The organism is Embleya australiensis (assembly GCF_051903075.1).
Classification (GTDB): Bacteria; Actinomycetota; Actinomycetes; order Streptomycetales; family Streptomycetaceae; genus Embleya.
Genome location: NZ_CP182422.1, coordinates 2,295,724 through 2,752,763, shown reverse-complemented (window position 1 = coordinate 2,752,763; position 457,040 = coordinate 2,295,724). Strand labels below are relative to the sequence as shown.

Below are 457,040 nucleotides of genomic sequence, written 5' to 3'. Positions count from 1 at the left end.
ACCCGCACCCAGTCGGCGACCTCGCCGTCGATCGAGTAGCGCCCCGCCGACTGCCGCAGGTAGTACGACGCCAGGGACGGCGCGACCGTGCCCGGGCCGAAGAAAAGGTCCTGGTAGTGGTCGCGTTCGTAAGCCGGCCGCCACATCGTGGTGGTGTCCTGGGCCCGGTCCGGCGCGGGGATCGTGTTGTGCCGGGGGCCGGGGCGCGAGCCGTAGCGCTGTCCGTTCGGGCCGTCGAGACGATCGCCGAACTCGACCAGGATCACGAACACCCGCGACTCGGCGGGCGGTCGGGTCTCGGCGCTGCCCGCCTCCCCCGCCGGCACGGTGCGCGAGGTCAGCCCCGGGTCCTCGGTCATCGCCCGCACCGCCGCGTCGCGACGCTGTCGGCGGCGCTCGCTGAAAGGGTGCGACAGGTCGTGGTCGCGTTCGGCGAAGGCCCCGGAGTCGGCTCCCGCGACCGGGTCGTCGGGTCTCGGCGCCGCGGAGGTGGGCACCGCGGCGAGGATCGGCAGCGCGCACAGCACGGTGACGAGGGCGGGAGTGACGCGCCTGGGAATCACGAGGACGCTCCGGGGCTCGGGTGGTCCGAGATCGAGGATCACCACCCCGACCGGTCGCGGAAGGGTGCCCGGCGTCGGGACCGATAAATCCCGATCGCAATCGAATGCTTACATTGCGCGTCGCGCGCAGTAGCGTGAAACAGGGGGGCGTGCACAAAGGGGTGCAGGGGAGGTGGTGCGTCGTGGCAAGAGGAGATTTCTTCCGACTCGGCTACGGCGTATTCGTCACGATCGTCTTGACGGTCTCACTACTCGCGGCATGGGAACCGCGCACCGTGGCGGGGGCTGCCGTCGCCATGGGCATCGGGGTCGCGCTCGGCACGACGACGGCAGTACTCGGGATCCGCGCACGGCATCACTCGGCTCGGATCACGCCCCGCGGATGACCGTGGTGTGCGCGGCCTTGTCGTGCAGGCACTGGTGCCAGGGCTGATCCCAGAACTGCCACAGGACGTTGACCAGCCAGAACAGCGTGCCCAGACACGGCACGATGACCGGAAGGGTGTACACGCCGGCGCGGGTCCACGCGATCGACCCCGCGATGGGCCCGCCGTCGGCCACCCGAACCACCCGGATGCCCATCACCCGCTTGCCGAGGGTGCGGCCGAACCTGTCGAGTTGGAAGCCGTCGTAGAGGAAGTAGAGCAGCGAGAAGATCAGCCCCGACGCGAACTGCGCGCCGAACGACACGTCGTCGTAGTCGTAGTCGCTGCCGACGATCGGCCAGGAGATCAGGCCGGCGACCACGCCGACGATCAGGCTGTCGATGATCCGCGCGACCAGTCGGCGCAGCGGTCCGCCGAGCGTCGGCCCGCCGCCGTATCCGCCGCCGCCCGTGCCTGCGCCCGCGCCGTAGGTCGGCTCCTGGCCGTACGGGCCGCCCTGACCGTAGGGGTACTGACCCGTGGGGTCCTGGCCGTACGGCGGCTGCTCGGACGGATCCCGCCCGTAGGGCGGCTGTTGCCCGGTCGGGTCCTGCCCGTACGAAGGCTGGTTTCCGGCCGGCGGTTGTTGTCCGTACGGATTCCCGCGCGTCGGGTCGTTGCCGGACGGGTCGGAAGATGGCGGGGGCGGTGGGCTTCCTGTCATAAAACTGAGTAAAGCGGACAAAAGCCGACGCGAGTGTGACGCCTTGGGCCAACCCTGGCGTGTCGCGTCTGTACGGGTGACGGGGGCGGGCGAGTCGGGTGAGTGGGCACATCGGGCCGACCCGCCCGGCCCCCCGCCCGACCCCCGCCCGCCAGGTCAGTCCCGGGCGACGAACGTGCGGGCCGCCTTGTCGTGCAGCCCCTGGCGCCACGGGCGGTCGAACAGCCCCCACAGCGCGCCGAGCACGCCGACCACGAATACGCCCGGGACGTACAGGACCAGCCAGCGCCGTACCGACTGCCACAGCGTGGGGGTGTCGTGGCTGTCCAGGTCGGCCACCCGCAGGCCGAACAGGGTCTTGCCCAGCGAGCGGCCCCACTTCCAGGTGGGCAGCGCCTCGTACAGCAGCGCCGCCGCGAGCACCGTGCCGAGCACGATCGCGAGCGTGGTGCCGGTGGTGCCGTCGAGCAGCCACACCGTGGTGTCGCGACCCTCGTACCGGGCTCGGTCGATCTTGTCCCGGATGTGGTCGACCGCGTCCGGCACGATCGGGATGGCCACCGCGATGCCGGCCGCGAGCGGCACCAGCGCGTCGGCGATCCGGGCGAGCAGGCGCCGGCCCAGGTGCGCCGGCCGCCGCTCGTTGCTGCCGAACAGATCGGCCTGTACCGGCCGCCACGGCCCCGCCTCCCCACCGGCGCGCGGCGGCGGCACGGCCTCCCCCGGCGGCGTCGCCCCCCTCGCCCCACCGGTCGGTGCGGTCGGCCCCGTCGGCCCCGAACGCGGCACACCCGCCCCGCCCGGTCCCGGCTCGGCGCTCGGCGGCGCGTACATCCCGGTCGACGACATGTCGTACGGCGCGCCCGTGCTGGTGGACAACACCTCGCCGCGGATCACCCGGCCGCCCTGCCCGATCGCCTCCGGCGCGTTGGCCCGGATCGCGGAGCCACCGGCCGCGCCACCGCCCGCGCCGCCCGCCCCGCCCGCGTCGGCGGTCGAGCCGTCGGCGGGCCGGCCGGGTTCCTCGGCCGGCCGGCTGCTGTCCGGCACCCAGGCACCGCCGTCCCAGTAACGGATGTGGCCGGTGATCTCCGGGTCCGGGTACCAACCCGGTGCGGGCGCAGAGGACATGCGCGGGATTTTGCCGTACCCGAGGGGGGACGGGTACGCCCCGGGTCACATCCGGGCACGCCGGCCCCGTCGAGCCGGTTCGCCCGGGCCCTGGGCTGATGGCAGCATGGGACCCATGAGTGTCGCACCCATCGAGGTCGAGAAGCATCAGCCCGACGAGGATGTCCGGGCCGAGACCCCGTGGGTGTGCATCGTCTGGAACGACCCGATCAACCTGATGTCGTACGTCACCTACGTCTTCCAGTCCTACTTCGGCTATCCGAAGCGCAAGGCCGAGAAGCTGATGCACGACGTGCACAACAAGGGTCGGGCCGTGGTGTCGTCGGGGACGCGCGAGGAGATGGAGCGCGACACCACGGCGATGCACGGGTTCGGGCTGTGGGCGACCATCCAGCACGACAAGTGACGCCCGCGCGGTTCGCACGACCCGGCCGGGCCCTCGGGCGCCCGCCGCACCCTCTCCTCGCCCATATTCTCCGGGAGTTGCACAGCCTGTGAACGGCCTCTTCATGCGCGGACGCTCGGGACGGCCCGAGATCGTCCTGGAAGACATGCACGTGCGAGTGCTGGCCGATCTGTGCGGTCAACTGGTCGAGATGGTCTCGCCCGACGACGAGGCGGTCGATCCGCTGGCCGCCGAACTGGGCCTGACCGGACTCGGCTCGACCGAGGTGCCGGCCACTCCGGACGATCCGGCGCTGGCCCGTCTGTTGCCGGACGCCTACGCCGACGACGTGGAGGCGGCGGCCGAGTTCCGCCGGTACACCGAGACCGACCTGCGGCTGCGCAAGCGGGACAACGCGCGGATCGTGCTCGCCGACCTGGCCGAACTGGTCGACCTGACCGAACCGGCCGAGGACGACGAGGTGATGAGCGGCCGCGAGCACCGGGTGGTGCTGGACGCGGCGGGTGTGCAGGCCTGGCTCGGCACCCTCAACGACCTGCGCCTGGTGATCGGTACACGACTGGAAGTCACCGAGGACATGGAGGAGTTCGAGGCCAAGCTGGCCGACGACGACCCGCGCCGGTGGTTGTTCGCGGTGTTCCACTGGCTGGGCGGCCTCCAGGACTCGCTGCTCGGAGCGTTGTAGGCCCGCACCGGGCGCACGCACGGTGAACCGGCCATTCAGCCAAAAGGACACACCGGAACAATCGGAATACCGGTTTCCGCTCCCCATCGTTGGTAATACGGCCTCCGTACCGACGAACGGGAGCGATCATGACGGAGACCGAATCCGGATCGACCGCCTCGGCGGCCGGGCCCGGTGCGGACGCCGAGGGCTACGAGCGGGGGCTGAACGGCCGGCAGATCCAGATGATTGCCATCGGCGGGGCGATCGGCACCGGGCTGTTCCTCGGTGCGGGCGGGGCGATCGAGAAGGCCGGGCCGTCCTTGATCGCCGCCTACGCGGTGGCCGGCGTAATGATCTTCTTCGTCATGCGCGCGCTGGGCGAGCTGTTGATGTACCGCCCGGTGGCGGGCAGTTTCGCGGAATACGCGCGGGAGTTCTTCGGTCCGTTCGCCGGGTTCGTCACCGGGTGGACGTACTGGATCATGTGGGTGGTCACCGGGATGGCGGAGATCACCGCCGCGGGTGTCTACGTGCAGTACTGGTGGCCGGCGGTGCCGCAGTGGGTGACCGCGCTCGTGGTGCTGCTCGTGTTGTTCGCGGCCAACCTGATCTCGGTCAAACTGTTCGGCGAGTTCGAGTTCTGGTTCTCGATGATCAAGGTGACCGCGATCATCGGGATGATCCTGGTCGGCATCGGGGTGCTGATCTTCGGCTTCGGCGAGGCCGGCGACCAGGCGTCCGTCTCGCACATGTGGTCCGACGGCGGGTTCGCGCCCAACGGTGTCGGACAGACCCTGCTGGTGCTCCAGATCGTGATGTTCGCGTTCCTGGGCGTCGAACTGGTCGGGGTGACCGCGGGCGAGGCGCAGAACCCGGAGAAGGTGCTGCCGCGCGCGATCAACACCATCCCGTTCCGGATCGGGCTGTTCTACATCGGCGCCCTGGTGATCATCCTCTCGCTGGCGCCGTGGACCGACTTCCACGCCAAGGAGAGCCCGTTCGTACTGGTCTTCGACCGGGTGGGCATCCCCGCCGCGGCGGCGATCATCAACTTCGTGGTGCTCACCGCGGCGCTGTCCTCGTGCAACTCGGGGCTGTACTCGACCGGTCGCATGTTGCGCACGCTCGCGGTGGAGGGGCAGGCGCCGCCGCGGGTGAGCGGGCTCAGCTCGCACCGGGTGCCGGCCATGGCGATCACCGTCTCGGCGACCGTGATGGGCCTGGGGGTGCTGGTCAACGCGCTGGTCCCGGACCGGGCGTTCATGTACATCACCTCGGTGGCCACCGTCGGCGCGCTGTGGACGTGGGGCATGGTCGTCGGCTGCCAGATGCGCTACCGGCGCGCGGTGGACCGGGGACGGCTGGCCGGGCACGGCTTCCGGATGCCGGGCGCGCCGTACACGGGCTGGGCGGTGCTGGCGTTCCTGGCGATGGTGGTGGTCCTGCTCGGCTTCTCGGCGGACACCCGGATCGCGCTGTACGTGGTGCCGATCTGGGTGGTGTTCCTGGTGGTGGCGTACATCCCGGTGCGGCGCGGACACGGGGCACGGGCCTGAGCGCGGGGGCGGAGCCGGCGCCGGTCGCGCGGGCACACGGGTCGCACGAGTGCTCAGTACGCTCGGGGCATGCTCACCATCACCGCAGCCCTGCGCGATCGCATCGTCGCCCACGCCCGTGCCGACCACCCCGACGAGGCGTGTGGCGTCGTCGCCGGGCCCGAGGGCAGCGACCGCCCCGAGCGGTTCATCCCGATGCTCAACGCCGCGCGCTCGCCCACGTTCTACGAGTTCGACTCGGCCGACCTGTTCAAGCTCTACCGGGAGATGGACGACCGGGACGAGGAGCCGGTGATCGTCTACCACTCGCACACCGCGACCGAGGCGTACCCGTCGCGCACGGACGTGTCGTACGCGTCCGAGCCGAACGCGCACTACGTGCTCGTGTCCACGCGCGAGGAGGACACCTACGAGTTCCGGTCGTACCGGATCGTCGACGGCGTGATCACCGAGGAGGAGGTCAACGTGGTGGACGCCTACTGACCGGGGAACGGCGGGGGCGTCCCCACTCTCGTCCCGCCGCCGTCTCACCCGTCGATATGGGATGTTCCGGCATGCGAGATCACATCGGAGCGCCCCGGGGGAATGGCTAGCATGACCATATGCGTTATGCGGGCGTGAATACGACGGAAGCGGTGCCGGGCGGAGCCCCGGGTGCCTTCCTTGTCGCACGCCTGCACGTCGACCTGTGCCGACTCTCCAGCGCCCTCTGTCGCGCTGCGCGCGTGGGCTGATCCCGAGGTCGGATCGGCCCACCAGGCACCCAGGCAGCAGGCACGTCCCGCAGCACCGGCGCATATGAACGACCCCCCGCCCCACCGCCTCCGATGGAGCGTCGGGGGTGCGGCCCGCGTCCGGACTGCGTTCTCTCCGTTCGCGTCACAACCAGAGGAGCGCATCCATGGCCATCGAGGTCCGCATCCCGACCATCCTCCGTACCTACACCGACGGCGCGAAGGCCGTGCCCGGCAGCGGCGCCACGCTCGCCGACCTGCTGGTCGACCTGGAGGTCCGGCACCCGGGCGTGCGCGCCCGACTCGTCGAGGAGAACGGCGAACTGCGCCGCTTCGTCAACGTCTACCTCAACGACGAGGACGTGCGCTTCACCGGCGGCCTGACCACCAAGCTGGACGACGGCGACACCGTGACGATTCTTCCGGCGGTCGCCGGCGGCTCGATCTGATGCGTTACGAATCGTTGCTCGACTCGGTCGGCCGGACCCCGCTGGTCGGCCTGCCGACGTTGTCGCCGTCGCCGACCGTGCGGGTGTGGGCCAAGCTGGAGGACCGCAACCCGACCGGTTCGATCAAGGACCGCCCGGCCCTGCACATGATCGAGGCGGCCGAGCGGGACGGGCTGCTCACGCCGGGGTGCACGATCCTGGAGCCGACCTCGGGCAACACCGGCATCGCGCTGGCGATGGCGGCCAAGCTCAAGGGCTACGAGATCGTCTGCGTGATGCCGGAGAACACCTCCGAGGAGCGCCGCGAGCTGCTGCGCATGTGGGGCGCGCGGATCATCGCCTCACCTGCGGCGGGCGGGTCGAACACCGCGGTGCGGGTGGCCAAGGAGCTGGCGGCCGAGCATCCCGACTGGGTGATGTTGTACCAGTACGGGAACCCGGCCAACCCGGACGCGCACTACGCGACGACCGGCCCCGAACTGCTGGAGGACCTGCCGACGATCACCCACTTCGTGGCGGGTCTGGGTACCACCGGCACGCTGATGGGCGTCGGGCGCTACCTGCGCGAGAAGGTCCCGGGCGTGACGATCGTGGCGGCCGAGCCGCGCTACGACGACGTGGTGTACGGGCTGCGCAACCTCGACGAGGGATTCGTGCCGGAGCTGTACGACGGCGACGTGCTGACCACGCGCTACTCGGTGGGCTCCGCCGAGGCGGTCGGGCGCACTCGCGAACTGCTGGAGAAGGAAGGCATCTTCGCGGGCATCTCGACCGGCGCGGTGCTGCACGCCGCGCTGGGCATCGCGCGCAAGGCGGTCAAGGCGGGGGAGTCCGCCGACATCGCGTTCGTGATCGCGGACGGCGGGTGGAAGTACCTGTCGACCGGGATCTACACGGCCGAGTCGACCGAGGCCGCGGTGGAAGGGCTGCACGGGCAACTCTGGGCCTGAGGTTCCTGTTCGCTCTTTGTTCTTGTTCTCTGTTCTCGTATCGAGGCCGCTTCCCGCCTCCCGGTTCGCGCCGGGGGTGTGGAGGCGGCCTCGACGCGTTGGGGGGCGTGGGTGTTCAGGCGGCGGTGAGCAGCGCTTCGGCCAGGGTGCGTACGGCGGCGGCGACCCGTTCGCCCTCGCCCTGTTCGAGCAGGCGCAACACCGATCGGCTCTGCAAACCGGCGAGCAGGAGGTGGGCCTGCGTCTCGGCGTCGAGGTCGGGGCGGCGGGCGGCGAGCAGGTCGGCGATGTGTCCGTGCCAGAACCCATAGACCGGGTGTGCGGTGCGCGGGTCCTCGGCGGGGTCGGCGGCCGGTTTCGGGGTGGTGCTCGCGGCGTGGCCGAGCGCGGCCATCAGGCCCTTGTTGCGGGCGACCACGTCGACGATGGCGTCGAGGAAGGCGAGCAGGCGCTCCCCGGGCGGGGCGCCGGGGCCGAGCGGCGGCGGACCGGTGGTGACCGCCTCGGTCAGGGCGAGTGCGCGCTCCGCCATCAGGGCCTCCATCAGGCCCATCCGGGTGCCGAAGCGGTGGAACACCGTGCCCTTCCCGACGCCCGCCGCCGCGGCGACCTGCTCCATCGAGATCTGCTCCGGGCGGTGCCGGGCCAGCAGCTCCTCGGTGGCGCGCAGGATCGCGCGCCGGTTGCGGGCCGCGTCGGCACGTTCCGGGCGGTCGGTGGGGGTTTCGGGCATCGCGTTCCTCATCACTGGTCGAGGCTGGTGATCCATGGACAACTTGACCGGCGGTCCAGTACATTCAGAGTCAACTTGACCGGCGGTCCATTTTGGTGCCGGGTCGAGTATCCACCATGTTCTCCTGCCGCCCGGAGGGTCCAATGCGACGAGTCCGCTATCACGAGTACGGCGATCCGGAAGTCCTCACCGTGGAGGAGGCCGACGTGCCGACGCCCGGACCGGGACAGGTGCTGATCCGGAGCGAGGCGATCGGTGCCAACTTCGTCGACACCCGGTTCCGCCGCGGGCCCGCCGCCGGTCCGCTGTTCGGGCGGCCGTTGCCCGGGGTGCTCACCGGTGACGTGGTGGGCCGGGTCGAAGCGCTCGGCCCGGGGGTGGGCGGGCCGCCGGTCGGCGCGCGGGTGGCCGCGTTGGCGGAGGACGCGTTCGCCGACTTCGTGCTCGCCGACGCCGAGTGGGCGGTGGCGGTGCCCGACGGGCTCGACGCCGGCGCGGCGAGCGCGCTGCCGCTGGCCGCGCCGGTGGCGTTGCGGGCGGTGCGGACCGGGCGACTGGCCCCGGGCGAGACGGTGTTGGTGCACGCCGCCGCCGGGGGGATCGGCCACCTCGTCGTGCAACTGGCCAAATTGCTCGGCGCCGGTACGGTCGTCGCCGCCGTCGGGTCGGCCGCCAAGTTCGACTTCGTCCGGGCGTACGGCGCCGACTTCGCCGTCGACTACGGCGCCGCCGACTGGCCGGAGCGGGTGCGGGAGGTCGTGCCCGGTGGCGTGGACGTCGTGCTGGACTCGGTGGGCGGGGACATCCTGCGCCGCGGCTTCGACGTGGTGGCGCCGTTCGGTCGGGTCGTGGCCTACGGCGCGGCGAGCGGCGACGTGTCCGGCATCGCGCTCACCGACCTGTTCGCCCTCCGGTCCGTGGCCGGCTTCTCCCTCCTGGCCTGGCGCGCCGCCGCCCCCGAACGGGCCCGCGAGGAAGTGGCCGAACTCGCCGAACACCTGGCGTCGGGCCGGCTGCGCGTGGCGGTCCACACGACCCTCCCGCTGACCGAGGCGGTACAGGCCCACCGACTGCTGGAAGAACGCGCCCAACTCGGGCGGATCCTGCTCGTCCCCTGACGCTGCCGAAGCGGACGGTCGTCGGCTTTCCCGCCGTCCGCCGGTGCTCGGGTGGGGCGGGCGGTATGACGTCGGTTACTCCGGGGGCGTTGTGTGGGGGCGCGTGGGGGGTCTCTGCGTACTCTCGGGGGGTGGTGTTCGTATCCAGCGGCGCGCCGAGCGGGATCGTCGATCCCGGGGTCGGTGGCCCTCCCGTGGCCCGGACCGGGTTCGAGCGGTCGCCGCATGTGGCCGGTCGGCCGCTGCGGGACGTGCTCGGGGTCGCCGGCGTCGACGTGTTCGGAGCGCTCGCGTGAAACTTACCGTCGTCGGGTGTTCCGGCAGCTTTCCCGGACCGGACAGCCCCTGCTCGTGCTACCTCCTGGAGGCCGACGGGGTGCGGATCCTGGTCGATCTCGGCAACGGCGCGCTCGGCGCCCTCCAGCGCCATGCCACGCTCGGCTCGATCGACGCCGTACTGCTCAGCCACCTGCACGCCGACCACTGCCTCGACCTCGCCTGCTACTTCGTGGCCCGCAAGTACTGCCCGGCGGGGGAGTTGCCCCGGCTGGCGGTCTACGGGCCGGCCGATACGCACGAGCGGATCGCGCGCGCCTACGACGTCGAGGGCGCGATCGACAACGGGCGCATGGCCGAGGTGTTCGACTTCCGCACGGTGGTCACCGGCACCTTCGACGTGGGCCCCTTCCGGATCACCGCCGACCGCATGCCGCACCCCGTCGAGTCCTACGCGTTCCGGATCGAGGCGGGCGGGCGATCGCTGGTCTACTCCGGCGACACCGGGGTCAGCGACGACCTGGTGCGCATCTCGCGCGGCGCCGACCTGCTGCTGTGCGAGGCGTCGTTCGAGCACGGCCGAGAAGACCTGCCGCACGTGCACCTGAACGGCCGGCAGGCCGGCGAGCATGCCGAACGGGCGGGTGTGGGGCGGCTGTTGCTCACCCACATCCCGCCGTGGACCAGTCGCGAGCGCAATCTCGACGACGCCCGCAAGACCTTCAGCGGCGCCGTCGACCTGGCCCTGCCGGATGCCTCGCACACGGTCTGAACCCGGCGCCGGGCGGTCCGGACCGGCACCTGCCACGGCTTAGGCTGGAGGCATGTCACGAGTAGACGGCCGTACCCCCGAGCAGCTCCGCCCCATCGGCTTCCAGCGCAAGTGGCTCGACCACGCCGAGGGCTCGGTCCTCGTCGAGTTCGGCCGTACCCGCGTCCTGGTCGCCGCCAGCGTCACCGAGGGTGTGCCGCGCTGGCGCAAGGGCAGCGGCGAGGGCTGGGTGACCGCCGAATACTCGATGTTGCCGCGCGCCACCCACACCCGCGGCGACCGCGAGTCGGTCAAGGGCCGGATCGGCGGGCGTACCCACGAGATCTCGCGGCTGATCGGCCGCTCGCTGCGTGCGGTGATCGACACCAAGGCGCTCGGCGAGACCACCATCCACCTGGACTGCGACGTGCTCCAGGCGGACGGCGGCACCCGGACCGCGGCGATCACCGGGGCCTATGTCGCGCTCGCCGACGCGGTGGCCTGGGCGCGCGAGCACAAGCTCACCCGCAAGGGCGCCAACCCGCTGATCGGGTCGGTGGCGGCGGTCAGCGTCGGGATCATCGACGGGGTGCCGATGCTCGACCTCCCGTACGAGGAGGACGTGCGGGCCGAGACCGACATGAACATCGTCTGCACGGGGGACGGGCGCTTCGTCGAGGTGCAGGGCACCGCGGAGAAGGAGCCTTTCGATCGGGCGCTGCTCAACAATCTGCTGGACCTGGGCGCCCGAGGCTGCGCGGAACTGACGGGGCTTCAGCAGCGCGCCCTGGAGGGCTGAGCGACCGAGCGGCGGAGCCCCCGGGGCCGCGGGGCCCAGACCTCGGGTCCCGGGGCCTGCGGGGAGGCAATGGCGGTGCCCTGAGAGGGTGTTCCCGGCATACCGTGGCAAACGGTGGTCACGCGCCGGTTGCGAGTGTCACGTACACGCAACCGACACGCACCGGGTGTGCGACCGTCGGCCCGGCGCGGCCCCGGACACCAGTACGGTCATGGCACCTGGTCATCCCGATCAGCGGCAGCCACGACCGGGCCCGACGGCCCGTCTCTGACGAGGAGCACCATGTTCCGCGCCACGTACCGTCCGCGCCGGGTCCTGCGCGTTACGATCGCCGCCACCGCCATGGCGGGCGCGTTGTTCGCCACCGCCGCGTGCAGCGAGGCGCAGAAGGCGATCTCGTGTGCCGAACTGGCCATGAACCTCACCAACGATGTCTCCGATCTCGGCAAGGTGCTGAACGACCCGCCCGCCGCCCGCAAGGCGCTCGACAACCTCCAGAAGACCTTGAACGACAAGACCAAGGACCTGGACTCCGACGACGCGAAGAACGCCGCGAACGGCCTGGGCGACGTGATCACCCAGCTCAGCACGAAGGCAGCCAACGGCGGCAACCTCAGCGCGAGCGACGTGCAGCCGCTGATCAACGGCGCGAAGAACCTGACCACGATCTGCGTCAAGTAGCTCGCGCCGCGGCGCGCTCGCGATCGTCCGCGCCGAGGCGCAGGATGGAAGTGGTGACCTCCGAAGGAGATGATCCACCATGCTCGCTGTGCGATCGATCAACGAAGCCGACGAGAGCCGCGACATACCGCACGGTCACCTGGACGTGGTCAGTCTGGAAGGTGTCGATTTCGGCGTTGCCCGATTCGAGCCGGGCTGGCGATGGTCGCAGGACGTCGGGCCCATCGCCGGGACCGACACTTGCCAGTTCCACCACAACGGTTACGTCGCCCAGGGACACATGCACATCCGCATGGACGACGGTGAGGAGAAGGACCTGACGGCGGGCGACGTCTTCGTCTGCGACCCCGGCCACGACGCGTGGGTCGTCGGCGACGAGGCCGCGCTGGTCTTCGACTTCGCCGGCAATATCCACGACTACGCCAAGTAGTCGCGCTCACCGACGAAGCGGCGATCCGGGCGCCCGCGCCCGGACGGGGTGACGCGCACGCCCGGTTCGGCCGGTGGCGAGCGGCGACCCTAGGCTTTGCGCCATGAGCCGTCTCGTACTCGCCACGCGCAATGCCAACAAGGTCGTCGAACTCCGGCAGGTCCTCGCGGACGTCGGACTCGACGTCGAACTCGTCGGGATGGACGCCTACCCCGACGTGCCCGACGTGCCCGAGACGGGGCTCACCTTCGCGGCCAACGCGCTGCTCAAGGCGCACGCCATCGCGCGGGCCACCGGGCTCCCGGCGATCGCCGACGACTCGGGCCTGTGCGTGGCCGCGCTCAACGGGATGCCCGGGATCTTCTCCGCCCGCTGGGCCGGTACGCACGGCGACGACTCGGCCAACCTGCGGCTGCTGCTCGCCCAACTGTCCGACATCGCCGACGAACACCGCGAGGCGTGGTTCGCGTGCGCGGCGGCGCTCGCGCTGCCCGACGGCACCGAGCGGGTGGTCGAGGGCCGGTTCGAGGGCACGCTGACCCGCGAGCCGCGCGGCACCGGCGGCTTCGGCTACGACCCGATCCTTCGGGTGGCCGGCGACACCCGCACCGCCGCCGAGTTGACCGCCGCCGAGAAGAACGCGATCAGCCACCGGGGCAAGGCGTTTCGCGCACTGGCCCCGATCGTGGCCGAGCTGATCGGCTGACCACCGCACCCGGCTGCCCGTGCCCGCATCCGCCCGTCCCTGCCGGGATTCGGCAAGGTTGGTAGCGTCTTCGTGCCGGATTTCCGGCAGCGAAGCGGGGCTACGGGGTACGGGGGAAAAAGGCGTGAAGAGCGACGACGGGATATCCGCCGAGTTCCTGCACGACTGGGCCGAACTGCTCGGCGAGATCTCGACCACGGGGCGGTTGTTGCGGCGCGCCGAGTTGGACGTGCTGGCCGACCTCGGCGAGCGGGCGGCGGAGGCCGGACACCACTGGCGCGCGCTGGTCGACCTGTACCTGCGCGAGACCCGCCGGGTGTGGACCACGCTGCCGGGCATCGCCCGCGCGGGCAGCGTGGGCGAGGCGGCCCGGGCGGGCGAGGCGGTGCTGACCGCGTCGGAGGCGGCGATCACCGCGCTGGGCGCCGGCCACGAGCGGGCCCAGCGGTTGGCGGTCCGCCAGGAGGAAGCCGCCCGCCGCGAGTTCATCGACGACCTGCTGTACGGCCGCAGCGATCCGGGCCGACTCGCCGAGCGCGCCGAGCGGTTCGGGCTGCGGCTGGCCCGCGCGCACGCGGTCGCGGTGGCGGTGGGCGAGGTGTCGTACGACGAGGCGCACCCGCTGGTCCGCCGGGTCGAGCGCGAGCTGATCGGTCGATTCGGCGAACGCGACGTGCTGCTGACCACCAAGGGCGGCCGACTGGTGTGCATCGCGCCGGACGACGAACGGCCGGTGCTCGCCGCCTTCGCCAAGCACGCGACCTGGTCGGGCGGTGGCCGGGAGAGCGCTGATCGGGTCGCCCTGGGCCGATCGCACTCGGGTGCGGGCGGGGTCGTGCTGTCCTACGAGGAGGCGCTGGGCGCGCTCGACCTGGCCGAGCGGCTGGACCTGCCGGGCCCGGTGCTCGACGCCGCCGATCTGCTGGTCTTCCCGGTACTGCTGCGCGACCGGGCGGCGATGGCCGATCTGGTGCGCACCGCGCTCGGCCCGCTGGTGCACGCGCGCGGCGGCGCGGCCCCGCTCCTGGAGACGATCACGGCCTGCGCGGCGGCGGGCTACGTCAACGCCGAGGCCGCCCGCCGGCTGCGGATCAGCGTACGCACGCTCTCCTATCGGCTGGAGCGGATCCGGACGCTGACCGGATACGACCCGGGCGACGCGTTGCAGCGCTACACCCTGGAGACCGCCGCGCTCGGCGCCCGCGTCCTGGGCTGGCCGGGTACCCCCCTTTGACCGGGCTTTCCCCGGGTCGCGGATCGGACGTCAAGGAGCCATCAACACTGCCGGCTTCCGGCAATGCGCGCGGGTCCGCGACGGTGCCACCATGACGGCGCACGACAGGCCGAGGGGGTGGGACGGTGGGGGATTTCGTGCGGGCGGCACTGGCGTTTCCCGCCGTCCTGTTCAGCTTCGCGCTCGTCGTGGTGGCGGCCTACTGGCTGCTGGTGTTGATCGGCGGTGTCGCCGTGGGCCATGGCGGCCCCGGGGGTGGTCATCATGGCGGGCACTGGGCCCACGGGGGTCATGACGGTCACGGGGGCCATGGGGACCACGGCCCGGGCGACACCGCCGGTGTCCCGGTCACGGTGACGATCTCGTTCGCGATCGCCGTGACCTGGTTCTGCTGCCTGGTCGGTACCGCGCTGACCGAGCGGTGGTGGCTGCGCGCCGCGGCGCTCCCCGCGGCGCTCGGTGCCGGATGGTTGGCCGCGCGCCTCGCGCGGGCCCTGGGCCACCGCTTCCTGAAGCCCGAACGGCCCTCCCTGCGGGCCGACTTCGTCGGTCGTACCTGTCTGATCCGGACCGGTCGGGTGGGCCACGACTTCGGTCAGGCCGAGGTCCGGGCCGAGGACGGCTCGACCGCGCTCCTCCAGGTCCGTACCGACGAGAGTGGGCTGGTCTCCGGCAACACCGCGTTGATCTTCGACTACGACGTCGCCGGCGAGTTCTTCCGGGTCACCCGCTTCGACAGCGCGCTGGACCCGGACCGCGTCACCGGCTGATCCCCTCCGTGTTCCCGGCCGGCCCGAGCCGGTCCACGGGCACGCGCCCGCCCGCCTTCCACTCCGCCCGCCCTCCGCCGCGCGCCTTTGCCCGCGCGGTCACCAACGTCCCGTTCGACCAGGGGATTTCACTGATGGATGCCATCACCGTGGGCATCGGCGTGCTCGTCGCCGTCGTCCTGCTCGTCGTGCTCGTCGTCTTCCTCGCCGTGACCCGGCTCTACCGCAAGGTCTCGCAGGGCCAGGCCCTGATCATCTCCAAGGCCAACACGGTCGACGTCACCTTCACCGGCGCCGTGGTGCTGCCGGTGCTGCATCGGGCCGAGACCATGGACATCTCGGTGAAGACGATCGAGATCCGCCGGACCGGGCGCGAGGGGCTGATCTGTCGGGACAACATCCGGGCGGACATCCACATCTACTTCTTCGTCCGGGTCAACAAGACCGTCGAGGACGTGATCAAGGTGGCCCAGGCGATCGGTGCGGACCGGGCCAGCGACCGGGCGGCGATCCAGGACTTCTTCGCGGCCAAGTTCGCCGAGGCACTCAAGACGGTCGGCAAACAACTCGACTTCGTCGACCTGTACACCAAGCGTGAGGAGTTCCGGGACCGGATCCTCGCGGTGATCGGCACCGACCTCAACGGCTACCACCTCGACGACGCCGCGATCGACTTCCTCGAACAGACCCCGATGAGCCAACTCGACGCCGCGAACATCCTGGACGCCCAGGGCATTCGCAAGATCACCGAGCTGACCACCATCGAGCACGTGCGCACCAACGAGTACCAGCGCACCGAGGAGAAGGAGATGACCCGGCAAAACGTCGAGGCCCGCGAGACGGTGCTCGAACTGGAGCGCCGCCAGGCCGACGCGGAGATCAAGCAGCGCCGCGAGATCGAGATCAGCCGCGCCCGCGAGGAGGCGGAGACCTCCCGGGTGCAGGCCGAGGAGCGGCTGCGCGCGCAGTCGGCGCACATGAAGACCGAGGAAGCGCTCGGGATCCAGAACGAGAACCGGGAGCGCGAGGTCGCCGTCGCGCAGAAGAACCGCGAGCGGGTGATCGCGGTGGAGAACGAGCGGATCGAGAAGGACCGCCTCCTGGAGGTGATCGCCCGCGAGCGGGAGACCCAGCTGCGCCGGATCGCCGGCGACAAGGAGGTCGAGGCGGAGAAGCGGGACATCGCCGAGGTGATCCGCGAGCGGATCGCGGTCGAGCGCACGGTGGCCGCGCAGGAGGAGGAGATCAAGAAGCTGCGGATGGTCGAGGAGGCCGAACGCGAGCGGCAGGCGCAGATCATCCACGCCGAGGCCGAGGCCCAGGGACGGCTGGTCAAGGACATCAAGGCGGCCGAGGCCGCCGAGCAGTCGGCCGGGCACCGCGCGGCCGAGCAGCTCACCATGGCCGAGGCCCGGCGCAAGTCGGCCGAACTGGACACCCAGGCCGCGATCCGCGCCGCCGAGGGCAAGCGGGCCGAGGCCGCCGCGGTGGGCCTGGCCGAGGCCGAGGTGACCGAGCGGATGGCCGAGGCGGTGTCCAAGCGGGGCCATGCCGAGGCCGCGGTGACCCGCGAGAAGGCGCTGGCGAGTGCCGACGGGCTGCGCGAGCGGCTGAAGGGCGAGGCCGAGGGCCTGACCGAGAAGGCCGCCGCGATGGCCGCGCTCGACGAGTCCAGCCGGGTGCACGAGGAGTACCGACTGCGTCTGGAGGCGGAGAAGGAGATCCGGCTCGCCGGCCTGGAGGTGAACCGGCAGATCGCCGAGGCGCAGGCCACCGTGCTGGCCACCGGCCTGGAGAACGCCAAGATCGACATCGTCGGCGGGGACAGCATGTTCTTCGACCGGATCATGGGCGCGATGGCCGCCGGGAAGAGCGTGGACGCCTTCGTCGACCGCTCCGACACCGTGCGCACGATGGCCGCCTCCTGGCTGGACCCGAACGGCTCGACGTTCGTCGACGACCTCGGCGCGCTGGCCGCGGGCCTGGGCTCGGGCGGCGTGCGCGACCTGACCCTCGCGGGCGCGCTCGGCGCGCTGATCGCCGGCGGCGGACCGCAGTCGGCCACCCTCCAGGGCCTGCTGGACGCGGTCCGCGCCGGCGGACTGGGCGAGACCCGGCTCGCCGACCTGACCGCCCCGCCCCGGCTCAACGGCCTGGCCAAGTAGCGGGGACCGCGCGATCACCGTGCCGGACAAGGGAGTTGACCCGAACGTGAGCGTCCAGGCGGGCGGCCCGGAGGCCGAGCCCGGGACCCATGAGGTGCCGGGCGCCTCGCAGGCCGAGCCCGGGACCTACGAGGTGCTGCGCGACCGACTGCTCGCCGCCGCCCGCGAACTGGGCGCGCGGGCGCGGGAGTTGAACGAGCGCCGGGTGCGCACCTACGGCGGGGGCGCGCCGGCGCTGACCGGCACCCACCGACTGCACACCGAACGGGCCGTGGTGGCCCGGGACATCGTCCAGGTCGGCGGCCTGCTCCTGGCCGGCTGGAACACCGACGGCGGGTCGGGCGAGGAGGTGGGGCCCGCCGACGTGTTCGCGCTGTACCGGCGCACCCCGGAGGGCTTCGTGGCCGCCCCGACCGACGCCGTCCCGGGCCTGCTCGACGACGCCCGTTTCCGGCAGGACTTCACCGAGCTGTACCGCTACTTCCGGGACACCCGGCTGCTGCAACTGCGCGACACCGGGACGCACCTGCTCGCGGTCTTCCGGGTCGGCGAACGCCTCACCGACATCCGGGTGTTGCGCTGGCGACTGGCCCCCGACGGCACTCCCGCCTACCTCGACGCGCAGGGCGAGCGCGAGCACGTCTTCCCGGACGCGTACGACTTCGCCTGGACCGAGAGCACCCGCGCCGACCACGTCCCGGGCCGGCACCCGCACATCGCGATCGCCGACACGCTGTACCTGGCCACGTCGGGCGGGCGGCTCGTGGTCAAGGTCGAGAACGACACCGAGACCGCCGAGGGCGTCTACGCGGAACCCGTCGACGACCCGCTCCAGTCGTTGGCCGACGCCGAGGTCGCGCACGCCCGGGTCGGACCGCTGCTGCTGGTCCGGGTGCGCCCGTACAACGAGAGCGACCCGCGCCACCTGGTGTACAACACGCGCACCGCCGAGGTGCGCCGCCTCGACGGCATCGCGGCGGCCTGCCGGCGCCTGCCCGACGACCAGGGCATCGTCTTCTCCGGCGGCTATCACCCGAGCACGGGCGGCGCGCGCACCTTCGACATCGACACCACCGACGCCGAGTTCGAGGCGACGGTGCGCTCGCCCAACGGCGAGGACGTGCTGTACGTGTTCCACGCCCGGGCCGAGGGCCGGGTCACGCTGCTGTCCTACAACGTGATCCGCGAGGAGGCCGCCGCGCCGATCGTCGGGCACGGCCGGGCGTTCTTCGCGGACGGCACGATGGCGATCCTGCGGGTCCTCGACCCCGAACCCACCCGCACGCACACCGTCCAGGTGTGGGACACGCCGTACACCTCGGACGCGTACGCGGCGGCGCGCCCGCCGGGCACCGGCCCACTGGCCCGGATCGGCAACCCGGAACTGGTCCGCGGCATCGCCGCCTGCCTCGGGATCGCCGCGATGGCCGAGGAGACGGCGCCCACGACCGCCGTCTTCACCGCGATCACCGCCGCCGCGGCCCGGGTCGAGGACACCCACCACTGGCTCGGCGACCCCGAACTCGGGTCCCTTGCCGCACCCTTGGCCACCGTGCGCGGCGCCGCGGCGGAGGTCGTCGAGGAGTTCCGCCGGGTCCTGGATCTGCGCCGGATCGCCGCCGACACGCTCGCCGAGGCGGTCGCGAGCACCACCGCGCTGACCCGGCGGGTGCGCGGCGAGGTGTCGGACAGCGCCGGCGCCTGCGTCCGGCAGCTCGGCGAACTGCGGCACGCGCAGGGCCGGTTGGCAAGCCTGCGGGACATCCGCTACCTGGACGCGGACGCGCTCGCCGAGGCGGATGCCGCGCTGGTCGCGGCACTGGCCGAGGCGGGCCGGCGGGCGGTGGCGTTCCTGGCCGACGACGACGCCTTCGTGGCCACCCACCGGATCGTCGACGAGCTGACCGCCGAGGCCGCCGCGTCGGCCACCGTGGCCGAGGCGGGCGCGCTGACCGCCCGGATCGAGGAACAGGCCGACGGGCTGCGCGTGGTCACCGAGGTGATCGGCACCCTCGACGGCACCGACGCCGGCGTGCGCACCACGATCCTGACCCGGATCGGCGAGGTCCTGGGCGGGGTCAACCGGGCCCGCGCGACCCTGGACGCGCGCCGCCGCGACCTGCTCGACGCCGAGCAGCGCGCCGAGTTCGCCGCCGAGATGGCGCTGTTGGAGCAGACCGTGGTCGGCGCGCTGGCCGCCGCCGAGACGCCCGAGGAGTGCGACGAACACCTGGCCCGGCTGCTGGCCCGGATCGAGGACCTGGAGGCCGGGTTCGGCGCGCTCGACGAGCACCTGGCCCGGATCGGCGCCGAACGCGAGCGCATCCACGACGCGTTCTCCGCCCGCAAGCAGGCCCGACTCGACGAGCGGGCCCGGCACGGCAGCCGCCTCGCCGACTCCGCACAGCGCGTCCTGACCACCATCGCCCGCCGGATCACCACCCTCGCGAGCATCGACGAGATCAACACCTGGTTCGCCTCCGACGCCCTGGTCGGCAAGGTCCGCTCGACCGCCGGCGAACTGCGCCGCCTCGGCGACCCGGTCCGCGCCGGCGAGTTGGAGGGCCGGCTCACCGCGGCCCGCCAGGAGGCCGTCCGGTCCCTGCGCGACCGGGCCGAGCTGTACGACGCGGCGGGCACCGTACGGCTCGGCCGGCACCGGTTCGCGGTGCACGACGGCCCGATCGAGTTGACCCTGGTCCCGCACGGGGACACCCTCGCGTTCGCGATCACCGGCACCGACTACCGCGAGGTGGTGCGCGAGCCGCTGCCCGCCGCCCATCGGGTCTTCCACGACCAGCCGCTGGGGTCCGAGTCGCCGCAGGTCTACCGGGCCGAATACCTCGCGGCGGTGGTGCTCGCGGAGACCGAGGGCCGCCCGATCGACGCGCTGCCGGCCGACGAACTGCTCGCCGAGGTGCGCCGGATCGCGCTGTCCCGCCCCGGCGAGGGCTACGACCGGGGGGTGCACGATCGGGACGCCGCCGCGCTGCTCGCGGCCGTACTGCGCCTGAGCGCCGGGGCCGGGCTGCTGCGGTTCGCGCCGGAGGTACGGGCCGCGGCCCAGCTGTACTGGGCGCACGGCGTCGCCGCCGACGCCCGGCAACCCTGGACGACCCGGGCCCAGTCGCTCGGCCGGGCCAGGGACACCTTCGGCCCGATCCCCGCCGTCGCCGACCTGGCCGCCGAACTCGGCGAGCGGGCAACCGGGTTCCTGGCCGAGGCGCTGGCCCCGCCCACCGCGCCGGGCACCACGATCGGCGCCTACCTGTTCGAGGAACTCGCCGCCGGCGGCCCGCGCTTCGCCACCGGCGCGGTCGCCCGCACGCTCCTGGCCGGCTTCCGCGCCTCGCTCGGCGGCGACGACGCCCCGGCGGCCAAGGACTTCGCCGAGGACCTGCGTGCCCTCGATGGCGACCTGGCCGCCCGACACCAGCTCGTCGGCGCCTGGCTCGGCGCCTACGCCGCCCGCCTCGACACCGACCCGCCCCCGGAGTTGGCCGAGGCGATCGCCGTCGAGGTGTGCGGGGCGGCGCTGGAGCGACACCACGTCGACGCCCCGACCTCCGCCACCGTCACCGGTCTGCTCGGCGCCCACCCGCGGGTGGCGAGCGGCGGCACGCTGGACCTGCGGCTGGACGAATTCCTGGCACGCACCGACGAGTTCCGCCGCACCCGGGTGCCCGCGTACCGGGCGTACCAGCGTCGGCGCGCCGAACTGCTGGCAGCCGCCCGCGAGCGGCTGCGGCTCGACGCGCACACCCCCCGGGTGATGTCGGCGTTCGTCCGCAACCGGCTGATCGACGAGGTCTACCTGCCGCTGATCGGCGACAACCTGGCCAAACAGCTGGGCGCCGCGGGGCCGGACCGGCGCACGGACAGTCAGGGGCTGCTGCTCCTGCTGTCCCCGCCGGGTTACGGCAAGACCACGCTGATGGAGTACGTCGCCGCCCGACTGGGCCTGCTCTTCGTCCGGATCGACGGCCCCGCGCTCGGCGCGCGCACCACGTCCCTGGACCCGGCCGCCGCGCCGGACGCCGCCGCGCGGCGCGAGGTGGAGAAGATCGGGTTCGCCCTGGAGCTGGGCGCCAACGTGCTGCTGCACGTGGACGACATCCAGCACGTCTCGCCCGAACTGCTGCAGAAATTCGTCTCGTTGTGCGACGCGCAGCGGCGGATCGAGGGCGTGCGCGACGGCGAGTCGCGCAGCTACGACCTGCGCGGGAAACGTTTCGCGGTGTGCATGGCCGGCAACCCGTACACCGAGTCCGGCGCGCGTTTTCGGGTCCCGGACATGCTGGCCAACCGGGCCGACGTGTGGAACCTGGGCGAAGTACTCGGCGGGCGAGAGGAGTTGTTCGCGCTCAGCCACATCGAGAACGCGCTGACCGCCAACCCGGTCCTGGCCCCGATCGCCGGGCGTGACCGGGCCGATCTGGACCTGCTGATCCGGCTGGCCCGGGGTGATGGCACCGCGCGCCCGGATCGACTCGCGCACCCGTACGACGCGACCGAACTGGACCGCATCCTGGCCGTGTTGCGCCGACTGCTGCACGTGGTGGAGACGGTGCTCGCGGCGAACCGGGCCTACATCGCCTCGGCCGCGCAGTCCGAGGCGGCGCGCACCGAACCGCCGTTCCGGTTGCAGGGCTCGTATCGGGACACCAACAAGCTGGCCGAGCGCATCCTGCCGGTCCTGGACGAGGCGGAGGTGGAACGGCTGTTGGACGACCACTACGCGGCGGAGGCGCAGACGCTGACCACCGACGCGGAGGCCAACCTGCTCAAGCTCGCCGAACTGCGCGGCCGGTCGACCCCCGAGCAGCGGGCGCGGTGGGCGGAGGTGAAGCGGGCCTACCTGGCGGCGCGCGGCTGAGCGGAGGCGGACTCCGGCGCGGCCTCGGCGGCCTGCGTCGGCTGCTCCGGGATCCACGCGGCGGTGAGCACGCCGTGTTGGGTCCACCCCAACGTGCGGTACAGCTCCCGCCCGGCGGCGGTGGCGACCAGGACCCCTGTCCGGGCGCCGCGCGCGGCGGCGGCGTCGGCGAGCACGGTCATCACCACGCTGCCCAGGCCGCGCCGGCGGTGCGCGGGGTCGGTGTGGATCTGGTCGGCCACCGCGGTGTCCCCGGTGACCCCGATCCGGCCGTGGGCCGCGACCGCGCCGTCGGCGGCGAGCAGCCGGCCGAAGGTGGTTTCGTCCCGGGTCTCGACCTCGATCGTGTAGCCGGCCGGCGCCGCCACCGGTTGCCGGCGCAGCGGTCCGGTCATCGGGTACTCCGGCTCGCCCACGGTCCACGCGGGGGTGAGCGCGGGCCGTACCCGCTCGACGGGCGCGAGGGTCTTGATCCAGGTGCCGGGCTCGGTCCGGGTCCGGACCACCTCGGCGGGACGCTCCGGGTCGAAGAACACGTAGCGCACCCGATGCCCCGGCAGTCCGACGTCGAGCCGGTACCCGCCGTCCACCGCGACCGGCGCCGGCACCGCCCGAGCCACCGCCCACCCACCGACCCAGGCCCGGATCAGCTCTGCGTCGGACATGACCCGTTCCCGATCGGCGGTGCTCACGACAACTCCCCATACGGCGGCGACACGAACCGATCAAGCTTATTGCAAGGTGTGTGCAACAAGCCTTCGGGTTTCTCGCCGCCGGGACGCTGACGCTTCGTCACACAACGGTAAGCAGGCGATTCGTCCGCCGGCCGGGTCGGAGCGTCAGGATGAGGGGAGGCGGATTTCGAGCGTGAGGTGGGCGTGGTGCGGCGTGCCGGCGAGATCAGGGCCGCGGTGGTCGGCGTGGTGTCGGCCGCGGTCGCGGTGGGGGTGGCCGAGGCGGTCGCGGCGTTCGTCCGGCCGGAGGCCACGCCGTTCGTGACGATCAGCGGGGCGATCACCGACCGGGCACCGACCGGGCCGCGCGAGTGGGCGATCCGTACCTTCGGGACCGGCGACAAGGCGTTCCTGCTGACCGTGATCGCCGTGCTGCTCGCGCTGTTCGCGGCCGGCCTCGGGGTGCTCGCCGCCCGTCGGCTCCGCTACGGCGTCGCCGGGGTCCTGGCGCTCGGTGGCTTCGCCGTGTGGACCGCCGCCGACCGGCCCTCGTACCGCGCCGCCGACCTGGCGCCGACACTGGTCGGCACGCTGTTCGGGGTGCTCGCGCTGGTCCTGCTCACCCGCCCCGACCTGGTCGACCGCCGGCCGCTCGCCCGCCCGCTGCCGGTCGCGCCCGAGGACGACGCGGCCGAACCGGCTCCGGACACCGCGCGCCGCACCGTACTCGTGGTCGGCGCCGCCGCCGCGGCCGCGCTGGCCGGGTTCGGCGGCCGGATGCTCCAGCACGCCCGCTTCAACGCGGAGAAGTCCCGGGCCGGCGTCGCGGGCACGCTGCCCCGGCCGATCAGCGCGGCGGCCCCGGCGGGCCCCGGCTTCGTCGCCCCGTACCTGACCCCGAACGCGGACTTCTACCGGATCGACACCGCGTTCACCGTGCCGCAACTGCGCGCCGAGGACTGGGAACTGCGCATCCACGGCATGGTCGACCGGGAGATCCGGCTGAGCTACGAACAACTGCGGGACCGCTTCCCGATCGAGCGGGACATCACCCTCGCCTGCGTCTCCAACGACGTCGGCGGCGACCTGATCGGCAACGCCCGGTGGCTGGGCACCCCGCTGGCCGACCTGCTGCGCGAGGCGGGCGTGCGGCCCGGCGCCGACCAGATCGTCTCGCGTTCGCCGGACGGGATGACCATCGGCACCCCGTTGCGCGAGGTGATGGACGGGCGCGACGCGATGCTGGCGTACGCGATGAACGGCGAGCCGCTGCCGATCAAGCACGGCTTCCCGGTCCGGATGGTGGTGCCGGGCCTGTACGGGTACGTGTCCGCGTGCAAGTGGATCGTGGACATCGAGGTGACCCGGTTCGCCGCGTTCAGCGCCTACTGGGTCCGGCTCGGCTGGGCCCGCGAGGCCCCGATCAAGACCCAGTCGCGGCTGGACACCCCCCGCGACGCGGCGGTCCTGCGCGCCGGCCCCGTCCCGGTCGCCGGCGTCGCCTGGGCCCAGCACCGGGGCATCACCGCAGTGGAGATCCGGGTCGACGACGGCCCCTGGCAAGCCGCCGAACTCGCCCCGCAGACCACCACCGACACGTGGCGCCAGTACCGGTGGACGTGGGACGCCACTCCGGGCCGGCACACCCTGCGGGTACGCGCCACGGACGGCACCGGCGCGGTCCAGACCGACAAGTCGGCCGACGTGATCCCCGACGGTGCCACCGGCCACCACCACATCGAGGTCACGGTCCGCTGAGCGGTGGACCGAGCCGAGGGCGGGCCGAGCCTCGGGCCCACCAACCCGAGGGCCCGCCGAGCCGAGGCGCACGCCCGGCCCGGCGGCCTCCACCGCCGGGCGGCGCGCCCCTCACTCCTCGATCAGCCCCCAAGCCTTCGCGATCAACTCGTACGACCGGATCCGCGCGTCGTGCCCGTACACGTTGCTGACCACCATCAACTCGTCCACCTGCGTGCGCTCGCGCAACTCCCGCATGCCCGCGCGCACGTCGGCCAGGTCCCCGCTGATGTGCTGCCGCTGGTAGCTCTCCACGAACTCGCGCTCGGCCGGCGTCCACGGATACGCCTCGGCCTCCTCCGGCGACGGGATGCGCCCGGGGTTGCCGCTGCGCAGCTTCAGCATCGACAACGCCTGGGACAACGCGAGCCGCTTGGCCTGCTCCCGGGTGTCGGCCGCGATCACCCCGGCCGCGATCATCGCGTACGGCTCCTTGAGCGACGCCGACGGCTGGAACGACTCGCGGTACAGCTCCAGCGCGGGCAGCGTGTGCTGTCCGCTGAAGTGGTGCGCGAAGGCGAACGGCAGACCCAGGATCCCGGCCAGCTGCGCGCTGTAACCGCTCGACCCGAGCAGCCACACCGGTGCCTCCGCGGTGGCGAACTCGCCGCCCGCCTCGATTCCGGACGCGGGACCCGGCACGGCGTGCATCCGCGCGTACGGGTGCTCCTCGGCGAAGCGCCCGGTGACGAAGCCGATCAGCTCGCCGAGCGCCTGCGGAAACTCGTCCACCGACTCGGCGCCGCCGCCGCGCCGCAGGGCGCGCATGGTGACCTGGTCGGTGCCCGGGGCCCGGCCGATGCCGATGTCGATCCGGCCCGGGTGCAGCGCCTGTAGGGTGCCGAACTGCTCGGCCACCACGAGCGGCGCGTAGTTGGGCAACATCACCCCGCCCGAACCCAGGCGCAGCGTGGTGGTGTGCGCGGCCAGGTGCGCGAGCAGCACTGGCGGGGACGAACTGGCGATGCCGGGCATGTTGTGGTGCTCCGCCACCCAGAACCGATGGAAGCCCCACTGTTCGGTCCGCTTCGCCAACTCGGTACTCGTCCGTAGCGCCTCGGTCGCCGAATATCCCGTCCCGACCGGTGCCAGGTCCAATACCGACAGCTTTACCGCGTCCACTCCGCGTCCCTCTCTCCGGCCCGCTCTCGGCCGTCACTCGGCCCGTTCCCGGCCGCATTCCGGCCCGTGTCCCGCTCCGCCCGCCGCTCCGCACGCAGGCGTATTCGTGCTTTGAGGTGCAACCGCCGTACACCCCGTGCTGTTCCGCCGGCCAGGCGTGCCGGAGAGCACATCGGGCATAAGGAGCAATCGGACCCGACCCACGCACGACCCGAGACCACGAAAGGGATATCGGCGATGACCGAACGCCCCACGACCACGACCGACGCGGGCATCCCCGCCCCGAGCGACGAGTTCTCGCTCTCCGTCGGACCCAACGGTCCGCTGCTGCTCCAGGACCACTACGTCATCCAGAAGATGGCCCAGTTCAATCGAGAGCGGGTGCCGGAGCGGGTGGTGCACGCCAAGGGTGGCGGTGCCCACGGCGTGTTTCGGGTCACCCAGGACGTGAGCCGGTTCACCAAGGCGGATCTGTTCCAGCCGGGTCGCGAGACCCCGATGTTCATCCGCTTCTCCACGGTCGCCGGCGAACTCGGCTTCCCGGACACCGTGCGCGACCCGCGCGGATTCGCGATCAAGTTCTACACCCGGCACGGGAACTACGACCTGGTCGGCAACAACACGCCGATCTTCTTCATCCGGGATCCGAGCAAGTTCTCCGACTTCATCCACTCGCAGAAGCGCCGTTCGGACACCCACCTGCACGATCACGACATGCAGTGGGACTTCTGGACGCTCTCGCCGGAGTCGGCGCACCAGGTGATGTTCCTGATGTCCGACCGGGGCACCCCGAAGACGTGGCGCAACATGCACGGCTTCGGCAGCCACACCTTCATGTGGGTGAACGCGGGCGGGGAGAAGTTCTGGATCAAGTACCACTTCCTGACCGACCAGGGCATCGAGAACTTCACCGACGCCGAGGCCGCCGCCATGGCCGGCGAGGACCGCGACTTCCACCTGCGCGACCTGCGCGAGGCGATCGCCCGCGGCGACCACCCGTCGTGGACGCTGCACGTCCAGGTGATGCCGTTCGAGGCGGCGGCCGACTACCGCTTCAACCCGTTCGACCTGACCAAGGTGTGGCCGCACGGCGACTACCCGCTGATCGAGGTCGGCCGGATGACGTTGAACCGCAACCCGGCGGACTACTTCGCCGAGGTCGAGCAGGCCTCGTTCGAACCGGCCAACCTGGTCCCGGGCATCGGCGCCAGCCCGGACAAGATGCTCCAGGGCCGGCTGTTCAGCTACCCGGACACGCACCGCTACCGGATCGGGCCGAACTACCTCCAGCTGCCGATCAACCGGCCGATCGTGCCCGTGCACTCCTACAACAAGGACGGCGCGATGCGGTACGAGAACTACGGCGACCCGGTGTACGCGCCGAACAGCCGCGGCGGACCGGTCGCCGACCCGGCTCCGTACGAGGACGAGAACTACGAGGTCGCCGGCGAGATCGTGCGCTCGGCCTACCGGCCGCACGCCGAGGACGACGACTTCGGCCAGCCGGGCACGCTGTACCGCAAGGTGATGTCCGAGACCGACCGGGAGCACCTGGTCGGCAACATCGTCGGTCACATGAAGAGCGACGGTCCGGTGACCGCCGAGGTGTTGCCCCGGGTGATCGAATACTGGACGAAGGTCGACCCGGACCTGGGCGCGCGCGTCGCGAAGAAGTACAACGGCGGCTGACGCACCCCGCCGACGGCCCGGCGGCGCCGCTCAGGCGCCGCTGGGCCGCCACACCGATCCGGAGCCGACCGGGACCAGGCCCAGGCCCTGCTGGCCGCCGACCTGGTCGCCAAGCCCGAGGGCGGCCCCGTTGCGGGCCACGAAGACCACGCCGGAACCGCTGGGCTGCGGCTTCCACATCTGGTTCTCGGCCCGCCCGCAGTCGTCCTGGTAGGCGCGCGGCTCCCGGCCGCCGGACACCTCCAGGCACTTGCGCGAGAGCGCCGACTCGAGTCGGACGAAGCCGCCGCCCGCGTCGCGGACCACCCACTGCTGGTTGGCCTTGCCCGGTCCCACCGGGTACGCGATCACCGCGGCCCGATCCCGGTCGCTGGCGCCCATCACGTCCATCGCCCGACCGTCCGGCAGCAGCAGCACGTAGCGCCCGCCCGCGGCCAACGGCGGTTTGGCGGACGCGGTCTTGGACGGCGTCGGCGACGCCGAGGTGGGCGGGGCGGTGGTCGGCGGCGCGGAGCTGATCTGCCCGGCGGTCACCGCCGTCGGCGAGGGCGACGTGGTCGGCCCCGGCGAGGTCGCCGCGGCATGCGAGGAACCCCCGTCGCCACCGTCGAACACGCCGACCAGGCCGCCGGCCAGGAAGCCCGCCAAGGCGACCGCGCACAGCGCCGCTATCCAGATCCGACGTCGCGGCATCTGTCCCTCTCCTCGTGGCCGGTCTTCCCGCGGATCGGGACATCCTGGCAGAAGAGTTCACCCCAAGGGGTGAATCGGCCGGTGTGGGCCGCCGGATGGTGAACGGACTCACCATCCGGCGTGCGGAGGACGCCGCGGTCGATCCGCCGGATCGGTCGGCGTCGGGGCGGGGTGGAGCGGGCTAGAGGTACAGGCCGGTGGCCTCGCCGGAGACCTCGATGCGTTCGGCGGCGACCGCGTGCAGGTCGCGTTCGCGCAGCAGTACGTACGGGACCCCGCGCACCTCGACCTCGGCGCGCTCCTCGGGGTCGTACAGGACACGATCGCCCGGCTCGACGGTGCGGACGTTCTGGCCGACCGCGACCACCTCGGCCCACGCCAGCCGCTTGCCGACCTGCGCGGTCGCGGGGATCAGGATGCCGCCGCCGGAGCGGCGCTCACCCTCCGCCGCGTCCTGGCGGACCAGGACACGGTCGTGCAGCATGCGGATGGGCAGCTTCTCGCCGAGGTCGTGGGCGGTGTTGTTGCTCGAAGACTGGGACCTGTCGGAACTCACGCTTCGACAAGCTACCCGTCCGAGGCCGAACGTGCGTCACCGGGAGGTGTGATGTCCCGATCCGCTTCGGCCCGGAATCGGTCCCGGATCGGTTTCGACCCGGAAACGGCCCCGAATCGGCCTCGGCCGAGCCGCACGCGGTCGGGCCGGGCGTCGGCCCGACCGGCGTGCCGCGGCGGTCAGCGCTTCTTGGCGGCCTTGGCCTTCTTCGCCGCGGCCTTGTCGCGGCCCCGGCTCTTGACCAGGACGACCAGCAGGACCAGCCCGGCCACGCCGCCCGCGAGCGGCACGATGTGCTCCATGCGCGGTGCGCCGGTGTCGCTGTCGATGAACTGCGCCCGTACCTTGTCCTTCGCGCGGGCCGCGACGTTGGCCGGCTTCACCCGGTCGACGATCTCGTCCAGGGTCACCGCCAGGTTGGCCCGGGCCTCCTCGATCTCCCGTTCGATCTGCTGGGGCGTACGCCGGTCGGGGGCACCGTTCACATCGTGGCCGGCGGACTTGCCGTCCCCGTGCCCGGCGTTCGAAACGTCAGCCTTGTGTGCACCGTTCACCGACTCCACCCGACTCCGCTCAGCGTGTGCCGTCACCGGACGGCCCAATGCCGCCCGGCCTTGCCGCTCCAACTCCGCCGGAGACAGTTCCCGCCCGTGGTCGCTCACAACCCGTCCTCCCCGGCTCCTGCGCTCGTATGTCGCCCAAGTCTGTCAGTTACCTCCCCGGCCCCGGGTCAACCGGGTCCCGTGGCGTGCGTCGGCGCGCTGCGGGCGGCTACGCCGGGACCGAGGACGGGTCGAAACCGTAGGGCAGTTCGAGTCGGTGGGCGGCCATCAGGTCGCGGTCCAGGAGCAGGTCGCGGGTGTCCCCGTCGGCGACCACCACGCCGCCCGCGAGCACCGCCGAACGTGGACACAGCTCCAACGCGTAGGGCAGGTCGTGGGTCACCATCAGCACCGTGACGTCGAGCGAACGGAGCACGTCGGCCAATTCGCGTCGGCTCGCCGGGTCCAGATTCGACGACGGCTCGTCCAGGACCAGGATCTCCGGCTCCATCGCCAGCACCGTGGCCACCGCGACCCGGCGGCGCTGGCCGTAGCTGAGGTGGTGTGGCGGCCGGTCGACGAAGTCGGCCATGCCCACCCGGTCGAGCGCGTGCCGCACCCGCTCCTCCAGCGCGGCGCCGCGCAGGCCGAGGTTGGCCGGGCCGAACGCGACGTCCTCCCGGACGGTGGGCATGAACAGCTGGTCGTCCGGGTCCTGGAAGACGATGCCGACCCGGCGGCGGATCTCGCGCAGGTGCTCCGTGGCCACGGGCAGTCCGGCCACCTCGACGGTGCCGGCGCCGGCGGTCAGGATTCCGTTCAGGTGCAGGACGAGGGTGGTCTTGCCGGCGCCGTTGGGGCCGAGCAGGGCGACCCGTTCGCCGCGGGCGATGGTCAGGTCGACGCCGAACAGGGCCTGGTGGCCGTCCGGGTAGGCGTAGGCGAGGCCGCGGACGGCGAGGGAGGGGGGCGGGGACTCACTCACGTGGGGTACTCCGTTCTCGGGTCGCGCGGTGTCGCGGATCCCGCGATTGTCCGATCACGCGCGAGGTCACCGGAGCAGCGCCCCCGCCCACACCGCGAACGCCGCCGCGGGCAGCGTCGCGGCGGCGGCCCACTGGGCGGCGCCGGCCCGGGTGTCCACGAGGATCGGCATGGTCCCGGTGTACCCGCGGCTGAGCATCGCCAGGTGCACCCGCTCGCCGCGCTCGTAGGAGCGGATGAACAGCGCGCCGGCCGACTTGGCCACCGTCGGGGTCTGGCGCAGGTCGCGCGCGACGAAGCCGCGAGATTCGCGGGCGATCCGCATCCGACCCATCTCGGCGGTGATCACCGAGCCGTAGCGCAGCATGAACGACATGATCTGCACGAGCAGCGCCGGCATGCGCAACTTCTGCAGGCCGAGCAGCAGGGCGCGCAGTTCGGTGGTGGCCGCCAGCAGCACGCCGGCGACGACCCCGAGGGTGCCCTTGGCGAGCACGTTCCAGGCGCCGAGCAGGCCGTCGTGGCTGACCGTCAGGCCCAGCACCTCGACCGTCGGGCCGTCGGCCACGAAGGGCAGGAGCAGCGCGAAGAGCACGAACGGGGTCTCCACCAGCATGCGGCGCAGCACGAAGCCGGCCGGGACGCGGGCGAGGGCGGCGACGACCGCGAGCAGCGCCGCGTACGCGCCGAAGGCCCAGTAGGCCTCGCGCGGGGTGGACACCGTCGCCAGGACGAAGCCGATCAGCGCGAGCAGCTTGCAGTGCGGCGGCAGTCGATGCACGGGTGAGTCGCCCGGGCGGAAGAGCCGGTGTTCGGGTCCGCCGGCCATGTCAGCTGCCGCTGCCCGAGTCGACGGCGTCGCGGGCGGGCCGCGCCGGGGCGGCGTCGACCGGACGGCGTCGGACCAGCCAGAACACGCCGGTGCCGACGGCGAGGGTGGCCGCGACGCCGATCACGCCGGCCAGGCCGCCGGACAGGCGTTCGTTGTGCACACCCTTGACGTTGTAGTCGGCCAGCGGGCCGTCCTTGAGTTGGTGGTCCTGCTCCTTGGCGTCGATGCCCTTGTCGGCGGACACCTTCTCCAGGCCGTCCGGGCTCTGGCTGGCGTAGTAGCTGACGAATCCGGCCAGGACCAGGGCGAGCACGGCCCCGGCGATCAGCAGGGTGCGGGTACGGACGCGGGTCATCGGGTCTCCCCAGCCGAGCGCAGTTCGAGGGGACGCGCCAGGCCGCGCGCGCCGTGGACGAGGTCGGGCCGCACCGCCAGCACGCTGGAGACGGTGGCGGCGGTGATGATCGCCTCGCCGATGCCGATCAGCACGTGCACGCCGATCATCGCGCCGGCCACCTTGCCGATGGACACGTCGGTGGTGCCGCCGATCGCGTAGAAGAGGGTGAACACGCAGGCGGCGGCGGGCACCGAGACCAGCGCGCCGACGAACGCGGCGATCGGCACGGACGAGTGCCGGGCGGGCAGCAGGCCGAGGGCGAGGCGGTACAGGCCGTAGCCGACCACGACCGTCACGACGCCCATGATGGTGATGTTCAGGCCGAGCGCGGTCAGTCCGCCGTCGGCGAAGAACAGGCCCTGCATCAGCAGTACGACCGCCACGCACAACACGCCGGTGTACGGGCCGACCAGGATCGCGGCGAGCGTGCCGCCGAGCAGATGGCCGCTGGTGCCGCCCGCGACGGGGAAGTTGAGCATCTGGACGGCGAAGACGAAGGCCGCGACCAGGCCGGCGAGCGGCGCGGTGCGCTCGTCCAGCTCGCGGCGTGCGCCGCGCAGGCCGACGGCGACGCCGGCGACCGCGATCACGCCGGCGCCCGCGGATACGGGGCCGTCGATGAAGCCGTTGGGTATGTGCATGTGGCCCCTCCCGAAATGCCGGATTCGGCGGAGGGATCCTATGACGTCCGGGCGCACCTGCAAAAGGCTTGCAATTGGGTGATGGTGGCAACAAGGGCGCTCGGGCGTCGGTTTTTGCCCTGCTTTGACGAAGAACGCGCCCCGGGGACGTGCGGCCGGCCGGGGGTGCGCGGCCGGGATCGGTCCGACCGCGGCGCTAGCGTTGCGGCGTACGTTTTGCGTTGCCGAGCGATTCGATTCGAGGAGTTCTTCGTGAGCGACCGCCTCCAGGCGGGCGACACCGCCCCCGCCTTCACCCTGTCCGACGCCGACGGTGCGTCCGTCTCGCTGTCCGACTACGCGGGCCGCAAGGTCATCGTGTACTTCTACCCGGCCGCGCTGACCCCGGGCTGCACCAAGCAGGCGTGCGACTTCACCGACAACCTCGACCTGCTGGCCGGGGCCGGCTACGACGTGCTGGGCATCTCGCCGGACAAGCCGGAGAAGCTGGTCAAGTTCCGGGAGAAGGAGAACCTGCGGGTGACGCTGCTGGCCGACCCGGACAAGGCCACGCTGGAGGCGTACGGGGCCTTCGGCGAGAAGACGATGTACGGGAAGACGGTCAAGGGCGTGATCCGCTCCACATTCGTCGTCGACGAGACCGGCAAGGTGGAACGCGCCCTGTACAACGTCCGCGCGACGGGCCACGTGGCCAAGCTCCTCAAGGACCTCAAGCTCGAAGCCGCCTGAGGTCCGGCCTGTCGCCCGGGGTCGGGTTGGCCGGCCTCAGGCGCCGGCCGGGCTGCCGGGTTGGTCGGCCCGGAGCCCGGCCAGGCGGCCTCAAGCGCCGGCCGGGCTTTGCATGGGTCGGCCCGGAGCCCGGGCGGGCGGCCTCAAGCGCCGGCCGGGCTGAGGTTGGGTTGGCCCGTGTCCGGGTGGCCGGCCTCAAACGCCGGCCGGGCTGGATTCGACCCGGGCCGACTGTGTTGGGTCGGCCCGGAGTCCGGGCGGGCGGCCTCAAGCGCCGGCCGGGCTGATGTCGGCATGGCCTGAATTCGGGTGGTGGTCTCGGTGCTCGGCTGGGCTGAGCAAAATCCAGCCCGGCCGGCGTTTGAGGCCACCTCGGCCGGAGGCCGGGTAAGTTAGCCCGGCCGGCGTTTGAGGCCGAGGTGGGCCGCAGGCCGGCCTGCCCCCGCAAGGCTCGCCGCTAGGCCGTGTGGACGACCTCGCCGCCGACCGCGACGACCTCGCAGATCGTGCCCGGAATCTCCGCGGGCGCGACCCGCAGGATGTCGCGGGAGAGTACGACGAAGTCGGCGAGTTTGCCGACGGTGAGCGAACCGCGCTCGTGTTCCAGGAAGTTCGCGTAGGCCGAGCCCATCGTGTAGCCGTGGATCGTGGCCTCCACGTCGAGCGTCTCCTCCGGGATCCACGCCGCCCCGCCGGCCAGCGGCGCGCGCGTGAGCGCCGTGTACACGCCGACCATCGGGTCCATCTCGGCCACGTTCCAGTCGCTGGACAGCGCCAGGACCGCCCCGGCGGCCCGCAGGCTCCGCATCGGCCACGCCTTGTGCCAGCGCTCCTCGCCGACGTTCTCCGCCCAGTCCTGCCCCGGCCCCGCGATCTCCGGCGCGCAGTGCCTGGGCTGCATGCACGCCACCACGCCCAGTTCCGCGAAGCGGGGCACGTCCGCCGGATCCAGGCACTCCACGTGCACCACCTGGTGCCGCGCGTCCCGCTCGCCGTTGACCGCCCGGGCGTGCTCGACCGCGTCCAGGACCGTGCGGATGCCCCGGTCGCCGGTCGCGTGCACGAAACACTGGAAGCCCCGACCGTCCAGCCGCGCCAGCAGATCGGCGAACTCCGACGCGGGGTAGAACGTCTCGCCCCGATGACGGGCGCACCCGCGATACGGCTCCAGGAGCGCGGCGGTGCGCGGCTCGACCACGTCGTCGATGTACAGCTTCAGCGGCCCTACCCGCAGCCGGTCGTCGGCGAACTCCCGTGCCGCCGCCGCGAACTCGTCCAGGTCTGCGTCGGTCGTGCCGCGCGGGTGGAACAGCGCCGCGACGATTCGCGAGCGCAGCCGACCCTCGTGCCGCGCCCGGGTGTACAGGGCCAGGTCGTCGAGCGAGTTCTGCGGCTCGACCACGGTGGTGATGCCGAACCGGATCGCGTCGTCCAGGCTCTTGGCCAGCCGCCCGTACTGCCGGTCGGCCGAGGCCCACGGCACGCCCAGCTCCCGCAGCGCCCGATGCCCGTCACGGGAGAGCCCGCGCACCGCGAAGTCCTTGACGAAGCCCGTCGGTTCGCCCGTCTCCGGGTCCTTGTCCACCCGGCCGAAGGGCAGCACGTCGCTGTCCCGGGCGATGCCGAGCCGCTTGATCGCGGCGCTGTTGAGCCACGCCGTGTGTACGTCGTAGCTGAGTACGAAGGCCGGCACGTCGCCGGTGACCGGGTCGAGGTCGCTCGCGCGCGGCATGCGCCCGTCGGGGATCGCCGAGTAGTCGAACGCCTCCGCCTCGATCCACTCGGCGTCCGGGTTGGCCGCCAGCCAGGCGCCGATCCGTGCGTGGATGTCTGCCAACGTGCGCGCTCCCGCGAGCTGTACGCAGGCGTCGTCCGAGCCGAGCCGGACGTGGTTGTGCGCGTCGATGAAGCCGGGCAGCACCCGCCGTCCGGCGCCGTCGAGCACGGTGGTCTCCGGACCGATCCAGGCCGCCGCGTCGGCGTCCGCGCCCACCCAGGCGATCCGCCCGTCCCGGACGGCCAGCGCCTCGGCCTCGGGCAGCTCGGGATCGACGGTGTGGATGAGCGCGTTGCGCAGGACCAGGTCGGCGGTGCGGGACACGGTGACAACTCCAGAGGGTGATGGGGGTCTGGTGCGGGTGGATCAGTGCTTGGCGAACTGCGGTTCGCGGCGGGCGAGGGCCCAGTAGAGAAGTCCGGAGACGACCGCGCCGAGCAGCGTGAAGTCGCCGTCGAAGGTCTCCACGAGCGCGCCGGTCCACAGCGCGGACTCGGCGGTCAGCGCGGCGAAGACGATGCCGGCGCCGAGCGCGATCATCCCGGCGGGATGGAAGCCGCGGGTGTACCAGTAGGCGCCGCCGCGCATGTCGTGCAGGCCGGCGGCGTCGTAGCGGCAGCGGCGCATCAGCGTGTCGGCGATGAACACGCCGCCCCACGGCGCGAAGACCACCACGAGCACGGACAGGAAGCTGGTCAGGTTGTCGGTGAAGTTGCCGTTGAACAGCGCCCACAACGAGCCGACCAGGATGAACGCGGTGCTGACCAGGATGCCCCTGGAGCGCGACCACGGGATGCCGAGGACCTGGAGGTTCAGGCTGGAGGAGTACAGGGTCAGGATCGAGTTGGTGATCGAGCCGCCCACCACGAGCAGCAGGAACGGCGCCTCGAACCAGCCGGGCACCAGGTCGGCCACGCCCGCCACCGGGTCGCTCATGTCCGCCTGGGTGGCGGCGGCCACGCCGAGTACGCCGAGCAGCACCGACGAGAGCATCCCGCCGGCCGCGCCCCACAGGGTGATCGAGCGCAGCGAGGTGTCCCGGGGCAGGTAGCGGGTGTAGTCCGAGGGCATCGGCAGGTAGGAGATCGGGCCGGCGACCATGACCAGCACGGCGAGCGAGATCGCGTGGAACGTGTTCGAGGTCTCGGGCGCGTCGCCGGTCTGCAGGCCGGGGACCACGAACAGGATCAGCAGACCGAAGCCGATGCCCAGGACGTAGGCCATCCAGCGCTCCGCGGCCTGCACGGTGGCGTGCCCCCACATCGCCACCGCGAAGGTGAGCGAGAGGGTGATCGCCAGCGCGACCACCCGGGCGAGGTCGCCGCCCGCCCAGCCGAGCTTGGCGAACAGCCCTTCGAGGGCGAAGGTGCCGACCACGGTGTTGAGGATGGTGTAGCCGATCCCGACGACCCAGTTGAGCAGGCCGGCGGGGAAGTTGCCGTGTACGCCGAACGCGGCGCGCGAGATCACCAGGGTCGCGGTGCCGGTGCGGACGCCGGCGAGGCCGAGGGCGCCGACCGCGAAGAAGGACAGGCCGGTGATCACGACTACGGCGATCGCCGCCCAGAACGACAACCCGAACATCACCGCGAGGGTGCCGTTGATCACGAAGGTGAAGGAGAGGTTCGAGCCGAACCATAGCCAGAAGACGTCCCTGGCGCTGCCGTGGCGCTCGTGGTCCGGGATCGGGTCGATCCCGTGTGTCTCCACCTGGAACAGCTCGTCGGAGGCGACGCCGGTGCCGGACGGGGTGGTGTGCGGAGCGTCGCGGGGGAGGGCGCTTCGGGCGGCGCTTCCGGCGGCGTTCGCGGAGTCCGTGTGGGGCAGGGACACCGGACCTCCTCTTCGTGGTGTGCGGCTCGGTCGTTCGTGGTGCGCGGCCCGGCCGAAAGCTTGAATGGCATTCAAGAACTTTGAACGTCACTCAAGGTGCGCCGAGGTGGGGGAGGGTGTCAAGAGTTCGTGCCGAAGAGGGGGAGAATTTGACCGTCGTTCAAGGTTCGCGGCGTCGGGGGAGTAGGGTCGAGCCCTTGCGCGGGCGGGGTGGTCGCGCGGTCGAGAGGCGGTATCGGTGGTGGCCACGAGGCGGCGCGACGGTCGGATCGCGCAGGACCGGATGCTGGAGGAGGCCGTCGCGGCGATCGCCGAGAACGGCCTGGCCGCGCTGACCATGTCCGGTCTGGCCGAGCGCCTGGGCACCAGCGGCGGGCACATCCTGTACTACTTCGGCAGCAAGGATCAGCTGCTCCTGGCGGCGCTGCGCTGGAGCGAGGACCGGCTGACCGAGGAGCGCACCCGGTTGCTCGCCCGCCGGGTCGCCGCCGATCGTAAGTTGGATCTGTTCCTGGACCTGTACCTGCCGGTCGGCCCGCGCGATCCGCGCTGGATGCTCTGGGTGGAGCTGTGGGCCCGGACGGCGGGCAACGCGGAACTCCTGGCCGCGCAGGACGAGATCGACCTCGGGTGGCAACGCGACCTGGCCGCGGTGCTGGCCCGGGGGGCGGCCAAGGGGGTGCTCGTCGTCGACGATCCGGCGGTGGCGGCGTCCGAGTTGCTGGCGCTGCTCGAGGGGCTGAGTACGCGAACGGTCCTGGGGCTGGGCGGGACCACGCGCGAAGGGGCGCTGGTGTTGGCGCGGCGGGCGACGGGGCGGCTGCTCGGCTGAGCTCGGCGGGGGCTTGAAGACACGCGCCAGGGTGCCGGATGGTTGGTTTCGGGGTGGTGTGGTGTGTTCCGAGTGCCGGCCGGACGGTTGGTCGTGGCCGATATGTGCCGGCCGGCCGCAGCTCGGGGCACTAACATGAGCCCTGGCCGGCCTCGGGGCATCGTCGCGAAGGCCGGTCGTACGCGGCCGTGGCGCAATTGGTTGACGCAGCAGGTTTAGGTCCTGCCGTCCGAGAGGATATGAGGGTTCGAGTCCCTTCGGCCGCACAACGGTGTTTTTCCTTGGTGTTTCGTCCCCGGTGACTGCCCCCGGCGTTGTTTCCGGCGTTGTTCCCGGCGTCTCTGCCCGGTGTGTGCTCCCGGTGCGTACCCGGTGTTCGTTCCGGTGGGTTTCCGCCGGGTTTCGGCCGGTCTTGTGCTGGTGGCGTCGACCCCGCCCACGCTAGCTTTCGGCATGTCGTCTTTGGGGAGGCGCCATGCACTGCGAGTACTGTCCGAAGGTTGCCGGCGGCCGAGCGCAGATGCCGCCCGCGGACATGATCGTGCCGAAGATCGCCGGCGAGTGGGTCGGGTGGGTGCGGACCGCCGCCGAGCGGGTCGAGTCGTCCGGGCGGGGACTGCCGGCGCGGGGCGAGGCCGACTGCGTGATGAGCTTCGGTCGGCGGATCTTCGAGGGCTCGGCCAAGCGTGGACTACACGCCGAGATGGACTGCCTGCATCAGGCCCGGATGCTCGGACTGCCGCTGGAGACGGGCGAGTTCAAGGACGCCGCCCACGCGTGTTGTCTGATCTGCGCATCGGCGCTCGCGGCGGTGGGCATCCGGCACGTGCCGGCCGTGGACCCCGATCCGGACGCGTGCATGAGCTGGCACGCTTTGGGGTTCCTGTTCGAGGATCCGCTGCTGTGCGTGGGGTTGATGGGCGATCGGGCGGCGCACCTGTGGCTGCGCCATCTGACGCCGGCGGTGCGGCGGCAGTTGCGCGGGTCGTTGACGGGCGCGATGACGCGGTTGTTGGCGGGGCGTTGGGAGTGAGGGCTTCCGGCGGGGACGGGGTGGGCGCCCCCGCCGGGTTCGCCGACCTCGGTCAGACCGCGTGTTCCGTGCGGTCGCGGGACCACTCGGTGTGGAAGGAGCCGTCGCGGTCCACCCGGCGGTAGGTGTGCGCGCCGAAGAAGTCGCGCTGGGCCTGGATCAGCGCGGCGGGCAGGCGCGGCGAGCGCAGGCCGTCGTAGTAGGCGAGGGCGGCGGCGAACCCCGGTGCGGGGATGCCCAGTTCGGCCGACGTGGCGACCACGCGGCGCCACGCGTCCTGGGCACCGGCGAGCGCGTCGCGGAAGTAGTCGGCGCTCAGCAGTGAGTCGGGCCGCTGCGGGGAGTCGTACGCCTCGCGGATCCGGTCCAGGAAGCGGGCCCGGATGATGCAGCCGCCGCGCCAGATCTCGGCGACCTTGCCCGGGTCGATCGCCCAGTCGTACTCGGTGCTGCCCGCCTCGATCTGGTGGATGCCCTGCGCGTACGCCACGATCTTGGACGCGTACAGCGCCTGCTCGACGTCGTCGGCGAAGCGCGCCGCGGCCTCCGCGTCGAGCGTGGTGGGCGTCGGTCCGGGCAGGCCCCGGCCCGCCGCGCGGATGTCGGTGTGGCCGGACAGCGAGCGGGCGAACACCGCCTCGGCGATGCCGCTGACCGGAACCCCCAGGTCCAGCGCGGTCTGTACGGTCCAGCGCCCGGTGCCCTTCTGCTCGGCGCGGTCCTGGACCACGTCGACGAACGGCCGGCCGGTGTCGGCGTCGGTGTGGGCGAGTACGTCGGCGGTGATCTCGATCAGGTACGACTCCAGGCGGCCGGAGTTCCAGCCTTTGAACACCTCGGCGATCTCGGCCGGCCGCAACCCGGCGGCGCGGCCGAGCAGGTCGTACGCCTCGGCGATCAGCTGCATGTCGGCGTACTCGATGCCGTTGTGCACCATCTTGACGAAGTGACCGGCGCCGTCCGGGCCGATGTGCGTGCAACAGGGGACCCCGTCGACCTTCGCGGCGATGTCCTCCAGGATCGGGCCGAGCGCCGCGTACGACTCGGGGGAGCCGCCCGGCATGATGCTCGGGCCGAGCAGCGCGCCCTCCTCGCCGCCGGAGATGCCGGTGCCGACGAAGTGGATCCCGCGCTCGCGCAGCGCGGCCTCGCGGCGGCGGGTGTCCGCGAAGTGCGCATTGCCGCCGTCGACGATCATGTCGCCGGGTTCGAGGAGCGCGGCGAACTCGTCGATCACCGCGTCGGTGGGGGCGCCGGCCTTGACCATGATCACCAGGCGGCGGGGCGGTTCGAGGAGGGCGACGAACTCCTCGGCGGTGTCGGCGGGTAGGAAGTCGCCCTCGTGGCCGAACTCGTCGACCAGTGCTCGGGTCTTGGCCGAGGTTCGGTTGTGCACGGCGACGGTGTGCCCGTGTCGGGCGAAGTTGCGGGCCAGGTTGCGGCCCATCACGGCCAGTCCGGTGACACCGATGTGTGCGCGCTCCGCCATGTCGTCAGCTCCTGTCGGCGATGGTGATGATCATCCGTGATCACTCGGACAACATCGTGTGCGGGAGCGGTTAATCCCTTCCGGCCGCAACACGCCGGCGGGCGGGTGGGCGGTGTCGGTGGCCGCAGGTGCGCGGGTGGTGCGCGAGTCGGTGGGGGCCGGCAACATCCGTGGATGCGCCGGAATCGCGAAGTCGTGCTGTCGGTGGTGGCCGCGACCTATGGGTTGTCGGCGATGGGGGATCAGATGGCGATGGTCGTGCTGGTCCTGCGATTACACGATCAAGGCCGATCGGGCGCGGCGATCTCGGCCTTGGTGGTGGCGAGTGTGTTGCCGATCGTGGTGGTGGGGCCGTTGGCCGCGCCGCTGGTGGACCGGGCGGAGAGCGGTCGGTTGGTGGTCGTTGTGACCGGGCTTCAGGCGGTGGTGGCGCTGGGGTTGGTGGTCACCACGAATCTGGTGGGCGTCATCGTGCTGCTGGCGCTGCTCGGGGCCGGGTTGGCGGTGGTGTCGCCGACGTTGCAGTTGCTGGTGCCGGAGATCGTGGGGGACGAGGGCGCGGCGCGGGGCTATGCGCGGATGGAGGCGTTTCGCTCGGTCGGCAATGTGGCGGGCCCGGCGGCGGCCGGGTTGGCGGTCGCCGGGGTGGGTGATCGGGTGGTCCTGCTCGGGAACGTCGTGTCTTACGCGGTGATGTCGGTCGCGTTCGTGGCGCTGCGGATTCGGCGCGAGCCGGTGACGGGCGGGCGGGACCGGCCGGGGTGGTTCGGTCAGGTGCGCGCCGGGGTCGGCGTGCTCGGCGGTGATCGGGTGTTGCGGGTGGCGATCCCGACGTTCGCCGTGGCGGTCGTGTTCACCGGGATCCTGAATGTGGCGCGGGTCTTCTTCGCCCGGGACGATCTGCGTGTGGACGACGCCGGCTACGGCTGGTTGATCAGCGCGCACATGGCCGGGATGCTCCTGGCCGCCGTGTTGCTGGGTGGGCGGATCCCGCCGGACCGGCAACCGGCCGTGCTGGTCGGCGCCGGCATGTTGTCGGGCTGCTGTCTGCTGGTCGGTGCCACCGCGGCGGTATTCCCGGTCGCCGTCGCCGCGTTCGTGCTGATGGGTGCGGCCAACGTGCTGGCCAACCTGGCCATCCGCAACCTGATCCACGCCCGGGTTCCACCCGAGACCCGAGGCCGCGCCTTCGCCGGCTCCGGCGCGGGGCTGAATGCGGCCAACCTCACGGGCACGGCCGTCGGGGGTCCCGTCACCACCGCCCTGGGCGGTACGGGGGCCATCCAACTGGCGGGCGCCGGGACGCTGTTGGTGTCGCTGGTGGCCATCCCGCTGCTTCCGCGCTCCCCGGCCGCCGAGTCGCCGCCGGAGTGATCCGGCGGCGAAATCCGGTTGTCCGAGGGTCGGGGGCGGCGGTACCCATGGGGCCATGAAGCCATCGATCCGACGTACCCGACACGCCCTGCCGCGCGGTGAGGCCGAGGTCTGGGCACCGGCCTCCGCGCGCTACGGGATATCGCCCTACGCCTGCAAGTACCTCCACACGGCGGGCGTGCTGCGCGAATTCGTGTCGGCGGCGGGGTCGTTGGTGGCGCAGGCCCAGTACCTCGCCGCCGCACACCTGGCCCTCAACGGCGCCGAACTCGTCGGCCGCTGCGTCTCGGAGCGCACGGAGCAGGGGGTCACCCAGCGGCTGCGCAACGGCCTGGCCTACCTGGAGGCCCTCGAACCCCCGGAGGAGGGCCGCTTCGTCCCGGAGCCCGACGCCCTGGTCAAACTCCGCGGCTTCACCGCCCATCCCACGCTCGAACCGCCGGCGGGCTCGGAACTCCAGTTCTCCCACGCGACGTTCGAGTACGTCCTGACCCGCTTGGCCCTGGCCACGGACTGCCTGTGGACCGACGCCGACGCAAGCACGATCCGCAAATTCGCCGCCGCGAAGATCGCCCCGATGCGCACGGACGGCCAAAGCCACTACATCGAATCCGTCCTGACCCACATCGAAGCCGGCCACACCCCAGGCACGGAAATCCCCCACGAGCAAGCCTGGCAAGCAGCCACCGCGATCCCGGCAGCCCACTGAACTCCGCGAGATGCCAGCCTCAATCGAGAGCGTAGTCAGCCGACAACTCACGACCTGCGCCGAGAATATCCATCGCGTACTCGGTCGGATTGTCGTGCTGGTCCCAGTACAGGTTCGTCATGGTCAGCGCCGGGGTCCCCGGTTCGACACCCATGATCCCGGCCGCGTCTTCCGGTACCGGCCGCAGCGCGACCACATCGCGACGTCGGATGGCCCGGCGTCCGGAGCGATCCTCGACGAGACCGAACGTCATTGTCGGCAACGGCTCGGCGACCAACAACTCTGGCGCCACCTCGGCGAGTTGCCCGGAAAGCCAGGACGTCGAGAGAGCGATCACGCCCTCGTCGTCGCGATACAACCGTCGTCTGCGCACGACTTCCGTGCCATTCGCCAGGCCCAGCGCATCGGTTACATGACCGGTGCCCACGACAAGTTCCGCACTCAGGATCTCGACCCTCTCGCCGGAGCGGAAGCCGGTCCCTGTCGCCCTGAGGAGCGCCAAGCGGTCCGGCCCCGTGGTCAGGCGTCGCGGCGTGGTGACGATGGTCCCGACCCCAGGAATCGATTCGGCGTAGCCGTCCGCGCGGAGCACGGCGGCGACCCGGGTGGCGGTGGCAATCGAAACGTTCTCGGCCTCGACGATCTCCCGCACGGACGGCACCCGATCGCCGGGTCGCAGTTCACCCCGATCGATCCGGGCCCGAATCTCAGCCGCGATCCGCCGATACGGCGGCAATCCCTGTGCGCCGGCCACGGTCACACCTTTCTATTCTAGTGCACTCTAGAGCGGTTATGGATTTGTTGAGGTGTTCTAGAACACTATAGATCGAGGCGCCTCCCAGCGATAGGGGACGGTTGCACGGCGGTCGGCTGCGCTCGGTCGGGCCGGCCGATCGATGAAGCCCGACCCATGGGAGCGCGCGTGAGCGATCAAGAACCCCACGCAGTGCGTGTTCGTTTGTCCGTGGATCCCGAGCGGCCCATTGAACTCGCACTGCGTTTCGGGCGGGGGTTCGACGAGGAGTGGGCGTGCTTCCGACTGACGCACAGGCAGGGGCGGCACGTCGTTCTTGCCCTTCAGGCCGTGCTCGTTCACATCCTGCCCGGCCAGGTCATCCATCGCGACGGATCGTCCGGCGGTCCGCACACCATGCCCCAAGGAGGCACCCCATGACTTGCGATCCCAACGTGCCGGAAGGCGCGTTCACCACCGTCAAGTCCGGCTGTCGGCCGGTTCGGGACAAGGGGAGCGGGTTGATCGTGGTGCCGCTGGTGCTGCGTGAGGGGGCTGGGGGCGAGGCCGTCGGGGAGACCGCTTTGCGACTCGACGGCGTGGGGGCGGAGCTGTTGCACGCTTATCTGACTCGGGCCCTGGACGGGGTCGACGGCTCGGCGGAGCGGCGGCGATGAGCGAGATTGCCATTGCCAAGCCCGTGCCCGTCGCGCGGGAATCGGCCCGCGAGGTGCGCGGGACCGTCGGGCGGGTGAGCGACCAGCTTCGGCTGCTCGACGAATCGCGGCAGAGCCTGGTTCTCATGGCCTCCGAGCTGGTCGCGGACGCCGCACTGCGCTCGGAGGCGGAGTGGCTGATCGTCGGGATCAAGGCCAAACTGGTGCAAATCGACGGCGGGGAATGGGAGTTCGCCCCCGTCGTATACGTCGGCATCCGCGAGGTGGTACCGCGCCCGACCTGGACCCCGTACGGCTACGGCCCCCACTCGCCCCACCGCGCCGCTTCGACCACGGCCGGGGCCTCGGCCTGGTCGCCGAACTGGTCCACCACGACTGGGTATCCGGCTGCTGCGGCTGGTCTCCGGGCACCGCCGGCCCCACCTCGTGGTTCCTGGCCACCGACCTGGACCCCCAACACGTCACCGGCTCGATCGGCAGCACGATGGTGGTGGCCCGAGGCATCCGCGACGAATGCGTCCTGACCCCGGAGATGTTGCTTCCACCTGCGGAATCGACGGCCGACACCACGGCCCGGCCGGTCCCCGTGGGCGAGTCGACGTGACGCGTGGCGCACGGGGCCTCGTCCGAGCCGGCCGGCTCGGACGAGGCCCCGGTGTGTATGCGGATCGGAAGGTCACCAGGTCCCGGGCGGCGCCTCCCACGCGGCGTCGCCGCCGTCGAAGCCGCCGTCGGGGCGGGCTTTGAAGACGAATGCGGTGGTGGCGCCGTTGGGGGTGTCGCGGGATTTCAGGGGGTCCTGGAATCCGCCGGTGTTGTCGGGTTTGGCGAGGAAGGTGAACATGGCGGAGTGGCCGGCGCCGTAGTCGTAGAAGGCGACGACGTCGGCTTTTCCGTCGCCGTTGTAGTCGCCGGCGGTGAGTTTGACGTCGGACCAGTACCAGGCGGCGGGGGGCACGCGCGCCAGGACTGCACGGGTGCGGTGAGTTTGCCGGTGGGGTCGGCGAGGAGGGTGTGGAGGGTGACGCTGGAGTCGGACCAGCCGTACATGGCGCCGATGTCGGTGCGTCCGTCGCCCTTGAAGTCGCCGGTGACGTATTGGCGGACTTGGCGTCCCAGGTGTTGGGCGCGGCGCGCCAGCCGGCGACGGGGTCGTTGAAGGTGCCGTCGGGTTTGGCGATCCAGGTGTAGGTGCCGATGGAGTTGTCGCCGTGGTCGTAGATCATGGCGGTGTCGGTGCGTCCGTCGCCGTTGAAGTCTCCGGTGGTCCATTTCGCGCGGTCGTAGTCGAACCAGCCGAGGTGGGCGGTCCAGGCGTTGCGGGGCGGGTCGTAGCCGCCGGTGGGTCGGGCGATGAGGGTGTGGAAGGCGCTGGCGCCGGAGCCGACGTTGTAGACGGTGAGCATGTCGGCGCGTCCGTCGCCGTTGAAGTCGCCGGACAGGTCGGTGCGCAGGTGGGCGGTGCGGTCGTCGGGGTGGTGATCCGCCGCGGAGGTGGTCGTGGGGTTGAAGCGGACGTAGCCGCCCTGGAAGCTTTCACGGGTGTCGCCGTTGGCGACGGTGAACTCGTCGGAGGTGGGGTAGCCGAGCCAGCCCTGTTCCCAGTTCAGTTGACGGAAGCCTTGGACGCCGGTCTCGATCCCACTGGGGCAACCGCCGCCGCTACGCTCGGTCGAAGGCGTACGAACACGAACTTCAAACGGCTCATTGGCCCGTGCGACAGCTGCAAGGTTCTCGTCAAGCATTACGATATCGATTTCAGGATGGCACCGTAGATGGTCAGATTCTCGCCTGAAGTGGAGAGTGTCCTTCGACAAGCCGGCTGGGTTCCGGGTCGTCGAGTCGATCTCGATCCATGGAAGGCATCGATTCCGAATTTCGCTTGGCATGTGGCGGCAGAAGATTTCCTGCGAGAGTTCGGTGGAATTCGAGTGGAGCATGGCGGCCCTGGGGTTACGCGTGCGCGGGAACCATTCGAGTTCGACCCGGAACTTGCCGTCGGGGAAGAGGACAGGTTTGCCGAGCTCTCCGAATCGTACGGTCGCAAATTCTTTCCGCTGGGAGAAATTGGGCTAGGGGAGTTTTTTCTGGCGATCGACGAGGAAGGTATCGTATACCTCGTCGCGGCGGTGGCACTCAGGTATGGCCCCGGGGATTTGGCTCTGGAATTCCTGGTTACCGGGGTCGGGCCGGAAAGAATTTATCCACCAGTCCGGAGTGATTGACGATCGCAGGGGATGTTTGTGCCTGGGCCTGCTCCTGAGGGAAGGATTCTATTCCCGCTACGCGGCGGACTCTCGTGGGCTCGATCAGGGTGATTGACCGTTGTTGCCTGAGACTTGATTCGGCGACGATTTGCGCCCAGGGCTTGTCGAGTCGATGAGCCAGTCGATGTCGGGTCCGTGGCCTCGGTATGCTCCGCCGTCTCGGTGGGAATCGGTTACAGGCCTATGGGGTGGTTGAGCCCGGGGTTCCTTTGGGGAAGGGTTCTACTCCGACCACGCGGCGGACTTTGGTGGGTTCGATCAGGATGATTACTCGTTGTTCGCCGGGGACTCGCCATTCGTAGCGTTCGGTGCCCACGTAGGCGTGAGCAAGCTTGTCCATGTTCTGGTCCGCCTCGGGGCCCTGGATGAAGTCCGTGGCGTGGCCGCGGATTTGTACTCGGTCGTAGGGGTTCGCCGGGTCTGCCAGGGACAGGCAGATGCGTGGATCGCGGCGCAGGTTCTGTTCCTTGATGCGGCCGATCGCGGTGTTGATCAGGGGCAGGTCGCCGTCGAGGCCCAGCCACATCGGGCTGACGTGGGGGGATCCGTCCTTGTTGATCGTTGCCACGTACCAGATGTGTGGCGTTTCGATCATCCGGCGGGTGTCCGCGGGTAGTTCCACCATGAGGCACTTCCTGCCCGGGGTGGGTCTTCGATACTCAGCGGGGCGGGGTTCGGGTTGTTGATTCGGCCAGGTGGAGGATGCCCTCTCGGATGCGGGTCGGGCCCAGGTCCGGGAGTAGGGCCGTTACGTGTTCCGCGGACAGTGGGGCCAGTAGCGCGTGGGCCGAGTAGGTCGGATCCGGGGTTTTCGGGGGAAGCAGGATTGCCACGTGGCGGTGCCAGAAGCGGTATGCGCCGATCCGGTAGCGGGCGCCCGGGGTCGAGGTCTCCGACATGCGGATCAGGTCGAGGTGTTCCAGGAGGTAGTCCAGGTAGGCGTTGAGGAATGCCGGTAGGCGTTCCTCCGCCGGGGCGCCCGGGCCCAGTGGGGGTGGGCCGCTGAGGATGGCCTCTTGCAGAGCGCGTTCCCTTGCGTCCAGCAGGGCCGTGGCCAGGCCGGACTTGTCGCCGAAGCGGCGGAACAGGGTGCCCTTGCCGACGCCGGCCGCCGTGGCGATCTGGTCCATGGAGACGGCTGCGACGCCGTGTTCGGCGAAGAGGGTCGCGGCGGCTTCCAGGATGGCGGCGCGGTTGCGGGCCGCGTCGGCGCGTTCCTTGGGGGGTGGGGTGCGGAGCAGGTCCAGGCTCACCGGGATTGCAGAAGCGGACTGCGGTCCGTTAATGTCTCGAGGCACAAGCGGACTATAGTCCGATTCTCTGTGAGATGGAGGCATCGCCATGACCGCACTCATCACCCGGGACGAACTGCGCGCCGAGATCGCCGGCGGCGGCGTGACCGTCGTCGACGCGCTCGGTGGGGAGTACTGGGCCAAGCAGCACCTGCCGGGGGCCGTTGCCCTGGTTCGGGACGACGTGGACACGTTGGCGCCGACGCTGCTGCCGGACCGGGACGCCGCGATCGTCACCTACTGCTCGAACCCGGCCTGCCCGAACAGCGGCCAGGTGGCCGATCGGCTGACGCACCTCGGGTACACGAACGTGCGCAAGTACGCCGAGGGCATCGAGGACTGGGTCGGCGCCGGGCTGCCCACCGAGTCCGCCTGATCCTCCCCGGGATCGGGCGGGAAAAGGGGGAGGGCCGAGGCCCCGCCTCGGCCCTCCCCTCGTGTTCGAACCGGCTACCGCGGTGGATCCGTCAGGTCCGAGATACGGCTGCCGTCGAGCGGGACCTGGTACCAGACGTCGATGGTCGAGCCGTCGCCGAAGTGCTCGGTGACGATGACCGTCGCGTGGCCGGCGCCGCTGCCCTCGTAGCGGACGTCGCGGCTCTCGGGGGTGTTCTGGGCGCGGAAGACCGGGTCGGCCATGTTCTGCTCGGCCCAGGCGTCCAGGCGGGCGTTGAGTTCGGGAGTGAGGAATTCGTTGCGGACCTCGGTCGGGTCCATGTTGGGGTTGGTGCCGTTGATCGCGTCCAGGTACTGGTCGTAGAAGGCGGTCACCTTCTCCACGACGCCGATCTGGCGGGCCGCCTGATGGCTGCCGGGCGGCGATGCCTCCGCGGCGAGCGCCGGGGCTGCGAGGCCGCCGGTGAGCAGGAGTCCTGCGGTCACCGCGACGACGGCGGTACGGCCGATGCTGGTGGTCATGTCGACCTCCACGTGCTTGGGGATGTGCCCTTGCATCGGCTGAGACGTCCAACCGGTGGGACGGGTTGCAGGATTTTGCCCTGCTTTACCCTCCGGCAATTGATTCGTTTCCGTCGGCCCGCCCGGGCTCAGCCGCCGTCGGTGCTGCTCGCCAGGGTCTCCTCCGCGTCGTCCAGGACGGACTGCGGCAGGCGGGTGTACGAGAGCAATCGGCCGCCCGAATCGCGGATCCGGGTCGCCACCTCGCGGGCCCAGATGTTCTCCACGAACAGCACCACGACCAGCGAATCCGGCGGCATCACCTGCCCGATCTGCTCGGCGTCCTCGGCGCCGGCCAGGCCCAGCAGCTCGCGCGCGGCCAGCTCCGCCGCCATGTCGCGCAGCCCCTCGAACTCGCTGACCTCGTGGCTGGTCACCACCCCCGCGACGTCCTTGACCACGATCAGCGCGTCGATCAACCGGACATCGCCGCGCTCCTCGACCGACTCGAACGCGTCGAGTACGGCCGAGGTCAGCCGCTGACCCGGAAAACCCAACACGATCGCGTCGACGGGTCCCAACTCGGCCATGCTTCCTCGTCTCGGGGAGTAGGGGTGTGTGTCGCGAAACCCCGGGCACCCGATACGGAGCAGCCGACGCCCACGACCTGCGGCCACCGCAAGCCGGGGACCGGAGGCGAGAGTCGGCGGCCGACCGGCCGACCGGATACCGCAACCGGCCTTCCCGTTCCCGCTGGGCGCCCATTCATGTGTCCGCGCACACGCGCACGCGCCTGCCGGCGATGGAGGATTCGCGCGGGCCGCCTTCGGCGGCCCATGCTGCGCCGACCCGGTTCCTGTCGTGCTGTGACTCGTGCCTGCGGGACCCGTCCCTGTGCCGTCCCGACTCGGCTCCTGTCGTGCCGCGAGACGGGCCTTCGGGACCGGTCCTCTGTTGTCCCGACCTGGGTTTTGCCGTGCCGGGAACCCAGGCTGGGTCGGTGTTACTGCTCGTATGCGGTTACCGAGGCGTTTGGGTTGCCCTCGTCCGGGCGGAGCCATTGGGCGATGTATACGTTGCCCTTTGCTGCGACCGGGCGGGATGAGGTCGGGGAGGGGAGGGGGGCCTTCCAGGCGATCGTGCCTGTCTTCGTGTGCAGGGCCAGCAGCTGGGCCGCGTCGTCGCTTGACGCGTCCGGCTTGGTGGCGTCCATTGCTACGTAGACCTTGTCGCCCGCGACGACAGGGGCCTCCAGTGCGCCGTACGAGGGCATCGTGGCCGACCACCGCACCACGCCCGTACGCGCCTCCAACGCGTAGACCTTGCCCTTGTCCACCGACGTGGCCGGCGGTTTGGTGGGCGTCGGGCCGGCGGTCGTGGTCGCGCTCGGCGTCACGCCCGCCTGCGGCTTGGACGGGTGACACGCGACGTAGACCACGTCGCCCACCCGGGTGACCTCGCTCGCGTTCCGGGCCTCCATCTCGAACTTCCACGCCTGCGAGCCCGTCAGCGGGTCCACCGCCACCACACCCGACTTGGCCTCGTCGGTGGCCCCGTCGTAGACCAGGAAGACCTGGTCGCCGGCCACGATGAGCGAACGGGCCTGGCCACCGCCGACCGAGATGGGCCCCCACAACACCGCCCCACTGGCCGCGTCGAGTGCGTACCGCTGCCAGGTGTAAACGCCCCCGCTGGAACTGTCGGTCACCACCGTGATCACCCGGTCGCCGACGATCACCGGATCGCGCCCCCACGGCCGGCTCTTGAACGGGACCTCCCACTTCGGCTTGCCGGACCGATCGAAGGCGCGGACCGCCGAGGGGTTGTAGGACGCTTTGGGCTGGGCGGCGACGACCACCATGTCGTTCCCGAACGTCGGCGTCCCCGGCATGCCGGTATCCGCCGTCAGCCCCGCCCTCCACACCTCACGGTGCGTGACCGCGTCGATCGCGACGATCATCCCGGGTCCGCTGCTGTAGGAGTTCTCCTCGGCGACGCCCAGGTACAGCAGGCCCTAGTCCAGGGCGGCCGGCAGGTTCACCCAGCGGGCCTTGTACTCCAGGTTCCACCGCAGTTCGCCCTTGACCGGGTCGAAGGCGTGCACCGTGCACAGGGCCGGCTGGGACTGCTCCGGCACCGAGGCCGAGCGGTCCACCGTCCAGGTGACGACGAACAGGTGGTCCTTGGTCGCCAGCGGCGCGGACACCGAGTTGCCCGCGGTGGCCCTGCGCCAGACCTTCTGCCCGGATTCCGCGTCGATCGCGGTGACCTGGCCCTTGCCGCCGCCGGCGCCGTCGGCGACGTGGTACACCAGATCGCCCTGCACGCTCAGCGTCGAACCGCCGCCGGCGCCCGCCGGATACGACCACACCCGCCGGCCCGGATCCGCGTCGTCGCCCATCAACAACCAGCCCGCGCCGCCACCCACCGCGGTCACGGCCACCGCGCCGCCGCCGATCAGGAACGCACGGCGGGCCAACCCCCGCTTGCCGGGCGCCGGTTCGGGCACGCCGACGGTCGGCGGCAGGTCCGGTGGCGGCGGCGCGACGGCCCGATCGCCCGGCAGCTCGGACACCGCCACGGCGACCGTCGTCGGCGTACCCGCGTCCACGCCCATTCCCACCGCGCGCGTGGGAGGCTCGCCCGTCGGGGCGCCCGGCACCGGGCCCGGCACCCCCGGATCGCCCAGGTGCCGCCGCTCCAACTCGGCCGCCAGCGCCGCCGGCAACCACGAAGTGCCCATCGGTGGTTCGGAGTCGCCCATGCAGCGCGCCAGGATCTCGGCCGGCGTCGGTCGCGCCTCGGGTTCCTTGTCCAGGCAGTGCCGGATCAAGTCCCGCAGCCCGTCCGGTACTTCCGCCAGCGCGGGCGCGTCGCGCAACACCCGCATCATCATCTGCAGTTGCGCCACCGGAGGTTCCACGTGGAACGGACCCCGCCCGGTGGCCGCGAAGACCAGCACCGAACCCAGCGAGAACACGTCGCTCTCCGGCCCGAGCCGCCGCCCGCCCGCCTGTTCCGGCGACATGAACGACGGCGACCCGACCACCCGACCGGTCCCGGTCAGCCCCTGGCCGCCCTCGTCCGCCGCCCGGGATATGCCGAAGTCGATCACCCGCAGCCGATCCCGGCCGAGGATCACGTTGGACGGCTTGAGGTCACGATGGATCAGGCCCGCGCGGTGGATCGCCATCAGCGCCTCGGCCAACTGCGCGCCCAGGATGCGCAACGCGCCCTCGGGCAGCGGGCCGTACGTCTTGATCGCCTCGGACAACGAGAGCCCGGTCAGGTATTCGGTGGCCAACCACGGCGGTTGCGCGTCCGGATCGGCCTCGGCGATCGGCGCGGTCCAGGCGCTGTCCACCCGCCGCGCCAGGTCTATCTCGCGCCGGAACCGGTCCCGGAAGCCGTGGTCCATCGCGAACTCCGGACGTACGGTCTTGACCGCCACCCGGACGCCGCTCGGGGACGTGCCGAGGAAGACCTCGCCCATCCCGCCCTCACCCAACCGGCCGCGCAGCCGATACGGCCCCAGCCGCGTCGGATCCCCGTCGCGCAGTGCTTCCATGACTACCGTGTCCCCGTTCCGGTCGTGTCGGCCGGCCACTTTAGCCGACGGCCCCCAGCCGGATTCAGCCGATTCCCCCTCGGAAATATCGCTGCCAGGTCTGGGTCTGCCGGGTTTCCGGGTGATCCGGACCCAACACCCGGGCGAAGTCGGCGACCAGTGGGTCGTACAGGGCCAGTGCCTCTCCGCGGTGGCCGGCCAGGCCGCGGTTGACGGCGTGGCCCGCCCGGGCGACCAGCGACTCCAGGCAGTCGGCGCCCAGGATCCGGATCGAGTCGATCGCGAGCGCGCCGTACATCTCCGCCGCGCGCAGCGGAGCGCCGCACTCCCCGGTGAAGCGGGCCAGGTAGCTGCGCGCGGTCAGCGTGCTCTCCGCCTCGGCGCCCAGCGCGCGGGTCATGTCCGCGACCAACTGGGTGAACAACGTCGTCGCGCGAGGTGACTCGCCGCCCTCGCCGATGAACCGGGCGTGGCACAGCCGCATGTCGAGGGTGACCCAGTCGCCGGGGCCGAGCGCCTGTCCCGCCACCGGGATCAGCCCGGCCAACAACTGGGCGGCGCGCCGCGGATCGCCGTCGATCCCGACGAAGTGCGCGTATGCGCGGCGGACGTTGAGCGTGTCCCGATCGGTGCCGCCGAGCACCCTGGCGGCGACGTCGCCGAGTTGGTGGTAGAGCCGGACGGCCGCGGCGGGATCCTCACGCATCCCCCATTCCCAGACGGCGCCGACCTGTTCGTTGATCCGGGCACGGGAGGGATACGGCTCTTCGAGCGGACGAGGGGGCCGCACGATGCGGAAAGGCGAATCCATGCTCACCTCCGAAGATGTCGCATCCGAGTCTGCGACCTGCCCCCGGTCCACCGGTAGAGGTATGTGCCTGTGGGCCGTTCGGGTTCATTCGGCGGGCATATTCCGCTATTCGTACACCAGTTCGAGATATCGTGTTCGAACGAATCGGGTGCACGTTCGATGCGGTTCGCTTCGGAATACGCGGATAAAGATCTCAAATGGCGTCAGAAGCCGCACTGAGTACGCCCGTTCGAGGTCGGTTGGATGATCTGTCCGTTTATAGGCGCGTCGTTCGACGCGCCGGACCCGGCACTCGCATACAGTTCGGTCGAGTGGAGGATGACGAGATAACCCGGACGGGGCCGGGACGACCGGACGCGGAGGTGCCCATGGGCGCATTGCGCAAGGCCGGCTCGTGGCTCGGGATCGGTTCGGGGGACGTGGACGACGACCTTTACCGCACCGGCGCGGGTGCCTACGAGACCGGGACATACGACGCGGACGACGACGACACGGGGTCGCGCTGGGTCTACGACGACGAGCCCGAGGAGTCGCGTTCGCGCGCCTTGGAGGGCAGCGTGGTGCCGGCGTCCGAGGTGTTCGCCGCGCGCGCGGCCGCTTCGGAGGCGCCGGCGCAGCCGAGCACCCGGATCGCCGTCGTGCACCCGAAGAGCTACCACGAGGCAAGGGCGATAGGCGAGTACTTCCGGCAGGACATCCCGGTCGTGATCGACCTGACCGCGATGGACGAGTCCGACGCCAAGCGTGTCGTCGACTTCGCGTCGGGGTTGACCTTCGGCCGCCGCGGTGCGATCGAGCGGTTGGCGAAGCGGGTCTTCCTGCTGATGCCGGCCGACGCGCGGCTGCTCACGGGCGACCCGACGCAGCAGAACCAGGACGGGTTCTTCAACCAGGCGTAACCGGCGTGGTCGGAAGCGATCCCGGGGGCCGGTGGTACGGGAATCCCGCCGGCGGCATGGACCCGAGGCCCGCGCGTGCGGTCGGACGCGCGTCGCGGGCGCGCGAGTACAAGGGCACGCGAGCACGCGAGGACCCGAGCCCCGGCGGCTCGGGTCCTTCGTCGATCGGGGTCAGGGGTCCAGTCGGGCCAGGTCGGCGGGCGTGTCGATGTCGAACGGGTCGGCGATGTCGGCGCACTCGATCAGCCGAACCCGATCCCGCTGCTCGGCGAGCAGCGCCCGGGCACCGGCGTCTCCTTCGGCCCCGGCCGCCAACTCGGCCCACCAGGCGCGCCCGAACAGGACGGGATGGCCGCGCCGACCCGCGTAGGCCGCCGCGATCAGGTCCTCCGGCGCGGCGTGCGCGGCGATCAACCGGGCCACCGCCGCCGCGCCCACGCCGGGCATGTCCACGAGGGTGACCACGACGGCGTCGGCGTCGGCGGGCAGCGCGGCGACGCCGGCGGCGAGCGAGGAGCCCATCCCGCTCGCCCAGTCGTCGTTGCGCACCACGACACAGCCGGTCAACTCGGCCTCGGCGAGCACCGCGTCGGCCTCCGCGCCGAGTACCACCACGATCCGGTCGCACCCGCCGCGGCGCGACTCGGCGACCGCGAACTCCACCAGCGGGCGCCCCCGATGCACCAGGCGGGCCTTGGCCCGCCCCCCGAGCCGCCGCCCACCCCCGGCGGCCAACACCAATCCGACCACATCACCCACGAGGCACCCCTTTCTTCATCGACCGGGCCGGTCCGGCCGGGCCGGCGCAGGCCGAACCGGAACCCACCACTCACCCCGCCGCCGACACCCCCGAAGGCAGCGCGAGTTCGGCCATCGCGCCGCCCGCCTCCGGATTGCTCAGTGTCAGGGACGCACCCAACACCGCCGCCTGGCCCATCGCGATGGTCAGGCCCAGACCGTGCCCGCCGGCCGCCCGGTCGTCGGTGCCCTTCCGGAAGCGGCTGGGTCCCTCCCGCAGCAGCGTCGCCGGAAAACCCGGCCCCGCGTCCACGACCCGGATCCGCGGCCCGTCCACCTCCACCACCACCGGCGCGAGCCCGTGCTTGGTCGCGTTGGTCAGCAGGTTGGCCAGGATCCGCTCCAGCCGCCTCGGGTCGGTGACCACCACCTCGTCCCCGATCACCCGCAACTCGGCGGCGGGCGCGAGCGCGGCCACCCGCCGGGCGGCGAACGCGCCCAGGGGTACCTCGGTCAGGTCGGCCCGCTGGGTCGCGGTGTCCAGCCGGGCCACCTCCAGCACGTCCTCCACCAGCGAACGCAGCGCCCGGACCCGGTCGCGGACCAGCTCGCCCGGCCGATCCGCCGGCAACAGATCGGCGGCGGCGCTCAGTCCGGTCAGCGGTGTGCGCAACTCGTGCGCGATGTCGGCGGTGACCCGGCGCTCCGCGTCGAGCCGCGCCTGCAACGCGTCGGCCATCGCGTCCACCGCCGTGGCCAACTCCGCCGCCTCGTCCCGACCGCTGCCGCCGATCGCCGCCCGTACCCGGATCGACCGCTCGCCCGCGGTGACCCGCCGAGCCGCGTCGGCGGCCCGCCGCAGCCGGCGCGACAGCCGCGCCCCGATCAGCACGCCCACCCCGGCCCCGCACACCACCACGCCGGCCGCGCCGATGATCAGCACCCGGTCGAGCGAGGCCAGGTCGCTGGTCCGGTCCCGATAGCTGGAGCGCAGCGACAGGATGTGCCCGTCCACCCCGACCGCCGCCCAGATCCGACCCTCGGACAACTCGGTGGCCCGGTCGCCGTCGCGCACCGCCTGGCGCAGCGCCGCCGGTACCCGCGGGTCGTCCAACCGGCTGCCGAAGGTCGGCTGTCCGGTCCGGACGAACTCGCGCAGGGCCAGGTCGATCCGGTCGATCTGGAGTTTGCGCGCCTCGTCCGCCTGCTTGTAGGCGAAGGCGAAGTGCACGGTCAGACTCAGCGCGACGGCGACCGCCACGCTGACCACCGTGACCACCGCCGAGATCCGCCAGCGCAGACTCACCCGACGGGTCCGGGACGCAGCTTGTAGCCGAAGCCGCGAACCGTCTCGATCCGACCCGGGCCCACCTTGTTGCGCAGCCGCTGGACGTGCACGTCCACGACTCGGGTGTCACCGCCCCAGGCGTACTCCCAGACCCCTTCGAGCAGGGTGTCCCGACTGAGTACCGTGCCGGGCGATTCGGCGAAGCGCAGCAGCAGCTTCATCTCGGTCGGGGTCAGCGCGAGCAACTCGCCGGACCGGCGCACCTGCACACCGTCCGGGTCGATCTCCAGGTCGCCGAAGCGCAGCGGCCCGGGCTCCTCGCCCGGACCGGCGGTGCGCTGCGCGCGGCGCAGCAGCGCCCGGATCCGGGCGAGCAGCACCACGGTGTCGAACGGCTTGGTCACGTAGTCGTCGGCGCCCGCCTCCAGACCGACCACGATGTCGATCGGGTCGTCGCGCGCGGACACCATGATCACCGGGATCAGGCTCTCCGCCCGAATCCGCCGGCACAGGCTGATCCCGTTCATCAGCGGCAACATCACGTCGAGCAGCGCCACGTCCGGCCGCTCGGCGCGAAACGCGGCGAGCCCGGCCTCGCCGTCGGCGGCGGTGCTCACCCGGAACCCGTCCCGTTCCAGGTTGAGTTGTGTCGCCTCGCGGATGACCTCGTCGTCCTCCACGACGAGCACGTGCGGTTTGCTCACGACACACCCTTTCCGACCTCGTTCTCGACGAACTGCGCACCATCCCACCGCAATCCGACCCCGTGCTCGCCGAAGGGGCAGATCGCCGGCTCGTTGGCCCGGTACGCCGGCAGTTGGAGGACCAACATCTGCTTTGCGACCTCGATCCGACTCCCCGGCTCCTCCGAGGCGAACACCCGCTCGGTGTGCCCGTCCTCGAAGAGCCGGTACACGTACGCGGCGACGTCCCGGCGCATCGTGCAGGTCTCGGGGCCGCAGTGGAACACCGAAACCACCGCGATGGGCAGGGGCGTCCCGGGCACTCCCGGCGCGTTCAGATACTGCGCGTTCACCGGGTAGGACGTGCCGCAGGACGGAGTGAGCACCGCCTTGATCTTGACGCCGATCCCCGCGTCCTCCCGCAGCACCCGGACCGGATCGATGCTCAGGCCCGCCCCGGAGGGCGGCGGTGCGAGCGGGATCCCGACCGGTTCCGGCTTGCCCGCGACGCGCACACCGGAGTCCACCGCGCACCCCGTGATCAGGGCAAACAGCAACAGAATCAGCGGAAAGCCACGTTTCACCGACATCCGACCGATCCTACCCGTCGAGGGTTGTTACATGATCTACGGACGACCGACGGCCGGCCGCAACGACGACGCGATCAACCGGATGGGCGCCGCCGCATACCGTCCCTGACATGACCTTCGCCAACGATCCCGGCACTCCGGGTGCTCCGGGCACTCCGGACAACCACGACGCCTTCGGCCCGCTCGGACTCCTCGACACCCCCGAGAGCCGGCGCAACCGCACCCTGCGGCGGAGTGCGTTCCTGGCCGTGCCGCTGCTCGTCGCGATGGTCGTGACCACCTTCGTGGCCACCGAGGCGGACCCGCTGACCCAGAAGTCGCCGCAGGCCGCCGAGGTCGCGCCGCCGACCGCGCAGATCGCCGCCAAGCCGATTCCCGCGCACGAGTCGGTCCCCGCGCACGAGTCGGTGCCGACCAAGCCGCTGTACCGGGTCCCGACACAGGACAGGGTCGCCTTCCTGACCATCGACGACGGCGCGTACAAGGACCCGGAGATGATCCGGCTGCTGCGCGAGGCGGGCATCAAACCGACGTTGTTCCTGACCGACGAGTATGTGAAGCAGGACCCGGGTTTCTTCCGGAGACTGCGCGACGAGACGGGCGGCGTGATCGAGAACCACACCCTCGACCACCCCGACCTGAAGGGCAAGCCGTACGACGTGCAGAAGAACCAGATCTGCGCGACGTCCGACGACTACGCCCGCGAATTCGGCCGCCGGCCCACGCTGTTGCGTCCGCCGTACGGAAACCACGACGAGAACACCATGCGGGCGGCGGGGGATTGCGGCATCGGGCGGGTCGTGCACTGGAGTGCGGAAATCCGCAACGGCGACATGCGATTCGCCGTCGGCGACGAACTCCGTCCGGGCGACATCGTGTTGATGCACTTCCGCAAGGAATTCCGGGCCGACATCCGGTCGTTCGTCGACGAGACGCGCGCGGCGGGGCTGACTCCGGCGCTACTGGAGGACTATCCGGTGCGGTAGTCGGTCGAGTGCCGGCGCGGCCGGCCGGCTCGGGGCGTCGAGCCGAGTTGCCGGGCGTTGATCCGAGCCGGGGTGCCGGGATCGGCACATGCGAGAAGGACCCGCCGGAAACCGGTGGGTCCTTCTCGATGTTGCCGCTGTGCGCCGCCAGGGACTCGAACCCCGGACCCGCTGATTAAGAGTCAGCTGCTCTAACCAACTGAGCTAGCGGCGCTTGCTGCGAGAGAAATACTACCCGATGCTCGGGGTCGCTCTCACCCGGGTTTGGCTCGCCCGCGGTCTCACCATCGGTGACGATCACGTTACGAGGACGGGTTCGCCCCGTGTCCTCCCTGGGCCGGTGCGGCCGGGTACCGTGCTGCTTGTACGTCGGCTGCTTGTACGTCGTCACGACCGGCGCAGTCGGGTGGTCGTGTTCGCGGGGGAGACGCCATGTCGGATGCCGGGGCGGTGCGGGCGTTCCGGACGGCCACGCATCGGGAGGGCGAGGTGGAGCCTCGACTCGTCGCGATGCGGGACTTCCTGGCCAACGCCTCCGACGCCGAGGTGGTCCGCAATCGGGGACTGATCGAGAGCCAGATCCAGGCCGTGGCCACCCAGCAGCCGGAGACCGCCGCGCGCATGCTCGCCGACGTGCTCGGGCGCGACCCCCGGGGCCACTACGCCCGCGCGGTCGACGCGGTGCTGCGCTGGTGGGTGGTCCAGCCCGGCAGCGACTTCGCGGAGACCTGGACCACGCTGGAGAAGGCGCTGGAGGCCGGACCGCGCCCGCTGGAGCGCGCGCTGCTCGACGTGCTCGGCGGCCTGGACCCGCGCGCGCCCGTCCGGCGCTGGCGGGTCGCCGCCACCACCCGGGTCCTGGACTGCCTGGAGGAGCGCTTCGAGCAGCCGGCCCGGCACCCCGACCACGACCTGTGGCGGCTGCTGCCGGTGGTCGCGCCGCCCGGTGCGCCGGGGACGCGGGCCGAATGGGTGTGCGTGATCGGTGACCGGGCCGCGGCGCGCGGGGCCGAGGCCGCGGCGCGCACCTGCTACCGGCTCGCCTTCGAGCAGGGCTGCTCCGCCGCCGCGCCCCGCCTGGCCCATCGGCTCGCCGTCGAGGGGCATCGGGAGCTGACCGGCGGCGACCCGGAACGGGCGGTCCGGTATCTCTACGAGGCCGCGATGCTCGATCCGGACCACGCCGAGTATCGCGAGCTGCACCGGGCCGCGGTCGCGGCGCGGGACGGCGGGGCGGCGGCCGGGGTGCGGCCCGGGACGGCGGCGGCCCTGGTGGTCGCGGCGGCGGAGCTGTTGGAGCGCGGCGACGACGCGGGCGCGGTGCGGCTGCTGCGGCGGGGGCTGCCGGGCGCGGGCGGGGCGTCGGGGCCCGGTGGGACTTCGGGCGGCGACGCGACGGGCGGTGCCGGCCCCGACGACGCCGGGCGCGAGCCGCACGTCGTCGACGAGCCCTACGCCGACACCTGGCCCGCGCGGCTGCTGCTCGGCACGCTGGAGGGCGACGACTCGATGGTGTGCGGCGCCGCGCGCGACCTGCTCCGGCGCTACGGCGCGGGCTGGGTCCGCCGTACGCCGCTGGGCCCGGGCCTGGTGCTGCACCGGGTCACCCGCGCCGACCCGGAACTGGCCGCGGCGCTGCTCGAGGCGTCCCCGGCGGAACTGCGCGAGGGACGACTCGGCCGGGCGATCGCGACGACCGCCGCGTACCGAATACTGGCCTTGGGCGTACGGGACCTGGGCGCGGGACGGCCCGAGGCGGCCCGGGCCCGGGCGGACCTGGCCGAGCGGCTGCTCGCCGGCGACGAGGCGTGATCCGACCGGGTGCGATCGAAACGGCGAGGCGGGGGAGAAGGCGACGTGGACACGGACATCCTCGGGGTGCCGGAGCAGGTGTTCGACAGCGGGCTGCTGGTGGCCACCCGCCGGTTCGAGACCGCCTCGGCGGTGGCCCGCGAACTCGGCGCGCACACGATCGAGGTCGCCCACACGCTGATCGCCCTGGCCCGGATCGACGGCGGGCGCGCCTGCGGCCTGTTCGCCCGCCAGGGCATCCCGCCGGACGTGCTCGCGGCCGGCCTGCTCGGCGGCGGCGGACCGGCCGCCGGGGCGGGCGGCAACGGCCGGGGCGGCGCCGGCGCGCTCGGCGGCCTGCCGGTCACCGCCGACCTGCGGGCCGGCTTCGCCGCCGCGGCGGACACCGGCTACGTCGACGAACGCGCGCTGCTCGCGGAGTTGTTGCCCCGCCTGGAGCCGGGCGCGGTGGACCTGCTCGTCGGCTACGGCCGGGTGGACCTCGACGCCTGGCGGGCCGAGGTGGCCGCGGTGCGCCCGGCGGCGGAGGTGTGCCGGGCCGACGGGTCGATCGACGAGGCCGCGTTCGCTCCGGGCGCTCGGCGGGTGCTGGCGATGATGGTCGCCGAGGCGAGCGGACTCGGCCGGCGGCAGTGCGGCATCGCGATGCTGCTGCACGCGCTGGCCACCACCCCGGGCGGACTCCTGGAGCAGGCCTTCCTGTTCCTGCGCCGGGACGTACGGGCGCTGCGCGAACAGACCATCGCGCTGACCGGCGCCCGGGTCCGCGGCCCGGCGGGCACCGGCCCGATCACCCCCGACGAGCCGCTGCGGCAGACCCTGCGCCGCGCGGCGACGTTCGCCGCGAGCGCCCCCGACCCGGACCCGGACACCGGCGCCCGGATCACCGAACGCGACCTGCTCGCCGCGCTCCTGGACACCCCCAGCGGCCTGGCGGCCGGATTCTTCCGCGACATCGGCCTGGACCTGGACCGGCTGCGCCGCTTCGCCGACACCTACTACCGCGAGCCCGCCGAGCCCGAACCGGACCGGGCCGCCACCCCGATGTCCCCCGAGGACGCGGTACGCCGGCTGCGCGCGGGCCTGATCGGCCAGGAGAGCGTGGTCGAGCGGCTCGCCTTCCACGTCGAACTCATCAAACGTTCGCTCACCCGCGGCTTCCGCCCGGACGACCGGCCGCGCGCGGCACTGCTCCTGTGCGGCCCCAGCGGCTCCGGCAAGACGATGACCGCCCGGCTGCTCGCCGAGGTCGTCTACGGGTCCGAGGACGACGTCCTGGTCTTCGAGATGGGCCAGTTCAGCGCGCGCGAGTCGATCAACAACTTCATCGGTGCCCCGCCGGGCTACGTCGGCTTCGGCGAGGGCAAGCTCACCAACGGCCTGCGCGACAATCCGCGCCGGGTGTTCCTGTTCGACGAGGTGGAAAAGGCCGACGCGCGGGTGCTCGACGCGCTCCTTCGCCTGCTCGACGAGGGCCGGATCGGCGATCCGGCGGGCCCGGTGCGCGAGGCGCACGACGCGGTGGTGATCCTGACCACCAACCTCGGCGCGACCCACTCCGCGGCCGAGGCGGTCGAGGACGACGTGGACAGCGTGGACAACCTGATCGGCTCGATCCTGGCCGAGGGCCCCACCGGGCACACCGCCGCGAGCGCCCGGCTGCGCCGCACGATGGAGGGGTTCTTCCGGCCCGAATTCCTCAACCGGGTCGACGAGGTGATCCTCTACTCGCCGTTCGGCCCCACCGAACTGCGCGGGATCGCGGAGAACGGCCTGACCCGACTCGCCGCGCGGCTGCGCGACCAACTCGGCGTCGCGCTGACCTGGACCGACGAGGCCGCCGACCACATCGCCACCGTCGCCTGGCGCGGCCGGCCGGAGGAGGCGGCACGCGGCGTCAACCGCTGCGTGACCGCCGTGGTGCCGGGCGTGCTGCGCCTGCTCGACGAGGCCGACGCGGCCGGCCGGCCGATCGGCGCGGTCCGGGTGCGGGTGGTGGCCGGTGCGCTCGTGGTGGGGGGCGCCGATGACTGACCGCGCGGAACTGCGCGCGTTCGCCGCCCGGCTGCGCGAACACGGCGCCGGCGACGGGCCGTTGGACGGCGAGGCGTACGCGAGCTTGGGCACCGGCGCCGACGCGCAGCCGTGGAGCGCGCGGGCCGAGGAGTTGTGGACCACCGGCGGCGGGCCGTGGCGCACCCACCACCTCGCGGTCGCGCTGCACGCGCGCGCCTACGACCTGGAGCTGGCGGGCGAGAGTGAGGCGGCCCATCCGTACTGGAAACGGGCGTTGGCGCACTGGGCCGAGCTGTACCACGACAGCGCCTTCTGGGACCGGATGCACGAGCACTTGGAGGCGGTCGCCGGGAGTCCGGTGCCGGCGGCGACCGTCCAGGAGGTCCGTGAGCGGCTGCCGCGCGACCTGCTCGCCCCGCACCTGACCCTGGCCGCCGATCGGCGCCTGCGCGACCCGCTGTCCGCGCGCGAACACCTCGACCTGGTCCGCGAGTCCGGCTTCCCGCCGTCGGTGATCGCCAACGCCCGGGCCGACCTGGTCCGCGAGGCGCTGGCCCAGGCGTCGCGCGACGTCGAGGAGGGCCGCTACGACGACGTGGTCGAACTGCTCGCCTCCTGGCTCACGGTGGACCCCGGCAACTCGGAGGCGGCCCGGGCCCTGCTGTACGCGACCCGGCGCCACATCGAGATCGTGGTGGCCGCGCCCGGGTGGGCGCACAAGATCGAGCCGTTGGTCGAGCGGGTGGCCCGGCTCGTGCTGCCCGCCTGGGACGAAGTGGGCACACCCGAGGGCTCGTTCGCGGTCGAGTTGGCCCGGCACGAATACTGGCGCGGCATCGTGGTGCGCGAGTTGGAGTCCGGCCCGGCCACCGAACCCGCCGTACTGGAACAGGCCACGCTGCGCTCGGGCCGACACCTGCTGCGCGCCCTCGAACTCGACCGCGACCTGGCGCTCAAGAGCATGTACCGCGACGTCGAGCAACTGGCCGCCGAGGAATGGGCGTTGGCCGCCACCGCCCGACAACGCCAGGGGCTGCCCGACGGACACGTGCGGGACGCGCTGCGCCGGGCGCTGGCGATGTCCGCGCCCGGGCCGTGGGGGCGGTTGTTCATGGCCCGCGTACTGATCAACCTGCACGCGCCGCAGCCGGAGGACCTGGCCACCGCCCGCCGGCTCGCCGACGAGGTGGCCGCCGACCCGGACGCGGACAAACCCGAGATCGTCAACGCGCTGCGCGGCGTCGTGTTGTCCCTGGCCACGGGGCACGGCCCCGCATGGAGTTGAGTGCCGATGGAACCCACCGCGAGCGAGGGCGCCAGGGAGAACCCCTGGGCCTGGCAGGCCGGCCGCAATCCCTACCGGGGCACCGCCTTCCAGATCCTGGACCTGGATCCGGACCTGACCGGCCGGGCGGCGATCAAGGCACAGGTGCGCAAGCGCCGACAGCGGATCACCCGCAGCGCGGACCGGTTCCCGGTGCACGGGCGGGTGCTCGCCCCGGCCGAGGTGAACGCGGCCGAGGAGAGCCTGACCGACCCGGCCGGGCGGCTGGCGGCCGAACTGCTCACCCACCGACCCGAGCGGCCCGGCCCCGATCCGGCCGAGCTGGCCGAGGAGTTCGCCGAGACCGAACCCCCGGAGTCGGCCGGGCCGCCGAGGATCGGGATCGACCGACGTGTGCTCGCGGGCCTGGTGCCGCCGCCCGCGCCACGCGAGTTCGTACCGTTGTGGACGGAAGAAGGGGCGCACTGATGGCAGCGACACCCGAGCGGGGCCCCCTCGGGGCGGACCCACCGGCGGATGCGACGGGTTCGCCCGATCGGGGCGGCTCGCACGCGCCGAAGGCGTCGACCACATCGACCGGTCCCGTCGATCCGGCCGAGTCGGCCGCTTCCGCCGTGGACCAGGCCGACCCGATGGCGATCACCGAGAGCGAGCGCGCGGTGCCGGAGCACGCGCTCGACCCGCCGTTCGCGCTCGTCTACGACGTGGTGCGGCGAACCGCGCGCGAACGCGAGGCCGGGCGCGAGGAGATGCGCAAACGCCTGGAGTCCACCCACGAGCGGTACACCGGTCTGGCCGCCGACGCCGCGGTCGCGCTGCACGAGTTGCGCGGCTGCCTGGACGGCGAGCCCGCGCCGGCCGTACTGGCCTCGATCGCCCGGCGGTTCGCCACGGCGCTCGACCGCGCGGGCGTACGCTTCGACGATCCCGTGGGCGAGGCGTACGCCGCGGTCGGCCGCCGGGTGGACGTCGCGCACGCCCCCGACAGCGGTGACGAGGCGGCGATGATCGTGGCCAGGACGCTGCGGCCCGGCGTACTCCTCGACGACGGCGAGGTGATCCGCCGCGCACAGGTCGTGCTCGGCTTCGTACCCACCCCGGCCGAACGCGAGGCCGCGCCCGGGCGGACCGACGGCCGGGAAACCCCCGCGGCATCACGCCCCGAACCCTCGAACGAGCCGAACTCCGAAGGCGGTAGCACCAGATGAGCATCGTGGTCGGTATCGACCTCGGCACGACCAACTCGTGCATCGCGATCCCCGCCGACGCCGAGGTGCCCGACAAGGAGGCGCTGATCGCCGCCCGTCGGCTGCGCCCGGTCGGCGACTCGCTGATCGTGGCCAACCCCGACCGCTCGCCGACCACCCCGTCGGCGGTGTGGATCGATCCGATCGGCACCCCGATCGTCGGACAACTGGCCAAGAACAAGGCCCGGCTGCCCGGCGCGCCGCCCGCGATGTTCTTCAAGCGCAACATGGGCACCGACCAGCTGGTCACCGCCGGACACGCGCGGCTGACCCCGCTGGAGGCGTCCACGCACATCCTGCGCCACCTCAAGCAGGTGGCCGAGGAGGTGCTGGGCGTGCCGGTGGAGCGGGCCGTGGTGACCGTCCCGGCGTTCTTCGAGACCCGGGCCAAGAACGAGACCACGCGCGCGGGCCAGGCGGCCGGCCTGGAGGTGGTCGAGACGCTGATCGAGCCGGTGGCCGCGGCGCTGGCGTACACGCACGAGCGGGCGCGCGAGCTGACCGAGCCGCAGACGTTCCTGGTCTACGACCTCGGCGGCGGCACCTTCGACACCTCCGTGGTCACCTGGGACCCCGAAGTCGGCTTCGAGAACCGCTCGTTCAGCGGCGACCGCTACCTGGGCGGATTCGACTTCGACCGGCGGATCGTGTCCTGGATCGCGGCCCAACTGCCCGAGTACGACCTGGCGATCGACTCGGAGAACCCCGCCGACGGCAAGGTGGAGGCGCAGTTGCTCTCGGTCGCCGAGGGCGCCAAGCACGACCTGTCGCGCTATCCCGAGACCGAGATCGTCAGCCAGTACTGCGAGGACCGGCGCGGCACCCCGATGAACATCGGACTGCCCATGCGCCGCGACGAGTTCGAGGAGATGATCGCGGATCGTATCCGCGGCACCCTGGACGACTGCGACCGCGCGCTGGCCCGCGCCGGGATGACCGCCGCCGACTTGGACGAGATCGTCATGGTCGGCGGCTCGTCCCGGATCCCGCTGGTGGCCTCCATGCTCACCGAACACTTCGGGCGCGGCCCCCGGCTGCTCAACCCGGACCTGTGCGTCGCGCTGGGCGCCGCGCTCAAGGCGGCGAACGTGCCCAGTCGCAGCGGTCATCTGGAACTGGACCGCCCCGAGGCGCTGCCGCCGGAGACGGACATCGGCGGCCGGGTCCTGGCCGGCCCCGACCTCGGCTCGCCGGCCGCCGCGCAGTTGGTGCTGACCTCGGACGACGGCCTGGTGTACCTGACCGAGACGGCCGACGGGGAGGGCCGCTTCCTGTTCGCCGACGTGCCGTTGCGCGAGGGCGAGAACGGCTTCACCGTGCAGGTGTCGGTGCACGGCCGGGAGATCGAGAGCCGGCGTCTGGAGGTGACCACCGACGACAAGCCGCGCTCGGACGCGACCGGCGACGTGCTCGCGCACGACTTCTCGGTCGAGTTGGTGGACGGCCTGCACGCGGTGGTGCGGGCCGGGACGATGGTGCCGTACCGCACCGATTTCCGCCTGGAGACCGCGTCCCACGGGTCCAGCCTGCGGGTCGGCCTGGTCGAGGGCCTGGTGCCGATCGGCGAGGTCTCGATCCGGGACCTGCCGACCGATGTGCCGGTGGGCTCGACCGTCGAGGTGACACTGGAGTTCGAGACCGGCTGGACGATCCGGGCCGAGGCGCGGCTGCCGCAGGTGGGCGCGGAGGGCAGCGCGGTGATCGACATCCCGCAGAGGACCGTGCCGGGGTGGCCGGAGCTGACCGAGCGGCACCGGCAGGTGGTGACCGGATGGGCGGAGAAGCGCGACGCGATCCCGCCCGCCGACGCCATCCGGGTCGGCCCGGCGCTGGATCGCCTCCTCGCCGAACTCGCTGAGCTGGTCCGGGAGCGGATCGACCCGAGCAAGACCCACCACAAGCTCCTGGAGGCGGAGACGCTGGTCCAGGGTCTGCGGGTGGCCACCACCGCGGGCAGCGCGCTGAACCCGGTGATCGGCGAGTTCGAGGACAACCTGGCCTTCCTGGCCCGGCTCGCCGACCGGCTGGTGGACCACGACGCGGTCGAGGCGGAGCGCTTCCGAAGCGCGATCCCCGGTCTGCGCGCCACCGGCCGGGCGGCCTACGCGGCGGGCAACAAGATGGACTGGCACCTGGCCAACGAGGCGGTAAGGGACCGGATCAACGCGGCCGAGCGCATGCTGCACGGCGGACGCGCCCCGCAGCAGTTCACCGCCGCCGAGTTCCAGGTCGCGGTGCTCCAGGAGGTGGAGTACCTGCGCCGCTCGATCCAGGAGATGGACCAGGCGTCCGGCGGCCTGCACCGGCTCGACGCGGACGCGTTCCTGCGCGAATTGGACACGATCGCCGAGGACGCGGCGGAGGTGGACGTCCGGGACGAGGCGGCGGGCAACCGGCGGCTCGTGGAGATCTATCGGGGTCGGATCATGCCGCTGCGGGCCCGGGCGGACCGCTGGATGGAACAGATCCGGGAGGGCTCCCCGCACATCGGGTTGCGGCTCCCGAAGAACTCCCTGGAGAAGTGACATGGCGTTCGCGATCACCTGCCCCCTGTGCCGGCGCCGGATCGCCGACCTGACCGGCCGCTGCCCGGCCTGCGGCGGCGACCTCGGCGCGCTCGCCGGCCTCGTCGAACTGGCCGACCGCCACTTCAACGACGCGGTACGGGCGGCCCGACGTGCCCGCTGGAACACCGCCGCCGAACACCTGGCGGTGACCCTCGCCCTCAACCCGGCCGACGCGGAGGCCCGCCAACTCCTCACCAAGGTCCGCTACCACCAGGACCCCAAAACCCTCCCCGACCGCCTGTGGCGCAAGGCCCGAACCCACCTCCCCTACGGCGACCGCCTCCCACGAACCCTCCCGAACCAAGCCACGGTTCACCACCTCCTGGAGCAAGTCACCCGCCGCTGGTCGACAGCCCGCAAGTCACCCTGACCACCAAGACCCACGGAGCGAGCGGGTCCAATCCCCAACACAGGAGCCCGAACCCACCTCCGCAACGTCGGACGAAACACCTGCGGCCCAAATCCACCCCGCCGGCGTCCGAACCCATCTCCGCAACGTGGGACGAAACGCGGGCGGCCCAAATCCACCCCGCCGGCGTCCGAGCCCATCTCCGTAACGTGGGACGAAACGCCGGCGGCCCAAACCACCCGGCCGGCCCGAAACCACCTCCGTAACGTCGGACGAAACGCCGGCCGGGCAAAACTCCAGCCCGGCCGGCGTTTGAGGCCACCTCGGCCGAAGGCCGGGCCATCAAGCCCGTCCGGCGTTTGAGGACGGCAAGCCGACCCGGGCCGACCCATGCCGACCGGGTCCCGCCGACCTCTCAGCCCGTCCGGCGTTTGAGGACGGCAAGCCGACCGGGGCCAACCGTCGACCACCGACCACCGATCAAGCCACCGATTCGCCGACAGGCCGGCTGCGCCGACCGTCCACCCCCACCGGAACGTCCCCGTCGATCGTCACCCGGTGCAACAACCGCCGCGCCCCGTCGAAGTCGGTGATCACCCGATGCTGGGTCGCCCGGTTGTCCCAGATCGCCACGTCACCCGCCCGCCACCGCCACCGCACGGTGTTCTCGGGCCGAGTGACGTGCTTCCCGAACAGCGCGAGCAACGCCGCCGAGTCCTCGGCGTCCAAGCCCACCAGCCGCTGCGCGAACGCCCCCAGAACCAGCGTGCGTTCGCCCGAGACCGGGTGTATCCGCACAACCGGATGCTCCGTCTCGTACACGGTCGACTCGAACAACTCCCGATAGTCCTTCCGCGCCTGGCTGAGCCCAGCCGTGTCCGAAGCCACGTAGTCGTACCGGTTGCTGTGCACCGCCCGCAGCGAATCGGCCAACGCCGCGAGCGGCGCCGGCAGTTCCGCATAGGCGCTCGCGGTATCGGCCCACAACGTGTCCCCGCCCACGTCCGGCAGCCGTACCGCGCGCAGGATGGAGGCGAGCGGATAGGCGGGAACGAACGTGACATCGGTGTGCCAACGGTCGGCGACCACCCCGTGATCGTTGTCGATCGGCACGATCAACTCGCCCTCGGCGGACGCGGTCGGGTGCCCGATCGGATCGCCGAGCAGCCGGGCGAAGGCGAGTTGGCCCGCGTCGTCCAGGTGGTGCTGGTCGCGGAAGAAGATCACCCTGTGCCGATGCAGTGCGTCCCGGACGGTGTCCACCGTGATCGAGTCCAGTTCGCCGCCCAGGCGAACTCCCTCGACCACGGCCCCGATTCGGGCGGCGACGGGTGATACGGAAACGGTGACAGCGGTCATGAGCGTGGTGTCCCTTTCGGCCTTCGCATGGAGAAAAAACGTCATCCGAAGCGGGCGCACGCGGGCGCGGGACGCCGAATCCCGCGCATCCACGAGACAGACATGACGACCCATCAACAAACCGAAGCCGGCGCACGCCCTACCGACAGCGCATACCGGGCGGAACAGGAAGATGCGCGATCCGATGCCGCCGCATCACAGACGCGACAACACGCCCGCCGATACCGGCGGCCCGCGCAGTCCCCATGGTCCCCACTCCGGGATTCTCGCCGTGCCCCTCACGAGAGGTCAACCACATACGGTCATCCGGTCCAGCCGAGGTGAACAGACCCGATCCCACCCATTCGAGTGACACAGGGTCGTCAGCGATCGCATTCTGTCCTAAACTATGTACATGAGCATGCCCATAATTCTGCCTATCGCAGAAGTTCGCAGTCGTTTCTCCGAACTGGTCTCGCTGGTCGAAAGCAGTGGTCGACGTGTGGCCGTGACCCGCAATGGCAGGGGTGCCGTTGCATTGGTGTCGCTCGGCGAACTGGAGGCATTGGAGGATCGCATCGAGTCGCTCGAAGAGACCCTCGCCGTGTTGCGTGAGCCGGGCATCCTGGCGGAGTTGGCCGAGGAGGAAGCCGAGTTCGAGGCGGGCGGAGGCGTCACGGGCGAGGAACTGGACGCCATGTTGGCCGAACGCGCGCGTCGCGAACAGCTGGGTTCACAGGATGTGGCGTGACCTCGACGCCCACCCCTGAGCCCTACCGTCTCAAAGTAAGCCCGGGAGCCGCCCGAGCCCTGGCCGAGAGGATTCCCATGGCCGAGAGCTTGGCGATTCGTGGCATGTTGCACGGGGATCTGCTTCTGCACCCATTTCGGGTGGGCAAGCCTTTGGAGGAGCCGCTACGGGGCTACTACTCGGCGCGTGTTCACCCGTACCGCATCCTCTATCGCGTCGATCGTGAGCGACGAGTGGTGCACGTCCATCGCATCGTTCATCGCTCGGACGCGTATCGCACGCACTGACGCCGCAACATGTGGTCGGCAGCAGTGGCCGTCGGTGGACCAGCGGGCCGGGCGTGACTAGGAGCCGCCCTCCTCCAGCAGTCGGCGCAGCAGTGCCTCGTCGTCGGTCGACAGGTCGGAGACGAATCGGGCGAGCACCGCCTGCCGGTCGCCCTCCTTGTCCAGCACCTGGCGCATCCGCCGCGCGGCGAGCCCGGCCTCGTCGTACACCGGCGCGTACACGTAGGACCGGCCCGACCTGGTGCGCTGGAGCACACCCTTGTCGTGCAGGCGGGACAGGATCGTCACCACCGTCGTGTACGCCAGCTCGCCGGAGACCCGGGCCTGCACCGCGGCCGCGCCCATCGCCGTGGGCGACGTCCACAGCAGGGACAGGATCTCGGACTCCAACTCGCCGGGGCCACGTCGCGCGGGCGCTCCGCCTGCTCTGCTCTCGGTCACTTCGGCCTCCGGTCAATGGGCACAACGCCCCGGAAGCCTAGTCGCGCGCCGAATACGGTCAACAGGGTCGCCGATTTCGGCCAGACCCGCCGTCAGGCGGCGGTGACCAGCGGGTCGCGCACCGGCAGGGGAGGCGCGGGGGCCTCGGCCCGGGCCACGAGCACGGCGCAACCCTCCGCGCGCAGCGCCTCGACCAAGGTGTCGTGTCGCCGGCCGCGCACCCGGGCCGGATCGGCGGCGGCCGGCACCAGCACGGCCACCCGGCGCTCCGGCAGACCCCGGACGAACGTCGCCAGCACCTCGACGAGCCGGTCCCGCTCGTCGAAGACCACGCTCAGCGGCGCGTCCACCCCGGCCGCGTCCCACGCGTCCACCAGCGCGTCGCGAACGGCCCGTTCGCCGGGGCGCGTCACATGCACCGCGATCGCCCGTCCACCCAGGTCCCGCGCGGCGCCGAGCGCGGCGAGCGCGGCGGCGTCGACGCGTACGATCGGCACCACCACGGCCCGCGGAGCGCCCGCGGCGCCCCGGCCACCGGTCCGGCGGAGCGCGACGGTACGACGAATCCCGGTGACCCGACGCAGCACGGTGAACATGACGGCCTCCTCTCGACCGCCTTCAGCCTCACCCCGAATCGGCCCGCAGGCGCCCGCGTTGACGCGCTCTTGGCGTTGCCCATGCCGATCCGAGCGCGTTCCTTACCCTCGGCGTCACCGGTCCGGGTGCGGACCTCACCCCAGGGGCAGGAGGTTGGCGCGGACGAAGCCGGCCAGCCGGGACTGGTCCAGACCGCCCTTGTCGGCGCGCACGACGAGGGTCGGGTGATTGCGCGAACGCGGGTTGCCCAGGGTCACGATCGCGACCGGCTCACGCCAGCGCCGCACCGAGTTGGTCGCCTCGTAGTACTCCTGCGTGAACAGCACCGCCTCGCCCAGCGGAGTCTGCACCGTCTGGGTCACCGCGCCGGGCGGGACGTCGGCCGCCGTGCGGTACAGGCCGTGCCACCCGTTGCCGGGCGCGCCGCCCGGTGCCTTGCAGGTCACCTCGTTGGACTCGATCGTGACGTCGTCGAGCGCGAGCAGGACCCGATCGCACGGGGTGGTCACGGTCCGCGCGCCCGCATCGGTACCCCCGGCGGCGCGGACCTCGAAGGCGACCGTGCCGGTGTCCACCCTGGTCGCGTGCACCCGCACCGGCGGCGCCGTCGACGAGGGCGCCGACACCACGAACGGATCGTCCCCGGATCCACCACACCCCGACACCCCGAGCATCACCCCGGCCGCGACCACCGCCCCCACACTCCACCGCCGCACCGCCATCGCCCTGCCCCCTCGTCGTCGGTCGCACGCACCCGCGCAGTCGTACGCACCCGCAGAGTGGACGCGACAGCCCACCGAGGGGTTCCACCCACGAAGCCGGCGGTACGTTCTCGGGATGAGCACTTCTTCCGCGATCGCATCGGCCGAGGAGTGGCCTCGGACCGCCGCCGAGGCGCTGGCCGTGCAGGATCGGCTGCGGCCGACGGTGGATACGGTCGGGCCCGGGCCGCAGCCGGGAGAGGCGCGGCGGGTGGCCGGCCTCGACGTGGCCTACGCCGAGGACTCGGACGAACTGGCCGCCGCCGTCGTGGTGTTGGACCCGCACACGCACGCGGTCCTGGAGCACTCCGTGGTGCACGGCGTGGCGACCTTCCCGTACGTCCCGGGCCTGTTCGCCTTCCGGGAGATCCCGGCGCTGCTGGCCGCGCTCGAACGCCTCGACGCCGCACCGGACCTGCTGCTCTGCGACGGCCAGGGGCTTGCCCATCCGCGCCGCTTCGGCCTGGCCTGCCACCTCGGCGTGCTCACCGGCATCCCGGCCATCGGGGTCGGCAAGACGCAGTTCGTCGGGACGTACGAGCCGCTCGGGCAGGCCCGTGGTGAGGCCGCCGACCTGGTGGACGAGGGCGATGTGGTCGGGCGCGCGCTGCGCACCCGCGACGCGGTCAAGCCGGTCTTCGTGTCGATCGGCCACGGCGTCGACCTGGACACGGCCTGCGCGCACGTCCTGGCCCTGACCCCGCGCTACCGCCTCCCGGAGACCACCCGCCAGGCCGACCGACTCTGCCGCCGGGCACTGAAGTCCCACCCCGACGCCCGCTCCTGACCCCCCCACCGCCGACGCGAAAGAGCCCCCCGCACCGCCTGCGCAAGGCGGTGCGGGGGGCTCTTCGGTCACCGGCTCCCCAAGGGGGGAGGATGGGGAGCCGGCTGCCTGTCGGGAGGGTCGCCCCTCCGGGTCAGTCCGTCGCGATGGCGCGCAGGACGTTCATCCGCGCCGCCCGGAAGGCCGGCATCACCGCGGCCAGCAGGCCGACGATCGCCGCGGCGACCACGATGCCGACGACCGTGCCCCACGGGATCTTGAGCACGTCCAGGCCCTGGTTGGCCAGCAGGCGCTGGGCGCCGATGCCCCACGCCATGCCGAGCGCGAGCCCGACCAGGGCGCCGAACACCGCGATCACCATGGACTCCAGCCGGATCATCCGGCGGATCTGCCGACGCGAGGCGCCGATCGCCCGCATCAGACCGATCTCCCTGGTGCGCTCGACCACCGACAGCGCCAGCGTGTTGATCACACCCAGGATCGAGATGATGATCGCCAGGCCGAGCAGACCGTAGATCAGGTACAGGAACGTGTCGATCTGCTTGCCGATCAGTTCCTTGTAGTCGCTCTGGTCTCGCGCCTTGACCTGCGGGAAGGGTTCGAGCGCCGTCTTGAGCGCGGCGCCGACCTTCGTCGCGTCCTGACCACCGGCCGCGTTGATGCTGACGCTCTGGTACTGCACGTCCGGGACGAACTTCTTCATGATCGCGTTCGGGATCACGATCGTCTCGCCCAGGCCGATGACGTCGTCGGACTTCTTGCGGATCGCGCCGACCTCGACGGTGGTCTTCTGCCCGTTCGCGAAGGCGAGTTCGATCTTGCCGCCCAGGCCCAGGTGGTGGTCCTTGGCGAAGTCCTCGCCGATCGCCGCCTTGCCCGCCGACATGGCCGCGTCGCCGGTGCCCTGGAGATAGGTGGTCTTGACCGTGCCGTCGATGCCCGGGTCCGAGCCGAGGACGAAGTCCTTCTTGGACTTGCCGTCCGCGGTGATGGTTGCGTTGGCCAGGGACGAGGCGACCACGTCGCCGACGCCGGGGGTCTTGCGGGCCGCGTCGACGATGGTCTCGGGGAACGTCCCGGTCAGCGACTGGATGGTGTAGTCGGAGCCCAGCGACTTGTCGATCTGCTTGTCGAAGGAGGCCGACATCGACGAGGCCGCGACCGCCATGCCGCTGACGAGGGCGACACCGATCATGATCGCCGACGCGGTGGCGCCGGTACGCCGCGGGTTGCGCAGCGCGTTCTCCCGGCTGAGCCGGCCCATCGAGCCGAACAGCTTCGGGTACCAGGCGGCCAGCGCCGGGACCACGGTGCGGGCCAGGAACGGCGCCAGCACGATGAAGCCGAGCAGCGTGAACAGCACGCCCAGGCCCACGAATCCGCCACCCTGGCCACCGCTGGACGAGGTGGCTCCGGCGACCAGCGCGAGTGCGCCCAGGCCGAACAGGACCGCGCCGATCACCGAGCGGGTCTTGATCGACTTCTGCGGCGGCGCGCCGGCCTCGCGCAGGGCGGCCATCGGGGCGACCTTGCCCGCACGGCGGGCCGGGACGTACGCGGCGATCACGGTGACGATCACGCCGACCAGGTAGGCCACGATCGGGGTGGCGGTCTTGATCACCAGGGACGTGCCCTTGAGGTTGATCCCGACCGCGCTGATCAGCGCCTTGAGGCCGACGGCCAGACCGAGGCCCGCCGCCAGACCGAGCGTCGAGCCGACCACGCCCAGCAGGACCGCCTCCAGGAGCACCGAGCGGTTCACGTCCGCCCGACTGGCCCCGATCGCCCGCATCAGACCCAGCTCACGGGTGCGCTGGGCGACCAGCATGGAGAAGGTGTTGAAGATCAGGAAGATGCCGACGAGGACGGCGACACCGGCGAAGCCGAGCATCGCGTACTTCATCACGTTCAGGAAGCCGCCGAGCTGGTCGTTGGATTCCTTGGCCGTCTCCGCGGCCGTCTTGACCTCGAAGTTCTTCGGGTCGTTGAGCAGTTGCTCGACCCGCTGCTTGAGGACCTTGTCGTCGACCCCGTTGGCGGCGGACACCGACACCGAGGTGACGAGGTTCGGGTCGCGGAGCAGTCGCTCCGACGCGGTCGCGTCGTCGAAGGAGAGCAGCGCGGCACCGGGGTTGGTGGCGGTGAAGGTCAAGATGCCGCTGATCTTGAACGCGAAATCGCCGTTCTTCCCGCTCGCGTGCAGCTCGTCACCGATCTTGACGTGCTTCTTCTTCGCGGTGTCGGCGTCGATGACGGCCTCGGCCGGGCCCTTGGGCAGCGCGCCGCTGGTGAGCTTGACCGACATGTGATCGGTCTCGAACCAGTTCGTGACGATCGTCGGCGCACCGGAGGACGGTCCCACCGACTTGTTGTGCTTGTCGACGATCGTGAACGACTCGACGTGGATGCTGCCGTGTGCCTCCTTGACGCCCTCGACCTTCTTGACCTTGTCGATCAGCGACCGCGAGAGGGTGGGCGTCTCACCGGTGAGCGCGAGGTCGTCCTCGCTGAACTCGGACTTGGGCTTGACCGAGACGTCCGCCGCGGTGGACTTGAACAGCTCGTCGAAGGTCTTGGTGATCGTGTCGGTGAAGACCAGGGTGCCGGAGACGAACGCGACCGACAGCAGCACTGCCAGGGCGGACAGCACCATTCGGCCCTTGTGGGCCAGGAAGCTGCGGAACGTGGCTTTCAACATGGTGGGGGACTCTCCGCCTGTTTCAGCTGGTCCGGGCACCGTCGAAGCGCTTCATGCGCTCCAACACGGCGTCGGACGTGGGACGCAGCATCTCGTCGACGATTCGACCGTCTGCCAGGAACAGGACCCGGTCCGCGTAGGACGCCGCGTTGGGGTCGTGGGTGACCATCACGATGGTCTGACCGAGTTCGTTGACGCTGCGCCGCAGGAAGGCCAGCACCTCGGCGCCGGAGCGCGAGTCCAGGTTGCCGGTCGGCTCGTCACCGAAGATGATCTCGGGCCGGCTGGCCAGCGCCCGGGCGCAGGCGACACGCTGCTGCTGACCGCCGGAGAGCTCGGTCGGCCGGTGCTTGAGCCGGTCGCGCAGGCCGACGGTCTCGATCACGTTGTCCAGCCAGGCCCGGTCGGGCTTGCGGCCGGCGATGTCCATCGGCAGCGTGATGTTCTCCAGCGCGGTCAGCGTCGGAAGCAGGTTGAACGCCTGGAAGATGAAGCCGATGTTGTCGCGGCGGAGCTTGGTGAGCGCCTTGTCCTTCAGGCTCGTGATCTCCGTGTCGCCGATCCAGCTCTTGCCGCTGGTCGCGGTGTCGAGGCCGGCGAGGCAGTGCATCAGGGTCGACTTGCCGGAGCCCGAGGGGCCCATGATCGCGGTGAACTGGCCGCGACCGATCTGGACGTCCACGCTGTCGAGAGCGACGACTCGGGTCTCGCCTTCGCCGTACGCCTTGGTGAGCTGCTGCGCGCGGGCGGCGATGGTGCCCCTGGAGTCCGCGTCGGTCATGGCAGCCGTGGCCGTGGTCACGAGTCTGTCCCCCATGTTGAGGTGAAGGGTGGCGCGCTCCGCTCTTGCAGTGCACTCGATCACCGTAGGGGGGAGGGCGGCGCGGCGAATCCTCTCCAAGGACAGACCTGCCGGTCCTACGCAGGGAGGACCCGGGGTCCGCCAAGCGACCCTTGCCCCTAGGGGAGCCCCGTACCGGTGGGGTAGTCACCGTACGTGTGTACGCGCGTGATCACGTTGCGTTGATTCTCGCAGTGTCGGCGATTCGCTTACGGTATGGAGTTCCCCAAATGTCCCATTCGTCGCAACGCGCGCCCGCAGACGGGGCGCGTCAACCTTTCGGGGGACCCGTGGGCAGGCCGTGTCGTGTGGCGATGCTCGCGCCCACGGCGGCCACCGCGCGGCGCAGACTCGGCGGCGACACCGCCTCCATCTCGGCTCCCAGCATGATCAGTTGACCGGTCGCGACCTCCTCGGACTCGGCCCACAGGCGCAGCTCGCGCCACCCTTGCGGGTCGGGCGGCCCGGCCGTGGCGAACGCGTCCTCGGCGACGGCCGGGCCGAACACCCGGGGCAGCTGCGCGGAGCCGAACGGCGACACCCGGATCACGCAGGCGAACCGCATCAGCGAGCGGGCGAAGTCGTCGTTGTGGTGCGTCCACCACGTGTTCAGATCGAAGTCGTCGGGCCGCTCGAAGCGTTCCGGCCGGGTGCTCGCGGCCACCACGCGCGAGACCCGATAGCTGCGGATGTCGACGCGATGCCGGGCGACCAGATACCAGACGCCGGCCTTGAGCACGAGGCCGAGCGGGTCGAGCCGGCGGGCCACCGAGCGGTCGCGGCGGGCGTAGCGCAGGTCGATTCGTCGGCCGGTCCACACCGCGCCCGCGATCTCGGTCAGGTGCGGGACGTCCTCGTCCCGGGCGAACCACCCCGGCGCGTCCAGGTGGAACCGCTGCCGCACCCGGCCCGCCCGGGTGCGCAGGTCGGCGGGCAGGGTGGCCATCACCTTGGTCTGGGCCGCCACCAGGACCGTGTCCAGGCCCAGCGCGTCGGCGGCGTGCGGCGCGCCGGACAGGAACAGCGCGGCGGCCTCGTCGCCGGTGAGCCCGTCCAGCCGGGTCCGCCAGCCCTCGACCAGCCGGATCCCGCCGTGCGGACCGGTCTCGGTCCACAGCGGCACGCCGGACGACTGCAGCGCGGCGACGTCGCGGTAGACGGTGCGTACCGACACCTCCAGCTCGGCCGCCAGCTCGGCGGCGGTCGCCCCGCCGGGTCGGTTCTGCAGGTGCAGCAGCAGCGCCACCAGTCGACCGGATCGCATGACCCGAAACTACCCCGGAATCCCTGCCAACGGTTGTCAGGGATGGGGCGGCACGATGGGTGTCATGACGAGTTGGGCGGAGTTCGAGAAGGCCGAACCGGAGTTCGCGGCGACGGTGCGCGAGCGGTTCGGGATGTACAAACACCACGTGCTGGGCACGCTGCGTCGGGACGGCTCGCCGCGGCTGACCGGTCTGGAGGCCGACTTCCGGTTCGAGCAGATGTGGCTCGGCATGATGCCCGGCTCGCTCAAGGCGCGCGACCTGCTGCGCGACCCGAGGTTCGCGCTGTTCGCCAACCCGGGGGAGGGGGCCGAGATGACGCACGGCGACGTCCGGGTGAGCGGGCGCGCGATCGAGGAGACCGATGACGAGTTGAAGGGGCGATACGTCGGGGAGACCAACGCGCCCACCCCGTTCCACCTGTTCCGGGTCGAACTCGACGAGGTGAGCGCGGTCGGGCTCGACGGGCAGGAGATCGTGGTCCGGACCTGGCGGCCGGGCGCGCCGGTGCGCGTGCTCCGGCGGGGCAACGACGAGGACTCGGCGCGCGCGGAGGGGTGAGCGGTGGGCCCCGGCCGCGCGCGCCGGCCGGGGCTACTCCACCGGCTCGACCTCCGGAGCCTCGGCGTCGGCCTCCGGGGCGGGGACGGCGAAGCCCTCGCCTCGGCGCAGGGTCAGCTCCCGGGTGATCCCGATCCCGTCCAGGAACGGGCGGTCGTGGCTGACCACGACCAGTGCGCCGCGATAGGCGCCCAGGGCCTGTTCGAGTTGGCGCACCGACGCCAGGTCCAGGTTGTTCGTCGGCTCGTCGAGGATCAGCAGGTGCGGCGGCGGGTCGGCGGACAGCAGGGCGGCCAGGACGGCGCGGAACCGTTCGCCGCCGGACAGCGTGCCCACCCGCTGCTCGGGGCGGTTGCCCCGGAAGAGGAAGCGGGCCAGCCGGCCGCGCAGTTCCGCGTCGGTCGCCTCGGGCGCGAAGCGGCGCACGTTGGCCAGGACGGTGGCGTCGTCGTCGAGGATGTCCAGCCGCTGGGGCAGGTGGCGCACCCCCTCGACGTTGATCCGGACCGTGCCCTGGGCCGGTTGCTCCGCGCCGGTGAGCAGGCGGAGCAGGGTGGTCTTGCCCGAACCGTTGTCGCCGACCAGGGCGATGCGTTCCGGGCCGCGCACGATCAGGTCCACGCCGTGCGGGCCGTAGAGCGCGTCAGTGGTGTTCAGGCCCTCGGCGGTGAGCACCGTGCGGCCGGCCGGGACCTCGGTCTCGGGCAGTTCGATCCGGATCTCCTTGTCCTCGCGGACCGCGTCCCTGGCCTCGGACAACCGGCTCCTGGCGTCGTCGAGGCGGCCCTCGTGGGTGCCCCTGAGCTTGCCGGCGGAGACCTCCGCGCCGCGTTTGAGGTTGCCGGCCACGATCTTGGGGATGCCGCCCTCCAGTTGGGCCTTGCGGCCGGTGCGCTGGCGGCGGGCCAGTCGGATCTGGGCCTCGGCCAACTCGCGCTTTTGCTTGCGCACGTCGGTCTGGGCGACCCGGACCAGCCGCTCGGCGGTCTCCCGCTCCTGCTCCAGGATGTCGAGGTAGGAGCTGAGGTTGCCGCTGTGGGTACGGGCCCGGTCCGGCAACACCTCGACGATCCGGTCGACCAGATCGAGCAGCACCCGGTCGTGGCTGACCACGACGAGCACCCCCGGGTACCGGCTCACCGCGTCGTACAGCCGCTCGCGCGCGGACGCGTCGAGGTTGTTGGTGGGCTCGTCCAGGAGCAGGATCTCCGGTCGGCGCAGCAGCAGCGCGGCCAGCCCGAGCAGCACCGACTCGCCGCCGGACAGGGTGCCGACGGTGCGGTCGAGGTCGACGTGCGGCAGGCCGAGCCGGTCGAGTTGGGCCCGTGCGCGTTCCTCGACGTCCCAGTCGTCGCCGATGGTGTCGAAGTGCCGGACGTCGGCGTCGCCGGCCTCGATCGCGTGCAGCGCGGCCCGCGTGTCGGCGATGCCGAGCACGTCGTCGACGCGCCGGTCGGCGTCCAGCGGGAGGTGTTGCGGCAGGTAGCCGAGGTCGCCGGCGAGGGCGATCGATCCGGCGGTGGGGCGCAGTTCGCCCGCGATCAGCTTGAGCAGGGTGGACTTGCCCGCGCCGTTGACGCCGACCAGGCCGGTGCGCCCGCCGCCGATGGACAGATCCAGGTCGGTGCAGACGGGGGTACCGTCGGGCCAGGCGAAGGACAGGGCGGAGCAGACGATCGCGGGTGCGGTCGGAATGGACATGCGGATTCTCCCGGGACGCGGTGATGTACGGATCGCGTGGGACACCGCGCGGCGGGATCGGGAAGCACCGGGAACGAGACGGTCGACAACGAGAGAGTCGACGAAGAAGTCGTCCGGGACGGCCACACCGAGGTCGAGAACGCGACCGCGAGCACGACGGGCTCGAGCGGCGCGATGTCCTGACCTCAGATGCGCAACGGACCATCCAGACGGACGACAATGTGACCCGGCAAGGCTACCTCGGGCACGTCGCGGACCTCAAACGATTTCGTCGGCTTTTCGGTCGCGCCGCAGGTCGAACCGGTAGGCGACGGCGGCGGTGCCGATCAGCAGGGCGAGCGGCGCGGCGAACGCGATCAGTACGTGCACGCGCAGGACGAGTATCGCGCCGGTGAACGCGCCCAGTGCCATCGCGATCGCGGAGAGCAGCCGGCGACCGGCCCGGGATCCGGTGCCGCCGAGCCGGCGGATGTCGGCGGCCAGGCCGGTCAGCGTCTGGGACAACACGGTGGTGGTCAGATCCGGGACGGCCAACCGGCGGGCCACCGCGTTTTGCAGGCCCATGGCCAGGCCGAGCAGCAGGATCAGGGTGTAGCGCTCGCCGGTGCCCAGGCCGTGCACCGCGGCGGCGACGATCAGGGCCGCGGCGAGCAGGGCGGCCTGTACCGAGGCGCCCACCCACAGCAGGCGCACGCGGCGCGCGCCGAAGACCACGCCGAGTCGGCCGCCGCCGGCCGCGCCGACCAGGAACGCGCCGAGCGCGGCGAGCGAGGCGGCCACCGACAGGCCGGGGGCGCCGGCCAGGGCGAAGCCGGTGAAGACCACATTGCCGGTCATGTTCGCGACGAACACCCGGCCCAGTTCGAGATAGCTGAGCGCGTCCACCAGGCCGGTGACCACGGTGAGCACGATCAGCAGCGGCGGCAGCGGGGCGTGCGGGTCGTCGTGCGGCGGCAGCAGTGTGTGTTTGGCGTCCCGAAGCGTCTCGCGCATCGATGTCCCCTCCGGGATGGGCCGGTTCTCGGTTCGGGCCCGGCGACCGGACCCCGGGCGGCCCCGCGGGCGCGCCCCGTGCCGAGGCGAACCACCGGCTCGGGGCTATCCATTGCCACTCCGGGACCCGTGACACCTTCGGCGGCCGTGCGGCCGCTCACACTGCGGCCGAGTGGCGGTACCCGTTCATCCCATGTGGTGGTGCCGGCCGGCCGCCCGGCGGGGCGGGTCGACGCACCGGTCGGCGGCCGATCTAGCCTGCTGTCGATTTCCCTATATTTCCAATCATTTGGGGCATTCGTGCGATCATCCCGCAACATGGCCGTCCTCGTCCTGGTCGTCGCGGTGGTCGCCGCCATCGGCTTCGTCGTCTTCGCCCGCGACCACGGGAACGATCCCGAACAGAAGGCCGCCGCACCCGCGAGACCTCCCCAGGGGTCGGCCGCCCAGGCTCCGGCGACCCTGATCGGCGACGGCTCGACCTCGAACACCGGCGAGCAGCCCCATCGGCCCAGGCCGGAGAAGCTGGCCCCCGGCGCGACCCCGCCGCAGTTCGTGGTCTTCTCCTGGGACGGCGCCGGCGAGGACGACAAGAAGTTGTTCTCCCGTTTCCGCCAGGTGGCCAAGGAGAGCAACGCCAGGATGACGCTGTTCCTGTCCGGGGTGTACGTGCTGCCCGAGGCCAGGAAGGCCAGGTATCAACCGCCGCACAAGCCGATCGGCGCCTCCGACATCGGCTACCTCGACGACGCCCACCTGCGGATGACGCTGGAGCAACTCGGCGCCGCGTGGCAGGAGGGCCACGAGATCGGCACCCACTTCAACGGACACTTCTGCGGTCCCACCGGCGGCGGTTCGTGGTCGGCCGAGGACTGGCGCGCCGAGACGGAGCAGTCGCGCGCGTTCGTGAAGAACTGGAAGACCAACACCGGCTGGACCGACCTGCCGGCGCTGCCGTTCGACTACGACAAGGAACTCATCGGCGGCCGGGCGCCGTGCCTGGAGGGACAGAAGGCGTTGCTCGCGGCGGCGCCCTCGCTCGGCTTCCGCTACGACGCCAGTTCGCCCGGCGGGCGGCAGGTGTGGCCCGCCAAGGTGAACGGGGTGTGGGACCTGCCGCTCCAGCAGATCCCGCTGCCGGGGCGCAAGTTCGAGGTCCTGTCGATGGACTACAACGTGATGTTCAACCAGTCGCGCACGGTCAAGGGCGACCCGGCGAAGTTCGGCGAGTGGGAGGACCAGGCGTACGCGAGCTACATGGCGGGCTTCGACCGCGCGTACACCGGCAACCGGGCGCCGCTGCTGATCGGCAACCACTTCGAGGGGTGGAACGGCGGCATCTACATGAAGGCCGTCGAACGCGCGATGCGCACGGCGTGTACCCGCCCCGAGACCAGGTGTGTGAGCTTCCACGACCTGGTGGACTGGCTCGACGCGCAGGATCCGGCGGTGCTGGCGAAGTTGCGCACCTTCGACGTCGGCGCCAAGCCGGACTGGGCGGCGCTCGGGGCGCCCTCGGTGCCCGCGGCCCCTGCGGCGCCGGGTGCGCCCGGCGCGCGACAGGCCGCGGTGGTGCGCGACCGCTACTGACGACCGACCGCCGGCCGGGCCTGGGCGCCGTCCCGCCCGGTCGGCGTCAGCCGTGGGGGTGGCGCCGGTCCTCGCGCAGCAGCTCCGGCAGCGTCACCGCGCCGGAGCCGTAGCGGGCGGCCTGGTCGTCGGGGTTGGAGATCCGGCAGCGCTTCATCGACAGGCACCCGCAGCCGATGCACTGCTCCAGGCCGTCGCGCAGCCGTACCAGGGCCTCGATCTCCTCCTCCAGACGACCGCGCCAGGCCCGGCTGATCTTGGCCCAGTCGGCGGGGGTGGGGGTGCGGCCCTCCGGGAGGTTGCTCAGCGCCGACCGGATCTCCTCCAGCGACAGGCCGATGTTCTGCGCCGCCCGAATGAACGCCAGCCGGCGCAGGATGTGCCGCTCGTACCGGCGTTGCCCGCCCGTCGTGCGGCTCGCGGTGATCAGGCCCTCGGCCTCGTAGTAGCGCAGCGCGGATGCCGCGAAGCCGCTGCGCGCGGTCATCTGCCCGACCGTCAACAGGTCCGTTCCGGTGAGCACACCGTCTCCCAGGTCTCGTCCGAAGTTTCCGTGCGATGCGCCTCCCGGTCGCTTGACCTGAAGTGCACTTGAACTTGCAGTGTAGAGGGGCAACCCATCACCGGGTGGGGTGTGGAATTCCCCTGGAGAACACCATGCCTGTCGCACTCGTCACCGGCGCTTCGCGCGGCCTCGGCCTGGCCCTGGCCCGCGCGCTCGCCATCCGCTCCTGGACGCTGATCCTGGACGCCCGCGGGCCCGCCGACCTGGACCGGGCCGCCCGCGAACTGCGCGCCCTGGGCGACGCCGACGTGATCGCCGTCGCCGGCGACGTGACCGATCCCGCGCACCGTCGCGAACTGCGCGACCTGGTCCGCGAGTCCGGTCGACTCGACCTGCTCGTCAACAACGCGAGCGCGCTCGGGCCCAGCCCGCTGCCGCCGCTCGCCGCCCACCCCCCGGCCGACCTGGTCCGGGTGTACGAGGTGAACGTGTTCGCGCCGCTGGCGCTGACCCGGCTCGCCCTGCCCTTCCTGCTCGACGGCGACCGCGGCGCGGTGGTGAACATCAGCTCGGACGCCGCCGTCAACGCCTACCCCGGCTGGGGCGGCTACGGCTCGGCCAAGGCGGCGCTCGACCATGTCGGCGCGACGCTGGCCGCCGAGAACCCGGACCTGGACGTGTACGCGTTCGACCCCGGGGACATGAACACCGACCTGCATCAGCAGGCGTTCCCCGGCGAGGACGTCTCGGATCGCCCGAACCCCCAGACCGTGGTGCCGGCCCTGCTGCGCTTGTTCGACGAGCGTCCCGCGAGCGGGCGGTACACGGTCGCCGAGTTCGCCCCGGCGGTGACCTCGTGACCACCGCGACGATGCATGAGGCCACCGAACCCGCCGAGGCGCGGGGGCTCGCGCGGGACGGGGTCCGGCTGCTCGTGCACACGGGGGAGCACGTCGAGCACACCGTCTTCCGCGACCTCGGACGGCACCTGGGACCCGGCGACCTGCTCGTGGTGAACACCTCCGCGACGCTGCCCGCCGCGGTGGACGGTTACCGCGCCGACGGCTCGCCGGTCACCGTGCACTTCGCCACCCGGCTCGACGAGGAGACCTGGATCGTCGAACTGCGGCACACCGACGGCACGCCCGGGCCGGTGGCGGGGGTGCGCCGCTTCGAGGCGGTGCGCTTCCCCGGCACCCGGTGCGGCATGGCGCTGCTCCTGGACCCGTATCCGCACGAGCACACCCCCCAGCGGTTGTGGAAGGCCCGGATCTCCGTGCCGCACGCCCGGGTGGAGACCTTCCTGGCCGACCGCGGCCGGCCGATCAGCTACGCCCACGTGCGTGAGCGCTGGCCGCTGACGGCGTATCAGACGATCTTCGCCCGGGACGAGGGCAGCGCCGAGATGCCCAGCGCCGGGCGGCCGTTCACCCACGAGCTGGTGGTCGACCTGATCACCCGCGGGGTCACCGTCGCGCCGATCGTGCTGCACACCGGGGTGTCCTCCCAGGAGGTCGGCGAGCCGCCGCTGCGCGAGTGGTTCGCCGTGCCGGAGAGCACCGCGAACCTGGTACGTCGGGCCCGCCGGGTGATCGCGGTGGGCACCACGGTGACCCGGGCCCTGGAGTCGGCGGTGGGCCCCGACGGCGAGATCGCCGCCGCGAGCGGCTGGACCGACCTGATGCTCGGCCCGGACCGGCCGGCCCGGGTGGTCGACGGCGTGATCAGCGGCCTGCACGCGCCCGAGGCCACCCACCTGCTGCTCCTGGAGGCGGTGGTGGGCCGGGCGGTGGTGCGCAGGGCCTACGACGCGGCGATGGCCGAGGACTACCTGTGGCACGAGTTCGGGGACAGCTCGCTGCTGCTGCCCTGAGCCGCGGCGGCCCGGAGTCGCCTCCGGGCCGCCGGCTCACCGCACCAGCTCGGACACGGGCCCGGGCGAGGAGCCCGCGCTCCCCGGTGGGGCGGGGCGCCGGGAGCGTACCCACCACAACACGATCACGCTCGCCGCCGCCGCGACCGCGCACCACGTCGACGCGAACGCGTGGAACCACAGACGCATCGTGACCGCCGCGCCGACGGCGCAGACCAGGCCCAGGAACCGCAACAGCCGGTCCCGGGCCAACAACAACGAGCCCAGGGTGGCGACCAGATAGCCGGCGATCACCCACGGCGCGGCGGGAATGCCCACCGAATAGCGCACGGTGTTCCCGCAGATCTCGGCGTTCACCGGGCGCGAGACGAGCGCGTGCCCGAGGGCGCCCGCGACCACCAGGCCGAGCACGATGAAGAACGTGGCCCGGACCCGCTCCCGACCCCGGGCGAGCGGCCACTGGGCGGCCAGCACCGCGAGCGGGACGAAGGCGGGCAACAGCGGGAAGGCGATCACCGCCCAGGCCTCGCGCGCGATCTCGGCGGTACCCGCCGACACGTCACCCGTCTCGCCCTGCCACACCACCGCCTCGACGAGCTGATGGGCGCCCAGGATGACCGGCAACAGCGCCATCGGCAGATCGTTGATCCGTCGCACGGAGGCGACGCTCGCTATGCCGACCGCCGTGATGGCACTGCCCATCACGAGGTCCGCACCGGCGCTCCAACACACGGCTGCCTCGATTCACGGGGAGGGGTGGGGTGGTCCCGTGGCAGGCGTACCCACATGGTTGGTGTGTTCAACAGTTCATACGCTCATTCGGCCCCGGGAATCGACGTGGGATGGGTCACGCCCGGGTGTAGGGCACACGTACCGCCGACCGTCCGGCATGGTTGGCGCGAACACGGTCGACGCCGGCGACGCGGGTGCGACGGGGCCTGGCGTGGCCGGACCCGGTGTCGGGTCCGGCCACAACCGCGCGTCAGTTGCCGGCCGTCCACTGCTCCCAGGTCAGGTTCCACGCGCCGTAGCCGTTGTCGGCCGCCACCGGCTTCTCCTCGTTGCCCTTGACCTGCACGATGTCCCCGCGGATCGAACGCTCGTACATCCACTTGGCGTTCTCCAGCGTCATCGAGACGCAGCCGTGGCTGGTGTTGGCGTTGCCGAACGGGTTGACCGTGGTCCACGTGTTGGCGTGCAGGAACGTGCCCGACTCGGTGATCCGCATCGCGTACGGCACGGCCTTTTGGTCGTACTCGTTGCCCAGGCCGACGGTCTGCGAGTTCATGTCGAGGGTGGGGTAGCGCTCCTCCATCACCATGATCCCGTTCCACGTCGTGTACTTGGGGTCCTCGCCCGCGGTGATCGGGATCGTCTTGACCACCTGGTCGTTCTCGGAGACGGTCATCGTGTGCGCGTTGGCGTCCACCACGGCGACGCGCTTGGTGTCCGCGATCTTGAAGCCGAAGCTCTTGAACTGCTTGGACATCACCCCGCCGCCGAGGTCCACGCCGCGCAGGTTCAGGTCCACCTTCACCTGGGTGCCGGTCGGCCAGTACTCCTTCGGCCGCCAGTCCACCCGCGAGTTGCCGAACCAGTGCCAGGCGCCCTCGACGGCGGGCGTGGCGGTGACCTTGATCGCCTCCTGTACCGCCTTGCGGTTCTTCACCGGCTGGTCGAAGGTGATCGACACCGGCTGGCCCACGCCGACCGTGGCGTCCGCGTCCGGCATGAAGGTGGCGGTGGCCGCCTGCGTCGGATTGAGCACGGTGAACGCCGCATTGGCGGTGGTCGGCTTGTTCTCCGCGTTGACGGCGGTGGCGGTGACCGTGTACTTGCCGCCGTACATGAACGGCACCTTCGGCTTCCAGGAGTCGCCGTTCAGCGCGCCGTCGACCGCCTCGCCGCTCGCGTTGGTCACCTTGACCTCGGACACCTTGCCGCCGCCGACCGCGATCTTCACCGGGGCGCCCGGGTCGACGCCGGTGGCCTTGTCCACGGGGGTCAGGGTGACCACGGCGGGCTCGGCCGGGCCGGCGCGGTTCTCACCGGCCGCCTTCGCCGGGTCCGCCGACTTCTTCGCGTCGTCCTTGCTACAGGCTCCGGTCAACAACAGGGTCGCCGCGACGAACGCCGCGACCCCGACACGCTGGGTGATACCGGTCATGAAAAGGGCCCCCCGGGCTAAGCCGTCCGATCAGGTGGATTCACCTGAGGGACGCTGCCGGCCGCGTGGCCGTTGCACGAGGGGCCCTGTGATCGAGGTCTCACTGGTCTCCGGACGCGTCGCGCCCGGGGATTACTCCTTGGTCGCGCTGCCGGCCAACCACTGGGGCCAGGTCAGGTTCCACGCGCCGTAGCCGTTGTCGGCCGCGACCGCGCGCTCCTTGGAGTTGACCACCTTGACCACGTCGCCGCGATCGGCGTGGTCGTAGAACCACTTGGCGTCCTCGGGCGTCATGCTCACGCAGCCGTGGCTGGTGTTGGCCCGGCCGAAGGGCGGATTGGCCTTGTCGTACCAGTAGTTGCCGTGCACGAACGTGCCCGACGTGGTGATCCGGACCGCCCACGGGACGTCCGCGATGTCGTACTCCTTGCCCAGGCCCACGGTCGCCGAGTTCATCCGGGTCTTCTCGTACTTCTCCATCACCACCATCACGCCGCCCCAGGTGTCGTACTTGGGGGACTCGCCGGTGGTGACCTTGGTGGTCTTGACCACCTTGCCGTTCTCGGTGGTGGTCATCGTCTTGCTCGCGACATCGACCGTGGAGATCCGCGCGACGTTGCCGATCGCGAAGTTGAAGCTCTTGTACTGCTTGGAGCCCGCGCCGCCGCCGAGGTCGGCGCCGCGCAGGTTGAGGTCGACCTTGACCTTGGTGCCGGCCTTCCAATAGTCCTTGGGCCGCCACTCCACCCGGGTGTTGCCGAACCAGTGCCACGCGCCGGACACCGCGGGCGTCGCGGTGACCTTCATCGCCTTCTCCGCCTCGGCCTTGTTGGTGATCGGCCGGTCGAAGCGCACCGAGACGGGCTGACCGACGCCGACGGTCCCACCGTCGGGGAAGATCGAGGCGGTCACCTCCTTGCCCAGCGTCTGGGTGGTGAACCTGGTGGAGATCGTGGTCGGCTGGTTGTCCGTGTTGGTGGCGGTGGTGCTCACCGTGTACTGGCCGCCGGGGGTGAACGGGACCTTCGGCTTCCAGGACTTGCCGTCGGGCGACAGGGTGCCGTCGACCTGTTCGCCCCTCGCGTTGGTCACCTTGACCGCGGAGACCTTGCCGCCCTCGATCGCGAAGGTCAGCGGATCGGCGAGGTCGACGCCGGTGGCGCCGTCCTCGGGCGTCATGGTCACCTGCGGCGCGGCCCCCTTGGCCGGCTCGGGGGGTTTGCCGGACTCGGTGCCCGGGGTGCCGCCGGCCGAGCCGGGGACGACCTTGGATTCGCTGCCCGCGTTGCTCGTCTTGTCGCCCTTGTCGTCGCCGCCCAGCAGCCCGCAGGCCCCCGTGAACAGGATCGCGCCGGCGATCAGAACGGCCGGAACGGTGCGCCGTCGCATCGCTTTACCTGCCACGTTTCGGGATTCCCTTCACAACGGGTCGAAAAGACGGAGGCCGCGCGATGCGAGTCTCCGCATCATTGACTTCCGGAGGGGGTCTCAGGTTGCTCTCCGAGGGATGTGATGTACGTCTCGTTTTGGTGGGCGGGTCGTCGATGGGTCCTCGGTTCGACGGTCCGCGCGGCCCGGTGGTGGTCGGCGCCGGTGACGGGGGTGCGTCGGTTGTGCGGTGGATTGCGGGCCGACGCGTCGGCGGATCGCGCGGCGTCGGGATGCTCGTGGCGACCGTGCGTGCGGCGCGGCCGACACGGAGGCCGCGCTTCGTGTACTTGCGTGGGCGCGGTCGGGGAGGGTATGGGCGTCGCGCCGCGATCGGCTTCGCCATGTCTCCCCTATATACGGGTGGCGCTCGCGGTCGGCCACGCGTGCTCGCGGGTCGTGCGGGGGCCGGTTGCGCGGCCCCTTTTCGGATGCTTCGTACGTGAGACTGATCACCGCCGCAGGGGCTTCGCGCGGTGTCGCGGGGCGTCGGGCGCGGGTGGGTGGGGGTCGGTGGGCGCGGGCGCCAAATCCGGTCGGACGTGGCCGGATTCCCTCTCGGCGGGGGTTTGCGCCGGCTCGATCGGCCGTCGGAGAGATGGGTAACTCACGGACATATCAGCCCAGTTGACGACACGTCAGGCTACGCATGCGTCCGGAAGGTCGGTGTTGGGCACGTCCGGATCCGGCCCGGTAGGCTCACGCCCGACCAGCCCCCGGCAACGAGGATCCGCTTGATGTCAGCAGTAGACATGCCCCCTCGCGTCCGGTCCGAACGGCCCCCGATGGGGCGGCCACTGCTCGCCTTCGCGGTCGTGTCGATCTGTACCGCAGGCGCGGTCGTGTGGGCGGTGTCGGCCGTCGGCTCGAAGCATCGCACCACCGTCGCGGTGGGCGGCGTGGCGGTCGCGTTGGCGTTGGCCATCGCGGTCGCGGCCACCATCTACGCGATCGGCACCGCGGACCTGTTGCGCGCCAGAGTCGCCACGTTGGAGGGTGACGCGGCCCGCTGGAACGATGCCAACCGGGACCGGATGTCCGCGTTCCAGGCCGAGGCGGCCCGGGTCGCCGACCAGACGTTGCCCGCGCTGGTGGCGCTGCTGCGCGAGGGCGCGTCGGTGGAGACCGCCCTGGCCGGTGTACCCACGCCGCAACACGAGGCGCTGGAGCGGATGTTGACCACCGTGGCCCGTGAGGTGGGCCAGGGTGAACGGATGCGTGCCGCCGCGATGTCGGCGTGTGCGAACGCCGCCGGCCGGGTGCAGGCGTTGTCCACCAGCATGCTCGCCGACCTGCGCGAGATGGAGGGCCGGCACGGCGAGGAGGTCTTCGGCGACCTGCTCCGGCTCGACCACAGCACCGCCCAGGCGGGCCGGCTCGCGGACAGCATCGCGGTGCTCACCGGCGCGCGTTCGGGGCGGCGCTGGACCAAGCCGATCGTGATGGAGAGCATCCTGCGCGGCGCGGTCGGCCGGATCAGCGCCTACCAGCGGGTGCGGGTGCACTCCACCAGCGAGGCGGCGGTGGCCGGCTACGCGGCCGAGGGCGTGATGCACGCGCTGGCCGAACTGATGGACAACGCGACCAAGTTCTCGCCGCCGTCCGAGCAGGTGCACGTCTACGTCGAGGACGTGCCGGCGGGCGTCGTGGTCACGGTGGAGGACGGCGGCCTGGTGATGGGCGAGTTCGCCCTGCGGCGCGCCGAACAGGCGGTCTCGGCCGACGCGTTGGACCTGACCACGCTGTCCGGGACGCGGCTGGGGCTGGCCGTGGTGGGTTGTCTGGCCCGCAAGCACGGGCTGACCGTGTCCTTCCGGCCGTCCTCGCGTGGCGGTACGGGCGTCGTGGTGATGATTCCGCGGCAGTTGGTCGGCGAGATCCGGCCCGAGCCGCGCAAGCGGGCCGCGCCCGAGGTGCGTTCGGGGCGGGCGCATCCCGTGGAGGCGGCGCCCGTGACCCGGGCGATCGCGGAGGCGCCCGCAGCGCCTGCTGCGCCCGTGACTCCTGCGGCTCCCGCGGCGCCCTCGGTGGCCGAGCCGGCGCCCGCACCCACGCTCTCCGGGCTGGCCAAGCGCCGCCCCGGACAGACCCTGGCCGCCGCGGCCAAGGCGGCCGAGCGGGCCGAGTCGCGCTCGGACGCCGGTTCCCGCGAGAGCAAACCGCGCCCCGCGCCCGGGGCCCGCTTCGGCGCGTTCCGCCAGGCGGTACAGGGCGAACGACCGGGTCGGGACGTGACGGCGTCCCCCGACGACAAGTCCTGATCGCCCCTTCGCCGGGTGGTACGCAACGAGAGAACGGAGGCGGGGGCGGGCATCCGAACGATGTCCACCCCGGAAGCCCTATGAGCGCAACAGCACACGGCACCGAAGCGCAGCGGACCGATTCGCAACGGCGGTCCGAGCGTGACCTCGACTGGCTCCTGGAGAACCTGATCGAGCGCACCCCGGGCACGCGGCACTCGCTGGTGTTGTCCAAGGACGGCCTGAAGTTGTGCCGTACCGGCGGGCTGACGATCGACCAGGCCGACCAGCTCGCCGCCATCGCGTCCGGCATCCAGAGCCTGTCGCACGGCGCGTCGATCGAGTTCGGCGACGGCAGCGGCGGCGTGCGCCAGTCGATGACCGAGTTCCACGGCGGCATCCTGTTCATCGTCGAGGCCGGCGAGGGCGCCCACCTCGCGGTGATCGCGGACGACGACGCGGACGCCGGGGTGGTCGGACACAACATGAACGAATTGGTCGAGCAGATCGGCGAGTATCTGAGCACACCGGCTCGGAACTTCGACGAAGGCGGCCGATCGGCATGATCCGGCGGCCAGTCGACAGCGGCGATCCGGACCGGCTGTACACGGTCACCAACGGTCGAACGCGCGCCGACGAGGACGCGTTCGACCTGGTCACCCTGATCGTCAGCGAGTGCGAACCCACGCCGGGCATGCAGTCCGAGCACGTGCGGATCCTGCGGATGTGCGATCGACCGACCGCCGTGGTGGAGATCGCCGCCGAACTGGGCCTGCCCGTGGGCGTGGTGAAGATCCTGCTCTGCGACCTGCTCGACACGGGGCGAATCACCGCGCGGCACCCGCGCCTGTCCCCGCGCCGGGCGCAACTACCCGATACCGAGATCCTGAAGCAGGTGCTCGTTGGACTCCACAACCTCTGAGCTCGCCACGTCCGAGGCGGCCGTGCGTACCCCCCTGGCGAGCACCGCGAGCGACGGGCTCAAGATCGCCATCGTGGGCGGCTTCGGCGTCGGCAAGACGACGATGGTGCGCTCGGTGAGCGAGATACGTCCGCTCAACACCGAGGAGACGATGACCCGGGCGGGTGTGGGCATCGACGACGCGCGCGCCGCGGACGGCAAGACCACCACCACGGTCGCCTTCGACTTCGGTCGGATCTCGCTCAACGACGAGATGGTGCTGTACCTGTTCGGCGCTCCCGGGCAGGAGCGCTTCTGGTTCCTGTGGGACCGGCTTTTCTCGGGCACGCTCGGCGCGGTCGTGCTGGTCGACCCCAGGCGGCTCGAGGACTCGTGGTACGCGATCGACCGGCTGGAGCACCACGGCATGCCGTTCGTCCTGGCCCGCAACAACTTCGGGCCGCCCGAGCACACGCTGGAGGAGGTGCGCGACGCGCTGTCCCTGCCCGCGGAGATCCCGATGGTCGACTGCGACGCGCGCAGCCGGGAGTCCAGCAAGGCCGTGCTGATCGCGCTGGTGAACCACCTCTACACGTTGTCCTTCGCCCGGGAGCACGCCCTGTGACCACGCCTTCGGACCTCAACGACCCGAACGCCCCCGCACCGCCGCAGGGTTGCCCCGCGCACGTGGGCGGCGGGCCGGCCCTCGACCCCTCGCACGAGGGCGCCGCGCGGTTGTCCGGCCCGGGGTTGTGGCAGGACCCGCACGGGATGTATCGCAAACTGCGCCAGGAGCACGGCTCGGTGGCGCCGATCCTGCTCGACGGAGACATCCCCGCGTGGTTCGTGCTCGGCTACCGCGAGGTGCACCATGTCACGGCGAACGACCAGATGTTCGCCCGCGACTCGCGGCGCTGGCACGCGTGGGATCGGATCGCGCCGGACTGGCCGCTGATGCCGTTCGTCGGCTACCAGCCGTCGGTGATGTTCACCGAGGGGCCCGAGCACCGGCGCCGGGCCGGGGCGATCAGCGACGCGCTCTCGGCGGTGGACCAGTTCGAACTGCGCGCCCAGGCCGAGCGGATCGCGGACCGGCTGGTCGACGAGTTCGCCGGGGTGGGCGAGGCCGAGTTGATGGCGGACTACGCGCACCGGCTGCCCTCGCTGGTGGTGGCCCGGCTGTTCGGGCTGCCCGAGGACGAGACCCCGGATCTGGTCCGGGACCTGGCCGGTTCGTTGGACGGCGGCGAGGGCGCGGTGGACGCGCACCTGCGGGTACGGGCCACGATGGCCCGGTTGTTGGAGCGCAAGCGCGAACGGCCCGGTGCCGACGTGCCGTCGCGGCTGCTGGTGCACCCGGCCGAGCTGGGCGAGGAGGAACTGATCCAGGACATGCTCGTGGTGATGGCCGCCGCCCAGCAGCCCACCGCGAACTGGATCGGCAACACGCTGCGGCTGATGCTGACCGACGACCGTTTCGCGCTGACCCTGTCCGGCGGCCGGCGCAGCGTCGGGCAGGCGCTGAACGAGGTGTTGTGGGAGGACACCCCGACGCAGAACTTCATCGGCCGCTGGGCGGTGCGCTCGACGGTGCTCGGCGGGCAGAAGATCAAGGCGGGCGATCTGCTGGTGCTCGGGCTGTCCGCGGCCAACACCGACCCGCAGGTGCGGCCCGACTCGCACGCCGGCGCGGCGGGGAACAGCGCGCACATGTCGTTCAGCCACGGCGAGCACCGCTGCCCGTACCCGGCGCCGGAGTTGGCCGAGGTGATCGCGCGGGCGGCGATCGAGGTGCTGCTCGACCGGCTGCCCGACGTCAACCTGTCGGTGCCCACCCGGGAGCTGGTCTGGCGCGACTCGGTGTGGATGCGCGGCCTGGAGAACCTTCCGGTCGAGTTCACCCCGGCGTACGTGGGGTGATCCCGGGTCGGCGCGGGGACGGGCGCATGGCCCGTCCCCGGATGGGGCGTCCGATTTTCGGCGCGCGGGACGGCGCGGTCAGGCCGTGGGGGTGAACGTGACCGGCAGAGCGACCGGGCCGCGGGTGAACACGCCCTTCTCGACGGGTGCGAAGCCCGGGGCGAAGGCCAAGTCGGGCATCGCGTCCAGGAGTTGGTTGGTGCCGACCTCGACCTCGGCCACCGCGAGCAGCGCGCCGACGCAGAAGTGCCGGCCGAGCGCGAAGGACAGGTGGTCGGCCGCCGCGGAGAACGCGGTCTTGGCGGTCAGGTCCTCGCGGAAGATGTCGAACCGGTCGGGGTGCGCGTAGCGCCGATCGTCCCGGTTCGCCGCGCCGATCAGGCAGGTGAGCGTGCTGCCCGCGGGCACCACACCGCCGGCGAGTTCGACGTCCTCGGCGGGTTGGCGCATGATCATGTGCACCGGCGGCGAGTAGCGCAGCGTCTCGGCGAACGCCCGTGGGATCAGTGAGCGGTCGGCGCGCACCGCGGCGAGTTGGTCGGGGTGTTCGAGCAGGTTCTTGAACAGGCTCGCGATCGCCTTGTCCGTCGTCTCGCCGCCGGCGGCGAGCAGCAGGCTGCAGAAGGCCTTGATGTCCTCGTCGCTCATCCGGGTGCCGTCGATCTCGGCCAGGCACAGCGTGGACAGCAGGTCCTCGCCCGGGTTCGCCCGCCGCTCGGCGATCAGCGGCAACATGTACGCGGCGAACTCGTCCCGGGTGCGCAGCCCGGCGGCGGCCACACCGGGGTCCTGGCTCAGGTTGCCCAGGAACGCGATGACCGAGGTGTACCAGCCCTGGAACCGCTCGTGGTCGGCCTGGTCCAGGCCGAGCATGTCGGCGATCACGTTGACCGGGAAGCGCTGGGCGAACTCCGGTACCAGATCCACCGATCCGCGCGCCCGGAAGGTGTCCACCAGCTGCCGGGCGTTGCGCTCGATCACCGGCATGAACGTTTCCTGAAGGGTGTTTCCGCGAAACGCCGGTGCCACCAGCGCGCGCCGGACCGCGTGTTCGCGCCCGCTCATCTGCAGGATGGTCCGCCCGTGCACGGGCTCCAGCTGCCAGTCGTAGTTGTCGGTGGTGAACACCGGCTCTTTGAAGGCCCGTTCGAGGTCCGCGTAGCGCGAGATGACCCAACTCTGCATGCCCTCGTGCCACAGCAGCGGGTGTTCGTCCCGCATGCTCCGGTAGAGGGGATACGGATCGGCCGCGAACTCGGGCGAAAGTATGTCGGGCACGTCCAGAGCGGTCATCGAATCGAATCCCCTTGTCCCGCAACGCGATCGAAGATCATCAACCAACCGCCCCAGGCTATGGACCCAACCGCCCCGGGGTCCACCCCGCCCGCGGGACCGGCCTCAGCCTCGCGCGGTCAGTCGTTCCGCGAGTTCGCGGGCGTCGGCCGGCATTCCAGGGATGGGCGCGGTGTGCCGCGCCAGGGGCTGGTCCACCGCGAGGAGGTGGTTCGGGGCGCGTTGCGCGGGTGCACGCTCCAGGACCGTGGTGCCGGTCTCGGCCTCCAGAGCCGGTGCGTAGCCCGCACCGCGCAGCGCGGTCAGCGTCTCCTCGGGCGGCGCGGTCGAGATCAACACGGTCGGGGCGATGCGGCGCAGGCCCAGTTTGGCCAGGGCGCGGGCGCCGGCGACCTCGGCGATCAGCGCCGGGTCGTCACAGCGGATGCAGCAGGCCGAGCGAACCACCCGCAGCCGCCCGTGGGTTCGCGCGGTGTCCTTGATCGTGTACGCCAGTGGCTGGGGTAGGGGGAGCCCGTTCGCGGAGGCGGCGGAAAGGCGTTCGGCGACTTCGTCCGCGCTGTGGCCCGCGTCATAGGCGCGGCGGAGGGAAGCCGCGCTGATCCGCCAGACCACGGCGTGCCCCTCGGACTCGATGTCGCCGACGCCGGACAGCAGTTCGGCGAGTTCGGGCGCCGGGGCGCCGGTCACGGTGGCGGTCAGGTCGGATTGGAACCGGGCGGTGGTGCTCGGCGCGGGCAGCGTCGTGCGCAACGCGTCGCGCAACGCGGCGACGGCGCGCGCGAGTACGGGGCGTCGGGTGACGTCGATGCCGAGACCGTCGAGTCCGGATGCCTCCGGATCGGCGTCGGCGCCGGGGACGGCGGGGAAGTGGTCGGCGGCGCGCGCGTCGAGGAACGCGCCGACCGCGCGGCCGATCCCGGTGAGCGCGCCGCCGGCCACCAGTCCGAGCAGTTCCGCCTCGGCCAGTGTCGCGGCAAGTCGTCCGTCGAACTGCGCGTGCTCCTCGGATGTGTCGGAGACATCGCCCAGGAGGGAGGTGCCGAGGGCGGGTTGGAACCACGCGGCACGCTCGAACAGTTCGGCCCTCGCCTCGGGCCCCTGCGCGAGACCACGCCCTTCGGGAAGGGTCGCGAGGGCGCGCAACACGCCATGGCGCAGCGGCACCGCGACACCGTCCTGCGGACTGACCAGGGCCACGGGCGTCTCGCCCGCGTCCTCGGGCCAACATGTGAACACCTCCGGCACCACCGCCCATGTAGCGATCAGCGGCAACAACTTGCCCGCGGGCGAGGCGGCCACCCAGTCGTCGTAGCGCTCCGTGGGCAGCAGTCGCGCCGCCGGGGGTGGCGTCGAGGCCGCCCGTTTGCCCGGCCGTTTGCCCTGCTTGGGCTCCGGCGCGTCCACGTGCGGTGCGGCCAGGCCGGCGTTCACCGCCAAGTCCAGCCACAGGCGGGTGTGTTCCTCGCTTGCGCCGGCGGCCTTGGCCAGTCGACGGGTGTCGCGCACCGCGATGCCGCCGGCCTTGCGCACGGCGAGCGGGCGGGCGGCCAACTCCCGCAGGACCAGCTCCGCGCGCCAGGCGGCGGCAGCGGCCGCCCCGGCGCCGTGTTCGTCGGTGCCGCGTGGGAGCGGCGTGGTCCGGGTCAACGGCTCGGGAGTCAAGGCGATCGGCAGGGCCGCGTCGTCGGTGCGCAGGGCACGCGCCACCTCGTACGGCATCTCGACCAGGTCCTGATCGACGGGGACGAGCATGCCCCGCGCGGCCAGCCAGTCGGTACCCGGATCGCCGGAACCACCTTCGCGAAACGTGTACTTGGCGCCGGGGCCGTAATACCGGCCGCCGATCGGCACGAAACAGTGCGTGCGCAACAGCGGTGGCCCCGGCACCAGGTGCTCCAACAGGTCCAAGGCGTCCCGCGGCGCGTCGGCGACCATGGCGCGTACCCGTTCGGGATCGGAGAGCACCGCCACGATTCCACGCTGCGCGTCGGCGCGGGTCCGCACGTCGCCGAGGCCGAGCCCCGAGGCGACGCGCCTGACCTCGGACGCGTTGAACGCGGTGGTCAACAGCCGTTCGGCGGCCGCCCCGAATCCGGCCAGGTCCGCCGCGAGCGTGTGCAACAGCGACGGCACCGCCAGCCGGCCGCTCGGTGCGGGCAACAACAGCGCCCGCTCGCGCAACCCGGCCATGGTCTCGGCCACGCGCTCTCGCGATACGCCGGCAGCCGCCAGTCGGTCCAGCAACTCGGGTTCGGACACGAGGCGGTCGTACGGCTCGACCGATGGGGGCACCGCCGCCGCCGACCACGCGGGCACGGGCGGGCGCTCGTCCGGTACCGGGCCGTACTCCTCCAACGCCCGCAACGCCACCGCCGCCAACAGCGCGATGTCACCCGCGGTGACGCGCGACAGCCCCACCATCACGGACTCGTCCGCCACAAGGAACCGCGCCAACTCGCCGAAGCCGGCCACCCGCGTGTATCCGGCCGAGCGCGGCAACGCCCGCTCCTCCAACAGGGCCGTCAACCGCTCGACCGACAACCCCGCGAGCCAGCGCTCCACCGAAGCAACACAATCCACGCAACGAGCGTAGGGCACACGAGGCCGGCCGCCGCCGGAGCTCAACGTCGGTCCGGCCGGCGCCGCGCCCAAGCAGCCCCGGCCCAGGGCGCGGCGGGCCTATCCCGGCTGTACCCCGCCGCCTGTGCGTAGGCGGTCGTCGATGTCGCGGACGAAGGGTTCGCGGGACCATGGGGCCAGTGAGGCCCGTACCGTGCGGACGCGGTCCACCGCCGTCGCGTATCCCTGTACGCCGACAAGGTCGAGCGCCTCCTCCAGCAGCCGGCACGCGTCCTGTGGCTCGCGGGCGCCGACCGCCGTCGCGGCCAGTTCGGCCAGTGTCATCGCGCGCTGCTTGTGGCTGTGCGCCGGCAGCCCCGCCAGGGTGCGTTCCAGCGTTGCCCGCGCCTCCGCCGAGCGCCCGGCGGCCACCTCCGCGGCGCCCCGGAAACCCTCCAGACGGGCCGCCGAGAACCAGTCCAGCCAGGCCGGCGGGCCGTCCGCCGTCCACGACCCGGGTGTGTCCGGCGGCGCGAACGTCTCGGCGGCCCGGTCCAGCAGCGGAAAGGCCGCGTCGGGTGTACCCAGCCGCACCTCCGCCTCCGCCGCGATCGCGTCCAACCACGCCCGCAGCGTCGGACCCGCGTCGCCGCTCGTGGTCCGCTCCCGCGCCGCGGCCAGCGTGTCCCGGGCCTCGGTGCCGCGCCCCGTCCAGGCCGGCGCGAAGGCCATGTGCCCGAGCACGGCCGCGGCCAGCGAGCCGTCCCGGCCCCGGTCCGCCGCCTCCAACGCGAGGTCCTGCCAGCGCCGCACGTGCGGCCCGCGCAGGCTCAGGTCGAAGAAGGCGATCCGGGACGCGAGCAGCGCGGTCTCCGCGATCGCGGAGTAGTGCGCGCCCTCGGGTCCCTCGGCCAACAGCCGGGCACCGTGGCGGGCGTGTTCGGCCACCACCGGGAGCAGCCGCCCCGGTTCCTCGATCCAGTAGCGGGACCGCAGGCGGGCGGTGGTGGCGACATAGGCGGCGGGGTCGGGGAGGGCGGGTGCCGGCGCCGAGGAGGCGTACGCGGCGGATGTCTTCGCCGTGAGGCCGGCGACGGCGGCGCCGGCCAGAAAGGTACGTCGTTGCACCGCGTCCTCCATACGCGTCGGTTGACGGACATGACTGGAGGACCCGCTCACGCGATACATCGGGTCCGAAAGATCCGTGCTGGATCTCGATCGTGACCCCGTCCCACCTGCGGCGTCATGCCTCTAGCCCGTTAGGGCGGCAAGAGTCCTCAGCGCGTCCTTCAGGAGTCCCACCGCGGGCCTCGTCACACCGTGTGCCGGCCTGGTTGCATCTAAGGGCAGGACGGACGACGCACAACTCGGACGTCTCTGGCATGTGCAGGACACAGAGGACGCTTCGAGGACCTCCCCGGCCCCCGAGGACGATTCCGTTTCCACGACGAAACGAGAGGACCGCCTCACCGATGGACGCCGACGTGAACCGAACGACGCTGGCAGCGCTGCCGCAGGACGCGCTTCGGAACCCGTACGCACCTCGCCTGGTCGCCGCCGGCGAGACGTTCGACGTGATCGAGGTGGAGGACCGGCTCGGTCGGGCGGCCCTGGAGACACTGCACGCACACCGCGTGCCGGTCGGACCGGTCATCTTCGACCGCCGCTACCGCCGGATCGGATTCCTCGTACCGCCGACCGCCGTGATGCCGATGCGCCCGCGCGAGCGCCGGCTCGGCCCGCGCCACCACGGGCGCGGCGCGTGGATCACCTTCCCGCCGCCGCCGGAGCAGAACGACGGCCCGCTGGTGTGGCTGGTGCCGCCCACGCCCGACAACCGCCTGACCACGCTGCGGCACGTGCGCGCGGCGATCGCGGAGGCGGCCCGCGCGCTCGCCGAGCGCCACCAGCAGGCGATCTGAGGTCGCCCAGGACGTACCGGTCGGAGACCTGACATCACGAGCGGCTCCCCCAATACCTGCTCGACCCGACCGGTATCGGCAAGACGCGACGCGCCCCTCGGCCTCTCGGCCGGGGGGCGCGTCCGTGCGTGGGGCCTCTCGGCCGGGGCGGGTCCGTGCGTCGGTCCGGATCGGGGCCGGCCCGGGGCGGTCTGCGGCCGGTCTGAAGCCGCGCCACAGCCGGTCCACAGCCGGTCCGAAGCTGCGCCCAAGCCGCGCCACAGCCGGTCCGAAGCCGGTCCGCAGGCGCGCCCAAGCCGCGCCGCAGCCGCGCCACAGCCGGTCCGCAGGCGCGCCGAAGCCGGACCGCAGCCCGATACAGCCCGGACCCAACCCCGGTCGAACCCGGGCCAACCCCCGAAATCGGCCCCCCGACCCGCCCGATTCGGGGTTTATCCGAGCGCCGCCCGGACAGGCGTCCCTCTTTCGGGCAAGGGTCTTTCGCATGGCGCCCGGTTGGCGACAATGGCAAGGGCACGGGATCTTGCCGATCTTCTCGGATCGGCCGATTCCCGCTGCTTCCCCCCGTCCGTTTTCGTCGTCAGCACGTCTGCCCTGTCGGAAGGAATCCGCGCATGCCGTCCGAGTCGCGCAAGCCCCGCATGCGGCCTGTGCCGCTGTTGTTCGAGCCCTCGGTCCCCGAGCCGCCCGACGAACGCTTCTTCGACCTGGACGATCTGACCGATCCCCAGAAGGTGCTGACCCGCTCGACCGACCTGGCCGAGGCGTTCCGGGCGGCGGCCGACCGGGCGGTGGACTACCAGGCGATGGCGGCGGCGCGGATGGCGGACCCGAATCGGTTCGACCATCTGACGACGGCTCAGGTCGCGGCGCGCGCGGGATGGGGCGAGGAGTACACGGCGAAGATGATCGAGCACGGCCGACAGCTGCTGCTGGAGCGCGGCGAGTAGCGGACGGTCGGGAACGCCGGCCGGAGGGGGCGGCCGGCGCTCGCGCGGGAGGACACCGAGCCGCACGCCGCGGGAGCCGTACCCGTGCTCAGGGTGTCAGCGGCACCCGATGCCTGCCGAGTTCGGCCAGCACCGCCTGGTTCGCCTCCCAGCCGTCCGGGAACGACACCGGCACGCCGAGGTGCACCGGGTTCGCGGTCGGATGCGCGTCGAGCAGTTCGGGGATACCCGCCCGGGCCACCACCAGGCACGCGTGCCGATGCCGGGAGGCCAGTACGCACAGCCGTCCCGTCTCCAGGTGGAACTCGGTCGCGTCGCGCCGCCCGGACAGCGGATGCAGCACCACGGTCACGTCGAACTCGCGGCCCTGGAGCCGGTTCGCGGTGTCCACCACGATCTCCGTCGCGCCGAGGTCGCGCAGCGCCGACTCGACCCGGGCCCGCTGCTCGCGATGGCTGACCCCGATCGCGATCCGGGACGCGTCCAGCGGCACCCCGTCGGGAGTACGCTCGCCGACCGCCGTCCCGCCGCGCGCGAGCAGCCGCGCGGCCAGCGTGGCCACCGCCCGTACTGCCTCCTCGTCGGCCGCCCCGGTGAACCGCGCGGGCAACTCCAGCAGCCCCCACCCGGACCCGGCCGCGACATCGACCACCGTGTCGTACGCGTCGTGCTCCCGCGCCGCCTCGAAGCGCAGCGAACGCTCGCCGGGGCCGGTCCCGGAGCGGAACGGGGTGAACGGATAGAACGCGTCCGACACCAGCGGCGCCGCACTCGCCGGCAGCCGCCAGGACACCGGCAGTCGGTGCACCGGCAGGTCCGGGTTGTGCCGGCGGAGCACCACCACCGCGCTCTGCGACGGGTCGTAGCTCAGGCTGTGCCAGCGCGAGGTGTCCACGGTGGCGAACGGGTCGAGCTGGCCGGGATCACCCACGAACAACGCCCGGTCGAACAGCCGCGCGACCAGAAGCAGTGCGTCGGAGCGCATCTGGTACGCCTCGTCCACGATCGCCCACGGCCAGCGCCGGTCCTGGACCAGCGCCCACTTGGCGGCCGTGGCCACCACCACCGCGCAGGCGTCCAGTGCCTCGGCCTTCTCCGCGTTCGACACCGAGGTGCCCAGCAGGGCGGGCGGCAGCCGGTAGCCGGTGGCGGACAACCTGCCCACGGCCAGCCGCGGGTGCTCCTCGGCGAGCCGGACCAGCAGGTCGTCGACCTGGTTGTTGGTCTGCGCGACGATCATCAACCGCTCGCCGGACGCGGCCAGTTCGCCGGCGGCGCGCACCACCAGGGTGGACTTGCCCGCGCCGGGCGGCGAGTCGACCACGACGCCGCGATGCGCCCCCGAGCCGAGGTCGGCGAGCACCGCGGCGGTCGCGGCGGCGGCGAGCGCGGCCGGGTCGCCCTGCGGGGCGCGGGTGTGCGCGGTCGTCACGACCACTCCTCCAACGCGTCGTCGTCCGGCTCGGATCCGGTCGCGGTCTCCGAGCCCGGCTCCTGCTCCGATCGCGGCTCGGGTGGCGGGCCGCCGTGCGTCCAGGGGGTGTCCTCGACGGCGGGCCAGTCGGGGCTGCGCCGGAACTCGGCGATCAGCGAGGTCCAGCACAACACCTCGCCCCGCTCGGGCACGCTCCCCGGCTTGGGCGCCTTGCCGCCGCCCATCCCGCCGAACAACTCCAGCTCCATCCGGCCGGGTTCGTTGACCAGCACCCGGGCCTTCGCGTCGGGGCGCTCCACGCAGGCGAGTTCGGTACCGGGTCCGAACAGCGGCTCGTCCTCGGTACGAAAGACGAGCAGCGGCCGGGGACGGGCGGTCTTCTTGCCCGGTTCGGTGACCATGCGCTCCGCGTCCACCGCGATCAGCTCGCCCCGGAATGCCTCGCCGGCCAGCCGCACGGCGGCCATCAACAGCGGGTCGTCGCGCACCTGTTCGGCGTCGAGCCGGGCCTGGGCCCGTTCCCGGCCCGCGAGTTGCGCGGCGGCCGAGATCGCGCCGGGCACCCTGGGCTGCGGACGCGACTCGGGGTCGGCCAGGTCGGCGGCGAAGAAGCTGTACGAGGCCCGGTCGGCCTCCCAGCGCCCGGCCACCGACGCGCCCGCCGGCAGGGCGGCGAGCAGGTCCACGCCGCGCCACATACGATCCCAGGTGGGCATCAACTCGGCGGCCAGCGCGTCCCGGATCGCCTGCTCGGCCCGCCGCTCGCGATCGGCGGCGTCCTCGTCCTCGTCCGACTCCCGCCCGGTGGCCACCGCCTCGTCGAACGCGGTGATCAGCGGTACGAGTCGTTCGTCGAACGCCGGATCGGTCGCCGGGCCCGCCGTCGGACCACCCTCCGCCTCCCGCGCCGCCTCGTCCCCGCGTCGACCGGCGGGCGGGTCGATCCAGGCCAGCAGCGAGGCCAGGTCGCCGTCCTCCATCGCGCTCTGCCCGGTCGCCCACGCCTGGGTGAGCAGGTCGGTCATCGCGAGCAGCACGCTCGATCCGGGTACACCGGCCCGATCCGCGAGCCAGGTACTCCACCGGCCGAGCAGCGGCACCCCGGCCGGCACCGCGAACTCGCCGTCGGTGCGCCGGAATCGGGTGGAGCGGCCGAGCAGGCGCAGGTACTCGATCCCGCCCGCGGTGGGCACCAGCACCTGCGGCGCGTCCAGGCTGCGCTCGTAGGGATCGTCGCCGCGGCGCTCGATCGTCTCGGTCTCGGCGGCGAACGCGCCCAGGTAGGGCAGCAGTTGCCCGGCAAGCTCCGCCGCGTGCGCGAACCGGCGGTCGCGGTCGCGCGGTTGTGGTACGGCGAGCAGGTGCGGCCGGTCGCGATCGGTGCCGACCAGCGCGGCGAGCGGCGCGAACGCCTCGCCCGCGAGCACATACGGCACCAGCACCACCGGACGCGCGGACAGGTGCCGGTGGCGCACCGTCGCCGCCGGCTGCGCGTATCCGGTCGCGGCGGCGCGCAACCGGCCGAGCGCGGCGATCGTGCTCACCCGACACCGCCCAGCGCCTCGTGCCGCAGCGCCTGGGCGCGTCGGAGCAGCCGGGCCACGTCCTCCTGGCCGGGCTCGGGGGCGCGGGTGCCGTCGGCGAGCGCCAGCGCGGTGCCGATGTCGTCGATGCCGCCGAGCGCGCCGCGCACCGAGGTGCCCAGCGCGCCCACGCCGCCGCCGGTGCCGCAACCACGGGCCTCGTCCCGGCAGAACAGCGCGAGTTCGCAGGCGGACAGGCAGTCGGGCAGGTAGGCGGCGGGCACCCGGGCGACGGCCGCGCCGACCCGCTCCTCGGCGACGTCGAAGGTCAGCCCCTCGGGGAGTTCGGCGAACAGCTCCTCGACCCCGGACAGCCGGGCCAACCGCCGCCGGGTGGTGGCCAGTTCACGGCGTACGTCGAGTACCACGGCGATCGGGCGGTTGGCGAAGTCCTGGGCACACACCAGCACGATGTCGGTGGACACCGACTCGGGGTCCAGGCCCAGCTCCTCGGCAAGCCCGCGCAGGGCGTGTACGTACACCGCCGCCTGTCGGGTGGCGGAGGCCAGCTTGCCCGGGTCGGCGGAGCCGTCGATGATCGCGAAGGACTTGATCTCCACCACGTGCAGTCGGCCGGCCACCCGGCAGGCCATCGCGTCGGGTTCCAGGTAGGCGCGCCGGCCGGCCACGTCGAGCGGGAGCAGCGGGTGGTCCAGGATCGCGCAGGCGTCCGGGTCGCCGCTCGCCGCGCGCAGGAGCGCCTCGCGGGTGCGGGCGACCCGCTCCTCGCGGCCGGGTCGGTCGCGTCGGCCGGTGGGACCCGTGGGGGCGTCCTCGTCGCGATCCACGTCCACCAGCGCGCCGGCGTCGGGGTCGGCGCCCAGGACCTCGGCGAGGAGGCGGCGCAGCTCCCGCCCGTCGTCGGCCTTGACCCGCGCCTCGAACACGTTGCCGCGCCCGATCGCGAACGGGGAGCGGCCGTAGCGGGCGGGGAAGCCGAGGCGTTCGGCCAGTACGGTCTTCTCGATGCCGGCCGCGTCCAGCACGCCGCGGCGGGCGCAGCCCGGGTTGGCCGCGAGGGCGGCCACCGTGCGGGCGTTGTGATTGCGGGTGGGCAGTTCGCCGCGCAACTGCTCCAGCCTGCCGGCGATCGCGCCGGTCGTACCCGTCGTGCGCATGTCTCGTGTACGGCTTTCGTCGTCGAACCGTCCGGTCCCGGGTCAGTGTGGACCATGTGACCGACAGGCGGAACTCAGCGCCGATCGCCGCGCCGCTCGACGCGCTGTTCCTCGGCCGAGGGCAGGGCCACGAAGCCGGTCTCGTCGGTGGGCGCGAGTTCGGAGAACGACGCCAGTGCCTCGTCGAGTTGCCGCACCGCGACCGAACTCTTGTACGGCTCCAGCTGTTTGCGGGTTTCCCGGACCCGGTCCATGCCCATCGAGTACCAGTGCATCCGCAACATGTCGATGGACTGGAACAGCCGGCCGCACGCCTCGTCCACGTCGCCCGCCTGGAAGGCCGCCTCGGCGAGGTCGGCGTACATCACCGCGCGCTGCTTGTCGCCGTTGGGCGGCAGGTTCTGCAGCGCGTCGTTGAGCGAGCCCTGGGCCTGGTCCATCCGGCGCGCGGTGAGCTCGGCCTTGCCGCGAAAGCCCCACAGCCGGGAGGCGTCGAAGAAGTCGAGCCAGGGCGGGGTGGGGGTGTTGTCGGGGTGGCACAGCAGGTCCTCGGCCCGGTCGAGCAGGTGCAGCCCGCGTTCGGGGGTGCCGCGCAGCGACTCGAACTCGGACTGCACCGCGTCGAACCAGGCGCGCATCACCGTCGGCGCATCGCGCGTAGCCGTCTTGCGGGCGAAGTCGAGGATGTCCGCCGCGGCCGTGGGGGCGGCGTCGAAGGCGGGGATGAAGGCGGTGTGCGCGAGTACGGCGGCGGCGAGCAGGGTGTCGTCCGCCTCGTTGGCGGCCCGGTAGGCGACCAGGTAGTGGTCCTGCGCGTCGTGCGGGCGGTTCAGGTCGAAGAAGGCCATGCGGCCGGCCAGCATCGCGGTCTCGGCGAGCGATGCGCCCAGGATCCGCCGGGCCCGGGCCGGGCCGGGGGCGGCGAGCAATTGGGTGCCCAGGCGCACGTGGGCGATCACCGAGGGGTAGGCGATGGCGGCGGGGGCGACCCAGTACATCTGCCGGTAGGTCCGGGTGAGCATCGCGTACTGGTCGGCGCCGACCACGGTCAGCTGGCCGGCCCGCGAGTGCAGCGGCACGGCCAGCGGGCCCGGGTCGGGGGTGTCGCGCAGGAGCTGGCGCAGCACGGCGGGGGTGGCGATCTCCAGGGACCGGGTCGGCGGCTCGACGGAGCGGGGGCCGATCACGCGCAGCGGTGGGCGGACCGGCAGGTCACGGGGCCGGTCGCCCTCCAGCCGGCGGCCGTCGACCACGGTGGGGCCGTCCTCGAACGGCGGCGCCTGGGCCGGGACGGGCGCGAGGCCGGGCGGCGGCGCGATACCGGGCGGGGGCACCGGGCCGGGTGGGGGCGCGAGGCCGGGGGGCGGTACGGGCCCCGGCGGCGGCACCGGACCGGATCGCGGCGGCGGCACGTGGCGACCGGGCGGGGGCGGCGGGGTGCGGCCGGGGATGGCCGGCGGCGCGGTGCGGCAGGGCGGCGCCGGGGGCGCGGTGCGGGCGGGCAGCGCCATCGCCCCCCCGAGCGGGCTGCCGCCGGGGGGTGGCGGTTGTCGGCGCACCCGGGCCTCGCCGTAGCCGGTCGGCTCCGAAAGCTCCGACGCCCACCCGGCCTCGCGGGCGGGCGCGGGCAGGCTCGGCGGCGCCGGTTGCTCGAGCACGGGCTGCGACTCGGGGTAGCGGTCGGCATGCCCCTCGGCATAGCCCTCGCCGTACTCCGCCGTCAGCTCCGCCTGCCACGGCGGGGTGAACCCGAGATCGGTCAGCGGCCGCTCGAACAAAGCCTGCAGGACCTGCTGATAATCGGGGGTCGGCCAGGGCGGATCGGCGCTTTCCCACCGGCGCACCTGCCGCACACTGACCCCGAGGCGGAGGCCGCATTCGAGCGCCTTCTTCTCGAACGCGTCGGCCAATTGTTGCTGGGAAACCCAGCCATGCGAGTGCCGCAGGGCCTTGAGCCGGACATTCCCGGACGAAGGACCGGCCCCCTGCCGCATGGCCATCGGCCCTCCCGGTTCACGCGTGCGGTGTGCTGTGCAGGCTGTGATGCCGACGGTACCCGCCGTGAGACCGGCCGGGGGACCTCTTTGCGGATGTCCGGAAAGCGGCGTCCTCCCCGTGTCCTCAAAGAAGTCCTTCGAGGGACCTTGCGCGCCCTCGATACGCTCCCCGCGCGCCCCCGGACCCGGTCGAGCCCGGTCCCCGGGTGTCGATTTTCGATCACCGCCGACCCCTGCTAATGTTTCCCACGCAACGCAAGCGCCGCTAGCTCAGTTGGTTAGAGCAGCTGACTCTTAATCAGCGGGTCCGGGGTTCGAGTCCCTGGCGGCGCACCGGAAGGTAGTTGTAGGGCAAGGGCGTTCTTCCCACGGGAAGGGCGCCCTTCGCCGTTCCCGCCACCCGACGCCTCGGCCGACTGCCGACCCCACCGCCTCCGCAGCCCTCTCGGGTCGCGGTCGCCACTCCGGCCAGGCGACGGCCGCCGGTATCTCCGTGCCCTGTCGATGCAAGCGACACGGACCCGATTGCAGTCGTCATCATCCCGGAATTCACCCGCCGTCCTCAGAGCTTGCTCAGCCCGGCGAGGAGTTCGCGCAGGAGAGCGACGTCGGCTTCGGGGAAGTCGATGGTCGTATGCCTTTTGCCGGCACGCTGCGGAAGTCGCGTGGCCACGTTGGTCAAAGAAAGATCGGCGTAGACCACTTTGCCGCCCGTTTTCGGAAAGAAATGGCCGACGTGTTGGGAGAATTCGTCAACGAGGATGAGGCCACGGCCACCTACCGCATCCCCGGCCGGGTCCGTGCTCGACATGACGGGCGGGTTGAGCGAGGCGTCCCACACGTGGATGGACACGTGGTCGACGAAGCCGAGCACGCGCACGTCGACGATGTTCAGCCCCTCCATCTCCTCCCATGACGGTGCCGGTGTCATAACGCCGGTCTCCTTGACGGCGTTGGTCACCAACTCGGTGATGACCAAGGCGGCCGTGTCATACAGACCGGGCACGCCCCACTGCGCCAGGGTGTGCTTGACGAAGACGCGGGAGCAGGTAACGGCGGTCGGAACGGCCGCAAGCCAGATGTTGGCGACATATCGAGGCCGCGTCCCGATCATGATGCGTCGGGCCGCCGTCCGGCCGCCGTCAGGCGCGCGGCGGTCGCCTCTTTCACCGACCACACCCGGCCGCCGATGATCTCTTGGACGAGTTCGCGCAGGATCGGCACGGGTTGGGGCTCGTGGAAGAGGTCGGCGGCATCCAGGACCACGACGTCGTGCACACCGTCTTCGAGGCAGTGCGACGCCAGGCAGGTCCAAGTGTCCGAACTCGAGATCGTTCGTTCCAGGAAGACCCGTTTCAAGGCGAAGCCTTCATCGCGCGCCACGGTGGCCAGTTGCTCGGTGGCGTCGGTCACGGCTCGGTCGTCCATGTCGGGTCGGACACGCAGGTAACCATACATAACGGGCTTCACGGTGCTCCCTTCTCAGGACCCGAACGACGATCGCATCCACGTCGTGCGGTGCTCCCGGTCACGCGGCGGCATCCATGCGGATACGGCGCGTAATCGAGTGAAGCACTGTGTTATCCGTAATGCAAGACTACATTTCGGATCCAACGAGAATTAATCTTCGAACAATAATTCGTCATTGCGAATCGAATATTCAGGTGATTACATAGCGGATGTAAGACCCCCACGAAATGTAGGAGGGTGGCAGGCGTGTCAGAGGGAACAACAGGTTCGACGGTCCCGCGCAGGCAACTCGGTCGACACCTTCGCGAACTGCGCGGCCGGGCACGGCTGACGGTGCGGGCGGCGGCAGCGAAGTTGGAGTGGTCGGAACCGAAGATCTGGCGTATCGAGACTGGTCAGACGTCGCTTCGCAGCCTTGACGTCGAAGCCATGTGCAAGGTGTACGGCGCATCCGAGGAACTGACCAAGGGCTTGATGGGACTTGCCAAGGAGACGAAGGGACGTGGGTGGTGGCATGCGTACGGCGACGTGATCCCCGAGTCCTTCGACCTGTACATCGGGCTGGAAGAAGCGGTGTCGTCGCTCGACTGGTACGAGTCGGACCTTGTCCCCGGACTCTTCCAAACCGCCGACTACGCCAAGACGTTGATCAAGGAGAGCAATCCCGAACGCGACGAAGCCGAGGTCGAACGGCGCGCTCATGTGCGCATCGAACGTCAGACGTTGCTCACCCGGGTAACGGCAGCACCCACGGTGGATGTTGTGCTGAGTGAGTCCGTCCTGCGGCGACCGGTCGGCGGCAAGGCGATCATGCGGGCGCAACTGGAACGACTCGTCGAACTGGCGGATTTGGACAACGTCGGTATCCGTATCGTGCCGTTTGGGGCGGGCCTGCATCACGGTGTCATGAGCGGCCCGTTCGTCATCATGCGCTTCCCTGTTCAGGGTGACGGCAAGTACACCGAGCCTCCCACCGTCTACGTGGACGGGTTCACAGGTGCGCTTTATCTCGACAAGCCGAACGAGATCGAACGCTACGACGCAGCGTTCACGGCGATCAAGCGGGCGGCGCTTGATCAAGCAGGAAGTACGCGCCTCATCAAGGCGGCAATAAAGGAGTTGGGCAAGTGAACGATGACCTGACGGGCGCGGTCTGGCGTAAGAGCACCCGGAGCAACGGGGACGCCAACTGCGTCGAAACCTGCGTTACGGGCGACGGCGGGCGCGCGGTACGTGACAGCAAGGACAAATCCGGCCCCATCCTTCGTTTCGCCGGTGATGAGTGGCGCGCGTTCATCGTGGGTGCCAAGTGCGGCGGGTTCGACGCGTCCTGATGCATGCATCCGGCGAGCCGGGAAGCAGTCCCGACCCCGCGCCGGGCCGGGGCTGCCCGCCGTCCGCGAGCGCTCGGTGGTCGCCTCCGGCCGGCGGCCTCGAGCGCCGGGCCCCGCTATCGCTCCGTGGTGCCGTTGATGCGGGCTATGGCTGTCGGGAGTTCGTTGAGGGATTGCAGGCGCAAGTCGGTTACCGCGATCAGTTCCGGGTCGTCGGCTACCAGGTAGCCCCAGGGGCCTCGGCGGATGTGGGCGGTGCGTAGGCCCGCCTGGTGGGCCGGGCGGACGTCGTTGTCGAGGCGGTCGCCGACGTACAGGATCTCCTCGGCCGGGCACGGGCACTCGGCGACCAGGCGTTCGAAGAAGGCCGGCTCGGGTTTGCTGATGCCCCAGTCGTCGGAGGTGGCGAGCAGGTCGACGCCCAGTTCCAGGTCGCGCAGGATGATGCCGGCGTTCACCGTCTGGTTGCCGACCACGCCCAGCCACAGGCGCTGGTCGCGCAGCGCCTTGAGGCAGGGGCGGGTGTCGTTGTAGAGGTCTTCCTCGCCGAACCACTCGGGAAAGCCCGCCTCGGCGCGCGCGGCTCGCTCGACGGTCAGGTCGAAGCCGGGCCGAAAGCGCTGGAACACCTCGCGATAGTCGAGGCCCTGCGCGATCACCGCCCCGAAGGTGGCCGCGAAGGTGTGTCGGGGCACCCCGAGCCAGTCGGCCCACGTGCCGTATTCGCGCGATTCGTCGACCAGGGTCTCGCCCACGTCGAACACCACGGCGCTGATCCGCATTACCGCTCCCGCTGTCGTCGCCTGCCGGCCCCGTGTCCTGTGCCCGTGCGTCGAACCCCTTCGTCCGCCAGGCGAGAAATGGGCCTGTCAGGCCGAGCCCGATCGGATTCGTCCGCCGTTGTGGCGACTTGTCCGATCGGCGTGCGCCCGATGGCGGAATCCTTGCCGTGCGCTCGGGCGTGGGGCCATCCAGAAGGTACCGTCTGCCCGCAGGCCCGGCGTCGTTCCGAGGTTGGATCCGGTGGATCTCGACCGAAATCGTTTTGTCCGTTACCTGGCGGTGGCGTCAGGCAGCTTCTTTGTGGCCGGAATCGATCACCGCGACAGCGGAATCCGATCCGGGCCGGCGCATCGCCACCCCACCCCGCAACCCGTCGAGCCCGCGCACCACCCACGGCGAGGCCAGTGCGCCCAGACCCATCACGGCCAGGCCCGCGACCACGTCGGCGAGGTAGTGGTTCCCGGTACCGAGCACCACCACGATCACGAACAAGGGGTAGAGCACCGCCAGCCCGCGCACCACCCGGCCGCGCCCGTGCCGCCACACCTGCCACCCGCACCACGCCGCCCAGCCCACGTGCAGCGACGGCATCGCCGCGTACTCGTTGGTCATGTGCTCCATCCCGCGCGGCGCACTGGCCCCGCCGCCCCACCAGCCCCAGGACGCGAAGTGCGCCATGGTGTCGGTAAAGCCCTCGATCATCCGGGGCGGCGCGGTCGGGAAGAGCATGAAACCGGCCAGCGAGACCACCGTCGCCACGGCCAGCGTCGTGCGCGCGCCCCGGTATCGCTCTGGGCGACTGCGCCACAGCCAGACCAGGACCAGCGGCGTCACCACGTAGTGCAGCGTCGCGTACGCGTAGTCGCAGACCACGCCGATGAACACGTGGTTCGAGACGACCTGGTTGAGCATGCGCTCGGGGTCCAGGTGGCTCAGCGACTCCACGTGCAGTATTCGCTCGGCGTTGCGCACCGCGGCGTCGGCGTCGCCGCGGACCACGAGCCGGCTCAGCGAGTACACCTCGTACAGCACCGCGATCAGCAGCAACTCGGTCCACCAGCGCGGACGCATGCGGACCTTGGCGGGGATTGACGACATCCACCCAGTTTGCAACACGCTCCGGAGCGATACGGGACCGCCCTGGCGCGGGCCGGATCGGCACGCGCGGCCATTGATGACACGTGTCACACATGATAGAACGTGTTTCACTTTTCTGTCGGGCGGACGCCGCCGACAGGGCGGGGACCGGGCGTCGGCAGGGACGTCCGGCACCGCCGGTCGCAGTTCGCGACGTGGATACCGGAGGTTGTCGTGGCCGACTCCGACGAGGTCACCCGTCCGCAGACCAGCACGCGGGACCTGGCGACGGTGCACGATCAACTGCTGGTCTGGCTGGCCGGCCGATTGCCGGAGGGGGCCGAGCCGGAGATCTCCGAGCTGCGCGCCCCGTCGGGCAACGGGATGTCGAGCGAGACGCTGCTGTTCGACGCGACGTGGACCGAGGACGGCGAGCGCCGCACCGAACGCTGCGTGGTGCGGATGCGGCCGGCGATGGACGCCAAGCCGGTTTTCCCCAGCTACGACATGGACAAGCAGTTCGCGGTCATGACGCTGGTCGCCGAACGCTGCTCGATCCCGGTGCCCGCGCTGCTGTGGAACGAGCCGGACGAGGGGCCGCTCGGCGCCCCGTTCTTCGTGATGCGCCGGGCCGAGGGCGTCGCGCCGCCCGACGTGATGCCGTACACGATCGACGGCTGGATGCTCGCGGCCACGCCCGAGCAGCGCCGCCGGCTCCAGGAGGAGTCGGTGGCCGTGGTGGCCGCGATCCACGGGATCGAGACCACGCCCGAGGAGATCGCCTTCCTTCAATACGACGGCGCCGGCGAGATCGCGCTGCGCCGGCACCTGGACGACCTGCGCGCGTTCTACGAGTGGGGCATCGAGGGGCAGCGGGTGCCGCTCCTGGATCGCGCCTTCCAATGGCTGGAGGACAACTTCCCGGCCGAGGTCGGCCCGGACGTGATCAGCTGGGGCGACGCCCGGATCGGCAACATCCTGTACGTGGACTTCGTGCCGACCGCGGTCCTGGACTGGGAGATGGCCGCGGTGGGCCCGCGCGAGCTGGACCTGGCCTGGATGATCTTCATCCACGCGTTCTTCCAGGACATCGCCACCCGCTACGGGCTGCCCGGCCTGCCCGACTTCATGCGCACCGAGGACGTGTGCGCGCAGTACGAGAAGCTGACCGGCCACACGCCGCGTGACATGCGCTACTTCGAGATGTACGCGGCGGTGCGGCACGGCGCGGTGATGGCCCGCATCGCGCACCGCCAGTGGCACTTCGGCGAGCGCGAGCAGCCCGCCGACCTCGACGAGACGGTGCTGCACCGGGGGTTGATCGAGGCGATGCTGGCCGGCACGTACTGGGAGCGCGCGGCAGATAACTGACGCCCCATCACCACCACCCGCGCGCCCGTATCGCGGCAGGCGCGCTCCCCGGGCCCGGCGGGTGTGCGCTCCGACAAGATCCCGAGGGGTTAGGCTGGACTCTTCACATCATCCGCGACGGGCACATCTGACCCGTGCGGGTGATCGTGTGTGACGGGCGACATCACGCGGACACCGTCCGTGTTGTTGTCGGTAGCATGAATCACCGGGGGCGACTCCGGGGGTAGCTGCCGGAGGTGCCGCATGACGATCGGGGGACTCGACCCGCCGGCCGGGGCCGGTGTGCCCAAGGGTGCGCCGCGAGCCGAGGGTGACGTTCCGAGCCGGAGCATGTCCGACCGCGTCGGACGACTGTCCCGCCGGCCTGTCCAACAACCCATCCAACGACTGGGTCTGGCCGCGGTCACGTTCCTCACCGGAAGCCGTCGACGCACTCCGGACGCGGTCGAACCGCTGCTCCAGGTGCATCGCGTGCACCACCCGAAGGCCGATGTGACGGCCATTCAGGAGGCGTACGCGGTCGCCGAGTTGTCCCACCGCGGGCAGATGCGCAAGAGCGGCGAGCCGTACATCACGCACCCCCTCGCGGTGGCCACGATCCTGGCCGAGCTGGGTGCCGACACCACCACGCTGGTGGCCGCGCTGCTGCACGACACGGTCGAGGACACCGACCTGACCCTCGAAGAGGTGCGCGCGGCGTTCGGCGACGACGTCACCCACCTGGTCGACGGGGTGACCAAGCTGGAGCGGGTCGACCTGGGCGACCGGGCCGAGGCCGAGACGATGCGCAAGATCATCGTGGCCACCGGTCGGGACCTGCGGGTGACCGTGATCAAGCTGGCCGACCGGCTGCACAACATGCGCACGATCCGATATCGCCGCCGGGCCAGCCAGATCCGCACCGCCGAGGCCACGCAGGAGGTGTTCATCCCGCTCGCCGAGCGGTTGGGCATCCACGTGCTCAAGTCGGAGCTGGAGGACATCGTCTTCGCCACGCTCCGACCCGAGGAGCACGCCGCCACGGCCCGCACGGTCAGCGCCAGCCAGGCGGTCACCGACGAGGCCGTGTCGAAACTGTGTACGACGGTCAAACGCGCGCTGCGCGACGCCGGGATCGAGGCGGAGGTATCGCCGCGCGCGCGGCACCACGTATCCGTGCGCCGCGTACAAAAGCGGCGCGGACGCGAGGACCTGAGCCCGTTCGACCTCTCCCGGCTGATGATCGTGGTCGACGCCGACACCGACTGTTACGGCGCGCTCGGCGTACTGCACACCTGCTGGTCGCCGATCGCGGGCGAGTTCAAGGACTACATCGCGACCCCCAAGTTCAACCTGTACCAATCGCTGCACACCGCGATCACGCTGCCCGAGGGCGACAAGGTCGAGGTACTGATCCGCACCCGTCGTATGCATCGCCTGGCCGAGTTCGGCGTCGTGGCACACACCGGCAAAGCCGAGGCGGGGCCGGACGCCCCCGAGCAGCTCGCGTGGCTGCACCGGCTGCTCGCCTGGCAGGGCGGCATCCCCGACGCACACGTCTTCTGGAGCTCGCTGACCGCCGACCTGTCGGCGGACCGCGAGCTCCTGGTCTTCACCCCCGGGGGACGCCCGCTCACCCTGCCGGCGGGCTCCACGTGTGTGGACGCGGCCTACGCGATCGACGAGCAGACCGGCCACCGATGTATCGGCGCGCAGATCAACGGCCGCCTGGTGGCGCTGAGTTCGGTCCTGGCGGACGGCGAGACGGTGTCCATCATCACCGCTCCGCCCGGTGCGGCGGCACCGTCGAAGGAATGGCTCTCGTTCGTCCGCAGCCCGCTGGCCCGGGTGGCGATCGAGGCCTGGCTGGCCAAGTATCCGAACGGCATCGAGGGCCGGATGGATCCGCTGCTCGCCCCGCCGCTCGGCAACCTGGCCGCCGCGGGCGAGGCCGCGCCGACCCTCCCGGCGAGCCGCCCGGAGTCGGCCGGCGTGCCCGACGAGGCCGCCGCCCAGGCCCCCGCCCGAACCCGACGGGCCCCCTCCGACCCCGGCGAGGCCGTGGTCAGCGTGCCGGGCTCGCCCGGAGCGCCGGTCCGCCTGGCCCGCTGCTGCACCCCGGTCCCACCGGACGAGCTGGCGGGCTTCGTGATCCGCGGCGGCACGGTCGCGGTACACCGGGCCGACTGCACCAACGTCCAGCAGATGCGCCGCGCCGGCCGCGACGTGGTCGCCGCGTCCTGGCTGCCGCACCAGGCCGACCAGGGCTACCGGGTCACCCTGCAACTGGAGGCACTGGACCGCCCCCGCCTCCTCGCCGACGTCACCGCCGCGATCGACGCGGAGGGCGCCGACATCACCTCGGCCTCGATCGCGCCGCCGCAGCAGATGCGCGTCCGACAGACCTACACGATCCGCCTGGCCGACCTGGCCACCCTCCCGAAGCTGCTCCGGGCGCTGCGCCGGGTGCAGGGCGTCTACGACGTCTACCGGGCGAGGCCGCGCGTACACCCGAGGGTGGCGGACCGACCCTAGGGTCGGTCCGATCCGCCGGGCAGGTCCTGGGACCGGTCCGATCCGCCGGACAGGCCCTGGCTCGGCCGGTTGCGTTCGGGCTCGGCGCCGGCCTCCGCCACGTCGCCGCGCAGGACGTCGTTGAAGCGGGCCAAGTGGTCCGCGAGCGCGCCCAGTTCCTCCTTGGGCCAGGAGGCGAACCGTTCCGCCATCACCGCGAGGCTGCGCCGGCGCGCGTCGGCGAGCCGCAACCGGCCGGCCTCGGTGACGGTGATCAGGTGCGATCGGCGATTGGTCGGGTCGGTGGCCCTGGCGATCAGCAGGGCCTCCTCCAGGGAGGTCAACTGCCGACTGATCGTGGTCTTGTCCAGGCTCAGCAGGCAGGCCAGTTCCTTGCCGGTCGAGGTGCCGCGCTCCTCCAGGAGTGCGAGCAGGTGGAACTCCGCCTGGGTGATCCCCGCGGCCTGGAGCGGAGGAGCCATCAACAGTCGAATCAACCGGGTGGCGGCACCGACCTCACGGACCACTCGCCGCTCAACGCTGTCCGACATCGCCTTGCTCCTCATCACCGCGCACCCTGAATGTGCGCCAAGCGTGCCGGAAACGGTTGCAAAACACAACAAGCTGCGCCGGGTGGGGGATGGGGGCCTCGGACGGGGACGGGGCGCGGAGGGGGTGGGGGAAATCCGGGGGCGGGGGTGGGGCGTGGGGTGGGCGAGACGGGGTCGTGGGATGAACGGGCGTGTTGCTGGGGGCGCGGGGTGGGCGGGGACGGTGCTGGGGGGCGTGGGGTGGGCGAGGCGTGGTGTCGGGATCGTGGGGTGAGCGAGACGGGGAGCCGGGGTCGTGGGGTGAGCGGGGTGGTGCTGGGGTGTGGTGAGGCGCGGTGCCGGGGTCGTGGGGTGAGCGAGACGGGTAGCCGGGTCGCGGGGTGAGCGGGGCGGGGCGGCGAGGTCGCGTCGGCGGCGTTGCTTTTTGTTGGGCGCTTCGTGCCGGCTCGCGAGGGACCACTTTTTCTTTCCCCCGCTTCGCTCCTCCAAGAAAAAGCGGCCCCTCGCTCGGGGCTGTGCGCCCCTCCGCTTCGCTCCGGGTCACCCAGCCCAAACTTTGCGGCTCCGCCGCTCTCCGCGCTGCGCGCGTCGATCCCGGGGGTGGCCCGGGTCGTGGGCGCTGACGCGCCACGGGGGTGGCGGTCGGGGACGCCCGGCCCCCGACACGACGCGGACCACCCCCGAGACGGCCACCGCCGCGACCCGGGCTCTCCCCGGCGACCCGAGCCGTCGGCGCAACCCCGTCGGCGCGTCAGCGCCCCCGACACAGGCCGCCCGCGTGATCGACGCGCGCAGCGCGGAGAGCGGCGGAGCCGCAGAACTTGGGCCGGATGGCCCGGAGCGAAGCGGAGGGACAGCCGGCCCCGAGCGAGGGGCCGCTTTTCTGCGGAGGAGCGAAGCGGGGGAGCGGAAAAGTGGTCCCTCGCGAGCCGGCGCGAAGCGCCCAACAAAGGTGATCATGTCGATTGCCAGGGTTCCCGCGATGCGATCTCCGCATTAGCGTTGATGCGCTCCCAACCCCCGGTACCAGTCGCTCGCAGTGTGCAGGAGGTGGACCCACCGGATGCTGGATCGGACACAGGCCCTGGCCGAACTGACCGGACCCGAATCGGCCTACGCGATCGAGGAGGTCGTCCACGACGGCATTCCCTGGCGGGTGCTGAGCAAGGCCCCGCCGACGCTGCGCGCGGTCTTCGAAGGCCTGATCGGCCACGGCGACCGGGACGCGCTGGTCTACCAGGGCGAGCGGATCTCCTACGCCGAACAACACCGCCTCGTCGCCCACCTGGCCCGACATCTGGCCGACGAGTACGGCGTGCGGCGCGGCGACCGGGTGGCCGTCGCGATGCGCAACCGGATCGAATGGCCGCTCGCGTTCTGGGCGATCCAGGTGCTCGGCGCGATCGCGGTACCGCTGAACGCGTGGTGGACCGTCGACGAACTCCGCTTCGCCCTGGAGGACTCCGGCACCACGGTGCTGATCTGCGACGACGAGCGGGCCGAGCTGATCCGGGGGCGGCCGAACGGCGCGCTGCCCACCCTGGTGGCCGGCCTCGACGGGCCGCCGGCGGCCGGCGAGGCGGACCTGACGGCGCTACTGCGCGGGTTCACCGGCGAGTGCGCGCTGCCGGACGGCGGCCCGGAGCCGTTCGACGACGCGACCGTCATCTACACCTCCGGCACCACCGGACGCCCCAAGGGCGCTGTCGCCACCCACCACAACCACACCACCAACCTGCACACGATGGAGCTGACCAGGGCCGTCGCACTGGCCCGCGCCGGCTTGCCCACGGCCGAGCTGGCCAAGGGCCCGGCCGCGCCCGACGGGTCCCCGACCGGCCCGCCCGCGCCGGGCAGCCTGCAGGTCTACCCGTTCTTCCACATCGCCGGCCTGTCCGGCCTGTACATCGGCGCCGCCCAGGGCGCCAAGTTGTGCCTGATGCACCACTGGGACACCGCCACCGCGCTCGAACTGATCGAGACCGAGCGGCTGTCCACCGCCAACATGGTGCCCACGCTGCTGCGCCGACTGGTCGAGTCGCCGCTGCGCGCCGGGCGCGACCTGTCCAGTCTGACCAGCCTGGGCATGGGCGGCTCGCCGGTGCCGCCGGACCTGGTCGGCCTGGTGGGCGGCATGTCCGGCAACACGATCGTCCCGCTGAACGCCTACGGGATGACCGAGACGACCTGCGTGGTAGTGGTCAACTCGGGCGACGACTACTACGAACACCCGGACAGCGTCGGGCATCCGGTGCCGGTCGCGGATCTGCGGGTGGCCGACCCGCTGACCGGGGAGGAACTGCCGATCGGCCGCACGGGCGAGATTCGGGTGCGCGGCCCGCACGTGGTCCGGGGTTATTGGAATCGGCCCCGGGAGAGCGAGGAGGCGTTCCCCGACGGGTGGTTCCGCACCGGCGACCTCGGCTACGTCGACACCGACGGGCGGCTGTACGTGGTCGACCGGCTCAAGGACGTGATCATCCGAGGCGGCGAGAACGTCTACTCGGCCGAGGTCGAGGCGATCCTGTTCGAGCACCCGGCGATCTCCGAGGTGGCCGTGGTCGGGGTGCCGCACCACGACCTGGGCGAAGAGGTCGCGGCGGTGGTGAGGCTGCACGTGCCCGGCGCGGCGAGCGCGGCCGAACTGCGCGGGCACGTGGCGCGCCGGCTCGCCGCGTTCAAGGTGCCCACGCTGGTCCGCTTCACCGAACGGGCACTGCCGCGCAACGCGGTCGGGAAGGTGCTGAAGCGCGAACTGCGGGACATGCTGGCGCTGTGACGGACGACGGCCGCGGGCGACTCGGGAAGGCCCGCGCCCGCCCCGGCCTCCGCCGTCCGGTCAGGACCCGTCGCGGGCCAGGGCCGCGCCCTGGTCGCCGTGGCCGTCGAGCCGGTGCTCCCAGAAGGTGAGTTCGTCCCACAACTCGATCACCAGCTGGTGCTCGGCGCCCAGCACCCGGATCACGTCGGAGATCAGCGTGCGCAGCTGATGCACCGCGGTCATGAAGTTGCCCGCCTCGCCCTCCCGGCGGGCCCGTTCGTGCCGGATCTGCAGGGTCTCGATGTGGTCGGTGCCCATCACCCGCACCTGGTCCGGCAGCAGGTTCCGGAGCAGCTTGGCCGCCTCCGCGGGCCGACCCGCCGCCGCCGTCCAGTGCGCCCGCCGCCGCCGCGCCCGCAGTGTGCGCGGGTCGAGCGCGCCGCGCAGCGGGCCGCTGTCCGAGATCACCTCGCGCAGCAGCCGCATCGCCGCCGTCGGATCGCCGTCCCGGCCGAGCCGGTCCGCCAACTGCTCGCGCATCCGCAGGGTCTCCGGGTGGTCGTGGCCGAACGCCCGGACCTGCCGCCCGATCTCGTCCCGCAGCGCCTGGATCGAATCGTTCGCCCGCACCGGCCGCGGCCCGGTCGGCGGCGGCACCAGTCGCACCGGCTGGTCCACGGTCGGCTGCGGGTCGATCGTCGTGACCGACTCCGGCGCCGGCACCCCCCACGGTTGCGGCGCGAGGTTGCGCGGCGGCTTGACGGACAGGTCGTCCAGCCGATCCCGCACCTCCGCCGCGTTCGCCGGCCGATTCTCCGGCCGCTTGCTGAGCAGCGCCAGGACCAGGGCGGCCAGGTCCTCGGGCACCTCCAGCCGGGAGTTGCGCACCGACTCGGGCGGCTTCTCCAGGTGGGCGTGCATCGTCGAGTGCGGGTGGTCCAGACCGAACGGCGGCGCGCCGGTGAGCATTTCGTGCAGCACACAGCCCACGCCGTACAGGTCGGTGCGGCCGTCGACCGTTTCGCCGCGGATCTGCTCGGGCGCCATGTACGCCGGGGTGCCGATCATGCTGCCGGGCAGGGTGATGCCCGCGCGCGAGGATTCCTTCTGCATGTAGCGCGCTATGCCGAAGTCGAGCACCTTGACCACCCCGCGCGAGGTGACCATGACGTTCGCGGGCTTGATGTCGCGGTGCAGTACGTCGCCCGAGTGGGCGACGTCGAGCGCGTCGCACAGCTGGATCGCCCAGCCGATCACGTGGCCGATCGGCAACCACGCGCCGTCCGCGACGAGTTGGGCCAGGGTGCGGCCGGTGATCAGCTCCATCGCCAGGTACATGACCTTGCCGTCGGTTTCCCGCATGTCGGCGGATGCGGCGCCGAGCGCGGAGGTCACCTGCGCGTCGTGCAGCGTCTCGGCGTCGTGGTCGAACACCCGCGTCGCGACGTCGCCCGGCCGCTGCGCGATCGTCGGCGCGGCGTTCTCCGGGCCGGCGGGGGGCGGCTTCCTGGGGTGGGTGCGGTTCGGTTCGCCGGGGTGCCGGATCACCTGCTTGAGGCCGCGGTCGTGCACCACGATGATGTTGGGCGAGGAGAGCCGGCCGAGGATCAGCGCCTCCTGGCCGAAGCGGTCCATGCTGTTGGATCCGCCGAAGGACTCCTTGAGCACCTTGACCGCGACGAAGCGCTGCATCTTGCGATCCCAGGCCCGCCATACGGTTGCGTTGCCGCCCGAGCCGAGCTTTTCGTCCAGCCGATACCGGCTGCCGAGCCACAACCGAGCCACCGCAAACGCCTCCCCGTACGCGCCCTGTGGATGTGATTGTTTCGTAGCGGCGTCCGTGGGGGGAACCGTATGCGACATCGCCTCGGGGACGGGGCCCGGGTCCCGCCGGGTTCCGCGCGGTCGTCGCCGGTCGGCGTGGGGCGCGGACGGGCCCGCCTTCGATCGTACGGGCCCACTACCGTCGGCGGCATGACCGAGATCGTTGTCGTGAACTCGCCCGACGAGGCCCCGCGGGAGTGGGACGCGAGCGTCTTTCTGGCCGGACCCACGCCGCGCGCCTCGCACGTCGCCTCCTGGCGCCCGGCCGCGTTGAAGCTGATCCGCGAGCGGTGGCGCGGGCCGGGCCGGCTCGTGGTGTTCGTGCCCGAACCCGCCGACGGGCACTCGTGGCCCTCGCACCGGGTGCAGCGGGACTGGGAGTTGCGCAACCTCGACCGCAGCGACCGGGTGCTGTTCTGGATCCCGCGCGATCTGCGCGACCTGCCGGGGCTGACCACCAACGACGAGTGGGGCTGGCTCAAGGACTCGGGCCGCGCGGTCCTGGGTACCCCGCCCGACGCGCCGCAGGTGCGCTACCAGCGGGCCTACGCGCTCGGCCACGACGTGCCGCTACGGGACACCCTGGCGGCGACGATCGACACCGTGCTCGACGCGCTCGGCGCCGGTGCGGCGCGGGCGGACGGCGAACTGGACATCCCGTTGGACGTGTGGCGGACCCGGGCCTTCGCCGACTGGTACGCGGCCCAGCGGGCGGCCGGCAACACACTGCTCGGCGGCCGGATCGTGTGGGTGTGGCGGCACGGCGGCGAGACGTGGTTGTGGGCGGCGCACGTGCGGGTCGCGATCGCCGCCGAGGCGGGCCGGGTCAAGGACAACGAGGTCGTGCTCGGTCGCCCGGACGTGGCGGCGGTGGTGCTGTACCGGCGGGCCGAGCCGGTCACGGCGAGCACCGTGGTGCTGGTGCGCGAATTCCGCTCGGCGGCGCGCACCGAGGACGGTTTTGTCCACGAGGTGCCCGGCGGCAGCGGGTACACGGCCGAGGACGGCTGCGCCGAGGTCGGCCAGGAAACCGGTCTGGTACTGGCGCCCGAGCGGTTGCGCCCGCACGGCTCGCGGCAACTCGCCGCGACGTTGGCCGCGCATCACGCGCACGTGTGGTCGGCCGAGCTGACCGAGGCCGAACTGGCCCGGCTACGCGACGTCCCCGGTCCACATGGTGTGGCCGGGGACGGGGAGCGCACCGAGGTCGAGATCACGACGTACGGCGAACTGCTGCGTGATGGGCGCGTCGATTGGTCGACGCTGGGGATGCTGGCGGCCGTGCTGGCCGCCGCCGAGGATCAGCGGTAGTTGCCGAGACCCGTGCAGGGGGCGTGGCGCTCGACGAGGCAAACAGTGTCGTCGATCGTCATCAACCGGCCGCCGACGACCTCCGGGGTGCGGAACACCGGGGTCTGCAGGGTGACGAGCGAGCGCGGGCTGAGCGCCGCGACATACGGCTCGCCACAACGGGTGCACATGGCGGGGGCGGTGAGGGTCTTCAGCATGGTGCTTCCTCCGTGACTGGTGACGTTAACCTTCCGTTCACCTTCGGTTCGGTCTCCAGTTTCCTTCTTGGATCCGTAAATGTCAACTGTGTTGGCCTACGGGGGTGGCCGTATATATGGCATCCTGACGATGTGGATCACAAGGATGTCGACGGCACGGACCCCGAAGCCGCCGAAGAGGGCCTGGTCAGGGCCGCGAAGGCCTACCGAAGGACCGAGAAGGCGCACGAAGAGGCGCGTCAAGAACTCAAGCGGGCGGCGATCCGGGCGATAGTCGCGGGGGTCAAGCAGTCCGAGGTGGCCAAGGTCACCGGCTGGACACGTGAATACCTGCGACGGCTGAAGAAGGACCGCTAGGACCTGTGCTCAGGCGGTGCGACCGCCGGGACCTGCGCTCAGGCGTTGTCGAGGTCGGCCGGGTTCTCGAAGCCGGGCAGGCCGGCCGGGTCGGTCGCGCCGCCGAACGCGCACAACACGTGGCGCTCGACGATGTACGTGGTGCCCGACGCGTTGAACACCTGCCCCGACACGGGGGCGTCGATCCGGGAGAGGTAGCGCCGCTGGGTGGGGATCAGCTGGGCGATGTACGGCTCGTTGCAGCGGGTGCAGGTGGCCGGCGTCGCGGTCGGCGAGGCCGAGGCGTAGCGGTCCAGGGCGATGACGAGCCGGTCGGCCAGGTGCGCGGCGGTGCGCTGGGTGGTGGCGACCCGCTCCGGATCGCCCGCCTCGCGGGACTCGGCGCAGGCCCGGAGCGCGTCGCCGATCCGGCGCAGCGCCACCTTGTGGAACGGCGGTGCCTGCGCGGACAGCGCGTCCGCGCGGTCGGCGATCGAACCGGCGGAACCGGCGAACGCGGGGTGCCGCTGGGCACCCTCGGCGCCGAGGGCCGAGACATCGGCGGCGAGGCCGCGCAGCGCGGCCACGTGCTCGGGCGTCAGGCTCATGGTGTGCCGTTCCTTTCTGCCGTCCGACTGGGAGGCAACTCCGTTCGATGGGAGGCAACCCGTCCATAGTGGACAGACTCGACCGATAAACGCCATGGAATGTGACGATCGGCACGTTGTTGCCCGGTTTGTCAGAGTTTGCCGAGCGGTAAACCAGGCCGGCGCCGGTGTGCGCTGTGGCGATCCGAAGACGAAACCGTTATGCAATGGCTGGAAAGAACCCCTTGTTGGCGGTCGAGCGAGGGGAGGAGAGTCACGATCACATCGTTCTAGGGGGATATATGCGCACTGTGAAAGTCGGACTGCTCGTGGTGATGCTGACGTGTGCCGTCGGCGCCTGCGGGAGCGGGGACGACGGTTTCGGCGGCCTGGGGGTGAACAAGACGCAGAGCGCGAGCGGCCCGAGCCCGTCGGGGGAGGAGAGCTCCACCGCGCGCGCCACGGACGACACCTCGCCGACGCCCACCGCCGGCCGACCCACCGCGACGCGTCCGCGCACCACCGCGCCGGGCACCCCGACGTCGGGCACCTCCGCGGGCAGCGGCGGTGACTGGTCGTCGTCGTATTCGACCAGTTTCCTCAACGGTTGCCTCAGCACCTCGAACAACAACACCCGCTACTGCCAGTGCACGCTGACCGAGCTGCAGGGCAAGTACAGCCAGGCGCAGATGAGCGCGTTCGACCAGGAGTACGCGCGCACCAACAAGCTGCCCGACGAGTTGCAGAGCACCGTGCAGAAGTGCCTGAACACCGGGTGACGGAGTCGGCCGGACGCGTCACCGCCGCCCCATCGGGTGGCGGTGACGGTCTCGTCAGTGCGGGATCTCGTCGATGAGGGTGCGGGCACCCATGGCGAGCAGTTCGCCGGCGACCGCGGCGCCGAGCTTGTCCGGCTCCGAGCCGTGGTCGGTGGCCTCCAGGAGATCCGCGCCGTCGGTGGAATACACCGCGGCGTGCAGGGTCAGGCCGGTGTCGGAGTCGGTGCAGTGGGCCGCGATCGGGCTGTGGCAGTGGCCGCGCAGCTCGCGCAGCAGGGCGCGCTCGGCGGTGACGCAGGCGCGGGTGCACGCGTCGTCCAGGGTCCGCGCGGCGGCCACGGTCGCCGCGTCGTCGACCCGGCACTGCAGCGCCAGCACCCCCGCGCCGATCGCCGGCAACATCTGAGTGGTGGTCAGGATCTGGGCCACGCGCCGCTGTTCGCCGATCCGCTCCAGACCCGCGACGGCCAGGATCAGCGCGTCGAACTCGCCCGCGTCCAGCTTGGCCAGCCGGCCGTTGGCCGAGCCGCGGATCGGCACCGGGGTCAGCCCCGGGTGGCGGCGCCGCAGTTGCGCCGCGCGGCGCACCGAGCTGGTGCCCACCCGGGCGCCGGACGGCAGGTCGGCCAGGCGCGCGCCGACCACGCAGTCGTGTACGTCGTCGCGGGGCAGGTAGGCGGCGATGGTCAGCCCGTCGGGCAGCGGCACGTCGCCCGGGATGTCCTTGAGGCAGTGCACGACCAGGTCCACCTCCCCGTCGAGCTGCGCGCGGTCGAGTTCCTTGACGAACGCGCCCTTGCCGCCGAGCCGGGCCAGGCTGCCGCCCCAGCGGTCGCCGCTGGTGGACAGCGGGACGATCGTGGGTTCGTGCGGTTGTCCGGACAGCAGGGCGGCGACGAGCCGAGCCTGCGCGAGGGCCATGGGGGAGGACCGGGTTCCGATGCGGAGCTGCATACGCGACACGCTATGGCCGTGGCGGCCGCGCGGCCGAATTTCGGCGAAGTCCGGTACCTCGCAGGGGGGATGTGCGACTGCGGGGGGTCGGCCCGCCAGTCGTTCGGACCAGTCGCCGTGTCCTTCGGGCGTGGTGCGGCGTTGGGCAGGCACGGCTCGTCGGCGTTCGACGGACACCGGACCTGGAGACAAGGAAACCGCCCCATGCAGCGCATCGTTCGCGGCCTTCTGGTCAGTACGGCCGTCATCGCGGCCCCCGTCGTCGGCGCGACCGTGGCGGTGGCCGTGCCGGCCGGTGCCCAGACGCACACGGTTCGGGCCGACACGATCGAGACGGTGAGCGGGCTCTGTGGCAACGAGGCCGGCGCGCTCGCGTTCATCAACCCGACCTTCGGCCAGCGCTGCTGAGGCGGGACCCGACCGCGCGGCGCCGGCGGTGTCCCGATCCGACCCGGTGGGCGGATCGGGACACCGCCGTGCGCTGTGTCAGAGGGCGATGTCGGTGCTCAGGCGCAGGTCGCCGAGGGAGCGGCCGACGCGCAGGGTGTAGGTGCCGGGGGCGGTGGCCCAGGCCGCCTCCGCCTCGTTCCAGCGGGCCAGGGTGCGGGCGTCGATGTCGATCGTGGTGGTCGTCCGCGCGCCGGGCTCGACGTCCAGGGCGGCGAAGCCGACCAGGCGGATCGGCTCCGGGCGCCCCCACAGCGTGCCGTCGGCGGTCTCCAGGTACACCTGCACCACCTCGCGGCCGGCGAGCTCGCCGGTGTTGGCGACGGTGACCTCGACGCTGACGCCGGCCGCGTCGCCCTTGGCCGCGACCGCCTCGTAGGCCCAGCTCGTGTAGCCCAGGCCGTGGCCGAACGGGTAGGCGGGGGCGGCCTCGCCCAGGGCCCAGGCGCGATAGCCGATGTTGCTGGACCGCTCCGCGTAGTGGTGCTCGCCGTCGATCCGGGCGGTGGAGTACACCGGGACGTCGGTGTCGGCGGCCGGGTAGGTCGTGGGCAGCCGCCCGCCCGGCTCGGCCGCGCCGGTCAGCACGTCGCCGAGGGCCGCGCCGCCCTCCTGGCCGGGCAGCCAGGCCCACACCACGGCGGCGACCTCGTCGCGCCAGGGCATCAGCACCGGCGAGCCCGCGTTGACCACCACGACGGTCCTCGGGTTGGCCGCGGCGACCCGGCGCACCAGTTCGTCGGAGCGCCCCGGGAGGGCCAGGTCCGCACGGTCGAAGCCCTCCGACTCGATGTCGTCGGTGGTGCCGACCACGACCACGGCCACGTCCGCCGCCCGGGCGGCCTCGACCGCGGCGGTCAGTTCGTCCTCCTCGGAGCGGCGCGGGTTCGCCCAGCCCAGGCCGAGCGCGGCCATGAAGAACCGCTCGCCCTGGCTGAAGTCGACCCGGATCGCCACCTCCGTGCCGGCCGTCGCCTCGATCTCGATGCGGGTGGCCTCCGGGCGCATGATCGTCTCGATCACGTCGGTGCCCTCGGGGGCGGTCATGTCGATCGTTTGGGTCGTGCCGTCGATGTCCACCTCGAACCGGCCCGCGCCGCGGACGTCCAGGATGTTCGTGCCGGACACGGTCGGGGTCACGTTCACCCGCAGCCGGATCACGACCGCTCCGGCCGGGATGTTGTCCGGCCAGAACATCAGGCTGGAGCCCAGGCGGTGTTCGGAGGAGAGCAGGGTGCCGTCGGCGTCCAGGAACTCCGCGCGCAGTCCCGGCTCGCCGGTCTCCGGGTCCACGGCCGTGTCCAGGGACAGGTCGGCCAGCGCGCGGTGGGTGAACGCGCCCTCGGTGAGCGTCAGTTCGACGCCGTCGCCGAGCGCGGCGCGCAGGCCCTCGGGGATCGAGACCACGTGCGCGGGGTTCACATGCGCGCTGCCGCCGCCCTGGGCGGACAGGCGCAGGGCGTTCGGGCCGATCAGCGCGACGCGCGAGAGCGCGCCGGGGTCGAGCGGGAGGGTTCCGTCGTTGGCGAGCAGCACCATGGCCCGGGCGGCGATCTCGCGCAGCGTGGCGATCGCGTCGTCGGGGGTGGTGGTCGTGGCCGGGGTGCGGTCGCCGAGCACCCCGACGCGGGCGGCCAGGCGCAGGACCCGGACCACCCGCTCGTCGATCAGCGACTCGGCGACCCGGCCCTCGCGCACGGCGGCGAGCAGCGGTTCGCCCCACACCTCGGACGGGCCGGGCATCGCGACGTCGGTGCCGCCCGCGGCCGCGGCCTCGGTGGAGCGCACCGCCATCCAGTCCGAGACCACCACGCCGTCGAAGCCCCACTCGTCCTTGAGGACGTCGTTCACAAGGCGCGAGTTCTCGGTCATCGTCTCGCCGTTGACCCGGTTGTACGCACTCATCACCAGCCACACCCGGCCGGTGCGCACGGCCTCCTCGAACGGCAGCAGGTAGACCTCGCGCAGCGAGCGCTCGTCGATCCGCGAGTCGTAGGACATGCGCTCGTCCTCGGTCTCGTTGCCGACGAAGTGCTTGATCGTGGCTCCGACCCCGGCGGACTGCACACCCTCGATGAAGGCGGTCGCGATCCGCGCGGTGAGCAGCGGGTCCTCGGAGTAGCACTCGAAGTGCCGGCCGCCGAGCGGGCTGCGGTGCAGGTTCACGGTCGGCGCGAGCAGGACGTGGATGTCCTTGTCGCGGGTCTGCGCGCCCATCACGAAACCGGCCCGGCGGGTGACCTCCGGATCCCACGCGGCGGCGAGCGCGGTGGGGCTGGGGAACAGCAGCGAGGTGTCCCGCTCGTCCCAGGTGACGCCGCGGACGCCGACCGGGCCGTCGGAGACGCGCAGCTTGCGCAGGCCGATGCGCGGGATCTCGGGGAGCGACCAGAAGTCCTCGCCGACGATCAGGGACAACTTCTCCTCGAGGGTGAGCCGGGCCACCAGCGCGCGCAGCTCGTCGTCCGTGGCTTCGGTGGGGGTGGGGTCGGACATCGTCGTCTGCCTTCCGCTCGCGTTCCCGATCGATCCGGATCGCGCCGGACGGGTCGGTGGGGGACCTCCCCGTACCGTAATCGGAAAACTTTGTGGTCGGTAGTTTTGTGATCTCAGCGTGATCTACACCTCGACGGGCCTCCGTCGGGACACGGCAGGATGGGGACATGGACGTACGACCCGACGATCTCTCCGACGCCCCACCGCCCCGGGCCGGGCGGGCCAGACCGCGTGGGCGGGGGTACGCGTCGGGGGACGCGCGGCGTACGCGCATCCTCAACATCGCGCTTCAGGAATTCGCCGAGAACGGCTACCGGGGCACCTCGCTCGCGCGCATCGCCGAGCGCGCCGAACTCACCCAGGCCGGGCTGCTGCACCACTTCCGCAGCAAGCAGGAACTGCTCGTCGCGGTGCTCGACCTGCGCGACCGCATGGACATGGCACACCTGGACCTGGCCGAACTCCCGCTCGGCGGCGCGGCGGTGCTGGCCAAGTTCACCGAACTCGCCGAGCACAACCAGGCCATCCCCGGCCTGGTCCAGCTCTTCACCGTGCTCACCGGCGAGGCGGTCACCACCGACCACCCCGCGCACGGGTGGGCCCGGGACCGCTACGCGCTCCTGCGGGCGAGCGTCACCGCGTCCCTGGAGGCCGGTGTGGCCTCGGGCGAACTGCGCGCGGACGTGGACCCGGCCACGGTGGCCGCGCAGGTCTTCGCGATGATGGACGGGCTCCAGCTGCAATGGCTGCTCGACCCCGAACACGTGGACATGGCGGCGCTGTTCGCCGACTACGTGGAGCACCTGCTGCGCCGCATCCGGGCCTGACCCCGGGCCCTATGCCTTGTCCGGCGCGCCCTCGCCCGCGGTCAGCTCGCGCAGCACCGCGCCCAGGTCCCAGTTGGACAATCCCGCCAGCGCCTCGCGGAAGACGGTGAGCCCGAACAGGTCGCCCCGGGCGGTCATCCGGCCGGCGGCCAGCGCCTCGCGCGGCGCGTGCCGGTCGTTGAGCAGGATCACCCGGCGGGCGGTGTCGTAGTCCATGTGCACGATCAGGTCCGGCCCCGGCAGCAGGCCCGGACGGACCAGGACGCGGCCCTGGAAGACGTCCAGATGCAGTTCGGCCGGGTCCTCGCGGCCCGGGACGTCGCTGACCACGATGTCCACGATCGCCGGATGCGGCGTGCGCTTCTCCGGATCCGGGGTGATCAACCGGCTCAGCCGGGACACCGCCGCGATCCACGCGTCGGACATGAACGCGTGCCGATCCAGGGCGGGCTCAGCGGCGTCGGCCGGCACCGGCTCGGTCCGGGTGCGCTCGGGCTCCTCGCGCAGCACCTTCCCCAGCTCCTCGCCGAGCCGGCGGGCGGCCGTACGGCGCATCGCCCGGGCGAGTTCGGCCTCCACCGCGCGCAGCGCCAGCGGACGCATGCGACGGATCATCTCCGCCGTCTCGTCCGCGTCGCCGTCGGCGGGCAGCAGGTGCGTCTCCATCAACCGCCCGAAGCCCTCGGCCACGTGCTCCATCGCCGCGCGCAACATCCGCAGCTGCTCGGTGACCGCGCCCACCGGGACGCCGGCCGCGTGCAGCTCGGCGCCGACCGCCAGCTCGCGCGGACTGGGCACCCGGAACACGGTCAGCGAGTCGTCCTCGGGCTCCAGGAGGCCCAGGCGCACCGCCCCCGCGAGCGCGACCGGATCGGACAGTCCGCCGAACATCGCGATCAGCTCGGCGCGGGTCATCCGCTCCGGGGTCTCCTCGCTCCACGGACCGCTCGCCTCGGCGACCAGGCCGAGCACGCCGCCGAGGCTGCGTCCGCCGTCCCAGGCGTCGAGCAGCTCCTTGATGCTGACCAGGCTGTAGCCGCGCTCCAGGAGTTGGCCGATCAGGCGCAGCCGGCCCAGATGGGCGTCCTCGTACAGCGACACCCGGCCCTGGCGCCTGGGCCGCGGCAACAGTCCGCGATCCTGGTATGCCCGTACGTTGCGTACGGTGGTGCCCCCCTCGCGGGCGAGGTCTTCGATCCGATAATCCGCCAACCTCGTGCCTCGCGATCCTCGTGCCCCGTGTCCGCGGCCAACGTAATGCAGATACGTTCGAGGTTCGATCACGCGGTGATCGCAATGGGCGCGGGAACGCTCCCGGAGCACGGTCCGGGAACACGGGTCCGGCGGATCCCGGAACCGGGAAGAGCGCGGGCGCGGGGCTCAGGGAATGACCACGACCGGGCGTTTGGCGTGTTTGACCAGACGGCACGCGACCGATCCGAAGATGCGACTGGCCAGCCCGGTGGATCCGCCGACCACGATCGCGTCGGCGGTGAATTCGCGCGCGACGTCCTCGATCTCGTGGCAGATGTCACCCCCGCGCTCGACCAGGATCCACGGCACGTCGCTGAGGTGGTCCGCGCAGGCCAGTTCCAGGCCCAGGGCCTCGGAACGACTGTCCGGCACGTCGATGAAGACCGGCGGCTCGCAGCCGGCCCACACGGTGGCCGGAATCCGGTTGGCCACGTGCACGATCACCAGCCCGCCGCCGAGTCTGCGCGCCATGCCCGACGCGTACGCGAGGGCTCGCTCGCTGGACTCGGACCCGTCGAAACCGACCACGACGGGATGCTGGAACGCGGGATCGCGCTGATGGGGGGAATCGGGACGGAGCAACGGAGTGCCGTCCGGGAAGTCACTGAACTCGAAAGCAGCCATGGGAATCGGGCGTCTTTGCTGTGGAGGGGCGCCTCGGGGCTTTCTGTACCAGATTACTGCGCCGACCCGCACATTCGACAGTGTCGGTCGGGGTTCTCCCGGACAAAAAAGACACTGGGCCGTGTACCGGTCTGGGCATGGTGCGGTCCGCCGGACCACGCGCGGGGATGGATCCCCCGGGCAAAGCCTCGGCGAGACACGCACATTAGCCGGACAAGGCCGTGAATGGGGAGACCCGGGCGGCCGTGTGGGTGATTGCGTTCCGGGCGCGGCCGTCTCGGGCCCGGTCGCCGGGGCGCCGCACGGGCCGGTTCGAGCCGGCCCCGGGGGACCGTTCGGGGGTGCGGACCGACGCCGCAGGGGGAACGGGCGTTACCCCGGACCCCGCCCGAGCGTTGGTCAGGGCGACACCGTGCGTCCGGGCGACCGCGTAGTCACGGGCGGCGATCCGCTGGTCGGACGCCGACCCACCCGCACGCCCACCCGCGTCGCGGCGCCGACGTCGAACCTGTCCGACGGCCCGACACGCGCCGGGCCGTCGGCGGGTTCGACGCTTCTTTGGACCCGGCCGGCGTCGGTCCCGCGTGGCCTCACATCGTGAGCAGCACCCCGCCGTAGGCCGCGCCGGCGATCAACACCCAGGAGGCGAAGCCGAGCAGCAGCGCGCGCCACCCGGTGCGGATCAGCCGACCGAGCCGGACCATGCTCCCCAGTCCGAACAGCGCGGCGGCGAGCAGCAGATCCTGCATGGTGCTGGCCGCCTCCAGCACGCCGGCGGACAGCAGACCGGTGCTGCGGACGGCGACCATGGCCAGGAAGCCGAGCACGAACAGCGGGATCAGCGGCGGCCGCCGGGACCCGGCCCGCCCGGTGTCGCCGGCCCGCGCGGCCCGACGGCGCAGCGTGTACGCGGTGCCCGCCACGATCGGCGCGAGCAGCAGCACCCGCATCAGCTTGACCACGACCGCGGTGTGCAGCGCGACCGGCCCGGCCACCCCGCCCGCCGCGACCACCTGGCCGACGTCGTGCACGCTCGCGCCGACCCAGCCGCCGTAGTGCGTCGGGTCCAGGCCCAGCGGCACCCGCAGCAGCGGCAGCACACCGATCGCCAGGCTCCCGCACAGGGTGACCAGCGCGACCGAGGTGACCACGTCCTCCTCGTCGCTGTCGCTGACCCCGTTCATCGCGGCGACGGCGGAGGCGCCGCAGATGGAGAAGCCGGTCGCGATCAGCAGCGGCTGATCGCCGGGCAGCCCCATGCGCCGGCCGAGCCACTGGGTGGCGAAGAAGGTGAGCATCACCACCACGATCACCATCGCCACGGTCGGCAGCCCGAGTCCGACGATGTCGCCGAGCGCGAGCTTGAGCCCGAGCAGCACCACGCCGGCGCGCATCAGCCGCCGTCCCGCGAAGCCGAGCCCCGGCGCGGTGGCGGCGGGCAGCACCCGCACGTTGGCGGCGAGCACGCCCAGCGCCACCGTGGCCGTGAGCATCGGTACGTGCGGCCAGACCCGGTGCGCGCCCCAACTCGCGGCCACCGCGAGCGTCGCCGCGAGCAGCCCCGGCCACAGTCGGGCCCTCGCCGTCCCGGCGGAAGCCGTGGACTGCCGGTGGTGGGCGCGCTGCGCGGTCGTCAGGGTCATGATCACCACCCTCGGCCCGCCGTCCCCGCGCGGGTAGCGGTCGATTGCCTGGTAGGTCATAGGGTTTGGCTATGACCTCGAACGCGCGCCCGGCGGACCGGTTGCCGGATCTGTACACGCTGGAGCTGCTCGTGGCGGTGACCGAGAACGGCAGCCTGGGTGCCGCCGCCCGCCGGTTCGGGATCAGCCAGCCCTCGGCCAGCGCGCGGATGCGCACCCTGGAGCGGCGGCTCGGCGTACGGCTCCTGGAGCGCAGCACCACCGGTTCGGTGCCCACCGCGGCGGGCCTGGTGATCACCGACTGGGCGCGCGGGGTGCTCGACCAGGCGCACGCGCTGGTGGAGGGCGCCGCCGCGCTCAAGGCCCGGCAGGAGGACCGGCTGCGGGTGGCGGCGAGTCTGACCGTGGCCGAGCACCTGGTGCCCGGCTGGCTGACCGCGCTGCGCGAGGCGGTGCCCGGGCTGCACGTCGGCCTCCAGGTGACCAACAGCCTGCACGTGATCGAGGCGCTGCGGGCGGGCGAGGCCGACATCGGCTTCGTCGAGGGGCCCTGGGTCCCGCGCGACCTGCAGTCGGCGGCGGTGGGCCGGGACCGGCTCGTGGTGGTCGTCGCGCCGACCCACCCGTGGGCCCGGCGGCGGCGCCCGATCGCGGCGGCCGAGTTGGCGAACACGCCGCTGCTGCTGCGCGAGGCGGGCTCGGGCACCCGGGAGACGCTGGAGCGGGCGCTGGCGGCCTATGACGGAGTGGCCGTGCCCGCCCTGGAGTTGGGCGCGACGGCGCCGCTGCGCTCGGCCGCGATCGCCGGATCCGCGCCCGCCGTGTTGTCCGATCTGGCGGTGCGCGAGGACCTGGCCGAAGGGCGCCTGGTGGCCGTCCCGGTGGCCGATCTGCCCGCCCTGGATCGCGTCCTGCGCGCGGTGTGGCCGCGCGGCCGGGAGCTGCCGGAGGGCGCCCTGCACCTGCTGCACGCCGCCCGGCGGCGCCCCGGGGCCTGACAGCCCGCTCAATTGTCGATAAGTTCCGCGATGTGACCACCGTCACAAACACGCATATCTACATAACGTCACGTAGAGAACACCATGCATAGACAAGGTAAGAGAGAGTAAGTTCCGATCTTGGGTTACGCGAGTGACGCCTGTGAACTACTGGGGCGGGACAGCCTGCGCGATCCGGACCGCCGGCACGACCGGGGCCGTGCAGGTCACAGAGGGGTGAAGGGGGCGATCGGGGCCATGAGCAGGATCGACAGCCGCAAGGACCGGCGACGGGGCCGAGCACGCGTGGTCGATGCCGATCACCCGGCCGAGTCCGGCGCGATCGACGCGACGGGCGCGACGGGCGCGATCGACGTCGGTTCGGGCGGCGACGAGGACGCGGCGGTGATCGTCGCGGCGTCCACCGTGCTCTCCGAGGCTCCGCCCGAACACGACTCGGTCGACGACGACGGCGAGTACGCCGACGACATCGACCTCGACGGCGAGTACGACCCCGACGGCGAGGGTGTCCTTGCCCCGGGGCGGGAGCGCCCGCTGCTCGGCCGGCGGCGGCCGGACACCATCGCGGTGCTGCTGTTCGCCAACTCGCCGATCCTGGAGAGTTCGATCCCGATATCGGTGTTCGGGGTCGATCGACGCGACGCCGGCGTGCCGAACTACCGATTACTGGTATGTGCGGCCGAACCCGGACCGCTCCGCACCACCGGCGGCGTCGAACTGATAGCGCCGTACGGCCTCGACGCGCTGGCCCGTGCCGGCACGGTGATCGTGCCCGCGTGGCACTCGCCGTCGCGGATGCCGCCGCCGCCCGTCCTGGAGGCGCTGCGTCGGGCGCACCGCGAGGGGGCCCGGATCGTCGGCCTGTGCGGTGGCGCCTTCGTGCTGGCCGCGGCCGGTCTGCTCGACGACCGTCCGGCGACCACGCACTGGATGTACGCACCCGCCCTGGCCAAGCGCTATCCGAAGGTCCGGGTGGACCCGCGCGAGTTGTACGTGGACGACGGCGACATCCTCACCAGTGCCGGCACCGCGGCCGGGATCGACCTGTGCCTGCACCTGGTCCGGCTCGACCACGGTCCGGACGCGGCCAACGCGCTCGCCCGGCGCCTGGTCGTGCCCGCGCATCGCATCGGCGGCCAGGCCCAGTACATGGACCTGACCCTGCCCGAGGAGATCAGCGGCGACCCGCTGGCCACGGTGATCTCGTGGGCGCTGGAGAACCTCGCCGAGCGCTTCGACATCGAGCAGTTGGCGACCCGCGCGTACATGAGTCGGCGCACCTTCGACCGGCGTTTTCGCACGCTCACCGGCAGCGCTCCGCTGCAGTGGCTGCTGACCCAGCGGGTGCTTCAGGCGCAGCGGCTCCTGGAGACCACCGATCTCCAGGTCGAGGAGATCGCCCGGCGCTGCGGATTCCGCTCGCCGGTGGCGCTGCGCGGGCACTTCCGCAAACAACTGGGCGTGCCGCCGGCCTCGTACCGCGAGACGTTCCGCACCCGCGGCCCGGAGGAGACCGGGGACGAGGAGGTCTGTGCACGGGCCGTAGGGTGACCCCATGAACGACCGCTTGGTCTGGATCGACTGTGAGATGACGGGACTCGACCTGTCCCGGGACGCGTTGGTGGAGGTGGCGGCGCTCGTCACCGACTCCGAGCTCAACATTCTGGGCGACGGGGTCGATGTCGTGATCCGCCCGCCCGCCGAGGCGCTCGCCGGCATGCCCGATGTGGTGCGCAAGATGCACACCGCTTCAGGTCTGCTGGACGAGCTGGAGGCGGGCGTGAGCCTGGCCGAGGCCGAGGCCGAGGTGCTGCGCTACATCAAGGCGCACGTGCCCGACGGCCGCAAGGCGCCGCTGTGCGGGAACTCGATCGGCACCGACCGAGGCTTCCTGGCGCGGGACATGCTCGACCTCGACGCCTACCTGCACTACCGGGTGATCGACGTCTCCTCGATCAAGGAGTTGGCCCGCCGCTGGTATCCGAGGGTCTACTTCCAGAGCCCCCCGAAGGCCGGCAACCACCGCGCACTGACCGACATCCACGAGAGCATCGAGGAACTGCGCTACTACCGCGAGGCGATCTTCGTCCCGGAGCCGGGACCGGACAGCGACGCCGCCAAGGCGATCGCCGCCCGGTACGGCCACAAGCCGGCCGAACGCGCCTGAGATCGGGCTCGCGCCCGCTTCGCGTCAGGCTCGCGCGTCCCGTGAAACGACCGCGCGCACCCCTTGAAACCACCACCCGGAAACCCTGCGGCGAGCAGCCTCCGGGAGCCTGTACACTTTTCCTCGCCGGGACGGAAACGCCACGGCGATGGTGGGTGTAGCTCAGCTGGTAGAGCACCTGGTTGTGGTCCAGGAAGTCGCGGGTTCAAGTCCCGTCACTCACCCCGAGAAGGCCCCGAGACACGCGAGTGTCTCGGGGCCTCGTGCGTTTTCGGGTGATTGCCGCCGGATCGCGCCCGATGTCGGCGTTCGCGTTGTGTGCGGCGGCGCGCGCGGCGTAGCGTGCCGTCACCTGAGGGTTACGTACGTGTCATCGGGAGGGTTTCGATCATGAGCATCGGCGAGTCGGGGCAGCCTTCGCGGCAACAGCTCGACGACGAGAAGGCCGCGCTGTACGCCATGGACATCAGTGGTGTCACGTGGATCGGCTACGGCGAGGACACCACCGGCGAGGGGATCGTGGAGACCGCCGAACTGCCCGGCGGGGGCATGGCGATGCGCAACTCGATCCACCCGGAGGGACCGATCCTGCGGTTCACCGAGGGCGAGTGGACCGCGTTCGTACTCGGCGTGCGCGACGGTGAGTTCGACCTGGACCGGCTGGCCGAGCCGCTGCCGGAGCAGCACGGCTGACACCGCGTCGGATGGACCGGTCGGCTCGACCCGACGGGTCAATCATCCATTTCGCCCGTTTGGCGAATCGTGTACCGGTTACTCCTCGGTGGACGTGCCACCGACGGAGGGAAATCCGTGTCCACAGCCACCTCCGGGGTGGAGATCAGCGCGGTCGGCCTGGCGGCGGAGGGCCCGGACGGCGTCATCTTTCGCGACGTGCGCGTGACCGCGCCCGCGGCCGGCCTGACCGTGCTCGTCGGACCCGCCGGCGCCGGCCGGACCTCGTTGCTCCTCGCGCTCGGCGGCCGATTCCGGACCGTCGCCGGCACCGTGACCGTGGCCGGCAGCGGTCGCGCCGCCGACGCCCGCGCCCACACCGCGCTGGCCCGGGCCCGCCCCGGCCTGGACCTGGAACCGCACCTGTTCGTCGCCGAGACGGTCGCCGAGCGACAGGCCGTCGGCGGCGGCCGGCCCAGCGGGACAGCGCTCGCGCGGATGTACGACCTGCTGCGGATCGACCCGCCGGGTCACGTCCTGGTCGAGCACCTGTCCGCGGTCGAACACCTGCTCTTCGCGGTCGCGCTGGCCGCCGCCGACCGACCCGGCGCGGTCCTGGTCGACGACGTGGACAGCGGCATCGCGGGCGCCGACCTCTCGCGCGCCTGGCGGGCGTTGCGCGACCTGGCCGACACCGGCACTACCGTGGTGGCCACCGCGACCGCCGCGCCGCGCGGCGCCGACGTGGTGGTCGATCTGCCCGGACACCACCTGTACCCGAGAGGCGGTACCGCCTGATGGGTGTGCTGCGCCTGGCCTGGCTCGAACTGCGGCGCTTCCGGGGCCCGTTGCCTCGGCTGGTCCCGGTCATGCTGATGCTGGTGCCGACCCTGTACGGGGCCCTGTACCTGTGGTCCAACTGGGATCCGTACGGCCGACTGCACCAGGTGCCGGTCGCGTTCGTGAACGAGGACCGGCCGGTGGACGCGCGCGGGCAGCACATCGACGCGGGTGGCCGGCTGACCGAGGTGATCCGCCACGACCGGAACTTCAAGTGGACGGTCACCGACGCCAAGGCCGCCCGCGACGGTCTGGACGACGGCGACTACCACTTCGTGGTCACCGTGCCGCCCGACTTCAGCGCCACGCTGGCCACCACCGCGTCCGCCGAGCCGCGTCAGGCCAAGCTGCTGATGACGCTCGACGACGCCAACGGCTTCATCATCGGCAAGATGGCCGAGATCGCCAAGACGCAGCTCCAGCAGCAGATCTCGGCGACCACGCAGAGCACGCTGGTGCAGCAGTTGTACGGGGAGACGGGCACGCTCAAGGCGCAATTGGCCCAGTCGGCCGACGGCGCGCGGCAACTCGCGGCGAACGCGGGCGGCGTGCCCCCGGAGCAGACCCGCCAGGGGGCCGCGCAACTGGCCGACGGACTGGCGAAACTGGACGCGGCGGTACCGGCGCCGCCGCCGGCGCAGGCCGCCGGGGCGGACGCGCGGGTGCTCGGCGCGCCGGTGGTGATCGAGGTGCACAACCTGCATCCGGCGGTGCTGTACGGGCGCGGACTCGCGCCGTTCTTCTTCGGGATCGCGCTGTGGGTGTTCGGCCTGGTCGGCTACCTGCTGCTGCGGCCGTACAACCCGCGCGCGCTCGCCGGGCGGGCCGGCGCGGTCAAGGTGGCCATCGCGGGGTGGTTGCCCGCAGCCGCGCTCGGCGTGCTGGGCGCGTTCGTCCTGTACGCGGTGGTGCAACTGGGCCTGAGCCTGGACGCCGACGATCCGGGCCTGAGTCTGCTGCTGATCGCGCTGGCGGCGGTGACCTTCGTGGCCATCGCGCAGTTCCTGCGGGCCGCGCTCGGCGCGGTGGGCGACGTGCTGATCCTGGTCCTGCTGATGCTCCAGCTCACCTCGTGCGGCGGGCTGTATCCGGTCACCACCACCCCCGCGCCGTTCCAGGCGCTGCATCCGGTGTTGCCGATGACCTACCTGGTGAACGGGTTGCGCATCACCCTCACGGGTGGTCAGGGCGAGCGTTTGGGGGTCGCCTTCGCGGTGCTCGGCGCGTACCTCGTGGTGGCCCTGATCGCGACCGTTTTCGTGGTCCGGCACAAGCGGATGTGGACCATGGCCGGGCTGAAACCGTCCGTGGAGTTGTGATCACCCGGATTTCCATGGTGCCGACCCGCTCCCCCGTACGGTTGTACCCGGGGGAGCGCAACCACGCCCGCTCCGGATACGTCGCCCACAATCAGGGGGTACCGCGGGTTTGCCACCTGTGGTGGAGGAGGGAGAATCAGCGGCGATGAACGAGCAGGAGATACAGAAACTGAGGGCCGAGGCCGAGACCCGGATGCGGGAACTCGGGCCCGATCACCCCGGTTCGCTCGACGCGCGCGCCGCGTGGGCCCGGGTCGTCGGCGACGAGGGCCGACCCGCGGAGGCCGCCCGGATGTTCGGGGAGCTGGCGGGCGACTACGCGCGCGTGCTCGGCCCGCAACATCCCGACACGCTCCTGGCCCGGCACAACCACGCCTACTGCCTGGGTCTGTCCGGCAACGCGGTCACCGCCGAGTCGCTGGCGCGCGACGTCGCGGCCGACTGTGTCCTGGTGCTCGGTCAGGACGACCCAGAGACGTTGAACGTGCGTGCCGGGTGGGCTCGTTGGATCGGCGAGGCGGGTGACGCCGCGGGCGCGGCCCGGATGTTGCGACCGATCGTCGAGGAGGCGACCGACGCGCTGGGGCCGGTACACCCCGACACGCTGACCATCCGACACCAGCACGCGCACTGGGTGGGCCGCTCGGGCGAGACGATCCAGGCGGCCCGGTTGATGGCGGCCATCGCGGACGAGCGCGCCGAGGTGCACGAGCCGGACGACCCGGCGGCGCTGACCGCCCGGCACGACCGGGCGATGTGGGCGGGCGAGGCGGGCGACGTCTCGGTGGCCCGCGACGCGATGATGCGGCTGGTGGAGGACGCCACGCGCGTGCTCGGCCCGGACCACCACGACACGCTGGTGATCCGGCACAACCACGCGCACTGGACCGGCGAGTCCGGTGATCCGCTGGGCGCGCGCACGCTGCTCACCCAGCTGGTCGCGGACTGCTCGCGGGTGCTCGGCGAGCAGCACCCGGATACCGAGAACGCCCGACGCGGGCTGATGTGGTGGACGTACGGGCCCAAGGCCACCGGCCCGGCGCCGGTGTTCGCCACCCCGGTGGGGAACAGCTCGGTCGAGGCGGGGAAGCCGGCGAAGGATCCGAAGCCGGCCAAGCCCGCGCGGGTGAAGCAGCCGAAGCAGCCGAAGCCGCCCCGGGAGTCGCGGAAGGCGGCGGCCCGGCCGGCGGCGGCGTCGGTCGCAGCGGAGGCGGGTGCTCCGGCGGGTGCCTCGCCGGCTGCCTCGGCCGGCGCTGCGGCGGGTGCGTCGGCGGCGCCCACGGAGGTGGTGTCGGTCGGCGCCTCCGACCCGTTGTCGCGGTCGGTCGGGCCGGACGAGGAGGCCACCGCGTTCGCCCCGGTCGCCGGGCTCACGCCCGACACCGAGCAGAACGCGGCGGTGTCGGCCGCGCCGACGGCGCGGGTCGGCCTGGGCAAGGAGCCGGAGCCGGCCGTCGAGCCCGAGGTCGCCGCCGTATCCGACCGGGACGAGGCACCGGAGGATCTGGTGACCCGAGTGACGAGCGTGGCGCCCGACGACGAGCCGACCCACGTGAGCGTGCCGCCGCGCCCGGCCGTACCGCCGGCGAAGGGCGAGCCGAAGGGGAAGGCGAAGGACGTGGAGCCGGCCGACGACTTTGACCCGGTCGATGTATCGGACGCGCCGGACGCGTCCGATACATCGGACACGAAGAAGTAGGCACACCACGAGCGGGGCGTCGTCGGGCATCCGATGGCGCCCCGCTCGCGCGTTCGGGGGCCGGCGGCGCCCGATCATGTGGTGTCGTCATATGTACGCAACATGCTCGAAACGGGAAAGGTTCAGGATTCAAGACAGGTCGATGGAGGAGGTGTCGCGTGTTGTACCGACTGAGGGTGTCGCTGCCCGATCGACCGGGGTCGCTCGCGCGGGTCACGCAGCTGCTCGGCGCGGCGGGGGCCGATGTGATGCAGATGACCGTGCTCGAACAGCTCGGCGGCCGGGCGGTGGACGAGTTCACCGTCTCCTGGGCGGGCGAGCGGGACGTCGCCGGCCTGGTCGCCGCCCTGGAGCGGTCGGCCGGCGTCCGGATCGAGGGGTGCTGGGCGGCCGGTGAGGTGCCCGGTTCGGCGCCCGAGCTGGACGTGCTGGGCCAGGTGGCGCGCGACCCCGGCCGGGCGGTGGCCACGTTGATCGACGCGGCGCCGACGCTCTTCCACGCCGACTGGGCGGTGGCCACGCGCGGCGGGCGTGGTCGACAGCGGGTGTACGCGAGCTGGCGCGCCCCGCAGACGCCGGTGTTGCCCGCGCTCACCCCGATGCGGCCCCTGGGTTTCGCCTACGAGGGCGAGGCCACCGGCCACGGCGCGGCGGCGCCGATCGGGGCGTCCTGGCTGACGATGTACGTGGTCAGGCACGAGGGCCCCGCCTTCCACCGCACCGAACTGGACCGCCTGGGCCGCATCGTCGACGTGGCGCTCGGCGTCCTGGGCGAGCGCGGCGCGGCCAAGGCGACAGGCGCCGGCGCGGGCCCGGGGCCGGCCTGATCGGGGCTTCGCGCCGGCCGGATGTATCGATTCGCCTGATCCGCGAATCGCCCTGTTCCCGATTCGGCCGCGACGGAGACGGGAACCATTTACCGCTATTCGGCGTGTAACGATCGGAACAACGTATGATTGTGTAATTGTGCGCGCACTTCGGGCCGTGAGCCGGGCGCACATCGAGCGCGGGGGCCCGACGAAGGCGACGACGACGTGCAGGACAGGGATGAGACGTCCCCGGGGGCCGCGGCCGTTCCGGGGGCGTCGGCCGAGGAGCCGGGGTCGGAGAGCCCCAGCCGCATAGAACGGCGTGCCCACGACCGCCGGCGCCGTCGGCGGCGCATCCTCACGTGGGTCGGTGGCGGCCTCGTCGCCGTCCTGCTCGCCGCGGGCGGTTTCGGCTGGTGGCTGTACGACCGCCTGAACGGCAACATCCGCACCCAGGACTTCGCCGACCAGCTGACCGATCGCCCGGCCCCCACGGGCGCGCTGAACGTGCTGTTGGTGGGGTCCGACTCGCGGGCCGGCGACAACTCCGAGTACGGCCGCGACGACGGCGGCAGCCAGCGCTCGGACACCACGATCCTGCTGCACGTGCCCCAGGGTCGAAAGAGCGCGACCGCGGTCAGCTTCCCGCGTGACCTGATGGTCGATGTGCCGTCGTGCCGGACCACCTCCGGCGGCATCCAGCGGGCCTACTTCGGCCAGTTCAACAGCGCGATGGAGGTCGGCGGCGTGCCGTGTGTGGCGGCCACCGTGGAGCGGCTGACCGGTGCCCGGATCGACCACCAGATCACCATCGACTTCGTCGGCTTCAAGAAGGTCGTGGACGCGCTCGGCGGAGTGCCGATGCACATCGCCCAGCCGATCGACGACAAGGCCGCGCACCTGCAACTGCCCGCCGGCGACATCACCCTGAACGGCGAGCAGGCGCTCGGCTTCGTCCGGGTGCGCAAGAGCCTGGGCGACGGCAGCGACATACAGCGCATCGAACGGCAGCAGGAATTCCTCAGGGCGCTGATCAAGAAGGTGCAGGGGGAGAACCTGCTGACCAACCCGGCGAAGGCGTACAACGTGATGGACGCCGCGACCAAGGCGATCACCACCGACTCCGGGATCAACACCCTGGTCAGCCTGTACGACTTCGCGAGCGGCCTGCGCGGGATCCCGCTGGAGAAGATCGACTTCGTCACCACGCCGCTGACCGACTACGCCCCCGACCCGAACCGGGTGGCGCTCAAGCAGCCCGACGCGGCGCAACTGTTCACCGCGCTGCGCGACGGGGCGCCGGCGCCCACACCGACCGGGACGGCCCGCCCGACCGACGGCACCGGGGGCGCCGACGCCTCGGGCGGGAACGGCACGCGATCCGGGACGAGCGGCACGGGATCGACCGGAACCGGTCGCTCCGGCGCGGGTTCGACCGGATCCGGCCGAAGCGGGTCGACCGGCGGTACGGGCGCGGGCACGAATCAGGGCACTGCGGGACGTTAACCGTCGCCGGTCCGTGACCCGTGGTCGTTGAACTGTACGGTGCAGGGGTTCGCCGACGACGCGGCCGATCGCCCCCGGGGGCAGACCCGGTCATGGGGCCGCCCGCGACGCTTTACGGTGGACTCGCGAGGGTGCTGGGTGCGGACCGAGGGGCTGGTGGCAGGGGCGCCATGACGGGTCGGGTTCTTCAGGTGGTGCAGGGCACTCGTTGGCGACGCCGCGCGGGCGAATACGCCTCGATCGGGGCCGCGGTGGGCGCGGCGGCGGCGGGCGACTCGATCCTGGTCGCGGCGGGGACGTACCGCGAGGATGTGGCGATCTCCGTGCCGGTGACGGTGGTCGGCTCGGACGGGCCGGGGACGGTGATCCTGAGCGCGGCCGACGGGGTCGCGCTCACCATCACCGCCGACGCGGCGGTACACGGCCTGGTCGTCGACGGCGGCGCGGGCGTGTTGTCGCCGGCCATCGTGATCGAGGGCTGCGCGCCGATACTGGAGGAGTGTGTGGTCCGGGCCGCCTCGGTGGTCGCGGTCGAACTGCGCGCGGGCGCCGACCCGATGGTGCGCCGCTGCCGGGTGGGCAACCCGAAGGGCGTGGGCATCGGGGTGACCGGACGCTCGCGCGGCACGTTCGAGGACTGCGAGATCGGCGACACCGGGCGCGAGGGCTTCGACGTGCGCGAGGGCAGCGCGCCGATCCTGCGCCGGAGCCGGGTGCGCGACGCCTCCGGACACGGACTGCGCTTCACCGGACCCGGTACCACCGGCAGTGTCCAGGAGTGCGAGATCCAGGACGGCTCGGACGCGGAACCCGCGGTGTTCGTCGGCGACCAGGCCTCGCCGCATCTGACCGGTCTGCACATCCACGACGTGGGCGGCGGCGGGATCTGCGTCGCGGGCGGCGCCGCGCCGATCATCGCCGACTCGCGGATCGAACGGGTCGGCTGGGCGGGCATCTCGGTCGGCGGTCAGGGCAGCGCCGGGTCGTTGTCGCGGACCGAGATCAGCGCGGTCAAGGGCACCGGCGTCCAGGCCGACGACCTGGCCACGTTCTCCCTCGACGACTGCACGATCCGCGACGCCGAGGGCAACGGCGTCTCGGTCGACCGGGGCGCCAACCTGACCCTGGTCGGCTGCCGACTGCGCGACGTGGGCCGCAACGGCGTCGACGTGCACGGCCACTCCGAGGTCACCCTCAGCGGTTGTACGATCCGCAGCTTCGGTCGCAACGGGCTCGCGCTGGCCGACCACGGGGCCCGCGCGTCCGCGATCGACTGCGAATTCCACGACTCCACCGGCGGCAAGCCGGCCGTGTGGGTGGCCGACGGCGCGGACGCCGCGCTCGGCGAATGCCGCATCCACGACGTGCTCGACGGGGTCAAGGTGGCCGGCTCCGGCACCGGCCTGTCGATGCACGACTGCGAGATCCACGACGTGGACGAGACCGGCATCGGCGTGGGTGCGGGCGCGGTGGTCTCGGTCAAGTCCTGCAAGGTGCGCAAGGCCACCACCGGCGTGTGGTTCATGGAGTCGGACTGCGGCGGCATCATCGCCGACTGCACGATCGAGGACACCACCGACGGTGTCTCGGTCACCGGCGCGGCCGGGCCCACGGTGCGCCGGGTCCGGGTGGACCGGGCCACCGGCGAGGGCATCCGGATCGCCGGCGGCGGGCGGGGCGACTTCGAGGACTGCGAGGTGCTCGGCGGGCGCGGCTACGGGGTGCACGTGCGCGAGGGCTGCCATCCGGTGTTCACTCGCTGCACCACGCGCGACAACGCCAAGGGCGGCTTCGAGTTCGCGGGTCCGGGGCCGGTCGCGGTCGAGTGCACCTCGCAGGGCGACGGGACGAGCGGCACGGAGCCGGCGGCGGGCGGGATCCTGGGTACGCCGGGCCCGATCGCGGCGGCCGGCGCACAACCCCAGGGGGTGGCCCGGCTGACCGCCACGCTGCCGATCCCCGGCGCGCGCGACGGTGCGGCCGTGGACGAGGCGGCGGCCACGTCCGGGCGCGGAGTGGACGAACTGCTGGCCGAGTTGGACGGTCTGGTCGGCCTCGCCGGGGTCAAGGCCGAGGTGCGCAACCTGATCGACCTGATCTCGGTGGGCCGCCGGCGCGAGGAGGCCGGGCTCAAGGCGCCGACGCTGCGCCGGCACCTGGTCTTCACGGGCTCCCCGGGCACCGGCAAGACCACCGTGGCCCGGCTGTACGGCGAGATCGCCCAGGCGCTCGGCGTGTTGCGGGTGGGGCACCTGGTCGAGGTCTCCCGGGTCGACCTGGTCGGCGAGCACATCGGCTCCACCGCGCCGCGCACCAAGGAGGTCTTCGACCGGGCCCGGGGCGGGGTGTTGTTCATCGACGAGGCGTACAGCCTGGCCCCGCCGGACCCCTCGCGCGACTTCGGCCGCGAGGCGATCGACACGCTGGTGAAGATGATGGAGGACCACCGCGACGACGTGGTGGTGATCGTGGCCGGCTACACCGACGAGATGGAGCGCTTCCTCGGCGCGAACCCCGGCTTCGGGTCCCGGTTCTCCCGCACCATCACCTTCCAGGACTACTCGGCCGACGACCTGGTCGAGATCACCCTCATGCAGGTGCGCGAACACGAGTACGTGCTCACCGACGAGGCGTGCGAGGCGCTGCTCGGCTACTTCCGCCGACTGCCGCGCGGTGCCGCGTTCGGCAACGCGCGCGAGGCGCGGCGCACGTTCGAGGCGATGATCGAGCGGCACGCGACCCGGTTGGCCCAGCTGCCGGGGGCGGGCATGGAGGAGTTGCGAACGCTGCATCCGGAGGATCTGCCCGACCTGCGGTGAATCGCTCCGCGCCGGCGGGGTAACGGCCGGGGGACGCGGGCCGCCCGCCGGGCGCCGGCCGGGTGGTGCGCGGGTGGGGTCGAGGGCGAATTCGAGGGCTAAGGAGCCGTACGTGCCGGTCATGGGCATCGACATCGGCGGGACCGGGATCAAGGGCGCGCCGGTGGACACCGACGCCGGGCGGCTGACCCGGGAGCGGGTCCGGCTGCTCACTCCCGAACCGTCCGAACCGCAGGCGGTGATCGGCGTGGTCCGCGACGTGCTCGCGGAGTTCGCGGACACCGAGGGGCCGGTGGGGATCACCTTCCCCGGCGTGGTCCGCGACGGCATCGTGCGCACCGCCGCGAATGTGGACAAGTCCTGGATCGACCTGGACGCCGACGCGCTGTTCACCGCGACGCTCGGCCGGCCGGTGACGATGGTCAACGACGCGGACGCGGCGGGTGTGGCCGAGATGCGCTTCGGCGCGGGCGCCGGGCAGCGCGGCACGGTGCTGATGTTGACGTTCGGTACGGGCATCGGCAGCGCGCTGTTCGTGGACGGCCGGCTGGTGCCGAACACCGAACTGGGTCACCTGGAACTGGACGGGCACGAGGCCGAGCGGCGGGCCTCGGCGGTGGCGCGCGAGACGCACGACCTGTCCTGGGAGAAGTGGGCCGTGCGGGTGCAGGACTACCTGCGGCACGTGGAGATGTTGTTCTCGCCGTCGCTGATCATCATCGGGGGCGGGATCAGCAAGAAGCCGGAGAAGTTCCTGCCGTTCATCAAGATCCGGGCCGATCTGGTGCCGGCGAAGCTGCACAACGACGCGGGGATCGTGGGCGCGGCGATGCTGGTGACGGGCGACTGAGGGGTCTGCGGGGCGCGGGGCGCGGGGTGTGGCGCGGCGCTTGGCGTGCTCAGGCGGGTGGGTCGTCGGCGGCGCGCGGGGTGGGCGGCCGGCTCGGGCCGTTGCGACGGGATGCGCGCAGGACGCCGCCGAGGAGGGCGGCGATGTTCCACGCGTCGTCGACGCCCCGGTGGTGGGTGCCGTCGAGGGGGAGGCCGGCGTGGGCCAGGGCGCCGGCCATGCCGAGTTCGCGGTCCAGGCCGTGGGCGAGCGAGTACAGCGTCTTGGCGTTGAGGTGGCGGGTGCCGAACGGGTAGGGCACACCCTCGGCCGCGCACTGCCGCTCGAACGCCTGCCGGTCGTATTCGCCCCAGCTCGCCCACACCCGCTGGTGCGCCTTGAGCTCCGTGCGCAGCAGCGCGCAGGCATCGGCGAAGGTGTGGCCGGTGTCGACGTCGGCCTGGGTGAGCGTGGTCAGTTCGGTACAGAACGCGCTTACCGTGGAGTGGGCGGGGCGGACCAGGAAGCCGTGTCGGTCGATGCGCTCGCCGGTGGCGACGTCGAGTGTGGCGATGCCGATCTCGATGATCTCCGAGCGTTGGCCGTCGGGGATCGGGCCGTTCCAGCAGGTCGCCTCGACGTCGATGACCAGGAGCAGGTCCATGAGTCGTTTCGCCATGCCGGTGAGTAGAGCATCGTGGCCGGCGTGCTACCACTGGTTTTGTTCTGACGGTACGTCAGATGCTTGGTCCACCCGTCCACGGAGGAGTACGAAATGGGTACGCACAAGACATCACCCGGCACCGGCGTCGTGATCACCGGCGGCGCCTCCGGGATCGGGCGGGCGACCGCACGGGCGCTGGCCGCGACGGGTCGGCCGGTCGCGCTGTGGGACATCGCGGCGGGCCCGGTGGAGGAGGCCGCGAAGGAGATCGCCGCCGAACACGGGGTGCCGGCGCTCGGGCTGGCCCTGGACGTGACCGAGACCGAGGCGTATCCGGCCACGATCCATGCCTCGGTCGAGGCGCTGGGCACGATCGGCGGCTTCGTGCACGCGGCGGGCGTCGTCGACTCGACCCCGATCACCGAGGTCACGGCGGAGAACTGGGACCGGGTCCTGGACGTCAACCTGCGCTCGTTCGCACTCCTGGTCCAGGCGCTGACCCCGCACCTGCGCGAACACGCCGGATCCGCGATCGTGGGCATCGCCTCGCTGAACGCGATCGTCGGCAACGCGCTCAACCCGTCCTACTGCGCGTCGAAGTCGGGCATGCTCGGGCTCAACCGCTCGATCGCCGCGAAGCTCGCCGAACACGGCATCCGCAGCAACGTGGTCTGCCCCGGCTACATCGAAACCCCGATGCTGGCCGCCTCCTTCGCCCGCCCGGGTACCCGGGAACGCATGGAGAACAGCTCCCCGCTGCGCAGGCTCGGCCGCCCGGAGGAAATCGCCTCCGCGGTCCGCTTCCTCCTCAGCGACGACGCCTCCTTCGTCACGGGCACACACTTGACGGTGGACGGCGGCATGACGGAGACGGTCTGACCTCCCGAGCGGTTGCGGCCCGGCCCGCCCCGGAGCCGGCCCGCAACCGCACAACGCCTGCGGTGACGCCCGCAACGCCGGCACAATCGCGGCAAGTCCGGACGTGGCCGACATCCTTTGGAGCACCCGCATGCAGGTCGGCTTCGATCGCGAATGGACCGCCGGTGATGTGCTCGCCGCCCAGGAGACCTCGCTGTTCAGGGTCGAACTCCTGGACGGCATCCCGCTGATGTCACCGCTGCCGACCTTGCGCCACCAACACGTGTCCGGCGTGTTGGCCGACATCCTGCGCCGGGCGGTGGACGACTCCGGCGTCGGCGCCGTGACGTTCAAGAGCGTAAACGTGCGTCGTGGACACCGAGACGTCCTGCGCCCGGACATCGCGGTGGTCACGTCGACGGCGGCGATCGGCGCACTGGAATCGGACGCCGTCGCCTTCGCCCCCGAAGACGTGCTCCTGGCGGCGGAGATCCTGTCACCCGGCCACGAGGGCGCCGACCGCATCGACAAACCCGCCCGCTACGCCGAGTGGGCGATCGCGTCCTACTGGATCGTGGACCCGAAGACCCTCACCATCGAGACCCACACCCTCGACGGCGACGCGCATGTGGCCTCCGGTTCCGCCGCGCCGGGTGCCGTCGCCACGTTGCCCGCGTTCACTCCGATCACCCTCGACCCCGGCGCGCTGCTGCGGATGCGGTGACGGAGTGGGGCGTTACTTCGGGTGGAGTTCGACGATGGTGACCTCCGGGGGTGCGCCTACTCGGACCGGGGGGCCCCAGAAGCCGGCGCCTCTGGTGATGTAGAGCATGGTGTCGTCGACCCTGTGGAGGCCGGCTACCGCCGGCTGGTCGAGTTTTACCAGGAGTTGGACCGGGAACATCTGGCCGCCGTGGGTGTGGCCGGAGAGTTGTACGTCGACGTCGTAGCGGGAGGCGTCCTTCACCTGGACCGGTTGGTGGGCCAGGAGCACGACCGGGCGGGACGGGTCGCGGTTGCCGAGGGCCTTGGCGAAGTCGGGGCCGTCGTGGTGCGACTTGCCGGTGACGTCGTTGACGCCCGCCAGGTCGAAGGCGGCGCCGCCCCGGGTGATTTCGAGGCGGTCGTTGGCCAGGGTGCGGACGTTGAACTCGGCCAATTCGGCGATCCAGTCGGTCGCGCCGGACATGTAGTCGTGGTTGCCGGTGACGAAGAACGCGCCGTGGCGGGCGGACAGCCTGCGCAGCGGGGCCGCGTCGCCGCCGAGTTGGGCCGCCGTGCCGTCGGCGAGGTCGCCGACGATGGCGACCAGGTCCGGGTTGGTGCGGTTGATCGTCTCCACGACCCGCGTGGTGTGCGCGTGGCCGAGCAGCGGGCCGAGGTGGATGTCGCCCACCACCGCGATCCGAAAACCCGCCAGACGTGGGTCGAGCCGGGCCACCGGTATCCGCACCCGCACCGTGCGCGGCGCGCCCAGGGCCTGGCTCATCCCGTAGCCGACGGTGCCCAGCGAGGTGCCGGCCGCAAGCAGCGCGACCGAGCGGGTCAGCACAAGCCGCCGATCCGGGCCGAGCGGCGTGCCGGAGGGGCCGGCCGCCGGCTCCGGATCGGGCTCGATCGTCTCCGTCGCCTCTGCCGCCTCCGCCCCCACGGCCACCGGCACCGGCGCGGCCGTGGGCGACACCTCGCCCCCGCGCCGGCGCAGCGCCCGCAACGCGAACAGGCGCGGCAACTCCAACGCCCCGAGCGCGAGCACCACATACAGCAGCAGGGCCATCCACACGAAGCCCGGCCACGCGATCCACTCCGTGCCGCGCGGGCCGAACACCTTCGGCACCACCAGCGCGCCCACCATCGACACCCCGAGGGCGACCACCACCCCCGCGCCGACCCGCCGCACCACCCCCGGCCGCGTGGTGTCGCGCACCAGCCGCCGCCACACGTAAAGGTGCACGCCGACCAGCAGCGCGAGCACGACGACGGCCACGACGATCCCCAGGACAACGGTCAAGGCGGGGCTCCCGGACGGAGGAATGTTTCACGGGAAGCGTGTCACGCCCGCCTCGGCCCCGGCATCCGGCACGCGGAGTATCCGAGCCTGCTCCCGGGGGCGATACCGGCCGATCGCCGGCGCATCCCCCGGCAGTACACACCGCGACGGCGCCCCCGCCGGGCCCTGTGCGGTACCTCCCACCGCGACGATGCCCCGGCCGGGCCGCCGACCGGCCCCATATGCTCGATGCCATGGTGCGTGTACGGACGTCGCTGGGTGAGCTGATCGGTGCGGAGTCGGACGGGGTTCGGGTCTTCCGAGGCGTACCCTTCGCCGCGCCGCCCGTGGGCCCCGCGCGGTTCCGCCCGGCCCGCCCCGCGCCCGCCTGGCACGGGGCGCGCGACGCCCGCGAGTTCGCCCGGGCCGCGCCGCAGCCGATCGGGCAGTACGGCGCCGCGCCGGTGCAGATCGACGAGGACTGCCTGTACCTGAACGTCTTCGCCCCCGCCGAGCCCGGCCCGCACCCGGTGCTGGTCTGGGTGCACGGCGGCGGCTACACGAGCGGCGCGTCGTTCGAGGCGGTCTACGACGGCTCCGAACTGGCCCGGCACGGCGTGGTCGTGGTCACCGTCGCCTACCGGCTCGGCGTCCTCGGGCTGCTGCACCTGCGGCACCTGCTCGGCGACTCCTACGCCGACTCCTCGGCCAACTCCCTCCTGGACGTGGTGCGGGCGCTGCACTGGGTGCGCGAGCACATCGCCGTGTTCGACGGCGACCCCGGCCGGGTCACCCTCGGCGGGGTCTCGGCGGGCGGCAAGGTCACCGCGAACCTGCTCGCGCTGCCCGCCGCCCGCGGCCTCTTCCACCGCGCGATCGTGCAGAGCGGCGGGGCGCAGACCGTGCGCACGATGCCCGAGGCCGAAGAGGCGACCGGACACGTGCTGGCCGCGCTCGGTCTGGCACCGGACCGGGCCGCGGAACTGGTCGACGTGCCCGTGCCCGACCTGCTCGCCGCCCAGGCCGAGGCGATCGGCCGCGGTACCGCGAGGTTCGTGTTCCGGCCGGTGGTCGATCCCGACGGGCCGCTGCCGGCGGTGCCGCTGCACACGATTCGGGGCGACGTACCGCTCCTGCTCGGGTCGAATCAGGACGAGGAGGAGATGTTCGTCGTGACCGAGCGGTCGGGCGGGCGCGAACCCGTGGCCGCCGACCTGGCCAACCTGCGCCGACCGGACCGACTGGCCGAGCTGGTGCGCGGATACGCGGAGCTGTACCCCGAACTGAACGGACGCTCGCGGCGGATCCGGCTGCTCACCGCCGAGTCGTACGGGATACCGACGGTGCGGCTCGCCGAGGCGCAGCACGCGGCCGGCGGGCAGGCGTACATGTACCGCTTCCGCTGGGCGCCCAAGGCGCATCCGCAGCGCCTGGGTTCGCCGCACGCGATCGACATCCCGTTCGTGTTCGGCACCCTGGACACCCCGCTCGGCCGCTGGCTGACCGGCGGCGTGCCGGCCGAGGCGCGGGCGTTGTCCGCCCGGATCCGGCAGGCGTGGGCGGCGTTCGTCGCGGGCGGCCCGCCCGTCGCCGACGGGCTGCCCGACTGGCCCTTGTACGACCCGACCGAGCGGCGCACGATGCTGCTCGACGTGCCGGCGACGGTGGTCGGCGACCCGGACCGGGAGGAGCGGCGGGTGTGGGACCACGCGATGTGAGCCGGGGCGGGCCGGTCGCGCTGACCGACCTGATGCCGTGGGGCACGGCCGGGATCGCCACCGGGCGGAGCTGGGTGTACGCACCCGAGCGGGAGACGCTGCGTCGGCGGTGGGCCCGGCTGGCCGCGGCGGAGGATCGCGACGCCCTGCTGCGGCCCTCCCGTTCCCGGACGGCGATGTCGTTTCCCGCGCCGCTGCCCGGATGTGACGCCCCGTCCGGTCCGCTCGCGCGCGAGGTGGGGCCGACGCCCCGGCTGGTGCGGATCGCACGGCACCCGTTCGATCGGCAGTGGCTGCTCGCGGACCACCGGGTGCTGGACGCCGCCCGGCCCGAGTTGTGGCGGGTGCGCGGAGACCGGCAGGTATACCTGTCGATCCGTCAGGCGGGGGATCCCCGGCCCCTGTTGTGCAGCGCGCTGATCCCGGACGGGACGCACCACGGTGGGCGCGGCGGGCGGGTCGCGCCGCTGTACCGGGACCCGGCGGGCCTGGATCCGAACCTGGCGCCCGGCCTGGTCGACCTGCTCGCGGACCGGCTCGGCGTCCCGGTCGACGCGGAGGACCTGTTCGCCTGGATCGTCGCGGTGACGGTGGACCCCGAACGGGTGCCGCTCACCGCCGACCCGGACGTCTGGGCGACGGGCGTCGACCTCGGCCGCCGGCTGGTCGGGCTGCACACGTTCGGCGCGCGGTTCGGCCGCCCCGGCGACGGCAAGCCCCGACTGCCGGGCGGGCGCCGCCCGTTCGTCCGTGAGCCGGTGCCGGCGCGGCCGGCGGACGCGCACTACGACGACGAGTCCCGATCGCTCCTGCTCGGCTCCGGCCGGATCGGTCCGGTGGCGCGCGAGGCGTGGGAGTCGGGCGTCCTCGAACCGTGGATCGCGGCCCGCGTCGAACCCCCGGGCGAGGGCCTGGAACGGATCCGCGAACGCACCTGGTCCACCGACCTGACCAGCGAACTGATCGACCTGCTCCACGTCCTGGGCCTGCTCGCCGATCTGGCCGAACCCCGCGCCAAGCTGCACGCGCGCACCGCCGAGGCCCCCGCACTCGACCCGACGCCGGTCCTGCCCCCGCCCCCGTCCAGTCGCCGCCCGCCGACGGTCCTCGACATCACCGAGGAGGGCCCGGGCGGCCAGGCCGTGCTGCTCTGAGCGCGGGCCGGAAGAAGAGGGACTCGATCGCGGGTGATCGGGCCGGTCGATGACGTTGGGCCGAACGAGCGAATGGTATGCGCGGTGGCGACAGAGTAACCATTCGGTGACTTAGCGTGGCCTGGTGGACAGAGGCGGAAGCGGTCGGGTGAGGCGGGCGGCGGTTGTCGTCGGCGCGGTCGTGCTCGGCTCGGTCGTCGTTCCGAGCGCCGTCGCGACGCCGCGAGTCGGGCCGGGATCCGGGTCCGGCGGCGCTTGGGCCGGGGCCGTACGTCTGCCGCTCGCCGGCGTGCGCCACCCGCTTTCGCCGCTGCCGAGCCCTCCCGGCGGCGCCGCCCCGCGCCCCGGCGTCCGCCCCCCGGACGCCGGGGCGCCCGCCGTGGATCCGTGTGCGAACCAGACGCCGCGAGCGGTCGGCGCCACCACCTCGGATCCGACGCGGGATGCCGCGGTCTGCTGCCGGGATCACCTCCGGGCGCGTGCGCCCGGTGTCGACCCGGCCCGCTTCGACTGCCGGGGGCTCGTCGGCCCGGGCCGGCGGCACGAACCCGCCCCCGGCGCGCGTACCGGATCGGCTGCGGCCCCGTCGGCCCCCGCTCCGGTTTCGGCGGGGCCCGAGGTCGACCCGATCGGCGACCTCCCGCCCGGGCGCCCCGCGTCGCGTCGGGGCGCCGTGCCCCAGGTCGCGCCCCCGCGTCGGGCCAAGACCCCGGGCGCCCGAGACGGTGACGACAAGGACCGCGGCGACGCCGCCAAGCGGGCCGTGCACGACGGCCCGGCCGTACTGGCCCGCCGGGCCATCACCGACCACGTGGCGGGCACCGGATCAGGGGCGGTGCTCCCGCTGGGCCTGGCCGCCGGGGCGCTGCTCCTGGTCGGCGGCGCACTCGTCGCCGGTTCCCGCCGCCGTGGCAACCGTCCGCCCCGCCCGCCCCGTTCGACCGGAGCCCGCCGCCCGGCCGGCTGACCCCCGCCGCGCCCTACCGCCCCAGGCACTCCCGGACCGCCTCGATCAGGCCGTGGGCCCGGACGTCCGTGTTCAGCGGGGACTGACCGTTCGTCACATACGCGAAGGCGAGACCCGTGGCCGGGTCGGCGAAGGCCAGGGGGCCGCCGCTGCCCGGGTGGCCGAACGCGGCGGGGTCGGCGGAGACCCCGAAGAACGTGGTCTCCGGCTTCATGAAGCCGAGGCTGAACGCGGTGTGGTCGCCGAGGATGCGGTCCGGCCCCGCGACCACCGTCGAGGTCACGCCGGCGACCGTTTCGGGGGAGAGCAGGCGCACCCCGTCGAGCTTGCCGCCCGCGCCGAGCATCGCGTACACCCGGGCCAGCGCACGCGCGTTGGTGACGCCCAGGCCCGAGGGCACCTCCCAGGTGAGCACGCTCGGGTCGTGATCCGCGCCGGGCGCGGCCAGTTCGGGCAGCGCCAGCATCGTGCGGCCCAACTCGGAGCCGAGGTCGAGCAGGGCGGGATCGCTCGGGGCGATCGTGGTCAGATGCGCGAGCCGGGGCAACTCCCCGGCGGGCAACCCGATATGCGCGTCCAGGCCCAGCGGCCCGGCCACCTCCTCGGCCAGGAACGCGCCGACCGTGCGCCCGTCCACCCGCCGGATCAGCTCGCTCGCGTAGAAGCCCCAGGTCACCGCGTGATAGCCGTGCGCCGTCCCCGGCTCCCAGACGGGACGCTGTGCGGCGAGCGCGTCGGCCAGCGCGTCGGGCACGGCCACCTGGTCGAGCGTGATCGGCTCGTCGAGGAAGGGCAACCCGGCCTGATGGGACAGCAGTTGGGCCACCGTCACGGTCTGCTTGCCGGCCGCCGCGAACTCGGGCCAGTAGCGACACACCGGCAGCGCGGGGTCGAGCCGGTCCCGGTCGATCAGGATCGCCAGACAGGTCGCGACCAGGCCCTTGGTGACCGACCAGACCACCTGTACGGTGTCGTGCTCCCAGCTTCGGCCCGAGATCGGTTCGGCCAGTCCGCCCCACAGGTCCACCACGGGCGCGCCGCGCAGTCGTACCGCGAGCGCCGCGCCGACCTCGCCGTGAATCGCGAAGTTCTCCTCGAACGCGGCCTGTACGGGCGCGAATCCGGGCGCGATGAAACCGTCGACGTGCATGGTGTGGTCCTTTCGCGAACGCTCGGGACACCTCACCGGCGCCGGCGCGGTCGGTGACCGGGACGCTTCGTCAGTTCCTCGGGGTGACGCCTTCGAGTACCAGCGCCGTGAATTGGGTTTCCAGTTCGGACAGGGTCCGGTCGATCGTCGACTTCCACCCGGCCGTGAGCCACAGCGGGTAGGCGAGGTAGCGGTAGGCCAGCTCCGGGTCCAGATCCGCGCGGAACTCCCCGGAATCGATGCCTTCCTGAAGGGTGTTCAGCCACAGATCGCGAACCCGCATGCCGTCCGCCGCCAGGTGCGCGAAGCGCGGCAGCGTGGCCAGGTAGGCGTAGTCGCGGACGTACATCACGGCCGCGTCGGGGTGGTGCTCGATGGTCCGGAACGCGGCGTGCACGAGTCCGCGCAGCCGGTCGGACGAGGTGCGCGCGTCGGCGAACGCCTCGTCGTACCACGTCGCGAGGTCGCGCATCGCGGCGGTGAGGATCTCGTCGATCAAGTCCTCTTTCGAACCGAACCAGTGGTAGATGCTGCCCGCGAGAATGCCCGACGCGTCGGCTATCTCACGAACCGTTGACGCGACGACGCCCTTGCGGGCGAACAGTGCGGCGGCCTCGGACAGGATCACCTCCCGGCGCGGAAGTGCTTCGGGTTCCGTCTTCCTGCGTGCCATGAGCGCCCGTTCTCGGTCCGGCGGGTTGACTGCTGCCGCGTACTGCCAGGTGCCGTGCAGCCTAACCGCAGGTGGAGCGGTTGCCGTTGATTCAGTGGGGGATGCCTTCAGGGAGATCCGAACTACCTATCTAACATTTGTTAGATTGTGCTGAACCTTCTACGCCAGATCCCGATTCCCTGTCAAGGGCCTTGCGGGGCACGGGGGTTGCGGTCTAGCTTGTGCCGCATCCGGGAGTCCGTGGGGGATGGCCGGGCGGGGAGACGACGCGAAAGGCGTTGGCTCCCATGGCTCGTACGACGGCACCGCACAGAGCACACATCGCAACCCATGCCGCACCACCGGCCCGCGTCACAGACTCGACGCGAGCGGTGGCACCACGTCCGGGTCCGGCCGGGGGATCGTCCTCGGCGGACGGCGGCGTACCCGCGCACACCGAGCTGGTGGCCACCGGGTGGGCCGGTTGGATCGGCGACTCCCGTCCCGTTCGCGCACCCCGCACGGGTGCGTCCTGACCATGGGCACCTCAGTCGCGCCGTCCCGCGCCGGCGAGTCCGGTCGAACGGCCGTGTCCGTCGCCGAGTTCGGCGATTCCGCGGGTGCGGCACCCGGCCGCGTCGCCGCGTGGGTGAATCGACTCCCGTTCGATGAGCACCGGTTACCGAGGCAAGTGGGCGTGATCCCTTACCCCACACGGCTGTCGGCGATCGTGCCGCGCCCGGGCGGGGTGCAGAGAGCCGGTAGGTATGAAACCGGCACCGAATACGTGTCGTGGCCGGGAGGTGACGCCGGGTCAGGAGGGGAGTCGGCGTCCCCCGGCCGGGGCGCGGGAGTCGTCCCGGGCGTCCCCGGGTCGGGGCCGGACGGGGCGGGGGAGCCCTGTTCGACCGTCGACCCGAGCCCGGGTGCGGCTCCCGATACGGGTGGCGCGCGGGTGGGGGGTGACGCCGTGTCAGGTATGGCGTTCGATCCCGCGCGCCGCCCGTGGCGAGGGTCCGATGCCGAGGCGCGTAGACCGACGCGCCTCGGCTCGGACCCGGGATGTGCTCGGCGGGCGCGTTCGGCCCGGGGCCGGGTCCGGGCACTGCGCTCGCCGGCCGACGGCGAGATCCCGGATCCCGTACCGCTGTTCGCCTCGGGACCGGAACCGATTCCGGCGATCGGCATCGACCCGGTCCGGCGGCCCGTGTTGCGGGCCCGGGACCTGCGGGTGGAGTTCGCCGGGGTGCCCGCCGTGGACGGGGTGTCCATGTGGGTCGAGCGCGGCGAGGTGGTCGGCGTGGTCGGCCCCGCGGGCAGCGGCAAGACCACGCTGCTGAACGCGCTCACCGGGGTGGTGCCGGCCACCGGCGCGCTGTTCGTGGAGGGCCTGCCGGTACGGCTGGGCAGCCCCGAACGCTCGCGCCGCGCCGGTCTGGTCCGGATGTTCCAGACCCCCCAACCGGTGCGCGCGCTGTCCGGCGCGGACAACTTCGTGCTCACCCGCTCCGACACCCGACACCGGGGTCTGCTCGCCGCGTGGTTGCTGCACCCGCTGCTGGCGCGGGTGGACCTGGAACGGGGCATCGGGACGGACCGGGCCGGGCCGGGGGGACGGCCGCACCGGGGCGCGGACGTGCTGACGTACGGGGAACGCCGGCTGCTCGACATCGCCCGGGGCATCGCGGCGGTGCCCCGGGTGCTGATGCTGGACGAGCCGAGCGCGGGGCTGAACGCCCGCGAGACGGACGCGCTGCTGGTACTGCTGCGTGGGGTCGCGGCGGACGGCGTGGGCCTGATCGTGGTGGATCGAAGGATCGACTTCGTCGAGGCGCTGTGCGATCGCGTCACCGTCATGGACACCGGCCGCGTGGTTGCGGAGGGCACGCCGGCCGAGATCCGACGCAATCGTCGCGCGATGGACGCCTGCCTGGGGGCGGGGGCCGGGTACGACGCCTGAGCCTCGGCGTCGACGGTCCACCGGTCCCGGGGCGGGGTCGGCGGGCGCGTTCGGGGGCGCCCGACCCGGGGTCACCGGCCCGTCCGGCGACCCCGGTGACCCGCCCACCACAATCCCCCGCCGGCCCGAAACGCTCCCCGGGCCGGCGGTTTCACCGCCTCGCGCGCGCAGGTCGCCCGGGGCTCGATCCACCCGGACCCGCCCGGCGGGTACTAAAGGCCCGGCGCGCCCGGCGGGTACTTGATCGCGTTCTTCACCATCTTGTCGCGCAGGGCCTGGGCCGGGTCGATGCCGAGTCGGTGCGCCAGGCTCAGCAGATAGGACAGGACGTCGGCGATCTCCTCGCGGACGTGTTCGCCCCGGTCCGGATCCGACATCACGTCGTCGGCCTGTTCGGGGGTCAGCCACTGGAAGATCTCCACCAGCTCCGAGGCCTCCACGCTGAGCGCCATCACCAGGTTCTTCGGGGTGTGGAAGGGCTGCCAGTGCCGCTCGGCGGAGAACGCGGCGATCGCGGCGGTCAGTTCGGCGATGTCGGAGCCGGCCGGGGGAGTGGTGTCCATACCCCCATGCCTACCGCACCCGCCGCGCCGTGAGCCGCCGGGCCCTGTCACCCCGGCGAGGGACAATGACGGAGGGCAGGCCCGGACTCGTCCGGGCGGCCCCGGTCGCCGTCGTCCGCCCTGGAAGGTTCACATGAGGGTCGCCACCTGGAACATCAACTCGATCGGGGCCCGGCTGCCCAAGCTGCTCGAGTGGCTGGAGCGGGCCGCACCCGACGCGGTGTGCCTGCAGGAGCTGAAGTCCACGCCCGAGGCGTATCCGCTGAAGGAGCTGGAGGAGGCCGGCTACACCTCGGCCGTCAACGCGGGCGGGCGCTGGAACGGCGTCGCGATCCTGTCCAAGGTCGGCCTCGACGACGTCACCGTCGGCCTGACGCCCGGCCCCGGTTTCCCCGAGGTCGACGGCCCGCACGAGGCTCGGGCGATCTCCGCGACGTGCGGCGGCGTGCGGCTCTGGTCGGTGTACGTACCCAACGGCCGCGAGGTGGACAACCCGCACTACGCCTACAAGCTGGAATGGCTGGGCGCGCTGCGTGCGGCGGTCGCCGCCGACGCGGCCGGCCCGCTGCCGTTCGCCGTGCTCGGCGACTTCAACGTCGCGCCCACGGACAAGGACGTCTGGGACATCTCGCTGTTCGGTGAGAACTCGACGCACGTCACGCAGGCCGAGCGGGACGCGGTCACCGCGCTGGAGGGTGTGGGGCTGCGCGAGGTGATGCCCCGGGCGCTCAAGTACGACGTCCCGTTCACCTACTGGGACTACCGCGAACTGGGCTTCCCGAAGAACAAGGGCATGCGGATCGACCTCGTCTACGGCAACGCGCCGTTCGCCGCCGCGGTCACCGACTCCTACGTCGACCGCGAGGCCCGCAAGGGCAAGGGCACCAGCGACCACGCACCGGTCGTGGTGGACCTCGACGTGTAGCCGGTCGCTACCGCGCGGGCCTGCGAGTCGGCGCTCGCATACGGATCCCCCGCACGGATCCCCGAGCCGACCTATCGGTTCGGGGACCGTGTGCGGCGCAGGCGCGCTACAGATACAACCCTTCGCCCCCGTGTCGGGGCCGTTCGATCTCCACCGGCGCCGCCCCGTTGCGCAGCGCGTACAACTCGGCGAGCGTCGCGTGTGTACCGATGCCGTCGGCGGTGCCCAGCCACTCGCGCGCCTCGGCGAACTCCAGCGGGCCGACGTCGATCTGGGCCAGACAACGACCGGGGCGCACCACCGCCGGGTGCAGCCGGCCCAGGCTCTCGTTGGTGGTGATCGCGACCATCACGTTGCGCCCCTGGCCGAGCAGGCCGTCGGTGAGGTTGAGCAGCCGGGACAGCGCCTGCCCCGCCGAGCGTTTGGCCTCGCCGCGGATCAACTCGTCGCAGTCCTCCAGGACCAGCAGCCGCCACTTCTGCTTCTTCGACTTGTCGTGCGACTCCTCGTCCTCGTCGCCGCGCCCGATCGCGACGTCCATCAGGTAGCCGGTGTCGCCGAACAGCGCCTCGGGGTCCAGGACGCAGTCCATCCGACACCAGTCCTGCCACGCGCGGGCCAGCGCGCGCAGCGCCGTGGTCTTGCCGGTGCCGGGCGGTCCGTGCAGCAGGATCAACCGGCCCGACACGTCGTCGGGGGTGACCTTCATCAGCCGGTCGAACGCGCCGGCGGTCGGCCCGGTGTAATTGCGGCGGATGTCCTCCCAGGGCGCGGCGGTGATCGCCCGGGTGGTGCGGTACGGGCCGCGCCGGGCGGAGAAGTACCAAAAGCCCATCGCCACGGCCTCGTCCTTGGGCGGCGGGTCGGCCGCCGCGCCCTTGACCGCCTTCTTCAACACCGCGCGGCCGACCTTCTCGTCGACGGCGGTCACGGTCACCTCGCCGCCGCCGCTGCGCCAGCGCACCGACCGCAGGGTCCAGCCGTCACCGACGGCGAGTTGGGAGGAACGGTCGTCCTCCTCCACGGCGCGGACCACTCTGGCGCCGCGCGGGACGAGTCGGGCGCCGGGCTTGACCCGGTCCAGTCGGGTGGTCCTGGCCCACGGCTGGGCGCCGGTCAGGAAGGCGGCGAGGGCGAGTCCGTCCACGGCGTCGTACGGGGTGTCCGCGTCGTCGAGTCCGAACACGAAGGGCAACAGCGTTGATGGGTCGTCACCGGCTGAATTCGGCGCCCCATCCGATGGGCGGGGCGTCTGGCGAGGCATCGACATGATTTCGATGATCCGGTGCCCCGGGCCGTCCGTACAGGGGTTTACCCATAGCGGTGCGGTTTCCGGGCCGGACGAGGGCTCGGGGAGCCTCGGCGGGGGAGCGAGGACATGCCTAGCTTGGATAGGCCGCCTCGACCGCGGCCAGTGCGGTGCGGATCGCCTCGTCGCGGGTCAGGCCGAGTCGGTGTGCGCGGTGGGCGTATTCGAGCGCGGCCTCGCTCGCCGCCCGGTGTGCGCTGTCCCCGACCGCGGCGACGAAGCTGCCCGAGCGGCCCCGGGTCTCGATCACGCCGTCCGCCTCCAGCTCGCGGTAGGCGCGCGCGACCGTGTTGGGCGCCAGGCCGAGATCGCCGGCCAAGCCGCGTACGGTCGGCAGTCTGGTGCCGGCGGGCAGCGTGCCGGCCCGGGCCTGATCGGCGAGTTGCCCCCGAATCTGCTCGAACGGTGCGACGGACGAGGCCGGATCGATGGTGATCACCATACGAGCGAGCCTAGACCCGCCCGGGTCGCGGGCTCGGCAACCGGGTGCGATTCGGCGGTGGCCGGCGGTGACGGGCGACGCTTCCGCGCCGGTGGCGATTCGTCAGCGAAGATGGCGAATTGCTCAGTCGTGATGTCACGAACCGTCGTCCCGAATTCGAACGGAGCCCGCAAGAACGCCACGGCTGCGGCACGGTGGACCCGACGAACCCAGCGTGGTCACACACTCACCGAAGGGGGAATCCGTGTCCGACCTCCCGCCGATCCGGTCGTCGTCCGCCGTGGACGCCGAGCCGCTCGACCACCACCGGCGCGCGCCCGCGCCCGTAGAGGCCCCGCGTTCGGCCCGCGACGACCGGGACCCGGACGACGATCCGCACGTCGCCGCCCCGGGCCGGGGTGTCTGAGATGACCCACCGCGAGGAGCGACCGCTCGACCCGGTCGACTCGCTCGATCCGTTCGACGCGCGCGATCCGGTCGACTCGCCTGGTCCGTTCGCCCCCGAGGGCGTCGACGCACCGGGCGGACCCGGCGGCGGGGCCCGCAGGCCGGCGTCGGCGGCCGACCCCGGGGCGGTCGGCGGGGCGTGGTCCGACGAGGCTTGGCCCGACGAGGAGTTCGGTCCTGCCGAGTCGGCCGCGACGGTGATCGTCACCCTCGACGGGACCGGCCGGCACCACTTCGGCGCGGGCTCGCCCCCCGCCGCGCCGCACCGGCCGCGCCAGGCCCGCGAGGGACCGATCTGGGCGGAGGAGAGCGACCTGGTCCGGCGTACGTTCGTGCCGCCCAAGGGCTATCTGCGCGCCCAGGGCATGATGTCCCGGCAGCTGATCCTGCTCACCGGCGAGGCCCGGTCCGGAAAACGCACGCTGGCCCTGCACCTGATGCAGGATCAGCACGTGGAGAGCGTGATCGCGCTCGACCCCGAGGAAGACCTGACCACCCGTCGGATCCAGCGCGGCCGGGGCTATGTGGTCGACTCCATCGGCGCCGACGCGCTCGCCGGCTACACCCGCGACGACCTGGAACTGCTGCGCCGCCGCCTGGTCGAACGCGGCAGCGTCCTGGTCGCCACGGCGGTCGTCGGCGCACCGATGCTCGGCGTCTGGGCGCCCTGGCACGTACCGTGTGCCCGACCCGATCCGGTCCAGGTGCTGCACAGCCACCTCACCGACCGCCTGGGGCCGGGCTGGGAGCGCCGGCATCTGGACCTGGTGGACGAGGACATCGCCGAACTGGTGCGCGCCGACGGCGGCCGGCCCGCCCGGGCCGCGAGGATCGCCGCCGAACTGGCCGGTTTCGCCGACGGCAGGTTCACCAGGACCCAGGTGCTGAACGCGCTGCGCGATCGTGAGCACGTGGCGGTGGCCGCCTGGTTGCGGGCCCATCCGGCCTGTGCCGACTGGGCGTTGATGATCGCCGCCGCGGTGTTCGAGGGGCACGACTACGGCATCGTCGCCGAGCGGGCCGCGGCGCTGCGCGCGATGCTGGCCGAGCATCTGCCGACCTCGGCCGCCGCGTCGGCCGACGGGTGGCCGCCGCAGGCCCGGTCCGCGCGCCTGGACCTGATCGACGCGACCGCGGTCGCCGCCGACGCCACCCGGGACGGGGCCCGCTACCGGCTGGACGTGGTGCGCTTCAACCGGCCGCGCTGGGCGGTGTCGGTCCGCGAGCACGTCTGGGACGCCTACCCCGACCTGCGCGACCCGCTGGTCGAGTGGTTGGCCGCCACCCCCCGGCAGCCGGCCGACGTCCACCGGGTCGCGGCCCGGGCCGCGGGCGCTTTCATGGCCGGGGGTCGGGGGCATCGGCCGCTGGCTCCGATCCACCGCTGGGCCCGAATCGGCGCCCGGCGCACGATGGCGGTGTCGGCCCTGAAGGCGGCGGCCCAGGACGCGGTGGTGGCGACCCAGGTACGGCACCTGGTGGAGACGTGGAGCCGGGACACCACCCACCCGGGGCTGCGCCTGATGGCCGCCCGCGCCTACCCCGGCCTCGCCTCGGTCTATCCCGGCCCGACCCTGACCGGTCTGCTGCGCCTGGCCCGAACCGGGGACCGTGCGGTGGCCGAGGCGGCCCGGGACGGCATCGCGGCGCTGTGTCGGGAGGGCATCCGCGCCGAATCGGTCCTGGAGCGGGTGGAGGACTGGGAAGAGGCCGCCGCCGCGGCCGAGTTGGCCGCGCACCTCGTGCTCGACGAGGGGGCGGGCGGGTCGCCGGCCGACGACCGGTTCCTGGCGGTGGTCCGGAACGCGGTCACGGATCGGGACGGATATGCCGTTGTGGCCCGGTTGTTCACCCGACTGCTCGGGGCCGGTGCGGGTGATCCGACCCGCGCCTCGGCGCTGCGGGAGGGCCTGACGCGGCTGTTCGGTCCGGGGCGCGACCACGGGCTGGAACGACTCGCCTTCGATTTGACCCGGCTCGCCTACGAGGGGTTGCCGAACGGCGAGGTGATCGACATCGGGGTGCTCGAACCGGCGATCCGGGCGTTCGAGGAGCCGATCCTCGGGCCGAACGGGGGTACCGGCGCATGATCGACGAACCGGTGTCCCTGGTCTGCCCCGTCGGCGGATCGCGCTTGGGTGCCTACCTCCGGTATCGCCTGGGCCGGCGTGGGCGGCGGGTGCGCCGGGTGCTTGCGATGCCGACGAGCGCGGGGGCGGCGCCGACCTTCGCGGAGATACCCGGGGCGGCGGAGCTGTGGTGGGTCACCGTCCGCGAGTTCGCCGAGGTGCGTACGTTCGAGGTGCGGGTCGGCGCGGCGGGGGAACGGGCCGGCCGGGTCGAGGTACAGCTGCGTTGGTGGGTGCACGATCCGAGGGCGGTCGCCCGGCATCGGGCGGTGGATGCCGGGGCGTTCGTGTATCGCGATGTGGAGAAGCGGATTCGCGGGGCGCTGGCGGGTGGGGGCGGTGCGGATGGTGCGGCCGATGTGGATGAGGCGCGATTGCAGGACGCGGTCGATGTCGCGTTGTCGGACACGATCGTGCTCGCGGAATACGGGCTCGGCTATCGATCGGTGGGGGCGTTCCTGCGGGTGGAGCCGATATCGGCCGATGTTCGCGAAGAGTTGGACCGGGCGCGGGCGGCGATTTCGCTGGAAAAGGAGCGGCAGCGGCTGACCCTGATGCGGATGGAGTTTCACCGGGGGCTGATTCGGGAGGGGCCGGAGGCGTTGATCGCCTACTGGTTGACTCGATTTCCCGACCAGATCAAGGCCGTGGTGGACCACCTGGACGATCGGGGAATGGTGTGGGGCGTCGATGGTACGCCTGGTGTGTGCGATACATCTGGTGCGCCTGGTGCGTCTGCCGGTTCGACCGCGCCCCGCACGCCGGCCAGCGAACTGCTCGCGCTGCTGGGGGACGCCGACGATTTCGAGCGGAATCAGCTGCGCAAGGCGCTCGTGTCCGGCCTCGCCGCGTCCGGGCCGCGTGGGATGGCGGTGCTGCGCGAGCTCGGCTGGTGGCACGACCTGGTGGGGGACGACGCGGACGAGTTGCCTGCGTAGGGGCGGTCGAATGGGGCGATCGAAGGGCCACCTGCTCGATACGAGCAGGTGGCCCTTTCGATTTCGGCCCGAAATCCGGGCGCTTCCGGCTGCTTATCGCTCTTCGCGGAACAGCACGTGCTTTCCGGCGGCCGGGTCGTACTTGCGCAGCGTCATCCGGTCCGGATCGTTGCGCCGGTTCTTTCGGGTCACGTAGGTGAATCCGGTCCCGGCTGTGGACCGAAGCTTCACGATCGGACGAAGCTCACTGCGAGCCATGGACGCCTCCCGGAGTTTTCGAAGTCTGTCCCGACGGGTGCTTCAATGCGGATGGGCACCCGGTTATTCCACGACCCGATGCCCGCTCGGCCCAATGCGGGTGACCTCGGTATTCCCCGGCGCTCGTCGGAGGTGGTGGGGGTGGTGGAGGTCGCGGGGGTGCTCGGAAACCACGGGCGCGGTGGGTGTCGGCGGTGCGATGCTTGGCCGGTGAACCGATCGGACGTGCTGCTTCAGATCCCCGCCGAGTTGCAACAGTTCCTGCCGCCGCGCCTGCGCGGACTGCCGGTGACCGCCCCCGCCGACGGGGATTCGACGCTCGGACACCTGGTCGAATCGGTCGGCCCGCCGCTGCCCGAGGTGGGCGGACTGCTCGTGGACGGCCGTGAGGTGGCGTGGGGATATCGACCGGTGGGCGGTGAGGTGGTCGACGTGCTGCCGATCCGGCGCCCGCAGGCGATTCCGGAATTCGCCGACGAGGCACTGCGCTTCCTGCTCGACGTGCACCTGGGCGCGCTGGCCCGCCGGATGCGGCTGGTCGGGATCGACACCGCGTACCACAACGACTGCGACGACCCGACCCTGGTGATCCAGGCCAACGCCGAACGCCGGGTGCTGCTCACCCAGGACCGCGGGCTGCTGCGGCGCAAGAACCTGTGGTTCGGGGCGTACGTGTACGGGATCCGCGCCGACGCCCAACTCGACGACCTGCTCCGCCGGTTCGCGCTGCCGCTCGCGCCCTGGACCCGCTGTACGGCGTGCAACGGCGAGCTGCGTGCGGCCACCCGCGAGGAGGTCGAGTCCGAGGTCGAGGCGGGCACGCTGGACAAGGTGGACGCGTTCGCCCGGTGCCGGGCCTGCGACCGGGTGTACTGGCACGGGGCGCACGGCGGCCACCTGGACGAGATCGTGGAGGCGGCGCGGCGGACAGCGGCGGGTATTCGCTGAGTGGCGCCGTTGCCGACCGGGCCGAGAGCCGGCCCGGTCGGCGTACGGCCGGCCCTCGGTGCGGTGCACCGTGGGCGGGCCGGTCGTGATCGATACCGCTAGCGCACGCGTCCCCGGGCCCGCAGCGGTACGGACGGCAGCTCCGGTGCGTGCATCCGGGGCGCCGCGTAGCCGGTGACGGTGCCGAAGTCCGAGCCGTTCTCCCAGGCGGTGCGCGCCGTCGCGATCTCCTCACTGGTGCGCGCCACGAAGTTCCACCACATCACGATCTCCTCGGCGAACGGCTCGCCGCCGAGCAGCATCAGGTCCGCGCCGTTCGTGGAGCGGATGGCCAACGAGCTGCGCCCGCAGCCGAGGTACAGCAGCCCGCCGGGCGTCAGCGGTACGCCGTCCACCTCGGCCTCGCCCGACATCGACATCACCGCGTACTCGAAGTCCGGCTCCAGCGGCGGCCGTACGTCCGTGCCCGGCGCCAGCGTCAGATCCGCGCCGACCAGCGGGGTGTAGGCGGTGCCCGGCGAGGTCGCGCCGTCCAGCGTGCCCATGATCACCGTGGCGGTCAGGCCGCCGCCGGTGGCCTGCGGGAGTTCGGTGTGGTGCTCGAAGCTCGGGTCCACGTGGCGGTGCGCGTCCGGCAGCGCGACCCACAGCTGTGCCCCGTGCAGCAGCCGGGCGTGCTCCCTCGGCGACTCCTCGGAGTGCGAGATGGCCCGCCCGGACGTCATCAGCCCCAATTCGCCGGGCCGTACGGTGGCCAGACTGCCCAGGCTGTCCCGGTGCAGCACGGTGCCCTCGCGCAGCCAGCTCACCGTCTGCAGGCCCAGGTGCGGGTGCGGCGGCACCTGCATGCCGGGCTGGTCGGCGATGTCGTCGGGCCCGTAGTGGTCCACGAAGCACCAGGCGCCGATCATCCGCCGACCCAGGCTCGGCAGCAGGCGACGGACCATGTGGCTCTCGCCCAGCAGTACATCGCGCGACTTCAACAGCTCGCGCACGGGTTCACCCGACACGTCGGCCCGGCCACCGCACGTGGTCAGAGTCGGTCGGGTATCGAGGTTGCTCATGCCGTCACGGTACGCGGCGGGGGAAGGGGGCGGGCCGCGCGGGCAACCGTTCGGTCCAGACCCGGCGGAAAACGGATGATCCGGCGCCGCCAACGCGCCGGCGGCCCTGCCGGTCCGGGGCCGGGAGACCGTGAGGCGACGGCACCCCCGGCCCGCCACGCCCTGTCCGGGGTCGCCCTGCCCGCCCGATCCACCCGGGCGCCCCACTTGGTTCGCAGGCCCGCGCGTGAGACCGCTTCCCGCCGATTTCACGCCGGCCGACTACCTGGCAATCGGCAACGTGGACACCGGTACCTCGCACTTCGTGGCCGAAGCCCTCCAGGCCGCCGATGTGTCGTCACCGGCCGGCGTCCGGGCGGCCCGTTGCCTGATAGGCCCTGAGCAGTCGGCGCACGCTGCGCGTCGGCACGCCGAGGAGGTGGGCGAGTTCGATGTCGGTGATGCCGGCCTGCCATGCCGTGTGGAGGGCGTGGGATACGCGGGTGTCGGCTTCCTCGTATAGCTCCCGGGCGAGACCGTGTGCGTCGGTGCGGGGTTCGAGGCGGTCCTGAACACCGCGATGGGCGGCGCGGATGCGGAGTGCCCGGGTCAAGCGGTCGCGGGCCTCGCCCACATCGACTTCGGCAGCCGGACGCCCACACGGTTCGGGGCCGTCACCCATGGGGCCGGCCGCCGGCCGTGAGGGCGAAGACGCGTCGGCGGAGGAGGCGGTCGGCGAAGGCCGCGCGGATTCCCTCGCTGTCGAGCCATCGGCCGATGCGTTCGTGCAGTTGGGTGGCTTGGTCGAGGGTGAGCCCGGTGTCCGGGAGGGTGTCGAGGCACAGTCGCGGCTCGGGCGGTGTCGCGGTCGGGATCAGATCGGGCCGCACCCGCCCGATGTCCTCCAGCAGCCCGGCACGGTGATGCTCCTGAACATGTACGACCAGCCCGGCCTCGCCCTCGACCGGCGCGACCAACAACCGCAGCAACAAGCCGAACCCGTCCCGCACCAGCCGAGCCCGCCCCCAAGCCGGCTCCTCCGCGCGCGGCGGGTGCAGCACAGTCGCGGCAAGAGCGGACACGTCGGCATCGGCGAGGTGACAGGCGGCCCGGTCGGGCTGCCCGTCGCAGGCGTGGTTGTCGGAGGAGAACACATCGAACCGCCAGGGCCTGGGCCCCCCGACACGTTCGAGGGTGACCGACCAGGCGGGAAGAGTGACGACCGCAGCGGCCGACTCGGCTTCGGACACAAGAGGCTCCGTGAGATAGGTGGACAGAGGTGGCCGGTGCGGAACGAGAACGACGCCGCCGTCGGGACGGCTCGGGGGAGACCTCCTCGAACCCCGGACGTCCTCGTCCCGCCCGACCCCGGACCGGCAACGGGTGGCTGCGGGACCGGTGATGCGGCTCGGCGCGGACATCACGTCGAGCCGCAGAGGGGACGATCAGCCGCTGTCCGGCCTGATCGGGCTTCGGCCGCGTCGGATCAGGTGGGCGCCGAGTTGGCGGTACAGCGCGGCTGCTTCGGCATCGGTGATGTCGGGCAGACGGCGCCCGGGGACGTGTATCCGCACCGGCACCCGCTCGTCACCGCTGGGTCCGACGCGCACGATGTCGTCCAGGGTCGTTTCCTCGCTCATGCGGCTCACCTGCCTCTTCGGCCTCCGAGTGGTGGTCTCACCAGGATGTCGCGGGCATGCCGACGGGCCGGGTACGTGACGTACCGGGCCCGTCAATCCTGGGCAAATCCCGCTCGGTCAGAGGCCGATGCGGCGGCTCATGCGGTGGAGGGGTTCGCGGGAGGTGAGGTAGTTGCGGCGGTGGGCCGTGGTGACCATGTCGCGGACCAGGGGGTGGGCGTGTACGTATTCCGGGGCGATGCGGTCGGCTTCCAGGAGGGCGCGCATGCTCGACTCGTCGTCGGCGTCCTGGGCGTGGGCGCGGGCGATGTCGATCTGCCGACGGGCGCGTCGTTCCTTGGGTAGGCGGGACGTGTCCACGCCGCGCGTCTCGGCCAACGCCGCTCGTCCGTCGCCGAGCTCGAGGCGAGCCGAGACGGCCAGGATGGCGGTGTTGGCCGGGCCGAAGGCGGTTTGGTAGTCGTCGCGCTCGCCGGTGCGGGCGGCGGCGCGGCGGGCCTCGGACAGGTGGGCCTCGGCATCGCGGCGCCGGCACCACTGCGCCGCGCCGACCGCCGCGACCAGGTGCATCGTGCCCCACAGGGACCACGCGGCCATGTCGTCGTCGCCGAGCATGCCGTCGAGGCGATCGAGGGCGGAGTCGACGATGCCGTTCGCCTCGGTCGTGGCACCCGCCGACATGCACACCTCGGCCTGCGTCCACGCGGCGGCGAGCGACAGCAGCGGGTTGTCGGCATCGGCCGCGGCGTCGGCGGCCTGTCGCGCGCAGACGGTGGCGAGGTCGATGTGGCCGAGTTTCTTCGTCATCATCGCCGCGTCGGTCAGGGCGCCCGACAGGAGTTCGTGTGCCTGCCGTCGGTCGTCGCCGTCGAGCCCGCATGCGGCCCTGGACGCGTCGTCGACGAGCCCCGGCAGCAGCAGCCCCAACTCGCCGAACCGGGCGCTCGCCCGGTATCGATGCGCGGTGAGCGTGTCCATGTGGATGTCCGCGAGCGCGCGCGGCGTGCCGGTCACCTGGCCGAGCTGGTGGCGGAGCAGGGCCCGACGCAGGTTCGGCACGGCATCGAGACCGCGCGGGCGCTCGTCGGCGAGCGTGGGTCGAGCCGGAGCGCCCACCAGGTCGAGCAGCGAAACACCGAGCAGGTCGGCGATGGTCAGGATCGTGCTGAACCGGTCGAGCTGTCGTCGCCCGTCCTCCACGCTGCGCATCCACTCGGGCGAGCGGTCGAGTGCGGCGGCCATCTCGCGACGGTCGATGCCACGCTCCTTGCGCAGCGCCTTCACGCGTTGCCCAATGCTGAGTTCGTGATCGTCGGACACGGCGTCACCCACCTGGCTGTCGGGCAGGCCCCCGGCAGCGGTGTGTCGTGCGGCGGAGGATGGCCTGCCAGTGCTGTCGATCCGCCGCCAGGCTACGCCGGACGAACCGCCGACCGCCCCCCACAAAGCCCGCGAACCCCCGCCTCACGCGCAGCTTTTGCCCGCCCATGCCCGATCGGGTACACCCCGTACCAAGAGCCACGACCGCAGCCTTGCCGCACGTCTCGCCCTGATCCCGTCGAGGCCGGCGGGTGGGCCGGGTCGGTCTGGGGATCGTCAGGCGGCCGGGCCGTTTTGGCATAGGAGGAAGCCGGTGGCCTGGAGGGTGATGGCCAGCAGGGCCACCGGGATTCCCACCGCGTAGCGGCGGCGGGGGTGGGGTGGGAGGACCAGGGCGAGGAAGGCGACGATGAAGGACAGTACGAACATGCCGAAGACCCAGGGCAGCCTGGTGTCGTACCAGTCGCGGCAGGCCTGGTCGCCGCAGGATTCGGTGCCGCCGCCCAGTCCGAGCAGCACGAACAGGTCGGTCATCGCGACCACGACGAATACGAACAGGCCGCCGACGAACGTGATCGCGCGAGCGAATCCGTGCTCGCCACCGTCGGGGGTGGGAGGCATGTAGGTCATGCGGCTCACGCTAGGTGGCGGGGTCGGGCCGAACATCCGTACAGATACTCACTTCGGCGACGGCCGCACGGACGACACATCGGCCGCGCGGGCGAGGGCGGAGCGTCCGTTCGCGGCCCCAGCGTCGTGCGGGCGAGGGCCGACCAGCCCGGCACCGAGGGTGCCTTGCCGCTCGCGGCCCCGGCGCCGTGTGGGCGACGACCGACCGTGCCGCTCACGGTCTCGCCGCCGCGCGGGCGACGACCAAGCGCGAAGTCGGGCGTGGCCAGGCGGAGTTCCTCGGCGACGGCTGCACCGCCCCCTACTCCGCCACCAAGATCTCCAGCCCCGCATCCCGCAACGCGTCGAGCGCGTCCGGGTCCGCCGGCCCGCTCGTGATCAGCAGGTCGATGTCCGCCAGCGGGCACACCTCGGCGAGTTCGGTCCGGCCCAGCTTCGAGCCGTCGGCGACCACGACCCGGCGCCCCGCCGCCCGCAACATCGCACGTTTCGCCTCGGCCTCGGGCAGGTTCACATTGGTGATGCCGCCCGTCGGGTGCACGCCGTTGCAGCCGAGGAAGACCGTGTCGGCGTGGATCCGCTCCAGGATGTGGTCGCCGAGCGGGTTGATCAGCGAGTGCTGGAGCGGTCGCAGCGTGCCGCCGGTGACCACGACGGAGAATCGCGGGATCGCCCGCTCCAACTCCAGCGCGATGGTCAGCCCGTTGGTGAAGACGACTAGGTCGCGCAGGTCCTCGCGGTCCACCAGGGCGCGCGCCACGAAGGTGGTGGTGGTGCCCACGTCCAGGACCACGCTCTCCGACGGCGACACCAGCGCCGCCGCCGCCCGTCCGATCAGCGTCTTCGCGGGCGAGGCCGAGGTCAGCGCCTCCTCGAAGGACGGCTCGACGCGCGGATCGCGCCCGGTGAACATCGCCCCGCCGCGCACCCGGCGTACCCGACCCTGGCGCTCCAGTACCTCCAGATCGGCCCGGACCGTGACGCGCGAGATGCCGAACGCCTCGGCCAGGTCGGTGACCTTGGCGAAGCCGCGATCCGCGATCGTGGCGGCCATCCGGGCGCGGCGGCCTTCGGCGGGCAGACCGTCGGTGTCGTCGTCAGGCATGGGCAGCATCTTGCGGACACCTTCCGAAACTTGTCAAACCGCAGGTGAGGGCGGGTTCGACCGGCTATCGGCAAGCATCAAGCCTGCCAAAGCTTTCTAATTGACAAGATTTGGAAAGCTTCGCAAAATGAAGACATGAAGAAGACGCAGGCCGTCCTGGCCGACGGTCGCGAGATCGTCTACTACGACACGCGGGACGAGGGAGTGCGCGCCGCCGTCGATACGCGCGACCTCGCCCCCGTGGTCAGCGGCTCCGAGATGCGCTACGACCGACTCCTCGACGAGTGGGTCGTGGTCGCCTCGCACCGGCAGACCCGGACCCACCTGCCCGCCGCCGACGCGTGCCCGCTGTGTCCGTCCACGCCCGAGCGGGCCACCGAGGTGCCCGAGGCCGACTACGAGGTCGTGGTCTTCGAGAACCGCTTCCCGTCGATGTCCGGCGGCGGCGCCGAGCGCGAACCGCTCGCGCCGGGGTGGGCCGACGGCCCGTTCCCGCGCCGGCCGTCGGGCGGGCGCTGCGAGGTGATGTGCTTCACCCCCGAGCACGACGCCTCGTTCAAGGACCTCACCCCCGAGCGGGCCCGCCTGGTGCTCGACGCGTGGACCGACCGCACCGCCGAGTTGTCCGCGCTGCCCGGCGTGGAGCAGGTGTACTGCTTCGAGAACCGGGGCCGGGAGATCGGCGTCACGCTGCCGCACTCGCACGGACAGATCTACGCCTACCCGTTCGTCACCCCTCGTACGGCCGCCATGATCGCCTCCACCGCCGCGCACCGGCACCGCACCGGCCGCAACCTGTTCGAGGACGTGGTCGCCGCCGAGCGCGCCGACGGGGCCCGGATCGTCGCGGAGAACGCGCACTGGACGGCGTTCGTCCCGGCCGCCGCGCGCTGGCCGTACGAGGTGCACCTGTACCCGAACCGGCGCGTGCCCGACCTGCTCGCCCTGGACGAGGACGCGCGCGCCGCGTTCGGCGGGATGTACCTGGACCTGCTGCGCCGCTTCGACCGCCTCTTCGACGGCGAGCCCGCGCCGTACATCGCCGCGTGGCAGCAGGCGCCGGTGCGCTCCGGGCGGGTCGACTTCGCGCTGCACCTGGAGCTTTTCTCGATCCGCCGGGCGCCGGGCAAGCTGAAGTACCTTGCCGGAAGCGAATCGGGGATGGGCGTGTTCATCAGCGACGTACCGCCGGAGACGGCGGCGGCACGACTGCGGGAGGTCGGCGAATGAGGCTCATGGTCACCGGTGGCGCGGGCTACGTGGGCAGTGTGGTCGCCGCCCACCTGGTCGAGGCCGGGCACGACGTGGTGGTGCTCGACGACCTGTCCACGGGGCATCGCGACGCGGTGCCGGAGAAGGCGGAGTTCGTCCGGGGCCGGGTCCAGGACGCCGCCGGGCACCTCGACGCCTCCTTCGACGCGGTGCTGCACTTCGCCGCCTCGTCCCTGGTCGGCGAGTCGGTCACGCACCCGGGGAAGTACTGGCACAACAACGTCGGCGGCTCGCTCGCGCTGCTCGACGCGCTGCGCACGCACGGGGTCGACCGCTTCGTGTTCTCCTCCACCGCGGCGGTCTACGGCGCCCCGGAGGTGTCGCCGATCCCCGAGGACGCGCCGAGTGCGCCGACGAACCCCTACGGCGCCTCGAAGGCGGCGGTGGATCAGCTGATCGCGTCGTATTGCGCCGCCTACGGCCTGCGCGCGGTGAGCCTGCGCTACTTCAACGTGGCGGGCGCGTACGGGCGTTACGGGGAGCGGCACACGACCGAGACCCACCTGATCCCGCTGGCGCTCCAGGTACCGCACGGCACCCGCGGCTCGGTCGCGCTGTTCGGCACCGACTACCCGACGCCCGACGGGACTTGCGTACGCGACTACATCCACGTCGCCGACCTGGCCGACGCGCACCTGCTCGCGCTGGACGCCACCGCCGAGGGCGGCGCGGCGAGCGGGCACCTGGTGTGCAACCTCGGGAACGGGACCGGCTTCTCGGTCCGCGACGTGGTGGACGCGGTACGGGTGGTCACCGGCTGCGCGGTGCCCACGCACGAGGCGCCGCGCCGGGCGGGCGATCCGCCGGTACTGGTCGCCTCCGCCGACCGGGCGCGCGAACTGCTCGGCTGGCGGCCCACGCGCACCTCCCTGGAGGACATCGTGGCGGACGCGTGGTCCTTCCTGCGCGAGGGTGGGGCCGGTCGGTGAGCGAGTTCGTCGCCGAGGGGGTCTGGGCGGCCCCGGGCCGGGTCAATGTGATCGGCGAACACACCGACTACAACAACGGGTTCGTGCTGCCGATCGCGATCCCGCACACCGCGCGCGCGTTCGTCGGCCGGCGTGCCGACGGCCGGCTGCGGCTCGCGTCCACGCACGCCGGGAGCGAATCGGTCGACCTCGCGGTCGCCGACCTGGCGCCCGGCGCGCTGTCCGGGTGGACGGCGTATCCGGCGGGCGTGGTGTGGGCGATGCGGGCGGCCGGGTACGACATCGGCGGCGCGGACATCCGGATCGACAGCGACGTGCCGGTGGGCGCGGGCCTGTCCTCGTCGGCGGCGCTGTCCTGCGCGGTCGCGCTCGCCTTCGACGACCTGTACGAACTCGGCCTGGACCGGGTCGAGTTGGCCCGGATCGCGCAGCGCGTGGAGACCGACTTCGTCGGCGTACCGGTGGGCATGCTGGACCAGATGGCCTCGCTCGGCTGCGTCGAGGGCCACGCGTACTTCCTGGACTGCCGCGACCTGACGGGCACTCATGTCCCGTTCGACTGCGCGGGCGCGGGTCTGCGCCTGCTCGTCGTCGATACCCGGGCCCGGCACGCGCTGGTGGACGGCGGGTACGCGGAGCGCCGCGCCTCGTGCGAGGAGGCGGCTGCGCTGCTCGGCGTGCCGTCGCTGCGCGAGGTGACCGACCCGGACGCGGCCCTCGCCGCACTGCCCGACGGCCCGCTGCGCCGCCGGGTACGCCACGTACTCACCGAGAACGAGCGCGTGCTGCGCGTGGTCGAGGCCCTGCGCAACGGCGATGTCCGGGCGATCGGCCCCGAGTTGACCGCGTCGCACGCGTCGATGCGCGACGACTACACGATCTCGTGCCCCGAACTGGACACGGCGGTCGACACCGCGCTCGCCGAAGGCGCCCTCGGCGCCAGGCTGGTCGGCGGCGGCTTCGGCGGCTCGGCGATCGCCCTGGTCGACGAGACCCGCTGCGCCGAGGTGACAACGGCCATCGAGAAGGCCTTCGCGGCCCGCTCCTTCACGCCCCCACGCTTCTTCCAGGCAGTCCCCTCGGCGGGGGCCCGCCGAGAACGCTGAGCAACGGCCACACGGCGCGGGCGGCCACCCGACTTCGATCGGGTAGCCGCCGGCCGCTCGTCGCGCGGGCGATCATGGGCTGGGCCACTCCCCCGGAGGACCGGGACGAGCCGGGTTGGTCGCGCATGTCCGGGAGCTTCACCGTGCCGGGCTGCCGGACGACATCGCGCGGACGCGCCCTGATCTGATCCCGACCACGACACCGCCGGAACCACGGCTGCGCCTCGACCCCGTCCCGGACACCGGACTCGCCCCGGATCAGGCCGGCCGACTGCACGAACGCATCGGCCGATGGCTCGACAGCGAAGGAATCCGCGCGGCCTTCGCCGACGCGTCTCCGCCCTCCTCGGCGTGCCGACGCGGAGTGTGCGCCGCCTGCTCAGGACCTACCCGGCGCCAGGCCGCCCGTAGGCCGGGCGGTGACGGCCGCTCGACGGTGTGGGAGAACCTGGGTGAGGCCGCGAATACTTTCGGCTATCGGACCGCGTTCATCGGCCGCTCGATTCCGGCATGCCTCGGTGCGGATTGTTTCGGCCACCCGAGGGCGTGTTCCGAAGATGCGAAGTGGCTCCTCGGCTGCCCCGCGAAACGCTGTCGTCCAGTCGGCGGCTGCCGTGCGTGAATGGGTGGTGACCGTCGGGTGCCGGCGGGTGGTTCGAGGGTGGGTCGGAATTGCCGTGTGGTCGTGCTCGACGTGCTGTGACCTGCGCGGATGCCGCCCGGGGGTGCGGGCGGCTCGCGGTGGCGTGGCTGTGCCCCCGGCAGGACTCGAACCTGCGACCAAGTGCTTAGAAGGCACCTGCTCTGTCCACTGAGCTACGAGGGCTGGGCGAATCAGGATCTTGCACCGGATCCGGTCGCGGCACAACAGAATAGGGCCGTGTGCATGCCTCACCGGCGTTCCGGCGGTCACCGTTACCTGATCAGACGCAGTTGGCGGCCAGAATGTGATCAGGGAAGGGCCGAAACGGACAGCGGGAGGCGCAGTGGGTCCCATCAGGACTGTACTTGTCGGATACGGCGTGGGGGGTTCGGCCTTTCACGCGCCGGTTCTGGCGGCCGTCGAGGGGCTGGAACTCGCCGCCGTGGTGACCGGGAATCCGGCTCGGCAGGACGAGGTGCGGGCGCGGTATCCGCGGGCCGAGGTGATCGGGACGACCGACGAGATGTTCGCTCGCGCGGGTGACTTCGACCTCGTGGTGATCACCGTGCCGAACCGGTTCCATGTGCCGCTGGCCACCCGGGCGCTGGAGGCCGGGTTGCACGTGGTCGTCGACAAGCCGTTCGCGGGCACCTTCGCGGAGGGGCGGGCGCTGTGCGAGACGGCGGTGCGGTGCGAGCGGCGGCTCGGGGTGTACCAGAACCGGCGGTTCGACGGTGATTTCCGGACCGTGCGGCGCCTCGTCGAGGAGGGGCGGCTCGGCGAGGTGTACCGGTTCGAGTCGCGGTTCGAGCGGTGGCGGCCGCAGGTGCGGACCTCGGGCTGGAAGGAGCAGGCCGACCCGGCGGCGCTCGGCGGGATCCTGTACGACCTCGGCACCCACCTGATCGACCAGGCGGTGTCGCTGTTCGGGCGGCCCACGCACGTGTACGCCGAGCTGGACACGCGGCGGGACGGGGCGCTCGTGGACGACGACAGCTTCGTGGCGCTCACCCACGAGGGCGGGGTGCGCTCGCATCTGTGGATGAGCGCGGCGGCGGCCGATCTCGGACCGCGTTTTCGGGTGCTCGGGTCGAAGGCGTCGTATGTGAAGTTCGGGATGGATCCGCAGGAGGAGCTGCTGCGGGGCGAGAGTGCGGCGGTGGGCATGCCCGGGTGGGGGACCGAGCCGGAGAGTGCGTGGGGCAGGCTCGGTACGCCCGGGGACACCGTGCCGGTGGAGACCGAACCGGGCGCCTACCAGGACTACTACGCCATGTTCGCGGCGGCGGTGCGCGAGGAGAGCGGGCCGCCGGTGCCGCTGTCGGAGGCGCTGACCGTGATCGAGGTGATCGAGGCGGCGCAGCGGTCCTCCGCCGACGGGGCGACCGTGGTGTTGCCGGCCGGGTGAGCGGCGTGCCGCCGACCGGGTGGCCGGTGTGGTGTCGGCGGAGGACCGGCGTGATGCCGACCGCGGGGCCGTTGTGATGTCGACGGGTCGCCGGCGTGACGCCGGCGGACGGCCCGCGTGATGCCGACCGGGTGACCCCTGTGAGGTAGCGCCGGCCGCACGTTGAGAATGTGGATAATTCGGGCATTGGTCGCCCGTGGTGATCATGGGAAGCGACACCCTGTCCGCAGCCCTCGCCGACCTGCGCGATCGGGTCGTGGCGACGTGCTTCCCACTCGACCTGCCCGGTGCCGTACAGGCGCGGCTGGCCCGTCGCGAGTTGATCGAACAGCTCGACGACTACGTGTTGCCGCGCCTTGCGGCGCCGCGTGCGCCGTTGCTCGCGGTGGTCGGCGGCTCCACCGGGGTGGGCCGGTCCACGCTGATGAACGCGCTGGTCGGGCGGGCGCTCACGGCGGTCGGTTCGGTACGGCCGACCACGCGCGTGCCGGTCCTGGTCTGCCGATCCCGGGACCGGCACTGGTTCGCCGCGGACACCGCCATCGAACTGCGTCTGGACGAGCGGGTGCCGCCCGGGTTGGCGCTGCTCGACGTGCCCGACATCGACTCGGTATCCGCCGACAACCGCCGGGTCGCGGTGCGTCTGCTCGGCGCCGCCGACCTGTGGGTGTTCGTCACGTCCCCGGCGCGGTACGCGGACGCCGCGCCGTGGCATCTGCTCCGGCTCGCCCGGGATCGGAACACGCGGCTTGCGATCGTGCTGAACCGGGTGCCGGCGGAGCCGGCGGACCTGGTCCGGGCCGACTTCGTGCGGTTGTTGCGGCAGGCCGGGCTCGGCGATGTACCGCTGTACCCGGTCGTCGAGGTCGAGCCGGGGGCCGGGCTGCCCGAGCGCAATGTGGTGCCGATTCGTACCTGGCTCGCCGAGCGCGGTGCCGATCCGGACGCGCGGGCCGCGGTGGTGCGGCGCACGCTCGGCGGGCTGTTGCACAGCCTGGACCGGCGGGTGCCGCCGTTGGCGCAGGCGGTGGAGCGGCAGTACGAGGCGGCGGGGCGTACGCGCGACTGTGTGGATCGGGCCTATGCGGCGACGGCGCGGTGGGCGTTGCGGGCGCTGGACGACGGCTCGTTGTTGCGCGGGGCGGCGGGCGTTCGGTGGCATGAGGGGGACGCGGACGGGGCGGCGGGAGCGGTTCGGGAGGGCCTGGACGCGCTGCTGGCGGACGCGTTCGCGCGGGGGGCCGAGCGTTCCTCGGGGTGTGTGCCGTACGGCGCGCCGCCTCGGCTTCGGCCCGGCCCCGTGGTCTGGCCCGATGCGGGCGAACAGCTCGCGCTGATCGCGGCGGTGGGCGGTCCGGGGATGGAGCCGGGCATCGGGCGCGACGCGGCGGGGCTGCTCGGGACCCGGATCGGCGCCGAGTCGGCGGCGCGGTTGATCCTGGACGTCCGTCGGGGCCTGCGCGCCGAGCTCGCGGCGGCGCTTGACGCGGAACGGGGCCGGCGGGTGGCGGCGGTTGCGGTGGTGCCGGGGCGGGCCGACGTCGGGTTGATCGAGGCGCTGGATCTGGTGCGGAGGAGCGCGTGAGGGGCGGCGCCGGGGCGCCGAGCGGGCCGCCGGTCGGGGCGGGTGGGCACCGGGTCGGGCGAGCCGCCGGCGTGGTTCGGCGGGGCCGATGACGGCGCGCGGGGAGTACCTCGATCGGTTCGCCGTGCGCCGGGCCCGGCACGTGAGCGAGACGGAGGAATCGGCGCGGCTGACGGCGCGGTCGGTCGCGTTGGATCGGGCCGTGCGGTTGGCCCGGGATCGGCTTCCCGGCGCCGAACTCGCCGCCGCCGAGGACCTGCTCGGGCATGTCGAGACGCGGCTCGCCACGGCCGGGCGGCACACCGTGGTGGCGCTCGCGGGGGCCACCGGTGGGGGGAAGTCGTCGCTGTTCAATGTGCTTACGGGGTTGCGCCTCGCGGATACCGGGGTGCGTCGGCCGACCACGCGGACCACGCTCGCGTGCGCGTGGGATCCCGACGGGGCGGCGCCGTTGCTCGATCTGCTCGGGATCGAGCCGGGGTGTCGGGTGGCGCGGCACGGGGTGTTGGACGCCTGGCACGGTGGCGGGGCGGAGACCTCGCACGGCCGCCACGGCTCGCAGGGCGCTCGGCGCGGTGGCGGGATGCCCGCCGGGTTGATTCTGCTCGACCTGCCGGACCACGACTCGATCGACCTCGCGCACCGGGCGGAGGTGGACGCGTTGGTGGCGGTCGCGGATTACCTCGTGTGGGTGCTCGATCCGCAGAAGTACGCCGACGCGCTCCTGCACGACCGCTATCTCCGGGTGTTCCGGCACCACGCGCACTGCATGACGGTCGTGCTCAACCACGCGGACCGGCTGCCCGTCGGGGATCTCGCGGCGTGTCTGACCGACGTACGGGCGTTGCTCGCGGCCGACGGGCTCGCCGAGGTGCGGGTGTTGGCGACCTCGCCGCAGACCGGCCTCGGGATCGCCGAGCTGCGCCGGGTGGTGGCCGGGGTCTCCGGGAGCGGCGAGGCGTCGGTGGCTCGGCTGAGCGCGGATCTGGACGCGTTGGTCGAGCGTCTGGAGCCGTACTTCGCCGGCGTGGTGCCGGGCGTGGAGGTGTTCGCCGCGGCGGATCGGGACGCGCTGGTGGGCGAGTTGTGCGATGCGGCCGGGGTGGGCGTGGTGGCGGCGGCCGAGGGGGAGCGGGTACGGACCGCGCGGGCGTCGTGGTGGCGTCGGGCGCGGCGGCCGGTGGTGCGGGTCGAGCCGGTGCAGGTACATCGGGCCGAGCAGGCGATCCGGCGGGCCGGGGCGACGCTGAGTCGGGGGATGCCGGCGGTGTGGGTGGGCGGGGTGCATCGGGTGTTGGCCGAGGGGTTGCGGGTGTTGCCGGACGAGGTGGACGCGGCGCTGGTCGGGGCCGTGCCACAGGCGCCGCCGCCGACTCGGGGGGCGCGGGTGGCGGCGGGTGCGCGGTGGGTCGGGACGGTCGCGGTGATCGCCGGGCTGCTCGGGGTCGGGTTGGCGGCGACGGGGGTGCCGGTGGCGCGGTGGCTCGGGCTGCCGGTCGCGGCGTGGGTGGCGTTCGTGGGGCTGGTGCTGGGGGTCTCGGGGGCGTGGTGTGGGTGGCGGGCGGCGGTGGGTGCGGCGGGGCGGCGGGTGGTGGCGGTGGAGGCCGCGTTGCGGGCGCGGGTGGCGGATGTGGCGGATCGGGTGGTGGTGGGGCCTGGGGAGGCGGAGGTGGTGCGGTATCGGGAGGCGTGCGCGGAGTTCTTGGCTGCGCGGGAGGGGGTCGGGTGGGTGGGTGGTCACCCACGTGAGTGACGCGTCGTTGTCCACAGGCGCCGAGTTGTCCACACCTCGCCCCGGTCCCCGGCCTTCCCGCCGCCGCATGCCGCATCGTCGAGTGCGGACGGCGATGTCGCGGTGCACGCCGGTGACACAGGGAGGCAAGCGTGGACACGTACGTGACGGTGGTCGGCAATGCCGCGAGCGAGGTCCGGGTGCAGATGACCCAGGCTGGTGTGCCGCTCGCGCGGTTTCGGATGGCGGTGTCGCCGCGGCGCTTCGACCGGGACAGCGGCCAGTGGGTGTCGGGGGACGCGTCCTTCTACACGATCGCGTGCTTTCGGGCGCTGGCCGAGAACGTGACGAGTTCGATCGACAAGGGCGACCCGCTCGTGGTCACCGGACGGCTGCGGGTGCGCGAGTGGGAGCGGGAGGGACGGTGGTTGACGGTCACCGAGATCGACGCCTCCTCGGTGGGCCACGACCTCGCCCGAGGGGTCGCGGAGTTCCGCCGGGTGGCCCGACCGGCGCGACTGGCGCTCGTGGCGGACGACGTCGCCGCCGGAGCGACGGTCCACCAGGGCGCCCTCGCGATCGGGATGGGGAGCAGTCCCGAACGCGAAGAGGAGGCGGCATGAATTGATGCACGGCATGGCCGCATGTTCGGGAAAGCCATTCATTGGCGATAGCCGAGATAATTCCGGTCGGTTTTCGGGACGAATCTGAAACAGAATTGTGACGACCGCGCCGTCGGTACGATGCATGTCGAAACGGGCCAATCCCCGCAATCAAGGCAACCGACACGGCGGTGAGGTCGGAAAGCGTCGGAACGTGGGGGTGAATACGCCCGAGGCAAGGTATTGATCACCAAAAGACCGTTTCGCGCGGTTGTGCACCTTGAAAAATCAATAGTGAGTCAGATCGCCCTGATCAGCGGCTATGCGGCTTGCCGACCGCAATGGGCCGTTATTCCCGCCGAGGACTTGTCGACTCGGCGATATTCGAATTACCTTCCTCGAGTCGGATCTTCTCCCGAGGTAAAGAACGTGAAACAAATTGCTACCCCGGGTCGCGGGGGGTGGCCCACCGGCTCATACCATTCAACAGTTCTTTACTCGCGCCGTGCTCGGGGGAACGATGCGCCGCGCGGGATTCGGCATACATTTTTCGAGGGGACCACCACATGTTCCGTACACCGGGACGGACGGCCACCCGCCTGTCGGCCATGGTCGTGGCGACGGGCCTGGCGGCGGCCGGCGTGATCGGTTTCGCGGGTGCGGCCAACGCGGAGGGCGCCAAGGGCGTCTACAAGGGCGGCGATGTCGGTGCGGACATCTTCCTGAAGGGCAAGGGCGAGAAGCAGCATGCGGCGATCCTGAAGCTCCAGGTGGACGGACAGACCCTCCGCACCTACTGCATCGACTTCCACACCAAGGTGTACGACGGCGCGAAGTACGACGAGTCGAACTGGAAGGAGACCTCCTTCGGGACCAAGGCCGACAAGGCCAAGGTCAAGTGGGTGCTGCTCAACTCCTTCCCGACCGTCGACATCGCCAACGTTCGTACGACGATCAAGAGCCCGGAGCTGACCGAGGGTGAGGCCGCGGCTGCCACGCAGGCCGCCATCTGGCACTTCACCGACGGCCAGAACCTGGACGAGGACAACAAGAAGAACGACGCCGACCTCGTCAAGCTGTACAAGTACCTGATCGGCGACGCCAACAAGGGCGATGTCACCGAACCGCCGGTCTCGCTCTCGCTCAACCCGGGCGAAAAGACCGGCAAGATCACCGACAAGCCCGGTATCGGCCCGTTCGAGGTCAAGACCAACGCCGAGGGCAAGTCGATCAACGCGAAGCTCACCGCGGGTGACTCCGACGGCAAGCCCGTACTGGTGGACGCCGACGGCAAGCCGGTCACCAAGGTCGGCAACGGCGACAAGCTCTACGTGAACCCCGCGGGTGCCACCAAGGAAGGCAGCCAGACCTTCGAGGTCTCCGGCGAGTCGACCGTGCAGGCCGGTCGAGTCTTCCAGGGCGTCAACACCAACGGGACGACCAGCCAGCTGCTGATCGTCGCGGACAAGCAGAAGGTGCAGGCCTCGGACCACGCGGTCGCCAAGTGGGGCAAGCCCGGCAAGGGCCCGCTTCCGGAGATCAACGCCACCAAGGACTGCGTCGATGGTGGCGTGAAGGTCACCGTCAAGAACAACGGTGACGAGTCGTACAAGTTCAAGCTCGACGGCAAGGAAACCACCGTCGAGGCGGGCAAGTCGTACGACCAGGTCGTGAAGGTCCAGGAGGACCAGGCGTACAAGATCACCATCGTGGGCCCCGACGGCAAGACCGCCAAGGAGTTCACCGGCACGCTCGACTGCAAGACCGCCGGCGCCTCCGAGGGTGCGACCGGCGGCACCACCGGTGGCACCACCGGCGGAACCCCGGCCCCGGTGAACCCGAAGGGCCCGGACCTCGCCGAGACCGGTAGCGACGGCAGCAACACCCCCGCGATCCTGGGCGGCGCCGGTGCGCTCGTCCTCGCGGGTGGCGGCCTCGTCTTCTTCATGCGTCGCCGCAAGGGCTCGACCGGCGCCACCGCCTGACAGTAGAACCGCCACACAAGGCACCAGTTCCAAGGACCGGGCCCCGCCGCACCCAACCGCGCCGGGGCCCGCTTCCTTGCCGCAACCCGACCCCCGGCCCGCAGGTAAGCCCAGCCCAGGCCGCCAAGGCCGGCCGCAGCGGGGCGGGGCCGAGAGTCGGCGGGTCGGGGTCGGGTTGACAGGTGCCGAGCCCAGTCTTGATCCGACGCCCGGCGAGGTCGAACCGTGCGCTCGGCCAAGTGGAAGCCGACAGCGGCGACTCGAGCACCGCCGCACATGCGGCACCCGGACCAAGCAATTCCAGCCCGTCCGGCGCTTGAGGACGAGCGGGCCGCAGGCCGGCCGGGCCTCGTGGGGCCGAGTTCGCCCGGGAAGCCTGCGCCGGGGGGTGCCTCGGTCCCTGTGCTCACCGGGCACGGATGCGCTTGAGGACGAGCGGGCCGCAGGCCGGCCGGGCCTCGTGGGGCCGAGTTCGTCCGGCAAGCCTGCGCCGGGGGGTGCCTCGGTCCCTGTGCTCACCGGGCACGGATGCGCTTGAGGACGAGCGGGCCGCAGGCCGGCCGACCCTCGCCGGGCCGAGTTCGTCCGGCAAGCCTGCGCCGGGGGGTGCCTCGGTCCCTGTGCTCACCGGGCACGGATGCGCTTGAGGACGAGCGGGCCGCAGGCCGGCCGACCCTCGCCGGGCCGAGTTCGTCCGGCAAGCCTGCCCCGCGGGTGCCTCGGTCCCGTGCCCGCCGGGCATGGGTGTGGGGCGCGTCGTCGGCGCTCGATGGGTCGGGCTTGCCCGGGGCGTCCGAGGCGGGCGGGCTTTCGGGCCCGTGTCCGCCGGACAGGCGCGTGGGGTGCGTGCCGAGGTGCCCGGCCCGGGGTTCGTAATCCCGCGCCCACCGGGCACCCATGCACGGGCACTGTCCGCCAGACCATAGGCTTGGACGCATGGCTGAGTACATCTACACCATGCGCAAGGCGCGTAAAGCGCACGGCGACAAGGTGATCCTCGACGACGTGACGCTCAGCTTCCTGCCGGGAGCCAAGATCGGCGTCGTCGGCCCGAACGGCGCGGGTAAGTCGACCGTTCTGAAGATCATGGCCGGGCTGGAACAGCCCTCCAACGGCGACGCGTTTCTGTCCCCCGGCTACACCGTCGGAATCCTGCTCCAAGAGCCTCCGCTCGACGAGACCAAGACCGTTCTGGAGAACGTCCAGGACGGCGTCAAGGAGATCAAGGGCAAGCTGGACCGGTTCAACGCCATCGCCGAGGAGATGGCCACGAACTACACCGACGAGCTGATGGCGGAGATGGGCGAGCTGCAGGACCAGCTCGACCACGCGAACGCCTGGGAACTCGACTCGCAGCTCGAACAGGCCATGGACGCGCTGGGCTGCCCGCCCGGCGACTGGCCGATCGTGAACCTCTCCGGTGGCGAGAAGCGCCGCGTGGCGCTGTGCAAGCTGCTCCTCGAAGCCCCCGACCTGCTGCTCCTCGACGAGCCGACCAACCACCTCGACGCGGAGAGCGTCCAGTGGCTGGAACAGCACCTGGAGAAGTACGCGGGCACCGTCGTCGCGGTCACCCACGACCGGTACTTCCTGAACAACGTCGCCCAGTGGATCTGCGAGGTCGACCGCGGTCGCCTGCACCCCTACGAGGGCAACTACTCCACCTACCTGGACACCAAGGCCACCCGCCTGAAGGTCGAAGGGCAGAAGGACGCCAAGCGGCAGAAGCGGCTCAAGGACGAACTCGAGTGGGTCCGCTCCAACGCGAAGGGCCGGCAGGCCAAGAGCAAGGCGCGACTGGCCCGCTACGAGGAGATGGCCGCCGAGGCGGACAAGATGCGGAAGCTGGACTTCGAGGAGATCCAGATCCCGCCGGGTCCGCGCCTGGGCAGCGTCGTGATCGAGGTCGAGCACCTCAGCAAGGCGTTCGACGACAAGCTGCTGATGGACGACCTGTCCTTCACGCTGCCGCGCAACGGCATCGTCGGCATCATCGGTCCGAACGGCGCGGGCAAGACCACGCTGTTCAAGATGCTGATCGACGCCGAGACGCCCGACACCGGCAACATCAAGGTCGGCGAGACCGTCAAGGTCTCCTACGTCGACCAGTCGCGCGGCGGCCTGGACCCGAAGAAGAACCTGTGGGAGGTCGTCTCCGACGGCCTGGACTACATCAAGGTCGGCAACGTCGAGGTCCCGTCCCGGGCCTACGTCAGCGCCTTCGGCTTCAAGGGTCCTGACCAGCAGAAGCCCACCGGGGTGCTCTCCGGCGGTGAGCGCAACCGGCTCAACCTGGCGCTGACGCTCAAGCAGGGCGGCAACCTGCTGCTGCTCGACGAACCGACCAACGACCTCGACGTCGAGACCCTGTCCAGCCTGGAGAACGCGCTCCTGGAGTTCCCGGGCTGCGCCGTGGTCGTCTCGCACGACCGCTGGTTCCTGGACCGGGTCGCCACGCACATCCTCGCCTACGAGGGTGACTCGAAGTGGTTCTGGTTCGAGGGCAACTTCGAGTCGTACGAGAAGAACAAGGTCGAGCGCCTGGGCGCCGACGCGGCCCGGCCGCATCGCGCGACCTACAAGAAGCTCAAGCGCAACTGATCCACCCGATCGGTTCGGCGCGGCCGACGGCCTGTCGCATTCCCCATGCGGCAGGCCGTCGGCGACACCGGGCCGGGCCGGTCGGTCGGCAATCACAGAGAAGAGGCTGGACACGTGGCCAGGCACATCTATCACGCGGCGGTTCGGTGGTCCGACATGGACGCCTACCGGCACGTCAACAATGTGCAATACCTCCGCTATCTGGAGGAGGCGCGCGTGGACATGATGTTCACCCTCGGGCAGCGCGAGGGGGCCAAGACGCTCTCCGAGGGCGTGGTGATCGCCCGCCACGAGATCGACTACAAACGCCCGCTGGTGTGGCGCGCCGAACCGGTGCGGGTGGAGACGTGGGTGACCCGGATCGGGGCCGCCCGGCTCACCCTGGCCTACGAGATCAGGGACGACGAGCAGGTGTACGCCACGGCGCTGTCCGTGCTCGTGCCCTATTCGCTGGTCGAGCAGCGTCCCCGGCGGCTGACCGAGGAGGAGCGGGCCTACCTGGACCGCTTCCTCGAACCGCAGGGCGAGTCGGCGGGGCGGTCGGCCCGCGCATGAGCGTGCTGCGACTCGCCGACCCGGCCGCCGCCGCGGACCTGGGCGGCTACCTGAGCCGACTGCTGCGCTACGACCGCGGCGCGGCGGTGCGGATACGGGCCGAGGGGATGGTGCTCGGTACGTTCGGGCATCCGCCGTTCGGTGCCGCCTCCTCGGGCGTGATCACGTTGCGGGCGAGCGAGTTGGCCGAATCCGCGACGGTGGACGCGACCGTGTCCGCCGGACAACTCCTCGACGCGATCGCGGACGACGCGAGCGTGCCGCTCCCGCCGTCGGTGACCGGTCCGGGATGGGCCGGCCTGCTGCCCCCGCGCACCGGGTGGGAGCACGTCGCCGACCTCGCGGTACCCGACTTGGCCCGCGAAGTGGCCGCCGGTGTCGCCGAGTTCCGGGCCAGGACCGAGCCGGGCATGCCGCGTGCCGAGTTCGAGCGGGTCGCGGCCGGGATCTGGACCCGACCGATGGCCGGCCGACTGCCGCTGCGGGCCGCGCACGCCGCGCAGTCCTTCGGCTTCCTGGGCCCGCCGGACGCCGATGCCCGGGCCGAGGTGCTGCGCACCGGCGCCTGGCTGCGCCTGGAGGCCCGCTACGGGTCGGTATCGGTCCGGCGCGAGGACGCCCCGGGCCTGCTGTTCGCCCGCTGACCGCCCCGAAAACGCCGCCCTCGTCGAGCCGCCGCGGTCGACTCGTCGGGAGCGAGGTGGTGGTCAGGGAATGGTCGACCACCACGCCGCGGTGTTCGGCGGGAGGGTCAGGTCGCCGGTCCCGGTGTGCTCCACCGGTCCCGGGGCCGGCAGCAGCGGGCCGGCCCCGGGGACGCGGGCCGGGGCCTTGCCCATGTTCACCGCGCAGCCGAAGCCGGGGGCACGGGTGAAGGCCGGTACGTCCGGCGGGAGTTCGTCCCCGGCCCAGGTCAGGCCGCCGCCGGCCGCGCGGGTGCCGAGGGCCGGGTGGGTCCGGCGGATGCGCAGGGCGGTGCGGCACAGCGCGAGGGTGGAGTCCGGGTCGTGCCGCTGGGCCGCGACGGTCAGCTCCGCCCAGGACGCGGGCTGGGGCAACCAGGCGGCCTCCCCCGAGGTGAAGTCGAACGGCGCCGCCTCGCCCGCCCACGGGAGCGGCACGCGGCACCCGTCCCGGCCGTGCACCCGACCCTCCGAGTGCGCGAACACCGGGTCCCGGCGCAGCTCGTCGGGCAGGTCCTCGACCTCGGGCAGGCCCAACTCGTCGCCCTGGTACAGGTAGGCCGCGCCGGGCAGGGCGAGTTCGAGCAGCAGCGCCGCCCGGGCCCGGGCGAGGCCGAGGGCCCCGCCGCCGAACCGGGTCACCGGCCGCACCACGTCGTGGTTGGCCAGTACCCACGTCGGCGCCGCGCCCACCGCGGCGGTGGCGGCCAGGGCGTCGTCGATCGCCGCGCGCAGCCGGACCGGGTCCCAACCGGCGAGCAGGAAGGGGAAGTCGAACGCCTGGTGCAGCTCGCCGGGACGCAGGTAGGCGGCCGACCGCTCGGCCCGGGGCAGCCACGCCTCGGCCACCGCGATCCGCCCGCGCCGCCCGCCGCCGGTGTCCACGTCGGCGTACGAGTCGAGCAGCCGACGCCATGTGCGGTAGACGTCGTGCACCTCGGGCTGGTCCCAGTACGGCAGCCGGTGCCGCAGCCGACCCTCCCACCCCTGCGGCACGCCCGGCGGTACGTCCGGCAGGCCGAGCGCCTTGACCAGACCGTGCGCGACATCGATCCGGAAGCCGTCCACGCCGCGGTCCAGCCAAAAGCGCAGGATCGACAGATACTCGCAACGCACTTCGAGGTTGCGCCAGTTCAGGTCGGGCTGCGCCGGTGAGTACAGGTGCAGATACCACTGGCCGGGACGGCCGTCGGCCTCGGTGATCCGGGTCCACGCGGGGCCGCCGAACTGGGATCGCCAGTTGTTCGGCGGCTCGTCCCCGCCGGTGCCCCGGCCGTCGCGGAAGAGGTAGCGGGAGCGTTCGACCGAGCCCGGGGGCGAGGCGAGCGCGGCGGCGAACCACGCGCTGTCCCGCGAGGTGTGATTCGGGACCACGTCCACCAGGACCGCCAGGCCGAGTTCGTGAGCCCGCGCGAACACCCGGTCCGCGTCGGCGAGGGTGCCGAACAGGGGGTCCACCTCGCGCGGATCGGCGACGTCGTAGCCGGCGTCGACCATCGGCGACCGATAGAAGGGGCTCAGCCAGATCGCGTCGACGCCCAGGTCGCGGAGGTACGGCAGGCGCGCGAAGAGCCCGGGCAGATCGCCGACCCCGTCCCCGTCGCCGTCCGCGAAGCTGCGCGGATAGACCTGGTAGAAGACCGCGTCGTGCCACCACCCGCGTACCATCGGCCGCCTCCGTCGGATCGCTCCCGGTGTGGCTGTCGCCCCGGTCCGCCCGCCGTCGGTCGCCGCGTCAGTCGAGCCGGTTGACCATCGACTGCGCGGCGTAGACCAGGTATTCCCAGAGGGTGCTCTCCTGCTCGGCCGGCAGCGCGATCTCGTCGACCGCCGCGCGCATGTGCCGCAACCACGCGTCGCGCGCCTCCTCGGTCACGGCGAACGGCGCGTGCCGCATCCGCAGCCGCGGGTGGCCGCGTTGTTCGCTGTAGGTGCGAGGGCCGCCCCAGTATTGGACGAGGAACATCCGCAGCCGGTCCTCGGCTCCGTCCAGGTCCTCCTCCGGATACATCGGCCGCAGCAGGGGATCCTCGCGCACACCCTGATAGAAGCGGTGCACGAGTTTGGCGAACGTCTCCTCGCCGCCCACGGCTTCGTAGAGACTCGGTTCCGGCGCCGGCATCTGGGTCACCGTTCCATCCTCTCAGATGGGCCCGCGACCCGGAGGCCCCCGGTATCAGCGTTCCGCGGCGCGGGCGATGCCCCGGCGCATGCCGCCGAAGACGATGCCGTGGAAGGGGAACACGGCCCACCAGTACGCGTGCCCGAACAGTCCCCGGGGATGGAACAGCGCACGCTGGCGGTAGTGCGCGGTGCCGTCGCGGTCGGTGACGCTGAACTCCAGCCAGGCCAGGCCCGGCAGGCGCATCTCGGCGCGCAGGCGGAGCAGCCGGCCCGGCACCACCTCCTCCACCCGCCAGAAGTCGAGCGAGTCGCCGACGCGGAGCCGGTGCGGATCACGGCGTCCCCGGCGCAGTCCGACCCCGCCCACGATCCGGTCCAGGGCGCCGCGCACGGACCAGGCGAGCGGCCACGAGTACCAGCCGTTGGCGCCGCCGATGCCCTCGATCACCCGCCACACCGCCGCCGGCGACGCGGCCGGCTCCGCCTCGCGGACGTCCTCGTACAGCGTGCCGCCGGACCAGTCCGGGTCGGTGGGCAGCGGATCGCTGGGGGCCCCGGCGGTGGCCGCCGAGGACCAGCGGGTGGCCACGTCGGCGTCGCGGATCCGGGCCAGCGCCAGTTCGAGGGCCCGGTCGAAGCCGATCAGGCCCTCCGGCGGGTCGGGGACGTAGCGGGCGATGTCGTGCTCGTGGCAGACCACCTCGCTGCGCAGCGACTCCACCAGCGGTCGGGCCAGGGCTCCGGGTACGGGGGTGATCAGGCCCACCCAGTGGCTGGACAACCAGGGCGAGAGCATCGGCACCGGCAACACCCGGCGGCGACGCAGTCCGGCCACGGCCGCGTAGCGCTGCATCATGCGCTCGTAGGTGAGCACGTCCGGGCCGCCGATGTCGAAGGCGCGGTTCACGTCCGGGGGCAGCGTGGCGCAGCCGACCAGGTAGCGCAGTACGTCGCGAACGGCGATCGGCTGGATCCGGGAGGTGACCCAGCGCGGGGTGACCATCACCGGCAGCCGCTCGGTCAGGTAGCGCAACATCTCGAAGGACGCCGAGCCCGAGCCGATGATCACCGCCGCGCGCAGCACGGCGGTGGGCACCGCGCCGGCGAGCAGGATCTCGCCCACCTCGGCGCGCGAACGCAGGTGCGGGGAGGAGTCGCGGGCCGAGGAACCGGCGGCCGGGCCCAGGCCGCCGAGATAGACGAGCCGGCCCACGCCCGCGTCCTCGGCCGCCTCGGCGAACACGCGCGCGGTCTCGCGGTCGGTGTCGGCGAAGCGCGGTCCGCTGCCGAGCGCGTGGATCAGGTAGTAGGCCACGTCGACGCCGTCGAGGGCGCTGCGCACCGCGGCCGAATCGAGCGCGTCGGCGCGCACGATCTCCACTTGGTCCGCCCACGGGTGGTCGCGCAGCTTGGCCGGGGTCCGGGCCATGCAGCGCACCCGATGGCCGGCGGCGAGCAGCTCGGTCACCAGCCGGCCGCCCAGATAGCCGGTGGATCCGGTGACCAGGCACAGGGGAGCGTTCACCCGACCCAGTCTCGGCGACGCGGCAGCCATAACAACGGGAGACGCGCCACGGGTAGCCCGAATGGTCCCGCGCCTCGCGCCCCGCGAGCCGCAGATGGCCGGCCCGCCCCCCACCTCCGCCGGCGCGGGCGGCAAGCGCTCCGGCGACGCCGGGCACGAGAACGCGCGGCCCGATCCGAGGCAACCCAGGACCAAGCGGCGTCGCCGCCATGGGCGGCGGGGGTCCGCCCAGCACACGGGTGGGGTCGGGCACGCGGAGTCGGGATCAGGACGCGCCAGGCGCCTGCGGCACGGGCGGCCGGGTTCACCCACACCGGGGGCCAGGGCACGCGGCGCCGGGATCAGGCCACGCGGCGCCGGAATCAGGGCGCCCCGGGGCCTGCGGCGTCGCCGGCACGGGTGGCGGGCCCGCCCACAACCCGGGTGGGCCGCAGGCAGGCGGGGCCAGGTCAGGGGCCCGGGGGCCTGCTGCGTTGCCGGCACGGGTGGGCGGGTTCACCCACGACACGGGTGGGTCCCGGGCAGGCGGGGCCGGGATCAGGGTGCCCCCGGGGCCTGCGGCGTGGGGGGTGTAGGTGGCGGGTTGACCGGGACCGGGGCCGGTTCGGCCTGGGGGGTCGGGGCGCCCGGGTCCTCGGTGGGGGGCGTGGCGCTGGCGATCGGTTCGCTGATGCGGATGCCCGCGTCGTCGAACGCGCGCTTGACCCGCCCCCGCAACTCGCGCGCGACCGGCAGTTCCTGGCCCGGCATGGTTTTGATCTGCACCTGGAGCACCACCGCGTCGGCCGTCACCGCCTCCATCCCGACCACCGTCGCCGAGCCCCAGACCCGCTCGTTCCACGGCTCCACGTCGGCCAGTGCCTCGGCGGTGGAGGTGATCACCGCGCGGACCTTGTCCACGTCCTCGTGGTAGCCGACCTGCACGTCCACCTTGGCGGTGCCCCAGCCCTGGCTCTTGTTGCCGATCCGCTTGATCTCGCCGTTGCGGATGTACCAGACGGTGCCGTCGACGTCGCGCAGCTTGGTGATCCGCAGGCCCACCTCGACCACGGTGCCGGTGGCCGGACCGGCGTCGACCAGGTCGCCCACGCCGTACTGGTCCTCCAGGATCATGAACATCCCGGACAGGAAGTCGGTCACCAGGTTGCGCGCGCCGAAGCCGAGCGCGATGCCGGCGATGCCCGCGCTGGCGAGGAGCGGCGCGAGGTTGACCTTGAACTCGCCGAGCACCATCAGCCCGGCGATGCCCAGGATCACGAACGACGCGGTGCTGCGCAGCACCGAGCCCACCGTCTCGGCACGCTGGCGGCGGCGCTCGGCGTTGAGCAGGAAGCCGGTGACCGGCCGCCCGCTGCTGTCCGTGCCGCTGTTGGCCATCCGGCCGACCAGCTGGGTGATCAGCTTTCGGGTCACCGCCCGCAGGATCAGCGCGACCAGGATGATCACGAGGATCCGGATCGGCGTCACCACGAGGGACTCGCCGTGCCGATCGAACCACGACGACACCTTGCCGTTGCCTGCGGCGGCGTCGAGGGACAACTGGACTCCGGGGACGAGCGCGGACACGTACGAGACCTTTCGGACGACGAGCGGGGGACCATCTCCCCGCGACCGGGGACCCGCGTCCCACAGTAGTCACGAGGCCGAGGGCACTCGTGCGTTACCTCTCCTTCGCGCCTTTCGTCGTTGATCACCGTTATGTCACCGATCCCCACCTTCGTCGATCTTGTTCCCGAGGCTCCGCCCGAGCCCGGACCCGGCGGCCGCGGACCCGGGCCCGTCCGGGTCGAGGCCGGTGTGCGCGGCCAGGAAGGAGAGTGTGTCCGCGGTCAGTTCGACCGTGCGGGTGACCGAGCGGGCCGCGTGCCCCACCTCTGCCTCGGCCCGCAGCAGCACCGGGCGCCCGCTCGTGGTCGCGTGTTGCAGGGCCGCGCACATCTTGCGCGCGTGCAGCGGATCCACCCGGCTGTCCCCGTCGAACACGGTGAACAGCACCGCCGGATACGCCACGCCCGGGCGCACGTGGTGATAGGGCGAGTAGCCCAGCAGCCAGTGCAGTTCCTCCGCCACCTCGGCGGTGCCGTACTCGTCGGACCACAACCGCCCCAGGCCGAAGCGCTCGTAGCGGACCATGTCGAGCAGCGGCATCGAGCAGGCCACGGCCGCGTACAACTCGGGCCGCTGGGTGAGCGCGGCGCCGACGAGCAGTCCGCCGTTGGAGCCGCCGGACGCGGCGAGCCGGTCGGGCGTGGTCCACCCGCGGGCGACCAGGTGCTCCGCGGCGGCGTGGAAGTCGTCGAACACGTGTTGCTTGTGCCCCCGCATGCCCGCCCGATGCCACTGCTCGCCCTCCTCGCCGCCGCCGCGCAGGTTGGCGATCGCGTACACCCCGCCGGCCTCCACCCAGGCGAGCACACCCGCCGAGTAGGCGGGGCCGAGTGAGATGCCGAAGCCGCCATACCCGTAGAGCACGGTGGGCCGGGGGCGGTCCGGTTCGGCGGTCGGCGCGATCACGAACACGCGCACGGTGGTGCCGTCGGCCGAGCGGTACGTCTCCTGGCGCACGTGTACGTCGGGCAGCGTCGCGGTGCCGGGCGCGGTGGCCCAGGTGTCGATCGCCCCGGTACGCGCGTCGTAGCGCAACACGGCCGACGGGGCGTTGTAGTCCGACCAGCCGAACCACGCCTCGTGTCCGCCCTCGGGGTGTTCGGCGAGGCCGCCGATGGATCCGGGCGAGCCGCCGGGCATGCTCGGCCGGGCCGACAATCGCCCGTCGGCCAGGTCGTACGCGGCCAGTTCGCCCACCGCGTGCCGGGTCCGAGCGACCAGCAGGGTCGGTCGGGGCGCCTGCGGTCCGTCCAGGATCGCGAAGCCCGTCAGCACCGCGTCCGGCTCCTCGGCGACCAGATCGCGCCAGCCCTCGGGCCCGGGCGACGCCGGATCGGCCACGCACAGCCGGCCGCGCGGCGCGTCCAGGTCGGTGAACACGTACAGCCGCCCGTCGCGGCCCACCCGCACCCCGGTGAGCGCGTCCAGTCCCACGGTCACCGGTCGCAGTACCGGCCGCTCCGGCGAACCCGCGTGCAGATCGGCCAGCCACAGGTCGTTGCGCGGCGCGGTGCCCGAGGAGGAGGACACGTTCAGCCAGCGGCCGTCCCGACTGACCCCGACGCCGAAGTAGGTGCCCGGATCGGTGCCCGCGCCGAACACCTCCACGTCCTCGGCCGGATCCGTGCCGATCCGGTGCAGGTACACCCGGCGGTGGTGCTGCTCCTCACCCTCGGGCACCGCCTCCGGCGGCAGTCGGCGCACCAGGTAACACGCCTCGCCGCCGGGGAGCCAGGCGATCGAGGTGTCCCGCATCCGGTCGATCGGGCCCTCGATCCGGGTGCCGTCGGCGACGTCGAGCACGTACAGGCGCGACTCCTCGTCCCCACCGGTGGAGAGCAGATACGCCAGCCGGTCGCCCTCGTCGGAGGGCATCCACTGGTCGAGCGTGGTGGTGCCGCCGGGGTCGATCGCGATCGGATCCACCAACTCCCGCTCGCTCCCGTCCGGCTCGACCACGAACAACACACCGTGCTCGCGCCCCGGGTCGCGGCGGACCAGGAAGTGCCGCCCGCCGCGCCAACAGGGCAGCCCCATCGACCCGGTGGCGAGCAGTTCGTCCAGGCGCGCCCGCAGCCGATCGCGTCCGGCCAGATGGTCCACATGGGCGTGGAACCACTCGTCCTGCGCGGCCGACCAGGCGCGGGTGGCCGGCGCGTCCGGGTCCTCCAGAGCACGATAGGGATCCGGTACGGGGCGCCCGAACAGCACGTCGACCGTGTCGCCACGGGCGGCGGCGGGGGCGCGGGGGGTCTCGAGGGGGGCGTGTTCCGCGGGCTGCACAGAGCGCGTCATGGGCGCACCCTAGACGCCCGCGCCCGTCGCGCGTTCGGGCGATGCGGACGGTCACCGACCCACCACGCGCGGCCACTCGTGCAGGTGAACGCTATGTGACCTTGTCGATTCCTGGTAGCGCGTGGGGTATCCCGCCATGGACACTGGAGGCCGATCGTCCCCGGCGCGAGCCACGCGCTGTCGGCGTCACAGGGAGGCATACGTGCCGCATTCGCTGGTCCTCAACGCGTCGTACGAGCCCCTGTGCGTGGTGCCCGTTCGCCGCGCACTGATCCTCGTGCTGAACGACAAGGCAATGTGCCTGGAAGAGACAGGCACCATCCTGCACAGCGCCACCACCGAGATTCCCGTACCCAGTGTCATCAGACTGACCCGTTTCGTCCGAATCCCCTTTCGGGGCCAGGTCCCGCTCACCCGCCGCGCGCTGTTCGCCCGCGACGGAGGGCGTTGTGTCTATTGCGGAAGCGCCGCCACCAGCGTCGACCACGTCGTCCCCCGCAGCCGCGGCGGCCGGCACACGTGGGACAACGTGGTCTCGGCGTGTCGTCGCTGCAATCACGTCAAGAGCGACCGCTACATCGCCGAACTGGGCTGGCGAATGCCGCGCCCACCGGCCCAACCCACCGGCCTGGCATGGCGGATCCTCGGTACCGGGTTCCGCGATCCACGCTGGGAGCCCTACCTGGCGCCGTACGGTGCGCAGGAAGCGGGCTTCGACCATTTCGACCAGGTCGCGAGCGCCTAGACGGCGGCGGATTTCCTCAGGGGAGCCCGTCGCCGTTTGCGTTGGGGTGGGGCGCCGCGTTTCGCGGCGGCGCTGCGCTGCGACGGGTTCCCCGCCGCGCTTCGACGTGTGCCCGCGTCGCGGTCGGGTCCCGACACACCCGCTCGCGTACGCGGCGAACACGCCGACAGCCGGGCCGTTCGGGTGCGATGCTCGCGGGCATGGAGGAACCACGCGTATCGCAGTTGTCTCCCGAATTGGTCCGGCTCGCCTCCGCGTTCGGGGTGGCCACGGAGTACGAGGGGTGGCGCGGCGAGGCGGTGCACGCCGCGCCCGAGACGGTGATAGCGGTGCTCGGCGCACTCGGGGTGGACGCGTCGACGCCCGAGGCGGCTCGGGCCGCGCTGGCGGCGCAGGACGAGTCGCGCCGCACCCGGCTGCTGCCTCCGGTGCTGGTGCTGCGCGCGGGCCGCGCGGCCGGCTTCACGGTCAACGTGCCGGCGGGGCACCGGGTCGAGTTGTGGATCGAACTGGAGGACGGCGGGATCCGGCGCGACATCGGTCCCGGCCCGGGGTCCGGCCCGCAGGGTGACCCGATCGGGGCCCACCGCGTCCCCGCCGACCTGCCGCTGGGCTGGCACACCCTGCACGCGCGCTGCTCGCCCGAGCCGGAGGAGTCGCTGGGATCGGGCGGCGTGCCGAGCGCGAACGGCGAGGGGGTGTATGCGTCGTGCGCGATCGCGATCACCCCGACCGTGCTGCCCGTGCCGGCGGAGCGGGCGTGGGGCTACATGGTCCAGCTCTATTCGCTGCCCTCGCGCCGCTCGTGGGGCATCGGCGACCTGGCCGACCTGGCAGATCTGGCCACGTGGTCGGCGCGGGCGCAGGGGGCCGGGTTCGTACTGGTCAATCCGCTGCACGCGGCCTCGCCGGTGCCGCCGGTGGAGGCCTCGCCGTATCTGCCGGTGAGCCGTCGTTTTCCGGATCCGATGTACGTGCGGGTCGAGGCGGTGCCCGAGTTCGCGTATCTGAGCCCGGTCGAGCGGGCGGTCGCCGAGGAGTTGCGGGCCTCGGCGGGCGACGGGTCGGACGGCGCGGATCGGCTGGACCGGGACGCGGTCCGCACGGCCAAGCGGGCCGCGCTCGCGCTGGTGCACAAGGTGCCGCGGAGCCTGGGGCGCGACGCCGACTACCGGGCGTTCATCGCGCGTGAGGGCCAGTGGCTGACCGACTTCGCCACCTGGTGTGCGCTGGTCGAGGAGTACGGCCCGACCTGGCGCGATTGGCCCGAGGAGTTGCACGACCCGGACTCGGCCGAGGTCGCCGCGGCGCGCGAACGGCTGGCCGGGACGGTCGACTTCCACCGCTGGACCCAGTGGGTGCTGGCCGATCAGCTGCGCGCCGCGCAGGAGGCCGCGACCCGGGCGGGCATGCCGGTGGGCGTGGTGCACGACCTCGCGGTGGGCGTGCACCCCGACGGGGCGGACGCGTGGGTGCTCGGCTCGGCCCGGGGCGGTGGGGTGCTGGCGCTCGGGGCGACGGGCGGGGCGCCGCCGGACGCGATGAACCAGATCGGGCAGGACTGGAACCAGCCGCCGTGGCATCCGCAGCGGTTGGCCGAGGCGGGCTATGCGCCGTACCGGGAACTGCTGCGCGCGGTCTTTCGGCACGCGGGCGCGGTGCGGGTGGACCACGTGCTCGGGCTGTTCCGGTTCTGGTGGGTGCCGAAGGGCAACAGCCCCGCCGAGGGCGCCTATGTGCGCTACGACCACGAGGCGATGGTCGGCATCCTGGCCCTGGAGGCGCATCGGGCGGGCGCGGTGGTGATCGGCGAGGACCTGGGCACGGTGGAGCCGTGGGTGCGTACGTACCTCGCCGAGCGCGGGATCCTGGGCACCTCGGTGTTGTGGTTCGAGCGCGACGACAAGGGCCGGCCGCTGTCGCCCGAGCAGTGGCGGGCGAGTTCGCTGGCCACGGTGACCACGCACGATCTGCCGCCCACCGCGGCCCGGCTCGCGGGGGAGCACATCGACCTGTGGGAGCGGCTGCACCTGCTGGTGCGGGACGTGGAGGTGGAGCGGGCCGAGGACGTGGCCGACCGTGAGCAGTGGCTCGAACTGTTGCGCCGGCGCGGGTATCTGCGGCCGGGCGCGGGCGAGCGGGAGACGGTCGAGGCGCTGCATCGGCTGCTCGCGGCCACGCCGTGCCGGCTGCTGGGGGTGTGGCTGCCGGACGGGGTGGGCGATCGCCGGCCGCAGAACCTGCCGGGCACCTCGAACGAGTATCCGAACTGGCTGCTGCCGGTCGCCGACGGCGAGGGGCGGCGGGTCTGTCTGGAGGACCTGCCGGTGGATCCGCGCGCGGTGTCGCTGGCGCGGGCGTTGCGGGGGTGCTAGGCCCTGTCCGGGCGGGCGGGGGATGGGTCGCCGCCGTACGTGCGGAAGCCGCCGAGTGGGCGTGGGCCCGGTCGGCGGCTTCGGCGGAGGGTCAGCGCTTCTTTTTGATGATGTCCGGAAGCATCACGAGGCCCGCGATGACCACGAACGCCAGGATCGGGATGCCGACGAAGACGGCCAGCGTCGTGCCGAGGCCCATGCTTGCGCCGGGCTCGTCGCCGTCGTCGCGGATGTTCGCGAAGGCGGGCGTCGAGATCAGCGACATGAGCGTGACTACGGCCGATACGGCCCCGGCGCGAAGTGCGTTCCTGTTCACCACGGGGGTTACGGTACCGGGTCGGTGCGGTGGGGTGCGCACCGGGTTGACCCTTTCGGGGTGGGCCGACCTCCGGTCCGGTGGCCTCAAGCGCCGGCCGGGCTGCTTGGCCTCAAACGCCGGCCGGGCTGCTTGGCCTCAAGCGCCGGCCGGGCTGCTTGTGACTGGTGGGCTGGTTTTCGGTTCGGCCGGTGTTTGAGGACTACGGGTTGCAGGGCGGTCTGCCCCGGCTGGTGGGGTGTGGGGCGGCCCGGCCCGTGTTGGCGGGCCGCCGGGGTGTCTGCTTTTTGTTAGTGGGTGTCTCGGGCTTGGGCTCGGAGGCTTCGGGCTACGCCGTCTCGGCTTTCGAGGACCAGGCGGCGGAGGCCGGCCGGGTGGTCTGCGGAGGCCAGCCAGGCGTCTGTGCGGTTGAGGGTGTCTTCGGTGACCTGGAGGGTCGGGTAGAGGCCGATGACGATTTGTTGGGCGATTTCGTTGGTGCGGGTGGCCCAGACGTTGGCGATCGCGTCGAAGTAGCGTTCCGTGTAATCGGCGAGCAGGTCTCGCTGGGCGGGTTGGACGAAGCCGCCGATCACCGCTGCCTGGGTGGCGTTGGGGAGGGTGTCGGATTCGACCACCGCCGCCCATGCCGCGTCCTTGGCCTCGGTGGTCGGGCGGGCCGCGCGGGCCGCTTCCGCGTAGCGCCGGCCGGCCGCGGTGGAGTCGCGCTCCAGTTCGGCCAGTACATCGGCCTCGCTCGCCCCGCCGGTCGCGGACAGCCGCAGCAGCAGCGTCCAGCGCAGGTCCGGGTCGATCGCCAGGCCCTCGATCGTCTCGGTGCCGTCGAGCAGGCCGCGCAGGATCGCCAGGTGGTCCGGTCGTGCGGCCACCGTCGCCAGGCAGCGGGTCCAGGCCAGCTGGTGGTCGCTGCCCGGCTCGGCCGCCCGCAGGAACCGCTCCGCCGCGACCGCGAGTTCGGCCAGCGAGCGCTCGCGGTGCGCCGGGTTGACGTACAGCTCCAACGCGCTGGTGACCTGGCGCTGGAGCGACTGGACGATGTTGATGTCCCGCTCGCCGCCCGCGCCGGCCAGGACCAGCTTGAGGTAGTCGCTCGCCGCCATCTCCGCGTCGCGCGTCATGTCCCACGCCGCGGCCCAGCACAACGCGCGCGGCAGCGGCTCGACGAACTCGCCGATCGCCTCGGTGACGCAGGCCAGCGACTGCTCGTCGAGCCGGATCTTGGTGTACGTCAGGTCGTCGTCGTTGAGCAGCACCACGTCCGGCCGGGCGCGCCCGACCAGTTCCGCGACCTCGGTGCGCGCGCCGGCGATGTCCAGTTCCAGCCGGTGGGTGCGCACCAGGCCCGCGTCGGTGCGGTCGTAGAAGCCGATCGCGATGCGGTGCGAGCGCAGCGTCGGCCACGCCTCCGGGGCCTCCTGGAGCACCGCGAAGGAGGTGATCACGCCGTCCGGGCCGAGCGAGATCTCGGGCCGCAGCGTATTCACGCCTGCGGTCTCCAGCCACTCGCGCGACCACGCCTTCAGGTCCCGGCCGGAGGTCTGCTCCAGCGCGCCGAGCAGGTCGGCCAGCCGGCTGTTGCCCCACGCGTGCTTCTTGAAGTAGGCCCGCACACCGGCGAAGAAGTTCTCGCTGCCGACGTAGGCGACCAACTGCTTGAGCACCGAGGCGCCCTTGGCGTAGGTGATGCCGTCGAAGTTGACCTCGACGTCCTCCAGGTCCCGGATGTCGGCGAAGATCGGGTGGGTGGACGGCAGTTGGTCCTGCCGGTAGGCCCACGTCTTCATCTTGTTGCCGAACGTGGCCCACGCGTGCGACCAGCGGGTCACCTCGGCCTGGCAGCGCACCGACGCGTAGGTGGCGAACGACTCGTTCAGCCACAGGTCGTCCCACCACTGCATGGTGACCAGGTCGCCGAACCACATGTGCGCCAGTTCGTGCAGGATGGTCTCGGCCCGCGTCTCGTAGGACGCGTCGGTGACCTTGGAGCGGAAGACGTAGTCCTCCAGGATCGTCACGCAGCCCGCGTTCTCCATCGCGCCCGCGTTGTACTCCGGCACGAAGAGCTGGTCGTACTTCCCGAACGGGTACGGGAAGTCGAACTGGCCCAGGAAGTAGTCGAAGCCCTGCTTGGTGACGTCGAAGATGGCGTCCGCGTCCAGGTGCGGCGCGAGCGAGGAGCGGCAGTACACGCCGAGCGGCACCACGGTGCCGTCGGCGGCGGTGTAGCTGTCGTGGGCCGCGTGGTAGTGGCCCGCGACCAGCGCGGTGATGTAGGTGGAGATCCGCGGGGTCGGCTCGAACGCCCACACCGAGGCGCCGTCGGTGCCCGCCGTCGGCTCGGGGGTGGGCGAGCAGGAGACCACCCGCCACTCGCTCGGCGCGGTGATGGTGAACGCGAACGTGGCCTTGAGGTCGGGCTGTTCGAAGTTGGCGAACACCCGGCGGGCGTCGGCCACCTCGAACTGGGTGTAGAGGTAGGTCTTGCCGTCGACCGGGTCGACGAAGCGGTGCAGGCCCTCGCCGGTGTTCATGTAGGCGCAGGACGCCACCACGCGCAGCTCGTTGCTCTCGGCCAGGTCGGCGAGCGCGATCCGGCTGTCCGCGAACACCGCGTCGACGTCGAGCGCCTTGCCGTTGAGGGTGATCTCGTGCACCTCGGGGGCGATCAGATCGACGAAGGTCGCCGCGCCGGGCTCGGTACACCCGAACCGCACCACGGTCGTGGACGGGAACGTCGCCCCGGTGCCGGTCAGGTCGAGGGTGACGTCGTACGAGTCGACGGTGAGGATCCGGGCCCGCTCGCGGGCCTCGTCACGCGTCAGGTTGGTACCGGGCACGCTGCGCTCCTTGTGGGATGGGCGCCGCCGGGATGGGCGGCCGACGGACCGGACCCCGCCGCGGTCGGCGGCGGGGTCCGGGAGGGACTTCAGTTGCGCCGGTCGCGCCCGCGCGCTCGGAGGGCGCGGGCCACGTCGTCGCGGCATTCCAGGACCAGGCGGCGCAGGGCCGGCACCGGTTCGGCGGCGGCCAGCCAGTCGTCGGTGCGGCGCAACGTGTCGGGGTCGATCCGGCCCGACGGGTACAGGCCGACCACGATGCGCCGCGCGATCTCGATCGAGCGGTCCCGCCAGACCGGCGCCAGGGCGGCGAAGTAGCGGTCGACGTACGGCTCGGTCAGCTCCTCCTGGCCGGCGGTGGCGAAGCCGGCGATCACCGCGCCGAGTGTGGCGTTGGGCAATTCGTCGGTCTCCACCGCCAGGTGCCATGCCTCGGCCTTGGCCTCGGCGGTGGGCCGTGCGGCGCGGCACTCGATCGCGTGCCGCCGGCCCGCGGCGGTGCCGTCGCGGTCGAGTTCGGCGGCGATCTCGGGCTCGTCGGCGGCGCCGCCCGCGCACAGCGCGCGCAACATCGCCCAGCGCAGCTCGGTGTCCATGGCCAGCCCGGGGATCTCCTGTGCGCCGGACAACAGCTCGCGCAGGAAGGCGAGTTCGTCGGGCGTCGCGGAGGCCGAGGCCAGGCAGCGGGCCCAGGCCAGCTGGTGGTCGCCGCCGGCCGGCGCGGCCCGCAGCTCGTCGGCGGCGCCGCTCGCGAGCCGGTGCAGCGCCTCGGCCCGGAACTCCGGGTCGGTGTAGTGGTCCAGGCCGGTCTTGACCTGGGTGTGCAGCTTCTGCACCACGCCCACGTCGCTCTCCCGACCCGCGTGCCGCAGCACCAGGTCCAGGTAGTCGCGGGCGGACAGCTCGCCGTCGCGGGTCATGTCCCACGCCGCACCCCAGCACAGGGCGCGGGCCAGCGAGGACTCGATCGTGCCGAGCGAGTCGAGCAGCGCCCGCCACGACTCGGGGTCGAAGCGCACCTTCGCGTAGGTGAGGTCGTCGTCGTTGAGCAGGATCAGCGGGGTGCGGACACGGCCGACCAGCGCCGGTACATCGGTGCGCTCGCCGACCACGTCCACCTCGACCCGGGCGACGCGCTCGGCGCCGTCGTACAGGCCGATCGCGATCCGGTGCGGGCGCAGCGTCGGGAAGCCCGGCGCGGCCTCCTGGAGCACGGCGAAGGAGGTGATCACCCCGGCGGCGTCGGTCTCGATCTCCGGCCGCAGCGTATTGACGCCGGAGGTCTCCAGCCAGTCCGCCGACCACGACTTCAGGTCCCGGCCGGAGGTCTCCTCCAGGGCGGTGAGGAAGTCGGCGAGGGTGGTGTTGCCCCAGGCGTGCGTGCGGAAGTAGGACCGGGCGCCCGCGAAGAACTCGTCCTCGCCGACGTAGGCGACCAGCTGCTTGAGCACCGAGGCGCCCTTGGCGTAGGTGATCCCGTCGAAGTTGAGCTTGGCGTCCTCCAGGTCGTTGATCACCGCCACGATCGGGTGGGTGGTGGGCAACTGGTCCTGGCGATACGCCCAGTCCTTGCGGCGGGCGGCGAAGCTGGTCCAGGCGTCGGTCCAGCGGGTCGCCGCGCCCTGCGAGTAGGAGCCCATGAAGTCCGCGAAGGACTCCTTCAGCCACAGGTCGTCCCACCAGCGCGGGGTGACCAGGTCGCCGAACCACATGTGCGCCATCTCGTGCAGGAGCACGTTGGCGCGGCCCTCGTACGCGGAGTCGGTGACCTTGGAGCGGAAGACGTATTCCTCGGTGAAGGTGACCGCGCCCGGGTTCTCCATCGCGCCGAGGTTGTACTCGGGCACGAAGAGCTGGTCGTACTTCCCGAACGGGTAGGGGAAGTCGAACCGGTCGTGGAACAGGTCCAGGCCCTGCTTGGTGACCGCGAAGATCTCCTCGTGGTCGAACGACTCGGCCAGCGACGCGCGGCAGAAGCCGCCGAGCGGGACGACCAGGCCGGCGTCGCTCGTGTAGGTGTCGAAGACCGCGTGGTACGGACCGGCGACTATCGCGGTCAGGTAGGTGGAGATCCGCGGCGTCGGGGCGAAGTCCCAGCGGGCCACCCCCTCGCGGACCGGCTCCGGCTCCGGGGTGGTCGAGTTCGACACCACCCGCCAGTCGGCCGGCGCGGTGATCGAGAACCGGAACGAGGCCTTGAGGTCGGGCTGCTCGAAGTTGGCGAACACCCGGCGCGAGTCGGCCGGTTCGTACTGGGTGTAGAGGTAGATCCGATCGTCGACCGGGTCGACGAAGCGGTGCAGACCCTCGCCGGTGCGGCTGTAGGCGCAGGAGGCGAGTACGCGCAGTTCGTTGGCGCCCTCGACGAGGTCGGTCAGCAGCACGCGAGTGCCGTCGAAGACCTCGGCGGGATCGAGTACACGGCCGTTGAGCACGACCTCGTGTACTTCCGGGGCGAGCAGGTCCACGAACGTGGCCGCACCCGCCTCTCGGCATCCGAAACGGAGCACCGTCTCGGAGTGGAACGTCTCCGTGCTGTCGGTGCTGACGTCGAGCCTGACGTCGTAGTCCTCGACGCTCAGGATCCGGGCCCGCTCGCGGGCCTCCTCGCGGGTCAGGTTCCTGCCGGGCACTGGATCACTCCCTGGTTGGCTGCGGTCCCGGCGATCCTTTCACGGCGCGGGGGCGCCTGTCGGCCCGGTTGTTCGGGAATGGCGGACCGCGGTCGCCCGTTGCACAGTCGACGCCGGCCGTGCGGACGCCGGTATGTCCGAACCGCGCTTCGTCGTCGGCCGGGCGTACCGCATCGCGAACCAGGCGGCACCTTGCACGACCAGAGACTGTGCACGACCAGAGATCAGGACCGAGAGGAACCCCGCAGTGACCACCAAGGACAACGGCTCCGCCCGCGACGTCGCGCACTTCTGGTTCGACCCGCTGTGTCCGTGGGCCTGGATGACCTCGCGCTGGATGCTCGAGGTGGAGAAGATCCGCCCCGTGGACGTGCAGTGGCACGTGATGAGCCTGTCGGTGCTCAACAGCGGTCGGGACGACATACCCGAGGCGTACAAGGAGATGCTGGAGCGCGGCTGGGGCCCGGTGCGGGTGTGCATCGCCGCCGAGCAGCGCTTCGGCAACGAGGTACTGCTGCCGCTGTACACGGCGCTGGGCACCCGTCGGCACCCGGGCGGCGAGGAGTTCTCGCGCGAGATGATCGAGGCGGCGCTGACCGAGGCCGGGCTGCCCACCGATCTCGCCGACGCGGCCGACTCGACCGAGTACGACGAGGCGCTGATCAAGTCGCACCACGACGGCATGGACCGGGTGGGCATGGACGTCGGTACCCCGGTGATCAGCGTCAACGGCGTGTCCTTCTTCGGCCCGGTGGTGACCCCGGCGCCCAAGGGCGAGGACGCGGGCCGGCTGTGGGACGGTGTGGTGCTGGTCGCGGGCACCCCCGGCTTCTTCGAGATCAAGCGCACCCGGGACCAGGGGCCGATCTTCGACTGACGATCCGGCCGGGCCGGGATCGGCGGTTCGCACCGGCCGCCGGCGGTTTCGACTGACCGGATGAAACCTGTCGATTCCGGCTCGCCATCGACTACAAAGTAAAACAAAGCTAATTAATCTGGATAAATGACGGCTCCGGAACGCCAGAGCAGTGTGATCCACACCTCCCGAACCGGGCGGCCGGATCCGCGCACACCCAACGGCAACGCCCCCTACGCGTCGCGCATGCCCCGGTGGCGCGACCGCGCGCTGGCCGTGGGGCTGCGCGCGCTGGTCCCGCTGTGGCGGTTGGTGGGGCTGCGGACCGGCGCCGCCTCGCTGCGGCACTACCTGGTCGGCCGCGGCGCGCCGTTCGTGATCGACCCGGCCCTGCCGCTGCGGGCCAAGCCGTTTCGCCGCGCGGCGCTCACCCACTTCGAGGAGTGGTGGGCGCTCGCGGCGATCCGCTGGCACGACAGCGAGGGCACGGAGAGCGTCTTCGAGACCACCACGCACTGGCACGGGGTGCTCATCCGCCGTGCGGACGACATCGACTGGTGGCTGGCGATGCGCGGTCTGCAGTACCGGATCACCGGCCGGATCGAGGTGTTGCCCGGGAGGGCCGCGCTCCCGGGCTCGCCGGTGTTGCCCGACGTGCGGCTGGTGTACCGGGTCGAGGTGTACAAGGACTGGGGTTTCGACAAGGACAAGGACGAGTACGGGATGTCGTTCACCCCGCTCGCCCGTCTGCACGAGGTGGGCCTGGCCCGGGAGTTCCCGGTGACCGGACACAGCGGCGAACTGGTGTGGACCTCGAACGGTCCGACGGGCTGACCGGCGCGGCCGGCGGCGCGGGACCGCTCGGGCCGGTCGCGGGGGCGCTCGGGTCGGCGCTGGGGATCGTATCCGTGTCGCCGTACGCTCGGGGGAGGTCACCAGCGGCGAACGGCGAGGAGTCCGGCGGCATGAGCAAGGCTTACGACACGATCTACATCGACGGCGCGTGGACGGCGCCCTCGTCCACCGAGACCATCGACGTCGTCGACCCCAACACCGAACAGGTCGTGGCGACGGTGCCGCAGTGCACACCCGCCGACGTGGACCTGGCCGTGGCCGCGGCCAGGCGCGCCTTCCCCGGCTGGGCCGCCACCGCCCCGGCCGAGCGGGCCGCGCTGCTGACCAAGGCCCGGGACCTGCTCGCGGAGCGCACGGACGCGATGGCCGAGGTGATCACCGAGGACATGGGCGCGCCGGCGTGGCTGGCCTCGCGGGTGCAGGTCGGCCTGCCGCTGACGGTGCTCGCGAGCTACATCGCGCTCGCCGAGGAGTTTCCGTGGGAGGAGCAGGCCGGGACCTCGCTGGTGGTGCGCGAACCGGTCGGCGTGGTCGGCGCGATCACCCCATGGAACTACCCGCTGCACCAGATCACCAACAAGCTCGCCCCGGCGCTGATCGCGGGCTGCACCGTGGTGGTCAAGGCCAGCGAGGTGGCGCCGCAGGCCGCGCACCTGTTCTTCGAGATCCTGCACGACGCGGGTTTCCCGCCGGGTGTGGTGAACCTGGTCTCCGGCACCGGTCCGGTGGTGGGCGAGGCGATCGCGTCCCACCCGGACGTGGACATGGTCTCGTTCACCGGCTCGACCCGGGCCGGCACCCGGGTGTCGGAGCTGGCGTCGGCGACGGTCAAGCGGGTCGCGCTCGAACTCGGCGGCAAGTCCGCCAATGTGATCCTGCCGGGTACCGACCTGGACAAGGCGGTTCGGGCGGGCATCGACGGCGCGTTCCGCAACAGCGGTCAGACGTGCAGCGCGCTGACCCGGATGCTGGTGCACCGCGACGACCTGCCGCGCGCGGTCGAGCTGGCCACCGCCGCCGCCGAGGCGTCGGCACAGCGGCTCGGCCCGCTGGTCAACGCGACCCAGTTCGAGCGGGTGCGCGGCTACATCGCCAAGGGGCTGGCCGAGGGGGCGACGCTGGCCACGGGCGGTGCGGAGCTGCCCGAGGGGGTCGAGGTCGGCTACCACGTGCGGCCCACCGTGTTCACCGACGTGACCCCCGAGATGACCATCGCGCGCGAGGAGATCTTCGGGCCGGTGTTGTCGATCATGGCCTACGACACCGAGGAGGAGGCCGAGCGGATCGCCAACGACACCCGTACGGCCTGTCCGGTGCGGTGTGGGCGCCGACCCGGGAGGCGGCGGTGGCGTTCGCGCGCCGGCTGCGTACCGGGCAGGTGGAGATCAACGGCGGCGCGTTCAACCCGATCGCGCCGTTCGGCGGGTACAAGCAGTCGGGCAACGGGCGCGAACTGGGGCGCCACGGCCTGGAGGAGTACCTGGAGGTCAAGGCGCTGCAGTTCTGAGGCGCCGCGCTTGCGAAGCGCCGGAATTCCCGGGCGTTGCGGTAGCGGGGGGTCGTTTCGGTGGTGTTCGACAAAGTGCGGATCCGTACGTTGTCGGGCACCACTGTGACCGCTCGATGTCCGATTGGTTAAGTTCACAGGGTCCCGCAACACAAGAGTGTGGAGTCCGCTGTGAGCACTGCCCTTCTCGATGCGCGCCGCCCCGTTCTGGCCGACCTCGTCCCGGCCCGCGTCTTTCGCGGCGCGGCCGTTCGTGACGCCGCGCTGATCGTCGGCGCGTCCGCGTTCGTCGGCCTCGCCGCCCAGATCTCCGTCCCGGTGCCCGGTTCGCCGGTGCCGGTGACCGGCCAGACCTTCGCCGTCCTGCTCGCCGGCAGCGCGCTCGGCGCCTGGCGCGGGCTCGCCGCGATGGTGCTCTACCTGGGCCTGGGCGCGGCCGGGATGCCCTGGTTCGCGGAGGGCACCTCCGGGACCGGATTCCCGACCCTGGGCTACGTGTTCGGCATGGTGCTCGCGGCGGCCGCGGCCGGCTTCCTGGCCCAGCGCGGCACCGACCGCAGCCCGCTGCGCACCGCGGGCACGATGCTCCTCGGCAACGCGGTGATCTACGCGGCGGGCCTCACCTACCTCGCGCACGACCTGGGCATCTCGATGTCGCAGGCGTACGAGATCGGCATGCGCAACTACCTCCTCGGCGACGCGGTCAAGATCGCGCTGGCGATGGCGCTGCTGCCCAGCGCCTGGAAGCTGGTCGGCCGGCGCGGCTGACGCTTCGTCACTCGTTTCGGACGCCGGAAGTCGAAAGCCCGGACCCCGTTTCCCACACATGGGAATCGGGGTCCGGTTTTCTTTGGCGAAGCACGCCCGAAGACGCCTAACCTCGTGTCATGAGACCGGGGGCAAGCAAGCGCATCGCCGTCAGCGGGACCATCGTCGCCTTCCTCCTCGTGGCCGGCCTGGGCAACCAGTGGGTCTTCAAGGAGGCATGGAAGGAGAGCAGCGATCACGACAAGTGGTACACCACGCTGCTGCGCATCGTCGGCTATCCGCTGTGGGTCGTGGATCGGGACGAACTGGGCGACGAGTTCGGCGAGACCTTCACCACCCGCTACATCACCGCCGGATTCGTCGGCTTCGCGCTGCTGCTCGTGGCGGTCGCCGCGGTGCTCGCGCTCGGTGCGCGGGGTCTGGGCGAACGGTCCGGCGGGTTCACCGCGTTCGTCGTCGGCTGGTTCTCGCTGGTGTTCGGCGGCGCCGTGAACGGACTGACCGTGGTCGCCATCGCCAACGACGAGGAGGTGACCATTCCCGAGGGAGCCGGCTTCGACCGGGTCATGGCCAACGCACAGGCCGGGGCCTACTTCGGCGTCGTCCTCGGTTGGCTGGTCGGTCTGGCGGCGGTGGCCGCCTACCGGTCGGCGGCGAGCTTCGGGCCGCCCGCCTCGCCGCTGTCACCGGGTGGATACGGCCCGCCCTTCGGCTACGGCGCCCCGCCCGCCTCCGGCCACCCCGGCTACGGCGCGCAGTCGCCCTACGACGCGCCGACCACCATCCGTCCGGCCGGGCCGCCGCCCACCGCGCCGCCGCGGCCGACCGGTGCGCCGGACACGCCACCCGGTGGATACCGGCCCTGAGGGGACGTTCGGGACCGGGCCTGAGAGACTGCGCCCCATGCGCGTTTACCTCGGCTCCGACCATGCCGGCTACGACCTCAAGCAGCACCTCATCGCGTGGCTCGACGCCAACGGCCACGAGGCCGTCGACTGCGGCCCGGCCGTCCAGGCCGACTCCTACGACTACCCCGTGTACTGTCTGCGCGCCGGCGAGCGCGTCGCGGCCGACCCCGGCAGCCTGGGCGTGGTCCTCGGCGGCTCCGGCAACGGCGAGGCGATCGCGGCGAACAAGGTCAAGGGGGTGCGCTGCGCCCTGGTGTGGAGCGAGGAGACCGCGTCGCTGGCCCGCGAGCACAACAACGCGAACGTGATCTCGATGGGCGCGCGCATGCACACTCTCGACGACGCGACCAAGTTCCTCGAGGTCTTCGTGAACACCCCGTACAGCGAGGCCGAGCGGCACACCCGGCGGATCTCCATGCTGACCAAGTACGAGAACACCGGCGAGCTGCCGGCCCTGCCGTAGCCCGCGCCCCTTACCCCGCACCTCCCGCCGCCCCCGATCGGTCCGTCCGGTCGGGGGCGGCCGCGTGTCGGTGCGGGTCGGTAGCGTGGAGCGCGACACACCGCCCGTGTCCCCATCCGTCGCAGAGCTGGAGGCCGCGTGCCCGAGGGCCACACCATTCACCGTCTCGCCGCCGAGCACCGGGAGCGTTTCGCCGACGTGCCGCTGCGGCTGAGCAGTCCGCAGGGGCGCTTCGCGGAGAGCGCCGCGCTGCTCGACGGGGAGCGTCTGGTGGATACCGACGCGCACGGGAAGCACCTGTTCCTGGAGTTCCCCGGCGAGCGCTTCGTGCATGTGCACCTGGGCCTCTACGGACAGTTCTCCTTCGGCGAGGGCGAGAAGTTGCCGGAGCCGGTCGGCCAGGTCCGGCTGCGGATGGCCGCGAAGGTGCCCGGCGGGGCGAGCTGGGCCGATCTGCGCGGACCGACCGCGTGCCGGCTCCTGGAGCGGGCCGAGAAGGACGCGGTGCACGCCCGGCTCGGCCCCGATCCGCTGCGCGAGGACGCCGACCCGGCCGCGGCCTGGCGGCGCATCGAGCGCAGCGCGAAGCCGATCGGCGCGCTGCTGATGGAGCAGGACGTGCTCGCCGGTGTGGGCAACGTCTACCGCGCCGAGGTGCTGTTCCGCTTCGGGGTGGACCCCAAGCTGCCGGGCAAACGGCTGGCGCGGGCCACCTGGGACGCGATGTGGGCCGACCTGGTGCTGCTGATGCACGAGGGTGTGCGGCTGGGCCGGATCGACACGGTGCGGCCCGAGCACACTCCCGAGGCGATGGGTCGCGAGCCGCGCAAGGACGACCACGGCGGCGAGGTGTACGTCTACCGGCGCACCGACGCGCCCTGCCTGATCTGTGAAACCCCGGTGCGGACCGCCGAGTTGGTCGGGCGGAATCTGTTCTGGTGCCCCACCTGCCAGCCGTCGGCGTAACCTCCGGTTGGTTCCCGTTCGGTAGTGTCGCGGGGTGGCCGCGCCGACGAGCAGGATGAACCGGGCAAGCCGGACGGGGAGGCGGGCGGCGCTGGCCCGCCGGGGCCGGCGGATCGTGGCCTGGCTGCGGCATCGGGTGTTCCCCTCCGACCGCTTCGCGCTGGCCGTTCTGCTGGTCGCGGTCACCGCGTGCGGGCTGCTCTCCGATCTGAACGGCGACTGGTTCCCGGCGACCGCACCCGTGCTGCCGATCCTGGTCGGCGGCCTGGTGCTGCGCATGCCCAGCCTGCTGCTGCTCTACGCGGCGACCGCCGGGGTGCTGGTCGCGGAGGACCGGGTGCACGACCCCGACGAGGTCACCGCCGGCTCCGTCCTGGTGGTCGCGGCGGTCGCCGGCATCGTGTTGCTGATGGCCCGGATGCGGACCCGGCTGGGCGTGCAGTGGACGCGCGGCGAGTCGATGTTGTTCGATTTGCGCGACCGGTTGCGGGCGCAGGGCGAGATGCCGGTGTTGCCGCCGCAGTGGCACACCGAGGTGGTGTTGCGGCCGGCCGGCGGGCAGTCGTTCTCCGGCGACTTCCTGGTCGCCGCCCGCAGTTCGACCGGTGGGCGGGTGCTCGAAGTGGTGCTCGTCGACGTCTCCGGCAAGGGGCTGGCGGCGGGGACGCGGGCACTGATGCTCTCCGGTGCGTTCGGCGGGCTGCTCGGGTCGCTGCCGCCGCACGGATTCCTGCCGGCCGCCAACGACTACCTGCTCCGCCAGGAATGGGCCGAGGGCTTCGCGACGGCGGTGCACGTGGTGCTCGACCTGCAGTCGGGCGAGTACGAGTTGTTGTCGGCGGGCCACCCGCCGGGTGTGCACTGGATCGCCGGGACCGGGCGGTGGCGGGTGGTCGAGGCGGTCGGCCCGCTCCTGGGCGTGCTCGACGACGCCACGTTCGAGGGGGCGCGCGGCCGACTGGACCACGGCGACGCGCTGCTGTTGTTCACCGACGGCATGGTGGAACTGCCCGGCGAGGACATCGCCACCGGCATCGACCGGTTCCTGGGCGAGGCGGAGCGGCTGGTCCGGGACGACTTCCACGACGCGGCGCGGCGGATCGTGGCGGCGGCCGGGCGCAACGTGGGCGACGACCGCGCGGTGGTGCTGCTGCGCCGCCGCTGAGCCGGGCCGCGGTCAGTGCGTACGCGGCCGCGCGGGCAGCGCCAGGGCGGTCAGTTCGGCCGGGGTCCGGGGCAGCGTGCCGGGCGGGGCCACCCCGTGCGCGATCAATACCGCGGCCACTGCGTGCGCCCAAGTCGGCCGCAGGCTCGCGGCGGCCAGCAGCGTGGTGTCCGCGAGCAGCTCCGCGGCCGGCCCGGTGTGCAGCCGCCCGTCGGCGAGCACGGCCGCGTCGTCGGCCCAGCGCAGCGCCAGGTCCACGTCGTGGGTGGCCATCACCACCGTCGTCCCGGCGGCACGCAGCTCGGCGAGCGTGTCGAGCAGCGCCTCCTGACCGGCCGGATCCAGGCCCGCCGTCGGCTCGTCCAGGACCAGCACCTGCGGCCGCATGGCGATCGCGCCGGCGATCGCGACCCGCTTGCGCTGCCCGAAGGACAGCAGGTGCACCGGCCGCTCGGCCAGGTCGGCGATGCCCAGCGCGGCCAACGCCTCGGCCACCCGTGAGCGCACCTCGTCCGGCGCGAGCCCGAGGTTCAGCGGCCCGAACGAGACGTCCTGGGCCACCGACGCGGAGAACAGCTGGTCGTCGGGATCCTGCACGACCAGCTGCACCACCCGGCGCAGTTCGGCAAGTCCCTTGCGGTCGTGCCGAATCGGCGTACCGTGCAGCTCCACCCGACCCGAACCCGGCACCAGGCCACCGGTCAACAGCCGCAGCAGCGTGGTCTTGCCGCTGCCGTTCGGCCCGAGCAGGGCCAGCGCCCGGCCCGCCGGGACGGCCAGGGACAACCCGCTCAGCACCGGCGGCCCGTCCTCGTAGGCGTAGCCGACCTCTCGTACCCGCAGCGGAATCACGGCATCACCGATCCCAGAAGAAGAGTGGCGACGACGACCGCCGCCACGAGGAACACGGACCCGGCCATGAAGCCGCGCGAGACGGGCACCTCGTCCACGAGCACCCGCAACCGCCCGTCGTAGCCGCGCCCGGCCAGCCCTTCCTCCAGCCGCCGGGCCCGCGCGAAGGCGTGCACGAACACCGCCGACCCGAGCCCGGCCACCGAGCGCCACCGGGCCCGCCGGGTGCGATGCCCGAGCCGCCCGGCCTGGGCCTGGTTGATCCGGGCGGTGGTGTCGTAGAGCAGGAACAACATCCGGTACATCACCGCCGCCACGTCCACCACGGCCGCCGGCACACCCACCCGGGTCAGCCGGGGCAGGACGTCCGACAGCGGCGTGGTGAACGCGAACAACAACATCGCCAACCCGGCCGCACCGGAGCGGGCCACCAACTCGCCCGCGTGGCGCGGCCCGTCCGGCGCCCAGCCGACGCCGTCCGCACGGATCGACACGAGCAGGGTCAGCGCGCCGGTCACCGCGAATCCCAGCGGCGCGCGGGCCGCCCGCCACAGTCGTCGGGCGGGCACCTCGGCGAAGCCGAGCGCGATGGTCAGCACGGTGACCGCGACCAGCACCGCGCCCGGCCACGGCGGCAGCGCCACCGCGCACCCGAGCAGCCCGAAGGAGAGCACGGCCTTGTCGGCCGGATGGCGGCGGCGCCAGGCACTGGCATGCGCCGCCGCGTCGATCGGCAACACGGGTCAGCGACCCGGGACCGATACCGGGTCCTGCGCGGCGGCCGGATCGGGCCCCGGGCCCGACCCGTCGGGGGTGTCGCTCGCCTCGGGCGCGAGCTTTCGGCGGGTGCGCTTGACGCCGAACATGTACCCGACGACACCCGCGCCGAGCGCGGCCTGGAGCGCGAACAGGCCGGACTCGATCTCGCCGGACGGCGGCTCGTACAGCGGGCTGAACCACGGCTTGTAGTCAGGGTCGTTCTCGGTGATCGCGGTCTCGGCCCGGGCGTCGGAACCCGTGAACGGCTCGTCCTTGTCGTCGCCCATGCCGAACACCACGGGCAGCGCCGCGAGCAGCACCACGGCCAGCACGAGCAGCAGGTTGATCTTCGTCGAGCGCTTCACTTGCTCTTCTCCTCCTCGCGCACGGGCCGGGCGTCGCTCAGCACGCCGAGGCGGATCAGGTCACCGCGACTGGATTGGCGCAGCAGGCGCACCACCAGGACGGTCAGCAGGCCCTCGCTGATCGCCAGCGGGATCTGGGTGAGCGAGAAGATGCCGCCGAACTTGGCCAGCGCGCCCGGGAATCCGCTGTCCGGGTCGGGGAAGGCGAGGGCGAGCTGCACGCTGGTGACGCAGTAGGTGCTCAGGTCCGCGACGAATGCGCCGGCGAACACCGCGACGTCCAGCGGCATGGTGCCGCCGCGCCGGTCCAGGAGCGAGCGGGCGAGCCGGTACGCGCCGTAGCCGGCCCAGGGGCCGACGATCGCCATCGAGAACACGTTCGCGCCGAGCGTGGTCAACCCGCCGTGGGCGAGCAGCAACGCCTGGAAGAGCAGGGTGATCGTGCCGAGCACCGCCATGATCGGCGGCCGGAACAGGATGGCGCCCAGGCCGGTGCCGGTGGGATGCGAGCAACTGCCGGTGACGGATGGGATCTTCAGCGCGGACAACACGAACGAGAAGGCGCCGGACGCGCCGAGCAGCAGGGTGTTCTCGGGCCGGTCGCGCACCTCGCGGGTGAGCGCGCGGGCACCGTGGACGACGAACGGGGTCGACGCGACGCCCCAGGCGGCGGCGTGTTCCCAGGGCAGATAGCCCTCGGCGATATGCATGAGGAAGGGTCCCTCTCCAACACCTCGTGGACGGACGATCGCCGTGGCCGGTCTCCTGGCTGACGGGTCGTGCGTTCACGTCTCCGCCTTCCCGGGTCCGCGACAGCGGTCCCAGTGGCTTCCCGAGGCGACGAATCAACGTTCCCGCGGGGGTGGAGGAGAACTTCCCGATCACAGTGGCGAGGGCCGCGCCGGCATCGAACCGGCTTCCCGAGCACCACGGCGAGCCGACACTAGTGGTCGAGTGGACATGGCGACAAGGTGGCATCTGCAAACCGTGCGCAAGACCACAAGGCGGACGGAGCGGCGGAGCAATAGCCGCATTCCGGGGCGGTGTGCGACGGCCCGTCGGGGCGGGAGCGCGGAGCGGGGCACGCTCGCGATCGTGGGACCGGGCGCCCCTGCCCGGGGGAGAGGCGGGCCCTCAGCGCAGTCCGGGGCCGCGCCCTCGGACCACCAGGGTGCCCGCGACCCGGTCGCCGATGCGCTGGCCCCGCTCGCTGGTGAGCACCGCGACCAACCCGATCACACCGAGCGCGAACGCGTCGACGCACAGCAGCACCCAACGGATCGCCAGTTGGCGCCGCCCGGCCCGACCGCCGGACACGTCGACCACCCGAATCCCGAACGCCTGCATGCCCCAGGTGCGCCCGTCGTGCTCGGCGGGCCGCAGCACCCAGTACCAGAACAGGATCGCCACCGCGACCACGAGCACACCGGCGGTGATCGTCGCGGTGAGCGGACCGCTGCGGATCGAACCGTCGGGGTGGGTGGGCAGCAGCACGAACAGGAACATCGCGGCGCCGGGCAGCAGCGCGGAGGCGATCACGTCCACCGCGAACTGGCCGATCCGCCGGTACAGCAACGACGGGCCGACCCGATGTTCGATCGTCGGCAGCCACACCCGGGCGCGTGGCCCGACGGGATGGGCCGAGCGCGCGAACCGCTGCGGAAGGCTCCGTTCGTACATGGTGTTGTACTTTCCGCAACCGGTCGGGTTGACTCCCGGCACGGCCGATCTCGCGGAGATTGCGCCCGGTCGGCGGACAACCCGCCCGACCGGGCGGCGGCGAAATGATCATCGATCGGCGGGATCGACCGAAAACGATCAGATCGTCATCGGGCCGTCGGCCCCGAACAGGTCCGGCTCGGAGCGGCTGATCACGTCGTACAGCGGCTTGTAATTGATCCACGCCACCGTGTCGTTGCCGAGCTGCTCCCGGGTCAGGCGCGCGTTCTCCGGCGAGATCGGCCGCAGTTCGCCGGCCGCCTGGGCCAACAGCTGGACCTGGCAGGAGCGCTCCATGGTGATGAACCACCACGCCGCCGCGTCCACCGACTGTCCGACGGTGAGCAGACCGTGGTTGCGCAGGATCAGCGCCTTGCGCGAGCCGAGCGTCTTGGCGATCCGCCGCCCCTCCTCGGCGTCGAGCACCACGCCCGCGTAGTCGTCGAAGAGTTCGTGGTCCTCGTAGAACGGACACACGTCCTGGGTGATCGGCTCCAGCCGGATCCCGAGCGCGGACAACGCGCGCCCGTGCGTGGAGTGGCTGTGCGCCGCGGCGACCACGTCCGGGCGGGCCGCGTGGATCTGCGAGTGGATCGCGAACGCGGCCTGGTTGACGTGGAATCGGCCCTCGACGACCTGCCCCTCGTGGTTGACCAGGATCAGGTCGTCCACGGTGATGTGCTTGAACGACATGCCGAACGGGTTGACCCAGAAGTGGTCGACGAACCCGGGGTCGCGCGCGGTGATGTGCCCGGCCACCCCCTCCTCGAAGCCGAACCGGCCGAACAGCCGCAGTGCCGCGGCCAGTCGCTCCTTGCGGTGCCGGCGCTCCTGCTCCACGGTTTCGAACGTGGGCGGCAGCGCGAAGCTCAGATCGGTGGGCGAGACCGGTCGCGGCGGCGCCGACCGCCCCGTGCTCGGCGGGCCGTCCTGGGGGCGGGGCGCATCGGTGGCGGACATGTCCATCTCCTCGGACTCGGGGCGCGCACGGGTGCCGCCGACGCTACCCGCGAGTCACATCCGAGGACAGCCTTGCGCGGGCGCCGGATCGCACGGGGGCGCGCGGCCCGGGATTCTAGCGTCCGAACGTCGTGCGGATCGGATTTCCGGCAATTAATCGAATATTGCCCACGAACGCCTTCGGGCCGCTCCTACGCTGCCGTTCAGCGAGTCCGGGAGGTCGAGTCCGAAGCAGTCGAACTCGAATTCCCGGACCCGCTCGAAGGCGACGGGAAAAGTACGCGCGGACGTATACAGGGGGAAGGGGCGCGTGAGGTGAGCGGCGGGGGAGCGCATTCCATGGAGGTCGCGAATATCGGCGCACGGCCACCCGCGGGGGCGCCCGGGTCCGGCCGGGGCGACGGGGCGGGGTCGCGGGCCAGGACCGAGGCGGGCCGCCGGGGCACGCCCACGCGAGCGCCCGCGTCCAGGAGCCCGATCGCGAGGAGTTGGGCGGAGATGGCACCACCCCCACGCCGATCCAGACCGTCCCGGCGCAGATCAGCCGACCCGCCGACCGGATCCGATCCCGGGCGGGCCCCATCGATCGAGGTGGATGTCATCGAAGCAGTCGAGGCCGATCCCCCCGCGCCGACCGAGGTCGAACCGATCGCAGCGATCGAGGCGACCGCGGTCGGCGGCCCGCTCCCGAGCGATCCGGACCCGGGACCGCCCGCGTCCGGCGACGAGCCCGTCGGAGCCCACCGGAAAGCCGCACCGCCGATCGCCCCGGAGGCAATCATGGCCAATATGGAAACGGCCCTCAAGGAAGCAATGACGATCGAGGGTGCCGTGGGAGTGGCCCTGGTCGACTACACCAGCGGAATGGCGCTCGGAATTCTCGGCGGCAGCAAGGAACTCGATCTCAACGTGGCCGCCGCCGGGAATACCGACGTGATGCGCGCGAAGCTGCGCACGATGGAGATGTTGCACCTCGGCGACCAGATCGAGGACATCCTGATCACGACCGGCAAGCAATACCACCTGATCCGACCGCTGTCCGGACGGGCCGGGAAGGGGCTGTTCCTGTACCTCGTGCTGGTGAAGGACCGCGCCAACCTCGCGCTGGCCCGACACAGCCTCAAGCGTGTCGAGGAGGAGATCGAGGTCTGAGCCCGGAAGCGCCGGCGAGCCGAGGCCCGCTCGGCGCTTCCGCAGACCCATCCTCGACCCCCCCGGCGCCCCCGCCACCCCCGTGCGGCGGGCGCCGGCGGGGTGTCCGGGGACACGTGCGGCGGCCCTGGTCTCCCCGCTCCGTCTCGGATATGACGGTACGTCAGATGTACCGTCGAGCCTCGACGTACCTCGCGCGGGCGATCACCACCCGATCGTGCGCGGATCGTGTCCCCGAGTCCTCCGAGGAGCCGCATGTTGTCGGGCGAGAAGATCCTGATCACCGGTCCCGCGGGCCAGATCGCCTATCCGCTGACCGAATACCTGGCCCGGGACAACGAGGTGTGGGGCATCGCCCGCTTCTCGAACGCCGAGGACCGGGCGCGGGTGGACGCCCTCGGGGTGACCACGCGCGCCGTCGACCTGGGCTCGGGGGCGTTCGACGACCTGCCCGAGGACTTCACCCACGTGCTGCACCTGGCCACCTTCCAGGGCCCCGGACTCGACTACGACGAGGCGCTGCGGGTCAACGCGGAGGGCACGGGACTGCTGCTCCAGCACTGTCGTCGGGCCAAGGCCGCGCTGGTGATGTCCACCGCGTCGGTACTCAAGCCGCACCCGGACCCGATGCACGTCTTCCACGAGAGCGACCCGCTCGGCGACGCCAACGTCACGCACGCGCCGACCTACTCGGTGTCCAAGACCGCCGAGGAGGCGGTCGCCCGCTACTGCGCCCGCGCGTTCGACCTGCCCGTGGTGATCGCCCGGATGAACGCCTCCTACGGCCCCGGCGGCGGACTGCCGACGATGCACATGGACGCGGTGCTGGCCGGCCGGCCGATCACGACCCGCTGGGACCCGTGCATGTACAGCCCGATCCACCAGGACGACATCAACAGCCAGGCGGCGGCGCTCCTGGACGCGGCGTCCACCCCCGCGACGGTGGTCAACTGGGGCGGCGACGAGCCGGTGAGCGTGCAGGAGTGGGCGGCGTACACGGCCGAGCTGAGCGGCCTGCCCGCCGAGGTGGTGGTGCGCGAGCAGCCCGGCACGCTGCGCGGGCAGATCCAGGACACCACGAAGCGGGCGGCGATCACCGGGCCGTGCGCGGTCGACTGGCGTGCGGGACTGGCCCGGGTATACGCCTCCCGGCGCGACGATTCGGCCCGACCGGGTCGGGCGGCTTCGGGCCGCGCTCGATAGCGTCGAGTCGTCACGTCTTACTCGCGCCGTCGCGGAGCGCTCCACGTCCTCGGATCGGGTGGCTGCGGCGGCACCACGCAGGAGGGACAACGATCATGGGCATCCTCGATACCCCCATCGCCACGCTGGCGGGGGAGAGCACGACCCTGGGCGAGGTGACCGGGGGGAAGGTGGCACTCGTCGTCAATGTCGCGTCCAAGTGCGGCCTGACCCCGCAGTACACCGGCCTGGAGGAATTGCAGAAGGAGCTGGGCCCGCGCGGCTTCACCGTGGTGGGCGTTCCGTGCAACCAGTTCATGGGCCAGGAGCCGGGCAGCGCGGAGGAGATTCGGGAGTTCTGCTCGACCACCTACGGGGTGACCTTCCCGCTCACCGAGAAGATCGACGTCAACGGCGCCGACCGGCACCCGCTCTACGACGTGCTCACCGCGGCCTCCGACGCCGAGGGCGGCGCGGGTGACGTGCAGTGGAACTTCGAGAAGTTCCTGCTCTCCGCCGACGGCGCCATCGTCGGCCGGTTCCGCCCCAAGACCGACCCGCACGACCCGAACCTGATCGCCGCGATCGAGAGCGTCCTACCCAAATAGCCCGCACATCCGCCTCGTTCCCGAACCCCGCGTCGACACCGGCCGGGGTTCGCGGACGAGGCGGGGCGCGGTGTCGCGGAAGCGCTCGGCGGGAGGGATCCCGGATCGGCCGGGTCAGATCAGCGCCCAGACCGCGGTCGCGTCGTCGCAGACCTTCCCGCGCGGCCAGCGCGCGCCGTCCGCGTCGGAGGCCTCCGCGGCCCGTACCCGTGCCAGCAATTCCGCCGGGCCGAAGTGGCGCAGCGTGGTCATCAGCCCGTCCCAGTCGCCGATCCCGAACCGGTCCACCAGTCGACTGGCCCCATCGGTGAGCGCGGCGAACGCGTGCACCTCGCCGAGTGCCAGACCGCCCGTCAGCGCCTCGCCGGCGGCCGCCGGATCGGCCGCCGCGACCCAGTGGCCGCCGGGCACGTTGCGCGAGGCCCGCACCGTGTCGGCGTACTCCTGATGCGCCGTCAAGTAGTCCGGACTGCCCGGCGGATGGGCGTCGCGCCGGCGCCGCGCCGCCGCGCCGACCACGCCCAGTCGATCGTCGGTGACCACGGTGAGGTCGTCGTCCCGCTCGATCAGCAGCGTCGAATCGGACAGCACCAGGTATTCCAGCCGGTCCTCGACCACCCGCACCACCACGGTGGTCGCGGCCGGCGCGTCGGGCCGGGCCAGGTCGCACCCGTCCACGTGCAGCGCCGAGGTGTCCTCGATCGCGTCGTGCAGGCACTCGGCGAGGGAGCGGTCGGGGCGCGCGCCGCTGTGGGTGAACAACGCGGTGCCCAACCGCGCGACGAACCAGGGCACGCCGTGTTTGCAACCGTTGTCCGAACTCGACGTCACACCGTCGAGCAGCACCAGCGTCGTCGGTCCCGCGACGACGAAATCCTCGTTCGGCCCGCCCGGATGACCCGGTTCGGTCGCGAATTCCACGCGCATCGCGGACATCCCTCCCTTATAGGTGCCACGCCGTACGGCTGCCCCGAGCCCGAGGCCGGGAAACGGCCGTTGATCATGCCCCCCTGCCTGGGACGCTCGGAAAGTTCACAGCGGTTTCACGAAACGGTTTCGCGTGAGGTCTCGTGTGGGTCGGGGAACTGCCCCTACTCTCTGGCTTCGAGACACCTTCAGGCCCCACTTCTACGCGCGTCACCATTCGGCGCGCCCTCCGAAGGGATCCCATGTTCGGGATTGGACGACGCCGCGGCCGCCTCGCTCTCACCGGCCTGGTCGCCGCGAGCCTGCTCACCATGGGCGGCACCGCGACGGCCGGCACGGACGCCGACCTCGGCCGACCCTCCGGCACGACGGACCTCGAATTCCTGGCACTCAACGACCTGCACGGCAACCTGGAGGAACCGCAGGGTTCCGCCGGCAACGTCACCGAGATCGGTCCCGACGGCAAACCCGTCTCGATCCCGGCCGGCGGCATCGAGCACCTGGCCACCCAACTGCGCGCCGAGCGGGCGAAGAACCCCAACTCGTTGACCATCGCGGCCGGCGACATGATCGGCGCGAGCCCGCTGCTCTCCGGGCTCTTCCACGACGAACCGACGATCGAGGCGCTGAACAGGATCGGCCTCGACGTCACCTCCGTGGGCAACCACGAGTTCGACGAGGGCAAGAAGGAACTGCAGCGCATGCAGTACGGCGGCTGCCACCCCAAGGACGGCTGCTACACGCCCGGCCGCACCTTCCAGGGCGCCGACTTCCCGTACCTCGCCGCGAACGTGCTCGACGAGCGCACCGGGCTGCCGATCCTGGCGCCGGTGAGCATCAAGAACGTGGGCGGCGCGCGCGTCGGCTTCATCGGCATGACCCTGGAGGGCACGCCGAACATCGTCACCGCCGAGGGCGTCAAGGGTCTGACCTTCAAGAACGAGGTCAAGACCGCCAACTCCATCGTGCCGTGGCTGCGGCTGTTCGGCGTCGAGTCGATCGTGGTGCTGCTGCACGAGGGCGGCCTGCCGACGAGCAACGCGTACAACTACGACTGCAACGCGGGCGGCAACCTGGGCCTGTCCGGCCCGGTCGTGGACATCGCCAAGAACCTGGACCCGGCGATCGACCTCGTCGTCACCGGCCACACCCACCAGGCGTACGCGTGCAACATCCCGGACCCGGCGGGCAAGCCGCGCATGGTCACCAGCGCGTCGTCCTACGGGAAGATGTACACCAAGATCGACCTGAGCTACGACAAGCGCACCCGCGACATCGTGCGCACCTCGGTCAAGGCACAGAACACGGTCGTGCGCCGGGACACCCCGAAGGCCCCGGACCTGACGCAACTGCTCGCCGACTGGCAAAAGCTCGCCGCACCGGTGGCGAACCGCTCGATCGGCTACATCAGCGCCGACATCCGCGGCCGCGGCGCCACCACCCCCGAATCCCCGCTGGGCGACGTGATCGCCGACGCGCAACTGGAGGCGACCGCGCCGGCCGACAAGGGCGGCGCGCAGATCGCCTTCATGAACCCGGGCGGCATCCGATCCGACCTGCAATACGCGGCCGCCGGAGCCGAGGGCAACGGCGTGGTCACCTACGCCGAGGCGTTCACGGTGCAGCCGTTCACCAACATGATGCAGACCCTCGACCTCAAGGGTCAGGCGGTGCTCGACATCCTGGCGCAGCAGTACTCCGGCGCCAACGCGGCCAACCCGAAGGTGCTGCAGATCTCGAAGGGCCTGACCTACACGACCGACCGGTCCAGGACGGGCGCCGAGAAGATCGTGCCGGGCAGCGTCAAGCTGAACGGTGTGCCGATCGACCCGGCCGCGACCTACAAGGTCAGCGCGAACGAGTTCCTGGCCGGCGGCGGCGACGGCTTCGCCGCGTTCAAGACCGGTACGAACAAGCTGGTCGGCGGATCCGACCTGGACGCGCTGCTGGCCTACTTCGCCGCCCATTCGTCGGCGAGCGCGCCGCTCGCGCCGCCGGCGGCGGACCGGATCACCTTCATCGGGTGACCCGCGGCTGATCGCTCGGAAAGGCCCGGTCCCGTGGGGGCCGGGCCTTTCCGACGTATCGGCGGGCGCCGGTGCGGCAGGCCCCGGCGGGCGTCCCGACACGGGGGCGATCGGGCGGCCCGGATGCCGGGTTCGCCCCGCGACTGGGCCACAATCGCCCCATGAGCACACCGAGACGCCCCCCGACCGGGGCCGATGTGGCCCGTGCCGCAGGCGTTTCGCGCGCCACCGTGTCGTACGCGATGAACGACGTGCAGGACGCGCGCATCCCCGAGGAGACCCGACGACGGGTGCGCGAGGTGGCCGCCGAGCTGGGCTACGAGCCGCGTTCGGACGCGCGTTCGCTCCGGCGCGGGCGCACCGACCTGGTGATCGTGCCCACCTACGTGGTGCCGTTCGGCCAACTCATCCAGCGGTTCCTCGACGGCTTGGCCCGCGAGTTGCACGGGCTCGGCCACACCCTGGTGATCCACGGCAATCCCGCCGCGCACGGCATCGACGCGGCCAAGGCGTGGGGCGCGCTGAACCCCACCGTGGTCCTGGTGCTGCCCGAGCGCATGTCCGCCGAGGGCGTGGAATACCTCACCGCGCGCGGAACCGCCGTGGTGGCCCTGGGGCACAGCGCGGTGCCGGTCGCGCTCACCCTGAGGATCGACCACGCGGCGGCCGGCGCGTGCGCCGCGGAACACCTGATCGCGGGCGGCCGACGCGATTTCGCCGTGGTGGTGCCGCGCGAGCCGGGGCTGGTCGAGATCGGCCGGGAACGGCTGGCGGGCTTTCGGGCCTGCGCCGAGGCGGCCGGCGGCACGGTCCGCGTGGTGGAGATGGCGGAGACCGCGGCCGAGGCGGCGCGGATCGTGGGGGAGTGGCGGGCCGGGGACTGCCCCGACGGGGTGTACGGCTACAACGACGAGTACGCCGCGCTGCTCCTGGGCGCGCTGGCCGACGCCGGCCTCGATGTGCCGGGACGGCTCGCGGTGGTCGGCACCGACGATCTGACGCTGTGTGAGATGGTCCGGCCGCGGTTGACCTCGGTCGCCTTCGAGGAGGTCATCCCGATGCGCGCGGTGGCGGCGGCCATCATCGCGGCGGGCGAGGGCGCGGTGGCGGGCGAGCTGACGCAGTGGCGCATGGCGATGCGGGTGCGCGAGTCGGGCTGAATCGCGCGCCCGTCTGGGCTGTTCGCGCCGTGCCCCGACGGCGGGCGAAGGACCCGTCAGCCGCCGGCGGTCCTCAGCTTGGCGATCTGACGGGCCACCAGGTCGTCGGCCGGCAGGCCGGGGGTGGCCGCGGCCAGGTCGGCGTTGCTCACCACGACGATCGTCGGGCCGACGCGCACCACGATCATGCCGAGCGCGCCGCCCGCACCGGGGCTCATCCCGACCGCGAGCGATTCGTCGCCGAGCGCGGCGTGCGGGATCTCGGCGTACGTGTCGGTCTCGGTCGCGCCGTCGGCGTCGATCGAGGTGATCGACGGGCAACCGCGCAGCGCCTGGCGGCCCTGCGCGAACAGGTCCCGGGCGCCGGTGTCGGTGAAGGCGAACAACTCGACGACGGTGAACCCGGTCGGGTTCGGAGCGCCCCTGGTCACCGACGCCTGGGCGGACGCGATCGGGGTGGTGGCCGCCTGTCCGGGACGCAGCAGGTCGATCACCGGCTGGCAGGAGGGCTGTTGGGCCCGCTCCCGGCTCTCGGGGTCGCCGCGCGAGCCGTCGTAGGCGCCCGCGGGCATCTCGCCGGCGGTCAACAACGCGGCGTCGAGCCGGGATTGCGCGGTCGGGTCGGATCCGGTCCCGGCCCCGGTCGGCGTGGACGACTCCTCGATGGGCGGCAGCGCCGGCGGCGGCTCCCCCGGCGCGGTGGTCGCGGCCGGCGGAGCCACGCTCGGCGCGCCCTCGGCGGCCGGACTCGTGGCCGGTGCCGTGCCGGCCGGCGTCGACGGTACGCCGGCCCCGCTCGCGGCCGGCGCGGTCGCCCGGCCGGCCTCGTACTCGCGCGCCAGCGCCTCCTCGTCCCGACCACACGCGGTGGCGGCCAGAAGCAGGGCCCCGGCCACCGCCGCGGTGCCCACCCGGATCACGATCCTGCGCATACGCGCCTTCCTCCGATGCAACGGGCCCCGACCCGCCGCAGGGCCGGAAACGATCCGGACGACCGGAACCACACGAGCGAGCGGAACGGAAACCGCCACCGCCGGCCGCACGCCACGAGGCGGCGCGGCGCGCCCCACTCCGGGCGGACCGGCGCGTCGTCCAGGTCCTGTCCGGCGACGCGAGGGGCCTCATCATCGCGGACGCCCCTTGCCTTTGCCAACCGTCCGGCGCCACCCACATAGGCGCCTGATCAACCGTTAAAAAGCCCGCACGCTCACCGGATTCGCTCCGGGACGACAGCGAGGGTGTGGGCCGCTCCGAGAGCGACCCACCGGCCCGGATCAGCCCTTGGCCGCTGCCACGACCTTCTCGACCTGCCTGGCCACCGTCGCGGTGTCCGGCAGTTTGGGAGTGGTGCCGGTGAACTCGACGATCCTGACGACGACCAACGTGCCGCCCACGCGGACCACGACCTGCCCGCCGCTGCCGCCGTCCTCCGGCATGCTGTGGATCGCGAGCGTCTCGTCGCCCAGCTTGGGGTGGGCCGCCTCGGCGTGTTTGACCGTCGAGGTCTCGCCCTCGGCGTCCTTCGTGGTGAGCGAACCGCACTTCGCGAGCGCGGTACGCGCCTTGCCCAGGATCGTTTCCGCGTCGGTGCCCGCGAACGAGAACAACTCGGTCGTGATCGCCGTCGACGGCATCGGGGCGCCGCCGATCGTCACGACGGCCTGTGCCACGGCGACCGGCTTGACGGCACCCTGTCGCGGTGCCAAGAGGTCGGTGACCGGCTGGCAGTCGGGCACCGCCGCCGTCACCCGCTCGCCGGCCGCCTTCGGCTCCCGGGTGAGGTAGGTGCCCTGCGGCAACTCGGTCGCCGTGAGGACCGCCTTCTCCAACTGTGCGGCGGTCAGCGGGGTTCCGGCCGGGGCACCCGAGGCGACCGGTGCGCTCGGTGCCCCCGCGCTCGGCGCCCCTGCGGCGGGCGGGGGCGCGGTGACCGGGGTCGTGGTGGTCGTGCTGCTCGCGGCGGGCTTCCCCTCGGTCTTCTTGTCGTCGTCGGAGCCGCACGCGGTCGCCGCGAACACCACCGAACCGATGATCACCAGCGAACTCGACCGAAACAGGGACTTGCGCATGAAGACGGAATCCTCCGGGGAAGGTCGGCCGTGTCCCGGGCCGCACCGCGTCGTCACGAGGGAGCGGACGAGGCGGTGCGGACCGGCGGGATGTGATCGGCCGTCAGGAAAGCGGTGGCAGCGACCGTGCGCCGATCGACGTCCCCCCACGAGACGTGCGTACGACGGCGAACGGGCCGAGGGCTCCCGTCCGACGCGACGCGAACCACCCCGCACAGCAGGGGAGTCCGGGCCCGGATGACGAGAGCGCGCTCATCATGGTGCAGCGCTCTCGCCTTTGCCAACTATTTAAGCCGATCGGCCTCGATCACCTCGCGCCACCACGTCGGCAGCACCTCCACGTGCCCGACCCACCCGGCCGGCAACTCGGCCCGAATGCCGACGATTCCCCCGACGATCGCGCACGTCGTGTCCACGTCCCCGCCCGCGCTCGCGGTCGACCAGAACGCCGCCGCGTAGTCGTCGAGATGCCGGGCCGCCGACCAGATCGCGAACGGCACGGTGTCGGGGGCGCTCACCAGGCGGCCGTTGCCGAGCGTGCGGCCCACCGCCCGCGAGTCCGTCCGGCCCACCAACTCCAGTGCGGCGCCAAGGCGTTCCCGAACGAGACCGGCGGGGGTGCGGTCCCGGACGAAGGCGATGAAGTCGGCCGGCTCCGGCTGCTCCAGAGTGGCCGCGCCCGCCGCCGCCACGGCCACCGCCACCGCGCCCGCGACGCCCTCGGGGTGGGTGTGCGTCACCTCGGCCGAACGTGCCGCCTGCTCCACCACCGCGTCGAGGTCGGCCGCGAACCACGCGCCCAGCGGCGCCACCCGCATCGCGGCCCCGTTGCCCCACGAGCCCTGCCCGTCGAACGGTTCGGCGGCCAACGTCCGCCAGTCGCCGCCCTGGCGCACCAGGCGCAACATCCGGTTCGTCGAGGGCCCGTAGCCCCGATCGAAGTCGTGCCGCACCGCGAACGCCCGGGCCAACGCGTCCTGATCGACCCGCCCGCGCAGGGCCAGTTCGGCGTGCAGGACGCAGGCCATCTCGGTGTCGTCGGTCCACGGCCACTCGCCGTCCGGAAGGCGACGGTCGGCCAGGTGGGGGAGGTTGTCGGGGACGAAGAACTGCGCGCCCAGGGCGTCGCCGAGCGCGAGGCCGCGCAGCGAGGCGAGGGCGGAGGAGTGATGGGTCATATGGACGGCCATTATCGTGCCCGCCGTGCTTGGATGATCCGAATGACGTGCCATCAGCTACCCGCGTCCGGCTGCGAGTTCCCCCTCCCGGGCGGTATATCCGGGGTCGACCGCCGGCTCGCGGTTCGCGCGTGACCCCGGCGGTCACCGCCGCCGTACTCGGCTCGGCCGGGCTGCACGCCGCCTGGAACGCGCTCGCGCACGGCCTCAAGGACCGACTCGCGACCATGGTCATGATCCAGGTGGCGAGCCTGGGCATCGGGCTGGTCTGCCTGCCGTTCGTCGGCGTCCCGGCGGCCGGCGCGTGGCCGTGGCTGCTCGGCTCGGCCGCCCTGCACATGGTGTACAACCTGCTGCTGCTCGAGACCTATCGGCTCGGCGACTTCGGTCAGGTGTACCCGATCGCCCGGGGCACCTCCCCGTGGGTCACCGCGCTGATCGGGGTGACCGTGCTGCACGAATACCTCACCGTGACGCAGACCGTCGGCGTGGTGGTGATCTCGGTCGGGATGCTCGTGCTCGCCCTGGCCGGCGGGATACCGCGCCGCGCCGAGGCCGCCGCCGTCGCGGCCGCGTTCGCCACCGGCTGCGCGATCGCGCTGTACACCGTCCTGGACGGCGTCGGCGCCCGCTCCTCCGGCTCGGCGATGTCCTACGCGGCCTGGCTCTTCGTCCTCGAATCGGCCCCGACCATCGTGGTCCTGCACCTGCGCCTGCGCCGCGACCCCACCCGCGAGCGCAACCCGCAACGCGCCTGGGGCCTGCTCGGCGGCGCCATGTCGATCGCCGCGTACACCCTGGTCATCTGGGCCCAGACCCGAGGCACCCTGGCCACGATCGCCGCGCTGCGGGAAACCTCGGTGGTGATCGGCGCCGTGATCGGCACGGTCGTCTTCCACGAGACCTACGGCCGCCACCGCCTCGCCGCCACGATCCTGGTCCTGCTCGGCATCACCGCGATCAACATCGCGTAGCCCGCCGGAGCAATCCCAGTCAACATCGGGACAAAAGTGAGATTGGCGACTTTACCTATCGCCCCCATCGACCGGTCGGCCCCGTAAGAGACCCGAGAATCCACTCCGAGGAACCCGGCGACAATCCGAAAAAGTCGGGACCAAGGTCCACCGAGTCGGGACCGAAGCCCCTGCGAGCCGCAGCCGGGCACGACAAAGGCCCAGTCCGGAGAAACAACCTCCGACCTGGGCCTTTACCTTTGGAGCGGGTGACGAGGATCGAACTCGCACCACTAGCTTGGAAGGCTAGGGCTCTACCATTGAGCTACACCCGCAGCTGGTGTGGCGTGCACGTGGCGCCTAGGTTAGCGGATTGGTGCGCGGCCAGTGCAGACTCTAGCGTGTCGTCCTCTAGACTTCATCGGGCGCCACGGGGCGTAGCGTAGTGGCTAGCGCGCCTGCTTTGGGAGCAGGAGATCGGGAGTTCGAGTCTCCCCGCCCCGACCACCACATCGAGAATTCGCTGCAGGATGGATCGGTACCACCGGTTCTGAACCTTCAGTGTGCCGTCAGGCAAGATGCACAGGCCCGGAAGAACAGCCCGCAGCAAGGAGACCCTTACCGTGAAGAGCGCCGTCGAGACGTTGAACCCGACCCGGGTTCGGCTCACCGTCGAGGTTCCCTCCGAGGAGCTGAAGCCCAGCCTCGACGCGGCGTACAAGAAGATCGGCAAGCAGGTGACGGTCCCGGGCTTCCGCAAGGGCAAGATCCCGGCGCGCATCATCGACCAGCGCTTCGGTCGCGAGGCCGTCTTCGTCGAGGCGTTCGACGACATCCTGTCCTCGTCGTACGGCAAGGCCGTCGAGGAGAACGAGCTGCGCGTGCTGGGCCAGCCCGAGGTCACCGAGGTCACCGACGTGACCGAGCTGGCCGGCGGCGCCGATCTGAAGTTCACCGCAGAGGTCGACACCCGTCCCGAGATCGAGCTGCCGGACTACTCCGGCATCGAGGTCGAGGTCGATGACATCACCGTCACCGACGAGGACGTCGCCGAGAAGATCGAGGAGCTGCGCGACCGCTTCGGTGCGCTGAACACCGTCGAGCGGGCCGCGGCCGAGGGCGACACCGTCGTCATCGACATCGAGGCCAAGGTCGACGGCGAGGTCCTGGAGGACGGCGTCGCGAAGGCGATGTCGTACCAGATCGGCGGCGACACGATGCTGGACGGCCTCGACGCCGCCGTCATCGGCGCGTCGGCCGGCGAGACCAAGACCTTCGAGACCGAGCTGCAGGGCGGCAGCGCCGCCGGGCGGACCGCCGAGGTCTCGGTCCTGGTGACCACCGTCAAGGCCAAGGAGCTCCCCGAGCTCGACGACGACTTCGCGCAGCTGGCCAGCGAGTTCGACACGCTGGACGAGCTGAAGGCGGACCTGCGCGAGAAGCTCGACCACCAGAAGCTGCACGACCAGCAGAACGAGGGCCGGGACAAGGTCCTCGAAGCCCTGCTGGAGCAGATCGAGGTGCCGCTGCCGGAGAGCATCGTCACCGAGGAGATCGAGCAGCGCCGCGGTCAGCTGGAGCAGCAGCTCGGCATGATGGGCATGGACCTGGCCAAGTGGCTGGAGATCCAGGGCCAGACCGCCGAGGAGTACGAGGAAGAGCTCCAGGACAGCGTGCGCAAGGGCATGCGCGCCCAGTTCGTGCTCGACGAGGTCGTGAAGAAGGAGCAGCTCTCCGTCAACCAGGAAGAGCTGACCCAGCACCTCATCCAGCGGGCGCAGCAGTCCGGCATGAGCCCCGACCAGTTCGCCCAGCAGGTCATGCAGTCCGGCTACGTGCCGGTGCTGGTCGGCGAGGTGGCCCGCGGCAAGGCCCTGGAGGTCATCGCCAAGAGCGCCAAGGCCAAGGACGCCTCGGGCAACGAGGTCGGCCTCGGTGTCGACCTGCACGCGGACGACCACGAGGGCCACGACCACGCCGAGACCGAAGAGGCCGCGGCGACGGACGAGGCCGGCACGGACGAGACCGCGACGGACAAGGCCGAGGCCTGATCCACCCTCCCGCGCCGGCCACGACCGGCGCGACACGCGACACCCGGGCCCGGTCCCCGCTTCGGCGGGGGCCGGGCCCGTCGGCATGCTCCGAAGGCCCGCACAAGCGCGCACACGCCCTCGTGGAGGCATCCGGGCCAGGTGGTCGACCCGGGTGCGATCCGCGCGCGACTACCCCGCCACCGGCCGGATATCGCCCTGCTGCGCTCTGGGCGAACAGTCCTGAGTCTGGGATGGCCTGCGACGATCCGCGCGTTAGGGTCGCTGTACGAAGGGGGTCACCCGCCACAAAAGCAGGTGCCTCCCAAGGTCGACTTCGTGACGGCTCGGGATTGCCGTCGGAAACGAGCAGGTGGATACGTGACGAATCCGCAGATCGTGACTCCGGGGCTCGCGGTGCCCACTTCGCGTGCATCTCAGCCGGGTGGGATGGGGCTCGACGACCAGGTCTACAACCGGTTGCTGCGCGAGCGGATCATCTTCCTCGGCTCGGTCGTCGAGGACCAGATCGCTAACGCCATCTCCGCCCAGCTTCTGCTGCTGAACGCGGAGGACCCGGAAAAGGACATCTGGCTCTACGTCAACTCGCCCGGTGGCTCCATCACCGCCGGTATGGCGATCTACGACACGATGCAGTGGATCAGCAACGATGTCGCGACCGTCGCGATGGGCCTGGCCGCCTCCATGGGCCAGTTCCTGTTGACCGCCGGAGCCCCCGGCAAGCGCATCGCGCTGGCCAACTCCGAGATCCTGATGCACCAGCCGTCCGCCGGCCTCGGCGGCTCGGCGTCCGACATCAAGATCCAGGCCGAGCAGCTCCTGCGCACCAAGCGCAAGATGACTCGCCTGATCGCACACCATTCCGGGCAGACCCCCGAGAAGATCGAGCACGACTCGGACCGCGACCGCTGGTTCTCCGCCGAAGAGGCCAAGGAATACGGCCTGGTGGACCACGTCGTTCGCAGTGCGGCCGAGGTTCCCAACACCGGCAGCACCAGCTGATCCCGGCGTCCGTACCGACCGACCGCACAGCCGACAAGCGCTGACGGCGGTCACCGGTCGCCCGGCAACCGAGTCGAGTCCGCAGTCCCGGAGGGCTGAGATTTCATGAACGACAATCTGTTCCACCGGCCCGAGGGCCTGGCACCCCTGGCCTCGCGCAGCGCCGAGAGCCGCTACGTCCTGCCGCGCTTCATCGAGCGCACGTCGCAGGGCTACCGCGAGCAGGACCCGTACACCAAGCTGTTCGAAGAGCGGATCATCTTCCTCGGCGTCCAGGTCGACGACGCGTCGGCAAACGACGTGATGGCGCAGCTCCTGACGCTCGAGTCGATGGACCCCGATCGGGACATCTCGATGTACATCAACTCGCCCGGCGGGTCCTTCACGGCGCTCACCGCGATCTACGACACGATGCAGTTCGTGCGCCCCGACATCCAGACGGTGTGCATGGGCCAGGCGGCCTCCGCCGCGGCCGTTCTGCTCGCCGCGGGAACTCCGGGCAAGCGAATGGCGCTGCCGAACTCCCGCATCCTCATCCACCAGCCGTACAGTGAAACCGGGCGCGCGCAAGTCAGCGACCTGGAGATCCAGGCTCGTGAGATCCAGCGCATGCGCACCATGCTGGAGACGATGCTCGCCAAGCACACGACCAAGCCGATCGAGCAGATTCGCGACGACATCGAGCGCGACAAGATTCTGACGGCCGAAGAGGCGCTCGCGTACGGCCTCATCGACGAGATCACCGCACCTCGGAAGGTCGTCGGCTAGTTGTCCCCGCCCGGTCGGCGGCTTGCCGCCGACCGGACAACGGTGACCGGTTGATGGTCAAAACCGGGGGAAACCGGGGGAGCGGAGATTCCGGCGGGGTACCGTCGAAAGACCAGGCACCAGGTCCGGTACACATCCGGGGCCCAGGCGAAGGAGATGCACCTCGTGGCACGCATCGGTGACGGTGGCGACCTGCTCAAGTGCTCGTTCTGTGGAAAGAGCCAGAAGCAGGTGAAGAAGCTCATTGCCGGTCCGGGTGTCTACATCTGCGACGAGTGCATCGACCTGTGCAACGAGATCATCGAGGAGGAACTCTCCGAGTCCTCCGAGTTGAAGTTCGAGGAGCTTCCCAAGCCGCGGGAGATCTACGAATTCCTCGACGGTTACGTGGTCGGGCAGGAAGTCGCCAAGAAGGCGCTCTCGGTGGCGGTGTACAACCACTACAAGCGGGTCCAGGCCGGCGAGGCGGGCAAGGCCTCGCGTGACGACGGCGTGGAGCTGGCCAAGTCGAACATCCTGCTGCTCGGGCCGACCGGCTGCGGCAAGACGCTCCTGGCGCAGACCCTGGCCCGGATGCTCAACGTGCCGTTCGCCATCGCCGACGCCACCGCGCTCACCGAGGCGGGCTACGTCGGCGAGGACGTGGAGAACATCCTCCTCAAGCTGATCCAGGCGGCCGACTACGACGTCAAGAAGGCCGAGACCGGGATCATCTACATCGACGAGGTGGACAAGATCGCTCGCAAGAGCGAGAACCCCTCGATCACCCGCGACGTGTCCGGCGAGGGTGTCCAGCAGGCGCTGCTGAAGATCATCGAGGGCACCACCGCGAGTGTGCCGCCGCAGGGCGGGCGCAAGCACCCGCACCAGGAGTTCATCCAGATCGACACGACGAACGTGCTGTTCATCGTGGGCGGCGCGTTCGCCGGCCTGGAGAAGATCATCGAGGGCCGGGTCGGCCGCAAGGGCATCGGCTTCGGCGCGCAGATCCGCTCCAAGCGCGACGTGGAGAGCGCCGACTCGTTCGCCGACGTGATGCCCGAGGACCTGCTCAAGTTCGGCATGATCCCCGAGTTCATCGGCCGGCTCCCGGTGCTCACCTCGGTGCACAACCTGGACCGCGAGGCGCTGATCCAGATCCTGACCGAGCCCAAGAACGCGCTGGTGAAGCAATACCGCCGGCTGTTCGAACTCGACGGCGTCGAGTTGGACTTCGAGATGGAGGCGCTGGAGGCGATCGCCGACCAGGCGATCATGCGCGGCACCGGTGCCCGCGGCCTGCGCGCGATCCTCGAAGAGGTGCTCCAGTCGGTGATGTACGAGGTCCCGTCCCGCAAGGACGTGGCCCGCGTGGTGGTCACCGACCAGGTGGTGCTCAAGCACGTCAACCCCACGCTGGTGCCGCGCGACGTGGTCAAGCGCGAGCGGCGCGACAAGAGCGCCTGAGCCAGGCCGGGTCGGGGCGGCGTGCCGGCGCGTGTCTGAAGACACGCGCCGACCCCGACCCCGACCCCGATGCCCGGCTCAGCGGGCGGTGCCCGCGTACACGTGGGCGATCACCAGGCGGGCGTGGTCGGTGCCCGCGCCGTCGCTGACGTAGATCAGGTCGTGCTCGTCGCCCCACAGGCACATCGCCGTGGTGGGGTTGTGCCAGCAGCGGAGCAGCCCCGGCGGACCGCCGGGCACCGGCGTCTCCTCGGGCGTCGCGACCGCCGGTACGAAGTCCCGGACGTAGGTCACCGGCGCCGCCTCCCGCCTGCTCGCCAGGGTCAGCAACACCGTTTCCCGGGTCTGTGCGCCGCCGAAGACCTCGGTGCGCACGTCGGCGAAGGTGCGGGCCATCGTCGCGGTCAACTCGGTCACCGCGGGCGGAAGTTCGGTGCGAGCCACCGGCCCGCGGCCCTCGATCGCGGAGGGCATCGCGAGCGGCCCCGACATCCGCGCGGCGGCCGGCGCGGCGGGCAGGCCGGGCGGCGTGCGGGCCGGCTCGCCGCCGGTCTCCAGGAGCAGGAACACGGTCACCACGGCGGCCGTCACCACGACCACACTGCCGATCACGCCCGCCAGGAGCACGAACCGGTCCCGCGACCGGCTGCCGCCCGGGTCCGGGTCGCCCGGCGGGCCGAACGGATACCCCGCCCCGCCCGTCCCGGGCCCCTGCCCGCCGCCGTATCCGTCGCCCATCGCCCCCACCGCCCCGTGGTCCGGCCGTACGTCATCGGTACCCGGTACAACGACGGCGGGGCCGCGAGGCGACGCGCGAACCGGCGTTCGACCGGCCGGCCGGCCCGCGCGTCGCCGACGGGCGTTACTTCTCCAGGTCCGCGCGCATCGCCTTGAACTTCACCGCGGCCTGGTCCGCCGACAACCGGTCGAAGTAGGCCACGGCCGTGGTGTATTTGTCCGCCCACCCGCAGATCGCCGCCGGCCGGGCGTCCTGGGCGGGCACACACTCCAGGGTGCCGCCCAGCGGGCCCGGGTCGTAGCCCTTCATGGCGAGCCCCGACGGGACGCCGCCCTCGGTGGCGTCCACGTAGTCGACCATGCCGCGGACCATGTGCTCCAGGCGCTTCCCGTCGATCCCGGTCATCCCGTCCACCCCGACGAACAACACCGAGCGCGGGCCGGACCCGGCCGCGCCGTACGCCGCGACCAGCACGTTGTTCGCGGGCGAGCGCACCTCGCCCGGATCGACCGGGACGTCGCTCGGCCCGTCGAGCAGCCGGGCCAGGCCACCGGCCTGGGCGGACGGCCGGAGCCGGAGGACACCGTCCGAGCCGGCCGGCCCGCCCGACGGGGCCGACGTCGGCGGCGTGGTCGACACCTTCTTGACGGGCGGCGGCAGGGTCGGCGGCTTCGTGACGGCCGCGGTCGACAGGGCGATCTCCGGCAGGGCCGTCGTGGCCTGTGCCGGGTCGCTCCGGTCGGCCTTGTCGTCCTTGGTCCCGCAACCGGTCAGCACGGTGGTCCCGAGCAGCGAGACGGTGACGGCGGTGAGCAGTGTCGCGGTGCGAGTACGCACGAAAATCCCCCCGGATTCGAGAACTCACGGATATCGGGCCGCTCCCGACGCTGCGACCGACGCGTGATCGGCGAAACCGGAACGGCCCGTACCGCAAGCTAGCGGTGCCCGCCGACCGGCGGGGTCGCGGTGACAGCACGGTGACAAGCGCGGGACGCCGTCGACGCGAAACCGGCCCGCGCCCGCCGCGTCGAAGGCGCCCACGCGCCTTCCGTAGACTGGGGCGGTGACCGAGAACACCACTCCCGCAGCCGCTGCCGCCGAGCAGCCGCAGGCCCTTCCCTCCCAGTACACCCCCGCCGAGGTAGAGGGGAAGCTGTACGAGCGCTGGGTAGCCGCGGGTTGGTTCGAGGCCGACGCCAAGAGCGACAAGCCGCCGTACACGATCGTCATCCCGCCGCCGAACGTGACCGGGCAGTTGCACCTCGGTCACGCGTTCCAGCACACGCTGATGGACGCGCTCACCCGCCGCAAGCGCATGCAGGGCTTCGAGGCGCTGTGGCTGCCCGGCATGGACCACGCCGGCATCGCCACCCAGAACGTGGTCGAGCGCGAGCTGGCCAAGGAGGGCAAGTCGCGGCACGACCTGGGCCGCGAGGCGTTCGTGGACCGGGTCTGGCAGTGGAAGGAAGAGTACGGCGGGAAGATCCTCGGCCAGATGCGCCGCCTTGGTGACGGTGTCGACTGGTCGCGTGAGCGCTTCACCATGGACGAGGGCCTGTCCCGGGCCGTGCAGACCATCTTCAAGCGGCTCTACGACGACGAGCTGATCTACCGCGCCGAGCGCATCATCAACTGGTGTCCGCGCTGCCTGACCGCGATCTCCGACATCGAGGTCGAGCACCAGGACGACGAGGGCGAGCTGGTCTCGATCCGCTACGGCGACGGCGACGCCTCGATCGTGGTGGCCACCACCCGCGCCGAGACCATGCTCGGTGACACGGCCGTCGCGGTGCACCCGAGCGACGAGCGCTACGCGCACCTGGTCGGCACCGAGATCGAACTGCCGCTCACCGGTCGGCGGATCCCGATCGTGGCCGACGAGCACGTGGACCCCGAGTTCGGCACCGGCGCGGTCAAGGTGACTCCGGCGCACGACCCGAACGACTTCGAGATCGGCCGCCGGCACGACCTGCCGATGCCGACGATCATGGACGAGCGCGCGATCGTCACGGCGCACGGCCCGTTCCAGGGCCTGGACCGCTACGAGGCGCGCTTCGCGATCGTGGCCGCGCTGCGCGAGCAGGGCCGGATCGTCGCCGAGAAGCGCCCGTACACCCACGCCGTGGGGCACTGCTCGCGCTGCAAGACCACCGTCGAGCCGCGCCTGTCCATGCAGTGGTGGGTCAGGGTCGAGCCGCTGGCCAAGGCCGCCGGCGACGCCGTGCGCGACGGCCGGGTGGCCATCCACCCGCAGGAACTGGCCGGGCGCTACTTCGCCTGGGTCGACAACATGCACGACTGGTGCATCTCGCGGCAGCTGTGGTGGGGCCACCGCATCCCGGTCTGGTACGGCCCGAACGGCGAGACGGTCTGCGTGGGCCCGAACGACGAGGCGCCCACCGGCGAGGGCTGGACGCAGGACACCGACGTGCTGGACACGTGGTTCTCCTCCGGCCTGTGGCCCTTCTCCACCCTCGGCTGGCCCGAACAGACCGCCGACCTGGCCAAGTTCTATCCGACCGACGTGCTGCTCACCGGCCACGACATCATCTTCTTCTGGGTCGCCCGGATGATGATGTTCGGCCTGTACGCGATGGACGGCCAGGCGCCGTTCCACACCATCACGCTCACCGGCCTGGTCCGCGACCAGTTCGGCAAGAAGATGTCCAAGTCGTTCGGCAACGTGGTCGACCCGATCGACTGGATGGACGCGTACGGCACCGACGCGCTGCGCTTCACCCTGGCCCGCGGCGCCAACCCGGGCACCGACGTGCCGATCGGCGAGGACTGGGTCCAGGGCTCGCGCAACTTCTGCAACAAGATCTGGAACGCCACCCGGTTCGCGCTGATGAACGGCGCCACCGTCGAGGGCCCGATGCCGGCCGCCGAGGACCTGTCGGCGACGGATCGCTGGATCCTGTCCCGCCTGGACGCGGTGGTGGCGGAGGTGGACGCCTACTACGAGGACTACCAGTTCGCGAAGTTGTCCGACACGCTGTTCCACTTCGCCTGGGACGAGGTCTTCGACTGGTACGTCGAGCTGGCCAAACTCCCGCTCAACGGCGACGACGAGGCCGCGGCCCGGGCCACCCGGCGCGTGCTCGGCCACGTGCTCGACGTGACGCTGCGGCTGCTGCACCCGGTCGTGCCGTTCGTCACCGAGGAGTTGTGGACCACGCTCACCGGCGGCGAGTCGTTGGTGGTCGCCGAGTGGCCGGCGCCGAGCGGGTTCGCCGACCCGGCCGCCGAGGCCGAGATCACCACCCTCCAGCAGGTGGTCACCGAGGTCCGCCGGTTCCGTTCGGACCAGGGCCTCAAGCCCGGCCAGCGGGTGCCGGCCAACATCTCGCTCGAGGGCACCACGATCGCCGCGCACGAGGCGGCGCTGCGGCAGCTCGCCCGCTGCACGCCGGCCGGCGAGGGCTTCTCGGCGACCACGTCCTTCCCGGTCGCGGGCGCGTTGATCGAGCTGGACCTGTCCGGCGCGATCGACTTCGCCGCCGAGCGCAAGCGGCTGTCCAAGGACCTGGCCGAGGCGCAGAAGGTCCGCGACGTGAACACCAAAAAGCTCGGCAACGCGGGCTTCCTGGCCAAGGCCGCCCCCGACGTGGTGGACAAGGTCCGGGAGAAGCTGGCCGGCGCCGAGGCCGACATCGCACGCATCGAGGGCCAGCTGGACCGGCTGCCCTCGGCCTGACCCGTACGGCCGCGCGGCCCGGGCACCCCCGGGCCGCGCGCACGGCCGGCACTCGACCAGCTCCCGAAGAACTCGATCAGAACCGGTGACACCTGTGACAGACCCCGCCGAGGCCCTGGCCGCACAGCGCGCCGTCGAGGCCGAACTGGTCGGGCGCTGGCCCGAGACCAAGCTCGACCCCTCCACCGAACGTGTCGTCGCGCTGATGGACGTGCTCGGCCAACCCCAGCGGGCCTACCCGGTCATCCACATCACCGGTACCAACGGCAAGACCAGCACGGCCCGGATGATCGAGAGCCTGCTGGGCGCGCTGCGCCTGCGCACCGGCCGCTACACCAGCCCGCACGTCGAGTCGATGACCGAGCGGATCAGCCTGGACGGCGAGCCGATCAGCGCCGAGCGTTTCGTCGAGACCTACCGCGACATCCAGCCCTACATCGACATCGTCGACGCCGCGCAGCCGCACCGGTTGTCCTTCTTCGAGGTGATCACCGCCATGGCGTACGCGGCGTTCGCCGACGCGCCGGTGGACGTCGCGGTGGTCGAGGTCGGCATGGGCGGCACGTGGGACGCGACCAACGTGGTCGACGGCACGGTCGCGGTGGTCACTCCGATCGCGGTCGACCACGCCAGCCGGCTCGGCTCCACGCCCGGTGAGATCGCGGTGGAAAAGGCCGGGATCATCAAGAAGGACAGCCTGGTCGTGCTGGCCCGCCAGCCCGCCGACGCCGCCGAGGCGCTGCTGCGGCGCGCGGTCGAGGTGGACGCGACGGTGGCCCGCGAGGGCATGGAGTTCGGCGTGGTCCGGCGCGACCTCGCGGTCGGCGGCCAGTTGCTCACCCTGCGCGGTCTCGCGGGGGAGTACGAGGACGTCTTCCTGCCGCTGCACGGCATGCACCAGGCGGAGAACGCCGCGGTGGCGCTGGCCGCCGTGGAGGCGTTCCTGGGCGTCGGCACGGCCGATCGACCCGGGCTCACCGGCGCCGGCGCGCTGGACGCCGACCTGGTCCGCGAGGCGTTCGCGTCGGTCACCTCGCCGGGTCGGCTGGAAGTGGTCCGACGCAGCCCCACCGTGCTGATCGACGCCGCGCACAACCCCGCGGGCGCCCTGGCCACGGCCCGCGCGATGACCGACTCGTTCGACTTCCGGCACCTGGTCGGGGTGGTCGCGGTGATGGCCGACAAGGACGTCAGGGGCGTCCTGGAGGCGCTGGAGCCGGTGCTCGCCGAGGTCGTGGTCACGCAGAACTCGCAGCCGCGCGCGATGCCCGTCGACGAACTCGCCGCGCTCGCCGTCGAGGTCTTCGGCGCCGACCGGGTGGACGTACAGCCCGCCCTGCCCGACGCGATCGAGGCCGCGGTCACCCTGGCCGAGGAGGAGGGCGACCTCGGCGGCGCCGGCGTCCTGATCACCGGCTCCGTGGTCACCGTCGGCGAGGCGCGGGTGTTGCTCAAGGGCGGCGCACGCGAGGGCGGAACCGGCCGGACCGACGGAAGGGACGCCTGAGGATGCGCGCGCTGTGTTCGACCCACCTGATCGGCCAGGCCCTGGTGATCTGCCTGGCCGCGCTGGTCGCCATGCAGCTCACCGACATCTCCACCGGCGTGTTGTGGGCGGTCGCGGGGCCCTCGGCGCTGGTGTGCGTGTGGTTGTGCGCAAAGCTCAAGGAGCCGTGGGCGATCACCGCGGGCTGGGTACTCCAGGCCGGCCTGTTCCTGACCGGTTTCGTGGTCCCGATGATGTTCCTGATCGGCGTGGTGTTCGGCCTCATCTGGTACGGCTGCGTCCGGGTCGGGCGGATCATCGACGCCGCCAAGGCGGCCCGCGAGGCCACGGCCGAGTGATCCGGGATACGGCCGAATGGTCCGGGCGTTACCCCGGATAGGCTCTGGGCGTTGACCCATTCGCGGGGTCGCGACGCCCGTATGTCGCAACATCCGTACGGGGCGATACCCGTACGGCGTAACACCCGTACGTCGTAACACCCGTACCGAGCCCCCCTCTCCGATCAAGCAAGGAGCCCCATGTCCGAGCGCACGCTCGTCCTGGTCAAGCCGGACGGAGTCCGGCGCGGTCTCGTCGGCGAGGTCATCGGCCGCATCGAGCGCAAGGGCTTCACCCTGGCCGCGCTCGATCTGCGCGTGATGGACCGCGAGACGATCGAGCGGCACTACGCCGAGCACGAGGGCAAGCCGTTCTACGCCCCGCTCGTGGACTTCATGACCTCGGCGCCGTCGGTGGCGATGATCGTCGAGGGCGAGCGTGTGATCGAGTCGTTCCGCACGCTCGCGGGTGTCACCGACCCGATCAAGGCCCTGCCGGGCACGATTCGCGGCGACTTCGCCACCATCACCCGGGAGAACATCGTGCACGGCTCCGACTCGGTGGAGTCGGCCGAGCGCGAGATCAAGAACTTCTTCCCCGAGCACGCCTGACGGTTCGGCCGCGATGCCCCGGGCGGATCCCGCGATCGCGCCCCGCGCATCCGGCCGGACCCCGTGCCGGCACGATCCCCGGAGCCGCGCGACGCGCGCGGGCCGCACGGGGGCGTCGAATTTTTTCACGAACACGCCGGGTGCGTCCGCGCGCGAGCGCGGGAGGTGCCGATCGGGCGCCGTGCGTGCGCTGTTAGAGGGAAATCCCTCCATTCGCCGCGCGTGGCACGCAACCCCTCACCCGGTGATCACGTCATGGTGGATGGAGGGTGCAGCCGTGCCCCCGGAACATCGTGGTTCTACCGTCGTTACACCGTGCCTACGATTGTGGTCGGTCGGTTCGGCGTCCCGGACGCGACGTCCCCCGGCCGGCTCATGTCCTCATGGCTACGAGCTCGGGAAGGCCCTAGGTTCTTTTTATGGCGAACAACTTGTCGTTCATCGGTCGTGACATGGCGGTCGACCTCGGTACGGCCAACACGCTGGTGTACGTCAGAGGCCGCGGCATCGTATTGAACGAGCCGTCGGTGGTCGCCAAGAACACCACGACCGGGGGCATCCTGGCGGTCGGCGCCGAGGCGAAGAAGATGATCGGGCGCACGCCCGGCAACATCGTGGCGATCCGACCGCTCAAGGACGGTGTGATCGCCGACTTCGAGATCACCGAGCGGATGTTGCGCTACTTCATCCTCAAGGTGCACCGCCGCCGCTATCTTGCCCGTCCGCGCGTGGTGATCTGCGTGCCCTCCGGCATCACCGGCGTCGAGCGCCGCGCGGTGGTCGAGGCGTCCAGCCAGGCCGGCGCGCGCAGCGTGCACATCATCGAGGAACCCATGGCCGCCGCGATCGGCGCCGGCCTGCCGGTGCACGAGGCGACCGGCAACATGGTCGTCGACATCGGCGGCGGCACCACCGAGGTGGCGGTGATCTCGCTCGGCGGGATCGTCACCGCGCAGTCGATCCGGGTGGCCGGCGACGAGCTGGACAACGCGATCATCGCCTACGTCAAGAAGGAATACTCGCTGCTGTTGGGCGAGCGCAGTGCCGAGGAAATCAAGATGTCGATCGGCTCGGCCTTCGACCTCGGCGAGGACGAGCACAGCGAGATCCGCGGCCGCGACCTGGTCAGCGGGCTGCCGAAGACGATCGTGATCTCCACCTCCGAGGTCCGCAAGGCTATCGAGGAACCGGTCAACACCATCGTGGACGCGGTCAAGAGCACCTTGGACCAGTGTCCGCCCGAACTCGCCGGCGACGTGATGGATCGCGGCATCGTGCTCACCGGTGGCGGCGCCCTGCTGCGCGGCCTCGACGAGCGGCTGCGGACCGAGACCGGCATGCCGATCCACATCGCCGACAACCCGCTGGACTCGGTGGCTCTGGGCGCGGGCAAGTGCGTCGAGGAGTACGAGAAGCTTCAGCAGGTACTGGACGCCCAACCGCGCCGCTGACCGAGCAGACGGAGGCGGTCGGCCGTACGCGCCGCCCTCCGTGCCCGATCCGGCGCGGCCACACACCACAACTGCCCACCAGCGCCGCAATGTACGAAAGGGGCGGGCGCGCATCGTGAGGGACTCCCGGCATGGTCGGCTGGTCCTCGTGCTGCTGCTGGCGATCTCTTTCGCCCTCATCACCGTGGACATCCGCGGTGGCCGGAACTCGCCCATCGCGAACGTGCGCGACTGGGCCTCGGCCGTGTTCGGTCCCGCCGAACGCGGCGTGTCCGCGGCCGTGGACCCCGTCGGCCGGGCCGTGAACGCGGTCAAGGACGCGGGTTCCCACGAGGGCGAGAAGAAGCGCCTGCAGGACGAGAACGCCAAACTCCGGCAACAGGTGGACAACATCCAGTTCGACCGCAACCGCGCGGCCGAACTCGACAAACTGCTCAAGGTCTCGGCGGCCGGCCAGTATCGGATCAAGCCCGCGCGCGTGGTCGCCATCGGCCCCGCCCAGGGCTTCTCCTGGACGGTCACCATCGACGCGGGCGCCGGCGACGGCATCAAGCCCGACATGACCGTGATCAACGGCGACGGTCTGGTCGGGCGGGTGACCCAGGTCGGCCCGATGACCTCGACCGTGCTGCTCGCCACCGACCCCGGCTTCTCGGTCGGCTCGCGCCTGGCGGGGTCGATGGAAATAGGGATCACTTCCGGCCGCGGCAGCAAGCCGTTGAACCTCAAGCTGCTCAACGGACAGGCCCAGGTCAAGAAGGGCGACCGGCTGGTGACGTTCGGCTCGCAGGGCGGCAAGCCGTTCGTGCCGGGCGTGCCGGTGGGCGAGGTCGCCGAGGTGCGCAACACCCCGGGCGAGTTGACCCGCAGCGTCGAGGTGAAGTCCTACGTGCACTTCTCCAGCCTGGACACGGTGGGCGTGGTGATCGAGCCGCCGCGCACCGATCCGCGCGACTCGATACTGCCGCCCGCGCCGACCCCGGAGACCCCCGCGCCGCCGCCCGCGCAGCAGGCGCCGCCCGCGCCGCCGGCGAGCACCGAACCACCGCGCGGCGCCGCGGCCGCGAAGCCGGCCACGGCGGGCAACCGCAGCACCAACGCCAAGCCGCCGGCGGGCGGCACGACCCCACCGACCGGAAGGGACTGAGACGGTGCGGATCTCCCGCGTGTTCTACGCCGCGTTGCTGATCGTCGTCGCGCTCGTGGTCCAGGTGAGCGTGCTCGCCCGGCTCGGTCTGCCCGGCGCGGTGCCGGACCTGCTGCTGTTGGTGGTGGTCGGACTCGCGCTGACGTACGGGCCGACCTCGGGGTGCGTGATCGGCTTCGCGGCGGGCCTGTGCGCGGACCTGGCGCCGCCGGCGGACCACGCGGCCGGGCGGTACGCGTTCGTGTTGTGCCTGACCGGCTACGTGGCGGGCATGTTCGCCTCCCGCAACCCCCGGCGCTCGGTGCTCACCCCGATCGCGGTGGTCGCGATCGCCGCGGCGGGCACCACCGTGCTGTACGCGGCGGTCGGCGCGCTGGTCGGCGACGGGGCGGTGCGCGAGGTGGGGCTGACGAAGCTGCTGCTGACCGCGGTGCTCTACGACGCGATCCTGGCCCCGTTCGTGGTCCCGTGGGTGATGGCGCTGGCCCGCAAGGTGGATCCGAAACCGCTGCTCTCGGGCCTGGCCCGGTAGGGGGTGACCGAACCGGATGCGCAAACGTATGCCCAGCCTGCTCAACGCCGGGCGATCGCGAGGGGACGGCGCGCACACCGTGCGCGCCCGGATGGTGGTCCTGCTGATCCTGGTCCTGTCGCTGATGATCACCCTCTTCGGCCGGCTCTGGTACCTCCAGATCCGCGAGGGCGACCACTACGCGGCGGCGGCCTCGCAGAACGCGGTCCGGGACGTGGTGACGCCGGCCGTCCGCGGTCGGATCCTCGACGACAAGGGCCGGCCGCTGGTGAACAACCGCACCGCGCTGGTGGTGTCGGTCAGCCGTACCGAGCTGATGCGCATGCCGGACCTGGGCACGGCCGTGCTGACCCGGTTGGCCAAGGTGTTGGAACTGCCGGTCGACGAGGTCAAGGCGCGCACCCGGCTGTGTGAGCGCAACGTGCCCAAGCCGTGCTGGAACGGCTCGCCGTACCAGCCGATCCCGGTCACGGACAACGCCACCACCGAGCAGGCGCTGACCATCATGGAGCACCGCGAGGAGTTCCCCGGGGTGACCGCCGAGCCCACCGCCGTGCGCCAGTATCCGGCGCCCGAGGGGGCCAACGGCGCGCACGTGGTCGGCTACCTCTCGCCGGTCTCCGACGACGAGTTGAGCAAGCAGAAGGCCGAGGGCAAGAAGGACCTCCAGCGCGCCGACGAGGTCGGCCGCAGCGGTCTGGAGCGCACCTACGACGCCGACCTGCGCGGCAAGTCCGGGGTCACCGGACTGTCCGTGGATCACCTGGGCCGGGTCACCGGCACCGTCTCGGAGACGCCGCCGGTGGCCGGGAACCACCTGGTCACCAGCATCGACGCGAAGATCCAGGCGATCACCGAGCAGCAGCTGGACGAGGCGATGAAGCGGGCACGCGCGACCTACGACGCGGGCAACACGCACAAGAACTTCATCGCCGACGCGGGCGCGGCGGTGGTGATGGACATCAAGACCGGGCGGGTGATCGCCATGGCGAGCGCGCCCAACTACGACCCGTCGGCGTGGGTGGGCGGCATCTCGCCGCAGGACTACAAGGCGCTCACCGACGAGAAGGCCGGCGTGCCGCTGGTGTCGCGGGCCATACAGGGTCAGTTCGCGCCGGGCTCGATCTTCAAGGTGGTCTCCACCTCGGCCGCGGCCGAGTCGGGCTACTCCACCAAGGCCAACTACGACTGCTCGCCCAGCATCTCGGTCGGCGGCACGACCTTCAACAACCTGGAGTCCAGGGGCTACGGCCCGATCTCGCTGCAGCGCGCGCTGGAGGTCTCCTGCAACACCGTCTTCTACGGCATCGGCTACGACATGTGGCTCAAGGACGGCGGGATCTTCGGGAAGACCCCCAAGGACCCGATGGTGACCATGGCCAAGAACTACGGCCTGGGTGCCCCCACCGGCATCGACCTGCCCGGCGAGTCGGGCGGGCGGATCGCCGACCGGGCCTGGAAGAAGCGCAACTGGGAGCAGAACAAGGACACGTGGTGCAAGCAGGGCAACACCGGCAACGAGTATGTGGACAAGATCGCCAAGGAGAACTGCGTCGACGGCTGGCAGTTCCGCGCCGGTGACGCGATCAACTTCGCGATCGGCCAGGGCGACACCACGGTCACCCCGTTGCAGATGGCCCGGGTGTACGCGGCGATCGCCAACGGCGGCACGTTGTGGAAGCCGACCATCGGCAAGGCCGTGGTCAGCCCCGACGGCAAGCTGGTGCGCGAGATCCAGCCACAGGCCGCGGCCAAGGTACCGGTGAGCGAGGCCACCATGAAGTACCTGCAGAACGCGCTGATCGGCGTCGAGATGAACGGCACCGCGGCCGGCGTCTTCGCCAACTGGCCGAACGCGCAGATGCCGATAGCGGCCAAGACCGGCACCGGCTCGGTGTACGGCAAGCAGAGCACGTCGTGGTTCGCCACCTACGGCGGCCCCAAGGACGGTCCGCAGTACGCCGTGGTGATGATGGTCAGCCAGGGCGGTACCGGCTCCGGCACCTCGGGTCCGTCGGTGCGCAAGATCTACGAGGCGCTGCTCGGGGTGGACGAGAAGGGCGCGATCGACCCGAGCAAGGCGCTGTTGCCCAGCCCGCCCGCGGACCTGCCGCACATCCAGGCGGACGGGACGGTGACGCCGGTCTCCTTCCGGGCACCGTCCCTCCTGTCGCCGCCGCATCCGTTCGGCGACGGTGACGGGCGCACGGTGGACGTGGTCGCTTTCGGGCCCGGGGCGCTGCCGCCCGAGCGGGTGACCTACCGGACCGGGAGAGGGACATGAACCTGAACCTGCGACTGCGGCCCGCCTCGCGGGTGGCCGGATTCGGGACACCGGACCTGGGCCGCCTGGCACCGGTGTTCACCCCGCGCCGGTCGATCACCCGGCAGATCATCCAGCGCGACGCGCCGGTGCGCCGGTTGGACTGGCTGCTGCTCGGCCCGGCGCTGGTGTTGTCGGGGGTGGGCTCGCTGCTGGTCTGGTCGGCGACCCGCAATCGGCGCGGACTCACCGGCGGCGATCCGCAGTTCTTCTTCAAGCGGCACCTGCTCAACCTGGTGATCGGGCTGGTGCTGGCCACGGCGGTGGCGATAATCGGTCACCGCCGGATCCGGGCGTTCTCCCCCATAGTGGCGATCGTGGCCCTGTTCGGGCTGTTCGCGGCGCTGAGCCCGCTGGGCAGCACGGTCAACGGGGCACGGGCGTGGATCCAGATCGGCGGCGGCTTCTCGCTGCAACCGGCCGAGCTGGTCAAGCTCGGGATCATCCTGTGCATGGGCATGATCCTGTCCGAGCGGGTGGACACCGGGGACCTGGCCAGACCGGGCGACAAGGCCGTGTTCTGGGCGCTCGTGGTGGCCGCGCTGCCGATGGCGGTGATCATGCTGATGCCCGACATGGGGTCGGTCATGGTGATCGCGATGATCGTGCTGTGTGTGCTGCTCGCCTCCGGCGCGCGGGCGCGGTGGATGGTGCTGATGTTCGCGCTCGCCGGGGCCGGCGCGGCGGCGGTGGTGCACTTCGGGCTGCTCAGCGAGTACCAGATCGACCGGTTCCGGGCCTTCGCCGACCCGAGCTTCGACCCGGGGGGCGTCGGCTACAACACGGTCATGGCGCGCCTTGCGATCGGCTCGGGCGGGCTGACCGGGCAGGGGCTGTTCCACGGCGAGCAGACCAGTGGCTCGTATGTACCCGAACAGCAGACCGACTTCGTCTTCTCGGTGGCCGGCGAGGAACTGGGCTTCGTCGGCAGCGCGGTGATCATCGGACTGTTCGCGCTGCTGCTGTGGCGCGGTATCCGGATCGCGCTGCACGCCGACGACCTGTTCGGCACGATCGTGGCGGCGGGTGTGGTCGGCTGGTTCGCGTTCCAGGCGTTCGAGAACATGGGGATGAACCTCGGCATCATGCCGGTGGCGGGGCTGCCGCTGCCGTTCGTCTCCTACGGTGGATCGTCGATGTTCGCGGTGTGGATGGGGATAGGGCTGTTGCAGTCGGTGCACATGAGACACGCCGGCGCCTTCAAATCCGCCTGATCGTACCGATCGCGCCCCTGATCACACCCCTGATCGCACCCTGTGCGGGCGGGCTCTCGCCGACATCTCGGTAGGGGGTCCGCCCGCATCGCGTTAGGCTGGGAGGTCGATCACCCTCCCGCACCGAGGTGGTCGATCCCCTCCCCGCACTCCCGGAAGGACCGCCATGCCCGTCGAGTCCCTGTTCCCGCGTCTGGAGCCGCTTCTGCCCCAGGTGCAGAAGCCCATCCAGTACGTCGGTGGCGAACTCAACTCGACCGTCAAGGACTGGGACGCGTGCGCGGTCCGCTGGGCCCTGATGTACCCCGACGCGTACGAGGTCGGGCTGCCCAACCAGGGCGTGATGATCCTGTACGAGGTCCTCAACGAGGTCGCCGACGTGCTCGCGGAGCGCACCTACGCGGTGTGGGGCGACCTGGAAAAGCTGATGCGCGAGCACGAGGTGCCGCAGTTCACCGTGGACGCGCACCGGCCCGTCGGCGCGTTCGACGTGTTCGGGCTCAGCTTCTCCACCGAGCTGGGCTACACGAACATGCTCAACGCGCTCGACCTCGCCGGTATCCCGATCGAGGCCAAGGACCGCACCGAGGACCACCCGATCGTGCTCGCCGGCGGACACGCCGCGTTCAACCCCGAGCCGATCGCGGACTTCATCGACTGCGCGGTGGTGGGCGACGGCGAGCAGGCCGTGCTCCAGATCACCGACATCATCCGGGCCTGGAAGGCCGAGGGCCGGCCGGGCGGTCGGGACGAGCTGCTGTTCCGCCTCGCGGTCACGGGCAGTGTGTACGTGCCGCGCTTCTACGACGTGGACTACCTGGAGGACGGCCGGATCCAGCGGGTCGCGCCGAACCGCTCGGGCGTGCCGTGGCGGGTGTCCAAGCACACCGTGATGGACCTGGACGAGTGGCCCTACCCCAAGCAGCCGCTGGTCCCGCTCGCCGAGACGGTGCACGAGCGCATGTCCGTGGAGATCTTCCGCGGCTGCACCCGGGGCTGCCGGTTCTGCCAGGCCGGCATGATCACTCGGCCGGTGCGCGAGCGCAGCATCGAGGGCATCGGCGCGATGGTGGACAAGGGCCTGAAGGCGACCGGCTTCGAGGAGGTCGGCCTGCTGTCGTTGTCCTCCGCGGACCACACCGAGATCGCCGAGGTGGCCAAGGGCCTGGCCGACCGGTACACCGACGACAAGATCGGCCTGTCGCTGCCGTCCACCCGGGTCGACGCGTTCAACATCGACCTGGCCAACGAGCTGACCCGCAACGGGCGCCGCTCGGGCCTGACGTTCGCCCCCGAGGGCGGTAGCGAACGGCTGCGCAAGGTGATCAACAAGATGGTGTCGGAGGAGGACCTGATCCGCACCGTCGCCACCGCCTACGGCAACGGCTGGCGCCAGGTGAAGCTCTACTTCATGGTCGGCCTGCCCACCGAGACCGACGAGGACGTGCTGCAGATCGCGGACATGGCCAAGAAGGTCATCCAAAAGGGCCGCGAGGTCTCCGGCAGCCGCGACATCCGCTGCACGGTGTCGATCGGCGGGTTCGTCCCCAAGCCGCACACCCCGTTCCAGTGGGCCCCGCAGCTGGACCCGGCGGCCACCGACGCGCGGCTGCACAAGCTGCGCGACGCGATCCGCGCGGACCGGCAGTACGGCAAGTCGATCGGCTTCCGCTACCACGACGGCAAGCCGGGCGCGATCGAGGGCCTGCTCTCGCGCGGCGACCGCCGGGTGGGCCGGATCATCCGCGCGGTGTGGGAGGACGGCGGCCGCTTCGACGGGTGGAGCGAACACTTCAGCTACGACCGCTGGGTGCGCTGCGCGGGCGAGGCGCTGGCCGACGAGCCGGTCGACCTGGACTGGTACACCACGCGCGAGCGCGAGTGGAACGAGGTGCTCCCGTGGGACCACCTGGACTCCGGCCTGGACAAGGACTGGCTCTGGGAGGACTGGCAGGACGCCCTCGACGAGACCGAGGTCGAGGACTGCCGCTGGAGCCCCTGCTTCGACTGCGGCGTATGTCCCCAAATGGGCACGGAGATCCAAATCGGCCCAACGGGCCAAAAGCTCCTGCCCCTGTCGGTCGTCAAGCAGCCGGCCGCCACCCAGAGCTGACGGCTGTGAGCGAGAAGGCGATCCAGCGCATCGCGCGGATGCCCCTGCCGGCACCGCCGGCCGGCTCGGACGTGACCAGCACGATCGAGTGGGTCTAGCCGCGAAATAACGAGGGCCTTCCGATTATTCGGTCATACCGGATTCGGAAGGCCCTCGTTCATTCGAGGCTCGCTTAGTGCGCGAACCGTCACGCCGCCATCAGCGCGGTGCCCTGATTGCCTTCAACATCGCCGACCATGACGCAGGGTTCACGGCGATGTGGCCGATCGAGGGATCCTTGGAGTCCAGTACGCCGACGCCCTCTGTCAAGAGTGCCGACGCAACACACTGGCCCTGGTTGCCGCTGTACGAGGACGTGCGCCAGACACTGGGTGGGGCGGTAGGCGTGATCACGATTGGTACTCCATCAGTAGTTCATTCAGCCACTTGAGGGATTCAGCCGGTGAGAGCGAAACCGACTTGACCAGATCGTAGCGACGCTCGTACTCGTGCACCTCACTCTCGCGATGGAGCAGCGAGCCACGGTCCATTGTCTCCACATAGGCCGATTCCCCGCGGTGTGGTGTTGTCAGCAGGACGAAGCTGCCGTTCATGCAGGCGTGTACTCCGACCGCGAGGATCTGTATGACGCAGTTGGGTAGATGCGCCACATCAATGAGGTGGGCGATCTGCTCCCGGGCGTTGTCCGGGCGCAGCCCGGACACACCACGGACGGCAGCCTCCGTGACCACGACCCAGACCTGGGGCGGATCCGATCGAGTCAAAATCTCCCGGCGGGCCATTCGATCCGCGATTCGATCTTCAATCGGCATCCGCGCAACGTCCAGCGGGCGTGCCGCCTCGAAGAGGGCCCGCGCGTACGCTTCGGTCTGCATCAATCCCGGCAGAGCCTGAACATCGAAGAAGCGCAGCCGCTTTGCCGAGCGTTCGGCGTTCAAGTAGCCCTTGAACCAGGACGGTGAACCCATCGCCTCCTGCTCGATCAATCGATGGATCCGTAGCAGCAGACCCTCGGCACCGACGAGTGGGTCGACCGCCCGAGTGAAGTCCGTCGAAGGCCGCCGCTCCCCCCGCTCAATCATGAACAACAAAGACGGTGTGCAGTGACCCGCCTCGGACACGTCTTCGGGGCTCACCCCTGCGGATTTCCGCAATCTCCGCAGCTCACAGCCGTACAACTTCCTGGGGTTGTCTGGCAGTTCAGCATCTACGGACACGTTGACTCCGATCGCTGCACAGTTTCCGGGTGTGTACTGCGCATGCCTTCAGATCGTAGGTCCGCACTGTCGATGATGTCTCTCAGAGTGTCCGATTCACTACTGGCGGCAACTGAGAGGTTCAGTCATGTCCACGGAGCAGCAGGCGAAATCGATCTACCCCGAGGATCCGCGCGAGTGGACGTCGGAGGACGTTGCGCGGTTCTGGTTGGAGAACCGGCACAAGCCGGTGATCGACCGAGTGAGCGGCCAGGAAGGGGAGTTCGTGGACGTGATCAACTCCCTGGCGTATGTGCGACGGGACGACGCTCGCGAGTTCGAGACGCACTGCGGCAACCTCAGGGTTCTGTTGCCCACCGGCCTCAGCACTCGGCATGAGCATTCGGAGGAACCGGCCGACAAGAGGCCGTGACCGAACTCCCGTGCCGTTGAGAGCAGCACGAGGCCCCTTCTGAAACAGCGGGCCAGGCGGTCCGTTGAAAGCGGAAAGCCATGTCCCCCCTTCGAAGGTTTGATGGTCCGCACCGCCACCGCAGGCAACGATGAAAAGTGCAGGGCCACGATCACAGCCGATCGATCGGTAGAAAGGACGTACGACGATGCAGAAGGTCAGCGAAGCGCAAGTCCCGCAGGCAGGGGACACCGATCTCCTCGTCCCCCTCCACATGGACTACGGGACGTCGGTGCCGAACGACACCACGTTCCCGGGAAACGTAACCTTCGACGAGAGCAGGCAGATCACTCTCGTGGACGGTGTACCGATCATCGAGAGCGGAGTGGTTGTGTCCATGGCGATCACGTCCTCCGACGTCACCTCGGACGGAAAGCAGGGGGCGGTCGACAAGGGAGTGGCGGACGACGCCACCCCCAATGCCTGAGTCGAGAATCCTCGTCGCCACCGGCCCGCTCGACGCCACCGCCGATTTCGTGATCGAAGAACTCAATCGGCGTCGTGTTCCGCTCGCGCGCATCGACACCGGTGCGTTCCCGGACTCGGTGAACCTCTCGGCGACGTTCGGGTCGGATGGCTGGCGAGGCAAGCTCTCGGAAGGGTCCAGGGCCATGCGCCTGGAAGACCTGCGCGTGGTCTACTGGCGCCGCCCGTCCGCCTTTCCGGCGGACAGCGTCCAGGCCGGGCCATCCCGGGAGTTCGCCTCCCTGGAAGCCCGGAGCGGCATGATGGGCGTGCTGTACTCACTCTCCGATGTCACGTGGGTGAACCACCCTCTCGCAATCGCGGCTTGCACCAAGCCCGCACAACTCGCCGCGTTCGTCACGGCCGGCCTGCCCGTTCCGGATACCTGGATCGGCAACACGCCCCAGGACCACCGCAGCTTCTGCCAAAAGGGGCCGTCCGTATCGAAGACCTTGGGCCCGATCACCTATGACGCGCCCGAGGGCTATCAGGTGCTCTACGCGGCACGAGTCCCACCGGAGCACTACGGCCACCCACGAGCACGGGCGACCGCCAACTTCCTTCAACGCGAGATCGAGCAGAAGGTGGCGGAGTACCGCGTTGCGGTGGTGGACGATCGTTTGTTCATCAGCGAGGCGACCACCGCGGGCCCGTACCTCGATATCCGTGCGGTCGACCGCGAAGCCGTCACGTACAGGCCCGGAACGCTGCCGGAAGCGGTGTGCGACGGCATTCGTACCGTAACCCGCCGCTTCGGTCTGGTGTTTGCCGCCTGGGACCTCGTACAGGATGCCGCGGGCAGGATCTGGGCGCTGGAGCTGAACCCGAACGGGCAGTGGGCGTTCACACCGAAGCGCGACGACATCTGCCGAGCCATCGCCGACTACCTGGAGGAAGCCGCAAGCACATGACAACACTCGACGACGAAGCAACCACGCGGCGCACGGCCATGGTCGACGAACTGACCGCCGGCGACCATGCACTCCGGCTCGACGTAGCCGACGCATTCCGGAAGGAGCCCCGGCACGCCTACGTACGTCGCTTCACACGCAGCCACCTCGTCGATGGGGCATGGGTTTCCGAGGAGGTGAACGACGCACACCCCGACTGGCTTGCCGAGGTCTATCGGGATCAGGTACTCCTCACCTCGACCTGGCCCACCATGTCCTCGTCCACGGTGCCCTCGCTCATGGCCGACATGCTGGATGCCCTCGATGTGCACCCCGGCACGTCGGTAACCGAGATCGGCACGGGAACGGGCTACAACGCGGGACTCCTGGGTCGGCTCGTGGGGGACGAAAATGTTCTTTCCATCGACGTTGCCCCGGAACTGGTTTCCGCCGCGCGAGCCGCACTCGAGGCCACCGGGCACGACAAGATCACCGTCATCTGCGGTGACGGCTCAAGCTCCGACGTGGTGAAGCCCAACAGCACCGATCGGCTGATCGCCACCTGCGGGGTAAGCACCCTCCCTGCCGCATGGCGTCAAGCAGTTCGTCCCGGCGGCATCATCGTCGTTCCGCTGGGGGCGGGCATCGCTGTCCTTGACGTCGACGAGCAGCACGCGGCAAGCGGCGCATTCCTGTCGACCGGTGCGTACTTCATGAGCTTGCGCCCCACGAATGGCGCCCCCTTGATGCCGCGCCCCGACAACCCGGAGGGGCCGGCGGAGTCCTGCACGATGCCGGTGGCGGCATGGGCCGACAGCGAGTTCACATTCCTGGTGTCCTTCTCGTTGGGGCTGGACGACGTCCTGACCGATACCTCGTTGTCGGGCGCCCTGACCATCTGGCACAGGGACGGTTCGATCGCGACCGTCACCGCGGAGGGAACCGCACGCCAAGCCGGGCCGCGGCGACTGGCCGATCTGCTGGGCCGGCTATGGGACGACTATCAGGCGCACGGCCGACCGTCGCGCAGTGCGTATCGCATCGCGGTGAGTCCCGACGGGACGCACACCGTAAGTGCTCAATGCCCAAGCGGGCCATGGGCAGTACTCCCGCCCTGCGTCGAGTAGCCCCCCGAGAGGGATCAAGTTGCGCCGCGCCGATGCAGACACGCTGACGGGCCGCACGTGGCTATTCCGCGAACCGCATGCGCGAGCGATGGGCACGGAGATCCGGATCGACCCGACGGGGCAGAAGTTGTTGCCGCTGTCGGTCGTCAAGTAGCGGGTCGCCGACCGGGGTTCGGGCAGCTCAGACGGAGAAGCTGTTCACCCTGGTCGGCGTCACGCGGACGATTACTCGGGCGATGGTTTCGGGCTCCGGCGGTGGGGCCTCGCCGAGGTACCTGAGCGAGAGTGCGAGCGGGAGCTCCTTCGTCGGGTCCGGGACGATCTCGGCGGTGCCGCGCAACTCGACCGAGTGGTACGGGTTTTCCAGGTCGAAGACGGTGATGCTGACGCGCGGGTCGCGGCGGAGGTTGCGGACCTTCGCCCGGCCGTCGGTCGCGGAGAACACGACGGTGTCGCCGTCGCGTTGGAACCAGACGACCGAGGACTGCGGGCCGCCGTCGGCGTTGAGCGTCGAGACGGTGGCGAAGTTCTTGGCGTCGAGGAGCTTGCGGGTCGCGTCGTCGAGCGTGGTGGACATGGGTGCTCCCGGTTCCGTGGGTTTGGGGTGTGCGCTTGAGGTGCTCGCTTGGTGCACTTCTTGTTACGGGACACATCCTCCGTGACCATGGAGGCCGACGAAAGAAGGCACTTTCATGTCACAGCGGAACATCTGTGTAACGGAGCCGGCCGAGGTCACCCAGGCCTGCCGCGTGCTGGACGTGCTCAACCGGGTGGCGGGCAAGTGGAGCATCAGCGTGCTGATGGAGGCCCGCAACGGCCCCGTGCGCTTCACCGAGTTGGAACGCGCCATCCACGGGATCAGCCGCCGCATGCTCACGTTGACGCTCCGCAGCCTGGAACGCGACGGCCTGCTGACCCGCACGGTGTATCCGACGGTGCCGCCGAAGGTCGAGTACGAGGCGACCGTGATGGCGAGGGAGCTGTTCGAGTACCTGTCCGGCCTCACCGCCTGGGCCGAGCGCCACGAGCCGGCGGTCACGGCGTCGCGGGAGGCGTACGACCGCGCGGAGGGGTGAGCGCGGGTGGGCGCGAGGGAGTCACTTGGATTCGATGCGTCCCATGGGGGTGGCGTTCTTCGCTTCCGCCCAGTCGGCGTCGTCGATGCCGAGGGCGTGGCGGAGGTAGGCGAGGGTGACCCGTTGGATCAGGGCCACGCGCTCGGGGTTCTCGTCCGTGGTCTCCCGGACCTCGTATCCGGCGATCCCGCCGAGGGAGTGCTCCGCCCCGAAGAGGGTGAACAGGCTCTTGGGCCCGGGGCTGAGGTGGTACGGGTCGGCGAGCCACTCCGGGCCTCGGACGGACAGCGGCGACTCGTCGCGGTCTCCGGCGACGACGAGGGCCGGCGCGGTCATGTGCGCGAAGTCGCACCCCTTCAGCCACGGGAGGTTCTCGGCCGCGAAGGGCGTCAGGTCGTCGCCGCCCCGGCCTGCCGTGGCGAGCAGGACACCGGCCTTGATCCGCGAGTCGGACAGGTCCTCGGCGTTCCCGGTCACGGGGTCGAGGACACGCAGGCCCAACAGAATGCCCGCAGTCTGCCCGCCGAAGGAGTGCCCGGCGGCGGCGATGCGGCTTCGATCCAGGCGCCCGCCGAGGCCGGGAACGGCCGCCTCCAGCAGGTCGAGCCGGTCGAGGACGAACCGCATGTCCCCGACTCGGGTGCGCCAGAGCTGCGGCCTGCGGGGGTCGTCCTTCGGAAGGCCGATGGTCCTGGAGTCGAGGTGGGTGGGCTGGATCACCACGAAGCCGTGGGCGGCCCAGAAGTCGGCGAGCGGCCCGTAGCCGTGCAACGACGACCCGAATCCGTGCGAGAAGAGCACGATCGGCAGCCCGCTGCCGTCGGCCGGCGCGGAGATCCGCACAGGCAGGTCCACACCCCGGTCGGGCGCCGCCAGGACGACGGGCTGTACCGAGACGACGGGGATGGCCACGTCCGAGGTGAGCATGAGCGAACTTCCTTAGCGGAGCGGACAAGCAGTCGCGAGCTACGCTAAAACCTGACGTCAACGTCAGAGGCAAGCAGTGGGGACACGTAATGCGCATCGGCGAGCTGGCCATCAGCACAGGCGTCAGCGTCCGAGCGCTGCGCTACTACGAGGAACAAGACCTGCTCACCTCGGAACGCACCCCCAGCGGCCAACGCCAATACCCGGACAGCGCGATAGACCGCGTCCTACTCATCCAACAGCTCTACGCCGCCGGCATCCCCAGCAAGTCGATCGCGGACCTGCTCCCGTGTGTCGTGGGCGGCGAGGCCACCCCGGAACTCCTGACCCGCCTGGCAGCAGAACGCGACCACATAGACACCCGAATCGCCGACCTGACCACCGCCAGAACCAGACTCGACGCCGTAATAACCGCCGCAACGACGAACCTACAAACAGGCCAACCCTGCCAACGCCCCTGACCGACACCCCGGGTGGCGCTACACGTCGTCCCACCCGTCGACAGCGACCTCGGGGTACTCGCCGGCGAGGTACCGCTGCAACGCGTACCGAGTCGACGGCACGAACTCGCTCGGCAGGTCGTCGGTGTCGACCCAGGCCACAGCCGAGTGCTTGCCGGGCTCCGCATTGACAGGCTCGCCGTCCCACTCTCTGGCGGCGAACACCAGCACGACGAACCCCTCCGGCGCATCCGGACTGTGCGCGCTGTGCGTCACATGCACGAGTCGCAGTGCCTCCGGCTCGACCTTTATCCCGGTTTCCTCGTGGAGTTCACGAACGGCCGTGTGCGTAATCGGTTCCCCCGGCGCCCCTTTGCCACTCGGTAGGCTCCACATGCCAGGTGCGAATGCCTTGATCTCACCCCGCCGCAACAGCACGACCCGCCCGTTCGTCTGATCATGAACGATGACGGAAACAGCGACCATGACCATCAAACGCTCGTCGCAACGGACCTCATCGGACACGCAGGCACTCCTTCCTCTCGGCGCCGGCAGCGACCCACCCGACGACGCTGACCGGCCCGGGACCCGGCACCTCGCAACCGAAGCGCACTCTCGCCGGAAATACCCCGGTTGGTGGCGCGAGACAGCAACCGGGACAGCGGGCCCGCCGATGGCAGGCCCGCTGTCGTGTCTACGCGACTGCCGAGCGGCGAGTCATGCCTTGATCGCGCGGAGCAGGGCCGACCACGACTTGGGTGCGATGGTGATGTGACCGACGCTCGGGTCCTTGGAGTCGCGGGTGCCGATGGCACCGTGGAGCGGGCTGACCTCGACGCATTCTTGGGCGTTCTGGCCGCTGTGGCTCGACTTCCGCCAACTGAGGAACTCCGGGCGCTTCTCGGTCATTTGCTCTCCAAGAGGTCTAGCAGAAGCCCACGCGAACGCGAGGGGGAAAGGGCCTCAGCTCGCAAGAGATCGTATCGACGCTGCTTCTCCGCAACTACGTGCCCCTCGGTGACCATTTGCCCCTCGATCATGCTGTCCACGTAGGCGCATTCACCCCGGCCGGGGATCGTGAGCAGGACGAACGGGCCATCCATGCAAGGATGCAGGCCGCAATCCATCGGGACTACTTCGAGCACGACGTTCGACAGTTCGCTCACCTTCAGTAGGTGCAGAAGCTGAGGTTCGGCTACCTGTGGATCGTGCTTGAGTCGGATGAGTGCGGCTTCATCGACAGCAGCCCAGTACTCCGGCGCCTCCTTCTTGGTGAGCAAGCGCTGTCGCCCGAGTCGTCGTGCGACCCAGGATTCGATGGTTGCCGGCGAAAACCTGGCATGGTGCAAGAGCGCCCGAACATAGTCCTCGCACTGGAGTAGCCCGGGGATCGTCTGGGGCTGGAAGGTACGGATGCGAGTTGCCTGGCGCTCGGACTCCGTGAAGTTCTCGAACCAGCCGGGTTGCCCCTCCGCCAGGCGGTATGCGTGGAAAGCAGTGGCGACCAGCAGACCGGTTCGACCAAGGACTCGATCGAGGTCTGCCGCGAACTCGGGACTCGGTCGCCGGTCAGCGGTCTCGATCTGTCCAACAAACGACCCTGTTGAATGCAACTCGCTCCCGAGGTCCTGCTGTGTCTTGCCTGCGAGTTTGCGAAGAAATCGCAGGTGAGCGCCGAAGAGGTCCCACAGGGATGCCTCTGGATCAAGTTCTTTCGCTGCCGGCATCGCGCGCCTATTCGTCAGATTCAGATGCTGAATCCCGCCCCGTGCCAAAGGTAGCCCCCATGGTGTTCGCTCAGTAGCGGTTCGGTTACGGATCACCGTCGTGAGGAGAACTCCATGGGCGTGCGAGAGGGCGTGAGCCGGATGACGCTGAGCGTCTACCGGCTTCACCCGAATGGTGAACGTGAGGACATCAAGCCCGCTGCGGACTACGAACTGGGCGACGCGTCGCGGTGGTTGCCGTGCGGCGCGGTCGTTTCGCGGAGGGATGTGCCGGCTTCGGCGGAGTCCGAGCAGTGTCGTCCCGGCTGAGGTGGGCGATGGCCGAGGGCGAGGCGGGGGTCCGGTTCGGGCGTGGGCAATACGTGGTGGCGCGTCGCGGATGGGCACGCACCTTCGTGGGCGACGATCCCGAGCCGGTCCATCAACAGGTGCCGCGTTGCCGGGTGTTGGACGTGATCGAGCGACCGGATGGGGTCCACTACCGGGTGCGTGGTTGGTGGGTGGTGCCGTTCCGATTCGTGGTGCCCGGCGATCAGCTCGTGCTGCATCCCGACCAGAGAGAGGCCAGGAGAGCGGATGGACGCTCACGATCGACCCGCCGCTCCGGCGCCGGCGCGTGGTAGCGCGCCCCGCACGTTCGTGGGCCGGTGCGGCTCGGGCGAGGCCGAGTTGCTTCCGCCGGTGGTCCGCCGATGTGAACGAGCCGGTGGGCCGGGACCGCCACCGGATCGGGAGGCCCGCTCACTCGTCGTGGGCGATTGGGTGCGGATCAACGCGGACGGTGAGCGCACTGCGCAACCCGACGGCGAGGTCGTGGTGGTCGATGTCTTCCCGCCCGGTCGATCCGTGATCGTCCAGCCACCCGGCCACGCGATGCCATGGGTGCGATGGGAGCACGAGGTCCGCCGCATCCCGATCCCACCAGAGCGGCTACGAGAAAGGAATATCGATGCAAAGACCCACGACAGAGCCGACGCACGTGCCAACACCTGACGCCCGAGGCGAGAAAGAAGAACCGAAGTGACCTCGATGAGCACCGAGCGCGAGCCGTTCGGTATGAGGTACGCGGCCGGCCAGACCAGCGCGCCTGCGGACAGCGCAGGAGTGACCTATGACCGGGAGTTGCAGATCGCGGTAGCCGCAGACGGCAATCCATGGGCGTTCAGCGCGCCCAACGACACGAGCAGCGCCACCAACTCCGACAGCCGTAACGACGAGGGCACGGACCTCTGGTAGGGAGCGCCGAGTGGCGGAAGACCCGGGCGGGTCGGTGCTGGTCCTCACGAACCGGCTCGATCCCACCGCTGACCTGGTCGTCGATCACCTGAATCACCGAGGTGTCCCTGTATTTCGCTGTGACACCGCCGAGTTCCCGACCCAGCTCACCCTTTCGGCGACACTCGCGAGTGGCTGGGTGGGGAGTCTCGACAACGGTGTTCGACGTCTCGACCTGGCCGCCGTGCGGTCGGTGTACTTCCGCAGGCCCGAGGAGTTCCGGATGCCCGACGGCGTCTCCGAGGCCGGGCGGCGGTTCGCCGCCGCCCAGTCTCGGGCGGGATTCCTCGGGGTCGTCGGAGCGATCCCCGGCTTGTGGATCAACCACCCCGCACGCGATCTCGAAGCGAACCGCAAGCCCCTTCAACTCGTCGTGGCAGAACGTTTGGGGCTGCGTCCACCTCGCACGCTGGTGACCAACGACTGCGCGGCGGCACGGGAGTTCGCCAAGCATGTCGCCGGCCCCGTCATCACGAAGAGTCTCGGGGCCGCCGTCCATACGGTCGTCGTCGATCCTGCCGAGTTCGACGACTCGATTGCCCTCTGCGCCCATCTCTTCCAGGAGTGGGTCGACAAGCGCCACGAGGTGCGGTTGACCGTGGTGGGAGACAGGTTCTTCGCCGTGGAGATCCATGCCGGATCGGAGGCCGCGAGGGTCGACTGGCGTTCGGATTATTCGAGCCTCACCTACGAGCTCACGGTGGTGCCGAAGAACGTGCGCCGACGTTTGACGGCGTTCATGGCGCACTTCGGGCTCGTCTTCGGGGCGTTCGACTTCATCGTGACCCCGGGCGGGGAATGGCGTTTTCTTGAGGTGAACCCGAACGGCCAGTGGTCGTGGATCGAGCACAAGACCGGCGCGCCCATTTCGCGCGCCATTGCCGACCTCTTGGAGAAGGGCGACACGGCGTGACCGAAACTGCCGCACACATGGAAGACCGCGCGCGATCTCTGCGCGAATGCCTCGTCAGGGAGCTGGAACAGGACGGTTCGCTGCGTACCGAACCGTGGCGGAAGGCAGTTCGGGCCGTACCGCGACACGCTTTTCTGCCGACCTTCTTCGCGGATGCGCCGGACGAGCGCGGCGTTACGACGTACAGGGCGGTGAGCCACGAGATGTCGCCCGAGGAGTGGCTGCGTCTGGTGTATGCGAACAGGACGTGGGTTACCCAACTCGACTACGGCGCGACGCTGCCAACCGATGGTGCGCCGGTCACGGGCACGCCCACCAGTTCGTCCACGCTTCCCTCCACCGTGGTGCGCATGCTCGAAGACCTCGATGTCCAGGACGGACACAACGTCCTCGAAGTGGGGACGGGCACGGGGTACTCGACGGCACTACTCTGCGCTCGGCTCGGCGATCGACACGTCACGAGCGTCGAGTACGACGCGGGCCTTTCTGCGGCCGACGCGAAGCGGCTGGGGACTTTGGGCTTTCGTCCTGCCCTGGTGGTGGGCGACGGTGCGCTGGGGCATTCGGAGCGGGCGCCGTATCAGCGCATCATTGCCACCTACTCGCCGGACGCCGTGCCGCCGGCCTGGTTGGCACAGGCGGACCGGGACGCCGTACTACTGCTCTCGCTCACCGGGGCGCTGGGTGCCTACGGGTACGTCAAGTTGCGCATGATCGAGGTCGGGCGCGCCGAAGGGCGGTTCGTTGACTCCGTTGTGTCCTTCATGCCCTCACGTGAGAGTTCGCCGCCGGAGGCCGGTCCCCTGATGCGGGCGGCGATCGCCGCCCGGACGACAATGGCGGGGCGCGAAACGGGGATTGCTGCCGAAGTTCTCGACGACCCGGCCTTCCTGTGGGCGGCGCAGCTCGCTCTCCCGGGCACGATTCGGCTTCGCTACTCCGCCGCGCGTGAGGTGACGGGGCGCTGGTTCCTCCACGCGGACGGGTCGTGGGCGGTCGTGGAGAGCGACGCCGCCGGTACGGGCAGGCTGTACGAGGGCGGATCACGGCCGCTGGGGAGCGACCTCGAAGCGGTGGCGGCCTCTTGGCGGTCGAATGGCCGACCGGGCCTGGGGCGGTACGGGCTTACGGTCACGCCGGGGGCCAACGTGGTGTGGTTGGACGACCCGGGTGGTGACTCTTGGACCCTCTGACGCGGCTGGAAGGCCCCGGCCACGGGCGAGTCGCGCTCACTCACCCGTGCCAGGACCGCCACAGCGCCGCGTAGGCTCCGTCGGCGGCGATCAGCTCCCGGTGGCTGCCCAGCTCCGTGATGCGGCCGTCCTCGACCACCGCTACCCGGTCCGCGTCGTGCGCCGTGTACAGCCGGTGTGCGATCGCGATCACCGTTCGGCCCTCGATCACCGCGCCCAACGAACGCTCCAGGTGCCGGGCCGCGCGAGGGTCGATCAGCGACGTCGCCTCGTCCAGTACGAGCGTGTGCGGGTCGGCCAGTACCAACCGGGCCAGTGCCAGCTGTTGCGCCTGAGGTGCCGTCAACTCGTGGCCCTTGGGCCCGACTTCGGTATCCACCCCGGCGGGGAGCCCGGCCACCCAGTCCGCGTCGACCGCGCGCAACGCCGCCAACACCGCGTCGTCGTCGGCGTCCTCGCGCGCCAGTAGCAGGTTGTCCCGCAACGTGCCCCGGAACACGTGGTGTTCCTGGGTCACCAGCGCGACCCGGCCGCGCAGTTCGTCGAGCGGCAGGCCGACCAGCGGCACTCCGCCCACCTCCACCGTGCCCGACGTCGGGCCGTTGACCCCGGCCAACAGCCGCCCCAGTGTGGACTTTCCGGCCCCGCTCGGCCCCACCATCGCGATCCGCTCGCCCGGTCGCACGGTCAGGTCGATGCCGTGCAGCACCTCGCGCCCCGAGTCGTACGCGAACCGCACATCGCGCACGGTCAGCGTCTCGTCCACCGGCTTGGCGTCGGTGGGTTCGCGGTCGGACGGCACGTCGGCCACACCCAGCAGCCGGGCCAGCGAGGCCGCCGAGATCTGTACCTCGTCCAGCCAGTTGAGCAGTTCGTCCATCGGCCCGATGATCAACTGCACGTACAACACCGCGGTCGCCACCTCGCCGAGCGTGGCCCAGCCGTGCAGATACGCCCAGCCGCCGAAGGCCGTGGTCGCCACCACCGGCAGCATGTAGCCGAAGTCGACCGTCGGGTACCAGATGGTGCGCAGCCACAGCGTGTACCGCTCGGCCGCGTACGCCTTGCCGACGTCGTCGTCACCGCGCCGCCGACGCCGATCGGCGAGCCGCAGCGCCTCGACAGTACGCGCGCCCTCGACCGTCTCCGCGAGCGAGTCGGTCACCTGCGCCCAGGCGGCGTTCTCGCGCAGATAGCCCGCCGGCGCCCGGCGCAGGTACCACCAGGTGACCGGGATCAGCAGCGGCACGGTGATCAGCAGCGGCAGCGCCAGCAGCGGGTTGAGCAGCAGCAGCCCGGTGAAGGTCAGCACGATCGTCACGGCTGCGACCAGCACCGAGGGCACCGCGCGGCGGGCCGAGCGGGACATCGCCGCCACGTCGCGATTCGCCCGGCCGAGCAGGTCGCCGGAGCCGGCCCGCTCGACGGTGGACAGCGGCAGGTCCAGGATGCGCTCCACGAACTCCTCGCGGACCTGCGCGAGCAGGCCCTCGCCGAGCCGCGCCGCGGCCACCGCCGCCTGACGCACGATCAGCGCCTGGAGCAGCAGCGCGCCGGCGATGCCCAGGCCGAGCAGGTCGATCGTCCGGGTCGGGGCGTCGTCGCGGACCTTCTCGATCAGTACGCCGAGCAGGCGCGGCGCGACCAGTCCGGCCACCGCGGCGAGCGCGTAGAACAGCACGGTCAGGATCAGGTCGCGCTGCCGCTCGCGCAGCAGCCGCACGGCGTGCCGGCCGACCTCGGCGGCCGGGGCCACCGGCAACAGGCGGCGCGCGCTCACGCGTTCTCCTCCTCGTCGTCGTCGACACGGGTGACCAGTGCCGCGTATCCCGGTTCGTTCGTGAGCAGTTCGCGATGCGGTCCGACCGCCATGACCTTGCCGTCCTGGACGTAGGCGACCTCGTCCATGGTGTCCAGGACGAGCGGACTGGTGGTGGCGACCACCGTGGTACGCCCGCGCCGGTGCGCGGCGAGCCGGCCGGCGATCCGGGCCTCGGTGTGCGCGTCCACCGCGCTGGTCGGCTCGATCAGCACCAGCGTCTGCGGGTCGGCGACCAACACCCGGACCAGGCGCAGGCGTTGTACCTGGCCGCCGGAGAACTCCCGGCCGCGGGCCGCGATCTCGGTGTCCAGGCCCTCGTCCAGCGCGTCGATCACGTCCGCGGCGCAGGCCACCTCGACCGCCTCGGCGAGGTCGACGCCGCCCCCGCCCCCGCCACCGGGGGTCAGTTCGCGGCGCAGCGGTCCGGAGAACAGCCCGGCGTCGTGGTGCGCGACCAGGATCCGCTCGCGCACGTCGGCCACCGCGAGGTCGGCCAGCGGCACGTCGTGGTAGAAGACGTCGGCGTCCTCGTAGCGGCCGAGCCGATCGGCCAGCGCGGGCGCGTCCTGCGGGTCCTCGCAGGCGATGCCGAGTTGCACGCCGGGCCGGACCACCAGGCCGGAGCGCCGGTCCACCAGGTCGCCGGGCGCCAGCCAGGCGAGCGGGTCGGGCCGGTCCTCGACGCCCGGCGCGAGGCCGAGCACCCGCACCACCCGGCGGGCCGCGACGTGGCCGCGGACGACACGGTCGGCGAACTCGGTGAGGGTGGAGAGCGGGACGGTCAGGAACGCCGCGTAGCCGTAGAACGACACCATCTGACCGACCGTCAGGCGGCCGTCCAGGGCGAACCGGGCGGCCAGCCAGGTACCGAACGCGACGAAGAAGCCGGGCACCAGGAACTGCGCGGCCTCCAACATCGATTCGATCCTGGCGGTGCGTACGCCCGCCACCCGCAACTCCTGCGATTCGCGCCGGTAGCGGGCCCCGAAGCTGCGCTCACCGCCGATGCCGCGCAGCACGCGCAGCCCGGACGCGATGTCGACGGCCCGATCGGCCAGCCCGGACTGCAGTTCGCGGTAGGCGTTCTGGCGCCGGTGCAGCGGCCGCAGCAGCAGCGAGACCAGACCCATCAGCAGCGGCACACCGATCAGGACCAGTAGCCCGAGCGGTACCGACATCTGCAACAGCACGACGGCGACCACGGCGAGCGTGACCACCGAGGCGCAGCCGCGTGCGGTGATGTCCAGGGTCGAGCCGATCGCGTCCACGTCGGAGGTGCCGACGCCGACCACCTCGCCGGAGGCGATCCGGCGTTGCAACACCGCGCCGAGCCGGGCGGCGTGCCGGGTGACGAGCTGGATGGTACGAAAGGCCGAGTCGAGGAAGTTGGCGACCGCGTTGCGGTGGCGCATGATGCCCGTGAAGCCGATCAGCACGGCGATCCCGAGCAGCACGCCGGACCAGGCGTACAGCCGTCCCTCGTCCCGCGCCTCGACAGCGTCGATCGCCCGGCCGACGGCGGCGGGCATGAGGGCCTGGGCCACCATCCACACCGACGCCCAGACGATGCCCATGACAATCGTCCGCCGGGTGCGAGCGGCGAGCCAAAGCAGGTAGCGGCCCGCCGACCGGATATCGGGATCGCCGGGGTCGGCGACGGGAAACGTTCGCATTGTCCAGCGACGCTAACCCGCGACCCCGGTCACGTTCCACGCATTATTCCCGGCCTCGGGCGGGTCGGAAGCCGCCCGAGAGCGGCGAGCACGATCGGGGTGGTGAGCGGCCGGCGTTGCGCCTTGGGTTGCGGGTGGCCGGCCCGGGGCTGGTCAGAGTCGGTGGTGGGCCGCCGCCAGCGCGCGGGGCTCCAAGAGCCGGGGGCCCGACGAGGCCGGTGTGTTGCTCGGCGAAAACCGGCCGGCAGCGGCGGGGTGGGAGGGTGGGTGGTCGGGTCGTGCCCGCCGGGGGGCTTCCCGGTGGGCCGGGCGCTTTCGGCGGGCGTTGCGTTTGTGGTTGCGAGTGGCTGGTGCAGGGCTGGTCAGAGTCGGTGATGGGCCGCCGCCGGCGTGCGGGGCTCCGAGACTGTGTGCCCCCGACGAGACGGGTGTGTTGGTCGGCGAAAACCGGCCGGCAGCGGGGAGCAGGGAGGGCGGTCGAGTCGGGTTCCCCGGGTGGCCTTCCCGAGTGAGTCGGGCGCTTCCGGCGCGCGTTGCGGCTTGGGTTGCGGGTGGCTGGTGCAGGGCTGGTCAGAGTCGGTGGTGAGCCGCCGCCGGCGTGCGGGGCTCCGAGGCTCCGGCTTTCGGCGAGACGGACTCGTTGCTCGGCAAAAACCGGCTGGCAGTAGCGGGACGGGAGGGCGGTCCGGTCGAGTCCTCCGGGGAGCCTTCCCGGGTGGGGTTGGGGGGCTTCGAGGGCCCTTTGAGGGGAGTTGAGGCTCGAAACCGGATCGCGATGGGTGGATGTGGGCTTTGAGTTTCGGTGACCTGCGGTTTTGTGGTGTCGGGGCGGAAAGTCGGGCGCCGAGTGCCGGTTTCGTGTGCTCCGGCCCCCTCAATGCCGGTGTGGAGGCCGAAACCGCACAGTCGGAGCCGGCTTTGGGTGTTGCGACCTCACAGAGGCCGTCGACGCAACCGAAAGTGCCCAATGGGAGCCGAACCCGGATCCCGAGGCGCTCGAAACGGCCCCAGCCTGCACTGACCTGCGGTTTTCCCTCACGCTGAGCCACAACACCCCAGGCAAACCGGATTCATGAGCCTTCGGGAGGCCCCTCGGAGCACCCGACCCCAGCGCCCTCCCTCCCCGCTACTGCCGGCTGGTTTTCGCCGAACAACACACCCGTCTCGTCGGGCGCCCGGCTCTCGGAGCCCCGCACGCCGGCGGCGACTCACCACCGACTCTGGCCAGCCCCGGACCAGCCACCCGCAACCCAAGGCGCAGGGCGCGCCGGAAGCGCCCGGCCCACTCGGGAAAGCCCCCCGGAAGACTCGACCGGACGGCCCTCCCTCCCCGCTGCTGCCGGCTGGTTTTCGCCGAGCAACACACCCGTCTCGTCGGGCCTCCGGCTCTCGGAGCCCCGCACGCCGGCGGCGGCCCATCACCGACTCTGACCGGCCCCGCACCGGCCACTCGTAACCACAAGCGCAACGCCCGCCAAAACACCCGGCCCACCCGCGAAGGCCACCCGGGGAACCCGACCCGACCACCCGACCCGACCACCCACCCGACCCGACCACCACCCACCCCTCTCATCGCCCCCGGCGGTTCGGGTGTCGGGCGCTACTCGGCGGCCAACTTCGCGTGTTCGTCCCGGAGTTGGCGTTTGAGGATTTTGCCGCTGGGGTTCTTCGGGAGCGACTCGGCGATCACTACATACTTGGGGACCTTGAAGCCCGCCAGGCGGGTCTTGCAGTGTTCGATGACCTCCTCCCGCGTGATCCGCCCGCCCGGCCGCGGCACGACCACTGCCGTGACCGCCTCGATCCAGTACGGGTGCGGGACGCCGAAGACCGCCGCCTCCGCTACCGCCGGGTGGGCGTGGATGGCCTCCTCCACCTCTCGGCCGGCCACGTTTTCGCCGCCGGTCTTGACCATGTCCTTCTTGCGGTCGACCACCGTGAGGTAGCCCTCCGCGTCCAGTACGCCGAGGTCGCCGCTGTGGAACCAGCCGTTGCGGAAGACCTCGGCGGTGCGGTCCGGGTCGTTCCAGTAGCCGAGCATGGTGTGGGGGCCGCGGTGCACGATCTCGCCCACCTCGCCGGGTGGCACCGGGCGGTCCTCGTCGTCGACCACGGCCGTTTGTACGTTGAGCCCCGCGCGTCCCGCCGAACCCGCCTTCCGCTCCTGGTCGTCCGGGCCCAGGATGGTGGCCACCGGCGACATCTCGGTCTGGCCGTAGAAGTTGTACAGCCGCAACCGCGGCAACCGGCGCCGCAGTTCGCCCAGCACCTCGACCGGCATCGCCGCCGCGCCGTAGTAGCCCTTGCGCAGCCCGGACAGGTCCCGCGTGTCGAAGTCGGGGTGGCGCAGCAGCGCGATCCACACCGTCGGCGGGCAGAACAGCTTGCTCACCCGCTCGCGTTCGATCGTGGCGAGCAGCGTGGCCGGGTCCGGCGCGGGCAGGATGATCGACGTCGCGCCGAGGTAGACGTCCGGGGTGAGGAAGCAGTGCAACTGCGCGCAGTGGTAGAGCGGCAGGGCGTGGATCTCCACGTCGTCGGCGGCCATCCCGCCGTCGATGATCGCGGTCGCGTACTGGGCGATCAGGTTGCGGCTGGTCATCACCGCGCCCTTGGGGCGGGACTCGGTGCCCGAGGTGTACATGATCTGGACCGGGTCGTCGTCGAGGAGCGCCACATCCGGCACCTCGCCGCCCTCGGCGATCAGCCCGGCGAACGGCTCCCACCCCGAAACCGCCGGGCCGAGCACCACGCGCAGCACCTCGCGGCCGGCCAGGGCGGCGTCGGCGGTGGCGGTCAGCTCGGGGCCGGCCAGCACGGCGATCGCGCCCGCGTGCTCCAGGACGTAGCCGACCTCGGGCGCGGTGAGCATGAAGTTCACCGGGACCGAGACCGCGCCGAGCCGGGCCAGCGCGAAGTAGGCCACCACGAACCCGTGCGAGTTGCGGGCGAGCAGCACCACCCGGTCGCCCTTGCCGATGCCGCGCGCGGCCAGTGCCCCGGCGGCGCGCGAGACCGTGTCGTCGAGTTCGGCGAAGGTCTGCCGCAGCTCGCCGTCCACCACGGCGAGCCGGTCCGGCAGCCGGGCGGCGGTACGCGTGAGCAGGTCGGCGATGCCGTGCCGGCGGGCCTGGACAGCGGTCACGGATGGCTCCTCGCCTCGGTGAAGGGTGGAGGCGTCATTGTGTCCGGCCCACCCGCCGGGCGGAAGCGTCTCGCCCGCTGAAATCGTCGTGTTGATCACCGACCCGGCTAGGTAGGCTTGCGGGCATGACCAGCAGCGCAGCGTCCGCAGTCCTCGACACCGCCCGTCGCGCCCGGGAGGCCGCCGCCGTCCTCGCGCCACTGACCCGGCGGGTCAAGGACGACGCGCTGCTCGCGCTCGCCGACGCGCTCGTGGCCCGCTCGGCGGAGATCGTCGCGGCCAACGCCGAGGACGTGGAGCGCGCCCGGGCCAACGGCACCGGCGAGGCGATGATCGACCGGCTCACCCTGACCGACGAGCGGATCGCCGCGATCGCCTCCGACGTACGCGACGTGGTCGGCCTGCCCGACCCGGTCGGCGAGGTGCTGCGCGGCTCGACCCTGCCCAACGGCCTGGAACTGCGCCAGGTGCGGGTGCCGCTCGGCGTGGTCGGGATCATCTACGAGGCCCGCCCCAACGTCACCGTCGACGGTGCCGCGCTGTGCCTGAAGTCGGGCAATGCGGTGCTGCTGCGCGGCTCGTCGTCCGCCTACCGCTCGAACACCGCCATCGTCGCGGTGATGCGCGACGCGGTCGTCGCGGCCGGCCTGCCCGCCGACGCCATCCAGCTGGTGCCCGGCGAGACGCACGACGCGGTGAAGGAGCTGATGACCGCGCGCGGCCTGGTCGACGTACTGATCCCGCGCGGCGGGGCGAGCCTGATCCGCACCGTGGTCGAGGGCTCGACCGTGCCGGTGATCGAGACCGGCGTGGGCAACTGCCACGTCTACGTCGACGCGCAGACCGACCTGGAGATGGCCGTGAACATCCTGGTCAACTCCAAGGCGCACCGGGTCAGCGTGTGCAACTCGGCGGAGACGCTGCTCGTGCACCGCGACGTGGCCGACGCCTTCGTCCCGCTCGCGCTCGCGGCCCTGAAGGACGCGGGCGTGACCGTACACGGCGACGCCGCGGTACAGACCTACTCGGCCGACGTGGTGCCCGCCACCGACGCCGACTGGGACACCGAATACCTGTCCTACGACATCGCCGCCGCCGTGGTGCCCTCGCTGCACGACGCGGTCGCGCACATCCGCCGGCACTCCTCCGGCCACACCGAGGCGATCGTCACCACCTCGCAGGCCGCGGCACGCGAATTCGTGGCCCTGGTCGACTCGACGGCTGTGATGGTCAACGCCTCGACCCGGTTCACCGACGGCGGCCAGTTCGGCTTCGGCGCGGAGATCGGCATCTCCACGCAGAAGCTGCACGCGCGTGGCCCGATGGGGCTGCCCGAGCTGACCAGCACGAAGTACGTGGTCACCGGCGACGGCCACGTGCGCTCCTGATCGACTCCGGAACCACCCGTCCGGGTCCGGTGCGCCGAGCCGGGTCCCGGAGCGGCGCGGTGAAGGGCCCCAGACCGGTGCCTTGAATCGGTATCCATCGGAGTGCCTGCGGTAATACTGTCTAGGAGTGCCCGATTCACCAGGGCCAGAGTTCCCGGACGGCCCAGACTTTCCCGAGTTCTCGGAGGACGAGCTTTCCTCCGTCGTCTTCGACGAGTCCTTCGTGCGCGCGGCCCGCGTGCACGAACCCTCGGCGACCGAGCGTGGCGCGGCAATCGACGCTGCGCCCACCCCCACCGCGGCCGCGCCCGAGCGGACCGACCGGACGGCCGAACAGGCCGACCGCTCCGACTGGTTCGACGACGGGACGTATCCACCCGACGGCGAGGACCCGTGGCGGGCCCGGACCGTACCCGGACACGACACCGCGCCGGTGTTGCCGCACGTGCCGGCCTGGTTCGCGGGCGAGCCGTGGGCCAAGGCCGCGCGCACCACACGCTGGCGGCGCGGCGTGGCCTGGGTGCTGGCCCTGCTGATGGGGGTCGGCGTGGTGGCGATGGCGGTCACCGCCGTCTACCGCAGCGGATCCTCGCAGGGACCGAGCGCGCCCCGGCAACCGTCGGTGGGCACCGGTCGCAGCGCGACGACCGACAACAACCCCGTGCCGGCGCCGCCCGGCCAGGACACCTCCCAGGTGCGAATAACCGTCGCGCCGGGGGATTCGGGCGCGGCCGGCGGTACGGGGGCACCGTCCCAGGCGGCGGTGGCACGTTCGGGGCCCGGCTGAGGAGGGGCGAGCCCGCCGGGAGCCAGGCACCCCGGTCCCCAAGGGAGACACGGCCCGCTCGCGACCCAGCCGCCCGCTTCCGCGAGGCACGCCCCGCTCGCGACCTTGCCGAACACCCGCCGCAAACCCCCGCGCCCGGGTGCATATCCACCCGCTCGCGCGCGACTTAAGCTGATGCCATGTCCGGACGGGGAGTACCCCCCGAAGGCCCGAACAGGGGTGGGCCCGACGGCGAGGACGAGTTCAGCGCCGTCGTATTCGACGCGACCTTCGTCCGTGCGGCGGACCTGCACGAGCCCTCCGCGCGGGAGCGGCTGCACGCGGGCAAACGACCGCACCGGCAGCGCCGGGTGCTCGGTGTCCGGCTGCGCACGCTGCGCGGCGTGGCGGGTGTGCTGGTCGTCCTGCTGGTGATCGGCGGCGCGACCTTCCTCGGCGCCCGGCGGGCCACCACCGCCGGATCGCACCTGGAGGTCGGCCCCGCTGTCCTGCAACGGGTCTCGCTGACCCCGCCCGTGGGCTACGCGACCGGCCCGCTGCCCGCCGACCCGATGGCCGGCGGACCGGCCGCCGGCTGGGCCCAGGGCGTCGCCGGGATCGCCATCGGCGAACGCCGCGAAACGGCCCACTACTCCGCCGTCCAGGTGGGCCAAGCCCTCGACCTGGTCCGCGAGTTCGTGGTCGGTACCCAACTCGACCCGACCGTCCTGGCGGGCGGCCGGCCGTGGGCGGCGCTGCCCCTGCTGCGCCGCGAACAGCGCGACCAACTCGGCGCGGCCCTGGTCGCCCCCCTCGACGACGACGTATCGGCCCCCACCGGCTGGATCACCCGCTTCGACCCGGCGGCGATCCGGGTCCTGGACGCGGCCCCCAGGGTGGCCGGCACCATCACGGCCGCCGAGCACGCGCAGCGCGACCTCGTGGTCACCGCCGACGTGGTGCTCGTCTACGCCGTCGCCCAAGTCGGCGGCCCCGGCTGGACCCGCTTCGTGGTGCACCGCGTCTGGGACTTCCACACCGACGCGCCGATGCTGCACGACGGCCTCCTCCAGGTCCGCCGCATCCTGACCGTGGCCGGACCCCAGCCCTGCACCCCGGACAACGCCACCTGGTTCCACCCCACCTTCACCGGCCCCACCCCGGCCGACGCCCCACCCCAGCCCGAACAGATCGACCCCTTCCACCCCACCCCACCCACCACCTGCACCCGCATGGCAGCGGTGCCGTAGCCGCCGCGCCCGGCGCTCGTCGTACCGGCGCTCAAAACGGTTGTACGCGGCCCGGCTGGATGGGGAGGGGGGCCGGGGCGGCGGCGCGTTTTTGGTAGGTGGGGCGGTCGACGACCTCCAGGCCGATCAGCTCCCACGGGGGCAGGTCCGCGCTCCGGCGGTGTTCGCCCCACAGGCGCAGCGCGATCGCGGCGGCGTCGTGGAGGTTGGGAGCCTCCTCCCAGTAGCGCACCTCGGCGTGGTCGGCGGCGTAGCGGCCGGCAAGCAGGAACGGGTGTTCGTGGGCGAGGCGTTCCAGCGCTCGCCGCACGTCCTCGGGGTCGCCCGGTGGGCCGGCCAGGGTCAGCGTGATGTGCCACATTCGGCCCGCGCCGTCGGGTTCGGTCCGCGCCGGCGTCGTCGGCTGTCCCCAGGGGCGGTCCCCACGCTCCGGCACGGCCGGCCTCCCGTCGGCGAGCTGCTGATCTTCGGTGGTCGTCGCTCAGCGGCGCAGCAGCACCAGGTCGTCGCGGTGGACGACCTCGCGCTCGTAGGCCGGACCCAGCTCCCGGGCCAACTCCCGGGTGGATCGCCCGAGCAGACCCGGCAGTTCCTTCGCATCAAAGTTGACCAGTCCACGGGCCACGATGTGACCGTTTTCGTCAACCAGGTCCACCGGATCGCCGGCGACGAAACCGCCCTGGACACCGGTGATTCCGGCCGGCAGCAGCGAGCTGCGCCGCTCCACCACGGCCCGCACGGCGCCGGGATCGAGCGCGAGCCGACCGCGCGCGGTGCTCGCGTGGGCCAGCCACAGGAGCCGGTCGGCCGTGCGAACTCCAGTGCGGTGGAAGAGGGTTCCGGTGTCCTTGCCGGCCAGCGCGTCGGACGCGAAGCGGGTCGCGGTGAGCACCACGGGGATGCCCGCCGAGGTGGCGATGCCCGCCGCCTCGACCTTGGTGACCATCCCGCCCGTGCCGACCCCGGATTTGCCGGCCTTGCCGATCTCGATGCCTTCGAGATCGGCCGGACCGGTCACGAACGGAACCCGCGAGGACGTCGGCTTCGCCGGGTCACCGTCGTACAGCCCGTCCACATCCGACAGCAGGACCAGCAGATCGGCGTGCACGACGTGCGCGACCAGGGCCGCGAGCCGGTCGTTGTCGCCGAAGCGGATCTCCTCCGTGGCCACCGTGTCGTTCTCGTTGACCACCGGCACCGCGCCCATCGCAAGCAGCTTGTCCAGCGTGTTGTACGCGTTGCGGTAGTGCGCACGGCGGGTGACGTCGTCGACGGTGAGCAGCACCTGGCCCACGCGCAGGCCGTAGCGGGCGAACGAGGCGGTATAGCGGGCCACGAGCAGCCCCTGGCCCACGCTCGCGGCGGCCTGCTGGGTGGCGAGGTCGCGTGGTCGGCGCGCCAGGCCCAGCGGCGCGAGGCCGGCGGCGATCGCCCCGGAGGAGACCAGGACGACCTCGATCCCCTCGGCCCGCTTGGCCGCTATCACGTCCACCAGGACGTCGACCCGATCCGGGTCCAGGCCACCCTGCGCGGTCGTCAACGAGGACGAACCGACCTTGACCACGATGCGGCGCGCGGAGGTTACGTCCTCGCGCGCCGCGTCGGCCCCACTGTGCACTTCAGGCCCCGCTTTCCGGTCGGGAAATTCGAGAAGGTCACCCGGACCGCGCGCCGGCGGACATCCACCGGACCGCGCTGTCGGGGGAAAGCCATCGGACTACGGCGTGCGTCAGGAGTCGTCCGAGAACGGGTCGAACTCCTCGTACTGCGTCTCGATCGCCTCACGTTCGCGGCGCCGGTCCACCGCCGGGCGGTGCGTCTGCAGGCGGTGGTCCTCACCGCGTCGGCCCAGCATCTCGGCGCCGGCCGCGACGGTCGGCTCCCAGTCGAAGACCACACCGGTGACGTCGTCGCCGATGACCACCTCGGCGCCGGGGACCGCCCCCGCCGACCACAGGGCCTCCTCGACCCCGAGCCGGGCGAGCCGGTCGGCCAGGTAGCCCACCGCCTCGTCGTTGCTGAAGTCGGTCTGGCGCACCCAGCGTTCGGGCTTGGCGCCGCGCACGATGAACGCCTCGTCGCGCCGGGTGACGGTGAAGCCGCTGTCGTCGACCGCGGTCGGGCGCAGCACGATGCGGGTGGCCTCCGGCGCGGGCGCCGCGTCGCGGGCGCTCTGCACCTGGGCGGCCATCGCGAAGGACAACTCGCGCAGCCCCGCGCGGCTGACCGCGGAGACCGGGAACACCTGGAGCCCGCGCGCCTCCAACTCGGCCTTGACCAGGTCGGCCAGGTCGCTGCCGTCGGGCACGTCGACCTTGTTCAGCGCGACCATCCGGGGCCGGTCCTCCAGGCCGCCGTAGGCGGCGAGTTCGGCCTCGATGGTGTCCAGGTCGGTGATCGGGTCGCGGCCTGGCTCCAGCGTCGCGCAGTCGAGGACGTGGACCAGCGCCTTGCAGCGCTCCACGTGCCGCAGGAACTCCAGGCCCAGGCCCTTGCCCTCGCTCGCGCCGGGGATCAGGCCGGGTACGTCGGCGACGGTGTAGACGACGTCGCCGGCGGTGACCACGCCCAGGTTCGGCACCAGGGTGGTGAACGGGTAGTCGGCGATCTTCGGCCGCGCGGCGCTGAGCGTGGCGATCAGCGACGACTTGCCGGCGCTGGGGAAGCCCACGAGCGCGACGTCGGCGACGGTCTTCAGCTCCAGGACGAAGTCGCCGGCCTCGCCGGGTTCGCCGAGCAGCGCGAAGCCGGGGGCCTTGCGGCGAGGCGAGGCGAGCGCGGCGTTGCCGAGGCCGCCGCGACCGCCCTGGGCGATCACGTAGCTGGCGCCGTTGCCGACCAGGTCCTCGACGAATTCCTCGTCGCCGTTGGGGAGCAGCCGCTTGACCACGGTGCCGTCCGGCACGGGCAGGATCACGTCGCTGCCGTTGGGGCCGGTGCGGTTGGCGCCGGCGCCGGGCTTGCCGTTGGTGGCCTTGCGGTGCGGGTGGTGGTGGTATTCGAGCAGCGTGGTGGTGTTGGCGTCGACGACCAGCGTGACATCGCCGCCGCGACCGCCGTTGCCCCCGTCGGGGCCGCCGAGCGGCTTGAACTTCTCGCGGTGCACGGAGGCCACGCCGTGGCCCCCGTTACCCGCCGCGACGTGCAGCACGACGCGGTCGACGAAGGTCGTCACGTGGATTCCTCCTCGGCTCCCGAGTGGGGAGCGAACACTGTGGACAAACACCCGAGGGCGGACCGAATAGGGTCCGCCCTCGGGTGTCGAAGCGAATGCCGCGGCGTGATTATTCCGCCGGGACGATGTTCACGACGCGGCGACCGCGCGCGGTGCCGAACTGCACGGCGCCGGCCGACAGCGCGAACAGCGTGTCGTCGCCACCGCGACCGACGTTGGTGCCGGGGTGGAAGTGCGTACCGCGCTGGCGGACGATGATCTCGCCGGCGTTGACGACCTGGCCGCCGAAGCGCTTGACGCCGAGGCGCTGCGCGTTCGAGTCACGGCCGTTCCGGGTGGAGGATGCACCCTTCTTGTGTGCCATGTCGCTGCTCCCTACTTCCCGGAGTTGATGCCGGTGATCTTCAGCTGGGTGTGCTGCTGGCGGTGACCCATGCGCTTGCGGTAACCGGTCTTGTTCTTGTACTTCAGAATGTCGATCTTCTTGCCCTTGGTGTGGTCGACGACCTCGGCCGTCACCTTCACACCCGCGAGGACCCACGGGTCACTCGTCACGGCTTCACCGTCTACGACGAGAATGGCCTGGAGCTCAACTGCCGTGCCCGCCGCACCGCGAATGCGGTCGACCTGGACGACGTCACCGATGGCAACCTTGTGCTGCCTGCCACCGGCGCGAACGATCGCGTACACCGTGGATCTCTCTCTCTGCAGGGTCCGAGCCCCTGAAGCCAGCCACACCGAACAGAAATCGGGGGCCTCCTCCGAAGCTTGCGATCCGGAGGGTGGTTGCTCAGGAGCCTGTGCCTAAGCACACCAAGGGCAAAGGTTACAGGATGCCCGGGGCCGAAGGCCAAACGGGTCCGCCCCGGGGATACCACCCCGGAGCGGACCCGGTACGGCTCAGCTTCCGCTCGCCGCCGATACCGGTTCGGCGCCGTCCGCGGCACCCTCCGGCGGGCCGGCGGGCCGGGTCGCCCGCCGCGACGTCTTGCGCGGCTTGGCGGCGGCCTTGGCCGGCTTGGCGGGCTCGGCCTCGGCCGGAGCCTCGGTCGCGACCTCGGCGGGGGCCGCGGTCTTCGCGGCCCGCTTGGTCGCCTTCCGCGCCCTCGCGGGCGCCGCCGGTGCGGCCTCGGGCGCCGCCTCGGGTGCGACCTCGGGCACGGCCGACTCCGTCGCCTCCGCCTCGGCGGCGGCCTTCTTGGCCGACTTCCGGGGCGCCTTGGCGGCGGTCTTCTTCGCCGCCGTGGTCTTGGCCGCGGTCTTCTTGGCGGCCGTCTTCTTGGCGGCGGCCTTGCGCACCCGCTTGGCCGGCGCGGGGGCCTCCTCGGCTTCCTCGGCCTGCTCGGCCGCCGCGACCGGTTCGGCCGGTACGTCCGCGCCCTCGATCACCGCGGGCTCGGCCTCGGGGGCCTCTGCCGGCGGAGTCTCGACGACCTCGACCGGCGCCACCGGCTCCGGCACGATCTCCGCCTCGACGACCTCGGCGGCCTCGGCCGGCTCCGCGACGTCGACGACCTCGACGTCCTCGAACGCCTCGGCGATCGCGGGCACCTCGACGACCTCGACGACCTCGTCGAACTCCGGCACGTCCCGCTCGACCGACTCGTCCGTCTCGACGATCTCGGTGATCGGCCCGCTGCCGTTGCGGTCGGCGTGGCCCTTGTTGCGCTTGCGCCGCCCACCGCCACTCGCCGCGCCGTTGCCGCCGTGGGTGTGTCCGCCGTTGCCGTGGCCCTTGGCCTCCGGCGCGTCCATGTGCACGATCACGCCGCGCCCGTTGCACCGCTCGCAGTTCTCCGAGAAGGCTTCGAGCAGACCCTGTCCGACCCGCTTGCGGGTCATCTGGACCAGGCCGAGCGAAGTCACCTCGGCGACCTGGTGCTTGGTCCGGTCCCGGCCCAGGCACTCCATCAGCCGGCGCAGGACCAGATCGCGGTTGGCCTCCAGGACCATGTCGATGAAGTCGACGACGATGATCCCGCCGAGGTCGCGCAGTCGGAGCTGGCGGACGATCTCCTCGGCCGCCTCCAGGTTGTTGCGGGTGACGGTCTCCTCGAGGTTGCCGCCCTGACCGGTGAACTTCCCGGTGTTGACGTCGACCACGACCATCGCCTCGGTGCGGTCGATCACCAGCGAGCCGCCGCTGGGCAGCCAGACCTTGCGGTCCAGCGCCTTCATCAGCTGCTCGTCGATGCGGTACGTCGCGAAGACGTCCACCTCGCTGGTCCACCGCGACAGGCGCGGGGCCAGGTCGGGGGCCACGTGGCCGACGTACTCGTGGATGACGCCCCACGCCTCGTCGCCCGAGACGATCAGCTTGGAGAAGTCCTCGTTGAAGATGTCGCGGATGACCCGGACCGTCATGTCCGGCTCGCCGTACAGCAGCGAGGGCGAACTGGTCGTGATCATCTTGGACTTCTTCTTGATGTCCTCCCACTGGGCCTGGAGCCGCGTCACGTCGCGGGTCAGGTCCTCCTCGGTCGCGCCCTCGGCGGCGGTGCGCACGATGACGCCCGCGTTCTCCGGCACGATCTTCTTGAGGATGGTCTTCAGCCGGGCCCGCTCGGTGTCCGGGAGCTTGCGGCTGATCCCGGTCATGGTGCCTTCGGGCACGTACACCAGGTAGCGACCGGGCAGCGAGACCTGGCTGGTCAGCCGGGCGCCCTTGTGGCCGATCGGGTCCTTGGTGACCTGGACCAGGACCGACTGGCCGGGCTTGAGCACGGCCTCGATCCGGCGCGGACCGCTGAAGCCCGCCGCCTCGAAGTTGACCTCACCGGCGTACAGCACCGCGTTGCGGCCCTTGCCGATGTCGACGAACGCGGCCTCCATCGACGGCAGCACGTTCTGGACCTTGCCCAGGTAGACGTTGCCGACGTAGGCGGACTGAGTGTCCTGGCTGCGGCTCACGTAGTGCTCGACGAGCACGTCGTCCTCGAGCACGCCGATCTGGGTGCGGTCGCCGTTCTGGCGCACCACCATGACCCGCTCGACCGCCTCGCGGCGGGCCAGGAACTCCGACTCGGTGATGATCGGCACCCGACGGCGACCCTGCTCGCGCCCCTCGCGGCGGCGCTGCTTCTTGGCCTCCAGACGGGTCGAGCCCTTGACGCCCTGCACCTCGTCGGTGGGGCTGTCGGCGAGCACGTCGCGCTTGCGCGGCTCGCGGACCTTGACCACGGTGCGCTCGGGATCGTCCTGCGGCTCGGCGACGGGCTCGTCGGCGGCCCCGTCGCGACGACGGCGCCGCCGGCGACGGCGGCTGCTGGTGGTCGCGCCGGCGTCGCCCGGGTCGTCGGGGTCGGCGTCCTCGTCGGGGCCGTCGCCGACGCCCTCGATGCGGTGCTCGTCGTCCTCGTCGGAGCCGTGGTCCTCGGCGCCGTCGTCACCGCGACCGCGGCGGCGTCGGCCACCGCGCCGGCGGCGACGGGTCGGGCGGTCGCCGTCGGTCTCGTCCTCGTGCGTCTCGTGCGCCTCGGCGCCCTCGGGCTCCTCGGTCGGCTCGGTCGGCTCGGCCGTGGCGACCGCGCGGCCCGGGTGCCGCTCCTGCTCGTCCTGGTAGCGCGAGTCCTGCGGCTCGGCCTCGGCCGCGCCGTGTACCTCGTCCACCGGCAGCGCGCGGCGCCGGCGACGCCGACTGCGCGGCTCCTCGGGCGTGGTACCCGGCTCGGCCGGGGCGGTGTCCTCGGCCGGCGCGGCGACCGGTTCGGCGGCCCGCTGCGGCGCCGCGAAGACCGCCGCCTGCGGGGCCTGGAACAGCGGCTGGAAGACCGGCGGCGGCGTCTTGCGCCGAGACGACGGGGCCACCGGCTCGGCGGCCGCCTCGGGCTCGGCCTCGACCACCGGCGCGACCTCGGCGACGGGCGTCGCCTCGGCCTCCTCGACGGCCGGCACCGCACGCTTGCGGGTACGCCGGGTTCGCCGCGGCGCCTCCTCGGCCTCGGCCTGTGGGGCCTCGGCCTGCGCGGGCTGCGCGGGTTCCGCGGCCCGGGAGACCTGCGCGGTCTCGGCGACAGGCTCGGGCGCGACCTCTTCGGGGGCCGCCTCGGGCGCGACGGCGGCCCGCTTGCGGGTCCGCCGGACCCGACGCGGCGCCTCCTCCTCGGCCGGCGCTGCGGCCTCGGCGGCGACCTCCGCCGGCGCGGCCTCGACCGCCTCCGTCGGCGCGGCCGCGATGGCGGCCGTGTCGGTCACCGGCGCGGTCACCCGCTTGCGGGTACGCCGCGTCCGTCGCGGCGCCTCGGGCTCCGGCTCCGGCTCGGGTTCCGGCGCGGCGTCGACCGGTGCGGTCTCGTCGACCTCCGGCTCCTCCTCGTCGGCCTCGCCGGCGGGCGCGGGCGCCTCGGGCGTCACGGCAGCCGGAACCGGCGCGGCCTCGGGTGAGGGCACGCTCGGCGGTCCGGCCGGACGGCTGGCGGCGCGCCGACGGCGGCGGGGTGCCGACGTCGTGGCCGTGTCGTCCTTCGTACTGCTGTCGTTGTCGGTACCGGGGTTTACCACCCCGGAAGTACCTGATGTCTCAGGCGTGTCGTTGGGCTCGGTGTCGAGCATGCGGGTCTGTCTCCCGTCACGCTTCCGGGCGCTCCAACGCAGGGCGCCGCGCGGAAGCTTCTCTCTCACTCGCCGGTCCCGGCCTTGCGGCCGTGATCCGGGCGATAAGTCTGTCGGAAATTCAAGCCTTGGGCCTCGTGTACCCGGTCGTCACCGATTCGAGGCTTCGACGACGGGTTCTGCACCGCCCTGCGGGCCGGTTCGGAGTTCCTCGTCCCCCTGCGAGGTGTGCTCCACCGCCGATGTCGCGCGGTCGGGCGCGAGCGGGTCGGTCACCGAAACGGTCGCGGCGTCGAGCGGCCCCTGCGCCAGGCGGGTGACCGCGGCGGCGGTGGGCGTCACAAGTTCGGCGACCGTGCGAAGACCGGACAGAACGTCGTCGGGTCGAACGGCGGGTGTGGTGTGCCGGACAACCAGTCGCAGTATCGCACAGGGTGCGGCACTACCCGCATCGACACCCTGGTGACCTGCGTCGTTCGCGTCGGGGGTGGTGACGGTCAGCGCGATCACCGCCTCCCGGGCGTCGAATGTGCGCATTCCGTTCTTGCTCATCCGCTGGACCTCGACGGTCTCGGCGGCCAGGAACGCGGTGACCGCGCGCTCGGCCTCCTCGCGAGCGACCCCGTCCAGGGCCAGCTCCCAGACCGACGCCTCCAGGCGCTCGGGGAGGTTGCCGCCCTGTGCCTCGACGATCTCGACGATGTCGAGACCGCTCGGCAGCGACGCGTCCAGCAGATCCCGCAGACGGGCGGGGTCACAGTGTGTGGCCACGCCGATCTCGAGATATTCGGCCTCGCTGGCGACGCCGGTGGGCGCCGCCCCCGCGTAGGACACCTTGGGGTGGGGGGTGAAACCGGCGGAGTAGGCCATCGGCACTTCCGCCCGACGCAGGGCCCGCTCGAACGCGCGCTGGAAATCCCGGTGGCTGGTGAACCGGAGGCGGCCGCGCTTGGTGTACCGGAGGCGCAGTCGCTGGACCGTCGGCGCGGGCGGCGGTCCCTCGGGCGTACGTCGTGCCAGTTTCGCTCAGTCCTTGACTCGAGATGGATGGGCAGAAGTCGGTCCAAGCCTACGGCCATGGGACGGGTCGGGTCAGCGCCCCCCGATTCCGAGGGCTCGGAGCACCTCTGACGTGGCCCTGCCGATCGGCCGGAGAATGGCCCGACCGACCCAGCGGCACGGCGCCACGACCAGAACCCGCCATACGGCGCGGATGGCCCTGCCGATCGGCGTGAGCACGTTGCGCCAGGCCCAGGCCACCGGCAGCACCACCAGATGCCGCCACACCACCGCGATGCCGCGACCGATCGGAACCAGCACCGCGCGCCACAACCAGGACAGCGGCCGGACGATCAGGAAGTTGAGCACCGCCGTGGAGACGTCCCACGCGAACCGCAGGGCGAGCAGCGTCGCGCGCCCGATCGGCCGTAGTACGTGCCGCCACAACCAGGCGCCGGGCACGAGCAGGAGGTAGCGGAACAGGAAGGCGAGGGGTCGGTAGATCAGCCGGGTGAACACCCATGCGAGGGCGTTGGCGAGCGGGACGAGGATGTAACGGCCGACGAAGCTCAGCACCGGGTACAGGAACCAGTCCCACAGCAGCTTCTTCAGCCCCCGCAGGATCGGACGCAGGAACCAGTCCCAGAACAGGAACTTGATCCCCCTGCCGATCAGCCGCACCAACTCCCACAGCAGGCGCAGCGGGACCACGATGATCAGCGCGATGATCCGGGCGGGCCAGCGGACCACCGTGAACAGGCAACCCTCGCCCGGCTCGGGGCCGGTGCGCGGCGGGTACGCGTGGTCCGCGTGTTGTTGCCAGGCCGGTGGCTCCGGCCGGCCCGGTGGCGGATTCTCGCGGGACGGCTGCCACGGCACCCGATCCGGTTGCTCCCCGTTTGCAGTCACCCGGGAAGATTAGTGGTCCCGCCTCCGGCGGGGAGGCGGGACCGGCATTGCTGCTTTATGTGACCATCCGACTACTTGACCGTGGTGCCTGTCGGTGTGGCCTGTGTGGCGCCTGCGCCTATATATAGGGAGAGCGAGCCGCTTCATGCGGGTCACTCCCTCGGCCCCGAGCCCGGCCCCGCCCTCGGGTCACTCCGCCTTCTTCCCTCCGGGCGACGGTGGCGTGTGATCGTCGGGCGGCGTGCCACCGTCCGGCGTCGCCCCCGGCTCGTCGCGGCGGCCGGTGAACCGGTCCCGGAGCTTGCCGCCCGCGTCCACCGCGCCGTCGGCGAGGTCGCGCAGCAGCCCGAACAGCGGGTCCGTGGTGGTGCGTGCGGACTCGCGGTAGGCGTTCGCCGAGGCCTTGACCTCCTCGCGCACCGACGCGTTCGGGTCGTACTCGCGACGCGGATACTCACCGGCCAGAATCCGCCGATAGTCGTCCCCGTCCGCCCACTTGCGCAGTTCGGCGACCCGGACCACCGGGAACGGGTGGGAACGCCCGAGCAGGTTCATCAACTTGAGCACGCTGTCGCGCAGGTCGCCGGCGCCCTCGTACTCGGCGGCCTGCTCCAGGAACGCGTCGGTGCTCATCTCGTGCAGCTGCGAGCCGCCCGCGACCTTCATCAGCGCGCGCATCGACACCTCGGGGTCCTGGCCGACCAGCAGGCCCGCCCGGTCGCAGGACAGCTCCGACTTGCGGAACCACTCCTGCAACGCGGTGATGATCGCGTGCACGCCGATCGTGCCCAGAGGGATCCCGGACAGCGCGGCGGCGAACCGGGTCAGGACCAGCAACATCGTGCGGTATACCGCGTGTCCGGACAGGATGTGCCCGACCTCGTGCCCGATGACCGTGCGCATCTCGTCGTCGTCGAGCAGTTCGACCAGACCCGAGGTGACCACGATGAACGGCTTGTCCATGCCGATCGCCATGGCGTTCGGCTGCGGGTCCTGGGTGACGAACAGCTCCGGCACGGTGGGCAGATCGAGGATGTACGCCGACTCGCGGGCCATCTCGTGCAGGCGGTGGAACTGCTGCTCGCCCGCCCGGACCGAACCCGCCAGGAAGGCGAGTCGGATCGCCCGCTCGGACACCAGACCCGACATCTGTTTGAGCACGAGATCGAAACCGCTCAGCCGGCGCATCGCCACCAGCGCGGCGCGATCGGAGGGGTGTTCGTAGGCCCGGGAGGAGATCCCGGGGAATCGTCGGCGACCCTCGAACGGTCCGATCGTCTTGTCGTCCGGCATGCTGCGCCCCCTAGCCTCGAGCAATCCGCCCCCCACCCTAGGCACATCCGACGTCCGAGGCCGAGGGTCGTCCCCGGAACCTGGCCGCGCGCCTCACCCTCCGCGCCCGTACGATGTCGTCCGCACACGTCGGCAAAAACTACGCAAGGGCTGACCACGGATGACCCAGCACGCCACGACCGTCCTCACCACGCTGGCCAACGAGAGCGGCAAGCACGAGAACCTGAACGCGCTGGGTGCCGGCATCGGTGCGCTGGCCACGCTGCTCATCCTGCTGTTCGTCGTGACGCGCTTCAACAAGGACCGCTGAGCCTCGGTCCGAACCCGGACGGCCGCGTCCGGTTCGTCGAACCTCCCTGTCCACGCCGGGTGCCCCGTTGCCGCCCGGCGCTTCGTCATGCGCGTTAAGGTGACGCCAGGTCAGGGGAGGCCGGGGAGGGCTCGATGCGCACATTCGCCATGGGCGAGAAGACGAGGCTGGACGATTCGGCCATCAGGGTGGAGTTCGACGTGTCGGGCGAGGGCCTGGCCGCGTACTGCTTCAGCCTCGGGACGGCGGATCTGGACGTGGTCTGTACCGCCCGGCCCGCGTCGCTGACGAGCGCGGTCGCGCTCGTGGCCGGCGGGACCGGGATCGCCGAGTTCCATGTGGACCTGTCCGCCGTGGACGACGCGGTGGACCGGCTGGTGTTCGCGATCGGCGCGCAGGCGCCGGGGTTCGGCGCGGGGTCGCAGCTGCGCCTGCTCGGCGCCGACGACGAGATCGGCCGATTCGTACTGCCGGTGGGCGAGTTGACCCGGGAGCGTGCGCTGATCCTGGCCGAGGTCTACCGGCGGGACGGGTGGCGGTTCGGCGCGGTGGGACAGGGCTACGAGGCGGGCCTGGACCAGTTGGTGCGGGACCTGGGCGCGGAGCCCGACCAGGCACTGTTCACGGCCGCGGTGATGGCGGACCCGGTGGTACCGGACACGGCGGCGCACGCCGACCCGGCACCGGAAGCGGCCGAGGGGTCCGAGGCCGAGGCCGAGCCCGCGGCCGACGCGCCGGAACCCGCCCGGGTGTCCGAGACGAAGCCCGAGGCCGAATCCGTGATCGACCCCGAGCCGGCACCGGAGCCCGACGCCGAACCCGCGCCGGAGCCCGAGATCGGGTCCGACGCCGAACCCGCGCCGGCCGTCTCGGCCGACATCGTGGCCGAACCGCCGCTCCCAGCCGAGCAGTTGCCGGAACCGGAAGTCGCGCCCGCGCTCGACCCCGCCGACGCCGGCCCCCTCTCGCCCCGCCCCGCGCCCGCCGTCGAGTACGAGGGCCGCGGCGACCGGGTCCTCTCCATCGAGCGCCCCGTCGACGCCGGCCCGTTCCTGGTCGAGCTGGAGTCCCGGGGCACCGAGAACTTCGTGGTCTGGACGCTGGGCGCCGACCTGGAGACGGACAAGCTCCTGGCCAACACGATCGGCGCGCACCGGAGCCGGGCCCTGGTGGACGAGCGCGGCACCCGTACCTCGCGCCTGAAGATCGAGGCCGACGGCGCGTGGACCGTGCGACTGCTTACCCCCGAGGCCGCCCGGCCGCTCACCGACCGACTGGAGGGCACCGGCCCCGAGACGGTGCGCTGGGCCGGCCCGCGCACGGTGGTCGCGATGACGCACGCCGGCGGCAGCAACTTCATCGTCGGCACCTTCACCGAACACGGCGACGACGAGGCGTATCTCGGCACCCTGGCCAACGTGATCGGCGACTACGAGGGCGAGTCGATCCTGCCCAAGGGCCCCTGCCTGATCGAGATAGAAGCCGACGGTGCCTGGACGCTGACCACGATCCCCGACTGACCCCGCGCCACCCGAACGCGCGAAAGCCCGGGCCGCCCGCCTCGGTCCGTACCGAGAGGGGCGACCCGGGACACGCGCGGTCGCCCGCCCGCTCAGCCCTTGCCGGACGCCTGCCACAACGCGATGCCCAGCCCGGCCAGGCCGCTCATCGCCGCCAGTGACGGCAGCGGCCACCGGGCGCGCTCCAGAGCGGCGATGCGATCATCGTGCTCCGCGACGACCTTGTCGGTCTGGTCCGCGCGCTGGAGCAGCAGCGCCAGGTCGCCGCGCGTGGTGGCGAAACCGACATCCACGCTGCGCCGCAGTTCCACCAGTTCGAGCGCGACCGTGGCGCCGCCGTCACCTGTTTGATGGACTGTCACAAAACCTCCCGAGGGCCGGTGCTCGTGCCCGCCTCGGGGGCGGCCGGAAGCGGAACCGGACCGGACGGTGGATCCGGATCCGGGCCCGGACGTCGATCGTGCAGCCGCAACCAGCCCGGCAACAACGTGTCGACCACCGGCAGCGCCATCACGCGCGTCACCCCGCTCGCCACCGCGAGGAACACCGCGACGCCCGCCGTGTGTTCGGGAATGCCGGCGGCGGCCACCAGCAGCGGTGCCGCCGCCGCGAGCGCGACCGCGCCCTGGACGAGGGTGCGCAGGGTCCGGGTCGTCGATTCCTTCATGGGGTGCCCTTTCAGCTCCACAGCCGGCGCCAGGTTTCCGGCCCGGGGTATCCGTCGGCGTCCGAGCCGGTCCAGCCCTGGGCGTGCTGGAAGTCGGCCACGTTGCGACGGGTGTATTCGGTGAAGACCGGACCCGGCTGGTAGCCGTCGCCGTCGTTGTACCTGGTGAAGCCCTTGGCGATCAGTCGCTGGTCGAGTTCGGTCACGGCCGGGTTCGCGACGTCGAGCCGGAAGGCCGTACGCCCCGGAAAGGACGGCACACCCCCGGTCGGCGGCGGCACGTCCCCGCCCGGTCGCGGCGCGCCCTGACGCACCCAGGCGTAGAGCGGACCACCGGGGCAGTCGGTGGCGTAGCCGTCCCGGTGCCCGCGGATCTCGTCGCCGGCCGGACCTTCCGCGCGGCAGTACTCGATCGCGTCGCGCAGCCCGTGCAACTGCGCGTCGGTGGGCGTGGTCGAACCGGACGAGCCGACCAGCGCGCAGACCGCGTAGTGCCGCTCGTTGAGCGAGGTGGTGCCGTTCGCCGAGTTGCGGCGCCGGAGCCCGCGCCCCTCGAATACGTAGCCGTGCTCGCAGACGACGAAGCTGTAGCCGATGTCGGACCAGCCGTTGCCGTCCATGTGCGACTCCTGGAGGCGCCGCACGTACCCGGCGCAGGTGTCGTGCTCGCCGAAGGTGTACGGCGTGCCCAGGTAGTGCACCTTGACGCCCAGTCGGGAAGCGCCGTAAGGGGTGGCCCCGTTGGGGGTGCGATAGGAGGTGGCGCCCCATTGGGCGCGGGGGACGAGGTGCATGGTGCCCTCCTCGGGGCAACGAAAGACCCGCGGCACGGGGCCGCGGGTCGGGAGAGGGAGCGTGGATCGGTCAGGGCGCCGGGGCGGGTTCCTGCCGTGGCGGCTCGGGATTCGGCGGTGCCGGCGGCATGGGCAGCAGGGGTGTCGTCGATCGGGGCAGGAGGGGCGGGTGTTCGGACACGATGTGCTCCTAGGTCATGGTTTCGTGGGTCCACGCACCGACGATGGCGGCGCGGATCGCACCGGTGCCGCCGCTCATCCGTCCGACGAGTTCGACGCCGACCTCGGAGAGGTGGTCCCCGGGGAGGTCGAACGGTCCGAACCGGTGCACACCCACCCCGTATCCGACGGCTGTCGCCGACCCCTGTGGTGTCCCGTTGAGCCGGAGCCGGAGTTCGCCGCGCGTACCGTTGGTGTCCGTGGACGCCTGGGCAACGACGGTGATCTGCGGTTGCTGCTTGTACAACAGTCCGGTCATCAGTGCCTTTTCCTCGGTTCCCGCGACGAACGGCCACCGTTCCCAACCGCCGCCGAGCGCGGGGTGCATCGGGACCGGGAGGTAGGGTCGGCCCAGACCCTCCGTCGTGGTCTTGATCACGTGGTGTTTCTTCGAGTCGAAGAGCACGAGGTCCTGCGGGGTGGGGCCGCCGGTGAACAGTGCCAGGGCGACCGAGCCGTCCTCGCGCCACATGAGGGTGCCGCGCTGTTCCGTTCCGTCCACGTGGTCCGGGGTGATCTTGCCGGACCAGAAGATCCCGTCGTGAACGCCGCCGGCGACCATCAACCGGCCGCCCGGGCCGATGGTGAAGTCCCCGTCGAACAGCTTGTTCATCGCCGGTCGGATGTTCGCCCGCCCGGCCAACTCGCGCACCTGGTTCTCCAGCGTGCGTAGTCGGTCCAGCAGATCCTGTGGAATCGCCGCCATCAGGAGACCTCGCCTTTCGGTTCTTCCTCCAGGAACAGCCGGGCCGTCTCGGCCTGCCCCCGATCGGGCGGAGTGACGGCCATGCCGACCACGCGGTAGCGGCGGTCGAATCCGTCGGGATGCCACACATCGCGTATCCGCAGCCTGACCCGGGCGCCGAGCAGGGCCGGGGTGATGCGACCGTCGAGCCGAATGGTGACCTCCGGGATCGTGTGTTGGGTCCAGGCCCGATTCAGGTCGGCGACCGCGTGTGCCTCCAGGACCACGGGGTTCTCCACGGTCGAGTGATCCGACGAGCCGTCCAGTCGGGGCCAGCCGACGTCCGTGCCGTCCGGGACGGCGTGCAGCGCGGACATCTGCGGGTAGGAGACCTCGGCCTGGTTCTCGTTGAGGGAGGCGCCTCGCGACTGCCAGTGGGTGGCCCGTCCGGTGCCGTCCTCGGGATAGCTGTACGACAGCACGGACCCGGGGAAGTCCAGCACGATGTCGGCGGCGCCGGCGACGATGCGGGGATGGCCGAGCTGCAACTCCTTGACCCGGCGTCCCGAGACCGGATCGCGGTAGCTCGCCATCCGCCACTCGAACCCGTCGTCCATCTCCGAGAACTGGGTGATCAGTTCGCCGATCCGGGGCAGGTCGTGATGGTCCACCCTGATGTCCCGGCGCACTCCGCTGAGCTTGGACCAGTCCAGCACGATGTCGAGATGGCCGCCCGCCTGGGTTTGCGCGTAGGTGACGACGTCGCGGACGATGTCGAACTGGTCGCGATCGGTGAAGGTCAGCGTCTCGAAGACGATGCGGTGGTCGAGGTAGCTGTCCCACGTGGCCGCCTGGATCTCCAGGCCGGCCGGCGCGCCGCGCGAGGGTCCGGCGCGGGTGGCGGTCCACACGATGCCGCCCCACCAGATGTCCCCGTCGCGCTCCAGCCAGACGGCGGTCCGGGCCGGGATCACCTTCAGCGCCCGGGCGGCGAGTTCCGCGTTCGGGATCGGGATGGTTCCGGACAGGGATCCGGGCTTGCCGATGTAGTCGTCGAACGTCAGGCCGGTCAACGGCAGGGCATCGATGACCTGATCGGAGCGCAGATCGCAGAACACGGCCCGGTAGGTGGGGCTCACGAGGCGGCCTCGTAGGCGAACGAGACGCTCAGGAAGTCGTCCGTCCTGGGCCCGTTCGGGAAGGGTACGTCGCCCAGGTTGCCCCATACGAAGCCGTGGTTGTCCTTTTGGACGTACAGCTCGTTCGAGGCGATCACGATCTGGGCGGCGCCGGTGTACGCCGCGACCCCGCTGCGGAAGGCGCTGGCGGAGCCGGCCACGAAGTCGCGCGTCTCGGGGGCGGCGAAGGGCGCGATCGGCAATTTCCAGAACCACCCGGCGGCGCCGGTGCCGCCGTTTGTCGTGCTGCCGACGAGCATGCGCACGGTGCCGATCACGGTGCGGCCGATCCGGGCGTAGCGCATCTTCAGCTTGCCGTTGCCGATGGCCGCGGTGCCCTCGGTGGCGCGCCAGGCGGGGGTGACCTCGGTCCAGGCGCCCCACGTGCTCGGGGCGAGCGCGCCCGGCAGGTCGAACTCCTGCCAGGCGGTGCCGGTCCAGTACTGGAGTCGGCCGGCGGTCAGGCGGACCTGGCCGACGTGGCCGCCGTCGGAGAGGTCGTTGGCGGCGGGCAGGATGCCGCCGACGGCCACGGTGTACGTGCGCAGATCGTCCAGGGCGCCGGCCCAGCCGATCCCGCCGGTGCCCGCGGAGGTCTTCGCCGGGACCCGGACCCGCCACAGCGGCAGGGTCGTCGCCGGTACGGCCGGCGCCGTCGGGGCGGCGGCCGGGGTGCCCTTGAGGATCTCCACGGTCGCGCCGGTGACGACCGAGGCGTCGTACACCTTGTCCTTGACCCGCAGCACGACCAGGTCGATCCGACCGAACTGCGCGTCGCCGTCGGCGAAGGTCAAGGTCTCGGGCTCGGTCAGGGCCACGGGGTAGGCGCCCTGGAGGGCGGTTCCCTGGACGATCGCGCGACCGGGGGTGAGCCGCAGCTGCATCGCCGAGACGCCGCTCGCGGCGAAGGGGGTGCCGCCGGGCACGATCCCGGGTCGACTGGTCAGCGCATCGGCGGGGGTCATCGTGCCGAGCGGGGCGAGGCGGGTGTCCTCACGGGTCTGGCCGTTTTCGAGCAGCCAGGCACTGCGTACTGTCATCGAGGTCTCCGGGTGTGAGGGGAGGAAGGTGGGGCGGGTGTCACCAGTGCGCGGTACGCCAGCGCAACTCGGCGCGCGCGCCCGGACCGCCGGAGACGGCCCGGAAGGAGAGCAGCGTGTCGCCGGGGTCGAGGGTGAACAGTTCCTCGGGCGTGCTGCCCGAGTCGGCGGTCTCCTTGCGCGAGGCCGTGCCGTTCAGGAGCACCGATCCGTCGGACGTGTCGACGCTGAGTTCGTCCCCGTCCGCGAGCTCGATGTCGTAGGACAGCGCGAAACCGCCGACCGGGTGGCGCAGGCTCGGCCGATCGCACGGTCCGCGGAAGGTGATTCGCGGCGCGATCGGGGCGCTGCCCCGGTGGGTCACCGTCAGATCTCCGGTGGAGCCCGCCTTGCCCCAGACCAGGGGCCAACTCAGCGGCCAGGTCAGCCCGTTCTCGCGGCTGGGTAGCGCGGTGCTCAGGAAGCCCTGCTCGGGTTCGTAGCGGCGCGGGTCGGTGGCCTGCCACTGGATGGTGGCCTTGGCGACGCCCTGCCCGGCGAACTGCCGGTCCGTCGGGACCACCCGCTGCAGGACCCGGGCCTTGCAGGCGAGCGTTTCGCCGTGCAGGCGCACGGCCAGCCACTGCTCGCGGTGTTCCACGGCGGTGACCTGCCGCAGCGCCCGGACGTGGTCGCGGATCGCGGCGGCGTCCGCGTCGGCGTCGGGCAGCACCCACACCTGCGCGGTGACGGTGCGCGGTTGGGCCCACAGGGCACCCGGCCACGAGCCGTGGCCGGCCGGGCGGACGGCGTCGCCCGCGTCGAGAGCGGGCAACTCCTCCCAGCCGCCGATGCCTTCGCTCGCGATCCGAAACGGTGTACCCGGGCCCAACAGCAGGCCGGCCCACTGCACCTGGCCATCGCCGGTGATCAGTGAGCCGGGCAAGATCTCGGCGCTGTCGGCGACGATGCTCATGCCGACCCCGCCAAGGTTGCGATCTTCCAGACGGAGACCTCGCCGGAGTTCAGCGCGTAGCCGCCGCCTCCGCCGTGCGCGCGAAACTCCATGAAGGTGCCGGGGGTCCTGATCAGCACCGTGCCGGACGCAACGCTCGTCGAGTTGCCCGAACTGCCGCGGATCGTATTGGCCGTCACGCCCGGTCCCTCGGGAGTGAGCAGGGTCCAGACGCGCCCTTCGTTGGCACCCATGGCGCCGGGCCAGTTCCACTGTCCGGCGACCGCGTAGATGCCGGTGGAGGGGAAGACGATCCGAGTCGGTTGCGCGGGCGACCACATCGCGGCGCCCGCGGCGTTGTACGCGACGATCCGCGCCCAGGGCAGCGTGATCTCGGCGTTGGCCGGCATGACCGGTTTGTCGGTCACATCCAGCCGCACGAAAGGTGGCTCCGGGACCTGGTACGCGACCCAACCACCGGTGGTCCAGCGCTCCAACACGCCGGCGTTGTCGCGGTATTGGCCCACGTACGCCCCTTTCGCGGCGTCCGAGGTGGGCAGGATGCCGCCGAGACCGACGGTGTATCGGCGCTTGGAGGTGACGGCGGTCTCCCACGCGATGCCCCCCGTCCCCGCGGACACACCGGCGGGGACGGCCACCTGGTAGAGCACCTCGCACGTCTTGGGAGCGGCCGGCGGCACGGGGTTGACGGCCGGGGTGCCGGCGATCACGTCCAGGACACCCTCGGTGCGCCCGGAGGCGTCGTAGGTGTGGTCGAAGACGCGCAGCACCACGAGGTCGATTCGGGGCAACAGCGGGTCGCCGTTGCCGAAGGCGAGATCGGTGTCGGCGTCGAGGGTGACCGCGTAGCCGCCCTGAGCGGCGGCGTGTTCGCCGCGGATCCAGGCCTGGCCGGCCGAGATGCGCGCGCTCATCGGTGTGCTTCGGGCCAGGTTCAATCCGCCGGGCACACAGCCGCCTCGGGCCGAGATGGGGAGCAGCGGCTCGGGGGACATCGAGACACCGGCGGCGAGCCGGTGATCCTCCGCCGTCATGCCGCTGGTGAGGCGTCCTGTGCGTACACGTACTGCCATGTGTCCTCCGTGGGTTGTGGTGGCACGACCGTTCGCGATGGACGGTCGGACCTAGAGGAAGGCCGAGCGCCAGACGACGTCGAGGCGCGCGGCGGGCTGATCGTCCGCGCCGCGGAAGTCGATCCGGTTGTCCCCCGGGACGAGCGCCCACGACTGTTCGGGAGTGCTGCGGGAGGTGGCGGTGTGCAACCGCGAGGAGTCGTCGTCGGCGAGTACGACGGTGCCCTCGCCGGTGTCGACGGCCAGCCGTTCGCCGGGGCCCAGGACCAGGTCGTATTCCAGCGCCAGGCCGGTGGTGCGATTGACGATCCGCGGTTGGCGGATCGGCCCGGTGACCGTGAGCGTGGCCCGCGCGGGGGTGTTGCCGGAGTTGACCGCCAGGGCGGACCCGGTGACGGTGGTCCCGCTGTAGACGAGGGGATACGTCAGCGGGTAGGTCATGCCCGCGCCGCGTCGGGGCAACTCGGCCGAGGCCGACTGCTCGACCTGCTCGTAGCGGTGCGGATCGGCGCAGATCCACTGCACCGCGGCCTTGGCGACGTTGCCGGCGACCAGTTGGCGGTCGGCCGGGAGCACACGTTGGTGAAGGCGAGCCTTGACCACGTTGGTGCGGCCGTGCACGCGGACCGCCAGCCATCGCTCGTCCCGGCCGGGGGCGGTGGCCAGCGCGAACTCGTCGAGCAGCCGGGCGGTTTCGCCTCGATCGTCGCCGAGCAGCCAGATGCCGGCGCCGACCACGCGCGGCTGCGCCCAGCGCGCCCCCGGCCAGGAACCGTGTTGCGCGGGCCGAAGGGCGTCGGAGGCGTCCATTTCGGGCAGGTCGAACCAGCCGGTCAACCCCTCCGCGGTGATCGGGAACGGCGTCCGCGCCCCGAGCAACAACTCGCCCCACTGCACTTGGCCGTCGGCGGTGATCAGCGCTCCCGGAGCCACACCGGTCGTGCTCATCCGCGCGCCTTCGCCAAGAACATCAACTGCTCGGCCGTCTGCCGCGCGCTACCACTGTTCGACTCGAAGTAATTCTCGATATGAAACCCGCCGCGGCCGTTCGTGCCCGTGCCGAGGTACTTGTCCAGCTTGCTGAGCGGGATCACCGCCTCGGCCTCGCCGGCCTCGCCCAGGATCGCGGCGGTGCCGCCGGGCCTCGGACGCACGATGCCGCCCTTGGCCATCATCGGCATCTCGGGCAGGTTGATGCCGAACTCCTTGCCGCCGATGCCGGGGACCCAGTTGGGGATCGAGAAGTGGATCTTGTTGACGCCCCGGATCACCCAGTTGATGCCACTGAGCCACGCGTTGACGGGACCGCGCAGGATGCCCATCAGACCCTCGATGACGGGCCTGATGCCGTCGCGGATGCCCTCCCACGCCTTGACCACCGCGGTCTTGCACCTGTCCGCGACGGCACCGAGGCCGCCGAAGTGCTCGATGAGGGGTACGACCAGCGAAATGATCAGGCCGAACGCGCTGGCCTTCATCGCACCGTTGAGGCCCTTCTGCGCGCCTTCGGCCATTCCGAGACCACCGCTGAGCTCGGAGAAGAGCTGCTTGCCGACGCCGGCACCCTTGCCCGCCTTGCCGACGGACTTCTCGACCCCGTCGGCTTCGGAGCCCACCTTGCCGAGCGCCTTCTTGGTCTCGTGCGATTGCTTCTCCAGGTTGTTCAACTCACCCTTGAAGCCGTCGGACCCCTTCTTGGCCTTGGCGAACGCACCGTCCGCCTGCCCGGACTGGGTCTTCGCCTGCGAAATCCCCGAACCGGCCTGACTGCCGGCGGTCTTCAGCTTCTGTACGGAGCCGGCCAGCCCGTCGGCGGACGACTTGAACTTCCCGAAGACGGTGTTCGTCTGGTTGGCGCCGTTCCTGACCTGAGTCATGCCCTGGTTGGCTTGCGCGGCGTTGTTCTTGATTCGGGACAGCGAAGTTCCGGCATTGTTGGCGGACCGCGGAATTCCTTTGATTGCGGAATCCGCCTGAGCGCCGGCCTTCTGGAAACGGGTGATCGCGGTGCTCGATTGCTCCGCGCTTCTTCGGAACTTACCGAAAGAGGACGCCGCCGCGTTCAGCGATTTGATGAGTGGCATATGAATTCCCGGCCTTCCGAATTTGCGGAGAGGGATCGAGGAGGTGCTGATCCGGCATTATTGGATGCCGAGAGTATTGATGAGTCCGGATAGTTCCTTGTTGAGTCGATTGACGTCGCGTATGCTTGTCGACAAGCTATTGTCATAGCCCTTCTTACGAGGCTTCTCTCCGATTCTGTCAGAGATCATCTTCTGTTTATTTTTCTCGTTCTTGATGGCGTTGACCTTATTGGTTTTGGCGCCTTCCAGTCGTCCGACCGCCTTTCGTAGAGTGTCGAGATCCTTCGTCAGCTTCCCTTCCGCGGCGGTGACTTCTCCCACCCTGCTGCGCCGCCCGGCACGGGGAAGTGCCTCGACTTCCTTCCGGAGGTTGCGCAGTGCCGTCTCGTCCTTGTCGATTTGTCGGACCAGATCGTTGACCTTCTTTTGTTCTTTCGCGATTTTGTTGTCCATCATGTGCTCGACGTTTGCGCTATCGAAGGAGAAGTAATTTCGCCCTCGGTAGGTGAAACCCTTTTCGTCGATCTTGAACAGCGAATAGTCGATCTTGATCGGCTGGATGCCGACGGTGACCCCGGTGAGTCCGACGGACAGCACGGTCAAGGCGCCCTTGATGAAATCGACGTCGCCCTTCAATGCCGTGAACGAGGTGGACAGCGTCTGCGCGACCTGCTTGTGCTGCTTGTACTCGTCCTCGGTGATGAACCAGGACAGGACGGGTATGCCGACCGGGTCCTTGGCTTTGTCGGTGGGAGTGCTCATTTTTTCGATCCCACTTCCTGGGACTTGAGTTACCGCGAGAAGAATGAGGCGAGGATGCCGGGGTCCACTGCCGACGTTTCCTCTCGAGGCTGTTCCGCGAGAGCCGACGACGCCGCGTCCGCAACGGGTCTCGGCGTCGGCACCGGGAAAGGTGAGCCTTCGCTTTCCTCGCTCTTGTGGACCGTTTCGAACATCCAGTTCGCGACCGCGAGGTGGTCCACGGCGTTGGCCAGCAGGTGGTCCGTCAGGGACCAGTCGGCGGCTTCGCCGTGCAGCTCGCGCAATACCGCCGAGTCGCCGGCGGGGAGGTGGCGGATCAGGGTTGCGAGGCGGCGGGACGACAGGGTGCCTCGGTGCCAGTCGAGGAGGTCGGTGCCGTAGTGGCGCAGGAGGTCGGCTTCGAGGGCCTCGGCGTGTTCGTCGACGAACGCAGCGAGGCTCAGCCTTCCCCCAGGCCCATCCCCGTTTCGCCGCCGTAGGCGCCCAGGATCGCCGCGACGTCCTGCATCGTGACGTCCTCGTCGGCGAAGCGCGCGTATTGCTCCTCGCCGAGGAGGAGGGCGAGCAGGCCGTCGATGTCGTTGTCGTCGAGGGCTTGGAGCGCCTTCAGCTGCTTGCGCGGCAGTTCGGTCGGAAGGGTGTAGGCGTGGTCGCCGATCTCGAACCGCCACTGGCGGCCGAGGGCCTCCAGGCGCTGGGCACGGGCGGCGTTGACGTCGAATCCGGACATGGATGCTCCTGGGAATGAGGGCCGGGATACGGGTGGGCGGGCCGCGGGGCGCCGGGAGGGGAGAGGGTCCCGGCGCCCCGCAGGCGGGTCGGACCTAGGCGGTGGCGTACGAGGGGTCCGTCATCAGGAGCGTGGCCAGCGGCGCGGTGTCGTCCTTGGCCAGCGCGGTGAAGGTGACCCCGAGCTTGATCGCCGCCGTGCGGGTCAGCGCCAGCTCGTCGGTCTCGGTGACCTGGCCGCGGTGGATGACGAACCGGTACTTGATCGCGTCGCCGTCGGCGAACTCGATGCCGAGCATGCGTTCGTCGATCTTCGGGGTCGAGCCGACCTCGTACTTGTAGACCTTCGAGCCGGCCGCGGTCTCGGTGACGTGGTCGCCGCCGAAGAAGAACGGCAGCGTGTCCTCGTTGAGCTGCATCAGCGCGAACTTCAGCGTGAGGTCGCGGTCCGAGTAGACGAACCGGGCCGCGCTCACCGACTGCCAGGTGTCCACCGGGTCGATCTTGTCCTTCTTGGTGAACTTGATGCCGTCGGTCGAGGTGTAACCCAGATCGACCCAACTCGCGCCCCAACCGGCGGTGGTGTCGGCGGGGACGGTGCTGCCGAGCTTGGCGACCAGGACGCGCCCGGTGCCGGCGACGCGGATCTCGTTCGGGTTCAGACCAGACATATCGATTGCCTCCGGATATGAGGAAGGCCCCTCACGGTGAGGGGCCCAGGAAGTGGAACGAAGCGGTACGGACGGGGGGTTCGAGCGTCAGGCCCGGCGGAGCGAGAGTCGGATGGTGCTCAGGTAGCGGTTGCCCGACGGGTGGTTGTAGTCGGGCAGCCATCGCGGCCCGTCCGCCTCCACCACGTCCGTCACGACCGTGCCGGCGAGCACGAGTGCGCGGAGCTGGTGCAGGCAGGTACGGGCGGCCAGCGCGATGCCGTGTGCGGCGGTCTTGGTCGGCCCGTACACCTCGATGTCGACCAGCGGCGTGTCCAGGCGCTGATCGTCGATCCAGGCGCCGCCGACCCGGGAGACCAGGACGGCGGGTTGCGTGCCGTCGAAGCCCGGCGGCGGCCGGTTGTCGACCTTGGTACCCGCGAGCTCCGGGCGGTTCTCGAGGTAGTCGACGAGGAGTCGTTCGACATCGGGGAAGACGATCGGTGGATCGCTCACATGGGTGCTCCTTCCGGTGTGGTGGACAGCGTGGGATCCCCGAACGGGGGTCGCGTGCGGGCCCGGGCACACGGGCGGCCCCGGAGGGGAGAGGGGGGCGGCCCGGCGGGCGGGGCCCGCACGCGAAAGCGGCGGAAGCCCGGCCCGTCGTCTCGGGCACAGCTCCGCCGCTGCTCCAAGTGTGATCGGCCCCCGTCGATCCCGCAACTCGCCTCCCGGGGCATGCGAACGGCCCCGTGGATGAGGCATCCACGGGGCCGGACAAGGGAGTTCACAAAGCGGTGGGCAATCGACGCCCGGGTGGGCCGCCGGGCGCGTGCCGGCCGAGGCGGGCCGCGCGTTCGGCGGCGAACACGTCCTCCATGCGGAACAGCAGGGTGCGACCGGCCTTGCCGGCGGGCGTGAGATGACCCAACTGCACCCACTTGCGAATCGTCGCCGGCACCACGCCCGCCTCGATCGCCGCCATCGCCGTGGTCAACATCGCCGAAGCGGGCAGCGCCAGTCGACGCAGCAGGGCGCTCATGGAGAGACCGCCCCGTCGAACGCCGACCGGACGGCCTCGTCGTCCCCGGCCGCGTCGCCGCGCCGCACCCACTCCTCCTCGGTCCACTGATGCCGATACGCCTCGTCGTCCCGGCAGACGCACTCGGACAGCGCACAGCGGCAACCCGGATTCACGCACAACACCACCCCGACGAACGGAGCCACACGCAGCGACACCGACGCGCAGAACGGGCAACGGCCGGGTATCCGCACCAGCGACTCGACCTCACCCAGCGCGCCGAGGCAACGGCGTGCCATCCGACGGGCTTCGTCGGCCACATGCCGTGCCAGTACCGGGTGTTCGGCGATCCGGTCCAGCAGTCGCGGCAGCCGCTCCAGCCGAACCGGCACCGAGGCGCCGCGCGCCCGCGGCAGGCCGAGCTTCGCGTGGACGGCGTCCTCCAGTTCGAGCACGCCGTCGGTGATGTCGCGGATGGTGTCCGAGACATAGAGGTTCACCGGCGCGGCCATCGGCGCCGTACCGGACAACCCGCGCCGCTCGTTCCAGTACGCGCCGGCCCGGTCGGCGAGCACTCGAGCGGCCTGTCGCTCCAGCGCGGCGGCCCCCGGCGGGGCGCCACCGGTGCTTTCGGGCCCGCGTTTGCTCGCCGGCAACTCGTGGGCCAGGCTGGGGAATCGTTCCCGCAGCACGGTCAGGAACCGACGTGCGCGCACGGTGTCCCGGCGGGCCGCGCGATTGGGGTTCGGCACCGTCAACGCGGCGGCGTCGGTGTGGGCCAGGGAGATGTTCACGACTGCTCCTCGATGGTGTCTTTCCCGGAACGAGCCTCGACCTCACGGCCGTTGCGCCACAGGCGGCCACCGCTGACACCGTCGAACCAGGTGCGCTCGGGGTCGACGACGGCGAGACAGCGCGTGCGTACCGGACAGCGGGTACACGCGGCCAGCGCCGGCCGGGCGGCGTTGCGGTCGGTACCCAGAACGGCCTGTTCCGGTAGATCGATACAGGCGGCGGACAATCGCCAGTTCCGGCCCTCCTCGCCCGATTCGGGCATCGGGGCGGGTGTGCGGGCGGTCGACGCGTCGGTTCTTCTGCGTATGGACATGGCGCTCCTGACGGCGTGTTCGGGGGAACCTGCAAGCCGCGGTGTGACGCGCCAAAACGCTAGGTGATTGCGTGCGCGCCCGCAACAAAGCTGTTCGGGGGATTGCCCGATCCTTCTTCTTTGCCTAAAAATCCCGTTCGGTTGGGACGAGTTGGCGGCACTCTGCGGCGTTCGGTGCTGTTGTAGGTACGTTGCGCATGCGCGCGTCTCGTTGGTTGATGCGTATGCGCGCGTTATTCTCGGCGCGTCCGGAGGGGAGAGCCGACATGGATGAGAGGGACATCGAGTCCTTCGCGCACTGGATCGAGGATCTGATGCGCGCCCGCGGATACGACATCGAGAGCCCCCGAGGAGGAGGCAGAACCAGACTTGCCGCCGACGCCGGCGTGCACCGCGCCGCGATCACGCGGCTGTTGCAGCGAAAGAGCGTGCCCGACATCGCGACCATGCGTGCCCTGGCCCCGGCGCTGGGCGTGGGCATGCGCGACATGCTGATCCATTCCGGGCGAATGGCGGAGGAAGACCTTCCCGTACCAACGGGACCGTCGGCGCGTCCGCGTAGAGTGACCGCCGGGAGCATGTCTGCTGCCGAGGCGGCGGAACTGCTGGGGGTACCGGAGCACAACCGCGCGATGTTCGTCGCCATGACGGAGATGATGGTGCGCGACGCCGAGGTTCGGCCCCAGGCCGGACGGAGGACTGCCGGAGGATAGGTGACGAGTGGGGGCGGATCGCGGTGGGCGCCCGTGGATCCGTGCGAGGGCGGAGCACCATGGCGGATCAGTGGTTGTCGTGGCGGACAGGAGCGCGAGGGCTCGAACCATCGCCCCGTCCCTGCTCCGGCCGTAAGCGCCGGTCCGGCGAGGCGACATGACGCCCCATCAGGACTTGCTCGTCGAGGAGCTGCGCGAAGCGCTCGACGGCCGAGTCGCGCCCATGGTTTTGGCGGGTGTGCTCGCCGATCTCAAGGAGAGCCTCCGCCCCTTTCTCGAAGAGGCGTACGCGGAAGGCTTCAACGACGGTTGGCGAGAGGGCGTCGCGACCGGCGAGGGCTCCGCCGAGCCGGGGCCTTCACCCGGCCCGAACCCTTCGTTACCGCACCTGGAACTCATCGTTCCCTCCGCCGCCGAGATGCGGAACCTGCCCGCGTCGGACCACTTTTCCGGTCGAGCCGAGCACGGGGTGGGTGGGCGCCGCTCGCCGCGGCGGCGGCAGCGCGCCGCCGAGGCCGACGGCGAATGACGCTCGGCCGTGCCCGCGCCGCTCGCGCCTCCCGCGACACGCCACCATTCGAGGGAGTTGTCGGGATGAGCGTCGGTTCCTTGATCTGCTGATCAGGTGAACCACATGCCTCGTCGTCACGGGCTCCTGGCCGTCGCGCTCGCGTTGGTCGCCTCCGTCGTCGTCGGGTGCGGGGGCGGCGGTTCGGGGCCGCCCGAGCTGAACTGGTACGTACCGCCGGACAACGGGGCCTATCAAAAGCTCGCCGACCGGTGCAGCCGGGCGTCCGGCGGCGCCTATCGGGTCAAGGTCTCGGTGCTGCCCACCGACGCGTCCGGACAGCGCGAGCAATTGGTGCGCCGGCTCGCCGCCAAGGACTCGTCGATCGACGTGATGGCGCTCGACCCCGTCTTCGTACCGGAGTTCGCCGAGGCGCGCTTCCTGCGCCCGTTCACGGCGGCCGAGGCCGCGACGCTGACCGACGGCATGCTGAGCAGCGCGGTGGAGTCCGCGGGGTGGCGGGGCCGACTGGTCGCCGCGCCGTTCCGGGCCAACACCCAACTCCTTTGGTACCGCAAGTCGGTGGCTGCCGAGGCCGGACTCGACCTCACCCGGCCGATCGGCTGGGACGACCTGATCACCGCCGCGGAGAAGACGCACAAGACCGTCGCGGTGCCCGCCAAGCGCTACGAGGGCCTGACCGTGTGGGTCAACGGCCTGGTCACCGGCGCCGGCGGGGCGATCGTGCGGGACGTGGAGAAGGGCGTCGACCTGAAGCCCACACTGCGCGAGGGCGGCGCGGGCAAGCGGGCCGCCGAGGTGATGCGCCGCCTCGGCCGCTCCTCCGCCGCGCCGGCCAACCTGGCCACCTCGATCGAGGACGACACCCGGACCGTGTTCCAGTCCGGCTCCGGCGGCTTCATGATCAACTGGACATACGCCCGCGGCGCCGCGGCCGAGGCGGTCGCCGGCGGCCAACTCTCGCGCGAGGTGCTGGACGACTACGGCTGGGCACGCTACCCGCAGACCGACCCGGACAAGCCGTCCAAGCCGCCGTTCGGCGGGATCTCACTGGGCGTCAGCCGCTACGGCAAACACGCCGCCGAGGCGGTGAGCGCGGTGCGCTGCGCGGGCACCCTGGAGAACCAGATCACCTACATGCTGGAGTCGAAGGAGACCACGGCCAAGGCCGCCGCCTACGACGATCCGGGCGTACGCGCGGCGTTGCCGATGGCGGATCTGATCAAGGAGTCCCTCGACCAGGCCGGCCCGCGTCCGCGAACGCCCTACTACAACGACGTCTCCGCGTCGGTGCAGCGCGAGTACCACCCGCCCGCCGACGTCGACCCGAACTCCGCCCCCCGCGCCACCGACGACCTCATCACCGGGGTCCTGCACGACAAGGTGCTGCTGTGAGCACGGCATCCGCGACCCGCACCGCGCCTCGGCACAGGAAGCCCCGGAAGCAGCTCGACCACGCCCAGCGCATGCGCCGCACCGGATGGCTGCTGTCCGCGCCCGCCGTGCTGATCATGCTCGCGGTCGCGATCGCGCCGCTGGTCGACGCCGCGTGGCTCTCGCTCTTCCACAAGCGGCTGACCACGCCCGACGCCAACTCGTTCGCGGGTCTGTCGAACTACTGGGTGGTGCTCAAGGACCCGCTGTGGTGGACCGACGTGTGGACCACCCTCGCGCTGACCGTGCTCACTGTCTCGGTCGAGTTCGTGATCGGCTTCGGGCTCGCCCAACTGATGCAGCGTGCCCTGTACCTGCGCCGCACGCTGCGCACCATCGTGCTGGTCCCGTACGGCATCGTCACGGTCGTCTCCGCCTACGCCTGGCGCTACGCGTTCGACCCGTCCACCGGGTTCGTCAACGACTGGCTGGGCACCGACGTCGCCTGGTTCGACCACCGCTGGACCGCGCTGTTCGTGATCGCCCTCTCGGAGATCTGGAAGACCACGCCGTTCATGTCGCTGCTGCTGCTCGGTGGGCTGATCCAGGTCTCCCCGGACGTGCACGAGGCCGCGCGGGTGGACGGCGCGGGGCCGTGGCAGCGGCTCACCCGGGTCACCCTGCCGATCATGAAGCAGGCGATCCTGGTCGCGCTGCTGTTCCGGACCATGGACGCGTTCCGCATCTTCGACTCGGTCTTCGTGATGACCGGCGGCGCCAACGACACCGAGACGGTGTCCTTCCTGGCCTACCGCCAACTGGTCAGCCGCACGGCCCTGGGCCTGGGTTCGGCGATCTCGGTACTGCTGTTCGCCTGTGTGCTGCTGATCGCGTTCCTGTTCATCAAGCTCTTCCGTACCGACGTGAGCAAGCTCGGGAGCCCCGCGTGAGTCAGCCAAGCCCGGCCCGCGAGGGTGTACGCACCCTGGTCAGCGTCGTGGTGATCGGGATCACCATGCTCCCGCTGGCCTGGATGCTCTCGCTGTCCTTCAAGGGCGGCGACGACATCAACAACGCGCAGTTCCTGCCCAAGACCTGGAGCCTGGACAACTACCGCACGGTCTTTCGCAACGACCTCTTCACCGACGCGCTGCGCAACTCGATCGGCATCTCGCTGATGGCCACCACGATCGCGGTCGCCTGCGCCACCGGCACCGCGTACGCGATCGTGCGGATGGAGTTCCCCGGCAAGCGGCTGATCCTGCTCGGCGCGCTGGCGATCGCGATGTTCCCGACCATCGCGGTGGTCGGTCCGCTGTTCGACATGTGGCGCTCGATCGGCCTGTTCGACACCTGGATCGGGCTGATCCTGCCCTACCTGTCGTTCACCATGCCGCTGTCGATCTGGACGCTGACCTCGTTCTTCAAGCAGATCCCGTGGGCCCTGGAGGACGCCGCGCGGATCGACGGCGCCTCCGCGTGGCAGGCGTTTCGCTACGTGATCGCGCCGATGGCGGTGCCGGCCGTGGTGACCACCGCGATCCTGGTGTTCTTCTTCGCCTGGAACGACTTCGTCTTCTCGGTGTCGCTGACCTCGACCAACAAATCCCGTACCGTGCCCGCCGCGCTGGCCTTCTTCACCGGTGCCTCGCAGTTCCAGCAGCCCACCGCCGCGATCGCGGCGGCCTCCGTCGTGGTGAGCATTCCGGTGATCGTCCTGGTGCTCGTCTTCCAGAAGCGGATCGTCGCGGGGATCACCTCGGGGGCGGTCAAGGAGTAGGGGCGCGCGCTCGGGGAGCGCGGAACGATAGATTCTCGCGCCATGAGCGAGCGGAACAGACGTGTCGGTGTCATGGGCGGCACCTTCGATCCCATCCACCACGGGCACCTCGTCGCCGCGAGCGAGGTGGCGGGCCAGTTCGGGCTCGACGAGGTCGTGTTCGTGCCGACCGGTCGACCGTGGCAGAAGTCCGCGCAGGACGTGTCCTCGCCCGAGGACCGGTACCTGATGACGGTGATCGCCACCGCGTCCAACCCGAGGTTCTCGGTGAGCCGGGTGGACATCGACCGCGCGGGCGAGACGTACACCCTCGACACCCTGCGCGACCTGCGCGAGTCCTCGCCCGAGGGCACCGAAATATTCTTCATCACCGGCGCCGACGCGCTGTCCCAGATCTTCTCCTGGCACAACGCGCACGAGATGTTCGAGCTCGCGCATTTCGTGGGTTGCACCCGTCCGGGGCACACTCTGTCCGACCCGGGTTTCCCGGACGGCGGCGTGAGCCTGGTGGAGGTCCCCGCACTGGCCATCTCGTCGACCGACATCCGTACAAGGGTGGCCGGGGGCGATCCGGTCTGGTACCTGGTACCGGACGGGGTCGTTCAATACATCAGCAAGCGGGGGCTGTACCGGGGAGCTTCGTGAGCAACGACGACCGGCGCGATTGGGAGCCTTACGGCACCGAGCGAGGGGACGGCGGGCAGGCGCGGGAACCGTACGGCCCGGGGCAGGGCGACGGCGGACACCCGGGATACCCCGCACAACCGCCGGCCGGATCGGGCCCGGAGGGCCTCGAACCGGTGAACTTCGCGCCGCAGCAATACCCGTACGACCCGAACGCCGGTTACGACCCGAACGCGGCCTATGACCCGAACACCGGTTACGGCGCGGGTGGTTACGACCCGAACGCGTACGGCTCCGGGGCCTACCCGGCGGCGGACCCCGGTCAGGACCCGAACGGATACGGCCAGGGCGCGGGCGCGGGGACGTACGACCAGAGCGGCGGCTACGGCACGGGCTACGACCCGAACGCCGGCGCCTACGCGCCCGGTGCGTACGCCCCCGGCACCTACGACTCCACCGGCTACCCCTCCGGCGGTTACGACACCAACGCGTACGACCCGAACGCCGGTTACGACCCGAACGCGTACAACCCCAACGCCTATGATCCGGCGGCCCCTTCGGGCCAGGCGTATCCACAGCAGGGCAACCCGGGCGGATACCCGGACGGGCAGCAGGGCAGCCCCGAACCGCAGCAGCCCACCGCGTACTACGAGCAGCCCCCCGCCGCCGCCCCCGCGCCGCCCGCGCCGCCCGCGCCACCCGCGCCGCCCGCGCCACCCGCGAGCCGGCCCGGGTCGGCCGCGTCGGTGCCGGTGGCCGGTACGGACCCGACCTCGATCGGGGTCGCGGCCGGATCGACACCGGTGCGGCCGTCGCGCTCGCGGTCCACGGGGGCCAAGGGCGACTCGGCCCCGCCCGCCGCCCGCTCGTCCGCCACCAGGGCCGAGGCCGGCTCGACCGGGGACGGCCGGGTGCCGCCGCCGAGGACCCGTCGCCCGGGTCCGGGGCGGCCGGGGCGACCCGGCTACGGCTCGGACGAGTTCGCCTTCGTCGACGACGAGAGCGAGCAGGCCGAGGACGTCATCGACTGGCTCTCCTTCGCCGAGACGCGCTCCGAGCGCCGGGACGAGAAGCGCCGGGCGATCCGGACCCGGCTGATCGCCCTCGTCGTGGTGATCGCGGTGGCGCTGCTCGGTGTCGGCGGCTGGTTCGCCTGGGACACCTGGCTGCGGGACGACAAGAAGGTCGCCGCGCCGGGCAAGAACGGCGGCGTGCTGGTGCAACTGCGCGGCAAGGACGGCCGTGCCTCGGCCAACGCGCTGCTCACCGTCGACCCGGCGAAGAACACCGCGTCCATGGTCAGCGTGTCCTCGGTCACCATCGTCAACTCCGACAACAGCTCCTTCCCGCTCGGCCAGTTGATGGCCGACGAGGGCCCCGGCGCGTCCCGGGACGCGCTGTCCGACCTGCTCGGGGTCAAGCTGGACGGCTCCTGGGTGGTCTCCGAGCCGGTCCTGCAGGGCCTGGTCGACCTCGCGGGCGGCATCCAGCTCAATGCCGACGTCGAGGTCAAGGGCCAGGACGGCAAGGTCCTGGTCGGACAGGGCCGCAACCCGGCGAACGGGGTCGCGGCGCTGGCCTTCGCCACGTACAAGCAGCCGGGCGAGTCGCCGACAGTGACCGGCGACCGGTTCGGCCGGGTCCTCCAGGGCCTGCTGACCGCGTTCCCGACCCAGCCCGACGCGGTCCTGACGCTGCTCGCCAACATGGCGAACCTGCCGGACCCCTCACTGCCGGACGACAAGCTCAGCACCCTCCTGGCGAACCTGGCCAAGGCGACCCAGGCGAAGCTGTTGCAGGTCCGGGCGCTGCCGGTGTCGCCGGAGGGCATCCTGGACATCAACGCCGCCGTCCCGATCGTGCGCGAGCTGCTGGGCGGCACCGTACGCCAGGGCCGGGTCGAGGCGGGTCCGGCGCGCGTGATGGTCGAGGACGCGAGCGGCAAGAACGGCGCCCAGGAGGACGCGCACGCCAAGCTGCTGAACGCGGGCGTCACGTACGTCCCCGGCGGCGCGTCGGGCAAGCGCGCACAGCCCACGTCGGTCGTGCAGTACTCCAACGACGCCCGCAAGGTCGACGCGGAACAGGCCGCGCTGACCCTGCACCTGCCGCCGACCTCGGTGAAGAAGGCGACGGGGGAGATGCTGGCGGACGTGGTGGTCACGCTCGGCCAGGACTACACGTTCGAAGCACCCAAGTCGTAGCGGCGGCGCTTCCCGGCCCGCCGGTCCCGTGTGGACCGGCGGGCCGGTCGGCTCCGGCCGTGCCGGCCGGGAAATAACGAGTCGCCGTCGCACGCCCCGCGTGTGAGACCCTGAACGGTAATCCCCTTGTCGTCCGCAGGAAGCGAATCGTGACCGCAACCCCCCACGCCCTGGAGCTCGCCACCGCGGCTGCCGTGGCATGTGCAGAGAAGCTCGCCACCGACGTCGTCGCCTACGACGTGAGCGAGGTGGTCACGATCACCGACGTGTTCGTGCTCGCCTCCGCCTCCAACGACCGCCAGGTCAAGGCGATCATGGACGAGGTCGAGGAAGCGTTGCGCGGGCTCGGCGCCAAGCCGGTCCGCCGCGAGGGCGAGCGCGAAGGGCGCTGGATCCTCCTCGACTACATCGACATCGTGGTGCACGTCCAGCACGCCGAGGAGCGGGCCTACTACTCGCTCGAGAAGTTGTGGAAGGACTGCCCGCGGATCGAGCTGCCGGAAGCGGTGCTGCGCGGCAACGAGCAGGCCAGGGCCGCCGAGGCGGCGGGGGCGGCGGAGGGCGCGCTCTGAGCGGCACCGGCCGCCGGGTCCTGCTGTGGCGGCACGGCCAGACCACGTGGAACGTCGAGCGGCGTTTCCAGGGCCAGACCGACATCCCGCTGACCGACGAGGGCCTGGCCCAGGCCCGGCGCTCGGCCCGACTGCTGGCGGCGTTGCGCCCGGACGCGATCGTGTCCTCCGACCTGACCCGCACCGTGGACACCGCGGCGGAGCTGGCCCGGCTGGTCGACGTGCCGGTCACCCTGGACCCCGCACTGCGTGAGACCTACGCGGGCGAGTGGCAGGGGCTGACGAACCGCGAGATCGAGGCGACCTTCCCCGAGCAGTTCGCCGCCTGGCGACGCGGCGAACCGGTCCGGCGCGGCGGCGGCGAGCTGGAGAGCGAGGTCGCCGAGCGCATGGCCGAGGCGATCGGCCTCGCGGTCGAGAAGCTGCCCGAGGACGGCACGCTCGTGGTCGTCTCGCACGGCGGCGCGATCCGCTGCGGACTCGGCGCGCTGCTGGGCCTGCCCCGGGAGGCCTGGGGCGCGCTGGGCGCGCTGTCCAACTGCTGCTGGTCGGTGCTCGGCCCGGGAGCCCGGGGATGGCGCCTGCTGGAGCACAACGCGGGGACGCTGCCGGAACCGGTCATCGGGGACGACGTCTGACGGTCGCGACACGAGACATGTGACGGTCTCGGCGCCGGGTTCGCACCCGGCTCCGAGACCGTTTTCGCTTCATCCCCCGCTTTGTCCCCCGTCGCCTCGCCGAGTCCTCACCCGGCGGCCTCGCCCCCCTGTTTGCGGTACAGGTCCTCCAGGTCGGCGAGCATGCCGTCGGCGAGATCGCGCTCGGCCTGCCAGTAGCGCTCGCTCCACTTGAGCACCAGGGCCGGGAACGGCCAGCGGTCCTGCGCGGTGTCCTCGCTCGCGCGCACCTCGACCAGCGTGCTCGCCGCGTAGTCGCGGTGCTCGACCAGGGTCTTCCGCAGCTCCTCCGGCTCGCTGAGGTGGCCGAGCCAGACCCGCAGCGCGACGCCGTGCTTGAGCACGGGCGGCCCCGCCGGGGTCTCGCGCGCCCACGTGGCCAGCGCCTCCTGACCGGAGTCGGTGATCCGGTACAGCCGCTTGTTGCGCAGCTCGTCCTGCGAGGCGATCCGCGAGACGGCGAAGCCGAGCTGCTCCAGGCGCTTGAGCTCGCTGTAGATCTGGCTGAGTGCCGGACTCCAGTAGAAGAAGCGCAGGGACGCGTCGGCCCACTTCTTGAGGTCGTAGCCGGAGCGCTCGCCCGGGAACGACAAGAGGCCGAGCACGGCCCACGCGGTTGCGGGCAGCTTCGGGAGCGGATCCCCCGTCATCGTGGCCTCCATCGGTACGCGGCGACTTTTTCTGATTCTACGTCAGTTGGCTATTGACCTGACTGGTCGTCATACATCTAATTGAAGTATTCCACGCCTCGCGCACCAGGAGTACGGCATGCAGTTCTCGATGATCTTCGAAGCCCAGATGGCCAACCCCACGGCGGAACACGAGCGTGAGGTCATCCTCGACTCCGTGGAGCAGGCCGTATACGCCGAGCGCATGGGCTTCGACCGCATCTGGGCCGTGGAGCACCACTCGACGAAGTGGTACTCGCACATGAGTGCCCCGGAGATCTTCCTGACCTGGGTGGCCGCGCGCACCAGCCGGATCCGGATCGCCCACGGCGCGGTCTGCATGCCGTTCAACTTCAACCACCCGGCCCGGGTCGCCGAGCGCATCGGCATGTTGGACACGCTCTCCGGCGGCCGGCTCGACGTCGGCGCGGCCCGCGGCGGCACGCTCCAGGAGTCCTCGCTGTGCGGCGTGGACATCGAGCAGACCAAGGCCCAGGTCGAGGAGGCGCTGCGGATCATCGGCGCCGCCTGGCAGCAGGACGAGCTGGTGTGGCACGGCGACGTGCTGGACATCGAGGGCTCGCACCCGATCCTGCCGCGCCCGGTGCAGACCCCGCACCCGCCGCTGTTCCTGGCCTGTAGCAAGCAGCCGAGCCTGGTCGAGGCGGCGGAGTACGGCGTCGGCGCGCTGGTGCTCGGCTTCGCCGGTCCGGAGGAGGTGGCCAACCTCAACCAGATCTACCGGGACGCGATCAAGGAGCGCACCGGCGAACGGTTCGTGTCCTCGGTGACCAACGACCACCTCGTCGCGCTGTGCCCGACGATCGTCTCCGAGGACGGCGCCCGGGCCCGCCAGGTGGGTGCGCGCGGTCAGCGCTTCTTCGCCCAGTCGATCGCGCACTGGTTCTCCGGCGGCAGGTCCGGCATCCCGGACGAGGCCGTGGTCGAGGGCCGGGACGAGGTGGCGGTCATCCACGAGGCCGCCGAACAGCAGGTCGCGATGCTGCACGAGGCGAAGATCCCGGTCACGGTGAACGCCACCGCCACCTACAACGTGAACCACGCGTACGGCACGGCACAGGACGCGATCGGCTACGTCCAGAAGCTGATCGACGCGGGGGCCGACGAGATCATGTGCCTGATCCAGATGGGCACGGTTCCGCAGGCGGACTGCATGGAGACGATCCGGATCTGGGGGGAGCAGGTCATTCCGCACTTCCGCGCGAAATACGGGGCCTGAGCGATCGAGACTTCGTTCGGGACGCGGCGCGTGGGCGCCGGTGTTCCGAGCGAGACCGACCGGCCGGATCCGGTGCGGAGGACCGGATCCGGCCGACCCCGGGCCGAGGGCCCCACGACTGGGAGGTATCCATGAGCGATTCGACCGATCTGACCGGCAAGGTGGCGATCGTCACCGGTGCGGCGCGGGGTCAGGGTGAGGCCGAGGCGCGGTTGTTCGCCCGGTGCGGGGCCCGCGTCGTGCTGACCGATCTGCTGGAGGACGAGGGTGCCCGGGTCGCCGAGGAGATCGGCCCCGAAGCCCGATTCGTGCGGCACGACGTATCGAACGCGGCGGACTGGGCGGCGGTCGTGGAGCTGGCCGTGCGGGAGTTCGGCGGGGTGGACGTGCTGGTCAACAACGCCGGGATCATGTGGACCAAGCCGATCCTGGAGGAGACGCCGGAGGGTCTGGATCGGATCCTGAAGGTCAACCTGTTCGGCACCTTCCACGGGATCCGGGCGGTGGCGCCGCTGATGCGGGCGAACGGCGGCGGGTCGATCGTGAACATCTCCTCGCTCGCCGGCCTCCAGGGCATCCCGGGGCACGCGGCCTACGGCTCCTCCAAGTGGGCCGTCCGCGGTCTGACCAAGACCGCCGCCCTGGAGCTGGGCGAGTACGGGATCCGGGTCAACTCCGTGCACCCGGGCGCCGTGGACACGCCGATGATCGGCAACCGTTTCACGCGCGGACCGGGCAATTTCCCCACCGTGCCGCTGCGTCGGGTGGGCGAGCCGGAGGACATCGGCGAACTGGTGGTGTTCCTGGCCTCCGACGCGTCCTCGTGGATCACCGGCACCGAGTTCGTGATCGACGGCGGTTCGATGGCGGGCATCGTGCCGCCGGTGCAGGGGTAGCGGCGGCAGCGGGGGCCGGCCGGCAACCGTTCGGTCGGATTTCGATTTGCTTAGTTGTACTATGCAAATGCGAGCCGAGAAGTCGGCAGGCACGGATCGAAGGAACGCATCATGGCTGAACTCCAGGGCCCCAATCTGACCGACAAGGTCGTCATCGTCACCGGCGGAGCCCGCGGCCTCGGCGCCGCGGCGGCCAAGCAGATCGTCGACGGCGGCGGCCGGGTGGTGCTCACCGATCTGCTCGACGAAGGGGCCGAGACGGCCGCCGCACTCGGCGCGCACGCCCGCTTCCACCGGCACGACGTGACGAGCGAGGAGCAGTGGAAGGCCGTCGTCGACTTCACCGTGGCCGAGTTCGGCCGGGTGGACGGGCTGGTCAACAACGCCGGCGTGTCCACCGGCGCGATGTTCGACACCGAGACGCTCGAACACTTCGAGTTCGTGATCAAGGTCAATCTGACCGGCGTCTGGCTGGGCATGCAGGCGGTGATCCCGCACCTGAAGGCGAACGGCGGCGGGTCGATCGTCAACATCTCCTCCGCGGCGGGCCTGATGGGGCTCGCGATGACCGGCTCCTACGGCGCGTCCAAGTGGGCCGTGCGCGGCATGAGCAAGGTCGCCGCGGTGGAGTTGGGCCCGGCGCGGATCCGGGTCAACTCGGTGCACCCCGGCATGATCTACACCCCGATGACGTCCTCGGTGGGCATCCGGGAGGGCGAGGGCAACTACCCGAACACCCCGATGGGTCGGGTCGGCGAGCCGAGCGAGATCGGCGCGGCCGTCGCGTTCCTGCTCTCCGACGCGGCGTCGTATGTGACGGGTGCGGAGTTGGCGGTGGACGGCGGGTGGACCACCGGACCGACGGTCAAGTACGTGATGGGCCAGTGAGGCGGGTGATAGCGCCGCGTCCGATGACGGGCCGGGCGGGTCCGGTGGATGGCGTGGTTTCCGTGGACGGTGTGGGCGACGTGGATGTGGATGGGGTGCGTGGGCATGGCTGATCTGACCGGCAAGGTGGCGATCGTCACCGGGGCCGCCCGTGGGCAGGGAGCGGCCGAGGCACGGTTGTTCGTGGCCTCCGGGGCGCGAGTGGTGCTCACCGACCTGTTGACCGAGGAGGGTGAGCGGGTGGCCGCCGAACTGGGCGCCGCCGCGCGCTTCGTCCGGCACGACGTATCCGACCCGGCGGACTGGGCCGCGGTGGTGGACGTCGCGGTCGAGGCGTTCGGCGGCCTCGACATCCTGGTCAACAACGCCGCGATCTACTGGACCAGGGGTTTCGCCGACGAGACGGCGGAGCGCGTGGAGCGGATCATGCGGGTCAACTTCTTCGGCGTCTGGCACGGCATGCAGGCCGTGCTGCCCGCGATGAAGGCGCGCGGCGGCGGCTCGATCGTCAACATCTCGTCCCAGGCCGGCCTGGAGGGCATGCCGGGACACGCGGCCTACGGCGCGACCAAGTGGGCGGTACGCGGGCTCTCCAAGACCGTCGCCCTGGAGGTCGGCGAGCACGGCATCCGGGTCAACTCGGTACACCCGGGCACTATCGACACCCCGATGATCGCCGCGGTCGGGCTGGAGCAGGGCGCGGGGAAGTACCCGTCCGTGCCGCTGCGCCGGATCGCCGCCCCGGAGGAGGTCGCCGAGGTGGTGGCCTTCGTCGCCTCCGACGCGGCGTCCTACCTGACCGGCACCGAATTGGTCGTCGACGGCGGCGCCATGGCCGGGATGGTCAGGCCGGTCGGCACCTTCTAGGCGTCGCCGGCCGGGACCGGGGGTGGGTGGGGCGGCTCGACGAGCGCGCTCCGCACATCCCCGGTCACCCACGATCGGTGCCGGGAAAGGCGTTTGGAAGCGGTGCGGGGGAGCGTGTAAAGTACTCGTGGTCGGGCGGGCAAGCCCATCCGGCCCAAGTGAATAGCGGGGCTGTAGCTCAGTTGGTAGAGCGCTTGCATGGCATGCAAGAGGTCCGGAGTTCAATTCTCCGTAGCTCCACAGAGATGGTGAGACCGCCTTCCGGATTCGTTCGGGAGGCGGTCTTTTTCGCGTCCTCGATGCGGCATCGATGCGTCCGCGACGCGGCATCGGTGGAAAAAGTGTGAAAGCCCTGTTCCGGGCATTCTCCCCTCGGGATCTCGACGAAGGTGAGCATGCGATGACGGAGAGTCGGTTCTGGGAGCGGGCGATGGACCGGGCGATCGTGCCCGGATACAGCCGGATCGGGTACCGGGTACGGCGGCCGGGATTCACGGCCGACCCCGAGCACGCGCTCAAGGGGCGGACCGTGGTGGTGACCGGGGCCTCGTCCGGGATCGGCGAGGCGGCGGTGGCCGGCCTGGCCCGGCTCGGCGCGACCGTGGTGCTGGTCGGGCGGGACGAGGCGCGGGCCGAGGCGGCCGGCCGGCGGGTCGCCGAACTGGTGCCTGGGGCCGACCTCGCCGTGCGCCGCTGCGACGTGGGCAACCTGCCGGACGTGGCCCGCCTCGCGAAGGAGCTGCGGGCCGAACAGGGTCCGCTGCACGCGCTCGTGCACAACGCCGGCGTATTGCCCCGGGAGCGTGCGGTGACCGCCGAGGGGCACGAGGTGTGCCTGGCGGTGCATGTGCTCGGACCGCATCTGCTCACCCGGCTCCTCGCCACCGACGCCGCCTCCTGCGCGCGGGTGGTGTGGATGAGCTCGGGCGGCATGTACACCCAGCGGCTGCCGGTGGACGACATCGAGTACGAACGCGGCCCGTACCGGCCGACCGTCGCCCACGCCCGGACCAAACGCATGCAGGTCGTGCTCGCCGAACTGTGGGCCGAACACCTGGGCGACGGCGGCCCGGTCGTGCACGCCACCCACCCGGGCTGGGCCGACACCCCGGGGCTGCGCGCGTCGATGCCCACCTTCCGCCGGCTCACCGCACCGCTCCTGCGCAGCCCCGAGGAGGGCGCGGACACCGCCGTGTGGTTGTGCGCGGCGGACGAACCCGGCCGCACCACCGGGCTGTTCTGGCAGGACCGCGTCCCGCGCCCGACCCACTACCGCGCGGCCACACGTGAGAGCCGGCCGGACCGGGCCTGGTTCTGGCGGCGGTGCCAGGAACTCACCCACCCGTGGGCGGGGGAGTGCGGGGGACGCGGGGACTGAGCGTGCCCGGGCGGGTCGGGTCCGAGGGGCGGGCCCGAGGACGGCCGACGCGTCCGGGCCCCACCCCTCGAACCGCCTACGCGAGCGGGAATCCGACCCCGTGCTCCTCGACCGGCCGAGGTCCGTGGATGCGCCGGTCGGCCTCGGTGATCGCGACGTCGTTGATGCTCGCCTCGCGCCGCCGCATCAGGCCGTTGTCGGCGAACTCCCACAACTCGTTGCCGTAGCTGCGCCAGAAGGCGCCGGCGCCGTCGTGCCACTCGTACTGGAAGCGGACCGCGATGCGGTCGGCCGTGTAGGACCACAACTCCTTGCGCAGCGCGTAGTCCTGCTCGCGGGCCCACTTCTCGGTCAGAAACGCGACGATGGCCGGGCGGCCGGTGACGAAGCGGTCGCGATTACGCCACACCGAGTCGGGGGTGTAGGCGAGTGCGACGCGCTCGGGGTCGCGGGTGTTCCAGGCGTCCTCGGCGGCCTGCACCTTGGCGCGGGCGTCGGCCTCGGTGAACGGGGGCAGCGGCGGCCTCACTCGGACCACCCCGACTGCTCGATCACGTCGACGAAGTTCGTGCGCTCGAAGCCGGGGACGAACCGGTCCAGGACATCGGCCTTGACGTTGCCGAACGTGGTCTGCGGGCGGTGTTCGATGCCCTCGGTGAACGCGCGCAGGATCCGCCGCTTGAAATCCGGGCGGGGATGCGCGGCGACCACGGCCGCGCGCGCCTGCTCGGAGAGGTCGTCGAGGCCGATCCCGAGCACGTCGAGTTCGACGCCGGCGGTCACCAGGGCGACCTCGGGCTCCATCCGGGTGGGGATCTCGGGGGTGGTGTGCAGGGCGATCGCGGTCCACACGATGCGGGCCTGCTCGGCGGAGAGGCCGTGTCGCAGTACGAAGTCGCGGGCCGCGTCGGCGCCGTCCAGTTCGAAGCGCTGCTGCGAGTCGCGGCGCTCGGCGGTCAGTCCGAGGTCGTGGAACAGCGCGGCAACGTAGAGCAGTTCGGGGTCGAAGACCAGGCCCCGGCGGCGACCCTGGAGCGCGCCGAACAGGTACACGCGGCGCGAGTGGTCGTAGAGCAGCGGGCCGGCGGTGTCCCGGACCAGTTCGGTCGCCTCCTTGGCGAGCGCACTGTCGGGGATGTCGACGTCGGCGATGCGTTCGGACATGGCGTCGATCCTTTCCTGGATGACGGTGGCGGGTCTTTGTCTGCATCGAGCCTCCCGCTCCGTGCCCGTTCGGGGCCATGTCCATCCGGACACCGATCCCTCGGATTCGGACACGCTCTCCGGCTAGCCTGAGGTCATGCGACGCAGACATGTGGCCGTGCTCGGCTACGACGGAGTACGGCTGATGGACGTGACCGCACCGCTGGAGGTGTTCGGCACCGCCGAGCGCATGGGCGGGGCGTACACCGTGACGCTGTGCTCGCCGACCGGTGAGCCGGTGACCACCTCGGCCGGCACCCGGCTCGTGCCGGCCGCCGCCGCGGCGGAGATCGACGCCGCGCACACCCTCGTGGTGCCCGGATCGGTCGAATTCCCGCAGTACGCGCCGCCGCTCGCGCTGCTCGACGCGGTGGCCGCGCTCGCCGAGGTTTCCGAACGGGTCGCGTCGGTGTGTACGGGGGCGTTCGTGCTGGCCCGGGCCGGCCTGTTGGACGGGCGACGGGCCGTGACGCACTGGCGGCACGCCGCGCTGCTCGCCCGGTACCACCCGGCGATCACGGTCGAACCGGACGCGATCTTCGTCCGGGACGGCTCGGTCTACACCTCGGCCGGGGTCACCGCCGGCATCGACCTCGCGCTCGCCCTGGTCGAGGCCGACGAGGGCGCCGACCTGGCCCGCGAGGTGGCCCGCGACCTGGTGGTGTTCCTGCGTCGACCCGGCGGCCAGTCGCAGTTCTCGGTGCCCTCGCGCACCCCGCTCGGCGCCGACGACCCGCTGCGCCCGGTGCTGGACGCGATCGCGGCGGATCCGGCGGCCGACCACTCGCTGCCCGCGCTGGCCCGGCTCGGCGGGTTCAGTCCGCGCCACCTCACCCGGTTGTTCCACGAGCGGGTCGGCTCGACGCCGGCGGTGTACGTCGAGGCGGTGCGGATCGAGGCGGCCCAGGCGCTGCTCGCCGCCGGCGCCACGGTCACGGCCGCCGCCGCGCGCAGCGGTCTCGGCAGCGACGAGTCGCTGCGCCGGGCATTCCTGCGCCGCCTCGGCGTCACCCCCTCCGCCTACCGGGCCCGCTTCCGCAGCACGACGGACCAGGTCCTCTCCGATCCGCCGGACAGGGCCTACGCCGGGGCGGGTCGGGATTGGCCACGATCGGCTTCGGGCACCGGCCCGGCGTGATCGTCGGAATCGGGCTCGGCCTCGTCGTCGCGTGGTACGTGCTGCGCGGGTTCGGCAACCGGTGGTGGTGGGCGCGGCGTTGGGTGAACCGGCTGAGCCCGTGGACCCGGCGACTGCACGCGTGGGTCCTGTCCGCACCCGTCACCTTCACCTACATGGCCATCTTCACCGCGTCCACCGTGGTGCAGCGCACGTCGCCGCCACGGCTGATCGACCTGCTCACCAAGCTGAACAGCACCAACCTGTTCCGCCTCGGCGACGATCCGGTGGAAGCGCTGCTCACCAGCGCGTTCTGGGTCGCCGACCACGGGTCCGGCCTGGCCACGTACGTGCTCGTGTTCGGCACTGTGGTGGCCTGGGCCGAGCGCCGCTACGGGTCGCCTCGGATATTGCTGATCGGCGGGAGCGCGCACGTGTTCGGCTCGCTGATCACCGCCGCCGTGGAGAAGGGCGCGATCAGGGCGGGGCGACTGCCGGAGAAGATCGCGTTCGCCACCGACGTGGGAGTCAGCTACGTCGAGGTCGGCTCGTGCGTCGCGGCGGTGCTGATCATGACCGGCTGGGTCCGCCTGGCCGGCGCCGCGGTGATGTTCGTGTGGGTCGTCCTGCCGGTGATCGTGGACCACAGCATCTGGGACTTCGGGCACCTGTACGCGGCGATGAGCGGCCTCGCCGCCGCGATCGTGCTGCGCCTGGCCGGGCCGCTGCGCACCCCGCCGCCGCTCAAACCACCCTTGGTCGTGAGCACGGTGACCGACCGGGTAGACTCATAACGTATTCGCGCGGGGCTGTAGCTCAGTTGGTAGAGCGCTTGCATGGCATGCAAGAGGTCCGGAGTTCAATTCTCCGTAGCTCCACATCGCGTCGAAGGCCGCTTCCCGAACCGGGAGGCGGCCTTCGATCGTCTCTGACCCGCGTGCCCCGCGCCCGCGCGTTCGTCGGTGCCTATCCCTCCAGGCCCGCGAAGAATGCGCGGACGTCGCCGATCAGCAACTCCGGCTGCTCCAGCGACAGGAAGTTGCCGCCGCGCTCGAACTCGGTCCAGCGCACCACGTGGTGGTCGCGCTCGGCGAACCGGCGGATCGCCACGTCCTGCGGCAGCGCGACCGCCACCGCCGTCGGCACCGTGCCGCGCTCCTTCGGCGCCCACGCGCCCTGGTCGTGCGCCATCTCGTAGTAGAGGTTGGCGGAGGACCCGGCGGTGCCGGTGAACCAGTACACGCTGATGTTGGTCAGCAGGGTGTCCCGGTCCACCGCGTCCTCGGGCAGCGCGCTCGCGGTGTCCGTCCACTCCTTGAACTTCTCCACGATCCACGCGAGCTGGCCCACGGGCGAGTCGTGCAGCCCGAACGCGAGCGTCTGCGGCCGGGTCGACTGGATCGCGTTGAAGCCCATCTTGTCGTCGCGGAACTCCTGGAGCCGGGCAAGTCTGGCCTGCTCGCCGTCGGTCAGCCCGGCGAAGTCGGCCGGGTCCTCGGAGGGGAAGGTGACCAGGCCGTTGACGTGGATCCCGATGACGTGCTCGGGATCGATCCGGCCCATCTCGCCCGCGATCCACGCACCGCCGCCGTTGCCCTGTACGCCGTAGCGCGCGTAGCCCAGGCGGGCCATCAACTCGGTGAACGCGCCCGCGATCCGGCCGGTGGTCCAGCCGGGGCCGGACAGCGGGCCGGAGAAGCCGACTCCGGGGGTGTCGGTGACCACGACATGGAAGTCGCGCGACAGCGGCTCGATCACGTCGACGAACTGGACGAACGAGCCCGGCCAGTCGTGGATCAGCAACAGCGCGGGCGCGTCGGCCCGCTCGGAGCGTACGTGCGCGAAGTGCACGTCCTGGCCGTCGATCCGGGTGACGAACTGTGGGAAGGCGTTGAGCCGCGCCTCGGCCTCGCGCCAGTCGAACCCGTCCGCCCAGTAGGCGGCCAGGTCCCGGAGGTAGTCCGTCGGCACCCCGCGCGTCCAGGCGGGCACGCCCGGGACGTCGGCGGCCCAGCGGGTGCGGGTCAGCCGGTCGCGCAGGTCGTCGAGATCAGCCTGCGGGATCTCGATCCGGAAGGGGCGGATCGTGGTGTCGGCGACGGTCTCGGCTGCGGTGCTGCTGCTGTTCTCCATGAGAAGAAGACTAGGATCCAATTAGGAACACTACGCTCCTATCGAGGCGGCACGCTGAGAAAATGTTGGAAACCTCCGCGCGGTTGTTGCGCCTGCTGTCCCTGCTCCAGACACCCCGTGAGTGGCCCGGCTCGGAACTGGCCGAACGACTCGGCGTGACCGGTCGCACGATCCGCAAGGACGTCGACCGGCTGCGCGAACTCGGCTATCCGGTCGACGCCTCCCGCGGCTCCACCGGCGGCTATCGGCTCGCCGCCGGCGCCGCGATGCCGCCGCTGCTGCTGACCGACGACGAGGCGGTCGCGGTCACCGTCGGCCTGACCACCGTCGCCCGGGGCGCGATGGCGGGCATGGAGGAGACCTCGGTACAGGCCCTGGCCAAGCTCGAACAGGTGCTGCCCGCGCGCCTGCGCCGCCGGGTGCGCGCGTTGCAGCGCTACGCGGTGTCGGTGCCCGCGGATCGGCCGGACACGAGGGTGGACACCGAGGTGCTCACCGCCCTGGTCGCGGCCTGCCGGGACCGCGAGCGGCTGCGCCTGGACTACCTCGACCACACCGGCGCTGCGACGCGGCGCACGGTCGAGCCGCAGCGGGTGGTCAACTGGGGGCGCCGCTGGTATCTGGTCGCCTGGGACGTGGACCGCGACGCCTGGCGCACCTTCCGGGTCGACCGGCTCACCCCGCGCACCCCGACCGGGCCGAGGTTCGCGCCGCGCGAGGATCCGGAGGGCGACGCGGCGCGGTACGTCGCCGGCAAGGTCTCGGCCGCCGCCTGGCGGTACCGCGCCCGGGTGCTGGTGCACGCGCCCGCCGCCGAGGTGCTGGAGCGGATCAACCCGGCCGTGGGCACCGTCGAGGTGGTCGACGCGCACACCTGCGTGCTGGACACCGGCGCCGACTCGCTCGACACCCTGGCCGTGCACCTGGGCCTGCTCGGCCACGACTTCGACGTCACCGAGCCCCCGGAACTGGTCGCCCACCTGCGCGCCTTGACCACCCGCTACGCCCGCTCGACACCTCCCGAGCCGACATCGCCACGAGCGCGGTGAAGCGGCGGGCCCGGGCGGTTTGTCGCCCCCGTCCGGCACCGGTGATCACGATTGGGGTTTTTCCCGTCACGGTTGCGTGACGGGTCGAACGAGTGGGCGAATGGTCCGGTTTCCGGCCAGTAGTGTCGCCGGACGTGACCCTCACCGCCGTACTCGTGCTGGTGCTCGCGAGCCTGCTCGCGGTCGCCGACTGGGTGGCCGTCGCCCGGGAACGACTCCCGCTCGATCGCCTCCTGAAACCCGCGGTGATCTGTGCCCTGATCGTGGTCGTCTGGTCGTTCGACGACGTCGACGGGGCACTGCGCGCGCTGTTCAGCGTCGCGCTCGCGTTGTCGCTGGCGCGGGACGTGCTCGCGCCCCGCTGGTTCGCCGGGGCCGTGACCGCCTCGCTGCTCGCGCACGGCGTCTACGTCGGCGGCTTCCAGCGCATGGGCTGGTCCTGGTTGTGGGCCGCCGCGGGCATCGTGGTCGTGCTGTTCGCGGCGGGGGCGTACGCGGTTCGGCTGGTCACCGGCGCGCGCGAGACCGCGCCCGCCTACACCGGCATGGTGCCCGTCTACGTCGGCGTCGTGTCGGTGATGGTCGTCGCCGCCGCGGCCACCGGCCGGCCGAGCGCGGTGGCCGGCGCCTTCCTGTTCTACGTCTCCGACACCCTCGTCGCCTGGAACCGGTTCCGCGCCCCGACGCCGTACGCCCCGGTGCTGATCGCCGGCGCCTACCATCTCGCCCAGATCCTGCTGGTGTTGTCGCTGTCCACCGGGCCCGCCCCGGGATTGTGAGCGGTGCGGCCCGGGTGCGACCCCGGGCCGACGGCGTCCTGCGGTAACCTGGGGCCATGCGTGCCGTACTGCTGCTTACCGGGCCGCGCTGAGCAGGCCGGGTGGAGACCACTCCCACCCGACTCGGCGCGGCGACCCCTCCTGAGCGAGGGGTCTTTTCGTTTCCAGAACCGGCCGCTTCGCGGAGGCGGCCGTAACCGGAAGAAGCAGTCGACGGCTGCCCACACCCCGATGGTTGAGGACGATGACCGAGATGACGCAGGGCCCTGCCGGCAACACCGACGCCCCGACCGAGCCCTACCGCTACACCGCAGTCCTGGCCGGCGACATCGAGGCGCGGTGGCAGGACCGCTGGGAGGCCGACGGCACGTTCGAGGCGCCCAACCCGGCCGGCCCGCTGGCCGAGCCGGAGAAGGTCGCCGGGCGGCCCAAGATGATGGTGATGGACATGTTCCCGTACCCCTCGGGTGTGGGCCTGCACGTCGGACACCCGCTGGGCTTCATCGCGACCGACGTCTACGCCCGGTTCAAGCGCATGACCGGCCACAACGTGCTGCACACGCTGGGCTACGACGCCTTCGGCCTGCCCGCCGAGCAGTACGCGGTCCAGACCGGCACCCACCCGCGCGTGACCACCGAGGCGAACATCGCCAATATGCGCCGCCAGCTGCGCCGGCTGGGCCTGGGCCACGACCAGCGCCGGTCCGTGGCCACCACCGACCCGGCGTACTACCGCTGGACGCAGTGGATCTTCCTGCAGATCTTCAACTCCTGGTACGACCCCGAGGCGCCCGGCGCGGACGGCGGTGTCGGGCGGGCGCGGCCGATCGCCGAACTGGTCGAGCAGTTCGAGAAGGGCGCGCGGCCCACCCCCGACGGGCGTGCGTGGGCCGACCTGAGCGGCACCGAGCGCGCCGCCGTGCTGGACGAGTTCCGCCTGGCGTACGTCTCGCAGGCCCCGGTCAACTGGGCCCCCGGCCTGGGCACCGTGCTGGCCAACGAGGAGGTCACCGCCGACGGTCGCAGCGAGCGCGGCAACTTCCCCGTGTTCAAGGCGAATCTGCGGCAGTGGATGATGCGGATCACCGCGTACTCCGACCGGCTGCTGGCCGACCTGGACAAGCTGGACTGGCCCGAGCCGATCAAGATCATGCAGCGCAACTGGATCGGTCGATCCGAGGGCGCCCGGGTCTCGTTCGCCACCGACGCCGCGCCCATCGAGGTCTTCACCACCCGGCCCGACACGCTGTTCGGCGCCACGTACATGGTGCTGGCGCCGGAGCACGACCTGGTCGACTCGATCGTGGCCGACGCGTGGCCCGAAGGTATCCCGGCGGTCTGGACGGGCGGCGCGGCCACGCCGGCCGAGGCGATCGCCGCGTACCGCCGGTTCGCCCAGTCCAAGAGCGACGTCGAGCGGCAGAGCGAGGGCAAGGACAAGACCGGCGTGTTCACCGGCGCCTACGCGACCAACCCGGTCAACGGCGAGCGGGTGCCGATCTTCATCGCCGACTACGTGCTGATGGGCTACGGCACCGGCGCGATCATGGCGGTCCCGGCACACGACCACCGCGACTTCGAGTTCGCGCGGGCCTTCGAGCTGCCGATCCGGTGTGTGGTCCGGCCGAGCGACGACCGCTCGATCGAGGACACCACCGACTGGGCCGACGCGTTCGTGTCCTACGACGCGGCGCTGGTGAACAGCACCGGCGAGGGCATCGGCCTGGACGGGCTGGGCGTGGCCGACGCCAAGAAGGCGATCACCGAGTGGCTGACCGAGCGTGGCATCGGCGAGGGCACGGTCAACTTCAAGCTGCGCGACTGGCTGTTCTCCCGGCAGCGCTACTGGGGCGAGCCGTTCCCGATCGTCTTCGACGAGGACGGCGTCGCGCACGCGCTGCCCGACTCGATGCTGCCGGTCGAGCTGCCCGAGATCGACGACTACCGCCCGCGCACCTTCGACCCGGACGACGCGGACACCAAGCCCGAGACGCCGCTGTCGCGCAACGCCGACTGGGTGAACGTCACCCTGGACCTGGGCGACGGGCCCAAGAGCTACCGCCGCGAGACCAACACCATGCCCAACTGGGCCGGTTCGTGCTGGTACGAGCTGCGCTACCTGGACCCGACCAACTCCGAGGTGCTGGTCGACCCCGAGGTCGAGAAGTATTGGATGGGGCCGCGGCACGAGGGCCACACCGGCGGCGTGGACCTGTACGTCGGCGGCGTCGAGCACGCGGTGCTGCACCTGCTGTACTCGCGCTTTTGGCACAAGGTGCTGTTCGACCTGGGCCACGTGTCCTCGTTCGAGCCGTTCCACAAGCTGTTCAACCAGGGCTACATCCAGGCGTTCGCGTACAAGGACGAGCGCGGCGTCTACGTCGAGGCGAGCGAGGTCGAGGAGCGTGACGGCGGCTTCTTCCTGGGTGAGCAGGCGGTCAGCCGCGAGTACGGGAAGATGGGCAAGTCGCTGAAGAACTCGGTGACTCCCGACCAGATGGCCGAGGAGTACGGCGCGGACACGCTGCGCCTGTACGAGATGTCGATGGGCCCGCTGGAGATCTCCCGGCCGTGGGACACGCGCGCGGTGGTCGGTTCGTACCGCTTCCTGCAGCGGCTGTGGCGCAACATCGTGGACGAGCACACCGGCATGCCGACCGTGGTCGACGAGCCGGCCGACGAGGCCACGCTGCGCGCCACCCACAAGGCGATCGACGGCATGCGGCGGGACATGGACGCCCTGCGCTTCAACACCGCCATCGCCAAGGCGATCGAGCTGAACAACGCGCTGGTCAAGCTGCCGGCCGTGCCGCGCGAGATCGCCGAGAAGCTGGTCCTGATGGTCGCGCCGCTGGTGCCGCACGTGGCCGAGGAGCTGTGGTCGCGGCTGGGGCACGGCGACACGGTCACCTACGAGGCGTTCCCGCAGGCGGATCCGGCCTACCTGGTCGAGGACACCGTCACCTGCGTGGTGCAGGTCAAGGGCAAGGTGCGGGCCCGGCTGGAGGTGCCGCCGACGATCGGCGAGGACGACCTGAAGGCGCTGGCGCTGGCCGATCCGGCGATCGTGGCGGCGCTGGACGGGGCGGGTGTGCGGATGGTGATCGTGAAGCCGCCGAAGCTGGTGAACGTGGTTCCGGCGTAGGGGGTTGGTGGGTGGGTCGGTCGCTCGTTGGGGGCGGCCGGCCCGGCTGCTCGGCACGCGGGCGTCGCTCGTCGCGGGGCGGCGGCCCGGCTCGCGGGTCGGGTGAGCGGCGCCGGCGAGTGGCGCTTCGGTGTGGCGATTTCCGGTCGGTGGCGGGGGTGTTTCCGGTCGGTGACGATCGCCCGGAACGCGGGGTTTTCCCGGCGCGTGCGTGGCGGAGCCTCGCGGCGGGGTTAGTGTGAGGGAGTACCTTCCGGCCCCGACCAGGCAGGAGACGCCTCGTGGCCCTCGCCGACGTTCCCGCGCCCACCCACTCCTTGGCGGGCGGTGCCGAGACCCTGGGCGTGGTGCTGGGCGCCGGCGTGCTCGCGTGTCTCGTCCTCGTGGGCGTCGTGGTGGGCCTGATCACCATGATGCGCCGCGCGGTGCGGCGCCGGATCGAGCGGCACGCCCCGCGCGTGCGCGGCATGGTCGAGGACGCCGCGTCGAAGGCCCGTTCGTACACGCTCACCGGCGGCGCCGGCGAGGCGGCTCGGATGCGCGGTTCGGTGCGCCGTTCGCTCGACCAGACCCGGAGGGTGCTGGAGGCGGGCTACGCGCACGACGCCCAGCTGTCCGACGCGGTCGCGCTGCTGCGCCGGTTGGACGAATTCGCCAAGGCGCTGGACACCGACCTGAAGCTGCTCGAACGCGAGCCGGACCGCACCAGGGTCGACCGCGAACTGCCCGGCCTCAAGGACCGCGCGGACCGCATCGAGCACGCCGCGGCGTCCCTGCGGTGGGCCGTCCAGGACCGCGAACGCCATTTGGGCGAGGACGAGTTGGACCGACTCGGCACCGACGTCGAGCGCGAGGCGGCGGCCTTGCGGGCGTATGCGGAGGAGCGCGGGGCGGGTGGAGCGGGTGGGCTGGGTCCGGCGGGGTTGCGGGGTCCGTCGGGGGGCTCCGGTGCGTCCGACCCGTCGCCTCGTCCGGATCGCTCCGGTCGGCTCGGTCGCTCCGATCGATCCGAAAGCAAGCGCCTGACCTGAACACGTGCCGACGGCGAGCCCCCACGACGGGACGCGTCGGCCGCACCGTGGCGCGCGCCACCCGCGTGCCGGGGCGTGGCATGGTGACCGAAAATTGATTGTGGTGTCCCGAATCGGCGACCCGACCCCGGGTAGCCGGGACACCGACCCCGCCCCCCTGTCGTCTCACATCCGGGTGGTTGCCCGCTCATGCCGACGATGCCGACCGATCTCGCCGTGGTCACGGACTCCACGGCCTACCTGCCCGAGGAGCTCGTGGAGCGGCACCGCCTCGTGGTGGTCCCGCTCAAGGTCGTCCTGCGCGGGCGGCCACTGGACGACGGCATCGAGGCCACCCCGGCCCAGCTCACCGACGCCCTGCGCCAGCGCCGGATCGTGACCACCTCGCGGCCGGCGCCCGAGACGTTCGCGGAGACCTACCGCGAACTCGCCGAGAAGGGCGCGACGGGCATCGTCTCGATCCACCTTTCCAGCGAACTCTCCGGCACGTACGAGGCGGCGCTGTTGGCCGCCCGGGACGCCGAGGTGCCGGTGCGGGTGGTGGACTCGCGCACGCTCGGGATGGGGATGGGCTTCGCCGTACTGGCGGCGGCCGAGGCGGCCCGGGACGGCGCCACCCTGGAGGAGGCGGCGATCGCGGCGGAAAAGCGGGCCCAGGCCGCCTCGGCCCTCTTCTACGTCGACACCCTCGAATACCTGCGCCGAGGCGGCCGGATCGGCGCGGCGGCGGCCTTCATGGGCACGGCGTTGGCGGTGAAGCCGCTGCTGCACGTGAGCGACGGCCTGGTCGGCCCACTGGAAAAGGTCCGCACGTCGGCGCGCGCGATCAGCCGCTTGGAGGAGTTGGCGGTGGAACACGCGGGCGCGGGCCCGGTAGACGTGGCGGTACACCACCTGGCCAGCCCGGACCGAGCAGAGGCACTGGCCTCACGCCTCCAGGAGCGCCTACCGAACCTGCACGAACTTTTCGTAACGGAGGTGGGCGCGGTAATCGGCGCCCACGCGGGCCCGGGGCTGCTGGCGGTGGTGGTGTCGCCGCGCTGAGGCGGGTGGGTGGGCGGGCGGGCGGGCTGGGGTGTCGGGTGCCGGCCGCTCGTGGTTGGGGTGCGGTGCGGTGCGTGGTGTGGCACGGCGGGAAGACGGCCTGGGGCGGGGGGTGAGAGGGCGCTCGGCTTGAGCCCGCCGGTCAGCCCTTCCGGGCGGGTTGAGGTGTGTCCGGCGTGCGGTGCGCTTGTGGCTGCGGGTGGCTGGTGCGGGGTTGGTCCGAGTCGGTGATGGGCCGCCGCCGGCGTGCGGGGCTCCAAGACCCGGGGCGCCCGGCGAGACGGGCGCGTTGGTCGCCGAAAACCGGCCGGCAGCGGGGAGCAGGGAGGGCGCTCGGGTCGAGTCCTTCGAAGGGCCTTCCCGAGTGGTCCGAGTGTTCTCGGCGGGCGTTGCGCTTTGACGGCGTGGGCCGGGGGCCGGTCAGAGTCGATGATGGGCCGCCGCCGGCGTGCGGGGCTCCAAGACCCGGGGCGCCGACGAGACGGGCGCGTTGGTCGGCGAAAACCGGCCGGCAGCGGGAAGCAGGGAGGGTGGTCGAGTCGGGTCCTCCGGGTGGCGTTTCCGAGTGGGTCGAGCGTTCTCGGCGGGCGTTGCGCTTTTGGTGGCGTGGCTTGGTCCGCGGCTGGTCCGAGTCGGTGGTGGGCCGCCGCCGCCGGCGTGCGGGGCTCCAAGACTCCGGCCCCCGACGAGATGGGCGCCTTGCTCGGCGAAAACCGGCCGGCAGCGGCGGGGAGGTAGGGCGGTCGGGTCGAGGCTGCCGGGGGCCTTCCCGAGTGGGTTGGGCAGGGTATTTCAAGTTGTGGGGGCGGGAGTTCACGAAACCGGACGGCGTGAGGTGCCGTGGACTCGGCGCGAGAGAAAACCGCAGGTCAGCGAGAAGGGAAGCCGTTTCGAGCGCCTCCGGATCCGGTTTCGACCCCACTGGGCACTTTCGGTCACCTCAACGGCCTCTGCAAGGTCGCAGCGCCCGAAGCCGACCCCCGCCGGCCAGTTTCGGTCTCCACAGCGGCATTGCAGGCGCCTGGAGCACACGAAACCGGCACTCGACGCCCGACTTTCCACCCCAACCCCACAAAACCGCAGGTCACCGAAGCCCGAAGCCCACAACCACCCACCGCGATCCGGTTTCCAACCCTAACTCCCTTCCAAATGCCCCGAAACGTCCCAACCCACCCGGGAGGGCTCCTCGGAGGACTCGACTCGCATGCCCTCCCTGCCCGCCGCTGCCGGCCGGTTTTCGGTGAGCAACACACCCGTCTCGTCGGGAGCTTCGGCTCTTGGAGCCCCGTACGCCGGCGGCGGCTCATCATCGACTCTGACCGGCCCCGCACCGGCGCCCGCAGCCGAAGGCGCAACGCGTGCCGGGAACGCCTGACCTACCCGGGAGGCTCCTCGACGGACTTGACCCGAGCGCCCTCCTGCTCCCCGCTGCCGGCCGGTTTTCGCCGAGCAACACACACGGCTCGTCGGGAGCTTCGGGTCTTGGAGCCCCGTACGCCGGCGGCGGCCCATCACCGACTCTGACCGGCCCCGCACCGGCCGCCCGCGGCCAAAGGCGCAACGCGTGCCGGGAACGCTCGACCCGCCCGGAAAAGTCACCCGGAGAACCCGACCCAACCGCCCTCCTGCTCCCCGCTGCCGGCCGGTTTTCGCCGAGCAACACACCCGGCTCGTCGGGAGCTTCGGGTCTTGGAGCCCCGTACGCCGGCGGCGGCCCATCACCGACTCTGACCGGCCCCGCACCAGCCACCCGCAACCACAAGCGCAACGCACGCCGGAAACGCCCAACCCACCCGGAAGACCCCCAGCCCCCGTCGAACACCAGAACCCCCGCCCGGTACCCAAGTGGGGGGATCCGGTTTCCACAGGTGGGCTGTTGTGCACAGGTGCAGGGCGACGGCCCGGTCGGGGGATGGGGGCGGCCTAGTTTCGGGGCATGTCCGGGAATTCGGCTGGTTCTTCTGCATCTGCTCCCTCGGGGTTGCCGAGGTCGGGGGCGGAGCGGGTTGCGGCGTTGCTGGGGGCGCCGGAGGTGCTTTCGGTGCGGGGGGCGGATTCGGGGCGGCGGTTGGTCGAGGCGGTTGCGGATCGGGTGCCGCCTCGGCTTCGGGTGGGTGTGGATCGGCGGGTGGTGGTTGCCGTCGCGGTGCTGGCGTTGGTGGCGGTTGCGCTGGCCGTGGGCGGGTGGTGGCGGGCGCGTCCGCAGAGTGTGGCCGCGCCGGTTGCGGTGGGGCAGGCGACGGGTGGGGTCGGGGTGGGGGCTCCGGTGCAGGCCGGGCCCGCGTCGGGGGTTGCCGGCGGTGCGCCGAGTTCCGCGGGTGGGCCGCTTACCGTGCACGTGGCGGGGAAGGTGGCCCGGCCCGGGGTGGTCGTCCTGCCGCCCGGGTCGAGGGTGGCGGACGCGGTGCAGGCCGCCGGGGGTGCGCTGCCGGCGGCGGATCTGGCCACGTTGAACCTGGCCCGCCCCCTGGCCGACGGCGAGCAGATCCCGGTGGGTGTCCCCGGTGCCACGCCGCCGCCCGCTGCCGCCGATCCGTCCGGAGCCGGCTCCACCTCCTCGGCGGGCGGCGCCCCGGCAGCCGTTCTCGATCTCAACACGGCGACCGCCGCACAACTAGAGCAACTGCCCGGCGTGGGCCCGGTCCTGGCTCGCCAGATCATCGAAAAGCGCACCCAGTTGGGCCGCTTCGCCACCGTCGATCAACTGCGTCAGGTCCGGGGCATCGGTGATCGCAAGTACAGCGATCTGAAGCCGAGGGTTCGGGTATGACCGCGCCCGACGCCCTCGGCCGCCAGGGCCCGGGAGCTCAGCCCCCGGCGGCCCCTCGTCCGGCACCCATGCGCCGGAGAAGCCGTGTCCGGACCGACGCCCGCCTCGTCCCCGGCGCGGCCGCCGTCTGGGCCGCCGCGTGGGGAGCGCCGCTGATCCCGCTCCGGGCCACCGTCGTGGTGAGCGTCTGCGCCGCCGTGTGTGCCGCCGTACTCGCGTGTCGGCCCACGGTTCGGCGCCGGGCGACGCTCGCCGTGGTGCTCGTGTGCGTCGCGGCCGGCGGACTGGTCGCCGGCCTCCGCACCGCCGCCGACCACGACGGCCCGGTGGCGGTCGCGGCTCGGCAGCGCGCCGAGGCCACCGTCGAGCTGACGGTACGCACCGACCCGGAGCGCCGCGTCACCCGCGTCCGAGGCAGCGAACTCGGCCCGCCGCCCACGATGTTCGAAGCCCGGATCGACCGCATCGATCCACCCGGCGGCCCACTCGGCGCGCCCGGCGGCTCCGGCGCACCGGGGATCCCGCGGATGGCCGGGGTGCGGGTGCGGACGCCGGTCACGGTGCTTGCGACCAGGCCCGATGCGGACGCCTGGCTCGGGCTGTTGCCGAGTACCCCGATTCGGGTCCACGGCCGCCTGGTTCCGGGGCGGAGCGGCCAGGCCCTGCTGCTGATTCGGGCCGCTCCGGACCGGATCGGCGCCCCCGCCGCCCACCAGCGTTTCGCGGGCATGCTCCGGGCGCGGCTGCGCGCCGCCTGCGCGGAACTGCCGCCCGCTGCCCGGGGATTGCTTCCGGGCCTGGTCGTCGGCGATACGAGCCGGCTTCCGGCCGACCTCGAAGCCGACTTCCGTACCACCGAACTCACCCATTTGACGGCGGTCAGCGGAACCAACATCACGATTTTGTTGGGCTTTGTGCTGTTCGTGCTCCGCCGTGTGGGCGTCCATGGACGTACGCTGCCGATCGCGGGCGCCGCCGCCGTCGCGTGCTTCGTGGTCGTCGCCCGTCCCGAGCCCAGTGTGCTGCGGGCCGCCGCGATGGGCCTGGTCACCGTGGTCGCGCTGTACACCGGTCGGCCCCGGCGAGGACTCCCGGCGCTCGCGATCGCCGTGCTCGGCTTGATCCTGCTCGATCCGACCCTGGCCCGCTCCTACGGGTTCGCGCTGTCCGCGCTGGCCACCGGCGCGCTGCTCCTGCTCGCCCCGCACTGGACGAACCGGCTCCGGGCCCGGGGCTGGCCGACGTGGGCCGCGGTCCTGGTCGCCGTGCCGCTCGCCGCGCAGGCCGTATGCGGGCCGCTCGTGGTCACTTTCGCCGGCCGGGTCAGCTTGATGGCCGTCCCGTGCAACCTGCTCGCCGAGTTCGCGGTCGCACCGGCCACGATCCTCGGCTTCGTCACCCTGCTCCTCGCCCCGATCTGCCTTCCGCTCGCCCACCTCACCGCCTGGCTCGGCTCGTGGCCGATCGCCTGGATCGCGGCCGTGGCCCGCACCGGCGCCGACCTGCCCGGCGCCGCCGTCACCTGGCCGACCGGCCTCTTCGGCGGCGCGGCGCTGGCGGCGATCACGGTTGCGGCCGTCCCGACTCTGCGGTTGCTTCGCCGGCCGCCGCGACCCGGGCGGGCCGAGCGGTCCGGGCGGTCCGGGCGGTCCGGGCCGTCGGGGTGGGGGCGGGCGATGACGACGGCGCTGCTCGCGACCCTTGCGGTGGTTCTGCTGTTGCGTCCGCCGATGCTGGTGCGCCCATTGACCGGCTGGCCGCCTCCGGGCTGGCATTTGGTGATGTGTGACGTCGGTCAAGGCGATGCCATCGTGCTGAACGCGGGTGCCGGCGCGGGCGTTCTGATCGACGCCGGCCCCGATCCGGATGCGGTGGACGGGTGTCTACGCGACCTTGGCATTCGCTGGCTGCCGCTGATTTTGCTGAGCCATTTCCATGCGGATCACGTGGAGGGCCTTCCTGGTGCCTTGCGCGGTCGAGGGGTGGGGCTTATCCAGGGGACTCCGATTCTTGATCCTTCGGGTGAAGTAACGCGAGTCCGGCGTTGGGCTGCCAGAGCCGGGGTCTCGTTGAGTGCCCCTGCCGGCGCCATTGAGCGGCGCACATTGGGCTCGCTGGCGTGGCAAACGCTTACTCCGTCGAACCCGGAAGCGCTCTCCGTTGCTTCCGGCCCGATTGTGTCGGGAGGGGACGGGGGCGGGGGCGGGACCGAGGTGAGGAGGACGAGCGGCCGTTCGTCGGGCCACCTGCCGGATCGGCAGGCGCTGTCGCACGCCGCGTCAACCGTCGTGGCTGCGGATCCATTCTTGGGGGAGGTGGTGGCGGGCGGTGCGAGGTCGGGGCGGGCTGTGGGTGGGTCGGTGGCCAACAACGCGAGCCTGGTGGTGCTTGCGGAACGGCACGGGGTTCGGATGTTGCTCACCGGTGATGCCGAAGTCGAGGCGCAGGAGGCCCTGCGGGGGCGGCTGGCCGGTGTTCGGGTGGACGTCCTGAAGGTTGCGCATCACGGCTCGGCTCGACAGGACCCCGCCTTCGTTCTTGGGCTGCACCCCAGGCTGGCTCTGGTTTCGGTGGGGAAGGACAACCCCTACGGCCACCCGTCGCCGTCCGCCCGGGCGTTGGTCGCCGCATCCGGCGCCCGTCTTCTGCGCACCGACACCGATGGGCCCATTGCGGTATCCGGCTCCTCGGCCCACCTCAGGGCGGTGGCCCGAGGACCGGCCACCACGCATGCCCACCGGCCTTCGGTGGATGGCGGTCGGCCCGCCGGTGTGGCCGCAGGCAGCGGGCGGCGGCGCCGTGGATCCTGCGGCGGGGTGGGGGACGGAGTTCCCTGGCGGGGGGTGGGGTGTGGCCGGCCCAGGGAGCGTGGCCAGGGGCGGCGTGGGCGCCGCCTGGGTCGGGGTGGTGGCGGAGTGGTTTCTCCTCCGCTTCGCTCCGTCGGGGGGCGGAAGGGGGGGTTGCCGCTGCGCGGCGCCTGGTGGTTCCGGCTCCGCTGCGCTCCGCCGGTGGCGGAGAGAGTCCGGCTCCGCTGCGCTCCGCCGCTGCCTGGATCGGGCCCGGGCCGGGTCGTGGCGGGGCGGGGTGGGGCGTCGCGGGGCGGGGTCGGTGGAGGCGGTTTTTGAGGTTGGAGCCGGATGCCTGTGGGCGGTGTGGCGAGAAGCAGGTGCCGAGGGCTGATTTCCGGCATTTCGTACCTGGAGAGCGCGTGTTGAGCCCCCGACAGTGCCCAGTGGGGCGGAACCGGATTCCAGAACGGCGCTCAGGCTCCTCGTCCATGCCGACCTGCGGTTTTACCTGCCGGTCACGCCGCAGGCCCCCGTGCCATCCGGTTTCGTGAATGCCGCCGGCCGGTCGATGCCAACTTCTGGCCTCGGCGCGCCCGTTGGTGCTCCGTTGCTTGGGGGCGGTCCGAGGTGTTGCGTGTGAGGCAGGCAGGCAGGGGCGGGGTGCGTTGCGGGTTGCGGGGACGCTGGGGCGGCCCGGCCCGGCCCGGCCTGGTGTGGGTGGGGTGGGGTGTCTGTTGGGCGTGGGATGCTTGGTCGGGTGGCCAGACGAATGCAGGATGATCCGCTCGCGCCGGTGACGCTTGTCGTCGGGGCCGAGGAGTTGCTCGTGGATCGGGCGATCGGGGATGTGGTGCGCGCCGTGCGGGCGCAGGATCCCGAGGCGGATGTTCGGGACTTGGCGCCGGGGGCGTTGCAGGCCGGGATGTTGTCCGAGTTGGCCAGTCCCTCGTTGTTCGGTGAGCGCAAGGTCATCGTGATCCGGTCCGCGCAGGACCTTGGGACGGATCTGGTCGGCGAGGTCACGCGGTTGATTGCCGATCCGGCCGACGAGATCGTGCTGGTGCTCGCGCATCTGGGCGGGCCCAAGGGCAAGAAGCTGTTGGACGCGGTGCGCAAGGTGGGTGTGCGCGAGGTCGCGTGTCCCAAGGTGACCAAGGTCGGGGATCGCATCGCGTTCGCGCGGGCGGAGTTTCGGGTTGCCGGGCGCTCGCTCACCGAGGACGCCTGTCGCACGTTGGTCGAGGCGATCGGCAACGATCTGCGGGAGTTGGCCTCCGCGTGCAGCCAGTTGATGGCGGACGTCGACGGTGTGGTCGACGAGGAAGTGGTCTCGCGCTACTACAGCGGCGTTGCCGAGGCGTCCAGCTTCACCGTCGCCGACAAGGCCGTCGAGGGGCGTACCGCCGAGGCGCTGGAGCAGTTGCGCTGGGCGTTGTCCGTGGGTGTCGCGCCCGTCATGGTCACGAGCGCGCTCGCGCAGAGCGTGCGGCAGATCGCCCGGGTCGGCGCCGCCCCCCGGAACGCCCGACCGAACGATCTGGCGCGCGATCTCGGCATGCCGCCGTGGAAGGTCGATCGGGTTCGGCAGCAACTGCGCGGCTGGACTCCGGACGGCATCGTCCGAGCCCTCACCGCCGTCGCCGACGCCGACGCGGCGGTCAAGGGCGGCGGTATGGATCCCGCGTATGCATTGGAAAAGGCCGTGGTGACGATCTCCACCGCCCGCAACGCCTGACCACCGCGATCACCACCATCCCAGTGGCGGCCCGAAGCGCTCGTCGCTTCGCATCCGGACGACACGATCGTCCTGCTCCGATGCCCCATCTCGGGGGCTGACCCGGCCTAGCGGCAGGCGCCAGGAACCGCTCCGCGCCATCCCACCCCGCCACGACCCGGCCCCGGTCCGATTCCAGGCAGCGGTGGAGCGAAGCGGAGCCGGACTCTCTCCACCACCGGCGGAGCGCAGCGGAGCCGGAACCACCAGGCGCCGCGCAGCGGCAACGCCCCCCGCGCCCCCCCGACGGAGCGAAGCGGAGGAGAAACCACTCCGCCGCCGCCTCGGCCCGCCGTCGCGTGCGCCGCCGCCTCGGCCCGCCGTCGCGTGCGCCGCCGCCTCGGCCCGCCGTCGCGTGCGCCGCCGCCTCGGCCCGCCGTCGCGTGCGCCGCCGCCTCGGCCCGCCGTCGCGTGCGCCGCCGCCTCGGCCCGCCGTCGCGTGCGCCGCCGCCTCGGCCCGCCGTCGCGTGCGCCGCCGCCTCGGCCCGCCGTCGCGTGCGCCGCCGCCTCGGCCCGCCGTCGCGTGCGCCGCCGCCTCGGCCCGCCGTCGCGTGCGCCGCCGCCTCGGCCCGCCGTCGCGTGCGCCGCCGCCTCGGCCCGCCGTCGCGTGCGCCGCCGCCTCGGCCCGCCGTCGCGTGCGCCGCCGCCTCGGCCCGCCGTCGCGTGCGCCGCCGCCTCGGCCCGCCGTCGCGTGCGCTACCGCCTCGGCCCGCCGTCGCGTGCGCTACCGCCTCGGCCCGCCGTCGCGTGCGCTACCGCCTCGGCCCGCCGTCGCGTGCGCCACCGCCCCGGCCCGCCGCCGCGTGCGCCGCCGCCCATGGTCCATGCCCCCGGCGGCCAACACCCCATCGCCGCCTCCCCCCCCCGCGCACCACAAAAGCGCCGCCCCCCAGGTGGGGAGCGGCGCTCTTGTAGGTGTGCTGAGCGCGGTGCGCTCGGGGGTCACGCCACGGTGACCGGTGTTGCGAGTCAGGCCTTGGCCGTCGCGACACGCTTCGCCAGGGCCGACTTCTTGTTGGCGGCCTGGTTCTTGTGGATGACACCCTTGCTGACGGCCTTGTCGAGCTTGCGGGCCGCGAGGCGGGTCAGCGCCTCGGCCTGCTCGACGTTGCCGGCCTCGGCGGCCTCGCGCGCCTTGCGCACGAAGGTCTTCAGCTCCGACTTGACGGCCTTGTTGCGCTGGCGCGCAATCTCGTTCGTCTTGTTGCGCTTGATCTGGGACTTGATGTTCGCCACGAAAGAGCCTTCTGAGTACTAGGTCGGGATCCGATCCAGGGAGAGGGCCCGTCCGGACGTTGACTTGCGTGGCAGAGACACGTACGCCACACGCGATCCATCAGATTACCAGCAGCCGGCGGTCGGCACGGACACAGCCCACATTCCGACCCCGCCCGGACCCCACTCCGACCCCACCCCGACCCGCCGAACACCCCGGACCCCCGCCGCCAACGCAGCGTACCCATGCCGCATGGGACGATATGGAGGACACCTGTGCTCCGGCGCGTGATCCGACCACGATCACCCGCGGCCCGCACAGGGCACTCGTGACATCCGAGCTTGACCCTTGCTTGACCTTCGCCCGACCCTCGCCAGTCCACCCGATCGAGAATCTGGAAGCCCGCGTGCCCGCGACCCCGCCAGTGAACGTGCCGGAGCCCAGCCGTACCGACCCGGCGCTGATCCGGAACTTCTGCATCATCGCCCACATCGACCACGGCAAGTCGACGCTTGCCGACCGGATGCTTCAGATCACCGGCGTGGTCGATGCGCGGCAGATGCGCGCGCAATACCTCGACCGCATGGACATCGAGCGTGAGCGCGGCATCACCATCAAGTCGCAGGCGGTGCGGCTGCCGTGGACGGCCCCCGACGGGCAGATCCACATCCTCAACATGATCGACACCCCCGGCCACGTGGACTTCACGTACGAGGTGTCCCGCTCGCTCGCGGCCTGTGAGGGCGCGATCCTGCTGGTCGACGCGGCCCAGGGGATCGAGGCGCAGACGCTCGCCAACCTCTACCTGGCCCTGGAGAACGACCTCCAGATCATCCCGGTGCTGAACAAGATCGACCTCCCGGCCGCCCAGCCCGAGAAGTACGCGGCGGAGCTCGCGCACATCATCGGCTGCGACCCGGAGGACGTGCTCAAGGTCTCCGGCAAGACCGGCGTGGGTGTGCCCGAGCTGCTGGACGAGTGCGTACGCCTGGTGCCGCCGCCGATCGGGGTCAAGGACGCGCCCGCCCGCGCGATGATCTTCGACTCGGTCTACGACTCGTACCGCGGCGTGGTCACCTACGTCCGCGTGATCGACGGCGACCTGAAGAAGCGCGAGCGCATCCAGATGATGTCGACCGGGGTGACTCACGAGCTCCTGGAGATCGGCGTCATCTCGCCCGAGCCCAAGCCGTCCGACGGCCTGAGCGTCGGCGAGGTCGGCTACATCATCACCGGCGTGAAGGACGTCAGGCAGTCCCGCGTCGGTGACACCATCACCTCCCTGCACCACGGCGCCACCGAGGCCCTCGGCGGGTACAAGGACCCGAAGCCGATGGTGTTCTCCGGCCTGTATCCGCTGGACGGCTCCGACTACCCCGAGCTGCGCGACGCGCTGGACAAGCTCCAGCTCAACGACGCCGCGCTGGTGTACGAGCCGGAGACCTCGGTCGCGCTCGGCTTCGGCTTCCGCTGCGGCTTCCTGGGGCTGCTGCACCTGGAGATCGTCCGGGAGCGGCTGGAGCGCGAGTTCAACCTGGAACTCATCTCGACCGCGCCGAGCGTGGTGTACCGGGTCGTCATGGAGGACGGCACCGAGCACACCGTGACCAACCCGAGCGAGTTCCCCGGTGGCAAGGTCGCCGAGGTGCACGAGCCGGTGGTGCGGGCCACCATCCTGGCCCCGAGCGAGTACATCGGCACGATCATGGAGCTGTGCCAGACCCGGCGCGGCGTCCAGATCGGGATGGACTACCTCTCCGAGGACCGGGTCGAGCTGCGCTACACGCTGCCGCTCGCGGAGATCGTGTTCGACTTCTTCGACGCGCTCAAGTCCAAGACGCGCGGTTACGCGTCGCTCGACTACGAGACCACGGGCGAGCAGCAGTCCGCGCTGGTCAAGGTCGACATCCTGCTCCAGGGCGAGGCCGTCGACGCGTTCAGCGCGATCGTGCACAAGGACAAGGCGTACAACTACGGCGTCGAGATGACCAAGAAGCTGCGCGAGTTGATTCCGCGTCAGCAGTTCGAGGTGCCGATCCAGGCCGCCGTCGGGGCGCGGGTGATCGCCCGCGAGAACATCCGCGCGATCCGCAAGGACGTGCTCGCCAAGTGCTACGGCGGTGACATCAGTCGTAAGCGCAAGCTGCTCGAGAAGCAGAAGGAAGGCAAGAAGCGGATGAAGATGGTCGGCCGTGTGGAGGTGCCGCAGGAGGCCTTCATCGCGGCGCTGTCCACCGACGACAGCGGCGGGCGGAAGTAGGGCCGAGGCAGCGCTGCGGGCTGGGGTGTGGTCAGGGCCGCGGTTGTGGCTGCGGTCTGGACCGAGACAGGGCTGAAATAGGACATCCGGGCGACGCCGGTCGCCCGGGAGGAGAATCGATTACTCGATTCAGCAACTGATCCGAAAAAGCTACTACCGCGTAGCCCTCGAGCAGCGTACGTTGCGGGTGCATCGGGCAGAATCGATGCACCCGCTTCGTGTTTTGCCCGCGCTGTACCGAACCTGTCGGCCGAGCCGCGCACCGAACCGAACGCACCGAACCAAACCGACCATGCTTCATCGTCTGATTTCTTCATCGGCATCTTCCGCAGACCGGTTGGTCGGTTTCGATGCTCACCCCGGGCACGCGCATACCGGTACCGATACGGGTATGCGATCGCGACACCGCTCGGCACCACCACCACACCCCGGAAACCGCCCTGGACACGGAGGCCGAAGTGAGTTCAGAGTCCGCCGCCATCGAGAACCGTTCGCCGTCCATCGCGGTGGACTTCCTGGAACGGATTCGGGCCACGCCCGACAACGAGGCGTACCGCCACCCGGTCGCGGTGGGCGACGGTGATCGCGAGGAGTGGCGTTCGGTCACCTGGGGGCAGGCGGGCGAGCGGGCCAAGGCGATCGCCGCCGGGCTGGTGGCGCTCGGGGTCGAGGCCGAGGACCGGGTCGCGATCGTGGCCGAGACCCGGCTGGAATGGGTGCTGGCCGACTTCGGGGTGATCTGCGCCGGCGCGGCCACCACCACCGTGTACCCGACCACCAACGCCGACGAGGCCGCCTTCATCCTGACCGACTCCGGCAGTGTGATGGCGTTCGTGTCCGACGACGCCCAACTCGCCAAGCTGCGCGGCGTGCGGGCCGACCTCGCCGCGATACGCAAGGTGATCGTCTTCGACCCGCCGAAGCCCGGGCCCGAGGGCGAGCCCGCCGACGACTGGGTGATCACCCTCGCCGAACTGGAGGACCTCGGCCGCGCCCGGCTGGCCGAGGAGCCCGACCTGGTGGAGACCCGGGTCGCCGCGATCACCCGGGACCGGCTCGCGACCCTCATCTACACCTCCGGCACCACCGGTCGGCCCAAGGGCGTCCGGCTCTCGCACGACACCTGGGCGTATCAGGCCGCCGCGCAGGCCGCGATCGGGGACAACGACGCCGACGAACTCCAGTACCTGTGGCTGCCGCTCGCGCACTGCTACGGCAAGGTGATGGTCTGCGGACAGATCCGGATCGGCTATCCGACCGCCATCGACGGCCGGATCCCCAAGCTGATCACCAACCTCCCGATCGTGCGGCCGACATTCATGGCCGCCGCGCCGCGCGTGTTCGAGAAGGTGTACAACTCCGTACACATGACGGTGCGCGCCGAGGGCGGCCTCAAGTACCGCGTCTTCCGCTGGGCGATCGGCGTCGGCCGGGAGATGTCGCAGGTCAGGCAGGCCGGCCGGACCCCGTCCGCGGTGCTCGACGCGAAGTATCGGGTGGCCGACCGGCTCGTCTTCGACAAGCTGCGCGCGTTGTTCGGCGGTCGGCTCAAGGGCTGTATCTCCGGCAGCGCGGCGCTCTCGCCCGACGTCGCCGAGTTCTTCGACGCGATCGGCATACCGATCCTGGAGGGCTACGGCCTCACCGAGGCCAGCGCGGGCAGTTCGGTCAACCGCTTCGACCGGCACCGGATCGGCACCGTCGGCCCGGCGCTGCCGGGCTCGGAGATGCGCATCGCCGAGGACGGTGAACTGCTGGTGCGCAGCCCGGCGGTGATGCAGGGCTATCACAACAACCCCGAGGCGACCGCCGACGTGCTCACCGAGGACGGCTGGCTGCGCACCGGCGACATCGCCGTCATCGAGGACGGCTATCTGCGGATCACCGACCGCAAGAAGGACCTGATCAAGACCTCGGGCGGCAAGTACGTCGCGCCCAGCGAGATCGAGGGCCGGTTCAAGGGCCTGTGCCCGTTCGTGAGCAACATCCTCGTGCACGGGGAGGGCCGCAACTTCTGCTCCGCGCTGATCACGTTGGACCCGGACGCGCTCCTGGGCTGGGCCGCGGGACAGCCGGCGCTGCGGGGCAGGTCGTACGAGGAACTGGTCGGTGCGGAGGAGGTCCGGGCGCTCGTCGCGGACTACCTCGACCGGCTCAACGCCGACCTGCAGCGGTGGCAGACGGTGAAGAAGTTCGCCATCCTGCCGCGCGACCTGAGCGTCGAACGCGGTGAGCTGACGCCGAGCCTGAAGGTGAAGCGGCGGGTGGTGGAGAAGGAGTACGCGGCGGTCCTGGACGACATGTACAAGGGCACGCTGGTCACCTGAGGGCGGTTGCCGTCGGCGGGTCGGTCGGGTGCTCGTGGACAATGGGGAGATGCCCTCCGCACCCCCCGACGGTCTGCCCGTGCCCGAAGACGGCTCGCTGCCCGCGTCCGCGCTCGCCGAGTTCGCCGGCGCGAGCCGTCCGTTCGGCTTCTATGTGCACGTGCCCTACTGCGCGTCGCGCTGCGGCTACTGCGACTTCAACACCTACACCGCGACCGAACTGGGCGGATCGGCCTCGCAGGGGTCGTACGCGGACGACGCGATCGCCGAGATCCGGCTGGCCCGGCGATCGCTGGGGGACGTGGACCGGCCGGTGGAGACGGTGTTCTTCGGCGGCGGTACGCCCACGCTGCTGCCGGCCGCCGACCTGGCCCGGATCCTGGGGGCGATCCGGGACGAGTTCGGGCTCGCGCCGGGGGCGGAGGTGACCACCGAGGCCAATCCCGAGTCGGTGGATCCGGCCTACCTGGACACGCTGCTCGCGGGCGGGTTCAACCGGCTGTCGTTCGGCATGCAGAGTGCGCGCGAGCACGTGTTGCGGGTCCTGGACCGGCGGCACACTCCGGGGCGGCCCGAGCGGTGTGTGGCCGAGGCGCGCGCGGCCGGGTTCGAGCACGTCAACCTGGACCTGATCTACGGCACGCCGGGGGAGTCGGACGACGACTGGCGGGCCTCGCTGGACGCGGTGCTCGGTGCGGGGCCGGACCACGTCTCGGCGTACGCGCTGATCGTCGAGGACGGTACGCGCCTGGCCGGGCGGGTGCGGCGGGGCGAACTGCCGATGCCGGACGACGACGTGCTCGCCGACCGCTACCTGATGGCGGACGAGGCGTTCGAGGCGGCGGGGCTCGGGTGGTACGAGGTGTCCAACTGGGCGACCGACGCGGCGGCGCGGTGCCGGCACAACGAGCTGTACTGGACCGGGGCCGACTGGTGGGGGGCCGGGCCGGGGGCGCACAGCCACGTGGGGGGTGTGCGGTGGTGGAACGTGCGGCATCCCGCCGCATACGCGAAGCGTTTGGCGGCGGGTTCGTCTCCCGGGCAGGGGCGTGAGTTGCTCGGCGCGGAGGATCGGCGGGTCGAGCGGATCCTGCTGGAGCTGCGGTTGGTGGAGGGGGTTCCGCGCTCGCTCCTCACGGAGGTGGGGAGAAAGGCGGCGGATCGAGCGGTGGCGGATGGCCTGCTTGTCCGCGACGCGGGGGATCGGGTCGTGTTGACCTTGCGGGGGCGGCTGTTGGCCGACGCGGTCGTGCGGGATCTGGTCGACTAGCCGGCCGTACTCGGGCTGTTGGCCGGCCGGGCTGTTTCGCCTCAAACGCCGGCGGGGCTGGGTGGCCTCAAGCGCCGGCCGGGCTACTTCGCCTCAAACGCCGGCGAGGCTGTTTCGCCTCAAGCGCCGGCGGGGCTGGGTGGCCTCAAGCGCCGGCCCGGCTGGGTGGCCTCGAGCGCCGGCCGGGCTGCTTCGCCTCAAGCGCCGGCCGGGCTGCTTGGTCGGTCCGGCTGCTTGGTCTTGAGCGTTTGTGTGGCTGCTTGGGCTCGGGCGCGGGCCCAGCCGGCGTTTGTTTGGGCGGGGTTGTGGGGTGGGTTTACATGGCTACGTCCATGATCAAGTCGGCCAAGGATTCGTCGACTCGGTTTAGTTCCTGGGCGTAGCGGCGCATTTCGTTGCTTTCGCGCTTTGCGTCTGATTCGCCCTGTTCCTTTGTGCGCAAAGCTGCGCCGACCTCGTCGCGGATGGACTTGATTTCCGCGTCCAGGCCCTGGGCGATCGCGTCGCGCATCTTGCGGAGTTGTTTGACGACCTCTTCGCCCAGGTTGGTGACGTCGGTGTCGGCCTGCTTGCGCAGTTCCAGCTGGACCTGTTCGGCCACCTGCTCCTTGAGCCGGCGGTTGGCCTTGTTCAGTTGCAGCGCGCCCTTGAACACGGTCGAGCCGAGGACCGCGCCCAGGATCACGAACGGTCCGAGGCCGACCAGGAACGCCGCCGTGCCGACCGCGATCTGCGGGAGCAGCGCGGTGAGCATCGAGCGCAGGTTGAACTTGCCGCCGGAGACCGCCGTCGCCGGGTCGAGCACGAAGCTGACCGCGTCGGCGAGCAGTCGCTCGATCGGCGTCGAGGGTTTGCCGTCCTCCTCCGTGCCGACCGGCCCGGCGGTGAGCGAGGCCCGGATCTCGTCGATGCGCGTGACGAACTGCTTCACGTCGTCGTCGATCATCCGCTCCATGTCCTCGACACGGCGCGCGACGAGCGGCTTGAGCTCGTTCTCCTGCCACTGCGCGAACTCGACCTGGACCCGCCCGGAGAGGTGGTCGGTGATCTCCTTGACCGCCGCCTCCATCTTCTCCCGCGCGTTGAACGGGTTGGCGCCGATGGTGTTGCTCGGGTCGTATTCCTGCGCCCAGGTCGGGATGTTCGCGGCGACCCGGTCCATGAACCGCCGGGTCGCGCCCTCGACCTCGCCGCGGGTCTCGCGCAGGTGTTCCTCCATCTGCGCGACGATCACCCGCCGGTTCTGCTCCAGGCGGGTCAGCGGACCCTGGACCCGCTCGTAGGTGGCGCGCAGCTCCTCCACGTCCTGGGTGAGCAGCGCCTCCTTGCGGTCGATCTGCTCGCGCGCCTCGATCAGCAGGTACTTGAGCTCCCGGGCGGGGGAAAGGATCTTGGCCCGGCCGCGCTCGCGGGTCAGGAACTCCTCCAGGCCGCGTTCGAGTTCGGGCATCCCGGATCCGGCCAGCAGGTCCGGGTCGCCCTTTTGCCGACCGGTCAGCGCGGCCCGGGCGTTGACGAAGAAGACCCGGTCCGGGCGGGAGAGGTAGGGCGAGAGGCGCTTGCGGATCTCCCGCTGTACGTCCTCGCGTTCCTCTTCCTCGACCAGGTTGATCTTGTTGCCGACGTAGAAGACGTCTTCGTGGCCGCGTGCCTTGACGTGCACGTCGAGGAACAGCTGCTCGCTGCGCGACATCGCGGCCTGACAGTCCACCACGAACACCAGTACGTCGGCCTGTTCGAGGTAGTTCAGGGTGACCTTCTCCCGCTCCGGCGCCTCGTTCAGGCCGGGGGAGTCGACCACCACCACGCCGTTGCGGCACAGTTCGAGCGGCCAGCGCACCACCGCCCGCTCGTACGGGTTCGGGGTGTTGTCGTCGTCCGCACCGATGGTGACGTAGTCGGCGATCTCGTCCACGCCGACGGTCAGCGGCTCACCGGCGCTGCCGTCCGCCTCCAGCGGGTAGATCAGCGCCGAGCGGGTGTCGCCCCACGTCACCTCGTTGATGATCGCGGTGCACGGTCGGGCGAAGGAGGGCAGCACCTTCTCGCCGAGCATCGAGTTGATCACGGTGCTCTTGCCGCGCTTGAACTCGCCGACGATCATCACCTTGAACGCCTCGGACGCGGCCCGCTGCTTCAGCGAGTCCAGCTTCTTGACGCCCGCGCCGATGCGCAGTCCGGCCACGATCGGCGTGAGCCGATCGATCAGGCCGACCAGGGTCTCCTGCCGTGCCCGCCACGCGCCGTACCCCGCGTAGGCCCCATCGGCCGCCCCGTGACCCGTGTCCACCTGACCGCTCCCCTCCTCGACGGCTGCCCGATGCCGGGACCTGTTCCGGTCCCGGCATCGGCGTCCGGCACTAGCCTCTGGCGCCCAGCATGGTGTTGAGCTGAACCCCGAGCTGCTCGCTGCGCGAGACCAGATCCTGCCATGCGGGTCCATCGGCGCCGACCTTGGCCAGCGCGGTCTGCCGATCGGTGCGCCAGGCCCGCTGGCCGCGCACCGCCTCGTCCATCACTCCGGCGTACAGCGTGTGCAGCCGCTTGGAGACCTCCTCGGAGAAGCCGCCGAGGACCTCCTCGACCATCGGCTCCAGGGCCTTCATCGCCTGCGCGCGCTGTGCCTCGGTCAGCGAGGTCGACTTGACCTCGCCGAGCACCATGCCGCCGGCCGACGCCGCCATGCTCGCGCCCATCGGCAGCGCGGCGACGCCGCCGGTGAGCGGGATCAGCAGCGCGCCGAGCACGGCGAGACCGGTCGGGCCGATCCGCCAGGCCAGCTTGCGGCTCTTGAGGTCCTTCAGGCCCAGCGACTCCGCCTCGCCGAGTTCGAACTCGGTGGACAACTGCTCGACCTTCTCCAGGCGGTAGCCGCTGCCGCGTCCGAAGTGCAACTTCATCTTCGCGTCCAGCCACTGCACGTCGGCCTGCACGCTGGAGTGCAGCTGGGCCTCGAACTTCTTGGCCAGCGCCGTCAGTTCGCGGCGCAGTCGGAACGGCAGATCGCGCTCCCACCAGGTCCGGGAGTCGGGCGCGCGCTCGAGTTCGTAGCGCAGCGTGTCCAACAGGTCCCCGCGCGAGAGTTGCAGGTGCTCGCGGAACTTCTCCGACGTCTGCGTGCGGCGCTGCTGGAGCTCGACCCGGACCCGGCCCCATTCGCCGGCCATGCGGTCGATCTCCACCTCGGACTCCTCGACGGCGCGCCGCCGTTCCGCCTCGCCGAGCGCCGCGGTGGCCAGTCCGTCCCGACCCAGGCCCGCCATCTCGTCGAGCAGCGCGAGCAGTTGGCCCGCCGTCTGGCGCGAGCGCATGCTGCGCCGGCCGCCGGAGGTGGTGTATTCGGTGATCCGCGCGTATACGCCGGCCGCGGGCGAGGCATCCTCGCGATGCGGGCCGGCCAGTACCTGCAGGGTCGGCGAGATTCGGCGCACCCGGCCGCCGAGGTAGTCGACGATGTCCTCGCGCTCGTCCTCGTCGACGGTGTCCAGCTTGGACACCACCACGGTGATCCGCGGCACGTGCCGGGCGATCACCTCCTCCTCCAGGAACGCGGTCTCGGACAGGCCGAGCGGCGCGCTCGCGGAGACCACCATCAGCACCGCGTCGCTGGCCGCGACCGTACGCCGGACCAGGTCCTCGGTCCGGCGGTCCAGGTCCTCCGCGTCCTCGCCCTTGCCCCGGCCCGCGTTGACGCCGGGGGTGTCCACCAACTCGACGTCCAGGCGGGCCAGTTCGGGTTCGGCTACGAGGACCCGCACGCCGACCAGGCGGGGTGCGTCGGAGTCGTGGTCCTCGCTCAGCCGATACACCTCGTCCCAGGCCGCGGCCACCGCCGGACGCGGCTCGGCGCGCCCGTCGGCGAACTGCAGCTCCAGGCGCGGCTCGGGGCCGGCCACGACCACCAGGGGCACCGGGGTGTGCCGGCCCTCGGGCAGCACGGGGGCGCCGAGCAGCCGGTTGATCAGCGACGTCTTGCCGCGGCCGAACTCGCCGACCACCGCGATCCGCAACCCCGGTCGGCGCATCCGCGCCCGCAACCGGTCCAGCTCGGCGGCGATCGCGTCCAGGCCGAAGTCGGTGGCGATCGTGTGTGCGTCGTTGATCCGCCGGCCGAGCGTGGTCGCCGAGGGTGCCTGCCGGACCAGGCTCGTCACCGAGCCGGGAGGCGCGGCGGCGGGAGCGGGGGCGGGCGGCGGAGCCGACACCGGCGCGGCGGGGGCTTCGGCGGCCGGCCGCGGCGCCGGCGGCTGAGGCGCGACCGGCGCACCCGCGCCGCCCGCACCACCCGCGCCGCCCGCGCCGGGCCCACCCCCGAGGCGCCCCGCCCACCCCTGGTTCGGCCCCGGTGTACCGGAAGAGTCGTCGCCCGCCGGGCGCGGACCCGGAGCCGGGGCCTGCCTCCGGTCCGCCGTCTGCCCCGACGGGCCGGGTCGGCCGGTGGGCGAGTCGCCCGGGTCGCGCCGCGCGCCCGCCTCACGGGGTGCGCCCGCGCGCAGCCACGAGGCGGTCGACGGCACCAGCCGGTGATACGCGGCCACCGCCCCCACGGGCATCACCCGTGCGTAGAGCCCGGCGAGGATCTTCGGTCCGCCGCGCGCGTCCGCCTCCGGGTCGGCCAGGAATCGGCCCAGCGACTGGAAGAAGCGGGCCCGCTCCGCCAGCGCGTCCGGCTGCATCGACAACGTCCAGGCGGACACGTCCGAGATGGTGCCCGCCACCGATGCGGCGACCTCGGGCAGCTCGCTCAGCTTGACGTGCCGCAGCACGTTCTCGCTCGGCCAGGCCCACTGGACCGCGCCCCAGACCGGGTGGATCGGCAACTCCCGCCGTCCCGGGGTGGCCTTGCCGACCCCGATCAGGCTCCACAACGTCCAGCCGTCGGCGGTCCGCTCCGGCACCGGCGGCAGTGCCACCGACTCCATGGTGATCCAGCCGCGCAGCTCGTCGCTGCGGTGGATCCCGCTCAGCAGACCCGCGACGCCCGGACGGCGGCGTGGTTGTACCTGCGCGGCCTGGCGCAGCACGTGTTCACGATCGAACGACATGTGTGGTCCCTACTCCCGTCGAATGTGTGGTGGTGTCGAACGATCAGGCGTGCGTGGGGTGGGCCACGATCATCGTGGTGTCCCGGTCCTGCCACGCGTTGACGAAGTCGGCGAGCGGAATCGGCTCGACCTTGCCGAACGGCGCGCCCGGGTCGTTGAGCAGCACGTACGTCGACCCGTCGGGCCGGGTGTCGACGCCGGTCACCCACACCGCGTGCCCCATCGTGGGGTCCTGCTCCAGCGGCGCGCCGGTGGTCGCGTCGTGCAGCGGCGACCAGATCTCCTGCGCGTCGAGGGCGACGATCACCTGGTCGCCCTTCTGCAGGGCGTCGAGCATCTGGCGCATGTCGGCGCCCGGGACCATGTCCGTGTCCACGCCGTGCATTTCGAGCAGCTTGCCGATGTCGCCGGTCATGGTGCCGTTGGCGGGGTCGTAGATGCCCGCCTGCTGGGCCTCGGTCACCAGCGCGTTCTCGTCCATCGGCATGCCGGTGAGCTTCTCCAGGATCATGCCCTGGGAGACCACCGCGCAGCTGGTGTCGCCCGCCTGCTGGTGCCAGTACTTGGCGTCGCCGACCGGGTCGCCGGTGCCGTGGAACTGGTCCGGAGACCAGTCCGGCGCGTGGTAGGTCCAGTTGCCCTGGTCGTCGTAGACCGCGCCCCACGACGCGGGCGTCGCCTCGGTGTAGGTGCTCGGGTCGTACGAGGCCGGGTCGGCGTACGGGTCGGAGCCGTAGGGGTCGCCGTACGGATCGCCGTACGGGTCGCTGCCGTACGGGTCGCCGTAGGGATCCGTCAACGGGTCGCCGTACGGGTCCAGGTACGGGTTGTTGACCTGGTCGTCGTGCCACTGCTGACTGGGCGTGGGCTGGTTGCCGTCGGTCGGGTCGAACGCCTTCGGGTCCCACGCGTCGACCTTGCCGTCGCCGTCGCTGTCCGCCTGGAACGGGTCGTAGTTGGGGTCGTGCAGCGGGTCGAAGTTGGGATCCGTGTACGGAAGGGTGGAGTTCGGGTAGGTGCCGATGGATCCGCCGGTCGCGTCGGTCTCCCACAGCGGCGCCGCCCCGACGCTTCCCCCGTCGGCGGTGTCCACTGTGTCGATGGTGTCGTCGGAGACCACCGCGAACAGGTCGTCGTCGTGCGTGTAGTCGCTCATCTGCCGAAATCCCCCCGGTGCGTGAGGCGTTCGCGTTGGCCGTTCACCGTGGCGCGACGCCGTTCCGTCTGCCTGTCCGCGTCCTGCAACAGGTTTCTGCGAGCCGCGAGAATATCCTCACGGCGTTGGTGTTCGGCCACCAGTTCGGCGACCGTCGCCTCGTAGGTGGCCCGGTAGCGGTCCACGTGTCGCGAGACGTCCTGCGAGTAGTGCGTGGTGGCCGTGCGCACGGCCTCGTCGATCTGTCCGGACAAACCGTCCGCGACGGTTCGCAGTGTCTGATGCATTTCGGTGCGCGCGTGGTTCCGCAGGGCCGTCATATCGGTGGATGACAACGAATCGGCCACTTTGGCGATGAATCCGCCGAATCCGATCCGTCCGGGAGGGGCGCCCTGGGAGCCGTTGCGGGGGCCGCCGAACCACTGGTCCAGGGCGCCGCCGATCCGCGCGCCCGGGGTTTTGGGCGCGGTCGGGTCGAGTCGGACGGCCCGGATCTGCTGGGTCACCCCCGTGACGGAGTTCTCGTACGCCCGCATCGCCGCGTCCGCGAGTTGATGCCCGGTCAGCACGGTGACCGCCTCCGATCCGGCCGGTCGAGCCACCGCGCCGAGGCGGGCGTAGGCGGCGGCGAACGCGGTGTCCGCGGCGGCGCGCGCGGTCTCCGCCGCGGTCGACAGCGCGCCGGTGACCGCCTGTTGCACGATGTCGCCGATCCGGGGCAGGCCACGCCGGATCAGTTCGGGGGCCTGTTCGGCGAGCACTGCGCGCAGTTCGTCGGGGGTGTTCGCGCGTTCCAGGGCCCGATCGATCTCGTCCCGGGTGTAGCCCCACCACTGCGGGGCCATGCCGCCGACCGCCTGCTGGGCGCGCTGGGCGCCGGCGCCCAGCAGGCGCGCGGTCTCGCCGTGTTGGGCCCGGACGAAGGCGGCCATGTCGGCGATCCGCGCCTCGGCCAGCTCCGCCTCTTCGGCGTCGAGCCGCTGTTCGGCCAGCGTCACCTCGCGGCGCAACTCGTCGAGCAGGTCCTCGAGGAGTCGCAGCAGGTGGTCGGAGACCGCGACGATGCGCTGGCGCTGCATCAGGTCGCGCAGCCGGGCCACGGTGCGCGGAAACTCCTCCGCCCAGTGCTCCTGTTCGGGGCCGCGCAGCGGCCGTCCGGTGGCCAGTCGCACCACCGGTTCGGCGGCGACCGGTTCCAGGACCGGGTCGGGCACACCGAGCATCCGGGCGAACCGCTGTCGGACGTGGGCGAGCAGATCGTCCCGTTCGTCCTCGTCGATGTGGTCCATCTTGGTGACGAGGATGATGCAGCGGCGCAATTGTCCCGGATCGAGCGCATCGGTGAGGAATTCGGTCAGCGACACCGGCGACGGCGAGGTGGACGCGGTCAGTACGGCCGCCACGTCGGCGACGTCGCGCATCACCGCGCGCGTGATCTCCGTGTGACCTGCCCGGGCGTTGGTTCCGGGCGTGTCGATGATCACCAGGCCGTCGCGCAGCGCCGGTGCGGGGTGGCGGACTTCCAGGCTCTGCACCCGTGGGGCGATCGCCTCGTCGGCGGTGAGCAGGCGCAGGATGCCGGCGGTGTCCTCGGGGATCGGGGTGTCCGGCGCGAGGTGCGCGAGCATCCGGCCGAGCGGGCTGTCCGCCCCGGTGTAGCGCCCGGAGGGGTACACGTAGCGGATCCCGTGGCCGGTGAAGCGCACCTCGACGGAGAACTCCTCCCCGTGGGTGATCCTGGTCGCGGCGCCGGTGGTCGGCAGCGCCGACGTGGGCAGCAGGTCGTCGGCCAGCAGCGCGTTGACGAAGGTGCTCTTGCCGGCCGAGAACTCGCCGATCACCGCGAGGTAGTAGCGGTCGTCCCGGAGCCGGGTCTCGATCTCGCGGATGCGGGCGGTCAGTTCCCCGAGCCGTTCCTGGTCGCCGACGATGCGGCGGACCATCGCCAGTGCGAAGTCGAGATGGTCGGAGGTCTCGGTGAGTGCCTCGACCACCTCGCGTCGCCTCGCCCGATCCCCGGCGATGCCGTGTGAATCCACCACCGCGCGCCCCCTCTCGACGGTGCCCTCCCCGATGTACGGGCGATCCTGTCACGCGGGCGGGAATCCCGTCTCGGTCTGTGGACGGTGCGTTCGACGCGGCCGTCTGCACCCCTGTGCCCCTTGTGTGACGCCCGTCCGGATGATGCGATGAGGGCGTCGAGGCGATCCCTCGCAGCTGATTCCCGTTGCCGTGGCCCCCGACCCGATCGGTCTGAAAGGCATGAAAACGGCGCATACTGGTTGCGTGGGTGCCGCGACTTGTCCGGCGAGTCGATTCCGATGCGATCAGGAGATGGCATGTTCGAGGAGGCCCAGTATCTGGCCCCGGTCACCCGTAGGGCCGACGGCGGAGTCGAGGTCGAGCTGTCCCGCAGCCACCCGGGGTTCGCGGACGCGGTCTACCGCGAACGCCGGAACCGGATCGCGGCGCTGGCGCTGGACCACCACCGCGGCGACCCGATCCCGGAGGTCGAGTACACCGACGAGGAGCACGAGGTCTGGCGCCTGGTCTCCCGCGAGCTGTCCGCCTCGCACGCGGAGTACGCGGTCGCGGACTACCTGGACGGCGCCGCGCGCCTGAAGCTGCCGACCGAGCGGATCCCCCAGCTGGAGGAGGTCAGCGAGGCGCTGCAGCCGCTCACCGGCTTCCGCTACCTGCCCGCGGCCGGCCTGGTTCCGCTGCGCGACTTCTACGGGTCGCTGGCCGACTCCTACTTCCACTCCACGCAGTACATCCGCCACCACAGCGTCCCGCTGTACACCCCCGAGCCGGACGTCGTGCACGAGGTGATCGGCCACGCCAACATGCTCGCCTCGGACCGCTTCGCGGCGCTGTACCGGGTCGCGGGCGAGGCGGCCCGCCGGGTGGAGAGCCGCGAGGCGCTGGAGTTCGTCTCCAAGGTCTTCTGGTTCACCCTCGAATTCGGCGTCATGCACGAGGGCGGCGCGCTCAAGGCATACGGTGCCGGGATCCTGTCCTCCTACGGCGAGATCCGCGAGTTCCGCACCGTCGACATCCGCGACCTGGACCTGGTCGCGATGGGCACGATGCAATATGACATCACGCACTACCAGGACATCCTGTACGCCGCCCACTCGATGACCCAGCTGGAAGACGTCGTCGGCACCTTCTGGGCGGACTGCACCGACGACTCCATCGCCGCGCTCTCGGCCTCGGCGAAGACCCCGTAGGGCCGCCTCATGTAGTCGTTCACCCGTGCGGGTGACCGGAACGGAAACGTTCGGGTCACCCGCACGACGCGTCCCTATGCTCGCGTCGACTACGGAAGGGGTTGAGAATGTCTGCCATGGCACACGAGATCCCCGCGCAGGAAGACGTCATGCTCGACGGCTTCCTGGCGTTGGACACCCCCTTGGGCTTCCGCGCCGAGTTCATCGACGGGGACATCGTCGTGACACCACCGCCGATGGGGAATCACGAGCGCATCATCAGCGCGGTGGTTCGCCAGATCCTGAGCGGATCGGCCGTGCCGATGGATTTCTCCGGCGGCAAGGGATTGGTGGTGGCCGCCGGCGGGGGACTCGCCCGCAACCACGTCATCCCGGACGGCACGTTCGCGCCCGAGGACTTGGACCTGTTCCTGGACGCCGAATCGTGGATGCCGTGCGCCGGGGTTGCCCTGGTCCTGGAGGTGACGTCGTATCGCGCCGGCTTCGATCGTGAACAGAAGCGACGGGCCTATGCCCGCAGCGGCATTCCGCTGTACCTGCTCGTGGATCGAGAGCAGAGCAAGGTCACGCTCTTTCTGACGCCGAAGGGTGACGACTACCTGGAGGGTCACACCGGCCCCTTCGGCAAGCAGATCGATCTGCCCGCGCCGTTCTCGATGACATTGAGCACCAGCAGATTCGTCTGACGAGCCATGGGGCCGGGCGTCACCTTTCGAGTGGCGCCGTGCCGAAGCCGACGGGTTGTTCGGCGCGCCGGGGCGGATGCCCTACACACGTCGGACGAAGACTCGGCCGAAGTCGCCGCCGGTGGCCAGGAGGGTGCCGTCGGCGGAGAAGGCCAGGCGGCGGACGCGTTGTTCGTCGTGGCCGGGGAGGGCGACGGCGTCGCGCTCGCGCAGTTCCGCGTCGTACACGCACAGGGCGCTCGTACGACGACCGCCCACCGCGATCCGCCGGCCGTCCGGCGAGTAGGCCCACGCGTAGCAGGTCGCCCAGCCGTTCGGGTGGTGCGGATCACCGAGGTGCCAGACCGGCTCGCCGGTGTCGACCGAGATCGCGAACGGCCCGTGTACCCGGCCCCGGTTGACCAGGAGCAATGTCTCGCTCGGATCGAAGCCGAGGTCGCCGATCTCCCACTCCAGCGGCACCCGCGCGACCGAGCGGCCGGTGTCCACGTCCCACACCTCGACCTCGTTGGTCGGATCACCGCTCGCGTCCCGATGCCCGTACACCAGCCCGCGACTGACCCGCCACACCGCGAGCAGCCGACCCGAAGGGGACAGCGCGGCGCCCCGGCACTCGGTGGTCGGCGATCCGGTGGACACCTCGCAGACCGAGGCGCCGGCCGCGTCCAGGACGCGCACGCGGTCGTCGGCGTCGAAGACCACCAGCCGTTTCCGGGCCGCGTCCCAGGACGGTTGCACGATGTGCGGATTGAACCGGGCGTTCTCGAACTGCCGGTAATCGGCCAACGATTGCTCGTGCAGCGTGCCCAGGTCCAGTCGCCGGGTCGAGCCGCCGACGGTGTAGACCACGGCCGATCCGGTCGCGTCGAACAGCGCGGTGTCGATGCCGGTCGGCCGTTCGGCTGCGGGCACCGCGTACACCGTGCGGCGGACCCCGGTCGCCACGTCCACGAGCCGGATCGCGCCGTCGTAGGCGATCAGCACGGTGCGCCCGTCCGGATGCAGGTCCATGGCCCGGGACGAGGTCTTGCCCGGCGGCATGAACTCCAGCACCACCGGGTCCTCGGCCCCGCCCAGTCGCACGAACCCGGCGCGCATCGCCTTGCCCACCTCCCGGCGCAGCGCGATCACGGCGGCGGCCGGGTCGGCGAAGTCCTTGCGCGTCTCCCGAGCCGCCCCGTCACCCGAGCGGGCGGACCGGACGAACGTGGTGTCGAAGACGCCGAACAACCGATACTTCGGTCCGGCCGAGTCCGGCAATACGAGGGTGATCTCTTCCTGCGCCATCGCCGTACGGTAGCGCCGCAGGTCGCGCGCGGTGAGGGCCGGCCATCGCGTCGACCGGGGCCTCACCCCTCGGGCGGCGCCGTCACGAAGTCGATGAGTTCCTCGACCCGCCCGAGCAGGGCCGGTTCCAGGTCGCGGTACGAGTCGACCGCCGCGAGGATGCGGCGCCAGGCCGCGGGCGGGTTCACCGGCCAGCCGAGGGCCGCGCAGACGCCCTCCTTCCACGGGACGCCGCGCGGGACGTCCGGCCAGGCCGCGATGCCGACGGAGGCGGGGCGTACCGCCTGCCAGACGTCGATATAGGGGTGTCCCACCACCAGCACGTGGTCACCGCTCACCCGGCCCGCGATCCGGCTCTCCTTGGAGCCCGGTACCAGGTGGTCGACCAGCACGCCGAGGCGGCGACCCGGGCCCGGCGCGAACTCGCGGACCACGTCCGGGAGATCGTCGACGCCCTCCAGATACTCCACGACCACGCCCTCGATCCGCAGGTCGTCGCCCCACACCCGCTCGACCAACTCGGCGTCGTGGCGGCCCTCGACGTAGATCCGCCCGGCGCGTGCGACCCGGGCCCGGGTGCCCGGTACCGCGATCGAGCCCGACGCGGTGCGCCCCGGGGCACGGGCCGGACCGGGGGCGGTCGGTCGGACCAGGGTGACCACCTCGCCATCGATCAGGAACCCGCGCGGATCCATCGGGAACACCCGCAGCCGCCCGTGCCGATCCTCCAGCGTGACGGTGAAGCCCTCGGGGGTCTTCTCCACCCGGACCACCGCGCCGCAGAAGCCGGTGGACGCCTCCTCCACCACCAGATCGCGGTCGGCCGCGACCTCCGGGACGGGCTTGTCCTTCTTCCATCCCGGGATCAGCGACTCGGGTCCATAACTGCGCATGACCACGACGCTAGCCGGGTGACGGTACGTCAGTCCGGTACGACGCGCCCGGCGGCCACCTCGGCCAGCCAACGGTTCTGCCGGATCACGAACTCCTCGTCGACGACCGCGCCGTGTCCGGGCAGCCAGACACTCGCGTCCAACCCCCGCACCCGGGCCAGCGAATCGCTCCACTCGGCGGCGAACGCGTCCGAGCCGAAGACCGGCGGCCCGCTCTCCTCCACGATGTCCCCGGCGATCAGCACGCCGCAGTCCGGTACGTGGACGACCACGTCGTGGTCGGTGTGCCCACGACCGGGCGCGAACAGCACCACCTCGCGCCCGCCCAGATCCACGGTCACCGGCGTGCCCGTGGACACCGGGCGGGTCGGCGGCACGATCCGCGCCGCGCGCATCAGCTCCGGGTCGAACCCGTGGTGGATGCCGCTCGCCCGCCCGGCCTCGGCCCACCGCTCCAGGTACTCCGGCAGGTCCGCGTGGCCCCAGATCTCCGCGTCGGGGAAGGCGCGCAGCACCTCGTCGTTGCCGTAGCAGTGGTCGAAGTGACCGTGGGTGTTCACCACCGCGACCACCCGGTCGGGCAATCCGTGTCCGGGCAGTTCGCGGGCCAGCGAGGCCAGGATGTCGGCGGCCTCGTGGTCGTGCGAACCGGTGTCCACGAGCAGGATCCCGTCCCGCCCCGTGACGACCGCCACATTCAGTTCGAGGCCGGGCAACCGACGACGCAGTACGCCCGGCCCGATCGGCTCCCACGTGGCGTGTTTCGGCTGTTCGGCGCGTAGCATGCGTCAACCTTGGCACGGACGCAGGGGTACGGTCCGGATCGGGTGACCCGTACACTGGCACTCGGCGGGACGGAGTGCCAACCAGTGGGACGAACCACCGCCTACGCGACACGGCAACGGGTGGAAGAACGGGTCAGGGAGGTGCGCACCATGCTCGACGATCGGAAACAGGACGTGCTGCGTGCCATCGTGCAGGACTACGTGGCGACCCAGGAGCCGGTCGGCTCCAAGGCGCTCGCGGACCGACACAACCTCGGGGTCTCCCCGGCCACCATTCGCAACGACATGGCCGCGCTGGAGGAGGAGGGCTACATCACGCAGCCCCACACCAGCGCCGGCCGGGTGCCCACCGACAAGGGCTACCGGCTGTTCGTCGACCGGCTCGCGGGTGTCAAGCCGCTGTCCGGCGCCGAGCGCCGGGCGATCCAGACCTTCCTGGCCGGCGCGGTCGACCTGGACGACGTGGTGGGCCGTACGGTCCGGCTGCTCGCGCAGCTGACCCATCAGGTCGCCGTCGTGCAATACCCGTCGCTGACCCGCTCGACGATCCGGCACGTCGAGCTGCTCACCCTCGCGCCCACCCGGGTCATGCTGGTGCTGATCACCAGCACGGGCCGGGTCGAGCAGCGGGTGATGGACACGCCGGGCCCGGTCGGCGAGAACCTGCTCGCCGACGTCCGGGCGCGGCTGAACAGCCGCATCACCGGCAAGCGGTTCGCCGATGTGCCGTTGCTGGTCCAGGATCTCGCCGAGCCGTTCACCGCCGAGGAACGGCCGATCGTGGCGGACATCCTGGCCACCCTGCTCGACACCCTGGTCGAGCACAAGGAAGAGAAGGTCGTCCTGGCCGGGACGGCCAACCTGACCCGTTTCGGCATGGACTTCCCGAACACGATCCGCCCGGTCCTGGAAGCACTCGAGGAACACGTCGTACTGCTGCGGCTGTTGGGCGAGGCGACCGACCCGGGCATGGTCGTGCGGATCGGACACGAGAACATGCACGAAGGACTGGCCGCGACCTCGGTGGTCGCCGTCGGATACGGCAGTGGGCAGGAAACACTGGCGAAGCTCGGAGTACTCGGGCCGACCCGGATGGACTACCCCGGAACGATGGGAGCGGTGCGCGCCGTGGCACGGTACGTCGGACAGATCCTCGCGGAGTCGTAGAGTTGGCTACCGATTACTACGAGGTCCTCGGGGTACGGCGCGACGCCACCCCGGAGGAAATCAAGAAGGCCTTCCGCCGGCTCGCTCGGGAGCTGCACCCGGACGTCAATCCGGACCCGAAGACGCAGGACCGGTTCAAGGAGATCAACAACGCCTACGAGGTCCTTTCGGACCCGCAGAAGCGTCAGATGTACGACCTCGGCGGCGACCCGCTGTCCTCCGGGGGCGGCGGGGGCGGTGGTGGCTTCGGCCAGGCCGGCTTCGGGTTCAGCGACATCATGGACGCGTTCTTCGGCCAGGCCAGCCAGCGCGGACCGCGCTCGCGCACGCGCCGCGGCCAGGACGCGATGATCCGGATCGAGATCACCCTCGAAGAGGCCGCGTTCGGCACCACCCGGGAGATCCAGGTGGACACCGCCGTCACGTGCAACACGTGCAACGGCGAGGGCGCGGCTCCGGGCACCACGGCGCAGACCTGCGACATGTGCCGCGGGCGGGGCGAGGTCAGCCAGGTCACCAAGTCGTTCCTGGGCCAGGTCATGACGTCGCGGCCGTGTCCGCAGTGTCAGGGCTTCGGCACCGTGGTCCCGCACCCGTGCCCCGAGTGCGCGGGCGACGGCCGCATCCGCGCGCGGCGCACGCTCACCGTCAAGATCCCGGCGGGCGTGGACAGCGGTACGCGGATCCAGCTCGCGGGCGAGGGCGAGGTCGGTCCCGGCGGCGGCCCGGCGGGCGATCTGTACGTGGAGATCGTCGAGGTCGCGCACGCCACCTTCCAGCGGCGCGGCGACGACCTGCACTGCACGGTCACCATCCCGATGACGGCGGCGTCGCTCGGCACCAAGGTGCCGCTGCAGACGCTGGACGGCACGGAGGAGATCGACATCCGCCCGGGCACCCAGTCGGGCCAGTCGATCCCGCTGCACGGGCGGGGCATCACCCACCTGCGCGGCGGCGGCCGCGGCGACCTGGTCGTGCACGTCGAGGTGCAAACGCCGAACAAGCTCGACCCGGAGCAGGAGGAACTGCTCCGCCGCCTGGCCAAACTACGCGGCGAGGAACGCCCGTCGGGACAATTCACACCGGGCCAACAGGGCCTGTTCTCCCGCCTGAAGGACGCCTTCAACGGCCGGTAGCGGGCGGGGTACGGGTGCGGTTGAGCGCGGCGGCGCGCCGTGACGTCGCCCTCAGGCGCCGGACGGGCCGGGACTCGGCCGCGTCCGGCGCTATGGGGCCGCCTGCGGCGAGCGTCCTCGAACGCCGGACGGGCTGGACCCGACCGCGCCCGGTAACCGGGCCCGGCCACACGAAGCGGTCACGGCACACTTTGGCCGCGTGACACCGGGGCCGATCAGGGCCGTGGACCGAGCCGTCAACGGTGTGTGGGGCTCGGGGACTGCGGTGCGTCGGCGGGGCGGGTGCGTTGGTCGGCGAAATCCGGCCGAGGAACGGGGAGCAGGAAGGCGCTCGGGCCGGGTTCTCCGGCGGCCTCACCGAGTGGGCCGGGTGTTCCGGCTTCCGCTGCGCTTTTGGCTGCGGGTGGCGGCCCATCACCGACTCCGACCCGCCCCGCACCGGCCACCCGCAACCGCAAGCGCAACGCGCGCCGAACACGCCCGACCCACCCGGAAGGGACCTCGGAGAACCCGACCCGGCCACCCACCCGCTCCCTGCTGCCGGCCGGGTTTGCCGAGCAGTGCGCCCGCCTCGCCGGAAGCCCCATGTCTCGGAGCCCCGCACGCCGGCGGCGGCCCATCTCCGACTCTGGCCGGCCGCGCGCCGGCCACCCGCAACCGGAGGCGTGACGTGACCGCTCCGCGGCCCCGCGTCGCCGGGTTCGTGTACCGGCGGCCGCTATCGCGCCGCCCGCCGGGTCCGTGGGTGGGGTTCGGTTCGGGGGAGGTCGGGGGCGCCTAGGCTTGGGTTGGTTGTGGGTGTGCCGTCGATCGAGGGAACGGGGAGCATGATGGCGACGAACGTCGATCCGACCCGGCTGACCGAACTGCCGATCGTGCAGGCGCCGATGGCCGGGGCCGGCGGGCCCGCGTTGGCGGCGGCGGTTACCCGTGTCGGGGGGCTCGGGTTTTTGGCGGCCGGGTATCGGTCGGCCGCGGCGTTGGGTGCCGAGATCGAGGAGTTGCGTTCGCTGGTCGGTGACGTGCCGTTCGGGGTCAACGCGTTCATGCCGCAGCCGCCGCCCACCCGCGCCGAGGACGAGCTCACCGCGCGCTACGCCCGCTCGCTGGCCCGGGCCGCCGCGCGCTACGGCGGCAGTGTCGGCACCCCCGCGCCGGGCGTCGAGCGCGACGACTGGGACGCCAAGCTCGACCTCCTCCTGGCCCGCCCCGTCCCCGTGGTGAGCTTCACCTTCGGCCTGCCCGACACCGAGGCGATCACCGTGCTGCGGGCGGCCGGGACGCTCACCGTCGCCACCGTCACCACCCCCGAGGAGGCCCGGCTCGCCGTCGCGCACGGCGTCGACGCGTTGTGCGTCCAGGGCGGCGAGGCCGGCGGCCACCAGGGCAGCTTCGACAACCCCGCCGCCCCCGCCCCGTACGGCCTGCTCACGCTGCTCACCCTGATCGCCGCCGAGACCGACCTCCCGCTCATCGCCGCCGGCGGCCTGATGACCGGTCGGCAGGTCGAGGCGGTCCGGCTCGCCGGGGCGAGCGCCGCCCAACTGGGCACCGCGTTCCTGCGCTGCCCGGAAAGCGTCGCCTCCACCGCGCACAAGGCCGCGCTCGGCGACCCCGCCTTCGAGCGCAGCGTGCTCACCCGCGCCTTCTCCGGCCGCTGGGCGCGGGGGCTGCACAACGGCTTCGCCGCCCGGCACGAGGCCGAGGCCCCCGGGGTCTACCCGTACGTCCACCACCTGGTCGCGCCGATCCGCAAGGCCGCCGCCGCGCGCGGCGAGGCCGACGGCCTGGCCCTGTGGGCCGGTCAGGGCTGGCGCCTCGCCCGCGAGGAGCCGGCCGCCGAGGTGATCCACCGGCTCGTCGACGAGATGGCCGCAGCCCGAAAGGCATCCGCTTGAGCGCCCCCGTCTTCCTCGCCCCCGGCGACACGATCCGGCACGGCCGGCAGGTCGTCCTGGACGGAGCCGAGGGCCGACACGCCGTCACGGTGCGCCGGCTCGCGGCCGGTGAGCCGATCGTCCTCGCCGACGGCGCCGGACTGGCCGTGTACGGCACGGTCAACCGCACCGAAGGCAAGGACACGCTCTACATCGACGTCGACTCGCGCTCCGAGGAACCCGCCCCCGCACCCCGGATCGTGGTGGTCCAGGCGCTGCCCAAGGGCGATCGCGGCGAACTCGCGGTGGAGACGACCACCGAGGTCGGCGTCGACGTGATCGTGCCCTGGACCGCCGCCCGCTGCATCACCCAGTGGAAGGGCGAGCGCGGGGCCAAGGCACTGGCCAAGTGGCGCGCCACCGCACGCGAGGCGGGCAAGCAGGCCCGTCGGTTGCACCTGCCCGAGGTCACCGAGCCGATGAGCACCCGGCAGGTGACCGCGCTGCTGGCCGCCGCCTCGTTCGCGGGCGTCCTGCACGAGGCGGCCGGCGAGCCGATCGCGACCGCCGCCGTCCCGAGCGAGGGCGACCTGGTCCTGGTGGTCGGCCCCGAGGGCGGGATCACCCCGGACGAACTGGCCGCGTTCACCGCCGTCGGCGCGACCGCCTACCGACTCGGCCCGACCGTACTGCGCACCTCCACGGCAGGCGTCTCGGCCGCCTCGGTCCTCCTGGCCCGTTCCGGCCGCTGGAGCTGAGCCGCCCCGCGGACCCGCGCGAGCGAGGGGCCCGGCCCACTACGATCGACGGCGACCGCTCGTGATCGACACGGACCCGATGGAGGCACCCATGGCTGCGGGGGAACCCCAGGCCGACTGCCTGTTCTGCAAGATCCTCGCCGGCGACGTCCCGGCCACGATCGTCCACGAGACCAAGGACGTGGTGGCCTTCCGCGACATCAACCCGCAGGCGCCCACGCACATCCTCGTCATCCCGCGCGCGCACTACTCCAACGCCGGCGAACTGGGCGCCGAGGCCCCCGATGTGGCCGGCGCACTGCTGGCCGAGGCCGCCGTGATCGCGGCCGCCGAGGACATCACCGACTCGGGCTACCGGATCGTCTTCAACACCGGCGCCGGCGCCGGCCAGACCGTCTTCCACGTACACGCGCACCTCCTCGGCGGCCGCGGGCTGAGCTGGCCTCCCGGTTAGGCGTACATGAGCACCAGGGAGTTCGTCGTCCTCGGCACCGCGAGCCAGGCCCCGACGCGGCAGCGCAACCACAACGGCTACCTGCTGCGCTGGGACGGCGAGGGGCTGCTGTTCGACCCGGGCGAGGGCACCCAACGCCAGATGTTGCACGCCGGCGTGGCCGCGCACGACATCACCCGGATCTGCGTCACGCACTTCCACGGTGACCACTGCCTCGGCCTGCCCGGCGTGCTCCAGCGGCTCTCGCTCGACCGGGTCCCGCACCCGGTGACCGCCCACTTCCCGGCGAGCGGGCAACACTGGTTCGACCGACTGCACCACGCGACCGCGTTCCACGAGGCCGCCGTGCTGGTCGAGCACCCGCTCGCGGGCGAGCACGTACACACCCCTGCCGGGCCGTTCACGCTGGAGGCCCGCCGCCTGTCCCACCCGGTCGAGTCCTACGGCTACCGCGTCGTCGAGCCGGACGGCCGCCGGATACTGCCCGAGCGACTCGCCGCGCACGGCGTGGCCGGTCCCGACGTGGGCCGGCTCCAGCGCGAGGGCCGGATCGGCGCGGTGACCCTGGAGCAGGTGAGCGTGCCCCGACCCGGGCAGAAGTTCGCCTTCGTGATGGACACCCGGCGCTGCGCGGCCGCGGTCGAGCTGGCCCGCGACGTCGACCTGCTCGTGTGCGAGTCCACCTTCGCCGACGCCGACGCCGACCTCGCGCACGAGGTCGGCCACCTCACCGCCCGCGAGGCGGCGGCCATCGCGGCCGAGGCGGGCGCGCGGCGACTGGTGCTCACCCACTTCTCGCAGCGCTACCCCGACGTGGGCCCGCTCCTGGACCAGGCCCGCGAGGTGTTCCCGGACACGATCGCCGCCCACGACCTGGACCGGATCACGATCCCGCGCCGCCGGCCGGCGCCGGAATAATCCCGAAGTTCGCGGGGGCCGGAGAGTTACCATTGAGCAGCATCGAACCGCTTCCCGAGCACGGAAATGAGGCGTGATCAGGCCGCCAAGGCCGCCCATGGCTCCCACGACGAACGCGCGAGGCGCGAGCTCCGAGAACACCCCGCGGACCGACTCCCGGGCAACTCCGACCGCGCAGGCCCAGGCGAAGATCACGATCCCCGCCAAGCATCCGATGGTGGCGCTCCTCGGTTCCGGCGACTCGTTCCTGCGAGTGGTCGAGCAGGGCTTCCCCGAGGTCGACATCCACGTCCGCGGCAACGAGGTCACCGTCTCCGGCAACGAGGCCGAGGTCGCCCTCGTCCGCCGGCTCTTCGACGAACTCCTGGTCATCGTCCGCACCGGCCAGCCGCTCAACGAGGAGGCCGTGGAGCGCTCGGTGGCGATGGTCCGCTCGAACGACGGACACGGTCCCGCCGAGGTGATGACCCTCAACATCCTGTCCAACCGCGGCCGCACGATCCGTCCCAAGACGCTCAACCAGAAGAGCTACGTGGACGCGATCGACGAGCACACCATCGTGTTCGGACTCGGCCCGGCGGGCACCGGCAAGACCTACCTCGCGATGGCGAAGGCCGTCCAGGCCCTGCAGTCCAAGCAGGTCACCCGGATCATCCTGACCCGGCCCGCGGTCGAGGCGGGCGAACGCCTCGGCTTCCTGCCCGGCACCCTCTACGAGAAGATCGACCCGTATCTGCGCCCGCTCTACGACGCGCTGCACGACATGATCGACCCCGACTCCATCCCGCGCCTGATGGCTGCGGGCACCATCGAGGTCGCTCCGCTCGCATATATGCGCGGCCGCACACTCAATGACGCGTTCATCATTCTCGACGAGGCGCAGAACACTTCGGCCGAGCAGATGAAGATGTTCCTGACCCGCCTCGGGTTCGGTTCGCGCATGGTGGTCACCGGGGACACCACCCAGGTCGACCTGCCCGGCGGCACCCAGTCGGGGCTGCGCGTGGTGCAGGAGATCCTGCGCGGCGTGGACGATATCGCGTTCTGCACGCTCACCAGCGATGATGTGGTCCGACACAAGCTCGTCGGCCGGATCGTGGACGCGTACGCGCGCTACGACATCCAAGTCGAGGCGGACGCGCGGCCGAACGGCAACGGCTCCGGAAACGGTGACGTGCCCAGGTCGCGCGGCCGGCGGCCGATCGACAAGAACGGCCGCGGCAAGCACACAGTGAACATGCAGACAGTGGAACGGGAAGTGAACTGAGGGCCATGTCCATCGACATCGCCAACGAGTCCGGCACGGGGGTGGACGAACACGCGATCGTGGACGTCGCCCGATGGACCCTGGACCGTATGCGCATCCATCCACTGGCGGAACTGTCCGTGGTCATCGTGGACGAACCCGCGATGGAGCAACTGCACATCCAATGGATGGACCTGCCCGGTCCGACCGACGTGATGTCCTTCCCGATGGACGAACTGCGTCCGGGCAAGGCCGACGAGGATCCCCCGCAGGGGCTGCTCGGCGACGTCGTGCTGTGCCCGACCGTCGCCGAGCGCCAGGGTGCGGCGGCCGGCCACACCATGGACGACGAGCTGCACCTGCTCACCGTGCACGGCGTGCTGCACCTGCTCGGCTACGACCACGCGGAGCCCGACGAGGAGCGCGAGATGTTCGCGCTGCAGAAGGAACTGCTCGAATCCTGGCGGGAGGCCCGCCGCGCCGCGGACGACCGCGGATGAGCCGGCCACGGGATATCCCTGCCCCCGGCCGAGCGCGCGTCGGGGGCGGCAGTGCCCGCTGACAGCGTGGTGCGCCTCGTGGTCGGCGCGATCGTCCTGGTCGTGGTGGCCGGTCTCTTCGCGTGCCTGGAGGCGGCCCTCTCGCGCATTTCGCGCGTCCGCGCCGAGGAATTGGTCCGCGCCGAACGCCGGGGCGCCAAACGACTGCTGACGGTGGTTCAGGACCCCGCCCGATATCTCAACCTGGCCCTGCTCGTGCGGGTCGCGTGCGAGTTGTCGGCGGCCGTACTGGTCACCGTGGTGTGCGTGGACGACTTCGACGAGACCTGGCAGGCCGTACTGGTCACCATCGGCATCATGGTCGTGGTGTCCTACGTCGCCGTCGGGGTCTCCCCACGCACCGTCGGCCGGCAACATCCGGTCACGGTGGCCACGATCGGCGCGCCCGTGCTGTTCGGGCTCGCGCGTGTGCTCGGGCCGCTGCCGAAACTGCTGATCCTGCTCGGCAACGCGCTCACCCCCGGCAAGGGTTTCCGCGAGGGGCCGTTCGCCTCCGAGGCGGAACTGCGCGCGTTCGTGGACCTCGCCGAGAAGGACTCGCTGATCGAGGACGACGAGCGCGAGATGTTGCACTCGGTGCTGCAACTGGGCGACACGATCGTGCGCGAGGTGATGGTGCCGCGCCCGGACATGGTCTTCATCGAACGGCACAAGACGCTGCGGCAGGCGATGTCGCTGGCGCTGCGCAGCGGCTACTCGCGGATCCCGGTGATCGGCGAGAACGAGGACGACGTGGTCGGCATCGTCTTCCTCAAGGACCTGGCCCGGCGCAGCACGATGGGCGATCCGGGCTGGGCCAAGGAGAGCGTCGACTCGATCATGCGCTCCGCGACCTTCGTGCCGGACAGCAAGCCGGCCGACGACCTGCTGCGCGAGATGCAGTTCGAGCGCACGCACATGGTCGTGGTGGTCGACGAGTACGGCGGCACCGCCGGCCTGGTCACCATCGAGGACATCCTGGAGGAGATCGTCGGCGAGATCACCGACGAGTACGACACCGAGACCGCGCCGGTCGAGCCGCTGCCCGACGGCGCGTTCCGGGTCACCGCCCGGCTGCCCGTGGACGAGTTGGGCGAGCTGTTCGGGCTCGAACTCGACGACGAGGACGTGGAGACCGTGGGCGGCCTGCTGGCCAAGGCGCTGGGCCGGGTGCCGATCCCGGGCGCGACGGCGGTGGTCGAGGGGCTGCGGCTGGTCGCGGAGAGCCCGTCGGGGCGGCGCAACCGGGTCGGCACGATCGTGGTGCGCCGGACCGAGCGGGGCGAGGAGCGCCAGGAGGCACCCGCCGAGGGGGATTCCGCGGCCGAGCGGAACCGGTGACGGCGGGGCGGTGACGTCGGCCCAGTCGACCCGGCAGGCCCGCCGGGCCGGTTCGAACCGGTACATCGGGCCTCGGCGGCGGCAAGTTACTGTGTCGGCATTCGTACCGCGCCGAACAGGAGAGCCGCCGTGAGCGCCGAGACGCCCGAGTTCGCCGTCGACCCCGAGGACGCCAAGATCGTCACGCTGGCCCGGGCCACCCGGGCGCGCAACGGGGCGAGCGAGGGGGCCGCGGTACGGGACGAGACCGGGCGCACCTACACCGCGTCCACGGTCGCGCTGCCCTCGCTGGAGCTGTCCGCGCTGCGCACGGCGGTCGCGATGGCCGTCGCGGGCGGCGCGCGCGGCCTGGAGGCGGCGGCGATCGTCGGGGCCGACGACACCGTGACCGAGGCTGACCGGGACGCGGTGCGCGACCTCGGCGGCGCCGGCACGCCGATCCTGTCCGCCGGCCCGGACGCGGTCGTACGCACCATCGTGACGGTCTGAGGCCGCCCCCGGGCCCGCCTCCCCCCGGCCGGTGCGACCGCGACCGACCCGCGCGGCGAGGAGTGCTCGCGGCTTGAGCGACAATGTCACCCATGAGTGATCGCCCCAACCCCTCCGCACCCGTCCACCGCTCGGGCTTCGCGTGCTTCGTGGGCCGCCCCAACGCCGGCAAGTCCACCCTGACGAACGCGCTGGTGGGCACGAAGGTGGCGATCACGTCGGGCCGCCCCCAGACCACCCGGCACACGGTGCGCGGCATCGTGCACCGCCCCGACGGCCAGCTCGTCCTGGTCGACACCCCCGGCCTGCACAAGCCGCGCACCCTGCTCGGCCAGCGGCTCAACGACCTGGTCCGGGCCACCTGGGCGGAGGTCGACGTGATCGGCTTCTGCATCCCGGCCGACCAGAAGGTCGGTCCCGGCGACCGCTTCATCGCGGCCGAGCTGGCCGAGGCCAAGCGCACGCCCAAGGTCGCGATCGTCACCAAGACCGACCTCGTGGACCCGCAGACGCTGGTCCAGCAGTTGCTCGCGGTGCAGAAGATGGGCGAGGACGTCGGCATCGAGTGGGCCGAGATCATCCCGGTCTCCGCCGTCGGCGACAGCCAGGTGACCCTGGTTGCCGACCTGCTGATGCCGCTGCTGCCGGCCGGCCCGCCGCTGTACCCGGACGGCGAGCTGACCGACGAGCCCGAGATGGTGATGGCCGCGGAGCTGATCCGCGAGGCCGCGCTCGAAGGTGTGCGCGACGAGCTGCCGCACTCGCTCGCGGTGGTCATCGAGGAGATGATCCCGCGCGAGGACCGCCCCGCCGACAAGCCGCTGCTCGACGTGCACGCGAATCTCTACGTCGAGCGCCCCAGCCAGAAGGCCATCGTCATCGGGCACAAGGGCGGGCGGCTCAAGGACGTGGGCACGCGCGCCCGCAAGCAGATCGAGGCGCTGCTTGGGACGCCCGTCTACCTGGACCTTCACGTGAAGGTGGCCAAGGACTGGCAGCGCGACCCCAAGCAGCTCCGCAAGCTCGGCTTTTGACCCGAGCCCGCCCCCGAGATCCGACCCGAAGGGGCGGGTCAGCGGCCGTAAGGTGCCGGCGTGTTGCGCTTGGCGGTCACCAGGATGAAGACCGCCGCGCCGAGCGCGACGACGGCGCCGACCAGCAGCAGCCACAGACCGATACCGGTGCTGCCGTACTCGTCGATCGTCTTCTCGACGAGTTTGTGCGCGCGGCTGGGGATGTCGTCCTTCTTGATGGGCAGCCGGGACGGCTCGGCGAGGTTCCACGCCGCCAGACCGAGCGCGACGACCGCCGGCACTGCGGCGGCCGCGGCAATGGTTGCCTTGCGCACCAGGATGGCGGCGCCGAACAGGGCGAGCACCACGATGCCGGCGATCAGGGTGTAGACGCCGTCCCCGCCGAGGCCCTTGTACGTTCCGGTCCTGCCCTCGGCGTCGATCTTGAGCCAGGGCAGGCACGAGCCGACGATGATCAGCACCGCCGCGATCGCCCCCGCGATCGCACCCGGCCCGAACGACGGAAGCCCGCCGCCCATGCCGCCTCCGCCCGGCGCGGGCGGCGGGTATCCACCGGGCTGCTGACCGTACGGGTTCGGCGGTTGGCCGTACGCGGGCGGCTGCTGGCCGTACTGCGGGGGCTGCTGTCCGTACTGCGGCGGAGGCGGCTGCTGTCCATACCCGCCCTGCTGGGGCTGCTGTCCGTAGCCCGGACCGCCCTGCTGCGGGTATCCGCCGGGGCCGCCCTGGCCCGGCTGCGGTCCGTAGGGACCCTGGTTGTAATCGCTCATGGGGAGTGAGCGTAGGAGCATCGCGCCCGTCGGGGGGAGGGGGCCGGCCGAAAAGATCACATGTGTTCGTATGACGGACGCCGTCTCGACGTCTTCGACCCGTCGGGTATGGTTGCCGACATCATGCGTCAGTGGCTGCTTCTCCTTAGCCGCCGCGCCGGGGGCTCATCCCTCTGACAGAGGTCAGACCGGCTCCCCCGTCGCGGGGATAGAGGCATGTCCGCACGTCGGAGCCTCCGGGATGTCGTTCCTCCCGTCGCCGGCCCATCTGCTCTCGCCGCAGTCCTTCCTCGCGTTCAGGAGACCCGCCCGCATGCCTTCCGTGAATCGCTCCACCCCGATCACCGCCGCGTCCGTGACCCAGCAGCCGTCCGGGATGCCGATCCACAAGTACCAGCCGTTCCGGGGCGTCGACCTGCCGGACCGCACCTGGCCGTCGAAGACGATCACCGTCGCCCCGCGCTGGCTGTCCACCGACCTGCGCGACGGCAACCAGGCGCTGATCGACCCGATGAGCCCGGCCCGCAAGCGCACCATGTTCGACCTGCTGGTGCGGATGGGCTACAAGGAGATCGAGGTCGGCTTCCCGGCCGCCTCGCAGACCGACTTCGACTTCATCCGCTCGATCATCGAGGAGGGCGCGGTACCGGACGACGTCACCATCTCGGTACTGACCCAGGCCCGTGAGGAACTGATCGAGCGCACCGTGGAGTCGCTGATCGGCGCGCCCAAGGCCACGGTCCACCTCTACAACGCGACCGCGCCGACCTTCCGCCGGGTGGTCTTCAACGTCGACCGCGACCAGTGCAGGGCGATCGCGGTGACCGGCACCGAGCACGTGATGCGCTACGCCGAGAAGCACCTGGGCGAGGAGACCGCGTTCGGCTACGAGTACTCGCCCGAGATCTTCATCGACACCGAGCTGGACTTCGCGCTGGAGGTCTGCGAGTCGGTGATGGACGTATGGCAGCCGGAGACCGGTCGCGAGATCACGCTGAACCTGCCCGCGACGATCGAGCGTTCCACGCCGAACGTGTACGCGGACCAGATCGAGTGGATGAGCCGCAACCTGACCCGCCGCGAGTTCATCGCCCTGTCGGTGCACCCGCACAACGACCGCGGCGCCGCGGTGGCCGCGACCGAACTGGCCGTGATGGCAGGTGCCGACCGGGTCGAGGGCTGCCTGTTCGGGCACGGCGAGCGCACCGGCAACGTGGACCTGGTCACGCTGGGGATGAACCTGTTCAGCCAGGGCGTGGACCCGATGATCGACTTCTCCGAGATCGACGAGATCCGGCGCACCGTCGAATACTGCACGCAGCTGCCGGTGCACCCGCGCCACCCGTACGCGGGCGACCTGGTCTACACCGCGTTCTCCGGCTCGCACCAGGACGCGATCAAGAAGGGCCTGGAGATCCTGGAGCGGGACGCGGCCGCGGCGGGCAGGTCGGTCGAGGAGATCGAGTGGGCGGTGCCGTACCTGCCCATCGACCCCAAGGACGTCGGGCGCACCTACGAGGCCGTGATCCGGGTGAACAGCCAGTCCGGCAAGGGCGGCGTCGCGTACGTGCTCAAGGCCGACCACCGGATGGACCTGCCGCGGCGCGCGCAGATCGAGTTCTCCCGGATCATCCAGACCAAGACCGATGCCGAGGGCGGCGAGGTGACGCCGGCTCAGATCTGGGCGGTGTTCCGGGACGAGTACCTGCCCACCCCCGACGCCCCGTGGGGTCGGCTGGCGCTGCGCGGCCACCGTACGGTCTCCGGCGCGGACGGCAAGGACGTGCTGACCGTCGAGCTGAGCGTGGACGGCGAGGTGCAGACGCTGGAGGCGATCGGCAACGGTCCGATCGACGCCTTCGTCCGGGCCCTGGGCGGGCTGGGCTTCGACACCCGGGTGCTGGACTACAGCGAGCACGCGATGAGCGGCGGCGAGGACGCGCGGGCCGCGGCCTACGTCGAGTGCGCGGTCGACGGCCGGGTGCTGTGGGGCATCGGCGTGAACGAGAACATCGTGCGCGCGTCGCTGGAGGCCGTGGTGAGCGCGGTGAACCGGGCCGCCCGCGGGTGACCTCGACGCGGTGAGGCGAGCCGACGGCGGTTTCCGGGCGACCGGGGCCGCCGTTTCGCTGTTTCCGACCGGTCCGATGCCATTCCCCATTTAACTCGGCTGGGTTAAAGTGCGGCCCTACTCCAGGGAGGGCTCTGCCATGACGTCATCCACCGCCCCCGGTACACCCGTCGCATCCGCTGCGCCCGCCGCCTCCGGGCGTAGTCGGATCGCCGAGCGCGGCCTGATGCCGGGGCCGCGACCGCTGCGCCGGCTGCCCGAGGGCGTCTGCTCCGAGCCGTACACCCGGTTCGAGCTGGTCCCGTACGGCGACCTGATCGGCGCCGAGATCCGCGGCGTCTCACTCGCCGAACCGGTGGGCCCCGAACTGTTCGCCGAACTCGACCGCGCTCTCCTCGAATGGAAGGTGCTGTTCTTTCGGGACCAGTCGATCACCCCGGCGCAACACTGCGCCTTCGCCCGCCTCTGGGGCGAGTTGGAGGTGCACCCCTTCCTCGGGCAGGGGGACGTGCCCGAGGTGGTGCGATTCGCCAAGGACGCCGCCTCGGTGGGTGTGGAGAACATCTGGCACACCGACGTCACCTGGCGCGAACGGCCCGCGCTCGGCTCGGTGTTGCGCGCGATCGAGGTGCCCGAGCGGGGCGGGGACACGGTCTGGGCGGACATGGGCGCCGCCTACGACGCGCTGCCGGCCGACCTGAAGGAGCGGGTGGCCGGTCTGACCGCCGTCCACGACTTCACCCTGGCCTTCGGGCACGGCCTCGACCCCGAACAACTGGCGGCCAGGCGCCGGGAGTTCCCGCCGGTGGAGCACCCCGTGGTGCGCACCCACCCGGTGACCGGCCGGCGCACCCTGTTCGTCAACGGGATCTTCACCGACCACATCGTCGGGCTGCCCGAGGCGGAGAGCGAGGAACTGCTCGGGGTGCTCTTCCGGCAGGCGATGACGCCCGAGTACCAGGTCCGGCTGCGCTGGGCGCCGGACACGGTCGCCTTCTGGGACAACCGGGCCACCCAGCACTACGCGGTCAACGACTACCACCCGCACGTGCGGGTGATGGAGCGCGCGGCGATCCTGGGCGACCGGCCCTACTGACGCCCCGGATCCGGCCGCCCCCACCGGCTCCGATGCAGGTCGGCCCCGTTCCGCGCCGGGCAAAAGTAACCATCTGTCCGCTTTCGATGACGCTTCGTGAAATTCGTGGCAGCATCGAAGCAGGCGGACAGAAGGCTCTCCGCCGCGCGGGACGCAGGGGGCGGCACCATGTTCTTCGTCGTGGGCATCCGGACCATCCGATCGGCGATCGGTGACGGCGAGTTCCACTGTCCGGCGTGCGGAGGCGATCGGCGCTTTCGCAAGGGCGGCGGTCGGCGTCGGCTCGTGTTGTTCGGCGTCGCGCTGATCCCGCTCGGGCGGGCCGGCTCCGGCGTCGAGTGCGCGGTGTGCTGCACCCGGCACGACGTCGCGGTGCTCGAGACGCCGACCGCCCGGGCGCTGACCCTGCTCCTGCGCGAGGCCGTGCGCACGCTGGTGGTGGCCGTGGTGGCCGCCGTCGACGACGAGCCGCAGGAGGTGGACGCGGTCCGCGCGGCGGCGGTCGAGGCGGTCCGGGCCGCGGGCATGCCGAGCTACGACGCGTGCGCGCTCGCCGTCGACGTCGGCGCGCACCTGGCCCAGGACACCGCGTGGGCGCTCGCCGAGATCGCCCCGCACCTCGCCGTCGCCGGGCGCGAGCACCTGGTCGGCGTCGCGGCCCGGGTGGCGCTGGCCTGCGGGGCGTACGACCCGGCGCATCGGGTGATCCTGTACCACGCCGGCGACCAGCTCGGGCTCGGCCGAGCCCGCGTCGACCACGTGCTCGCGGGCCCGTGACCCGCGGGTACGAGGGGACCGGCCGACGCGGCGCGTCGGCCGCGCGCGGCACAATGGGAGCATGAGCCTCCTCCGTGACGAGGGTGTCGTGTTGCGAGCCCAGAAGTTGGGTGAGGCCGACCGCATCATCACCCTGCTGACCCGCGACCACGGGATAGTGCGCGCCGTGGCGCGCGGGGTGCGCAAGACAAAGTCCAAGTTCGGCGCCCGGGTGGAGCCGTTCGCGCACGTCGACGTGCAGTTCTTCACCCGGGGCAGCGACTTCCCCGGGCGCGGCCTGCCGATCATCACGCAGGCCGAGACCCTGGGCGCGTACGGCGGTCGGCTCGCGCTCGACTACGCCGCGTACACCTCGGGCACGGCGATCCTGGAGACCGCCGAGCGACTGACCGACCACGAGCGCGGCCAGCCCGCGCTGCAGCAATACCTGCTGCTGATCGGCGCGCTGCGCACGCTGGCCTCGGGCGCCCACGAGCCCGGTCTGGTCCTCGACGCGTTCCTGCTGCGCTCGCTCGCGGTGGCCGGCTACGCGCCGAGTTTCGCCGACTGCGCCCGCTGCGGCCTGGACGGACCGAACCGGTTCTTCACCGTCCAGGGCGGCGGGACGGTGTGCGGCGACTGCCGGCCGGCCGGATCCGTCGTACCCTCACCCGAGACCCTTTCCCTGCTCGGTGCGCTGTTGACCGGCGACTGGGGCCGAGCCGACGCCAGCGAGCCGCGGCACCGGCGCGAGGGCAGCGGCCTGGTGGCCGCGTATCTGCAATGGCACCTGGAGCGGGGTATCCGCTCGTTGAGATTGGTGGAGAGATCGTGAGTCAGTCGCGTGGCCGCTTCGGCCTGTTTCCCCGCCGTCGGCGGGCCGAGTCGGCGCCCGCCCGGGCCGCTCGCGAGCAGCGGCACTACCGCGACCCCAAGCCGCACGCCGAGGGCGCGCTGCCGCCGGACATCCCGGCCGATCTGGTGCCGAAACACGTCGCGCTGGTGATGGACGGCAACGGCCGCTGGGCCAAGGAGCGCGGCCTGGCCCGCACCGACGGGCACACAGCGGGCGAGGCGTCGTTGTTCGACGTGGTCGAGGGCGCCGCCCAGATCGGCGTGAAGTACGTCTCCGCGTACGCGTTCTCCACCGAGAACTGGAAGCGCTCGCCCGAGGAGGTGCGCTTCCTGATGGGCTTCAACATCGACACGATCCACCGCCGGATCGACGAGATGGACGAACTCGGCGTGCGGATCCGCTGGTGCGGCCGGCGGCCCCGGTTGTGGGCGAGCGTGATCAAGGAACTGGAGATCGCCGAGGAGCGCACCAAGGACAACACCCGCCTGACCCTGGCGATGTGCATCAACTACGGCGGCCGGGCCGAGATCGCGGACGCCGCCGCGCTGATCGCCGAGGACGTCAAGGCGGGCCGGCTCGACCCGAAGAAGGTCGACGAGAAGACGTTCGCCAAGTATCTGGACGAGCCGGACATGCCGGATGTCGATCTGTTCATCCGCTCCTCCGGTGAGCAGCGCACCTCGAACTTCCTGCTGTGGCAGTCCGCCTACGCCGAGATGGTCTTCCTCGACGTGTTGTGGCCGGACTTCGACCGGCGGCACATGTGGCAGGCGTGCGAGACGTACGCGTCGCGCGACCGCCGCTACGGCGGCGCGCTGCCGAACGCGGTCGCCGAGCCGGAGCCGGTGCCGTCGGGCTCCTGAGGCTCGGTGGCCCGAAATGTCCGGGCCGGCTCCCGAAGTCGCGGCTCCCGAAGCGTGAAAGCTTCGCAAAGCGGGGTGTGGAGCGAGCGGCGGCGCCGCGATCGATGCGAACATGAACGTCATGTTCGAAAAGAGCGCGCCGCCGCGCCCCGCTGCCGCCGCTCGGGTGGCGCCCCCGCCACCCCGTGGCGCCGAGTCGTCGGCCGCGACCGCCGGGTCCGCGGCACACGCGCGCCCGCCCGCCGAGCGGTGGCGGCCGGGCCAACTCGAATTCTTCGTACTCGCCCTGCTGGTGCTGCTGTTCGCGCAGCCGTGGATCGTGGACCGGCTCGGCACGCCCGCGGTGCAGACCTGGGCGACCGTGTTCGTGGCGATCTCCGTCCAGGCGTTGCCGTTCCTGGTCCTGGGCACCCTGCTGTCCGCCGCGATCACGGCGTTCGTACCGCCCTCGGTGTTCACCAAGGTGCTGCCCAAACGGCAATCCCTCGCGGTGCCGGTCGCGGGCGCCGCCGGAGCGATCCTGCCGGGTTGCGAGTGCGCGTCGGTGCCGGTGGCCGGCGGACTCATGGCGCGCGGGGTCGCGCCCGCCGCGGCGCTGGCGTTCCTGCTGTCCTCGCCCGCGATCAACCCGATCGTGCTGACCGCGACCGCGGTCGCCTTCCCCAAGCAGCCCGAGATGGTGCTCGCCCGTTTCGTCGCCTCGCTCGGCACAGCGGTGCTGATGGGCTGGTTGTGGGCCCGGTTCGGCCGGCCCGAGTGGATCAAGCCCATGCGCCGTCCGCACGATCACGGCGGCCACGGCAAGTGGGAAAACTTCCGGCTCGCGCTCCAGCACGACTTCCTGCACGCGGGCGGCTTCCTGGTGATCGGCGCGATCACCGCCGCGACGCTCAACGTCACGGTGCCCAAGCACGTGATCGACGCGGTCTCCGGCTCGCCCTGGTTCGCGGTGCTCGCGCTGGCCTTCCTGGCCGTGGTGCTCGCGGTGTGCTCGGAGGCGGACGCGTTCGTGGCGGCGAGCCTGCTCGGCTTCTCGCCGACCGCGAAGCTGGCCTTCATGGTGGTCGGCCCGATGGTGGACGTGAAGCTGATCGCGCTCCAGTCGGGCACCTTCGGGCGCGGTTTCGCGGCCCGGTTCTCCTCGGCGACGTTCGTGGTGGCGATCGTCGCGAGCTACGTGGTCGGATGGTGGTTGTTGTGAGGCGGGACGTCCAGGCGGTGTTGTTGATCCTGATCGGCGGCGCGCTGCTGCGGATCTCGTTGACCGACATGTACCTGCGCTACGTCAAGGACGGCCTGCGGCCCGCGCTGATCGCGGCGGGCGCGATCCTGCTCCTGGTCGGCCTGGTCTCGGCGGTCCGGGACGGGATCCAGCGGCGGGCGGTGGAACCGGCGGCGGAGGCCGGGCACGCGCACGCGGCGGACGGGGAGCCCCCGGCGGTCGACGACGCCGGACACGGGCACGACCACGCGGCGGGCCCGCGCGCGGCCTGGCTGCTGTGTCTGCCGGTGCTCGCGCTGTTCCTGATCGCACCGCCGGCGCTCGGGTCGTACACCGCCTCGCGCTCGGACAACGTGGTGGCCAAGCCGGCCGCCGCGAACAACGACGCCGGCTTTCCCGCGCTGCCGCCGGGGAACCCGCTGCCGATGACCCTGGCCGACTTCCTGATCCGCTCGGTGTGGGACACCGCCGCGCCGCTGAAGGACCGCGACGTCCAGCTCACCGGCTTCGTCACGCCCGGCAAGAGCGCGGGCACCTGGTACGTGACCCGGATGGTGATCAGCTGCTGCGCGGCGGACGCGTTCGCGCGCAAGATCGAGGTGCACGGCGCCGCGGCCCCGCCGACCGACTCGTGGGTGACCGTCACCGGCCGCTGGCTGCCCAACGGCCAGGTCCAGGCCGACGACGCGATGCCGGCCCTGACCGCGACCAAGGTCGATCGGGTGCCGATGCCGAAGGAGCCGTACGAATAGGCACGTGGTGCCGATCGGCCGCGCTGTGACGATGTCACCGTCCGGTCACCGCCGCGTTCGTGTCCTGCGAGCGCGGCGGTGCGGCAAGATCCGTTCCCCTAGCGTGAGTTCGCGGACGGATCGCCTGGGGAGGACGATCCGCCGAACCAATCGGGGGGAATCGTCATGGGTTGGGGAATTCGTCGTGCCGTCGTCGCGGCGGCCGTCGTGGGCGCACTCGTATCGGGTGCCACCGCGTGTCAGAAGGAGGACCGGGGAGCGGACGCCGACCGGAAGGGAAAGACGAGCGAGCCGGTCGGGACCGCCGACGCGGACGGCAAGGCCGGCGACGGGGACCTCCGGGTCAAGGGCGTGTTCCTGACCGTCACGCCCGGCACGCTGGCCGGCGTCCGGTGCCGGAGCGCGTTCATGGAGACGTACATCGGCACCATCACCTTCGCCGACGGACACCGGGGCGGCCGGATCACCATCTCCTACGGCGGATCCTCCGGCGGCATGAAGCAGGAGGAGATCGACGTGCCCGCGGGCAAGAAGTCGATCACCAAGACGTTCGCCTACTCGGAGTTCCTGTCCGGCGGCTCGATCGCGGCCGGGCAACTCAACGTGCTGAAGCCGAATCCGGTCGGCTCGGCCACGGTGCGGCCCACGGGCACGTGCTCCGAGGGCGGGACGTGGGGCGGTAGCACGACCGGTGCGACCGGGGGCGGCAGCTGGTAGCCGACCCCGACGCCGACGCGGGCGGGGTCAGCCCGGCGTGCCGGCGCACTGGGCGCACGTACCGAAGATCTCCAGTTCGTGGGAGACGTCGCCGAAGCCGTGTTCGGCGGCGATCCGGTTCGCCCAGCGCTCGACCGCCGGGCCCTCGACCTCGACGGTGCGGCCGCAGGAGCGGCAGACCAGGTGGTGGTGGTGCCCACGGCTGCATCGACGGTAGACCGACTCGCCGTCCTGGGTGCGCAGGACGTCGACCTCGTCCGCGTCCGCCAGAGCCTGGAGGGTGCGGTACACCGTGGTCAGACCGACCGCCTCGCCGCGCTGCTTGAGCAGGTCGTGCAGATCCTGCGCACTGCGGAAGTCCTCGATCTCGTCGAGGAGCGCGGAGACGGCGGCACGCTGCCGGGTGGACCGGCCCCGAACCGGGCTCGTGCCGTGGGCGGTGGTCACCTGGGTGCCTCCTCGATGGGTGCGGGCCGGACGACGACGCTGGGTGCCTGCCCCGCCATTGTGCCGGCGCCGGGGGCCTGCGCGTCCACACGCACGTCGTCGATCCGAGGCGCGTCCACCTCCCCCGCCGCCGCCTCCGCGCGTCGGGCCCGGCGCCGATTCAACGGCGTCGCGAGCACTCCCACCAGAACGAACAGCCCGATCGCGAGCAACACGATGGTGGCCCCGGGCGGCGCGTCGACGTAGTACGTCAGCGCGGTGCCGGAGACCGAGACCAGAACGCCGACCACGATCGCCAGCGCCGCGGTCATCGAGAACGTGCGGGAGACCTGCTGCGCGACCGCGACCGGGACCACCATCAGCGCGCTGACCAGGAGCAGGCCCACCACCCGCATCGCGACCGTGACGGTGACCGCGGCGGTGACCGCGAGCAGCAGGTTCAGCGCGCGCACCGGCAGCCCGGTGACCCGGGCGAAGTCCTCGTCCTGGCACACGGTGAACAGCGCGCGACGCAGTCCGAGGGTGACCGCGAGCACGGCCGCGGCCAGGATCGTGATCACCCGGATGTCGTCGGGCGAGACCGAGGTCAGCGAGCCGAACAGGTACGACTGGAGATTGGCGTTCGAGCCCTCGGGGGCCAGGTTGATCAGCATCACCCCGCCCGCGATGCCGCCGTAGAACAGCACCGAGAGCGCGACGTCGCCGCTGACCCGGCTGCGTTCGCGGATCAGTTCGATCAGCACCGCGCCGACCGAGGCGGTGAGCACCGCGGTGAGCACGGGGGAGGTGCTGAGCAGGAAGCCGAGACCCACGCCGGTGAGCGCGACGTGCCCGATGCCGTCGCCCATGAACGCCTGCCGGCGCTGCACGAGGTATACGCCGACGGCGGGCGCGGTCATGCCCACGAGCAGGGCCGCGAGCAGCGCGCGCTGCATGAAGGGGAAGTCCAGGATCGTCACGAGAGCAGTCCCATCCCGGCGTGGTGCGCGGTGTGATCGTCGTGCGGATGTACGTGGTCGTGGCCGGGCAGCGCGTGCTGGCCGACCGCGCGCGGCGGCGGTCCGTCGTGGCACACGCAGCCCTCGCGCAGCACCACGGCGCGGTCGATCAGCGGCTCCAGCGGGCCGAGTTCGTGCAGGACGAGCAGCACCGCCCGGCCCTGCTCCTGCTGGCCGCGCAGGGTGCCGGCCAGCACCTCCTGGCTGCGCAGGTCCACGCCGGCCATCGGCTCGTCCATGATCAGCAGGTCGGGGCGGCGGGCGAGGGCGCGGGCGATCAGCACCCGCTGCTGCTGGCCGCCGGACAGGTGGGCGATGCCGTCGCGGGCGCGGTCGCGCATGCCGACCGCGTCGAGCGCCGCGTCCACCGCGGCCCGCCCCTCGCGGCCCGGCCCGAACAGCCGGCGGCCGTCCAGCAGACCCGAGGTGACCACCTCGCGCACGCTCGCGGGCACACCCGCCGCGGCCGTGGTGCGCTGCGGTACGTAGCCGATCCGGGACCAGTCGCGAAAACGCGCGAACGGGGTGCCGAACAGCTCGATCGTGCCGCCGGTGAGCGGGACCAGCCCGACCAGGGTGCGCACCAGCGTGGACTTGCCCGAGCCGTTGGCGCCGAGCAGTGCGACCACCTCGCCGGGGTGCACGGTCAGGTCCACTCCGCGCAGCACCGGTCGGCCGCCGAGGGACGCGGTGCCGCCGGTCAACCGGGCGACCGGGGTCCGAGAATCCGTCATGAGCAGCCCAGCCCCTTCCGCAGCGCGTCCAGGTTGGCGCGCATCACCGAGAAGTAATCGTCGTGCGCCTCGTCTTTTATGCCCTCGAGCGGATCCAGGACCGCGGTTTGCACATGCAGGTCCTCGGCGAGCGTCTTGGCGGTCTTGGGCTCGGCCAGGGTCTCGAAGAAGATCGTGGTCACCCCCCGGTCCCGGGCCAGACGCTGGATGTCGGCCCGCCGGGCGGGGGAGGGCTCCGACTCCGGGTTGACGCCGTTCACCCCGATCTGGTTCAGATGGTAACGCTCCGCGACGTAGCCGAAGGCGGCGTGGCTGGTCACCACGTCCCTGCGGGCGCAGGTGGTCAGGCCGGCGGTGAACTCGCCGTCGAGGGTCTTCAGCCGGGCCACCAGCGCCGCGGCGCGCTCGCGATAGTCGACCGCGTTGGCCGGGTCGGCGCCGGCGAGCGATTCGCCCACGCCGGTGGCGATCGCGGACAGCCGGATCGGGTCGAGCCACACGTGCGGGTCGCCGTGTTCGGCGTCGGCGTGGTCGTGGCCCGCGTGCTCGTCCTCGGCGCCCTGTACCTCGGTGCCGTGCTCCTCCAGCGGCGCGAACCGGCTCGCCTCGGCGATGTGCTTCGGCTTGTTCTGCGAGATCGCCTTGTCCACGGCCGGCTGCAGGCCCTTGAGATAGACCACCAGATCGGCCTGCGAGACGGCGCCGACCTGCTTGGGGGTCAGCTCCAGGTCGTGCGGCTCGGCCCCGGCCTTCGTCAGGTTGGTCACCTTCACATGCGGGCCGCCGACCTGCTGTGCGACGAATTTCATCGGGTAGAACGCGGCGATCACCCGCACCTTCGCACCCGCCCCGGTGTCCGCCTGCGCGTCGTCGGTGCCGGCGCATCCGGAGAGCAGCAGCGCGGATGCGGCGGCGGTCGCGAGCAGGGCGACCGGGGCGGAGCGACGTATCTTCATGACAATGATTCTCAACTAGAATGACAATCGTTGTCAATAATACGGGTTTGGGCCAACCGTGGCGGACCCGGGCCGGCAGTTATCGATTTACGGGGGTGACCAGCGCGCCGGTAGCCTGTGCCGACACTGTCACTGCCCGCATCGTCGCACCGAAGAGAGCATTGTGGCCGCCGACAAGATCGACACCATCGTCAGCCTGAGCAAGCGCCGAGGCTTTGTTTACCCCTGTAGTGAGATCTACGGCGGCCAGAAGGCCGCCTGGGACTACGGTCCCCTCGGCGTGGAGCTCAAGGAGAACATCAAGCGCCAGTGGTGGCGCACGATGGTCACCTCGCGTGACGACATCGTCGGTCTGGACTCCTCGGTCATCCTCGCCCGCGAGGTGTGGGAGGCGTCCGGTCACGTCGAGGCGTTCGTCGACCCGCTGACCGAGTGCACCTCGTGCCACAAGCGCTACCGCGCCGACCACCTCGAAGAGGCGTACGAGGCCAAGCGCGGCCGGCTGCCGGAAAACGGCCTCGCCGACATCACCTGTCCCAACTGCGGGAACAAGGGCACCTTCACCGAGCCCAAGATGTTCAACGGTCTCCTGCAGACCTTCCTCGGCCCCACCCAGGACGAGTCCGGCCGCGCCTACCTGCGCCCGGAGACCGCCCAGGGCATCTTCGTCAACTACAAGGCCGTCGAGCAGACCTCGCGCAAGAAGCCGCCGTTCGGCATCGCCCAGACCGGCAAGAGCTTCCGCAACGAGATCACGCCGGGCAACTTCATCTTCCGCACGCGCGAGTTCGAGCAGATGGAGATGGAGTTCTTCGTCAAGCCCGGCGAGGACGAGCACTGGCAGGAATACTGGATGCAGCAGCGCTGGGACTGGTACATCGGTCTCGGCCTGAACCCGGACAACATGCGCTTCTTCGAGCACCCGAAGGAGAAGTTGTCGCACTACTCGAAGCGCACCGTCGACATCGAGTACCGCTTCAACTTCGGCGGCACCGAGTTCTCCGAGCTGGAGGGCATCGCCAACCGCACGGACTACGACCTGCGCACCCACTCGGAGAAGTCCGGCACCGACCTGTCGTACTTCGACCAGGACGCCAATGAGCGCTGGTTCCCGTACGTCATCGAGCCGGCCGCCGGTCTGAACCGGGCGATGCTCGCGTTCCTGCTCGACGCCTACTTCGAGGACGAGGCACCGAACGCCAAGGGCAAGCTGGAAAAGCGCACCGTGCTGCGGCTCGACCCGCGCCTGGCGCCGGTCAAGGCGGCCATCCTGCCGCTGTCGCGCAACGCCGACCTGTCGCCGAAGGCCCGGAGCCTGGCCGCCGACCTGCGGCAATACTGGAACTGTGACTTCGACGACGCCGGTGCGATCGGCCGCCGCTACCGCCGCCAGGACGAGATCGGCACGCCGTTCTGCATCACCGTCGACTTCGACACGCTCGAGGACAACGCGGTGACCGTGCGCTCGCGCGACACGATGCAGCAGGAGCGGGTGTCGCTCGACCAGGTCGTGGGCTATCTCGCGGCACGCCTGCCGGGCTGCTGACCCGCAACCGGCCGTGGGCCGGGTGAACGCCGTGAGGGGCGCCGTCTCGGACGGCGCCCCTCACGTGTGTCCCGGGTCGGATCGTGGTGCTCCGCGATCCGGGGTGTTCGGTGAGCTACTTGAAGACGCCCGCCACGATGCGGTCGGCCATCCGGAAGTTCAGGTCGTTGAGTACGTTGCCCGCGGCCTTCGAGGCATCCTCGCCCTGGCCCTTCATCGGCCCGCCGTCGGCCCGGCCGATGTCCAGGATCAGGACGTAGTGCCCGGTCGTGGTGGCGATTGCCGCGTGCTCGGAGCCGTCCTTGAAGGTGACCCCGCTCGACGCCGGCGGCTGGAGCCAGGCGATCGGGGAGTTGGACAGCGCGATCGTGCCCAGCCCCTTCTTCACCGCCTCGGCCTTCTCCTTGTTCGGCATCGAGATCAGCGAGAGCGTCACCGCGTACTTCCCGGCCGAGTCCTTGTACGACCCGCGCAGCACACCCACGCAGCCGTTCTGGGTGACCGCCGAGCCGCCGGCCGTGATCACCTTCGAGCAGTCCTTGGCCGCCGAGTCGTCGCTGCTCAGCTGCCGATACTTCGCGCCGGTGCGGCCCTGGAACTCGGCGGTGTCCTTGAAGAAGTAGTCGGTGGTGAAGGACAACTTGTCGGTCGACAGGTCGTCGATGGCCGAGTTGTTCGGGGGCGGCGCCGACTGGAACCCCTTGGGCTCGTCGGCGGTCGGTCCGGGCGAACCGCCGGTCGCGGGCAGCGAACCGCCGTTGGCGGGGCCGGTCGGCGACGTCTGCGCGGCGGGCTTCTTGTCGTCGTCCTTGTCCTTGGACAGGAAGAAGAACGCCCCACCGCCGATCACCGCGAGCGCCACCACCGCCGCCGTCGGCACCAGCCACTTCGGCCGGCCCGACGGCGGGGGCGGCGGCTGGCCGTAACCCTGGCCGTACTGCTGGGGGGAGGGCTGCTGTCCATACGGCTGTTGCCCATACGGTTGTTGTCCGTACGGCGGTTGCCCGTGGGCCGGTTGACCCTGGGGCTGTTGTCCGTAGGCCGACCGGCCGTTGTTCGGTTGTCCGTACGGCTGTTGCCCGTGGCCGTAGCCGGGCCCGTTCGGGGGCTGCGGGGGCGGGAAGGCACTCATGTGCGGAGGTTAGTTCATCCGGACGACGGCGCAGGAGCGGATTCCGACACCGCGAGATCGTGCCCTCCGGCCGACGTAGTCGCGCCGGTCGGGCCGGTCGAAATGCCGGAACCGGCCGCGTCGGCCAGCCGGGCGCGGGCCGCCATCAGCGCGAAGCCGAGCAGGTTCAGCCCGCGCCAGCGCTCGGGGTCGCCCGCCCGCTCGTCGTCGGCGGCCAGCCCGATGCCCCAGATCCGGTCCAGCGGACTGGCCTCGACCAGGATCCGCCGCCCGGTGCCCAGCAAAAACGCGCCCATGTCCGGGTGCTGCCCGAACTTGGCCACGTTGCCGCGCACGATCAACTCGAACCGCTCGTCCACCCACCGCTGCTCGTCGAAGCCGCGCACCTGGCGCCCGATCGTCTTGGCCGTCTTGGGGTGATCGGCCGCCAGCACCCGGCGCTCCGCGTCGGCGTCGGCGAACATCCGGGCCTTGCCGGCCATCATCCAGTGCTCGGCGGTGCGATAGGTGATCCCGTCCGCCTCGAACGGCGACGGATACCACTGACTCAGACAACTCGCGTCCACGCCCCGGATCGGCTCGCGGTGCCCCCAGAAGAAGACGTACTTCAGCCGGGGCTGCCGTCGGGCCCGCAGGATCAGGGACGCGACGTCGAGCGGCTCGGGGTCGGACTCGGCGGCGGACCCGGCGGACGCTGGCAGGGAATCGGAGGTCATGCCCGCGATGCTGCCAGGACCCGGCGACACCCGGAAACCGCTTTTCCCGGTGGGGGACAATGGATCGGACCCATCCCCGCACCCCTCCTGGAGCACCGTCCATGGCACCCGCCGACGCACCCACGCCCGACGCCACCGGCAGCCCGTGGCCGCCGCTGCGCCTGGGCGCCTTCGGCGGCGCGCGGATCCGGCCGCCCGTGGTACTGGCCCCCATGGCCGGCATCACCAACGCGCCGTTTCGCACGTTGTGCCAGGAGCAGGCCGAGGCGGCCACCACCGCGCGCCCGGCCGGGTTGTACGTCAGCGAGATGATCACCACCCGCGCGCTGGTCGAGCGGGACGCCAAGACGCTGCGGCTGATCCGCTTCGCCGAGACCGAGCGCCCGCGCAGCATCCAGCTGTACGGGGTCGACCCGCACATCGTCGGCCGCGCGGTCGCGATGATCGTGGACGAGGGCCTGGCCGACCACATCGACCTCAACTTCGGCTGCCCGGTGCCCAAGGTGACCCGCAAGGGCGGCGGTTCCGCGCTGCCCTACAAGCGCAACCTGCTGCGCGACATCCTGCGCTCGGCGGTCAAGAACGCGCGGGGCGTGCCGGTCACCATCAAGATGCGCAAGGGCATCGACGACGACCACCTGACCTACCTCGACGCGGGCCGGATCGCCGTGGACGAGGGCGTCACCTGGGTCGCCCTGCACGGCCGCACCGCCGAGCAGCACTACGGCGGCACCGCCGACTGGTCCGCCATCGCCCGGCTGAAGGAGGTCGTCACCGACATCCCGGTGCTCGGCAACGGCGACATCTGGGACGCCGAGGACGCGCTGCGGATGATGCGCGAGACCGGCTGCGACGGCGTCGTGGTCGGCCGCGGCTGCCTGGGCCGCCCGTGGTTGTTCCGCGACCTCGTCTCCGCCTTCGAGGGCAGCGCCGAGCGGGCCCGGCCGACCCTGGGCGAGGTCACCACGATCATGCGCCGGCACGCGGTGCTGCTCGCCGAGTGGATCGGCGACGAGACCCACGGCGTCACCGACCTGCGCAAGCACGTCGCCTGGTACATGAAGGGCTTCTCGGTCGGCGGCACCATCCGCCGCGGCCTGGCCACCGCGAGCAGCCTGGCCGAACTCGACGACTGGTTCGGGCAACTCGACCTGGACCAGCCCTGGCCGATCGGCGCCGACGGCCCGCGCGGGCGCACCGCGGGCGGCAAGCGCGTCGTGTTGCCCGACGGCTGGCTCGACGACCCCGAGTGCGCGCTGCCCCCGGTCGACGCCGAACTGGACCACTCCGGCGGCTGACCAGGGAATTGCGCAAGCTCCCCGATGGCACGCACGGTGACGTCGTAGAGTGAGGGAATGCCCAAGATTCGAGCCTCCTCCGTCGCCGAGCACCGTGCGATGCAGCACGCCGCGCTGCTCGACGCCGCCCGGAGCCTGCTCGACGAGGGCGGTTTCGCCGCGCTCACCTTCCCCGCCCTGGCCGAACGCACCGGCCTGGCCCGCTCCTCGCTCTACGAATACTTCGCCTCGCGCGCGGCCGTGGTCGAGGAACTGTGCGCCGTCGACCTGCCGGCGTGGGTGGCCGAGGTCGAGGACGCGATGGGCGCGACCGACGACCCGGCGCAGAAGATCGCGGCCTACGTCGCGCGCCAGTTGGAACTGGTCGGTGATCGTCGTCATCGCGTCGTCGTCGCGATCTCCACCGGCGAGTTGGACGCGAACGCGCGCGAGCGCATCCGGGCCGCCCACGGGCGGATCGTCGAACTGGTGGTGGACGCGCTGTCCGCGCTCGGCCACCGGGACCCGATGCTGGTCGCCACGCTGGTCCAGGGCATGGTCGACGCGGCCGTCCGGCGGATCGAGTGCGGCGCCGACCCCGCCGAGGCCGAGTCCGCCACCCTGGCCCTGGTGCTCGGCGGCGTCGCCCGGGTCGCATAGCCCGCCGAACCCGACGGACCCGACCCCGGGCGGTTCGGGTACAACCGCACCCGCGGCCGACGCAGCAGCGTGAGCGGGTCCTGATACCCCGGCACCAGCAACCCCCAGTGCAGACACGGCACCGGCAGATGGAACGGCCCCGGCGCCAGCACCCCGATCGGTTCGCCCTCCGCGACCACCCGACCCGCCGCCACCGACGCGAGCACCGGCTCGTAGGTGGTGCGCACGTCGCCGTGCCGCACGGTGACCACCCCGCGCCCGGCCACCGCGCCGGCGAAGACCACCACCCCCGCGCCCGCCGCGCGCACCGACTGGCCCACCGTCGCGGCCAGATCCACCCCACGATGCCCGGCCAGCCACGCCGCCGCCGGCGGCTCGAACCCGCGCAGCACCACCGGCCGGGGATCCAGCGGCCACACCCAGCGCCGCACCTCCGGCGCGGCCCGCGCCGCCCCCGACGCGAGCGGCGCCGGGGAGGCGAGGGGCGATGCGACCGTCGACACCACGGCGGTGAGCAACAGCAGACCCATCACGGCGGGTCCGCGAACCGACCTCGAATCGTTCATGCGCCCAGACTCACCGCCCGCGCCCGCCGCGTGCGCCGATCCGCGTCGGCCTGTGGACAAACAGCCGTCCCGTGCGTGTAGACAACTTTTTCGTCCACAAGCGGTCGTCGATCGTCGAAGTGCGATACCCCGCGAAAAGCCGGCATACAAGCCGACGAGACGGTGGAAAAGGGTGGCCGGAAGGCGAGTCGCCCGGCCGCGTACCGGTCCCGTACACTTCCCGGAGCGGCCCGGCCTTCCGGGTCGACTTCGCGCGCCCACCTTCGAGCCGCCGACGTCCCGCATGGCGAGACGCCAGTGAGCGGGACTCGATGGGGACACCTCTCGGTCCGGGAATCCGCAAGGACCTCGGCGTGGTGTCGCGGGCGTCAGGCGTGACGGCGACCCGTCGTCACGACACAACCGAGAGTCCCGGGCTCGATCGCCGGGACGAGAGTCCAAGGAGCGTACGGCCATGGCCGTCGTCACGATGCGGGAGCTGCTGGAAAGCGGCGTCCACTTCGGTCACCAGACCCGCCGCTGGAACCCGAAGATGAAGCGCTTCATCTTCACGGAGCGCAACGGCATCTACATCATCGACCTGCTCCAGTCGCTGTCGTACATCGACCGCGCCTACGAGTTCGTCAAGGAGACCGTCGCCCACGGCGGCACGATCCTGTTCGTCGGCACCAAGAAGCAGGCGCAGGAGGCGATCGCCGAGCAGGCGACGCGCGTGGGCATGCCCTACGTCAACCAGCGCTGGCTCGGCGGCATGCTGACCAACTTCTCGACCGTCTACAAGCGCCTCCAGCGCCTGAAGGAGCTCGAGCAGCTGGACTTCGACGACGTGGCCGGCTCGGGCATGACGAAGAAGGAACTGCTCGTCCTCAAGCGCGAGAAGGACAAGCTGGCCAAGACCCTCGGCGGCATCCGCGACATGCAGCGCGTGCCCTCGGCCGTGTGGATCGTGGACACCAAGAAGGAGCACATCGGCGTCGGCGAGGCCCGGAAGCTGCACATCCCGGTCGTCGCGATCCTCGACACCAACTGTGACCCCGACGAGGTCGACTACAAGATCCCGGGCAACGACGACGCGATCCGCTCGGTCACGCTGCTCACCCGCGTGATCGCCGACGCCGTCGCCGACGGTCTCATGTCGCGTGCCGGTGGCGCCGCCGCCGACACCAAGGCCACCGCCGGCGAGCCCCTCGCCGACTGGGAGCGCGAGCTGCTCGAGGCGGGCAAGAAGGACGAGGCCGCCGCGGCCGAGGCCGCCCCCGCCGCCGAAGAGGTCGTCGAGTCCGGCTCGGTCACCGAGGCCGACGCCGCTGCCGAGCCCGTCGAGGCGCCGGCCGTCGAGGCCGCCGAGGCCGCCGCTGCCGAGGCGCCCGCCGCCGAGGCCGACCCGCAGGCCTGACCCTGGAACGAGGGGTACGACGGCCAGGCCGGCGTACCCCTCGCCCTGTGCCGGGACCCGATCACGGTGCGTACGTATCCCGTACGTCCCTGTATGTGTCGGAATACCGCACGGACCCTTGACCTTCATCGGGTGGGGCGACACCCTCACCCGCAGTCGCTCGGGCAACCGGGCCGCTGACCGAGAGACGAGAGAATCAGGACATGGCGAACTTCTCCGCCGCGGACGTGAAGAAGCTCCGTGAGCTCACCGCCGCGGGCATGATGGACTGCAAGAAGGCCCTCGAAGAGGCCGAAGGCGACGTCGACAAGGCGGTCGAGATCCTTCGCGTCAAGGGCCAGAAGGGCGTCACCAAGCGCGAGGGCCGCTCGGCGTCCAACGGCGCCGTCGTCGCGCTGCTCGACGGCAACGCCTCCGGCGTCCTGCTCGAGCTCAAGTGCGAGACCGACTTCGTGGCCAAGAGCCCGAAGTTCATCGAGGCCGCCAACGCGATCGCCGCGCACGTCGCCAAGACCTCGCCCGCCGACATCGCCGCGCTGCTCGCGAGCGAGATCGAGGCCGGCAAGAGCGTCCAGCAGTTCGTGGACGACGCGAACGTCACGCTCGGCGAGAAGATCGTGCTCGACCGCTTCGCGCAGTACGCCGACGGCTTCGTCGCCGCGTACCTGCACAAGACCAACCCCGACCTGCCCGCGCAGATCGGCGTGCTGATCGAGCTGGACGGCGCCAACGCCGAGGTGGCCAAGGACGTCGCGCAGCACATCGCCGCGTTCTCGCCCACCGTGCTCGCCCGCGAGGACGTGCCGGCCGAGACGGTCGAGACCGAGCGTCGTGTGGCCGAGGCCACCGCGCGCGAGGAGGGCAAGCCCGAGGCCGCCCTGTCCAAGATCGTCGAGGGCCGGGTGACCGGCTACTTCAAGGACAACGTGCTGCTCGACCAGGCGTTCGCCAAGGACAGCAAGAAGTCCGTGGGCAAGGTCCTGGACGAGGCCGGCGTCAAGGTCAAGCGCTTCACCCGCTTCAAGGTCGGCGTCTGATCGCCACTTGTGGCACCGCCCCGGCCGGAAAGTGAACGCGGCCGGGGCATGTAGTAGGCATGAACGCAGTGAAAAGCAGTATGGCGAGGAGGCCGCAAGGCGTGGAGGGAACCGTGCAGGAAACCGAAACGAAGGCGGCCTCCTCGTCGTCCGCCGAGGGCGACGAGCCGAACCCCTACGCGCGCCGGGTGCTGCTCAAGCTCTCCGGTGAGGCGTTCGCGGGCGGCGGGGCCCTCGGTGTCGACCCCGACACCGTGCAGACCATCGCGCTCCAGATCGCCGACGTGGTCCGCCGCGGCACCCAGGTCGCCATCGTGATCGGCGGCGGCAACTTCTTCCGCGGCGCCGAGTTGCAGATCCGCGGCATGGACCGCGCCCGCTCGGACTACATGGGCATGCTCGGCACCGTGATGAACTGCCTGGCGCTCCAGGACTTCCTGGAGAAGCAGGGCATCGACACCCGCGTGCAGACCGCCATCACGATGGGCCAGGTCGCCGAGCCGTACATCCCGCGCCGCGCCGTGCGACACCTGGAGAAGGGTCGCGTGGTCATCTTCGGCGCGGGTATGGGCATGCCCTACTTCTCCACCGACACCACGGCCGCCCAGCGGGCGCTCGAGATCGACGCGGTCGCGCTGCTCATGGCCAAGGGCGTCGACGGCGTATACGACTGCGACCCGAAGTCCAACCCGGACGCGGTCATGTTCGATCGTCTGGATCACGCCGAGGTGCTCGCCCGCGGGCTCAAGGTCGCGGACGCCACCGCGATCAGCCTGTGCATGGACAACGAACTGCCGATCGTCGTCTTCAACCTGCTCGTCGAGGGCAACATCGCCCGCGCCGTGCGGGGTGAGAAGATCGGCACCCTGGTCAGCCGTACCGACGGCTGATCGACGGCGACAGGACCGGGACAGGAGCCGACATGATCGACGAGATTCTCCTCGAGGCCGAGGAAAAGATGGAGAAGGCCGTCGTGGTCGCCAAGGACGACTTCGCGGCGATCCGCACGGGCCGGGCCACCCCGGCGATGTTCAACAAGATCCTCGTGGACTACTACGGCTCGCCGACCCCGGTGAACCAGCTCGCGTCGTTCACCACCCCCGAGCCGCGGATGGTCCTGGTGACCCCGTTCGACGGCGGTTCGAGGAACGCGATCGTCAAGGCGATCCGCGACTCCGACCTCGGGGTCAACCCGACCGACGACGGCAAGGTCATCCGGGTCGTCTTCCCGCAGCTCACCGAGGAGCGCCGCAAGGAGTTCATCAAGGTGGCGCGGAGCAAGGGCGAGGACGCGAAGATCTCGCTGCGGTCGATCCGCCGCAAGGCCAAGGACACGCTGGACAAGCGGGTCAAGGACGGCGAGTCCGGCGAGGACGAGGTGCGTCGCGCCGAGAAGGAACTCGACGACACGACCCACAAGTACGTCGCGCAGATCGACGAGTTGCTGAAGCACAAGGAAGCCGAGCTGCTCGAAGTCTGATGAACGACTCGACCTGGGGCGGTACGCCGCCGGCCGATCCGCCCGCGGGAGCGCACCCCGATCTGCCGCCCGGCCACGACCCGTACGGGTCGTACGGCGCGTGGCCGGAGCAGGTCCCGGACGCGCCGAACGGTCAGGAACCGGCCCACTACGATGCGGCACGGTCCGGCGGCCACGGCGGCGGCGCCACTCGTGCGCAGCAGCACTTTCCCGCCGGCGTCGGGGTACGGACACAGGATGACCACACGCAGGTGCTCTCACCGATCGCGGGTCACGACCCGGACGACGGGTCGCGATCGCACGCGGACGGGCGGTTCCACGAGGAGCCCGTTCGGCGGGATTCGGCGTACACCGAGGCGCCACGCGGAGGCCGTGGAGTGACCGGGGACCAACCCGCGAAACCGGTCGGCAAGGCCGGACGCAATCTGCCCCAGGCGATCGGCGTCGGCGTCGCCCTCGGCGGGGTGATCGTGGCCTCGCTGCTCACCGTCCAGGTGTTGTTCGTGGGCGTCGTGCTGCTCGCGGTCCTGGTCGGACTGTGGGAGCTGGCGGGCGCCTTCGGCCGGGCCGAGGCGGTCGCCGACGCGGCCGGGCGGACCGCGCAGGGCGCCACCGTCGGGCGCGGGATCCGGATCCCGGTGATCCCGCTGGCGGTCGGCTCGGCGGCGATGTTGATCGCCGCCTACGCGCGCGGTGCGCAGGGGTTGGCCGTGGCGACCGCGCTGACCGCCGTGGCGGTGATGATCTGGCGGATGACCGAGGGCGCCGAGGACTTCCTGCGGGACATGACGGCGGCTGTGTTCACCGTCTTCTACCTGCCGTTCCTGGCCGGCTTCGCGGTGCTCATGCTGGGCGACGACGACGGCGCGAAGCGGGTGCTGACCTTCATCATCCTGGTGGTGTGCGCCGATACCGGCGCCTACGCGGCCGGGGTGATCTCCGGCGGCCGGCACAAGATGGCGCCCACGATCAGTCCCGGCAAGAGCTGGGAGGGCTTCGCCGGCGGCGTGATCCTGGCCGCCGCCGCGGGCGCGCTGTGCGTGGTGTCCATGCTGGACGGCGCGTGGTGGCAGGGCGCCGTGGTCGGCGTCGCGGCCGCGGCGGTGTCCGCGCTCGGCGACCTCGCCGAGTCGATGATCAAGCGCGACCTCAAGGTCAAGGACATGGGCAGCCTGCTGCCCGGTCACGGCGGTGTGATGGACCGCCTCGACTCGCTGCTCGCCGCCGCCCCGGTGGTGTGGCTGCTGCTCGCCGTATTCGTATGACCCGGACCTGATCCGGCCCTTCCGGACAGGCCCGGCAGATGCACGTAGCGGGGCCGGGCGGGTCTTCGGAACCCGTCGGATCCGGCCCCGCCCGTACACCTGCGACACTGGACGAGCCATGCCCAAACCTGGAGAACTCACCTTCACCGCGCCGCCGCGTCGTTCGAAGCCGCCGCGCCACCTTGCCGACCTCACCCTCGCCGAGCGCCGCGAGGCGGTGGCCGAGCTGGGCGAGAAGCCGTTTCGCGCGGCCCAACTGTCCAAGCACTACTTCGGTCACCTCTCGGACGACCCCGAGCAGTGGACCGACATGCCCGCCGCGACCCGGGCCAGGCTCGCCGAGGCGCTGCTGCCCTCGCTGATGACCTCCGTACGGGACATCTCCTGCGACGACGGGGCCACCCGCAAGTCGTTGTGGAAGCTCTTCGACGGCACCCTCGTCGAAGCCGTCCTGATGCGCTACCCCGACCGGGTCACGATGTGTGTGTCCTCGCAGGCGGGCTGCGGGATGAACTGTCCGTTCTGCGCCACCGGCCAGGCGGGCCTGACCCGCAACCTGTCCACCGGCGAGATCGTCGAGCAGGTGCTCGCCGGCGCGCGGGCCCTCGCGCGCGGCGAGGTGCCCGGCGGTCCGGGCCGGGTCAGCAACATCGTCTTCATGGGGATGGGCGAGCCGCTGGCCAACTACAAGGCCGTGGTCGGCGCGGTGCGCCGGCTGGTCGACCCGAGTCCCGAGGGCCTGGGCATCTCCGCCCGCTCGGTGACCATGTCCACGGTCGGCCTGGTCCCGGCGATGTACAAGCTCGCCGAGGAGCGTATCCCGGTCACCCTCGCCCTGTCCCTGCACGCGCCGGACGACGAGCTGCGCAACACGCTCGTCCCGGTCAACACCCGCTGGGACGTGCGCGAGGTGCTGGACGCCGCCTGGCACTACGAGGGCGTCACCGGTCGCCGGGTCTCCATCGAGTACGCGCTGATCAAGGACATCAACGACCACGGCTGGCGGGCCGACCTGCTCGGGCGCCGGCTGAAGAACCACAACGCGCACGTCAACCTGATCCCGCTCAACCCCACTCCGGGGTCGAAGTGGACCGCCTCCACGGCCGAGCGCCAGGAGGAGTTCGTCCGGCTGCTGACCAAGCACGGCGTGCCGGTCACCGTCCGGGACACCCGGGGTCGCGACATCGACGGTGCGTGCGGGCAACTCGCCGCCGCCGAGGTCTGATTCCGCGGCACGATCGGCGGGCGGCCCACGCCGGCCCGCCGATCGACGGGGACACAGCCGGCAAGCGGGACAATCGGTGCAGGTCACGGGTGCGCGGCGCGGCGATATAGAACGGGTAACGAATCCTTATCGGATCCTTAGGCCGCACAGGGCAGACTGATCTCAGTGCCAAGCCGTCGGATCCTTTGATCCCCCCGTTCGAATGATCCGACGGTGGCACGCCCAAGCCGCCGGTCGAAGGGACACGATCCGGCGCACGGCTCGGGGTCGCGTGGCCCCCGAGACGAGAAGCACTTCGAGCCCGTCGCGGAAGGGGACGCCGCGCCGGGCTCGGAGTGTTTTCGCATGTCCGCGGGTTTCCCACATCCGAGCGTTTTCCGATGGCCGGGGTTCAGGACCGGCGGCGCCGCCGGGGTCGTTCGTCCCGCAGGATCACCGCCGCCGCCGCGATCAGCGCGGCCACCAGCAGGCCGATCGCCCAGACCGTGCCGAGCAGCGCGGCGCGGGTGGACACCGTCGGGAACGGATTGGCGCCCTCGTGCGCGGGCCAGGCCGCCAGCGCGCCGACGGTGATCGCCGTCGGCACGCAGACCAGGACCGGGACGGCGAGGGCGACCAGGGCCGCACGGCGATCCGTCGGCGTGGCCGCGCCGATCGAGTGCAGCGTCCGTGAGGTCTCCCGGCGGGCCGGGCCGTACTCGACCACCACCGCGAACAACATCGCCGCCGCGCACAGCGAGACCGTGGCCACCGTCAGGAACAGCGGCGCGTCGGCCATCCGGACCGGCGTGCGCTCGCCCGCGAGCCGGCCGGTGGTGACCACCGCCAGCGCGATCGTGGTCAGGCCGAGCGGCAGCGCCAGGCCGTGCGCGCCGGCCTCCATCCGCCGGGCCGCGCACAGCGTCCAGACCCGACCGGCCCGGGCCGCCCAGCCGCCGCCGAGCCAGGCCACCAACCACGGCATGGTGAGCGCGGTCCCGATCAGCACCGCGGCGTATCCGCCCACCGCCGCCGGCAGCGCGCCGTGCGGCAACTGCTCCGGACGGGCCGGGTCGGCGATCAGATACTGCGCGAGCAGCCCGGCGAGCACCAGGAGCGGCCCGACGTACGGCGGCACCCGGGGCATCGACCGGGTCGACGGCCCCCGCACCGCGCTCGCCGCCGCGGCCGCGGCGATCGTGGGTACCACCACGAGCAGCGCCGCCAGGCCCGGCCAGTGCACCTCGGCGCCCACCGCGAGCAGTCGGCGAACCGCGGGCGGGACCGAATCCCGCACCGAGCGCAGCAGCAGGTGTGCCTGCATCCCGGCGATCGTGCCGACCATGGCCGTGATCGCCGCCTCGGTCGCGACCGCCCCCCGCCCCGTTCCGGGCGCGGCCCCGTGCTCCGGGACCGGCGGCCCCCCGGCGACCTCGGCGCGCGCGTGCCGAGCCCGGTCGGCCCGGTCGTGCCGATGCAGGACCGCGAGCCGGGTGCCGACCGCGGTCAGCACCGCCACGGCCGCCAGCACCGGCAGCGCCGCGAGCAGCGGTCCGGTCGGCGCCGGTGCCGGGTGCCCGCTCGGGCGGGCCCAGGCCAGCAGGCAGAGCAGCACGATCGTGGCACTGCCCGCCAGCGCCGCGCCGGCCAGCACCCGCACCGCGTCGACGCGGGACGCGCCGTGCCACGCGTCGCGCAGGACCATCGGTCCGGCTCGGGACATCGGCCTACCACCCATCCGCGCGCGGGTCGGGACGGCCCTCGCGCAGGACCAGGCCGTGGTCCGCGTGTGCCGCCACCCGCCGATCGGCGGTGGCCAGCACGAGGGTGATCCCGTGCGAGCGCACGGCGGAGGCCAGGATCCGCATCAGATGCTCGAGTTCGGCGCCGGCCAGGCCGTGCGCCGGTTCGTCCGCGAAGACCACCGCCGGACGGGTGACCAGTGCCCGGGCGACCGCCGCCCGACGCAGCAGCGCCGGTCCCAGGCCCGGCGGCCGGGCTTCGGCGTGCTCGGTGACGTCGAGGCGCTCCATCCAGTGCCGGGCGATCGCGAACGCCTCGGTCCGACGCATACGATCGAGCAGCAGCGGCAGCGCGACGTTCTCCGCGACGGTCAGCTCCGGAAGCAGTCGGGTGCGCCCGTCGACCAGGCCGAAGTACCGGCGTCGCAGCGCGGCGCGGCCCTTCTCGTCGAGCACGTGCATCGGGCCGCTGTTGAACCAGACCTCGCCGGCGTCGGGGGCGACTATGCCGGACAGGCAGGCGAGGAGCGCCGACCTGCCGGCCCCGGTGATCGCGAACGTCTCGTCGGTGCGGATCGCCGCGGAGACGTCGCGCAGCAGTGTGGTCGGCCCGTGGGTGAGGGTCAGTCCGTGAGCGCGCAGCACGTCGTTGTCGGGTGGGGCGCTCGGCGCGTCGGCGACGGCGCGCCGGTCGGCGGGTCCGGTCGCGCGAGACGACAGGGACATGGCACACCTCCCGCAGAGTCATGTTCGTTGCCACCCGTTCTCCTCCAACGAGCGTCGCGGCACGTGGTTTCGGCACGGGCGACAAACCCCCTCAGTCGGGGAGCCCTGTCGGCGGCGGGAGTTCGCACACATCATGATGAGGCGAACAGGTGTCTCGAACGCGTTCCGAACGGGGTGCATATGAACCGCCGACTCGATCTTCCAGATCTGCTCAATGCCCGCGACGTCGGCGACCTACCGCTGATCGGCGGCGGTGTCACTCGAACGGGCGTACTGATGCGGTCCGAGACCCCGGATCTGCTCACCCCCGAGGGGGTCGAGCGATTGATCCATACCTATCGCGTGCGGCACGTGCTCGATCTGCGTTCGGACCACGAGGGGTTGCCCCTGACCGAGTGGGCGGGCGTGGTCCGGCACCGGCTGCCGCTGCTCGGTCGCCGCTCCGCGCTGGCCGCCGACCGGGCCGCGATCGGCGACGTGTCGGCCGGGCAGACTCAGGGCCTGGAGTTGGACGACGACATCGACCTGGGCAGCGTGGACGAGTTCGGGGCCGGGCTGCTCTACATGCGGATGGCCGAGCGCGGCGGCGAGTCGTACGTACGCTCGCTGGAGATCCTGGCCGGCGACGGCGGGGTGCCGGCGCTGGTGCACTGCACCGCCGGCAAGGACCGGACCGGGATCCTGGTCGCCCTGCTCCTGTCGGTCGCCGGGGTCGAGCGCGAGGCGATCATCGCGGACTACACCGAGACCGAGACGCATCTCGTGGAGATGTTCGAACGTATCGACCGATTGCCGCGCCAGCCCCGGATCGACCCGTCGCATCCGGTCGCGCCCGCGATGCGCGGTGCGGCGCGGGCGTCCATCGACACCTTCCTGCGGGTGCTGGAGGAGCGGCACGGCTCGGCGGCGGAGTTTTTGCTCAAGGCGGGTGCGGCGCCGGACCATCTGGAGTCCTGGCGCCGCACCATCCGAGGGGGAACGGGGTGACCGGCCCGGCTCAGTGACCGAGGAACCGGCCGAACGCGTGCGCCAGGCGCGACTCGCGCCCGGTGCGCCGCTCCTCGACGTCGGCGCCCGCCATCACGCGCAGGCCCACGTTGGTACCGATCCAGCGCAGCGGCTCCGGCTCCCACCGGGGCGAGCGGTGGCGGACCCAGGGCAGCCGGGTCAGGTCGGTGTACTCGTCGCGGATCAGGTCGGCCAGGGTGCGGCCGGCGAGGTTGGCGGTGCCCACGCCGTCGCCGACGTAGCCGCCGGCCCAGGCCAGTTTGCGGGCGCGGTCCAGGCCGCAGCTCGCGTACCAGTCGCGGGCCACGCCCAGCGGGCCGCCCCAGGTGTGGGTGATCCGCGCGTCGCCGACGGCCGGGAACAATTCGGTGATCACCCGGCGCAGTTCGGCGAAGACCTGCTCGTCGCGGTCGAACTCGGGCCGCACCTTCGAGCCGAAGTGGTACGGCGCGCCGCGCCCGCCGAAGGCCAGGCGGTCGTCGGCGGTGCGCTGGCCGTAGATGATCAGGTGCCGCATGTCGCTGAAGCTCTCCCGGCGGGCCAGGCCCACCTCGTCCCAGAAGGTCTTCGGCAGCGGCTCGGTGGCGATCATCAGCGAGTAGACCGGCGCGAGGTCGCGGTGGAAGCCGGCCAGTTCGGGGGTGTAGCCCTCGGTGGCGCGGACCACCACGTCGGCGCGGACCCGGCCGTGCGGGGTGACGGCGACGCCGTCCTCGATCGAGAGCACGGGGGTTTGCTCGTGGATGCGCACGCCGAGGCCGGCCACCGTCGCGGCCAGGCCGCGAGCCAGCTTGGCGGGGTGGAGCACCGCGCAGTGCGGGGTGTAGGTGCCGCCGAGCACGTCGGTGGCGCCGACCATCGCGCGTGCCTCGGCGGCGTCGAGCAGCCGGGCGTCGGAGGTGTCGAAGCCCCACGCGTGTTCCCCGGCGACCGCCTCGCGCGCGCGGGCCAGCTGTACCGGGGTGCGGGCCAGCACGACCGTGCCGCCCTTGTCGAAGTCGCAGTCGATGCCCTCGGCGGCGACGACCCGGCCGACCTCGTCGACGGTCGCGTTCATCGCCCGCTGCTGGGCGATCGCGCGTTCCCGGGTGCTGTCGCGGGCCACCTTGGCGATGGACGCGGGGAACAGCGCCGAGCACCAGCCGCCGTTGCGGCCGGACGCGCCGAAGCCGGCCACCTCGCGCTCCAGCACCACGATCCGCAGCGAGGGGTCGGCCCGGGCCAGGTAGTACGCCGTCCACAGGCCGGTGTAGCCGGCGCCGACGATCGCCACGTCGACGTCCAGGTCGCCCGCGAGCGCGGGGCGCGCGGTGACGTCCTCGCCGAGGGTGTCGAACCACAGGGACACGTCGCGGTAGTCGCCCGTCATCGGGTCCACGTCCTCAGGTAGTCCGGCGCGGGGAGGTCGAAGCGCAGGTCGGGGGCGGGCACGGGGGTGCCGAAGTGCTCGGTGATCGGGACCGTGCCGGCCCAGATCGGGGTGTCGAGGTCGGCCTCGTCGTCGTCGGGCGGTCCGGCCGAGATCTTCACCGATGCCTCGTCCAGGGACAGCGCGAGCACGAGCGTCGCGGCGAGTTCCCTGGTCGAGTGCGGGCGCAGGTCGCCGCGGCGGCCGGGGAGCAGCCGGTCGGTGAGCAGGTCCAGGGCGGCGACCTTGTCGGCGTCCGGGAGCACCGTGCACGAGCCGAGCACCATCGCGCTGCGGTAGTTCATCGACGACTCGAAGGCGGATCGGGCCAGCACCAGGCCGTCGAGCAGGGTCACGGTCAGGCAGGTCGGCGCGCCCGCGGCCAGGCCGCGGAAGAGGCGGCTGCCGGTCGAGCCGTGGATCAACACCCGCTCGCCGTCCCGGGCGTAGGCGACGGGCAGGACGAACGGCTGACCGTCCTCGCCGGTGATGGCGAGGTGGCCGACCAGGCCGGCGTCGAGCACGGCGTGCAGCGCGGCCCGGTCCTGGGCGGCGTGATCGGGCAGGCGGCGTATGCGGGTTCGGGGGGTGGAGCCGGGAACGGGGTGACTCATCGGGCCTCTTCGGGATGTCGGTGGTGCCGATGGTGCCGGTGGTTCGGGGCGTTTCGGGGGATTCGGCGCCGGATATGAGTCTGCCGCCGTCGCGCACGGGTGTGTGCGCGACGGCGGCAGCCTCACTGAGGGTTCGTCGAAATGCCGGTGTCCACCGTCGAGTCGGGCGTCGAGTCGACGGCGCGTGCTACAGCTTGGTCCAGGCCTCGGTCAGCACTCCGCGCAGGATCTGCTCGATCTCGTCGAACACACCCTGGTCCGCGACCAGCGGCGGGGAGAGCTGGATGACCGGGTCGCCGCGGTCGTCGGCGCGGCAGTACAGGCCGTTGTCGTAGAGCGCGGTGGACAGGAAGCCGCGGAGCAGGCGCTCGGCCTCGTCCTCGTTGAACGTCTCCTTGGTGCCCTTGTCCTTGACCATCTCGATGCCGTAGAAGTACCCGTTGCCGCGCACGTCGCCGACGATCGGCAGGTCCTGGAGCTTTTGCAGGGTGGCCAGGAACTTGGACTCGTTGTCCAGCACGTGCTGGTTCAGGCCCTCGCGCTCGAAGATGTCGAGGTTGGCCAGCGCCACGGCGGAGGACACCGGGTGCCCGCCGAAGGTGTAGCCGTGCATGAAGACGTTGTCGCTGCCGTTGTAGAACGGCTCGGCGAGGCGGTCCGAGACGATCATCGCGCCGATCGGGGAGTAGCCCGAGGTCATGCCCTTGGCACAGGTGATGATGTCCGGGACGTAGTCGAACTTGTCGCAGGCGAACATGGTGCCGAGCCGGCCGAACGCGCAGATGACCTCGTCCGAGACGAGCAGCACGTCGTACTGGTCGCAGATCTCGCGCACACGCTGGAAGTAGCCGGGCGGCGGCGGGAAGCAGCCACCGGCGTTCTGCACCGGCTCCAGGAAGACCGCGGCGACGGTGTCGGGGCCCTCGTTGAGGATCGCCACCTCGATCTGGTCGGCGGCCCAGCGGCCGAACGCCTCGGGGGAGTTGTCGGCGAGGAACTCCGGCTTGCGGTACTGGTTGGTGTTGGGCACCCGGAAGGTGCTCGGCACCAGCGGCTCGTACGGCGCCTTGTAGTCGGGCAGGCCGGTGATCGACAGCGCGCCCTGCGGGGTGCCGTGGTAGGCGATCGCCCGCGAGATGACCTTGTGCTTGGTCGGCTTGCCGGTCAGCTTGAAGTAGTGCTTGGCCAGCTTCCACGCGGACTCGACGGCCTCGCCGCCACCGGTGGTGAAGAAGACCTTGTTCAGGTCGCCCGGGGCGTAGTTCGCCAGGCGCTCGGCCAGCTCGATGGCCTTGGGGTGGGCGTAGCTCCACACCGGGAAGAAGGCCAGCTGCTCGGCCTGCTTGCGGGCGACCTCGGCCAGCTCGGTGCGGCCGTGTCCGGCCTGTACCACGAACAGGCCGGCGAGGCCGTCGATGTACTTGCGACCGTTGGTGTCCCAGATGTAGCTGCCTTCACCGCGCACGATGGTCGGCACGGGAGCGTTCTCGTACGACGACATGCGGGTGAAGTGCATCCACAGGTGGTCGTAGGCGCTCTTGGAGAGGGCCGCGTTGTCGTACTGCTGTGTCATCGAGTACCCCACTGGTAGGTCTGCTTCCGGAGCTTCAGGTAGACGAAGCTCTCGGTGCTCCGTACGCCCGGAATCGCTCGGATCCTCTTGTTGATGATGTCGAGCAGGTGGTCGTCGTTCTCGCATACGAGTTCCACGATGAGGTCGAACGAACCCGCCGTGATGACGACGTAGTCCACTTCCTTCATCGTGGCCAGTATGTCCGCAACGGGTTCGATGTCTCCTTCGACCCGAACCCCGACCATGGCCTGGCGATGGAAGCCGACGGTCAGCGGATCGGTCACCGCGACGATCTGCATCACGCCCTGGTCGAGCAGGCGCTGTACGCGTTGGCGCACGGCGGCCTCCGAGAGACCGACGGCCTTGCCGATCGCGGCGTACGAGCGGCGTCCGTCTTCTTGGAGCTGCTCGATGATCGCCTTCGACACGGCGTCGGCCGGCGCACTCGGGTTTCTGTCTCGACCGGCCACGTGGTCACTCTGCCTCATCAGATGGGCCTTTCGCAAGGGAATCCGTTGACTTTGCTCAATCAGACAACTGATTCAGTTGTTGGTGTGTGATGGGGATGCGGATACCGACAGCAATCCGGTTAGGCTGGGATCGCGGCCCAGGTCGGGAATCGACCCCCTCGCCGTCCTGCCGGCGCCGCCCCGTTTTCGAAGGAGACTTGGGACATGAGCGACCTGCGTACTCTGCGCAACTACATCGACGGCACGTTCACCGACGCCGCGGACGGCGGCACGCTCGACATCGTCGATCCCGCCACCGGCGAGGTCTACGCGACGTCCCCGCTCTCTCGCGAGCGGGACGTCGACGCGGCGATGCGCGCGGCGGCCACGGCGTTCGAGAGCTGGAGCGAGACCACGCCCGCGGAGCGCCAGCGTGCTCTGCTCAAGATCGCCGACGCGGTCGAGAAGCGCGCCGACGAGTTGATCGACGCCGAGTGTCGCAACACCGGCAAGCCCCGGGCGCTGACCGCGTCCGAGGAGATCCCGCCGATGGTGGACCAGATCCGCTTCTTCGCGGGCGCCGCGCGCATGCTCGAGGGTAAGTCGGCCGGCGAGTACATGGCGGGGCACACCTCCATGGTGCGGCGGGAGCCGGTCGGTGTCTGCGCCCAGGTGGCGCCGTGGAACTACCCGATGATGATGGCGGTGTGGAAGTTCGCGCCGGCCCTCGCCGCGGGCAACACCGTGGTGCTCAAGCCGTCCGACACCACCCCGGCGTCCACGGTGCTGCTCGCCGAGATCATCGGCGAGATCCTGCCGGCCGGCGTGTTCAACGTGATCTGCGGCGACCGCGACACCGGTCGGCTGATGGTCGAGCACCGGACCCCGGCGATGGCCTCGATCACCGGTTCGGTACGGGCCGGCATGTCGGTCGCGGAGAGCGCGTCCAAGGACCTCAAGCGGGTGCACCTCGAACTCGGCGGCAAGGCGCCCGTCGTGGTCTTCGAGGACGCCGACATCGCCGCCGCGGCCGAGGGTATCGCGGGGGCAGGCTTCTTCAACGCGGGCCAGGACTGCACCGCCGCCACCCGGGTGCTCGTGCACTCCTCGATCCGCGAGGAGTTCGTCGCCGCGCTGACCGCCGCCGCGAAGGCCACCTCCACCGGCCCGCAGGACGACGCCGACTACGGCCCGGTCAACAACGTCAACCAGCTCGCCCAGGTCTCCGGCTTCATCGACCGCCTGCCCGGACACGCCAAGGTCGAGGCCGGCGGGCACCGGGTCGGCGACAAGGGCTTCTTCTACGCGCCGACCGTGGTCTCCGGACTGAAGCAGGACGACGAGATCATCCAGAACGAGGTCTTCGGCCCGGTGATCACCGTCCAGGCGTTCGAGGACGAGGCCGAGGCGCTGGCCAACGCCAACGGCGTGCAGTACGCGCTCGCCTCATCGGTGTGGACCAAGGACCACGGCCGGGCGATGCGGATGGCCAAGCGGCTCGACTTCGGCTGCGTGTGGATCAACACGCACATCCCGCTGGTCGCCGAGATGCCGCACGGCGGCTTCAAGCACTCCGGCTACGGCAAGGACCTCTCCGGCTACGGCTTCGAGGACTACACCCGGATCAAGCACGTGATGACCAACTACGACGCCTGATCCACCCCGCCGCGCGAGCGGCACCCCGCGCCACCCGACACGCACCCTGTCAACTCCGCTTCGCGAGGGTTGACAGGGTGCGTGTTGCCGTCCGGGGCGGCACCCGGCCACGATGCGGTGGGCCGTCCGTACGCCCGGCGCGTCCCCGCGCCCAGGGAGCAGGCCCCGTTCCGTACCGCCAAGGAGTCGCCGATGATCCGCGCCCGCACTCGCGCCCAGTCCCCGCCGCGGATCGCCGGGCACCGGGTGGACCGGCGGATGTTCCTGCGCGGCACCGGCGCGGCCGCGGCCGTCGGCGCGCTGGCCGCGTGCGGCGTGCCCTCGGCGTATGTCGAGGAGTCCAAGCGCGGCGGAACGGACCGGTCGGAGCGCGAGAAGGTGGTCCGGTTCTCCAACTGGGCGCTGTACATCGACGTCGACGACGAGGACGAGCAGCGCCACCCCACGCTCGACGCGTTCACCGACAAGACCGGGATCAAGGTCCGGTACTCGGAGGAGATCAACGACAACGACGAGTTCTTCGGCAAGATCCACCCGGCCATCCAGGCGGGCAAGGAGCCGGGGCGCGACGCTATCGTCATCTCCGACTGGATGTGCACCCGCTTCGTCCGGCTCGGCTGGGTACAGAAGCTGAACAAGGCCAACCTGCCGCAGGTGGGCGCCAACCTCGCCGAATCGTTGCGCAGCCCCGGCTACGACCCGGGGCGCGAGTACACCGTGCCGTGGCAGAGCGGGATGACCGGCATCGCGTACAACAAGAAGCTGGTGGACCGCGAGATCCGCTCGGTGAACGACCTGTGGCGGCCCGAACTCAAGGGCCGGGTCACCGTGTTCGCCGGCTTCATGGAGGCGGTCGCGCTGCTGATGCTCGGCGAGGGCGCGGACATCCGTACCTTCACCGACGCGGACGTGGACAAGGTGATGGAGCGGATGCAGAAGCTGGTGGACAAGGACCACATCCGCAGCTTCACCGGCAACGACTACACCTCGGGCCTGGCCAGTGGCGACATCCTGGCCTGCCAGGCGTATTCCGGCGACGTGGGTCAGCTCAAGCTGGACAACCCCGACATCGAGTTCGTGGTGCCCGAGGAGGGTGCCGAGCTGTGGTCGGAGAATCTGATGGTGCCGAACAAGGCCGCGCACAAGACCAACGCCGAGAAGCTGATGGACTTCTACTACGACCCCGAGATCGCCGCGGAGCTGGCGAACTACGTGGCGTACGTGTGTCCGGTGCCGGCCGCGCAGCAGGTGCTGGCCGAGTCGTCGGACCAGGAGATGCGCGCGTCGGCGACCAATCCGCTGATCTTCCCGGACGCGGAGATGACCGCGAAGCTGCACGGGATGCGGGAGACCACCGAGGACGAGGAACGGCGCTGGGAGAAGGCGTGGGGGAAGATCATCGGCCTGTGAGCCGGCGGTCGGTGCCGCGTGGGCGGTCGGTGCCTGTCGGGCGGTCGGCGGGCCTCGGTTCGCGGTGGCGCGCTCAGTGTTCCGCCATGGCCGGGTCGGCCGTCCGGGCCTTGCGGTAGGCGCGCAGTCCGAGCAGCGGGAACACCAGCACCGAGACCATGCCGGCGCCGACCATCGCGGCCGCGGTGCCCGCCCGCAACTCGCCCTCCTCCACGCCGATCCCGGTGATCACCACGATCAGCGGCAGGCCGGCCGAGGCGAACAGGGCCAGGCCCAGGCGTACCGCGACCGGGGAACCGCGCTCCACCAGGTAGGTCGGCACGCCGCGGACCAGCAGGAACAGCGCCAGGAACAGCGGGAGCAGGGCCACCGTGCCCAGGTCCGCGAACAACGCCCGTCCGTCGAAGCGCACGCCGCTGATCACGAAGAACACCGGGATGAACATCCCGAAGCCGATCGCGTCCAGCTTGGCCGCCACCGTCTCGCGCGACTGCGCCGGCATGTCGGACAGCAGCAGCCGGATGATCAGGCCGGCCGCGAACGCGCCGAGCAGCGCGTCGAGGCCGAGTTCGTCCGCCGCCCAGACCAGCGCCGCCAGGACCAACACGGCCAGCCGGATGGCGAGTTGGCCGCTGGAGTGCAGGGTGGCCCGGACCACCCGGTCCAGTGCCGAGGGCAGCGGCCGGCGCGCGAACGCCAGTACCACCAGCGTCACCGCGGCGAAGCAGGCCAGCGCGACCGCCGAGGCGTCCGCGTTGCGCCCGCTCAGCAGCAACGAGACGGCGACGATCGGACCGAACTCGCCGAGGGTGCCGATCGCCATCACCTGCGCGCCGAACCGGGTGGGCAGCGCCCCCGCGTCGCGCAGGATCGGCAACAGCGTGCCGAGCGCGGTGGTGGTCAGGGCCAGGCCGACCACCAGGCGCGACATGGTCGAGCCGGACCACACCAGGAGCAGCCCGACCACCAGGCCGACCACTAGGGACACCACCCAGCCCAGCGTGGCCAGGCGCAACGGCCGCCCGTTGAGCCGGGACGGGTCGATCTCGAAGCCGGCCAGGAACATCAGGAAGGCCAGCCCGAAGTTGGCGGTGAAGGAGAGCACGGTCGTTTCGTGCACCCAGTCCAGGACGGACGGTCCGGCCAGGACACCCAGCAGGAGTTCGAGCACGACGGTGGGTACCGGGACCCGTCGCCCGAGCAGATCGGCCGCCAACGGCGCGACGAAGGCCAGGGCCAGGACGATCAGGAACGGCGCGCTGTCGTGGGGCACCGGCGGAGCATAAGGCGCATTCGCCGCCGATTCGGGCAGACGCGCGGGCGGGGGCGCGCGTGCGGGTGAGAGCCACCCGGACGGACGCACCGTGTGGTGGCACTAGGGTCGATTTCCATGACTAGCAGCTCCTCAGAGGCCACTGCCGTGCCCGCCGTCGTAACGCCCGCCGACCCCGGCAACGATCCGGGTGAGCCCTCGGGTTGGGACGTCGTGGTGATCGGCGCGGGCCCCGCCGGCGCGTCGGCGGCGCTGGCCGCGGCGCGCGCCGGACGCCGCGTGCTGGTCCTCGACCGGGCCGAACTCCCGCGCTACAAGACGTGTGGCGGCGGCATCATCGGCCCGTCCAAGAACGCCCTCCCGCCGGGCTTCGAGCCGCCGGTGGAAGACCTCGTGCGCGAGGTCGAGTTCACCCTGCGCGGACGCCGTCGCCGGGTTCGCTCGGCCCGGACCACGCTGATCGGACTGGTCGACCGGGCCCGCTTCGACGAGGCGCTGACCCGGGCGGCGGTGGCCGCGGGCGCGGTGCTGCGCGAGGGCACGGCGGTCTCCCGGATCGTCGAGCGCGACGGCCGGGTGGAGTTGACCCTCGCGGGCGGCGAGACGGTGCGCGCGAACGCGGTGGTCGGTGCGGACGGCAGCGCGGGGCGCAGCTCGGCCTACGTCGGGGTCACCTTCGAGCAGGTCGATCTGGGCCTGGAGGCGGAGATCCCGGTGCCGCCGGAGGTCGCCGCGCACTGGCGCGGGCGGATCCTGCTCGACTGGGGCCCGCTGCCGGGCTCGTACGGGTGGGTGTTCCCCAAGGGCGACACGTTGACCGTCGGGGTGATCTGCGCGCGCGGCGAGGGTGAGGCCACCCGTGCCTACCTGCGCGACTTCATCGGCCGGCTGGGTCTGGCCGGGTTCCGGCCGGCGGTGGAGTCGGGCCATCTGACCCGCTGCCGCAAGGAGAGCGCGCCGCTGTCGCGCGGCCGGGTGCTGGTCGCCGGGGACGCGGCCGGGCTGCTCGAACCGTGGACGCGCGAGGGCATCTCGTACGCGCTGCGCTCGGGTCGGCTGGCGGGGGAGCGGGCCGCGCAGGTGGCCGGGGTCGACACCGTCGCCGAGGTGGACAAGATCGGCGCGGACTACCACGCGGACGTGGACGCGGTCCTCGGTCGCGAGATGCGCGCCGGGCGCATCCTGCTCGATGTCTTCGAGCGGCACCCGGCGATGCTGCACCACGCGGTGACCACGCTGCCGCAGGGCTGGCGGGTGTTCCGCAAGGTGGTCCAGGGGCGCACCACGTTTGCCGACCTGCTCGAACGGCCCGCCGCCCGGCGGGTGTTGGCGCTGACCGGTCACTGAGCGAGCGACGCCGGTCGTCGATCGGCGGGGTTGTACCGGGCACGGCCCCGGGTCCGCGGTGCGCGGGCCCGGGGCCGTGCCCGTGGGGTGTGCGGCCGGCCCGGGTGCCGCGGTGTCGCGGTGGTGCCGGGTCGGGCTTCCGGTCAGTCCTGCTCCGGCTCCTCGTCCTCGGCGGAGTGGATCCGGCGCAGCCGCGCGCCCTGGAACAGCGCGTTGCCGACGAGCAGCAGGCCGACCGCGCCGCCCGCGAGCGACAGGGTGTCGTCGTCGGGGCCGGTCTTGGGCAGGGTGCTCGGCGGCGTCTGATCGGCGCCGCCGGTGGAGGCGCCGCCCGTGGTTCCGCCGGTGCTTCCACCACCCGTGCCGCCGGTGCCGGTGCTCCCGCCACCGGTGGATCCGCCGCCGCTCGTGCCGCCGCCCGATGTCCCGCCGCCGGTGGTGCCGCCGGAGGTCCCGCCCGGGAAGCTCGGCAGGGGTGTGTCGACGGTGTAGCCGATGAACGACGGGTCGTTGTTGTCGGCCCGGCCGACCAGGGTCAGCGGTCCGGCCCGACCCAGGATCACCGAGGTGTCCGTGGCGCCCTCGGGTACCACCAGGGCGCAGAACGTGGAGATGTCGGTCTCCGGCGCGAGCGGGAGCCGTACCTCGGCGCGGGCCGCGCGCGGCGACCCGGCCACGGCGGGCGGGTATTCCACCGACGCCGTCCAGCGCCTGGTCTCGTGTGGCCGGAGCGAACCGGGTGAGCACTTGAACGTGGTCGCCCAGGGCGGCCCCGGATCCCGCAGCGCGGGTGCCGTCGAGCAGCCGGCCACCGAGGTGATCCGCAACTGCCCCGTGCTGTAGGCGTAGACGTCCCGGGCCGGCTGGGCCTTGTCGGTGTCGTTGGTGACGGTGAACCAGATCGTGCCCCGACCCCGGGCGTCGAAGGTGATCTGGAGGGCGGTCGCCACCCCGAACCGCGTGGCCGGTGGTGGCGTGGTCGACGGTCGGGTGGACGACGAGGTGGTGCTGGGCCGCCCGGTGGTCGGTGGTGTCGTGGTCGGCGGCCGGGTGCTGCTCGGCGGCCGGGTGCCGGGCGGCTCGGTGGTCGGCCGGTGGGTGCTCGGCGGCGACGTCGTGGCCGGCTTCGTGCTCACCGGCGGTTTGGTGGTGACCGGCGGCCTGGTGCTCTCGCCGGTCGGGGGTCGGGTATGCGTGTGCCCCTCGCCGCCGCCTCGCGGTACCGACCCGCTCGCGTCGGTATCCGCGACGGCCAGGCCCGCGTTCAAAATCATTCCCATTCCGATCGGAACAGAAATGATCAACGCGGCTCGCCTGACATTTTCTGATCGAAGTTTTCTCCGTAGGAACATGCGGTATCCCCCTCCCGCTATGTGTGACGATTCGTTCTACCATGTCCGTCCTAAGCTTTAGGACGGCTTTTGGGGGATAACCCTGGTAAAGCTGAAATAGTCTGATCTTGAAAAGCGGCGAACCTGGGGGAAAGCCGATGTCGGGCGCGCCTGGTGACGGTGGGACGGGCTTCGTGGTCGGAGCCCGCTACGAGCTGGTGAGCGTGCTCGGCAGCGGCGGAATGGGCACCGTGTGGCGGGCCCGCGACCGCCTGCTCGACCGACCCGTCGCGGCGAAGGTGATCAGCACGGGCTGGGGGCGCAACGCGTCGCAGTCCTTCCGCGAGCGAAGTCTGCGCGAGGCCCAGGCGACCGCCCGGATCAACCACCCCAACGTGGTGCGGGTCTACGACTACGTCGAGGACGACGACCGGTTGTGGATCGTCATGGAACTGCTCGACGCCCGCTCACTGGACACGATCCTGGCCGAGGACGGGCCGCTCACCCCGCACGCCGCCGCGGCGATGGCGGTACAGATCGCCCGCGCGCTCGGCGTCGTACACGCACACGGGGTGATCCACCGCGACGTCAAGCCGGGCAACGTCCTGATCGAGCGGGACGGGCACGCGGTGCTCACCGACTTCGGCATCGCCGCCCTGGAGGGCGTGAGCGGACTGACCGGGACCGGCGCGATCCTGGGCTCGCCCGAGTTCATGGCGCCGGAGCGGATCGAGAGCGAACACCCGGGACCGGCCTCGGACCTGTGGTCGCTGGGCGTCACGCTGTGCGCGGCGGTCACCGGCGCCTCGCCGTTCCGACGGGCCACCCCGGTGGCCACGATGCACGCGATCGTGATCGCCGAGCCCGAGGTGCCGGAGGAGATCGGGCCGCTGGAGCCACTGGTCCGCGACCTGTTCCGGCGCGATCCGACGCTGCGCCCGAACAGCGCCGAGGTGGAGGCGCGGCTGAGCGCGGTGGTCGCCGCCGAGGGCCGCCGGCGCGCGGGCGATCCGACCCGGCCGATCCGGCCCACCCTGCTCGGGTGGACGTCGGCGCCCGGGGCGGTGGAGGCGGGGGAGCCGGCCGTGACCGTCCCGCACCCGACCGGCCCGCCCGCGACGGACCCGCACGCAGGCGACCCCGACACGACCGACCCGGACGCGACGCTGCTGCCCTCCTCGCACCGGCAACCGCCGCTGCGCGACCTGCTGCCCACCGCCCGGCCCGCCCCCGACGACGCCGGATCCTTCGACCCGCTGCCCCGGGTGCCCGCCGCGCCGCCGCCCGGGCGCCGACCCGGCGGCCCGCCGGGCGCCGGGGATCCGCCGACCTTCCCGCTGCCCTTCCGCGGCCGGCGGCCGGCCCGTTCGCGCCGTCGGTTGTTGGCGGTCCTGCTCCCGATCGTCACCTTCCTCGTCGCGGGCGCGATCGTGGCGGCGGTGCTGCTCGCCCGCGCCGGCGGCCGGGGCGGCGGCGACACGGGCGGGGCGTCGTCCCGGCCGAACCCGCCGACGGTCACCGGGTCCGGCTCGCGACCGGCCGCCGATCCGCTCGCCGGCCTGGCCGCGTACCCCACCGCGCCCCCGGGAAGCGCGCCGATCCCGGTGCGCCGGGTCGACGAGAGCACCTTCGCCTGGCAGGTCCCGCAGGGCTGGACCCGCAAGGAGCAGAACCAGAGCGTGATCTACACCGACCCGGCCGGCCCGACCGTGTTGACCGGGCGGACCGCCTTCCAGCAGACCAGCGACCTGCTGGAACAGTGGCGCGACGACGAACAGAACGCGGCCCGGGTATTTCGCGACTATCGGAAAGTGACCTTCGAGTCGCGTGCCATTCACGGCCGGAAAGGCGTGGTCTGGGAATACACCTGGACCGAGTCCGGTATTGCCCGGCACGCGATGTTGGCGTCGGTGATCATCGACGGGATCTACGTCGAGGTCGACGTGTTCGGCACCGAGCAGCTGTGGCCGCGCGACTCGGTCCTGCACGCGCTCGCGATGAACGATTTCACCCTCGCCGGCACCCGGCCGGCCGCCTGAGCGGCGGTCAGCGCCGGAGCGCCTCCAGGCCGAGCAGCGCCACGTGCAGCGACAGGCAGCTCTCCACCTGGTCCAGATCCACGCCGAGCACCCGCTCGATCCGGTGCAGCCGCTCGTAGAAGGACGGCCGGGACAGGTGCGCGGCATCGGCGGCGGCGGACTTGTTGCGCCCGTGCTCCAGATATACCCGGAGCATCGGGACCAGCTGGGTGCCCTGCTGCGCGTCGTAGGCCAGCAGCGGCCCGAGTTCGCGCTCGACGTAGGTCTGCAGCCGCGCGTCGTCGCGCAGCAGGTGCAGCAGACCGCGAAGCCGCACATCGGGCAGCCGGTAGAACGCGGCCTTGCCGCCCTGGTGCAGCGCCGCGTCGGCGACCTGGGTCGCCTCCAGGAGCGAGCGCCGCGCGTCCCGCGCCGCGCCCACCGAGGAGCCCACCGCGACCACGATGTCGTCCGCGAGATCCGGCGCGAGCCGGCGGATCGCGGCGGAGAAGCCCTCCAGCGCGCCGTCCTCGGTGTCCTGCGAGGCGAGCGCGACGAGCAGCCCGACGTTGTCGTCGTCGAGCCCGCCGACCAGCGCGGCCAACCGGCGCTCGCGCACCGCGGCGGCGGCGATCTCGGTGAAGTCGCGCAGCCGGGCCTGGGATTCCAGCGCGGCGGGGGTGCTGTTGCGCCGCAGTCGCAGCACCACGCCGACCAGACGCCGGCCCTCCAGCGGGATGCCCAGGGCGCGGGCGCGCAGGGTCACCTCGGCCACGGTGTACGAGTGGGTCAGGATCCCGGACAGCAGCGTGCGGTGGGTCTGCCGCTCCAGGCTTTCCCGGTCGCGCACCACCAGCCGGTTCAGCGCCAGCGTGGAGGCGGCCCGCTCCAGGAGCATGGTCTGCTGCGCCGGCGGCGGGGTGCCGTCGCCGACCAGCACCAGCCGGCCCCAGTCGTGCCCCCGGGCGCCCACGGTGGTCACCAGCCACCCGGTGCGCTCGTCGAAGGCGGTGCGGGTGGACAACCGCAGCTGCCGGGAGCGGTCCTCCCAGTTCTCCAGCAGCGTCTCGGCCGCCATGCCCGCCGGGTCGTAGGCGAGCACTTGGTGCGCCAGGTTCTCCAGGATCACCGGCCGCCCGGCCATCCGGGACGCCTGGCGGACCACCTCGGCGGGCTCGGCGCCCTCCACGGCCAACTCGTTGAACGCCTGGTGCACCGCCTCGGACGCCTGCAACTCGGCCAACTGGGCGTCGATGATCAGCGCGTGCACGGCCTCGGTGATGCCGATGAACCGGGTCTCGTTGCGCAGCGTGATCACCGGCAGGCCGGCCTGCTCGGCCGCGGCGACCAGCGCGCGCGGCAGTTGTTCGGTGTAGCGCCGGCCCAGTTCGAGCACGAGCCCGGCGGCGTCCACCTCGGCCAGATCGCGGATGTAGCGCTGCAACCCCTCACGCTCCTCCGGGAGCGCGATGCCGGTGGCCATCACCAACTCGCCGCCCTTGAGCAGGCGGGTCACGTCGGGCAATTCGCTGATGTGCACCCAGCGCACCGGACGGGCCAGGCCACGCTCGCCCGCCACCACCTGAGGGCGGCCACGCCGGACGATATCGAGGGCCAGTACGTCGGAAACGGTGGGGAACATTCGACAACCTCCGCGTGCTGACTACGACCCGACCGCAGGGCGGTTGGTTCCCGAGGGGAAGGCGAGGGGAACCCGAGGGATCCTGAGAGAACGAAACCCGCGAGCAAACCGTGAGCAAGCTGTAAACGGCTCGGCGGGCGGTGCTTCCATGGTGACAGGTCGTCGGCGGCTTCGACCTCCCGCCCCGGGGTTCGCCCGGACGATTCACGACCTGTAAAGGCCATGGCCCTCTACCTGTCGATGTGCCTGTTGCGGCACCTCGTGTCGAAACGGCATCGTCCTACGCTGACGCGGCTCACGCGCATAACCACCACCCGCGACGCCCCGTCGGCTCATCGAAATTCCCTTGGAGGGCTTCCATGCCTATGCAGGACTTCGGCAACGGTCATCAGTACGTCGGGGGACAACTGCGGCAGGGCTCGTCCGGGGAGACGTTCGACGTCGTGAACCCCGCCACCGGCGACACGGTCGAGACGCTGACCCTCGCGGACCCCTCGGACGTGGACGCGGCGGTCGCCGCCGCCAAGGGCGCCTTCCCGCAGTGGTCGGGCGCCACCCCGGGCGAGCGGGCCGGCGCGCTGAACAAACTGGCCGCGCTCCTGGAGGAGCGGGCCGAGGACTTCGCCCGGGTGGAGAGCGCGCAGGCGGGCAAGCCGATCCGGCTGACCACCGAGTTCGACGTACCGGGCACGATCGACAACACCGCGTTCTTCGCGGGCGCCGCGCGCAACCTGGAGGGCAAGGCAGCCGGGGAGTACGCGGCCGGCTCAACCTCCATGGTGCGCCGCGAGGCGATCGGCGTGGTCGGCTCGATCGCGCCGTGGAACTACCCGCTGCAGATGGCCGCCTGGAAGATCCTCCCGGCGATCGCCGCGGGCAACACCATCGTGCTCAAGCCGGCCGAGATCACCCCGCTCACCTCGCTGATGTTCGCGCAGGCATGCACCGACGCGGGCCTCCCCGACGGTGTGGTCAACGTGGTCACCGGCAAGGGACGGACCGTCGGCGAATACCTGATGGGCCACGCCGACGTGTCGATGGTCTCCTTCACCGGCTCCACCGGGGTGGGCAAGCGGGTCGGCGAGGTGGCCCTGCGCACGGTCAAGCGGCTGCACCTCGAACTGGGCGGCAAAGCCCCGTTCGTGGTCTTCGACGACGCCGACCTCGACGCCGCGATCAACGGCGCGGTAGCCGCGTCCCTGATCAACTCCGGCCAGGACTGCACCGCCGCCACCCGCGCCTATGTCCAGCGCCCGCTCTTCGACGCGTTCGTCGCCGGGGTCGCGGAGCTGTACGAGGGGGTGCGCCTGGGCGACACGACGGACCCCGCGACCGACCTCGGCCCGCTCGTCTCGCGCCGCCAGCAGGAGTCGGTGGCCGGCTTCGTCGAGCGGGCCCGCGGCTACGGCGCCACCATCGTCACCGGCGGCGAGATCCCCGGCGGCGACCTGGCCAAGGGCGCCTTCTACCGGCCGACGCTGGTCACCGGGGTCGCCCAGGACAGCGAGATCGTGCAGGACGAGATCTTCGGCCCGGTCCTGGTGGTATTGCCGTTCGACAGCGACGACGAGGGCATCCGGCTCGCCAACGACACCCCGTACGGCCTCGCCGCCTCCGCGTGGACCCGCGACATCTTCCGCTCGCTGCGCGCGACCCGGGAGATTCAGGCCGGCTGTGTGTGGGTCAACGACCACATCCCGATCATCAGCGACATGCCGCACGGCGGCTACAAGGCATCCGGCTTCGGCAAGGACATGTCGCAGTACTCCTTCGACGAGTACACCCAGGTCAAGCACGTCATGTACGACGGCACGGGCATCGCCCGCAAAGACTGGCACCGGACCATCTTCGGAGCTCGGTAGACACCCCCCCACCTTCCGGATCGGCGGCCGAGAGCGAGAGCTTTCGGCCGTCTCGTGTGGCCGGCGGACGGGCCTTCACCCGTCCCGGGCGGCGAGAGGAAACATGACTGAGCAGCAGCGGGCCGGCGCCTCCGGCGATGTCTCCTTGGCGGGTCTGAGCAAGCACTACGGTGACTTCACGGCCGTCCGCCCCATGGACCTGACCATCCCCGCGGGATCGTTCTTCGCCCTCCTCGGCGCCTCGGGCTGCGGCAAGACCACGACGTTGCGGATGATCGCCGGACTGGAGCAGCCCTCGACGGGCACCGTCCACATCGGCGATCGCGACGTCACGGCGCTGCCGCCGTACAAGCGCCCCGTCAACACGGTGTTCCAGAACTACGCGCTGTTCCCGCACCTGAGCGTGGCCGACAACGTCGGCTTCGGGCTGCGCCGCCGCGGCGTCAAGGACACCGCGGGGCAGGTGAAGGACATGCTCGACCTGGTCGAGCTGGGGCACCTGGCCAAGCGCAAGCCGACCCAACTCTCCGGCGGCCAGCAGCAGCGGGTCGCGGTGGCCCGGGCGCTGATCAACACGCCGCAGGTGTTGCTCCTGGACGAGCCGTTGGGCGCGCTCGACCTCAAACTGCGCCGACAGATGCAGCTCGAACTCAAGCGCATCCAGACCGACGTGGGCATCACCTTCGTGCACGTCACGCACGACCAGGAAGAGGCCATGACGATGGCCGACACCATCGCCGTGATGAACGGCGGCCGCATCGAACAGCTCGGCTCCCCCGTCGAGTTGTACGAGTCGCCGCGCACCACCTTCGTGGCCAACTTCCTCGGGCAGTCCAACCTCGTCGAGGCCAAGGTGACCGGGCGCGCCGACGGCGATCTGCTGCTCGACGCGCAGGGCAACCGGCTCGTGCTGCCCGCCGCGCGCTCCGCCGCCGACGGCGACCGGCTGGTGATGGGCATCCGCCCGGAGAAGATCACCATCGTGCACGCGGCCGACGCGAAGGTCGCGGACGGCCGCAACCGCCTCGACGGCGGGGTGATCGTGGACGCCGCGTTCATCGGCGTCTCCACCCAGTACGTGGTGCGGATGCCGTGGGGCCAGGAATTCACCGTCTTCGAGCAGAACATGGAGCGCGACCGGCGCCTGATACCCGGCGCCGGCGTGCTGCTGCACTGGAACCCGGAGCACGGCTTCGGGCTCGAATCGGGCGACCTCACCGCGGGCATCGCCGAGGCGAGCGAGGACGCCGCGTGAGCGCGCTGGGCACCCTCGGCACGGGCACGACGGGAGGTGCGGACACCACCGACAAGGCGGCCAACGAGCCGGCGCGGCGCGGCAGATGGGTGCCGTACGCGCTGCTCGCCCCCGGCCTGCTGTGGCTCGTGGTGTTCTTCGCCATTCCGATGGTGGTCCAGGGCTCCACCTCGCTCCAGACCGGCAACCTGACCAAGGGCTACGACCTCACCTGGCACTGGGCCACCTACTGGGACGCGATCGAGCAGTACTACCCGCAGTTCCTGCGCTCGTTCGGCTACGCCGCCGCGGCGACCGTGATGTGCCTGGTGATCGGCTACCCGCTCGCCTACGCGATCGCGTTCAAGGCGGGCCGGTGGCGCGGCATGTGGCTGGTGCTGGTGATCGCGCCGTTCTTCACCAGCTTCCTGGTCCGCACCCTGGCCTGGAAGACGATCCTCGCGGACAACGGGATCGTCGTGGACGTGCTCAACACGCTGCGCTTCACCGACGTGACGGCGTTCCTCGGACTCACCCAGGACGACCGGGTGTTGGCCACGCCGCTCGCGGTGATCTGCGGATTGACCTACAACTTCCTGCCGTTCATGGTGCTGCCGCTGTACGCCTGCCTGGAGCGGATCGACCCGAGGCTGCACGAGGCGGCCGGCGACCTGTACGCCTCGCCGCGCACCACGTTCGCCAAGGTCACCTTCCCGCTGTCGCTGCCGGGCGTGGTCTCCGGCACGCTGCTCACCTTCATCCCGGCCTCCGGCGACTACGTCAACGCGCAGTGGCTCGGCTCGCCGGACACCGGCATGGCGGGCAACGTGATCCAGACCCAGTTCCTGCGAGTCCTGGACTACCCGACCGCCGCCGCCCTGTCGTTCATCCTGATGTTGCTGATCGTGCTGATGGTGACCGCGTACATCCGCAAGGCGGGGACGGAGGACCTGGTCTGATGGCCGTCGTCAACTGGTTGCGTCGCAACGTCATCGTGCTGGTCGGCCTGCTCGCGCTCGGCTACATGACGCTGCCCAACATCGTCGTGCTGATGTTCTCGTTCAACGACCCGAACGGGCGCTTCAACTACACCTGGAACGGCTTCACCACCGACGCGTGGGAAAAGCCGTGCGGGGTCGCGGGCATCTGCGACTCGGTCGAGGTCAGCATGAAGATCGCGGTGTTGTCCACGCTGATCGCCACCGCCCTCGGTACCGCGATCGCCTTCGCCCTCGGCCGCTACCGGTTCCGGGCCCGGGGCGCGATCAACACGCTGCTGTTCCTGCCGATGTCGATGCCCGAGGTGGTGATGGGCGCCTCGCTCGGCACGCTGTTCCTGAACATGCGGATCAACACCGGCTTCGTGACCATCCTGATCGCGCACATCATGTTCTGCCTGAGCTTCGTGGTGGTCGCGGTCAAGGCCCGGGTGCTCGGCATGGATCCCAAGCTCGAAGAGGCCGCGCAGGACCTGTACGCGTCGCCCACCCAGGTGTTCCTGCGGGTGACCCTGCCACTCGCGGCACCCGGCATCGGAGCCGGCGCGATGCTCGCTTTCGCGCTCAGCTTCGACGACTTCGTGATCACCAACTTCACGTCGGGCAACACGGTCACGTTCCCGATGTTCGTGTACGGCGCGGCCCAGCGCGGCACCCCGCCGCAGATCAACGTGATCGGCTCGGCGATGTTCGTGATCGCCGTTCTGATCGTGATGATCGGGCAGATCCGCGCGTCGCGGCGGGCCAGGCAACGCGCCTAGCCACGCCTGTTGGATGATGAACACTCCCAGATCCGTAGCTATGCGGTGAAACCGCCGGGGTCCGACCAGGGACTCCGGCGGGCATCGCGAAAGTGGTGAAACCCCATGGGTCCCCGGAACACGTCGGATCCTGCCCCCTCGGTCGAGGCCGTCCGCTCGCTCGCGGACGCCGCGCCGGTTCCCTTCTGGCTGGACCAGCCGGACCGCCCCGCGCCGCACGCGGCCCTGATCGGCGACGACCACTGCGACCTCGCGGTGGTCGGCGGCGGGTACTCGGGCCTGTGGACCGCGCTGATCGCGAAGGAGCGCAACCCCTCGCGGGACGTGGTCCTGATCGAGGCGCACGAGATCGGCTGGGCGGCCTCGGGCCGCAACGGCGGATTCTGCGCCGCGAGCCTGACCCACGGCTTCTACAACGGCCTCGACCGCTGGGAGGGCGAACTCGCCCGGCTGGAACGGCTCGGCGAGGAGAACCTCGACGAGATCGAGGCGGCGATCGAGCGCTACGGCATCGAGTGCGACTTCCGCCGCACCGGTGAACTCAACGTGGCCACCCAGCCGCACCAGGTCGAGGAACTGCGCGAGGAGATCGACCTCGCGGCGAAGTACGGCACTGAACTGACCTTCCTGGACCGGGACGAGGTGCGGGCCGAGGTGGACTCGCCCACCTACCTCGCGGGCGTCTGGGACAAGACGGGCTGCGCGATCGTCGACCCGGCCCGGCTGGCCTGGGGCCTGAAGGCCGCGTGCGAGTCGCTCGGCGTACGCGTCTTCGAGCGCACCAAGGTGACCGAACTGGCCGAGCACGGCTCGGGGATGCTGCTGAAGACGCCCTATGGGCGGGTCTTCGCGGGCCATGTGGCGCTGGGCACCAACGTCTTCCCGTCGCTGGTCAAGCGGCTGCGGCCGTTCGTGGTCCCGGTGTACGACTACGCGATGATGACCGAGTCGCTGAGCGCCGGGCAGTTGGCGGCGATCGGCTGGAACAACCGCCAGGGCATCGGCGATACGAACAACCAGTTCCACTACTACCGGCTGAGCGCGGACAACCGGATCCTGTGGGGCGGTTACGACGCCGTCTACCACTACGGCTCGCGGATGTCCCCGGAGCTGGACCAGCGCCCGGAGACCTTCGCGAAGCTCGCGGGGCACTTCTTCGAGACGTTCCCGCAGCTCGAAGGTCTGCGCTTCACCCACACGTGGGGTGGCGCGATCGACACGTGCAGCCGGTTCTCGGCGTTCTTCGGCACGGCGTACAAGGGCAAGGTGGCCTACGCGATGGGCTACACGGGCCTCGGCGTGGGCGCCACCCGGTTCGGCGCCGAGGTGATGCTCGACAAGCTCGACGGCCGCCCGACCGAGCGCACCGAACTGGAGATGGTCCGCACCAAGCCCCTCCCGTTCCCCCCGGAACCGATCAAGTGGGCCGGCGTCACGATGACGAAGTGGTCGATGGACCGAGCCGACAAAAACGCCGGCAAGCGCAACCTGTGGCTCAAGACCCTCGACAAGTTGGGAATGGGTTTCGATAGCTGAGCGGCAGTCCCCGAAGGGGTGGACGGACCAGGGCCGAAGGGCCCGATCCGTCCACCCCTTCGCGCTGATTCCGCGGCCTTCGCCCGAAACGCGACGGGCGGTGCGGGTGGGCACCGAACAACCCGACCGAGACGGTCTGTAAGCCAAACGCTCCAACCACCGACAATCTGAAGGTTGAGCCCCTCTCGCCCGGCCAGCAGACTGGCGAAACCACATCCCCTCGGAAGGTCGGACCCGTGACGAACCACGTAACCCACTGGATTGCCAACGCGGAGTGGACGGGGACGTCCGAGCGTCGTGGCGACATCCACAACCCCGCCACCGGCAAGGTCACCGGCACGGTCGACTTCGCGTCCGTGGCCGAGGTCGACGAGGCCGTCTCCGTCGCCGTCCGGGCCTTCGCGACGTGGCGCAACGCCTCGCTGGCCAAGCGTTCCCAGGTGCTCTTCAACTTCCGCGAGCTGCTCAACGCCAAGAAGGACGAGCTGGCCGCGATCATCGTGGCCGAGCACGGCAAGGTGCACTCGGACGCGCTCGGCGAGATCGCCCGCGGCCAGGAGGTCGTGGAACTCGCCTGCGGCATCCCGCACCTGCAGAAGGGCGGCCACTCCGAGCAGGCGTCGACCGGCATCGACGTCTACTCGATCCGCCAGCCGCTCGGTCCGGTCGCGATCATCTCGCCGTTCAACTTCCCGGCGATGGTCCCGATGTGGTTCTTCCCGATCGCGATCGCCACCGGCAACACGGTGATCCTCAAGCCGAGCGAGAAGGACCCCTCGACCGCGAACTTCCTCGCCGAGCTGTGGAAGCAGGCCGGCCTGCCCGAGGGTGTGTTCAACGTCGTGCACGGCGACAAGGTCGCGGTGGACCGCATCCTGGAGCACCCCGACATCAAGTCGGTGTCCTTCGTCGGCTCGACCCCGATCGCCAAGTACGTCTACGAGAACGGCACCCGCTACGGCAAGCGTGTCCAGGCCCTGGGCGGCGCCAAGAACCACATGCTGGTGCTCCCGGACGCCGACCTCGACCTGGTCGCCGACGCCGCGGTCAACGCCGGCTTCGGCGCGGCCGGCGAGCGCTGCATGGCGATCTCCGCCCTGGTCGCGGTCGAGCCGATCGCCGACGAGCTGATCGGCAAGATCAAGGAGCGGATGACCAAGCTCCAGGTCGGCGCGGGCAACGACGCCGCGTCCGAGATGGGCCCGCTGGTCACCCGGCAGCACGCCGACAAGGTGCTGTCCTATGTGCAGGCCGGCGTGGACCAGGGCGCGACGCTCGTGGTCGACGGCCGCACCCACCCGATCAACGGGGACGACACGGCCGACGGCTACTGGGTCGGCCCGACCCTGTTCGACAACGTCACCCCCGAGATGTCGATCTACACCGACGAGATCTTCGGCCCCGTGCTCTCCGTGCTCCGGGTCGACTCGTACGACCAGGGCCTGGCCCTGATCAACGCCAACCCGTACGGCAACGGCACCGCGATCTTCACCAACGACGGTGGCGCGGCCCGCAAGTTCCAGAACGAGGTCGAGGTCGGCATGATCGGGATCAACGTGCCGATCCCGGTCCCCGTCGCCTACTACTCGTTCGGCGGCTGGAAGAACTCGCTGTTCGGCGACCTGCACGCGTACGGTGCCGACGGCGTGCAGTTCTTCACCCGGGGCAAGGTCGTCACCCAGCGCTGGCTCGACCCGAGCCACGGCGGGATCAACCTGGGCTTCCCCACCAACGACTGATCGCCTCCTCGCCTCGGCGAGACCTCACGGCGAGCCCGCCGGACCCCGACGACGTGGTCCGGCGGGCTTCGCCATTTCCTCCACGCGCCTTCCCTGGCAGCATGCGTGACGGGTCGTCAGATGATCAGTCGACGGCCGTTACGGACGTGACAGGGGAACGGCGCATGCCCATCCAAGACAGTCCGGCCGGCGACACCGCCGTCCGGTTGATCCAGATCTCCGACGTGCACTACCGGGAGGCCCCGGGCACCCACGGATTCGTACAGCACGACCCGGACGCGGGACTGGCCGCCACCCTGGAGGGCGCCGCCGACGCGCTCGCCGCGGCGGACGCACTGGTCGCCTCCGGCGACCTGGCCGACACCGGCGAGCCGGGCGCCTACCGGCGGCTCGGAGACGTGCTCCAGGGGCTGTCGGTGCCGGTGTACTGCCTCCCGGGCAACCACGACAGCCACGACGCCTACACCGCCGGCCTGCCCCGCACCGGCGTGCACCTGGAACCTGCGGTACGGATCGGGTCCTGGCTGCTGCTGATGGTGGACACCAACGCGCTCGGCCGCGAACACGTCGGGGACGGGGTGTACCGCGACCTCGACGATCGCATGACACGTGCCGACGGGCCGGAGCTGAGCGCGCCGGAGGCGGCCCGGATCCGGGAGATCCTGGCCGGCTCGGACGCCGAGCACGCGCTGCTGTTCCTGCACCAGCCGCCGCTCGCGGAGATCTGTCCGAATCTGGACCCCTCCGGCCGACTCGGCGCGCTGCTGCGCGACTTCCCGCGGATCCGGGCGATCTCCGGTGGACACCTGCACGGCTCCCTGGAGGGCGAGTTCGCGGGTGTACCGGTGTTCGTGGCGCCCTCGACCACGTACAGCATCGACTACGAGGGCAGGCACTTCGACGGCCCCGGCTACCGGACCTTCACCCTGCACCCCGACGGTCGGGTGGAATCCGCCGCGCACACCGTGCCCGGGCCGATCACCGACGCGATGCGGGCCAGGCCCGCGCCGCGCTTCCTCACCGACCTGATGATGGGCCTGGTGACGGTCGAGGAGCTGCGTGCGCTGACCGACGAGCAGTTCGAGGAGCGGTTCGGCGAACCCCGGCCGGTACGGGGCGCCTGAGTCCGACGCACAGCCCGCGCGGCGGCCCGATCGACCCCGACCGATCGACCCCGGCCCCGGATATCGCGGTTGTTCCCATCCCGGCCCGACCAGCACGAGGAGACACGTGACACAACATCAGGCGCACGCCGGAGTCGCTCTCGAAGGCGTCCGCAACTTCCGCGACATCGGCGGTCTGCCCACCGTCGACGGCCGACACGTCCGGGCCGGTCGCTACTTCCGCAGCGGCCACCTGGCCACGCCCACCGACGCCGACCGGGCGAGCCTGGCCCGACTGGGCATCCGGCTCGTGGTCGACCTGCGCAGCCCGGCCGACATCGAGCTGGACGGCGCGGACGTGCTGCCCGAGGGCGCGCGATGGCTCAACCTGTCGATGTCCGACCCGGCCCGGGGCGCGGAGTTCTGGCGCGACATGCGCTCGGCGGACCTCGACGTGCTGCGCGAGCGGCTGGGCGACGGGAGGGCGGAGAAGTCGATCGCCGCGGACTACCGCGACCAGGTGGTGAGCCGGGTCGACAAACACGCGGCGCTGGTGCACGCGCTGATCGAGGCCGACGGTCTGCCGGTGGTGGTGCACTGCTCGGCCGGCAAGGACCGCGCGGGCATCGCGGCGGCGCTGGTCCAGCGCCTCGTGGGCGTCGGCGTCGACGACGTGGTGGCGAACTACCTGATCAGCAACGACCCGGCGCACCGCTACACGCCCAACAGCGACCGGCTCGCGATGCGCCCTGGCCTGCTGGAGCTGTTCCGGCCGTTCCTGGAGGTGCGCGAGGAGTACCTGCGCGGCGCGCTGGAGGTGATGGACACCCACTGGGGCGGCTTCGACGCCTACCTGGAACGTGGCCTGGGCCTGGACGCGGACCGGCTGGAGCGGCTGCGTGCGGCGCTGCTGACCGACTGACCGAGGGCCGAGCCGTACCGGCCCGGAACACACCCGAGGGCGGTGCCCACAGGAGGAGGCACCGCCCTCGGGCGGGTGGTTCACGGGAACCGGGGAGGGTTCAGGAGTCGTCGGCCATCAGCTTGATGTTCCAGCGGGTCTCCCGGCGCGGGCGCAGGTAGAGCACCCAGTACAGCGCGGCCACCACGACGATGCCGCCGGTGATCTCCAGAGCGCGCATCGGCTGTTCGGTCAGCACGTAGATCATCGCCGCGATCAGCAGCACCGGGATCGCCGGCCACAGCGGCATCCGCCACGCCTGGCCGCTCTTGTGCACACCCCGGCGGGCGACCAGTGCGGCCAGCGCCACGGTCAGGTAGAGCGCGGCGACCGCGACGCCGGTGACCTCGCCGAGGATGTCGAGGTTGACGAAGCACAGCAGTGCGCCCGGTACACCGACCACCAACGTGGACACCCACGGCGAACCGAACCGGTTCACCTTGCCGAAGGCCCGGTTGATCGGTTCGGGCCAGGCCCTGTCCCGCGCCGAGGCGTAGACCACGCGCGAGTTCTGGATCACCATGACCACGCCCGCGTTGATGATCGCCAGCGCGATGCACAGCCCGATGAACGTCGCCATGCCGTGGTTGGACCAGCCCTCGACCAGGCCGAGGATGTCGCCCTCGGCCAGTGCCGCCTGGGACGGCGCGCCCAGCGAGATGGCGATGGTCGGCACGATCAGGATCACCCCGCCCAGACCCAGGGTCCACAACACCGTGCGCGAGACCGTGCGCCGCGGGTTCTCCATCTCCTCGGCCAGGTAGACCGCGGTGGAGAAGCCCTGCAACGCGAAGAGCGCGCCGGCCATGCCCGCGATCAGCAGGCCCATCTTCAGCGGGTCGGTGGTGCCGGCCGCGGCGTCCGCGACCACCTCGGGCTTGACCAGCGTCGAGGCGGACTGGTGCACGTTGCCGAACCCGAGGAAGGCCACGATCGCCGCGGCGACCACCTCCAGGGCCAGGAACACACCGGTCACCCACGCGTTGGCGCGCAGGTCGAGCAGGCCCATGATCGTCGCCAGGATCATCACCGCGGCGCCGGCCCACATCGTGTCGACCGTGGCGATCGAGGTCAGGTAGTCGGCGGTGCCGAGCGCGATGATCGGCGGCACGATCATCACCACGACGGTGGCGATGATGAACACCAGCCAGCCCATGAAGCGCCCCATCAGGGTGCCGACCATGGCGTACTCGCCGCCGGCGCTGGGGATCAGCGTGCCCAACTCGGAGTAGCAGAACGCCACCCCGATACAGAGCACGGCGGCCACGACCAGGGCCAGCGAGGTGCCGGACCCCAGGTCCGCGAACATGCCCGGCACGATCACGAACAGGGACGACGCGGGGGTCAGACAGGACAGGGTGAGCAGTGTGCCGCCGACGACACCGATGGATCGTTTGAGCGGGGCGGGTGCGCCACCGACGTCTTCGAGCGTGACTGGAGTCAGGGTCCCGGACGGCGGTGGGGTGGTTTCTACAGCCATGAGCGCTACCTCTGCGGACAGAGCGGGGTGCGGTTTATCGCCTCCGGGACGGATGTGAGCCGTTCGCACGTTCCGAACGGTGCGGCGTAATACAAACGCCCGTTTGATCACGCGTCAAGGTTCCGTTACCAACTGATTCCGTAGGTTGTGCACCCGGATTTCGTCGAATAACGCTTCAAGCTGGCAGGTGATGGTGCGTAATCCGCAGATCGGCCTGCGGGAAAAGTTCTCCGACCGTTCACCTGGCGAGACGGTCGCCGGATCCGGTCGTCGGTCGGTCCGCCGGGCGGCCCGTCGGGCGGTCCGTCGGGCGGGTCGCCATCCGGGTTGTCAGATGCGCCGCCGCCCACAAGACGATTCCGCACAGGGCCCACGCGGCCAGCACATCCGCCAACCAGTGGTAGTCGCACCACAACAGGGAGAAGCCGATCGCCGCGCACAACACCACCGCGCCGCGATGCCACCACCGGGCCGCGCGCGCGGAGCCGACACGCCCGAGCAGCAGCGCGGCCGTGCCGTAGCAGATCGTCGAGGTGGCGGTGTGGCCCGACGGAAAGAAGCCCCACTGGTCGGCGGGCAGTGGCGCCTCGCTCGGCCCGGTCCGGCCGATCAGGGCCTTGCCGCCGATCACCGCGACCGTCACCACGAGCACCGCGCCCGCCGCGATCGTGATCGGGTAGGCCCGGCGCAGCCGCCACGCGGCGAACAGCGCCGCCGCGGCGAGGGTGAGGCCGGCGGGGAGCGGTCCGCCGAGGTCGGCGAGGGTGTGCATGGGTCCGTCGAGCCAGGCCGTGCCCCTGGCGCCGGCGAGGTTTCGCGTGCCGTCGCGGACGATCCGGTCCAGCGTGATCGAGGGTCCGCTTTCGGCCATCACCTGCACGGTGAGCACCAGGAGCACGACGGCGAGAATCAGCGGCGCTGTGAGGCGGCGCGTGTACTGTGAGTGAACAGACCACCGCCCCGGAACGGGGGGCGTTGTCCCGGGGCGGCCACCGGCTTGCTCAGGGCCGGTGTCGGAGGAAGGTCTGTGCATCTCACTCGAAGATACGCGGAGAAGGGGTCGTCGAGTTCCCGACGCGCGGCCTCCTCACAAACCCTGCACACGTTCTCCACGGTCTGGAAGGTGGGACATACACGCTGTACGTTGGAGCATTGAAAGGTGTGAGCGGGGTCACAGCGCGTGTCGCGTGACTCCGGACACCCCGGAGGGTCCAAGTACGCGGAGAACATCCGTAAGCAGGGCAAATCGACGGTGGCTCGAGTGACGTGGCATTGACGCAATGTCGTCGATCGCCCCTCTGCTGTCAGCACGCAAAGGTAGGGTTGGCCAGGTGGTTGAAGAGTCCGATTACTCGACATACCGCGTGCCGTGCATCCCGGCCCCTGCGGGGAGCGGGCGCGTCCGCCGGATCGAGGCTCCGGTGGTTTCCAAGGGCGTCAAGGCGGGCGGTGCCGTGTTCGATTCCTCGGTGGAACCCCGGCCGGGTCGCGGCGCGGGCGCGATGGGCGTGGTCCTGACCAGCGACCGCCAGCTTCGCGTCGTGCGCACCACCCGACCGCGCGGCCTCCGGCTCGAAGGCGAGATCGACTTGGCGAACGTGGACGTGGTGCGCCGCGTCCTCGCCGCCGCCGCGCGCGACGGTGGCGACGTCCGGGTGGACGTGAGCAAGCTCGTGTTCATCGACGTCGCGGGTCTGCGCGTGTTCGTCGACCAGGCCGGCGCGTTGGCGCGGCGTGGTGGGCACATGGTTCTGGTCGGCGCGAGCCGACAGATGGTGCGCGTGCTCGCCCTGTGTGGGTGGGACGCCGTCCCGGGCCTGACCATGGTCGAGCGGATCGCTCCGGCGCCGCGCCGACCACGGATCTGATCGCCCGAACCCGATCGTTCGACCCCGATCCTCGAACCCCGAATCCCGCGTCCCGATCATCCGGGTCCGAAGCATCCGGATGCGGTCGCCCGCCGAGCGCGGGTCCGACCTTTCGACCCGATTTCCCGACACGACGCCGAACCCCCGGCCGCCGGAGCATTCCGGTGACCGGGGGTTCGTGGTGATCGGACCGTTCGGGGTGTCGCCCGACTCAGACCGCGGCGGCGAAGGCCTGCTCCAGCAGGTCCAAGCCCTCGACGAGCAGGTCCTCCGGGATCACCAGCGGCGGCAGGAAGCGCAGCACGTTGCCGTAGGTGCCGGCGGTCAGCACCACCAGGCCCTGCGCGTGGCACGCCTTGGCGAGCGCGCCGGCCAGCTCCGGGTTCGGCTCCTTCGAGCCGGGCTTGACCAGCTCGATCGCGATCATCGCGCCGCGCCCGCGGACATCGCCGATCTCGGCGAACTTCTCGCTCATCGCGCCCAGTCGGCCCAGCATGATCTCGCCGATCCGGCGGGCCGCGCCGTTCAGGTCGAGCGCGCGCATGGTCTCGATCGCGCCGAGCGCCGCGGCGCACGCGACCGGGTTGCCGCCGTACGTGCCGCCCAGACCACCCGCATGGGCGGAATCCATGATCTCGGCGCGCCCCGTCACCGCGGCCAGCGGCAGGCCGCCCGCGATGCCCTTGGCGGTGGTGATCAGGTCGGGCACGATGCCCTCGTCCTCGCACGCGAACCACTGGCCGGTGCGGCAGAACCCGGTCTGGATCTCGTCCGCGACGAAGACGATGCCGTTCTCCCGGCAGAACTCCACGATCCTGGGCAGGAAGCCCTTGGCCGGCTCGATGAAGCCGCCCTCGCCCAGGATCGGCTCGATCACCACGGCGGCGACGTTGTGCGCGCCGATCTGCTTGGTGATCGCGTCGATCGCCTGCGCGGCGGCCTCCTCGGCGCAGTTCTCCGCGCCGGTGAGCCAGCGGTAGGGGTAGGCGACCGGGACCCGGTACACCTCGGGCGCGAACGGGCCGAACGACTCCTTGTACGGCATGTTCTTCGCGGTCAGCGCCATGGTCAGGTTGGTGCGACCGTGGTAGCCGTGGTCGAACACCACGACGGCGGGGCGCTTGGTGTGGGCACGCGCGATCTTGATCGCGTTCTCCACCGCCTCGGCGCCCGAGTTGAACAGCGCGGTGCGCTTGTCGTGGTCGCCGGGGGTCAGCTCGTTCAGCTGCTCGGCGACGGCAACGTACGACTCGTACGGGGTCACCATGAAGCACGTGTGGGTGAAGCGCTGCAACTGCTCGGAGGCGCGACGCACCACGCCCTCGGCCGAGTTGCCGACGCTGGTCACCGCGATGCCGGAGCCGAAGTCGATCAGCGAGTTGCCGTCCACGTCGACGACCACGCCGCCACCCGCCTGGGTCACGAAGACCGGCAGGGTGGTGCTGACGCCGCGCGGGACCGCCGCGTTGCGGCGGTTCATCAGCTCGGTCGACTTCGGGCCGGGGATGGCGGTGACGAGCCGGCGCTCCTGCGGGAGCGAGGGCCCGCCGGGCTGCGAAGCGCCCATGCTGGTCTCCTGTGGGGTCGAGGTGGGTCGGCGCGGTGTGGCACCGTGGTCCTCTCCGCAGGCTAGGCGCCGGGTGGTGTTCGCCGCATGCGCCGCATCGGTGAGTCGCCCGGTTGCTTGTGTCCGGGATGGACAAATGCCGATCGGGCAGAACAACTCCGAACGGATTGCGGAACGGATTGCGGACTCGCCTCGGAATGATCGTCACGAGCGCGGGTTCCGCGCCTGGGTCCTGTCCGGCGGATCTTGGTGGATCAGGCCGCGTCGTCCGGTGCCGTGCATCGGCGTGCCGGAGAAGCAGCCGCATAGTGGTTCTATTCGGCTGTTTCTCCGGTGCGGCGAGGCGCGGTGCCGGGCGGCGCGGCCCCGCCAAGATCCGCCGGACAGGGCCTAGATTGAGTCCCGGCCGAAGGTGTGGTTCCGGAAGGGCGAGGCGTGAACGTGGAACGGTCGGATTCCCCTGCGTCGCGGGCCGTCGAGGCCGATGCCCTTCGCGGTGATCGCAGCCGCGGTGATCGCGGCCGAGATGATCGCGGCCGAAGCGATCGCACCCGCGCCGACGAGCCGCCGGGCCGTCGCCCGCCCGCCGGCCGGGCCCGGGTGCCGGCGCCGGCCTCGCCCGGACGCGGCCTCGACCCCGACGGCTTCGACCTGCGCGGCTGGCTGCGCGGGCCGCGACACCGCGAGGCCCCCGGCATCTACGGATTCGGGCGCGACGAGCGGGAGATCCGGCTGCGCGCGGCCGAGCGCGACGCCCGCACCCGGCCCGAGGCCGCGCTGGTGCGCAGGGCCGTGCTGTGGCTGGTGATCGCGATCGCGAGCCTGAACTGGGTGATCCTCGCCTACGTTTGGCTGGTCCGGAAGATCCTGCCCGAGTTCCTGTGGCCGCTGCTGTTCAACAACCTGCTCTACGTCCTGGTGTTCGCGCTCTTTTGCTACCTCGGCCGCTGGTACGAGATCGCCTGGCCGTTCCTGCGCCCGTGGTGGCAACGACTGGACCGGCGCGCCGAGCTGAACGGGCGTCCGCGCCCCGAACAGTGGCGCCGGGCCGCGCTGTTCCTGGTGCTCGGCTTCGTCGCCTGGATCGTGCTGATGCGGCCGTTCGTCGCGCTGCTCCTGCTGATCTTCCCGCGCGGGGCGCTGCACGACATGCAGTGGCTGGTGCGCCTCGTCTACAACGGCGGCTTCGTCTACGCCGCCGCGGTGCTCGGTCGGTGGCGCGTGGTGGTCGAGCCGTACACCCGCGCCCCGCGCGAGCACGCGACGCCCGAGGACGAGGAGGCGCCCGTCGACGCCGACCTGTGGCCCGAGTTGCGCGACGCGGGGCAGCACGAGGCCGCCGACGTGCTCGACGACGAGGTGGCGGCGGGGCGGTTGCGGGACGTGGACTACCTGCGGCTGCGCCGGGTGATCGAGGCGGGCGACCAGGACCCCGAGTATCTGGCCGACGTGGCCGAGGAGATCGTCGATCACGGCGCCGCGGCCTGTCGGCACGGTTCCGGGCAGCGCGACGTGCGGCCGCGGCGGGCCGAGCACGACCTGCTGACCGGGCAGGTACGGATCGGGGCGGGCACCGACCACGCGCGCAATCCGGCGCTGTACCGCGCCGCCGACTTCGCCCTGGACCCGGACGTGCTCGGCGCATCGATGCTGGTGGTCGGCGCATCCCGGGCCGGCGAGCCGGGGCGGCTGCTCGAACCGGTCGTGGAGGCGATGAGCCTGCGCGCGCTCACCGGCACCGCCTCGCTGCTGGTGATCGACGCCAAGGGCGACGAGTTCGAGCGCCCCGGCGGCTACGACCGCGAAGTGATCGTCGGCGACCGCGACTCGCCGTGGGGCCTGGACCTGTACGGCGGCGCCGGCACCCCCGAGGACGCGGCCGATCGGCTCGCCGCCGCCGCGCTGCCGCCGAGCGCGCTGGGCCTGGGCGAGGGCGCGAGCAACGCGCTGCGCCAGGTGCTGGGCGCGTATGTGGCCGGGCACGACCGCTATCCCGACGTGGGCACGCTGCTCGACCTGCTCGACGGCACCGAGGCCGCGCTGACCGCGCTGGAGGAGGCGTTGCGCGCGGCGGGCCGCTACCCCGAACACGAGCGGGCGCTGCGGGCGATGGCGCGCGGCGACGACGACGCGCGGATGCTGGTGCAGCGGCTCGCGGTGCTGGAACGGCCCGGCGTCGCCGAGCTGTTCCACGCCGACCGGGAGCGGTTCGGCGCGGGCGAGATCGACCGGCCGCTGCGGGTGCGGATCGCGCTGAACGAGGCGGCGCACCCCGAGGCGGCCCGGCTGATCGGCCGGCTCGTGCTGGCCCAGTTCGTCCAGGCGATGGCCACCCCCCGGCGCGAGCGCGGACCGCGCCGGGTGTTCGCGTGCCTGGTCGCCGACGACGCGGGCCGGCTGATCGACGAGTACGCGGCCAAGGGCCTGCAATGGGCCCGCAACCGCCGGGCGGGCCTGGTCCTGTCGGTGCGCTCGCTCGACGACCTGGCCCCGGCGCTGCGGCACGGCGTGTTCGCGGCGGCCGGCTGCAAGGCGATCGTGCCGGGCGCCTCCCGCGCCGACGCCGAACTGTTCGCCGAACACTGGGGCATGACCAAGGAGCAGGAGCGGTCGATCACCATGGGCTCGCCCGAGGGCGGCTTGGTCAAGCGGCTGCGCTACTCGGTGCTCGGCGCGCTGTTCGGCGAGAAGGCGAGCGGACGCTCCGAGCGGGTGACCACCCGCACCGTCGAGCGATATCGCTGGTCGCCGGCCGAGCTGACCAGCGACCTGCCCACCGGGCACGCCGTGCTCAGCCTGACCACCCGAAAAGGCGAGCGCACGCCTCCCGTGCTGATCGATCTCGGCCGCTGAGTCACACTGGAGACCTCTCCCACTCCAGTCTGGACAAACCGACATGCCGCCCACCCTCGCCTCCCTGGTCCGCGCGCCCGCCCTCGACCTGCGCGTGCTCGCGGGCAAGGGCGGCCTGGAGCGCGAGGTGCGGTGGGTGCACACCAGCGAACTGGCCGACCCCACGCCCTACCTGGAGGGCGGCGAACTGCTGCTGACCACCGGGATGAAGCTCGGCCGCAGCAATGCCGAGCGGCGCGCCTATGTCGAGCGGCTGGCCGCGGCCGAGGTGGCGGGCCTGGGCATCGGCGTGGGCCTGACCCTGGATCGGGTGCCCGCGGTGATCGTCGAGACCGCCGAGAGCTGCGGCTTCCCGGTGTTCGAGGTGCCCCGGCCGACCCCGTTCATCGCGATCAGCAAGGTGGTCTCCTCGGCGCTCGCGGCCGAGCAGTACGAGACGGTCACCACCGGATTCGCGGTGCAGCAGGAGTTGACCCGGGCCGCCGCGGGGCGTGAGGGCGCCGCGACGTTGATCCGCCGACTCGCGGGCCGGCTCGACGGCTGGGCCGCGCTCTACGACGCCGACGGCACGCTGCGCCAGGTGGCGCCGGCGGCGGCCCGCCCGCGGACCGAGGCGCTGCGCGCCGACATCGACAAGCTGCGCCGGATGCCCGCCCCGTCCTCGGCGTCGCTCCAGGAGGACGAGGACGGCGGGCGGGTGGTGGTGCAGTCGCTGGGCGCCGAGCGACGGATCAGCGGGTTCCTGGCGGTGGGCACCGACCGGCCCGCGCGTACCGCCGACCGGCAGACCCTGGGCACCGCCGCGTCGCTGCTCACCCTGGCCCTGGAGCAGTCCAGGGCGGGCGCCGACGCCGGCGCCCGGATGCGGACCGCGCTGTTGCGGCTGCTGCTCACGGGGGAGCGGGCGACGCCCGCCGAACTGGCCCACGACATCGCGGCCGATCTGCCGCCGGGGCCGTGGCGGATGGTGGTGGCCACCGGACCGGACGCGGCGGTGGCCGCGTTCGCGGAGCGGCTGTGCGCGCGGGCGGTCCGGGCGGGCACCCCGGCGCTGACCGGCGAACTGGCCGGCGCGACGGTGCTGGTGCTGCCGGAGTCGGTGGACCCGGTCGAGCCGGTCGACCTGCCGGGGCTGGTCGCGGGCGTGTCCGGTCCGGTCGAGCCGGACCGGGCGGGTGAGGGCTATCGGCAGGCGCTGGGCGCGCACGCGGTGGGCCTGCGCTCACAGAAGACGCTGACCGTGCACGGCCGGGACGTGGGCGGCCTGCTGCCGCTCCTGGACGGCGACGCGGTGCACGCGTGGGCCGATCAGGTGCTCGCGCCGCTGCGCGCGCACGACGCGGGCGGTCGGGGCGACCTGATCGTCTCGCTGCGCGCGTGGCTGGCTCGGCACGGGCAGTGGGACGCGGCGGCGGGAGATCTGGGCGTGCACCGCCACACGCTGCGCTATCGCATCCGCCGGGTCGAGGAGATCCTCGGCCGCACCCTGGACGATCCGGACACCCGCGCGGAACTGTGGTTCGCGCTGCGCGACACGACCGGCACGGCCGAGGACAAGTCGTAGCACCGGCGGGCCGGGATTGGCCGGCATGGACAAAAACCCGTCCGCCCGATCGACGTACCGTGGACGACACCGGGATCATCAGCGCCCGTTGACGGAGAAGGAGCAGCAGTGACCACCACCCACGCGTTCTGGCTGGCGGGCCGCCAGGCCACCGGCGAGTCGACCTTCGACGTCACCAACTCGTACGACGGCCGGCTGGTCGGCCGGGTCTCCGAGCCCACCGACGCGCAGGTCGAGGAGGCCGTCGCCGCCGCCCACGCGAGCGCGCACGAGTTCGCCGCGCTGCCCGCGTACCGCCGCGCCGCGGCCCTGGACCACGTCGCCCGGCGCCTGGGTGAGCGCACCGAGGAGATCGCCCGGCTGATCACCGCCGAGAACGGCAAGCCGATCAAGTGGGCGCGCGGCGAGGTCGGCCGCGCGGTATCGGTGTTCCGCTGGGCCGCCGAGGAGGCCCGCCGGTTCAACGGCGAGGGCATGCGCCTCGACACCGACGCGGGCGGCACCGGCCGCTACGCACTGGTCCGGCGGATCCCCAAGGGTGTGGTGCTCGGCATCGCGCCGTTCAACTTCCCGCTCAACCTGGTCGCGCACAAGGTCGCCCCCGCGATCGCGGTCGGCGCGCCGATCATCCTCAAGCCGGCGCCGGCCACCCCGCTGTCCGCGCTGGTCCTGGGCGAGATCCTGGCCGAGACCGACCTGCCGGCCGGCAGCTGGAGCGTGCTGCCGGTGCCCAACGACCGGATGCCGGCCCTGGTCAAGGACGAGCGGCTGCCGGTCATCTCGTTCACCGGCTCGGGCCCGGTGGGCTGGAGCATCATGGACTCGGTCCCGCGCAAGCACGTGACCCTGGAGCTGGGCGGCAACGCCGCCGCCGTCGTGCTCGCCGACTGGTCCTCCGAGGCCGACCTGGAGTGGGCCGCGCAGCGGATCGCGACGTTCTCCAACTACCAGGGCGGCCAGTCCTGCATCTCGGTGCAGCGGGTGATCGCCGACACGAGCGTGTACGACCGCCTGGTGGAGAAGGTCGTGGCCAAGGTCGCCGCGCAGGTCACCGGCGACCCCGAGGACGACGCGGTCGACGTCGGCCCGCTGGTCAGCGTGGCCGCCGCCGAGCGGGTGCAGGCGTGGGTGGACGAGGCCGTACAGGCCGGCGCCAAGGTGCTCACCGGCGGCATCCGCGACGGCGCGAACTACGCGCCGACCGTGCTCAGCGAGGTCCCGGCGGGCGTCACCATCGCCTGCGAGGAGGTCTTCGGCCCGGTGCTCACGCTGACCCGGGTGGACGGCACCGACGCCGCCTTCGCCGCGGTCAACGACTCCGAGTTCGGCCTCCAGGCCGGCGTGTTCACGCACGACATCCAGACCGCCTTCCGGGCCCAGCGCGAACTGGAGGTGGGCGGCGTGATCATCGGCGACGCCCCGTCCTACCGCGCCGATCAGATGCCGTACGGCGGCGCCAAGAACTCCGGCGTCGGCCGCGAGGGCGTCACCTACGCGATGACCGACTTCACGTACGAGCGCGTGATGGTCCTCACCGGCCTCGACCTGTAGGCCCCACCGACGAAGGGCCCGGCCACCTGGGGTGGTGTCGCCGGGCCCTTTCGCACGCCTGGGAATAATGCAGCGCATGCCTGGGATCAATGCAGCGCACGCCTGGGATCAATGCAGCGCATGCCTGGGACCAATGCAGCGCATGCCTCGGATCAACGCCGCGCATGTCTTGGCGTCGGCGGTGGCATAGCTCTGGACAAAACCCCGTTACCCGGCATTCAGTGGACGTGCACGGGCAGGTAACACCGGCCGGTAACAACGTCGGTTCCGCTGCGAGTCCGCGAGGAGTCCGCCATGCCCCCTGTCAGCGAACGCGAAGCGCGCAAGGTCGCCGAGGAAGCGCGACAGCAGGACTGGGACAAGCCCAGTTTCGCCAAGGAGTTGTTCCTCGGCCGGTTTCGGCTCGACCTGGTCCACCCGCACCCCGAGGCGGACGCGGAGGAGATCCGCCGGGGGGAGGACTTCCTCGCGGTGCTGCGCGAGTTCCTGACCACCCGGGTGGACGCGACCGTGATCGAGCGCGACGCGCAAATTCCGGACGAGGTGATCAAGGGCCTCGCCGAGATCGGCGCGCTCGGGATGAAGGTCGACACCGAGTACGGCGGCCTCGGCCTGAGCCAGCTGTACTACAACAAGGCGCTGGTCCTGGTCGGTTCGGTCAACGCCGCGCTCGGCGCGCTGCTGTCCGCGCACCAGTCGATCGGGGTGCCGCAGCCGGTCAAGCTGTTCGGCACCGACGACCAGAAGCGCGAGTTCCTGCCGCGCTGCGTGCGCGAGGTCAGCGCGTTCCTGCTCACCGAGCCCGACGTCGGCTCCGACCCGGCCCGACTGGCCACCTCCGCGGTGCCCACCGAGGACGGCGACGCGTACATCCTCGACGGGGTGAAGTTGTGGACCACGAACGGCGTGGTCGCCGGACTTCTGGTGGTGATGGCCCGGGTGCCCAAGGCCGAGGGCCGGCGCGGCGGGATCACCGCGTTCGTCGTGGACGCCGACAGCCCCGGGATCACCGTGGAGAACCGCAACGCCTTCATGGGCCTGCGCGGCATCGAGAACGGCGTCACCCGCTTCCACCGGGTCCGGGTGCCCGCGGCGAACCGGATCGGCGCCGAGGGCGCGGGCCTGAAGATCGCGCTGACCACGCTCAACACCGGCCGGCTCTCGCTGCCCGCGATGTGCGCCGGCGCCGCCAAGTGGTCGCTGAAGGTCGCGCGCGAATGGGCGGGCGAGCGCGAGCAGTGGGGCCGCCCGATCGCCGCACACGAGGCGGTCGCGGGCAAGATCGCCTACATCGCGGCCAACGCCTTCGCGCTGGAGGCGGTCCTGGAGCTGACCGCCCGGATGGCCGACGAGGGCCGGCGCGACATCCGGATCGAGGCGGCGCTGGCCAAGCTGTACTCCTCCGAGGTGGGCTGGCTGGTCAGCGACGAACTGGTGCAGATCCGGGGCGGACGCGGCTACGAGACCGCCGCCTCGCTGCGCGCCCGCGGCGAACGCGGAGTGCCGGCCGAGCAGATGTTGCGCGACATGCGGATCAACCGGATCTTCGAGGGCTCCACCGAGATCATGCACCTGCTGATCGCCCGCGAGGCGGTGGACGCCCACCTGGCCGTGGCCGGCGACATCATCGACCCCGACGCGGACCTCAAGGCCAAGGGCAAGGCCGCCGCCGACGCGGGCGTCTTCTACGCCAAGTGGCTGCCCAAACTGGTCGCGGGCAAGGGGCAGGTGCCCACGTCGTACCGCGAGTTCGCCCCCGCCGGGCTGCCGAGCCTGGCCGCGCACCTGCGCTTCGTCGAGCGCACCTCGCGCCGGCTGGCCCGCTCGACCTTCTACGGCATGGCCCGCTGGCAGGGCGCGATGGAGCGCAAGCAGGGCTTCCTCGGCCGGATCGTCGACATCGGCGCCGAACTGTTCGCGATGAGCGCGGTGTGCGTGCGCGCCGACATGCTGCGCCGCCACGACGCCGAGCAGGGCCGGGCCGCGTACGAGCTGGCCGACCTGTTCTGCCGGCAGGCGCAGATCCGGGTGGACGAGCTGTTCGGCCGGTTGTGGACCAACACCGACACGCTGGACGGGCGAGCCGTCGAGGGTGTGTTGGCGGGCCGCTACCTGTGGCTGGAGGAGGGTGTGCTCGACGTCTCCACCGAGGGCCCCTGGATCGCCGACGCGACGCCGGGACCGTCCAAGGTGGAGAACGTGCACCGACCCGTCGGCTGAGCCACGCGCGGGGGCCGGCGGGCGGGTACCGCGGGCCCCCGCGCGCCGACTCGCGCCGTCCGGGGCGGTCGCCGCGGGCAATCGGCCGACCTGTGCTCGGCGCCCCGCCGGCGCGGGCCACAATGGACGGATGGACTCCCTGGCCGATCCGTACGCGCCCTTCGCCGCCCCCGACCAGCCGCCCGGCCGACGGGACGTCGTCCTGCTCGGTTCCACCGGGTCGATCGGCACCCAGACCATCGACGTGGTGCGCGCCCACCCCGAGCTGTTCCGCATCGTCGGCCTGTCCGCCGGTGGCGGCCGGGTCGACGAACTGGCCCGGCAGGCGCTCGAACTCGGGGTCGAGGTGGTCGCGGTGGCCAAGGCGTCCGCCGCGCAGGACCTGCAACTGGCCTTCTACGCCGAGGCGCAGCGCCGCGGCTACGCCAAGGGGCAGTACAAGCTGCCGCGCATCCTGGCCGGCCCCACCGCCGCCACCGAACTCGCCGAACACCCGTGCGACGTGGTGCTCAACGGCATCACCGGCTCGATCGGCCTGGCCCCCACGCTGGCCGCGCTGACCGCAGGACGCACCCTCGCGCTGGCCAACAAGGAGTCGCTGATCGTCGGCGGCCCGCTGGTCAAGGCGATCGCCAAGCCCGGCCAGATCGTCCCCGTCGACTCCGAGCACTCCGCGCTGATCCAGGCGCTGCGCGGCGGCCGGGCCGATCAGGTCAAGCGGCTCGTGGTCACCGCCAGCGGCGGCCCGTTCCGCGGTCGCACCCGCGCCGACCTCGTCGACGTCACCCCCGCGCAGGCCGCGGCACACCCCACCTGGGACATGGGCCCGGTGATCACGATCAACTCGGCGACCCTGGTCAACAAGGGGCTGGAGGTGATCGAGGCGCACCTGCTCTACGACATCCCCTTCGACCGGATCGACGTGGTGGTCCACCCGCAGTCGATCGTGCACTCGATGGTGGAGTTCACCGACGGCTCGACGCTGGCCCAGGCGTCCCCGCCGGACATGCGGCTGCCGATCGCGCTCGGCCTGTCCTGGCCCGACCGCGTGCCCGACGCGGCGGCCGGCTGCGACTGGACCAAGGCGGCCACGTGGGAGTTCTTCCCGCTCGACCACGAGGCCTTCCCGGCGGTCGAGCTCGCGTGCGCCGCGGGCCGCGCCGGCGGCACCGCGCCGGCGGTGTTCAACGCGGCCAACGAAGAGTGTGTGGACGCGTTCGTCGCGGGACACCTGGGGTTCAACGGCATCACCGACACCGTCGCCGCCGTGGTGAGCGAGCATGATGTACGTGGGGACGGCAACCGGTTGACACTGGAGGACGTCCTCGACGCGGAGGACTGGGCGCGCCGACGGGCACGCGAGATCATCGCCCACGGAGGAGAACCCCGTTGACCCTGTTCATGACGATCCTCGGCATCGTCGTCTTTGTCGTGGGCCTGCTGTTCTCCATCGCCTGGCACGAGGCGGGCCACCTGGTCACGGGCAAGATGTTCGGCGTCCGGGTGCCGCAGTACATGGTCGGCTTCGGCAAGACGTTGTGGTCGAAGAAGATCGGCGAGACCGAATACGGCCTCAAGGCGATCCCGGCCGGCGGCTACTGCCGGCTGATCGGGATGTTCCCGCCCGACGCGTCGGGCAAGGTCCAGGCCCGCAGCACCTCGCCGTGGCGCAGCATGATCGAGGATGCCCGGGAGGCGTCCTACGAGGAGGTCGGTCCCGGCGACGAGGACCGGATGTTCTACCAGCGCAAGCCGTGGCAGCGCACGATCATCATGCTCGCGGGCCCGTTCATGAACCTGATCCTGGCCATCGGGCTGCTCGCGGTGTACCTGATGGGCTTCGGGATCAACAAGACCACCTCGACGGTGAGCACCGTCTCCGAGTGTGTGGTCAGCGCCGACGCGAAGACCGACAAGTGCCCCGAGGGTGCCAAGGCGGCACCCGGCAAGGCGGCGGGTCTGCTGCCGGGCGACCGCATCGTCTCGTTCAACGGGCAGAAGATCGGCGACTACGACAAGCTCCAGGGCCTGATCCGCAAGTCGTCCGGCGAGGTCACCCTCGTGGTCGACCGCAAGGGCCGGCAGCTGACCCTCAAGCCGGTGCTCGAACAGAACAAGATGATCAAGATCGACGGCGACGGGCGGGCCGTGCCCAATCAGTACGTCACCACCGGCTTCCTGGGCATCAGCCCCGCGACCGGGATCCAGCGCCAGAGCGCCGCCGAGTCCGTCGAATTCACCGGTGACATCGTCAAGAACGCCTTCCACGGCCTGCTGCGCATCCCGCAGAAGGTCCCCGCCCTGTGGGGCGCGGCCTTCCAGGGCGACAAGCGCGACCAGGATTCCCCGGTCGGCGTGGTCGGCGCGGCCCGGGTCGGCGGCGAGGTCGCCGCCCTGGACGTGCCCCCGTCCCAGCGGGTCGGCCTGATGATCTTCATCATCGCCGGCTTCAACGTGTCGCTGTTCCTGTTCAACATGCTGCCGCTGCTCCCGCTCGACGGGGGCCATGTGATCGGCGCGTGGTGGGAGTCGATCCGTCGCCGGATCGCGAGCCTGCGCAAGCGTCCGGACCCGGGCCCGTTCGACGTGGCCCGGCTGATGCCGGTCGCCTACGTCGTGGCCTCGATCTTCATCGCCTTCACCGTCCTGGTGTTGATCGCCGACCTGATCAACCCCGTGAAGGTCACCTAGGTCCTCGCGGAGAACGCGCCCGTATCCCGACCGGGCCGGCCCACCGTGTGTCGATCAGGCAACAGGTGGGACGGCACAGGGGTACGGGCGCGTCCGTACCGGTGGGCGGTGGCGTAGCGTTGACGACGACCTACCCGCCGAACCCACGGGACTCAAGCGAACATGACCGCGATCCAGCTCGGAATGCCGTCCGTACCTGCCCGGCCCCTCACGCCGCGCCGCAAGTCACGGCAGATCATGGTCGGCAACGTGGCCGTCGGCGGAGACGCCCCGGTGTCGGTGCAGTCCATGACCACCACCCTGACCTCCGACGTCAACGCCACGCTTCAGCAGATCGCCGAGCTGACCGCGTCCGGCTGTCAGATCGTCCGGGTCGCGGTCCCCTCGCAGGACGACGCCGACGCGCTGCCCGCGATCGCGCGCAAGTCGCAGATCCCGGTGATCGCGGACATCCACTTCCAGCCGAAGTACGTCTTCGCCGCGATCGACGCCGGTTGTGCCGCGGTGCGGGTGAATCCGGGCAACATCAAGCAGTTCGACGACAAGATCGCCGAGATCGCCAAGGCGGCCTCCGCGGCCGGCACCCCGATCCGGATCGGCGTCAACGCCGGATCGCTGGACAAGCGACTGCTCGCCAAGCACGGCAGGGCCACCCCCGAGGCGCTGGTGGAGTCCGCGCTGTGGGAGTGCTCGCTGTTCGAGGAGCACGACTTCCGCGACATCAAGATCTCGGTCAAGCACAACGACCCGGTCGTGATGATCGAGGCCTACCGGCTGCTCGCCGAGCGCTGCGAATACCCGCTGCACCTGGGCGTCACCGAGGCCGGGCCCGCCTTCCAGGGCACGATCAAGTCTGCGGTCGCGTTCGGCGCGCTGCTGTCGCAGGGCATCGGCGACACCATCCGGGTCTCGCTGTCCGCCCCGCCGGTCGAGGAGATCAAGGTCGGCAACCAGATCCTGGAGTCGCTCGGACTGCGGCAGCGCGGCCTGGAGATCGTCTCCTGCCCGTCCTGCGGCCGGGCCCAGGTCGACGTGTACAAGCTCGCGGAGGAGGTCACCGCGGGCCTGGACGGGCTCAAGGTGCCGCTGCGGGTGGCCGTGATGGGCTGCGTCGTCAACGGCCCCGGCGAGGCCCGCGAGGCGGACCTGGGCGTGGCGTCCGGCAACGGCAAGGGGCAGATCTTCGTCAAGGGCGAGGTGATCAAGACCGTGCCCGAGTCGAAGATCGTCGAGACGCTGATCGACGAGGCGCTCAAGCTGGCCGAGCAGATGCAGGCCGACGGTGTGATCAGCGGCGAGCCGATCGTCGACATCGCCTGAGCCGGTCGCCCGAGCCGGTCGCCGGGCGGGGCGTCGCCGGGGGCGGATTTTCGGCCGGCGTGCGATCCGGCCGCGGTCGGTTCGATCCGGTCGGGTCCACCCCCGTCCGCCCCGGTTCGAGCCCGACCGGATCAATCGACTCGCCCACGCGAGTGACATATCGTTGATGCGCCCCGACCCCAGGTAATCGACCCCGATCATCGAGACACATGATCGGGGCGTCGCCCCCGGGGGAGGGGCGTCGCGCGTGGGACGCATCGTCGTGGCCGTAGTGGCCGTCGCCGCCATGATCGCGGGCACCGCCGCGGGACCCGCGAGCGGTCCCGACACGGCGCACCCGGCCGTCGGGAGCACGCCCGGCGTCGTGTGGGGCGGTTGCCCCGACGACGTCGCCGAACCGGGACTGCGCTGCGGCACGCTGGCCGTGCCCGTCGACCACGCGCGCCCCGACGGGCCCACCACCACGCTGGGCCTGTCGCTCGCGGCGGCGACCGGCGGGCGGGCCCGGCGCGGCACGATCGTGGTCAACCCCGGCGGACCGGGCGGCGGCGGGATGTGGTTGGCCGGGCTGGTCCGCCGCGCCCTGCCCGAACGGGTGCGGCAGAGCTACGACATCGTCGGCGTCGACCCCCGCGGCAACCACCACAGCGACCCGATCTCGTGCGTCGACGCGAGCTTCGACCGGGCGCCCAGGCCCGATCCGGTGCCGGCCACGGCGCGGGACGAGGAACGGCTGGTCGAGCGCGCCCGCACCTATGCCGGCGGCTGCGCCGAGCGCGCCGGCCGGCTCCTGCCGCACCTGGGCACCCTGGAGAACGCCCGCGACCTGGACCTGGTCCGCGCCGCGCTCGGCCGGCCGAAACTCTCCTTCATCGGCTGGTCCTACGGCACCTATCTGGGCGCGGTCTACGGGCAGTTGTTCCCCGAGCGGGTCGACCGGATGATCCTGGACAGCATCGTCGACCCGCGCCCCGACCAGGTCTGGTACGGCTCCAACCTGCGTCAGGACGTCGCCTTCCAGGGCCGTTGGCGCGACTTCCTCGACGCCTTTGGCGCCGACCTGGACCCGATCTTCACGCGTGTGCTCGCCGCCGCCCGAACCCGCCCCCTCGCCGACGCGGTCGGCCCGGCCGAGCTCTACGACCTCGCCACCCGGACCCTGTACGGCTCGCAGAACTGGCCCGGCTTCGCCGACGCCCTGCGCGCCTGGGACCGCGGCGACCCGGCCCCGCTCGCCGCGCTGTACACCCCGCCCACCGCGCAGGACGCCAACGGCACCGCGATCTACACCGCCGTCGAGTGCCACGACGGGCCGTGGCCGCGCGACTGGGCGGTGTGGGACCGCGACACGCGCGCCGTGGACGCCACCGCCCCGCTCACCGCCTGGTCCAACACCTGGCTGAACGCGCCCTGTGCGTTCTGGCCGGTGCCCGCCCGGACCCCGACGCGCATCGACGGCCACGACCTGCCGCCGGTGCTGCTCATCCAGGGCACCCGCGATCCGGCGACCCCGCCCGCCGGGGCGAACGCGCTGCACGACGCGCTGCCCTCCTCGCGCCTGATCACCGTGCTCGGCGAAGGCGACCACGGGATCCTCGCGTTCCAGCCCAACGATTGCGTCCTTGCCGCCGCCGCGGCCTACCTGACCGACGGCACGCTTCCGGCGGGCCGCGACACCACCTGTGAGGAATCGTGACCCGCGCCGTCCGCGCCCTCCTGGCCGGCGCGCTCACCGCCGCCGCGCTCACCGCCGCCCCCGCCCCGGCCCGCGCGGGCACCGAGCCGATCATGTGGGGCGACTGCCCGACGGGCACCGCGCCGGGCGAGCGCTGCGGCAGCATCGGCGCGCCGCTCGACCACGCCCGCCCCGACGGCGCCCGGATCCGGGTCGGCGTCTCCCGGGTGCCGGCCACCGGGAGCCGGGCCGAGTACCAGGGCGTCCTGGTGGTCAACTTCGGCGGCCCTGGCGCCTCCTCCGTCGGCTCGATGGCCGCGCTGGCCGGCGGCCTGCCCGAGCGGCTGCGCCGGGCCTACGACCTGATCGGCTTCGACCTGCGCGGGCGCGGCACCAGCACGCGGGTCGTCTGCACCGACCCGGTCACCTTCAGCCGAGGGCCCAGGCCCGATCCGGCCGTGCCCGCCGGTCGCGCCGCGCACCTGGCCGCGACCCGCGCGTTCGCCGACGGCTGCCGGGCCTTTGCGCCCGACCTGCTGCCGCACCTGACCACCCGCGACATCGCCCGCGATCTCGACCTGGTCCGGGCCGCGTTCGGCGCGGAGCGGCTGAGCATCCTGGGCTACTCGTACGGGACCTACCTGGGCGCGGTGTACGGGCAACTGTTCCCTCGGCGGGTGCACCGGATGGTCCTGGACAGCGTGGTGGACCCCACCGAGGTCTGGTACGGGACCGGCTTCCTCCAGGCCCGCGCCTTCTCCGCGCGTCAGCGCGACTGGGCGGCCTGGGCCGCCGACCGCGACGACCGCTACCACCTGGGCACGAGCGCGGCCCGGGTGCTGGCGACCTGGGACGTGCTGCGCGCCCGCCTCGTGGCACGGCCCGCCGACGGAGTCTTCGGCGGCGTCGAACTCGACCAGTTCACGATCGGCTCGCTCTACACCGACCGGGACTGGCCCCGGCTGGCCGGCGCGCTCGCCGACTACGCCTCCGGCGACGGCGCGGCGCTGGTCGCGTCCCGGCGGGCGGCGACCACCGAGGAGGTCAACTTCGAGTCGGTGTTCCAGACCGTCTCCTGCGCGGACGCCCCCTTCCCGGCCGACGAGCGGGTCTTCGACGCGGACATGGTCCGACTCCGGGCCCGCGACGGAGCACTCGGCGCGGCGATCGCCTCGCCCGGAGCGTGCCTGTACCTGCAGACCAACACCGCGCCGCCGACCCGGATCGACGGCGCGGGTCTGCCCGGTGTGCTGCTGATCCAGTCCGTCGGCGACCCGGCCACGCCCTACGAGGGGGCGCTGCGCATGCACGACGCGCTGCCCTCCTCGCGGCTGTTGACCGTGCGCGGCAACGGCAACCACGGGCACTACCTCGTCGACGGCCCGTGCGTGGACGACCGGGCCACGGGGTACCTCGTCGACGGGACCCTGCCCGCGAACGACATCGAGTGCGACGCCGCCGCGCCGGAGGGCCCCGTGACGCGCCGACCGGGGGTGCCGAGGCTGCCGCGCTGACCCGCCCGCCGATCCCCGTACCTCCCGGGCGGCACATACGGCCTGGACCTGCATAGGGTGGTGCCGCAACAACCGGCATTTCCCCAAGGTCCGCCCGATGGCATGGTGAGGCACGTGCTGAGCTCGGTTTCCACCAAGGTCCTGGACGGGACCGACCTGTCCGCCGTCCAGGCGCTGCTCGACCGCGACCCGGTCACCAACGTCTTCGTCGCGTCCCGGGTCCGGCTCGCCGGTGTCGATCCGTGGCGCCTGGGCGGCGAGCTGTGGGGCTACTACGAGGGCGGCCTGCTCACCTCGCTGTGCTACGCGGGGGCGAACCTGGTCCCGGTCGAGGCCGGGCCCGACGCGATACGGTCCTTCGCCGAACGTGCCCGGCGCCAGGGTCGGCGCTGTTCGTCGATCGTCGGCCCCGCCGAGGCGGCGGCCGGTCTGTGGCGGCTGCTCGAACCCGCCTGGGGACCCGCCCGCGACGTACGCCCGGTGCAGCCGCTGATGGTCGCCGGCCGGCCCTCGGCCGAGGTGCCCGCGGATCCGCTGGTGCGCCGGGTGCGGCCGGACGAACTGGATCTGGTGATGCCCGCGTGCGTGTCGATGTTCACCGAGGAGGTCGGGGTCTCGCCCCTGGTCGGCGACGGTGGCACGCTGTATCGCGCACGGGTGTCCGAACTCATCGCCGGCGGCCGTGCGTTCGCCCGGATCGAGGACGGCAGGGTGGTGTTCAAGGCGGAGATCGGCGCGGTCACCCGACACGCGTGCCAGATCCAGGGTGTGTGGGTGGCCCCGGAGCGGCGCGGTGAGGGGCTGTCCGAGATCGGCATGGCAGCGGTGCTGCGGCACGCGCTCGCCGAGGTCGCGCCGGTGGCCAGCCTGTACGTGAACAGCTACAACGGCCCCGCCCGCGCGGCCTATCGGCGGGTCGGCTTCGCCGAGACCGGCGCCTTCATGAGTGTGTTGTTCTGATGCAGCATGAGTGTGTTGTTCCGATGCGGCATGAGTGTGTTGTTCCGATGCGGCGCCGGCGGCTCGTCCCGATGGAGTGCGTGTGCTGATGGAGTGGACGTGCCGGGTCGTCGACCTCGCCGCGTACGCGGACGAGGCGGTCGAGGTACAGGCCCACGCGTTCGGGCTCGCCGACGACGAGATCGCGATCCGGCAGCGGATAATGCGCCGCCACGCGGCCTTCGCCGGGGTGCGCTCGCTCGGCGCGTTCGACGGCGCCGGTCGCCTGGTCGGCTTCGGCTACGGCTATCCGAACCTCACCGACCAGTGGTGGAGCCTGGTGATCGAGCCGCACCTGGCCCGGGAGGGCCATCGGGCCTGGCTGGACGAGTCGTTCGTGGTCGGCGAGTTGCACGTGTTGCCGCGCTGGCAGGGGCACGGCATCGGCCGCACCCTGATCGGCCTGCTGTGCCGGGGCCAGGACCGCTCGCACATCCTGCTCTCCGCGATCGACGAGCAGACCCCGGCGCGCCGGCTCTACCGCGGCTTGGGCTTCGTCGACCTGGCCCGCCCGGTGCTGTTCCCGGGCAACAACCGGCCCTACACCGTGATGGGCGCGATCCTGCCCTTCGCGTGACGCCGCCGCGCGCCGGTCGCCGGGGAGCGGCTCAGGACAGCCACTCCGCGACCGACAGCAGGTCCTCGCCCGCCGGGTCGTCGACCGACAGGCACCACAGGCCCAGCGCCAACGCCTGCACCAGCGCCCACCCGCGCACCCGCTCGGGGTCCAGGTCCAGCGCGTTCGCCAACCACGTCACCCGCCGCCGTACCAGCGCCTGCGGACGCGGCTCGGCGACCACCGTGGCCATCCGGTCCCGGACCAGCGGCCCCAGGTCGAAGGCCCGCTCGCCGAGCATCGGCCGCGGATCGATGGCCAGCCACTTCGCCCGAGTGCCCGCGAGCACGTTGCCGTGGTGGCAGTCGGTGTGCAGCACCACCACCTCCGGCTGCGACGCGGCCAGTTCGGCGCACAGCGCCACCGCCTCGTCGACCAGCGCCTTCGGGCACGGCCCGGCCAGGTCCGCGTAGCGCCGCGGGATCGATTCGCCCCAGTGCCCGGCCCGTTCCGCGACCGGCTCGATCGGGCAGTCGGCGGGCGGGGCCACCCACAACCGGCGGATCACCTCCGCGGCCTCCAGCATCGCCCGGTCCTCCGCCAACGAGCGCAGCGAGACGTCCGGTTGCAGCCGCTCCAGCAACAGCGCGCCGCGCGCCGGATCCGCCTCCAGCAACCGCACCGCGCCCGCGCCGTCCCACAGCGCGAGCGCGGTCGGCTCGTGCGCGGTGTAGCGATCCACGAAGCCCAGCTTGAGCGTGGCCGGCGTGTCGTCCGCCCGGCGGACCAGGAAGGTCAGGCTCAGCGCGCCGCCGGGAATGATCGGCCGCTCCACGGTCAGCCCCCAACGCGCCGCGTACTCCGCGACCGCGTCCGGCAGCCCCGCGAGCCACCCGCGCGCGGCCTCCTCGCCGCACCAGCGCAGCGCGGTCCGCGTCAGCCGTTCCGGTACCTCGACCCGATCGTTCACGTGCGGCCCCCCGCCGTCGCCGTCCCCGAACCACCCTCCTCGGGCACCCCCGGGAAGGGCGTACTCGCCCCCCGCCAGCGCACCCCCCACACCGCGGCCTCGCGCAACCAGCCCGCCGCCTCCGCCCGCAGCGGCGCCCCGGCCGCGGCCACCAGCGCGCCGAGGTGCAGCGCGACCCCGTCCTCCAGGTACACCGCGAGCCGGGTCGCGTCCGCCGGCGTGGCCACCGGGAAGGGCACCGTGTACGCGGGCGCCGCCGGCGGCGCGGTCGCGCCCCGGTCGGCGATCAGCCGGGTGATCGTGTCCCGCCGGGCCCGATGCGCGTCCAGCGCGGTTCGTGCCTGGGTCCGGGCGGCGCCGGTCAGCCGCCCGCCCGCGACGCCGTACCCGTAGACCGCCGCGTGCTCCGCGTCCAGCGCGTCGCGCAGCGCCTTCACCTCGACGGCGGCGGCCCCCGACGGGGCCGGACGCGGCGTACTCACGATGCGCTCCGAAGCAGTTGGGCGTGTCCCGCCAGACACGCCGAGGTGGCGGCCAGTCGGCGGGCGAGATCGGGGGAGACCCGGTCCAGGTCGACCAGTCGCTCGTCCGAGGCCTGCTGCGCCCGGTCGGCGATCGTGGTGGTCGCCGCGGCGAGGTCGTCGGGCGCGGTCCCGGGGGGCGGCGCGGGGTGTGTCGCGCGGCCGGCGAAGGCGGTCAGGTGTTGCCGCAACTCGACCGACAGCGGCCGGATCCGCTCGGCCAACGGGGCGTGTCGCGCGGCCACCGCGTCGTAGTGCGCCAGCAGCGCCCCGGTCGCCGCGTACGCCCGCTCGCGCGCCGCGTCGTCGGCCTTGCGCCGCCCCTGGTCCGAACCCCCGCCGTCGTCGCAACCGGCGACCGCGGCGGCGATCGTCGCCGCGGTCACGGCGCCGAGGACGGCCCGTCGCGTCGGCCCCGCGTCGCGCATGCGTCCCGCTCCTGAACCTCGTCCGTGATGTCCGTGCCGCCTCCGGCCGTGTCGGACGCTACCGCATGGCAGGGACTGTGGAGCCCGCCGGACATCCGGCGGACAACCCGTGTACGCCGGGCGGACGTGCGCGAGATTGCTCCCGGACCGGATAGTGTTGTCCTCCCCCGACCCGCCCTCCGGCGGTCGACGCACCTGAGACAACAGCACACGCAGCCGAGGAGTCACCCGGATGAGCACCACCACGTTGGACCGGCTGCGGGAGTTGCTGGAGCCGGTGGTATCGACCCTGGGCGTGGATCTCGAGGAAGTTTCCCTCACTCCCGCCGGCAAGCGGCGTGTGCTGCGCGTGATGGTGGCCGCCGACGGCGGCGTCGACCTGGACAAGGTCGCCGAGGTCAGCCGCGCGGTCTCCGACGTGCTCGACCCGAGCGACGTGCTCGGCTCGCTGCCCTACCTGCTGGAAGTCACCACCCCCGGCGTGGACCGCCCGCTGACGCTGGAGCGGCACTGGCGCCGCGCGGCCGATCGACTGGTCCTGGTGCAGCTGCACGACGGCGGCACGGTGACCGGCCGGATCGGCGCGAGCGACGCGGAGGGTGTGGAACTGGACGTCGACGGCACACCGCGACGGTTGACCTGGGACGAGGTGGCCAAGGCCGTCGTACAGGTCGAGTTCAACCGCAAGGGCAAGGACTCGGCGACGAACGCCGAGACCGAAGAAGACGACGAGGACGACGACGACACCGGTGTCGAGCACGACACCGACGCGGACGACACCATGGACGAGGAGGCGTAGGACGTGGACATCGACATGAGCGCCCTGCGCGGGCTCGAGCGCGAAAAAGAGATCAAGTTCGACCTCCTGGTCGAGGCCATCGAGTCGGCCCTGTTGATCGCCTACCACCGCACCGAGGGCAGCCTGCCCAAGGCGCGCGTGGAGCTGGACCGGGCAAGCGGTCACGTCACCGTATGGGCGACCGAGACCGACGAGGCCGGTCAGCGCGTGCGCGAGTTCGACGACACCCCGGACGACTTCGGCCGGATCGCGGCGACCACCGCCAAGCAGGTGATCCTGCAGCGGCTGCGCGACGCCGAGGAGGAGATCACGTTCGGCGAGTTCGCCGGCCGTGAGGGCGAGATCGTCGCCGGCGTGGTCCAGCAGGGCAAGGACAACCGCAACGTCCTGGTGGACCTGGGTCGCATCGAGGCGATCCTGCCGCCCCAGGAGCAGGTGCCGGGCGAGCGGTACGCGCACGGCATGCGCCTGCGCTGCTATGTCGTACAGGTGCGGCGTGGGCCCAAGGGGCCGTCCATCACGCTCTCGCGCACCCACCCCAACCTGGTGCGGAGGCTGTTCGCGCTGGAGGTCCCGGAGATCGCCGACGGCAGCGTCGAGATCGCCGCGATCGCCCGCGAGGCCGGCCACCGCTCCAAGATCGCCGTCTACTCCACGCGCGCCGGGCTCAACCCCAAGGGCGCGTGCATCGGGCCGATGGGCGCGCGCGTGCGCGCCGTGATGGCCGAGTTGAACGGCGAGAAGATCGACATCGTCGACTGGTCGGACGACCCCGCGCGGATGGTGGCCAACGCGCTGTCGCCGGCGCGGGTGAGCAAGGTCGAGATCGTGGATCTCGCCGCGCGCTCCGCCCGGGTGACGGTGCCCGACTACCAGCTCTCGCTGGCGATCGGCAAGGAAGGGCAGAATGCCCGACTTGCCGCGCGATTGACCGGATGGCGCATCGACATCCGGCCGGACACCGAGACCACCGATTCGGACGACCGGATCCGGTCGACCGAACCAGGTCGCGGTGAGGAGCGGTAGACTTGAACATGTCTGGTCGCAGGCGTGCCCGAGCATGCCCTCGTACAAGGTCGAAGGAGCGGGAAATCACCGCCACTCCGTGCCGAACGTGCGTAGGTTGTCGGCAGCGTGCGGCCAAGGCCGACCTATTGCGGGTCGTGGCGGTCGAGGGCGTTTGTGCCCCCGATCCCCGCGGCCGAATGCCCGGGCGGGGAGCGCATCTGCACCCCGATCCGGAGTGCCTGGCCCAGGCGGAGCGCCGCAAGGCGTTCGTTCGGGCTTTGCGCGTGCCGGGGCCGCTGGACTCGGCACCACTGCGTGCTTTTTTGAGCGGTGATGGGTTGTCAGAGGTCGGTCGGACAGGTCCAGCGAAGCGGTACCTCGCGAGTCGGAAGTAGGTCGAGATTGCGATGAGCACTCGATGAGTACGCGATGAGTACAGACATGCGGTAGTGACGGTCCGGCGGACGACCAACCCCGGACCAGAAGGAGCGACGTGGCAAAGGTCCGGGTATACGAACTCGCCAAGGAGTTCGGAGTCGAGAGCAAGGTCGTCATGGCCAAGCTCCAAGAACTCGGTGAGTTCGTTCGTTCGGCGTCCTCGACGATCGAGGCGCCGGTTGTTCGCAAATTGACGGAAGCACTCAAGACGGAAGGCGGGCCCGCCCGCCGCGCCCCGCGTCCGCCGGCCTCGTCCGGTGCGTCGCAGGGTGCCCCCTCCCCGCAGGGCGCCTCGCGCCCTGCCCCCGCTCCGGGCCCGCGCCCGGCGGGTGCGCCGACGCCGGGCCCGCGCCCGACGCCGCGCCCGGCCCCCCAGGGCAGCACCGCCCCGCCCGTGGTGCCGGCCGTGCCGGCCGCGGAGGCGGCTCCGGCCGCCCCGCGTCAGGCGGAGCGTCCCGCGGCACAGTCGGGTCCGCGTCCGGGCGGCGCGCCCGCTCCGGGTCCGCGTCCGGCCGCACGTCCCGCCGAGCGCGGTCCGGCCGAGCGTGGCCAGGGCGACCGCGGTCCCGCCGAGCGCGGTCCGCGTTCGGACCGTCCGGCCGCGGCCTCCTCGGGTCCGGCGGCGGGCAGCCGTCCGGGTCCGCGTCCGGGTGGTCCCGGTCAGGGCGGCCCCGGTGGTCGTCCCGAGCGCGGTGACCGTCCCGAGCGCGGCGAGCGTTCCTCCGGTCCGCGTACCGGCGGCGCACCGTCCGCCGGTGGCCCGCGTGCCGGTGGTCCCGGTCAGGGCGGTGCCCCCCGCCCGGGTGGCGCGCGTCCGGCCGGCCCGCGTCCGGGCAACAACCCCTTCACCTCGGGCAGCACCGGTATGCCGCGGCCGCAGGCCGCCGGCGGCGGTCGCCCCACCCCGGGCGGCATGCCGCCGCGCCCGCAGGGTCCTGCGGCCGCCGGCCCGCGTCCGGGTGGCTCGGGTGGTCCCGCGGGTCCGCGTCCGGGTGGTAGCGCAGGCCCCGGTGGCCCGCGTCCGAACCCGGGCATGATGCCCAACCGTCCGGCGCCCGCGCGTGGCCCGGGTGGTCCCGGCCGTCCGGGCGGTGCGCCCGGTCGTCCCGGTCCCGGTGGCGGCGGCGGTCGTCCGGCGGGTGCCGGCGGCGGTGGCGGTCGTCCCGGTGGTGGCGGTGGCGGCTTCGGCGGTCCCCGTCCCGGCGGTGGCGGCGGCGGCGCTCCGGGTCGTCCCGGTGGCGGCGGCGGCTTCGCCGGTCGTCCCGGCGGCGGCGGTCGTGGCGGCCCGGGTGGTCGCGGCGGCACGCAGGGCGCGTTCGGTCGTCCCGGTGGGCGTCCGGGCCGCGCGCGCAAGTCGAAGCGTCAGCGTCGTCAAGAGTTCGACCAGATGCAGGCTCCGTCCGCCGGTGGCGTGATGGCTCCTCGCGGCAACGGGCGCGTCGTCCGGATGTCGCGCGGTGCCTCGCTCACCGACTTCGCGGAGAAGATCAACGCGAACCCGGCCGCACTGGTCCAGATCATGTTCAACCTGGGCTCGATGCTGACCGCGACGCAGTCGGTGAGCGACGACGAGCTGCAGACCCTCGGGGCCGAGCTCGACTTCGTGATCCAGATCGTCTCCCCGGAGGAGGAGGACCGCGAGCTGCTCGAGTCCTTCGACCTCGAATGGGGCGAGGACGAGGGCGACGAGGACGACCTCGAGGCGCGTCCGCCGGTAGTCACCGTCATGGGTCACGTCGACCACGGCAAGACCCGCCTGCTCGACGCGATCCGCAAGACGAACGTGATCGCGGGCGAGGCCGGTGGCATCACCCAGCACATCGGTGCCTACCAGGTCGCGACCACGGTCAACGACGTCGACCGCAAGATCACCCTGATCGACACCCCCGGTCACGAGGCGTTCACCGCCATGCGTGCCCGCGGCGCCAAGTCGACGGACATCGCGATCCTCGTGGTCGCGGCGGACGACGGCGTGAAGCCGCAGACGATCGAGGCGCTCAACCACGCGCAGGCCGCGGGCGTGCCGATCGTGGTGGCGGTCAACAAGATCGACAAGGAGGGCGCGGACCCGACCAAGGTGCGCGGCCAGCTCACCGAGTACGGGCTCGTGGCCGAGGAGTACGGCGGCGACACGATGTTCGTCGACATCTCGGCGAAGCAGGGCATGGGCATCGACGACCTGCTCGAAGCGGTCGTGCTGACCGCCGACGCGGCGCTGGAGCTCACCGCCAACCCGCACCAGGAGGCCCAGGGCATCGCGATCGAGGGTCACCTCGACAAGGGCCGCGGCCCCGTCGCCACCGTCCTGGTCCAGCGCGGCACGCTGCACATCGGCGACGCCATCGTGGTCGGCGAGGCCTACGGCCGCGTCCGCGCGATGATCGACGAGAACGGCAACAACCTCACCGAGGCCACGCCGTCGCGTCCGGTCATGGTGCTCGGCCTGACCTCGGTGCCCGGCGCCGGTGACAACTTCCTCGTGGTCGAGGAAGAGCGCACCGCGCGGCAGATCGCCGAGAAGCGGGCGGCCCGGGAGCGCAACGCGGTCCTGGCCCGACGGTCGAAGCGGGTCTCGCTGGAGGACCTGGACAAGGCCCTCAAGGCCGGCGAGATGCAGCAGCTCAACCTCATCCTCAAGGGCGACGGCTCCGGTTCGGTGGAGGCGTTGGAGGACGCGCTGCTCAACCTGGACGTCGGCGAAGAGGTCGAGCTGCGGATCATCGACCGCGGCGTCGGTGCCATCACCGAGTCCAACGTCACCCTGGCGATGGCCTCGGACGCGATCATCATCGGCTTCAACGTCCGGCCGGAGGGCCGGGCGCGGACGATGGCCGACCGCGAGGGCGTCGACATCCGCTTCTACTCGGTGATCTACCAGGCCATCGAGGAGATCGAGGCCGCGCTCAAGGGCATGCTCAAGCCCGAGTTCGAAGAGGTCCAGCTGGGCACGGCGCAGATCCGCGCGGTGTTCCGCTCCTCCAAGCTCGGCAACATCGCGGGCTGCATGGTCACCGGCGGGACGATCAAGCGCAACACCAAGGCGCGGATCATCCGGCAGGGGGCCGTGGTCGCCGACAACCTCAACGTCGAGGGCCTGCGCCGCGAGAAGGACGACGTCACCGAGGTCCGCGAGGGCTTCGAGTGCGGTATCAACCTCGGTTCGTTCAACGACATCAAGGTCGAGGACATCATCGAGACGTTCGAGATGCGGGAGAAGCCGCGAGGCTGATCCGGTAGGGCGTTCGAGCGCCTCCGGCCGCCGATCCGGTGGTCGAAGGCGCTCGAACCCGCCGAGACGAGGCGGCGGATCCGCCCGGTGCACACCGGGCGGATCCGCCGTGTCGCGAAGCAGTGTGGTGGTATCCGGGCCGCGACGTGCGTGCCCGGCTCTTTTCGTCGGCGGCCCCGGTGGGCCCCGACCCGAGGCCTCCCGGGCCGGCCAGGCCCGTCGCCTATGTTTGTGGGAACGATCAGCCTCGATGTGTTGTTCGGCGATGTGCACTCGTTGAAGCAAAAACGATCTTTGATCCGCCCCATCCTGGCGGACCTTCAGCGCAAGAATGCCGTTGCCGCCGCCGAGGTGGAGCATCAGGATTTGCACCGGCGCAGCGTGATCGGGGTCGCGGTGGTCTCCGCGACCGTCGAGCGGTGCGCCGAGGTGTTGGACAGCTGCGAGCGGCTCGTCGCGGGCCGGCCCGAGTTGGATCTGCTCTCCGCACGCCGCAGGGTGTACGGGGACGACGACTGACGGACCGGCGGCGACGGCGGTCGCGGTCGCCGTGGCCGCGGCCCCGGTCGCGGCCACGGCCGTGGTCGTCGCAGTCGCAGGGAAGAAGAACGAGAGCGGCTCCCGCGCCCGGTGATCCCGGGCGCGGGGGACCCCGCCGAAATGCCGAGCAATCGCAGGAGGATCAGTGGCCGACACCGCGCGGGCGCGCAAACTCGCGGACCGCATCCAGGTCGTGGTCGCGGAGACCTTGGAGCGCCGGATCAAGGACCCCCGTCTGGGGTTCGTGACGATCACCGCCGCACGAGTGACGGGTGACCTCCGTGAGGCGACCGTCTTCTACACGGTCTACGGCGACGAGACCGAGCGCGCGGCGACCGCCGCCGCGCTGGAGAGCGCCAAGGGCGTGCTCCGCAGCGAGGTGGGCCGGCAGACCGGCGTGCGCCACACCCCGTCGCTGACGTTCGTCGCCGACGCCCTTCCGGACAGCGCCAAACTCATCGACGATCTCCTCGCCCGGGCGCAGCAGGCCGATGCGGCGGTACGCTCAACCGCCGCGGGCGCCGGCTACGCCGGTGACGCGGACCCCTATCGGACCCCGGCCGCGGACGACGCCGACGACTCCGACGACGAGTCGACGGCGCAGACCAGGGCGGACACACAGGAGGGCGACCGACCTTGACACCAGGCGTGGCGGCGGACCGGGACTCCGGTCCGGCCGCGGGAGCGAAGCCGCGGACCGGCGGTGGTTCCGACGCGGAGACGAGGCCGCCGACCGCGCCGGGTGCGGCCGACTGGGACGAGGCGGTACGCCTGCTCCTGACGGCCGAGGACATCACCCTGCTGGCCCACGTCAGCCCCGACGGCGACGCGCTGGGTTCGGCGCTCGCCGTCGGGCTCGCGCTGCGCGAGCTGGGGCGGAACGTGCGGGTCTCCTACGGCGACGACCCCCTCGTGGTGCCGTCCTCGTTGGAGTTCCTGCCCGGTCAGGACCTGCTGGTGCCGCACACCGAGGTCCCCGAGGAGCCGGAGCTGGTCGCGGTCTTCGACGCGGCCGGTTCGGCCCGGCTGGGCCTGCTGGAAGGCAAGGCCAAGGCGGCCGGGGCGCTCCTGGTGGTCGACCACCACGCCTCCAACACCCGGTTCGGCACCCACCACCTGATCGACATCGACGCGCCCGCCACCGCGGTGCTCGCCGACGAGTTGATCACCCGGCTCGGCGCCACGCTGACCGCCGACATCGCCACCGCGCTGTACACCGGTCTGGTCACCGACACGGGCTCGTTCAAGTACGTGGGGACCACGCCCGAGACGCACACCTTCGCGGCCCGGCTGATGGCCACCGGGATACGGCACGACCTGATCCAGCGGGCGATCTGGGACACCTGCCGGTTCGGCTACCTCAAGGTGCTCGCCGCCGCCCTCGCCGGCGCCCGGCTCGACACCGGCGCGGCCAGCGGTCTGGGCCTGGTCTCCACGGTGATCACCCGCGCCGAGCGGGCCGCGCACGGGATCCGCCTGGACGAGATCGAGGGCGTGATCGACGTGGTCCGCAAGAGCGGCGAGGCCGAGGTCGCGCTGGTGCTCAAGGAGGACGACGACGGCGCGCTGCGCGCCTCCGCGCGGTCCAAGGGCGCGGTGGACCTGGGACGGGTCTGCGGGGCCTTCGGCGGCGGCGGACACGCGTTCGCGGCGGGTTTCACCGCATACGATCCACCGGCCGAGGTGGTGGCCCGGTTCCGGGACCTCCTCGCCGACGCACTACTGCCGGTCGCCCCGGCGCAGGCAACCCCGGGAGACGACGCGTGAAGCGCCGCAACGCAGGACCCCCGCCGCCCGACGGTCTGGTGATCGTGGACAAGCCGGCCGGACTGACCTCGCACGACGTGGTGGGCCGGCTGCGCCGGATCGCCGGCACCCGTCGGGTGGGCCACGCCGGGACGCTGGACCCGATGGCCACCGGCGTCCTGGTGATCGGTGTCGAGAAGGCCACCCGCCTGCTCGGCCACCTCGCGCTCACCGAGAAGGGCTACGACGGCACGATCCGGCTCGGGCAGAACACGGTCACCGACGATGCCGAGGGCGAGGTCACCGACTCGACCCCGGCCGGGCACGTGGACGACGCCGCGATCGCGGCGGGAGTGGCCGGGCTGACCGGGCCGATCATGCAGGTGCCCTCGAAGGTGTCGGCGATCAAGATCGACGGCAAGCGCTCCTACTCGCGGGTGCGGGCCGGCGAGGAGTTCGAGCTGGCCGCCCGCCCGGTCACCGTCTCCGCGTTCGAGGTGCTGGCCACCCGGCGCGAGGGCGAGGCGATCGACCTGGACGTGCGGGTGACCTGCTCGTCCGGCACCTACATCCGGGCGCTGGCCCGCGACCTGGGCGCCGGGCTCGGCGTGGGCGGCCACCTGACGGCGTTGCGGCGCACCAGGGTCGGTCCGTACGGCCTGGACCGGGCTCGCACGCTGGAGGAGCTGGAGGAGTCCTTCGGCGTGTTGCCGATCGCCGACGCGGCGGCGGCGGCCTTCCCGCGCCGCGAGGTGAGCGAGGACGAGGCGCGGGCGGTCTCGCACGGCGGGCGGCTGCCGGCGGACGAGGCGTCGGGGCCGGTGGGCGTGTTCGGGCCGGACGGGACCTTTCTGGCGTTGGTGGAGAACAGCGGGGGCGTGGCCCGGCCGCTTGCGGTGTTCGTGGGCTGAGGTGGTGGGGGCGGCCCGGGGTGATCGTCGCCACGGCGGGGTCGGGGCCGGGTGGGGGCCGGTACGTGGGAGGCTGGACCCGCGACACACCACGGAGAACGAGGAGCGGTTACGGTGCAGCGTTGGCGGGGCTTGGAGGACGTCCCCAGCGATTGGGGACGCTCCGTCGTCACGATCGGGTCCTATGACGGTGTGCATCGCGGACACCGGCGGACGATCGGCCGAGCGGTCGAGATCGGTCGCGAGCGCGGTCTGCCCGTGGTCGTGGTCACGTTCGACCCGCACCCCAGCGAGGTGGTCCGCCCGGGCAGCCATCCGCCGCTGCTGACGCCGCATCATCGGCGCGCGCAGTTGATGGCCGACCTCGGGGTCGCGGCGGTCCTGGTTCTCCCGTTCACCCTCGAATTCTCCCGGCAGAGCGCGGTCGACTTCGTCCGCCAGGTGCTGGTGGACACGCTGCACGCGGCCGTGGTGGTCGAGGGACGCAACTTCCGTTTCGGCCACAAGGCGACGGGCAACGTCGCCCTCTTGGAGGAGTTGGGCGTGGCGAACGACTTCACCGTCGTCGAGCCGGAGCTGTTCGTCTCCGGCGAGGTGACCTTCTCGTCCACCGTGGTCCGGGCCCGGGTCGCCGAGGGCGACGTGGCGGGCGCGGCCGAACTGCTCGGCCGGCCGCACCGGGTCGAGGGTGTGGTGGTGCGCGGGGACCAGCGCGGGCGCGAGCTGGGCTACCCGACGGCCAACCTCGAGGTGCTTCCGTATACGGCGATTCCGGCCGACGGGGTGTACGCGGGGTGGCTGGTGATCGACGGCGAGCGGTTGCCGGCGGCGATCTCGATCGGGACGAACCCCACCTTCGACGGAACGGAGCGCCGGGTCGAGGCGTACGCGCTGGACCGGACCGACCTGGACCTGTACGGGGTGCACGTCGCCGTGGACTTCCTCGAATACCTGCGCGGGACCGTGCGGTTCGAGTCGGTCGACGACCTGCTCGACCAGATGGCGCGGGACGTGAAGCGCGCGCGCGAGTTGATCGACGCCACGGATCTCGACGCCGCGGGCTGAGTGAAGCGACGAGGGCCGCCCCGGAGATGTTCTCCGGGGCGGCCCTCGTGCGTTCAGCCCTGTCGCGGTGGTTGCCAGTCGCCGGGCGGGGGCTGCTGGTAGTACGGCTGTTGGGGCTGTGGTTGTTGCGGGTGCTGCGGCTGTTGCGGTTGGTGTTGGTGTTGTGGGTGCTGTTGCTGCTGTTGGTACGGCTGCTGTTGCGGTTGGCCGTAATAGGGCTGCTGCGGCGGTTGTTGCCGGTACTGCGGTTGCCACTGCTGCTGTTGCTCGCCGGGCTGGGTGCGATGGAAGTCCTCGGCGACCAGCGCGGCGAGTTCGAAGTACGCCTCGCGGGTCTTGGGGCGCATCATGTCGAGGTCCAACTCGGCGCCCGCGGACAGGTGTTCGTCGAAGGGCACGACCACGACCGCGCGGCAGCGGGTCTCGAAGTGGGCGACGATGTCCTCGGTCTTGACCATCTTGCCGGTCTCACGGACTCCGGAGATCACCGTGATGCTGTTGGCCACGAGGTCGGCGTAGCCGTGTGCGACCAGCCAGTCGAGTGTGGTGCTGGCGCTGGTCGCGCCGTCCACGCTGGGCGTGCTGATCACGATCAACTGGTGGGCCAGGTCGAGGACTCCGCGCATCGCGCTGTAGAGCAGGCCGGTGCCGGAGTCGGTCAGGATGATCGGGTACTGCTTGCCGAGCAGGTCGATCACCGAGCGGTAGTCGTCGTCGTTGAACGTGGTCGACACCGCCGGGTCCACGTCGTTGGCCAGGATCTCCAGGCCGCTGGACGACTGTGAGGTGAACCGCCGGATGTCCATGTAACTGTGCACGTGGGCCATCGAGTTGACCAGGTCGCGAATGGTCGCGCCGGTCTCCCGGCGGACCCGGCGGCCGAGGGTGCCGGCGTCCGGGTTGGCGTCGATCGCGATCACCCTGTCCTGGCGCTCGGTGGCAAGCGTCGAGCCGAGGGCGGTGGTGGTCGTGGTCTTGCCGACGCCGCCCTTGAGGCTGATCACCGCGATCCGGTAGCAGCCCAGGACGGGTGTGCGGATGCGTTCGAGGCGTTCGGCGCGGCGGGCGTCGGCGGACTTGCCGCCGAGCCGGAAGCGCGGGGTCTGCCGGCGGGGTTGCGGTTGTTTGCGCAGCAGGCGGTCGCTGGTCAGTTCGACGGCCGCGGTGTAGCCGAGGGGGGCGCCGCCGACGGTGCGGGCCGGGGCGCCGCCGCCGTCGGGGGACCAGGGCTGCTGCTGGGATTGCGGGTTGCCCTGGGGCGGGGTGCCCGGGTGGTAGGGCTGGGGCGCCTCGGGGGGTTGGGCGGCGTACGGGTCGACCGGGTCGGGGTGTTGGGGTGTGGGGTGGTTGGGGTATCCCGGTTGCCCTGGCTGTCCCGGTTGTCCCGGCTGTACTGGCTGTCCCTGTGCTCCCGGTGCCGCCTGGGGGCCGGGGGCGCCGTGTGGAGGGGTGCCCTGGTGGGGCGGTTGGGCCTCGGGGGGCTGGGCGGCTGCGGGGGGTTGGCCGTACGGGGGTTGCTGCGGGGCCGGGGCGCCCTGGGGCGGGGTGCCCTGGGCGTAGGGCGGTTGCGGGTGGCCGGGGTTCGGCTGTCCGTAGGGGGCGCCCTGGGGGTAGTCCGGTCCCTGGGGGCCGGGGGGTGCCTGGCCGTAGGGCGGCTGAACCGGCTGCGCCTGGGCGTACGGGTTGGGGCCGCCCTGTTGCGGATCGGGCTGCGGGTACGGGGCGTGGGCCTGCGGGCCGGGGGCGCCGTGCGGCGGGGTGCCCTGGGCGTAGGGGCCGGGCGCCTGCTGGTACGGGCCGGGGGGCTGGGCGTACGGCGGTTGGCCGCCGTGCTGCTGTTGCTCCGGCGCGGCGGCCTGGTCGTTGCCGCCGCCGAACGCACGGCGCATCCACGAACGTTCGTCGCGCTGCTGCTGCGGGGGCGCGATCGGCGCACCGCTCGGCGGCGGCAGCGGTTGTCCGGTCGGCGGCGGTGCCGAGCCGCCCCAGGCCTCGCCGTGGCCGGGGGCGGAGCCGGTCCAGGCCGGCGGCGGCAGCGGCGAACCCTGCGGGGGCGTCATCGGGCGCGGCGGGGCACCGGTCGGCGGGCCCTGCTGCGGGACGCCGGGCGGTGCGGCCATGTCGTCGGTGACGGGCGGGATCAGCCGGGTCGCCTGATCGGGGGTCGGGGCGCCCTGCTGACCGGGGTAGGGCTGCTGCGGGGCACCCGGGTGCGCCGGGCCCTGGTAGTGCGGGTAGGGCAGCGGCCCGCCCTGGGGCGGGGGCGGCTGCTGGGGCTGTCCGTAGGGCGGGTACGCGCCGGCGGGCTGCTGTTGCGCGGGGGCGGCCGGCGGGGCCGGGGGCTGGGGCTGCTGCGGATGGGCGGCGGCCGGTGGCTGCGGCGTCTCCGGTGCCTCGGGGGCTCGGGGCGGCTGCGCTTCGGCGGCGTGGGGGGCGTACGGGTGTTGGTCGTAACCCTGCGGCGGCTGCGGTGGCGGCGCGGGTGCGTCGGCCGGCTTGGTCGGAGGGGCTTCCGGGGCCGGCGGGGTCGGTCCGTCGGCGGAGAGGCCGGGGATCGGCGTGCCGCCGGCGGGGGTGGTGGGCACGTCGTGCGGGTCGAGCGGCGCGGGCGCGTCCGGGCGGGCTTCCGCCGCCGGGGGCGCGTCGTCGGCGCGATCGGGTGTGGCGTCGGGCTGCGGGGCGGCATCGCCGGGCGGATCGGCGGGCGACTGCTCCGGGGCCGCGGCGTCGGTCGGGCTCGCGTCGCCGGCCTCGGTGTCGGGGCGGGGCGGCTCGATCGGCTCCGGGGCCTCCGGGCTGTCCGGGGCCGCGTCGACCGGAGCGCCGGCGGGACCGGGCTCGGCCGGCTCCGTGGTGGGGCGGCTCGGGTCGTCGGAGGGCGGTACGACCCTGGTCGGGTCGCCGGGTGTGTAGGCCGGGCCGGGGTGGTTCGAGTCGCCGGACGGCGGGACGACGGTGGTGCGGTCGTCGGCCGGGGGAGTGGGTTCGGTCCGGTTTCCGTCGAACGACGGCGGGACGACCATCGTCGGGTCGCCCGGGGTGAAGGTCGGGTCCGGGCGGTTTTGGTCGTGGGAGGGCGGCACGACCGTCGTCCGGTCGTCCGTCGGTACGGGCGCGCCCGGGTGGTCCCGGTCGAGGGACGGGGGCACGACCATCGTCGGGTCGCCGGGGGTGAAGGGCTGATCCGGTCGGTTGTCCTGGGCGGCCGGCGGGGTGGCCGGGCCTTGGCGGTCCTGATCGGTCACCGGCGGCATGACCATGGTCTGGTCGCCGGGGGTGAAGGTCGGGCCGGGGCGGTCCTGCGCGGCGGGCGGTTGGCCGCCGTACGGCAGAGGGGCCGCGGGCTCGTGGGGGGTGTACTGCGGCGGGACGACGGTGGTCGGCTCGCCCGAGCCCGAGCCCGAGCCCGAGCCCGAGCCCGCGCCCGCGCTCGTGCCGAACGCCGGCGGGGCCTGGGGTGCGGGTGCGTCCGTGTCGACGCGGTACGGCGCCGGCGGCGCGGTGTTCGGGTGCGCCGGGCCGGGCCCGGCCGGGCGGTGTGCGCCGTGGTCGACGGCGGCCGGGGGCGCGGGCTCGTGCGTGCGGGCCTCGTGCGCGCGGGGGTCGCCGGCCGGCGGTCGGTGGGTGGGCTCGTGCGGCGGGGTGCCCGTGCCGGGCGGGCCGGCGGGCGGCGCTACCGGTGCGCCGGAGCCGTACGGGCCCGGGGCGCCGGCGGGCGGACCGGCCGGGTGCGCGGCGCCGTGGTCCGCCCCGTACGGCAGCGGCGCGGGCGCGTCCGGCGTGCGTGCCGGCGGTACGAGCGTGGGATCCTCACTGCCGTAGCGGGGCGCCTGGCTCGGCCCCGGTGGTGCGGGCGCACGGATCCCGGACGGGGGTGGCGCGGGCGCGCCGCCGTCCTGGTGGGTGTACCACGAGGGCATGGTGAAGTCGGGTCCCGACCACTCCTCTTCCTCGTCCGCCCCCGCCTCGATGTGTGCGCCGTCCTGCTCGCTGCTCACGGTGTGGTCCTTCCGATCGTCCGGAGGCGGCTCGGCATCAGAGCACACGGCGCCGCCGTCGGCCGTACCCCGACCAGGGTCGAGGTTGCCCCCTACACGAGCCTCACAGCGTAGTCAGCGGCGTCGGCGGTCGTCGCCGGTCCGTCCACTGTTCGCGTCGAGGCGGTGCGCGGAACCGCGCGGTCGGTGTGCCCGGACACCGGGTCAGTCCATCCGGCGCGGCGGCCCGAGCAGGTCGAGTTCGGCCCGAGTGGGCGTCAGCATCACGTACTTGCGCGATTTCCTGGTGCTCCACAGGGTCAGCTCGTCGGCGAGCGTGGGCAGTGCGGCCTCGTCCTCGCCGGGCAGGCTCAGCACGCTCGCGGCCGCCTGCGCCTCCATCGGCGAGACCCGCTGGATGCCGATCAGCCCGACGCCCGCACCTATCCGCTGCCGGGCCTGCGCCGGGTCCAGGAAGGGCAGCAGGGTCAGCGTGGTCTGCCACGCGGCCGGCGCGAGCCGATTGCGCGGCGGCCGGGCGCCGCAGTCGCGGACGACCAGGACCGGGCTGCCGGGGGTGGGGCCCTGCGGGCCGAGCCGACCCACCTGATGCACCGTCACGCACGGCTGCGCGCCGCCCGCGGCCTGGGCCATCGCGGACCACAGCTGCGGACGGCCGGACTCGATCGCCACCCGGGCGCCGATCGCCGCCGCCCGCAACGCGATGATCTGCACCACATACGCGCCGCCGACGAACGCCACCTCCAGTGGCTCGGGCCGGAACAGGCCCAGGACCGCCGGATCACGATCCGCGTCGACCCCGATCACCACGCCGTCGTCGCCCACCGGCAGGCCGAGCGCGGGCAACTGGGCGGCGGTCAGCAGGTGCCGCTCGTGGCGCGGGCCGATCAACCGGGCCAGGCCCCCGCGCCGCGCCGGCCGCGGTGCCGGGGTGCCGGACCCCGGGGTCGGATTCGGCGTCGGCGTCGGCGCGGGGGCCGGATTGCGCCCGTTCGGCGCCCGACGTCGGCCGCGGCCGGTGTTGGTCGTGCTCACAGGTGGATCCTCCCCGTACGCATGCTGATGTGACGCTTCGTCACGACAGGCCGCCGAGCGGCAGCGTGGCCAGCAGGGCCGGCTGCTGCTCCCAGTCGAGCCGGGTCAGCCCGATCCGCTCGGAGCGCGCCCGGCGCTCCAGTTGCCGGGTCACGTCCGCCAGTTCGCTGCCGGAGCGGGCGGCGATCCGTACGTGTGTGGTGAGCGCGGTGGTCCCGCCCACGCCGTGGGTGGCGGTCAGCGCGAAGGTGGTGGCGATCGCCGGGGTCGCGGTCAGCGCGCCCACCAGGTCGGAGGTGCGTCCCTGGGTCAGCTGCGGCCAGCGGTTCGCCCAATAGGTGGTGTGCCACCGGTCGTCGCAGCGCCACGCGCGTTTGGACTCGGTGGTCCGCCGCCCGCCGCGCCCGTACTGGCGCGTGGTGCGGTTCACGCTGCACGAGGTGGCGAGCGCCTGGACCAACTCGGCCGCGTCCAGGGCCCGGGCCTCGAAACCGGCGCCGGTCAGGTTGCCGGCGAGCTGGTTGACCGCGCGCAACAGCGCCCGCTGGGCGCCTTCCTCGCCGCCGCCGCGCGCGGCCACCGCGCCCGCGCACAGCTCGGGTTCGAAGCGCAGCGCGATCCAGGTCAGCCGCAGCGCGGGCACGTCGTGCAGGCCCTGCTCGACGAGTTGCCGGTAGGAGCGGGTGGCCAGTGCCTCCTCGGGCAGGTGGGTGGCCGGCGCCGGCTGGGTGTGCTGGACCACCTGGACCGAGGCCAGCGTCACGTCGTCCACGTCGAGCGTGCTCACGATCGCGGGCAGCGGCAGCGGGCGTTGGGCCCGCGAGGGGCGCAGCGGTTCGTCGCGCGAGGTGACCAGCAGTACGGCGGTGAGGAAGGTGCCGTCGCCGATCAGGCCGATCGAGCGGCGGTCGCGGTCGGTGACCGAGGTGGTGGTCAACCGCGGCGCGCACTCCAATACCGGGACCAGGACCGGGTCCGCGTCGTCCGGCACGGCCGGCATCCGACGCCTGCGGCGGAAGTCGTACACGATCGGCAACCACTGCGCGAGCCACCGGCCGCGCAGCCGCACGAGCGCGGGCACCACCAGCACGATCGCCACCGCGCCCAGACCGATCAGCACCGCGGGGTTGGTGGCCAGGCCGATCGCGACCAGCAGCACGGCGAGTTGGATCAGTACGATCTGCTGGACCAGCACGCCGCCGACCCGGCCCGCGCGCGGATGTACCCGCAGCGAGGCGCGTTGGGGCGGCGTCGGTGGTGACGACCCGTCGGGTGGTGTGGGCGGGCGGGTCTGCCGATGCGTCCCTACCGGCGCGGGTGCGGCCACGTTTGTAGATCCCCCATGTCACGACTTGTCCCCGTACGCCGTCGCCCGAGTGTCACAACGGGTGCGGCACACCGTACGGTACGGGGCCGGGGGTCTGGCCGCGACCCTGCGACCGCGGCGGTGATAGAACCGTCAGCCGGAGCGTTCGGTCGATCACGGGGAGAACGATGGCATCGCGCCGCGAGCAGCTTGAGGCGTACATCTTCGCGCGCCGTCGCATGGTGGCGGCCTTCCTGCAACCCGCGCCCGGCGGTGGCACCGAGGAGAACGCCCCCAAGCCGATGCGGATGGTCACACCCAGCATCGTGGTCGCGATGCTGGTGCTGGCCGGGTTCGGGGTCGTCGGTCTGATCAAGCCCGGGACGCCGCCCGGTTGGAAGGACAAGAGCAGTCTGATCGTGGGCCGCGACTCGGCCAGCCGATACGTCTTCCTCGACGGCAAGCTGCACCCCGTGCTCAACATCGCGTCGGGCCGACTGCTTCTGGACCCGGGCAACTTCAAGGTCAACATGGTGCCGGAGAAGCAGCTCAACAGCGTGAGTCACGGCGCGCCGCTGGGTATTCCGAACGCGCCGGACCGGCTGCCCACGGCCAAGGAGGTCCGGGGGCGCAAGTCCTGGACCGTGTGCGAGCGTCCGGCGATCGGCAAGGACGGCAGGCCCGACCCGGCCGGCGAGCCGCAGCGCAGCGTGTTCATCGGAGCCGCCCCCGCGGACGGGCCGCTCGCCCCCGGGCAGGGGCTGTTCGTCCAGGACCGCAACCAGCGCAAGTACCTCGTCTACCAGGGCAAGCGCTACGCGGTGGAGGCGCCGACCGTGATCGGCGCGCTCAACCTGGTCGGCATACCGGCGCAGCCGATGAGCGACTCGTGGCTGGCCACGCTGATCGACGGCGGGGTGATCGACCACCCGCTGCCGGCCGACTACGGCAAGCCCACCTCGCTGCCGCTGGCTCGGGAGTACAACCGGATCGGCATCGTGCTGCGGGCCGAGGGCGGTGCCCAGCGGCAGAACTACGTGGTCACCAGGGAGGGCGTGATGCCGATCAGCGAGCTGACCGCCGTCCTGCTCACCACGAACCCGAGGGTCAAGGAGGCGTACGGCAACACGACGCCGAACGCGTTCCCGGTGAATATCGGCACGCTCGGCACCGCCGTGGTGCAGGACCGCACCTACGCCGCCGACAAGGGATGGCCGGAGATCCCGCCGACCCCGATGAACCGGATGACCCGCAACGACCTGGAACTGCCGCGCAACGTGGTGTGCAACACCTTCGCCGACGACTGGCGCGGCACCCAGCCCGTGACCACGCAGTCCGCGGGGACCCGGCCGCCGGAGCAACTGGTCGACGGCATGGGCGGAGTGTGGGTCAAGCCCGGCGCGGGGGCGCTGTACCGGGAGGTCACCGGTACACCGGGGGAGGGCGGTCCGATGTATCTGGTCGCCGACTCGGGACTGCGCTACAGCGTGCCGGAGGAGGCGCAGTCCGGCGGTGCGCAGGCGCAGCCCGGGCAGGAGAGCGAGGCGAAGCAGCGCCTGGGGTACAAGGGCGTGGAGGCCAAGGCGTTGCCCCGGGCGTGGTCGGAACTGGTGTCGCGGGGACCGCAGTTGAGTACGGCCGACGCCAAGAAGCCACAGGGTTCCTGAGCCTGGGGGCGGGAGTTGAGGTAGCGTCGTGGGGGTCGTGAGTGGCGACGAACCGACCCGAAAGCACCATTGAAGACCTGCGCATTGCACTGGACCCGCAGGGGTATTCACCGGGTCAAGGTTCCGTAACCTTGCGTAGGGCGTCGCTTGGGTGGCGTCCGGGGTTGCGGTTAGAGTTCCCACGACGTCGCAACGGTGACGTTGGTGCGGGGGCACCCGACACGGGTGACACGAACCTTCCCTCGCGCACGTCTGTCTCATGGGGGATGGTGAAACATGGCAGGTGAAGCGTTCAAGATCACTCCGCAGATGTTGGCGGAGTTGTCGAAGAAGGTTCAGGGTGTCGCGACCGACCTCGAGGCGGCCATCCAGGAGATGAACCGCAAGGTCGACGCGATCGAGGGTCAGTGGCAGGGCGCTGCCAGGAACCAGTTCGACCCGCTGCAGGAGCAGGCCGTACAGAAGGCGCTCGGGGTCAAGCGCGCTCTGGAGGCCATCTCGGGGGCGATGGGCCACAACGCCAACTCGTACGACCAGACCGAGACGACGGTGTCCGGCAACATCTCGAAGTTGATGTTCTGACCGAGGTTCGTTCCGGGATTCGTACCGTCGTCGCCGTGTGCCTGGCCGCCCCCGTCGCCGACGGTCGAGTCCGCTCTCGTGGCGCTCGGGGCGATGCCCCGGTCGTACGCCCGTCATCCGACACTGGGGAGAAAGCATGTCGCAGGTAGTTGTCACTTTCGCTGCGCTCGAACAGGCCGCAGCCGATATTCGCGCCCTCAACGCCCGTCTCGCCGACATGCAGTCGGGTCTGAAGCGGGACATCTCGCCGGTCACCGAGTCGTGGTCCGGTGACGCCCGCGAGGGATACCTCGTCCAGCAGGCGAGCTGGGACCAGAACGCGCAGGGGCTGCAGGACGCGCTCAACGGCATCGCCGACGGCCTGATGCGCGCGGCCGACGCGTACCGCCAGACCGAGGCGTCGAACGCCAAGATGTGGCAGTAGTCGCCGCTTCGGCCCTCGGCGCGGTGCGTCGGCGGCGAAGTGCGTGAGTGCATGTGTGCGCGAAGGTGCGAGTGCGCGGGTGCACGTGTGCGAGTGCATGTGTGTGCGAGTGCGTGCGTGAGTGAGTGACGTGATGTGAGGAGGCGGGCTCGTGCCCGCCTCCTCCCGCGTCCGTCATCGGTCTTACGGGGGCCGGGACGCCCAGAAGACGAACCGCCCGGCCCGGTGGACGGGGATCGGGCGGACGGTGATCCGGAAGGCGAAGGAACCGATGCGACCCGTGCGGCGACGGTGGGCGGCACCCCTTCTGGCACTGGGTCTGGTGCTTCCCGCCGGATCGGTGGGCGCCGCCTCGGCGGACTCTGTGCACCGTGTCCCGGCGGACACCGCGCTGCTCGCGGGGAGCGACTGCCAGTACCCGTCCAAGCCGATGCCCGGCAAGCCGTGGTCGTTGCAACGGGTGTTGCTCGACGAGTTGTGGCAGAAGTCGACCGGCAAGGGCGTCACGGTCGCGGTGATCGACAGCGGGATAGACGACGACAACCCGCAGTTGGCGCCCGCGATCGTGGCCGGCAAGGACTTCTTCAACGACAAGGCGAACGGCACCGACGACACCAACGGCCACGGCACGATGGCCGCGGGCATCATCGCGGCCCGCCCCGGGGATCGGCTCACCCCCAGGCTGGAGACCGGATTCGCCGGGATCGCGCCCGAGGCGATGCTGCTGCCGATCCGGCAGAACGGCGGCGACGACGCGACCAAGGGCAACGAGGACACCCTGGCCCAGGCGATCGACTTCGCGGTGGCGGGGGGTGCCTCGGTGATCAACATCTCGCAGGACACCGTGGGCGGCCAGGCGCCGGGCCCAAAGTTGCAGGACGCGATCCAGCGCGCGCTGGCCAAGCAGGTCGTGGTGGTGGCCGCGGCCGGCAACTCGGGCGACAAGGACAACCTCGACTCGTGGCCCGCGAAGTATCCGGGGGTGCTGGGCGTCGGCGCCGCCGACCGCAACAACGAGCGGGCGCCGTTCTCGCAGAACAAGCCGTACGTGGGCGTGATGGCGCCCGGCGTGGACATGTGGTCGACGGTCCCCAAGGGCGGCCACTGCCGGGGTGACGGCACCTCGTTCGCGACGCCGTACGTGGCGGGCGTCGCGGCGCTGATCCGTTCGGCGCACCCGAACTACACCGCGGCACAGGTGATCACCCTGATCGAACAGACCGCCCAGCGCACCGCCCCGGGCCACGTGGACGGCGTCGGCTGGGGCGTGGTCGACCCCCTGCGCGCCCTCGCCTTCACCGGGATCCCCGGCTCCGTCCCGGTCCCCGACCCCAAGGTCGACCGCAGCACGGAACTGGTCAACGTGGCCCCGCTGGCCCACGGCCCCTCCCGAGCCGACCGCGACCGCCGCAAGGCCTCGGTGATCCTCTTCGTCGCGATCGGCCTCACGATCGTGGTGATCTGCGGCGCAATCGTCATCCGCGACGCCCGAAACCGCCCTTCACCCAGCTGAACCGCGACCGGCCCCGGCCGATCGGGGTTCGGCCGGCCACTGCATGGTGACGACCCGTCGTTCGGGGCGGGCTTCCGAGAATCAGGAAAGAACCTCATCGGACCACCTGGGGAAAAAATGTCAAGCGGCATACCCGATACGAACTTGAGCCGTATCGCCTTTCCCGATCAGTTTCACGAGACCGATCCCGCGCCGCCCGGCTCGCACCCGGCTCCGGCCGGCCCACCGAACCCGCCTCCGGGTGTTCCGCCGATTCAGGACCCCGGCGGCTCGTTCGACGTGCCGGGTCGCACGTACGTGGAAGCGGACCAATTGACCCGACTCGCCGGCACGGCCGAAGGCTTCCAGGGCGAGATTCTGAAGATCAACCAGGACGCCGACGCCACCGCCCAGACCGCGGCGGCCGGGCTGGAGGGCCACGCCATGCAGGCGGCGCTGCGCGAGTTGGCACACGACTGGCCCTTGCAGGCTGCCTCCGCCGCGGCCCAGTTCGGTTTGGCGGCGGAAGCCTTGCGCGCCAACGCCGACCAGTACCGGCATACCGAGCATGTCAACACCAACCTGTTCGGTTCCTGAGGAGAAGCGATGAACCTCGCACAGTTTCGACAGGCCAATCTCGATGGCCTGTCGGCGGCGGTGGCGTATTGGGACGCCCTGGCCGGACGGATGCAAGGCGTTGAACTCCGCCTGGGCACCGAGTTGTCGGGGCCGATCAAGAGCGGTAAGTGGCAGGGGCTTTCCGCCAAGTTCGCCGGCCTGCGCATCGATACGGTGCACAAGCAGTTGACCAACGCCACGCTCGAGAGTCGGGCCGTCGCTTCCGTGCTCAGTGATGTCAACGGCGATCTTCGCAAGCTGCGTGAGGAGTTGCAGGCGATCGAGGCGGAGGCCGCCGCCAAGAAACTCGTGATCGCGCCGGACGGGGCGGTCAGCTGGCCACCGATGCAGGTTGCTCCGGGGCAGCCGGAGGTGAGCAAGGAGGCCGGCGATCGTTACACGGCCGAGCAGCGCTCACATGCCGAGGAAATCGGTCGCCGGATCGCCGACCTGCTGCGTCGAGCCGGCGACGCGGACGAGCGGGGGGCGGCGGCGTTGCGCGCCACGCGCGGCAAGGACGCGACCTTGTTCGACTCGCCCGACGCGCTCGGTGGCGGTGCCGAGGCGGACGCCAAGCGCGCCGCCGACCTGTTCACCCGCCTGTCCTCGCTCGATTCGGGTGATCTCGACCTACTGCGCAACATCATGCAGGCGAACTCCGGAAACCCGAACTTCGCCGAAGCACTGACTCGTTCTATGAAACCCACCGGCCTCTACGATGCCACCGGTCTGATCGCGCAGATGAACGCGCGGATAGCCGCGGGCGACAAGAATGACCCGAGACTCGCGGACCTGAGGCAACTTCAGACCGACTTGGGCAATTCCCTGGCCGCAGCCAGTCCGCGACTGGTCAAGGACCCCGCGTGGATGGCGTCGATGACGGAGGCGGGCCGAAAGCTCGTCCGCGTCGGCGACGGTGACGCGTATCCGGGACGGGCCACGGTCTACGGGTACCAGTTGCTGGGCACGCTGCTGGGCCACGGCACATACGACACCGCCTTTCTGCGACAGACCGCCGATGAGGTGATCGCGTTCGAGAAGGCCGCCGGCAAGCCCTCGATCTGGAGCACGACACTCATTCCGCCGCCGCGTTTCGGCCTGGATCTCTCCCGTCCGGGCAGCGGCTACGATCCGGTGACCGGCGTGCTGACGGCGATGAGTTGGAACCCCGAGGCGGCGAAGGGCTTCTTCGGCGACGGCGGCCCGGCCCGGCTCGACTACCTGTTCAAGGGCCGCAGCCCGATTTCGGACCACATCGGCGGTGGCGGCGAGCCGACGAGCTTCGATGCGCTCGGGAACGCGCTCCAGGCCGCCACGACCGGCCGAATCCCCACCGGCGCGGTGGGGCTCCCCGATTCCCCGATCGCCCCGCACGATGACGTCATGCGGCGTATCGCGGCGGACACGGTCAACTACATCGGGGGCCGGGGAGGGTTGCACGGCGCGGTACCCGGGAGCATGAGCGACAGTATGGCGAACATGCTCGCCGAATATGTGGACGAAACGCATCTCAGCCTCTCGGGCGACCGACTTCATAATTCCCTTTTCGGTAACACGAACGACCTGGTCCGGGCGATGAAGGGGACATCCGGGAATCCGGAAGCCTTCAGATTGCTCTATGATCAGGAACTCAATTACGGCGCGACAAGAATAGCTACCGCCGCCGATCCGGAAGCTGTGAAGGTGGAGGTCAACGCCGGATCCAGGGCCCTGGGCGCGCTCGATGAAATTCGGGCCCAAGTGATCATGGACTATGGCAGCGACTCGGATACCGCGAAGAGTTGGGACAGTAAGTATCTCTACCACACCTACGGTGGTGGAGCGAATGCGGTGGCAGGGGTTTTCCTGCCTCCGCAACTCGCCTTTTTGGGAGACTTCGCCCAGCGGAGGGTGAATCTTATTACGGATCACTGGTATGCCGACCGTAGCAGTGAGATCGCCGAGCAGACCTCGATCAACCTGGAGGCCATGCGCAAGGAGAATGCGGATCGATTGAGCGCGGCGCTGAAGGCGTTTGCCGAAAGCTCGCCGGAGCGAGGGGCTCCGGACTTCGATGTGAAGCTTCAGGGCCTGCTCGGGAATTCACAGCTGTACTACGGAAACGGCAGTCACATGGTGCAGCAGGTTTTCGATAAATAGCAGTCGACGGCCCTCTCCGGGGAATTCGAGAAGTTGAAAGGCGCGATAATGTCCGATCGATCTCCTTGGGCGTTTCGGAGTCGGCGATGGATGATCGTTCTTGTGACGTGCGTCTCATTGGCTGCTGTCGGGGTTTTTCTTGGTCGCAGCGATCGGCTGCCGTGGCAGGAGAAGACTTACTCGGCCCCGGAGAAGTTTTGTTTCGATGCGATGTCCGGGGCCGAAGTGGCGCGTTTCATCAGTGGATCGTCCACGGGAAAGCACGGTCGTATCGGGCGCGTGATATCCGTGACCCCGGTCGACCGGGATCACATCGGTACCACCAACTGCTACCTCTCGGTGCCGGTTGCCCGGGGACGTGTACAACCACAAGGCACGCGGCTCACTACATCCCGCGATGACGACCGCGCCGAATTCGATTTCAGGTTGTTCATTGCCGACTCGACGGTGGAAGGTCAGATCGCGGAAGACTTCCCCACCGGCGCCACCCCGCTCGGCGGTGGCATCAGCGGAGCGGTCACCGACAACGAGGCGTGGCTACGGGTGCCGGCGTGTTCGGCGGGCCCCGAGGAGACACGCAAGACAGCGAGGTTCGCCAACATCGGTGCGCGGCGCTCCCAGGATGCTTCGCCCAAGAACATACGGCCGATCCTGGCGTCGATGCTCACCCGTTTGACGAATCGCGGGCTTGAGGCCATGGGCTGCCCGGACCGTATTCCGGAACTTGACATCTCCGCGGGACCGGTGCGCAGAGAGCCGCTTCCGAAGGATGGGCGGTGTCTACCCGTGGACGCGACGGCTCTCGGGATCACGGATACGACGGGGTGGACGGCGGAGAGGTTCGAGACCGCCCTAACCGATGTGTCCTGGTGTGATGTCTTCAATGAGAAGGGTGAACGAGCCCTTCGCCTCACGAGCATGAACGCGGCCTTCGCCTGGCAGTATCCCCTCAACGCCGAACGTCGTCGCACGATCGCGTGGGGCTGCGAGCCCGGAGTGATTCCCGCCGAAAACGCGGCGCCGGTCCATGCGCTCGAACGATTCGATGAACGGCTGCGGCCGCTGCCGG

408 protein-coding genes, 9 tRNA genes, 4 pseudogenes and 1 riboswitch (2 of these 422 only partly in view) are annotated in these 457,040 nt (G+C 71.6%); of the genes and pseudogenes, 247 read left to right on the top strand and 174 right to left on the bottom strand.

The genetic code is table 11. The features are described 5' to 3' along the window. From ACMXN5_RS11640 to ACMXN5_RS11630, 3 genes are all read right to left on the bottom strand, one after another. Positions 1 to 563, bottom strand: the 5' portion of a protein-coding gene (locus tag ACMXN5_RS11640; RefSeq protein WP_439675201.1) for an immune inhibitor A domain-containing protein. 1,234 nt of this gene lie to the left of the window's left edge; the window shows 563 of its 1,797 coding nt (coding positions 1-563); the start codon lies at positions 561 to 563; the stop codon falls past the left edge of the window. Positions 564 to 932: 369 nt separating this feature from the next. Then, positions 933 to 1,652 (bottom strand): RDD family protein, encoded by a 720-nt coding sequence (locus tag ACMXN5_RS11635; RefSeq protein WP_439675200.1) that lies wholly within the window; start codon positions 1,650 to 1,652, stop codon positions 933 to 935. 156 nt (positions 1,653 to 1,808) lie between these two features. Beyond that, entirely contained in the window at positions 1,809 to 2,783 is a 975-nt protein-coding gene (locus tag ACMXN5_RS11630; RefSeq protein WP_439675199.1) for an RDD family protein, read from the bottom strand. A 115-nt stretch (positions 2,784 to 2,898) separates the two neighbouring features. On the opposite strand from ACMXN5_RS11630, the gene clpS reads away from it, so the two are divergent. From clpS to ACMXN5_RS11595, 7 genes are all read left to right on the top strand, one after another. Further along, the gene (gene clpS, locus ACMXN5_RS11625; RefSeq protein WP_174861535.1) at positions 2,899 to 3,189 is read left to right on the top strand and encodes an ATP-dependent Clp protease adapter ClpS; all 291 of its coding nucleotides are present in this window, start codon (positions 2,899 to 2,901) and stop codon (positions 3,187 to 3,189) included. 88 nt (positions 3,190 to 3,277) lie between these two features. After that, positions 3,278 to 3,874 carry a DUF2017 domain-containing protein gene (locus ACMXN5_RS11620; protein WP_439675198.1) on the top strand — a complete coding sequence of 199 codons (597 nt, stop codon included), beginning with the start codon at positions 3,278 to 3,280 and terminating at the stop codon, positions 3,872 to 3,874. A 128-nt stretch (positions 3,875 to 4,002) separates the two neighbouring features. Next, positions 4,003 to 5,412 (top strand): amino acid permease, encoded by a 1,410-nt coding sequence (locus tag ACMXN5_RS11615; RefSeq protein WP_439675197.1) that lies wholly within the window; start codon positions 4,003 to 4,005, stop codon positions 5,410 to 5,412. A 69-nt stretch (positions 5,413 to 5,481) separates the two neighbouring features. After that, complete coding sequence (locus tag ACMXN5_RS11610) at positions 5,482 to 5,895, top strand: Mov34/MPN/PAD-1 family protein (protein ID WP_395789841.1); 414 nt, start codon at positions 5,482 to 5,484, stop codon at positions 5,893 to 5,895. 152 nt (positions 5,896 to 6,047) lie between these two features. Further along, entirely contained in the window at positions 6,048 to 6,146 is a 99-nt protein-coding gene (locus ACMXN5_RS11605) for a putative leader peptide (protein WP_360307782.1), read from the top strand. Between the two features lie 167 nt (positions 6,147 to 6,313). Beyond that, entirely contained in the window at positions 6,314 to 6,595 is a 282-nt protein-coding gene (locus ACMXN5_RS11600; protein WP_078977063.1) for a MoaD/ThiS family protein, read from the top strand. Beyond that, the gene (locus ACMXN5_RS11595) at positions 6,595 to 7,545 is read left to right on the top strand and encodes a PLP-dependent cysteine synthase family protein (RefSeq protein WP_380035772.1); all 951 of its coding nucleotides are present in this window, start codon (positions 6,595 to 6,597) and stop codon (positions 7,543 to 7,545) included. The genes ACMXN5_RS11600 and ACMXN5_RS11595 overlap by 1 nt, the downstream gene beginning before the upstream one ends. Positions 7,546 to 7,660: 115 nt before the next feature. Here the strand turns inward: ACMXN5_RS11595 and ACMXN5_RS11590 are convergent, their stop codons facing one another. Further along, the gene (locus tag ACMXN5_RS11590) at positions 7,661 to 8,278 is read right to left on the bottom strand and encodes a TetR/AcrR family transcriptional regulator (RefSeq protein ID WP_439675196.1); all 618 of its coding nucleotides are present in this window, start codon (positions 8,276 to 8,278) and stop codon (positions 7,661 to 7,663) included. Between the two features lie 143 nt (positions 8,279 to 8,421). Here ACMXN5_RS11590 and ACMXN5_RS11585 point away from each other — a divergent pair, with 143 nt between their 5' ends. The 11 genes from ACMXN5_RS11585 to ACMXN5_RS11535 all read left to right on the top strand — a co-directional run bounded on the left by ACMXN5_RS11585 (position 8,422) and on the right by ACMXN5_RS11535 (position 22,084). Next, positions 8,422 to 9,396, top strand: a complete 975-nt coding sequence (locus tag ACMXN5_RS11585) for a quinone oxidoreductase family protein (protein WP_439675195.1) — start codon at positions 8,422 to 8,424, stop codon at positions 9,394 to 9,396. Between the two features lie 131 nt (positions 9,397 to 9,527). Beyond that, the gene (locus tag ACMXN5_RS11580; RefSeq protein ID WP_439675194.1) at positions 9,528 to 9,692 is read left to right on the top strand and encodes a hypothetical protein; all 165 of its coding nucleotides are present in this window, start codon (positions 9,528 to 9,530) and stop codon (positions 9,690 to 9,692) included. Further along, complete coding sequence (locus ACMXN5_RS11575) at positions 9,689 to 10,444, top strand: MBL fold metallo-hydrolase (RefSeq protein ID WP_395789833.1); 756 nt, start codon at positions 9,689 to 9,691, stop codon at positions 10,442 to 10,444. Before ACMXN5_RS11580 ends, ACMXN5_RS11575 begins: the two co-directional genes overlap by 4 nt. Before the next feature lie 52 nt (positions 10,445 to 10,496). Continuing rightward, positions 10,497 to 11,222 (top strand): ribonuclease PH, encoded by a 726-nt coding sequence (gene rph / locus ACMXN5_RS11570; RefSeq protein WP_395789831.1) that lies wholly within the window; start codon positions 10,497 to 10,499, stop codon positions 11,220 to 11,222. A gap of 282 nt (positions 11,223 to 11,504) precedes the next feature. Then, positions 11,505 to 11,903, top strand: a complete 399-nt coding sequence (locus ACMXN5_RS11565) for a hypothetical protein (protein ID WP_380035757.1) — start codon at positions 11,505 to 11,507, stop codon at positions 11,901 to 11,903. Positions 11,904 to 11,982: 79 nt separating this feature from the next. Next, complete coding sequence (locus ACMXN5_RS11560) at positions 11,983 to 12,333, top strand: cupin domain-containing protein (RefSeq protein WP_439675193.1); 351 nt, start codon at positions 11,983 to 11,985, stop codon at positions 12,331 to 12,333. A 103-nt stretch (positions 12,334 to 12,436) separates the two neighbouring features. After that, complete coding sequence (gene rdgB, locus ACMXN5_RS11555; protein ID WP_395789825.1) at positions 12,437 to 13,039, top strand: RdgB/HAM1 family non-canonical purine NTP pyrophosphatase; 603 nt, start codon at positions 12,437 to 12,439, stop codon at positions 13,037 to 13,039. A 124-nt stretch (positions 13,040 to 13,163) separates the two neighbouring features. Then, positions 13,164 to 14,273 (top strand): PucR family transcriptional regulator, encoded by a 1,110-nt coding sequence (locus ACMXN5_RS11550; RefSeq protein ID WP_439675192.1) that lies wholly within the window; start codon positions 13,164 to 13,166, stop codon positions 14,271 to 14,273. Positions 14,274 to 14,398: 125 nt separating this feature from the next. Continuing rightward, complete coding sequence (locus ACMXN5_RS11545; RefSeq protein ID WP_439675191.1) at positions 14,399 to 15,043, top strand: hypothetical protein; 645 nt, start codon at positions 14,399 to 14,401, stop codon at positions 15,041 to 15,043. Between the two features lie 134 nt (positions 15,044 to 15,177). Beyond that, positions 15,178 to 17,208, top strand: coding sequence for a flotillin family protein (locus ACMXN5_RS11540; RefSeq protein WP_439675190.1), 2,031 nt, complete (start codon positions 15,178 to 15,180; stop codon positions 17,206 to 17,208). Between the two features lie 46 nt (positions 17,209 to 17,254). After that, complete coding sequence (locus ACMXN5_RS11535; RefSeq protein WP_439675189.1) at positions 17,255 to 22,084, top strand: DNA repair ATPase; 4,830 nt, start codon at positions 17,255 to 17,257, stop codon at positions 22,082 to 22,084. On the opposite strand, the gene ACMXN5_RS11530 is transcribed toward ACMXN5_RS11535, so the two are convergent. Further along, positions 22,063 to 22,776 carry a GNAT family N-acetyltransferase gene (locus tag ACMXN5_RS11530; RefSeq protein WP_439675188.1) on the bottom strand — a complete coding sequence of 238 codons (714 nt, stop codon included), beginning with the start codon at positions 22,774 to 22,776 and terminating at the stop codon, positions 22,063 to 22,065. The genes ACMXN5_RS11535 and ACMXN5_RS11530 overlap by 22 nt on opposite strands. A 189-nt stretch (positions 22,777 to 22,965) precedes the next feature. Here ACMXN5_RS11530 and ACMXN5_RS11525 point away from each other — a divergent pair, with 189 nt between their 5' ends. Further along, the gene (locus ACMXN5_RS11525) at positions 22,966 to 24,516 is read left to right on the top strand and encodes a molybdopterin-dependent oxidoreductase (protein ID WP_439675187.1); all 1,551 of its coding nucleotides are present in this window, start codon (positions 22,966 to 22,968) and stop codon (positions 24,514 to 24,516) included. A gap of 111 nt (positions 24,517 to 24,627) precedes the next feature. On the opposite strand, the gene ACMXN5_RS11520 is transcribed toward ACMXN5_RS11525, so the two are convergent. Continuing rightward, positions 24,628 to 25,677 carry an LLM class flavin-dependent oxidoreductase gene (locus ACMXN5_RS11520; RefSeq protein WP_439675186.1) on the bottom strand — a complete coding sequence of 350 codons (1,050 nt, stop codon included), beginning with the start codon at positions 25,675 to 25,677 and terminating at the stop codon, positions 24,628 to 24,630. Between the two features lie 237 nt (positions 25,678 to 25,914). Here ACMXN5_RS11520 and ACMXN5_RS11515 point away from each other — a divergent pair, with 237 nt between their 5' ends. Next, positions 25,915 to 27,366: a catalase gene (locus tag ACMXN5_RS11515; RefSeq protein WP_395789809.1), complete on the top strand. Its 1,452-nt coding sequence runs from the start codon at positions 25,915 to 25,917 to the stop codon at positions 27,364 to 27,366. Positions 27,367 to 27,396: 30 nt separating this feature from the next. Here ACMXN5_RS11515 and ACMXN5_RS11510 read toward each other — a convergent pair whose 3' ends face one another. From ACMXN5_RS11510 to ACMXN5_RS11485, 6 genes and pseudogenes are all read right to left on the bottom strand, one after another. Further along, a complete protein-coding gene (locus ACMXN5_RS11510) occupies positions 27,397 to 28,059 on the bottom strand; it encodes an RICIN domain-containing protein (protein WP_439675185.1) in 663 nt (220 codons plus the stop codon). A 181-nt stretch (positions 28,060 to 28,240) separates the two neighbouring features. After that, positions 28,241 to 28,543 (bottom strand): GroES family chaperonin, encoded by a 303-nt coding sequence (locus tag ACMXN5_RS11505; RefSeq protein WP_052173837.1) that lies wholly within the window; start codon positions 28,541 to 28,543, stop codon positions 28,241 to 28,243. 251 nt (positions 28,544 to 28,794) lie between these two features. After that, the gene (locus ACMXN5_RS11500) at positions 28,795 to 29,169 is read right to left on the bottom strand and encodes a DUF3618 domain-containing protein (protein WP_439675184.1); all 375 of its coding nucleotides are present in this window, start codon (positions 29,167 to 29,169) and stop codon (positions 28,795 to 28,797) included. A gap of 217 nt (positions 29,170 to 29,386) precedes the next feature. Beyond that, complete coding sequence (locus ACMXN5_RS11495; protein ID WP_439675183.1) at positions 29,387 to 30,142, bottom strand: energy-coupling factor ABC transporter ATP-binding protein; 756 nt, start codon at positions 30,140 to 30,142, stop codon at positions 29,387 to 29,389. A gap of 66 nt (positions 30,143 to 30,208) precedes the next feature. Then, a complete protein-coding gene (gene cbiQ / locus ACMXN5_RS11490) occupies positions 30,209 to 30,970 on the bottom strand; it encodes a cobalt ECF transporter T component CbiQ (RefSeq protein WP_439675182.1) in 762 nt (253 codons plus the stop codon). A 1-nt stretch (position 30,971) separates the two neighbouring features. Continuing rightward, a pseudogene (locus ACMXN5_RS11485) lies at positions 30,972 to 32,011 on the bottom strand (energy-coupling factor ABC transporter permease). 252 nt (positions 32,012 to 32,263) lie between these two features. Here ACMXN5_RS11485 and bcp point away from each other — a divergent pair. After that, the gene (bcp, locus tag ACMXN5_RS11480) at positions 32,264 to 32,740 is read left to right on the top strand and encodes a thioredoxin-dependent thiol peroxidase (RefSeq protein ID WP_439675181.1); all 477 of its coding nucleotides are present in this window, start codon (positions 32,264 to 32,266) and stop codon (positions 32,738 to 32,740) included. Positions 32,741 to 33,197: 457 nt separating this feature from the next. On the opposite strand, the gene ACMXN5_RS11475 is transcribed toward bcp, so the two are convergent. Then, on the bottom strand, positions 33,198 to 34,841 hold the full coding sequence (locus ACMXN5_RS11475; protein ID WP_439675180.1) for an amidohydrolase: 1,644 nt from the start codon (positions 34,839 to 34,841) through the stop codon (positions 33,198 to 33,200). A 42-nt stretch (positions 34,842 to 34,883) separates the two neighbouring features. Further along, positions 34,884 to 36,350, bottom strand: a complete 1,467-nt coding sequence (locus ACMXN5_RS11470) for a purine-cytosine permease family protein (RefSeq protein WP_439675179.1) — start codon at positions 36,348 to 36,350, stop codon at positions 34,884 to 34,886. 238 nt (positions 36,351 to 36,588) lie between these two features. Here ACMXN5_RS11470 and ACMXN5_RS11465 point away from each other — a divergent pair, with 238 nt between their 5' ends. The 3 genes from ACMXN5_RS11465 to ACMXN5_RS11455 all read left to right on the top strand — a co-directional run bounded on the left by ACMXN5_RS11465 (position 36,589) and on the right by ACMXN5_RS11455 (position 38,215). Further along, entirely contained in the window at positions 36,589 to 37,182 is a 594-nt protein-coding gene (locus ACMXN5_RS11465; protein ID WP_439675178.1) for a TetR/AcrR family transcriptional regulator, read from the top strand. 182 nt (positions 37,183 to 37,364) lie between these two features. Then, positions 37,365 to 37,448: transfer RNA gene (locus tag ACMXN5_RS11460), tRNA-Leu, on the top strand. Positions 37,449 to 37,657: 209 nt separating this feature from the next. Continuing rightward, positions 37,658 to 38,215 (top strand): hypothetical protein, encoded by a 558-nt coding sequence (locus ACMXN5_RS11455; RefSeq protein WP_439675177.1) that lies wholly within the window; start codon positions 37,658 to 37,660, stop codon positions 38,213 to 38,215. Positions 38,216 to 38,267: 52 nt separating this feature from the next. Here the strand turns inward: ACMXN5_RS11455 and gndA are convergent, their stop codons facing one another. Next, positions 38,268 to 39,704, bottom strand: coding sequence for an NADP-dependent phosphogluconate dehydrogenase (gndA, locus tag ACMXN5_RS11450; RefSeq protein WP_439675176.1), 1,437 nt, complete (start codon positions 39,702 to 39,704; stop codon positions 38,268 to 38,270). 174 nt (positions 39,705 to 39,878) lie between these two features. Between gndA and ACMXN5_RS11445 the strand changes: the two genes are divergently transcribed. Together ACMXN5_RS11445 and ACMXN5_RS11440 are read left to right on the top strand one after the other, a co-directional pair. Beyond that, a complete protein-coding gene (locus ACMXN5_RS11445; protein WP_439675175.1) occupies positions 39,879 to 41,078 on the top strand; it encodes an MFS transporter in 1,200 nt (399 codons plus the stop codon). Between the two features lie 55 nt (positions 41,079 to 41,133). Beyond that, positions 41,134 to 41,787, top strand: coding sequence for a hypothetical protein (locus ACMXN5_RS11440; protein ID WP_439675174.1), 654 nt, complete (start codon positions 41,134 to 41,136; stop codon positions 41,785 to 41,787). A gap of 19 nt (positions 41,788 to 41,806) precedes the next feature. On the opposite strand, the gene ACMXN5_RS11435 is transcribed toward ACMXN5_RS11440, so the two are convergent. After that, the gene (locus tag ACMXN5_RS11435) at positions 41,807 to 42,547 is read right to left on the bottom strand and encodes a GntR family transcriptional regulator (protein ID WP_439675173.1); all 741 of its coding nucleotides are present in this window, start codon (positions 42,545 to 42,547) and stop codon (positions 41,807 to 41,809) included. A 410-nt stretch (positions 42,548 to 42,957) separates the two neighbouring features. On the opposite strand from ACMXN5_RS11435, the gene ACMXN5_RS11430 reads away from it, so the two are divergent. Together ACMXN5_RS11430 and ACMXN5_RS11425 are read left to right on the top strand one after the other, a co-directional pair. Continuing rightward, the gene (locus ACMXN5_RS11430) at positions 42,958 to 43,197 is read left to right on the top strand and encodes a hypothetical protein (RefSeq protein WP_439675172.1); all 240 of its coding nucleotides are present in this window, start codon (positions 42,958 to 42,960) and stop codon (positions 43,195 to 43,197) included. Between the two features lie 223 nt (positions 43,198 to 43,420). Then, complete coding sequence (locus tag ACMXN5_RS11425; RefSeq protein ID WP_439675171.1) at positions 43,421 to 43,801, top strand: hypothetical protein; 381 nt, start codon at positions 43,421 to 43,423, stop codon at positions 43,799 to 43,801. Positions 43,802 to 43,873: 72 nt separating this feature from the next. On the opposite strand, the gene ACMXN5_RS11420 is transcribed toward ACMXN5_RS11425, so the two are convergent. Beyond that, positions 43,874 to 44,155: a hypothetical protein gene (locus ACMXN5_RS11420; protein ID WP_439675170.1), complete on the bottom strand. Its 282-nt coding sequence runs from the start codon at positions 44,153 to 44,155 to the stop codon at positions 43,874 to 43,876. Positions 44,156 to 44,408: 253 nt separating this feature from the next. On the opposite strand from ACMXN5_RS11420, the gene ACMXN5_RS11415 reads away from it, so the two are divergent. Both ACMXN5_RS11415 and ACMXN5_RS11410 read left to right on the top strand, forming a co-directional pair. Further along, complete coding sequence (locus ACMXN5_RS11415; protein ID WP_439675169.1) at positions 44,409 to 44,972, top strand: hypothetical protein; 564 nt, start codon at positions 44,409 to 44,411, stop codon at positions 44,970 to 44,972. Then, on the top strand, positions 44,973 to 45,422 hold the full coding sequence (locus ACMXN5_RS11410) for an SUKH-3 domain-containing protein (protein WP_439675168.1): 450 nt from the start codon (positions 44,973 to 44,975) through the stop codon (positions 45,420 to 45,422). Positions 45,423 to 45,645: 223 nt separating this feature from the next. Here the strand turns inward: ACMXN5_RS11410 and ACMXN5_RS11405 are convergent, their stop codons facing one another. Together ACMXN5_RS11405 and ACMXN5_RS11400 are read right to left on the bottom strand one after the other, a co-directional pair. Continuing rightward, positions 45,646 to 46,089 (bottom strand): PPOX class F420-dependent oxidoreductase, encoded by a 444-nt coding sequence (locus tag ACMXN5_RS11405; RefSeq protein ID WP_439675167.1) that lies wholly within the window; start codon positions 46,087 to 46,089, stop codon positions 45,646 to 45,648. Between the two features lie 34 nt (positions 46,090 to 46,123). Continuing rightward, entirely contained in the window at positions 46,124 to 46,762 is a 639-nt protein-coding gene (locus tag ACMXN5_RS11400) for a TetR/AcrR family transcriptional regulator (RefSeq protein WP_439675166.1), read from the bottom strand. Between the two features lie 43 nt (positions 46,763 to 46,805). Here ACMXN5_RS11400 and ACMXN5_RS11395 point away from each other — a divergent pair, with 43 nt between their 5' ends. Next, positions 46,806 to 47,132, top strand: a complete 327-nt coding sequence (locus tag ACMXN5_RS11395) for a rhodanese-like domain-containing protein (RefSeq protein ID WP_439675165.1) — start codon at positions 46,806 to 46,808, stop codon at positions 47,130 to 47,132. 74 nt (positions 47,133 to 47,206) lie between these two features. On the opposite strand, the gene ACMXN5_RS11390 is transcribed toward ACMXN5_RS11395, so the two are convergent. The 5 genes from ACMXN5_RS11390 to ACMXN5_RS11370 all read right to left on the bottom strand — a co-directional run bounded on the left by ACMXN5_RS11390 (position 47,207) and on the right by ACMXN5_RS11370 (position 52,032). Continuing rightward, on the bottom strand, positions 47,207 to 47,674 hold the full coding sequence (locus tag ACMXN5_RS11390) for a hypothetical protein (protein ID WP_439675164.1): 468 nt from the start codon (positions 47,672 to 47,674) through the stop codon (positions 47,207 to 47,209). A gap of 128 nt (positions 47,675 to 47,802) precedes the next feature. After that, positions 47,803 to 48,243, bottom strand: a complete 441-nt coding sequence (locus ACMXN5_RS11385) for a DUF6325 family protein (protein WP_439675163.1) — start codon at positions 48,241 to 48,243, stop codon at positions 47,803 to 47,805. 413 nt (positions 48,244 to 48,656) lie between these two features. Beyond that, the gene (locus ACMXN5_RS11380; protein ID WP_439677988.1) at positions 48,657 to 49,655 is read right to left on the bottom strand and encodes a PQQ-binding-like beta-propeller repeat protein; all 999 of its coding nucleotides are present in this window, start codon (positions 49,653 to 49,655) and stop codon (positions 48,657 to 48,659) included. A 12-nt stretch (positions 49,656 to 49,667) separates the two neighbouring features. After that, on the bottom strand, positions 49,668 to 51,221 hold the full coding sequence (locus ACMXN5_RS11375; protein WP_439675162.1) for a protein kinase domain-containing protein: 1,554 nt from the start codon (positions 51,219 to 51,221) through the stop codon (positions 49,668 to 49,670). A 64-nt stretch (positions 51,222 to 51,285) separates the two neighbouring features. Beyond that, positions 51,286 to 52,032, bottom strand: coding sequence for a hypothetical protein (locus tag ACMXN5_RS11370; protein WP_439675161.1), 747 nt, complete (start codon positions 52,030 to 52,032; stop codon positions 51,286 to 51,288). Between the two features lie 368 nt (positions 52,033 to 52,400). On the opposite strand from ACMXN5_RS11370, the gene ACMXN5_RS11365 reads away from it, so the two are divergent. Next, entirely contained in the window at positions 52,401 to 52,931 is a 531-nt protein-coding gene (locus tag ACMXN5_RS11365; protein WP_380002769.1) for a cell division protein SepF, read from the top strand. Between the two features lie 171 nt (positions 52,932 to 53,102). Here ACMXN5_RS11365 and ACMXN5_RS11360 read toward each other — a convergent pair whose 3' ends face one another. The 4 genes from ACMXN5_RS11360 to ACMXN5_RS11345 all read right to left on the bottom strand — a co-directional run bounded on the left by ACMXN5_RS11360 (position 53,103) and on the right by ACMXN5_RS11345 (position 56,230). Continuing rightward, entirely contained in the window at positions 53,103 to 53,690 is a 588-nt protein-coding gene (locus tag ACMXN5_RS11360) for a nucleotidyltransferase family protein (RefSeq protein ID WP_439675160.1), read from the bottom strand. 70 nt (positions 53,691 to 53,760) lie between these two features. Next, the gene (locus tag ACMXN5_RS11355) at positions 53,761 to 54,975 is read right to left on the bottom strand and encodes a sensor histidine kinase (RefSeq protein ID WP_439675159.1); all 1,215 of its coding nucleotides are present in this window, start codon (positions 54,973 to 54,975) and stop codon (positions 53,761 to 53,763) included. Further along, positions 54,972 to 55,661, bottom strand: coding sequence for a two-component system response regulator CseB (gene cseB / locus ACMXN5_RS11350; RefSeq protein ID WP_078977097.1), 690 nt, complete (start codon positions 55,659 to 55,661; stop codon positions 54,972 to 54,974). Before cseB ends, ACMXN5_RS11355 begins: the two co-directional genes overlap by 4 nt. After that, on the bottom strand, positions 55,658 to 56,230 hold the full coding sequence (locus tag ACMXN5_RS11345) for a hypothetical protein (RefSeq protein WP_439675158.1): 573 nt from the start codon (positions 56,228 to 56,230) through the stop codon (positions 55,658 to 55,660). Before ACMXN5_RS11345 ends, cseB begins: the two co-directional genes overlap by 4 nt. A 110-nt stretch (positions 56,231 to 56,340) precedes the next feature. Here ACMXN5_RS11345 and ACMXN5_RS11340 point away from each other — a divergent pair, with 110 nt between their 5' ends. Beyond that, entirely contained in the window at positions 56,341 to 57,216 is an 876-nt protein-coding gene (locus tag ACMXN5_RS11340) for a polysaccharide deacetylase family protein (protein ID WP_439675157.1), read from the top strand. Positions 57,217 to 57,356: 140 nt separating this feature from the next. On the opposite strand, the gene ACMXN5_RS11335 is transcribed toward ACMXN5_RS11340, so the two are convergent. Beyond that, positions 57,357 to 57,430, bottom strand: a tRNA-Lys gene (locus ACMXN5_RS11335). A 218-nt stretch (positions 57,431 to 57,648) separates the two neighbouring features. Between ACMXN5_RS11335 and ACMXN5_RS11330 the strand changes: the two genes are divergently transcribed. From ACMXN5_RS11330 to ACMXN5_RS11300, 7 genes are read left to right on the top strand one after another with little or no spacing between them, the layout of a single operon-like run. After that, the gene (locus ACMXN5_RS11330; protein ID WP_439675156.1) at positions 57,649 to 59,028 is read left to right on the top strand and encodes a hypothetical protein; all 1,380 of its coding nucleotides are present in this window, start codon (positions 57,649 to 57,651) and stop codon (positions 59,026 to 59,028) included. A 45-nt stretch (positions 59,029 to 59,073) separates the two neighbouring features. Further along, positions 59,074 to 61,062 carry an AAA family ATPase gene (locus tag ACMXN5_RS11325; protein ID WP_439675155.1) on the top strand — a complete coding sequence of 663 codons (1,989 nt, stop codon included), beginning with the start codon at positions 59,074 to 59,076 and terminating at the stop codon, positions 61,060 to 61,062. Then, positions 61,055 to 62,329, top strand: a complete 1,275-nt coding sequence (locus ACMXN5_RS11320; RefSeq protein ID WP_439675154.1) for a hypothetical protein — start codon at positions 61,055 to 61,057, stop codon at positions 62,327 to 62,329. The genes ACMXN5_RS11325 and ACMXN5_RS11320 overlap by 8 nt, the downstream gene beginning before the upstream one ends. Before the next feature lie 6 nt (positions 62,330 to 62,335). After that, positions 62,336 to 62,797, top strand: a complete 462-nt coding sequence (locus tag ACMXN5_RS11315) for a hypothetical protein (RefSeq protein ID WP_439675153.1) — start codon at positions 62,336 to 62,338, stop codon at positions 62,795 to 62,797. Next, a complete protein-coding gene (locus ACMXN5_RS11310; protein ID WP_439675152.1) occupies positions 62,797 to 63,537 on the top strand; it encodes a hypothetical protein in 741 nt (246 codons plus the stop codon). Before ACMXN5_RS11315 ends, ACMXN5_RS11310 begins: the two co-directional genes overlap by 1 nt. Continuing rightward, positions 63,534 to 66,101 (top strand): Hsp70 family protein, encoded by a 2,568-nt coding sequence (locus tag ACMXN5_RS11305; protein WP_395789743.1) that lies wholly within the window; start codon positions 63,534 to 63,536, stop codon positions 66,099 to 66,101. Before ACMXN5_RS11310 ends, ACMXN5_RS11305 begins: the two co-directional genes overlap by 4 nt. 1 nt (position 66,102) lies before the next feature. Then, positions 66,103 to 66,513 carry a hypothetical protein gene (locus tag ACMXN5_RS11300; RefSeq protein WP_439675151.1) on the top strand — a complete coding sequence of 137 codons (411 nt, stop codon included), beginning with the start codon at positions 66,103 to 66,105 and terminating at the stop codon, positions 66,511 to 66,513. Between the two features lie 459 nt (positions 66,514 to 66,972). On the opposite strand, the gene ACMXN5_RS11295 is transcribed toward ACMXN5_RS11300, so the two are convergent. Beyond that, entirely contained in the window at positions 66,973 to 67,851 is an 879-nt protein-coding gene (locus ACMXN5_RS11295) for a TauD/TfdA dioxygenase family protein (RefSeq protein ID WP_439675150.1), read from the bottom strand. 394 nt (positions 67,852 to 68,245) lie between these two features. On the opposite strand from ACMXN5_RS11295, the gene ACMXN5_RS11290 reads away from it, so the two are divergent. After that, complete coding sequence (locus ACMXN5_RS11290; protein WP_439675149.1) at positions 68,246 to 68,581, top strand: type II toxin-antitoxin system Phd/YefM family antitoxin; 336 nt, start codon at positions 68,246 to 68,248, stop codon at positions 68,579 to 68,581. A gap of 77 nt (positions 68,582 to 68,658) precedes the next feature. Next, entirely contained in the window at positions 68,659 to 68,868 is a 210-nt protein-coding gene (locus tag ACMXN5_RS11285) for a type II toxin-antitoxin system RelE family toxin (RefSeq protein ID WP_380002783.1), read from the top strand. Between the two features lie 57 nt (positions 68,869 to 68,925). On the opposite strand, the gene ACMXN5_RS11280 is transcribed toward ACMXN5_RS11285, so the two are convergent. The 3 genes from ACMXN5_RS11280 to ACMXN5_RS11270 all read right to left on the bottom strand — a co-directional run bounded on the left by ACMXN5_RS11280 (position 68,926) and on the right by ACMXN5_RS11270 (position 70,628). Beyond that, positions 68,926 to 69,309, bottom strand: coding sequence for a BlaI/MecI/CopY family transcriptional regulator (locus ACMXN5_RS11280; RefSeq protein WP_201260864.1), 384 nt, complete (start codon positions 69,307 to 69,309; stop codon positions 68,926 to 68,928). A gap of 92 nt (positions 69,310 to 69,401) precedes the next feature. Further along, positions 69,402 to 69,905 (bottom strand): hypothetical protein, encoded by a 504-nt coding sequence (locus tag ACMXN5_RS11275; protein ID WP_439675148.1) that lies wholly within the window; start codon positions 69,903 to 69,905, stop codon positions 69,402 to 69,404. 135 nt (positions 69,906 to 70,040) lie between these two features. Next, entirely contained in the window at positions 70,041 to 70,628 is a 588-nt protein-coding gene (locus ACMXN5_RS11270) for a hypothetical protein (protein ID WP_439675147.1), read from the bottom strand. Between the two features lie 115 nt (positions 70,629 to 70,743). Here ACMXN5_RS11270 and nfi point away from each other — a divergent pair, with 115 nt between their 5' ends. Continuing rightward, positions 70,744 to 71,454: a deoxyribonuclease V gene (gene nfi / locus ACMXN5_RS11265; protein ID WP_439675146.1), complete on the top strand. Its 711-nt coding sequence runs from the start codon at positions 70,744 to 70,746 to the stop codon at positions 71,452 to 71,454. 133 nt (positions 71,455 to 71,587) lie between these two features. On the opposite strand, the gene ACMXN5_RS11260 is transcribed toward nfi, so the two are convergent. The 3 genes from ACMXN5_RS11260 to ACMXN5_RS11250 all read right to left on the bottom strand — a co-directional run bounded on the left by ACMXN5_RS11260 (position 71,588) and on the right by ACMXN5_RS11250 (position 76,257). Continuing rightward, a complete protein-coding gene (locus ACMXN5_RS11260; RefSeq protein ID WP_439675145.1) occupies positions 71,588 to 74,152 on the bottom strand; it encodes an ABC transporter permease in 2,565 nt (854 codons plus the stop codon). 22 nt (positions 74,153 to 74,174) lie between these two features. After that, a complete protein-coding gene (locus ACMXN5_RS11255; RefSeq protein ID WP_395790004.1) occupies positions 74,175 to 74,933 on the bottom strand; it encodes an ABC transporter ATP-binding protein in 759 nt (252 codons plus the stop codon). A 331-nt stretch (positions 74,934 to 75,264) separates the two neighbouring features. After that, entirely contained in the window at positions 75,265 to 76,257 is a 993-nt protein-coding gene (locus ACMXN5_RS11250) for a helix-turn-helix transcriptional regulator (RefSeq protein ID WP_439675144.1), read from the bottom strand. 64 nt (positions 76,258 to 76,321) lie between these two features. On the opposite strand from ACMXN5_RS11250, the gene ACMXN5_RS11245 reads away from it, so the two are divergent. After that, entirely contained in the window at positions 76,322 to 76,819 is a 498-nt protein-coding gene (locus ACMXN5_RS11245; protein ID WP_439675143.1) for a pyridoxamine 5'-phosphate oxidase family protein, read from the top strand. Positions 76,820 to 76,852: 33 nt separating this feature from the next. Here the strand turns inward: ACMXN5_RS11245 and ACMXN5_RS11240 are convergent, their stop codons facing one another. Next, complete coding sequence (locus ACMXN5_RS11240; RefSeq protein WP_439675142.1) at positions 76,853 to 78,520, bottom strand: ABC-F family ATP-binding cassette domain-containing protein; 1,668 nt, start codon at positions 78,518 to 78,520, stop codon at positions 76,853 to 76,855. 258 nt (positions 78,521 to 78,778) lie between these two features. After that, complete coding sequence (locus tag ACMXN5_RS11235; protein WP_439675141.1) at positions 78,779 to 79,513, bottom strand: YoaK family protein; 735 nt, start codon at positions 79,511 to 79,513, stop codon at positions 78,779 to 78,781. A 318-nt stretch (positions 79,514 to 79,831) separates the two neighbouring features. Here ACMXN5_RS11235 and ACMXN5_RS11230 point away from each other — a divergent pair, with 318 nt between their 5' ends. Beyond that, positions 79,832 to 81,103: a hypothetical protein gene (locus ACMXN5_RS11230; protein WP_439675140.1), complete on the top strand. Its 1,272-nt coding sequence runs from the start codon at positions 79,832 to 79,834 to the stop codon at positions 81,101 to 81,103. A gap of 46 nt (positions 81,104 to 81,149) precedes the next feature. On the opposite strand, the gene soxR is transcribed toward ACMXN5_RS11230, so the two are convergent. Then, the gene (gene soxR, locus ACMXN5_RS11225; RefSeq protein WP_201260865.1) at positions 81,150 to 81,626 is read right to left on the bottom strand and encodes a redox-sensitive transcriptional activator SoxR; all 477 of its coding nucleotides are present in this window, start codon (positions 81,624 to 81,626) and stop codon (positions 81,150 to 81,152) included. 134 nt (positions 81,627 to 81,760) lie between these two features. Between soxR and ACMXN5_RS11220 the strand changes: the two genes are divergently transcribed. Further along, the gene (locus ACMXN5_RS11220; protein WP_439675139.1) at positions 81,761 to 82,468 is read left to right on the top strand and encodes an SDR family NAD(P)-dependent oxidoreductase; all 708 of its coding nucleotides are present in this window, start codon (positions 81,761 to 81,763) and stop codon (positions 82,466 to 82,468) included. After that, entirely contained in the window at positions 82,465 to 83,481 is a 1,017-nt protein-coding gene (locus tag ACMXN5_RS11215) for an S-adenosylmethionine:tRNA ribosyltransferase-isomerase (protein ID WP_439675138.1), read from the top strand. Before ACMXN5_RS11220 ends, ACMXN5_RS11215 begins: the two co-directional genes overlap by 4 nt. A 36-nt stretch (positions 83,482 to 83,517) precedes the next feature. Here ACMXN5_RS11215 and ACMXN5_RS11210 read toward each other — a convergent pair whose 3' ends face one another. From ACMXN5_RS11210 to ACMXN5_RS11200, 3 genes are all read right to left on the bottom strand, one after another. Further along, the gene (locus ACMXN5_RS11210; protein ID WP_439675137.1) at positions 83,518 to 84,213 is read right to left on the bottom strand and encodes a DUF6629 family protein; all 696 of its coding nucleotides are present in this window, start codon (positions 84,211 to 84,213) and stop codon (positions 83,518 to 83,520) included. A gap of 250 nt (positions 84,214 to 84,463) precedes the next feature. Continuing rightward, complete coding sequence (locus ACMXN5_RS11205) at positions 84,464 to 85,648, bottom strand: L,D-transpeptidase (RefSeq protein WP_439675136.1); 1,185 nt, start codon at positions 85,646 to 85,648, stop codon at positions 84,464 to 84,466. 132 nt (positions 85,649 to 85,780) lie between these two features. Continuing rightward, positions 85,781 to 87,037: a L,D-transpeptidase gene (locus ACMXN5_RS11200; RefSeq protein ID WP_439675135.1), complete on the bottom strand. Its 1,257-nt coding sequence runs from the start codon at positions 87,035 to 87,037 to the stop codon at positions 85,781 to 85,783. Positions 87,038 to 87,813: 776 nt separating this feature from the next. Here ACMXN5_RS11200 and ACMXN5_RS11195 point away from each other — a divergent pair. From ACMXN5_RS11195 to ACMXN5_RS11175, 5 genes are all read left to right on the top strand, one after another. Further along, on the top strand, positions 87,814 to 89,337 hold the full coding sequence (locus ACMXN5_RS11195) for a sensor histidine kinase (RefSeq protein WP_439675134.1): 1,524 nt from the start codon (positions 87,814 to 87,816) through the stop codon (positions 89,335 to 89,337). Between the two features lie 80 nt (positions 89,338 to 89,417). Then, positions 89,418 to 89,882: a roadblock/LC7 domain-containing protein gene (locus ACMXN5_RS11190; protein ID WP_395789703.1), complete on the top strand. Its 465-nt coding sequence runs from the start codon at positions 89,418 to 89,420 to the stop codon at positions 89,880 to 89,882. Continuing rightward, positions 89,879 to 90,238 carry a DUF742 domain-containing protein gene (locus tag ACMXN5_RS11185; protein ID WP_078977125.1) on the top strand — a complete coding sequence of 120 codons (360 nt, stop codon included), beginning with the start codon at positions 89,879 to 89,881 and terminating at the stop codon, positions 90,236 to 90,238. Before ACMXN5_RS11190 ends, ACMXN5_RS11185 begins: the two co-directional genes overlap by 4 nt. After that, complete coding sequence (locus ACMXN5_RS11180; RefSeq protein WP_439675133.1) at positions 90,219 to 90,842, top strand: GTP-binding protein; 624 nt, start codon at positions 90,219 to 90,221, stop codon at positions 90,840 to 90,842. The genes ACMXN5_RS11185 and ACMXN5_RS11180 overlap by 20 nt, the downstream gene beginning before the upstream one ends. Beyond that, complete coding sequence (locus ACMXN5_RS11175; protein ID WP_439675132.1) at positions 90,839 to 92,137, top strand: cytochrome P450; 1,299 nt, start codon at positions 90,839 to 90,841, stop codon at positions 92,135 to 92,137. Before ACMXN5_RS11180 ends, ACMXN5_RS11175 begins: the two co-directional genes overlap by 4 nt. 78 nt (positions 92,138 to 92,215) lie before the next feature. Here the strand turns inward: ACMXN5_RS11175 and ACMXN5_RS11170 are convergent, their stop codons facing one another. The 3 genes from ACMXN5_RS11170 to ACMXN5_RS11160 form a co-directional block, all read right to left on the bottom strand. Then, positions 92,216 to 93,430 carry a cytochrome P450 gene (locus ACMXN5_RS11170; RefSeq protein WP_439675131.1) on the bottom strand — a complete coding sequence of 405 codons (1,215 nt, stop codon included), beginning with the start codon at positions 93,428 to 93,430 and terminating at the stop codon, positions 92,216 to 92,218. 105 nt (positions 93,431 to 93,535) lie between these two features. After that, positions 93,536 to 96,013, bottom strand: a complete 2,478-nt coding sequence (locus ACMXN5_RS11165; protein WP_439675130.1) for a helicase-associated domain-containing protein — start codon at positions 96,011 to 96,013, stop codon at positions 93,536 to 93,538. Between the two features lie 99 nt (positions 96,014 to 96,112). Next, positions 96,113 to 97,120, bottom strand: coding sequence for a transcriptional regulator (locus ACMXN5_RS11160; protein WP_439675129.1), 1,008 nt, complete (start codon positions 97,118 to 97,120; stop codon positions 96,113 to 96,115). 356 nt (positions 97,121 to 97,476) lie between these two features. Between ACMXN5_RS11160 and ACMXN5_RS11155 the strand changes: the two genes are divergently transcribed. Then, positions 97,477 to 97,914, top strand: coding sequence for a hypothetical protein (locus ACMXN5_RS11155; RefSeq protein ID WP_439675128.1), 438 nt, complete (start codon positions 97,477 to 97,479; stop codon positions 97,912 to 97,914). A 614-nt stretch (positions 97,915 to 98,528) separates the two neighbouring features. Beyond that, positions 98,529 to 98,864 carry a hypothetical protein gene (locus tag ACMXN5_RS11150; RefSeq protein ID WP_439675127.1) on the top strand — a complete coding sequence of 112 codons (336 nt, stop codon included), beginning with the start codon at positions 98,529 to 98,531 and terminating at the stop codon, positions 98,862 to 98,864. 88 nt (positions 98,865 to 98,952) lie between these two features. On the opposite strand, the gene ACMXN5_RS11145 is transcribed toward ACMXN5_RS11150, so the two are convergent. From ACMXN5_RS11145 to ACMXN5_RS11130, 4 genes are all read right to left on the bottom strand, one after another. Then, positions 98,953 to 100,302, bottom strand: a complete 1,350-nt coding sequence (locus ACMXN5_RS11145) for a helicase (protein ID WP_439675125.1) — start codon at positions 100,300 to 100,302, stop codon at positions 98,953 to 98,955. Continuing rightward, on the bottom strand, positions 100,293 to 101,843 hold the full coding sequence (locus ACMXN5_RS11140; RefSeq protein WP_439675123.1) for a hypothetical protein: 1,551 nt from the start codon (positions 101,841 to 101,843) through the stop codon (positions 100,293 to 100,295). The genes ACMXN5_RS11145 and ACMXN5_RS11140 overlap by 10 nt, the downstream gene beginning before the upstream one ends. Further along, the gene (locus tag ACMXN5_RS11135; RefSeq protein ID WP_439675121.1) at positions 101,840 to 103,000 is read right to left on the bottom strand and encodes a hypothetical protein; all 1,161 of its coding nucleotides are present in this window, start codon (positions 102,998 to 103,000) and stop codon (positions 101,840 to 101,842) included. Before ACMXN5_RS11135 ends, ACMXN5_RS11140 begins: the two co-directional genes overlap by 4 nt. A 74-nt stretch (positions 103,001 to 103,074) precedes the next feature. After that, on the bottom strand, positions 103,075 to 105,000 hold the full coding sequence (locus ACMXN5_RS11130) for a hypothetical protein (protein ID WP_439675119.1): 1,926 nt from the start codon (positions 104,998 to 105,000) through the stop codon (positions 103,075 to 103,077). A 256-nt stretch (positions 105,001 to 105,256) separates the two neighbouring features. Here ACMXN5_RS11130 and ACMXN5_RS11125 point away from each other — a divergent pair. Continuing rightward, positions 105,257 to 105,330: transfer RNA gene (locus ACMXN5_RS11125), tRNA-Lys, on the top strand. Positions 105,331 to 105,559: 229 nt separating this feature from the next. Here the strand turns inward: ACMXN5_RS11125 and ACMXN5_RS11120 are convergent. Continuing rightward, positions 105,560 to 106,111 carry an ATP-binding protein gene (locus ACMXN5_RS11120; RefSeq protein WP_439675118.1) on the bottom strand — a complete coding sequence of 184 codons (552 nt, stop codon included), beginning with the start codon at positions 106,109 to 106,111 and terminating at the stop codon, positions 105,560 to 105,562. Beyond that, positions 106,108 to 106,410, bottom strand: coding sequence for a hypothetical protein (locus ACMXN5_RS11115; RefSeq protein WP_439675116.1), 303 nt, complete (start codon positions 106,408 to 106,410; stop codon positions 106,108 to 106,110). Before ACMXN5_RS11115 ends, ACMXN5_RS11120 begins: the two co-directional genes overlap by 4 nt. Positions 106,411 to 106,713: 303 nt before the next feature. Here ACMXN5_RS11115 and ACMXN5_RS11110 point away from each other — a divergent pair, with 303 nt between their 5' ends. Both ACMXN5_RS11110 and ACMXN5_RS11105 read left to right on the top strand, forming a co-directional pair. Next, entirely contained in the window at positions 106,714 to 107,598 is an 885-nt protein-coding gene (locus ACMXN5_RS11110; protein WP_439675114.1) for a helix-turn-helix domain-containing protein, read from the top strand. Beyond that, entirely contained in the window at positions 107,595 to 107,801 is a 207-nt protein-coding gene (locus ACMXN5_RS11105; RefSeq protein ID WP_439675112.1) for a DUF397 domain-containing protein, read from the top strand. The genes ACMXN5_RS11110 and ACMXN5_RS11105 overlap by 4 nt, the downstream gene beginning before the upstream one ends. A gap of 116 nt (positions 107,802 to 107,917) precedes the next feature. Here ACMXN5_RS11105 and ACMXN5_RS11100 read toward each other — a convergent pair whose 3' ends face one another. Together ACMXN5_RS11100 and ACMXN5_RS11095 are read right to left on the bottom strand one after the other, a co-directional pair. Then, on the bottom strand, positions 107,918 to 108,583 hold the full coding sequence (locus ACMXN5_RS11100; RefSeq protein ID WP_439675110.1) for an HAD family hydrolase: 666 nt from the start codon (positions 108,581 to 108,583) through the stop codon (positions 107,918 to 107,920). 286 nt (positions 108,584 to 108,869) lie between these two features. Further along, the gene (locus ACMXN5_RS11095) at positions 108,870 to 109,682 is read right to left on the bottom strand and encodes a phosphatase PAP2 family protein (RefSeq protein WP_439675108.1); all 813 of its coding nucleotides are present in this window, start codon (positions 109,680 to 109,682) and stop codon (positions 108,870 to 108,872) included. 213 nt (positions 109,683 to 109,895) lie between these two features. Between ACMXN5_RS11095 and ACMXN5_RS11090 the strand changes: the two genes are divergently transcribed. Further along, the gene (locus ACMXN5_RS11090) at positions 109,896 to 111,032 is read left to right on the top strand and encodes a phosphotransferase family protein (protein ID WP_395789671.1); all 1,137 of its coding nucleotides are present in this window, start codon (positions 109,896 to 109,898) and stop codon (positions 111,030 to 111,032) included. Positions 111,033 to 111,275: 243 nt separating this feature from the next. Continuing rightward, positions 111,276 to 113,546, top strand: coding sequence for a RelA/SpoT family protein (locus ACMXN5_RS11085; RefSeq protein ID WP_439675106.1), 2,271 nt, complete (start codon positions 111,276 to 111,278; stop codon positions 113,544 to 113,546). Here ACMXN5_RS11085 and ACMXN5_RS11080 read toward each other — a convergent pair. Beyond that, a complete protein-coding gene (locus ACMXN5_RS11080) occupies positions 113,543 to 114,076 on the bottom strand; it encodes a MarR family winged helix-turn-helix transcriptional regulator (protein WP_439675104.1) in 534 nt (177 codons plus the stop codon). The genes ACMXN5_RS11085 and ACMXN5_RS11080 overlap by 4 nt on opposite strands. A gap of 1,063 nt (positions 114,077 to 115,139) precedes the next feature. Here ACMXN5_RS11080 and ACMXN5_RS11075 point away from each other — a divergent pair. After that, on the top strand, positions 115,140 to 116,855 hold the full coding sequence (locus ACMXN5_RS11075) for a class I adenylate-forming enzyme family protein (protein WP_439675102.1): 1,716 nt from the start codon (positions 115,140 to 115,142) through the stop codon (positions 116,853 to 116,855). A gap of 60 nt (positions 116,856 to 116,915) precedes the next feature. On the opposite strand, the gene ACMXN5_RS11070 is transcribed toward ACMXN5_RS11075, so the two are convergent. After that, complete coding sequence (locus tag ACMXN5_RS11070; protein WP_439675100.1) at positions 116,916 to 118,622, bottom strand: protein kinase domain-containing protein; 1,707 nt, start codon at positions 118,620 to 118,622, stop codon at positions 116,916 to 116,918. A 189-nt stretch (positions 118,623 to 118,811) separates the two neighbouring features. Between ACMXN5_RS11070 and ACMXN5_RS11065 the strand changes: the two genes are divergently transcribed. Next, positions 118,812 to 119,972, top strand: coding sequence for a nucleoside 2-deoxyribosyltransferase domain-containing protein (locus ACMXN5_RS11065; RefSeq protein WP_439675098.1), 1,161 nt, complete (start codon positions 118,812 to 118,814; stop codon positions 119,970 to 119,972). On the opposite strand, the gene ACMXN5_RS11060 is transcribed toward ACMXN5_RS11065, so the two are convergent. Next, positions 119,963 to 120,169, bottom strand: coding sequence for a hypothetical protein (locus ACMXN5_RS11060; protein WP_439675096.1), 207 nt, complete (start codon positions 120,167 to 120,169; stop codon positions 119,963 to 119,965). The two genes, ACMXN5_RS11065 and ACMXN5_RS11060, sit on opposite strands and share 10 nt — an antisense overlap. 132 nt (positions 120,170 to 120,301) lie before the next feature. Between ACMXN5_RS11060 and ACMXN5_RS11055 the strand changes: the two genes are divergently transcribed. Beyond that, the gene (locus ACMXN5_RS11055; protein ID WP_395789659.1) at positions 120,302 to 120,526 is read left to right on the top strand and encodes a hypothetical protein; all 225 of its coding nucleotides are present in this window, start codon (positions 120,302 to 120,304) and stop codon (positions 120,524 to 120,526) included. A gap of 38 nt (positions 120,527 to 120,564) precedes the next feature. Here the strand turns inward: ACMXN5_RS11055 and ACMXN5_RS11050 are convergent, their stop codons facing one another. Then, positions 120,565 to 121,113: a hypothetical protein gene (locus tag ACMXN5_RS11050; protein WP_380028952.1), complete on the bottom strand. Its 549-nt coding sequence runs from the start codon at positions 121,111 to 121,113 to the stop codon at positions 120,565 to 120,567. A gap of 281 nt (positions 121,114 to 121,394) precedes the next feature. Here ACMXN5_RS11050 and ACMXN5_RS11045 point away from each other — a divergent pair, with 281 nt between their 5' ends. After that, entirely contained in the window at positions 121,395 to 121,871 is a 477-nt protein-coding gene (locus ACMXN5_RS11045; protein WP_439675094.1) for a hypothetical protein, read from the top strand. Between the two features lie 54 nt (positions 121,872 to 121,925). Here ACMXN5_RS11045 and hemC read toward each other — a convergent pair whose 3' ends face one another. After that, complete coding sequence (gene hemC, locus ACMXN5_RS11040) at positions 121,926 to 122,825, bottom strand: hydroxymethylbilane synthase (RefSeq protein WP_439675092.1); 900 nt, start codon at positions 122,823 to 122,825, stop codon at positions 121,926 to 121,928. Between the two features lie 204 nt (positions 122,826 to 123,029). Here hemC and ACMXN5_RS11035 point away from each other — a divergent pair, with 204 nt between their 5' ends. Next, positions 123,030 to 123,233 carry a hypothetical protein gene (locus ACMXN5_RS11035; protein WP_439675091.1) on the top strand — a complete coding sequence of 68 codons (204 nt, stop codon included), beginning with the start codon at positions 123,030 to 123,032 and terminating at the stop codon, positions 123,231 to 123,233. Between the two features lie 78 nt (positions 123,234 to 123,311). Here ACMXN5_RS11035 and ACMXN5_RS11030 read toward each other — a convergent pair whose 3' ends face one another. Next, entirely contained in the window at positions 123,312 to 125,768 is a 2,457-nt protein-coding gene (locus ACMXN5_RS11030; RefSeq protein ID WP_439675090.1) for a beta-glucosidase, read from the bottom strand. A gap of 167 nt (positions 125,769 to 125,935) precedes the next feature. Between ACMXN5_RS11030 and ACMXN5_RS11025 the strand changes: the two genes are divergently transcribed. Then, entirely contained in the window at positions 125,936 to 126,595 is a 660-nt protein-coding gene (locus ACMXN5_RS11025) for a TetR/AcrR family transcriptional regulator (RefSeq protein WP_439675088.1), read from the top strand. 9 nt (positions 126,596 to 126,604) lie between these two features. On the opposite strand, the gene ACMXN5_RS11020 is transcribed toward ACMXN5_RS11025, so the two are convergent. The 3 genes from ACMXN5_RS11020 to ACMXN5_RS11010 all read right to left on the bottom strand — a co-directional run bounded on the left by ACMXN5_RS11020 (position 126,605) and on the right by ACMXN5_RS11010 (position 130,176). Next, positions 126,605 to 127,807 carry a MerR family transcriptional regulator gene (locus ACMXN5_RS11020; protein WP_439675086.1) on the bottom strand — a complete coding sequence of 401 codons (1,203 nt, stop codon included), beginning with the start codon at positions 127,805 to 127,807 and terminating at the stop codon, positions 126,605 to 126,607. Positions 127,808 to 127,975: 168 nt separating this feature from the next. Continuing rightward, positions 127,976 to 128,473 carry a universal stress protein gene (locus ACMXN5_RS11015; protein WP_126642565.1) on the bottom strand — a complete coding sequence of 166 codons (498 nt, stop codon included), beginning with the start codon at positions 128,471 to 128,473 and terminating at the stop codon, positions 127,976 to 127,978. A gap of 590 nt (positions 128,474 to 129,063) precedes the next feature. Then, a complete protein-coding gene (locus ACMXN5_RS11010) occupies positions 129,064 to 130,176 on the bottom strand; it encodes a YeiH family protein (protein ID WP_439675084.1) in 1,113 nt (370 codons plus the stop codon). Between the two features lie 11 nt (positions 130,177 to 130,187). Between ACMXN5_RS11010 and ACMXN5_RS11005 the strand changes: the two genes are divergently transcribed. The 12 genes from ACMXN5_RS11005 (at position 130,188) to ppgK (ending at position 143,795) form a co-directional block, all read left to right on the top strand. Next, on the top strand, positions 130,188 to 131,114 hold the full coding sequence (locus ACMXN5_RS11005; protein WP_395789645.1) for a LysR substrate-binding domain-containing protein: 927 nt from the start codon (positions 130,188 to 130,190) through the stop codon (positions 131,112 to 131,114). A 237-nt stretch (positions 131,115 to 131,351) separates the two neighbouring features. Further along, positions 131,352 to 132,665, top strand: coding sequence for a GlxA family transcriptional regulator (locus ACMXN5_RS11000; RefSeq protein WP_380002846.1), 1,314 nt, complete (start codon positions 131,352 to 131,354; stop codon positions 132,663 to 132,665). 4 nt (positions 132,666 to 132,669) lie between these two features. Further along, positions 132,670 to 133,281 (top strand): oligoribonuclease, encoded by a 612-nt coding sequence (gene orn, locus ACMXN5_RS10995; protein WP_395789643.1) that lies wholly within the window; start codon positions 132,670 to 132,672, stop codon positions 133,279 to 133,281. A 151-nt stretch (positions 133,282 to 133,432) separates the two neighbouring features. Next, positions 133,433 to 133,505 (top strand) — tRNA-His (locus ACMXN5_RS10990). Positions 133,506 to 133,671: 166 nt separating this feature from the next. Then, a complete protein-coding gene (locus ACMXN5_RS10985) occupies positions 133,672 to 133,974 on the top strand; it encodes a DUF397 domain-containing protein (protein WP_126642569.1) in 303 nt (100 codons plus the stop codon). Positions 133,975 to 134,091: 117 nt separating this feature from the next. Next, positions 134,092 to 134,751: an ATP-binding cassette domain-containing protein gene (locus ACMXN5_RS10980; RefSeq protein WP_439675082.1), complete on the top strand. Its 660-nt coding sequence runs from the start codon at positions 134,092 to 134,094 to the stop codon at positions 134,749 to 134,751. Continuing rightward, the gene (locus ACMXN5_RS10975) at positions 134,751 to 136,112 is read left to right on the top strand and encodes a YhgE/Pip domain-containing protein (RefSeq protein ID WP_439675081.1); all 1,362 of its coding nucleotides are present in this window, start codon (positions 134,751 to 134,753) and stop codon (positions 136,110 to 136,112) included. The genes ACMXN5_RS10980 and ACMXN5_RS10975 overlap by 1 nt, the downstream gene beginning before the upstream one ends. A 145-nt stretch (positions 136,113 to 136,257) precedes the next feature. After that, positions 136,258 to 137,811 (top strand): hypothetical protein, encoded by a 1,554-nt coding sequence (locus ACMXN5_RS10970; protein WP_439675079.1) that lies wholly within the window; start codon positions 136,258 to 136,260, stop codon positions 137,809 to 137,811. 158 nt (positions 137,812 to 137,969) lie between these two features. Further along, on the top strand, positions 137,970 to 138,638 hold the full coding sequence (locus tag ACMXN5_RS10965) for an ACT domain-containing protein (protein WP_439675077.1): 669 nt from the start codon (positions 137,970 to 137,972) through the stop codon (positions 138,636 to 138,638). Positions 138,639 to 138,845: 207 nt separating this feature from the next. Next, the gene (locus ACMXN5_RS10960; protein WP_439675075.1) at positions 138,846 to 140,126 is read left to right on the top strand and encodes an LCP family protein; all 1,281 of its coding nucleotides are present in this window, start codon (positions 138,846 to 138,848) and stop codon (positions 140,124 to 140,126) included. A gap of 170 nt (positions 140,127 to 140,296) precedes the next feature. Then, a complete protein-coding gene (locus ACMXN5_RS10955; protein ID WP_439675074.1) occupies positions 140,297 to 142,945 on the top strand; it encodes a right-handed parallel beta-helix repeat-containing protein in 2,649 nt (882 codons plus the stop codon). 121 nt (positions 142,946 to 143,066) lie between these two features. Next, positions 143,067 to 143,795: a polyphosphate--glucose phosphotransferase gene (gene ppgK, locus ACMXN5_RS10950; protein WP_439677987.1), complete on the top strand. Its 729-nt coding sequence runs from the start codon at positions 143,067 to 143,069 to the stop codon at positions 143,793 to 143,795. 49 nt (positions 143,796 to 143,844) lie between these two features. Here the strand turns inward: ppgK and ACMXN5_RS10945 are convergent, their stop codons facing one another. Next, a complete protein-coding gene (locus ACMXN5_RS10945) occupies positions 143,845 to 144,453 on the bottom strand; it encodes an exonuclease domain-containing protein (protein ID WP_439675073.1) in 609 nt (202 codons plus the stop codon). Positions 144,454 to 144,549: 96 nt separating this feature from the next. On the opposite strand from ACMXN5_RS10945, the gene ACMXN5_RS10940 reads away from it, so the two are divergent. Both ACMXN5_RS10940 and ACMXN5_RS10935 read left to right on the top strand, forming a co-directional pair. Then, positions 144,550 to 145,317, top strand: coding sequence for an SDR family NAD(P)-dependent oxidoreductase (locus tag ACMXN5_RS10940; RefSeq protein ID WP_439675071.1), 768 nt, complete (start codon positions 144,550 to 144,552; stop codon positions 145,315 to 145,317). A 103-nt stretch (positions 145,318 to 145,420) separates the two neighbouring features. Further along, positions 145,421 to 146,020 (top strand): Uma2 family endonuclease, encoded by a 600-nt coding sequence (locus tag ACMXN5_RS10935; RefSeq protein WP_439675069.1) that lies wholly within the window; start codon positions 145,421 to 145,423, stop codon positions 146,018 to 146,020. A gap of 12 nt (positions 146,021 to 146,032) precedes the next feature. On the opposite strand, the gene ACMXN5_RS10930 is transcribed toward ACMXN5_RS10935, so the two are convergent. Continuing rightward, the gene (locus tag ACMXN5_RS10930; RefSeq protein ID WP_439675067.1) at positions 146,033 to 147,307 is read right to left on the bottom strand and encodes a metallophosphoesterase; all 1,275 of its coding nucleotides are present in this window, start codon (positions 147,305 to 147,307) and stop codon (positions 146,033 to 146,035) included. 233 nt (positions 147,308 to 147,540) lie between these two features. On the opposite strand from ACMXN5_RS10930, the gene ACMXN5_RS10925 reads away from it, so the two are divergent. The 3 genes from ACMXN5_RS10925 (at position 147,541) to ACMXN5_RS10915 (ending at position 151,125) form a co-directional block, all read left to right on the top strand. Continuing rightward, the gene (locus tag ACMXN5_RS10925; protein WP_439675066.1) at positions 147,541 to 149,004 is read left to right on the top strand and encodes a carboxylesterase/lipase family protein; all 1,464 of its coding nucleotides are present in this window, start codon (positions 147,541 to 147,543) and stop codon (positions 149,002 to 149,004) included. After that, positions 148,986 to 150,158 carry a type ISP restriction/modification enzyme gene (locus ACMXN5_RS10920; RefSeq protein WP_439675064.1) on the top strand — a complete coding sequence of 391 codons (1,173 nt, stop codon included), beginning with the start codon at positions 148,986 to 148,988 and terminating at the stop codon, positions 150,156 to 150,158. Before ACMXN5_RS10925 ends, ACMXN5_RS10920 begins: the two co-directional genes overlap by 19 nt. A gap of 673 nt (positions 150,159 to 150,831) precedes the next feature. Next, on the top strand, positions 150,832 to 151,125 hold the full coding sequence (locus tag ACMXN5_RS10915; RefSeq protein WP_439675062.1) for a hypothetical protein: 294 nt from the start codon (positions 150,832 to 150,834) through the stop codon (positions 151,123 to 151,125). 13 nt (positions 151,126 to 151,138) lie between these two features. On the opposite strand, the gene ACMXN5_RS10910 is transcribed toward ACMXN5_RS10915, so the two are convergent. Together ACMXN5_RS10910 and ACMXN5_RS10905 are read right to left on the bottom strand one after the other, a co-directional pair. Further along, a complete protein-coding gene (locus ACMXN5_RS10910; protein ID WP_439675061.1) occupies positions 151,139 to 152,275 on the bottom strand; it encodes a serine hydrolase domain-containing protein in 1,137 nt (378 codons plus the stop codon). Positions 152,276 to 152,345: 70 nt separating this feature from the next. After that, on the bottom strand, positions 152,346 to 152,948 hold the full coding sequence (locus ACMXN5_RS10905; protein ID WP_380002864.1) for a TetR/AcrR family transcriptional regulator: 603 nt from the start codon (positions 152,946 to 152,948) through the stop codon (positions 152,346 to 152,348). A 958-nt stretch (positions 152,949 to 153,906) separates the two neighbouring features. On the opposite strand from ACMXN5_RS10905, the gene ACMXN5_RS10900 reads away from it, so the two are divergent. Then, complete coding sequence (locus tag ACMXN5_RS10900) at positions 153,907 to 154,887, top strand: ATP-binding cassette domain-containing protein (RefSeq protein WP_439675059.1); 981 nt, start codon at positions 153,907 to 153,909, stop codon at positions 154,885 to 154,887. Positions 154,888 to 155,099: 212 nt separating this feature from the next. On the opposite strand, the gene ACMXN5_RS10895 is transcribed toward ACMXN5_RS10900, so the two are convergent. After that, entirely contained in the window at positions 155,100 to 155,450 is a 351-nt protein-coding gene (locus tag ACMXN5_RS10895) for a nucleotide pyrophosphohydrolase (protein WP_395789607.1), read from the bottom strand. 133 nt (positions 155,451 to 155,583) lie between these two features. Here ACMXN5_RS10895 and ACMXN5_RS10890 point away from each other — a divergent pair, with 133 nt between their 5' ends. Then, positions 155,584 to 156,375, top strand: coding sequence for an exodeoxyribonuclease III (locus ACMXN5_RS10890; RefSeq protein WP_380002867.1), 792 nt, complete (start codon positions 155,584 to 155,586; stop codon positions 156,373 to 156,375). Positions 156,376 to 156,481: 106 nt separating this feature from the next. On the opposite strand, the gene ACMXN5_RS10885 is transcribed toward ACMXN5_RS10890, so the two are convergent. Together ACMXN5_RS10885 and ACMXN5_RS10880 are read right to left on the bottom strand one after the other, a co-directional pair. After that, positions 156,482 to 157,639, bottom strand: a complete 1,158-nt coding sequence (locus ACMXN5_RS10885) for a DUF5925 domain-containing protein (protein WP_395790000.1) — start codon at positions 157,637 to 157,639, stop codon at positions 156,482 to 156,484. A 118-nt stretch (positions 157,640 to 157,757) separates the two neighbouring features. Further along, positions 157,758 to 158,126: a GntR family transcriptional regulator gene (locus tag ACMXN5_RS10880; RefSeq protein ID WP_439675057.1), complete on the bottom strand. Its 369-nt coding sequence runs from the start codon at positions 158,124 to 158,126 to the stop codon at positions 157,758 to 157,760. Positions 158,127 to 158,370: 244 nt separating this feature from the next. On the opposite strand from ACMXN5_RS10880, the gene ACMXN5_RS10875 reads away from it, so the two are divergent. From ACMXN5_RS10875 to ACMXN5_RS10865, 3 genes are read left to right on the top strand one after another with little or no spacing between them, the layout of a single operon-like run. Next, complete coding sequence (locus tag ACMXN5_RS10875; RefSeq protein ID WP_439675056.1) at positions 158,371 to 158,532, top strand: hypothetical protein; 162 nt, start codon at positions 158,371 to 158,373, stop codon at positions 158,530 to 158,532. Position 158,533: 1 nt separating this feature from the next. Continuing rightward, entirely contained in the window at positions 158,534 to 160,663 is a 2,130-nt protein-coding gene (locus ACMXN5_RS10870; RefSeq protein ID WP_439675055.1) for a hypothetical protein, read from the top strand. Beyond that, a complete protein-coding gene (locus tag ACMXN5_RS10865) occupies positions 160,660 to 161,640 on the top strand; it encodes a hypothetical protein (RefSeq protein ID WP_439675054.1) in 981 nt (326 codons plus the stop codon). The genes ACMXN5_RS10870 and ACMXN5_RS10865 overlap by 4 nt, the downstream gene beginning before the upstream one ends. A 93-nt stretch (positions 161,641 to 161,733) precedes the next feature. On the opposite strand, the gene rpmG is transcribed toward ACMXN5_RS10865, so the two are convergent. Beyond that, positions 161,734 to 161,898: a 50S ribosomal protein L33 gene (gene rpmG, locus ACMXN5_RS10860; protein WP_078977190.1), complete on the bottom strand. Its 165-nt coding sequence runs from the start codon at positions 161,896 to 161,898 to the stop codon at positions 161,734 to 161,736. Between the two features lie 210 nt (positions 161,899 to 162,108). Between rpmG and ACMXN5_RS10855 the strand changes: the two genes are divergently transcribed. Then, entirely contained in the window at positions 162,109 to 162,846 is a 738-nt protein-coding gene (locus ACMXN5_RS10855) for a Mut7-C RNAse domain-containing protein (RefSeq protein ID WP_439675053.1), read from the top strand. Between the two features lie 98 nt (positions 162,847 to 162,944). Here ACMXN5_RS10855 and ACMXN5_RS10850 read toward each other — a convergent pair whose 3' ends face one another. The 7 genes from ACMXN5_RS10850 to ACMXN5_RS10820 form a co-directional block, all read right to left on the bottom strand. Further along, entirely contained in the window at positions 162,945 to 163,910 is a 966-nt protein-coding gene (locus ACMXN5_RS10850; RefSeq protein ID WP_439675052.1) for a pirin family protein, read from the bottom strand. Positions 163,911 to 164,247: 337 nt separating this feature from the next. Further along, entirely contained in the window at positions 164,248 to 164,502 is a 255-nt protein-coding gene (locus ACMXN5_RS10845; protein ID WP_439675051.1) for a hypothetical protein, read from the bottom strand. A gap of 61 nt (positions 164,503 to 164,563) precedes the next feature. Then, positions 164,564 to 165,139, bottom strand: coding sequence for a hypothetical protein (locus ACMXN5_RS10840; protein ID WP_439675050.1), 576 nt, complete (start codon positions 165,137 to 165,139; stop codon positions 164,564 to 164,566). 195 nt (positions 165,140 to 165,334) lie between these two features. Beyond that, on the bottom strand, positions 165,335 to 165,529 hold the full coding sequence (locus ACMXN5_RS10835; RefSeq protein WP_439675049.1) for a hypothetical protein: 195 nt from the start codon (positions 165,527 to 165,529) through the stop codon (positions 165,335 to 165,337). A gap of 117 nt (positions 165,530 to 165,646) precedes the next feature. After that, positions 165,647 to 166,849 carry a helix-turn-helix domain-containing protein gene (locus tag ACMXN5_RS10830; protein ID WP_439675048.1) on the bottom strand — a complete coding sequence of 401 codons (1,203 nt, stop codon included), beginning with the start codon at positions 166,847 to 166,849 and terminating at the stop codon, positions 165,647 to 165,649. Between the two features lie 276 nt (positions 166,850 to 167,125). Further along, positions 167,126 to 167,479, bottom strand: a complete 354-nt coding sequence (locus tag ACMXN5_RS10825) for a hypothetical protein (RefSeq protein WP_439675047.1) — start codon at positions 167,477 to 167,479, stop codon at positions 167,126 to 167,128. A 301-nt stretch (positions 167,480 to 167,780) separates the two neighbouring features. Beyond that, positions 167,781 to 168,584, bottom strand: a complete 804-nt coding sequence (locus tag ACMXN5_RS10820) for a DeoR/GlpR family DNA-binding transcription regulator (protein ID WP_380002879.1) — start codon at positions 168,582 to 168,584, stop codon at positions 167,781 to 167,783. Between the two features lie 135 nt (positions 168,585 to 168,719). Here ACMXN5_RS10820 and galT point away from each other — a divergent pair, with 135 nt between their 5' ends. From galT to galK, 3 genes are read left to right on the top strand one after another with little or no spacing between them, the layout of a single operon-like run. Beyond that, positions 168,720 to 169,814, top strand: a complete 1,095-nt coding sequence (gene galT / locus ACMXN5_RS10815; protein WP_439675046.1) for a galactose-1-phosphate uridylyltransferase — start codon at positions 168,720 to 168,722, stop codon at positions 169,812 to 169,814. 5 nt (positions 169,815 to 169,819) lie between these two features. Then, the gene (gene galE / locus ACMXN5_RS10810; protein WP_439677986.1) at positions 169,820 to 170,785 is read left to right on the top strand and encodes a UDP-glucose 4-epimerase GalE; all 966 of its coding nucleotides are present in this window, start codon (positions 169,820 to 169,822) and stop codon (positions 170,783 to 170,785) included. After that, entirely contained in the window at positions 170,782 to 171,891 is a 1,110-nt protein-coding gene (gene galK / locus ACMXN5_RS10805) for a galactokinase (protein ID WP_439675045.1), read from the top strand. The genes galE and galK overlap by 4 nt, the downstream gene beginning before the upstream one ends. Before the next feature lie 753 nt (positions 171,892 to 172,644). Here the strand turns inward: galK and ACMXN5_RS10800 are convergent. Then, positions 172,645 to 172,717 (bottom strand) — tRNA-Arg (locus tag ACMXN5_RS10800). Between the two features lie 160 nt (positions 172,718 to 172,877). On the opposite strand from ACMXN5_RS10800, the gene ACMXN5_RS10795 reads away from it, so the two are divergent. From ACMXN5_RS10795 to ACMXN5_RS10760, 8 genes are all read left to right on the top strand, one after another. Then, positions 172,878 to 173,942, top strand: coding sequence for a Gfo/Idh/MocA family oxidoreductase (locus ACMXN5_RS10795; protein ID WP_439675044.1), 1,065 nt, complete (start codon positions 172,878 to 172,880; stop codon positions 173,940 to 173,942). 205 nt (positions 173,943 to 174,147) lie between these two features. Continuing rightward, positions 174,148 to 175,527, top strand: coding sequence for a GTPase domain-containing protein (locus ACMXN5_RS10790; protein ID WP_439675043.1), 1,380 nt, complete (start codon positions 174,148 to 174,150; stop codon positions 175,525 to 175,527). Positions 175,528 to 175,615: 88 nt separating this feature from the next. Beyond that, a complete protein-coding gene (locus tag ACMXN5_RS10785) occupies positions 175,616 to 177,280 on the top strand; it encodes a GTPase (RefSeq protein ID WP_439675042.1) in 1,665 nt (554 codons plus the stop codon). A gap of 131 nt (positions 177,281 to 177,411) precedes the next feature. Continuing rightward, positions 177,412 to 177,882, top strand: a complete 471-nt coding sequence (ssb, locus tag ACMXN5_RS10780) for a single-stranded DNA-binding protein (RefSeq protein ID WP_439675041.1) — start codon at positions 177,412 to 177,414, stop codon at positions 177,880 to 177,882. A gap of 545 nt (positions 177,883 to 178,427) precedes the next feature. Continuing rightward, on the top strand, positions 178,428 to 179,846 hold the full coding sequence (locus tag ACMXN5_RS10775) for a Cys-Gln thioester bond-forming surface protein (RefSeq protein WP_439675040.1): 1,419 nt from the start codon (positions 178,428 to 178,430) through the stop codon (positions 179,844 to 179,846). A gap of 936 nt (positions 179,847 to 180,782) precedes the next feature. Then, entirely contained in the window at positions 180,783 to 182,447 is a 1,665-nt protein-coding gene (gene ettA, locus ACMXN5_RS10770) for an energy-dependent translational throttle protein EttA (protein ID WP_126642605.1), read from the top strand. A 114-nt stretch (positions 182,448 to 182,561) separates the two neighbouring features. Beyond that, positions 182,562 to 183,002, top strand: a complete 441-nt coding sequence (locus ACMXN5_RS10765) for an acyl-CoA thioesterase (RefSeq protein WP_439675039.1) — start codon at positions 182,562 to 182,564, stop codon at positions 183,000 to 183,002. Continuing rightward, the gene (locus tag ACMXN5_RS10760) at positions 182,999 to 183,646 is read left to right on the top strand and encodes a hypothetical protein (RefSeq protein WP_439675038.1); all 648 of its coding nucleotides are present in this window, start codon (positions 182,999 to 183,001) and stop codon (positions 183,644 to 183,646) included. Before ACMXN5_RS10765 ends, ACMXN5_RS10760 begins: the two co-directional genes overlap by 4 nt. A 63-nt stretch (positions 183,647 to 183,709) precedes the next feature. Here the strand turns inward: ACMXN5_RS10760 and ACMXN5_RS10755 are convergent, their stop codons facing one another. From ACMXN5_RS10755 to ACMXN5_RS10735, 5 genes are all read right to left on the bottom strand, one after another. Next, positions 183,710 to 185,353 (bottom strand): glycoside hydrolase family 13 protein, encoded by a 1,644-nt coding sequence (locus ACMXN5_RS10755; RefSeq protein ID WP_439675037.1) that lies wholly within the window; start codon positions 185,351 to 185,353, stop codon positions 183,710 to 183,712. Positions 185,354 to 185,420: 67 nt separating this feature from the next. After that, positions 185,421 to 185,807 (bottom strand): globin, encoded by a 387-nt coding sequence (locus ACMXN5_RS10750; protein ID WP_439677985.1) that lies wholly within the window; start codon positions 185,805 to 185,807, stop codon positions 185,421 to 185,423. Positions 185,808 to 185,861: 54 nt separating this feature from the next. Continuing rightward, positions 185,862 to 187,364, bottom strand: coding sequence for an SDR family oxidoreductase (locus ACMXN5_RS10745; RefSeq protein ID WP_439675036.1), 1,503 nt, complete (start codon positions 187,362 to 187,364; stop codon positions 185,862 to 185,864). A 507-nt stretch (positions 187,365 to 187,871) separates the two neighbouring features. After that, positions 187,872 to 188,900: a mechanosensitive ion channel family protein gene (locus ACMXN5_RS10740; RefSeq protein WP_439675035.1), complete on the bottom strand. Its 1,029-nt coding sequence runs from the start codon at positions 188,898 to 188,900 to the stop codon at positions 187,872 to 187,874. A gap of 135 nt (positions 188,901 to 189,035) precedes the next feature. Then, positions 189,036 to 191,237: a prolyl oligopeptidase family serine peptidase gene (locus ACMXN5_RS10735; RefSeq protein ID WP_439675034.1), complete on the bottom strand. Its 2,202-nt coding sequence runs from the start codon at positions 191,235 to 191,237 to the stop codon at positions 189,036 to 189,038. A gap of 202 nt (positions 191,238 to 191,439) precedes the next feature. On the opposite strand from ACMXN5_RS10735, the gene ACMXN5_RS10730 reads away from it, so the two are divergent. Both ACMXN5_RS10730 and malQ read left to right on the top strand, forming a co-directional pair. Further along, complete coding sequence (locus tag ACMXN5_RS10730; protein WP_380002897.1) at positions 191,440 to 191,982, top strand: HNH endonuclease; 543 nt, start codon at positions 191,440 to 191,442, stop codon at positions 191,980 to 191,982. 200 nt (positions 191,983 to 192,182) lie between these two features. Beyond that, on the top strand, positions 192,183 to 194,357 hold the full coding sequence (gene malQ / locus ACMXN5_RS10725; RefSeq protein WP_439675033.1) for a 4-alpha-glucanotransferase: 2,175 nt from the start codon (positions 192,183 to 192,185) through the stop codon (positions 194,355 to 194,357). Between the two features lie 91 nt (positions 194,358 to 194,448). On the opposite strand, the gene ACMXN5_RS10720 is transcribed toward malQ, so the two are convergent. From ACMXN5_RS10720 to pepN (ACMXN5_RS10710), 3 genes are all read right to left on the bottom strand, one after another. Beyond that, complete coding sequence (locus ACMXN5_RS10720; RefSeq protein ID WP_395789557.1) at positions 194,449 to 194,676, bottom strand: hypothetical protein; 228 nt, start codon at positions 194,674 to 194,676, stop codon at positions 194,449 to 194,451. A gap of 287 nt (positions 194,677 to 194,963) precedes the next feature. After that, positions 194,964 to 197,510 (bottom strand): aminopeptidase N, encoded by a 2,547-nt coding sequence (gene pepN / locus ACMXN5_RS10715; protein WP_439675032.1) that lies wholly within the window; start codon positions 197,508 to 197,510, stop codon positions 194,964 to 194,966. A gap of 89 nt (positions 197,511 to 197,599) precedes the next feature. After that, a complete protein-coding gene (gene pepN / locus ACMXN5_RS10710; protein ID WP_439675031.1) occupies positions 197,600 to 200,143 on the bottom strand; it encodes an aminopeptidase N in 2,544 nt (847 codons plus the stop codon). Positions 200,144 to 200,390: 247 nt separating this feature from the next. On the opposite strand from pepN (ACMXN5_RS10710), the gene ACMXN5_RS10705 reads away from it, so the two are divergent. From ACMXN5_RS10705 to ACMXN5_RS10670, 8 genes and pseudogenes are all read left to right on the top strand, one after another. After that, positions 200,391 to 201,020, top strand: a complete 630-nt coding sequence (locus tag ACMXN5_RS10705) for a mycothiol-dependent nitroreductase Rv2466c family protein (RefSeq protein WP_380029062.1) — start codon at positions 200,391 to 200,393, stop codon at positions 201,018 to 201,020. Between the two features lie 126 nt (positions 201,021 to 201,146). Then, positions 201,147 to 201,833 (top strand): hypothetical protein, encoded by a 687-nt coding sequence (locus ACMXN5_RS10700; protein WP_439675030.1) that lies wholly within the window; start codon positions 201,147 to 201,149, stop codon positions 201,831 to 201,833. A 131-nt stretch (positions 201,834 to 201,964) separates the two neighbouring features. Beyond that, positions 201,965 to 203,361 (top strand): annotated as a pseudogene (locus tag ACMXN5_RS10695) (aldehyde dehydrogenase family protein). A gap of 171 nt (positions 203,362 to 203,532) precedes the next feature. After that, on the top strand, positions 203,533 to 204,129 hold the full coding sequence (locus ACMXN5_RS10690; RefSeq protein WP_439675029.1) for a biotin transporter BioY: 597 nt from the start codon (positions 203,533 to 203,535) through the stop codon (positions 204,127 to 204,129). A gap of 119 nt (positions 204,130 to 204,248) precedes the next feature. After that, complete coding sequence (locus ACMXN5_RS10685) at positions 204,249 to 204,995, top strand: hypothetical protein (protein WP_439675028.1); 747 nt, start codon at positions 204,249 to 204,251, stop codon at positions 204,993 to 204,995. A gap of 37 nt (positions 204,996 to 205,032) precedes the next feature. Beyond that, complete coding sequence (locus tag ACMXN5_RS10680) at positions 205,033 to 205,500, top strand: ribose-5-phosphate isomerase (protein WP_126642621.1); 468 nt, start codon at positions 205,033 to 205,035, stop codon at positions 205,498 to 205,500. Between the two features lie 138 nt (positions 205,501 to 205,638). After that, positions 205,639 to 206,466, top strand: coding sequence for an Fpg/Nei family DNA glycosylase (locus ACMXN5_RS10675; RefSeq protein ID WP_395789545.1), 828 nt, complete (start codon positions 205,639 to 205,641; stop codon positions 206,464 to 206,466). Positions 206,467 to 206,521: 55 nt separating this feature from the next. Then, positions 206,522 to 207,631 carry a PP2C family protein-serine/threonine phosphatase gene (locus tag ACMXN5_RS10670; RefSeq protein ID WP_439675027.1) on the top strand — a complete coding sequence of 370 codons (1,110 nt, stop codon included), beginning with the start codon at positions 206,522 to 206,524 and terminating at the stop codon, positions 207,629 to 207,631. Positions 207,632 to 207,643: 12 nt separating this feature from the next. Here ACMXN5_RS10670 and ACMXN5_RS10665 read toward each other — a convergent pair whose 3' ends face one another. The 6 genes from ACMXN5_RS10665 to ACMXN5_RS10640 all read right to left on the bottom strand — a co-directional run bounded on the left by ACMXN5_RS10665 (position 207,644) and on the right by ACMXN5_RS10640 (position 212,286). Further along, on the bottom strand, positions 207,644 to 208,483 hold the full coding sequence (locus ACMXN5_RS10665) for an energy-coupling factor ABC transporter ATP-binding protein (protein ID WP_439675026.1): 840 nt from the start codon (positions 208,481 to 208,483) through the stop codon (positions 207,644 to 207,646). Continuing rightward, entirely contained in the window at positions 208,480 to 209,223 is a 744-nt protein-coding gene (gene cbiQ / locus ACMXN5_RS10660) for a cobalt ECF transporter T component CbiQ (RefSeq protein ID WP_439675025.1), read from the bottom strand. Before cbiQ (ACMXN5_RS10660) ends, ACMXN5_RS10665 begins: the two co-directional genes overlap by 4 nt. Positions 209,224 to 209,226: 3 nt before the next feature. Beyond that, entirely contained in the window at positions 209,227 to 209,607 is a 381-nt protein-coding gene (locus ACMXN5_RS10655) for an energy-coupling factor ABC transporter substrate-binding protein (protein WP_439675024.1), read from the bottom strand. Next, positions 209,604 to 210,317, bottom strand: a complete 714-nt coding sequence (locus ACMXN5_RS10650; protein ID WP_395789536.1) for an energy-coupling factor ABC transporter permease — start codon at positions 210,315 to 210,317, stop codon at positions 209,604 to 209,606. The genes ACMXN5_RS10655 and ACMXN5_RS10650 overlap by 4 nt, the downstream gene beginning before the upstream one ends. A 28-nt stretch (positions 210,318 to 210,345) precedes the next feature. Then, positions 210,346 to 210,554: riboswitch (cobalamin riboswitch) on the bottom strand. Between the two features lie 187 nt (positions 210,555 to 210,741). Next, complete coding sequence (locus tag ACMXN5_RS10645; RefSeq protein ID WP_439675023.1) at positions 210,742 to 211,287, bottom strand: RDD family protein; 546 nt, start codon at positions 211,285 to 211,287, stop codon at positions 210,742 to 210,744. Positions 211,288 to 211,425: 138 nt separating this feature from the next. Further along, complete coding sequence (locus tag ACMXN5_RS10640; RefSeq protein ID WP_439675022.1) at positions 211,426 to 212,286, bottom strand: class II aldolase/adducin family protein; 861 nt, start codon at positions 212,284 to 212,286, stop codon at positions 211,426 to 211,428. Between the two features lie 780 nt (positions 212,287 to 213,066). On the opposite strand from ACMXN5_RS10640, the gene ACMXN5_RS10635 reads away from it, so the two are divergent. The 3 genes from ACMXN5_RS10635 to ACMXN5_RS10625 all read left to right on the top strand — a co-directional run bounded on the left by ACMXN5_RS10635 (position 213,067) and on the right by ACMXN5_RS10625 (position 215,228). Next, positions 213,067 to 213,438, top strand: coding sequence for a hypothetical protein (locus ACMXN5_RS10635; protein WP_395789530.1), 372 nt, complete (start codon positions 213,067 to 213,069; stop codon positions 213,436 to 213,438). 255 nt (positions 213,439 to 213,693) lie between these two features. Further along, positions 213,694 to 214,641 (top strand): NAD-dependent epimerase/dehydratase family protein, encoded by a 948-nt coding sequence (locus ACMXN5_RS10630; protein ID WP_380002921.1) that lies wholly within the window; start codon positions 213,694 to 213,696, stop codon positions 214,639 to 214,641. 95 nt (positions 214,642 to 214,736) lie between these two features. After that, positions 214,737 to 215,228, top strand: a complete 492-nt coding sequence (locus ACMXN5_RS10625; RefSeq protein ID WP_078977225.1) for a glutathione peroxidase — start codon at positions 214,737 to 214,739, stop codon at positions 215,226 to 215,228. 114 nt (positions 215,229 to 215,342) lie between these two features. Here ACMXN5_RS10625 and ACMXN5_RS10620 read toward each other — a convergent pair whose 3' ends face one another. After that, positions 215,343 to 216,155 (bottom strand): integrase, encoded by an 813-nt coding sequence (locus tag ACMXN5_RS10620; RefSeq protein ID WP_439675021.1) that lies wholly within the window; start codon positions 216,153 to 216,155, stop codon positions 215,343 to 215,345. Positions 216,156 to 216,397: 242 nt separating this feature from the next. Between ACMXN5_RS10620 and ACMXN5_RS10615 the strand changes: the two genes are divergently transcribed. Together ACMXN5_RS10615 and ACMXN5_RS10610 are read left to right on the top strand one after the other, a co-directional pair. Beyond that, the gene (locus ACMXN5_RS10615) at positions 216,398 to 218,182 is read left to right on the top strand and encodes a bifunctional metallophosphatase/5'-nucleotidase (protein WP_439675020.1); all 1,785 of its coding nucleotides are present in this window, start codon (positions 216,398 to 216,400) and stop codon (positions 218,180 to 218,182) included. Positions 218,183 to 218,343: 161 nt separating this feature from the next. Next, a complete protein-coding gene (locus ACMXN5_RS10610) occupies positions 218,344 to 219,342 on the top strand; it encodes a LacI family DNA-binding transcriptional regulator (RefSeq protein WP_439675019.1) in 999 nt (332 codons plus the stop codon). A gap of 56 nt (positions 219,343 to 219,398) precedes the next feature. Here ACMXN5_RS10610 and ACMXN5_RS10605 read toward each other — a convergent pair whose 3' ends face one another. The 3 genes from ACMXN5_RS10605 to ACMXN5_RS10595 all read right to left on the bottom strand — a co-directional run bounded on the left by ACMXN5_RS10605 (position 219,399) and on the right by ACMXN5_RS10595 (position 222,589). Beyond that, on the bottom strand, positions 219,399 to 220,274 hold the full coding sequence (locus ACMXN5_RS10605) for a hypothetical protein (protein WP_439675018.1): 876 nt from the start codon (positions 220,272 to 220,274) through the stop codon (positions 219,399 to 219,401). 342 nt (positions 220,275 to 220,616) lie between these two features. Next, the gene (locus tag ACMXN5_RS10600) at positions 220,617 to 221,411 is read right to left on the bottom strand and encodes a hypothetical protein (RefSeq protein ID WP_439675017.1); all 795 of its coding nucleotides are present in this window, start codon (positions 221,409 to 221,411) and stop codon (positions 220,617 to 220,619) included. 284 nt (positions 221,412 to 221,695) lie between these two features. Next, the gene (locus ACMXN5_RS10595) at positions 221,696 to 222,589 is read right to left on the bottom strand and encodes an ADP-ribosylglycohydrolase family protein (protein ID WP_439675016.1); all 894 of its coding nucleotides are present in this window, start codon (positions 222,587 to 222,589) and stop codon (positions 221,696 to 221,698) included. A gap of 131 nt (positions 222,590 to 222,720) precedes the next feature. Here ACMXN5_RS10595 and ACMXN5_RS10590 point away from each other — a divergent pair, with 131 nt between their 5' ends. Continuing rightward, positions 222,721 to 223,563, top strand: a complete 843-nt coding sequence (locus ACMXN5_RS10590; RefSeq protein WP_439675015.1) for an EamA family transporter — start codon at positions 222,721 to 222,723, stop codon at positions 223,561 to 223,563. 240 nt (positions 223,564 to 223,803) lie between these two features. On the opposite strand, the gene ACMXN5_RS10585 is transcribed toward ACMXN5_RS10590, so the two are convergent. Next, a tRNA-Gly gene (locus ACMXN5_RS10585) sits at positions 223,804 to 223,877 on the bottom strand. 96 nt (positions 223,878 to 223,973) lie between these two features. On the opposite strand from ACMXN5_RS10585, the gene ACMXN5_RS10580 reads away from it, so the two are divergent. From ACMXN5_RS10580 to clpX, 5 genes are all read left to right on the top strand, one after another. Continuing rightward, a tRNA-Pro gene (locus ACMXN5_RS10580) sits at positions 223,974 to 224,049 on the top strand. A 116-nt stretch (positions 224,050 to 224,165) separates the two neighbouring features. After that, a complete protein-coding gene (gene tig, locus ACMXN5_RS10575; RefSeq protein WP_439675014.1) occupies positions 224,166 to 225,593 on the top strand; it encodes a trigger factor in 1,428 nt (475 codons plus the stop codon). A 360-nt stretch (positions 225,594 to 225,953) separates the two neighbouring features. After that, the gene (locus ACMXN5_RS10570) at positions 225,954 to 226,595 is read left to right on the top strand and encodes an ATP-dependent Clp protease proteolytic subunit (RefSeq protein WP_371863129.1); all 642 of its coding nucleotides are present in this window, start codon (positions 225,954 to 225,956) and stop codon (positions 226,593 to 226,595) included. Positions 226,596 to 226,700: 105 nt separating this feature from the next. Continuing rightward, entirely contained in the window at positions 226,701 to 227,363 is a 663-nt protein-coding gene (locus ACMXN5_RS10565; RefSeq protein WP_078977234.1) for an ATP-dependent Clp protease proteolytic subunit, read from the top strand. Positions 227,364 to 227,528: 165 nt separating this feature from the next. Then, a complete protein-coding gene (gene clpX, locus ACMXN5_RS10560) occupies positions 227,529 to 228,809 on the top strand; it encodes an ATP-dependent Clp protease ATP-binding subunit ClpX (protein WP_078979485.1) in 1,281 nt (426 codons plus the stop codon). A gap of 78 nt (positions 228,810 to 228,887) precedes the next feature. Here clpX and ACMXN5_RS10555 read toward each other — a convergent pair whose 3' ends face one another. Together ACMXN5_RS10555 and ACMXN5_RS10550 are read right to left on the bottom strand one after the other, a co-directional pair. Further along, positions 228,888 to 229,547, bottom strand: a complete 660-nt coding sequence (locus ACMXN5_RS10555) for a hypothetical protein (protein WP_439675013.1) — start codon at positions 229,545 to 229,547, stop codon at positions 228,888 to 228,890. A 124-nt stretch (positions 229,548 to 229,671) separates the two neighbouring features. After that, positions 229,672 to 230,385, bottom strand: a complete 714-nt coding sequence (locus ACMXN5_RS10550; RefSeq protein WP_439675012.1) for a hypothetical protein — start codon at positions 230,383 to 230,385, stop codon at positions 229,672 to 229,674. 226 nt (positions 230,386 to 230,611) lie between these two features. Here ACMXN5_RS10550 and ACMXN5_RS10545 point away from each other — a divergent pair, with 226 nt between their 5' ends. From ACMXN5_RS10545 to ACMXN5_RS10500, 10 genes and pseudogenes are all read left to right on the top strand, one after another. Then, entirely contained in the window at positions 230,612 to 233,245 is a 2,634-nt protein-coding gene (locus ACMXN5_RS10545; protein ID WP_395789506.1) for a valine--tRNA ligase, read from the top strand. Between the two features lie 85 nt (positions 233,246 to 233,330). Beyond that, on the top strand, positions 233,331 to 234,752 hold the full coding sequence (gene folC / locus ACMXN5_RS10540) for a bifunctional tetrahydrofolate synthase/dihydrofolate synthase (RefSeq protein WP_439675011.1): 1,422 nt from the start codon (positions 233,331 to 233,333) through the stop codon (positions 234,750 to 234,752). Between the two features lie 2 nt (positions 234,753 to 234,754). Further along, a complete protein-coding gene (locus ACMXN5_RS10535; RefSeq protein ID WP_395789502.1) occupies positions 234,755 to 235,090 on the top strand; it encodes a DUF4233 domain-containing protein in 336 nt (111 codons plus the stop codon). Positions 235,091 to 235,270: 180 nt separating this feature from the next. After that, entirely contained in the window at positions 235,271 to 235,681 is a 411-nt protein-coding gene (ndk, locus tag ACMXN5_RS10530) for a nucleoside-diphosphate kinase (RefSeq protein WP_395789500.1), read from the top strand. 431 nt (positions 235,682 to 236,112) lie between these two features. Next, complete coding sequence (locus ACMXN5_RS10525) at positions 236,113 to 237,132, top strand: rod shape-determining protein (RefSeq protein WP_026218256.1); 1,020 nt, start codon at positions 236,113 to 236,115, stop codon at positions 237,130 to 237,132. Between the two features lie 115 nt (positions 237,133 to 237,247). After that, complete coding sequence (mreC, locus tag ACMXN5_RS10520) at positions 237,248 to 238,279, top strand: rod shape-determining protein MreC (protein ID WP_439675010.1); 1,032 nt, start codon at positions 237,248 to 237,250, stop codon at positions 238,277 to 238,279. A 4-nt stretch (positions 238,280 to 238,283) separates the two neighbouring features. Next, positions 238,284 to 238,790: pseudogene (gene mreD, locus ACMXN5_RS10515) on the top strand (rod shape-determining protein MreD); the annotation flags it as partial. Between the two features lie 49 nt (positions 238,791 to 238,839). Next, positions 238,840 to 241,095 (top strand): penicillin-binding protein 2, encoded by a 2,256-nt coding sequence (gene mrdA, locus ACMXN5_RS10510; RefSeq protein ID WP_439677984.1) that lies wholly within the window; start codon positions 238,840 to 238,842, stop codon positions 241,093 to 241,095. A 74-nt stretch (positions 241,096 to 241,169) separates the two neighbouring features. After that, positions 241,170 to 242,348: a rod shape-determining protein RodA gene (gene rodA / locus ACMXN5_RS10505; RefSeq protein ID WP_439677983.1), complete on the top strand. Its 1,179-nt coding sequence runs from the start codon at positions 241,170 to 241,172 to the stop codon at positions 242,346 to 242,348. A 166-nt stretch (positions 242,349 to 242,514) separates the two neighbouring features. Beyond that, positions 242,515 to 244,461, top strand: coding sequence for a TIGR03960 family B12-binding radical SAM protein (locus ACMXN5_RS10500; protein ID WP_439675009.1), 1,947 nt, complete (start codon positions 242,515 to 242,517; stop codon positions 244,459 to 244,461). 198 nt (positions 244,462 to 244,659) lie between these two features. Here the strand turns inward: ACMXN5_RS10500 and ACMXN5_RS10495 are convergent, their stop codons facing one another. Together ACMXN5_RS10495 and ACMXN5_RS10490 are read right to left on the bottom strand one after the other, a co-directional pair. Then, entirely contained in the window at positions 244,660 to 244,854 is a 195-nt protein-coding gene (locus tag ACMXN5_RS10495; protein WP_439675008.1) for a DUF397 domain-containing protein, read from the bottom strand. Continuing rightward, positions 244,851 to 245,678 (bottom strand): helix-turn-helix domain-containing protein, encoded by an 828-nt coding sequence (locus tag ACMXN5_RS10490; RefSeq protein ID WP_439675007.1) that lies wholly within the window; start codon positions 245,676 to 245,678, stop codon positions 244,851 to 244,853. Before ACMXN5_RS10490 ends, ACMXN5_RS10495 begins: the two co-directional genes overlap by 4 nt. A 127-nt stretch (positions 245,679 to 245,805) precedes the next feature. Between ACMXN5_RS10490 and ACMXN5_RS10485 the strand changes: the two genes are divergently transcribed. The 4 genes from ACMXN5_RS10485 (at position 245,806) to ACMXN5_RS10470 (ending at position 248,611) form a co-directional block, all read left to right on the top strand. Continuing rightward, entirely contained in the window at positions 245,806 to 246,090 is a 285-nt protein-coding gene (locus ACMXN5_RS10485) for a hypothetical protein (RefSeq protein WP_439675006.1), read from the top strand. A 187-nt stretch (positions 246,091 to 246,277) separates the two neighbouring features. Further along, entirely contained in the window at positions 246,278 to 246,556 is a 279-nt protein-coding gene (locus tag ACMXN5_RS10480; RefSeq protein ID WP_439675005.1) for a hypothetical protein, read from the top strand. Then, positions 246,549 to 247,505, top strand: a complete 957-nt coding sequence (locus ACMXN5_RS10475) for an MvdC/MvdD family ATP grasp protein (RefSeq protein ID WP_439675004.1) — start codon at positions 246,549 to 246,551, stop codon at positions 247,503 to 247,505. Before ACMXN5_RS10480 ends, ACMXN5_RS10475 begins: the two co-directional genes overlap by 8 nt. Beyond that, positions 247,502 to 248,611, top strand: a complete 1,110-nt coding sequence (locus tag ACMXN5_RS10470) for a methyltransferase domain-containing protein (RefSeq protein ID WP_439675003.1) — start codon at positions 247,502 to 247,504, stop codon at positions 248,609 to 248,611. The genes ACMXN5_RS10475 and ACMXN5_RS10470 overlap by 4 nt, the downstream gene beginning before the upstream one ends. A gap of 181 nt (positions 248,612 to 248,792) precedes the next feature. Here ACMXN5_RS10470 and ACMXN5_RS10465 read toward each other — a convergent pair whose 3' ends face one another. Further along, complete coding sequence (locus tag ACMXN5_RS10465; RefSeq protein ID WP_439675002.1) at positions 248,793 to 249,188, bottom strand: PPOX class F420-dependent oxidoreductase; 396 nt, start codon at positions 249,186 to 249,188, stop codon at positions 248,793 to 248,795. A gap of 115 nt (positions 249,189 to 249,303) precedes the next feature. Between ACMXN5_RS10465 and ACMXN5_RS10460 the strand changes: the two genes are divergently transcribed. After that, complete coding sequence (locus tag ACMXN5_RS10460; protein ID WP_380002940.1) at positions 249,304 to 249,687, top strand: winged helix-turn-helix transcriptional regulator; 384 nt, start codon at positions 249,304 to 249,306, stop codon at positions 249,685 to 249,687. Positions 249,688 to 249,708: 21 nt separating this feature from the next. Here the strand turns inward: ACMXN5_RS10460 and ACMXN5_RS10455 are convergent, their stop codons facing one another. Next, on the bottom strand, positions 249,709 to 250,614 hold the full coding sequence (locus ACMXN5_RS10455) for an alpha/beta hydrolase family protein (RefSeq protein WP_439675001.1): 906 nt from the start codon (positions 250,612 to 250,614) through the stop codon (positions 249,709 to 249,711). Positions 250,615 to 250,703: 89 nt separating this feature from the next. Between ACMXN5_RS10455 and ACMXN5_RS10450 the strand changes: the two genes are divergently transcribed. Beyond that, the gene (locus ACMXN5_RS10450; protein ID WP_439675000.1) at positions 250,704 to 251,075 is read left to right on the top strand and encodes a MerR family transcriptional regulator; all 372 of its coding nucleotides are present in this window, start codon (positions 250,704 to 250,706) and stop codon (positions 251,073 to 251,075) included. An 18-nt stretch (positions 251,076 to 251,093) separates the two neighbouring features. Here ACMXN5_RS10450 and ACMXN5_RS10445 read toward each other — a convergent pair whose 3' ends face one another. The 3 genes from ACMXN5_RS10445 to ACMXN5_RS10435 form a co-directional block, all read right to left on the bottom strand. Continuing rightward, positions 251,094 to 251,579: an NUDIX domain-containing protein gene (locus tag ACMXN5_RS10445; RefSeq protein ID WP_439674999.1), complete on the bottom strand. Its 486-nt coding sequence runs from the start codon at positions 251,577 to 251,579 to the stop codon at positions 251,094 to 251,096. A gap of 192 nt (positions 251,580 to 251,771) precedes the next feature. Then, positions 251,772 to 251,963: a DUF397 domain-containing protein gene (locus ACMXN5_RS10440; RefSeq protein ID WP_439674998.1), complete on the bottom strand. Its 192-nt coding sequence runs from the start codon at positions 251,961 to 251,963 to the stop codon at positions 251,772 to 251,774. Further along, entirely contained in the window at positions 251,960 to 252,781 is an 822-nt protein-coding gene (locus tag ACMXN5_RS10435) for a helix-turn-helix domain-containing protein (protein WP_439674997.1), read from the bottom strand. Before ACMXN5_RS10435 ends, ACMXN5_RS10440 begins: the two co-directional genes overlap by 4 nt. Before the next feature lie 114 nt (positions 252,782 to 252,895). Between ACMXN5_RS10435 and ACMXN5_RS10430 the strand changes: the two genes are divergently transcribed. From ACMXN5_RS10430 to ACMXN5_RS10410, 5 genes are all read left to right on the top strand, one after another. After that, positions 252,896 to 253,090: a hypothetical protein gene (locus tag ACMXN5_RS10430; RefSeq protein WP_439674996.1), complete on the top strand. Its 195-nt coding sequence runs from the start codon at positions 252,896 to 252,898 to the stop codon at positions 253,088 to 253,090. Positions 253,091 to 253,098: 8 nt separating this feature from the next. Continuing rightward, the gene (locus ACMXN5_RS10425) at positions 253,099 to 253,404 is read left to right on the top strand and encodes a hypothetical protein (RefSeq protein WP_439674995.1); all 306 of its coding nucleotides are present in this window, start codon (positions 253,099 to 253,101) and stop codon (positions 253,402 to 253,404) included. Positions 253,405 to 253,810: 406 nt separating this feature from the next. After that, positions 253,811 to 254,017, top strand: a complete 207-nt coding sequence (gene tgmA / locus ACMXN5_RS10420; protein ID WP_439674994.1) for a putative ATP-grasp-modified RiPP — start codon at positions 253,811 to 253,813, stop codon at positions 254,015 to 254,017. Positions 254,018 to 254,027: 10 nt separating this feature from the next. Further along, positions 254,028 to 254,969 (top strand): ATP-grasp ribosomal peptide maturase, encoded by a 942-nt coding sequence (tgmB, locus tag ACMXN5_RS10415; protein WP_439674993.1) that lies wholly within the window; start codon positions 254,028 to 254,030, stop codon positions 254,967 to 254,969. Further along, positions 254,966 to 256,162 carry an ATP-grasp peptide maturase system methyltransferase gene (locus tag ACMXN5_RS10410; RefSeq protein WP_439674992.1) on the top strand — a complete coding sequence of 399 codons (1,197 nt, stop codon included), beginning with the start codon at positions 254,966 to 254,968 and terminating at the stop codon, positions 256,160 to 256,162. Before tgmB ends, ACMXN5_RS10410 begins: the two co-directional genes overlap by 4 nt. 40 nt (positions 256,163 to 256,202) lie before the next feature. Here ACMXN5_RS10410 and ACMXN5_RS10405 read toward each other — a convergent pair whose 3' ends face one another. The 3 genes from ACMXN5_RS10405 to ACMXN5_RS10395 all read right to left on the bottom strand — a co-directional run bounded on the left by ACMXN5_RS10405 (position 256,203) and on the right by ACMXN5_RS10395 (position 262,802). Beyond that, positions 256,203 to 257,942 (bottom strand): ABC transporter ATP-binding protein, encoded by a 1,740-nt coding sequence (locus ACMXN5_RS10405; protein WP_439674991.1) that lies wholly within the window; start codon positions 257,940 to 257,942, stop codon positions 256,203 to 256,205. Then, positions 257,939 to 259,558 (bottom strand): ABC transporter transmembrane domain-containing protein, encoded by a 1,620-nt coding sequence (locus tag ACMXN5_RS10400; protein ID WP_439674990.1) that lies wholly within the window; start codon positions 259,556 to 259,558, stop codon positions 257,939 to 257,941. The genes ACMXN5_RS10405 and ACMXN5_RS10400 overlap by 4 nt, the downstream gene beginning before the upstream one ends. 1,699 nt (positions 259,559 to 261,257) lie before the next feature. Then, positions 261,258 to 262,802: a fatty acyl-CoA synthetase gene (locus ACMXN5_RS10395; protein ID WP_439674989.1), complete on the bottom strand. Its 1,545-nt coding sequence runs from the start codon at positions 262,800 to 262,802 to the stop codon at positions 261,258 to 261,260. Positions 262,803 to 262,927: 125 nt separating this feature from the next. Here ACMXN5_RS10395 and ACMXN5_RS10390 point away from each other — a divergent pair, with 125 nt between their 5' ends. The 3 genes from ACMXN5_RS10390 (at position 262,928) to ACMXN5_RS10380 (ending at position 266,206) form a co-directional block, all read left to right on the top strand. Further along, positions 262,928 to 264,190: a glutamate-5-semialdehyde dehydrogenase gene (locus ACMXN5_RS10390; protein ID WP_439674988.1), complete on the top strand. Its 1,263-nt coding sequence runs from the start codon at positions 262,928 to 262,930 to the stop codon at positions 264,188 to 264,190. 127 nt (positions 264,191 to 264,317) lie between these two features. Next, entirely contained in the window at positions 264,318 to 264,977 is a 660-nt protein-coding gene (locus ACMXN5_RS10385; RefSeq protein WP_439674987.1) for an SCO2584 family spore wall biosynthesis protein, read from the top strand. Between the two features lie 179 nt (positions 264,978 to 265,156). Beyond that, a complete protein-coding gene (locus ACMXN5_RS10380) occupies positions 265,157 to 266,206 on the top strand; it encodes an SCO2583 family membrane protein (RefSeq protein ID WP_439674986.1) in 1,050 nt (349 codons plus the stop codon). A 31-nt stretch (positions 266,207 to 266,237) separates the two neighbouring features. On the opposite strand, the gene ACMXN5_RS10375 is transcribed toward ACMXN5_RS10380, so the two are convergent. The 9 genes from ACMXN5_RS10375 to ACMXN5_RS10335 form a co-directional block, all read right to left on the bottom strand. Further along, positions 266,238 to 266,642 (bottom strand): hypothetical protein, encoded by a 405-nt coding sequence (locus tag ACMXN5_RS10375; protein ID WP_380002956.1) that lies wholly within the window; start codon positions 266,640 to 266,642, stop codon positions 266,238 to 266,240. 45 nt (positions 266,643 to 266,687) lie between these two features. Next, positions 266,688 to 267,824, bottom strand: a complete 1,137-nt coding sequence (gene proB / locus ACMXN5_RS10370; protein ID WP_439674985.1) for a glutamate 5-kinase — start codon at positions 267,822 to 267,824, stop codon at positions 266,688 to 266,690. A gap of 111 nt (positions 267,825 to 267,935) precedes the next feature. After that, entirely contained in the window at positions 267,936 to 269,381 is a 1,446-nt protein-coding gene (obgE, locus tag ACMXN5_RS10365) for a GTPase ObgE (RefSeq protein ID WP_395789462.1), read from the bottom strand. A 109-nt stretch (positions 269,382 to 269,490) separates the two neighbouring features. After that, positions 269,491 to 269,745, bottom strand: coding sequence for a 50S ribosomal protein L27 (gene rpmA / locus ACMXN5_RS10360; protein WP_020550744.1), 255 nt, complete (start codon positions 269,743 to 269,745; stop codon positions 269,491 to 269,493). Between the two features lie 11 nt (positions 269,746 to 269,756). After that, complete coding sequence (gene rplU, locus ACMXN5_RS10355) at positions 269,757 to 270,071, bottom strand: 50S ribosomal protein L21 (protein ID WP_078977259.1); 315 nt, start codon at positions 270,069 to 270,071, stop codon at positions 269,757 to 269,759. Between the two features lie 210 nt (positions 270,072 to 270,281). Further along, on the bottom strand, positions 270,282 to 273,932 hold the full coding sequence (locus tag ACMXN5_RS10350; RefSeq protein WP_439674984.1) for an Rne/Rng family ribonuclease: 3,651 nt from the start codon (positions 273,930 to 273,932) through the stop codon (positions 270,282 to 270,284). Between the two features lie 150 nt (positions 273,933 to 274,082). After that, on the bottom strand, positions 274,083 to 274,952 hold the full coding sequence (locus ACMXN5_RS10345; RefSeq protein ID WP_439677982.1) for a TIGR03936 family radical SAM-associated protein: 870 nt from the start codon (positions 274,950 to 274,952) through the stop codon (positions 274,083 to 274,085). 72 nt (positions 274,953 to 275,024) lie between these two features. Further along, the gene (locus tag ACMXN5_RS10340) at positions 275,025 to 275,840 is read right to left on the bottom strand and encodes a hypothetical protein (RefSeq protein WP_439674983.1); all 816 of its coding nucleotides are present in this window, start codon (positions 275,838 to 275,840) and stop codon (positions 275,025 to 275,027) included. 189 nt (positions 275,841 to 276,029) lie between these two features. Further along, on the bottom strand, positions 276,030 to 277,133 hold the full coding sequence (locus ACMXN5_RS10335) for a M48 family metallopeptidase (protein ID WP_439674982.1): 1,104 nt from the start codon (positions 277,131 to 277,133) through the stop codon (positions 276,030 to 276,032). A 160-nt stretch (positions 277,134 to 277,293) separates the two neighbouring features. Here ACMXN5_RS10335 and ACMXN5_RS10330 point away from each other — a divergent pair, with 160 nt between their 5' ends. Further along, positions 277,294 to 277,443, top strand: a complete 150-nt coding sequence (locus tag ACMXN5_RS10330; protein WP_170222196.1) for a hypothetical protein — start codon at positions 277,294 to 277,296, stop codon at positions 277,441 to 277,443. 134 nt (positions 277,444 to 277,577) lie between these two features. Continuing rightward, positions 277,578 to 278,963, top strand: a complete 1,386-nt coding sequence (locus ACMXN5_RS10325; RefSeq protein ID WP_439674981.1) for a TerD family protein — start codon at positions 277,578 to 277,580, stop codon at positions 278,961 to 278,963. Between the two features lie 92 nt (positions 278,964 to 279,055). Here ACMXN5_RS10325 and ACMXN5_RS10320 read toward each other — a convergent pair whose 3' ends face one another. The 18 genes from ACMXN5_RS10320 to ACMXN5_RS10235 all read right to left on the bottom strand — a co-directional run bounded on the left by ACMXN5_RS10320 (position 279,056) and on the right by ACMXN5_RS10235 (position 291,928). Beyond that, positions 279,056 to 279,325: a hypothetical protein gene (locus ACMXN5_RS10320; protein WP_439674980.1), complete on the bottom strand. Its 270-nt coding sequence runs from the start codon at positions 279,323 to 279,325 to the stop codon at positions 279,056 to 279,058. Further along, a complete protein-coding gene (locus ACMXN5_RS10315) occupies positions 279,322 to 279,630 on the bottom strand; it encodes a hypothetical protein (protein ID WP_439674979.1) in 309 nt (102 codons plus the stop codon). Before ACMXN5_RS10315 ends, ACMXN5_RS10320 begins: the two co-directional genes overlap by 4 nt. 11 nt (positions 279,631 to 279,641) lie before the next feature. Continuing rightward, the gene (locus ACMXN5_RS10310) at positions 279,642 to 280,424 is read right to left on the bottom strand and encodes a peptidoglycan-binding protein (RefSeq protein WP_439674978.1); all 783 of its coding nucleotides are present in this window, start codon (positions 280,422 to 280,424) and stop codon (positions 279,642 to 279,644) included. 190 nt (positions 280,425 to 280,614) lie between these two features. Next, entirely contained in the window at positions 280,615 to 281,349 is a 735-nt protein-coding gene (locus ACMXN5_RS10305) for a hypothetical protein (protein ID WP_439674977.1), read from the bottom strand. Continuing rightward, the gene (locus ACMXN5_RS10300) at positions 281,349 to 282,467 is read right to left on the bottom strand and encodes a hypothetical protein (protein WP_439674976.1); all 1,119 of its coding nucleotides are present in this window, start codon (positions 282,465 to 282,467) and stop codon (positions 281,349 to 281,351) included. The genes ACMXN5_RS10305 and ACMXN5_RS10300 overlap by 1 nt, the downstream gene beginning before the upstream one ends. Then, complete coding sequence (locus tag ACMXN5_RS10295; RefSeq protein ID WP_439674975.1) at positions 282,464 to 283,546, bottom strand: hypothetical protein; 1,083 nt, start codon at positions 283,544 to 283,546, stop codon at positions 282,464 to 282,466. The genes ACMXN5_RS10300 and ACMXN5_RS10295 overlap by 4 nt, the downstream gene beginning before the upstream one ends. Before the next feature lie 40 nt (positions 283,547 to 283,586). Continuing rightward, positions 283,587 to 284,501, bottom strand: a complete 915-nt coding sequence (locus ACMXN5_RS10290; protein ID WP_439674974.1) for a phage distal tail protein — start codon at positions 284,499 to 284,501, stop codon at positions 283,587 to 283,589. After that, positions 284,498 to 285,574, bottom strand: a complete 1,077-nt coding sequence (locus ACMXN5_RS10285; RefSeq protein WP_439674973.1) for a hypothetical protein — start codon at positions 285,572 to 285,574, stop codon at positions 284,498 to 284,500. Before ACMXN5_RS10285 ends, ACMXN5_RS10290 begins: the two co-directional genes overlap by 4 nt. Positions 285,575 to 285,625: 51 nt before the next feature. Beyond that, complete coding sequence (locus ACMXN5_RS10280) at positions 285,626 to 286,522, bottom strand: phage distal tail protein (RefSeq protein WP_439674972.1); 897 nt, start codon at positions 286,520 to 286,522, stop codon at positions 285,626 to 285,628. Then, a complete protein-coding gene (locus ACMXN5_RS10275) occupies positions 286,519 to 287,658 on the bottom strand; it encodes a hypothetical protein (RefSeq protein WP_439674971.1) in 1,140 nt (379 codons plus the stop codon). The genes ACMXN5_RS10280 and ACMXN5_RS10275 overlap by 4 nt, the downstream gene beginning before the upstream one ends. A gap of 57 nt (positions 287,659 to 287,715) precedes the next feature. Then, positions 287,716 to 288,420, bottom strand: a complete 705-nt coding sequence (locus ACMXN5_RS10270; protein WP_439674970.1) for a hypothetical protein — start codon at positions 288,418 to 288,420, stop codon at positions 287,716 to 287,718. 29 nt (positions 288,421 to 288,449) lie between these two features. After that, entirely contained in the window at positions 288,450 to 288,704 is a 255-nt protein-coding gene (locus ACMXN5_RS10265) for a hypothetical protein (protein ID WP_439674969.1), read from the bottom strand. A 155-nt stretch (positions 288,705 to 288,859) separates the two neighbouring features. Next, on the bottom strand, positions 288,860 to 289,150 hold the full coding sequence (locus ACMXN5_RS10260; RefSeq protein WP_439674968.1) for a hypothetical protein: 291 nt from the start codon (positions 289,148 to 289,150) through the stop codon (positions 288,860 to 288,862). Positions 289,151 to 289,244: 94 nt separating this feature from the next. Next, positions 289,245 to 289,820, bottom strand: a complete 576-nt coding sequence (locus tag ACMXN5_RS10255) for a phage tail protein (protein ID WP_439674967.1) — start codon at positions 289,818 to 289,820, stop codon at positions 289,245 to 289,247. A gap of 87 nt (positions 289,821 to 289,907) precedes the next feature. Beyond that, positions 289,908 to 290,315 (bottom strand): hypothetical protein, encoded by a 408-nt coding sequence (locus tag ACMXN5_RS10250; RefSeq protein WP_439674966.1) that lies wholly within the window; start codon positions 290,313 to 290,315, stop codon positions 289,908 to 289,910. A 271-nt stretch (positions 290,316 to 290,586) separates the two neighbouring features. Then, a complete protein-coding gene (locus tag ACMXN5_RS10245; protein WP_439674965.1) occupies positions 290,587 to 290,841 on the bottom strand; it encodes a hypothetical protein in 255 nt (84 codons plus the stop codon). Further along, entirely contained in the window at positions 290,838 to 291,614 is a 777-nt protein-coding gene (locus ACMXN5_RS10240) for a hypothetical protein (protein ID WP_439674964.1), read from the bottom strand. Before ACMXN5_RS10240 ends, ACMXN5_RS10245 begins: the two co-directional genes overlap by 4 nt. Then, positions 291,611 to 291,928, bottom strand: a complete 318-nt coding sequence (locus tag ACMXN5_RS10235) for a WhiB family transcriptional regulator (protein ID WP_439674963.1) — start codon at positions 291,926 to 291,928, stop codon at positions 291,611 to 291,613. The genes ACMXN5_RS10240 and ACMXN5_RS10235 overlap by 4 nt, the downstream gene beginning before the upstream one ends. 266 nt (positions 291,929 to 292,194) lie before the next feature. Here ACMXN5_RS10235 and ACMXN5_RS10230 point away from each other — a divergent pair, with 266 nt between their 5' ends. From ACMXN5_RS10230 to ACMXN5_RS10190, 9 genes are all read left to right on the top strand, one after another. Then, a complete protein-coding gene (locus ACMXN5_RS10230; RefSeq protein WP_439674962.1) occupies positions 292,195 to 292,641 on the top strand; it encodes a hypothetical protein in 447 nt (148 codons plus the stop codon). A 175-nt stretch (positions 292,642 to 292,816) separates the two neighbouring features. Further along, positions 292,817 to 293,170, top strand: coding sequence for a hypothetical protein (locus tag ACMXN5_RS10225; protein WP_439674961.1), 354 nt, complete (start codon positions 292,817 to 292,819; stop codon positions 293,168 to 293,170). 105 nt (positions 293,171 to 293,275) lie between these two features. Continuing rightward, positions 293,276 to 294,565 carry an extracellular solute-binding protein gene (locus ACMXN5_RS10220; protein ID WP_395789451.1) on the top strand — a complete coding sequence of 430 codons (1,290 nt, stop codon included), beginning with the start codon at positions 293,276 to 293,278 and terminating at the stop codon, positions 294,563 to 294,565. Continuing rightward, entirely contained in the window at positions 294,562 to 295,494 is a 933-nt protein-coding gene (locus tag ACMXN5_RS10215) for a carbohydrate ABC transporter permease (protein ID WP_439674960.1), read from the top strand. Before ACMXN5_RS10220 ends, ACMXN5_RS10215 begins: the two co-directional genes overlap by 4 nt. Beyond that, complete coding sequence (locus ACMXN5_RS10210; RefSeq protein WP_439674959.1) at positions 295,491 to 296,324, top strand: carbohydrate ABC transporter permease; 834 nt, start codon at positions 295,491 to 295,493, stop codon at positions 296,322 to 296,324. The genes ACMXN5_RS10215 and ACMXN5_RS10210 overlap by 4 nt, the downstream gene beginning before the upstream one ends. 42 nt (positions 296,325 to 296,366) lie before the next feature. Next, positions 296,367 to 296,969 carry a nicotinate-nucleotide adenylyltransferase gene (gene nadD, locus ACMXN5_RS10205; protein ID WP_380002968.1) on the top strand — a complete coding sequence of 201 codons (603 nt, stop codon included), beginning with the start codon at positions 296,367 to 296,369 and terminating at the stop codon, positions 296,967 to 296,969. Continuing rightward, positions 296,966 to 299,152 carry a LytR C-terminal domain-containing protein gene (locus ACMXN5_RS10200; protein ID WP_439674958.1) on the top strand — a complete coding sequence of 729 codons (2,187 nt, stop codon included), beginning with the start codon at positions 296,966 to 296,968 and terminating at the stop codon, positions 299,150 to 299,152. The genes nadD and ACMXN5_RS10200 overlap by 4 nt, the downstream gene beginning before the upstream one ends. Before the next feature lie 149 nt (positions 299,153 to 299,301). Further along, the gene (gene rsfS, locus ACMXN5_RS10195) at positions 299,302 to 299,724 is read left to right on the top strand and encodes a ribosome silencing factor (RefSeq protein WP_126638526.1); all 423 of its coding nucleotides are present in this window, start codon (positions 299,302 to 299,304) and stop codon (positions 299,722 to 299,724) included. Beyond that, positions 299,721 to 300,362, top strand: coding sequence for a histidine phosphatase family protein (locus tag ACMXN5_RS10190; RefSeq protein WP_439677981.1), 642 nt, complete (start codon positions 299,721 to 299,723; stop codon positions 300,360 to 300,362). The genes rsfS and ACMXN5_RS10190 overlap by 4 nt, the downstream gene beginning before the upstream one ends. A gap of 107 nt (positions 300,363 to 300,469) precedes the next feature. Here ACMXN5_RS10190 and ACMXN5_RS10185 read toward each other — a convergent pair whose 3' ends face one another. Further along, positions 300,470 to 301,051, bottom strand: coding sequence for a PadR family transcriptional regulator (locus ACMXN5_RS10185; protein WP_380002971.1), 582 nt, complete (start codon positions 301,049 to 301,051; stop codon positions 300,470 to 300,472). Between the two features lie 118 nt (positions 301,052 to 301,169). On the opposite strand from ACMXN5_RS10185, the gene ACMXN5_RS10180 reads away from it, so the two are divergent. From ACMXN5_RS10180 to ACMXN5_RS10155, 6 genes are all read left to right on the top strand, one after another. Then, the gene (locus ACMXN5_RS10180; RefSeq protein ID WP_439674957.1) at positions 301,170 to 302,309 is read left to right on the top strand and encodes an LLM class flavin-dependent oxidoreductase; all 1,140 of its coding nucleotides are present in this window, start codon (positions 301,170 to 301,172) and stop codon (positions 302,307 to 302,309) included. 131 nt (positions 302,310 to 302,440) lie between these two features. Then, the gene (locus ACMXN5_RS10175; protein WP_439674956.1) at positions 302,441 to 303,205 is read left to right on the top strand and encodes an SDR family NAD(P)-dependent oxidoreductase; all 765 of its coding nucleotides are present in this window, start codon (positions 302,441 to 302,443) and stop codon (positions 303,203 to 303,205) included. Between the two features lie 111 nt (positions 303,206 to 303,316). Next, entirely contained in the window at positions 303,317 to 304,093 is a 777-nt protein-coding gene (locus ACMXN5_RS10170) for a glucose 1-dehydrogenase (protein WP_439674955.1), read from the top strand. 105 nt (positions 304,094 to 304,198) lie between these two features. Next, positions 304,199 to 304,960, top strand: a complete 762-nt coding sequence (locus ACMXN5_RS10165) for an SDR family NAD(P)-dependent oxidoreductase (protein ID WP_439674954.1) — start codon at positions 304,199 to 304,201, stop codon at positions 304,958 to 304,960. Between the two features lie 167 nt (positions 304,961 to 305,127). Further along, a tRNA-Ala gene (locus ACMXN5_RS10160) sits at positions 305,128 to 305,200 on the top strand. 160 nt (positions 305,201 to 305,360) lie between these two features. Continuing rightward, positions 305,361 to 306,338: an SDR family NAD(P)-dependent oxidoreductase gene (locus ACMXN5_RS10155; protein WP_439674953.1), complete on the top strand. Its 978-nt coding sequence runs from the start codon at positions 305,361 to 305,363 to the stop codon at positions 306,336 to 306,338. A 76-nt stretch (positions 306,339 to 306,414) separates the two neighbouring features. Here the strand turns inward: ACMXN5_RS10155 and ACMXN5_RS10150 are convergent, their stop codons facing one another. After that, complete coding sequence (locus tag ACMXN5_RS10150) at positions 306,415 to 306,876, bottom strand: nuclear transport factor 2 family protein (protein WP_380002981.1); 462 nt, start codon at positions 306,874 to 306,876, stop codon at positions 306,415 to 306,417. Next, positions 306,864 to 307,502, bottom strand: coding sequence for an HD domain-containing protein (locus ACMXN5_RS10145; RefSeq protein WP_439674952.1), 639 nt, complete (start codon positions 307,500 to 307,502; stop codon positions 306,864 to 306,866). Before ACMXN5_RS10145 ends, ACMXN5_RS10150 begins: the two co-directional genes overlap by 13 nt. Before the next feature lie 136 nt (positions 307,503 to 307,638). On the opposite strand from ACMXN5_RS10145, the gene ACMXN5_RS10140 reads away from it, so the two are divergent. From ACMXN5_RS10140 to ACMXN5_RS10130, 3 genes are all read left to right on the top strand, one after another. Then, positions 307,639 to 308,679 carry a GlxA family transcriptional regulator gene (locus ACMXN5_RS10140; protein ID WP_439674951.1) on the top strand — a complete coding sequence of 347 codons (1,041 nt, stop codon included), beginning with the start codon at positions 307,639 to 307,641 and terminating at the stop codon, positions 308,677 to 308,679. Further along, positions 308,676 to 309,452, top strand: a complete 777-nt coding sequence (locus tag ACMXN5_RS10135; RefSeq protein WP_439674950.1) for a rhomboid-like protein — start codon at positions 308,676 to 308,678, stop codon at positions 309,450 to 309,452. Before ACMXN5_RS10140 ends, ACMXN5_RS10135 begins: the two co-directional genes overlap by 4 nt. Before the next feature lie 11 nt (positions 309,453 to 309,463). Next, positions 309,464 to 309,536 (top strand) — tRNA-Ala (locus tag ACMXN5_RS10130). An 88-nt stretch (positions 309,537 to 309,624) separates the two neighbouring features. Here the strand turns inward: ACMXN5_RS10130 and ACMXN5_RS10125 are convergent. Beyond that, positions 309,625 to 310,791 carry an epoxide hydrolase family protein gene (locus ACMXN5_RS10125; RefSeq protein WP_439674949.1) on the bottom strand — a complete coding sequence of 389 codons (1,167 nt, stop codon included), beginning with the start codon at positions 310,789 to 310,791 and terminating at the stop codon, positions 309,625 to 309,627. A gap of 62 nt (positions 310,792 to 310,853) precedes the next feature. On the opposite strand from ACMXN5_RS10125, the gene ACMXN5_RS10120 reads away from it, so the two are divergent. From ACMXN5_RS10120 to holA, 8 genes are all read left to right on the top strand, one after another. Continuing rightward, on the top strand, positions 310,854 to 311,840 hold the full coding sequence (locus tag ACMXN5_RS10120; protein ID WP_439674948.1) for a helix-turn-helix transcriptional regulator: 987 nt from the start codon (positions 310,854 to 310,856) through the stop codon (positions 311,838 to 311,840). 134 nt (positions 311,841 to 311,974) lie between these two features. Next, complete coding sequence (locus tag ACMXN5_RS10115; RefSeq protein ID WP_380002992.1) at positions 311,975 to 312,619, top strand: lysoplasmalogenase family protein; 645 nt, start codon at positions 311,975 to 311,977, stop codon at positions 312,617 to 312,619. A gap of 244 nt (positions 312,620 to 312,863) precedes the next feature. Beyond that, positions 312,864 to 315,764: a leucine--tRNA ligase gene (gene leuS, locus ACMXN5_RS10110; protein ID WP_439674947.1), complete on the top strand. Its 2,901-nt coding sequence runs from the start codon at positions 312,864 to 312,866 to the stop codon at positions 315,762 to 315,764. Between the two features lie 281 nt (positions 315,765 to 316,045). Further along, the gene (locus ACMXN5_RS10105; protein ID WP_439674946.1) at positions 316,046 to 316,795 is read left to right on the top strand and encodes a hypothetical protein; all 750 of its coding nucleotides are present in this window, start codon (positions 316,046 to 316,048) and stop codon (positions 316,793 to 316,795) included. A 198-nt stretch (positions 316,796 to 316,993) separates the two neighbouring features. Beyond that, positions 316,994 to 317,839: a DegV family protein gene (locus ACMXN5_RS10100; RefSeq protein WP_395789421.1), complete on the top strand. Its 846-nt coding sequence runs from the start codon at positions 316,994 to 316,996 to the stop codon at positions 317,837 to 317,839. 2,128 nt (positions 317,840 to 319,967) lie between these two features. Further along, positions 319,968 to 320,609, top strand: a complete 642-nt coding sequence (locus ACMXN5_RS10095; RefSeq protein ID WP_439674945.1) for a helix-hairpin-helix domain-containing protein — start codon at positions 319,968 to 319,970, stop codon at positions 320,607 to 320,609. 68 nt (positions 320,610 to 320,677) lie between these two features. Then, on the top strand, positions 320,678 to 323,734 hold the full coding sequence (locus ACMXN5_RS10090; RefSeq protein ID WP_439674944.1) for a ComEC/Rec2 family competence protein: 3,057 nt from the start codon (positions 320,678 to 320,680) through the stop codon (positions 323,732 to 323,734). Positions 323,735 to 324,143: 409 nt separating this feature from the next. Next, entirely contained in the window at positions 324,144 to 325,133 is a 990-nt protein-coding gene (gene holA / locus ACMXN5_RS10085) for a DNA polymerase III subunit delta (RefSeq protein ID WP_395789990.1), read from the top strand. 1,008 nt (positions 325,134 to 326,141) lie between these two features. On the opposite strand, the gene rpsT is transcribed toward holA, so the two are convergent. After that, a complete protein-coding gene (rpsT, locus tag ACMXN5_RS10080; RefSeq protein WP_078977364.1) occupies positions 326,142 to 326,408 on the bottom strand; it encodes a 30S ribosomal protein S20 in 267 nt (88 codons plus the stop codon). Positions 326,409 to 326,794: 386 nt separating this feature from the next. Between rpsT and lepA the strand changes: the two genes are divergently transcribed. From lepA to hemW, 3 genes are all read left to right on the top strand, one after another. After that, a complete protein-coding gene (gene lepA / locus ACMXN5_RS10075) occupies positions 326,795 to 328,648 on the top strand; it encodes a translation elongation factor 4 (RefSeq protein ID WP_439674943.1) in 1,854 nt (617 codons plus the stop codon). A gap of 458 nt (positions 328,649 to 329,106) precedes the next feature. Continuing rightward, positions 329,107 to 330,975, top strand: coding sequence for an AMP-dependent synthetase/ligase (locus ACMXN5_RS10070; protein ID WP_439674942.1), 1,869 nt, complete (start codon positions 329,107 to 329,109; stop codon positions 330,973 to 330,975). Positions 330,976 to 331,024: 49 nt separating this feature from the next. Next, complete coding sequence (gene hemW / locus ACMXN5_RS10065) at positions 331,025 to 332,245, top strand: radical SAM family heme chaperone HemW (RefSeq protein ID WP_439674941.1); 1,221 nt, start codon at positions 331,025 to 331,027, stop codon at positions 332,243 to 332,245. A gap of 316 nt (positions 332,246 to 332,561) precedes the next feature. On the opposite strand, the gene ACMXN5_RS10060 is transcribed toward hemW, so the two are convergent. The 4 genes from ACMXN5_RS10060 to ACMXN5_RS10045 form a co-directional block, all read right to left on the bottom strand. Next, positions 332,562 to 334,535: a dynamin family protein gene (locus tag ACMXN5_RS10060; RefSeq protein ID WP_439674940.1), complete on the bottom strand. Its 1,974-nt coding sequence runs from the start codon at positions 334,533 to 334,535 to the stop codon at positions 332,562 to 332,564. A 70-nt stretch (positions 334,536 to 334,605) separates the two neighbouring features. Beyond that, positions 334,606 to 337,290 (bottom strand): dynamin family protein, encoded by a 2,685-nt coding sequence (locus ACMXN5_RS10055; protein WP_439674939.1) that lies wholly within the window; start codon positions 337,288 to 337,290, stop codon positions 334,606 to 334,608. A 43-nt stretch (positions 337,291 to 337,333) separates the two neighbouring features. After that, positions 337,334 to 338,446, bottom strand: coding sequence for a hypothetical protein (locus ACMXN5_RS10050; protein WP_439674938.1), 1,113 nt, complete (start codon positions 338,444 to 338,446; stop codon positions 337,334 to 337,336). Next, on the bottom strand, positions 338,443 to 340,488 hold the full coding sequence (locus tag ACMXN5_RS10045) for a dynamin family protein (RefSeq protein ID WP_439674937.1): 2,046 nt from the start codon (positions 340,486 to 340,488) through the stop codon (positions 338,443 to 338,445). Before ACMXN5_RS10045 ends, ACMXN5_RS10050 begins: the two co-directional genes overlap by 4 nt. A 297-nt stretch (positions 340,489 to 340,785) precedes the next feature. Here ACMXN5_RS10045 and ACMXN5_RS10040 point away from each other — a divergent pair, with 297 nt between their 5' ends. Together ACMXN5_RS10040 and ACMXN5_RS10035 are read left to right on the top strand one after the other, a co-directional pair. After that, entirely contained in the window at positions 340,786 to 341,679 is an 894-nt protein-coding gene (locus tag ACMXN5_RS10040) for a phenylalanine 4-monooxygenase (protein WP_395789406.1), read from the top strand. A 116-nt stretch (positions 341,680 to 341,795) separates the two neighbouring features. Further along, positions 341,796 to 342,365 (top strand): Uma2 family endonuclease, encoded by a 570-nt coding sequence (locus ACMXN5_RS10035; protein WP_439674936.1) that lies wholly within the window; start codon positions 341,796 to 341,798, stop codon positions 342,363 to 342,365. An 81-nt stretch (positions 342,366 to 342,446) separates the two neighbouring features. On the opposite strand, the gene ACMXN5_RS10030 is transcribed toward ACMXN5_RS10035, so the two are convergent. The 3 genes from ACMXN5_RS10030 to ACMXN5_RS10020 all read right to left on the bottom strand — a co-directional run bounded on the left by ACMXN5_RS10030 (position 342,447) and on the right by ACMXN5_RS10020 (position 345,330). Next, entirely contained in the window at positions 342,447 to 343,652 is a 1,206-nt protein-coding gene (locus tag ACMXN5_RS10030) for a WD40 repeat domain-containing protein (protein WP_439674935.1), read from the bottom strand. A 62-nt stretch (positions 343,653 to 343,714) separates the two neighbouring features. Further along, positions 343,715 to 344,545 carry a DUF3097 domain-containing protein gene (locus ACMXN5_RS10025; RefSeq protein WP_439674934.1) on the bottom strand — a complete coding sequence of 277 codons (831 nt, stop codon included), beginning with the start codon at positions 344,543 to 344,545 and terminating at the stop codon, positions 343,715 to 343,717. 29 nt (positions 344,546 to 344,574) lie between these two features. Then, entirely contained in the window at positions 344,575 to 345,330 is a 756-nt protein-coding gene (locus ACMXN5_RS10020; protein ID WP_439674933.1) for an MBL fold metallo-hydrolase, read from the bottom strand. A 150-nt stretch (positions 345,331 to 345,480) separates the two neighbouring features. Between ACMXN5_RS10020 and hrcA the strand changes: the two genes are divergently transcribed. The 11 genes from hrcA (at position 345,481) to era (ending at position 356,289) form a co-directional block, all read left to right on the top strand. Continuing rightward, positions 345,481 to 346,497 carry a heat-inducible transcriptional repressor HrcA gene (gene hrcA / locus ACMXN5_RS10015; protein ID WP_078979500.1) on the top strand — a complete coding sequence of 339 codons (1,017 nt, stop codon included), beginning with the start codon at positions 345,481 to 345,483 and terminating at the stop codon, positions 346,495 to 346,497. A 2-nt stretch (positions 346,498 to 346,499) separates the two neighbouring features. Beyond that, positions 346,500 to 347,633 carry a molecular chaperone DnaJ gene (gene dnaJ, locus ACMXN5_RS10010; protein WP_078977376.1) on the top strand — a complete coding sequence of 378 codons (1,134 nt, stop codon included), beginning with the start codon at positions 346,500 to 346,502 and terminating at the stop codon, positions 347,631 to 347,633. A gap of 827 nt (positions 347,634 to 348,460) precedes the next feature. Then, positions 348,461 to 349,531 carry an NAD(P)H-dependent flavin oxidoreductase gene (locus ACMXN5_RS10005; RefSeq protein WP_439674932.1) on the top strand — a complete coding sequence of 357 codons (1,071 nt, stop codon included), beginning with the start codon at positions 348,461 to 348,463 and terminating at the stop codon, positions 349,529 to 349,531. Beyond that, entirely contained in the window at positions 349,528 to 350,268 is a 741-nt protein-coding gene (locus ACMXN5_RS10000) for a 16S rRNA (uracil(1498)-N(3))-methyltransferase (protein WP_439674931.1), read from the top strand. Before ACMXN5_RS10005 ends, ACMXN5_RS10000 begins: the two co-directional genes overlap by 4 nt. 91 nt (positions 350,269 to 350,359) lie before the next feature. Beyond that, positions 350,360 to 350,722: a histidine triad nucleotide-binding protein gene (locus ACMXN5_RS09995; RefSeq protein WP_439674930.1), complete on the top strand. Its 363-nt coding sequence runs from the start codon at positions 350,360 to 350,362 to the stop codon at positions 350,720 to 350,722. A 6-nt stretch (positions 350,723 to 350,728) separates the two neighbouring features. Next, positions 350,729 to 351,640, top strand: coding sequence for a ribonuclease Z (locus ACMXN5_RS09990; protein ID WP_439674929.1), 912 nt, complete (start codon positions 350,729 to 350,731; stop codon positions 351,638 to 351,640). 214 nt (positions 351,641 to 351,854) lie between these two features. Continuing rightward, positions 351,855 to 352,907 carry a PhoH family protein gene (locus tag ACMXN5_RS09985; RefSeq protein ID WP_380003159.1) on the top strand — a complete coding sequence of 351 codons (1,053 nt, stop codon included), beginning with the start codon at positions 351,855 to 351,857 and terminating at the stop codon, positions 352,905 to 352,907. A 5-nt stretch (positions 352,908 to 352,912) separates the two neighbouring features. Beyond that, complete coding sequence (ybeY, locus tag ACMXN5_RS09980) at positions 352,913 to 353,386, top strand: rRNA maturation RNase YbeY (RefSeq protein WP_078977380.1); 474 nt, start codon at positions 352,913 to 352,915, stop codon at positions 353,384 to 353,386. Between the two features lie 51 nt (positions 353,387 to 353,437). Continuing rightward, positions 353,438 to 354,766, top strand: a complete 1,329-nt coding sequence (locus ACMXN5_RS09975) for a hemolysin family protein (RefSeq protein ID WP_439674928.1) — start codon at positions 353,438 to 353,440, stop codon at positions 354,764 to 354,766. 129 nt (positions 354,767 to 354,895) lie between these two features. Next, positions 354,896 to 355,255, top strand: a complete 360-nt coding sequence (locus ACMXN5_RS09970; protein WP_439674927.1) for a cytidine deaminase — start codon at positions 354,896 to 354,898, stop codon at positions 355,253 to 355,255. 83 nt (positions 355,256 to 355,338) lie between these two features. Then, a complete protein-coding gene (era, locus tag ACMXN5_RS09965) occupies positions 355,339 to 356,289 on the top strand; it encodes a GTPase Era (protein WP_126638490.1) in 951 nt (316 codons plus the stop codon). 38 nt (positions 356,290 to 356,327) lie between these two features. Here era and ACMXN5_RS09960 read toward each other — a convergent pair whose 3' ends face one another. Beyond that, positions 356,328 to 357,059: a hypothetical protein gene (locus tag ACMXN5_RS09960; protein ID WP_439674926.1), complete on the bottom strand. Its 732-nt coding sequence runs from the start codon at positions 357,057 to 357,059 to the stop codon at positions 356,328 to 356,330. 313 nt (positions 357,060 to 357,372) lie between these two features. Here ACMXN5_RS09960 and leuA point away from each other — a divergent pair, with 313 nt between their 5' ends. From leuA to ACMXN5_RS09920, 8 genes are all read left to right on the top strand, one after another. Further along, on the top strand, positions 357,373 to 359,130 hold the full coding sequence (gene leuA, locus ACMXN5_RS09955) for a 2-isopropylmalate synthase (RefSeq protein ID WP_439674925.1): 1,758 nt from the start codon (positions 357,373 to 357,375) through the stop codon (positions 359,128 to 359,130). Between the two features lie 139 nt (positions 359,131 to 359,269). Next, positions 359,270 to 360,226 (top strand): TauD/TfdA dioxygenase family protein, encoded by a 957-nt coding sequence (locus ACMXN5_RS09950; protein ID WP_439674924.1) that lies wholly within the window; start codon positions 359,270 to 359,272, stop codon positions 360,224 to 360,226. A 105-nt stretch (positions 360,227 to 360,331) separates the two neighbouring features. Further along, on the top strand, positions 360,332 to 361,003 hold the full coding sequence (locus ACMXN5_RS09945; protein ID WP_395789379.1) for a TerB family tellurite resistance protein: 672 nt from the start codon (positions 360,332 to 360,334) through the stop codon (positions 361,001 to 361,003). A gap of 61 nt (positions 361,004 to 361,064) precedes the next feature. Continuing rightward, positions 361,065 to 361,817 (top strand): DNA repair protein RecO, encoded by a 753-nt coding sequence (recO, locus tag ACMXN5_RS09940; protein WP_380003026.1) that lies wholly within the window; start codon positions 361,065 to 361,067, stop codon positions 361,815 to 361,817. Continuing rightward, positions 361,814 to 362,701 carry an isoprenyl transferase gene (locus tag ACMXN5_RS09935; protein ID WP_439674923.1) on the top strand — a complete coding sequence of 296 codons (888 nt, stop codon included), beginning with the start codon at positions 361,814 to 361,816 and terminating at the stop codon, positions 362,699 to 362,701. Before recO ends, ACMXN5_RS09935 begins: the two co-directional genes overlap by 4 nt. 112 nt (positions 362,702 to 362,813) lie before the next feature. Continuing rightward, on the top strand, positions 362,814 to 363,902 hold the full coding sequence (locus ACMXN5_RS09930; protein WP_439674922.1) for a permease: 1,089 nt from the start codon (positions 362,814 to 362,816) through the stop codon (positions 363,900 to 363,902). Next, positions 363,899 to 364,675 carry a TIGR03943 family putative permease subunit gene (locus ACMXN5_RS09925; RefSeq protein ID WP_439674921.1) on the top strand — a complete coding sequence of 259 codons (777 nt, stop codon included), beginning with the start codon at positions 363,899 to 363,901 and terminating at the stop codon, positions 364,673 to 364,675. Before ACMXN5_RS09930 ends, ACMXN5_RS09925 begins: the two co-directional genes overlap by 4 nt. Positions 364,676 to 364,840: 165 nt before the next feature. Next, a complete protein-coding gene (locus ACMXN5_RS09920) occupies positions 364,841 to 365,392 on the top strand; it encodes a hypothetical protein (RefSeq protein WP_439674920.1) in 552 nt (183 codons plus the stop codon). Between the two features lie 27 nt (positions 365,393 to 365,419). Here the strand turns inward: ACMXN5_RS09920 and ACMXN5_RS09915 are convergent, their stop codons facing one another. The 4 genes from ACMXN5_RS09915 to ACMXN5_RS09900 are packed head-to-tail and all read right to left on the bottom strand — an operon-like array spanning position 365,420 to position 368,527. After that, the gene (locus ACMXN5_RS09915) at positions 365,420 to 365,839 is read right to left on the bottom strand and encodes a Fur family transcriptional regulator (protein ID WP_078977389.1); all 420 of its coding nucleotides are present in this window, start codon (positions 365,837 to 365,839) and stop codon (positions 365,420 to 365,422) included. Next, entirely contained in the window at positions 365,836 to 366,798 is a 963-nt protein-coding gene (locus ACMXN5_RS09910; protein ID WP_439674919.1) for a metal ABC transporter permease, read from the bottom strand. The genes ACMXN5_RS09915 and ACMXN5_RS09910 overlap by 4 nt, the downstream gene beginning before the upstream one ends. Continuing rightward, positions 366,795 to 367,571: a metal ABC transporter ATP-binding protein gene (locus ACMXN5_RS09905; protein ID WP_395789367.1), complete on the bottom strand. Its 777-nt coding sequence runs from the start codon at positions 367,569 to 367,571 to the stop codon at positions 366,795 to 366,797. The genes ACMXN5_RS09910 and ACMXN5_RS09905 overlap by 4 nt, the downstream gene beginning before the upstream one ends. Beyond that, a complete protein-coding gene (locus ACMXN5_RS09900; protein WP_439674918.1) occupies positions 367,568 to 368,527 on the bottom strand; it encodes a metal ABC transporter substrate-binding protein in 960 nt (319 codons plus the stop codon). Before ACMXN5_RS09900 ends, ACMXN5_RS09905 begins: the two co-directional genes overlap by 4 nt. Positions 368,528 to 368,690: 163 nt before the next feature. On the opposite strand from ACMXN5_RS09900, the gene ACMXN5_RS09895 reads away from it, so the two are divergent. Continuing rightward, positions 368,691 to 370,073 (top strand): glycine--tRNA ligase, encoded by a 1,383-nt coding sequence (locus ACMXN5_RS09895; protein WP_395789363.1) that lies wholly within the window; start codon positions 368,691 to 368,693, stop codon positions 370,071 to 370,073. 115 nt (positions 370,074 to 370,188) lie between these two features. Here the strand turns inward: ACMXN5_RS09895 and ACMXN5_RS09890 are convergent, their stop codons facing one another. After that, a complete protein-coding gene (locus ACMXN5_RS09890) occupies positions 370,189 to 371,205 on the bottom strand; it encodes a hypothetical protein (protein WP_439674917.1) in 1,017 nt (338 codons plus the stop codon). A gap of 14 nt (positions 371,206 to 371,219) precedes the next feature. Continuing rightward, positions 371,220 to 371,921 (bottom strand): NADAR family protein, encoded by a 702-nt coding sequence (locus ACMXN5_RS09885; RefSeq protein ID WP_439674916.1) that lies wholly within the window; start codon positions 371,919 to 371,921, stop codon positions 371,220 to 371,222. 101 nt (positions 371,922 to 372,022) lie between these two features. Between ACMXN5_RS09885 and dusB the strand changes: the two genes are divergently transcribed. Together dusB and ACMXN5_RS09875 are read left to right on the top strand one after the other, a co-directional pair. Beyond that, positions 372,023 to 373,219: a tRNA dihydrouridine synthase DusB gene (gene dusB, locus ACMXN5_RS09880; RefSeq protein WP_439674915.1), complete on the top strand. Its 1,197-nt coding sequence runs from the start codon at positions 372,023 to 372,025 to the stop codon at positions 373,217 to 373,219. Between the two features lie 57 nt (positions 373,220 to 373,276). Continuing rightward, positions 373,277 to 373,858, top strand: a complete 582-nt coding sequence (locus tag ACMXN5_RS09875; protein ID WP_395789355.1) for a TetR/AcrR family transcriptional regulator — start codon at positions 373,277 to 373,279, stop codon at positions 373,856 to 373,858. A 110-nt stretch (positions 373,859 to 373,968) separates the two neighbouring features. On the opposite strand, the pseudogene ACMXN5_RS09870 reads toward ACMXN5_RS09875, so the two are convergent. Continuing rightward, a pseudogene (locus ACMXN5_RS09870) lies at positions 373,969 to 374,388 on the bottom strand (peptidoglycan DD-metalloendopeptidase family protein); the annotation flags it as partial. 490 nt (positions 374,389 to 374,878) lie between these two features. On the opposite strand from ACMXN5_RS09870, the gene rpsB reads away from it, so the two are divergent. The 6 genes from rpsB (at position 374,879) to rlmN (ending at position 380,827) form a co-directional block, all read left to right on the top strand. Continuing rightward, positions 374,879 to 375,820 (top strand): 30S ribosomal protein S2, encoded by a 942-nt coding sequence (gene rpsB, locus ACMXN5_RS09865; protein WP_439674914.1) that lies wholly within the window; start codon positions 374,879 to 374,881, stop codon positions 375,818 to 375,820. A 203-nt stretch (positions 375,821 to 376,023) separates the two neighbouring features. Next, a complete protein-coding gene (gene tsf, locus ACMXN5_RS09860; RefSeq protein ID WP_439674913.1) occupies positions 376,024 to 376,857 on the top strand; it encodes a translation elongation factor Ts in 834 nt (277 codons plus the stop codon). 80 nt (positions 376,858 to 376,937) lie between these two features. After that, a complete protein-coding gene (pyrH, locus tag ACMXN5_RS09855) occupies positions 376,938 to 377,747 on the top strand; it encodes a UMP kinase (protein ID WP_078977400.1) in 810 nt (269 codons plus the stop codon). A 32-nt stretch (positions 377,748 to 377,779) separates the two neighbouring features. Further along, complete coding sequence (gene frr, locus ACMXN5_RS09850; RefSeq protein WP_380003041.1) at positions 377,780 to 378,337, top strand: ribosome recycling factor; 558 nt, start codon at positions 377,780 to 377,782, stop codon at positions 378,335 to 378,337. Beyond that, positions 378,337 to 379,602, top strand: coding sequence for a phosphatidate cytidylyltransferase (locus ACMXN5_RS09845; RefSeq protein ID WP_439674912.1), 1,266 nt, complete (start codon positions 378,337 to 378,339; stop codon positions 379,600 to 379,602). Before frr ends, ACMXN5_RS09845 begins: the two co-directional genes overlap by 1 nt. A gap of 118 nt (positions 379,603 to 379,720) precedes the next feature. Then, a complete protein-coding gene (gene rlmN / locus ACMXN5_RS09840) occupies positions 379,721 to 380,827 on the top strand; it encodes a 23S rRNA (adenine(2503)-C(2))-methyltransferase RlmN (RefSeq protein ID WP_380003043.1) in 1,107 nt (368 codons plus the stop codon). A 391-nt stretch (positions 380,828 to 381,218) separates the two neighbouring features. On the opposite strand, the gene ACMXN5_RS09835 is transcribed toward rlmN, so the two are convergent. Continuing rightward, a complete protein-coding gene (locus tag ACMXN5_RS09835; RefSeq protein WP_439674911.1) occupies positions 381,219 to 382,529 on the bottom strand; it encodes a hypothetical protein in 1,311 nt (436 codons plus the stop codon). A gap of 4 nt (positions 382,530 to 382,533) precedes the next feature. Continuing rightward, positions 382,534 to 383,274 carry an ABC transporter ATP-binding protein gene (locus ACMXN5_RS09830; RefSeq protein WP_439674910.1) on the bottom strand — a complete coding sequence of 247 codons (741 nt, stop codon included), beginning with the start codon at positions 383,272 to 383,274 and terminating at the stop codon, positions 382,534 to 382,536. A gap of 180 nt (positions 383,275 to 383,454) precedes the next feature. Here ACMXN5_RS09830 and ACMXN5_RS09825 point away from each other — a divergent pair, with 180 nt between their 5' ends. Then, positions 383,455 to 384,261 carry a tyrosine-protein phosphatase gene (locus ACMXN5_RS09825; RefSeq protein ID WP_439674909.1) on the top strand — a complete coding sequence of 269 codons (807 nt, stop codon included), beginning with the start codon at positions 383,455 to 383,457 and terminating at the stop codon, positions 384,259 to 384,261. A gap of 10 nt (positions 384,262 to 384,271) precedes the next feature. Here the strand turns inward: ACMXN5_RS09825 and ACMXN5_RS09820 are convergent, their stop codons facing one another. The 4 genes from ACMXN5_RS09820 to ACMXN5_RS09805 all read right to left on the bottom strand — a co-directional run bounded on the left by ACMXN5_RS09820 (position 384,272) and on the right by ACMXN5_RS09805 (position 388,365). Continuing rightward, positions 384,272 to 385,651 (bottom strand): NAD(P)/FAD-dependent oxidoreductase, encoded by a 1,380-nt coding sequence (locus tag ACMXN5_RS09820; protein WP_439674908.1) that lies wholly within the window; start codon positions 385,649 to 385,651, stop codon positions 384,272 to 384,274. Beyond that, on the bottom strand, positions 385,648 to 386,304 hold the full coding sequence (locus ACMXN5_RS09815) for a pyridoxamine 5'-phosphate oxidase family protein (RefSeq protein ID WP_439674907.1): 657 nt from the start codon (positions 386,302 to 386,304) through the stop codon (positions 385,648 to 385,650). Before ACMXN5_RS09815 ends, ACMXN5_RS09820 begins: the two co-directional genes overlap by 4 nt. Positions 386,305 to 386,491: 187 nt before the next feature. Continuing rightward, on the bottom strand, positions 386,492 to 387,877 hold the full coding sequence (locus tag ACMXN5_RS09810) for an aspartate aminotransferase family protein (protein ID WP_395789337.1): 1,386 nt from the start codon (positions 387,875 to 387,877) through the stop codon (positions 386,492 to 386,494). Then, positions 387,874 to 388,365, bottom strand: a complete 492-nt coding sequence (locus tag ACMXN5_RS09805; protein WP_078977408.1) for an Lrp/AsnC family transcriptional regulator — start codon at positions 388,363 to 388,365, stop codon at positions 387,874 to 387,876. Before ACMXN5_RS09805 ends, ACMXN5_RS09810 begins: the two co-directional genes overlap by 4 nt. A 186-nt stretch (positions 388,366 to 388,551) precedes the next feature. Here ACMXN5_RS09805 and ACMXN5_RS09800 point away from each other — a divergent pair, with 186 nt between their 5' ends. After that, complete coding sequence (locus ACMXN5_RS09800) at positions 388,552 to 389,982, top strand: gamma-aminobutyraldehyde dehydrogenase (protein WP_439674906.1); 1,431 nt, start codon at positions 388,552 to 388,554, stop codon at positions 389,980 to 389,982. Positions 389,983 to 390,174: 192 nt separating this feature from the next. Further along, a complete protein-coding gene (locus ACMXN5_RS09795) occupies positions 390,175 to 391,392 on the top strand; it encodes a polyamine ABC transporter substrate-binding protein (protein ID WP_439674905.1) in 1,218 nt (405 codons plus the stop codon). 73 nt (positions 391,393 to 391,465) lie between these two features. Here the strand turns inward: ACMXN5_RS09795 and ACMXN5_RS09790 are convergent, their stop codons facing one another. Next, a complete protein-coding gene (locus ACMXN5_RS09790; RefSeq protein WP_439674904.1) occupies positions 391,466 to 392,665 on the bottom strand; it encodes a cation:proton antiporter in 1,200 nt (399 codons plus the stop codon). A gap of 147 nt (positions 392,666 to 392,812) precedes the next feature. Between ACMXN5_RS09790 and ACMXN5_RS09785 the strand changes: the two genes are divergently transcribed. After that, positions 392,813 to 394,012, top strand: a complete 1,200-nt coding sequence (locus tag ACMXN5_RS09785; protein ID WP_439674903.1) for a geranylgeranyl reductase family protein — start codon at positions 392,813 to 392,815, stop codon at positions 394,010 to 394,012. Positions 394,013 to 394,155: 143 nt separating this feature from the next. On the opposite strand, the gene ACMXN5_RS09780 is transcribed toward ACMXN5_RS09785, so the two are convergent. After that, positions 394,156 to 394,962: a hypothetical protein gene (locus tag ACMXN5_RS09780; protein ID WP_439674902.1), complete on the bottom strand. Its 807-nt coding sequence runs from the start codon at positions 394,960 to 394,962 to the stop codon at positions 394,156 to 394,158. A 10-nt stretch (positions 394,963 to 394,972) separates the two neighbouring features. On the opposite strand from ACMXN5_RS09780, the gene ACMXN5_RS09775 reads away from it, so the two are divergent. Together ACMXN5_RS09775 and ACMXN5_RS09770 are read left to right on the top strand one after the other, a co-directional pair. Beyond that, positions 394,973 to 395,425, top strand: a complete 453-nt coding sequence (locus tag ACMXN5_RS09775) for a hypothetical protein (RefSeq protein ID WP_439674901.1) — start codon at positions 394,973 to 394,975, stop codon at positions 395,423 to 395,425. Positions 395,426 to 395,501: 76 nt separating this feature from the next. After that, entirely contained in the window at positions 395,502 to 397,382 is a 1,881-nt protein-coding gene (locus tag ACMXN5_RS09770) for a protein kinase domain-containing protein (protein ID WP_439674900.1), read from the top strand. 7 nt (positions 397,383 to 397,389) lie between these two features. On the opposite strand, the gene ACMXN5_RS09765 is transcribed toward ACMXN5_RS09770, so the two are convergent. Further along, positions 397,390 to 399,003, bottom strand: coding sequence for a PucR family transcriptional regulator (locus ACMXN5_RS09765; protein WP_439674899.1), 1,614 nt, complete (start codon positions 399,001 to 399,003; stop codon positions 397,390 to 397,392). A gap of 365 nt (positions 399,004 to 399,368) precedes the next feature. Here ACMXN5_RS09765 and ACMXN5_RS09760 point away from each other — a divergent pair, with 365 nt between their 5' ends. The 8 genes from ACMXN5_RS09760 (at position 399,369) to ACMXN5_RS09725 (ending at position 409,158) form a co-directional block, all read left to right on the top strand. Further along, positions 399,369 to 400,865 (top strand): gamma-aminobutyraldehyde dehydrogenase, encoded by a 1,497-nt coding sequence (locus ACMXN5_RS09760; RefSeq protein WP_439677980.1) that lies wholly within the window; start codon positions 399,369 to 399,371, stop codon positions 400,863 to 400,865. Positions 400,866 to 400,968: 103 nt separating this feature from the next. After that, the gene (locus ACMXN5_RS09755) at positions 400,969 to 402,120 is read left to right on the top strand and encodes an ABC transporter ATP-binding protein (protein ID WP_380003059.1); all 1,152 of its coding nucleotides are present in this window, start codon (positions 400,969 to 400,971) and stop codon (positions 402,118 to 402,120) included. 5 nt (positions 402,121 to 402,125) lie between these two features. Continuing rightward, positions 402,126 to 403,058 (top strand): ABC transporter permease, encoded by a 933-nt coding sequence (locus ACMXN5_RS09750; protein ID WP_439677979.1) that lies wholly within the window; start codon positions 402,126 to 402,128, stop codon positions 403,056 to 403,058. Next, complete coding sequence (locus ACMXN5_RS09745) at positions 403,058 to 403,858, top strand: ABC transporter permease (RefSeq protein WP_078977419.1); 801 nt, start codon at positions 403,058 to 403,060, stop codon at positions 403,856 to 403,858. Before ACMXN5_RS09750 ends, ACMXN5_RS09745 begins: the two co-directional genes overlap by 1 nt. Before the next feature lie 105 nt (positions 403,859 to 403,963). Beyond that, positions 403,964 to 405,394 (top strand): NAD(P)/FAD-dependent oxidoreductase, encoded by a 1,431-nt coding sequence (locus tag ACMXN5_RS09740; protein ID WP_439674898.1) that lies wholly within the window; start codon positions 403,964 to 403,966, stop codon positions 405,392 to 405,394. A gap of 236 nt (positions 405,395 to 405,630) precedes the next feature. Then, positions 405,631 to 407,133 (top strand): CoA-acylating methylmalonate-semialdehyde dehydrogenase, encoded by a 1,503-nt coding sequence (locus ACMXN5_RS09735; protein ID WP_439674897.1) that lies wholly within the window; start codon positions 405,631 to 405,633, stop codon positions 407,131 to 407,133. 164 nt (positions 407,134 to 407,297) lie between these two features. Continuing rightward, positions 407,298 to 408,257: a metallophosphoesterase gene (locus tag ACMXN5_RS09730; protein ID WP_439674896.1), complete on the top strand. Its 960-nt coding sequence runs from the start codon at positions 407,298 to 407,300 to the stop codon at positions 408,255 to 408,257. Positions 408,258 to 408,363: 106 nt separating this feature from the next. Beyond that, entirely contained in the window at positions 408,364 to 409,158 is a 795-nt protein-coding gene (locus ACMXN5_RS09725) for a tyrosine-protein phosphatase (protein ID WP_439674895.1), read from the top strand. A 100-nt stretch (positions 409,159 to 409,258) separates the two neighbouring features. Here the strand turns inward: ACMXN5_RS09725 and ACMXN5_RS09720 are convergent, their stop codons facing one another. Continuing rightward, entirely contained in the window at positions 409,259 to 410,677 is a 1,419-nt protein-coding gene (locus tag ACMXN5_RS09720; RefSeq protein ID WP_439674894.1) for an APC family permease, read from the bottom strand. Positions 410,678 to 410,915: 238 nt separating this feature from the next. Continuing rightward, on the bottom strand, positions 410,916 to 411,575 hold the full coding sequence (locus tag ACMXN5_RS09715; protein ID WP_439674893.1) for a phosphatase PAP2 family protein: 660 nt from the start codon (positions 411,573 to 411,575) through the stop codon (positions 410,916 to 410,918). Positions 411,576 to 412,098: 523 nt separating this feature from the next. On the opposite strand from ACMXN5_RS09715, the gene ACMXN5_RS09710 reads away from it, so the two are divergent. After that, positions 412,099 to 412,545 carry an anti-sigma factor antagonist gene (locus ACMXN5_RS09710; RefSeq protein ID WP_439674892.1) on the top strand — a complete coding sequence of 149 codons (447 nt, stop codon included), beginning with the start codon at positions 412,099 to 412,101 and terminating at the stop codon, positions 412,543 to 412,545. Positions 412,546 to 412,756: 211 nt separating this feature from the next. On the opposite strand, the gene gabT is transcribed toward ACMXN5_RS09710, so the two are convergent. Then, positions 412,757 to 414,112 (bottom strand): 4-aminobutyrate--2-oxoglutarate transaminase, encoded by a 1,356-nt coding sequence (gabT, locus tag ACMXN5_RS09705; protein ID WP_439674891.1) that lies wholly within the window; start codon positions 414,110 to 414,112, stop codon positions 412,757 to 412,759. Between the two features lie 600 nt (positions 414,113 to 414,712). On the opposite strand from gabT, the gene ACMXN5_RS09700 reads away from it, so the two are divergent. The 11 genes from ACMXN5_RS09700 to ACMXN5_RS09650 all read left to right on the top strand — a co-directional run bounded on the left by ACMXN5_RS09700 (position 414,713) and on the right by ACMXN5_RS09650 (position 431,076). Then, entirely contained in the window at positions 414,713 to 416,965 is a 2,253-nt protein-coding gene (locus tag ACMXN5_RS09700; protein ID WP_439674890.1) for a hypothetical protein, read from the top strand. A 43-nt stretch (positions 416,966 to 417,008) separates the two neighbouring features. Next, entirely contained in the window at positions 417,009 to 418,529 is a 1,521-nt protein-coding gene (locus ACMXN5_RS09695; RefSeq protein WP_439674889.1) for a PucR family transcriptional regulator, read from the top strand. 108 nt (positions 418,530 to 418,637) lie between these two features. Further along, positions 418,638 to 420,080, top strand: a complete 1,443-nt coding sequence (locus ACMXN5_RS09690; protein WP_439674888.1) for an aldehyde dehydrogenase family protein — start codon at positions 418,638 to 418,640, stop codon at positions 420,078 to 420,080. Positions 420,081 to 420,374: 294 nt separating this feature from the next. Further along, positions 420,375 to 422,300: an acyl-CoA dehydrogenase family protein gene (locus ACMXN5_RS09685; protein WP_439674887.1), complete on the top strand. Its 1,926-nt coding sequence runs from the start codon at positions 420,375 to 420,377 to the stop codon at positions 422,298 to 422,300. Positions 422,301 to 422,430: 130 nt separating this feature from the next. After that, positions 422,431 to 423,693 carry a 1-deoxy-D-xylulose-5-phosphate reductoisomerase gene (gene dxr / locus ACMXN5_RS09680; protein ID WP_439674886.1) on the top strand — a complete coding sequence of 421 codons (1,263 nt, stop codon included), beginning with the start codon at positions 422,431 to 422,433 and terminating at the stop codon, positions 423,691 to 423,693. Beyond that, positions 423,690 to 424,991: a M50 family metallopeptidase gene (locus tag ACMXN5_RS09675; RefSeq protein ID WP_439674885.1), complete on the top strand. Its 1,302-nt coding sequence runs from the start codon at positions 423,690 to 423,692 to the stop codon at positions 424,989 to 424,991. The genes dxr and ACMXN5_RS09675 overlap by 4 nt, the downstream gene beginning before the upstream one ends. A gap of 162 nt (positions 424,992 to 425,153) precedes the next feature. Further along, on the top strand, positions 425,154 to 426,311 hold the full coding sequence (gene ispG, locus ACMXN5_RS09670) for a flavodoxin-dependent (E)-4-hydroxy-3-methylbut-2-enyl-diphosphate synthase (protein ID WP_380003075.1): 1,158 nt from the start codon (positions 425,154 to 425,156) through the stop codon (positions 426,309 to 426,311). 247 nt (positions 426,312 to 426,558) lie between these two features. Continuing rightward, positions 426,559 to 428,007 (top strand): alpha/beta hydrolase, encoded by a 1,449-nt coding sequence (locus tag ACMXN5_RS09665; RefSeq protein ID WP_439674884.1) that lies wholly within the window; start codon positions 426,559 to 426,561, stop codon positions 428,005 to 428,007. Continuing rightward, on the top strand, positions 428,004 to 429,500 hold the full coding sequence (locus tag ACMXN5_RS09660) for an alpha/beta hydrolase (protein ID WP_439674883.1): 1,497 nt from the start codon (positions 428,004 to 428,006) through the stop codon (positions 429,498 to 429,500). The genes ACMXN5_RS09665 and ACMXN5_RS09660 overlap by 4 nt, the downstream gene beginning before the upstream one ends. Positions 429,501 to 429,602: 102 nt before the next feature. Further along, positions 429,603 to 430,460, top strand: coding sequence for a GNAT family N-acetyltransferase (locus tag ACMXN5_RS09655; RefSeq protein ID WP_439674882.1), 858 nt, complete (start codon positions 429,603 to 429,605; stop codon positions 430,458 to 430,460). Between the two features lie 88 nt (positions 430,461 to 430,548). After that, positions 430,549 to 431,076, top strand: a complete 528-nt coding sequence (locus ACMXN5_RS09650; RefSeq protein WP_380003079.1) for a GNAT family N-acetyltransferase — start codon at positions 430,549 to 430,551, stop codon at positions 431,074 to 431,076. A gap of 31 nt (positions 431,077 to 431,107) precedes the next feature. On the opposite strand, the gene ACMXN5_RS09645 is transcribed toward ACMXN5_RS09650, so the two are convergent. From ACMXN5_RS09645 to ACMXN5_RS09635, 3 genes are read right to left on the bottom strand one after another with little or no spacing between them, the layout of a single operon-like run. Further along, positions 431,108 to 432,025, bottom strand: coding sequence for an aminoglycoside phosphotransferase family protein (locus ACMXN5_RS09645; protein WP_439674881.1), 918 nt, complete (start codon positions 432,023 to 432,025; stop codon positions 431,108 to 431,110). Further along, on the bottom strand, positions 432,022 to 432,507 hold the full coding sequence (locus tag ACMXN5_RS09640; protein WP_439674880.1) for a ferritin-like domain-containing protein: 486 nt from the start codon (positions 432,505 to 432,507) through the stop codon (positions 432,022 to 432,024). Before ACMXN5_RS09640 ends, ACMXN5_RS09645 begins: the two co-directional genes overlap by 4 nt. Then, complete coding sequence (locus ACMXN5_RS09635) at positions 432,504 to 432,974, bottom strand: hypothetical protein (protein WP_395789285.1); 471 nt, start codon at positions 432,972 to 432,974, stop codon at positions 432,504 to 432,506. Before ACMXN5_RS09635 ends, ACMXN5_RS09640 begins: the two co-directional genes overlap by 4 nt. Positions 432,975 to 433,206: 232 nt before the next feature. Between ACMXN5_RS09635 and rimP the strand changes: the two genes are divergently transcribed. The 9 genes from rimP (at position 433,207) to ACMXN5_RS09590 (ending at position 442,710) form a co-directional block, all read left to right on the top strand. After that, complete coding sequence (gene rimP / locus ACMXN5_RS09630; protein WP_439674879.1) at positions 433,207 to 433,773, top strand: ribosome maturation factor RimP; 567 nt, start codon at positions 433,207 to 433,209, stop codon at positions 433,771 to 433,773. Positions 433,774 to 433,776: 3 nt separating this feature from the next. After that, positions 433,777 to 434,799, top strand: coding sequence for a transcription termination factor NusA (gene nusA, locus ACMXN5_RS09625; RefSeq protein ID WP_439674878.1), 1,023 nt, complete (start codon positions 433,777 to 433,779; stop codon positions 434,797 to 434,799). Positions 434,800 to 434,807: 8 nt separating this feature from the next. Continuing rightward, on the top strand, positions 434,808 to 435,176 hold the full coding sequence (locus ACMXN5_RS09620; protein ID WP_439677978.1) for a YlxR family protein: 369 nt from the start codon (positions 434,808 to 434,810) through the stop codon (positions 435,174 to 435,176). A 98-nt stretch (positions 435,177 to 435,274) separates the two neighbouring features. Continuing rightward, entirely contained in the window at positions 435,275 to 438,448 is a 3,174-nt protein-coding gene (gene infB, locus ACMXN5_RS09615; protein ID WP_439674877.1) for a translation initiation factor IF-2, read from the top strand. 225 nt (positions 438,449 to 438,673) lie between these two features. After that, positions 438,674 to 438,967, top strand: coding sequence for a DUF503 domain-containing protein (locus ACMXN5_RS09610; protein WP_439674876.1), 294 nt, complete (start codon positions 438,674 to 438,676; stop codon positions 438,965 to 438,967). 166 nt (positions 438,968 to 439,133) lie between these two features. Beyond that, complete coding sequence (gene rbfA, locus ACMXN5_RS09605) at positions 439,134 to 439,628, top strand: 30S ribosome-binding factor RbfA (RefSeq protein WP_395789278.1); 495 nt, start codon at positions 439,134 to 439,136, stop codon at positions 439,626 to 439,628. Then, positions 439,625 to 440,755 carry a DHH family phosphoesterase gene (locus tag ACMXN5_RS09600; protein WP_439674875.1) on the top strand — a complete coding sequence of 377 codons (1,131 nt, stop codon included), beginning with the start codon at positions 439,625 to 439,627 and terminating at the stop codon, positions 440,753 to 440,755. The genes rbfA and ACMXN5_RS09600 overlap by 4 nt, the downstream gene beginning before the upstream one ends. Next, positions 440,752 to 441,645 (top strand): tRNA pseudouridine(55) synthase TruB, encoded by an 894-nt coding sequence (truB, locus tag ACMXN5_RS09595; protein WP_439674874.1) that lies wholly within the window; start codon positions 440,752 to 440,754, stop codon positions 441,643 to 441,645. Before ACMXN5_RS09600 ends, truB begins: the two co-directional genes overlap by 4 nt. Positions 441,646 to 441,759: 114 nt before the next feature. After that, positions 441,760 to 442,710 carry a bifunctional riboflavin kinase/FAD synthetase gene (locus ACMXN5_RS09590; protein ID WP_439674873.1) on the top strand — a complete coding sequence of 317 codons (951 nt, stop codon included), beginning with the start codon at positions 441,760 to 441,762 and terminating at the stop codon, positions 442,708 to 442,710. A 53-nt stretch (positions 442,711 to 442,763) separates the two neighbouring features. On the opposite strand, the gene ACMXN5_RS09585 is transcribed toward ACMXN5_RS09590, so the two are convergent. From ACMXN5_RS09585 to eccE, 3 genes are all read right to left on the bottom strand, one after another. After that, positions 442,764 to 446,708 (bottom strand): nucleotide-binding protein, encoded by a 3,945-nt coding sequence (locus tag ACMXN5_RS09585; protein WP_439674872.1) that lies wholly within the window; start codon positions 446,706 to 446,708, stop codon positions 442,764 to 442,766. Positions 446,709 to 446,912: 204 nt separating this feature from the next. Continuing rightward, on the bottom strand, positions 446,913 to 447,743 hold the full coding sequence (locus ACMXN5_RS09580) for a hypothetical protein (protein ID WP_439674871.1): 831 nt from the start codon (positions 447,741 to 447,743) through the stop codon (positions 446,913 to 446,915). A gap of 40 nt (positions 447,744 to 447,783) precedes the next feature. Further along, positions 447,784 to 449,070, bottom strand: coding sequence for a type VII secretion protein EccE (gene eccE, locus ACMXN5_RS09575; protein WP_439674870.1), 1,287 nt, complete (start codon positions 449,068 to 449,070; stop codon positions 447,784 to 447,786). A 167-nt stretch (positions 449,071 to 449,237) separates the two neighbouring features. Between eccE and eccB the strand changes: the two genes are divergently transcribed. The 7 genes from eccB to ACMXN5_RS09540 form a co-directional block, all read left to right on the top strand. Next, a complete protein-coding gene (eccB, locus tag ACMXN5_RS09570; protein ID WP_439674869.1) occupies positions 449,238 to 450,716 on the top strand; it encodes a type VII secretion protein EccB in 1,479 nt (492 codons plus the stop codon). Between the two features lie 276 nt (positions 450,717 to 450,992). Beyond that, positions 450,993 to 451,298, top strand: coding sequence for a WXG100 family type VII secretion target (locus tag ACMXN5_RS09565; RefSeq protein ID WP_439674868.1), 306 nt, complete (start codon positions 450,993 to 450,995; stop codon positions 451,296 to 451,298). A 136-nt stretch (positions 451,299 to 451,434) separates the two neighbouring features. Further along, complete coding sequence (locus tag ACMXN5_RS09560; protein WP_078977448.1) at positions 451,435 to 451,722, top strand: WXG100 family type VII secretion target; 288 nt, start codon at positions 451,435 to 451,437, stop codon at positions 451,720 to 451,722. A gap of 271 nt (positions 451,723 to 451,993) precedes the next feature. Next, positions 451,994 to 453,235, top strand: coding sequence for a type VII secretion-associated serine protease mycosin (gene mycP / locus ACMXN5_RS09555; RefSeq protein ID WP_439674867.1), 1,242 nt, complete (start codon positions 451,994 to 451,996; stop codon positions 453,233 to 453,235). A 144-nt stretch (positions 453,236 to 453,379) separates the two neighbouring features. Next, positions 453,380 to 453,811, top strand: coding sequence for a hypothetical protein (locus ACMXN5_RS09550; protein ID WP_439674866.1), 432 nt, complete (start codon positions 453,380 to 453,382; stop codon positions 453,809 to 453,811). A 9-nt stretch (positions 453,812 to 453,820) separates the two neighbouring features. Next, positions 453,821 to 455,971: a DUF6571 family protein gene (locus ACMXN5_RS09545; protein ID WP_439674865.1), complete on the top strand. Its 2,151-nt coding sequence runs from the start codon at positions 453,821 to 453,823 to the stop codon at positions 455,969 to 455,971. A gap of 90 nt (positions 455,972 to 456,061) precedes the next feature. After that, positions 456,062 to 457,040, top strand: partial view of a hypothetical protein gene (locus tag ACMXN5_RS09540; protein ID WP_439674864.1) — the 5' portion only. It continues 74 nt past the right edge of the window; 979 of the gene's 1,053 nt are visible here — the first part of the coding sequence; the start codon lies at positions 456,062 to 456,064; its stop codon lies off the right edge, out of view.

Excerpts from the sequence above, each read along its gene's own strand:
- ACMXN5_RS11635 (WP_439675200.1), bottom strand. The coding sequence starts at position 1,652 with ATGACAGGAAGCCCACCGCCCCCGCCATCTTCCGACCCGTCCGGCAAC.
- ACMXN5_RS11630 (WP_439675199.1), bottom strand. The coding sequence starts at position 2,783 with ATGTCCTCTGCGCCCGCACCGGGTTGGTACCCGGACCCGGAGATCACC.
- clpS (WP_174861535.1), top strand. The coding sequence starts at position 2,899 with ATGAGTGTCGCACCCATCGAGGTCGAGAAGCATCAGCCCGACGAGGAT.
- ACMXN5_RS11615 (WP_439675197.1), top strand. The coding sequence starts at position 4,003 with ATGACGGAGACCGAATCCGGATCGACCGCCTCGGCGGCCGGGCCCGGT.
- ACMXN5_RS11610 (WP_395789841.1), top strand. The coding sequence starts at position 5,482 with ATGCTCACCATCACCGCAGCCCTGCGCGATCGCATCGTCGCCCACGCC.
- ACMXN5_RS11600 (WP_078977063.1), top strand. The coding sequence starts at position 6,314 with ATGGCCATCGAGGTCCGCATCCCGACCATCCTCCGTACCTACACCGAC.
- ACMXN5_RS11595 (WP_380035772.1), top strand. The coding sequence starts at position 6,595 with ATGCGTTACGAATCGTTGCTCGACTCGGTCGGCCGGACCCCGCTGGTC.
- ACMXN5_RS11590 (WP_439675196.1), bottom strand. The coding sequence starts at position 8,278 with ATGCCCGAAACCCCCACCGACCGCCCGGAACGTGCCGACGCGGCCCGC.
- ACMXN5_RS11585 (WP_439675195.1), top strand. The coding sequence starts at position 8,422 with ATGCGACGAGTCCGCTATCACGAGTACGGCGATCCGGAAGTCCTCACC.
- rph (WP_395789831.1), top strand. The coding sequence starts at position 10,497 with ATGTCACGAGTAGACGGCCGTACCCCCGAGCAGCTCCGCCCCATCGGC.
- ACMXN5_RS11565 (WP_380035757.1), top strand. The coding sequence starts at position 11,505 with ATGTTCCGCGCCACGTACCGTCCGCGCCGGGTCCTGCGCGTTACGATC.
- ACMXN5_RS11560 (WP_439675193.1), top strand. The coding sequence starts at position 11,983 with ATGCTCGCTGTGCGATCGATCAACGAAGCCGACGAGAGCCGCGACATA.
- rdgB (WP_395789825.1), top strand. The coding sequence starts at position 12,437 with ATGAGCCGTCTCGTACTCGCCACGCGCAATGCCAACAAGGTCGTCGAA.
- ACMXN5_RS11540 (WP_439675190.1), top strand. The coding sequence starts at position 15,178 with ATGGATGCCATCACCGTGGGCATCGGCGTGCTCGTCGCCGTCGTCCTG.
- ACMXN5_RS11515 (WP_395789809.1), top strand. The coding sequence starts at position 25,915 with ATGACCGAACGCCCCACGACCACGACCGACGCGGGCATCCCCGCCCCG.
- ACMXN5_RS11510 (WP_439675185.1), bottom strand. The coding sequence starts at position 28,059 with ATGCCGCGACGTCGGATCTGGATAGCGGCGCTGTGCGCGGTCGCCTTG.
- ACMXN5_RS11505 (WP_052173837.1), bottom strand. The coding sequence starts at position 28,543 with ATGCTGCACGACCGTGTCCTGGTCCGCCAGGACGCGGCGGAGGGTGAG.
- cbiQ (WP_439675182.1), bottom strand. The coding sequence starts at position 30,970 with ATGGCCGGCGGACCCGAACACCGGCTCTTCCGCCCGGGCGACTCACCC.
- ACMXN5_RS11455 (WP_439675177.1), top strand. The coding sequence starts at position 37,658 with ATGCACTGCGAGTACTGTCCGAAGGTTGCCGGCGGCCGAGCGCAGATG.
- gndA (WP_439675176.1), bottom strand. The coding sequence starts at position 39,704 with ATGGCGGAGCGCGCACACATCGGTGTCACCGGACTGGCCGTGATGGGC.
- ACMXN5_RS11445 (WP_439675175.1), top strand. The coding sequence starts at position 39,879 with ATGCGCCGGAATCGCGAAGTCGTGCTGTCGGTGGTGGCCGCGACCTAT.
- ACMXN5_RS11440 (WP_439675174.1), top strand. The coding sequence starts at position 41,134 with ATGAAGCCATCGATCCGACGTACCCGACACGCCCTGCCGCGCGGTGAG.
- ACMXN5_RS11430 (WP_439675172.1), top strand. The coding sequence starts at position 42,958 with ATGACTTGCGATCCCAACGTGCCGGAAGGCGCGTTCACCACCGTCAAG.
- ACMXN5_RS11425 (WP_439675171.1), top strand. The coding sequence starts at position 43,421 with ATGGGAGTTCGCCCCCGTCGTATACGTCGGCATCCGCGAGGTGGTACC.
- ACMXN5_RS11410 (WP_439675168.1), top strand. The coding sequence starts at position 44,973 with ATGGTCAGATTCTCGCCTGAAGTGGAGAGTGTCCTTCGACAAGCCGGC.
- ACMXN5_RS11405 (WP_439675167.1), bottom strand. The coding sequence starts at position 46,089 with ATGGTGGAACTACCCGCGGACACCCGCCGGATGATCGAAACGCCACAC.
- ACMXN5_RS11395 (WP_439675165.1), top strand. The coding sequence starts at position 46,806 with ATGACCGCACTCATCACCCGGGACGAACTGCGCGCCGAGATCGCCGGC.
- ACMXN5_RS11390 (WP_439675164.1), bottom strand. The coding sequence starts at position 47,674 with ATGACCACCAGCATCGGCCGTACCGCCGTCGTCGCGGTGACCGCAGGA.
- ACMXN5_RS11385 (WP_439675163.1), bottom strand. The coding sequence starts at position 48,243 with ATGGCCGAGTTGGGACCCGTCGACGCGATCGTGTTGGGTTTTCCGGGT.
- ACMXN5_RS11375 (WP_439675162.1), bottom strand. The coding sequence starts at position 51,221 with ATGGAAGCACTGCGCGACGGGGATCCGACGCGGCTGGGGCCGTATCGG.
- ACMXN5_RS11370 (WP_439675161.1), bottom strand. The coding sequence starts at position 52,032 with ATGGATTCGCCTTTCCGCATCGTGCGGCCCCCTCGTCCGCTCGAAGAG.
- ACMXN5_RS11365 (WP_380002769.1), top strand. The coding sequence starts at position 52,401 with ATGGGCGCATTGCGCAAGGCCGGCTCGTGGCTCGGGATCGGTTCGGGG.
- ACMXN5_RS11345 (WP_439675158.1), bottom strand. The coding sequence starts at position 56,230 with ATGTCGGTGAAACGTGGCTTTCCGCTGATTCTGTTGCTGTTTGCCCTG.
- ACMXN5_RS11340 (WP_439675157.1), top strand. The coding sequence starts at position 56,341 with ATGACCTTCGCCAACGATCCCGGCACTCCGGGTGCTCCGGGCACTCCG.
- ACMXN5_RS11330 (WP_439675156.1), top strand. The coding sequence starts at position 57,649 with ATGTCGGATGCCGGGGCGGTGCGGGCGTTCCGGACGGCCACGCATCGG.
- ACMXN5_RS11320 (WP_439675154.1), top strand. The coding sequence starts at position 61,055 with ATGACTGACCGCGCGGAACTGCGCGCGTTCGCCGCCCGGCTGCGCGAA.
- ACMXN5_RS11315 (WP_439675153.1), top strand. The coding sequence starts at position 62,336 with ATGGAACCCACCGCGAGCGAGGGCGCCAGGGAGAACCCCTGGGCCTGG.
- ACMXN5_RS11310 (WP_439675152.1), top strand. The coding sequence starts at position 62,797 with ATGGCAGCGACACCCGAGCGGGGCCCCCTCGGGGCGGACCCACCGGCG.
- ACMXN5_RS11305 (WP_395789743.1), top strand. The coding sequence starts at position 63,534 with ATGAGCATCGTGGTCGGTATCGACCTCGGCACGACCAACTCGTGCATC.
- ACMXN5_RS11300 (WP_439675151.1), top strand. The coding sequence starts at position 66,103 with ATGGCGTTCGCGATCACCTGCCCCCTGTGCCGGCGCCGGATCGCCGAC.
- ACMXN5_RS11295 (WP_439675150.1), bottom strand. The coding sequence starts at position 67,851 with ATGACCGCTGTCACCGTTTCCGTATCACCCGTCGCCGCCCGAATCGGG.
- ACMXN5_RS11290 (WP_439675149.1), top strand. The coding sequence starts at position 68,246 with ATGAGCATGCCCATAATTCTGCCTATCGCAGAAGTTCGCAGTCGTTTC.
- ACMXN5_RS11285 (WP_380002783.1), top strand. The coding sequence starts at position 68,659 with ATGGCCGAGAGCTTGGCGATTCGTGGCATGTTGCACGGGGATCTGCTT.
- ACMXN5_RS11275 (WP_439675148.1), bottom strand. The coding sequence starts at position 69,905 with ATGTTCACCGTGCTGCGTCGGGTCACCGGGATTCGTCGTACCGTCGCG.
- ACMXN5_RS11270 (WP_439675147.1), bottom strand. The coding sequence starts at position 70,628 with ATGGCGGTGCGGCGGTGGAGTGTGGGGGCGGTGGTCGCGGCCGGGGTG.
- nfi (WP_439675146.1), top strand. The coding sequence starts at position 70,744 with ATGAGCACTTCTTCCGCGATCGCATCGGCCGAGGAGTGGCCTCGGACC.
- ACMXN5_RS11260 (WP_439675145.1), bottom strand. The coding sequence starts at position 74,152 with ATGTTGAAAGCCACGTTCCGCAGCTTCCTGGCCCACAAGGGCCGAATG.
- ACMXN5_RS11255 (WP_395790004.1), bottom strand. The coding sequence starts at position 74,933 with ATGACCGACGCGGACTCCAGGGGCACCATCGCCGCCCGCGCGCAGCAG.
- ACMXN5_RS11250 (WP_439675144.1), bottom strand. The coding sequence starts at position 76,257 with ATGCGATCCGGTCGACTGGTGGCGCTGCTGCTGCACCTGCAGAACCGA.
- ACMXN5_RS11245 (WP_439675143.1), top strand. The coding sequence starts at position 76,322 with ATGACGAGTTGGGCGGAGTTCGAGAAGGCCGAACCGGAGTTCGCGGCG.
- ACMXN5_RS11240 (WP_439675142.1), bottom strand. The coding sequence starts at position 78,520 with ATGTCCATTCCGACCGCACCCGCGATCGTCTGCTCCGCCCTGTCCTTC.
- ACMXN5_RS11235 (WP_439675141.1), bottom strand. The coding sequence starts at position 79,513 with ATGCGCGAGACGCTTCGGGACGCCAAACACACACTGCTGCCGCCGCAC.
- ACMXN5_RS11230 (WP_439675140.1), top strand. The coding sequence starts at position 79,832 with ATGGCCGTCCTCGTCCTGGTCGTCGCGGTGGTCGCCGCCATCGGCTTC.
- ACMXN5_RS11220 (WP_439675139.1), top strand. The coding sequence starts at position 81,761 with ATGCCTGTCGCACTCGTCACCGGCGCTTCGCGCGGCCTCGGCCTGGCC.
- ACMXN5_RS11205 (WP_439675136.1), bottom strand. The coding sequence starts at position 85,648 with ATGACCGGTATCACCCAGCGTGTCGGGGTCGCGGCGTTCGTCGCGGCG.
- ACMXN5_RS11200 (WP_439675135.1), bottom strand. The coding sequence starts at position 87,037 with ATGCGACGGCGCACCGTTCCGGCCGTTCTGATCGCCGGCGCGATCCTG.
- ACMXN5_RS11195 (WP_439675134.1), top strand. The coding sequence starts at position 87,814 with ATGTCAGCAGTAGACATGCCCCCTCGCGTCCGGTCCGAACGGCCCCCG.
- ACMXN5_RS11190 (WP_395789703.1), top strand. The coding sequence starts at position 89,418 with ATGAGCGCAACAGCACACGGCACCGAAGCGCAGCGGACCGATTCGCAA.
- ACMXN5_RS11185 (WP_078977125.1), top strand. The coding sequence starts at position 89,879 with ATGATCCGGCGGCCAGTCGACAGCGGCGATCCGGACCGGCTGTACACG.
- ACMXN5_RS11170 (WP_439675131.1), bottom strand. The coding sequence starts at position 93,430 with ATGACCGCTCTGGACGTGCCCGACATACTTTCGCCCGAGTTCGCGGCC.
- ACMXN5_RS11150 (WP_439675127.1), top strand. The coding sequence starts at position 98,529 with ATGCCGTCCGAGTCGCGCAAGCCCCGCATGCGGCCTGTGCCGCTGTTG.
- ACMXN5_RS11135 (WP_439675121.1), bottom strand. The coding sequence starts at position 103,000 with ATGCGCACGACGGGTACGACCGGCGCGATCGCCGGCAGGCTGGAGCAG.
- ACMXN5_RS11130 (WP_439675119.1), bottom strand. The coding sequence starts at position 105,000 with ATGGCCATGCGGCAGGGGGCCGGTCCTTCGTCCGGGAATGTCCGGCTC.
- ACMXN5_RS11120 (WP_439675118.1), bottom strand. The coding sequence starts at position 106,111 with ATGATCGGGACGCGGCCTCGATATGTCGCCAACATCTGGCTTGCGGCC.
- ACMXN5_RS11100 (WP_439675110.1), bottom strand. The coding sequence starts at position 108,583 with ATGCGGATCAGCGCCGTGGTGTTCGACGTGGGCGAGACCCTGGTCGAC.
- ACMXN5_RS11095 (WP_439675108.1), bottom strand. The coding sequence starts at position 109,682 with ATGTCGTCAATCCCCGCCAAGGTCCGCATGCGTCCGCGCTGGTGGACC.
- ACMXN5_RS11085 (WP_439675106.1), top strand. The coding sequence starts at position 111,276 with ATGACGATCGGGGGACTCGACCCGCCGGCCGGGGCCGGTGTGCCCAAG.
- ACMXN5_RS11080 (WP_439675104.1), bottom strand. The coding sequence starts at position 114,076 with ATGTCGGACAGCGTTGAGCGGCGAGTGGTCCGTGAGGTCGGTGCCGCC.
- ACMXN5_RS11075 (WP_439675102.1), top strand. The coding sequence starts at position 115,140 with ATGCTGGATCGGACACAGGCCCTGGCCGAACTGACCGGACCCGAATCG.
- ACMXN5_RS11065 (WP_439675098.1), top strand. The coding sequence starts at position 118,812 with ATGACCGAGATCGTTGTCGTGAACTCGCCCGACGAGGCCCCGCGGGAG.
- ACMXN5_RS11060 (WP_439675096.1), bottom strand. The coding sequence starts at position 120,169 with ATGCTGAAGACCCTCACCGCCCCCGCCATGTGCACCCGTTGTGGCGAG.
- ACMXN5_RS11050 (WP_380028952.1), bottom strand. The coding sequence starts at position 121,113 with ATGAGCCTGACGCCCGAGCACGTGGCCGCGCTGCGCGGCCTCGCCGCC.
- ACMXN5_RS11045 (WP_439675094.1), top strand. The coding sequence starts at position 121,395 with ATGCGCACTGTGAAAGTCGGACTGCTCGTGGTGATGCTGACGTGTGCC.
- hemC (WP_439675092.1), bottom strand. The coding sequence starts at position 122,825 with ATGCAGCTCCGCATCGGAACCCGGTCCTCCCCCATGGCCCTCGCGCAG.
- ACMXN5_RS11035 (WP_439675091.1), top strand. The coding sequence starts at position 123,030 with ATGCAGCGCATCGTTCGCGGCCTTCTGGTCAGTACGGCCGTCATCGCG.
- ACMXN5_RS11030 (WP_439675090.1), bottom strand. The coding sequence starts at position 125,768 with ATGTCCGACCCCACCCCCACCGAAGCCACGGACGACGAGCTGCGCGCG.
- ACMXN5_RS11025 (WP_439675088.1), top strand. The coding sequence starts at position 125,936 with ATGGACGTACGACCCGACGATCTCTCCGACGCCCCACCGCCCCGGGCC.
- ACMXN5_RS11015 (WP_126642565.1), bottom strand. The coding sequence starts at position 128,473 with ATGGCTGCTTTCGAGTTCAGTGACTTCCCGGACGGCACTCCGTTGCTC.
- ACMXN5_RS11010 (WP_439675084.1), bottom strand. The coding sequence starts at position 130,176 with ATGACCTACCAGGCAATCGACCGCTACCCGCGCGGGGACGGCGGGCCG.
- ACMXN5_RS11005 (WP_395789645.1), top strand. The coding sequence starts at position 130,188 with ATGACCTCGAACGCGCGCCCGGCGGACCGGTTGCCGGATCTGTACACG.
- ACMXN5_RS11000 (WP_380002846.1), top strand. The coding sequence starts at position 131,352 with ATGAGCAGGATCGACAGCCGCAAGGACCGGCGACGGGGCCGAGCACGC.
- orn (WP_395789643.1), top strand. The coding sequence starts at position 132,670 with ATGAACGACCGCTTGGTCTGGATCGACTGTGAGATGACGGGACTCGAC.
- ACMXN5_RS10985 (WP_126642569.1), top strand. The coding sequence starts at position 133,672 with ATGAGCATCGGCGAGTCGGGGCAGCCTTCGCGGCAACAGCTCGACGAC.
- ACMXN5_RS10975 (WP_439675081.1), top strand. The coding sequence starts at position 134,751 with ATGGGTGTGCTGCGCCTGGCCTGGCTCGAACTGCGGCGCTTCCGGGGC.
- ACMXN5_RS10970 (WP_439675079.1), top strand. The coding sequence starts at position 136,258 with ATGAACGAGCAGGAGATACAGAAACTGAGGGCCGAGGCCGAGACCCGG.
- ACMXN5_RS10955 (WP_439675074.1), top strand. The coding sequence starts at position 140,297 with ATGACGGGTCGGGTTCTTCAGGTGGTGCAGGGCACTCGTTGGCGACGC.
- ppgK (WP_439677987.1), top strand. The coding sequence starts at position 143,067 with ATGGGCATCGACATCGGCGGGACCGGGATCAAGGGCGCGCCGGTGGAC.
- ACMXN5_RS10945 (WP_439675073.1), bottom strand. The coding sequence starts at position 144,453 with ATGGCGAAACGACTCATGGACCTGCTCCTGGTCATCGACGTCGAGGCG.
- ACMXN5_RS10940 (WP_439675071.1), top strand. The coding sequence starts at position 144,550 with ATGGGTACGCACAAGACATCACCCGGCACCGGCGTCGTGATCACCGGC.
- ACMXN5_RS10925 (WP_439675066.1), top strand. The coding sequence starts at position 147,541 with ATGGTGCGTGTACGGACGTCGCTGGGTGAGCTGATCGGTGCGGAGTCG.
- ACMXN5_RS10910 (WP_439675061.1), bottom strand. The coding sequence starts at position 152,275 with ATGCACGTCGACGGTTTCATCGCGCCCGGATTCGCGCCCGTACAGGCC.
- ACMXN5_RS10905 (WP_380002864.1), bottom strand. The coding sequence starts at position 152,948 with ATGGCACGCAGGAAGACGGAACCCGAAGCACTTCCGCGCCGGGAGGTG.
- ACMXN5_RS10900 (WP_439675059.1), top strand. The coding sequence starts at position 153,907 with ATGGCGTTCGATCCCGCGCGCCGCCCGTGGCGAGGGTCCGATGCCGAG.
- ACMXN5_RS10895 (WP_395789607.1), bottom strand. The coding sequence starts at position 155,450 with ATGGACACCACTCCCCCGGCCGGCTCCGACATCGCCGAACTGACCGCC.
- ACMXN5_RS10890 (WP_380002867.1), top strand. The coding sequence starts at position 155,584 with ATGAGGGTCGCCACCTGGAACATCAACTCGATCGGGGCCCGGCTGCCC.
- ACMXN5_RS10885 (WP_395790000.1), bottom strand. The coding sequence starts at position 157,639 with ATGCCTCGCCAGACGCCCCGCCCATCGGATGGGGCGCCGAATTCAGCC.
- ACMXN5_RS10880 (WP_439675057.1), bottom strand. The coding sequence starts at position 158,126 with ATGGTGATCACCATCGATCCGGCCTCGTCCGTCGCACCGTTCGAGCAG.
- ACMXN5_RS10870 (WP_439675055.1), top strand. The coding sequence starts at position 158,534 with ATGACCCACCGCGAGGAGCGACCGCTCGACCCGGTCGACTCGCTCGAT.
- ACMXN5_RS10865 (WP_439675054.1), top strand. The coding sequence starts at position 160,660 with ATGATCGACGAACCGGTGTCCCTGGTCTGCCCCGTCGGCGGATCGCGC.
- rpmG (WP_078977190.1), bottom strand. The coding sequence starts at position 161,898 with ATGGCTCGCAGTGAGCTTCGTCCGATCGTGAAGCTTCGGTCCACAGCC.
- ACMXN5_RS10850 (WP_439675052.1), bottom strand. The coding sequence starts at position 163,910 with ATGAGCAACCTCGATACCCGACCGACTCTGACCACGTGCGGTGGCCGG.
- ACMXN5_RS10835 (WP_439675049.1), bottom strand. The coding sequence starts at position 165,529 with ATGAGCGAGGAAACGACCCTGGACGACATCGTGCGCGTCGGACCCAGC.
- ACMXN5_RS10825 (WP_439675047.1), bottom strand. The coding sequence starts at position 167,479 with ATGACCTACATGCCTCCCACCCCCGACGGTGGCGAGCACGGATTCGCT.
- ACMXN5_RS10820 (WP_380002879.1), bottom strand. The coding sequence starts at position 168,584 with ATGCCTGACGACGACACCGACGGTCTGCCCGCCGAAGGCCGCCGCGCC.
- galT (WP_439675046.1), top strand. The coding sequence starts at position 168,720 with ATGAAGAAGACGCAGGCCGTCCTGGCCGACGGTCGCGAGATCGTCTAC.
- galE (WP_439677986.1), top strand. The coding sequence starts at position 169,820 with ATGGTCACCGGTGGCGCGGGCTACGTGGGCAGTGTGGTCGCCGCCCAC.
- ACMXN5_RS10790 (WP_439675043.1), top strand. The coding sequence starts at position 174,148 with ATGGGAAGCGACACCCTGTCCGCAGCCCTCGCCGACCTGCGCGATCGG.
- ACMXN5_RS10785 (WP_439675042.1), top strand. The coding sequence starts at position 175,616 with ATGACGGCGCGCGGGGAGTACCTCGATCGGTTCGCCGTGCGCCGGGCC.
- ACMXN5_RS10775 (WP_439675040.1), top strand. The coding sequence starts at position 178,428 with ATGTTCCGTACACCGGGACGGACGGCCACCCGCCTGTCGGCCATGGTC.
- ettA (WP_126642605.1), top strand. The coding sequence starts at position 180,783 with ATGGCTGAGTACATCTACACCATGCGCAAGGCGCGTAAAGCGCACGGC.
- ACMXN5_RS10760 (WP_439675038.1), top strand. The coding sequence starts at position 182,999 with ATGAGCGTGCTGCGACTCGCCGACCCGGCCGCCGCCGCGGACCTGGGC.
- ACMXN5_RS10755 (WP_439675037.1), bottom strand. The coding sequence starts at position 185,353 with ATGGTACGCGGGTGGTGGCACGACGCGGTCTTCTACCAGGTCTATCCG.
- ACMXN5_RS10750 (WP_439677985.1), bottom strand. The coding sequence starts at position 185,807 with ATGCCGGCGCCGGAACCGAGTCTCTACGAAGCCGTGGGCGGCGAGGAG.
- ACMXN5_RS10745 (WP_439675036.1), bottom strand. The coding sequence starts at position 187,364 with ATGGCTGCCGCGTCGCCGAGACTGGGTCGGGTGAACGCTCCCCTGTGC.
- ACMXN5_RS10735 (WP_439675034.1), bottom strand. The coding sequence starts at position 191,237 with ATGACGCGCTCTGTGCAGCCCGCGGAACACGCCCCCCTCGAGACCCCC.
- malQ (WP_439675033.1), top strand. The coding sequence starts at position 192,183 with ATGGAGGAACCACGCGTATCGCAGTTGTCTCCCGAATTGGTCCGGCTC.
- ACMXN5_RS10700 (WP_439675030.1), top strand. The coding sequence starts at position 201,147 with ATGACGGCTCCGGAACGCCAGAGCAGTGTGATCCACACCTCCCGAACC.
- ACMXN5_RS10685 (WP_439675028.1), top strand. The coding sequence starts at position 204,249 with ATGAGACCGGGGGCAAGCAAGCGCATCGCCGTCAGCGGGACCATCGTC.
- ACMXN5_RS10680 (WP_126642621.1), top strand. The coding sequence starts at position 205,033 with ATGCGCGTTTACCTCGGCTCCGACCATGCCGGCTACGACCTCAAGCAG.
- ACMXN5_RS10670 (WP_439675027.1), top strand. The coding sequence starts at position 206,522 with ATGAACCGGGCAAGCCGGACGGGGAGGCGGGCGGCGCTGGCCCGCCGG.
- ACMXN5_RS10650 (WP_395789536.1), bottom strand. The coding sequence starts at position 210,317 with ATGCATATCGCCGAGGGCTATCTGCCCTGGGAACACGCCGCCGCCTGG.
- ACMXN5_RS10645 (WP_439675023.1), bottom strand. The coding sequence starts at position 211,287 with ATGTACGAACGGAGCCTTCCGCAGCGGTTCGCGCGCTCGGCCCATCCC.
- ACMXN5_RS10640 (WP_439675022.1), bottom strand. The coding sequence starts at position 212,286 with ATGTCCGCCACCGATGCGCCCCGCCCCCAGGACGGCCCGCCGAGCACG.
- ACMXN5_RS10635 (WP_395789530.1), top strand. The coding sequence starts at position 213,067 with ATGGCCAATATGGAAACGGCCCTCAAGGAAGCAATGACGATCGAGGGT.
- ACMXN5_RS10630 (WP_380002921.1), top strand. The coding sequence starts at position 213,694 with ATGTTGTCGGGCGAGAAGATCCTGATCACCGGTCCCGCGGGCCAGATC.
- ACMXN5_RS10625 (WP_078977225.1), top strand. The coding sequence starts at position 214,737 with ATGGGCATCCTCGATACCCCCATCGCCACGCTGGCGGGGGAGAGCACG.
- ACMXN5_RS10620 (WP_439675021.1), bottom strand. The coding sequence starts at position 216,155 with ATGCGCGTGGAATTCGCGACCGAACCGGGTCATCCGGGCGGGCCGAAC.
- ACMXN5_RS10615 (WP_439675020.1), top strand. The coding sequence starts at position 216,398 with ATGTTCGGGATTGGACGACGCCGCGGCCGCCTCGCTCTCACCGGCCTG.
- ACMXN5_RS10610 (WP_439675019.1), top strand. The coding sequence starts at position 218,344 with ATGAGCACACCGAGACGCCCCCCGACCGGGGCCGATGTGGCCCGTGCC.
- ACMXN5_RS10605 (WP_439675018.1), bottom strand. The coding sequence starts at position 220,274 with ATGCGCAGGATCGTGATCCGGGTGGGCACCGCGGCGGTGGCCGGGGCC.
- ACMXN5_RS10600 (WP_439675017.1), bottom strand. The coding sequence starts at position 221,411 with ATGCGCAAGTCCCTGTTTCGGTCGAGTTCGCTGGTGATCATCGGTTCG.
- ACMXN5_RS10595 (WP_439675016.1), bottom strand. The coding sequence starts at position 222,589 with ATGACCCATCACTCCTCCGCCCTCGCCTCGCTGCGCGGCCTCGCGCTC.
- ACMXN5_RS10565 (WP_078977234.1), top strand. The coding sequence starts at position 226,701 with ATGAACGACAATCTGTTCCACCGGCCCGAGGGCCTGGCACCCCTGGCC.
- ACMXN5_RS10555 (WP_439675013.1), bottom strand. The coding sequence starts at position 229,547 with ATGGGCGACGGATACGGCGGCGGGCAGGGGCCCGGGACGGGCGGGGCG.
- ACMXN5_RS10535 (WP_395789502.1), top strand. The coding sequence starts at position 234,755 with ATGCGCGCGCTGTGTTCGACCCACCTGATCGGCCAGGCCCTGGTGATC.
- ndk (WP_395789500.1), top strand. The coding sequence starts at position 235,271 with ATGTCCGAGCGCACGCTCGTCCTGGTCAAGCCGGACGGAGTCCGGCGC.
- mrdA (WP_439677984.1), top strand. The coding sequence starts at position 238,840 with ATGCCCAGCCTGCTCAACGCCGGGCGATCGCGAGGGGACGGCGCGCAC.
- ACMXN5_RS10500 (WP_439675009.1), top strand. The coding sequence starts at position 242,515 with ATGCCCGTCGAGTCCCTGTTCCCGCGTCTGGAGCCGCTTCTGCCCCAG.
- ACMXN5_RS10485 (WP_439675006.1), top strand. The coding sequence starts at position 245,806 with ATGTCCACGGAGCAGCAGGCGAAATCGATCTACCCCGAGGATCCGCGC.
- ACMXN5_RS10480 (WP_439675005.1), top strand. The coding sequence starts at position 246,278 with ATGCAGAAGGTCAGCGAAGCGCAAGTCCCGCAGGCAGGGGACACCGAT.
- ACMXN5_RS10475 (WP_439675004.1), top strand. The coding sequence starts at position 246,549 with ATGCCTGAGTCGAGAATCCTCGTCGCCACCGGCCCGCTCGACGCCACC.
- ACMXN5_RS10470 (WP_439675003.1), top strand. The coding sequence starts at position 247,502 with ATGACAACACTCGACGACGAAGCAACCACGCGGCGCACGGCCATGGTC.
- ACMXN5_RS10465 (WP_439675002.1), bottom strand. The coding sequence starts at position 249,188 with ATGTCCACCACGCTCGACGACGCGACCCGCAAGCTCCTCGACGCCAAG.
- ACMXN5_RS10460 (WP_380002940.1), top strand. The coding sequence starts at position 249,304 with ATGTCACAGCGGAACATCTGTGTAACGGAGCCGGCCGAGGTCACCCAG.
- ACMXN5_RS10455 (WP_439675001.1), bottom strand. The coding sequence starts at position 250,614 with ATGCTCACCTCGGACGTGGCCATCCCCGTCGTCTCGGTACAGCCCGTC.
- ACMXN5_RS10450 (WP_439675000.1), top strand. The coding sequence starts at position 250,704 with ATGCGCATCGGCGAGCTGGCCATCAGCACAGGCGTCAGCGTCCGAGCG.
- ACMXN5_RS10440 (WP_439674998.1), bottom strand. The coding sequence starts at position 251,963 with ATGACCGAGAAGCGCCCGGAGTTCCTCAGTTGGCGGAAGTCGAGCCAC.
- ACMXN5_RS10435 (WP_439674997.1), bottom strand. The coding sequence starts at position 252,781 with ATGCCGGCAGCGAAAGAACTTGATCCAGAGGCATCCCTGTGGGACCTC.
- ACMXN5_RS10430 (WP_439674996.1), top strand. The coding sequence starts at position 252,896 with ATGGGCGTGCGAGAGGGCGTGAGCCGGATGACGCTGAGCGTCTACCGG.
- ACMXN5_RS10425 (WP_439674995.1), top strand. The coding sequence starts at position 253,099 with ATGGCCGAGGGCGAGGCGGGGGTCCGGTTCGGGCGTGGGCAATACGTG.
- tgmA (WP_439674994.1), top strand. The coding sequence starts at position 253,811 with ATGAGCACCGAGCGCGAGCCGTTCGGTATGAGGTACGCGGCCGGCCAG.
- ACMXN5_RS10400 (WP_439674990.1), bottom strand. The coding sequence starts at position 259,558 with ATGGGCATCGTCTGGGCGTCGGTGTGGATGGTGGCCCAGGCCCTCATG.
- ACMXN5_RS10390 (WP_439674988.1), top strand. The coding sequence starts at position 262,928 with ATGACCAGCAGCGCAGCGTCCGCAGTCCTCGACACCGCCCGTCGCGCC.
- ACMXN5_RS10380 (WP_439674986.1), top strand. The coding sequence starts at position 265,157 with ATGTCCGGACGGGGAGTACCCCCCGAAGGCCCGAACAGGGGTGGGCCC.
- rpmA (WP_020550744.1), bottom strand. The coding sequence starts at position 269,745 with ATGGCACACAAGAAGGGTGCATCCTCCACCCGGAACGGCCGTGACTCG.
- ACMXN5_RS10350 (WP_439674984.1), bottom strand. The coding sequence starts at position 273,932 with ATGCTCGACACCGAGCCCAACGACACGCCTGAGACATCAGGTACTTCC.
- ACMXN5_RS10335 (WP_439674982.1), bottom strand. The coding sequence starts at position 277,133 with ATGCCGGACGACAAGACGATCGGACCGTTCGAGGGTCGCCGACGATTC.
- ACMXN5_RS10330 (WP_170222196.1), top strand. The coding sequence starts at position 277,294 with ATGACCCAGCACGCCACGACCGTCCTCACCACGCTGGCCAACGAGAGC.
- ACMXN5_RS10325 (WP_439674981.1), top strand. The coding sequence starts at position 277,578 with ATGCGCACATTCGCCATGGGCGAGAAGACGAGGCTGGACGATTCGGCC.
- ACMXN5_RS10315 (WP_439674979.1), bottom strand. The coding sequence starts at position 279,630 with ATGAAGGAATCGACGACCCGGACCCTGCGCACCCTCGTCCAGGGCGCG.
- ACMXN5_RS10310 (WP_439674978.1), bottom strand. The coding sequence starts at position 280,424 with ATGCACCTCGTCCCCCGCGCCCAATGGGGCGCCACCTCCTATCGCACC.
- ACMXN5_RS10305 (WP_439674977.1), bottom strand. The coding sequence starts at position 281,349 with ATGGCGGCGATTCCACAGGATCTGCTGGACCGACTACGCACGCTGGAG.
- ACMXN5_RS10295 (WP_439674975.1), bottom strand. The coding sequence starts at position 283,546 with ATGACAGTACGCAGTGCCTGGCTGCTCGAAAACGGCCAGACCCGTGAG.
- ACMXN5_RS10290 (WP_439674974.1), bottom strand. The coding sequence starts at position 284,501 with ATGAGCATCGTCGCCGACAGCGCCGAGATCTTGCCCGGCTCACTGATC.
- ACMXN5_RS10285 (WP_439674973.1), bottom strand. The coding sequence starts at position 285,574 with ATGGCAGTACGTGTACGCACAGGACGCCTCACCAGCGGCATGACGGCG.
- ACMXN5_RS10280 (WP_439674972.1), bottom strand. The coding sequence starts at position 286,522 with ATGAGCACGACCGGTGTGGCTCCGGGAGCGCTGATCACCGCCGACGGC.
- ACMXN5_RS10275 (WP_439674971.1), bottom strand. The coding sequence starts at position 287,658 with ATGCCACTCATCAAATCGCTGAACGCGGCGGCGTCCTCTTTCGGTAAG.
- ACMXN5_RS10270 (WP_439674970.1), bottom strand. The coding sequence starts at position 288,420 with ATGAGCACTCCCACCGACAAAGCCAAGGACCCGGTCGGCATACCCGTC.
- ACMXN5_RS10260 (WP_439674968.1), bottom strand. The coding sequence starts at position 289,150 with ATGTCCGGATTCGACGTCAACGCCGCCCGTGCCCAGCGCCTGGAGGCC.
- ACMXN5_RS10255 (WP_439674967.1), bottom strand. The coding sequence starts at position 289,820 with ATGTCTGGTCTGAACCCGAACGAGATCCGCGTCGCCGGCACCGGGCGC.
- ACMXN5_RS10245 (WP_439674965.1), bottom strand. The coding sequence starts at position 290,841 with ATGAGCGCCCTGCTGCGTCGACTGGCGCTGCCCGCTTCGGCGATGTTG.
- ACMXN5_RS10235 (WP_439674963.1), bottom strand. The coding sequence starts at position 291,928 with ATGTCCATACGCAGAAGAACCGACGCGTCGACCGCCCGCACACCCGCC.
- ACMXN5_RS10230 (WP_439674962.1), top strand. The coding sequence starts at position 292,195 with ATGGATGAGAGGGACATCGAGTCCTTCGCGCACTGGATCGAGGATCTG.
- ACMXN5_RS10220 (WP_395789451.1), top strand. The coding sequence starts at position 293,276 with ATGCCTCGTCGTCACGGGCTCCTGGCCGTCGCGCTCGCGTTGGTCGCC.
- nadD (WP_380002968.1), top strand. The coding sequence starts at position 296,367 with ATGAGCGAGCGGAACAGACGTGTCGGTGTCATGGGCGGCACCTTCGAT.
- ACMXN5_RS10185 (WP_380002971.1), bottom strand. The coding sequence starts at position 301,051 with ATGACGGGGGATCCGCTCCCGAAGCTGCCCGCAACCGCGTGGGCCGTG.
- ACMXN5_RS10180 (WP_439674957.1), top strand. The coding sequence starts at position 301,170 with ATGCAGTTCTCGATGATCTTCGAAGCCCAGATGGCCAACCCCACGGCG.
- ACMXN5_RS10175 (WP_439674956.1), top strand. The coding sequence starts at position 302,441 with ATGAGCGATTCGACCGATCTGACCGGCAAGGTGGCGATCGTCACCGGT.
- ACMXN5_RS10170 (WP_439674955.1), top strand. The coding sequence starts at position 303,317 with ATGGCTGAACTCCAGGGCCCCAATCTGACCGACAAGGTCGTCATCGTC.
- ACMXN5_RS10165 (WP_439674954.1), top strand. The coding sequence starts at position 304,199 with ATGGCTGATCTGACCGGCAAGGTGGCGATCGTCACCGGGGCCGCCCGT.
- ACMXN5_RS10155 (WP_439674953.1), top strand. The coding sequence starts at position 305,361 with ATGACGGAGAGTCGGTTCTGGGAGCGGGCGATGGACCGGGCGATCGTG.
- ACMXN5_RS10145 (WP_439674952.1), bottom strand. The coding sequence starts at position 307,502 with ATGTCCGAACGCATCGCCGACGTCGACATCCCCGACAGTGCGCTCGCC.
- ACMXN5_RS10140 (WP_439674951.1), top strand. The coding sequence starts at position 307,639 with ATGCGACGCAGACATGTGGCCGTGCTCGGCTACGACGGAGTACGGCTG.
- ACMXN5_RS10125 (WP_439674949.1), bottom strand. The coding sequence starts at position 310,791 with ATGGAGAACAGCAGCAGCACCGCAGCCGAGACCGTCGCCGACACCACG.
- ACMXN5_RS10120 (WP_439674948.1), top strand. The coding sequence starts at position 310,854 with ATGTTGGAAACCTCCGCGCGGTTGTTGCGCCTGCTGTCCCTGCTCCAG.
- leuS (WP_439674947.1), top strand. The coding sequence starts at position 312,864 with ATGACCGAGATGACGCAGGGCCCTGCCGGCAACACCGACGCCCCGACC.
- ACMXN5_RS10100 (WP_395789421.1), top strand. The coding sequence starts at position 316,994 with ATGCCGACCGATCTCGCCGTGGTCACGGACTCCACGGCCTACCTGCCC.
- ACMXN5_RS10090 (WP_439674944.1), top strand. The coding sequence starts at position 320,678 with ATGCGCCGGAGAAGCCGTGTCCGGACCGACGCCCGCCTCGTCCCCGGC.
- holA (WP_395789990.1), top strand. The coding sequence starts at position 324,144 with ATGCTTGGTCGGGTGGCCAGACGAATGCAGGATGATCCGCTCGCGCCG.
- hemW (WP_439674941.1), top strand. The coding sequence starts at position 331,025 with ATGCCCTCCGCACCCCCCGACGGTCTGCCCGTGCCCGAAGACGGCTCG.
- ACMXN5_RS10055 (WP_439674939.1), bottom strand. The coding sequence starts at position 337,290 with ATGTCGTTCGATCGTGAACACGTGCTGCGCCAGGCCGCGCAGGTACAA.
- ACMXN5_RS10050 (WP_439674938.1), bottom strand. The coding sequence starts at position 338,446 with ATGAGCGACTACACGCACGACGACGACCTGTTCGCGGTGGTCTCCGAC.
- ACMXN5_RS10040 (WP_395789406.1), top strand. The coding sequence starts at position 340,786 with ATGTTCGAGGAGGCCCAGTATCTGGCCCCGGTCACCCGTAGGGCCGAC.
- ACMXN5_RS10035 (WP_439674936.1), top strand. The coding sequence starts at position 341,796 with ATGGCACACGAGATCCCCGCGCAGGAAGACGTCATGCTCGACGGCTTC.
- ACMXN5_RS10030 (WP_439674935.1), bottom strand. The coding sequence starts at position 343,652 with ATGGCGCAGGAAGAGATCACCCTCGTATTGCCGGACTCGGCCGGACCG.
- ACMXN5_RS10025 (WP_439674934.1), bottom strand. The coding sequence starts at position 344,545 with ATGCGCAGTTATGGACCCGAGTCGCTGATCCCGGGATGGAAGAAGGAC.
- ACMXN5_RS10020 (WP_439674933.1), bottom strand. The coding sequence starts at position 345,330 with ATGCTACGCGCCGAACAGCCGAAACACGCCACGTGGGAGCCGATCGGG.
- hrcA (WP_078979500.1), top strand. The coding sequence starts at position 345,481 with ATGCTCGACGATCGGAAACAGGACGTGCTGCGTGCCATCGTGCAGGAC.
- ACMXN5_RS10005 (WP_439674932.1), top strand. The coding sequence starts at position 348,461 with ATGATGGCGACGAACGTCGATCCGACCCGGCTGACCGAACTGCCGATC.
- ACMXN5_RS09995 (WP_439674930.1), top strand. The coding sequence starts at position 350,360 with ATGGCTGCGGGGGAACCCCAGGCCGACTGCCTGTTCTGCAAGATCCTC.
- ACMXN5_RS09990 (WP_439674929.1), top strand. The coding sequence starts at position 350,729 with ATGAGCACCAGGGAGTTCGTCGTCCTCGGCACCGCGAGCCAGGCCCCG.
- ACMXN5_RS09985 (WP_380003159.1), top strand. The coding sequence starts at position 351,855 with ATGGTGGCGCTCCTCGGTTCCGGCGACTCGTTCCTGCGAGTGGTCGAG.
- ybeY (WP_078977380.1), top strand. The coding sequence starts at position 352,913 with ATGTCCATCGACATCGCCAACGAGTCCGGCACGGGGGTGGACGAACAC.
- era (WP_126638490.1), top strand. The coding sequence starts at position 355,339 with ATGTCACCCATGAGTGATCGCCCCAACCCCTCCGCACCCGTCCACCGC.
- ACMXN5_RS09960 (WP_439674926.1), bottom strand. The coding sequence starts at position 357,059 with ATGAGCGATTACAACCAGGGTCCCTACGGACCGCAGCCGGGCCAGGGC.
- leuA (WP_439674925.1), top strand. The coding sequence starts at position 357,373 with ATGCCTTCCGTGAATCGCTCCACCCCGATCACCGCCGCGTCCGTGACC.
- ACMXN5_RS09950 (WP_439674924.1), top strand. The coding sequence starts at position 359,270 with ATGACGTCATCCACCGCCCCCGGTACACCCGTCGCATCCGCTGCGCCC.
- recO (WP_380003026.1), top strand. The coding sequence starts at position 361,065 with ATGAGCCTCCTCCGTGACGAGGGTGTCGTGTTGCGAGCCCAGAAGTTG.
- ACMXN5_RS09930 (WP_439674922.1), top strand. The coding sequence starts at position 362,814 with ATGAACGTCATGTTCGAAAAGAGCGCGCCGCCGCGCCCCGCTGCCGCC.
- ACMXN5_RS09920 (WP_439674920.1), top strand. The coding sequence starts at position 364,841 with ATGGGTTGGGGAATTCGTCGTGCCGTCGTCGCGGCGGCCGTCGTGGGC.
- ACMXN5_RS09905 (WP_395789367.1), bottom strand. The coding sequence starts at position 367,571 with ATGACGGATTCTCGGACCCCGGTCGCCCGGTTGACCGGCGGCACCGCG.
- ACMXN5_RS09900 (WP_439674918.1), bottom strand. The coding sequence starts at position 368,527 with ATGAAGATACGTCGCTCCGCCCCGGTCGCCCTGCTCGCGACCGCCGCC.
- ACMXN5_RS09890 (WP_439674917.1), bottom strand. The coding sequence starts at position 371,205 with ATGAGTGCCTTCCCGCCCCCGCAGCCCCCGAACGGGCCCGGCTACGGC.
- ACMXN5_RS09885 (WP_439674916.1), bottom strand. The coding sequence starts at position 371,921 with ATGACCTCCGATTCCCTGCCAGCGTCCGCCGGGTCCGCCGCCGAGTCC.
- dusB (WP_439674915.1), top strand. The coding sequence starts at position 372,023 with ATGGCACCCGCCGACGCACCCACGCCCGACGCCACCGGCAGCCCGTGG.
- ACMXN5_RS09875 (WP_395789355.1), top strand. The coding sequence starts at position 373,277 with ATGCCCAAGATTCGAGCCTCCTCCGTCGCCGAGCACCGTGCGATGCAG.
- rpsB (WP_439674914.1), top strand. The coding sequence starts at position 374,879 with ATGGCCGTCGTCACGATGCGGGAGCTGCTGGAAAGCGGCGTCCACTTC.
- tsf (WP_439674913.1), top strand. The coding sequence starts at position 376,024 with ATGGCGAACTTCTCCGCCGCGGACGTGAAGAAGCTCCGTGAGCTCACC.
- pyrH (WP_078977400.1), top strand. The coding sequence starts at position 376,938 with ATGGCGAGGAGGCCGCAAGGCGTGGAGGGAACCGTGCAGGAAACCGAA.
- frr (WP_380003041.1), top strand. The coding sequence starts at position 377,780 with ATGATCGACGAGATTCTCCTCGAGGCCGAGGAAAAGATGGAGAAGGCC.
- ACMXN5_RS09845 (WP_439674912.1), top strand. The coding sequence starts at position 378,337 with ATGAACGACTCGACCTGGGGCGGTACGCCGCCGGCCGATCCGCCCGCG.
- rlmN (WP_380003043.1), top strand. The coding sequence starts at position 379,721 with ATGCCCAAACCTGGAGAACTCACCTTCACCGCGCCGCCGCGTCGTTCG.
- ACMXN5_RS09835 (WP_439674911.1), bottom strand. The coding sequence starts at position 382,529 with ATGTCCCGAGCCGGACCGATGGTCCTGCGCGACGCGTGGCACGGCGCG.
- ACMXN5_RS09830 (WP_439674910.1), bottom strand. The coding sequence starts at position 383,274 with ATGTCCCTGTCGTCTCGCGCGACCGGACCCGCCGACCGGCGCGCCGTC.
- ACMXN5_RS09825 (WP_439674909.1), top strand. The coding sequence starts at position 383,455 with ATGAACCGCCGACTCGATCTTCCAGATCTGCTCAATGCCCGCGACGTC.
- ACMXN5_RS09820 (WP_439674908.1), bottom strand. The coding sequence starts at position 385,651 with ATGACGGGCGACTACCGCGACGTGTCCCTGTGGTTCGACACCCTCGGC.
- ACMXN5_RS09815 (WP_439674907.1), bottom strand. The coding sequence starts at position 386,304 with ATGAGTCACCCCGTTCCCGGCTCCACCCCCCGAACCCGCATACGCCGC.
- ACMXN5_RS09810 (WP_395789337.1), bottom strand. The coding sequence starts at position 387,877 with ATGACACAGCAGTACGACAACGCGGCCCTCTCCAAGAGCGCCTACGAC.
- ACMXN5_RS09805 (WP_078977408.1), bottom strand. The coding sequence starts at position 388,365 with ATGAGGCAGAGTGACCACGTGGCCGGTCGAGACAGAAACCCGAGTGCG.
- ACMXN5_RS09800 (WP_439674906.1), top strand. The coding sequence starts at position 388,552 with ATGAGCGACCTGCGTACTCTGCGCAACTACATCGACGGCACGTTCACC.
- ACMXN5_RS09795 (WP_439674905.1), top strand. The coding sequence starts at position 390,175 with ATGATCCGCGCCCGCACTCGCGCCCAGTCCCCGCCGCGGATCGCCGGG.
- ACMXN5_RS09770 (WP_439674900.1), top strand. The coding sequence starts at position 395,502 with ATGTCGGGCGCGCCTGGTGACGGTGGGACGGGCTTCGTGGTCGGAGCC.
- ACMXN5_RS09765 (WP_439674899.1), bottom strand. The coding sequence starts at position 399,003 with ATGTTCCCCACCGTTTCCGACGTACTGGCCCTCGATATCGTCCGGCGT.
- ACMXN5_RS09760 (WP_439677980.1), top strand. The coding sequence starts at position 399,369 with ATGCAGGACTTCGGCAACGGTCATCAGTACGTCGGGGGACAACTGCGG.
- ACMXN5_RS09755 (WP_380003059.1), top strand. The coding sequence starts at position 400,969 with ATGACTGAGCAGCAGCGGGCCGGCGCCTCCGGCGATGTCTCCTTGGCG.
- ACMXN5_RS09745 (WP_078977419.1), top strand. The coding sequence starts at position 403,058 with ATGGCCGTCGTCAACTGGTTGCGTCGCAACGTCATCGTGCTGGTCGGC.
- ACMXN5_RS09740 (WP_439674898.1), top strand. The coding sequence starts at position 403,964 with ATGGGTCCCCGGAACACGTCGGATCCTGCCCCCTCGGTCGAGGCCGTC.
- ACMXN5_RS09730 (WP_439674896.1), top strand. The coding sequence starts at position 407,298 with ATGCCCATCCAAGACAGTCCGGCCGGCGACACCGCCGTCCGGTTGATC.
- ACMXN5_RS09720 (WP_439674894.1), bottom strand. The coding sequence starts at position 410,677 with ATGGCTGTAGAAACCACCCCACCGCCGTCCGGGACCCTGACTCCAGTC.
- gabT (WP_439674891.1), bottom strand. The coding sequence starts at position 414,112 with ATGGGCGCTTCGCAGCCCGGCGGGCCCTCGCTCCCGCAGGAGCGCCGG.
- ACMXN5_RS09695 (WP_439674889.1), top strand. The coding sequence starts at position 417,009 with ATGCCGCCCACCCTCGCCTCCCTGGTCCGCGCGCCCGCCCTCGACCTG.
- ACMXN5_RS09685 (WP_439674887.1), top strand. The coding sequence starts at position 420,375 with ATGCCCCCTGTCAGCGAACGCGAAGCGCGCAAGGTCGCCGAGGAAGCG.
- dxr (WP_439674886.1), top strand. The coding sequence starts at position 422,431 with ATGGACTCCCTGGCCGATCCGTACGCGCCCTTCGCCGCCCCCGACCAG.
- ispG (WP_380003075.1), top strand. The coding sequence starts at position 425,154 with ATGACCGCGATCCAGCTCGGAATGCCGTCCGTACCTGCCCGGCCCCTC.
- ACMXN5_RS09655 (WP_439674882.1), top strand. The coding sequence starts at position 429,603 with ATGGTGAGGCACGTGCTGAGCTCGGTTTCCACCAAGGTCCTGGACGGG.
- ACMXN5_RS09650 (WP_380003079.1), top strand. The coding sequence starts at position 430,549 with ATGGAGTGGACGTGCCGGGTCGTCGACCTCGCCGCGTACGCGGACGAG.
- ACMXN5_RS09635 (WP_395789285.1), bottom strand. The coding sequence starts at position 432,974 with ATGCGCGACGCGGGGCCGACGCGACGGGCCGTCCTCGGCGCCGTGACC.
- rimP (WP_439674879.1), top strand. The coding sequence starts at position 433,207 with ATGAGCACCACCACGTTGGACCGGCTGCGGGAGTTGCTGGAGCCGGTG.
- ACMXN5_RS09620 (WP_439677978.1), top strand. The coding sequence starts at position 434,808 with ATGTCTGGTCGCAGGCGTGCCCGAGCATGCCCTCGTACAAGGTCGAAG.
- ACMXN5_RS09610 (WP_439674876.1), top strand. The coding sequence starts at position 438,674 with ATGTTTGTGGGAACGATCAGCCTCGATGTGTTGTTCGGCGATGTGCAC.
- eccB (WP_439674869.1), top strand. The coding sequence starts at position 449,238 with ATGGCATCGCGCCGCGAGCAGCTTGAGGCGTACATCTTCGCGCGCCGT.
- ACMXN5_RS09565 (WP_439674868.1), top strand. The coding sequence starts at position 450,993 with ATGGCAGGTGAAGCGTTCAAGATCACTCCGCAGATGTTGGCGGAGTTG.
- ACMXN5_RS09560 (WP_078977448.1), top strand. The coding sequence starts at position 451,435 with ATGTCGCAGGTAGTTGTCACTTTCGCTGCGCTCGAACAGGCCGCAGCC.
- mycP (WP_439674867.1), top strand. The coding sequence starts at position 451,994 with ATGCGACCCGTGCGGCGACGGTGGGCGGCACCCCTTCTGGCACTGGGT.
- ACMXN5_RS09545 (WP_439674865.1), top strand. The coding sequence starts at position 453,821 with ATGAACCTCGCACAGTTTCGACAGGCCAATCTCGATGGCCTGTCGGCG.